General features: G+C 66.1%; 389 protein-coding genes, 1 tRNA gene and 2 riboswitches (2 of these 392 only partly in view). Of the genes, 234 read left to right on the top strand and 156 right to left on the bottom strand.

Annotated elements, in window-relative coordinates:
- From GV068_RS11030 to pncB, 13 genes are all read left to right on the top strand, one after another.
- Nucleotides 1-940: the end of a formate dehydrogenase subunit alpha gene (locus GV068_RS11030; protein WP_159697365.1), read on the top strand. It extends 1880 nt beyond the left edge of the window; only the last 940 of its 2820 coding nucleotides appear in the window; the start codon falls outside the window, past its left edge; it ends in the stop codon at nucleotides 938-940.
- Between the two features lie 32 nt (nucleotides 941-972).
- Nucleotides 973-1656: a formate dehydrogenase FDH3 subunit beta gene (fdh3B, locus tag GV068_RS11025; RefSeq protein ID WP_201303279.1), complete on the top strand. Its 684-nt coding sequence runs from the start codon at nucleotides 973-975 to the stop codon at nucleotides 1654-1656.
- Nucleotides 1653-1868: a hypothetical protein gene (locus GV068_RS11020; protein ID WP_159697364.1), complete on the top strand. Its 216-nt coding sequence runs from the start codon at nucleotides 1653-1655 to the stop codon at nucleotides 1866-1868. Before fdh3B ends, GV068_RS11020 begins: the two co-directional genes overlap by 4 nt.
- Nucleotides 1869-1878: 10 nt before the next feature.
- Nucleotides 1879-2970, top strand: coding sequence for a formate dehydrogenase subunit gamma (locus GV068_RS11015; protein ID WP_159697363.1), 1092 nt, complete (start codon nucleotides 1879-1881; stop codon nucleotides 2968-2970).
- Between the two features lie 8 nt (nucleotides 2971-2978).
- Nucleotides 2979-3431, top strand: coding sequence for a hypothetical protein (locus GV068_RS11010; RefSeq protein ID WP_159697362.1), 453 nt, complete (start codon nucleotides 2979-2981; stop codon nucleotides 3429-3431).
- A complete protein-coding gene (locus tag GV068_RS11005; RefSeq protein WP_159697361.1) occupies nucleotides 3428-4123 on the top strand; it encodes a hypothetical protein in 696 nt (231 codons plus the stop codon). The genes GV068_RS11010 and GV068_RS11005 overlap by 4 nt, the downstream gene beginning before the upstream one ends.
- A 2-nt stretch (nucleotides 4124-4125) precedes the next feature.
- Complete coding sequence (locus tag GV068_RS11000; protein WP_159697360.1) at nucleotides 4126-4566, top strand: DUF3305 domain-containing protein; 441 nt, start codon at nucleotides 4126-4128, stop codon at nucleotides 4564-4566.
- Between the two features lie 11 nt (nucleotides 4567-4577).
- A complete protein-coding gene (locus tag GV068_RS10995) occupies nucleotides 4578-5048 on the top strand; it encodes a DUF3306 domain-containing protein (RefSeq protein ID WP_159697359.1) in 471 nt (156 codons plus the stop codon).
- Nucleotides 5045-6712, top strand: a complete 1668-nt coding sequence (locus GV068_RS10990) for a 4Fe-4S binding protein (protein ID WP_159697358.1) — start codon at nucleotides 5045-5047, stop codon at nucleotides 6710-6712. The genes GV068_RS10995 and GV068_RS10990 overlap by 4 nt, the downstream gene beginning before the upstream one ends.
- An 88-nt stretch (nucleotides 6713-6800) precedes the next feature.
- A complete protein-coding gene (locus GV068_RS10985) occupies nucleotides 6801-8480 on the top strand; it encodes an AMP-binding protein (RefSeq protein ID WP_159697357.1) in 1680 nt (559 codons plus the stop codon).
- Nucleotides 8481-8915: 435 nt separating this feature from the next.
- Nucleotides 8916-9128, top strand: coding sequence for a hypothetical protein (locus tag GV068_RS10980; RefSeq protein ID WP_159697356.1), 213 nt, complete (start codon nucleotides 8916-8918; stop codon nucleotides 9126-9128).
- A 225-nt stretch (nucleotides 9129-9353) separates the two neighbouring features.
- A complete protein-coding gene (locus GV068_RS10975; RefSeq protein ID WP_159697355.1) occupies nucleotides 9354-9857 on the top strand; it encodes an SET domain-containing protein in 504 nt (167 codons plus the stop codon).
- A 9-nt stretch (nucleotides 9858-9866) separates the two neighbouring features.
- A complete protein-coding gene (gene pncB, locus GV068_RS10970; RefSeq protein ID WP_159697354.1) occupies nucleotides 9867-11060 on the top strand; it encodes a nicotinate phosphoribosyltransferase in 1194 nt (397 codons plus the stop codon).
- A 36-nt stretch (nucleotides 11061-11096) separates the two neighbouring features.
- Here pncB and GV068_RS25415 read toward each other — a convergent pair whose 3' ends face one another.
- Complete coding sequence (locus GV068_RS25415; RefSeq protein ID WP_159697353.1) at nucleotides 11097-12704, bottom strand: methyl-accepting chemotaxis protein; 1608 nt, start codon at nucleotides 12702-12704, stop codon at nucleotides 11097-11099.
- A gap of 299 nt (nucleotides 12705-13003) precedes the next feature.
- Here GV068_RS25415 and GV068_RS10960 point away from each other — a divergent pair, with 299 nt between their 5' ends.
- Nucleotides 13004-13753 carry a GAF domain-containing protein gene (locus GV068_RS10960; RefSeq protein WP_159697352.1) on the top strand — a complete coding sequence of 250 codons (750 nt, stop codon included), beginning with the start codon at nucleotides 13004-13006 and terminating at the stop codon, nucleotides 13751-13753.
- A gap of 79 nt (nucleotides 13754-13832) precedes the next feature.
- On the top strand, nucleotides 13833-14246 hold the full coding sequence (locus tag GV068_RS10955; RefSeq protein ID WP_159697351.1) for a DUF4019 domain-containing protein: 414 nt from the start codon (nucleotides 13833-13835) through the stop codon (nucleotides 14244-14246).
- A gap of 3 nt (nucleotides 14247-14249) precedes the next feature.
- On the opposite strand, the gene GV068_RS10950 is transcribed toward GV068_RS10955, so the two are convergent.
- The 4 genes from GV068_RS10950 to GV068_RS10935 form a co-directional block, all read right to left on the bottom strand.
- The gene (locus GV068_RS10950) at nucleotides 14250-15320 is read right to left on the bottom strand and encodes an L-dopachrome tautomerase-related protein (RefSeq protein ID WP_159697350.1); all 1071 of its coding nucleotides are present in this window, start codon (nucleotides 15318-15320) and stop codon (nucleotides 14250-14252) included.
- Nucleotides 15317-16510: a DNA topoisomerase IB gene (locus tag GV068_RS10945; RefSeq protein WP_159697349.1), complete on the bottom strand. Its 1194-nt coding sequence runs from the start codon at nucleotides 16508-16510 to the stop codon at nucleotides 15317-15319. The genes GV068_RS10950 and GV068_RS10945 overlap by 4 nt, the downstream gene beginning before the upstream one ends.
- A gap of 78 nt (nucleotides 16511-16588) precedes the next feature.
- Nucleotides 16589-18238 (bottom strand): Na+/H+ antiporter, encoded by a 1650-nt coding sequence (locus GV068_RS10940; protein WP_159697348.1) that lies wholly within the window; start codon nucleotides 18236-18238, stop codon nucleotides 16589-16591.
- A gap of 43 nt (nucleotides 18239-18281) precedes the next feature.
- Nucleotides 18282-20507 (bottom strand): ATP-binding protein, encoded by a 2226-nt coding sequence (locus GV068_RS10935; RefSeq protein WP_159697347.1) that lies wholly within the window; start codon nucleotides 20505-20507, stop codon nucleotides 18282-18284.
- 169 nt (nucleotides 20508-20676) lie between these two features.
- Here GV068_RS10935 and GV068_RS10930 point away from each other — a divergent pair, with 169 nt between their 5' ends.
- The 7 genes from GV068_RS10930 (at nucleotide 20677) to GV068_RS10900 (ending at nucleotide 29316) form a co-directional block, all read left to right on the top strand.
- Complete coding sequence (locus GV068_RS10930) at nucleotides 20677-23061, top strand: bifunctional salicylyl-CoA 5-hydroxylase/oxidoreductase (protein ID WP_159697346.1); 2385 nt, start codon at nucleotides 20677-20679, stop codon at nucleotides 23059-23061.
- Nucleotides 23062-23085: 24 nt separating this feature from the next.
- A complete protein-coding gene (locus GV068_RS10925) occupies nucleotides 23086-23940 on the top strand; it encodes an enoyl-CoA hydratase family protein (RefSeq protein ID WP_159697345.1) in 855 nt (284 codons plus the stop codon).
- Between the two features lie 2 nt (nucleotides 23941-23942).
- A complete protein-coding gene (locus GV068_RS10920) occupies nucleotides 23943-25109 on the top strand; it encodes an acyl-CoA dehydrogenase family protein (RefSeq protein ID WP_159697344.1) in 1167 nt (388 codons plus the stop codon).
- Nucleotides 25109-25501: a RidA family protein gene (locus GV068_RS10915; RefSeq protein WP_159704887.1), complete on the top strand. Its 393-nt coding sequence runs from the start codon at nucleotides 25109-25111 to the stop codon at nucleotides 25499-25501. Before GV068_RS10920 ends, GV068_RS10915 begins: the two co-directional genes overlap by 1 nt.
- A gap of 103 nt (nucleotides 25502-25604) precedes the next feature.
- Nucleotides 25605-28448: a pitrilysin family protein gene (locus tag GV068_RS10910; protein WP_159697343.1), complete on the top strand. Its 2844-nt coding sequence runs from the start codon at nucleotides 25605-25607 to the stop codon at nucleotides 28446-28448.
- A gap of 5 nt (nucleotides 28449-28453) precedes the next feature.
- A complete protein-coding gene (locus GV068_RS10905; RefSeq protein ID WP_159697342.1) occupies nucleotides 28454-29068 on the top strand; it encodes a pyridoxamine 5'-phosphate oxidase family protein in 615 nt (204 codons plus the stop codon).
- Nucleotides 29069-29088: 20 nt separating this feature from the next.
- Complete coding sequence (locus GV068_RS10900) at nucleotides 29089-29316, top strand: hypothetical protein (protein WP_201303277.1); 228 nt, start codon at nucleotides 29089-29091, stop codon at nucleotides 29314-29316.
- A gap of 28 nt (nucleotides 29317-29344) precedes the next feature.
- Here the strand turns inward: GV068_RS10900 and GV068_RS10895 are convergent, their stop codons facing one another.
- Together GV068_RS10895 and GV068_RS10890 are read right to left on the bottom strand one after the other, a co-directional pair.
- On the bottom strand, nucleotides 29345-30637 hold the full coding sequence (locus tag GV068_RS10895; RefSeq protein WP_159697341.1) for a sorbosone dehydrogenase family protein: 1293 nt from the start codon (nucleotides 30635-30637) through the stop codon (nucleotides 29345-29347).
- Entirely contained in the window at nucleotides 30634-31065 is a 432-nt protein-coding gene (locus GV068_RS10890) for a DUF2231 domain-containing protein (protein ID WP_159697340.1), read from the bottom strand. The genes GV068_RS10895 and GV068_RS10890 overlap by 4 nt, the downstream gene beginning before the upstream one ends.
- 141 nt (nucleotides 31066-31206) lie before the next feature.
- Between GV068_RS10890 and GV068_RS10885 the strand changes: the two genes are divergently transcribed.
- Nucleotides 31207-31527 (top strand): hypothetical protein, encoded by a 321-nt coding sequence (locus GV068_RS10885; RefSeq protein ID WP_159697339.1) that lies wholly within the window; start codon nucleotides 31207-31209, stop codon nucleotides 31525-31527.
- A 33-nt stretch (nucleotides 31528-31560) separates the two neighbouring features.
- On the opposite strand, the gene GV068_RS10880 is transcribed toward GV068_RS10885, so the two are convergent.
- Together GV068_RS10880 and GV068_RS10875 are read right to left on the bottom strand one after the other, a co-directional pair.
- Nucleotides 31561-33792 carry a molybdopterin cofactor-binding domain-containing protein gene (locus GV068_RS10880; RefSeq protein WP_159697338.1) on the bottom strand — a complete coding sequence of 744 codons (2232 nt, stop codon included), beginning with the start codon at nucleotides 33790-33792 and terminating at the stop codon, nucleotides 31561-31563.
- On the bottom strand, nucleotides 33789-34268 hold the full coding sequence (locus tag GV068_RS10875; protein ID WP_159697337.1) for a (2Fe-2S)-binding protein: 480 nt from the start codon (nucleotides 34266-34268) through the stop codon (nucleotides 33789-33791). Before GV068_RS10875 ends, GV068_RS10880 begins: the two co-directional genes overlap by 4 nt.
- Before the next feature lie 152 nt (nucleotides 34269-34420).
- Here GV068_RS10875 and GV068_RS10870 point away from each other — a divergent pair, with 152 nt between their 5' ends.
- On the top strand, nucleotides 34421-36406 hold the full coding sequence (locus tag GV068_RS10870; protein ID WP_201303276.1) for a diguanylate cyclase domain-containing protein: 1986 nt from the start codon (nucleotides 34421-34423) through the stop codon (nucleotides 36404-36406).
- Nucleotides 36407-36411: 5 nt separating this feature from the next.
- Here GV068_RS10870 and GV068_RS10865 read toward each other — a convergent pair whose 3' ends face one another.
- The 8 genes from GV068_RS10865 to GV068_RS24935 all read right to left on the bottom strand — a co-directional run bounded on the left by GV068_RS10865 (nucleotide 36412) and on the right by GV068_RS24935 (nucleotide 42267).
- A complete protein-coding gene (locus tag GV068_RS10865) occupies nucleotides 36412-37758 on the bottom strand; it encodes an erythromycin esterase family protein (RefSeq protein ID WP_159697336.1) in 1347 nt (448 codons plus the stop codon).
- Between the two features lie 16 nt (nucleotides 37759-37774).
- A complete protein-coding gene (locus tag GV068_RS10860; RefSeq protein WP_159697335.1) occupies nucleotides 37775-38512 on the bottom strand; it encodes a hypothetical protein in 738 nt (245 codons plus the stop codon).
- 31 nt (nucleotides 38513-38543) lie between these two features.
- A complete protein-coding gene (locus tag GV068_RS10855) occupies nucleotides 38544-39224 on the bottom strand; it encodes a phosphoribosyltransferase (protein WP_159697334.1) in 681 nt (226 codons plus the stop codon).
- A gap of 120 nt (nucleotides 39225-39344) precedes the next feature.
- Entirely contained in the window at nucleotides 39345-39815 is a 471-nt protein-coding gene (locus GV068_RS10850; protein ID WP_159697333.1) for an Hsp20/alpha crystallin family protein, read from the bottom strand.
- Between the two features lie 159 nt (nucleotides 39816-39974).
- Nucleotides 39975-40817 carry an S-formylglutathione hydrolase gene (gene fghA / locus GV068_RS10845; RefSeq protein ID WP_159697332.1) on the bottom strand — a complete coding sequence of 281 codons (843 nt, stop codon included), beginning with the start codon at nucleotides 40815-40817 and terminating at the stop codon, nucleotides 39975-39977.
- Nucleotides 40818-40876: 59 nt separating this feature from the next.
- A complete protein-coding gene (locus GV068_RS10840; RefSeq protein ID WP_159697331.1) occupies nucleotides 40877-41455 on the bottom strand; it encodes a chromate transporter in 579 nt (192 codons plus the stop codon).
- Nucleotides 41452-42042 (bottom strand): chromate transporter, encoded by a 591-nt coding sequence (locus tag GV068_RS10835; protein WP_159697330.1) that lies wholly within the window; start codon nucleotides 42040-42042, stop codon nucleotides 41452-41454. The genes GV068_RS10840 and GV068_RS10835 overlap by 4 nt, the downstream gene beginning before the upstream one ends.
- A 51-nt stretch (nucleotides 42043-42093) precedes the next feature.
- The gene (locus GV068_RS24935) at nucleotides 42094-42267 is read right to left on the bottom strand and encodes a hypothetical protein (protein ID WP_201303275.1); all 174 of its coding nucleotides are present in this window, start codon (nucleotides 42265-42267) and stop codon (nucleotides 42094-42096) included.
- Between the two features lie 195 nt (nucleotides 42268-42462).
- Between GV068_RS24935 and GV068_RS10830 the strand changes: the two genes are divergently transcribed.
- The gene (locus tag GV068_RS10830) at nucleotides 42463-42699 is read left to right on the top strand and encodes a hypothetical protein (protein ID WP_159697329.1); all 237 of its coding nucleotides are present in this window, start codon (nucleotides 42463-42465) and stop codon (nucleotides 42697-42699) included.
- 414 nt (nucleotides 42700-43113) lie between these two features.
- The gene (locus GV068_RS10825; RefSeq protein WP_159697328.1) at nucleotides 43114-45198 is read left to right on the top strand and encodes an ATP-dependent helicase; all 2085 of its coding nucleotides are present in this window, start codon (nucleotides 43114-43116) and stop codon (nucleotides 45196-45198) included.
- Nucleotides 45199-45455: 257 nt separating this feature from the next.
- Here the strand turns inward: GV068_RS10825 and GV068_RS10820 are convergent, their stop codons facing one another.
- On the bottom strand, nucleotides 45456-46301 hold the full coding sequence (locus GV068_RS10820) for a Sir2 family NAD-dependent protein deacetylase (RefSeq protein WP_159697327.1): 846 nt from the start codon (nucleotides 46299-46301) through the stop codon (nucleotides 45456-45458).
- Nucleotides 46291-46944: a phosphohydrolase gene (locus GV068_RS10815; RefSeq protein WP_229464033.1), complete on the bottom strand. Its 654-nt coding sequence runs from the start codon at nucleotides 46942-46944 to the stop codon at nucleotides 46291-46293. Before GV068_RS10815 ends, GV068_RS10820 begins: the two co-directional genes overlap by 11 nt.
- A 121-nt stretch (nucleotides 46945-47065) precedes the next feature.
- Between GV068_RS10815 and glpD the strand changes: the two genes are divergently transcribed.
- Nucleotides 47066-48640, top strand: coding sequence for a glycerol-3-phosphate dehydrogenase (gene glpD, locus GV068_RS10810; protein WP_159697326.1), 1575 nt, complete (start codon nucleotides 47066-47068; stop codon nucleotides 48638-48640).
- 43 nt (nucleotides 48641-48683) lie between these two features.
- Nucleotides 48684-49298, top strand: coding sequence for a glutathione S-transferase family protein (locus GV068_RS10805; protein WP_159697325.1), 615 nt, complete (start codon nucleotides 48684-48686; stop codon nucleotides 49296-49298).
- Nucleotides 49299-49415: 117 nt separating this feature from the next.
- Here GV068_RS10805 and GV068_RS10800 read toward each other — a convergent pair whose 3' ends face one another.
- Both GV068_RS10800 and GV068_RS10795 read right to left on the bottom strand, forming a co-directional pair.
- Nucleotides 49416-50267 (bottom strand): CheR family methyltransferase, encoded by an 852-nt coding sequence (locus tag GV068_RS10800; RefSeq protein ID WP_159697324.1) that lies wholly within the window; start codon nucleotides 50265-50267, stop codon nucleotides 49416-49418.
- Nucleotides 50267-55171 (bottom strand): HAMP domain-containing protein, encoded by a 4905-nt coding sequence (locus GV068_RS10795; RefSeq protein ID WP_159697323.1) that lies wholly within the window; start codon nucleotides 55169-55171, stop codon nucleotides 50267-50269. The genes GV068_RS10800 and GV068_RS10795 overlap by 1 nt, the downstream gene beginning before the upstream one ends.
- Nucleotides 55172-55530: 359 nt before the next feature.
- Here GV068_RS10795 and GV068_RS10790 point away from each other — a divergent pair, with 359 nt between their 5' ends.
- A complete protein-coding gene (locus GV068_RS10790; RefSeq protein WP_159697322.1) occupies nucleotides 55531-56265 on the top strand; it encodes a LuxR family transcriptional regulator in 735 nt (244 codons plus the stop codon).
- Here the strand turns inward: GV068_RS10790 and GV068_RS10785 are convergent.
- Complete coding sequence (locus GV068_RS10785; protein WP_159697321.1) at nucleotides 56240-56512, bottom strand: DNA-binding transcriptional regulator; 273 nt, start codon at nucleotides 56510-56512, stop codon at nucleotides 56240-56242. The two genes, GV068_RS10790 and GV068_RS10785, sit on opposite strands and share 26 nt — an antisense overlap.
- Before the next feature lie 159 nt (nucleotides 56513-56671).
- On the opposite strand from GV068_RS10785, the gene GV068_RS10780 reads away from it, so the two are divergent.
- Nucleotides 56672-57256, top strand: coding sequence for an acyl-homoserine-lactone synthase (locus GV068_RS10780; protein ID WP_159697320.1), 585 nt, complete (start codon nucleotides 56672-56674; stop codon nucleotides 57254-57256).
- A gap of 101 nt (nucleotides 57257-57357) precedes the next feature.
- On the opposite strand, the gene GV068_RS10775 is transcribed toward GV068_RS10780, so the two are convergent.
- Nucleotides 57358-59406, bottom strand: coding sequence for a prolyl oligopeptidase family protein (locus GV068_RS10775; RefSeq protein WP_159697319.1), 2049 nt, complete (start codon nucleotides 59404-59406; stop codon nucleotides 57358-57360).
- Between the two features lie 91 nt (nucleotides 59407-59497).
- On the opposite strand from GV068_RS10775, the gene GV068_RS10770 reads away from it, so the two are divergent.
- The 5 genes from GV068_RS10770 to GV068_RS10750 all read left to right on the top strand — a co-directional run bounded on the left by GV068_RS10770 (nucleotide 59498) and on the right by GV068_RS10750 (nucleotide 72976).
- Nucleotides 59498-62545 carry a CHASE domain-containing protein gene (locus tag GV068_RS10770; RefSeq protein ID WP_159697318.1) on the top strand — a complete coding sequence of 1016 codons (3048 nt, stop codon included), beginning with the start codon at nucleotides 59498-59500 and terminating at the stop codon, nucleotides 62543-62545.
- Between the two features lie 104 nt (nucleotides 62546-62649).
- On the top strand, nucleotides 62650-66048 hold the full coding sequence (gene recC / locus GV068_RS10765; protein WP_159697317.1) for an exodeoxyribonuclease V subunit gamma: 3399 nt from the start codon (nucleotides 62650-62652) through the stop codon (nucleotides 66046-66048).
- Nucleotides 66045-69701, top strand: a complete 3657-nt coding sequence (recB, locus tag GV068_RS10760) for an exodeoxyribonuclease V subunit beta (RefSeq protein ID WP_159697316.1) — start codon at nucleotides 66045-66047, stop codon at nucleotides 69699-69701. Before recC ends, recB begins: the two co-directional genes overlap by 4 nt.
- A 3-nt stretch (nucleotides 69702-69704) precedes the next feature.
- Nucleotides 69705-71663: an exodeoxyribonuclease V subunit alpha gene (gene recD / locus GV068_RS10755; RefSeq protein WP_159697315.1), complete on the top strand. Its 1959-nt coding sequence runs from the start codon at nucleotides 69705-69707 to the stop codon at nucleotides 71661-71663.
- A gap of 200 nt (nucleotides 71664-71863) precedes the next feature.
- The gene (locus GV068_RS10750; protein ID WP_159697314.1) at nucleotides 71864-72976 is read left to right on the top strand and encodes an RDD family protein; all 1113 of its coding nucleotides are present in this window, start codon (nucleotides 71864-71866) and stop codon (nucleotides 72974-72976) included.
- Between the two features lie 34 nt (nucleotides 72977-73010).
- Here the strand turns inward: GV068_RS10750 and GV068_RS10745 are convergent, their stop codons facing one another.
- Together GV068_RS10745 and GV068_RS10740 are read right to left on the bottom strand one after the other, a co-directional pair.
- On the bottom strand, nucleotides 73011-73982 hold the full coding sequence (locus GV068_RS10745; protein ID WP_159697313.1) for a serine hydrolase: 972 nt from the start codon (nucleotides 73980-73982) through the stop codon (nucleotides 73011-73013).
- Nucleotides 73983-74261: 279 nt separating this feature from the next.
- Complete coding sequence (locus GV068_RS10740; RefSeq protein ID WP_159697312.1) at nucleotides 74262-75272, bottom strand: sulfate ABC transporter substrate-binding protein; 1011 nt, start codon at nucleotides 75270-75272, stop codon at nucleotides 74262-74264.
- 242 nt (nucleotides 75273-75514) lie between these two features.
- On the opposite strand from GV068_RS10740, the gene GV068_RS10735 reads away from it, so the two are divergent.
- The 5 genes from GV068_RS10735 to GV068_RS10715 all read left to right on the top strand — a co-directional run bounded on the left by GV068_RS10735 (nucleotide 75515) and on the right by GV068_RS10715 (nucleotide 78496).
- The gene (locus GV068_RS10735) at nucleotides 75515-76051 is read left to right on the top strand and encodes a GNAT family N-acetyltransferase (protein ID WP_159697311.1); all 537 of its coding nucleotides are present in this window, start codon (nucleotides 75515-75517) and stop codon (nucleotides 76049-76051) included.
- A 51-nt stretch (nucleotides 76052-76102) separates the two neighbouring features.
- Entirely contained in the window at nucleotides 76103-76906 is an 804-nt protein-coding gene (locus tag GV068_RS10730) for a lipid II flippase Amj family protein (RefSeq protein WP_159697310.1), read from the top strand.
- 85 nt (nucleotides 76907-76991) lie between these two features.
- The gene (locus tag GV068_RS10725; protein ID WP_159697309.1) at nucleotides 76992-77615 is read left to right on the top strand and encodes a YcbK family protein; all 624 of its coding nucleotides are present in this window, start codon (nucleotides 76992-76994) and stop codon (nucleotides 77613-77615) included.
- Between the two features lie 133 nt (nucleotides 77616-77748).
- Complete coding sequence (locus GV068_RS10720) at nucleotides 77749-78033, top strand: DUF378 domain-containing protein (RefSeq protein ID WP_308637116.1); 285 nt, start codon at nucleotides 77749-77751, stop codon at nucleotides 78031-78033.
- A gap of 4 nt (nucleotides 78034-78037) precedes the next feature.
- Nucleotides 78038-78496, top strand: coding sequence for a metallophosphoesterase family protein (locus GV068_RS10715; protein WP_159697307.1), 459 nt, complete (start codon nucleotides 78038-78040; stop codon nucleotides 78494-78496).
- A 10-nt stretch (nucleotides 78497-78506) separates the two neighbouring features.
- Here the strand turns inward: GV068_RS10715 and GV068_RS10710 are convergent, their stop codons facing one another.
- A complete protein-coding gene (locus GV068_RS10710) occupies nucleotides 78507-80216 on the bottom strand; it encodes a family 16 glycosylhydrolase (RefSeq protein WP_229464023.1) in 1710 nt (569 codons plus the stop codon).
- Nucleotides 80217-80537: 321 nt separating this feature from the next.
- On the opposite strand from GV068_RS10710, the gene GV068_RS10705 reads away from it, so the two are divergent.
- Nucleotides 80538-81209 (top strand): bifunctional 2-polyprenyl-6-hydroxyphenol methylase/3-demethylubiquinol 3-O-methyltransferase UbiG, encoded by a 672-nt coding sequence (locus GV068_RS10705; protein ID WP_159697305.1) that lies wholly within the window; start codon nucleotides 80538-80540, stop codon nucleotides 81207-81209.
- On the opposite strand, the gene GV068_RS10700 is transcribed toward GV068_RS10705, so the two are convergent.
- Nucleotides 81198-82082: an alpha/beta hydrolase gene (locus GV068_RS10700; RefSeq protein ID WP_159697304.1), complete on the bottom strand. Its 885-nt coding sequence runs from the start codon at nucleotides 82080-82082 to the stop codon at nucleotides 81198-81200. The two genes, GV068_RS10705 and GV068_RS10700, sit on opposite strands and share 12 nt — an antisense overlap.
- Nucleotides 82083-82171: 89 nt before the next feature.
- Between GV068_RS10700 and GV068_RS10695 the strand changes: the two genes are divergently transcribed.
- The 3 genes from GV068_RS10695 to GV068_RS10685 all read left to right on the top strand — a co-directional run bounded on the left by GV068_RS10695 (nucleotide 82172) and on the right by GV068_RS10685 (nucleotide 84133).
- Entirely contained in the window at nucleotides 82172-82579 is a 408-nt protein-coding gene (locus GV068_RS10695; protein ID WP_159697303.1) for a hypothetical protein, read from the top strand.
- A 62-nt stretch (nucleotides 82580-82641) separates the two neighbouring features.
- Complete coding sequence (locus GV068_RS10690) at nucleotides 82642-83451, top strand: transporter substrate-binding domain-containing protein (RefSeq protein ID WP_159697302.1); 810 nt, start codon at nucleotides 82642-82644, stop codon at nucleotides 83449-83451.
- Nucleotides 83452-83509: 58 nt separating this feature from the next.
- Nucleotides 83510-84133 (top strand): amino acid ABC transporter permease, encoded by a 624-nt coding sequence (locus GV068_RS10685; protein ID WP_159704875.1) that lies wholly within the window; start codon nucleotides 83510-83512, stop codon nucleotides 84131-84133.
- Nucleotides 84134-84163: 30 nt separating this feature from the next.
- On the opposite strand, the gene GV068_RS10680 is transcribed toward GV068_RS10685, so the two are convergent.
- From GV068_RS10680 to GV068_RS10660, 5 genes are all read right to left on the bottom strand, one after another.
- Nucleotides 84164-84526: a hypothetical protein gene (locus tag GV068_RS10680; protein WP_159697301.1), complete on the bottom strand. Its 363-nt coding sequence runs from the start codon at nucleotides 84524-84526 to the stop codon at nucleotides 84164-84166.
- Nucleotides 84527-84717: 191 nt separating this feature from the next.
- Entirely contained in the window at nucleotides 84718-85122 is a 405-nt protein-coding gene (locus GV068_RS10675; protein WP_159697300.1) for a hypothetical protein, read from the bottom strand.
- A gap of 126 nt (nucleotides 85123-85248) precedes the next feature.
- Complete coding sequence (locus GV068_RS10670; protein WP_159697299.1) at nucleotides 85249-85422, bottom strand: hypothetical protein; 174 nt, start codon at nucleotides 85420-85422, stop codon at nucleotides 85249-85251.
- 64 nt (nucleotides 85423-85486) lie between these two features.
- Nucleotides 85487-86416 (bottom strand): alpha/beta hydrolase, encoded by a 930-nt coding sequence (locus tag GV068_RS10665; protein WP_229464021.1) that lies wholly within the window; start codon nucleotides 86414-86416, stop codon nucleotides 85487-85489.
- A 5-nt stretch (nucleotides 86417-86421) separates the two neighbouring features.
- Nucleotides 86422-88098 carry an electron transfer flavoprotein-ubiquinone oxidoreductase gene (locus GV068_RS10660; RefSeq protein WP_201303273.1) on the bottom strand — a complete coding sequence of 559 codons (1677 nt, stop codon included), beginning with the start codon at nucleotides 88096-88098 and terminating at the stop codon, nucleotides 86422-86424.
- Between the two features lie 178 nt (nucleotides 88099-88276).
- Between GV068_RS10660 and GV068_RS10655 the strand changes: the two genes are divergently transcribed.
- Nucleotides 88277-89053: an SDR family oxidoreductase gene (locus tag GV068_RS10655; RefSeq protein WP_159697298.1), complete on the top strand. Its 777-nt coding sequence runs from the start codon at nucleotides 88277-88279 to the stop codon at nucleotides 89051-89053.
- Between the two features lie 90 nt (nucleotides 89054-89143).
- On the opposite strand, the gene GV068_RS10650 is transcribed toward GV068_RS10655, so the two are convergent.
- The 3 genes from GV068_RS10650 to GV068_RS10640 form a co-directional block, all read right to left on the bottom strand.
- Nucleotides 89144-89755 carry a TadE/TadG family type IV pilus assembly protein gene (locus tag GV068_RS10650; RefSeq protein ID WP_159697297.1) on the bottom strand — a complete coding sequence of 204 codons (612 nt, stop codon included), beginning with the start codon at nucleotides 89753-89755 and terminating at the stop codon, nucleotides 89144-89146.
- Complete coding sequence (locus GV068_RS10645; RefSeq protein ID WP_159697296.1) at nucleotides 89752-91257, bottom strand: Tad domain-containing protein; 1506 nt, start codon at nucleotides 91255-91257, stop codon at nucleotides 89752-89754. The genes GV068_RS10650 and GV068_RS10645 overlap by 4 nt, the downstream gene beginning before the upstream one ends.
- A gap of 80 nt (nucleotides 91258-91337) precedes the next feature.
- Nucleotides 91338-91814: a TadE/TadG family type IV pilus assembly protein gene (locus tag GV068_RS10640; RefSeq protein ID WP_159697295.1), complete on the bottom strand. Its 477-nt coding sequence runs from the start codon at nucleotides 91812-91814 to the stop codon at nucleotides 91338-91340.
- 330 nt (nucleotides 91815-92144) lie between these two features.
- Here GV068_RS10640 and GV068_RS10635 point away from each other — a divergent pair, with 330 nt between their 5' ends.
- Together GV068_RS10635 and GV068_RS10630 are read left to right on the top strand one after the other, a co-directional pair.
- Nucleotides 92145-92456: a hypothetical protein gene (locus GV068_RS10635; protein WP_159697294.1), complete on the top strand. Its 312-nt coding sequence runs from the start codon at nucleotides 92145-92147 to the stop codon at nucleotides 92454-92456.
- Nucleotides 92457-92788: 332 nt separating this feature from the next.
- Entirely contained in the window at nucleotides 92789-93457 is a 669-nt protein-coding gene (locus GV068_RS10630; RefSeq protein WP_159697293.1) for a response regulator transcription factor, read from the top strand.
- A gap of 24 nt (nucleotides 93458-93481) precedes the next feature.
- On the opposite strand, the gene GV068_RS10625 is transcribed toward GV068_RS10630, so the two are convergent.
- Nucleotides 93482-94153, bottom strand: coding sequence for a response regulator transcription factor (locus tag GV068_RS10625; RefSeq protein ID WP_159697292.1), 672 nt, complete (start codon nucleotides 94151-94153; stop codon nucleotides 93482-93484).
- A gap of 356 nt (nucleotides 94154-94509) precedes the next feature.
- Between GV068_RS10625 and GV068_RS10620 the strand changes: the two genes are divergently transcribed.
- From GV068_RS10620 to GV068_RS10545, 16 genes are all read left to right on the top strand, one after another.
- Nucleotides 94510-95553: a LysR family transcriptional regulator gene (locus GV068_RS10620; RefSeq protein WP_159697291.1), complete on the top strand. Its 1044-nt coding sequence runs from the start codon at nucleotides 94510-94512 to the stop codon at nucleotides 95551-95553.
- A 15-nt stretch (nucleotides 95554-95568) separates the two neighbouring features.
- On the top strand, nucleotides 95569-97014 hold the full coding sequence (locus tag GV068_RS10615; protein ID WP_159697290.1) for a Wzz/FepE/Etk N-terminal domain-containing protein: 1446 nt from the start codon (nucleotides 95569-95571) through the stop codon (nucleotides 97012-97014).
- 486 nt (nucleotides 97015-97500) lie between these two features.
- Nucleotides 97501-98709, top strand: a complete 1209-nt coding sequence (locus tag GV068_RS10610) for a glycosyltransferase (protein ID WP_159697289.1) — start codon at nucleotides 97501-97503, stop codon at nucleotides 98707-98709.
- Between the two features lie 40 nt (nucleotides 98710-98749).
- Nucleotides 98750-99892, top strand: a complete 1143-nt coding sequence (locus tag GV068_RS10605; protein WP_159697288.1) for an SDR family oxidoreductase — start codon at nucleotides 98750-98752, stop codon at nucleotides 99890-99892.
- 29 nt (nucleotides 99893-99921) lie between these two features.
- Nucleotides 99922-101268 (top strand): murein biosynthesis integral membrane protein MurJ, encoded by a 1347-nt coding sequence (gene murJ, locus GV068_RS10600; RefSeq protein WP_159697287.1) that lies wholly within the window; start codon nucleotides 99922-99924, stop codon nucleotides 101266-101268.
- On the top strand, nucleotides 101265-102392 hold the full coding sequence (locus tag GV068_RS10595; RefSeq protein WP_159697286.1) for a glycosyltransferase family 4 protein: 1128 nt from the start codon (nucleotides 101265-101267) through the stop codon (nucleotides 102390-102392). Before murJ ends, GV068_RS10595 begins: the two co-directional genes overlap by 4 nt.
- A complete protein-coding gene (locus GV068_RS10590; protein ID WP_159697285.1) occupies nucleotides 102389-103786 on the top strand; it encodes an O-antigen ligase in 1398 nt (465 codons plus the stop codon). The genes GV068_RS10595 and GV068_RS10590 overlap by 4 nt, the downstream gene beginning before the upstream one ends.
- A 58-nt stretch (nucleotides 103787-103844) precedes the next feature.
- A complete protein-coding gene (locus tag GV068_RS10585; RefSeq protein WP_159697284.1) occupies nucleotides 103845-104867 on the top strand; it encodes a polysaccharide deacetylase family protein in 1023 nt (340 codons plus the stop codon).
- Nucleotides 104864-106000, top strand: a complete 1137-nt coding sequence (locus tag GV068_RS10580; protein ID WP_159697283.1) for a glycosyltransferase — start codon at nucleotides 104864-104866, stop codon at nucleotides 105998-106000. The genes GV068_RS10585 and GV068_RS10580 overlap by 4 nt, the downstream gene beginning before the upstream one ends.
- On the top strand, nucleotides 106000-108015 hold the full coding sequence (gene asnB / locus GV068_RS10575; protein WP_159697282.1) for an asparagine synthase (glutamine-hydrolyzing): 2016 nt from the start codon (nucleotides 106000-106002) through the stop codon (nucleotides 108013-108015). The genes GV068_RS10580 and asnB overlap by 1 nt, the downstream gene beginning before the upstream one ends.
- A 9-nt stretch (nucleotides 108016-108024) precedes the next feature.
- Nucleotides 108025-109191: a glycosyltransferase family 4 protein gene (locus GV068_RS10570; protein WP_159697281.1), complete on the top strand. Its 1167-nt coding sequence runs from the start codon at nucleotides 108025-108027 to the stop codon at nucleotides 109189-109191.
- Complete coding sequence (locus GV068_RS10565; protein ID WP_159697280.1) at nucleotides 109188-110888, top strand: GNAT family N-acetyltransferase; 1701 nt, start codon at nucleotides 109188-109190, stop codon at nucleotides 110886-110888. Before GV068_RS10570 ends, GV068_RS10565 begins: the two co-directional genes overlap by 4 nt.
- The gene (locus GV068_RS10560; protein WP_159697279.1) at nucleotides 110885-111955 is read left to right on the top strand and encodes a GNAT family N-acetyltransferase; all 1071 of its coding nucleotides are present in this window, start codon (nucleotides 110885-110887) and stop codon (nucleotides 111953-111955) included. The genes GV068_RS10565 and GV068_RS10560 overlap by 4 nt, the downstream gene beginning before the upstream one ends.
- A 48-nt stretch (nucleotides 111956-112003) precedes the next feature.
- Nucleotides 112004-113230, top strand: a complete 1227-nt coding sequence (locus GV068_RS10555; RefSeq protein WP_159697278.1) for a hypothetical protein — start codon at nucleotides 112004-112006, stop codon at nucleotides 113228-113230.
- 28 nt (nucleotides 113231-113258) lie between these two features.
- The gene (locus tag GV068_RS10550; protein ID WP_159697277.1) at nucleotides 113259-114431 is read left to right on the top strand and encodes a glycosyltransferase family 4 protein; all 1173 of its coding nucleotides are present in this window, start codon (nucleotides 113259-113261) and stop codon (nucleotides 114429-114431) included.
- Between the two features lie 659 nt (nucleotides 114432-115090).
- On the top strand, nucleotides 115091-116989 hold the full coding sequence (locus GV068_RS10545) for a DUF4832 domain-containing protein (RefSeq protein WP_159697276.1): 1899 nt from the start codon (nucleotides 115091-115093) through the stop codon (nucleotides 116987-116989).
- Nucleotides 116990-117087: 98 nt separating this feature from the next.
- Here GV068_RS10545 and GV068_RS10540 read toward each other — a convergent pair whose 3' ends face one another.
- Complete coding sequence (locus GV068_RS10540) at nucleotides 117088-117663, bottom strand: sigma-70 family RNA polymerase sigma factor (RefSeq protein WP_159697275.1); 576 nt, start codon at nucleotides 117661-117663, stop codon at nucleotides 117088-117090.
- Nucleotides 117664-118480: 817 nt separating this feature from the next.
- Between GV068_RS10540 and hutH the strand changes: the two genes are divergently transcribed.
- The gene (hutH, locus tag GV068_RS10535; RefSeq protein WP_159697274.1) at nucleotides 118481-120040 is read left to right on the top strand and encodes a histidine ammonia-lyase; all 1560 of its coding nucleotides are present in this window, start codon (nucleotides 118481-118483) and stop codon (nucleotides 120038-120040) included.
- A gap of 351 nt (nucleotides 120041-120391) precedes the next feature.
- On the opposite strand, the gene GV068_RS10530 is transcribed toward hutH, so the two are convergent.
- Nucleotides 120392-120949: a PAS and helix-turn-helix domain-containing protein gene (locus GV068_RS10530; RefSeq protein ID WP_159697273.1), complete on the bottom strand. Its 558-nt coding sequence runs from the start codon at nucleotides 120947-120949 to the stop codon at nucleotides 120392-120394.
- A 140-nt stretch (nucleotides 120950-121089) separates the two neighbouring features.
- Here GV068_RS10530 and GV068_RS10525 point away from each other — a divergent pair, with 140 nt between their 5' ends.
- Together GV068_RS10525 and GV068_RS10520 are read left to right on the top strand one after the other, a co-directional pair.
- Nucleotides 121090-121788, top strand: coding sequence for a CoA transferase subunit A (locus GV068_RS10525; protein ID WP_159697272.1), 699 nt, complete (start codon nucleotides 121090-121092; stop codon nucleotides 121786-121788).
- Between the two features lie 20 nt (nucleotides 121789-121808).
- A complete protein-coding gene (locus GV068_RS10520) occupies nucleotides 121809-122459 on the top strand; it encodes a 3-oxoacid CoA-transferase subunit B (RefSeq protein WP_159697271.1) in 651 nt (216 codons plus the stop codon).
- Nucleotides 122460-122540: 81 nt separating this feature from the next.
- Here GV068_RS10520 and GV068_RS10515 read toward each other — a convergent pair whose 3' ends face one another.
- The 3 genes from GV068_RS10515 to GV068_RS10505 form a co-directional block, all read right to left on the bottom strand.
- The gene (locus GV068_RS10515) at nucleotides 122541-122927 is read right to left on the bottom strand and encodes an energy transducer TonB (RefSeq protein ID WP_229464018.1); all 387 of its coding nucleotides are present in this window, start codon (nucleotides 122925-122927) and stop codon (nucleotides 122541-122543) included.
- 92 nt (nucleotides 122928-123019) lie between these two features.
- Complete coding sequence (locus tag GV068_RS10510) at nucleotides 123020-124276, bottom strand: M56 family metallopeptidase (protein WP_159697269.1); 1257 nt, start codon at nucleotides 124274-124276, stop codon at nucleotides 123020-123022.
- Complete coding sequence (locus GV068_RS10505) at nucleotides 124273-124668, bottom strand: BlaI/MecI/CopY family transcriptional regulator (protein WP_159697268.1); 396 nt, start codon at nucleotides 124666-124668, stop codon at nucleotides 124273-124275. Before GV068_RS10505 ends, GV068_RS10510 begins: the two co-directional genes overlap by 4 nt.
- A gap of 255 nt (nucleotides 124669-124923) precedes the next feature.
- Here GV068_RS10505 and GV068_RS10500 point away from each other — a divergent pair, with 255 nt between their 5' ends.
- Entirely contained in the window at nucleotides 124924-127062 is a 2139-nt protein-coding gene (locus GV068_RS10500) for a DUF4214 domain-containing protein (protein WP_159697267.1), read from the top strand.
- A gap of 78 nt (nucleotides 127063-127140) precedes the next feature.
- On the opposite strand, the gene GV068_RS10495 is transcribed toward GV068_RS10500, so the two are convergent.
- The 4 genes from GV068_RS10495 to GV068_RS10480 all read right to left on the bottom strand — a co-directional run bounded on the left by GV068_RS10495 (nucleotide 127141) and on the right by GV068_RS10480 (nucleotide 131105).
- Nucleotides 127141-128442, bottom strand: a complete 1302-nt coding sequence (locus tag GV068_RS10495; protein ID WP_159697266.1) for a dicarboxylate/amino acid:cation symporter — start codon at nucleotides 128440-128442, stop codon at nucleotides 127141-127143.
- Between the two features lie 145 nt (nucleotides 128443-128587).
- On the bottom strand, nucleotides 128588-129871 hold the full coding sequence (locus GV068_RS10490; RefSeq protein ID WP_159697265.1) for an amidohydrolase family protein: 1284 nt from the start codon (nucleotides 129869-129871) through the stop codon (nucleotides 128588-128590).
- Nucleotides 129872-129925: 54 nt separating this feature from the next.
- Nucleotides 129926-130303, bottom strand: a complete 378-nt coding sequence (locus GV068_RS10485; RefSeq protein ID WP_159697264.1) for a hypothetical protein — start codon at nucleotides 130301-130303, stop codon at nucleotides 129926-129928.
- A gap of 7 nt (nucleotides 130304-130310) precedes the next feature.
- On the bottom strand, nucleotides 130311-131105 hold the full coding sequence (locus GV068_RS10480) for a 3-hydroxybutyrate dehydrogenase (protein WP_159697263.1): 795 nt from the start codon (nucleotides 131103-131105) through the stop codon (nucleotides 130311-130313).
- Nucleotides 131106-131225: 120 nt separating this feature from the next.
- On the opposite strand from GV068_RS10480, the gene GV068_RS10475 reads away from it, so the two are divergent.
- From GV068_RS10475 to GV068_RS10450, 6 genes are all read left to right on the top strand, one after another.
- Nucleotides 131226-132107 carry an alpha/beta fold hydrolase gene (locus GV068_RS10475; RefSeq protein ID WP_159697262.1) on the top strand — a complete coding sequence of 294 codons (882 nt, stop codon included), beginning with the start codon at nucleotides 131226-131228 and terminating at the stop codon, nucleotides 132105-132107.
- A gap of 34 nt (nucleotides 132108-132141) precedes the next feature.
- Nucleotides 132142-132492 (top strand): RidA family protein, encoded by a 351-nt coding sequence (locus tag GV068_RS10470; RefSeq protein ID WP_159697261.1) that lies wholly within the window; start codon nucleotides 132142-132144, stop codon nucleotides 132490-132492.
- A 9-nt stretch (nucleotides 132493-132501) separates the two neighbouring features.
- Nucleotides 132502-134742 carry a bifunctional (p)ppGpp synthetase/guanosine-3',5'-bis(diphosphate) 3'-pyrophosphohydrolase gene (locus GV068_RS10465; RefSeq protein WP_159697260.1) on the top strand — a complete coding sequence of 747 codons (2241 nt, stop codon included), beginning with the start codon at nucleotides 132502-132504 and terminating at the stop codon, nucleotides 134740-134742.
- 149 nt (nucleotides 134743-134891) lie between these two features.
- Nucleotides 134892-135698, top strand: a complete 807-nt coding sequence (locus GV068_RS10460) for an ABC transporter permease (protein ID WP_159697259.1) — start codon at nucleotides 134892-134894, stop codon at nucleotides 135696-135698.
- A 15-nt stretch (nucleotides 135699-135713) separates the two neighbouring features.
- The gene (locus GV068_RS10455) at nucleotides 135714-136646 is read left to right on the top strand and encodes an MlaD family protein (RefSeq protein WP_159697258.1); all 933 of its coding nucleotides are present in this window, start codon (nucleotides 135714-135716) and stop codon (nucleotides 136644-136646) included.
- Nucleotides 136643-137275, top strand: coding sequence for a hypothetical protein (locus GV068_RS10450; protein WP_159697257.1), 633 nt, complete (start codon nucleotides 136643-136645; stop codon nucleotides 137273-137275). Before GV068_RS10455 ends, GV068_RS10450 begins: the two co-directional genes overlap by 4 nt.
- Nucleotides 137276-137284: 9 nt before the next feature.
- Here the strand turns inward: GV068_RS10450 and GV068_RS10445 are convergent, their stop codons facing one another.
- A complete protein-coding gene (locus GV068_RS10445) occupies nucleotides 137285-138802 on the bottom strand; it encodes a tyrosinase family protein (RefSeq protein WP_159697256.1) in 1518 nt (505 codons plus the stop codon).
- Between the two features lie 421 nt (nucleotides 138803-139223).
- Between GV068_RS10445 and GV068_RS10440 the strand changes: the two genes are divergently transcribed.
- Nucleotides 139224-140297, top strand: a complete 1074-nt coding sequence (locus GV068_RS10440) for a GNAT family N-acetyltransferase (RefSeq protein ID WP_229464016.1) — start codon at nucleotides 139224-139226, stop codon at nucleotides 140295-140297.
- Nucleotides 140294-141424, top strand: a complete 1131-nt coding sequence (locus GV068_RS10435; protein WP_159697254.1) for an acyltransferase — start codon at nucleotides 140294-140296, stop codon at nucleotides 141422-141424. The genes GV068_RS10440 and GV068_RS10435 overlap by 4 nt, the downstream gene beginning before the upstream one ends.
- Before the next feature lie 88 nt (nucleotides 141425-141512).
- Here GV068_RS10435 and GV068_RS10430 read toward each other — a convergent pair whose 3' ends face one another.
- Entirely contained in the window at nucleotides 141513-142460 is a 948-nt protein-coding gene (locus GV068_RS10430; protein WP_159697253.1) for an NAD(P)/FAD-dependent oxidoreductase, read from the bottom strand.
- 102 nt (nucleotides 142461-142562) lie between these two features.
- Nucleotides 142563-143492, bottom strand: coding sequence for a cation diffusion facilitator family transporter (locus GV068_RS10425; protein WP_159697252.1), 930 nt, complete (start codon nucleotides 143490-143492; stop codon nucleotides 142563-142565).
- 110 nt (nucleotides 143493-143602) lie between these two features.
- Between GV068_RS10425 and GV068_RS10420 the strand changes: the two genes are divergently transcribed.
- From GV068_RS10420 to GV068_RS10370, 11 genes are all read left to right on the top strand, one after another.
- Nucleotides 143603-143679 (top strand) — tRNA-Val (locus GV068_RS10420).
- 347 nt (nucleotides 143680-144026) lie between these two features.
- Entirely contained in the window at nucleotides 144027-145937 is a 1911-nt protein-coding gene (gene thrS, locus GV068_RS10415) for a threonine--tRNA ligase (RefSeq protein WP_159697251.1), read from the top strand.
- 32 nt (nucleotides 145938-145969) lie between these two features.
- On the top strand, nucleotides 145970-146515 hold the full coding sequence (gene infC, locus GV068_RS10410) for a translation initiation factor IF-3 (RefSeq protein ID WP_201303377.1): 546 nt from the start codon (nucleotides 145970-145972) through the stop codon (nucleotides 146513-146515).
- Between the two features lie 542 nt (nucleotides 146516-147057).
- Complete coding sequence (gene rpmI, locus GV068_RS10405) at nucleotides 147058-147255, top strand: 50S ribosomal protein L35 (protein WP_026354218.1); 198 nt, start codon at nucleotides 147058-147060, stop codon at nucleotides 147253-147255.
- Nucleotides 147256-147285: 30 nt separating this feature from the next.
- The gene (rplT, locus tag GV068_RS10400; RefSeq protein ID WP_027865360.1) at nucleotides 147286-147645 is read left to right on the top strand and encodes a 50S ribosomal protein L20; all 360 of its coding nucleotides are present in this window, start codon (nucleotides 147286-147288) and stop codon (nucleotides 147643-147645) included.
- Nucleotides 147646-147774: 129 nt separating this feature from the next.
- The gene (gene pheS / locus GV068_RS10395) at nucleotides 147775-148791 is read left to right on the top strand and encodes a phenylalanine--tRNA ligase subunit alpha (protein ID WP_159697250.1); all 1017 of its coding nucleotides are present in this window, start codon (nucleotides 147775-147777) and stop codon (nucleotides 148789-148791) included.
- Nucleotides 148792-148821: 30 nt separating this feature from the next.
- Nucleotides 148822-151248, top strand: a complete 2427-nt coding sequence (gene pheT / locus GV068_RS10390) for a phenylalanine--tRNA ligase subunit beta (RefSeq protein ID WP_159697249.1) — start codon at nucleotides 148822-148824, stop codon at nucleotides 151246-151248.
- Nucleotides 151249-151402: 154 nt separating this feature from the next.
- Nucleotides 151403-151747 carry an integration host factor subunit alpha gene (locus tag GV068_RS10385; RefSeq protein ID WP_159697248.1) on the top strand — a complete coding sequence of 115 codons (345 nt, stop codon included), beginning with the start codon at nucleotides 151403-151405 and terminating at the stop codon, nucleotides 151745-151747.
- 12 nt (nucleotides 151748-151759) lie between these two features.
- The gene (locus GV068_RS10380) at nucleotides 151760-152164 is read left to right on the top strand and encodes a MerR family transcriptional regulator (RefSeq protein WP_159697247.1); all 405 of its coding nucleotides are present in this window, start codon (nucleotides 151760-151762) and stop codon (nucleotides 152162-152164) included.
- 251 nt (nucleotides 152165-152415) lie between these two features.
- Nucleotides 152416-153048 (top strand): response regulator transcription factor, encoded by a 633-nt coding sequence (locus GV068_RS10375; protein ID WP_005667428.1) that lies wholly within the window; start codon nucleotides 152416-152418, stop codon nucleotides 153046-153048.
- 274 nt (nucleotides 153049-153322) lie between these two features.
- The gene (locus tag GV068_RS10370; protein ID WP_159697246.1) at nucleotides 153323-154837 is read left to right on the top strand and encodes a CHASE3 domain-containing protein; all 1515 of its coding nucleotides are present in this window, start codon (nucleotides 153323-153325) and stop codon (nucleotides 154835-154837) included.
- Here the strand turns inward: GV068_RS10370 and GV068_RS10365 are convergent.
- On the bottom strand, nucleotides 154834-155634 hold the full coding sequence (locus GV068_RS10365) for a Crp/Fnr family transcriptional regulator (protein WP_159697245.1): 801 nt from the start codon (nucleotides 155632-155634) through the stop codon (nucleotides 154834-154836). The two genes, GV068_RS10370 and GV068_RS10365, sit on opposite strands and share 4 nt — an antisense overlap.
- Before the next feature lie 268 nt (nucleotides 155635-155902).
- Between GV068_RS10365 and GV068_RS10360 the strand changes: the two genes are divergently transcribed.
- From GV068_RS10360 to GV068_RS10320, 9 genes are all read left to right on the top strand, one after another.
- Nucleotides 155903-156580 (top strand): response regulator transcription factor, encoded by a 678-nt coding sequence (locus GV068_RS10360; protein WP_159697244.1) that lies wholly within the window; start codon nucleotides 155903-155905, stop codon nucleotides 156578-156580.
- Nucleotides 156581-156587: 7 nt separating this feature from the next.
- On the top strand, nucleotides 156588-157928 hold the full coding sequence (locus tag GV068_RS10355; protein WP_159697243.1) for a sensor histidine kinase: 1341 nt from the start codon (nucleotides 156588-156590) through the stop codon (nucleotides 157926-157928).
- 128 nt (nucleotides 157929-158056) lie between these two features.
- Nucleotides 158057-158488 carry a type IV pilin protein gene (locus GV068_RS10350; RefSeq protein WP_159697242.1) on the top strand — a complete coding sequence of 144 codons (432 nt, stop codon included), beginning with the start codon at nucleotides 158057-158059 and terminating at the stop codon, nucleotides 158486-158488.
- The gene (locus GV068_RS10345; RefSeq protein ID WP_159697241.1) at nucleotides 158476-159090 is read left to right on the top strand and encodes a prepilin-type N-terminal cleavage/methylation domain-containing protein; all 615 of its coding nucleotides are present in this window, start codon (nucleotides 158476-158478) and stop codon (nucleotides 159088-159090) included. Before GV068_RS10350 ends, GV068_RS10345 begins: the two co-directional genes overlap by 13 nt.
- Complete coding sequence (locus GV068_RS10340) at nucleotides 159087-159524, top strand: hypothetical protein (RefSeq protein WP_159697240.1); 438 nt, start codon at nucleotides 159087-159089, stop codon at nucleotides 159522-159524. Before GV068_RS10345 ends, GV068_RS10340 begins: the two co-directional genes overlap by 4 nt.
- Nucleotides 159521-160717 carry a PilW family protein gene (locus GV068_RS10335; protein WP_229464006.1) on the top strand — a complete coding sequence of 399 codons (1197 nt, stop codon included), beginning with the start codon at nucleotides 159521-159523 and terminating at the stop codon, nucleotides 160715-160717. Before GV068_RS10340 ends, GV068_RS10335 begins: the two co-directional genes overlap by 4 nt.
- Complete coding sequence (locus GV068_RS10330; RefSeq protein WP_159697239.1) at nucleotides 160714-161304, top strand: hypothetical protein; 591 nt, start codon at nucleotides 160714-160716, stop codon at nucleotides 161302-161304. Before GV068_RS10335 ends, GV068_RS10330 begins: the two co-directional genes overlap by 4 nt.
- A 36-nt stretch (nucleotides 161305-161340) precedes the next feature.
- Nucleotides 161341-165927, top strand: coding sequence for a pilus assembly protein (locus GV068_RS10325; RefSeq protein WP_159697238.1), 4587 nt, complete (start codon nucleotides 161341-161343; stop codon nucleotides 165925-165927).
- Between the two features lie 126 nt (nucleotides 165928-166053).
- A complete protein-coding gene (locus GV068_RS10320; RefSeq protein ID WP_159697237.1) occupies nucleotides 166054-167727 on the top strand; it encodes a peptide chain release factor 3 in 1674 nt (557 codons plus the stop codon).
- Between the two features lie 18 nt (nucleotides 167728-167745).
- On the opposite strand, the gene GV068_RS10315 is transcribed toward GV068_RS10320, so the two are convergent.
- Nucleotides 167746-168684 (bottom strand): DUF3108 domain-containing protein, encoded by a 939-nt coding sequence (locus GV068_RS10315; RefSeq protein ID WP_159697236.1) that lies wholly within the window; start codon nucleotides 168682-168684, stop codon nucleotides 167746-167748.
- A gap of 28 nt (nucleotides 168685-168712) precedes the next feature.
- Entirely contained in the window at nucleotides 168713-169408 is a 696-nt protein-coding gene (locus GV068_RS10310; protein WP_159697235.1) for an outer membrane beta-barrel protein, read from the bottom strand.
- A 278-nt stretch (nucleotides 169409-169686) separates the two neighbouring features.
- Between GV068_RS10310 and GV068_RS10305 the strand changes: the two genes are divergently transcribed.
- Complete coding sequence (locus GV068_RS10305; RefSeq protein WP_159697234.1) at nucleotides 169687-171360, top strand: methyl-accepting chemotaxis protein; 1674 nt, start codon at nucleotides 169687-169689, stop codon at nucleotides 171358-171360.
- A gap of 96 nt (nucleotides 171361-171456) precedes the next feature.
- On the opposite strand, the gene GV068_RS10300 is transcribed toward GV068_RS10305, so the two are convergent.
- From GV068_RS10300 to gcvT, 4 genes are all read right to left on the bottom strand, one after another.
- The gene (locus GV068_RS10300) at nucleotides 171457-173016 is read right to left on the bottom strand and encodes a hypothetical protein (protein WP_159697233.1); all 1560 of its coding nucleotides are present in this window, start codon (nucleotides 173014-173016) and stop codon (nucleotides 171457-171459) included.
- A gap of 101 nt (nucleotides 173017-173117) precedes the next feature.
- On the bottom strand, nucleotides 173118-175997 hold the full coding sequence (gcvP, locus tag GV068_RS10295) for an aminomethyl-transferring glycine dehydrogenase (protein WP_159697232.1): 2880 nt from the start codon (nucleotides 175995-175997) through the stop codon (nucleotides 173118-173120).
- Between the two features lie 93 nt (nucleotides 175998-176090).
- Nucleotides 176091-176471: a glycine cleavage system protein GcvH gene (gene gcvH / locus GV068_RS10290; protein WP_027865340.1), complete on the bottom strand. Its 381-nt coding sequence runs from the start codon at nucleotides 176469-176471 to the stop codon at nucleotides 176091-176093.
- Between the two features lie 56 nt (nucleotides 176472-176527).
- Entirely contained in the window at nucleotides 176528-177646 is a 1119-nt protein-coding gene (gene gcvT / locus GV068_RS10285; RefSeq protein ID WP_159697231.1) for a glycine cleavage system aminomethyltransferase GcvT, read from the bottom strand.
- A gap of 47 nt (nucleotides 177647-177693) precedes the next feature.
- Nucleotides 177694-177793, bottom strand: a riboswitch (glycine riboswitch).
- A 19-nt stretch (nucleotides 177794-177812) separates the two neighbouring features.
- Nucleotides 177813-177899, bottom strand: a riboswitch (glycine riboswitch).
- Between the two features lie 167 nt (nucleotides 177900-178066).
- Here gcvT and GV068_RS10280 point away from each other — a divergent pair.
- Nucleotides 178067-178627 carry an ATP-dependent Clp protease proteolytic subunit gene (locus GV068_RS10280; RefSeq protein WP_159697230.1) on the top strand — a complete coding sequence of 187 codons (561 nt, stop codon included), beginning with the start codon at nucleotides 178067-178069 and terminating at the stop codon, nucleotides 178625-178627.
- Between the two features lie 87 nt (nucleotides 178628-178714).
- On the opposite strand, the gene GV068_RS10275 is transcribed toward GV068_RS10280, so the two are convergent.
- On the bottom strand, nucleotides 178715-178921 hold the full coding sequence (locus GV068_RS10275) for a hypothetical protein (RefSeq protein WP_159697229.1): 207 nt from the start codon (nucleotides 178919-178921) through the stop codon (nucleotides 178715-178717).
- A 288-nt stretch (nucleotides 178922-179209) separates the two neighbouring features.
- Here GV068_RS10275 and GV068_RS10270 point away from each other — a divergent pair, with 288 nt between their 5' ends.
- The 7 genes from GV068_RS10270 to GV068_RS10240 all read left to right on the top strand — a co-directional run bounded on the left by GV068_RS10270 (nucleotide 179210) and on the right by GV068_RS10240 (nucleotide 190577).
- On the top strand, nucleotides 179210-181495 hold the full coding sequence (locus GV068_RS10270) for a DUF1631 family protein (protein WP_229464004.1): 2286 nt from the start codon (nucleotides 179210-179212) through the stop codon (nucleotides 181493-181495).
- A 120-nt stretch (nucleotides 181496-181615) separates the two neighbouring features.
- On the top strand, nucleotides 181616-185140 hold the full coding sequence (gene smc, locus GV068_RS10265; RefSeq protein ID WP_159697227.1) for a chromosome segregation protein SMC: 3525 nt from the start codon (nucleotides 181616-181618) through the stop codon (nucleotides 185138-185140).
- The gene (locus tag GV068_RS10260) at nucleotides 185137-186312 is read left to right on the top strand and encodes a cell division protein ZipA C-terminal FtsZ-binding domain-containing protein (protein ID WP_159697226.1); all 1176 of its coding nucleotides are present in this window, start codon (nucleotides 185137-185139) and stop codon (nucleotides 186310-186312) included. The genes smc and GV068_RS10260 overlap by 4 nt, the downstream gene beginning before the upstream one ends.
- A gap of 39 nt (nucleotides 186313-186351) precedes the next feature.
- On the top strand, nucleotides 186352-188658 hold the full coding sequence (gene ligA / locus GV068_RS10255) for an NAD-dependent DNA ligase LigA (protein WP_159704860.1): 2307 nt from the start codon (nucleotides 186352-186354) through the stop codon (nucleotides 188656-188658).
- A 13-nt stretch (nucleotides 188659-188671) separates the two neighbouring features.
- Nucleotides 188672-189559: a UTP--glucose-1-phosphate uridylyltransferase GalU gene (galU, locus tag GV068_RS10250; RefSeq protein WP_159697225.1), complete on the top strand. Its 888-nt coding sequence runs from the start codon at nucleotides 188672-188674 to the stop codon at nucleotides 189557-189559.
- Between the two features lie 2 nt (nucleotides 189560-189561).
- A complete protein-coding gene (def, locus tag GV068_RS10245) occupies nucleotides 189562-190098 on the top strand; it encodes a peptide deformylase (RefSeq protein ID WP_159697224.1) in 537 nt (178 codons plus the stop codon).
- A complete protein-coding gene (locus GV068_RS10240) occupies nucleotides 190098-190577 on the top strand; it encodes a hypothetical protein (protein ID WP_159697223.1) in 480 nt (159 codons plus the stop codon). The genes def and GV068_RS10240 overlap by 1 nt, the downstream gene beginning before the upstream one ends.
- Nucleotides 190578-190713: 136 nt before the next feature.
- Here GV068_RS10240 and GV068_RS10235 read toward each other — a convergent pair whose 3' ends face one another.
- Complete coding sequence (locus GV068_RS10235; RefSeq protein ID WP_229464549.1) at nucleotides 190714-192429, bottom strand: DUF885 family protein; 1716 nt, start codon at nucleotides 192427-192429, stop codon at nucleotides 190714-190716.
- A gap of 304 nt (nucleotides 192430-192733) precedes the next feature.
- Here GV068_RS10235 and GV068_RS10230 point away from each other — a divergent pair, with 304 nt between their 5' ends.
- From GV068_RS10230 to GV068_RS10220, 3 genes are read left to right on the top strand one after another with little or no spacing between them, the layout of a single operon-like run.
- Nucleotides 192734-193084 (top strand): hypothetical protein, encoded by a 351-nt coding sequence (locus GV068_RS10230; protein ID WP_229464002.1) that lies wholly within the window; start codon nucleotides 192734-192736, stop codon nucleotides 193082-193084.
- Nucleotides 193085-194554 (top strand): ATPase domain-containing protein, encoded by a 1470-nt coding sequence (locus GV068_RS10225; protein ID WP_159697220.1) that lies wholly within the window; start codon nucleotides 193085-193087, stop codon nucleotides 194552-194554.
- Nucleotides 194555-194608: 54 nt separating this feature from the next.
- Nucleotides 194609-195937 carry an ATP-binding protein gene (locus GV068_RS10220; RefSeq protein ID WP_229464000.1) on the top strand — a complete coding sequence of 443 codons (1329 nt, stop codon included), beginning with the start codon at nucleotides 194609-194611 and terminating at the stop codon, nucleotides 195935-195937.
- Here the strand turns inward: GV068_RS10220 and GV068_RS10215 are convergent, their stop codons facing one another.
- Nucleotides 195938-197149, bottom strand: a complete 1212-nt coding sequence (locus tag GV068_RS10215; protein ID WP_159697218.1) for a pyridoxal phosphate-dependent aminotransferase — start codon at nucleotides 197147-197149, stop codon at nucleotides 195938-195940.
- 89 nt (nucleotides 197150-197238) lie between these two features.
- On the bottom strand, nucleotides 197239-198753 hold the full coding sequence (locus tag GV068_RS10210) for a peptide MFS transporter (protein WP_159697217.1): 1515 nt from the start codon (nucleotides 198751-198753) through the stop codon (nucleotides 197239-197241).
- Nucleotides 198754-198919: 166 nt separating this feature from the next.
- Here GV068_RS10210 and GV068_RS10205 point away from each other — a divergent pair, with 166 nt between their 5' ends.
- Together GV068_RS10205 and GV068_RS10200 are read left to right on the top strand one after the other, a co-directional pair.
- Nucleotides 198920-199876, top strand: a complete 957-nt coding sequence (locus tag GV068_RS10205) for an amidohydrolase family protein (protein WP_159697216.1) — start codon at nucleotides 198920-198922, stop codon at nucleotides 199874-199876.
- Nucleotides 199877-200052: 176 nt separating this feature from the next.
- Nucleotides 200053-202440: a TIM-barrel domain-containing protein gene (locus GV068_RS10200; RefSeq protein ID WP_159697215.1), complete on the top strand. Its 2388-nt coding sequence runs from the start codon at nucleotides 200053-200055 to the stop codon at nucleotides 202438-202440.
- A 136-nt stretch (nucleotides 202441-202576) separates the two neighbouring features.
- On the opposite strand, the gene GV068_RS10195 is transcribed toward GV068_RS10200, so the two are convergent.
- Nucleotides 202577-203200: a LysE family translocator gene (locus GV068_RS10195; protein WP_159697214.1), complete on the bottom strand. Its 624-nt coding sequence runs from the start codon at nucleotides 203198-203200 to the stop codon at nucleotides 202577-202579.
- A gap of 46 nt (nucleotides 203201-203246) precedes the next feature.
- Entirely contained in the window at nucleotides 203247-204050 is an 804-nt protein-coding gene (gene xth, locus GV068_RS10190; RefSeq protein WP_159697213.1) for an exodeoxyribonuclease III, read from the bottom strand.
- Between the two features lie 187 nt (nucleotides 204051-204237).
- On the opposite strand from xth, the gene GV068_RS10185 reads away from it, so the two are divergent.
- Genes GV068_RS10185 through GV068_RS10170 form a run of 4 tightly spaced genes read left to right on the top strand, consistent with a single transcriptional unit; the run spans nucleotide 204238 to nucleotide 207212 of the window.
- A complete protein-coding gene (locus GV068_RS10185; RefSeq protein WP_159697212.1) occupies nucleotides 204238-205071 on the top strand; it encodes an ABC transporter substrate-binding protein in 834 nt (277 codons plus the stop codon).
- 3 nt (nucleotides 205072-205074) lie between these two features.
- The gene (locus GV068_RS10180) at nucleotides 205075-205770 is read left to right on the top strand and encodes an amino acid ABC transporter permease (RefSeq protein ID WP_159697211.1); all 696 of its coding nucleotides are present in this window, start codon (nucleotides 205075-205077) and stop codon (nucleotides 205768-205770) included.
- Between the two features lie 7 nt (nucleotides 205771-205777).
- The gene (locus GV068_RS10175) at nucleotides 205778-206470 is read left to right on the top strand and encodes an amino acid ABC transporter permease (protein WP_159697210.1); all 693 of its coding nucleotides are present in this window, start codon (nucleotides 205778-205780) and stop codon (nucleotides 206468-206470) included.
- Between the two features lie 13 nt (nucleotides 206471-206483).
- A complete protein-coding gene (locus GV068_RS10170; protein WP_159697209.1) occupies nucleotides 206484-207212 on the top strand; it encodes an amino acid ABC transporter ATP-binding protein in 729 nt (242 codons plus the stop codon).
- 6 nt (nucleotides 207213-207218) lie between these two features.
- Here GV068_RS10170 and GV068_RS10165 read toward each other — a convergent pair whose 3' ends face one another.
- On the bottom strand, nucleotides 207219-207380 hold the full coding sequence (locus GV068_RS10165) for a hypothetical protein (protein WP_159697208.1): 162 nt from the start codon (nucleotides 207378-207380) through the stop codon (nucleotides 207219-207221).
- Nucleotides 207381-207437: 57 nt separating this feature from the next.
- On the opposite strand from GV068_RS10165, the gene GV068_RS10160 reads away from it, so the two are divergent.
- The gene (locus GV068_RS10160; RefSeq protein ID WP_159697207.1) at nucleotides 207438-207686 is read left to right on the top strand and encodes a hypothetical protein; all 249 of its coding nucleotides are present in this window, start codon (nucleotides 207438-207440) and stop codon (nucleotides 207684-207686) included.
- A 12-nt stretch (nucleotides 207687-207698) separates the two neighbouring features.
- Here GV068_RS10160 and GV068_RS10155 read toward each other — a convergent pair whose 3' ends face one another.
- From GV068_RS10155 to map, 3 genes are read right to left on the bottom strand one after another with little or no spacing between them, the layout of a single operon-like run.
- Nucleotides 207699-208445, bottom strand: coding sequence for a pseudouridine synthase (locus GV068_RS10155; protein WP_159697206.1), 747 nt, complete (start codon nucleotides 208443-208445; stop codon nucleotides 207699-207701).
- 21 nt (nucleotides 208446-208466) lie between these two features.
- Entirely contained in the window at nucleotides 208467-211049 is a 2583-nt protein-coding gene (locus tag GV068_RS10150; RefSeq protein ID WP_159697205.1) for a [protein-PII] uridylyltransferase, read from the bottom strand.
- Between the two features lie 11 nt (nucleotides 211050-211060).
- Entirely contained in the window at nucleotides 211061-211897 is an 837-nt protein-coding gene (gene map / locus GV068_RS10145) for a type I methionyl aminopeptidase (RefSeq protein ID WP_159697204.1), read from the bottom strand.
- A 280-nt stretch (nucleotides 211898-212177) separates the two neighbouring features.
- Here map and rpsB point away from each other — a divergent pair, with 280 nt between their 5' ends.
- The 17 genes from rpsB (at nucleotide 212178) to GV068_RS10060 (ending at nucleotide 228935) form a co-directional block, all read left to right on the top strand.
- A complete protein-coding gene (gene rpsB / locus GV068_RS10140) occupies nucleotides 212178-212927 on the top strand; it encodes a 30S ribosomal protein S2 (RefSeq protein ID WP_159697203.1) in 750 nt (249 codons plus the stop codon).
- A gap of 155 nt (nucleotides 212928-213082) precedes the next feature.
- Nucleotides 213083-213988 (top strand): translation elongation factor Ts, encoded by a 906-nt coding sequence (gene tsf / locus GV068_RS10135; RefSeq protein WP_159697202.1) that lies wholly within the window; start codon nucleotides 213083-213085, stop codon nucleotides 213986-213988.
- Between the two features lie 158 nt (nucleotides 213989-214146).
- Complete coding sequence (gene pyrH / locus GV068_RS10130) at nucleotides 214147-214863, top strand: UMP kinase (protein WP_159697201.1); 717 nt, start codon at nucleotides 214147-214149, stop codon at nucleotides 214861-214863.
- A 25-nt stretch (nucleotides 214864-214888) separates the two neighbouring features.
- On the top strand, nucleotides 214889-215449 hold the full coding sequence (frr, locus tag GV068_RS10125; RefSeq protein WP_159697200.1) for a ribosome recycling factor: 561 nt from the start codon (nucleotides 214889-214891) through the stop codon (nucleotides 215447-215449).
- Between the two features lie 129 nt (nucleotides 215450-215578).
- The gene (gene uppS, locus GV068_RS10120) at nucleotides 215579-216334 is read left to right on the top strand and encodes a polyprenyl diphosphate synthase (RefSeq protein ID WP_159697199.1); all 756 of its coding nucleotides are present in this window, start codon (nucleotides 215579-215581) and stop codon (nucleotides 216332-216334) included.
- A 12-nt stretch (nucleotides 216335-216346) separates the two neighbouring features.
- Complete coding sequence (locus GV068_RS10115) at nucleotides 216347-217177, top strand: phosphatidate cytidylyltransferase (protein ID WP_159697198.1); 831 nt, start codon at nucleotides 216347-216349, stop codon at nucleotides 217175-217177.
- A 36-nt stretch (nucleotides 217178-217213) separates the two neighbouring features.
- Complete coding sequence (ispC, locus tag GV068_RS10110; protein ID WP_159697197.1) at nucleotides 217214-218389, top strand: 1-deoxy-D-xylulose-5-phosphate reductoisomerase; 1176 nt, start codon at nucleotides 217214-217216, stop codon at nucleotides 218387-218389.
- 4 nt (nucleotides 218390-218393) lie between these two features.
- Entirely contained in the window at nucleotides 218394-219734 is a 1341-nt protein-coding gene (rseP, locus tag GV068_RS10105) for an RIP metalloprotease RseP (RefSeq protein ID WP_159697196.1), read from the top strand.
- Between the two features lie 74 nt (nucleotides 219735-219808).
- Nucleotides 219809-222145, top strand: coding sequence for an outer membrane protein assembly factor BamA (gene bamA / locus GV068_RS10100; protein WP_159697195.1), 2337 nt, complete (start codon nucleotides 219809-219811; stop codon nucleotides 222143-222145).
- Nucleotides 222146-222203: 58 nt separating this feature from the next.
- Nucleotides 222204-222707, top strand: coding sequence for an OmpH family outer membrane protein (locus tag GV068_RS10095; RefSeq protein ID WP_159697194.1), 504 nt, complete (start codon nucleotides 222204-222206; stop codon nucleotides 222705-222707).
- Nucleotides 222708-222750: 43 nt separating this feature from the next.
- A complete protein-coding gene (gene lpxD, locus GV068_RS10090; protein ID WP_267874528.1) occupies nucleotides 222751-223824 on the top strand; it encodes a UDP-3-O-(3-hydroxymyristoyl)glucosamine N-acyltransferase in 1074 nt (357 codons plus the stop codon).
- A complete protein-coding gene (gene fabZ / locus GV068_RS10085; RefSeq protein WP_159697193.1) occupies nucleotides 223821-224303 on the top strand; it encodes a 3-hydroxyacyl-ACP dehydratase FabZ in 483 nt (160 codons plus the stop codon). The genes lpxD and fabZ overlap by 4 nt, the downstream gene beginning before the upstream one ends.
- A 1-nt stretch (nucleotide 224304) precedes the next feature.
- Nucleotides 224305-225093, top strand: a complete 789-nt coding sequence (gene lpxA, locus GV068_RS10080) for an acyl-ACP--UDP-N-acetylglucosamine O-acyltransferase (RefSeq protein ID WP_159697192.1) — start codon at nucleotides 224305-224307, stop codon at nucleotides 225091-225093.
- Nucleotides 225094-225106: 13 nt separating this feature from the next.
- Nucleotides 225107-226237: a lipid-A-disaccharide synthase gene (gene lpxB, locus GV068_RS10075; protein WP_159704854.1), complete on the top strand. Its 1131-nt coding sequence runs from the start codon at nucleotides 225107-225109 to the stop codon at nucleotides 226235-226237.
- 9 nt (nucleotides 226238-226246) lie between these two features.
- Nucleotides 226247-226894, top strand: a complete 648-nt coding sequence (rnhB, locus tag GV068_RS10070) for a ribonuclease HII (RefSeq protein WP_159697191.1) — start codon at nucleotides 226247-226249, stop codon at nucleotides 226892-226894.
- Nucleotides 226891-227688 carry an RNA methyltransferase gene (locus GV068_RS10065; protein WP_159697190.1) on the top strand — a complete coding sequence of 266 codons (798 nt, stop codon included), beginning with the start codon at nucleotides 226891-226893 and terminating at the stop codon, nucleotides 227686-227688. Before rnhB ends, GV068_RS10065 begins: the two co-directional genes overlap by 4 nt.
- Before the next feature lie 50 nt (nucleotides 227689-227738).
- Nucleotides 227739-228935 carry an EAL domain-containing protein gene (locus GV068_RS10060; protein ID WP_159697189.1) on the top strand — a complete coding sequence of 399 codons (1197 nt, stop codon included), beginning with the start codon at nucleotides 227739-227741 and terminating at the stop codon, nucleotides 228933-228935.
- Nucleotides 228936-229587: 652 nt separating this feature from the next.
- Here GV068_RS10060 and GV068_RS10055 read toward each other — a convergent pair.
- A complete protein-coding gene (locus tag GV068_RS10055) occupies nucleotides 229588-230436 on the bottom strand; it encodes a pyruvate, water dikinase regulatory protein (RefSeq protein WP_201303271.1) in 849 nt (282 codons plus the stop codon).
- 182 nt (nucleotides 230437-230618) lie between these two features.
- On the opposite strand from GV068_RS10055, the gene ppsA reads away from it, so the two are divergent.
- Entirely contained in the window at nucleotides 230619-233051 is a 2433-nt protein-coding gene (gene ppsA / locus GV068_RS10050; protein ID WP_159697188.1) for a phosphoenolpyruvate synthase, read from the top strand.
- 64 nt (nucleotides 233052-233115) lie between these two features.
- Here the strand turns inward: ppsA and GV068_RS10045 are convergent, their stop codons facing one another.
- On the bottom strand, nucleotides 233116-233418 hold the full coding sequence (locus GV068_RS10045) for a hypothetical protein (protein WP_159697187.1): 303 nt from the start codon (nucleotides 233416-233418) through the stop codon (nucleotides 233116-233118).
- Nucleotides 233419-233745: 327 nt separating this feature from the next.
- Between GV068_RS10045 and GV068_RS10040 the strand changes: the two genes are divergently transcribed.
- Genes GV068_RS10040 through GV068_RS10030 form a run of 3 tightly spaced genes read left to right on the top strand, consistent with a single transcriptional unit; the run spans nucleotide 233746 to nucleotide 235950 of the window.
- Complete coding sequence (locus GV068_RS10040; RefSeq protein WP_159697186.1) at nucleotides 233746-234168, top strand: NfeD family protein; 423 nt, start codon at nucleotides 233746-233748, stop codon at nucleotides 234166-234168.
- A 40-nt stretch (nucleotides 234169-234208) separates the two neighbouring features.
- The gene (locus GV068_RS10035; protein ID WP_159697185.1) at nucleotides 234209-235144 is read left to right on the top strand and encodes an SPFH domain-containing protein; all 936 of its coding nucleotides are present in this window, start codon (nucleotides 234209-234211) and stop codon (nucleotides 235142-235144) included.
- Nucleotides 235144-235950: an SDR family oxidoreductase gene (locus GV068_RS10030; RefSeq protein WP_159697184.1), complete on the top strand. Its 807-nt coding sequence runs from the start codon at nucleotides 235144-235146 to the stop codon at nucleotides 235948-235950. Before GV068_RS10035 ends, GV068_RS10030 begins: the two co-directional genes overlap by 1 nt.
- A gap of 21 nt (nucleotides 235951-235971) precedes the next feature.
- On the opposite strand, the gene GV068_RS10025 is transcribed toward GV068_RS10030, so the two are convergent.
- Nucleotides 235972-238113 (bottom strand): TonB-dependent siderophore receptor, encoded by a 2142-nt coding sequence (locus tag GV068_RS10025; RefSeq protein WP_159697183.1) that lies wholly within the window; start codon nucleotides 238111-238113, stop codon nucleotides 235972-235974.
- 109 nt (nucleotides 238114-238222) lie between these two features.
- Between GV068_RS10025 and GV068_RS10020 the strand changes: the two genes are divergently transcribed.
- From GV068_RS10020 to GV068_RS10010, 3 genes are all read left to right on the top strand, one after another.
- Nucleotides 238223-239386, top strand: coding sequence for a PepSY domain-containing protein (locus GV068_RS10020; RefSeq protein ID WP_159697182.1), 1164 nt, complete (start codon nucleotides 238223-238225; stop codon nucleotides 239384-239386).
- Nucleotides 239383-239565 carry a hypothetical protein gene (locus tag GV068_RS10015; protein ID WP_159697181.1) on the top strand — a complete coding sequence of 61 codons (183 nt, stop codon included), beginning with the start codon at nucleotides 239383-239385 and terminating at the stop codon, nucleotides 239563-239565. The genes GV068_RS10020 and GV068_RS10015 overlap by 4 nt, the downstream gene beginning before the upstream one ends.
- A gap of 72 nt (nucleotides 239566-239637) precedes the next feature.
- Entirely contained in the window at nucleotides 239638-241089 is a 1452-nt protein-coding gene (locus GV068_RS10010) for a Ppx/GppA phosphatase family protein (protein ID WP_159697180.1), read from the top strand.
- On the opposite strand, the gene GV068_RS10005 is transcribed toward GV068_RS10010, so the two are convergent.
- Together GV068_RS10005 and ppk1 are read right to left on the bottom strand one after the other, a co-directional pair.
- Complete coding sequence (locus GV068_RS10005) at nucleotides 241086-241562, bottom strand: histidine phosphatase family protein (protein WP_159697179.1); 477 nt, start codon at nucleotides 241560-241562, stop codon at nucleotides 241086-241088. The two genes, GV068_RS10010 and GV068_RS10005, sit on opposite strands and share 4 nt — an antisense overlap.
- Nucleotides 241528-243678 (bottom strand): polyphosphate kinase 1, encoded by a 2151-nt coding sequence (gene ppk1, locus GV068_RS10000; protein WP_159697178.1) that lies wholly within the window; start codon nucleotides 243676-243678, stop codon nucleotides 241528-241530. Before ppk1 ends, GV068_RS10005 begins: the two co-directional genes overlap by 35 nt.
- Before the next feature lie 142 nt (nucleotides 243679-243820).
- Here ppk1 and lepB point away from each other — a divergent pair, with 142 nt between their 5' ends.
- The 4 genes from lepB (at nucleotide 243821) to GV068_RS09980 (ending at nucleotide 247649) form a co-directional block, all read left to right on the top strand.
- Nucleotides 243821-244486 carry a signal peptidase I gene (gene lepB / locus GV068_RS09995; RefSeq protein ID WP_159697177.1) on the top strand — a complete coding sequence of 222 codons (666 nt, stop codon included), beginning with the start codon at nucleotides 243821-243823 and terminating at the stop codon, nucleotides 244484-244486.
- A gap of 111 nt (nucleotides 244487-244597) precedes the next feature.
- Nucleotides 244598-245779, top strand: a complete 1182-nt coding sequence (locus tag GV068_RS09990) for a multidrug effflux MFS transporter (protein ID WP_159697176.1) — start codon at nucleotides 244598-244600, stop codon at nucleotides 245777-245779.
- Between the two features lie 19 nt (nucleotides 245780-245798).
- Complete coding sequence (locus GV068_RS09985; protein ID WP_159697175.1) at nucleotides 245799-247004, top strand: hypothetical protein; 1206 nt, start codon at nucleotides 245799-245801, stop codon at nucleotides 247002-247004.
- Between the two features lie 6 nt (nucleotides 247005-247010).
- Complete coding sequence (locus GV068_RS09980; protein WP_159697174.1) at nucleotides 247011-247649, top strand: ABC transporter ATP-binding protein; 639 nt, start codon at nucleotides 247011-247013, stop codon at nucleotides 247647-247649.
- On the opposite strand, the gene smpB is transcribed toward GV068_RS09980, so the two are convergent.
- On the bottom strand, nucleotides 247650-248099 hold the full coding sequence (smpB, locus tag GV068_RS09975) for an SsrA-binding protein SmpB (protein WP_159697173.1): 450 nt from the start codon (nucleotides 248097-248099) through the stop codon (nucleotides 247650-247652). It abuts the gene before it with no gap.
- Nucleotides 248100-248206: 107 nt separating this feature from the next.
- On the opposite strand from smpB, the gene GV068_RS09970 reads away from it, so the two are divergent.
- The 3 genes from GV068_RS09970 (at nucleotide 248207) to GV068_RS09960 (ending at nucleotide 250221) form a co-directional block, all read left to right on the top strand.
- Nucleotides 248207-248638 (top strand): type II toxin-antitoxin system RatA family toxin, encoded by a 432-nt coding sequence (locus GV068_RS09970; protein WP_159697172.1) that lies wholly within the window; start codon nucleotides 248207-248209, stop codon nucleotides 248636-248638.
- A complete protein-coding gene (locus GV068_RS09965; protein ID WP_159697171.1) occupies nucleotides 248631-248951 on the top strand; it encodes an RnfH family protein in 321 nt (106 codons plus the stop codon). The genes GV068_RS09970 and GV068_RS09965 overlap by 8 nt, the downstream gene beginning before the upstream one ends.
- Before the next feature lie 226 nt (nucleotides 248952-249177).
- A complete protein-coding gene (locus tag GV068_RS09960) occupies nucleotides 249178-250221 on the top strand; it encodes a diguanylate cyclase (RefSeq protein WP_159697170.1) in 1044 nt (347 codons plus the stop codon).
- Between the two features lie 100 nt (nucleotides 250222-250321).
- On the opposite strand, the gene GV068_RS09955 is transcribed toward GV068_RS09960, so the two are convergent.
- Nucleotides 250322-250822 (bottom strand): DUF4124 domain-containing protein, encoded by a 501-nt coding sequence (locus GV068_RS09955; protein WP_159697169.1) that lies wholly within the window; start codon nucleotides 250820-250822, stop codon nucleotides 250322-250324.
- A 149-nt stretch (nucleotides 250823-250971) separates the two neighbouring features.
- Between GV068_RS09955 and guaB the strand changes: the two genes are divergently transcribed.
- Nucleotides 250972-252432 (top strand): IMP dehydrogenase, encoded by a 1461-nt coding sequence (gene guaB / locus GV068_RS09950; protein WP_159697168.1) that lies wholly within the window; start codon nucleotides 250972-250974, stop codon nucleotides 252430-252432.
- 90 nt (nucleotides 252433-252522) lie between these two features.
- Entirely contained in the window at nucleotides 252523-254133 is a 1611-nt protein-coding gene (gene guaA / locus GV068_RS09945) for a glutamine-hydrolyzing GMP synthase (protein ID WP_159697167.1), read from the top strand.
- A 140-nt stretch (nucleotides 254134-254273) separates the two neighbouring features.
- On the opposite strand, the gene GV068_RS09940 is transcribed toward guaA, so the two are convergent.
- Entirely contained in the window at nucleotides 254274-257126 is a 2853-nt protein-coding gene (locus tag GV068_RS09940) for a type I restriction enzyme HsdR N-terminal domain-containing protein (RefSeq protein ID WP_159697166.1), read from the bottom strand.
- A 449-nt stretch (nucleotides 257127-257575) separates the two neighbouring features.
- Here GV068_RS09940 and GV068_RS25480 point away from each other — a divergent pair, with 449 nt between their 5' ends.
- From GV068_RS25480 to GV068_RS09925, 3 genes are all read left to right on the top strand, one after another.
- Nucleotides 257576-257659, top strand: a complete 84-nt coding sequence (locus GV068_RS25480) for a hypothetical protein (RefSeq protein WP_229464543.1) — start codon at nucleotides 257576-257578, stop codon at nucleotides 257657-257659.
- Nucleotides 257660-258130: 471 nt separating this feature from the next.
- Nucleotides 258131-260743 carry an AAA family ATPase gene (locus GV068_RS09930; protein ID WP_159697165.1) on the top strand — a complete coding sequence of 871 codons (2613 nt, stop codon included), beginning with the start codon at nucleotides 258131-258133 and terminating at the stop codon, nucleotides 260741-260743.
- Nucleotides 260744-261005: 262 nt separating this feature from the next.
- The gene (locus GV068_RS09925; RefSeq protein ID WP_159697164.1) at nucleotides 261006-261605 is read left to right on the top strand and encodes a hypothetical protein; all 600 of its coding nucleotides are present in this window, start codon (nucleotides 261006-261008) and stop codon (nucleotides 261603-261605) included.
- 44 nt (nucleotides 261606-261649) lie between these two features.
- Here GV068_RS09925 and GV068_RS09920 read toward each other — a convergent pair whose 3' ends face one another.
- From GV068_RS09920 to GV068_RS09910, 3 genes are all read right to left on the bottom strand, one after another.
- On the bottom strand, nucleotides 261650-262795 hold the full coding sequence (locus GV068_RS09920; RefSeq protein WP_229463983.1) for a sterol desaturase family protein: 1146 nt from the start codon (nucleotides 262793-262795) through the stop codon (nucleotides 261650-261652).
- A gap of 197 nt (nucleotides 262796-262992) precedes the next feature.
- Nucleotides 262993-264315 carry a polysaccharide lyase family 1 protein gene (locus GV068_RS09915; protein ID WP_159697162.1) on the bottom strand — a complete coding sequence of 441 codons (1323 nt, stop codon included), beginning with the start codon at nucleotides 264313-264315 and terminating at the stop codon, nucleotides 262993-262995.
- Nucleotides 264316-264348: 33 nt separating this feature from the next.
- Entirely contained in the window at nucleotides 264349-265923 is a 1575-nt protein-coding gene (locus GV068_RS09910) for a carboxylesterase/lipase family protein (protein WP_201303270.1), read from the bottom strand.
- A gap of 246 nt (nucleotides 265924-266169) precedes the next feature.
- Between GV068_RS09910 and GV068_RS09905 the strand changes: the two genes are divergently transcribed.
- The 5 genes from GV068_RS09905 to GV068_RS09885 all read left to right on the top strand — a co-directional run bounded on the left by GV068_RS09905 (nucleotide 266170) and on the right by GV068_RS09885 (nucleotide 274067).
- Complete coding sequence (locus GV068_RS09905) at nucleotides 266170-268038, top strand: MFS transporter (RefSeq protein WP_159697160.1); 1869 nt, start codon at nucleotides 266170-266172, stop codon at nucleotides 268036-268038.
- An 11-nt stretch (nucleotides 268039-268049) separates the two neighbouring features.
- Nucleotides 268050-270587 (top strand): family 20 glycosylhydrolase, encoded by a 2538-nt coding sequence (locus GV068_RS09900; RefSeq protein WP_229463981.1) that lies wholly within the window; start codon nucleotides 268050-268052, stop codon nucleotides 270585-270587.
- 75 nt (nucleotides 270588-270662) lie between these two features.
- Nucleotides 270663-271088 carry a DoxX family protein gene (locus GV068_RS09895; protein WP_159697159.1) on the top strand — a complete coding sequence of 142 codons (426 nt, stop codon included), beginning with the start codon at nucleotides 270663-270665 and terminating at the stop codon, nucleotides 271086-271088.
- A gap of 630 nt (nucleotides 271089-271718) precedes the next feature.
- On the top strand, nucleotides 271719-272486 hold the full coding sequence (locus GV068_RS09890; protein ID WP_159697158.1) for a hypothetical protein: 768 nt from the start codon (nucleotides 271719-271721) through the stop codon (nucleotides 272484-272486).
- A gap of 87 nt (nucleotides 272487-272573) precedes the next feature.
- Complete coding sequence (locus GV068_RS09885; protein ID WP_159697157.1) at nucleotides 272574-274067, top strand: sigma-54 dependent transcriptional regulator; 1494 nt, start codon at nucleotides 272574-272576, stop codon at nucleotides 274065-274067.
- A gap of 2 nt (nucleotides 274068-274069) precedes the next feature.
- Here GV068_RS09885 and GV068_RS09880 read toward each other — a convergent pair whose 3' ends face one another.
- The 3 genes from GV068_RS09880 to GV068_RS09870 all read right to left on the bottom strand — a co-directional run bounded on the left by GV068_RS09880 (nucleotide 274070) and on the right by GV068_RS09870 (nucleotide 277840).
- Nucleotides 274070-274438 carry a hypothetical protein gene (locus GV068_RS09880; RefSeq protein WP_159697156.1) on the bottom strand — a complete coding sequence of 123 codons (369 nt, stop codon included), beginning with the start codon at nucleotides 274436-274438 and terminating at the stop codon, nucleotides 274070-274072.
- 13 nt (nucleotides 274439-274451) lie between these two features.
- On the bottom strand, nucleotides 274452-276650 hold the full coding sequence (locus GV068_RS09875; RefSeq protein ID WP_159697155.1) for a serine/threonine-protein kinase: 2199 nt from the start codon (nucleotides 276648-276650) through the stop codon (nucleotides 274452-274454).
- A gap of 107 nt (nucleotides 276651-276757) precedes the next feature.
- Entirely contained in the window at nucleotides 276758-277840 is a 1083-nt protein-coding gene (locus GV068_RS09870; RefSeq protein ID WP_159697154.1) for an ABC transporter substrate-binding protein, read from the bottom strand.
- Between the two features lie 184 nt (nucleotides 277841-278024).
- Between GV068_RS09870 and GV068_RS09865 the strand changes: the two genes are divergently transcribed.
- Both GV068_RS09865 and GV068_RS09860 read left to right on the top strand, forming a co-directional pair.
- Complete coding sequence (locus GV068_RS09865) at nucleotides 278025-278606, top strand: NADPH-dependent FMN reductase (protein ID WP_159697153.1); 582 nt, start codon at nucleotides 278025-278027, stop codon at nucleotides 278604-278606.
- A gap of 92 nt (nucleotides 278607-278698) precedes the next feature.
- Entirely contained in the window at nucleotides 278699-279880 is a 1182-nt protein-coding gene (locus GV068_RS09860) for a sigma-54-dependent Fis family transcriptional regulator (RefSeq protein ID WP_159697152.1), read from the top strand.
- A gap of 18 nt (nucleotides 279881-279898) precedes the next feature.
- On the opposite strand, the gene GV068_RS09855 is transcribed toward GV068_RS09860, so the two are convergent.
- Nucleotides 279899-280939 (bottom strand): ABC transporter substrate-binding protein, encoded by a 1041-nt coding sequence (locus GV068_RS09855; protein ID WP_159697151.1) that lies wholly within the window; start codon nucleotides 280937-280939, stop codon nucleotides 279899-279901.
- A gap of 227 nt (nucleotides 280940-281166) precedes the next feature.
- On the opposite strand from GV068_RS09855, the gene GV068_RS09850 reads away from it, so the two are divergent.
- The 12 genes from GV068_RS09850 (at nucleotide 281167) to GV068_RS09795 (ending at nucleotide 294835) form a co-directional block, all read left to right on the top strand.
- Nucleotides 281167-282231, top strand: a complete 1065-nt coding sequence (locus GV068_RS09850; RefSeq protein WP_159697150.1) for an ABC transporter substrate-binding protein — start codon at nucleotides 281167-281169, stop codon at nucleotides 282229-282231.
- Between the two features lie 119 nt (nucleotides 282232-282350).
- The gene (locus GV068_RS09845) at nucleotides 282351-283346 is read left to right on the top strand and encodes an LLM class flavin-dependent oxidoreductase (RefSeq protein WP_159697149.1); all 996 of its coding nucleotides are present in this window, start codon (nucleotides 282351-282353) and stop codon (nucleotides 283344-283346) included.
- Nucleotides 283347-283374: 28 nt separating this feature from the next.
- A complete protein-coding gene (locus GV068_RS09840; protein ID WP_159697148.1) occupies nucleotides 283375-284532 on the top strand; it encodes an LLM class flavin-dependent oxidoreductase in 1158 nt (385 codons plus the stop codon).
- Nucleotides 284533-284756: 224 nt separating this feature from the next.
- The gene (locus tag GV068_RS09835; protein WP_229463979.1) at nucleotides 284757-287171 is read left to right on the top strand and encodes a TonB-dependent receptor; all 2415 of its coding nucleotides are present in this window, start codon (nucleotides 284757-284759) and stop codon (nucleotides 287169-287171) included.
- Between the two features lie 144 nt (nucleotides 287172-287315).
- Complete coding sequence (locus GV068_RS09830) at nucleotides 287316-288059, top strand: class II aldolase/adducin family protein (protein WP_159697146.1); 744 nt, start codon at nucleotides 287316-287318, stop codon at nucleotides 288057-288059.
- A gap of 10 nt (nucleotides 288060-288069) precedes the next feature.
- Nucleotides 288070-289137, top strand: coding sequence for an ABC transporter substrate-binding protein (locus tag GV068_RS09825; RefSeq protein ID WP_159697145.1), 1068 nt, complete (start codon nucleotides 288070-288072; stop codon nucleotides 289135-289137).
- Entirely contained in the window at nucleotides 289134-290027 is an 894-nt protein-coding gene (locus GV068_RS09820) for an ABC transporter permease (protein WP_159697144.1), read from the top strand. The genes GV068_RS09825 and GV068_RS09820 overlap by 4 nt, the downstream gene beginning before the upstream one ends.
- A 10-nt stretch (nucleotides 290028-290037) precedes the next feature.
- Nucleotides 290038-290811, top strand: coding sequence for an ABC transporter permease (locus GV068_RS09815; RefSeq protein WP_229463976.1), 774 nt, complete (start codon nucleotides 290038-290040; stop codon nucleotides 290809-290811).
- Complete coding sequence (locus tag GV068_RS09810) at nucleotides 290808-292046, top strand: MFS transporter (protein WP_159697143.1); 1239 nt, start codon at nucleotides 290808-290810, stop codon at nucleotides 292044-292046. The genes GV068_RS09815 and GV068_RS09810 overlap by 4 nt, the downstream gene beginning before the upstream one ends.
- Nucleotides 292027-292830: an ABC transporter ATP-binding protein gene (locus GV068_RS09805; RefSeq protein ID WP_159697142.1), complete on the top strand. Its 804-nt coding sequence runs from the start codon at nucleotides 292027-292029 to the stop codon at nucleotides 292828-292830. Before GV068_RS09810 ends, GV068_RS09805 begins: the two co-directional genes overlap by 20 nt.
- An 86-nt stretch (nucleotides 292831-292916) precedes the next feature.
- The gene (locus tag GV068_RS09800) at nucleotides 292917-294545 is read left to right on the top strand and encodes an NAD(P)/FAD-dependent oxidoreductase (protein ID WP_159697141.1); all 1629 of its coding nucleotides are present in this window, start codon (nucleotides 292917-292919) and stop codon (nucleotides 294543-294545) included.
- An 89-nt stretch (nucleotides 294546-294634) separates the two neighbouring features.
- Nucleotides 294635-294835: a hypothetical protein gene (locus GV068_RS09795; RefSeq protein ID WP_159697140.1), complete on the top strand. Its 201-nt coding sequence runs from the start codon at nucleotides 294635-294637 to the stop codon at nucleotides 294833-294835.
- Here GV068_RS09795 and GV068_RS09790 read toward each other — a convergent pair.
- Complete coding sequence (locus GV068_RS09790; RefSeq protein WP_159697139.1) at nucleotides 294832-295800, bottom strand: AraC family transcriptional regulator; 969 nt, start codon at nucleotides 295798-295800, stop codon at nucleotides 294832-294834. The genes GV068_RS09795 and GV068_RS09790 overlap by 4 nt on opposite strands.
- Before the next feature lie 229 nt (nucleotides 295801-296029).
- Between GV068_RS09790 and GV068_RS09785 the strand changes: the two genes are divergently transcribed.
- A complete protein-coding gene (locus GV068_RS09785) occupies nucleotides 296030-296530 on the top strand; it encodes a PEP-CTERM sorting domain-containing protein (RefSeq protein WP_159697138.1) in 501 nt (166 codons plus the stop codon).
- Here the strand turns inward: GV068_RS09785 and GV068_RS09780 are convergent.
- Nucleotides 296527-297729 (bottom strand): family 1 glycosylhydrolase, encoded by a 1203-nt coding sequence (locus GV068_RS09780; protein ID WP_159697137.1) that lies wholly within the window; start codon nucleotides 297727-297729, stop codon nucleotides 296527-296529. The two genes, GV068_RS09785 and GV068_RS09780, sit on opposite strands and share 4 nt — an antisense overlap.
- A gap of 182 nt (nucleotides 297730-297911) precedes the next feature.
- Between GV068_RS09780 and GV068_RS09775 the strand changes: the two genes are divergently transcribed.
- Both GV068_RS09775 and GV068_RS09770 read left to right on the top strand, forming a co-directional pair.
- On the top strand, nucleotides 297912-298781 hold the full coding sequence (locus GV068_RS09775) for an SMP-30/gluconolactonase/LRE family protein (RefSeq protein ID WP_159697136.1): 870 nt from the start codon (nucleotides 297912-297914) through the stop codon (nucleotides 298779-298781).
- 174 nt (nucleotides 298782-298955) lie between these two features.
- Nucleotides 298956-299102, top strand: coding sequence for a hypothetical protein (locus GV068_RS09770; RefSeq protein ID WP_159697135.1), 147 nt, complete (start codon nucleotides 298956-298958; stop codon nucleotides 299100-299102).
- Nucleotides 299103-299165: 63 nt separating this feature from the next.
- Here GV068_RS09770 and GV068_RS09765 read toward each other — a convergent pair whose 3' ends face one another.
- Nucleotides 299166-299693: a hypothetical protein gene (locus GV068_RS09765; RefSeq protein WP_159697134.1), complete on the bottom strand. Its 528-nt coding sequence runs from the start codon at nucleotides 299691-299693 to the stop codon at nucleotides 299166-299168.
- A gap of 36 nt (nucleotides 299694-299729) precedes the next feature.
- Between GV068_RS09765 and GV068_RS09760 the strand changes: the two genes are divergently transcribed.
- The 4 genes from GV068_RS09760 (at nucleotide 299730) to GV068_RS09745 (ending at nucleotide 306245) form a co-directional block, all read left to right on the top strand.
- On the top strand, nucleotides 299730-301175 hold the full coding sequence (locus GV068_RS09760) for an NAD-dependent succinate-semialdehyde dehydrogenase (protein ID WP_159697133.1): 1446 nt from the start codon (nucleotides 299730-299732) through the stop codon (nucleotides 301173-301175).
- 131 nt (nucleotides 301176-301306) lie between these two features.
- Entirely contained in the window at nucleotides 301307-302623 is a 1317-nt protein-coding gene (locus tag GV068_RS09755; RefSeq protein ID WP_159697132.1) for an MFS transporter, read from the top strand.
- An 84-nt stretch (nucleotides 302624-302707) separates the two neighbouring features.
- A complete protein-coding gene (locus GV068_RS09750; protein ID WP_159697131.1) occupies nucleotides 302708-303922 on the top strand; it encodes a YeeE/YedE family protein in 1215 nt (404 codons plus the stop codon).
- 91 nt (nucleotides 303923-304013) lie between these two features.
- Complete coding sequence (locus GV068_RS09745) at nucleotides 304014-306245, top strand: glycoside hydrolase family 3 N-terminal domain-containing protein (protein WP_159697130.1); 2232 nt, start codon at nucleotides 304014-304016, stop codon at nucleotides 306243-306245.
- A gap of 64 nt (nucleotides 306246-306309) precedes the next feature.
- Here the strand turns inward: GV068_RS09745 and GV068_RS09740 are convergent, their stop codons facing one another.
- Nucleotides 306310-306966 (bottom strand): trimeric intracellular cation channel family protein, encoded by a 657-nt coding sequence (locus GV068_RS09740; RefSeq protein ID WP_229463974.1) that lies wholly within the window; start codon nucleotides 306964-306966, stop codon nucleotides 306310-306312.
- Nucleotides 306967-307084: 118 nt separating this feature from the next.
- Nucleotides 307085-308185: an alpha/beta hydrolase gene (locus GV068_RS09735; protein ID WP_229463972.1), complete on the bottom strand. Its 1101-nt coding sequence runs from the start codon at nucleotides 308183-308185 to the stop codon at nucleotides 307085-307087.
- A gap of 140 nt (nucleotides 308186-308325) precedes the next feature.
- Here GV068_RS09735 and GV068_RS09730 point away from each other — a divergent pair, with 140 nt between their 5' ends.
- Nucleotides 308326-308745, top strand: a complete 420-nt coding sequence (locus GV068_RS09730; RefSeq protein ID WP_159697128.1) for a DUF2784 domain-containing protein — start codon at nucleotides 308326-308328, stop codon at nucleotides 308743-308745.
- Here the strand turns inward: GV068_RS09730 and zwf are convergent.
- Nucleotides 308670-310136: a glucose-6-phosphate dehydrogenase gene (zwf, locus tag GV068_RS09725; protein ID WP_159697127.1), complete on the bottom strand. Its 1467-nt coding sequence runs from the start codon at nucleotides 310134-310136 to the stop codon at nucleotides 308670-308672. The two genes, GV068_RS09730 and zwf, sit on opposite strands and share 76 nt — an antisense overlap.
- Before the next feature lie 340 nt (nucleotides 310137-310476).
- On the opposite strand from zwf, the gene GV068_RS09720 reads away from it, so the two are divergent.
- A complete protein-coding gene (locus GV068_RS09720) occupies nucleotides 310477-311589 on the top strand; it encodes an MBL fold metallo-hydrolase (protein WP_159697126.1) in 1113 nt (370 codons plus the stop codon).
- 3 nt (nucleotides 311590-311592) lie between these two features.
- Here GV068_RS09720 and GV068_RS09715 read toward each other — a convergent pair whose 3' ends face one another.
- The 3 genes from GV068_RS09715 to GV068_RS09705 form a co-directional block, all read right to left on the bottom strand.
- The gene (locus GV068_RS09715) at nucleotides 311593-312186 is read right to left on the bottom strand and encodes a cyclopropane-fatty-acyl-phospholipid synthase family protein (protein ID WP_159697125.1); all 594 of its coding nucleotides are present in this window, start codon (nucleotides 312184-312186) and stop codon (nucleotides 311593-311595) included.
- A gap of 37 nt (nucleotides 312187-312223) precedes the next feature.
- The gene (locus GV068_RS09710; protein WP_159697124.1) at nucleotides 312224-313618 is read right to left on the bottom strand and encodes an APC family permease; all 1395 of its coding nucleotides are present in this window, start codon (nucleotides 313616-313618) and stop codon (nucleotides 312224-312226) included.
- Nucleotides 313619-313769: 151 nt separating this feature from the next.
- Nucleotides 313770-314663, bottom strand: a complete 894-nt coding sequence (locus tag GV068_RS09705) for an alpha/beta fold hydrolase (RefSeq protein WP_159697123.1) — start codon at nucleotides 314661-314663, stop codon at nucleotides 313770-313772.
- 205 nt (nucleotides 314664-314868) lie between these two features.
- On the opposite strand from GV068_RS09705, the gene GV068_RS09700 reads away from it, so the two are divergent.
- Nucleotides 314869-317367, top strand: coding sequence for a TonB-dependent siderophore receptor (locus GV068_RS09700; RefSeq protein WP_159697122.1), 2499 nt, complete (start codon nucleotides 314869-314871; stop codon nucleotides 317365-317367).
- Between the two features lie 48 nt (nucleotides 317368-317415).
- Here the strand turns inward: GV068_RS09700 and GV068_RS09695 are convergent, their stop codons facing one another.
- From GV068_RS09695 to GV068_RS09685, 3 genes are read right to left on the bottom strand one after another with little or no spacing between them, the layout of a single operon-like run.
- Complete coding sequence (locus GV068_RS09695; RefSeq protein WP_159697121.1) at nucleotides 317416-318228, bottom strand: hypothetical protein; 813 nt, start codon at nucleotides 318226-318228, stop codon at nucleotides 317416-317418.
- A gap of 3 nt (nucleotides 318229-318231) precedes the next feature.
- Entirely contained in the window at nucleotides 318232-318927 is a 696-nt protein-coding gene (locus GV068_RS09690; protein WP_159697120.1) for a hypothetical protein, read from the bottom strand.
- On the bottom strand, nucleotides 318927-320090 hold the full coding sequence (locus tag GV068_RS09685) for a sialidase family protein (RefSeq protein ID WP_159697119.1): 1164 nt from the start codon (nucleotides 320088-320090) through the stop codon (nucleotides 318927-318929). The genes GV068_RS09690 and GV068_RS09685 overlap by 1 nt, the downstream gene beginning before the upstream one ends.
- A gap of 329 nt (nucleotides 320091-320419) precedes the next feature.
- Between GV068_RS09685 and GV068_RS09680 the strand changes: the two genes are divergently transcribed.
- Nucleotides 320420-321538 carry a sensor histidine kinase gene (locus GV068_RS09680; RefSeq protein WP_159697118.1) on the top strand — a complete coding sequence of 373 codons (1119 nt, stop codon included), beginning with the start codon at nucleotides 320420-320422 and terminating at the stop codon, nucleotides 321536-321538.
- Nucleotides 321535-322320 (top strand): LytTR family DNA-binding domain-containing protein, encoded by a 786-nt coding sequence (locus GV068_RS09675; protein ID WP_159697117.1) that lies wholly within the window; start codon nucleotides 321535-321537, stop codon nucleotides 322318-322320. The genes GV068_RS09680 and GV068_RS09675 overlap by 4 nt, the downstream gene beginning before the upstream one ends.
- An 83-nt stretch (nucleotides 322321-322403) precedes the next feature.
- Here the strand turns inward: GV068_RS09675 and GV068_RS09670 are convergent, their stop codons facing one another.
- The 5 genes from GV068_RS09670 to GV068_RS09650 all read right to left on the bottom strand — a co-directional run bounded on the left by GV068_RS09670 (nucleotide 322404) and on the right by GV068_RS09650 (nucleotide 326196).
- A complete protein-coding gene (locus tag GV068_RS09670; protein WP_159697116.1) occupies nucleotides 322404-322685 on the bottom strand; it encodes a hypothetical protein in 282 nt (93 codons plus the stop codon).
- Between the two features lie 242 nt (nucleotides 322686-322927).
- Nucleotides 322928-324304 (bottom strand): P-loop NTPase fold protein, encoded by a 1377-nt coding sequence (locus tag GV068_RS09665; RefSeq protein ID WP_159697115.1) that lies wholly within the window; start codon nucleotides 324302-324304, stop codon nucleotides 322928-322930.
- A 250-nt stretch (nucleotides 324305-324554) separates the two neighbouring features.
- Nucleotides 324555-324857 carry a hypothetical protein gene (locus tag GV068_RS09660; RefSeq protein WP_159697114.1) on the bottom strand — a complete coding sequence of 101 codons (303 nt, stop codon included), beginning with the start codon at nucleotides 324855-324857 and terminating at the stop codon, nucleotides 324555-324557.
- A gap of 116 nt (nucleotides 324858-324973) precedes the next feature.
- Complete coding sequence (locus GV068_RS09655; protein WP_159697113.1) at nucleotides 324974-325537, bottom strand: hypothetical protein; 564 nt, start codon at nucleotides 325535-325537, stop codon at nucleotides 324974-324976.
- Between the two features lie 101 nt (nucleotides 325538-325638).
- On the bottom strand, nucleotides 325639-326196 hold the full coding sequence (locus GV068_RS09650) for a cysteine hydrolase family protein (protein ID WP_159697112.1): 558 nt from the start codon (nucleotides 326194-326196) through the stop codon (nucleotides 325639-325641).
- A gap of 100 nt (nucleotides 326197-326296) precedes the next feature.
- Here GV068_RS09650 and GV068_RS09645 point away from each other — a divergent pair, with 100 nt between their 5' ends.
- Nucleotides 326297-327097, top strand: coding sequence for a ferritin-like domain-containing protein (locus tag GV068_RS09645; RefSeq protein ID WP_159704838.1), 801 nt, complete (start codon nucleotides 326297-326299; stop codon nucleotides 327095-327097).
- Between the two features lie 3 nt (nucleotides 327098-327100).
- Nucleotides 327101-329470 carry a DNA polymerase II gene (locus GV068_RS09640; protein ID WP_159697111.1) on the top strand — a complete coding sequence of 790 codons (2370 nt, stop codon included), beginning with the start codon at nucleotides 327101-327103 and terminating at the stop codon, nucleotides 329468-329470.
- Nucleotides 329471-329489: 19 nt separating this feature from the next.
- On the opposite strand, the gene GV068_RS09635 is transcribed toward GV068_RS09640, so the two are convergent.
- The 3 genes from GV068_RS09635 to GV068_RS09625 all read right to left on the bottom strand — a co-directional run bounded on the left by GV068_RS09635 (nucleotide 329490) and on the right by GV068_RS09625 (nucleotide 332540).
- Complete coding sequence (locus tag GV068_RS09635; protein WP_159697110.1) at nucleotides 329490-330992, bottom strand: tripartite tricarboxylate transporter permease; 1503 nt, start codon at nucleotides 330990-330992, stop codon at nucleotides 329490-329492.
- 3 nt (nucleotides 330993-330995) lie between these two features.
- The gene (locus GV068_RS09630) at nucleotides 330996-331472 is read right to left on the bottom strand and encodes a tripartite tricarboxylate transporter TctB family protein (RefSeq protein WP_159697109.1); all 477 of its coding nucleotides are present in this window, start codon (nucleotides 331470-331472) and stop codon (nucleotides 330996-330998) included.
- A 90-nt stretch (nucleotides 331473-331562) separates the two neighbouring features.
- A complete protein-coding gene (locus tag GV068_RS09625; RefSeq protein ID WP_159697108.1) occupies nucleotides 331563-332540 on the bottom strand; it encodes a tripartite tricarboxylate transporter substrate binding protein BugD in 978 nt (325 codons plus the stop codon).
- Nucleotides 332541-332899: 359 nt separating this feature from the next.
- Here GV068_RS09625 and GV068_RS09620 point away from each other — a divergent pair, with 359 nt between their 5' ends.
- The 3 genes from GV068_RS09620 to GV068_RS09610 are packed head-to-tail and all read left to right on the top strand — an operon-like array spanning nucleotide 332900 to nucleotide 341258.
- A complete protein-coding gene (locus tag GV068_RS09620; RefSeq protein ID WP_159697107.1) occupies nucleotides 332900-338614 on the top strand; it encodes an MG2 domain-containing protein in 5715 nt (1904 codons plus the stop codon).
- On the top strand, nucleotides 338614-340689 hold the full coding sequence (gene pbpC / locus GV068_RS09615; protein ID WP_159697106.1) for a penicillin-binding protein 1C: 2076 nt from the start codon (nucleotides 338614-338616) through the stop codon (nucleotides 340687-340689). The genes GV068_RS09620 and pbpC overlap by 1 nt, the downstream gene beginning before the upstream one ends.
- A gap of 20 nt (nucleotides 340690-340709) precedes the next feature.
- On the top strand, nucleotides 340710-341258 hold the full coding sequence (locus GV068_RS09610) for a hypothetical protein (RefSeq protein ID WP_159697105.1): 549 nt from the start codon (nucleotides 340710-340712) through the stop codon (nucleotides 341256-341258).
- Between the two features lie 104 nt (nucleotides 341259-341362).
- Here the strand turns inward: GV068_RS09610 and GV068_RS09605 are convergent, their stop codons facing one another.
- From GV068_RS09605 to GV068_RS09585, 5 genes are all read right to left on the bottom strand, one after another.
- Entirely contained in the window at nucleotides 341363-343684 is a 2322-nt protein-coding gene (locus GV068_RS09605; RefSeq protein ID WP_159697104.1) for a xanthine dehydrogenase family protein molybdopterin-binding subunit, read from the bottom strand.
- The gene (locus tag GV068_RS09600) at nucleotides 343681-344688 is read right to left on the bottom strand and encodes a xanthine dehydrogenase family protein subunit M (RefSeq protein WP_159697103.1); all 1008 of its coding nucleotides are present in this window, start codon (nucleotides 344686-344688) and stop codon (nucleotides 343681-343683) included. The genes GV068_RS09605 and GV068_RS09600 overlap by 4 nt, the downstream gene beginning before the upstream one ends.
- Nucleotides 344685-345209, bottom strand: a complete 525-nt coding sequence (locus GV068_RS09595) for a (2Fe-2S)-binding protein (protein WP_159697102.1) — start codon at nucleotides 345207-345209, stop codon at nucleotides 344685-344687. Before GV068_RS09595 ends, GV068_RS09600 begins: the two co-directional genes overlap by 4 nt.
- 90 nt (nucleotides 345210-345299) lie before the next feature.
- A complete protein-coding gene (locus GV068_RS09590; RefSeq protein WP_159697101.1) occupies nucleotides 345300-346085 on the bottom strand; it encodes a DUF2145 domain-containing protein in 786 nt (261 codons plus the stop codon).
- Nucleotides 346085-346486 carry a hypothetical protein gene (locus tag GV068_RS09585; protein WP_159697100.1) on the bottom strand — a complete coding sequence of 134 codons (402 nt, stop codon included), beginning with the start codon at nucleotides 346484-346486 and terminating at the stop codon, nucleotides 346085-346087. Before GV068_RS09585 ends, GV068_RS09590 begins: the two co-directional genes overlap by 1 nt.
- Before the next feature lie 200 nt (nucleotides 346487-346686).
- Here GV068_RS09585 and GV068_RS09580 point away from each other — a divergent pair, with 200 nt between their 5' ends.
- Complete coding sequence (locus tag GV068_RS09580; RefSeq protein WP_229463970.1) at nucleotides 346687-348453, top strand: ABC transporter ATP-binding protein/permease; 1767 nt, start codon at nucleotides 346687-346689, stop codon at nucleotides 348451-348453.
- A gap of 5 nt (nucleotides 348454-348458) precedes the next feature.
- Here the strand turns inward: GV068_RS09580 and purU are convergent, their stop codons facing one another.
- From purU to GV068_RS09560, 4 genes are all read right to left on the bottom strand, one after another.
- Complete coding sequence (gene purU / locus GV068_RS09575) at nucleotides 348459-349355, bottom strand: formyltetrahydrofolate deformylase (protein ID WP_159697098.1); 897 nt, start codon at nucleotides 349353-349355, stop codon at nucleotides 348459-348461.
- Between the two features lie 178 nt (nucleotides 349356-349533).
- Nucleotides 349534-349893 (bottom strand): response regulator, encoded by a 360-nt coding sequence (locus tag GV068_RS09570; protein ID WP_159697097.1) that lies wholly within the window; start codon nucleotides 349891-349893, stop codon nucleotides 349534-349536.
- Between the two features lie 5 nt (nucleotides 349894-349898).
- Nucleotides 349899-351653: a histidine kinase famiy protein gene (locus GV068_RS09565; RefSeq protein ID WP_159697096.1), complete on the bottom strand. Its 1755-nt coding sequence runs from the start codon at nucleotides 351651-351653 to the stop codon at nucleotides 349899-349901.
- Nucleotides 351654-351731: 78 nt separating this feature from the next.
- On the bottom strand, nucleotides 351732-352751 hold the full coding sequence (locus GV068_RS09560) for an NAD-dependent epimerase/dehydratase family protein (protein WP_159697095.1): 1020 nt from the start codon (nucleotides 352749-352751) through the stop codon (nucleotides 351732-351734).
- Nucleotides 352752-352853: 102 nt separating this feature from the next.
- Here GV068_RS09560 and GV068_RS09555 point away from each other — a divergent pair, with 102 nt between their 5' ends.
- Nucleotides 352854-353753: a LysR family transcriptional regulator gene (locus tag GV068_RS09555; protein ID WP_373888412.1), complete on the top strand. Its 900-nt coding sequence runs from the start codon at nucleotides 352854-352856 to the stop codon at nucleotides 353751-353753.
- 204 nt (nucleotides 353754-353957) lie between these two features.
- Here GV068_RS09555 and GV068_RS09550 read toward each other — a convergent pair whose 3' ends face one another.
- Complete coding sequence (locus GV068_RS09550; protein ID WP_159697094.1) at nucleotides 353958-354704, bottom strand: LytTR family DNA-binding domain-containing protein; 747 nt, start codon at nucleotides 354702-354704, stop codon at nucleotides 353958-353960.
- Nucleotides 354701-355915 (bottom strand): sensor histidine kinase, encoded by a 1215-nt coding sequence (locus tag GV068_RS09545; RefSeq protein WP_159697093.1) that lies wholly within the window; start codon nucleotides 355913-355915, stop codon nucleotides 354701-354703. The genes GV068_RS09550 and GV068_RS09545 overlap by 4 nt, the downstream gene beginning before the upstream one ends.
- Before the next feature lie 157 nt (nucleotides 355916-356072).
- Between GV068_RS09545 and GV068_RS09540 the strand changes: the two genes are divergently transcribed.
- Complete coding sequence (locus GV068_RS09540; RefSeq protein WP_201303269.1) at nucleotides 356073-356624, top strand: GNAT family N-acetyltransferase; 552 nt, start codon at nucleotides 356073-356075, stop codon at nucleotides 356622-356624.
- Here the strand turns inward: GV068_RS09540 and GV068_RS09535 are convergent.
- The 3 genes from GV068_RS09535 to GV068_RS09525 all read right to left on the bottom strand — a co-directional run bounded on the left by GV068_RS09535 (nucleotide 356575) and on the right by GV068_RS09525 (nucleotide 359580).
- Nucleotides 356575-357015, bottom strand: a complete 441-nt coding sequence (locus GV068_RS09535; RefSeq protein WP_159697092.1) for a hypothetical protein — start codon at nucleotides 357013-357015, stop codon at nucleotides 356575-356577. The genes GV068_RS09540 and GV068_RS09535 overlap by 50 nt on opposite strands.
- A gap of 67 nt (nucleotides 357016-357082) precedes the next feature.
- The gene (locus GV068_RS09530; protein ID WP_159697091.1) at nucleotides 357083-358972 is read right to left on the bottom strand and encodes a bifunctional diguanylate cyclase/phosphodiesterase; all 1890 of its coding nucleotides are present in this window, start codon (nucleotides 358970-358972) and stop codon (nucleotides 357083-357085) included.
- Between the two features lie 86 nt (nucleotides 358973-359058).
- Nucleotides 359059-359580 (bottom strand): ankyrin repeat domain-containing protein, encoded by a 522-nt coding sequence (locus GV068_RS09525; protein ID WP_159697090.1) that lies wholly within the window; start codon nucleotides 359578-359580, stop codon nucleotides 359059-359061.
- A 118-nt stretch (nucleotides 359581-359698) separates the two neighbouring features.
- On the opposite strand from GV068_RS09525, the gene GV068_RS09520 reads away from it, so the two are divergent.
- The 3 genes from GV068_RS09520 (at nucleotide 359699) to GV068_RS09510 (ending at nucleotide 361887) form a co-directional block, all read left to right on the top strand.
- The gene (locus tag GV068_RS09520; protein ID WP_159697089.1) at nucleotides 359699-360613 is read left to right on the top strand and encodes a LysR family transcriptional regulator; all 915 of its coding nucleotides are present in this window, start codon (nucleotides 359699-359701) and stop codon (nucleotides 360611-360613) included.
- Nucleotides 360614-360778: 165 nt separating this feature from the next.
- Nucleotides 360779-361480: a pirin family protein gene (locus GV068_RS09515; RefSeq protein WP_159697088.1), complete on the top strand. Its 702-nt coding sequence runs from the start codon at nucleotides 360779-360781 to the stop codon at nucleotides 361478-361480.
- A 23-nt stretch (nucleotides 361481-361503) separates the two neighbouring features.
- Nucleotides 361504-361887: an OsmC family protein gene (locus GV068_RS09510; RefSeq protein ID WP_159697087.1), complete on the top strand. Its 384-nt coding sequence runs from the start codon at nucleotides 361504-361506 to the stop codon at nucleotides 361885-361887.
- A gap of 46 nt (nucleotides 361888-361933) precedes the next feature.
- Here the strand turns inward: GV068_RS09510 and GV068_RS09505 are convergent, their stop codons facing one another.
- Entirely contained in the window at nucleotides 361934-362884 is a 951-nt protein-coding gene (locus GV068_RS09505) for a LysR family transcriptional regulator (protein ID WP_159697086.1), read from the bottom strand.
- A 125-nt stretch (nucleotides 362885-363009) separates the two neighbouring features.
- Here GV068_RS09505 and GV068_RS09500 point away from each other — a divergent pair, with 125 nt between their 5' ends.
- Together GV068_RS09500 and GV068_RS09495 are read left to right on the top strand one after the other, a co-directional pair.
- Nucleotides 363010-363612 carry a DedA family protein gene (locus GV068_RS09500; protein WP_159697085.1) on the top strand — a complete coding sequence of 201 codons (603 nt, stop codon included), beginning with the start codon at nucleotides 363010-363012 and terminating at the stop codon, nucleotides 363610-363612.
- A gap of 92 nt (nucleotides 363613-363704) precedes the next feature.
- Nucleotides 363705-364589, top strand: coding sequence for a hypothetical protein (locus GV068_RS09495; RefSeq protein ID WP_159697084.1), 885 nt, complete (start codon nucleotides 363705-363707; stop codon nucleotides 364587-364589).
- Between the two features lie 2 nt (nucleotides 364590-364591).
- Here GV068_RS09495 and GV068_RS09490 read toward each other — a convergent pair whose 3' ends face one another.
- Genes GV068_RS09490 through GV068_RS09480 form a run of 3 tightly spaced genes read right to left on the bottom strand, consistent with a single transcriptional unit; the run spans nucleotide 364592 to nucleotide 371257 of the window.
- The gene (locus GV068_RS09490; protein WP_229463968.1) at nucleotides 364592-368020 is read right to left on the bottom strand and encodes a hybrid sensor histidine kinase/response regulator; all 3429 of its coding nucleotides are present in this window, start codon (nucleotides 368018-368020) and stop codon (nucleotides 364592-364594) included.
- Nucleotides 368017-368964, bottom strand: coding sequence for a diguanylate cyclase (locus GV068_RS09485; RefSeq protein ID WP_159697083.1), 948 nt, complete (start codon nucleotides 368962-368964; stop codon nucleotides 368017-368019). The genes GV068_RS09490 and GV068_RS09485 overlap by 4 nt, the downstream gene beginning before the upstream one ends.
- A gap of 43 nt (nucleotides 368965-369007) precedes the next feature.
- The gene (locus GV068_RS09480; RefSeq protein ID WP_201303267.1) at nucleotides 369008-371257 is read right to left on the bottom strand and encodes a TonB-dependent receptor; all 2250 of its coding nucleotides are present in this window, start codon (nucleotides 371255-371257) and stop codon (nucleotides 369008-369010) included.
- 302 nt (nucleotides 371258-371559) lie between these two features.
- On the opposite strand from GV068_RS09480, the gene GV068_RS09475 reads away from it, so the two are divergent.
- Nucleotides 371560-373368, top strand: coding sequence for a family 43 glycosylhydrolase (locus tag GV068_RS09475; RefSeq protein WP_159697082.1), 1809 nt, complete (start codon nucleotides 371560-371562; stop codon nucleotides 373366-373368).
- Here the strand turns inward: GV068_RS09475 and GV068_RS09470 are convergent.
- Nucleotides 373294-374292: a DMT family transporter gene (locus tag GV068_RS09470; protein WP_159697081.1), complete on the bottom strand. Its 999-nt coding sequence runs from the start codon at nucleotides 374290-374292 to the stop codon at nucleotides 373294-373296. The two genes, GV068_RS09475 and GV068_RS09470, sit on opposite strands and share 75 nt — an antisense overlap.
- 134 nt (nucleotides 374293-374426) lie before the next feature.
- Here GV068_RS09470 and GV068_RS09465 point away from each other — a divergent pair, with 134 nt between their 5' ends.
- From GV068_RS09465 to GV068_RS09435, 7 genes are all read left to right on the top strand, one after another.
- Nucleotides 374427-375722 carry an extracellular solute-binding protein gene (locus GV068_RS09465; protein ID WP_229463966.1) on the top strand — a complete coding sequence of 432 codons (1296 nt, stop codon included), beginning with the start codon at nucleotides 374427-374429 and terminating at the stop codon, nucleotides 375720-375722.
- An 8-nt stretch (nucleotides 375723-375730) separates the two neighbouring features.
- Nucleotides 375731-376612 carry a carbohydrate ABC transporter permease gene (locus GV068_RS09460; RefSeq protein WP_159697080.1) on the top strand — a complete coding sequence of 294 codons (882 nt, stop codon included), beginning with the start codon at nucleotides 375731-375733 and terminating at the stop codon, nucleotides 376610-376612.
- A complete protein-coding gene (locus GV068_RS09455) occupies nucleotides 376609-377454 on the top strand; it encodes a carbohydrate ABC transporter permease (RefSeq protein WP_229463964.1) in 846 nt (281 codons plus the stop codon). Before GV068_RS09460 ends, GV068_RS09455 begins: the two co-directional genes overlap by 4 nt.
- Nucleotides 377455-377468: 14 nt before the next feature.
- Nucleotides 377469-378575 (top strand): ABC transporter ATP-binding protein, encoded by a 1107-nt coding sequence (locus GV068_RS09450; protein WP_159697079.1) that lies wholly within the window; start codon nucleotides 377469-377471, stop codon nucleotides 378573-378575.
- Entirely contained in the window at nucleotides 378572-379624 is a 1053-nt protein-coding gene (locus GV068_RS09445; protein WP_229463962.1) for a LacI family DNA-binding transcriptional regulator, read from the top strand. The genes GV068_RS09450 and GV068_RS09445 overlap by 4 nt, the downstream gene beginning before the upstream one ends.
- A 149-nt stretch (nucleotides 379625-379773) precedes the next feature.
- Nucleotides 379774-382584, top strand: a complete 2811-nt coding sequence (locus GV068_RS09440; RefSeq protein WP_159697078.1) for a TonB-dependent receptor — start codon at nucleotides 379774-379776, stop codon at nucleotides 382582-382584.
- 10 nt (nucleotides 382585-382594) lie between these two features.
- Nucleotides 382595-383560 carry a glycoside hydrolase family 43 protein gene (locus GV068_RS09435; RefSeq protein ID WP_159697077.1) on the top strand — a complete coding sequence of 322 codons (966 nt, stop codon included), beginning with the start codon at nucleotides 382595-382597 and terminating at the stop codon, nucleotides 383558-383560.
- Here GV068_RS09435 and GV068_RS09430 read toward each other — a convergent pair.
- Entirely contained in the window at nucleotides 383523-384503 is a 981-nt protein-coding gene (locus tag GV068_RS09430; RefSeq protein ID WP_159697076.1) for an alpha/beta hydrolase, read from the bottom strand. The genes GV068_RS09435 and GV068_RS09430 overlap by 38 nt on opposite strands.
- A 4-nt stretch (nucleotides 384504-384507) precedes the next feature.
- Complete coding sequence (locus tag GV068_RS09425; protein WP_159697075.1) at nucleotides 384508-385458, bottom strand: 2-hydroxyacid dehydrogenase; 951 nt, start codon at nucleotides 385456-385458, stop codon at nucleotides 384508-384510.
- A 164-nt stretch (nucleotides 385459-385622) separates the two neighbouring features.
- On the opposite strand from GV068_RS09425, the gene GV068_RS09420 reads away from it, so the two are divergent.
- Nucleotides 385623-386528 carry a hypothetical protein gene (locus GV068_RS09420; RefSeq protein ID WP_159697074.1) on the top strand — a complete coding sequence of 302 codons (906 nt, stop codon included), beginning with the start codon at nucleotides 385623-385625 and terminating at the stop codon, nucleotides 386526-386528.
- Between the two features lie 14 nt (nucleotides 386529-386542).
- Here the strand turns inward: GV068_RS09420 and GV068_RS09415 are convergent, their stop codons facing one another.
- The 3 genes from GV068_RS09415 to GV068_RS09405 all read right to left on the bottom strand — a co-directional run bounded on the left by GV068_RS09415 (nucleotide 386543) and on the right by GV068_RS09405 (nucleotide 391846).
- The gene (locus tag GV068_RS09415) at nucleotides 386543-389320 is read right to left on the bottom strand and encodes an EAL domain-containing protein (protein ID WP_159697073.1); all 2778 of its coding nucleotides are present in this window, start codon (nucleotides 389318-389320) and stop codon (nucleotides 386543-386545) included.
- A gap of 152 nt (nucleotides 389321-389472) precedes the next feature.
- A complete protein-coding gene (gene kefC, locus GV068_RS09410; protein WP_159697072.1) occupies nucleotides 389473-391281 on the bottom strand; it encodes a glutathione-regulated potassium-efflux system protein KefC in 1809 nt (602 codons plus the stop codon).
- Nucleotides 391271-391846 (bottom strand): NAD(P)H-dependent oxidoreductase, encoded by a 576-nt coding sequence (locus tag GV068_RS09405; RefSeq protein ID WP_159697071.1) that lies wholly within the window; start codon nucleotides 391844-391846, stop codon nucleotides 391271-391273. The genes kefC and GV068_RS09405 overlap by 11 nt, the downstream gene beginning before the upstream one ends.
- Nucleotides 391847-392035: 189 nt before the next feature.
- Here GV068_RS09405 and GV068_RS09400 point away from each other — a divergent pair, with 189 nt between their 5' ends.
- Together GV068_RS09400 and GV068_RS09395 are read left to right on the top strand one after the other, a co-directional pair.
- Entirely contained in the window at nucleotides 392036-395230 is a 3195-nt protein-coding gene (locus GV068_RS09400) for a PAS domain S-box protein (RefSeq protein ID WP_229463960.1), read from the top strand.
- Nucleotides 395231-395344: 114 nt separating this feature from the next.
- Nucleotides 395345-395728: a hypothetical protein gene (locus tag GV068_RS09395; RefSeq protein ID WP_159697069.1), complete on the top strand. Its 384-nt coding sequence runs from the start codon at nucleotides 395345-395347 to the stop codon at nucleotides 395726-395728.
- On the opposite strand, the gene GV068_RS09390 is transcribed toward GV068_RS09395, so the two are convergent.
- From GV068_RS09390 to GV068_RS09375, 4 genes are read right to left on the bottom strand one after another with little or no spacing between them, the layout of a single operon-like run.
- Nucleotides 395701-396273 (bottom strand): GNAT family N-acetyltransferase, encoded by a 573-nt coding sequence (locus GV068_RS09390; protein WP_159697068.1) that lies wholly within the window; start codon nucleotides 396271-396273, stop codon nucleotides 395701-395703. The two genes, GV068_RS09395 and GV068_RS09390, sit on opposite strands and share 28 nt — an antisense overlap.
- A gap of 9 nt (nucleotides 396274-396282) precedes the next feature.
- On the bottom strand, nucleotides 396283-397239 hold the full coding sequence (locus tag GV068_RS09385; RefSeq protein ID WP_159697067.1) for an alpha/beta fold hydrolase: 957 nt from the start codon (nucleotides 397237-397239) through the stop codon (nucleotides 396283-396285).
- Nucleotides 397236-398045, bottom strand: a complete 810-nt coding sequence (locus GV068_RS09380) for an SDR family oxidoreductase (RefSeq protein ID WP_159697066.1) — start codon at nucleotides 398043-398045, stop codon at nucleotides 397236-397238. The genes GV068_RS09385 and GV068_RS09380 overlap by 4 nt, the downstream gene beginning before the upstream one ends.
- Nucleotides 398042-399523 (bottom strand): NAD(P)/FAD-dependent oxidoreductase, encoded by a 1482-nt coding sequence (locus GV068_RS09375; RefSeq protein WP_159697065.1) that lies wholly within the window; start codon nucleotides 399521-399523, stop codon nucleotides 398042-398044. The genes GV068_RS09380 and GV068_RS09375 overlap by 4 nt, the downstream gene beginning before the upstream one ends.
- An 81-nt stretch (nucleotides 399524-399604) precedes the next feature.
- Between GV068_RS09375 and GV068_RS09370 the strand changes: the two genes are divergently transcribed.
- Nucleotides 399605-400243: a TetR/AcrR family transcriptional regulator gene (locus GV068_RS09370; protein ID WP_159697064.1), complete on the top strand. Its 639-nt coding sequence runs from the start codon at nucleotides 399605-399607 to the stop codon at nucleotides 400241-400243.
- A gap of 234 nt (nucleotides 400244-400477) precedes the next feature.
- On the opposite strand, the gene GV068_RS09365 is transcribed toward GV068_RS09370, so the two are convergent.
- The 5 genes from GV068_RS09365 to GV068_RS09345 all read right to left on the bottom strand — a co-directional run bounded on the left by GV068_RS09365 (nucleotide 400478) and on the right by GV068_RS09345 (nucleotide 406265).
- A complete protein-coding gene (locus GV068_RS09365; protein WP_159697063.1) occupies nucleotides 400478-400984 on the bottom strand; it encodes an outer membrane beta-barrel protein in 507 nt (168 codons plus the stop codon).
- A gap of 239 nt (nucleotides 400985-401223) precedes the next feature.
- Nucleotides 401224-402624: a dihydrolipoyl dehydrogenase gene (lpdA, locus tag GV068_RS09360; protein WP_159697062.1), complete on the bottom strand. Its 1401-nt coding sequence runs from the start codon at nucleotides 402622-402624 to the stop codon at nucleotides 401224-401226.
- Nucleotides 402625-402628: 4 nt separating this feature from the next.
- Nucleotides 402629-403978 carry a dihydrolipoamide acetyltransferase family protein gene (locus tag GV068_RS09355; RefSeq protein ID WP_159697061.1) on the bottom strand — a complete coding sequence of 450 codons (1350 nt, stop codon included), beginning with the start codon at nucleotides 403976-403978 and terminating at the stop codon, nucleotides 402629-402631.
- A 2-nt stretch (nucleotides 403979-403980) separates the two neighbouring features.
- Nucleotides 403981-405033 carry an alpha-ketoacid dehydrogenase subunit beta gene (locus GV068_RS09350; protein ID WP_373888438.1) on the bottom strand — a complete coding sequence of 351 codons (1053 nt, stop codon included), beginning with the start codon at nucleotides 405031-405033 and terminating at the stop codon, nucleotides 403981-403983.
- On the bottom strand, nucleotides 405033-406265 hold the full coding sequence (locus GV068_RS09345; RefSeq protein WP_159697060.1) for a 3-methyl-2-oxobutanoate dehydrogenase (2-methylpropanoyl-transferring) subunit alpha: 1233 nt from the start codon (nucleotides 406263-406265) through the stop codon (nucleotides 405033-405035). The genes GV068_RS09350 and GV068_RS09345 overlap by 1 nt, the downstream gene beginning before the upstream one ends.
- Before the next feature lie 207 nt (nucleotides 406266-406472).
- On the opposite strand from GV068_RS09345, the gene GV068_RS09340 reads away from it, so the two are divergent.
- On the top strand, nucleotides 406473-408059 hold the full coding sequence (locus GV068_RS09340; RefSeq protein ID WP_159697059.1) for an EAL domain-containing protein: 1587 nt from the start codon (nucleotides 406473-406475) through the stop codon (nucleotides 408057-408059).
- Nucleotides 408060-408065: 6 nt separating this feature from the next.
- On the opposite strand, the gene GV068_RS09335 is transcribed toward GV068_RS09340, so the two are convergent.
- The 13 genes from GV068_RS09335 to hmgA all read right to left on the bottom strand — a co-directional run bounded on the left by GV068_RS09335 (nucleotide 408066) and on the right by hmgA (nucleotide 421943).
- A complete protein-coding gene (locus GV068_RS09335) occupies nucleotides 408066-408470 on the bottom strand; it encodes a GFA family protein (RefSeq protein WP_159697058.1) in 405 nt (134 codons plus the stop codon).
- 4 nt (nucleotides 408471-408474) lie between these two features.
- Nucleotides 408475-408810 (bottom strand): DUF805 domain-containing protein, encoded by a 336-nt coding sequence (locus GV068_RS09330; protein WP_159697057.1) that lies wholly within the window; start codon nucleotides 408808-408810, stop codon nucleotides 408475-408477.
- A gap of 105 nt (nucleotides 408811-408915) precedes the next feature.
- On the bottom strand, nucleotides 408916-410808 hold the full coding sequence (locus tag GV068_RS09325; protein ID WP_201303266.1) for a CocE/NonD family hydrolase: 1893 nt from the start codon (nucleotides 410806-410808) through the stop codon (nucleotides 408916-408918).
- A 147-nt stretch (nucleotides 410809-410955) separates the two neighbouring features.
- Complete coding sequence (locus GV068_RS09320; protein WP_159697055.1) at nucleotides 410956-411459, bottom strand: hypothetical protein; 504 nt, start codon at nucleotides 411457-411459, stop codon at nucleotides 410956-410958.
- Nucleotides 411459-412841, bottom strand: a complete 1383-nt coding sequence (locus GV068_RS09315) for an amino acid permease (RefSeq protein WP_159697054.1) — start codon at nucleotides 412839-412841, stop codon at nucleotides 411459-411461. The genes GV068_RS09320 and GV068_RS09315 overlap by 1 nt, the downstream gene beginning before the upstream one ends.
- A gap of 316 nt (nucleotides 412842-413157) precedes the next feature.
- Nucleotides 413158-413523: a hypothetical protein gene (locus GV068_RS09310; RefSeq protein ID WP_159697053.1), complete on the bottom strand. Its 366-nt coding sequence runs from the start codon at nucleotides 413521-413523 to the stop codon at nucleotides 413158-413160.
- Nucleotides 413524-413645: 122 nt separating this feature from the next.
- On the bottom strand, nucleotides 413646-414626 hold the full coding sequence (locus GV068_RS09305) for an amidohydrolase family protein (RefSeq protein WP_159697052.1): 981 nt from the start codon (nucleotides 414624-414626) through the stop codon (nucleotides 413646-413648).
- A 92-nt stretch (nucleotides 414627-414718) separates the two neighbouring features.
- Nucleotides 414719-415423 (bottom strand): hypothetical protein, encoded by a 705-nt coding sequence (locus GV068_RS09300; RefSeq protein ID WP_159697051.1) that lies wholly within the window; start codon nucleotides 415421-415423, stop codon nucleotides 414719-414721.
- A gap of 159 nt (nucleotides 415424-415582) precedes the next feature.
- Nucleotides 415583-415993, bottom strand: coding sequence for a secondary thiamine-phosphate synthase enzyme YjbQ (locus tag GV068_RS09295; protein ID WP_159697050.1), 411 nt, complete (start codon nucleotides 415991-415993; stop codon nucleotides 415583-415585).
- Nucleotides 415994-416006: 13 nt separating this feature from the next.
- Complete coding sequence (locus tag GV068_RS09290) at nucleotides 416007-418313, bottom strand: bifunctional diguanylate cyclase/phosphodiesterase (protein WP_159697049.1); 2307 nt, start codon at nucleotides 418311-418313, stop codon at nucleotides 416007-416009.
- A 113-nt stretch (nucleotides 418314-418426) separates the two neighbouring features.
- Nucleotides 418427-419128 carry an MBL fold metallo-hydrolase gene (locus GV068_RS09285; RefSeq protein ID WP_159697048.1) on the bottom strand — a complete coding sequence of 234 codons (702 nt, stop codon included), beginning with the start codon at nucleotides 419126-419128 and terminating at the stop codon, nucleotides 418427-418429.
- Between the two features lie 62 nt (nucleotides 419129-419190).
- Nucleotides 419191-420519 (bottom strand): hemolysin family protein, encoded by a 1329-nt coding sequence (locus tag GV068_RS09280; RefSeq protein WP_267874527.1) that lies wholly within the window; start codon nucleotides 420517-420519, stop codon nucleotides 419191-419193.
- 116 nt (nucleotides 420520-420635) lie between these two features.
- Nucleotides 420636-421943, bottom strand: a complete 1308-nt coding sequence (gene hmgA, locus GV068_RS09275; protein ID WP_373888411.1) for a homogentisate 1,2-dioxygenase — start codon at nucleotides 421941-421943, stop codon at nucleotides 420636-420638.
- Between the two features lie 152 nt (nucleotides 421944-422095).
- Here hmgA and GV068_RS09270 point away from each other — a divergent pair, with 152 nt between their 5' ends.
- The 5 genes from GV068_RS09270 to GV068_RS09250 all read left to right on the top strand — a co-directional run bounded on the left by GV068_RS09270 (nucleotide 422096) and on the right by GV068_RS09250 (nucleotide 426549).
- The gene (locus tag GV068_RS09270) at nucleotides 422096-423001 is read left to right on the top strand and encodes a LysR family transcriptional regulator (RefSeq protein WP_159697046.1); all 906 of its coding nucleotides are present in this window, start codon (nucleotides 422096-422098) and stop codon (nucleotides 422999-423001) included.
- A gap of 72 nt (nucleotides 423002-423073) precedes the next feature.
- Nucleotides 423074-424156, top strand: coding sequence for a 4-hydroxyphenylpyruvate dioxygenase (gene hppD / locus GV068_RS09265; RefSeq protein WP_201303265.1), 1083 nt, complete (start codon nucleotides 423074-423076; stop codon nucleotides 424154-424156).
- A 212-nt stretch (nucleotides 424157-424368) separates the two neighbouring features.
- A complete protein-coding gene (locus tag GV068_RS09260) occupies nucleotides 424369-424716 on the top strand; it encodes a CidA/LrgA family protein (protein ID WP_159697044.1) in 348 nt (115 codons plus the stop codon).
- Complete coding sequence (locus tag GV068_RS09255; RefSeq protein ID WP_159697043.1) at nucleotides 424709-425446, top strand: LrgB family protein; 738 nt, start codon at nucleotides 424709-424711, stop codon at nucleotides 425444-425446. Before GV068_RS09260 ends, GV068_RS09255 begins: the two co-directional genes overlap by 8 nt.
- 68 nt (nucleotides 425447-425514) lie before the next feature.
- The gene (locus tag GV068_RS09250; protein ID WP_229463958.1) at nucleotides 425515-426549 is read left to right on the top strand and encodes a patatin-like phospholipase family protein; all 1035 of its coding nucleotides are present in this window, start codon (nucleotides 425515-425517) and stop codon (nucleotides 426547-426549) included.
- 6 nt (nucleotides 426550-426555) lie between these two features.
- Here GV068_RS09250 and GV068_RS09245 read toward each other — a convergent pair whose 3' ends face one another.
- Nucleotides 426556-427152: a hemerythrin domain-containing protein gene (locus GV068_RS09245; protein WP_159697041.1), complete on the bottom strand. Its 597-nt coding sequence runs from the start codon at nucleotides 427150-427152 to the stop codon at nucleotides 426556-426558.
- A gap of 354 nt (nucleotides 427153-427506) precedes the next feature.
- On the opposite strand from GV068_RS09245, the gene GV068_RS09240 reads away from it, so the two are divergent.
- From GV068_RS09240 to GV068_RS09225, 4 genes are all read left to right on the top strand, one after another.
- On the top strand, nucleotides 427507-428529 hold the full coding sequence (locus tag GV068_RS09240; protein ID WP_159697040.1) for a manganese catalase family protein: 1023 nt from the start codon (nucleotides 427507-427509) through the stop codon (nucleotides 428527-428529).
- Between the two features lie 57 nt (nucleotides 428530-428586).
- Nucleotides 428587-429510, top strand: coding sequence for a ZIP family metal transporter (locus GV068_RS09235; RefSeq protein ID WP_159697039.1), 924 nt, complete (start codon nucleotides 428587-428589; stop codon nucleotides 429508-429510).
- A gap of 65 nt (nucleotides 429511-429575) precedes the next feature.
- On the top strand, nucleotides 429576-430172 hold the full coding sequence (locus GV068_RS09230; protein ID WP_159697038.1) for a TetR/AcrR family transcriptional regulator: 597 nt from the start codon (nucleotides 429576-429578) through the stop codon (nucleotides 430170-430172).
- Nucleotides 430173-430288: 116 nt separating this feature from the next.
- Nucleotides 430289-430990, top strand: coding sequence for an SDR family oxidoreductase (locus GV068_RS09225; protein ID WP_159697037.1), 702 nt, complete (start codon nucleotides 430289-430291; stop codon nucleotides 430988-430990).
- Between the two features lie 73 nt (nucleotides 430991-431063).
- On the opposite strand, the gene GV068_RS09220 is transcribed toward GV068_RS09225, so the two are convergent.
- Nucleotides 431064-432407, bottom strand: coding sequence for an MFS transporter (locus GV068_RS09220; RefSeq protein ID WP_159697036.1), 1344 nt, complete (start codon nucleotides 432405-432407; stop codon nucleotides 431064-431066).
- Between the two features lie 180 nt (nucleotides 432408-432587).
- On the opposite strand from GV068_RS09220, the gene cyoA reads away from it, so the two are divergent.
- Genes cyoA through GV068_RS09175 form a run of 9 tightly spaced genes read left to right on the top strand, consistent with a single transcriptional unit; the run spans nucleotide 432588 to nucleotide 440470 of the window.
- Nucleotides 432588-433640, top strand: a complete 1053-nt coding sequence (gene cyoA, locus GV068_RS09215; protein WP_159697035.1) for a ubiquinol oxidase subunit II — start codon at nucleotides 432588-432590, stop codon at nucleotides 433638-433640.
- A gap of 2 nt (nucleotides 433641-433642) precedes the next feature.
- Complete coding sequence (cyoB, locus tag GV068_RS09210) at nucleotides 433643-435646, top strand: cytochrome o ubiquinol oxidase subunit I (RefSeq protein ID WP_159697034.1); 2004 nt, start codon at nucleotides 433643-433645, stop codon at nucleotides 435644-435646.
- Between the two features lie 7 nt (nucleotides 435647-435653).
- Nucleotides 435654-436289, top strand: coding sequence for a cytochrome o ubiquinol oxidase subunit III (cyoC, locus tag GV068_RS09205; protein WP_373888410.1), 636 nt, complete (start codon nucleotides 435654-435656; stop codon nucleotides 436287-436289).
- On the top strand, nucleotides 436286-436705 hold the full coding sequence (cyoD, locus tag GV068_RS09200; RefSeq protein WP_159697032.1) for a cytochrome o ubiquinol oxidase subunit IV: 420 nt from the start codon (nucleotides 436286-436288) through the stop codon (nucleotides 436703-436705). Before cyoC ends, cyoD begins: the two co-directional genes overlap by 4 nt.
- A gap of 12 nt (nucleotides 436706-436717) precedes the next feature.
- On the top strand, nucleotides 436718-437521 hold the full coding sequence (locus GV068_RS09195; RefSeq protein ID WP_159697031.1) for an SURF1 family protein: 804 nt from the start codon (nucleotides 436718-436720) through the stop codon (nucleotides 437519-437521).
- A 14-nt stretch (nucleotides 437522-437535) separates the two neighbouring features.
- Complete coding sequence (locus GV068_RS09190) at nucleotides 437536-438876, top strand: ATP-binding protein (protein ID WP_159697030.1); 1341 nt, start codon at nucleotides 437536-437538, stop codon at nucleotides 438874-438876.
- On the top strand, nucleotides 438873-439415 hold the full coding sequence (locus GV068_RS09185) for a response regulator transcription factor (RefSeq protein WP_159697029.1): 543 nt from the start codon (nucleotides 438873-438875) through the stop codon (nucleotides 439413-439415). The genes GV068_RS09190 and GV068_RS09185 overlap by 4 nt, the downstream gene beginning before the upstream one ends.
- Before the next feature lie 9 nt (nucleotides 439416-439424).
- Complete coding sequence (locus GV068_RS09180; RefSeq protein ID WP_159697028.1) at nucleotides 439425-439808, top strand: cytochrome c family protein; 384 nt, start codon at nucleotides 439425-439427, stop codon at nucleotides 439806-439808.
- An 8-nt stretch (nucleotides 439809-439816) separates the two neighbouring features.
- Entirely contained in the window at nucleotides 439817-440470 is a 654-nt protein-coding gene (locus tag GV068_RS09175) for an MOSC domain-containing protein (RefSeq protein WP_159697027.1), read from the top strand.
- A gap of 2 nt (nucleotides 440471-440472) precedes the next feature.
- Here the strand turns inward: GV068_RS09175 and GV068_RS09170 are convergent, their stop codons facing one another.
- Nucleotides 440473-441219 (bottom strand): ZIP family metal transporter, encoded by a 747-nt coding sequence (locus tag GV068_RS09170; RefSeq protein ID WP_229463956.1) that lies wholly within the window; start codon nucleotides 441217-441219, stop codon nucleotides 440473-440475.
- Between the two features lie 101 nt (nucleotides 441220-441320).
- Here GV068_RS09170 and GV068_RS09165 point away from each other — a divergent pair, with 101 nt between their 5' ends.
- The 4 genes from GV068_RS09165 (at nucleotide 441321) to GV068_RS09150 (ending at nucleotide 445495) form a co-directional block, all read left to right on the top strand.
- Nucleotides 441321-441758: an acetyltransferase gene (locus tag GV068_RS09165; protein WP_159704808.1), complete on the top strand. Its 438-nt coding sequence runs from the start codon at nucleotides 441321-441323 to the stop codon at nucleotides 441756-441758.
- Nucleotides 441759-442042: 284 nt separating this feature from the next.
- The gene (locus tag GV068_RS09160; protein ID WP_159697025.1) at nucleotides 442043-443107 is read left to right on the top strand and encodes a hypothetical protein; all 1065 of its coding nucleotides are present in this window, start codon (nucleotides 442043-442045) and stop codon (nucleotides 443105-443107) included.
- A complete protein-coding gene (locus GV068_RS09155; protein WP_159697024.1) occupies nucleotides 443100-444323 on the top strand; it encodes a cation:proton antiporter in 1224 nt (407 codons plus the stop codon). Before GV068_RS09160 ends, GV068_RS09155 begins: the two co-directional genes overlap by 8 nt.
- Complete coding sequence (locus GV068_RS09150) at nucleotides 444320-445495, top strand: YbdK family carboxylate-amine ligase (RefSeq protein WP_229463954.1); 1176 nt, start codon at nucleotides 444320-444322, stop codon at nucleotides 445493-445495. Before GV068_RS09155 ends, GV068_RS09150 begins: the two co-directional genes overlap by 4 nt.
- Nucleotides 445496-445502: 7 nt before the next feature.
- Here the strand turns inward: GV068_RS09150 and GV068_RS09145 are convergent, their stop codons facing one another.
- Nucleotides 445503-446015, bottom strand: a complete 513-nt coding sequence (locus GV068_RS09145; protein ID WP_159697023.1) for a MarR family winged helix-turn-helix transcriptional regulator — start codon at nucleotides 446013-446015, stop codon at nucleotides 445503-445505.
- Between the two features lie 113 nt (nucleotides 446016-446128).
- Between GV068_RS09145 and GV068_RS09140 the strand changes: the two genes are divergently transcribed.
- From GV068_RS09140 to GV068_RS09130, 3 genes are all read left to right on the top strand, one after another.
- Nucleotides 446129-448939 carry an EAL domain-containing protein gene (locus GV068_RS09140; RefSeq protein WP_159697022.1) on the top strand — a complete coding sequence of 937 codons (2811 nt, stop codon included), beginning with the start codon at nucleotides 446129-446131 and terminating at the stop codon, nucleotides 448937-448939.
- A 112-nt stretch (nucleotides 448940-449051) separates the two neighbouring features.
- Nucleotides 449052-451541, top strand: coding sequence for a penicillin-binding protein 1A (locus GV068_RS09135; protein WP_159697021.1), 2490 nt, complete (start codon nucleotides 449052-449054; stop codon nucleotides 451539-451541).
- 163 nt (nucleotides 451542-451704) lie between these two features.
- A complete protein-coding gene (locus GV068_RS09130; protein ID WP_308637064.1) occupies nucleotides 451705-453513 on the top strand; it encodes a DUF885 family protein in 1809 nt (602 codons plus the stop codon).
- 39 nt (nucleotides 453514-453552) lie between these two features.
- Here GV068_RS09130 and GV068_RS09125 read toward each other — a convergent pair whose 3' ends face one another.
- From GV068_RS09125 to GV068_RS09110, 4 genes are all read right to left on the bottom strand, one after another.
- A complete protein-coding gene (locus GV068_RS09125) occupies nucleotides 453553-454068 on the bottom strand; it encodes a M23 family metallopeptidase (RefSeq protein ID WP_159697020.1) in 516 nt (171 codons plus the stop codon).
- A gap of 66 nt (nucleotides 454069-454134) precedes the next feature.
- Nucleotides 454135-455982 (bottom strand): sensor histidine kinase, encoded by a 1848-nt coding sequence (locus GV068_RS09120; protein WP_159697019.1) that lies wholly within the window; start codon nucleotides 455980-455982, stop codon nucleotides 454135-454137.
- A 91-nt stretch (nucleotides 455983-456073) separates the two neighbouring features.
- The gene (locus tag GV068_RS09115; protein ID WP_159697018.1) at nucleotides 456074-456838 is read right to left on the bottom strand and encodes an anti-sigma factor; all 765 of its coding nucleotides are present in this window, start codon (nucleotides 456836-456838) and stop codon (nucleotides 456074-456076) included.
- On the bottom strand, nucleotides 456835-457323 hold the full coding sequence (locus GV068_RS09110) for an RNA polymerase sigma factor (RefSeq protein WP_201303372.1): 489 nt from the start codon (nucleotides 457321-457323) through the stop codon (nucleotides 456835-456837). The genes GV068_RS09115 and GV068_RS09110 overlap by 4 nt, the downstream gene beginning before the upstream one ends.
- Before the next feature lie 108 nt (nucleotides 457324-457431).
- Here GV068_RS09110 and GV068_RS09105 point away from each other — a divergent pair, with 108 nt between their 5' ends.
- Together GV068_RS09105 and GV068_RS09100 are read left to right on the top strand one after the other, a co-directional pair.
- Nucleotides 457432-458739: a S8 family serine peptidase gene (locus GV068_RS09105; protein ID WP_159697016.1), complete on the top strand. Its 1308-nt coding sequence runs from the start codon at nucleotides 457432-457434 to the stop codon at nucleotides 458737-458739.
- Between the two features lie 95 nt (nucleotides 458740-458834).
- Nucleotides 458835-459434: a hypothetical protein gene (locus tag GV068_RS09100; protein ID WP_159697015.1), complete on the top strand. Its 600-nt coding sequence runs from the start codon at nucleotides 458835-458837 to the stop codon at nucleotides 459432-459434.
- Between the two features lie 6 nt (nucleotides 459435-459440).
- On the opposite strand, the gene GV068_RS09095 is transcribed toward GV068_RS09100, so the two are convergent.
- Nucleotides 459441-460280 (bottom strand): SDR family oxidoreductase, encoded by an 840-nt coding sequence (locus GV068_RS09095; RefSeq protein ID WP_159697014.1) that lies wholly within the window; start codon nucleotides 460278-460280, stop codon nucleotides 459441-459443.
- A gap of 11 nt (nucleotides 460281-460291) precedes the next feature.
- Nucleotides 460292-461373, bottom strand: the 3' portion of a protein-coding gene (locus GV068_RS09090; RefSeq protein WP_229463950.1) for a mechanosensitive ion channel family protein. It continues 85 nt past the right edge of the window; only the last 1082 of its 1167 coding nucleotides appear in the window; its start codon lies beyond the right edge, outside the window — the gene reads right to left on this strand; it ends in the stop codon at nucleotides 460292-460294.

Below are 461373 nucleotides of genomic sequence, written 5' to 3'. Positions count from 1 at the left end.
CGGCCTGCCGTGGCCGTGCTGGGGCACGCCGGAACTCAAGCACCCGGGCACGCCGATCCTGTACGACCTCAACAAGTCGGTGGCCGAGGGCGGACTGCCGTTCCGCGCCAACTGGGGCGTCGAGCACGACGGGGTGTCGCTGCTGGCGGCCGACGGCTCGACCAACAAGGACAGCCAGCTCGACACCGGCTACCCGGAATTCGACCACGTCTTCCTCAAGAAGCTGGGCTGGTGGGCGGAACTCACGCCCCAAGAGCAAGCCATGGCCGAGGGCAAGAACTGGAAGACCGATTTGTCGGGCGGCATCATCCGCGTCGTTATCGCCCACGGCTGCGCGCCCTACGGGAATGCGCGGGCGCGCTGCAACGTCTGGAACTTCCCGGATCCGGTGCCGACCCACCGCGAACCGCTGGCCTCGCCGCGGCGCGACCTGGTCGCCAAGTACCCGACCTACGACGACAAGGCCAACTTCTGGCGCCTGCCGACCCTGTACAAGTCGGTGCAGGAAGTCGACTACTCGAAGGATTTTCCGCTGATCATGACCTCCGGACGCCTGGTCGAGTACGAGGGCGGCGGCGAAGAGACCCGCTCGAACCCCTGGCTGGCCGAGCTGCAGCAGAACATGTTCGTCGAGATCAATCCGCGCGACGCGGCCCAGATCCATGCAAAGGTCGGCGACTACGTATGGGTCGAAACCCCGACCGGCGCGCGCATGAAGATGATGGCGATGGTCACCGAGCGGGTGCCGATCGGACTGGTCTGGGCGCCTTTCCACTTCGGCGGCTGGTGGATGGGCGAAGACCTCGAGCGCCACTACCCCGAAGGCGGGGCGCCGACGGTGCGCGGCGAAGCCATCAACACGGGCTGGACCTACGGCTACGACGCCGTGACGATGATGCAGGAAACCAAGGTATCGCTGTGCCGGGTCGTCAAGGCCTGAGGCACACATAGAAAACAGCAGAGGAGGGTGGCATGGCTGCGAGGATGAAATTTATTTGCGATACAGAGCGCTGCATCGACTGCAACGGCTGCGTAACCGCATGCAAGAACGAGCACGAACTGGCCTGGGGCATCAACCGGCGCCGCGTGGTGACGATCAACGACGGCATCCCGGGCGAGCGCTCGGTGTCGGTGGCCTGCATGCACTGCACCGACGCCCCCTGCCTGGCGGTGTGCCCGACCAACTGCATCTACCACACCGAGGACGGCATCGTCCTGCACAGCAAGGACCAGTGCATCGGCTGCGGCTACTGCTACTACGCCTGCCCGTTCGGGGCGCCGCAGTTCCCGGAGACCGGCATCTTCAATCACCGCGGCAAGATGGACAAGTGCACCTTCTGCGCCGGCGGCCCGGAACCGGATACGTCGGAAGCGGAATTCAAGAAGTACGGCCGCAACCGCATCGCCGAAGGCAAGCTGCCGGCCTGCGCCGAGATGTGCGGCACCAAGGCCCTGCTGGGCGGCGAAGCGCAGCAGATCGCCGACATCTACCGCCAGCGCGTCGAGACCCGCGGCTACGGTCCCGAACTGTGGGGCTGGAAGATCGCCTACGGCCGCCCGAAACGCGGCGGCGAAGTCAAGGCCAAGGGCGACCTGCCGCGCGTCAACCAGAACATCGGCGACGTCCAGAACGAGCCGGGGAGGTTCCCGCAATGAACAAGCTCCGCTACTGCATACTGGCCTTGCCGCTGTTGCTGGCGGGCTGCCTCGAAGTCGACCAGCACCCCGAGTGGCTGCGCGGCGAATACGCCGGCAAGGAAGACAACCGGCATTTCCAGACCCGCTTCCACAACGACCGCCTGGCCTGGTCGGCCACGATCCAGAACCGCGGCATGAAGCAGAACGAGTACAACCGGGCCAACCCCTGAGGAGCGGACCATGCGAGCCAACTCCATGCGTATCACGCTGGCACTGATCGTCGGCCTCGTCCTGGCCTTGTTGCTGCCATCCGCCTGGGGCGGCGTGCCCAACAAGAAAGCCGAACCGGCCTACGCCGAGGAGCAGACCATGCTCCAGATCGAGGGCGATTCGGTGGTGCCCGAGCCCGGCCTGACCAACCCCTCGTCCGGCCGGGTCCACATCGACCGCCACTTCCTGGGCCAGTACGGTGCCACCGAAGCGAACGTCATCGTCCAGCGCGGCGGCAATACCTGGCGCCATCTGCGCAACGGCCCGCTCGCCACCATCGCCGGCTTCATCCTGCTCGGGGTGCCGCTCCTGATCTTCATCTTCTACAACACGATCGGCCCGGCGCGCGAAGAGCCGGCATCCGGGCGACGAATCAAGCGCTTCACCAACTGGGAACGCCACGTGCACTGGGCCACGGCCTACAGCTTCATCGCGCTGGCGATCACCGGCCTGATCATCATGTACGGCAAGAAGATCATGCTGCCCTGGATGGGCCACGACCTGTTCTCCTGGTTCGCCATCATCTCGAAATACCTGCACAACTTCGTCGGGCCGCTGTTCATCATCTGCTCGGTGCTGATGTTCATTACTTTCTTGCGCCGCAATTTCTTCAGCCGGGTCGACTGGCAGTGGGTGAAGCAGGGCGGCGGCCTGGTGTCGCACAAGCACGTGCCGGCCGGCTTCTTCAACGCCGGTGAAAAAGCCTGGTTCTGGCTGGGCGTGACCCTGCTGGGCATCGTCATGTCGATCAGCGGCCTGATCCTGGACTTCGTCACCTTCGGCCAGACCCGCTGGGTGCTGCAGCTGGCGAACTACCTGCACGTGGCCGGCGCGGCCCTGTACATCGCCGCCGCCATGGGCCATATCTACATCGGCACCTGGGGCACGCCGGGCGCCTACCAGGCCATGCGCGAGGGCACGGTCGACGAGAACTGGGCCGCAGCGCACCACGCGCTGTGGTACGAGCAAGTCCAGAACGGCACCGCGACCGACCCGGCGCACCGGCCCCATCCGGACAGCACCCCGGGACGCCCGGCGCCGCGCCCCGGACCGGCGCATTGAGGAGCACCATGAAAGCATCGACCATCCTGATTCCCGGTTCAATCCTGCTTGCAGCGCTGGCGAGCGGCTGCGACCGCGGCCGCCATACCAGCGTCGGCGGCATCGAACAGACAAAATACCCGGGGCAAGTCAGCGCCGGCGGGCGCACCAGCGGCGCCATCATCGCCAGCACCGCCAAGCCGGTGACCGACGCCACCTATGCCGGCGGCACGCCGGGCATCGCGGGCGGCTCCGGCGGCAATACCTCGGGCGCCGCCACCGGTGGCACCGTGCAGGAAACCGGCAAGGGCCCAACGTCCGGCGTCACGCCGCCGTCCGGCGCCCAGCCGGGCACGCAGACGCAGCCGGGCGACCATGGTCGCACCCAGGCGCCGGCTCCCGGCAGCGTGGAAGCCCCGGCCGCCACCAACACCGCCCCGCAGGGCGCCGCCGCGCCCGGCACACTGGGAGCCAAGCAATGAACAACTTGAATCGCCTCGGCTGCGTGCTCGCCGGCCTGCTGGCCTGCAGCGCCGCCTCTTGGGCGGCGCTGCCGCCCCTGACTCCGGCCCAGCAGGAAGCGGCGGCCGCCAAGAAGGCCGCCGCCGACGCCAAGGCGGCGAAGGAAAAGGAAGCCTTGATGGCCTCGATGGATGCGCTCAGCACGCGCTGGCGGCAGCAGGCGCCAAGCAAGGGCTGGCGCGTCAATCCACCCGTCACCATCGCCGCCGCCCCGGCGGCCGCCGCGCCAGGCGCCGCGGGTGCGTCCAGCGCCACGCCGCCACTTGGTGCGGCAGGCATCGCCGGCCAGGGCACGATGGCGCCGGGGCAGGTCGCCAACCAGACGGCGCCGGGGGCCGCGGCACCGGGCGCCGCACGCGCCGCGGCCGCGGCCGGAATGGTGCCGCCGGGCGTGACGCCGCCGAATGCCGGCATCCCCGCGGCTCCGCCGGCGAATGCCGCTCCGGGTTCGTCCGCCGCCGCGCCCGCCACCGGCGCCGCGCCCAACAGCCGCCAGGCGCTGAACGCGGCCAACGTGCCGATCAAGAGCGAGAAGCTCGGTACCGCGGCGCCCAGCGAGGACGTCAAAAAGGTTCCCACCAAGTCGGTGCCGAAAGGCGTCGGGCCGGCGGTGGAAAAGGAACACTCCCCCAAGACGGCGAACAAGCAATGAAAATGGGCAGCATGCCAATCGCGGTGATCATGCAGCGCCGCACCGTCCAGCACCGCTGGGCCGACGAGGCCTGGGCGGCGGTCGGCGTCGTGCCGGACCGCGGCGAACTGCCGCGCCTGAAGGTGCTGAGCCAAAGCCCGGAGCGCGACTACTACCTCGTCTCCGGCCTCGAGCTGGAGCTGTATACCGACGAGAACGACGGCTACTACGAGAACTGCATGGCGCCCGATTCGAAGGTCTTCGTACTGTGGCGCATGGAAGAGGGCAAGGCGATTCCCGTGCGCGCCTCGGTCAGCTACGTCGAGGGTACCCGCATGTTCGACTCCGGCGAGCAGGCCGACGGCGTGGCCATGCCGGCCGAGATCTACGCCTGGGTGGCCGGCTACCTGCGTGAGCACTACCAGCCCAAGGCTCCGGGCCGACGCGGCCGCGAGCACGGATGAGCGAACCAGCGATGTCAGACGAAGGATTCTTGCGGCGCTGGGCGCGGCTCAAGTCGACCGGCGGTGAGCCGGAACAGGCGCAGCCAGTGCCGGCGCCCGTCGTGGTGCCGGTGGCCGTCGAGAGCGAGGCGGAAGCCGCGCCCCCGGCGCCGCTTCCGACCATGGATGATGTCGCCAAGCTCACCCCGGACGCCGATTTTTCCGCTTTCGTTGCGAAAGGCGTGGACAAGTCCGTCCAGCGGCTGGCCCTCAAGAAGCTGTTCGCCGATCCGCACTTCAATGCGATCGACGGCCTCGATATGTACATGAACGACTACAACAAGGCAGCGCCGCTCCCGCCCGGCATGCTCGCTTCGCTCAAGCACGCCCCTGGCGTGCTGTCGCGCCTGTTCGAAGAGCAGGCCGAGCGTGCCGAAGCCGAAGCTGCGCAGGAACAGGCCTCGGAACAGGCGCCGCCGTCCACACAACAAGGGAACGCATGAACATCCGCTTTACCGACAGTCCTTCGATCGACCCAGGCCAGGAGGCCCGCAATGCGCAGGCGCGCAGCGCCGCCATCCTGGCTGCCGATGCGCTTCCCGTATTCGAGCCGTCGGTCACGGTCGACTACCGCTCCAGCGGCCGCACCCTGGTGGTCGGCTCGCTTGAGCAGGCCTTGCCCTGGGCCGACCGCTTGGCAAGTGCGCTGCCCGTCACTGTCCTGCTGCTCGACAGCCAGGACAGTCTGCCCGTCCGTCCGTATCCGGTGCACGTGGCGCGCACGGTCGCCGTGGCCGGCTGGCTGGGCGCGTTTGAAGCGCGCTGGCAGGCGCCGGGGAAGCCGGTGGAGCAGGGCCGCTACGACCTGGTGCTCGACCTGAGTCCGGCCCGCCTGATCGCCAGCCACCAGCGCCCGCACGGCTACTACGCGCCCGGCTACGACGAGGCCGCGCGCCTCACCGCCGTCGAGACCATGCTCGAGATGGTCGGCGACTTCGAAAAGCCGAAGTATTTCTCGTACAAGGAACGCACCTGCGCCCATGGCCGCAATGGCCAGAAGGGCTGCAGCGCCTGCATCGAGATCTGCTCGGCCCAAGCGATCCATGACGATGGCGACAGGATCAAGGTCAATCCCTACCTGTGCGCCGGCTGCGGCGCCTGCTCCACGGTCTGCCCGACCGGCGCCATCAGCTACGCCTTCCCGCCGGCCGCGCTGACCGGCAAGCGCATGCAGGCGGCGCTGCGCTCCTATCACGAAGCGGGCGGCGAGCAGCCGGTGTTCCTGCTGCACGATCCGGAACAGGGCGCGGCGCTGATCGCCCAGCTTGGCGAATCGGTGCCGGGGCGGGTCATCCCCTTGGCGCTGCAGCACACCGCCTCGACCGGCATCGACGTCTGGTTCGCCGCGGTGGCCTATGGCGCTGCCGGCGTCGCGGTCCTGACGACGGACCAGGAAGCGCCGCAGTACATCGCCGCGCTCGACCAGCAGATGGCCATCGCGCAGGCGGTGCTGGATGGCCTCGGCTACGAGGGGCCGCACTTCCAGCTGCTGCGCGCGGGCGCGCCGGAAGAGCTGGCGGTGGCCCTGCGCCATGCGCCGCGCGGGCTGGTGCCATCGGCGCCGGCGCTGTTCCACCTGGCGAACGACAAGCGCAACACCCTCGACTACGCACTCGAACACCTGCACCGCCACGCTCCGCAAAAGCCGGAACAGGTGGCGCTGCCCGCGGGCGCCCCTTTCGGCGCCATCGAGGTCAACAAGTCGGCCTGCAGCCTGTGCATGTCCTGCGTCGGCGCCTGCCCGGCGGGCGCGCTGCAGGACGGGCAGGGCGCGCCGCTGCTGCGCTTCATCGAGAAGAACTGCGTCCAGTGCGGCCTGTGCGCCGCTACCTGTCCGGAGAACGCGATCACCCTCGCGCCGCGCCTCTCCTTTATGGAGTCGCGCGGCCAGGCCGTCGTGCTCAACCAGTCTGAGCCCTTCCACTGCATCCGCTGCGACAAGCCTTTCGGCACGCTGCAGATGGTCGAGAACATGCTGGGTCGGCTGGCCTCGCACCCGGCCTTCAGCGGCCACCTCGACCGCCTGCGCATGTGCGGCGACTGCCGCGTCATCGACATGATGGAGCCGGCCGGCGAGATGCGCGTCACCGCCCTCAGGCGCGACTGATTCGTGCGGTGGTCGGTTGCCGACCACCGCAACTGAAATCATGGCAGAATGGCCACGAACAGCCAGGCCACAGCCATCGGGAGACACCATGACGCCGACCCAGCGCTTCCTGCAAGCGCGCGACTTCCTGCAGCAGCACCGCCTCGACTACGAGACCGCCTACCACGGCTACCAGGCGCCCCAGCTGGATGCCTTCAACTGGGCGCTCGACTACTTCGACCATATGGCGAAGGACAACCACGCGCCGGCGCTGTGGGTGGTCGAAGAAGACGGCAGCGAGCAGAAGATCTCGTTTGCCGACATGGCCTCGCGTTCCTGCCAGGTGGCCGAGTACCTGCGCCTGTGCGGCGTCAACCGTGGCGACCGCGTGCTCCTGATGCTGCCGAACCGGGTCGAGCTGTGGGAGATCATGCTGGCCGGGATCAAGCTCGGCGCCGTGCTGGTACCGACCACCATGCTGGTCTCCGGCGCCGACCTGCAGGACCGGCTGGAGCGCGGGCGCATCAGGCACGTCATCGCCCAGGCCTCGGAAGCGGCCAAGTTCGACGGCATGGCCGGCAGCTTTACCCGCATTGCGGTGGGCGGCAAGCCGGATGGCTGGCGCGATTTTGCCGCCAGCCGCGACGTGCTGTCGGTGTTCACCCCGGAGGGCGAAACCCGCGCCACCGACCCGCTGCTGCTGTACTTCACTTCCGGCACCACGGCCAAGCCCAAGCTGGTGCTGCACAGCCACCAGAGCTATCCCGTCGGCCACCTGTCGACCATGTACTGGATCGGTCTGCAGCAGGGCGACGTCCACTGGAACATCTCCTCGCCCGGCTGGGCCAAGCACGCGTGGAGCTGCTTCTTCGCACCCTGGAACGCCGGCGCCACCATCTTCGTCTACAACTACGAGCGCTTTTCGAGCAAGGCGGCGCTCGACACCATCGTCCGCTGCGGCGTCACCTCGCTGTGCGCGCCGCCGACCGTGTGGCGCATGATGATCAAGGAAGACCTGAACGCTTGGAAGCCGCCGCTGCGCGAACTGGTCGGCGCCGGCGAGCCGCTCAATCCGGAAGTGATCGAGCAGGTGGAAACAGCCTGGGGCATCCGCATCCGCGACGGCTTCGGCCAATCCGAGAGCACCTGCCAGATCGGCAATTCGCCAGGCCAGCCAATCAAGCTCGGCTCCATGGGCCGACCGCTGCCGGGCTACCGGGTGGCGCTGCTCGACATCGACGATCAGCCGGCGCAGGAAGGCGAGATCGCGCTGTCGCTGGCGCCGGCCCCGCTGGGACTGATGATGTGCTACGAGGGCGACGAGGAAAAGACTGCCGCCGTGATGCGCGCGGGTCACTACCACACGGGCGACACCGCCACGGTCGACACGGACGGCTACTACTTCTACGTCGGCCGCAACGACGATGTGTTCAAGTCCTCGGACTACCGCATCAGTCCCTTCGAGCTGGAGAGCGTCCTGATCGAGCACGAGGCCGTGCTCGAAGCGGCCATCGTGCCGAGTCCCGACCCGCTCAAGCTGTCGGTGCCCAAGGCCTTCGTTACCCTGCGCCAGGGCGTCCTGCCATCGCGCGAGGTGGCGGCCTCGCTGTTCGCCTTTGCGCGCGAGAGGCTGGCGCCGTACAAGCGCATCCGCCGCATCGAGTTCCGCGAACTGCCCAAGACCATCTCGGGCAAGATCCGGCGCGTCGAACTGCGCAAGGAAGAAGCGGGACGCAATGGGCAGGCAGGCGAGGGCGTCGAGTACCGCGAGGAAGACTTCGCAGGCTAGCGCCGGGTTGACGAAAAAAGCAGGTGGGCTATACTGGTCGCGACTCCACCTCATGAATGTAACCCAGGCATGCGCTGCATTTCCTCCTTCGGCATCGACACTTCCTCCAGCGTGCGCACTGCGCGCGCCGGGGCCGATGTCGCCGCCGCGCGCAAGCTGCATGTTCCACTCTCGCTCGGACTGAGCGTCTTCCACGCTCGTCTCGCGCAACGTTCGACGCGCGATCTCGCCTGCCTTCCCTAGGCTCGGCGAGAACCGCTTGGTTCTCCCGAGCCCCATTCATCAGCATCGCTTGTCTTGTTGGTCAGCCCGGCACCGCAAATGCGGGCCGCGCTGCTCGCGCCCGATCTGGGCACCGACGCCCTCGACGTACTGGCGCTCCGACGCACCGGCAGCGGCAGGCGCCTGACGGCATAAAGGAACAAAGGAGAGAACATGAAACGTAGTCGAAACGAGATGGTGGAAGCCGATGCAGCCTTGCAGGTGCGGCGCCGCATGCAGACGCGCGGCAAACGCCGCCTTGTGAAGCGCATCCTGGAACGCAATGCGCAGTGGCGGCGCCTGGTGGCCGGCGGCATGGCGGCCGGGACGGCGGCGCTGCTAGCCAGCCTGTTGATGCTGGGCGAAGCCGCTGCCATGGCGAGTTAGAACCGGGAAGCGCGGTGTGTTCGAGAACAGCGATGTGACGCTGCGCGCGACGGTTCCCGAGATCCTCGTCCTCGGCTGGCGGGAACACCTCGCGGATGCGAGCATGCGCATGCTGCATGACTGCGCGGTGTCGCCTTGCCGCGCTGCGCAAAATGTGCGGCATCGCGGGCGCGATTGGTACCATAATAGCAATCGCTTCCATAACCAGCCCACGATCCCACCGCGATGACCACGACCGCCGCCAAGTCCAGCCCTGCCTACGAAGTCAGGAAGTCCCCCGTCCACGGCAACGGCGTCTTTGCGCTCAAGCCCATCGGCGCCGGCGAACGCATCATCGAGTACCGGGGCGAGCGCATCACCTGGGACGAAGCGACGGAGCGCGCGGCCAAGGCCGGCGGCCCGATCAACCACACCTTTTATTTCACCCTGGCCGACGGGCGCGTGATCGACGGCGGCAGCCGCGGCAACGCGGCGCGCTGGATCAACCATGCCTGCTCGCCCAACTGCGAAGCCTTCGAAGACGACGGCCGTGTTTACATTCACGCGATGCGCGACATCGAACCGGGCGAAGAGCTGAACTACAACTACGCGCTGATCTACGACGAGCGCCACACCCCGGCGCTGAAGAAGCTGTTCGCCTGCCGCTGCGGCACGCCGGGCTGCACCGGCACCATGCTGGCGCCGAAGAAGCGCGTCAAGAACCGCGCGCCGAAGAACTTCACCGCCTGAAGGACAGCGATGAAACCTGTCGTCCGCAGCCTGCTCGAGACCGATCTGTACAAGTTCACCATGTGGCAGGCCCTCCTGCACAGCCATCCGGACGCGGTGGGCGAGTACGAATTCCTGTGCCGGAACCAGCCGGCCTATCCGCTGGCCGAACTGAAGGAGGAGGTCGAACGCGAGCTGGATCATCTCTGTTCGCTGATGTTCCAGGAACACGAGATCGCCTACCTGCGCGGCCTGCGCTTCATCCGGAGCGATTTCGCCGACCTGCTTACGCTGTTCCGTTTCCAGCGCAAGTTCATCCAGGTCGAGACCGACGGCCCGCACCTGCGCATCCGCGCCACCGGTCCGCTGGTGCACGTGATGGGCTTCGAGATCTTCGTGCTCTACATCGTCAACGAGCTGTATTTCCGCCGCTTCGATCAGCAGGCGGCCATTGCCGAAGCACGGGTGCGCCTGCAGCAGAAGATCGACGAGCTGCGTGCCTTCGAGCAGGAGCCGCCGCGCGCCACGCCCTTCGAGTTTTTTGATTTCGGCGTGCGCCGGCGCTTCTCGGGCGAGTGGCACGACGAGGTGGTGGCGACCATGGCGCGCGAGCTGCCGCAGTTTTTCAAGGGCACCTCGAACGTCTACCTGGCGCATAAATACAACCTGGTGCCGATCGGGACCATGGCCCATGAGTACCTGCAGGCCTATCAGGCCTTCGGGGTGCGCCTGCGCGACTTCCAGAAGGCGGCGTTGGAAGACTGGGTGCAGGAATACCGGGGCGACCTCGGCACCGCGCTCACCGACGTGGTCGGCATGGATGCGTTTCTGCGCGACTTTGACCTGTATTTCGCCAAGCTGTTCGACGGCCTGCGCCACGATTCGGGCGACCCGGTGGAGTGGGGCGAAAAGGCGCTGGCGCACTACGCGCGCCTGCGCATCGATGCGCGCACCAAGCGCATGGTGTTCTCGGACGCGCTGACGGTGCCCAAGGCGCTGGCTCTGTACCGCCACTTCGCCGACCGCACCATGCTCGGCTTCGGCATCGGCACCAAGCTCACCAACGACACGCCTTACCCGGCGCTAAACATCGTCATGAAGCTCACCCACTGCAACGGACAGCCGGTAGCCAAGCTGTCGGACACGCCGGGCAAGTCGATGTGCACCGATGAGACCTTCCTGGCCTACCTGCGCCAGGTGTTCAACCACCCCGGCGAGGGCTGAGCAGGGCGGCAGCGCCGCCCATGCCTGGGTGCCGGATCAGGCCGCGCGGATCAGCCGGCGCTGCGGCTGGTAGGGCTGCTGGTGCTGCGTACCCGACTCTTCCAGCTGGAAGGTATTCACCACCGCCGCCAGCTCCGCCGCCTGGGTCTGCAGCGACTGCGCAGCGGCCGCCGCTTCCTCGACCAGGGCCGCATTCTGGATCGTCATCTCGTCCAGGCGCGAAATCTCTTCGTCGACGCGCTCGATGTCGGCGCGCTGGGCGCCCGTCGCGCTGCTGATCTGGCCCATGATGTCGGTGACGCGGTGCACGCCCTCGACCACCTGGCGGATGGTGTCTCCCGCCTGGCCGACCAGCGCCGCGCCCAGGCCGACCTTGTCCACCGAATCCTCGATCAGGGCCTTGATCTCCTTGGCCGCTGCCGCCGAGCGGTGCGCGAGGTTGCGGACCTCGCTCGCCACCACGGCGAAACCGCGTCCCTGTTCGCCGGCGCGCGCCGCTTCGACCGCCGCGTTCAGGGCCAGGATATTGGTCTGGAAGGCGATGCCGTCGATGACCGCGATGATGTCCACGATCTTCTTGGACGAGGCGTCGATCAGCTGCATCGTGGTGACCACTTCATCGACCGCGGCGCCACCCTTGACCGAGATGCTGGACGCGTCGCCGGCCAGTGCGCTGGCCTGGGCCGCGTAGTCGGCGTTCTGGCGCACCGATTCGATCAGCTGCTTCATCGAGCTGGCGACCTGGGCCAGGGCCGCGGCCTGGGTCTCGGTGCGGGTCGACAGATCCAGGTTGCCCGAAGCGATCTCCGACGAGGCCGAGGCGATCGCGTCGGTCCCGCCGCGCACCTTGCCGACGATGCCGCTCAGGCCGTCGCGCATGGCGCTCATCGCGAACAGCAGGCTGGACGGACGGGCGCGGGTGGTATCGACCGGGTGCTGCAGTTCGCCCTCGGCGATGGCGCGCGCGACGCTGGTCGCGTAGGCGGGCTCGCCGCCAAGCTGGCCGACCAGGCTGCGCACCAGCACCACGGCCACGATCACGCACAGGGCGACCGCGACTGCGCTCAGTCCCGTGATCCAGTACCGGGTACTCGATGCCTCAGCGTTGGACATGGCAACCGTATCGGCGGTGTGGGCCTGCAGCTCATTGAGCAGGACCTCGATGTCGGCCACGATCTGGCGCCGCAGCGGGCTGCATTCATTGACCAGAAAGGCGCCGAAGCCTTCCAGGTCGCCGCTGGCGCGATAGGAGCGCGGCCGTTCCAGTTCGCGCGCCATGGTGTGCATGCCCGCGCGGACTTTCTTGTATTGGGGGTGTTCGGCCAGGACGGCGTCCAGGCGGGTGAGGGCGGCCAGGTACTGCGCCTTCTGGCTGTCGACGAGGTCGAGCTCGCGGCGTGCGGCGGCATCGTCCTTGAAGATATACGCGTTGCGCGCCGCGATGCCGGTCTGGGCCAAGGCCTCGCGCGCCGCATACAGGGGTTCGAGTTCGGCGTTGCGCATGTCGTCGGCCGTATGCAGGGCACGCTCGATACTGTTGACGCTTGCAACGGAGAATGCGGCGAGGACCAGTGTGACCACCAGGATCAGCGAAAACGCCGCGTAAAGTTTTGTGGCGATGCCCGTATGCTTGAAGACGTTCATGTTTTTTTCTAAGGCAATAGACTGTTGGGGGAGTGACAAGGAGTGTTGTCAGCAAAACCTGTCAATTGTATTGTGTTCAATCAACTTTCTTTTCAGCAAATCTGTATCGTGCGCGGTATTGAACCGGGCTTGTCCGGTTAATTAGATTTGTTCAAATCGATTATTTAATTTAGTTCAATTTCTTTTAGTCAATTTTTTTTGACGGAATTGTGTATATCAGAACATGAATTCTTAGGCAAGCCTTAAAGATGAGAATTTTCGGCAAATCGGCTATACTCTTGAAATCTATAGGACCGCTAATGCAGAGCAAGTTCACCGAAGAGGATCCGATCCTCACCACCAGTGCCGCAGCCCGGATGTTGGGTGTTGCGACCAGTACTGTTCAGCTGTGGATGGAGAGCGGCGCCATCCCCTCGTGGAAAACCCCGGGCGGGCACCGCCGTACCCGGCAAAGCACCATCCAGGCCATGCTGGACCGGGCGGGCCCGCTCTCGGGCGCGCTCTCCGGCGAGACCCTGGTGCAGGCGCCGACCGATCCCGAATTCCTGTTGCAGGGCGGCGAAAGCTATCCGACCCATCCGGACGAAGCGCGCCGCCTGGCCGTGCTCGCGGCATCGGGCCTGGTCGACAGCCCGCAGGAAGAGCGCTACAACCGCATCGTTCGCCTGGCAGCCACCGTGACCGGTTCGCCGATCGCGCTGGTCTCGCTCCTGACCGCGCGCCGCCAGTGGTTCAAGGCGCGCATCGGCCTGGGCCCGCAGGAAACCCCGCGCGAATGGGCCTTCTGTTCGCACGCGATCCTGCAGGACGCGCCCTTCATGGTCGAAGACGCCGCCACCGACGAACGCTTCCGCGAAAATCCGCTGGTGCTGGCCGAGCCCCACATCCGCTTCTACGCCGGGGTGCCGCTGCGCGACCGTTCCGGCCTGCCGATGGGCACGCTGTGCGTCATCGATCGCGAGCCGCGCCGCCTGCGCACGGCCGAACTGCAGGCGCTGTGCGACCTGGCCGATATTGCATCGTCCGAGTTCCAGGCCAAGTCGGCTTAAGCTGAAGCAATAATTTGCGATAAAGTCGCATCCGCTTTCCGGTATGCTGGACAGATCTTGTCCACTACCGGGAGCTGCCATGCGCTTTGCCGCCATCCTGTTGTCCATCGCCGCGTTCGCCCAGCCTGCCGGCGCGCAGGATTCTCCCGCCGCCACGCAGGCAGCCACCAAGGCCGCCGAAGTCTGGCTGGCGCAGGTCGACGCCGGTGACTATGCGGGGAGCTGGAAGGAGGGGGCGGCGACTTTTCGCGGCCTGGTGAGCCAGGAACGCTGGAACGAGGCCCTGCGCGGGGCGCGCGCGCCGCTCGGCGCCGTCAAGTCGCGCACGCTGGCCAGGGCCCAGCACACGCTCAAGTTGCCCGGCGCACCCGAGGGCGAGTATGTCGTGATCGAGTACCGGACTGAATTCGCCACCCGCGCCGGCACCGAGACCGTGGTCCCGATGCGCGAAGCGGACGGCAGCTGGAAGGTGTCCGGCTACTTCGTCAAGTAAGGCTCAGAACCGTCCACCTGTCAGTTTCCACAACTGGGTAGGCAGGGCGGGCGGCGCGTCCGGCTTGAAGAAAGCCGAATCCTGGATGTGCGAGGTGGTCACGTAGACCGTGCCGTCCGGGCCCTGGGTGAAGGTGTCCGGCCAGCGCAGGCGTTGGTCCTGCACCAGTACTTCCGGCCGGCCGGACGGTCCCTGGTCGAGATCGCGCACCTTCACCGCATCGTCCTCGACCGCGCTGAGCAGCATTTTATTGGTCCCGCGCGGGATCAAGAGGCCGTCCGAGACCCCATTCTTGCCGAATTCCTCGACCTGGTCGCCGACATCGCCGCCCTGCATGCCCTTACCGGTCAGGAAGCCGGTATCGATGCGGTACAGCGTATCGCCCTTGATCGCCTGCCAGTACAGCCAGCGGCCGTCGCTGGACAACTCGATGCCGTCGGCCGAGAACTCCACGCCGCGTCCGTCCGGGCGGCGCAGCTCCTCGCCGTCGGCCTTGACGGTCAAGCCCTTCTTCATTTGCGTGGTCGGATGGCCGTCGAGCAGGCGCACGGTCTTGCCGGCTTCCAGGTCCACTACCAGGATCGCGCCGACCACGCCGGAATCGGTGATGAAGGCATGCTTGCCGTCTTTCGAGAAGCGCACGTCGTTGAGGTAGGAGCCCTGCGGCGCCGCTTCTTCGTCGAAGGCGATGCTGCGCTTGACCTTGTCGCCGGCCAGGTCGATCTGGACCAGCTTGGCGCCGCCGGAGACCAGGTGGGCCTGGGCCGGCGCCGCCGGATCCAGCACCCACAGGCTGCCGCGGCCATCGGCCACGATGCTCTGTACGCAGACCCAGTGCTCGCCCGGCTCCAGTTCGTCCTTGCGCGCATTGCGCCAGGCGTTCCATTGTTCGTCGGGGTAGGGGCGCAGCGCCCCATCCTTGCCGACTTCCGCCACCGACACCGCGCTGTCCTCGGTCCAGCGCGGGAAGTTCACGAAGATGCGGTTGTCTTCCGATACCGATACGCCCGTGACCTGATGATCGAAAGTGGCCACCTGCTCGATGGTCCACGCCGATGCTTGATCCTTGCTCATGCGGCTCCTCTCATCTGTTGGTTGGCGGCCGGGCGCCGTGGGGCGCGCGCGGCCTTCTTCGGTTTGGCGCTCTTGGGTTCGCGCTTGCGCTGCTGTTCCACCTCCTGCTCGTGGCGCAGGCGCTGCTGCAGCATGGCCAGCACCGCGGCTTCCTCCGGCTGCAGCGCATGCAGGTCGTCCATGAGTTCCTGCTCGGTGCGTTCGCGCATGACTTCCAGCACCGTGCCGTCGAGGTAGGCGTCGAGCACCACCGGGTGCACGTAGCACTTGCGGCAGACCGTCGGCGTGTTGCCGAGCTTCTCGGCCACCGACTCGATGGCGCGCACGATGTTCTTCTTGGCCTGGGCCTCGGAATCGAACTTCTCGAATTCCTGCAGCGCCAGCGCGGCCAGTACGGTGCCCGACCAGGTGCGAAAATCCTTGGCGGTATAGTCTTCGCCGGTGATCGAGCGCAGGTAGTCGTTGACGTCGCTGGAATCGATGCTGTGGGTTTCGCCCTCGTCGTCGATGTACTGGAACAGCTCCTGGCCGGGCAGGTCGCGCGAGCGCCGGATGATGCGCGCCACGCGGCGGTCGTGCACCTGCACCTTGTGATAGACGCCGCTCTTGCCGCGGAACCGGAACTCGACGTCGCTGCCGTCCACCTTGACGTGGCGGTTGCGCAGCGTGGTCAGGCCGAAGGACTTGTTGGTGCGCGCGTATTCCTCATTGCCGACTCGCATCATGGTCGCCTCGAGCAGGTAGACAATGGTGGCCAGCATCTTCTCGCGCGGCATGCCGGGCAGGGACAGGGCGCGGTCGACTTCCTTGCGGATGGCCGGCAGCGCCTGGCCGAAGTTCAGCATGCGCTCGTATTTCACCTCGTCGCGCACGTTGCGCCATTTCGGGTGGTAGCGGTACTGCTTGCGCCCCTTCGCATCGCGCCCGGTGGCCTGCAGGTGGCCGTTGGCCTGGGAGCAGATCCACACATCGGTCCAGGCGGGCGGGATGACAAGCGACTTGATGCGCCCCAGCGTGCTCTCGTCGGTGACGGCATCGCCGCCGGCGTCGAGGTAGCGAAAGCCATCCCCCTGTTTTTCGCGCCGGATGCCCGGCCGGTCGTCGAGCACGTAGCGCAAGCCCGCGGCCTTGGCGGCGGCGGGTGGATCGCTGAGCGGGTTGTCGGCGCTGCCGTGGTCTTCGCTGTGCATGTGGGGCTCCTCGAATCTGGTCGCCCGATCCTACGCCGAAGCCGCCAGGGGCGCCGTTCGGAAGCTAACGTAGCGCGCCTAATGCGTGCCGGGGGAGCGGTAGCGCGCTTCGACCAGGTCGATCTCCTGCACCAGCCGGCGCGCCGTCTCGTCGGACAGCTGGCCGTGGCGCGCCATCTGCTGCAGCACCTTGCGCTCGGCGCTAAGGGCCGCCAGCCGGTAGTGGCGTTCCGCTTCCTCGGCCACCCGCACCCGCGCCGGATGGGTGCCGTCGCCGGAGCCGCCGCCGAGCCGGTGCTGGTACAGGCCGCGCACCTGCTCGGCGGCGCTGGCGTGGATGTCGGCATCCTTTTCGTCGAAGGGCGTCGGGTGGCCAGCCATGTCGATGGCGCCGAGCGCCGCCAGCGCGGCCGCCTGGCGCGCCCGTTCTTCCTCGATCTCGGACGCCGTCTCCGGCGGCAGTTCCAGTCCGCGCAGCACACGCGGCAGGCCGACGCTGGCCACGATCAGCGAGACCACGATCACGGCGCTGGCCAGGAACACCGCCAGGTCGCGTCCCGGGAAGGGTTCGCCGCCGGGCAGGGCCAGCGGCAGGGTCAGGATGCCGGCCAGGGTAATCGCGCCGCGCACCCCGGCCAGCGAGGTGGCGAAGATCAGGCGTTTCCTGGGCATGATGCCTTCGCGCCCGGCGCGCCGCGCGGCCATGCGCGACAGCCGCAGCGAGACCCAGACCCAGACAAGGCGCAACAGGATCAGGCCGAGGCTGATCGCCAGCGCATTCCCCGCCAGCCACCAGAAGTCGCGCGGCACCGGCAAATCCGGCCCGCGCAGCGCCGCGCGTACGATGTCGGGCAGCTGTTCGCCCAGCAGCACGAACATCACGCCGTTCAGCGAGAACTGCACGGTATCCCACACCACGTTGCGCCGCACCCGGGTGGTGGCCAGCGCGCGCCCGCCCAGCTCCACATAGCTCATCGTGATGCCGGCGGCGACCGCGGCCAGGATGCCGGACGCGGCGATGTGCTCGGCCGCCAGATAGGCGCCGAAGGGCAGCAGCAGGTTGAGCAGGATCGAGGCGCCGGGTTCCTCGCCGAATCTCTTGGCCAGCAGGCGCTGGACCGCGCCCATGGCCAGCGTGATCACGACGCCTGTGGCGATGCCGCCCAGCGCCACCCACAGGAAGGTCAGTGCGGCGCTGCCCAGCGAGAAGCTGCCGGTGAGCGCGGCCGCCACCGCGAAGCGGAAGCACACGAGGCCGCTCGCGTCATTGAGGAGCGACTCGCCTTCCAGGATGTGCATCAGGCGCGGCGGAATCGGCACGCGCGCCGCGATCGAGCCCACCGCCACCGGATCGGTCGGCGCCAGGATCGCTGCCAGCGCGAACGAGAGCGCCAGCGGCATTTCGGGAATCAGCCAGTGGATCAGGAAGCCGGCGCCGACCACGGTGAACAGCACCAGGCCGAGGGCCAGCTCGAGGATCACGCCCTTGTCGCGGAACAGCCCGACCTTGGGGATGCGCCAGCCGTCCAGGAACAGCAGCGGCGGCAGGAACAGGATGAAGAAGGTGTGCGGTTCCAGCCGCACCGGATGCCAGCCGAAGCTGGCGATCGCCACGCCCAGCCCGATCTGCACCAGCGGCAAGGGCAGGGCGATGGGCAGCAGCCGCACCACGTAGCCGCTGGCGACCACCGCCAGCAGCATCGCCAGTACCACCCCGACTTCACCCATGCGCTCTCCTCCGAGGAAAGCCCGATGATATGTCAGCTGCCGCCTAGGTGGCGCCGGCCGCGGCCAGCAGCTCGCTCAGCTGCACCGTATTGACGGGTTTGACCATGTAGTGGTCGAAGCCGGCGTCGTGCGCGGCGTCGCGGTCCTGCTGGCGGCCGTAGCCGGTGGCGGCGATCAGGGTCGCGCCCCTGGTCTGCGGGATGGCGCGCAGGCGGCGCGCCAGCTCGTTGCCGTCGAGGTCGGGCAGGCCGATGTCGAGCAGGCAGACCTGGGGTGCGAACACCTTCGCCATCTCGATCGCATCGAGCGCGTTGTAGGCGATCTCGACCCGGTGGCCGGCGGCGGCCAGGAACAGGTTGAGGGTGTGGGCGGCGTCGAGGTTGTCGTCCACCACCAGCACGCGCAGCGGCGCCTGGGCGGTGGCGGCATGGCGCACCGCCTCCGCCACCGGCGATTCGAGCTCCTGCTCGAAGCGCGGCAGACGCACGGTGAAGGTGCTGCCCTTGCCGAGACCCGGGCTGGAGGCGCTGACGCTGCCGCCGTGCAGCTCGACCAGGCTGCGCACCAGCGCCAGGCCCAGTCCGAGGCCGCCCTGCGAGCGGTCAGGGGTGCGCTCGGCCTGGGTGAATAGGTCGAACACGCGCCCGACCAGGGCCGCTTCCATGCCGATGCCGTCGTCCGCCACCGTCAAGACGTAGCCGTCGCCTTCCTCGGCCAGGCGCAGTTCGATGTGGCCGCCCTCGGGCGTGTACTTGGTGGCGTTCCCGAGCAGGTTGGCGACCACCTGCACCAGGCGCTTGTGGTCGCCCTTGACCCGCACTGGCGCGGGCGGCAGGTCCAGCACCACCTTGTGGCGCCGTGTCGTGACCAGGGGGCGGATCTGCTCGGCCGCGTCGTCCACCACCTTGCGCAGGTCCAGCACCCCGGTCGACAGCGACACCAGGCCGCGCGTGACGCGCGAGACGTCCAGCAGGTCGTCCACCAGGCTGGTCATGTGCTCGACCTGGCGCGCGATGATGGCGCAGGTCTGGGTGATCTGGGCGTTGTCCGAGTGGAGCAGCTTGAGCAGGTGGGCGCCGGTGCTGATCGGCGCCAGCGGATTGCGCAGCTCGTGCGCCAGCATTGCCAGGAACTCGTCCTTGCGCTGGTCGGCCGCGCGCAGCTCGCGCTCGGCCTGGCTGCGCGCCGCTTCCTTGGCCTGCAGCGTGGCGGCCATCTCGTCCAGCGCCCCGGCCAGGCGGCCGATTTCTTCGTTGCCGTGGCCGATGCCGGTACGCGCCTCCAGCTCGCCGGCGGCGATGCGGCGCGCGGTCTCCATCAGCTTGCGCACGCGCTGCACGATCAGGATGTCGCCGGCCAGCCAGGCCGCCAGCAGGGCCAGCAAGGTGGTCACGCCCAGGCCCAGCAGCGACATCAGCTGGGCCTCGCGCGCGGCCGCGGTGATGGTCTCCACCGGCACGCCGATCGTCACCGTGTACTCCGACAGCGAGGGGCCGCCCACGCGGGCGAAGGCATGCAGGCGCTCGACGCCATCCTCGCCGCGCAGCACCACCGGGCGCAGCGAAGGGTCGCGCATGGCGCCCAGCAGGGTCGTGCTGAGCTTTTTCCCGAACCAGCGTTCCGGATCCGGACGGCGCGAGATGATCACGCCGCCCGAGTCGGCCGTCTCCAGGATCGAGCCGAGCGGCAGGTTGATGTCGTTCACGAAGGTGTCGAGCCCGGCCAGGTCCATGGCCGAGAACACCACGGCGACCACCTTCCCGCTGCGGTCGGTGACCGGATAGGTGAGGTTGATGGTGTGCTTGCGGATGACGCGCCCGAACACGTAGTCGCCGGCGATGAAGCGGCGCTCGGCGATGGCACGCCGGAAGTGGCGGCGGTCGCCCAGGTTCACCGGGTGCAGCAGCGGCACTGCACTGCAGCTGACGTTGCCGTCGAGGCGGATCAGGCCAAAATTGACGTAGCCTTCGTTGCGGTCGAGGACGTCCCCCAGCAGGGCGTTGCAGCGCTCGGTCGGGCCCAGCAGATCGGGCACACTGACCAGGTCGACCAGGATCTGGCGCGCCCGTTCCAGCGACTGCGCTTCGTTCGCGGCAGCCAGGCCGGTGAGGCGCTGCAGGTTTTCCTGGGACGCGCGGATGGCGGCTTCGCGCTCGCGGATCCCGCCCAGCACCGTCATGATGGCGATCGGCGTGATCGCGAGTGCGACCAGCAGCATCAGGCGGCTGCGCAGGCTGTTCAGGCCCAGACGCTGGAGCAAAGGATTCATCGACATCGGCGACTCGCGGTTGGCAGTGCACCGAACCGGTGCAAACGTTTCCGTATTGTACTAAAAGGAGAGGCGAGTCTGTACGGACGTCGACTTTTGTCCAACGATTAGTTGACACCTAAAGCATCTGCCCATGTAAGATATCGGCAACACCAGACAGGGAGCGTGAATGAAGATCGTGTGCGTGGGCGGCGGCCCGGCAGGCCTGTACTTCGGACTGTTGATGAAGAAGCGCCATCCGGACTACGCGGTCACCGTCGTCGAACGCAACCGGGCCAGCGATACCTTCGGCTGGGGCGTCGTGTTTTCCGACCAGACGCTCGGCAACCTGGCCGGCGCCGACGAGGAGAGTGCGCGCGCCATCCTGCAGTCCTTCAACCACTGGGACGACATCGACGTCCACTTCAAGGACCGCACCGTCAAGTCCGGCGGACATGGCTTCTGCGGCATCGGCCGCAAGCGTCTCCTGGGCATCCTGCAGCAGCGCGGCGCCGCCTTGGGCGTGCAGCACGAATTCGAACACGAGGTGCGCGACGACCTGGAGCTGGCGCGGGCCTACGGCGCCGACCTGGTGGTCGCCTGCGACGGCGTGAACAGCGCGGTGCGCAACCGTTACGCGTCCGTATTCCAGCCCGAGGTCGAACGCCGCCACTGCCGCTTCGTCTGGCTCGGCACGCGCAAGAAGTTCGACGCCTTCACCTTTGCTTTCGAAGAGACCGAACACGGCTGGTTCCAGGCCCACGCCTACCAGTACGACGGCGACACTTCGACATTTATCGTAGAGACGCCCGAGGAAACCTGGCAGGCCGCGGGCCTGGAAGCCATGAGCCAGGAACAAGCCCTGGCCTTCTGTGAGCGCCTGTTCGCGCGCTACCTCGACGGCGCGCCGCTGATGGCCAATGCCGCGCACCTGCGCGGTTCAAGCATGTGGATCCGCTTCCCGCGCATCGTTTGCCGCGAGTGGATTCACTGGAACGAGATCGATGGCCGCCGGGTGCCGGTGGTGCTGATGGGCGATGCGGCGCATACCGCCCACTTTTCGATCGGCTCCGGCACCAAGCTGGCGCTGGAAGATGCGATCGAGCTGGCGCGCTGCCTCGATGACGCTGCCGTGGGCATGGAAGAGGCGCTGGGGCGCTACCAGGAAGCGCGCCGGGTCGAGGTGCTCAAGCTGCAGAGCGCGGCGCGCAATTCGATGGAATGGTTCGAGAACGTCAAGCGCTACACGGCGATGGAGGCCGAGCAGTTCGCCTATTCGCTGCTGACGCGCAGCCAGCGCCTGTCGCACGAGAACCTGCGCCTGCGCGACCCCAGCTACGTCGGCGGCTTCGAGCGCTGGTTCGCCAAGCGCGCGGCGGCGCAGGCCGGCGTGCCCGCGCCTGTTTCTCCTACCCCGCCGATGTTCACGCCCTATAAAGTCCGCAGCGTGCTGCTGAAGAATCGGGTGATCGTCTCGCCCATGGCCCAGTATTCGGCAGTCGACGGCACGGTCGGCGACTTCCACCTGACCCACCTCGGCGCGCGGGCGCTGGGCGGTGCGGCCCTCGTCATGGCCGAGATGACCTGCACTTCCGCTGATGCGCGCATCACGCCCGGCTGTCCGGGGCTGTACACGCCGGAACACACGGCGGCGTGGAAGCGCACCGTCGACTTCGTTCACGCGAATTCGGATGCGAAGATCGGCGTGCAGCTCGGCCACGCGGGCGCCAAGGGCTCGACCCGGCCGATGTGGGACGGCATCGATCTACCGCTCGATGAGGGTAACTGGCCGCTGGTCTCGGCCTCGCCCCAGCAATACCTGGCCGGTGTATCGCAGCTGGCGCGTGAGGCGACGCTCGACGACCTGGAACGCATCAAGGCCGATTTCGTCCGTGCCACCCAGGCCGCGCGTGATGCCGGCTTCGACTGGCTGGAACTGCACTGCGCCCACGGCTACCTGCTGTCCAGCTTCATTTCGCCGCTGACCAACCGGCGCCAGGATGCCTATGGCGGCAGTCTGGAGAACCGCTGCCGCTATCCGCTCGAGGTGTTCGCCGCGATCCGCGCCGTCTGGCCGGTGGAGCTGCCGATCAGCGTGCGCCTGTCCGCGCACGATTGGGTCGAAGGCGGCATCACGCCAGACGATGCAGTGGCAATCGCGCGCCTGTTCAAGGAAGCCGGTGCGGACATGATCGACTGCTCTTCGGGCCAGGTCAGCAAGGAAGAACAGCCGGTCTACGGCCGCATGTTCCAGACCCCGTTCGCCGACCGCATCCGCAACGAAGCGGGCATTCCGACGATTGCCGTCGGTTCGATCTACGAGGCCGACCACGTCAACAGCATCATTTCCGCCGGCCGCGCCGACCTGTGCGCCGTGGCCCGGCCGCACCTGGCCAATCCGGCCTGGACGCTGCTGGAGGCCGCGCGCATCGGCTACACGGGCGCCAGTTGGCCGCGCCAGTACCGCGCCGGCAAACAGCAGCTCGAACGCAACCTCGAACGCGAACGCCAGCTGCAGGCGGCCAGCAGCGGCCTCACGCCGCAGCAAGTGGCCGCGCGCCTGCTCGAAGGCTGAACCCACACCATCAGGAGCCAACGCATGCACTACCTACCGGGCGAAGCGCACCGGCTGCCGGGCAGCCGCGCCAGCCTCGCCGCCTACCAGGCCACCCACTTTCAATATGCCGTGCAGGAGCGGGTGGCCACCATCACGCTCAACCGCCCAGAGCGCAAGAACCCGCTGACCTTTGAATCCTACGCCGAGCTGCGCGACCTGTTCCGGGGCCTGGCCTATGCGGACGACGTCAAGGCCATCGTCATCACCGGCGCCGGCGAGAACTTCTGCTCGGGCGGTGACGTGCACGAGATCATCGGGCCGCTGACGAAACTCGACATGCCGGGGCTGCTGGCCTTCACCCGCATGACGGGCGACCTGGTGAAAGCCATGCGCGCCTGTCCGCAGCCGATCGTGGCCGCGGTGGACGGCGTTTGCGCCGGCGCCGGCTCCATCCTGGCGCTGTCCTCGGACATCCGCTACGGCACCGCGCGCAGCAAGACCGCCTTCCTGTTCACCCGCGTCGGCCTGGCCGGCTGCGACATGGGCGCCTGCGCGCTGCTGCCGCGCGTGATCGGCCAGGGCAGGGCAGCGGAACTGCTCTACACCGGCCGCGCGATGAAGGGCGAGGAAGCTGAGCGCTGGGGCTTCTTCAACCGCCTGTGCGAACCGGATGCGGTGCTGGCGCAAGCCCAGGCCTTTGCTGCGCAACTGGCGAACGGCCCCACCTTCGCCCACGGCATGACCAAGAAGATGCTGCAGCAGGAATGGAACATGGGGGTGGACGAAGCGATCGAGGCCGAAGCCCAGGCCCAGGCGATCTGCATGGCCACCAATGATTTCCACCGGGCCTACCACGCCTTCGTGGCCAAGGACACGCCCCGCTTCGAGGGAGATTGAGTATGGCCGACCGTGACTATCTCGACTGGCCTTTCCTGGAGCCGCGCCACCGCGCGCTGGCGCTGGAGCTCGACGCCTGGGCCGAAGGACACCTGAAGGAGGCGCACGGCAGCGACGTCGACGCCGCCTGCCGCGCCCTGGTGCGGGAACTCGGCAGCGGCGGCTGGCTGCGCCATGCCATCGGCGGCGCGGATGCCTCGATCGACACCCGCGCCATCTGCCTGATCCGTGAAACCCTGGCGCGCCACGCGGGCCTCGCCGACTTCGCCTTCGCCATGCAGGGCCTGGGCAGCGGCGCCATCTCGCTGTTCGGCACCGAAGCACAGCAGGGGGCCTGGCTGCCGCGCGTAGCCAACGGCGAGGCCATTGCCGCGTTTGCGCTGTCCGAGCCGCAGGCCGGTTCTGACGTCGCCGCGATGCAATGCGCCGCACGCCTCGATGGCGACAGCTATGTGCTGGATGGCGAAAAGACCTGGATCTCGAACGGCGGCATCGCCGACTTTTATGTTGTCTTTGCGCGCACCGGCGACGGCGGTGGTGAGGGCGGCCGCGGCTCAAAGGGCATCTCCGCCTTCATCGTCGAAGCCGGTGCGCCCGGTTTCGAGATCGCCGAACGCATCGACGTGATCGCCCCGCACCCGCTGGCACGCCTGCGCTTCAACGGCTGCCGGGTGCCGGTAGCGAACCGGATTAGCGAAGAAGGGAAGGGCTTCAAGGTGGCGATGGCGACGCTCGACGTGTTCCGCACCTCGGTGGCGGCGGCCAGCCTCGGCTTCGCCCGCCGCGCACTGGACGAAGCCCTGACGCGCGCCCGCGAACGGGCGATGTTCGGCAAGACCCTGGCCGACTTCCAGCTTACCCAGGCCAAGCTGGCCCAGATGGCGACCGGCATCGACGCTGCCGCTTTACTGACCTATCGCGCCGCCTGGATGCGCGACCAGGGCAAGAAGGTGACCAAGGAAGCCGCCATGGCCAAGCTCACCGCGACCGAGACCGCCCAGCAGGTGATCGATGCCGCGGTCCAGATGTTCGGCGGCCAGGGCGTGGTCAGCGGCGAGACCGTCGAGACGCTGTACCGTGAAATCCGCGCGCTGCGCATTTATGAAGGCGCGAGCGAGGTCCAGCTGCTCATCATCGCGCGTGAACTGCTTGCAGGAGAAGCGGCATGATCGAGATTCTTCAACCGGCGGGTTGGGTGCGCCCGAAAGGCTATTCGAACGGCATTGCTGCGCGAGGCAAGCAAATCTACGTGAGCGGCATGATCGGATGGGACGCCGAGTGTCGCTTCCAGACCGACGACTTCGTCGGCCAGTGCCGCCAGGCCCTGGAAAACGTGGTGGCCGTGCTGCGCGAAGGCGGCGCGGGCCCGGAACACATCGTGCGCATGACCTGGTACGTGCTGGACCGCCGTGAATACCTCGAGGCCGGGGCTGAATTGGGCGCCGCCTACCGCGACGTCATCGGCCGTCATTTTCCGGCCATGAGTGCGGTGCAGGTCGCGGCGTTGATGGAAGAACGGGCACGCGTCGAGATTGAAGTCACTGCTGTCATCCCGGACTGAGAGAACGCTGCTTTTTCGTTGTAGCAATTGGGGAATTGCAATACTATCCAGAACGTCGCGGCGCGTCGCGCCGACCGTTCGATTATTGTAAGGATCCGATCGCATGAAGATGTCCCCCTTGCCTCTCCTGCTGGCCGCGTGTTTCGCGTCGACCGCCCTGACGCCGGCCCACGCCGCCGTGAAGCCGGCCCAAGCCGCACCGAAAGCGCAGCTGAAAGTGGACTACCAGAAGTTCACGCTGCCCAACGGCCTGGAGGTGATCTTCCACATCGACCGTTCCGATCCGGTGGTGGCCGTCAACCTGACCGCACACGTTGGTTCGGCCCGCGAAAAGGCCGGCCGCACCGGCTTCGCTCACCTGTTCGAACACCTGCTGTTCCTGGAGTCGGAAAACCTGGGCAAGGGCGGCCTCGACAAGATGACCGCACGCATCGGCGGTTCCGGCGCGAACGGCTCGACCTCGCAGGACCGCACCAACTACCTGCAGACCGTCCCGAAAGACGCGCTGGAAAAGATGATCTGGGCCGAAGCGGACAAGCTGGGCTGGTTCATCAATACCGTGACCGATCCGGTGCTGGCCAAGGAAAAGCAGGTCGTCAAGAACGAGAAGCGCCAGGGCGTCGACAACGCGCCCTACGGCCACACCCGCTACGTCATCAACAAGGCGCTGTACCCGGCAGACCACCCATACAACTGGCAGGTGATCGGTTCGCTGGACGACCTGCAGAACGCGACCCTGGACGACGTCAAGGAATTTTTCCGCCTGTGGTACGTGCCGAACAACGTGACCCTGGTGCTGGCCGGCGACTTCGATCCGATCCAGGCCCGCAAGTGGGTCGAAAAGTACTTCTCGGAGATCAAGCGCGGCCAGCCGATCAAGGCCATCGCCAAGCGCCCTGGCGTGGTCAAGCAGACCGTCAAGCTGGCGCATGAAGACAACTTCGCCAAGCTGCCCGAGCTGACCATGGCCTGGCCGACCGTCGAGGACCTGCATCCCGATTCCTATGCGCTGGAAGTGCTGGCCGAATACCTGTCCCAGACCAAGCGCGCACCCTTCTACAAGGTGCTGGTGGAAGACAGCAAGGTCGCGCCAAGCGTCCAGATCGGCAACCAGACTTCGGAGATCGCCGGCCAGTTCATGCTGCGCGTGCGCGCCTTCGAGAACAAGCGCCTCGACGACGTGGCCGGCGAGGTCGACAAGGCCTTCGCCAAATTCGAGAAGGAAGGCATCTCCGAGCGCGACCTGAACCGCATCAAGGCCGGCCTCGAGACCCGCTTTTACAACTCGGTCTCCAGCGTGCTGGGCAAATCGGCGCTGCTCGCCGAATACAACTACCTGAACGGCAATCCGGGCTATGTCGCGGACAGCATCAAGAAGACCCTGGCGGTCACGCCGGCCGACGTCAAGCGCGTGTACGACACCTACATCAAGGGCAAGCCTTTCGTCGCCACCAGCTTCGTCCCGAAGGGCAAGCTCGAGCTGGCCCTGAGCGGTTCGAACAAAGCCGATGTGGTCGAAGAGAAGGTGGTGCAGGGCGCGGAAGCGGCGGTCGACCCGACCGCCAATGCGGCCTACGCCAAGACCCCGTCCTCGTTTGACCGCAGCAAGGAGCCGCCGTATGGCTTGAGCCCGGCGGTGAAGGTGCCGCAGGTCTGGGACACCAAACTGGCCAACGGCATGCGCGTGCTCGGCATCGAGAACAAGGAAGTGCCGCTGGTGCAGTTCGACATCGCGATCGACGGCGGCCTGCTGCTCGACAAGGCCGACAAGGTGGGCGTGGCCAACCTGATGGCGCGCATGATGACCCAGGGTACGGCCAAGAAGACCCCGCAGGAGCTGGAAGAAGCGATCCAGCAGCTGGGCGCTTCGATCAACGTGTCGGCCCGCACCGAAGACGTGCGCATTACGGTGAACACCCTGGCGCGCAACTTCCAGGCGACCCTGGACCTGGTCGAGGAAATCCTCTTGCAGCCGCGCTGGGACGAAAAGGAATTCGCCCTCATCAAGCAAAGCGTGCTGAGCCAGATTCGCCAACAGGATGCGGAACCGAATGCCATCGCCAGCCGCAACTTCGCCAAGCTGGTCTATGGCAAGGACGACCCGCGTTCGCGCAACATCCTCGGCACTACCGAGAGTGTCAATGCGATCACCATCGACGACCTGAAAGCCTTCTACCAGGCCAACGTGTCGCCGTCAGTGGCGCGCATGCACGTGGTCGGCGCGCTGCCGAAAGCAAGCGCGGCGGCCTCGCTGGCAGGCCTGGGACGCGATTGGAAGGCCAAGCCGGTCGCACTGCCGGCGGTGGCAACGGCGGCAAGCGCGCCGGCGCCAGCAAAGGTGTATTTCGTCGACGTGCCGGATGCGAAGCAGTCGGTGCTGCAGGTCGGCTACCGCGCGCTGGCCGTGACCGATCCGGACTACTACCCGGCCACCGTCACCAACTACATCCTGGGCGGCGGCGGCTTTGCCTCGCGCCTGACCCAGCAGCTGCGCGAAGGCAAGGGCTACACCTACGGCATCAATTCCAACTTCGGCGGCAGCAAGAGCGCCGGTCCGTTCGTGATCGCCAGCGGCGTGCGCAGCAACGTGACGCTCGAATCGACCCAGCTGGTCAAGCAGATCCTGCAGGACTACCCGAAGACCTATTCGGATGCCGACCTCGAGACGACCAAGAACTTCCTGATCAAGAGTAACGCGCGTGCTTTTGAGACGGCCGGCGCCAAGCTGGCCATGCTCGACAACATCAGCAAGTACGGCTGGCGCGCCGACTACGTCAAGGAGCGCGAGCGCATCGTGCAGTCGATGACGCTGCCGCAGATCCAGGCGCTGTCGCAGAAGTACCTCGATCCGTCGAAGATGGTGTGGCTGGTGGTGGGCGACGCCAAGACCCAGCTGCCGCGCATGAAAGAGCTGGGCTTCGACGAGCCGGTGCTGATCGAGCGCTAAGCCGCATGGACCAGCACCTGATCACCGATCTGGCGGCGCTGGAGGCGCTGTTCGGTCCCGTGGCGGCGCCCTCGATCGCCAAGGAGACCGACAGCCTGCATCCGGTGTACGCGCGCTGGGTCGCGCAGGCGCGCTTCGCCCTGCTGGCGACCAGCGGCCCGGGTGGACTGGACGTGTCGCCGCGCGGCGACGCCGGCCCGCTGGTGCGGGTGGTGGACGAGCACACGCTGCTGCTGCCCGAGCGGCGTGGGAACAACCGGATCGACAGCCTGCGCAACCTGGTGGCCGACCCGCGCGTGGGCCTGCTGTTCATGATTCCGGGCGTGGGGGAAACCCTGCGCGTGCGTGGCCGCGCGCAGATTAGCAATGATCCCGCGCTGCTGGCCTCGTTCGCGGTGGATGGCAAGCCGCCTCTGTGCGTCCTGCAGATCGCGGTCGAGAAGGTGTTCTTCCAGTGCGCCCGCTCCATCCTGCGCTCTCGCCTGTGGTACCCCGACGAGCACGAGCGCTCGCAAGTGCCGACGCCGGGAACGATGCTGGCCGCGCTGACGCAGGGTGGCATGGACGGTGACGCCTACGACCAGGCCTTGCCCCAGCGCCAGCGCGATACGCTCTACTGAATGTAGACCGAGGCCATACTGTGCTGGAGTTCACGATCGATGTTCTGGGATGGGTCTGCCGGATCCTGATCTGTGAATTGCTGGCCAGACTGATCGAAAAGCTGTTTTACTGGCCTGGCTGGGCCTTGCTCCGCGTCCTCTCATTCGGCCGCTACCCGCCGGCACAAAGCACCAGGCACAATCGTTTCGCAGTGGCCTTGTTCGCCGCGGTCAGTTTCGTGTCCTTGATACTGATCGTATCGACCTAACGCGGCGAACAAGCTCCATTGTGCGGTGTCAGGGCTGGCGCACCACCCGCCAGACGGTATTCGCCAGGTCATCCGCGACAATGAGCGCGCCACGCGGATCGACCGTTACACCCACCGGGCGGCCGCGGGTTTTTCCATCGCCGTCACGGAAGCCCGTCACGAAGTCGATCGGGTTACCTGCGGGCCGGCCGTTCTTGAATGGCACGAAGATCACCTTGTAGCCGACTGGGTTCTGGCGGTTCCAGCTGCCGTGCTCGCCGACGAACACGCCCTCGGCGTAGCTTTCCCCAATCGCCGGCATCGAGAAGCTCACGCCCAGTGCGGCCACGTGCGAGCCCAGGCTGTAGTCAGGCTTGACGGCGGACGCCACCTTTTTCGGATCCGGCGGCTGCACACGGGTGTCGACGTTCTGTCCCCAATAGCTGTACGGCCAGCCGTAGAAGGCGCCCGGGCGCACCGAGGTCAGGTAGTCCGGCACCAGGTCTGGTCCGATCTCGTCGCGTTCGTTGACCACGGCCCACAGCTGGCCGGTCCCCGGCTGGATCGCCAGCGCGGTCGGATTACGCAGGCCGGTAGCAAAGGGCTTGTGGGCGCCCGTCTCGGCGTCGATCTGCCACACCATGGCGCGGTCGAGTTCGGCCTCCATGCCGCGCTCGGTGATGTTGCTGTTCGAGCCGATGCCCACGTACAGGAAACGCCCATCCGGGCTGACGGCCAGTGCCTTGGTCCAGTGGTGATTGATCTCGGAAGGCAGCTTCGCAACCGAAGTCGGCGGGCCGGCGGCCTCGGTCTGGCCTGGCTGGTAGTCGAAGCTGACCAGTTCGCCCTGGTTGGCGACGTAAATCTTGTTGTTGGCGAAGGCCAGGCCGTAAGGGGCATCCAGGTTGTTCGCGAACACGGTCTTCAGCTCGTACTTGCCGTCGCCGTCCGCATCGCGCAGCAGGGTCAGGCGGTTGCCGCTCTTGACCTTGGTGTTGCCCTTGGCCTTGATGTAGCCCGCGATCACGTCCTTAGGTTTCAGCTTGGCCGCCTTGCCGCCGCGGCCTTCGGCCACCAGGATGTCGCCATTCGGCAGCACCAGGGTCTGGCGCGGGATCTGCAGGTCGGTGGCGATGGCCGTGACGGTAAACCCCTTGGGCACGGTCGGAACCTGCTTGCCCCATTCGGTCGGCTCGGCGATCTTCATGCTGGGCAGGAGACCGCGTTCCGGCGCCGGGAGCTTGGGATCCGCGCCCAGTGCCGGGGCGCCGCCTTTTTCATTCGAGCAGGCGGTAACCAGCACCGCCATGCTCAACAGCGTCAATGTGCTCAGACGTTTCATTGCGGGCCTCCCGTGCGCTGTTTGAGACCCAACCAGGCCGTGATGATGATGAGAATGGTGACGATCACCGATAGCACCAGGCCGCCTGGCATGACCGCCCAGGCGTCCTTGGCATGCTGGAAGTTGTTGATCAGGCCAAGCACCCAGGTCACCAGAAGCAGCAGGAAGTAGGTGAGGGGCTGCCCAGATTTGTGCCGTGCGCGCAGCAGATTAATCAGCGCAAACAGCAGCGCGAGTCCGCTGAAGAGTTCGGCCCCGGCGAGGAGCCAGGACGCGAAATTACTCCACTGAATCTGGTGGCTCTGGTAGTAGGCGTAGTCGCTGAGCAATGCACCAAGGAACAGGGGCACTGATCCGCCGAGAAGGATCGCGTGAAATGGGCCGGGCCGGATTCCATGGATCGGGCCGGCGCTGACTGGAGTGGTCATGGGGTCGTCCGTCGTGGTTGTTAAATTGATTAAATCATAACGAAGGCCCGAGGAGGGTGGCGCATGCTTGGTTCTCGCGCGAGCGCCGGGCGCCGCTCGATTCTGGTACGGTGGCTTCAACAGGAAACGATGGAGGTAGCCATGAATCAGATCGTGCGTGTGATCGAGAATTTCCAGGATGCCGAGCGCGCCCGTCAGGCACTGCTGGACGCGGGCTTCGACCGGGACGGGATCGAAATCAGCCATACCGGCGACGAGGCCGGCCCGTCCGAGGCCAATTTTACGGTGGGGGATTCGCCCTCGGTGAAGGGCGGGACCGACTACAAGGACGTCTATGCGCCCGGGCTGGAGATCGGCAAGTGCGTGGTCACCGTGACTGCGGACGAGTCACGGCTGGAAAAGGCGGCGTCGATCCTCGACTATCATGGCGCCAAGGATCACGACCCAGCGCACCGCCACTGAAAAGAGGCCGACAGACGCCGCCCCTTGTGGATCTCAGCTCCAGCTGAGATCCGTCTTGCTCAACGGTAGCTGACGCACCCGCTTGCCCGTCGCGGCAAAGATCGCATTGCAGACCGCCGGCGCCAGCGGCGGCAGGGCAGGTTCACCCAGGCCCGTCACCGGATTGTCGGTCTTGATGAAGTGGGTCTCGATCTTCGTCGGGGTATCCGGCATGCGCAGCAGCTGGTAGTCGTGGAAGTTGCTCTGCACGATGCGGCCCTTCTCGATGTTCAGCTCAGGGAACATCATGGTCGACAGGCCGTCGACGACCGAGCCTTGCACCTGGTTTTCCGCACCCGACAGGTTGACGATCTGCGAGCCGACGTCGGCCGCCACCACCACCCGGTCCACCTTCAGCTTGCCGTCACGCGAGACGGTGACTTCGGCCACCTGCGCCACATAGCCGCGGTGGCTGAAGTGGAAAGCGATGCCCTGACCCTGGCCGCGCGGGAACTGCTTCTTGCCCCAGCCGGCGCGCTGCGCCACTTCGACCAATACGTTGCGCATGCGCTTGACGTCGTAGGGCAGGCCACGCTCGCTGCTGGCCGGCATGAAGTCCTTGTTGCCGAGCAGCTCGAGACGGAATTCCAGCGGATCGCGCCCGCCCGCATGCGCCAGCTCGTCGATGAAGCTGTGCAGCACCCAGGAGAACACGCAGCTGCCCGGCGCGCGCCATGGGCCCATCGGGATGCGGCATTCGAGCACGGTCTGCTCGAACAAACAGTTGTCGATCCAGCGGCCTGGGAACTCGTCGGCGAACAGGTTGCCGCCGCTGCCAGGCTGCACCACGCTCTTGCCCTCGCGCTCGACGCGGTTGGCGAAGGTCACGAAATGGTTGTGCCAGGCGACTGCCTTGCCCGCGGCATCGACGCCGCCGCGCAGGAAGTGGAAGCCGCCCGGACGGAAGTGGTCGTGCTGCAGGTCGTCCTCGCGGGTCCAGGTCAGCTTGACCGGGGCCGCCACCTTCTGTGCGATGGCGGTCGCCTCGACGATGAAGTCCGAGCTCAGGCGCCGGCCGAAGCCGCCGCCGCTGCGGATGATGTGCAGGGTGATCTTCTCTTTCGGGATGCCGAAGGTAGTCGTCACCAGGGCCTGGCCGGAACCCGGATTCTGGGTCGGCGCCCACAGTTCGAGCGCGCCGTCCGGCTTGATCCAGGCGGTGCAGTTCTGCGGTTCCATGCTCGCGTGCGAGATGAAGGGGTAGCTGTAGGCGCCTTCGACCACCTTGGCGGCCTTGCCCAGCGCCGCCGGCACGTCGCCGTCCTTGCGCACGGTCGCGGCGCCGGCTTGTTTCGACGCCGCCTGGGCCTGGGCCGTGAAGTCGGCCCAGCTGTGGCCCGCGCCTTCGCCTTCGTCCCACACCACCTCTAGTGCCCGCCGCGCGCGGATCGCGGCCCAGGTCGAGGTGGCGACGATCGCCACCCCCGGTCGCAGTCCGTTCAGGTTATTGGTGCCTTCGACGATGAAGGCATCCTTCACGCCAGGCATGGCCTTGATCGCGTCCAGGTTGGCGCTCACCGGCTTGCCGCCGAAGACCGGGCACTTGGCGTACACCGCATACAGCATGCCGGGCAGGCGCACGTCGATGCCGAACAGCGGCTTGCCACTGACGATGGCCGCGTTGTCGACGCCGCCGATGCGGGTGCCGAGCAGCTTGTAGGTGGACGGGTCCTTCAGCACCACCGCCTTGGCGTCCGGGACCGGCAGCTTGGCAGCGGCTTCCACCAGCGCGCCGTAGCCGAGACGGCGTTTGCTCGGGCCATGCACCACGGCGCCGCTCTGCGCCGTGCACTCGGACACGGGCACCTTCCAGGTATTGGCGGCGGCCTGCACCAGCATCATGCGCGCTGCGGCGCCGAGGCGGTGGAAGTTCTCGTAATTGGTCGGGGTCGAGGTGGAGCCGCCGGCGCCTTGCGGGCCGTACTGGGCGGTATCGAGGTCGCCCTGCACAATGCGCACGTCCTTCCAATCGACTTCGAGCTGCTCCGCGATCACCATCGGCAGCGAAGTCTTGATGCCCTGGCCGATTTCCGGCTGCTTCGAAATCAGGGTCACGCGGCCGTCACGGCCGATGCGGATGAAAGCGTTGGGCGTGAACTCGGGGGAAGCCGCCGCACCTGCGGCAGCGGCGAGGGCGCCCTGGGCGGACATGCCGAGCATGAAGGCGCCGCCGACGGCGCTGGTGCGCAGGAAGCTGCGGCGGGACTGGGAATGCAGCGCGCTCATTTCTTGCCCTTTCCATTGGCGGCGATGTCGGCCGCGCGGTGGATGCCGGCGCGGATGCGGGTATAGGTGGCGCAGCGGCACAGGTTGCCCGCCATCGCTTCGTCGATCTGGGCGTCGGTCGGCTTCGGATGCTGCTTGAGCAGGTGGCAGGCCGTCATGATCTGGCCGGCCTGGCAGTAGCCGCACTGCGGCACGTCGAGTTCCTGCCAGGCTTCCTGCAGCGGGTGCTGCGCCTTGGCGTCGAGGCCCTCGATGGTGGTGATCTTCTGCTTGCCCAGGCTGGACACCGGGGTCAGGCAGGCGCGCGCCGGCACGCCGTCGATGTGCACGGTGCAGGCGCCGCACTGGCCGAGGCCACAGCCGTATTTGGTGCCGACGAGGCCGAGGCTGTCGCGCAAGGCCCACAGCAGCGGCGTGTCGGGCTCGACGTCCACGGCCTGTGCCTTGCCGTTGATGTTCAGCGTGTATTTACTCATGAAGGCCTCGTCAGTACGGAAGAGTGAATCCGACATGCTAAACGAATCAACCCGCCTCAACAATATTCACGGTTGCTTTGCGGAATGAGACGAGGCTTCGGGCAAGAATATGTAATACTTTGTAACCCTGCTGATCAGTTTCCTCGCCTTTCATGACCAATCAAGGAGTACGCCCGGGCTCGGCGAATCTCAAGCTGCGGCTCGCCTCGGTCGCAGCCATCCTGGTGTTCGCCGCCACCCTGCTGGTGACCCTGTCGACCCTGTCGGTGGCCGAACGCGGCATGAAGGCGGTGATCGGCGACCAGCAGTACACCCTGCTGTCGGGCGCCGCCTCCTTCATGGACGACCGCCTGGCGGCGCGGCTGGGGCAGATCGAGGCGCTCGCCGCCGGCATTCCGCCGCGCCTGCGCACCGATTGGGAGGGACTGCGGCCCTTCCTCGCGGACCAGGTGCGCCTGTGGGCTGCCGACGAGTACCTGAACTTGGTCGTATTCGATGCCGCCGGCGAGATGCGGCTGTCGCTGCGCGAGCTCCCCGGCCCGGGCACGCTCAACGCGCGCGGCACCGACTACTTCGAGCGCGCGGTCGACACCCACAAGGGCGTGATCTCGCGGCCGATCCGCAGCCGCCTGACCGGCAACCACATCGTGGTGTTCAGCGCGCCGGTACTGGACGAGGCGGGCAAGGTGGTGGCGGTGCTGGCCGGCAGCGTCGACCTGCGCCGTTCCGGCTTCCTGCGCCAGATCAGCACCCTCAAACCCGGCAAGACCGGCTACCTGTTCCTGATGACCGCCGACGGCATCGTCATCGACCATCCCGACGAATCGCGCCTGTTCCAGCACGTGGGCAGCACCCCGGGCGTCAACCAAGGCACCGACCGTGCGCTGGCCGGCTTCGAAGGCTGGCTGGAAGCGCGCAGCAAGGACGGCACCGATTCCATCTACGCCTACAAGCGCCTGCGCAGCACCGGCTGGATCATGGCGGCGCGCTACCCGAGCGCGGAAGCCTTCGCGCCGATGGATGCGATGCGCCGCAACGCCTTCTTCAGCGCGGGCGGACTGGCGCTGGCGGCCGGGCTGCTGGCCTGGGTGCTGGTATTCCGCCTGCTGGCGCCGCTGCAGGACCTGAGCGACAACGTCGCCGCGATCCGCCACGACGGCGCCGGCATCGACGTGCTGCGCGACGGACGGCGCGACGAAATCGGCGAACTGGGACGCGCCTTTCACGCCCTGATGGCCGAGCGCGAGCGCGCCGAACGCGAACGCGCCGTCAGCGAGAAGCGCCTGCGCCTCATCACCGACAACCTGCCCGTCCTCATCTCCTACATCGATCGCGAGCACTGTTTCCGCTTCGGGAACGCGACCTATGAGAAATGGTTTGGGGTGAGCGCAAAGAAGCTCGAAGGCATGCCGCTGGCCCGCTTGCTGGGGTCGGAGGCTGCCGCGGACATCTCACCCCATCTCGAGCAGGCCTTCGGCGGACAGTCGGTGACGCACGAGCTGCGTATTCCGGTACGCGGCGACCCGCGCATCCTGCAGGCCACCTACATCCCCGACCACCAGGTGGACGGCAGCGTAGCCGGCGTGTACTCGCTGGTGCACGACATGACCCACGTGAAGGAAGTCGAGGAACAGCTGCTGCAGCTGGCGCGGGTCGACACCCTGACCGGCATCGCCAACCGCCGCATGTTCGGCGAGACCCTGCACCACGCGCTGGACCGGGCGCGCAGGAGCAGCAAGCCGCTGGCCCTGGCCTATCTCGACATCGACCACTTCAAGAAGATCAACGACACCCACGGCCACGGCGTGGGCGACGAGGTGCTGAAGGAATTCGCGCGCCGCCTGACGGTGGGCGTGCGCGCCACCGATACGCCGGCGCGGCTGTCGGGCGACGAATTCGTCGTCATCCTGGAAGAGATCGGCACCCGGGTCGAGGCCGAGCGCATCGCAGCCAAGATCGTCGACAGCATGCGGGTGCCGTTCCGTACCAGCGCGGGGCTGGTGCAGGCTTCGACCAGCGTCGGGGTGGCGCTGTCGCAGCCGCGCCAGGCGCAGGAGCAGCTGCTGGCGGCAGCCGACAGCGCGCTGTATGCGGCAAAGGGGAAGGGCAGGAACGGGTATGCGTTCTTCGAGGTGTGAATCGCCTACAGGCCCTGCGGGTAGGTCTCGGGCGGCTCGCCCGAATGCCAGCCGCTGGTCGCATCCAGTGGCGTGACCGCGCTGGTGCGGTCGATGTGGATGACCGCGTCGAACTGGCGCGGCAATTGGGCCATGAAATAGTGGCTGTGGCGTTCGCTGCGCGGCAAGTACAGCACGCCGATCGCACGCTCCAGCCGCTCTTCCATCAACACGTCGCGCGCCGCGCCGGGCTCGCGCAGCGGCAGGAAGAAACGGTCCATGCCGACGCTGTGCAGCAGGTGCTCGTAGCTGCCGGGCATGCCGGGCCGCACGTGCTTGTGCAGGGCCGGTCCGTCCCATTCCGAGGCCGCCGTGACGCGCCCGTCGTAGGTGGTGAAGCCGATCAGGCAGGCGTCCGCCCCGTAGGCCTTGCGCGCCAGTTCGCCCACGTTCCACTCGCCCTGGCGCCCGATTTCGGTGGCGCGCGCGTCGCCGATGTGCGAGTTGTGTTCCCAGACCACGATCTTGGCCGGCTTGCCCTCGCGCTCCAGGTGCCGCGCGAGCGCGTCCAGCGTTTCGGCCATGTGGCTGTCGCGCAGGTTCCAGGACGAGATGCGGCCGCGGAACATGGTGCGGTAATACTCCTCGGCGTTCTTCACCAGGCGCGCGTTCTGCTGCGCGTAGAAGAAGGCGTCTTCGGGGCTGGCACCGGCGCCGGCGCCGGCCTGCATATAATCGAAAGCGCGCTGCTGCAGTTCCTGCAGGGCCGCGTGCACGCCCTGCTGGCAGGATTCGGACAGCCCGACGCCGGTGGCGTAGCCGTAATGCTGGCTGTCTTCGCCGTAGTGGTCGAAACAGGCATAGCGGCGCCGGGTTTCCTCGGCGGCCACCGGGTCGACTTCGTCCAGGTAGCGCAGCACTTCCTGGATCGAGGTGAACAGGCTGTACAGGTCAAGGCCGTAGAAGCCGGCCTTGTCGGCGCCGGCCGTGCCGTTGCGCTTGCGTAGCCACTCGACGAAGTCCAGCACCGAGGTATTGCGCCACATCCAGGCGGGGAAGCGCTCGAAGCCGGACAGCGCGGCGCGGCCGTCCGGATCCTCGCCTTCGCCGCGCACGTAGCGGTTGACGCGCCAGGCGTCCGGCCAGTCGGCTTCGACGGCGACCGCCGTGAAGCCCTTTTCCTCGATCAGGCGCTGGGTGATGCGGGCGCGTTCGTCGTAGAACTCGGCGCTGCCATGGGTGGCTTCGCCGAGCAGCACGAAGCGGGCGTCCCCGACCAGGTCGAGCAGGGGATCGTAATCCGCCGCGCTGCCTGTCAGCGGCCGGGCCGCTGCGCGCAGGGCGCCGGTTTCATAGTCGGTCACGAGCGCCATGGCACATCACCTGGTCTCAATGCAGGTAGCGGCTGCCGGCCTGTTCGCCCTGCGGAATGCGCGGCGACTGGCCCGGTTCGTCCGGGCGCTTCATCAGGGGCATGTTGTCGCTGACGCGGTAGGTTTTGGCGCGCGAGCTCTGCAGCAGGATGGCGAGGCCGGCGAGGCCGATCAGCAGGCCGCCGGGCGAGCGCCGCATCAGGCTGAGCAGGCCCAGCACGCCGCCGCCCACCAGGGCCGGGTGCGCGCCGCCGCGCTCGCTGTACTCCACCGGCGCGCTGGACTTGCGGCCGCCGAGATTGCGCAGCCACTGGGTCAGGCGGCCAGCTTCGCCGCTGTCGTCGCGTTCCGCGGCGTAGCTGTCGTCGCGCTGATAGCTGTTGCGCGCATTGGCGCGATCCTTGATACGCTCGGCGCTGCTCTGGAAGCGTTCGGCCGCGTCCTGGGCGCCGTGGCGCGCGCGTTCGATAACGGGCGCGGCCTGGGCCTGCAGGCGGCCGGTGCCGCGCGACAGTGCGCTGGCGGCGCTATCCTTGAGGTCGACCAGGCGGTCGCCGGCGCTGTGCAGGGCGTGGTCGACCGATGCCCCGGTACGGGCACCGGCATCGCGCAGCGCGGAATAGGCCCGCGAACGGCGTGCGGAGCCGCGTTCGGGGTCGAGCAGGTACATCAGCAGCGCGCCGGCCGCTGCCGCTCCCAGCCACTTACCCACGCTGCCCACATCGGTTCCCGTCTCGGTTGGTATCGGTTTCATGTCCGCTCCTTTCTGCTTTCTGTTGTCCTGGTTAGCCTAGCCTGCCACCCGGCGCGGCCGGCCTTGCCCATGCCTGAGCCAGCAAATCCTGTACTTCTTCGTCGTCCGTCTGCCCGAAGGCACGGTAGTACTGGCCGACCGCGTGGAAGCGCGGCGGGGCGAGCGGGCAGACCACTTCGTCGGCCTCCTGCTCGAGCCGCGCGACCGTGTCGGGCGCGCCCACCGGCGCCGCCACCACCAGCCGCGCGACGGCTTGCCGCTGCACCACCCGGACCGCGGCCAGCATGGTGGCGCCGGTCGCAATGCCGTCGTCAACCAAAATCACGCAGCGCCCTGCCAGCCCCGGCGCCGGGCGCCCGCCCCGGTAGAGGCGGTTGCGCCGCTCGAGCTCGCGCTGTTCACGCGCGGTCACCGCGTCGACCTGCTCCTGCGTGACGCCCATCAGCCCGGGCACGCCCGGCTGCAGCACGCGCACGCCGCCGCTTCCGATCGCGCCCATGGCGTATTCCTCGTTGTGGGGCATGCCCAGCTTGCGCACCAGCAGCACATCGAGCTCCGCACCAAGGGCCTGCGCCACCTCGAAGGCCACCGGCACGCCGCCGCGCGGCAGGGCCAGCACGATCGCGCCGGGCTCGCCGGCGTAGTGCTGGAGCCTGCGAGCCAGCTGGCGGCCCGCGTGGGGCCGGTCCTTGTAGCCTTCGGTGTCGTGCATGGCGCAGCCAACGAAAAACACGCGCGAACAATGCAGCCCACCGCGCCGCGCCGCGGCAGGGCGCCGCAACGCGGTCAGCGGACCAAGGACAGCGCCGGGCGGGACGAATCCCGCGGGCGCTTATTGGATGGTCAGGCGGCGTGCTTCAGTGCCCTGCTTTTTGGGCAGGCTCAGCTGCAGGACGCCGTTCTCGAGCCGGGCCTGTGCCGCACCGTCGTCGACTTCGGTGGGCAGGGCAAAGCTGCGCATGAACCTGCGTGCGGTACGTTCAGCATACACCACGGTTTCTCCCTCGCGGCGTTCGTTTGCCGAGCGGCATTCCGCCTCGATGGTGATGCGCTGGCCGTCGACCGACACCTTGACGTCGTCCTTGTCCACGCCGGGCAGTTCAGCCTGGATTTCATAGGTCTTGTCGGTTTCCGACACGTCCAGGCGCGGCGTCGCGGCGCCGTCGCCGGCCCATTGCCCGCCCTGGGCGAGGGGTGCGAAGAAGTCCTGGAACATGCTCTCGACCATGCGCCCGAACTGGTCCTCGACCGAACCCGGACGGTAGGCCGGGAGCGCGTTGTTGCCTCTCCTGATGAGATTCATGATGGCCTCCATGGATGAACAGTGACGTGGCCGGCGGGGCGCCGGCAGTTCATTTATAGGACGGAGGCGGCGTGTTTGCAAGCAGACCGAACCGGGCCTGCTCGATCAAAAAACACCCCCATGAAGGATTTGAGCCTATCCAGGCTTGGATGTCAGAGCTCAGCCCAGCAGGCGCCGGTGGAAACGCAGGTGCTCTTCGACAAATGTCGAAATGAAGTAGTAGCCGTGGTCGTAGCCCTCGTGGCGGCGCAGGCTCAAGGGCTGGCCGACGCGGGCGCAGGCTTCCTCGAAGGCTTCCGGATACAGCTGCTCGGCGAGGAACTTGTCGGCCAGGCCCTGGTCGATCAGGATCCCGCCCGGGAAGGGCGCCTCCGTCATCCCGCTCATCAGTTCGGTCGCATCGTACTGGCGCCAGGCCGCCTGGTCCGGTCCCAGGTAGCCGCCGAAGGCTTTCTGGCCCCAGGGACAGCGCATCGGCGCGGCGATCGGGGCAAAAGCCGACACCGAACGGAACAGACCGGGATTGCGCAACGCCAGCATCAGCGCGCCGTGTCCGCCCATCGAGTGGCCGAAGATGCCCACCCGCGCCGGGTCCGCCGGCAGCTGCGCCAGCACCAGTTCGCGCAGCTCCAGGATGTGGCTGTACATGCGGTAGTGCTGCGACCATGGCGCCTGGGTGGCGTCGACGTAGAAGCCGGCGCCCACGCCGAAGTCCCAGCTGTCGGCCTCGCCGGGCACGCCGGCGCCGCGCGGGCTGGTGTCCGGCGTGACCAGGATCAGGCCTTCCTGCGCCGCGACACGCTGGGCGCCGGCCTTGATCATAAAGGTCTCTTCGGTACAGGTCAGCCCGGCCAGGTAGAACAGTACGGGCAGGCGCTTGTTCTCGGCGCCCGGCGGCAGGTAGACGGAAAAGCGCATCGGCAGGCCGATTGCCTTCGAATCGAAACGGTAGAAGCGCTGGACGCCGCCGAAACAGGCGTGTTCGCTGAGAAGTTCAGGCATGGTGTGATGGATGAGTGATCAGTTCCACAAGTATGCACTGTGACGCCGCCTGGTTCCAGTCAGACGAATCCGAGCGCGCCGAGCAGGGCGCCGGCGCCCAGCATCCACAGCAGGTGCAGGCGGGTGCGCCAGATCACCAGGCAGCTAAGGGCGGCCAGCAGCCACAGCGGCCAGGCGCGTGCCCCGGCGCTGGAACTGGCCAGCAGCCAGCTGGTCGCCAGCAGCATGCCGACCACGATCGGCGCCATGCCGAGGCGGAAGGCGCGCACCGCGCGCAAGTCGCGGTTGCGGTGGCCCCATTGGGCGACCTGGTAGTTGAGGATCGAAGAGGGCAGCAGAATGCCGAGCATGGTCACGGCCACGCCGGCGAAGGCGGCCGCCAGGCTGCCCGAGTTCATGCCCAGGTGCCAGCCCATCAGCGCCACGAACAGCACGTTCGGCCCCGGCGCCGCCTGCGCCAGCGCAATCGCGTCGCTGAACTGGGACTGGCTGAGCCAGCCCTTGTCGTCGACCAGGAAGCGGTGCATGTCGGCGGTCACCGAGATGGCGCCGCCGAACTGCAGCAGCGACAGCACCAGGTAGTGCGCCAGGAGGCTGAGCCAGTCCTGCCAGCCCAGCACGAGCACGGGCGCGGTCATGCGCGCAGGCGGCGCCAGGCCAGCAGGCAGCCGAAGCCGCCCAGCAGCGGCAGTACCCACAGCAGGGGCGCCCGCAGCCAGGCCAGCAGCACGAAGGTGGCAGCGGCCAGGCCGATCGACCAGGGCAGGGGAATCGCGTTCCTGGCCAGCGAGGTGGCCAGCCTGAGGCCGGCGGCCGCGATCAGGCCGGCCGATACGGCCGCCATGCCGCGCAGGGCGCCCGCCACCGCGGGGTGCGCGGCATAGCGCGCATGCAGGGCCGCCAGCAGCAGGACCAGCGCCAGCGGCAGCACCAGCAGGCCCGCCACCGCGGCCAGCGCCCCGGCCGGTCCGAACCAGCGCGCGCCGATCATGATCGACAGGTTGACCACGTTCGGCCCCGGCATGATCTGGGCCACCGCCCAGTCCTCGATGAATTCCTCCTGCGTCAGCCAGCGCTTGCGTTCGACGATCTCGCGCTGCACGACCGCCAGCACGCCGCCGAAGCCCTGCAGGGCAAGGACGGTGAAGGAGACGAACAGGTCGGCAAGCGAGGCGGGGCGGGGCCGGTCGTGGGGCGGATCGAGCGCGGGAGGCGAAGGGATCATCCGGGAATTATCGCTGCGCCGCCCTTGCCCTGTCCATGGCCGCCTGCGCCGTCAGCCGCCCCCAATGCCGCGCATGACCTTGCCGCTGCCGCCGCAATTGGGGCAGGGCTTGCCGTCGACCTTGCCGCTGCCGGCGCAGTCTTCGCACACGTCTTCGCCGGCGCCGGGCGTGCCGGGTTCGGCTTCGTCGCCGGGATTCAGGTCGGGATCGGGATGCATGCTCATGGGGTCCTCGCGTGGTTGTTGGCGCGGCCATTGTAGGCGCGGCCCGGCAGAGGCGGCGCAGCGCTGGGAGCGCACCATCCCGTAAGCACAAAAATGAGGGGGCGGTTTGATTTAAATCTGATATTGACATTGTTTGTGCTTCGCCCATACTTCCGTGCAGCCGCACCACCCTTTGTCGAGAAAGGCAGGCGCACGATGGATCCACTGTTCAGTTCCCGGAATGATTCTGACGATACAGACGGTGCGGCCGACGCCCGGCGCGACCTGCGCCGGCGCGACATCGTGGACGACGCCCTCGCCCTGATGCGCGTCGCAGGCACCTTGTCCGCACTCGAATACCTCAAGTCGCATGCCGTCGACGGACGCATCATCGCCCGTGTGCTGCTGGACCCGGCCAAGCGGCGCAACGGACCCGGCCTCGCTGCGGTTTGAGCTCGCCAAGCCGGGAAATCCGTGGGTCAAGCGGGCCGGGCTTATGCACAATAAATTCCCGAAATTAATTTTGGACGCGGACGTGCCGAAGCTGCGACAGGCGCACGTAAACCCTTGATTTGTGGGGCTATCGCGGCTGCCTTCCCAATAGGCAAATTGTTGAAAGCCGCACGGATGGCTGCGTCTGGCGTGTCAAGCCCCCGCTTTTCCACATAGTTATTCACAGACTTTGTGGATATCCGGAAAACTTTTTAAGTATTAGCGACTTAGCACGCCTTCTGCATGTAATCCATGATCCGATGGAGTCGAAAACGGGTCATGCAATCGTGCGCGGGCTTGCACTTTCCCGCGTTTGTGCTTGCGCAAAAGAACTGGATAAATGTACAGTATGGCATTTCCTTCTTTTGCGAGTCCATGTCCGCCGTCCTCGACCAGCCCGCCACCGACGATCCCTTCGCCGGCCTGAATGCCGAACAGCGCGCCGCGGTCGAGCACGACGTCGGCGCGGCGCAGGTGCGGCCGCTGCTGGTGGTGGCCGGCGCCGGTTCGGGCAAGACGAATACGCTGGCGCACCGCGTCGCACGCCTGATCCAGTCCGGCGCGGATCCGCAGCGCATCCTGCTGCTGACCTTTTCGCGGCGCGCGGCCGGGGAGATGAGCCAGCGCGCCAGCGGCGTGCTGCACCGGCTGCTGAACAAGGGCGGCGCCCAAACCCAGGTCACGCTGCCCTGGGCCGGCACCTTCCACGCGATCGGCGCGCGTCTGCTGCGCGAGTACGCGGGGCGCATCGGCCTGGACGAATCCTTCACCATCCACGACCGCGGCGATTCCGAAGACCTGATGGGCCTGGTGCGCCACGAGATCGGGCTGTCGAACACCGAGAAACGCTTTCCGCTGAAGGGCACCTGCCTGTCGATCTATTCGCGGGTGGTCAACAGCCGCGACCCGCTCGAGGTGGTGCTGCAGTCGACCTTCCCCTGGTGCAGCGAGTGGGAAGAGCAGCTCAAGCGCCTGTTCGGCGCCTATGTCGACGCCAAGCAGGAGCAGAACGTCCTCGACTACGACGACCTGCTGCTGTTCTGGGCCGAGATGGCGGCCGACCCGGAGCTGGGGCCCGAGATCGGGGCGCTGTTCGACCACGTGCTGGTGGATGAATACCAGGACACCAACCGCCTGCAGGCGGCAATTATCACCGGCATGAAGCCCGACGGCAGCGGCGTGATGGTGGTCGGCGACGACGCCCAGTCGATCTACGCCTTCCGCGGCGCCACGGTGCGCAACATCCTCGATTTTCCCAGGCAGTTCTCGCAGCCGGCCGAGATCATCACGCTCGAGCGCAATTATCGCTCGACCCAGACCATCCTGGACGCCTCCAACGCCGTGATTGCAGGCGCCCGCGAACGCTACGCGAAGACGCTGTGGACCGACAAGCTGTCCAGCCTCAAGCCGCAGCTGGTCCTGATCCCGGACGAAGCAGAGCAGGCGCGCTGGGTCTGCAATCGTATCCTCGAGCATCGCGAAGCCGGCATCACCCTGAAGTCGCAGGCGGTGCTGTTCCGCGCGGCCAGCCACAGCGCCGCGCTGGAACTGGAGCTGATGCGGCGGAACATCCCCTTCGTGAAGTTCGGCGGTCTGAAATTCCTGGAAGCGGCCCACATCAAGGACGTGCTGGCGGTGCTGCGCTTCGCCCAGAACCCGAACGGGCGCATGGCGGGCTTTCGCGTGGCCCAGCTGATCCCGGGCATCGGCCCGGCCACCGCCACCCGCCTGCTCGATGCGGTGGGCGGGGCCACCGATCCGGTGACGGCGGTGGAGGCCTTTGCAGCCCCTGGCAAGAGCGCGGACGACTGGGCCGCCTTCAGTGCGCTGTATCGTCAGCTGCGCACGCCCGGCCTGCGCTGGCCGGCCGACATCGAGCTGGTCAAGCAGTGGTACCTGCCGCACCTCGAGCGCATGCACGACGACGCCCAGGTGCGCGCCGCCGACGTGGAACAACTGGCGGCGCTGGCCGGAGGCCACGCCACGCGCGAGAGCTTTCTGGCCGAGATCACCCTCGATCCACCCGAAGCCACCAGCGACCGCGCCGGCGCGCCGCTGCTCGACGAGGACTACGTGATCCTGTCGACCATCCATTCCAGCAAGGGCCAGGAATGGAAGTCGGTGCACGTGTTGAACGTGGTGGACGGCTGCATCCCATCAGACATGAGTACCGGGAACCAGGACGACATCGAGGAAGAGCGGCGCCTGCTCTACGTGGCCATGACGCGCGCCCGCGAACACCTGCAGCTGGTGCTGCCGAATCGCTTCTTCATCAAGCAGCAGGCGCAAATGGGCGACCGCCACGTGTATGCGGCGCGCACGCGCTTCATTACGCCGGCCATGCTCAAGCATTTCGAGGAAAGCACCTGGCTTAGCGCCGATGCACAGCAGCCGCGCAAGCCGGTTCCGGAGAGCGTGCGCATGCTGGTCAGGGAGCGCGCCAGGAACGCGTGGAAATGACGGGAGATCGGAGCATTTTATTGATCGAAACGCGACTTATCCCCCGCGAGCCACTTTTGTAGGAATTTGCCGTAGGACCCAGTGCCGCACGAAACTGGTGCGTAGCTAAGTCATTGATTTTGCGGCGTTTTCATTTTGCCTTCGGAACGGGCAATTTGTTGAAACCCGCATCGTTACTGGACTTTCGGCTTGTCAAGTAGTGCTTTTCCACATCTTTATCCACAGTTCTTGTGGATATTGAAGAATGTTCAATTAAATCAAGCGTTTAGGCTTGAGGATTGACTTGGATCAATCTCTAGCGCTGCCGCAAGCAGGCTTAGTGCCGGCAGCGCGCCCATCTCGAGTGCAACACCCTTGCGTACCTCCGCTGCGCGGGGGTTGACGCGGATGAGCGGCACCTCCATCGATTCCGCCACGCGCCGTACCGACGGAATGTCCACGCCGGCACCCAGTTCGATCACGGCCGGCCGCCGCAGGCCCGTGCGCCAGCGTTGGAAGCGCGCCATCTGCGCCTCGCTGCGTTGCGGCAGCCAGGCGCCGTCGTTGAACATCAGGATGTTCGGCCGCGCCAGCGCGCCGCAGCGGGGGCAATGCGGCAGGTCCGACACCAGCCTGCACGCGTCCATGTCCACGTCGGGATGGACGTCGTCGGCGGGCCAGATGGCGTCGCAGCATGGGCGCGTGCATTGCAGGTGGTGGATCGAGCCGTGGTATTCGACGATCGCCTCCCGATCGAAGCCGGCGCGCTGGAACTGGCCGTCCACGTTGCTGGTGAAGACGAAGCTGCCGCGGGCCATGCGCGCCCCGATCGCGCGCAGGATGCCGAAGCCGGCGTGCGGCGTCGTCGCGCGGTACAGGGCCAGGCGGTGGCCGTAGAAACCCCAGGCCAGGCGCGGATCGGTATCGAAGCTATCAGGGCAGGCTATCTCGTGAAAGGCCAGTCCGAGGCGCTCGAGCGGAGGGTAGGCGCGCCAGAAGCCGCTGTTGCCGCGAAAGTCGGGCAGGCCGGAATCGACCCCGATGCCGGCGCCGGCGGCCACCAGGAGGCCGTCGGCATCCGCCAGCAGCGCGGCTGCCTTCTCGATCGCCTCTTCATGCGCCATGGCCGGCCTCCCGTTTCAGGCGTTCCAGCTCGGCCAGGAAGCGCTCCGCCGCCAGGCCGGGCGCCCACGGTTCCCACGCGGTGCAGCCGTAGTGGAGCGCCAGGGGATCCTGGTCCAGCACCGCGGCGCGGATTTTCAGGGTGCGCCGCACCTCCTCCCGGGTCCAGCCGGTCACGTGCACCGCTTCGCTGGCGGCGGCCAGGCGGTCGGCCTGCTTGTGCAGGCGGTGCTCCTTCTCGGTCCAGCCGGGCAGTCCGTAGCGCAGGAACACCATCTGCTCCAGGCGCCGGGTGAGCGCGCGGAAGCCTTCGCCGAGGAAGGGCTTGATCACCGAGATGGCGTCGAAGCCGAGCAGGCCTTCCTCGGCGTCGTGCAGCAGCTCGCGCAATTCCTGCAACGGTGTCGGGCGGGGCGCGATCGCGCGGCGCAGCAGCATGACGGCGATCGAGTGCTGGGCCACCGACAGCGGCAGCGGCCAGGCCGAGTGGCCGCCCCAGCGGTACGTGCGGGCCAGCCCAAGCGCCAGGTCGGCGTCGTCCCAGTCGAAGGGAGTCGGATTCAGCAGGTCCAGCCGTTTCCCGGAAGGCATGCGGACCCAGGCGCGTGTATTCGCAAGTGCGTCGGCGCTGGAAGAGTTGTGCATGTGGCGATTTTACACACGGGCAGCCGCATTCTCCGCATAATTGATGCAAGCAAAGACGCCGCAGCGCCGCCTGCCTACACTGGACCGGCTAGGCGGGCCAGGCCTGCCGTCAGGAGGCGACATGAAGGATGGGGAATCGAAGGCGCAGGCAGACCAGCGGCTGGAATGCGACGTGCTGGTGGTGGGCGGCGGCATCAACGGTGCGGGCATCGCGCGCGATCTGGCCGGGCGCGGCCTGAAGGTGATCCTGTGCGACAAGGACGATCTCGGGGCGCATACCTCCTCGTCCTCGAGCAAGCTGATTCACGGCGGTCTGCGCTACCTGGAGCACCGCGAGTTCGGGCTGGTGCGCAAGGCCCTGCTCGAGCGCGAAATCCTGCTGTGCAGCGCGCCGCACATCATGCATCCGCTGCGCTTCGTCATGCCGCACGACAGCGCCCAGCGGCCGGCCTGGCTGATCCGCGCCGGCCTGTTCCTCTACGACCGCCTGGCCCCGCGCAGCTTCCTGCCCGCATCGAGAGCGGTCGAGCTGTCGGGGCACCGCGCCGGCGCTGCGCTCAAGCCCTCGTTCACGCGCGGTTTCGTGTATTCCGACGGCTGGGTCGACGACGCCCGGCTGGTGGTGCTCAATGCGCTTGACGCCCACGAGCGCGGCGCCACCGTGCTCACCCACACGGCTTGCACGGAAGTCGAGCGTCACCTTGATCACTGGATGGCGAGGCTGGAGCACGGGGAGCAGCAGTGGCGCGTCAAGGCGCGCTGCCTGGTGAATGCCGCAGGACCCTGGGCGGCGCGGCTGGCCCGGGCCGCCACCGGCAGCGCGCCAAAGCGCCGGCTGCGCCTGGTGAAGGGCAGCCACATCGTGGTGCCGCGCCTGTTCGAGCACAAGTACGCCTACATCTTCCAGCATCCGGACGGCCGCATCGTGTTCGCGATGCCATATGAAGACGCATTCACGCTCATCGGCACCACCGACGTCGAGTTCCACGAAGACCCGGACCAGGTCGCGATCACCGGCAGCGAAACCGCCTACCTGTGCGAGCTCGCCAACCGCTATTTCCGGCGCCAGATCGCACCAAACGACGTGGTCTGGAGCTACTCGGGCGTGCGCCCGTTGCTCGAAGACGATGCGGCCAGCGCCAGCGCCGCCACGCGCGACTACCTGCTGGGCCATGACAGCGCGGGCGCGCCGCTGCTGTCCGTTTTCGGCGGCAAGATCACCACCTACCGCAGGCTGGCGGAAGAGGCGGCGGACTGGATCGGGTCCGCCCTCGGCCGGCCGCAGCCGGCATGGACGGCGCGCGCCGTGCTCCCCGGCGGCAACCTGTTCGGCAGCCTGCCGGACAGCCGCGCCGTGCTCGAATTCGACCGCTGGGTGGCCGCGCTCGAGCGCCGCCATCCCTGGCTGCCCCCGGCGCTGCTGCTGCGCTGGGCACGCGCCTACGGCACCCGCGTCGAAACCCTGCTGGGCGGCGCCACTGGGGTGTTCGACCTGGGCGAGGAGGTCGCGCCCGGCCTGTACGCGGCCGAACTGCGCTACCTGATGCGGCACGAGTGGGCCACCTGCGCCGAGGACGTGCTGTGGCGGCGCTCCAAGCTGGGCCTGCACCTGGCGCCGGGCTGCGCCAGGGCTGTCGAGGCCTGGATGGTGGCGTCGCGCCTGGATGCCGGCGTAGCGGTTACGGAGTCGGCCTGAGGCGCGTTATCATGGGCGCCTTGTCCATCGATTGGGAACACCCATGCGCCTGTACACCAGCCCCCGCGCGCCAAATCCGCGCCGCGTCACCATGTTCATGGCCGCCAAAGGCATCGAAGGGATCGAACAGGTCGACGTCGACCTGAACGCCGGCGTCCACCGCACGGCCGAGTTCATGGCGCTTAACCCGCTGTCACGGGTCCCGGTCCTGGTGCTCGACGACGGCCGCGCGCTGAGCGAAACGCGCGCGATCTGCACCTACCTCGAGGGCCTGTATCCGGAGCCGAACCTGATGGGGCGGGACCCGACTGAGCGCGCCTTCATCGAGATGTCCGACCGCCGCATGGAACTGCACCTGATGCTGGAAACGGCGCTGTGTGTGCGCCACACCCATCCTGGGCTGGCGGTGCTGGAGCAGCCGCAGTTTCCCGATTTCGGGGCGGCTCAGGGGAAAAAGATGCGGGCGACCGCAAGCTGGCTGGATGGGGAGCTGGCGAAGCACCCTTATGTCGCCGGGGAGCGCTTCACGATTGCCGATATCACGGCCTTCTGCACGCTGGAGTTTGCGCGGGGTTTGCTCAAGTTCCGGCCGGGGGCGGAGGGGATGCTGCACCTGCAGGCGTGGCGGGATCGGATTGCGGCGCAATACAAAACTTAATCCGCGGCTGTTCCAATGCTGGTTGAACGCGTGGGCGGGAGACCCGCCCACCCTACGAACCGCCGAGTTCTGTAGGGTGGGCAGATTTCCTGCCCACGCGGTCAGTAACACAAATAATCATCTAACGCGCTTGTACCAAGCCCCTTCCGCAAACAGCGGCTGGTAATCCATCACTCCCGCATCCGCCGGCCCCAGTTCGCGATCCAGCCCCAGCACTCCGAACAGCGACAGACTGTCGCGGAACAGGCGCAGCACGCGCTGGCGCAGCACCGGGCCGAAGTCGGGCAGGGCGCGGCGGCAGACGATGCCGTGGAACTCGTTGAACGAGGCGTCGGTCACCAGGCTGTACTGCGCCCAGGTGATGCGCTCGCGCAGGCGCGGCAGCAGGCGCGCTTCGCCGCTGGACACCTCGAAGTAGTCGGCCAGGCGGCCGCTGCCCCCGCTGGCCTCGTACAGCGGCTGCGACTGCGCCAGCTGGGCCACCGGCAGGCTGGCGTTGCGCGCGTCGAACAGCAGCTCGTCGCTGGCCACGGTGGCGAACACCTCGGTGCGTCCGTACAGCTTTTCCTCGGCCAGCAGGATCGCCAGCGTCCAGGCCTCGGCCACGCCGGCCGGTTCCGCCAGCCAGACTTTCGGCAGGGCGGTCGGGCGCAGGCTGTCGCCCAGCGCGGCGCGCAGGCGGCGCGTGTCCTCCGGCAGGTCGAACAGTTCCGCCTTCGGCACCGCCAGCGCGCGCAGCACGTCCTGGGCGGCGCCCGCTTCGTGCAGCACCCGCTCCTGCAGGCTGGAGATGGTCGCCAGGCCGCGCGCCTGCAGCACGGCCAGCAGGCGCTCGCGCAGCCGGGGGCGCGCATAGCCACGGAAATCGAAACCGAAGCGCTGGTAGACGGCCTCCAGCAACAGTTCGATCTCGAGCTCCTCGGTCGCCTGGACGGCGGCAAACCCGGTCCAGGCGCTCAGCTCGCCCATCAGTGCAGCCAGACCCGCATCATCGACAGCAGCTGGGCCACATCGACCGGCTTGGTGATGTAGTCCGAGGCGCCGGCGGCGATGCACTTGTCACGGTCACCCTTCATCGCCTTCGCGGTCAGGGTGATGATCGGCAGCGAACGGAACTTCGGAATGCGGCGGATTGCGCGCATCGTGTCGTAGCCGTCCATCTCCGGCATCATGATGTCCATCAGGACGATCTCGATGGTCGGATCCTTCTCCAGCACTTCGATGCCGTCACGGCCGTTCTCGGCGAACAGCACCTGCATCTGCTGGCGCTCCAGCAGCGTGGACAGCGCGAAGATGTTGCGCAGGTCGTCGTCGACGATCAGCACCTTGCGGCCGGCCAGGCCGCCATCGAGCGCGTGGATTTCTTCCAGCATGCGACGCTGGTTCTCCGGCAGGCTGGCTTGCGAACGGTGCAGGAACAGCGCGGTCTCGTCCAGCAGGCGTTCCGGCGAGCGGGCGTCCTTCATGACGATGGTCTTGGCGTAGCGCTTGAGTTTCGTGACTTCCTTGCGCGAGAGCTCCTTGGCGGTATAGATCACCACCGGCAGGTCGCGCAGGCGCTCGTTGCCGCCGATACGGTCGAGCAGGTCGAAGCCCGAGATGTCCGGCAGCGTCAGGTCCAGCACCATGCAGTCGAAGTGCGAGCTCTCCAGCGCTTCCATCGCGGCGGCGCCGGTATCGACGGTCACCATGTGGATGTCGGTATTGCCGATTAGGGCCACGATCGACTCGCGCTGGGCCATGTCGTCTTCCACCACCAGCAGCGAGCGCTTGCCGCCCATCAGGAACTTCTGGATGCGCTTGAATTCTTCCTGAAGCGCCTCGCGTCCCACCGGCTTGTTGATGTACGAGATGGCGCCCTGGCGCAGCGCGCGCTCGCGCTCGCGCAGCGAGGACATCACGTGCACCGGGATGTGGCGGGTGTTCGGATCGCGCTTGAGGCGGTCGAGCACCGTGAAGCCGTCGATGTCCGGCAGATCGATGTCGAGCAGGATCGCGGACGGCAGGTAATCGCGCGCCAGCGACAGCGCCGAGTCGCCGCGCTGGGTGACGATGCCCTTGAAGTTCTTCTCACGGGCGAAGTCGAGCAGCACCTTGGCGAAGCGCTCGTCGTCTTCCACGATCAGCACCGATGGGTCGCCCGGGGTCACCAGGCCGCGGTCGTCCAGCACCGAGGAATATTCCACCAGCGAGCCGGTTTCCACGGCATCGACGGTCGCCACGTCGGCGGCAGCCTGCACCACCGGCTGGTAGGACACGGTCGTCGCCGGAGCCGGCGGCGGGGCCAGGCGTGCCGGTTGCGGCTGGCGCGCCTGTTCGTAGTTGACGAAGCCGGCGCGGTTGTACGGCAGGTAGAGCGTGAAGGTCGAGCCGACGTTGACGGTCGATTCGACGCGGATCTCGCCGCCCAGCAGGCGCGCCAGTTCGCGCGAGATCGACAGGCCCAGACCGGTGCCGCCATATTTACGCGCGGTCGAACCGTCGGCCTGCTGGAATGCCTCGAAGATCAGCTGCAGCTTGTCGGACGGGATGCCGACGCCGGTGTCGCGCACCGAGAAGGCCAGCACCGCATCGGCGTGCACCAGGTTCGGGTGGTCGTGGGTCCAGCCGCTGCCCACCAGGCTGATGGTCATCGACACCGTGCCGTGGCTGGTGAACTTGAACGCGTTCGACAGCAGGTTCTTCAGGACCTGCTGCAGGCGCGTGGTATCGGTCATCACCGCTGTCGGCAGGTTGTCCGCCAGTTCGACCTCGAAGCCGAGGTGCTTGGCTTCGGCCATGTGGCGGAAGGTGCGGTCCACGTAGTTGCGCAGGTTCGAGAAGCGGTATTCCGACACGTCCAGCGTGACGGTACCGGATTCGATCTTCGACAGGTCGAGAATGTCGTTAATCAGGGTCAAGAGGTCGGAACCGGAGCCGTGGATGGTCTTCGCGAATTCCACCTGCTTGCCCGACAGGTTGCCCTCGGGGTTATCGGAAAGCTGCTGCGCCAGGATCAGGAGCGAGTTCAACGGTGTCCGCAATTCGTGCGACATGTTGGCCAGGAACTCGGACTTGTACTTCGAGGACAGGGCCAGCTGGGTCGCCTTTTCTTCCAGCGCCAGCTTGGCCTGTTCCACCTCGCGGTTCTTGCGTTCCACCTCGATGTTCTGCTCGGACAGGAGGCGCGCCTTCTCCGCCAGTTCCTGGTTGGTCTGCTGCAGTTCCTGCGCCAGCGACTGCGACTGGGTCAGCAGCGACTCGGTACGGCTGTTCGCCTCGATGGTGTTCAGCACCACGCCGATCGATTCCATCAGCTGGTCGAGGAAGGACAGGTGGGTTTCGGTGAAGCGGTCGAGCGAAGCGATCTCGATGACCGCCTTGACCTGCTGTTCGAACAGGATCGGCAGCACCACGATGTTGTTCGGCGGCGCCGAGCCCAGGCCCGAGGACACCACGATGTAGTCGCGCGGTACGTCGGTCAGCCAGATGCGGTTCTTCTCCAGCGCGCACTGGCCCACCAGGCCTTCGCCCGGCAGGAAGGAGGTCGGCAGCTTGCGGCTGGAACGGTAGCCGTAGGAGGCGATCATGCGCAGGCGTGCATCGGTCTCCTGCGAGTCCATCATGTAGAACACGCCGTGATGCGCCGAAACCAGCGGAGCCAGTTCCGACAGAATCAGCTTGGTCACTGCCTGGAGGTCGCGCTGGCCCTGCAGCAGGCGGGTGAAGCGCGCCAGGTTGGTCTTCAGCCAGTCCTGCTGCGCGTTCTTCTGCGTGGTCTCCTTCAGGTTACGGATCATCTCGTTGATGTTGTCCTTCAGGTAGGACACCTCGCCGCGCGCTTCCACCTGAATGGAACGCGAGAGGTCACCACGGGTCACCGCGGTTGCCACTTCACCGATCGCGCGCATCTGGTTGGTCAGGTTTGCCGCCAGCTGGTTGACGTTCTCGGTCAAGTCCTTCCAGGTACCCGCCACACCGGACACGTTTGCCTGGCCGCCCAGCTTACCTTCGGTACCCACCTCACGCGCCACGCGGGTCACCTCGGATGCGAAGGAGGACAGCTGGTCCACCATGACGTTGATGGTGTCCTTCAGTTCGAGAATCTCGCCCTTCACGTCCACGGTAATCTTCTTGGACAAGTCACCGCGCGCCACCGCGGTCGTCACCGCCGCGATGTTACGCACCTGGCCCGTCAGGTTCGACGCCATGAAGTTCACGTTGTCGGTCAAGTCCTTCCAGGTACCGCCGACGCCCGGCACGTAGGCCTGCCCGCCCAGCTTACCTTCGGTACCCACCTCACGCGCCACGCGGGTCACCTCGGATGCGAAGGAAGACAGCTGGTCCACCATGACGTTAATGGTGTTCTTCAGTTCGAGAATCTCGCCCTTCACGTCCACCGTAATCTTCTTGGACAGGTCGCCGTTCGCCACCGCGGTGGTCACCTCCGCGATGTTACGCACCTGGCCGGTCAGGTTACCCGCCATGAAGTTCACGTTGTCGGTCAAGTCCTTCCAGGTACCCGCGACGCCAGGCACGTTCGCCTGGCCGCCCAGGCGGCCCTCGGTACCCACCTCACGCGCCACACGGGTCACTTCGGATGCGAAGGAGTTCAGCTGGTCGACCATCACGTTGATGGTGTTCTTCAGTTCGAGAATCTCGCCCTTCACGTCCACGGTAATCTTCTTGGACAAGTCACCGTTCGCCACCGCGGTGGTCACGTCCGCGATGTTACGCACCTGGCCGGTCAGGTTACCCGCCATCGAGTTCACCGAGTCGGTCAAGTCCTTCCAGGTACCGCCGACGCCCTTCACCTGCGCCTGGCCGCCCAGCTTGCCCTCGGTACCCACCTCACGGGCGACTCGGGTCACCTCGGATGCGAAGGAGGACAGCTGGTCCACCATGACGTTAATCGTGTTCTTCAGTTCGAGAATCTCGCCCTTCACGTCCACGGTAATTTTCTTGGACAAGTCGCCGTTCGCCACCGCGGTCGTCACCGCCGCGATGTTACGCACCTGGCCCGTCAGGTTCGACGCCATGAAGTTCACGTTGTCGGTCAAGTCCTTCCAGGTGCCGCCGACGCCCGGCACGTATGCCTGGCCGCCCAGCTTGCCCTCGGTACCCACCTCACGCGCCACGCGGGTCACTTCGGATGCGAAGGAGCGCAGCTGGTCCACCATGACGTTAATGGTGTCCTTCAGCTGCAGGATCTCGCCGCGCACGTCCACGGTAATTTTCTTCGACAAGTCGCCGTTCGCCACCGCGGTAGTCACCTCCGCGATGTTACGCACCTGCGACGTCAGGTTACCCGCCATCGAGTTCACCGAGTCGGTCAAGTCCTTCCAGGTACCCGCCACGCCCTTCACCTGCGCCTGGCCGCCCAGTTTACCTTCTGTACCCACCTCGCGCGCCACGCGCGTCACTTCGGAGGAGAACGAGGACAGCTGTTCCACCATGGTGTTCGCGGTCATCGCCGCGCGCAGGTATTGGCCCTTCAGCGGGTGGCCGTCGACTTCCAGCGCCATGGTCTGGGACAGGTCGCCCTTCGCCACCGCGCCGATGACGCGCGCCATCTCGGTGGTCGGGCGCACCAGGTCGTCGATCAGGGTGTTGACCGAGCTGATGATGGTGGCCCAGCCGCCCACCACGCCCGGCACGTCAGCGCGCTGGGTCAGGTGGCCTTCGCGGCCGACGACACGCGACACTTCGGTGACCGTCTCGACCATCTTTTCCTTGGTCGAGATGATGTCGTTCAGGGTGTCGGCGATCTTGCCGGACACGCCGGTCCAGTCCGAGGGCATGCGCACCGAAAAGTCGCCTTTCTTGAGCGCCATCAGGGTGGTCAGCAATAGCTTGACGTCCAACTGTTCGCCCATGTCGGTCATGTTGTTCATCGACTAAGTCCTTGTTTCGCGTGTTGGGTAAGAGAGTGGGGCGCCGCGGGTAAAACCGGCGACTGTGAACTGTGAAATCCTGAGAAGATACTCTTGTATAGACTCAAGTCAAGCATTGCGGTGGCCAAATGTGACGCTGGAATCAAGAAATCTTGCAATTCAGAAAACTTTAGCTGGATAACTGGCGGAGGGTAACGTAAATTGGAAGATGCTTGCGCACGATTGAAAATATGCTTGTTGTAATGACACTACAGTTGCTCTCTCTTCAGTGAGGAACACAGAAGTAATCGCGTCGAATTTGCCTTGTTAAACGACGAAGTCATTTAGCATGAGCGACACAGTGACCCGCATTTGTCCCTATGATAGAAACTGCATTACTGCTTGAGCTGTTGGAAGCCGGCGACGATCGCACATGGACAGAGCGTCTGTTTAAGCTCGCACATAGCCTGGGCTTCGATCAAGTGTTGTTTGGTGTTGTACCTTCCCGTCATGTTCGCTTCGAGCACGCTTTCACACGCAGTAATTATTCGGCTGAGTGGCGCGAGCGCTACGACGCCAACGGCTTCGCGTATGTGGATCCAACGGTAGGGCACTGCGTATCGAACATCCTGCCGCTGATCTGGGCGCCGTCGACCTTCGGCGGCGGCGTGCCCGGCGCCCTGTACGAGGAAGCCAGCGCGCACGGGATCCGCAGCGGCGTGACGCTGCCGATCCATGGTCCGCATGGCGAACTGGGCATGGTCAGCTTCGCCTCCGACATGCGGCCCGACGCCCCTTTCGAGCAGCAGCTCCTCCAGACCCTGCCGGCGCTGTCCCTGATCCGCGACTATGCCTTCGCTTCTTCGGCGCGTTTTCGCGAAGGCAAGCTGGAACCGGACTTGCCGCGCCTGACCCGGCGCGAGCTCGAAGTGCTGCAATGGGTCATGGTCGGCAAGTCCTCATGGGAGATCGCCAGAATCACCAACTGTTCCGAGGCGACCGTCAATTTCCACCTGGCGAACGTGCGCCAGAAGTTCGGCGTGAACACGCGTCAGCAGGCGGTCGTCAAGGCAATCGCCCTCGGCCTCATCACACCTGAAGATCACCATCGCTGACCCTGCCGTTGACGTATAGGCGCAGCAGGATCGCGACCGGTGGCGGCAGCTCGAGCCCGGTCTCGAAGCGGCTGCCGCTCGACTGGGTCACCCCGAAGCGGCTCCAGAACTTCTCCTGACTTTCCCGTTTTGCAATGCGCAGACGCCGCAGCTCGTGGGGCTTGTTGCGCCTGCCGCCTTCAACCTGCGCCGCCTGCTGCGCTTCCAGTTCCGCTGCCAGTGCTTCGCACATCACTTCGTTTGCCATGTCTGCTCCTTTTTGTCGTTGGCTATGCAGTCTGCAAGTATTCCACCGACGCCGCGCATACAAACCTAGCAGAGCTGCTAGTTCCAGTTTTGCCCGTATTGCATGAACCTTGTATGCCAGCAGCATAGCTTTGAACCACCACAAACAAAGGGGCCGAAAATGAATATGCAGATCAAAATCGCAGCACGTCGTGAATTCAAATCCAAAGACCTGTGGGAAATGCACAAGCTGCGCGCCAAAGTATTCAGCGGGCGCCTAGGCTGGGAAGTGCCGGTGCTGTCGGGCATGGAAATCGATGGCTACGACGCCCTCGATCCAGCCTACATGGTGATGCGCGAGCCGGCCGGCGTGCTGCTGGGCTGCTGGCGCCTGCTGCCGACCGAAGGCCCGTACATGCTCAAGGATTCTTTCGCCCAGCTTCTGGAAGGGCAGGACGCGCCGAGCGACCCCCACATCTGGGAGCTGTCGCGCTTCGCCCTCGAGACCGACAAGGAAAACCGCTACGGCTTTTCCGACATGACGATGCAGTGTTTCGAAGCCGTGGTCCGCTACGGCATCGAGAACGGCATCACGCACTACGTCACCGTGACCACCACCGCGATGGAGCGCCTGACCCGGCGCGCCGGCGTGGTCACCAGCCGCCTCGGCGAGCCGCAGAAGATCGGCATCGAGAACGCGGTGGCCTTCTACGTGGACGTGCGCGCTACTTGGGAAGCGCTGTTTGCCCAGCGCATGGCGTCCTAAGCCCGGCCTGCGCGCCTAGCAAAACCCCTAGGGCGAGGCGGACCGTCGAAGACAGTACGCTAGTACGGCGAGACGGTCCAGCGACGCCATGGGGGGAATTGCTAGGCACGCAGCTGGTGCCGGAGGAAGGTCCAGGTCAGAGCCCACATGCGCGCGGTCTGCGCATTGTCGGCAGCGCCGGCATGGCCTCCCTCGGTATTCTCCCAGTACAGCACGTCGTGGCCCTGGTCGAGCATGCGCGCCGCCATCTTGCGTGCATGGCCCGGATGGACACGGTCGTCGCGGGTCGAGGTGGTGAACAGCACGCGCGGATAGCGCCCGTCCGCGCGGACCTGCTGGTAGGGCGAGTAGCGCCCGATCCATGCCCACTCGGCGGGGTCGTCTGGGTCGCCGTATTCGCCCATCCAGGAGGCGCCCGCCAGCAGCTGGTGGTAGCGCCGCATGTCCAGCAGCGGCACCTGGCACACCACGGCGCCAAAGAGTTCGGGACGCTGGGTCAGCACCGCGCCGACCAGCAGGCCGCCGTTGCTGCCGCCCATGATGCCCAGGCGCTCGGGGCTGCTGATGCCGCGCGCGACCAGGTCTTCGGCCACGGCGATGAAGTCGTCGAACGCGCGCTGGCGGTGTTCCTTCAGCGCCGCCTGGTGCCAGCCCGGGCCGAACTCGCCGCCGCCGCGGATGTTGGCCACCACGTAGACGCCGCCGCCTTCCAGCCAGGCAGCGCCGCTGAGCGCGCCGTAGGAGGGCTTCAGCGACACCTCGAAGCCGCCATAGCCGTACAGGACTGTCGGATTGTTCCCGTCCAGGCGGGTCTCGCCCTGCATCACGGCGAAGTAGGGAACCCGGGTCCCGTCTTTCGACACCGCCTCGAATTGGTGGACCTGCAGCCCGGCGGCATCGAAGAAGGCCGGCATCGCCTTCAGCGGCTCGCGCGCCTCTTCGCCCGCTTCCATCAGGTACAGGGTGGACGGTTCGGTAAAGCCGGTGAGGGTGAGGAAGTAGCGGTTCGAGGCAACGGCGTCGAAGGCCCAGGTGTCGATCGACCCCATGCCGGGCAGGGCAACGTCGCGCGCCTGCCAGGCGCCGCCCGTGCGGCGCACCTCGACCAGGCGGTTCTTGACCTTGTCGAGGACCGTGAGCAGCAGCGCGTCGCGGGTCACCGTCAAGCCGTCGAGCGAGGTGGTGGGCGAGGGCAGGAACAGCGGCTCGCACTGGGCCGTGCCCTCGAGGAAGGCGTCGAACGGGGCGGCCAGCAGGGCGCCCTGCGGGAAGTGGCGGCCGCCATGTTCCCAATCGGAGCGCAGTTCGATCACCAGCTGGTCGCGCACCGCGAAGGCGTTGGCATCGATCGGCTTCGGCACATTGCGCAGCGCGTCGCCCTGGCGCACGAACAGTTCGCTGCTGTAGAAGCCGATCTGGCGCTGCACGAACTGGCGCTCGAAGCCGGGCGTGGCGTCACACCAGCCGGAGGCCGACAGGTCGTCGCCGGCGGCCTCGAAGACGGTGCTTGCCGCCGCCAGGGGCGTGCCGCGGCGCCAGATCTTGACGATGCGCGGGTAGCCGGAATCGGTGAGCGAGCCCGGGCCGAAATCGGTGCCGACGAACAGGGTGTCGCGGTCGATCCAGGCCACGTCGCTCTTGGCTTCAAGCAGGGTGAAGCCGTCCGCCACGAAGCGGCCTTCGCCCGCGTCGAACTCGCGCACGACTTTGGCGTCGCCGCCGCCGCGCGAGAGCGATACCAGGCAGCGGTCCTTGGCAGGTTCGAGCCAGGTGACCCCGCCCCAGACCCAGTTCTCGCCTTCGTCGCGCGCCAGGGCGTCGAGGTCGATCAGGATCTCCCATGCGGGCGCCTCCTTGCGGTATTCGTCCAGTGCGCAGCGGCGCCACAGGCCGCGCGGATGGGCGGCGTCGCGCCAGAAGTTGTACAGCAGGCCGGCATGGCAGCCCGCGTAGGGAATCCGCTCGGTGGAGTCGAGGATGGCGCGCAGGCGCGTGCGCAGGGCGGCGTGGCCGGCGTACCCCTCCAGTTCGGCCTCGGTGGCGCGATTGCGTTCGCCGACCCAGGCCAGGGCGCGCACGCCGTCGACCTCCTCGAGCCAGAGATAGGGGTCGTCGTTGGGTTGAACAGGGGCCTGGGGCTCTGGCATCATGAAGGGCTTGGTGAGTATCGTTGAGAAAGTTGGCCTGCGGATTGCCTATACTAGCAATATCGAGCGGGCCTAACCGCACGTCTGGAGCAGAATGGATCACTCGTCGACCGGCAAGGCAGCAGCAGACAATGCAGCACATGCGAGCGCGGATACCCCCGCGAACAACACGAGCCTGGCCGCCCGGGTGGTGGCGGCCGCTCCCTGGCTGGCCGGGCTGGCGCTGTCGCTCGCGGTCGGCGCGCTGTGCTACCGGGTCGCCGCCGGCGCGGTCGAAGCCGACGCGCGGCGCCGCTTCGAGACGGTGTCGCGCCTGGCCCAGGAGCGCATCTCGAGCGCGATCCAGTCCTATGCACGGGTGGTGCGCGGGATGACGGCGCTGCACGCCGCCGCCGATGGGCTGACCCGGCTGAACCTGCGGCGCTACGTCAAGGCGATCGACCTGCCGACCCAGTTCCCGGCGATCGAAGCGGTCTCCTTTATCGCCTACGTTCCGGACGCCGAGCGCGACGCCTTTGTCGCGCGCATGCGCGCCGACCGCAGCGTGGATCCGGCCGGCTATCCGGACTTCGACATTCGGCCCGCCGGGCGCCGCCCCTGGTACGCGGTGATCGCCTGGGTCGAACCGGCGACGCAGCCCAACAACCGGCTTGGCCTTGACATCGCCGCCCAGCCGTTGGTGCGTCCGGTGCTGGAGCGCACCCGCGACCAGGGCACGCTGGGCGCTTCCGGCAATCCGGTCCGGCTCGAGCTCCCCACGCCCCACACTGCGCTCGGCATGCGCGAATCGCTGTACCAGGGGGGCGGCCTGCCACCCACGGTGGAGGAGCGGCGCGCGCGCTACATCGGCAGCATCGGCATCGCCTTCTCGGTCGACGAACTGGTGCGCCGCGCCCTTGGGCCGGAAGCGCGCCAGCCGGTTGCGCTCAGCCTGTACAGCGAGACCGGCCCGGCGCGTGCCGGCGCCAAGCAGGGCGGGCCGCTGGCGCTCGATGCGCGCGACCGCCTGCTGGTCGGCCCCGAAGTGCGCGGCAAGCCCGCAGCTGGCGGGCGCTTCACGACCCTGCTGCCGATCGATTACGTCGGCACCCCCTGGAAGGCGCATTTCTCGGCCGACCGCGCCGCCATGGCGGTGGGCGCCGACCGCTACCTGCCGCTGCTGGCCTTCGGTTCCGGCTTCGGCGTCAGCCTGCTGGGCTTTGCGCTGTTCTTCAACCTGATGCGCTCGCGCCGCATCGCGCTCGACCAGCGCCTGCTGCTCGATTCGGTGCTCGACAACCTGGACGCCTACGTCTACCTGAAGGACAGCGCGCGGCGCTTCCGCTACGTCAATGCGAAGAGTGCCGCCCTGGTCGGACTGCCGGCGGCCAGCATTGTCGGCCAGCGCGACCTCGACGTGCTGCGCGCCGAGATGGCCGAGCGCATCTGGGAGCGCGACCGCGCCGTGCTGGAAAAGGGCGAACGTCACGCCTGCCAGGCCGAACTGACGCTGCGCGACGGCAGCGTGCGCCAGATGTGGAGCGTGCGCGTGCCCCTGCATCCGGACGGCGAGATGCCGGCCGTGCTGTGCATCTCGACCGACATCACCACCGTGCACGAGCTGAAGGCGCGCGCCGATGCCGCCAACCAGGCCAAGAGCGACTTTCTGTCGAACATGAGCCACGAGATCCGCACGCCGATGAACAGCATCATCGGCATGACCCACCTGGCGCTGCAGTCGCGCCCCGATGCGCAGCTGCGCGGCTACCTGGACAAGATCTTCCATTCGGGCCAGCACCTGCTGGGCATCATCAACGACATCCTCGACTTTTCCAAGATCGAAGCCGGCAAGCTGGAGCTGGCGACGCGCGGCTTCATGCTGGAGGCGGTGATGCGCAACGTCGAACAGCAGCTAAGCCAGGAGGCAAGCGCCAAGGGCCTCGGCTTCGACCTCGAGATCGCGCCCGAGCTGATGCGTCCCCTGCGCGGCGACCCGCTGCGGCTGGAGCAGGTGCTGCTGAATTTTGCCGGCAACGCGGTCAAGTTTTCCGAGCAGGGCCGCATCCTGCTGCGCGCCTGCCTGGAACACGCCTTCGGTCCCGAGCTGCTGGTGCGTTTCGACGTGCAGGACAGCGGCATCGGTATCGCGCCCGACAAGCTGGCCAGCCTGTTCACCCCCTTCCACCAGGCCGACCCCTCGGCCACACGCCGCCATGGCGGCACCGGCCTGGGCCTGGTGATCAGCAAGCAGCTGGCGGAACTGATGCGCGGCGAGGTCGGGGTCGACAGTGCGCCGGGGCGCGGCAGCACCTTCTGGTTCACGGCGCGCCTGGGGCTGGACGACGGCGCCGGCGCCGGCCTGGGGGCGGCGCCGGCGATCGGCGCGGGGCCGATGCGCCTGGACGGCTGCGCCGTGCTGCTGGTCGAGGACAATCCCTTCAACCAGCAGGTCGCGCGCGAGCTGCTGGAGCATGCCGGCGCTGTCGTCAGCGTGGCCGGCAACGGCGCCGAGGCCCTGGACGCGATGGCGCAGGGGCGCTTCGATTGCGTCCTGATGGACTTGCAAATGCCGGTCATGGACGGGCTGGAGGCGACCCGCCGCATCCGCCAGGATCCGCAGCTGCGCGATACCCTGGTGATCGCCATGACCGCCAACGCCGGACTCGAGGACCGGGAGCGCTGCCTGCAGGCCGGCATGGACGAATTCCTGACCAAGCCGGTAGTGCCCGAGCTGCTGGCCGCCACCATCGCGCGCTGCCTGGGGCGCAGCGCGGCGCCGGCGCCGGACCTGGTGGCCGCCCCGGTGGCGGGCGACGCCGCCGTCGACTATGCGGTGCTGGAATCCACCTTCGGCGGCGAGCGCGAACGGATGCGCAAATATGCTTTCCTGTTCGTGTCGAGCGCGCGCACCTCGCTGGACGAGATCGAGGCCGCGCTCGGCGCCGGCGACATGGCGGCGGTGGTGGCGGTGGCGCACCGCGTCAAGTCCTCGGCACGCGCGGTCGGCGCCATCGGCTTCGCCGGCCTGTGCGAAGAGCTCGAAGGACAGGCCCAGCGTCCGGCCCAGGCGCGCGCACTGGCGGCGCGCCTGCGCGTCCAACTGGGGCGCATCGAACGCGAGATCACGGCCCGCCTCGGAGTGCGCGACCACGACCGGTATTAAGGGCGGTTTTCCGGGCTTGCTGAAGAGTCAATGCTCAGCACCAAGCCTTCCGTGCCGCCCCCAAAACAGGTATCCTTTGCCCCTTGAGCAACCCAAGCGTTCCGATGTCCTCCCCGATCACCCCAGGCTTGTTAATCTTGCACGGCAACCAGATGGAATTGCTGCGCAGCGCCATGTTCGACTGGCTGCGCCGCCACCCGCTGGGCGCGCTCGAGCAGGAGACCATCCTGGTGCAGTCGAACGGGGTGGCCGAGTGGCTGAAGATCGCGCTGGCCGAGGAAATGGGCGTGTGCGCCGCCACCCGCGTGGCGCTGCCGGCGCGCTTCCTGTGGGAAGCCTACCGCGGCATGCTCGGGCGCGAGCGGGTGCCCACCCGCGCGCCCTTCGACAAGGACCCGCTCACCTGGCGCCTGATGCGCCTGCTCCCCAGCCTGGTGGAGGACGCCAGCTACGCCCCGCTCAAGCAGTTCCTGGGCGACGGTTGCCCCGAACGCCGCCTGCAGCTGGCCGAGCGCCTGGCCGACCTGTACGACCAGTACCAGGTCTACCGTTCCGACTGGCTGGCCGACTGGGAAGCGGGGCGCGACCAGCTGCGCCGCCCGGTGGGCGACCCGCTGCCGCTGGGGCCCGACCTGAAATGGCAGGCCTGCCTGTGGCGTGAAATCCACGCCAGCCTGCCGCTTGAACAGCGCGTCACCGGCCGCGCCAGTATCCACGAGCAGTTCCTGGCCGCGGTCGAGTCCGGCCGTGAACCCGCATCGCGCCTGCCGCGCCGCGTGATCCTGTTCGGCATGTCGACCCTGCCTTACCAGACCCTGCAGGCCATCGCCGCTCTGTCGCGCCATACCCAGGTGCTGTTCGCGGTGCCGAATCCCTGCCGCTTCTACTGGGGCGACATCATCGAGGGGCGCGAACTGCTCAAGGCCGCACGGCGCCGCCAGCAGCCGCGCGGCGGCCTGGAACTGGCGAGCGTACCGGTCGAGGAACTGCACATGCATGCCCACCCGCTGCTGGCGAGCTGGGGCCGCCAGGGACGCGACTTCGTGCGCATGCTCGACGAGTTCGACCAGGGCGAGGGCAGCCGTTACGACAACATGCGGGTCGACCTGTTCGACGACAGCGAGGGCGAGACCCTGCTGCAGCAGGTGCAGGCCGCGGTGCGCGACCTGCTGCCGCCCGACGAACACCCGCACGTGGCGCCGCCGCGCGAGGACCGCTCGATCGAGTTCCACATCACCCACAGCGTCCAGCGCGAAGTCGAGGTGCTGCACGACCAGCTGCTGTCCTGGTTCGCCCAGGACCCCAGCCTGCGCCCGCGCGACGTGGTGGTGATGGTGCCCGACATCGACGTGTTCTCGGCCGCGATCCACGCCGTGTTCGACCAGCATCGCCGCAAGGATCCGCGCCACATCCCCTTCGAGATCGGCGACGTGCGCGACCGCAGCGTGAACCCGCTGCTGGTGGCGCTCGAATGGCTGCTGCGCCTGCCGCAGCAGCGCTGCCGCCAGAGCGAAGTGCGCGACCTGCTGGACGTCCCGGCCGTGGCCGGACGCTTCGGCCTCGAGGCCGACGACCTGCCCATCCTCGGCCGCTGGATCGAGGGCTCGGGCGTGCGCTGGGGCCTGGACCGCGAACACCGTGCCGGCCTGGGGCTGGCTTCGGTGGGCGAGCAGAATGCCTGGATCTTCGGCGTGCGCCGCATGCTGCTCGGCTATGCCAGCGGCGCCGGCGCCAGCTTCGGCGACATCGAGCCGTATGCGGAAGTGGGCGGGCTGGACGCCGCCCTGGCCGGCTCGCTGGCCCAGTTCATCGACACCCTGCTGCATTGGCGCGCCGCGCTGGTGCAGTCGCGCACCCCGGCCGAGTGGGGCGAAGCTGCGCGCGCGCTGCTCGCCGGCTTCTTCCATCCCGCCATCGAAGCCGACCGCCTGACCCTGGCCCAGCTGAACGAGGCGCTGCAGTGCTGGCTCGAGACCTGTGACAGCGCCGAATTCAGCGAGCCGGTACCCCTTGCCGTGATGCGCGAATCCTGGCTCGGCCAGCTCGACCAGCCGACCCTGAACCACCAGTTCGTGTCGGGTGGCGTGACCTTCTGCACCCTGATGCCGATGCGCGCCGTGCCGTTCCGCGTGGTGTGCCTGCTCGGCATGAACGATGGCGACTTCCCACGCCGTACCCAACAGGCCGACTTCGACCTGCTGGCGCTGCCCGGCATGGCGCGTCCCGGCGACCGTTCGCGCCGCGACGACGACCGCTACCTGATGCTGGAAGCCCTGCTGTCGGCGCGCGACAAGCTGTACGTCAGCTGGGTCGGGCGCAACGTGCGCGACAACAGCGAGCAGCCGGCCTCGGTGCTGGTGGCCCAGCTGCGCGACTACCTCAAGAACGGCTGGGACCTCGATTTATCGGAGCGCACGGTCGAACACGCGCTGCAGCCCTTCAGCCGGCGCTACTTCGAACGGGGCGGCCTGCTGACCTATGCGGGCGAGTGGCGCTCGGCCCACGGCGCCGACGAAACGGAGAGCGCGGTGGACGCGCTGCCGCCCTATGAAATGGAGCCGGGCTTCGTACTGAAGCTGGGAGAGCTGGCCGCTTTCCTGCGCCAGCCGGCGCGCTACTTCTTCCGGCGCCGCCTGGGCGTGGTGTTCGCCGATGCCGCCGTGGTCGGCGAGGACGAGGAGCCGTTCTCGCTCGACGCGCTGGAGCGCTACTTCATCGAGGACCACCTGCTCGACGACAGCGGGCCCGCCGAACAGCCGCACGAGGTGCGCACCCTGCTGACCACGCGCGCCGAACGCCTGGCGCGCGAAGGCGTGCTGCCGATCGGCCTGCTGGGCCGCCACTGGCAGCAGGAGCTGGTCGACGGCCTGGTCCCGGTGCGCACCGCCTGGCTGGAATTGGGCGCGCGCTTCCCGCACACGGCGCCCAAGCGTGCGGTCAGCCTGGGCCTGGGCGAGGGGATTGTCCTAGACGACTGGATCGACCGCCTGCGCACCGATGGCGAGGAAACCGCCTGGCTGATGCAGGTGTCGTCCAAGGTGCTGGACCGGGAAGGGCGCCCGCGCGGCGACAAGCTGATCGACGCATGGCTGCGCCAGCTGGCCGCCGCCGCGGCCGGCGCGCCCGTGGCAGGCCACCTGGTGGCGCGCGACGCCATCCTGACCATGGACGCCATGAGCCCGCTCGATGCCGCTGCCACGCTGCACGACCTGGCCACACTGTGGCGCACCAACCTGGACCGCCCGCTGGGCGTGGCCTGCAAGACCGCGCTGGCGCTGCTGCAGGAAGGCGATGCGCGCAGTGTCTACGACGGCGGCTATGAGATCTCGGGCGAGGTCGATGAACTGTGCCTGGCGCGCCTGTGGCCGGACTTCGCGGCCCTGGTGGCGGCCGGCGACTGGCCGCACGTGGCGCGCGACCTGTACGGGCCGCTGGCCGAATGGCTGGAAAGCGCGGTGCACGTGGCGCCCCTGAATGGCGCCGTGGCGGAGGAGAGCGAATGAGCCAGCTCCTCGAACCGTTAATCTTCCCGCTGCACGGCACGCGCCTGATCGAGGCCTCGGCCGGCACCGGCAAGACCTGGACCATCGCCGCGCTTTACCTGCGCCTGGTGCTGGGCCACGGGCTTGACGCCGCCTACCTGCGTCCGCTGCTGCCGAGCGAAATCCTGGTGATGACCTTCACCCGCGCCGCCACGCGCGAACTGGCCAACCGGGTGCGCGAGCGCCTGGTGGAGGCGGCTGCCTTCTTCCGCGGCCAGCTCGACGCCGACGACCCTTATTTACGCGAGCTGCTCGCGGCCTATCCGGGCGAAGCGGAGCGCAGCGTGGCGGCGCATCGCCTGGTGCTGGCCGCCGAAACGATGGACGAGGCGGCGATCTTCACCATCGACGCCTGGTGCCAGCGCATGCTGCGCGAACACGCCTTTGACTCCGGCAGCCTGTTCGATGAAGAACTGGTGAGCGACGAGCGGGCCCTGTTCGAGGACGCGGCGCACGACTACTGGCGCCAGCACATCTACCCGCTGGGCGCGAATGCCCTGGCCTCGGTGCGCGAGTGCTGGAAGGACGTCGAAGCCCTCAAGGGCGGCGTGCGCGAACTGGTCACGCGCACCCACCTGCTGGGTGAATGCGCGCCGGAGCCGCTCGGCGTGGTGGTGGCACGCGTGCAGGCTGCCCTGCGCGCCGAACTGGCCAGCCTCAAGGAAGGCTGGGCTGCCCGCGCCGACGAGATGGAGGGCTGGATTGCGGCCCAGCGCGAGCGCAATGCCAAGTGCTTCAACGGCAACAAGATGCGCGCCGATTCGCTGGTGAAGTGGTTCGAGGCGCTGCGCGCCTGGGCCCAGGATCCGGCGCGCGTGCTGCCCGACCTGAACGACACCGCATGGAAGCGCCTGTGCCCGGACGGCATCGTGGACGCCTTCAGCAAGGACTTCGTGGCCGAGGTGCCGGCCTGCTTCGCATTCACGGCGCCGCTGAAGGAAGCGCTGGCGCGACTGCAGCCGCTGTCGCATGCCTTGCTGCGCCATGCCGCCAGCCACATCGCCGCGCGCATGCGCGAGCTGAAGGCGCGCAACCGCCAGTTCGGCTTTGCCGACATGCTGGAGCGCCTGAAGGACGCGCTGGAGGGGCCGAACGGCGAAGCGCTGCGCGCACGCATCGTGCAGCAGTTCCCGGTGGCGATGGTCGACGAATTCCAGGACACCTCGCCCGACCAGTACCGCATCTTCGACCTGCTGTACCGGGTGGCCGATAACGATCCGGAGCGCGGGCTGTTCCTGATCGGCGACCCCAAGCAGTCGATCTACGGTTTCCGCGGCGCCGACATCCACAGCTATCTGTCCGCGCGCCGCGCGACCGCGGGCCGCCACTACCAGCTGGGCGTGAATTACCGTTCCACCGCGCCGCTGGTGGAAGCGGTGAACCAGCTGTTCCGCCACGCCGAAGGGCACGAAGGGCAGGGCGGCTATCCGGCCGGCGCCTTCCGCTTCCGCCGCGGCGAGGACAATCCGCTGCCGTTCGAGGCGGTGGCGGCCAAGGGCCACCGCGAGCGCCTGGTCGGAGCCGATGGTCCGCAGCACGCGATGTCGGTGTGCTGTGCCGGCCCCATGAACCAGGAAGCCTACCGCGACTATTTTGCCCACCACTGCGCCGAGCACATCGTGGGCCTGCTGGGAGACGAGCGCGTCGGCTTCTCGGACGGCGAGCGTTTCCGCCGCCTGATGCCGGCCGATATCGCGATCCTGGTGCGCGACCGGCGCGAGGCCGCTGCCGTGCGCCGCGCCCTGGTCGAGCGCAAGGTGGCGAGCGTCTACCTGTCCGACAAGGATTCCGTGGTCGAGAGCGAAGAAGCGGCCGACGTGCTGCGCTGGCTGTACGCGGTCGCCAACCCCCTCGACGGCACCCTGGCGCGCGCCGCCTTCGCCACCCGCACCGCCGGCCTGCCGCTGGGCGAACTGGCCAGGCTGTCGTCCGACGAAGTGGCCTGGGAAGCGCGCGTCGAGCAGCTGAAGAACCTGCACGGCGCCTGGCAGCGCCAGGGCGTGCTGGCCATGCTGCGCCGCTTCGTGCACGAACTCGGCCTGCCGGCGCGCCTGCTGCGCCAGCCGGGCGGCGAGCGCCGCCTGACCAATTTGCTGCACCTGGCCGAACTGCTGCAGGAAGCCAGCACCCAGTTGGAAGGCGAGCAGGCCCTGATCCGCTGGCTGGCCGAGCAGCTCGAAGGCCTGGGCGAGGGCGGCGACGAACGGGTGCTGCGCCTGGAAAGCGATGCCGAACTGGTCAAGGTGGTGACGGTCCACAAGTCGAAGGGCCTGGAATATCCGCTGGTCTACCTGCCGTTCGCGGTGACCGCGCGCCGGACCGACCGCCGCAACCGCGCCTTCTTCGAATTCGTGGGGCAGGACGGCGCACGCCACCTCGACCTGGCGATGGGCGAAGAGGCGCTCGAAGCCGTCGACCGCGCGCGCCTGGAAGAAGACCTGCGCCTGCTCTACGTGGCTTTGACGCGCGCGCGTCACTTCCTGTGGCTGGGCGCGGCGCCGATCAGTGGCCGCAGCAAGAACGAGAACCGCCTGCACGAGTCGGCGCTGGGCTACCTGTTAGGGGGCGGCGAGAAGATCGAGGCCGAACTGCTGCGCGAGCGCCTGGAGCGCCTGCGCGGGGACGTCGACGGCATCGTGCTGCACGACCTGGCCGAGGCTGAAGGCCGCACGCTGCTGGCGCGCGAGGACGTGCGCCCGGACCTGTTGGCGGCGCCGCGCTACGAGGCCCGTTTCGAACGCGACTGGTCGATCGGTTCCTTTACCTCGCTGGTGCGCCATGCCGTGAGCGCCCAGCTGCCAGCGGCGCCCCCGCCGCCGGCGCCGATGCGCGCCCAGGAACAGACCCTGCTCGAAGAAGACCCGCAACTGGCGACCCCGCCGCGCATCGACGACGCACCCTGGCACCGCTTCCCGCGCGGCTCGGTGCCCGGCAATTTCATGCACGAGCAGCTCGAGTGGATGGCGGGCGAAGGCTTCGAGCGCGCCGATGAACCGGAATACCTGGTGCGCCTGGGCCAGCGCATCGAGCGCGCCGGCTGGGGGCACCGCCTGGACGACGCCCTGGCCTGGCTGCATGCGGCCGCCACCACGCCGCTGCCGCCGCTGGGCGCCTCGTTGAGTGACTTGCGCGATCCGGTGCCGGAACTGGAATTCTGGTTCCCCAGCGAGCGCCTCGATGTGGTGCAGCTCGACCGCCTGTGCCGCGCGCGCATCATGAAGGGCCTGGAGCGCCCGATCTTGCCGGAGCGGGTCCTGCACGGCATGCTCAAGGGCTTCGCCGACCTCGTGTTCGAGCACGAGGGACGCTACTGGGTGCTCGACTACAAGACCAATGCGCTGGGCCCGGGCGACGCCGCCTATACCCAGGCTGCGATGGAACTGGGCATGGCCGACCACCGTTATGATATCCAGGGCAGCATCTACATGCTGGCGCTGCACCGCCTGCTCAAAAGCCGCCTGGGCGATGCCTACGAGCCGCGCCGCCAGCTGGGCGGGGCCGTGTTCCTGTTCCTGCGCGGGATCGCGAACACGGACACGCGCGGCTGCTGCGTCCTGGACCCGGACCTGGAACTGCTGGACGGTCTCGAACGCCTGCTGGGCAAGGAGGAGTAAGACATGGCCAGGACTGAGGCGAATATCGAGCTGCTGTGGAGCGAACTGACGCGCCTGAGCGAAACGGGCGAGCTGCGCCGCCTGTCTTGCGCCTTTGCCCGCTTCATCGCCTCGCTCGGCCCGACGCCGCCGTCGCTGGTGCTGGCCTCGAGCGTGCTGTCCGAGCTCGAAGGGCAGGGCCACAGCTGCCTGCTGCTGGCCGACCTGGCCGCCGGCCCGGCCGCGCTGCTCGGCTGGGAAGACGAGCAGTGGAAGATGCTCGCGCGCGCCGCCGGCCCGCTGCCGAAGGCGGCGCAGGCCTGGGCCCAGCATCTGGCCGCCTGCGGCCAGGTGTGGGAAGTCGGCGCCTTCGACTACGACCAGCCGCTGGTGCTCGACGGCGACCGCCTCTACCTGCGCCGCTACTGGCGCGACGAGACCCTGGTGGCGCGCGCGGTGCGCGAGCGCGCCACCAAGCTGCGCGAGGTCGACGTGCGCGACGTGCGCGGCTGGCTCGACGTCCTGTTCTCGACCCAGGCTGGCAACGAGGGGCCGGACTGGCAGAAGCTGGCCTGCGCCATCGCACTGCGCGGTTCGGTGGCGATCATCACCGGCGGCCCCGGCACCGGCAAGACCTATACCGTGGCGCGCCTGCTGGCGCTGCTGTTCGCCACCGCGCCGGAAGCGGGCAGCCAGCGCATCGCCCTGGCCGCGCCGACCGGCAAGGCGGCGGCGCGCCTGAAGCAGTCGATCGACAAGGCGCTGGGCGAGCTGGCCGACAAGGTCGGTTCGCAACTGCCGCTGCGCGACCTGACCCAGCGCATGGGCGCGGCGCGTACCCTGCACAGCCTACTGGGTGCGCGGCCCGACACCCGCGCCTTTGCCCACCACCGCGGCAATCCGCTCGACGTCGACGTCCTGATCGTCGATGAAGCCTCGATGGTCCACCTCGAAATGATGGCCTCGCTGCTCGATGCGCTGCCGCCCAACGCGACGCTGATCCTGCTGGGCGACAAGGACCAGCTGGCCTCGGTGGAGGCGGGCGCGGTGCTGGGCGACCTGTGCCACAACGCCCAGGCCGGCGGCTACACCGAAGCCACCCTCGACTACGCGCTGGCCGCCAGCGGCGAAGAGCTCCCCAGCGAATTCCTGGGCGACGCCGGCGCCCTGGCCCAGCAGACCGTGATGCTGCGCCACAGCCGGCGCTTCGGCGGCCCGATCGGCCAGCTGGCGCTGGCGGTGAACGCCGGCGACGCGCTGCGCGCCGAAGCCGTGCTGCGCGCCGGCAATGCCGAGAAAAGCGGCGTGCGCTGGATCGAGAACGCCCAGCAGCAGCATGTGCTGCAGCTGGCCCAGTCCGGCTACGGTTCTTACCTGGATGTGTTGAATACGGCCCCGGAGGCCGGATTGAACACGAATCATAAAGAATGGGTGCGCCAGGTGCTGCAGCGCTTCGAGTCCTTCCGCATCCTGTGCGCCGTGCGCGACGGCGAATGGGGCGTGACCGGCCTGAACGAGGCCGTGGCCGCGCGCCTGGCCCAGGCCGGGCTCTTGAGGCCGAACGGCGAGTGGTACGTCGGGCGTCCGGTGATGGTCACCCGCAATGATTACGGCACCGGCGTCTATAACGGCGACATCGGCGTCACCCTGCCGGATCCGGCCCGTCCCGGTGCGCTGCGCGTCTATTTCCTGGAAGGCGATACGGTGCGCAGCGTGCTCGCCACCCGCCTGCGCAACGTCGAAACGGCCTTTGCCATGACGGTGCACAAGTCGCAGGGTTCGGAATTCCGCCACACGGTGCTGGCCCTGCCGCGCGAGCGCGGCGCCGTGCTCACCCGCGAGCTGGTCTACACCGGCATCACCCGCGCCAGCGAGCTGTTCACCCTGGTCTCGCCGCCGGGCGCCGTGCTGCTCGATGCCATCGCCGAGCGCACCCACCGCACCAGCGGCCTGCGCGGCATGATCGCGCCGAGCTCGCGCTGACATTGCACTGACAGCTGTTTCGCTGCGACAACGGCCCGGATTTGCGCGAGGCCAAGGATGATCCACACCTGCAGGGCGACGATCGAACTCGGCCGTTCGCACGTGGTCTTACTTTCGTACAAGAACAAAGACCCAGCTGCACTTTTCGTGTAATTAATCACTTATCCCTCACATCAAGGCCTAACCCGCCCGGCGCAAGCATGCAGCCACTCGACAAGCAGACGGCATTGCTCTTTCCCGTGACGCAAGACGCAGCGCTGCCGAGCTGCCTGCCTGCCGACTGCATGGTCTTGCCGGCCTTCCCGCTGGCCGGCGCCTGGGCCCGCTGGTTCGCGCGCAGCTTCGACGTCTGGTGGCAGACTGGCCTGGTCGCCCTGGTGTTCGGCTACCTCCTGTGCAAGACCTCGCCCGCCTTCCTGCACTGGCTGGAGACCCCATTCGGCTGGAAACTGTTCGGCCTCGCCTGCATGCCGGGCGGCCTGGTGCTGGACGCGGCCCTGCAATCCGCCGCCGGCAATACGCCTGGCAAGGCGCTGCTGGGCTTGCGGGTCATGACGACGGATGGACGCGCACCGGGTTTCCGGGAGCTGGTCAGGCGCAACATGGCGCTGTGGCGGGCCGGCCTCGGCCTGGGCCTGCCGGCCGTCAGCCTGGTGACCATGGCGCGCCAGGGCCTGCGGCTGCGCAAAGGCATCCAGACCAGCTATGACGGCAGCTATTTCCTGGTCAGCGCGAGCCCGACGGGCTGGGTGGCGAAGGCCGTGTTCGCCCTTGCTTTCGTGGGCCTGTTCGCGATCATCATGATCCTCGACGGCATTGACCGCCAGGACAGCCGCGAAGCCACCGCCATGCTGGCGGCGCCGCCCACCAGCTGGACCAATCCGGCGACGGGACACACGGCGAACATCGCGGCCCAGTGGAAGATGGAGACGCGCCAGGGGGCGGACGGGTCGCCACAGCACCTGTTCACCCAGTACAGCGGGCACGCGGTAGTGCTGTTCGCCTACGAGGAAGGGGGCGGGAGGGCATTGCGCCAGGACGCGCAGGCGCTGGAAGACCGGCTGGCCGACCGCTTCGAGCTGGCCGAGAGTTATTTCACGGAGTTCCGCGGGCGCCGTTCCTGGGTCGGCCGCGGCCTGCACCGGAAGGGCCCGGAGCGGGTGCAGCTGCGCATCGTCGAGGTGAACGGCAAGGCCTGGCGCGTGGTGGCGATGCAGTCGCCGCCAGCCGCCTATACGGACGACCTGGTAGGCGAGCTGAGCGGGGCGCTGTGGGATACGGTGGCGCCGCCGCCGGCGGGCGCCGCGAAATGAAAAAGGGCCTTGCGGCCCCTTTTGGTTTTCTGGATTACTTCTTGCGGCGCTTCGGCACCACCTTCACCTGGCTGCGCTTCTTGACTGCCTTGAGCTTGGCGCTACCGGCGCTGGCCTTGATGCGGACGCGGCTGGAGCTGGCCTTGATGCGCGGACCGCCCGACGCGGCCTTGAAGCGGGGCGCGCGGTTCGAGGCCTTGGCCACACGCACCGGCGCTTCTTCACCGCTGATGAAGCGGCGGATATTCAGTGCGTCCAGGATGCGGGCCGACGAGGCGTTGGCGTTCAGCAGGATCATGGTCGCGTTCTTGCCGGCGGCCTTGATGTTCATGATCAGGCAACGGCCGGCTTCCGAGGTGTAGCCGGTCTTCGACAGGCCGATGTCCCAGCCCTTGGCGCCCACCAGGCGGTTGGTGTTGCGGTACTCGACTTCGCGACCGTTGATGTTGATCAGGTCTTTCGAGTCGGTGGTGGCGTTGGTGATGTCCGGGTAGCGCGCTGCGGCGCTGGCCATCTTGACCAGGTCGCCGGCGTTCGAACGGTTGCGCGGCGACAGGCCGGTCGGCTCTTCGATCACGGTCTGGGTCATGCCGAGGGCGGCGATCTTGCGCTTGACGGCCGCCTTAAAGCCGTCGGTGCCGCCCGGGTAGGTGCGGGCCAGTGCGGCAGCGGCGCGGTTGTCCGAGGACATCAGGGCCAGCTGCAGCACGTCGCGGCGCGAGATCAGGGCGCCGACGGGCACCCGCGAGCTGCTGTGTTTGAAGGTATCGACGTCGCTGCGGTCGATTTCGATCAGCTCGTCCATATCCTGGCGGGCGTCCAGCACGACCATCGCGGTCATCAGCTTGGTCAGCGACGCGATCGGGACGACGCGGTCTGCATTCTTCTCCAGCAAAATCTTGCCGGTGTCATCTTCTACCACGAGCACCGATTGCGAGCCGAACGGCACCGCGAATGCGGCAGCCGAAAACGACATCAATACGGTGGCAAACAATTTTTTGATCATTGTCGGGTTCTGGAATAGGGTTGCGTTGAGCGGAAAGGCGCGGGCGCGCAGTCAACAGTCAAACTAAAATCTAGCTGTAGGGCAACTACAGGTGGTGGAAGATAGCACCAAGCATGATGCATGTCTATGGCACACAAGCAAAATCAGCCTTGTGAACCGGAATTTATTGCAGTTTAACGTCAGGATTGCCAGAGCGTCCATGCTGGACGTCAGAACCGGCGCGAGAATCCTGGCCGGAATGACAAAGCCCTGCGCGGGGCAGGGCTTGTCGTGTAGGGCTTATTTCGACTGATAAATCTTGTCGAATTCGCCGCCATCGTTGAAGTGGACTTCCTGGGCCTTGCGCCAGCCGCCGAACAGCTCATCCACCGTGAACAGCTGGATCGGCTTGTAGTTGGCGGCGTACTTCTTCATCACGGCGTCGGAACGCACGCGCATGAAGTGCTTGGCGCCGATGTCCTGGCCGGTCGGCGAATACAGGAAGTTCAGGTAGGCGGTCGCTTCCTTGCGCTGGTTGCGGCGGTCGACCACCTTGTCGACCACGGCCACCGGCGACTCGGCCAGGATCGACACCGACGGATAGACCACTTCGAAGTTGTCGCCGAACTCGGCGCGCACCATGCTGACTTCGTTCTCGAAGGTCACCAGCACGTCGCCGATCTGGCGCTGGGTGAAGGTGGTGGTGGCTGCACGGCCGCCCGCGTCGAGGATCGGCACGTTCTTGAAGATGCGCGTCACCAAGTCGCGCGCCTGGGCTTCGTTGCCGCCTTTCTTCTTCAGCGCCGCGCCCCAGGCCGCCAGGTAGGTGTAACGGCCATTGCCGGCGGTCTTCGGGTTCGGGATGATCACCTGCACGCCGGGACGCGCCAGGTCGTCCCAGTCCTTGATCTTCTTCGGGTTGCCCTTGCGCACCAGGTAGACCATGGTCGAGTAGTAGGGCGCCGCATTGTTCGGGAACTTCTTGGCCCAGTCTTTTGCCACCAGGCCGCGGTCGGCCAGCATGTCGATGTCGTTGGCCTGGTTCATGGTGACCACCGAAGCTTCCAGTCCGTCGGCAACCGCGCGCGCCTGCTTGCTGGAGCCGCCGTGCGACTGCTTGATGCTCACCGTGTCGCCGGTCTGTTGCTTGTAGGCCGCAATGAAGGCCGGGTTGATGTCCTTGTACAGCTCGCGCGCAACGTCATACGACACGTTCAGCAGCTCGGTCTCGGCGGCGCTCGCGGACAGCGGCAGCGCGGCGCCCAGCGCCAGGGTGAGAAGCAGACGGCGAAGCGGGGAAGTCAGGGTCATGTTGTTCTCGCTTTTCAAAACTTATGGACAGGATGCATCATCGGTCGATTGCTCAAAATACGGAACAATACTTTTGTCATATGCTTAGTACTGCAGAGCAGGATGGCGCCGCGCTTGCGCCGCAGCCGGACACATGCAGATGCTCGCAGCAAGGTCCGGGCCTTTCGGTGTATAGTCGTGCCCAGCCATTGCGCCGCCGGCGCGGGTCCTGTTCGTTTCTTTATTTAGCATAGTGATGTTTGATGTCCACGCGTTTTGACATTCGCAAGGCGGTTCCCGGTGATGCTTCCGCAGCCTGCGCGCTGCTGCGCCGTTCGATCGAAGTCGGCTGCCAGGCCGACCACCAGGATCGGCCGGCCGTGCTGGAAGCCTGGCTTGGCAACAAGACTTCGGCCAATGTCGCCACCTGGTTCGCCATCCCCAGCAATCACGCCCTGGTCGCCGAACGCGACGGCGAGCTGCTCGGCCTGTGCCTGCTGACCCAGGCCGGCAAGCTGGCGCTCTGTTACGTCGCCCCGGAAGCCTTGAAGAGCGGCGTCGGCCGCGCGCTCCTGTGCGCCGCCGAGGAGCAGGCGCGCGCCTGGGACATCAAGAAACTGCATCTGCACAGCCCCGCCAGCGCCAGCGCCTTCTTCGAGCGCCAGGGTTATGTGAATGCCGGCAAGGACAAGTCCTGCTTCGGCCTCGAATGCGACCTCTTGTGGAAGCAGCTCGACGCCGCCTGCGACGCAGGGGCCGGCGCGGCGGCGCGCAAGCGCTTCTGCAACTGCAGCAGCTGAGCTCCGTTCCGATGCTAAGATAGCAATCTTTGCATTTGTGCGGGCTGGGACGTGGACTCACAACTCCTTTTCATCTGCTTTCTTACCTTCGTCATCCACCTCATCGGCACGCTCGCGTACTCGGTCCGGATCGCCGGTGTGCGCACCCGCCGCATCGCGGTCTCCTTCGCGCTGTTCAGCATCCTGGTGCTGCTGTCGCGCACCTCGAATTCCTTCCTCGGCCCCTTCCTCGCCAAGCGCGTGGAGAGCAATCTCGCGCCGGCGGCCCACGCCGCGCTGCTGGGGGATTTCCAGTGGCTGCTGGCCTCGGCCAGCCTGGCGACCATCGCCGGCGCCTTCCTGATTCCGACTTTCCAGCGCGTGTTCTGCCGCGCGGTCCTGCATTTCCAGGTGCACCGCTCGGTGCCCAAGCTGATCCTGCATGGCTTCTTCAAGGGCGGCCTGTCCTATGTGAAGGACGTCGCCGCCGTCCCGGCCGCCAAAAACCTCACGGAGGTGCGCTCGGGACATGGGGTATCGGGCCGGATCACGCTGCTGAACGTCGCCGCCACCGCCCTGTGGACCGTGGGCGTGTTCGCCGCGCTCTACGCGGGAGTGCTCGACCCCGCAGTCCGGGTCACCTCGAGCACGCTGTCTTCCATCATCAACGGCGGCGCCACCATCCTGATGGCGATCTTCATCGACCCGCACATGTCGGGCATGACCGACGACGTGGTCGAGGGCAAGGTGAGCGAAGGGCAGTTCCGGAAGGCGATCGTGTGGCTGGTCGGCAGCCGCCTGGCGGGGACGCTGCTGGCCCAGGCGCTGCTGGTGCCCTCGGCGATGCTGATCGCCTGGGTGGCGCGCGCCATCTGATCTGCCTGCAACAGGTTTGGCGAACACATCTTTTGTGTGGGGAAAGCTTACGCTATAGTAAGCGCCTCGATTGGATGAGTTCGATATGGCTTCACGTAGAGATTTCCTGAAACAGGGCGCCAGCGTCTGCGCCATGGGCGCGCTTGGCGCCCCGCTGCTGGCCTCGGCCCAGAGCACCGACCTGCAACCCCCGCCCGACCTGTTCGACGCACAACTGCTGGACATTGATTTCTGGCTCAAGCCGCGCACCTTGTCCGTGGTACGCCCGCAAAGCGGCGAGCGCGCCAGGGTGCTGTACTGGAAGGACGGCGAAGTCATCGATTCCGCCTACCAGGAGCTGTGCCACATCCTGCGCGACGTGAACGGCCGCGAGACCGCGCCGATCGATCCCAAGCTGTTCGAAGTGCTGTGGGGCACCCAGGCCTTCATCGCCCGCTACGGCATGACCCAGCCGCTCGAGATCCTGTCCGGCTACCGCACCGAAGCCTCGAACAAGCGCCTGGTGGAAGAAGGCGTGCCGGCGGCGCGCAAGTCCCTGCATATGGTCGGCAAGGCGGCCGACATCCGCATCGCCAGCCTGAACGAGGAAGTGCTCGGCGGCCTGATCCGCAGCTTCCGCCAGGGCGGCGTCGGCTATTACTACCGCTCCGGTCCGAAAGGCGGCTGGATCCACGCGGATACCGGACTCAACCGCACCTGGAAGGGCTGAAAGCAGCACCGGCGGACCGTGCGAGCGCGCCGCCGAACTTCCGCTAATATGGGTTGTCAGGGCCAGAACGGCATGTGCTGGCCGATTCATTCCGCTTTAGTTTGCATGACGCAAGGAGGCAATGATGGCAACGATGAACACTCCCACAATGGACCGCAGGACCATGGGCGAGCGGCGCACCTCGATGCGCGAACACCAGCACTCGGCCATGTCGGCCCTCGACTACCTGGCGATGGCGCTCCTGATTATCGGTGGCCTGAACTGGGCGATGGTTGGCCTGTTCGACGTCGACATGGTCGCCACCATCTTCGGCCCGGGCAGCCCGGCGACCCGCATCGTCTACGTGGTGGTCGGCCTGGCGGCGCTGTACTCGATCTACACCACGGCCAAGATGGCCGGCAGCAGGCGCTCGCACTGAGCGCATGCGCGTCGGCCTGATCTCCGACACGCACGGGTTGCTGCGCCCGCAGGCGCTCGACTTCCTGCGGGGCAGCGACCTCATCATCCACGCGGGGGACATCACGGGCCCCGAGATCCTGACGCCGCTGGCGGCGATCGCGCCGCTGACGGTCGTGCGCGGCAACAATGACCGCGGCGCCTGGGCCGCCGGGATTCCCGCAACCGCGATCCTGCGCCTGGGGCCGGTCGCCATCTACGTCATCCACGACCTGAAGGAGTTGCCGATCGACCCGGCGGCCGAGGGCATGCGCGTGGTCGTTTCCGGCCACTCGCACAAGCCGGCCAGCATCGAGCGCGGCGGCGTCCTGTACGTGAATCCGGGCAGTGCGGGAAAGCGGCGTTTCAGCTTGCCGATCTCGGTGGGAGAGCTCTTGATCGACGGCGAGCGTGTCGAGGCGCGCCTCGTGACGCTCGCCGCTTGAAGCTTCTTCCTTACTTCATCGTATAGCTCTGCCAGGCGGTATCCACGGCGAAGTTACGCACCGTATCCCAGTAGGTAAAGCTGTAGCGCACCACGTCGCCGATTTTCAGGCCGCCGGCCACATAGGTATTGGTCGTGCCGTCCAGGCGCATGCGGATGTTCTGCTGGGCGCCGTTGTTGACGGTGTAGTGCACGTCCGCCCAGCTGCCGGTATTGGTGTTGAACTGCAGCGTGGTGGTCGTGGGCTGGCTGATCCAGGTCGGACCGGTCGGGGTGGTCGGCGGCGGGGTGGTGGTGCCGCCGCTGCCGGAATCCCACACGATGTCGTCGATCGCGAACTGGAAGGTCGAGGTGGGCAGCCGGTTGGCGTCGCTCGAAATCATGAACACGTCGAGCAGGGATTGCGCCGCCACCTTGGTGCCGAGCAGGGTCGAGACCGGGATGCTGCCCTGTGCCCATTCGCCATTGCGCACCAGGCCGTAGGTCGTGGTGTTGGCCGGGAAGTTCACCCAGTTCTGGTTGGTATAGGTGTCGCCGACGCCGATATTGAAGGACACGTTGGCCGGGATCTTGATCCGGAAGCGCATGGTTCCGTTGCGGTAGTTGCTGAGGTCGCGCGCCTGGCGGGCCTGCACCCCGCCGCCAAACCACTGGCCGGGCGCCGTATAGGCCCAGGCGATCACGTTGCTCCCTTCATACGGCGCGGTATTGCCGGCCCCGCTCGAAGCGCCGTTCCACAGGAAGATGTCGGAACTGGTGCCCGCCACCAGCTTGTTGTTGACAGCCGTGGTGTCGGTGAAGACGCCGAACTTGCCCGCGACTTCCGGCACCGTCTGGTTGCCGAGCTTGACCTGGCCCTTGCCGTCGAGCTGGTAGACGCGCACGTAGTCGACGTACATGGTGCCCGGCAGCGGCGCCGTGACCTGGCTCGGGTTGGCGGCATCGGTGAAGTTGCCGCCCACGGCGAGGTTCAGCAGCAGGTAGAAGGGCGCCTGCAGGGCGGTCGAATTGACCGGCAGCGGCGCATCGTACATGTTGCGCTCGACGCCGTTGTCGACCACGGTGAAGCGCATCTGGCTTTCGTCCCAGTACAGGCGATAGGTGACGAAGCGGTTGGCGAGCGAGGTGCTGGGCACGTACCAGTTCTTGGTCTGCCAGGCGGTGGAGGCGGCGCAGCTCTCGTTACCCGGCACGCAGGCGGCCTGCTGCCAGGTGATGACGTTCGAGCCGACGAAGTTGTTGGCCGACGGGTTGCCGGCGGCGGCGCGGCTCGATGCCTTGTGGCCCATCTCCATGATGTCGATCTCGCCGTTGCGCGGCCAGGTCTGCGGGCTCACGCCGAGCATCCAGGCGGCCGGCCACAGGCCGGTGGCGATGTTCGGCGTGGCCATGCGCACCTCGATCATGCCGTACTGGACCTGGACCTTGCCCTTGGTGTCGATCTTCCCGGAAGTAAACACATTGCTGCCGACCGTCTGGCTGCGCGCCTGGATCGCCAGCGCGCGCGTGCCGGATTCGAAGGGGACGTTGACGATCGAGAGGTTGTTGGGGCTGTAGTACTGCAGCTCGGCGTTGCCGTAGCCGCACAGGTTGATCTGGCAGCCGTTGCCGTCGGTGGCGGTCCAGGCGCCGGTATTCAGGCTGGTGCCATTGAATTCCTCGGACCACAGCAGCTGGCCGATGACGGGATTGGTGACGCTGGCCGCGGCTTGCGTGCTCACGGCGAGCAAGAGGGCGGCCCCGATGGACTGGAAAGGTTTCCAACTAAAGTGATGTTTTGGGTTCTGCTTATTCACTTCGACTCCTCATTTAACTCCGAAGAAAAATGACACGCCAGGACGGCGCGCCACGGTCTGCCAACTTGGGTGGTTGGTCTCGTATGATCCTGTCGAGGCTGGAGATGGAAACGTTTCCAATCAGTGCATGAAAGAATATGTGAGTTTTGTAAAGACGTCAAATTCAATCGTGCGCGCGTTTTGATCTAACGCAAATTTCTGCCGCTAAGTCTTTGATGGATAATGCGCTCATCAACAGGAGAACCCATGAGCAAGCACACCGACGCCTCCATCATCGATTCCTGGTCGCGCAACACCGATCCCTGGACCGCCGCCGTGCGCGGCGGCGAGATCGAATCGCGTGTGCTGGTGACCAATGCCGCCATCGTCGACGCGGTGCGGGCGCGTTCGCCGCGCCTTGGGGTCGATCTCGGCTGCGGCGAAGGCTGGCTGGTGCGGGCGCTGCCGGAGGTCGAGATGCAGGGTGTGGACGCGATCGAAGGCCTGGTGGAACAGGCGCGGGCAGCGGGCGGCGGCACGTTCCGCCAGCTCAGCTACGAACAGATCGCAGCCGGCGAACTGCGCCTTGGCGCCGACGTGGCGGTCTGTAACTTCTCGCTGATCGGCGACGAGGCCACGCGCGGCCTGTTTCGCGCCGCCCCGAGCTACCTGCGCCCGGGCGGCCACCTGATCGTGCAGACCGTGCATCCCGTGACGGCCTGCGGCGACGCGCCCTATGTGGACGGCTGGCGCGAGGGCAGCTGGGCCGGCTTCAGCCCCGCGTTCGCGGATGCGGCGCCCTGGTATTTCCGGACCATCGCGAGCTGGGTCGCGCTGTTTGTCGAGAACGGCCTGCGCCCGGTGGAGATGCGCGAGCCGGTCCATCCCGCTACCTGCAAGCCGGTGTCGCTGATCCTGGTCGGCGAACTAGCGGCTTGACTTCAGGTAGGCGCGCAGGCCGCGCGTGAGCACGAAGGGGAACACGCTGGCATGGTCTTCTCCCTCGAAGACCTTCATCTCGGTTTTCAAGCCCGGATAGCGGTGCGCCTTGAGCAAGCCGTCGAACTCGCGCAGGTCCGCCACCATGTCCGCGTCTTCTTCCGAGCGCGAGCGCTTCTTCCCGGGCGCCAGGGTCTCGAGGCCGCCGATGCCGAAGTAGACCGAGGCCGGCAAGTCCTTGTGTCGCGCACCATAGGCCTGTTCACGTTCGAACATGATGCCCGCGTCGAACCACAGCGACGGGCTGCCCAGGATGTAGTGCTCGAAGCTGCGCGGCGCGTCCAGCATGATCTGCAGGCCGAGCAGGCTGCCGTAGGAATGGCCGGCGAAGATCTTGCGCTTCATGTCGGCGCGGTAGCTGCGCGCCACGAAGGGGAAGACCTCGTCCACCATGAAGCGGCCATAGGCCGCGGCTTCGCCGAAGGCGGGCGCACGGCCCGGCATGTCCGACTGGTAGTTGTGCTTGCGCGGCACGCTCGGCGTGTAGTCGCGGCGCCGGCTGTAGTTGCCGGCATCGCCCTTCGCATACGACAGGCCGACCACGATCACTTCCTCGATGCCCGCATGCTTGTGCAGGCGCGAGGCGATGCTGCGGGTCAGCGCGAACGCGTAGTTCGCGTCGGGCACGAATAGCACCGGGTAGCGTTTGCTCCCTTCGCGGTAGGAGTCGGGCAGGGCGACGAACAACTGGTAATCGCGCTTGAGGTTCGCGGCGTGGATGTCGCGCACTTCCGTGTTGTCGAGTTCGTAGGCGGGGACGGCGGCCTGCGCGCTGGCGGCGAGGCAGAGGAGGGAGAATAGCAGTGCTTTCAAACTTGCTTCCTTGTGCTTGGAACGGAGGCTGCATACTGGCACACAAAAATCCCGTAAGATACGGCTCGTACAGCTTTTACCCGCCTCACATGAATCTGCCACCTGAGACTCCGCCACGCTTCCGTCCCCGTCCCTGGACCGCGCTCGAAACCCCGCAGGACGTCGAACTCTGGATCGACGAGCATAACCGCGCCCTGCAAGAGCTGGTCAAGCCGACCGAGACCGGCGTCGGCATCTGCTTTATCCTGGCCGAGGGCGGCAACGTTTACATGCAAACCACGGGCGATGCCGTCATCCTCGACGTCGAACCGGAAGCCGACTGGATCTCGCCGCTGATTCATGCCGCCACCGGCGCCGAACCGCCGCGCGGCCAGGTCTGGGTGCTCCCCGACGACAAGCTGGTCCAGCTGATCTTGGGCCTGTCGACCCTGGTCGCGAGCACGATCCTGGTGGTCGGCCATCCGTTCGGATCGCGCGGGCGCCGGCTGGGCTACTGAGCCTTCCCGCCCGGGCGGGAATGGGTTATAACGTCAGCTCGACCTTGGATGGAGACGAATTGATGGGCAAGCATTCGAACACCGTGGCGCGCCGGACGCTGCTCGGCCTGGCGCTCGCGGCCTCGCTTTCGGCACTCGTGCCCGCGCATGCCGCCGACCTGCTCACGGACGCGAAGGCGCGCGGCACGCTGCGCATCGCGATGGAAGGCACCTACCCGCCCTTCAACTTCAAGGACCCCAAGACCGGGCAGCTGGCCGGCTACGACGTCGACGTCGCGCGCCTGGTCGCGGCCAAACTGGGCTTGAAGCCCGAATTCGTCAGCACCGAATGGGCCGCGATCCTCGCGGGCCTGGCCGCCGCCAAGTATGACGTGATCGTCAGCCAGGTCGGCATCACCGCGAAGCGCGAGCAGGTCTTCGACTTCTCGCGTCCCTATACCTATTCGGCCCCGCAGCTCATCGTGCGCAAGAACGACCGCGCGGTCTATACGAGCCTGAATGACCTCAAGGGCAAGACAGTCGGTGTAGGGCAGGGCAGCGTGTTCGAGCAGCAGGTCAAGGCGGTGCCGGGCATTACGGTCAAGAGCTATCCGGCGGCGCCGGAGAACCTGCAGGACCTCGCTTTCGGCCGTATCGATGCGGCGCTGAACGACAGCCTGATGGTGGCCTACCTGCTGAAGAACTCGCAGCTGCCGATCAAGGCCGGCGCCCGCATCGGCGCGCCTGAGCGCATGGGCATCGCCTTCCGCAAGGGCAGCCCGCAGTTCAAGGCGGCGGTGGACAAGATCCTGGTCGATGCCACCGCGGACGGCACGCTGAAGGCCATGTCGCTCAAATGGTTCGGCACCGACGCCAGCCACCCCGCAAAGTAAGGGCGCGCAGGTGAACTTGGTGGATCTGGTCGCGCTGCTGCGCGAGGCGGCGCCGGTCATGCTGACTGGCGCCGGCTATACCCTGATGTTCGCAGTGGCGTCGATGATCGGCGGGCTCGCGATCGGCTTTCCGGTGGCCCTGATGCGTATCGCGCCCTGGGCGCTGGTGCGGCTGCCGGCCAGCTTCTACGTGAGCGTCATGCGCGGCACGCCGCTGCTGGTGCAGATCTTCGTCATCTATTATGGATTGCCGAGCGTCGGCATCGAATTCACGCCAGTGGCGGCGGGCGTGCTGGCGCTGTCGCTCAATAGCGGCGCCTATCTGTCGGAAAGCCTGCGCGGCGCGATTCGCGCGGTGAGCGAGAGGCAATGGCGCGCCAGCTTCAGCCTGGGCCTGGGTTATTGGCAGACCCTGCACCACGTCATCATGCCGCAGGCGCTGCGCATCGCAGTGCCCTCGATGAGCAATACCCTGATCAGCCTGATCAAGGATACCTCGCTGGTGTCGGTGATTGCCCTGACCGAGCTGATGCTCGCGACCAAGGAAGTGATCGCGGTGACTTTCCAGCCGCTGCCGCTCTACATCGCGGCGGCCTGCATCTACTGGGTACTGAGCCTGTTCTTCGAAGCGATCCAGCGCCGCGCCGAGCGGCGCCTGAACCGGGCGCACGCCGCGCGCTAAGCCGGGGCCTCGCGCGCGACGGCTGCAGCCTTAGCGGTTTCCGCGCTGCTGGTCCTGCTGCTGGAAAGCTTCGGAAGCCTGCTGGGCGCTCTCGCCCTGGTTCTGGCCGTCCAGGTCTTCCAGTGCCGGGGTGCCGCCGGAAGCATGCTGGCCGCCACCTTGCTGCTGGTTGCCCTGTTGCTGGCCCTGTTGCTGGCCCTGTTGCTGGTTGCCTTGCTGTTGGCCGCCTTGCTGCTGGCCGGACTGCTGGTTGCCCGATTGCTGGCCGGACTGCTGGCTGCCCGACTGCTGGCTGCCCGACTGCTGGCCCTGGCCGGCGGTGGCAACGAGATCCTTCTTGGGATCTTTCACGGCATTGTCAGGGGTCGATTGTTTCTGCTGGTTGTCGCTCATGATCGTCTCCTTGATAAGGAATGTGAGAGACCATCATATTCTTCCTGCTGACATCGGCAATCGGCGTGCGCGCGGTGGCGGCGTAGGAGCGCTCGCACGCGCTCACCGACGGGAAACAAATTGATCCGCAATGCAAACGCGCACCGCGGCAAGCCTGGCTTGCGTCGGTGCGCGCCGTACTACTAACGGGTTTAACGATTGCCTTGCTGCTTGTTGCCGCTGTCCTGGCTCCAGGCCTGCGAGGCATCCTTGGCGGATTCGCCTTGGCGCGAACCCAGGTCGTCCAGTGCCGGCGTGCCGCCGGAGGCATGCTGACCTCCGCTTTGCTGGCTGCCTTGCTGGCTCGACTGCTGACTACCTTGTTGCTGTCCCGACTGCTTGTTACCTTGCTGCTGTCCCGCTTGCGGGCCCGATTGCCGATTGCCTTGCTGCTGGCCGGACTGCATGCTGTCCTGCTGCTGCTGCCCCGGATGCATGTTGCCAGACTGCTGCTGGCCACCCTGGGCGATCTTGCCGCTCGCGGTGTTGATGCTCAGGTCATCCACGTCATTATCGTGGCGCGGACCCTTCACACCGTGTCCTTTGTTTTCACCCATACTCGTCTCCTGTTTGAGTGTCGATGGAGTGATGATAGACCTCTGGCAGCTCGGGACAATCGGAATGGGGGAGGAGCTGCCGTAGGACAGCTCGCACAAAGTCAGCAGTAGAAATAGAAGGCGGTACTAGCGCTTCTCGCCCTGGCGCGGCCCTTCGCTGGGCTGCTGCGGCGTCTTCTGCTGGTCGGACTGCAGGTTGCCCGGCCGGCTGCGCTCGAGCCGCTCGCGCTGGCGGTCGACGTCGAAATCGTCCAGCTGGACGTCGCTCAGACTGCGGTCTAAATCCTTGTTTTCAGGCATGACAGCCTCCTCGCATGGATGTGGTGGAAGCCCCATCCTAGACGCTTTTGCGAAGGGCAGGCGCTCAGGGCTGCGCCGGCAGGATGTCCAGCCCGCGCAGGAACTCGCGCACGGCTTCGAAGGCCGCGACCTGCTGCTCCGCCGGGAAGCCGCCATGCTTGCCGCCCTTGATGGTGTACAGGACGTTCTTCACGCCGGCCTTGTCCAGCGCCGCCTTCAGGCGCACCCCGTGCGCGTAAGGCACCAGCGGATCGGCGTCGCCGTGGACGGTGAACACCGGCGGGCCGCCGGCACGCACATAGGTGAGCGGCGAGATCGCGCGCGCCAGCTGATCGCGCCCCGGCATGCTGCCGAACCAGGCCACCGTGTACGAGCGCAGGTTCGGCCCCTGCAGCATGTCGGCGACGTCGGTGATGCCGAACCAGTTGACCACCGCCGCCACCTTTGGCGCCGGGTTCTGGTAAGGCCCGGACCAGGTGGGCTCGTTCGCGGCGCACTGGTTGGTGAAGGGCGAGTCGCTCGGGATCATGGCGGTGGTTAGCGCCAGGTGGCCGCCGGCCGAATTCCCGGTGGTGACCACCTTGCCCAGGTCGAAGTTGTACTTCTTCGCATTGCGGCCCACCCACTGCAGCGCGCACAGCGTGTCCTCCACCGCGGCCGGCGCCAGCGCGGTATTCGCCAGCCGGTAGCTGACGTTCACCACGGTGAAGCCCATCTGCATCCAAGGCAGGGCGGCGAGCGCCGAGTTCTCGCGGCTGCCCGCGACCCAGCCGCCGCCGTGGAAGCGCAGCACCACCGGCCGCGGCCTCGCGGCGTAGTCATCCGGCAGCAGGACGTCGAGCTTGAGCTCTTGTCCGCTCGCCTTCAGGTAGGTCACGTTGGCATCGATGCCGTGCAGGCGGTCCAGCAGCACGGCCGTGCGCAGGCCGTCGTCGGCCGCCTGGGCGGCCAGCGGCAGCACCAGCGCCGCCAGCAGGGAGGCGAGGGCGCGCACCGCGCTTACATGTTCGGGTAGTTCGGGCCGCCGCCGCCTTCCGGCGTGACCCAGACGATGTTCTGGGTCGGGTCCTTGATGTCGCAGGTCTTGCAGTGCACGCAGTTCTGCGCATTGATCTGCAGGCGGTCCTTGCCTTCATCGGTCTTCACGAACTCGTACACGCCGGCTGGGCAGTAGCGCTGTTCAGGACCTGCGTACTTGGCCAGGTTGACGTCCACCGGGATGCTCGGGTTCTTCAGGGTCAGGTGGATCGGCTGGTCTTCGGCGTGGTTGGTGTTCGAGATGAACACCGAGGACAGGCGATCAAACGTGAGCTTGCCGTCCGGTTTCGGGTAAGCGATCGGCTGGAAGTGCGACGCAGGCTTCAGGCACTCGTGGTCGGCGTGTTGATGGTGCAGGGTCCACGGCGCCTTGCCGCGGAAGACCATCTGGTCGATGCCGGTCATGATGGTGCCGAGGTACAGGCCCTTGCTCATCCACGGCTTGAAGTTGCGCGCCACGTGCAGCTCTTCGTGCAGCCACGATTTTTCGAAGGCGGCCGGATAGGACGCCAGTTCGTCGTGCTGGCGGTTCTCGCCCAGCGCGGCGAAGGCGCTTTCCGCTGCCAGCATGCCGGTCTTGATCGCGGCGTGGCTGCCCTTGATGCGGCTGGTGTTCAGGAAGCCGGCGTCGCAGCCGATCAGGGCGCCGCCCGGGAAGACGGTCTTCGGCAAGGATTGCAGCCCCCCTGCCGTGATTGCGCGCGCGCCATACGAGATGCGCTTGCCGCCTTCGAAGTAGTGGCGGATCGCCGGGTGCGTTTTATAGCGCTGGAATTCCTCGTAGGGCGACAGGTAGGGGTTCTGGTAAGCCAGGCCCACCACGAAGCCGACCGCCACCTGGTTGTTCTCCAGGTGGTACAGGAAGGAGCCGCCGTAGGTGCTGTTATCCAGCGGCCAGCCGGCGGTGTGGAGCACCAGGCCAGGCTTGTGCTTGGCTGGGTCGATCTCCCACAGTTCCTTGATGCCGATGCCATAGGTCTGCGGGTCCTTGCCCTTGTTCAGGTCATACTTGGCCATGAGCTGCTTGCCGAGGTGGCCGCGCGAACCTTCCGCAAACAGCGTGTACTTGGCGTGCAGTTCCATGCCGAGCTGGAAGTCGCCACCCGGTTCGCCGTCGCGCTTGACGCCCATGTTGCCGGTAGCGACACCCTTGACCGAACCGTCCTCGTTGTACAGGATTTCCGCGGCCGGGAAGCCCGGGAAGATCTCGACGCCCAGCGCTTCCGCCTGCGTACCCAGCCAGCGCGTCACGTTGGCCAACGAGATCACGTAGTTGCCGTGGTTGGTCAGCATCTTCGGGACCAGGAAGTTCGGCGTACGGATTGCCTTGGTCTCGGTCAGGAACAGCACCTGGTCTTCGGTCACCGGGGTGTTCAGCGGCGCGCCTTTTTCCTTCCAGTCGGGGATCAGCTCGTTCAGGGCGATCGGGTCCATGACCGCGCCGGACAGGATGTGCGCACCGAGCTCGCCGCCTTTTTCGAGCACGCAGACGGAGACGTCACGACCCTGTTCCGCAGCCAGCTGCTTGAGCCGGATCGCCGCGGACAGGCCTGCAGGGCCGCCGCCGACGATGACCGCGTCGTACTCCATTGCTTCACGTGGTCCGTATTGTTCGAGGATGTTGGTTGGCTCGGTCATGGTTATTTTAATAATGAGAGTGAAAATTTAAGCACGAGTGTGCACTTTTTTACTGCCGAATGCAATGTTGGGCGCCATTTTACGGACATTATTAGATGCGGCAATCTAATACTGGTGATTTGTGTAATCATGAGGACTTTGCAAGCTCGCATACATCAAGCACGAGAAGGGGAGACGAGTGGGCATCGAAGTCAATTACGAAGGAAAGATCGCCATGGTCACCGGCGCCTCGAGCGGCCTCGGTGCCCGTTTCGCCAAGGCGCTGGCCGGCGCCGGCGCCCAGGTAGTGCTGGCCTCGCGCCGGGTCGAGCGCCTGAAGGAACTGCGCGCCGAGATCGAGGCCGACGGCGGCGCGGCCCACGTGGTGCGGCTCGACGTCACCGATTTCGGCAGCATCAAGGCGGCCATCGCGCACGCCGAGACCGAGGCCGGCCCGATCGACATCCTGGTCAACAACTCGGGGGTGCAGAGCACCCAGCGCCTGCTGGACGTGACCGAGGAAGACTACAACTACATCATGGACACCAACCTGCGCGGCGCCTTTTTTGTCGCCCAGCAGACCGCCAAGCGCATGATCCAGCGCGCCAAGGGCGACCCGCGCAAGCAGCATCGCATCATTAACATCGCCTCGGTGGCCGGCCTGCGCGTGCTGCCCCAGATCGGCGTGTACTGCATGAGCAAGGCCGGCGTGGTCCAGATGACCAAGGCGATGGCGGTGGAGTGGGGCCGCTACGGCATCAACGTCAATGCGATCTGCCCCGGCTACATCGCCACCGAAATGAACGAGGACTACTTCGACACCGAGCAGGGACGCAAGCTGATCGACATGCTGCCCCGCAAACGCCCGGGCAAGCCGGAAGACCTCGACGGCCTGCTCCTGCTGCTGGCGGCGGAGGAGGCCCATTTCATCAATGGCGCCATCATCACGGCCGACGACGGCATGACAGCGCAGTAAAGAAGGACGCAGTGAGCGGCAAGCAGCATGTGCACACCATGAAGGTCCTGGCAATGGAGGCCTTGCTGGTGCTGCGCTCGGGTCATCATGCTACAGGCATACCGCGTCGCCGGGCTTATAACCCAGAGTTTCGGCACTGACCACCGTCGTTGATGTCGGCAGTGCCACGTTAAAGCCGATAAACGACAGCAGTGATTGATAAGGTACCGGTTCGCATGCAGTGTTCGGTTTGCATATTCGGGCACGGACGAGACGGATGCAGGCTTCGCCAGCACCTGCTGTGTCGCCATACGGAGCTGTCAGACAATTGTGTCGGTTTCGGCCTGGGCAGGCCGGCATGAGGTTCGAAGGGACGGGACTCATGACGATCGGTCCGGCTGGCCGTGTCAGATACAGGTAATCGATCAGGATATGCTTGTCTGTAATCGGCGCACCAAATGCCAACGTACCTTCAGCGTCACGGAAAATCGCACGCTGCTTCGCACGGTCAAGCGCGTCGCTATCCTCCCAGCTGATGTTCGCCGCTGCTCGGGCAGCGGTGCGCGTCGCATCGGCAAGGGTGTTGTACATGTAAAAAATTCGGGCCAATTCGATGATGCCGAATATTAATAACAAAAATATGATCGCGACAAGCGCGAACTCGATCGCTGCGGCGCCCCGTTGAGCAGTTCGTGCTGAGGAAATAGTCCGCGCCATCATCATTTGTAGAGCTCCACCAGGCCAGCGACCTGACTGTCGCTGCTGATACCGCCGAACTCTGCGTAGAGGGAAGTGGATGTAGCAGGGACGGTCATGAGGAATCGTGCAATTGCAAGCACATTGGCTTCCGTGCCAGTTACTGGACACGACAGTAAGGGTATGTTCAGGACACGCCGACCAAAGGTCCCCGGCTTGCGGGAGGTGGTCGGAGCGGTAAAGTACGCGGAGTCGCTGGTTTGACGGTAAGGTGTCGAGCTTGGATACGTACCAACCGACGAGGTCGTGCCATACAAAGCCCTCCACACCGTGGTGGTGGCGTCGAAAGGCGTGTAGCCTCCAACCGGTTCAGGTGTCCCTTGCGACTCGTATGAGGACCAGGGAACGGCACGGGCGAATGTCCATAATGGCCCGTAATCCGCTGCGGCGGAATGGTTGGACGGCCCGAACTCCGCGACGGTTTGCAGTTTCGTGGTACTCGACGAATCCCTGGCTGCGCTTTGCGCCGCGCCTTTCGGGGTCATCCAGCTGACGCTTCCAAAGGTGTATCGCTTCACATTGGAGTCAGGAGGGGAGGCGTGGACGTCGCAGGTCCCGGTGTAGGGGTCGAAACGGGAGTTGAGGTGCGTGACATAGTCTCCGATCCGAAACGGACTTTGCACATCGACCTTCTCACCTACAATTTTCGGCACTCCCATGGTTCCACTACAAATGTACTGTCGATAAATCCATGAAGTGAAGTAGGTGCTGGGGCTGGTATTGCCGGCAAGGCGAACCGGGTTTATCTCGAAACTGATGGCTGTCGTACCGTTTGGGTTCAGGTTCATCAAGTCATAGCTGATTCCACGGCGAAACCCGTACTCGACCAGCTCGTCATACTGTGCGCCGCTGGGGTGCGATCGTTTTTCCCGCGCCACACTGGACATGGCACATATGCCGATAGGAGTGACGTTGATGCGGCTCTTTCCCGCGACGGCATGGTCGGCAATTTGGGCCGAGCTGAGCGAGGCGGAAAGTATTGGCGCGAAAAAAAGGTCGACCAGTCCATAAGCCTCGTCCAATTCACTAGTATCGACCTTGACGTACAGTAGGCCGGCAGGGGAGCTTTTCGCGTCGGCATCGCTCTTCCAACCGGTAGCGCCATCGGGCGATGCGCTAAAGGACATTGCAGTATCCTGCCAGGTTATCGCGTTCCCGTACTCGTAATGGGGTCCGTGCGCACGACCCACGACGTCTCTTGCCGCTGCCAGCGCATGTTCTATCCCTTCCCTGGTCCCATCGAGTGGTCTCGCCGCCGCGATTGCGACACTGCTGGCCAAGGCATGCATTTCCACTCTGCGGTTGTATATCCGTGACATATCAATCGCCAAAGCAAAAAAGCCCAGGATCACGATAATCAGGAACGCCGACATGATGGCAATGGCACCGGATTGCCGCGTCGAGGTACGCGCCATGCCAAACACCGCCGGCTTTTTAGGGAAGGAAACTTCCAGATCAAATGTGGGCATAACTTCCCTCATTGACTATTCCGTCTGACTTGCGATTATTTGCATTGAAGCAATTAGTGGCATGTCTAGGAATTGCTCGGTCATCCGCCAACGTAGTTGGTTGATGAAGTGGCGGTTAAAAGAATTTCGCTCGGTAGTCCCCACTGTGTCAGGAAGCTGGAGAGGAACGGGTCAGTCATGTTCACTCGTACGACCACACTGATTTGCCTCGGCGTTGAAAAACCGTCACAGAAGATGCCATCGCACAGCACGTTGACCGATGGAGGGCTATCCCCTGGAGACAGTTCTGCAACCTCATCCAGGACGATCGACCTCGCCAATCCAGCCACCGGGATTTCGAAACCGTTCATGGGAGCTCGAATTTCCTCAGTAGACACACGGGCGAGGAACTTGACAGCGTCTTGGGCCGCCTTCTCGGCAACCGTGTAGTGCCATACGATGCGGCCGAAGAAGACCAGCGTACTAAGAAGTAAAAGGAGTATCGGTAGCACAAAAGCGAATTCGATCGCGACACTACCGCGTGTCGCCGAGCTTCGCGTTAGCAGACGTTTTCGCATTTTCGCCCCCTGGACCACTTTCAATCATGCTCGTACGAATCGAGTCGGACAAGGCTGAGCCTGCTCAAAACCCTGTCGTTCTCACTCGAGAGGAAGTTCCGTTTCATCCTTCAACTGACGCGTCGGCAGCGACCATTCACCGCCCGGCCGCAAGATCTCGACGAGCTGACGGGCTTCTGGCTCGACAACCGGCATATTGGATCCCGCCTAGATTTGATGAAGAACAGCGTCAAGCGCCGTCTGCAGGAGCCTGACCAAACCCGCGCCGAAATGCTGCCTTGATCGAGTGACCGGGCATTCGAAGGAGCCCAGATCATTGCCGCCGCGCTCGTGCTAACGAACCAGCAAACCATCCAGGTCCCAGATGGCGCCGAGGGTTCTCAGGGCTTGAAGCTTGACGCGCTGCTGGTGGGCTGGTCGGCCAAGGAAATTGGCACGCTACTCCAGCGACCGCTATTTGCCACGGATATTTACGGCTCGGTCCGCTTCCATCACCGCTCGGTGAAAGAGTACCTGGCCTCACAGTGGCTTCTGAAACTGCTCAGCCAAGAGGTCTCGCGCCGCAAAGTAGAGGACCTGTTCTTCCGGGAGCAATACGGTCTCGAGGTCGTCGTTCCGTCGCTGCGACCATTGCTACCGTAGCGCGCCATGGTCGACAACCGCATTCTGACCAAGGTGCGCCGTATCGCCCCAGAGATCGTGTTTGAGGGCGGAAAACAGTTGAGATTTCACTTGAAGTTTCAAGTTTAACCAGTATCATTCTGAGATACATCAACTTAGCTTCAATTTTCTTACTCGACTTTGAAGATTTGCATTAGTTTGAAACATTGCAAGTCTTGTGTTTGTCTCGGGTTTTTTGTTGAGCCGGCTCGCGGCATCGCCACGCTGTCGTGTTTGCCATTTTTAGTCTCCCATGCAGCATTGTGGTGACTACGTTGCTTGCTATACCGACGCCCATTATGGCCGGGACTTTCATGCCTAACGGCACTTCGACTTCAGCACTGCAGTCTGGTATCAAGGTGGCGCTTGCCAGTGAGCTCAGCGTGCTTCGGGAAGGCATGAGGCGGATCTTGCTGAAGCACGACGACATACATATTGTGGCCGAGGCCGCGCATTACCACGAATTCCTGACTGACGACGCCAGCCTGTCCGCAGACGTGCTGGTACTGATTGCCCAACCAGCGACCTCAGTGGCGCTTGATGGCCTTGTGCACATGCGCGGCGACCGTCCTTCGCTCAGCGTCATCATGATCGTGCAGAAACCCGGCCTGCCGCAGGTGCTGTCCATCCTGCGCAGCGGGGTACGCGGCCTGATCGATGCAGCAGGCGCGGCCAGTCAGCTACCTGCCGCCGTACGTGCAGTGGCGACCGGGCGGCTCTATTTGCATGAAGACGTGGCCAGGCTGGTCACTTCTGGGTCCAAGGAAATAAACACGGATCATACGCATACGGCACTGACCGAGCGTGAATTCGAGATCTTTTTGCGGATGGCCGCCGGGCAAAAGCCATTGGAAATAGGTGCGACCTTAGGGATCAGCACAAAGACAGTCAGCACGCACAAGTCGAGGCTGATGGAGAAGATGCGCATGAGCTCCGATGCGGAGATCGTACGGTATGCAATCGCCAACGGCTTGCTCAACTGAGGATGGCCGGTCAGGGCATGCCCTTTACGCGTGGATGACAGGGAATGGGTGCGCAATCAACTTGCGCTTCATCGCATATTCCACCACGTCCGCCTCGGTGTGCATCGCCATCTGCTGCATGATCCGCCCCTTGCGTGCGCGGATGCTGGCGACGCTCAATCTGCAGATTTCCGCGATCGTGCTTGCCGGGATCCCTTCCGCCATCAGGCAAAAGATGTCGAAGTCGGTATCGGACAGTTTGTCGTGCTGGCGCTGGGGTCGCCCGTCGTTGATGCTTTCCACAATCAATTCGCACATCGTACTGCTCACGTAAGGCCGCCGCTTTGCGACTGTCCGCACGGCTTCGGCAAGCTGCTTCTCCGTACAATCCTTAGGCAGATATCCGGTGGCCCCGGCGCGCAGTGCGCGCAATGCGAAGTCGCGTTCGTGACACTGGCTCATGGCGACCAGCGGGATGTGGGCAGCCCGCCTGCGCGCTTCGCGGATGAACGCGAGCCCGGGATATCCGCCGATGGCGGTATCCATGATGCATACGTCGGGTTGCAGCTCATGCAGTCCTTGTAAACTCGCTGCAGGGCAAGCCGTTTCGCCGACAATATCAAATTCTTTCGATTTCTCAAGAATTTGTTTAATCCCCTCGCGGATATAAAGATTCCCATCGCAAATCATTACTCTCATCATGTTTTTCTCACCCATTACCGCCGAGTTCGCTCGAATGGAATGTATTGTACAACCTGTGTGTTTCCAAAATCATGTATTCGCGTAAACATGAAAAATATTCAGTGACTGAGTGAGAGTTAGGCTGAGTTAGACCAGGTTTCATTCTTTGTTCACCAATAACAAGCTGTTGCCATCTCCGCATTTAATTTAAGCCCCCGTGCATTGGTTTGATTTTTCGCAAACTTCTTTAGCAGGCAGAGCAATAAACTCGTCAGATATCGCGAACCATTAATTTTAGAAAATATTTCAAAATGAAAGATTAATTCCTCGCGAAAATTCTCCGCCGCAGGCAGGCTGATTATCGGAGTTGTGGAATATTGTGGAGAATGAAAATGATTGAAAGTGATTTGAATGCAATTTCTATTGATGCGAGGGACAAGGAATCGCATACGGCAGACTGGGGCTGCCGGGCAGCTCCGCATTATCGGGGTACTAGAATTAGTTTGAAGCAATGGCGAATGTTTAACGCTGTCATCGATTTCGGCAGTTATGCCGAAGCGGCAGAACGCATGCACGTGAGCCAATCATCGATCAGTCACGCGCTGGCCAAACTGCAGGAACAGTTGGGACTGCCGCTGCTGATCCTCAGAGGCCGCAAGGCCCAGTTGACCGAGGAGGGCACGTTGCTGCTGGAGCGCTCGCGCGACCTGATGCACCGTGCCGCCGATATCGAGGCGCTCGCCGACAGCTTGCGCCATGGCTGCGGGCAGGAAATCCGGATCGCCCTAGCGGCCGACTATCCGGTGGAGTCGCTGAGAGGAGCACTAGAGTCGGTGGCAACAGGCAGGGCGCGATGCAGGCTGAGCGTGCGCGAAGCGACTCCCGAGCAGTTGCGCCGCGTTTTGGACGAGGATACGGTGGAATTTGCGATAGGTACCGAGCCGGTGCCGGGGTTTCTCAGCCGCGAGCTGCCGGGCATCGAGTATCTTGCCGTCGCCGGTCCGCACCATCCGATGCTCAGGCTGGATCATCCGCTCGAACTGGATGAGCTCGAAGAACAATGCCAAGTGGTCCTTGCCGGAAAGGCTAGCACGGCCTGGCCGGAGTTTTCCGGCGGCCGGCCAGCGCAGCAACCTGGCTGCTGGCAGGTCGACAGTCTGGAGCAGGCCATCGCCGCGTTGCGGCATGGGCTGGCCTACGCGTGGCTGCCGCGGCACCGGCTGCAGGGCTGCCTCGACGCTCAGCAGCTACGCCAGCTCCCGCTCGGGAGCGCGGCGAGCCGGACCGTGCCTGTGTACCTGATCCATGGGCGGCGCGCGGCTGCGGGCAGCTTCGCCATGCGCTTTGCCGACACGCTGTGCGCCTGCCGCACGCCGATCCGCCCGTATGTGCCACAACGGACCCCTGCTCGTGCAGCAGGGGGACGAATCGACTGAATCCAGGTGACCACCATGAAATCCTACCTGCAGCAGCCGTTACGACAGCCGGACGACGAACGGCCCTCTTACGACGCGGTCCGCCGCACGCGCAGCGTGCTGTCAAACTGGCGCCTGATCTCCGCCGTTGCCATTCCGCTCGCATTGCTTGGCCTGCTCCATGCCTTGACGGTGGCGCCTGTGTTCCAGGCCAATATGCTCATACAGATCAAGCGCAGCCCGCAACTTGCGGCCGAGCAGCGGATCGACATGCCCGCCGCGACCGAGGTGGAGATCCTGCGTTCGCGCTCGGTCCTGGGAGGTGTGGTTGACGCTCTCCGGCTCGATATCAGCGTCGAGCCGAGGCGCTTTCCGGTGCTCGGCGCGTTCCTCGCCCGCCACGGACACAGCTGGGCGATTCCTGGTCTTTCCGGCTCGGGGAACTATGCCTGGGCCGACGAACGCGTGACCCTGGCCAGGTTCGCGATCCCGCATGCGCTGCTGGGCAGGCCATTTGTCCTGACTGCGACCGGCCAGGGCGGGTTCACGCTCGCGCAGCAGGAATCCGGCATCCTGGTATCCGGGGAAGCAGGCACGGGCCTGCGTGCCATGACGCCTCATGGCGCGCTCGATATCCTCGTGACCGATATTCGCGCTCGCCCTGGCACGCAATTCGTCGTCAGCAGGGTATCGCGCTTCCAAGCGGTAGACCGCCTGCAGCACGCGCTGGTGATCGGGGAAACAGCCAAGCAGTCGAATGTGATCGGCCTGTCACTGAAAGGATCCGATCCGGAGCTGCTCAGCCGCATCCTGAACCAGGTCGGGAGCGAATACCTGAAGCAGCACGCCAGCGACCAGTCCGGCGCCGCCAGTGCCGCCCTGGCCTTCTATGACCGCCAGCTCGACGAATCGCGCGACAAGCTGCGGCAACTCGACGCCCGCTTCGCGCGCGTGCAAGGCATACATGGAACGGGAGACCCAGCGGAAGAGTCCAGGCTGCTGTCGCAGCAAACGCTTGCGCTTCAGGACAGGCTGGCGGAAGCCGAACGGGTACGGATCGAACTGGCCAGCCGCTACCTGCCTGCACACCCGATGATGTCTGGTGCCGACGAACGGGTTCGCAGCCTGCGCGGCGAACTGGCTGCGGTCCAGGCAAAACGGCGTTCCCTGTCTGGGGCGGAACGGGAAATGAGCAACCTCGTGCGCGAGAAGCAGATCAATGCCGATATCAGCGCTGGCCTGCTTATGGTCCGACAGAAACTCGACGCACTCGACAGCGCCGGACATGACGAGGTGCGCCTGGTAGACCGTGCCGAAACGCCGTTCCAGCCGGTCAATCTGGGAGTTGGCGCGCGGGTCGCGCTGGCCTGTCTCGGCGCACTTGTTGCCGGGCTGCTGGCTTCGCACATGAAAAACACCCTGGATGAAGGCCGCCGGCGCCCGCCGCCGCCGCGCTATGACGGTCATTTCCGCCTCGCGTAAAGAATGGCTTGAAGTATCGCGGGAACATTGGCTGGACCCTGCCATTGTATTTGAACCGGAGCTGTCCCGCGTGCCTCGGCATTATCTTGTATTCGTCAAAGCCACCCCGCGAATAAGAGTCGGGCGCTCGCCTGCGCCGCTGCCATATTAGAGTCCGACACCATCCAAGGGCTTCGCCGGGACAGCCATCGGACATCAATCGAAAGAACATTGGACGCATGAATAAAATGCATGCGATTCCGTATCCGCCGCACCGAATCCATCGAATTTTACCACCTGTCCGCCCAGCCGATTCTGCTAATCTGTTTTTCATGGTTTGCAAGGGATGGCGGTCTGGAAGGTGCGCGCTGCCTCTGAGTACCGGTCTGGGATCGGCGAATTCCAAAGTGCTCCGCAAGAAACGAGCAGAACCAGCGCAACATAAGCGCAGCATAAGCGCGGCGTAAAGCGAAGGATAGGTTTTCCAAAACAAGGGGATGGCTAACCATGAACGCCATTAGCATTATTCCGAGCCGGGATCCGCGTCTGATCGATCATGCTATCGGCGATCTTTCTCAATTGTTCCTGGTGTCGCTCGGCGTCAGTCTCGCAATATGCGCGTTGAATATCGCGACAGAGCGCTGGCATCGCGTTTATTCGTTCGACACCGATACCACGGGTGTCCAGAAAGTACACAAGCGGGGTGTTCCGCGTACCGGTGGCCTGGCCCTCGTGACCGGGGTTGCCGTGGTTCCGCTGCTGGCCGCGCTGGATTACCAGCGCCTTGAATTCGGCGCGATCGAATATCTCTTCCTGCTCAAACTGTGGCTCGCGGCGATGCCGGCCTTCTTGACGGGAATCTGCGAGGACCTGAGCAAGCGCGTGTCGGTACGCACCCGATTCTGTTCGATCGTGGCAAGCGCCGTGCTGGCCGCCTGGATGCTCGGTGCCCGCTTGCCGCGGGTTGACATCTGGGGCGTCGACGCAGTCCTTGGCCTGTTGCCGGTCTCGCTGGTACTGACCGTGTTCGCGGTGGCAGGTGTCAGCAACGCCATCAACATTATCGATGGCTTCAACGGTGTCGCCGGCGCGACCGTTGCCATCGTCCTCGCCGGCATGGCGCTGCTGGGCTGGAGGGAGGGCGATGGGCTGGTCGTCCAGCTGGCGCTCGCGGGCCTCGGGGCCACGCTCGGCTTTCTGCTTCTGAACTACCCGACTGGGCGCCTGTTCATGGGGGATGGGGGCGCCTACTTCCTGGGCTTCTGGGCTGCGGAAACCGCCGTGCTTGCAATCGTCCGCAATCCCGGAATCAATGCCTGGCAGGTGCTTGCCATGTTCGCCTATCCAGTGACCGAGGTGTTGTTCAGCATGTATCGCAGAAAGATCCTGCGCGACAGCAAGGTCGGCGCGCCGGACCGCCTGCACCTCCATTCGCTGTTCTACCGGCGCGTCGCGCGGCAGCGTCTCAGCGCCACGCGCTTTCCCTGGATGTGCAACGCTGGTGTTGCCTGCTTCGTCACCAGCTGGATGGCATCGGCGACCCTGGCCGCGCTCCTTTGGGGTAATACGGTTGGCGGCGCGGCCTTGCTAGTGCTGGTCCAGTTGCTGGCCTATGTCGCGATCTACATGCGCCTGGTGCGCGGGCATTGGGGACATTGTCGCCATCCCGCAGTGTTGTTTGGCTTGCGTCCCGCCACGAGACTCGTCCCGGCCTGAGCCGTTTATGAAGAACACTCATCAATACTAGGGAAAATCAATGAACAATTTTAATAAACTGCAGGCTGAACTGCGCGACCGACCGCGTACCTGGCTGGTAACCGGTTGCGCCGGCTTCATCGGATCAAACCTCACCGAGTTCCTGCTCAAGCTTGATCAGCGCGTCGTAGGACTGGACAATTTTTCGACAGGCTACCGGCACAATCTGGACGACCTGCTGTCCGTGCTCTCGCCGGCCCAGCGCCACCGCTTCCGGTTCATGGAAGGCGACATCCGTGACTTGCCGGCCTGCCGGCGTGCTGTCGAGGGCGTCGATGTGGTGCTGCACCAAGCGGCTCTGGGCTCGGTCCCCCGTTCGATCGACGATCCGGTCGCCACCAGCGATGCCAATGTGGCCGGATTCCTCAACATGCTGGTGGCCGCAAGGGATGCGCAGGTCAAGTCCTTCGTCTATGCCTCTTCCAGTGCGACCTATGGCGACCATGCGGCGCTGCCCAAGGTCGAGGACCGTATCGGCCGGCCGCTGTCGCCATATGCGGTAAGCAAGTGTGTGAACGAACTGTATGCGGAAGTTTTCGCCCGTTGCTATGGCTTCGGCTCGGTCGGCCTGCGTTACTTCAACGTCTTCGGCAAGCGCCAGGATCCGAATGGTGCTTACGCCGCCGTGATTCCGAAGTGGATCGGGTCCATGATCGCAGGCGGCGAGGTGGTCATCAACGGCGATGGCAGCACTACCCGCGACTTCTGCCATGTGAGCAATGCCATCCAGGCCAATGTGCTGGCCGCCATGCTGCAAGACCCTTGCACGAGCGAGATATACAACGTGGCGGTCGACGACGCCACCAGCCTGAACCGCCTGTTCGCCTACCTCAAGGCGATTCTTCACGCCTACGGCGTGGCGGTGAGGCGGGGACCGGTCCATGCCGAATTTCGGCGCGGCGACATTCGGCACTCGCAGGCCGACATCGGCAAGGCCGTGCGTGCGCTCGGCTATACACCGGAGTTCCGCATTTTCGCGGGACTGGAGGCAACGGTTCCCTCGTATCTCAAGCGCCATGCCCAGGCGTTCCCGGCACCGGCGCCCGCCGAGGCCGCGATTGCCGCACAGGGGCAGGAGGCCATGGCCGCCGCACAAGCGGCGCCCGACATCGGCAGGGTAAATGGCTATCGCGTCGCAGGCTGAACGGCCCAGGCGCGCGCGGGTGGACGCAGATGAATCTCCTGGGCACACTGAACCTGCGCATGCGCACGGCCGACCCGCGCCATGGCGCGATCCTGCGCGGCATGTTTACCGTGGCGGTGTTCGCGCTGTTCGGCAAGCTGATGAGCGCCGGCAAGGAGATGGCGGTCGCCTTCCGCTACGGACTGGCGGTGGAGGTGGACGCCTATCAGTTCCTCTACAACCTGGTGTCCTGGCCGGTTGGCGTGTGGTGCAGCGTGCTGACCGCGGTATTGGTGCCCCTGGCTGCGCGGATGCGCGGTGCGGCGGAGCAGGAACTGCCGCGCTTTCGCGCCGAGTTGCTCGGTATGGCGATGCTGACCGGCGCCGCGCTCGCGCTGATCGCGTGGGTCGTGCTGCATGCGGGCATCGGGCGCGGCTATGGCGGCATGCCGGCGCGGATGGCGGAAGTGGTCCTGGCTGCCTCGCCAGCCATGGCGCTCATGCTGCCGCTCGGGATTCTGACCGCCCTGCAATCGGCATGGATGCTGGCGGCGGCGCACCATGTCAACACCCTGTACGAGTGTTTTCCGCCGCTGTGCATCATGGCCGCGGTGCTGGCCTGGCCGGGAGGCGGCATCGCCCCACTGGCCTGGGGCAGCGTGGCCGGACTGGCGGTCCAGCTGTTGGTCCTGGCAGCGCCCGCGCTGCGCCGCGGCGTGTTCGCGGCGCCCCGGTTCACCCGCAGCTCGCCCCAATGGCCGTGGTTCTGGCAAGGATTCGGCATCATGCTGCTGGGCCAGGCGTTCATGAGCCTGTCCACCGTGTTCGACCAGTTTTTCGCGGTTGCCGTTGGCGCCGGCGCGGCGGCCACGCTGGGCTATGCGAACCGGGTCCTTTCGTTGGTCCTGGCGCTGGCGGCCATTGCGGTGTCGCGTGCCACGCTGCCGGTATTCTCGGGAAGCGGCGGCGACGGGCCCGGTCTGCTGCGCCTGGCCCGCGCCTGGGCGTTCCTGATGCTGATGGCGGGCGTGGTGGCAATGCTGGCATGCCATGCGGTCGCGCCCTGGCTCGTCGCGCTCCTGTTCGAGCGCGGACGCTTCGACGCCGAGGACACCCGACGGGTAGCGCAGGCGCTGCGCTACGCCTTGCCCCAGCTCCCATTCTACTTCTGTTCGATGGTCCTCGTCAGTTATGCCCTGAGCCAGCGCCGCTACCGGCTGGTATTCTGGTCCGGCCTGCTCGGCTGCGCGGCCAAGCTGGCCGGGAACTGGCTCCTGGTGCCCTATCTGGCGGTGAACGGCATTGCGCTCGCCACCACCTTCACCTATGCGCTAAACGCGCTGCTCTTCCATGTCGCGCTGGGCCGGGACGGGATGCGGACCAGGTTGCTGCAATGAAGATCCTGCTCTTTACCAACAGCTTGGGCGGGGGCGGCGCCGAGCGCGTCGTGGCGAGCCTCGCCAACCATTGGGCCGGGCGTGGGTGGCGGGTAAGCATCGTGACCATCGAGCCGGCGCGCGCCGACTTCCACCGCCTCGACCCGGGGGTCGAGCGGATCGCGCTCGACCTTGGCAGACCCAGCAGGGGTGCGCTCGACGCACTGAGCCAGAATCTACGCCGCATCATTGCCTTGCGCAGGGTGCTGGCGGCGGCGCGGCCGGACGTGGCGCTCGCGCTGATGAGCACGCCCAATGTGCTGCTCGCTTTTGCCAGCCTTGGCATGGCGCGGATGCGCACGGTCGGCTCGGAGCGCTGCTACCCGCCGCACCATCCGCTCGGGCGGGTCTGGACGGCGCTGCGGCGCCGGATGTACCGGCGCCTCGACGCGCTGGTGGCCCAGACCCGCGAAAGCGCCGCGTGGATCCGCGCTCACTGCCCGGCGCAGCGGGTGCCGGTAATCCCGAACGCCGCCCTGTGGCCCTTGCCCCAGCATTTACCGCGCATCGCGCCGCAGGACATGTGCCTGCCGCGGCGCCGGATCCTACTGGCCGTCGGCCGGCTGGAACCCGTCAAGAACTTCGGCGCCCTGGTCGAGGTGTTCAGGCGGATCGCTCCCGCCCATCCCGAATGGGATCTGGTGATCCTGGGGGAGGGGGCGCAGCGGCCGGCGCTGGAAGCCGCTGCGGGCGCAGCGCTGGGCGCGGGCAGGATCCGGCTGCCCGGCATTGCCGGCAACGTCGGCGACTGGTATGCAAGGGCGGACCTGTATGTCCTGTGCTCGCATTCGGAAGGCTTTCCCAATTGCCTTGCCGAAGCGCTCGCACACGGGCTGCCGGCGGTCAGTGTCGATTGCGATACCGGCCCGCGCGACATCGTGCGGCATGGCGTGGACGGCTTGCTGGTCGCGCCCGGAGACGGCGCCGCACTCGGCCTCGCCCTGGAGCGCCTGATGGAGGACCCAGGACTGCGGAGCCGCTTCGCCGCCCGCGCGTGCGAGGCGCGCGAGCGCTTCTCGCTGGAACGGGTAGCCGGCATGTGGGAGGCGTTGTTCCGCGACCTGCATGTGGGGAGGCGGACATGAACATGCGTGCCAGTGTCGCGGCGGGCATGTATTCATGGGAGCCGCGCCCGCTTCCGCGATACGAGCCGGCTGGCGGGCGCATCGCCGCCTGCTACCGGGCCTGCGTGCTGGCGCTGGCGGTCGTGGTTCTGTACGCCAACCTGCCCATCTACGGCTATGTGCTGGACCCGCGCCTGCTGCCCAAATTCGCATTCGCCGCACTCTGCCTGCTGCTCGCGCCGCTCGTCCTGCTCGAGCGGCGCATGCTGGCCGCCTACCTGCTGTCTCCGTTTGCCTTGTGGAGCGGCCTGCTGCTGCTCGTTAACCTTGCCCACCTCGCGGGTCTCGCGGACGGGTCGAGCGTCGCCGGCAGCTGGCTGGCCGACGCCAGCATGGAGGCGCGGCGCGCGGCGATCCTGACCCGCGTCCAGTACATTCTGTTCGTGTGCGCCCTCGGCTTCGTCGTGCATGCGGCTGCGGTCACCAGCTGGTTGCGCGCGGCCGTTTTGCTGGCGCTGCTGTTGCCCGGCGCGGTGCTGCTCGACTTCCTGGCGCCGGGTCTGTTCTATCCGCTCGATACCAATGGCGCCGTGCTGGGGCGCGCAGCGGCCATGTTCATCAATCCGAACATGGCCGGCGAAGCGATCCTGCTGATACTGCTCCTGGCCTTCGCCGCTACGCCGGCGCGCTGGCGCGCGGTGCTGTGCATGCTGGCGGGGGGCGCCGTGCTTTGCACGTTCTCGCGCGCCGCGATCCTGGGCTGGGCGCTGCTGATCCCGATCCTGGCCGTCACCGGAGTCCTGCCGCGCCGCAGCCTGCCCCTGGTCGTGCTGGTTCTGGGACTGGCCATGGCCGGCCTCGGCGCCTTCGAGGGCTACCTGAATGCGCGCAGCGGATTCGACGACGCCAGCGAGAACATTCTGGCCCGCCTCGACTTCTTTTCCAGCTTCAGCCTGAGCGACGACAGCGCCGAGGAGCGCACCGACGTGCTCGTTGCCAGCTGGGAGTTGTTCAGGCACAGCCCCGTGTTCGGCGCCGGCGCGGGGGCCACCCAGTTCTGGTCGCATCGCGGCGGTACCCACAACCAGCTGCTTCTGCTGGCAGCCGAATACGGCCTGTTCGGCGTCGGCCTGTGGGCGTGGATGGCGGTAATCCTCTGGCGCGGGCGCTTTTTTTCCGAACGCGGTTTGCAGGTGGCGATGGTCTTCCTGTACCTGTTCATGAGCTTGTTTACCCATGCGATGCTGGACGGTTCGACCTTCTGGCTGGCGAGCTTCGCCATCGTCAGCGTCCGTACGCAGGCCTTGGCGAGGCCCCTCGCCCCGCCCCGCGCCACAGCGGCGGGGCCGGTGCAGCTGGCCTGGACCTACGCGCGGCTCGCGCCGCACGGGTATTGGCGCGGGGTAGTGCGATGAGCCTGCCACGGCCGCGCTTCACCGGCGCCGGAGACCGCCGGCTTCGACAGGGAGCGTCATGAGCACTTCAAGTTTCGTCATCTCGCTCGACTTCGAGCTGTTCTGGGGCGTCAGCGACAGCCAGGAAGTAGCAGGTTACGGCCGCAATGTCCTGGGCGAGTGGGAGGCCATCCCCCGCATGCTGGACCTGTTTCGCCGCTACGGCGCCAGGGTGACCTGGGCCACGGTGGGGATGATCATGTGCCGCGATTATCACCAATGGCGTGCGATCAGGCCGCTGGCCGCACCGCGCTACGAGCGTTGCGGCATCGACCCCTATCGGCTCGACGCGCTGGTCTCCGAACATCCCGCGCTGTTTTTCGCACGGCCGCTGGTCGAGCAGATCCTGGCGACCCCGGGCCAGGAGCTCGCGACGCACACCTACAGCCACTTCTATTGCAAGGAGCCGGGCACCACCGTGGCGCAGTTCGCCGCAGACCTGGCGTGCGCGCTGGCCCTGGCCGAAGAGATGGGCGTCTGTTTCCGCAGTGCGGTATTCCCGCGCAACCAGGTAGTGGAACAATACCTGGACGTGCTGCCGGAAGCCGGCATCCAGGTGTACCGAGGCACACTGCACCACTGGCTGTACCGCAACGGCGACGCGGTGGCGGGCGGCCTGCTCGGCCGCGCGGTGCGCTATGCGGACGCCTTCGTGCCGCTGAGCGGAAACGGGGTGGTACATGCGCTGGCCGATGGTGCGCTGGTGAACCTTCCGGCCAGCCTTTTCCTGTATCCCTGGTCGGGCCGCTACCGCGGGACGGCGACGCGCCTGGAACGGCTGAAACGGGCGATGAACGCGGCCGCGCGCAGCGGCGGCGTGTTCCACCTGTGGTGGCATCCACACAACTTTGGCGCCAACCTGGAACAGAACCTGGCCGTTCTCGAGGCATTGCTGGAGCATTACCGCGGCCTGGCAGAGCGCTACGGGATGGAGAGCCGCTGCATGGGAGACTTCGCGGCGCCAGAGGCGCCCGCTCACTGCGGCGCCGCCCAGGCGATGGGGCCCCTGCAACTGCGCCGCGAGACGGGGAGCCGGCCATGAGGCGTCACGTCCTGCACGTGATCACCGGACTGGCGGTTGGCGGTGCCGAGATGGCGCTGTTCCGCCTGATCCAGGAATTCCGCGGCAGCGGGTACAGCCATACCGTCGTGGCGCTGACTCCGGGGGGAGGCATGTACCGGCGCTTTACCGAGGCCGGCATCGGACTGGTCGTCCTCGACGTGCGACGTTCGCCTGTCTCGCACATGCTGCGCCTCGTCAAGCTGATCCGCACCCTGCGTCCCGACGTCGTCCAGACCTGGCTCTACCACGCCGACCTCCTCGGCGGACTGGCCGCGCTGCTGGCGGGAAACCGCAACATCATCTGGGGCATTCGCACCACCGACGTCGACGGAGGCTGCGCGCGCCTCACCGCGCTGGTGCGCCGGGCCTGCGCGTGGATGTCGCGCCGCATTCCCCACACCATCGTGTGCGTCGCCGAAGCCGCACTCCGCTCGCATGCCGTGATCGGCTACGACGCCCGCCGCATGGTGGTCGTGGCTAACGGCTTCGACCTGGCCGCGCTGAGCGCCAGCCAGCAGCAGCGGAGCCGCCTGCGCGACGCTTGCGGTTTTGATCCGGGCCAGGTGGTGCTGGGCACCCTCGGCCGCTTCAACCTGGACAAGGACCATGCCAATTTCGTGCAGGCGGCGGCGCGTCTGGCGCGCAGCCACCCCGAGCTGCGCTTCCTGATGGTCGGCAAGAACCTGGATGAAAGCAATTCCGAGCTGATGGGCTGGATCGCCGCCACCGGTTGCGCCGGGCGCTTCGCTCTGCTCGGAGAGCGCGCCGACGTTGCAGTGTGCCTTGCGGCGATGGACATTTTCTGCCTGTCCTCGCGTACCGAGGCGTTCCCGAACGTGCTGGGCGAAGCGATGGCGTGCGGGCTGCCCTGCGTGGCGACCGACGTCGGCGATGTCGGGATCCTGATGGCCGATACCGGCGTGATCGTTCCGCGCTCGGATCCGGATGCCCTGGCCGGAGGGGTCCGGGACCTCTTGGCGCAGGGCCCCAACCGGCGCGCGCATCTGGGCTGGCGTGGACGGCAGCGCGTCCGTGCGCTGTTCACCATGGCCTGCGTGCGCCAGCGCTTCGAAGGCATTTACGAGAACGTCATAGCGGGAAGGAGGCTGTAATGTGCGGATTTACCGGTTTTCTGGGTGCCACCCCGTTCCAGGGCAAGGAAGCGAATGAGGCCGTCCTTGTGCGCATGACCTGCCATCTCCGGCATCGCGGGCCGGACGATGGCGGCTACTGGTGCGATGCCGAGCACGGCGTGGCGCTAGGCCACCGGCGGCTGTCGATCATCGACCTGTCGCCGGCGGGGCACCAGCCGATGCATTCGGCGCCGCGCCGCTACGTCCTCGCCTTCAACGGCGAGATCTACAACCACCTGCTGCTGCGCGACCAGCTCGAGGGTGCCGGCCTGGCGCCGGCCTGGCGCGGCCACTCCGACACCGAAACCCTGCTCGCCGGCTTCGAGGCGTGGGGCGTGGGCGGGACGGTCCAGCGGGCGGTGGGCATGTTCGCATTCGCCGTGTGGGACCGCGAAACGCGCACGCTCACCCTGGGCCGCGACCGGATCGGCGAGAAGCCCCTGTACTACGGCTGGCAGGGGCAGGGCGGGGCGGCGGTCTTCCTGTTCGGATCCGAACTCAAGGCCTTGCGCGCCCACCCCCGCTTCGAGCACCGGATCGACCGCGGCGCGCTGTGCCTGCAGATGCGGCACAGCTGCATCCCGGCGCCGTACTCGATCTACGAAGGCATCGCCAAGCTGATGCCCGGCTGCCTGCTCAGCGTCTCGGCCGAACGGCCGGCGCCACGCACCGTGCGATACTGGTCCGCGGCTGAAGTAATGGCAGAGGGCGTGCGCAGTCCGTTCGCCGGCGGCGCCTTGCGCGCCGTCGACCGCCTCGACGCCCTGTTGCGCGACGCGGTGCGGATGCAGATGGTGGCCGACGTGCCCCTCGGCGCCTTCCTTTCCGGGGGCATCGACTCGTCGACCGTGGTGGCGTTGATGCAGGCGCAGTCGGCGCGGCCGGTCAAGACCTTCTCGATCGGCTTTCATGAGGAAGCCTATGACGAGGCACGCTATGCGCGCGAAGTGGCGCGCCACCTGGGAACCGATCATACCGAGCTGTATGTCAGCGCCGCCGAGGCACGCGAGCTCGTGCCCGCGCTGCAGGCCATCCACGACGAGCCGTTCTCCGATTCGTCCCAGCTGCCGACCTCGCTGGTTGCGCGGCTGGCGCGGCGCGAGGTCGGCGTCGCGATGTCCGGCGACGCCGGCGACGAGCTGTTCTGCGGCTACCAGCGCTACCAGTTCGCGGCACGGCTGTGGCGCCGCATCGCAGCCGCGCCGCTGCCGCTGCGGCGCGGCGCCGCCGGCGCCATCCGGGGCGTGCGGGTAGCCACGTGGAACACGCTCCTGCGCGGCCTGGGGCGCTACGCCCCCAGGGCGCTGCGCGGACCGAATCCGGGCGACAAGCTGCACAAGGGCGCCGGCGTGCTGGCCTGCGCTGGCATGGACGAGCTCTATCTCGGTCTGGTATCCCATTGGGACGATCCCGCGGCGCTGGTGATTGGCGCCCGCGAACCGACGACCCTGCTCAATGGCGAGCCCGCGGCGTTTCCCGGGATGGACGGGATCCAGCGCATGATGGCGCTCGACCTGTTGACCTACCTGCCGGACGACATCCTGGTGAAGGTGGACCGCGCGGCGATGAACGTGTCGCTGGAAACCAGGGTGCCCTTCCTCGACCATCGGGTGGTCGAATTTGCGTGGCGCCTGCCGCAGTCCATGAAGTTGAACGACGGCTGCAGCAAGTGGGCGCTGCGCCAGGTCCTGTACCGTTACGTGCCGCGCGCCCTGATCGAGCGGCCCAAGATGGGCTTCGGGATCCCCGTCGGAGACTGGCTGCGCGGCCCCCTGCGCGACTGGGCGGAAGCGCTGCTCGCGCCCGACCGCCTGCGCGCCGAAGGCTACTTCGACGCGCAGGCGGTCCGTTCGCGCTGGGACGAGCATCTCGCCGGGCGCCGCAACTGGCAGTACCACCTGTGGGACGTGCTCATGTTCCAGTCCTGGCTGGAGGGCTCCTTCGGCGACGCCGGCCTGGCCGCGGCTGCCCCGGCTGCGGCGCAGCTGCACTGAGAGACCGCCATGAACCGGAAAATCGTCATCTCGGTGAACACCGCGTGGAACATCTGCAATTTCCGCTCCGGCCTGGTCAGGGCTTTGGTCGAGCGCGGCTACGACGTGATGGTCCTGGCGCGCAGCGATGAATACGCGTGCCGGCTTGCGGCGCTGGGCTGCCGCTTCAAGCTACTGTCGATGGAGGCCAACGGCACCAGCCCTGGGCGCGACCTGGCGCTGCTGGTCAAATACCGGCGGGTATTGCAGTCGCTGCGGCCGCTGGCCTTCCTGGGCTACACCATCAAGCCGAACGTCTATGGTTCGATCGCCGCCAACGGGCTGCAGATCCCCGTGATCAACAACATCGCAGGACTGGGCACCGGTTTCCTCCACGGCTCGCTGCTCAGCTGCCTGGTCAAGCGCCTGTATCGCCACGCATTGCGCCGTTCACGCCGGGTGTTCTTCCAGAATGCCGACGACCGCAGGCTCTTTCTGGACGCCGGTCTCGCGCGCGAGCAGGTAGCGGAAGTACTGCCGGGATCCGGGATCGATCTCGGGCACTTCCAGCCGGCGCCGCGCAGCGTGGCGGGAGGACGGGGATTCCGCTTCCTGCTGGTGGGCAGGTTGTTGAAGGACAAGGGTGTCGAGGAGTTCGCGGCTGCGGCCGAGATCGTGCTGCGCCAGCGCGCGGATGTCAGCTTCCAGCTGCTGGGCGCGGCCGATCCCGACAATCCGAACGCGATCCCGGCCGAACGGATCCGGTGCTGGGAAGATCGCGGCCTGCTGCGCCACCTGGCCCGGACCGACGACGTGCGTCCCTACCTGGCGGAGGCCGACTGCATCGTGCTGCCGTCCTACCGTGAGGGCGTCCCGCACTCGCTGCTCGAGGCGGCGGCCATGGCGCGTCCGATCATCGCCACCGACGTCGCCGGCTGCCGCGACGTGGTCGACGACGGCCGCAACGGCTTCCTGTGCCAGGCCAGAAGCGCCGCCGACCTGGCCGACAAGATGCTCCGGATGGCGGCGCTCGCCCCCTGGCAACGCGACCTGATGGGAGAATACGGGCACGCCAAGGTCGCTGCGCAGTTCGACGTGAACATCGTGATCGCCAGGTATCTGGACGCGATCGACGAGATCGAGTCTGGCAGGCAGCAGGCCCGGGTCTTGGGTATGGACGCTGGAGGAGTCGCATGAACCTGATACTGTTGACCGGAAGCGAGGCGCAGGACGCGCTCGCGTCGGACGAGTTCCAGGAGCACTGGCGCGCCCTGTACGAGCGCTGCCCCTGGGCGAGCGCCTGCCAGCATCCGGGTTTCGTCCTGCCCTGGTACCGACTGTACCATGACGCCTTCCTTGCCGTCGTCGTCATCGCGCGCTATCCCGAGGGCGGGTTGGCGGGGCTGCTGACGCTTGCCAGGCCCAGGGCAGGCGGCGCCATCACCGCAGCCGGAGAACGCCAGGCCGAGTACCATGCCTGGCTGGCGTCTCCGGCGGATGCCGACGGCTTCATCCTCGCAGCGCTCACCGTGCTGCGCCGTGCGTTCGGCGGAGTCGAGCTGCGCCTCAGGTATCTGCCTCCCGGGATCCCCCTCGGGTGGAGCGTCGCGGGTGGCGGCGCGGCCCGGCATTGCGTGCTCCACGCCAGCCGGCGGCCGCTGGTGCATGTGGATGCAAGCGCGATGGCGCGCCAGCGCAGCAAGAAGAACCATCGCCAGAACTTCAACCGGCTGGGACGAATGGGGCGGCCGGCATTCGAAAAGATAGACAGCCACGCGCGTTTTGCCGAAGTGGCCGACGATATCCGCAGCCAGTACGACTTCAGGCAGGCCGTGCTGCACCACCAGACGCCCTTCCGGGACGACCCGCGCAAGCTGCCTTTCCTGTTCGCGCTGCACGAGCGGGGCCTGCTGCACGTCACGGTACTCACCATCGACGGTGAGGTCGCGGCCTCCCATGTGGGCTTGCTGAGTCCGGGGCGCGCCGTGCACCTCGGGCTCAACACCCACTCGCCCGTCTATGCCGCCCATTCTCCGGGCCACCTGTTGCTCGCCATGCTCGGGGTCCGCCTCGCCGAGGAAGGCATGCCGCTGTTCGACCTGACACCCGGCGGTGACGAGTACAAGGAACATTTCGCCACAGGGCACGACCTTGTCTTCGAACTGGTCGCGTACGGCAGCGGGACCCGGCGCCTGGCAGGCCAGGTGCGAAGCGCCGCGCTTCACTGCGCAAAGGCGGGCCTGCGCGCTGCTGGCCTCCGCAGAGCCGACCTCTCGGCCATACGCGCTGCCTTCCCGGAGATGCTGCGGCGCTGGCGCGCGTGCGTGGTCGACTGTGTACGGGGCCGCCCGCACGGACGGCTTGCCGCAGGCTGGCTGGTGCGACAGGCCGGTGCCGCGCCAGGCGACACGCTCCGCCCGGCTTTAGCCCGAAACCGGCTGGCCGATGCCCTCTGTTTCGACGAAGCGGGTGCGCCGCTCGGCTACTGGCAGTTCCAGCGTCAGGCGATCAGCAGGATGGAACACTCGCGCCAGCTCTACAGTCTCGCGAAGGACGGAAAGCTGCTCGTCTGCTGCTGGCTGGCGATTGGCGCCGCAGGGGCCCTGCCGCCCGAGCTGCGGCCGGTCACGGACGGGCGCGAGGGCGCCATTCTGCTGTTCGACCTGTACCGGCACCCGGAATTCGCGGACAGGGCGTGCGTGGTGGACTTCATCGCCAGCTTGCTGCACGAGCTGCGGCGCCGGGGAATGGACGGACCGATCGCGGTCGACTGCGGCTGGAATCCGGAATTGCGCCAGATGTTCGAGGCAAACGGCTTTGCCGCTATCGACCGTGCTCCATTGCGGCGTGATGGGGAGTCTCCGCCAGTGGGCCTGCGGGAGGCGGGATCATGAGCGCCGGCGCGCGGCAGGACCAGGACATCACGATCGCCTGCTACCGCAACGAGATCCCTTCCTTTATCGAAGAGGATCTGGTCGCGCTGTATGGGATTCTGCACTCCTCGCTGCCGTTCTTCGAGATCTTCCGCTCTACGCGGGGACTGAGCTGCTATGTGTGCAGGAGGCGGGGCCGCCCGCTTGCGATTTTCCTGTTTTCGCTCGACGGCAGTTGCCTGGAGGTGGTCAATGAAATGATCGAGGTCGAGCGGGAGGAAGTGCTGCGCTTTGTGCGTTACGCCTTTGCGCACTTCCCCCAAGTCGACCTGGTCCGGTTCAAAGCGGTGAAGGCGCCCATGCGCCACTGCGACTTTCCGTTCCAGCAATACCACGCCAAGGATACGCTCTGCATCTCGTTTCCCGCGACGATCGAGGAGTACATGGCGGGCCTGGGACGATCCACGCGCACGACGATCCAATACAAGGGCAACAAGGCACGTCGCGAATTGCCGTCCCTGCGTGTGGAATTCCGAACCGGAGAGCAGATCGACGATGCGCAGCTGCTCAGGATCATGCAGCTCAGCGAAGCGAAAATCAATGCTCGCCAGGTCAAGCTGCACTACGACCGGGAACGTATCGCTGCCCTCGCCAGGCGCTGCGGCTTCATCACCGTGGTCCTGGTGGACGACTGCGTGGCGGCCGGCTCGATCGCCTACCGGACGGGCGAGCACTACTTCGGAGAGGTGACTGCGTATGACAGCCGATACGAGCGCTACAGCCTGGGCACGCTGTGCGCGCACGAGACCATCCGTGAACTCATCGCGCGCGGCGCGCGCCGGCTGTACCTGGGCGGCGGCGCCTTCGACTACAAGGAGCGGCTGCGCGGGGAAACGGTGAGCATGGACGAACTCACGATCTACCGCTCGCACTGGGGCATGATGGCCAATCCCCGCCACACGGCCAGAACCATCGTGGGCGCGCGCATTCGCGCATGCAAGGACGTGCTGCATCGCCATCGCAGGCACATGCTGGCCAGAATCGTGTTCGATGGTTACTACCTGATGAAAAACAGGGTGCTCAAATGAGCGTTGCGCAGGTGCCGCCACTTGCTCGCGCGCGCGACCGGGGAAGCGATGCGTGCGCCGCCACTACGCCGTGACGGCCGCCGACGTCTGCTCGGCATCATGGCGGCCGGGCTGGCCGGGTTCCTGCCCGCGCGTACCGTCGACGCACCCGGCCGACGTCCCGACCGCGGCGTGGTGGGAGGGACCGGCGGCGCCGTCGTGCCCTCTGCGGTGGCCGACCTGGCCGCGCATGGTGGAGTGCCGGGAGCGGCCGCGCCGGTGCTGGTACGCGCCTTCGGCCTGGCTTTCGACGCCTTGCGACGTGCCGGTGGCGGTACCCTGCTGGTGCCGGCGGGCGTCTACGATTTCGGCCCGCGAGCCCGTCCGGACCCGGTCGTCCTGGTGCGCGACGCGCGCGATATCGCCATTTCTGCCTATGGAGCACTGTTCCGGGCCGAAACAAGTGCCAGAGTGATGCCCAGCTTGTTTTATTTTTTCAATTACTCCAACGTAACGATCGCCGGCGCCAGCTTCGAGGACCGTGGCTTTACGCCCTGGGTGGACTGGCAGGGCATGTATTGTGTGGGCCTGCAGGCCGACGCCGCGAGCGAGCAGTTTCGGATGGTCGACTGCCATGCCGACCGGGTCCTGGGGCTGCTCGCCTCGAACAATAACCCCGCCACGCGCCGCTACATGGCCGGCCTCAGCGTGCACGGCGAAGTGCGCAACGCCTACTATGGCGTCGGCGCCAGTTTCATCCGCGAAGGTGTCGCGGTCGACCTGGTGTGCCACAACGTGCGCCGCGCCTTCATCGCCAATGCGCTGCGCGACGCGGACATCGGGATCGACGTGAACTGCACGCAGGATTGGCCTGGAAGCAACGGCCTGGTTGCGTTGGTATCGGGCGGCGCCAGCATGGGAGACGTGGAGCAGGTGCGCGTGCGCGTCCGGGCCAGCGGCGCCTGCATTCATGCCAGTTATGTTCACTTCTACCACCAGGGGCCGGAACGCCACGGCAGCATGCGCGATATCGACGCCACGGTCGACCTGTTCCACGTTGACGGCGCGCGCAATCTGTTCAGCTTCGATCATGAAGACGGAGGCATTCGCACGCGCACCGCGCGCGTCTGGGACCGGATCGAGCTGCACGGCGCGGTGGCCGGCCCGTTTGGCGGCAGGGTCCTGTCGAATCCGTCGCGCAGCGAGTCACCCGGCATCGTGCTCCTCGACCGCAACCTGGGGGCGCTGGCCGGGCCGTTCGAGCTGGCGCCGCACTTCCGCGTGCGGGCGGAATGAGCCAATTCGACGCGACAGGGAATCCGACATGAAACTACTGATGTACGTCCATTCCCTCGAGAACGGCGGCGCCGAACGCGTCGTTTCCAACCTTGCCAACCACTGGGCGGCCATGGGTTGGGAGCTCACCCTCGTGACGGTGGCGCCGCGAGCGACAGACTTCTATGCGCTGGATCCGCGCATCCGTCGCGCCTGTCTCGCTCCTGCAGCGCGCGGCGGCCGACTCCTGGCGGGAGCGGCCCGGACGGCCAGTCGTGCGCTCGCCCTACGGCGTATCCTGCGGAGCGTGCGGCCCGACGTCGCGATCGCCGCCATGCAGACTGCCAGCGTGGTGCTGGCGCTGGCCTCGTGGGGCATGCGCGGCATGCTGGCGATCGGTTCCGAGCACAATTACCCGGCCGTGGGTTCGCTGGGAGCAGCGCGCGAGCGTGCACGCGGGCTGGCCTATGGCGGCCTGGACGCAGTCGTCGCCCTGACCGCCGAGTGCGCGGCATGGCTGCAGGCGAATACGCGGGCGCGCCGGGTTCCCGTCATCCCCAATCCCGTTCCCTGGCCTTTACCGGTGCAGCAACCGGTACGGGATCCAGCCGAGGTATGCCGTCCCGGCAGGCGCATCCTGCTGGCTGTCGGCCGCCTCAGCGAGGAAAAGAATTTCGCCACTCTCATCGACGTGTTCTGGCGGCTGGCTGCACGCCATCCCTCGTGGGACCTCGTGATCCTGGGAGAAGGGGAGGAGCGCTTCCGCCTCGAGGCGCAGGTGCAGGCGGCGCGGCTGGGGCTGCGCGTGCTGCTGCCGGGCCGTGTCGGCAACATGGGCCAGTGGTATGTCCATGCGAACCTGTATGCCATGAGTTCCTACTTCGAAGGCTTCCCCAACACGCTGGCCGAAGCGATGGCCTGCGGCTTGCCGGCAGTAAGCTTCGATTGCGATACCGGACCGCGTGACATCATCCGCCACGAGCGCGATGGCTGTCTGGTCACTCCCGGTGACAGCCAGGAGTTCGAGACTGCGCTGGACCGGCTGATGGGAAGCGCGAGTTTGCGCAATGCCTACGCCGCGCATGCGGTCGAAGCGCGGGACCGCTTTTCGATTGCGAAGATTTCCGACATGTGGCTTGCGCTGTTCTCCTCAGCCGGTCTGTGTGACGATCGCCTGAGCCACCGGCCGCCCGCCGCGGCGCGGTCGAAAGAGCGCAGCTAAGCGCTATCGGCCGCGGTCGGACCGGCGCCGCCTGCTGCGCCGCCCGCCCCGTCGGCGCCGCCATTCGCATGTTCGCTCCATTGTGCGCGCCGCTGCTCGCGGCGCGGATCCGCATGCTCGCTCGGCACCGCTCATCTACTCTCGGCGGATCTTGTCTGGCTACCTCGCCGAAGCCTCGCGCGCTCCCTTAGATATGTCGCAACGATCGGCCGCGTCCGGCAACCAGTAGGCCGGCCACGTAAGTACCTTGTCGCCGTTCAATCACATTTGGCCGAAATGGAATTTCCCAACAGATGTTAATTTCGCAAAAGAAAAATTTTTTTTGAAACCTGGAACTAATCGCTTTTAAGAAAGTCTAATGCGCACTTTCCACCAGTAATTGAGGAGCTTTATGGCAATACGCAAATCAGTTCAGCTGAAGGGTCAAACCATGCAAGGCAATACGCAATTCCTGACTACCGTGGCCGCAACAGCACGTTGCCACACATCCTCCTTGTTCATCCCCGTCTTGCTCCATGCAGCGCCACCCTCGCTGCCCTGACTGAGCGCGAAGCCAGTCGGTTTCACATCATTGACGATCTTCCCGCCATGCACTACACGTGCGGCGACTGGATTACTGCGTCCTGTTTTTGTAATACATCTTCAAAGAGAAACTATCAATGCAAGCTAACAAGCTCTTCGCACATCGCCATATCAAGACCCTGCTGCTGTGTGCAGGCCTGATTTCCAGCCCCTTTGCGCTGGCTCAAGCCGCCTCTACCGTTACCAGTGACAGCTCTACCGTTACCGTCAAGCTGGCCTACACCGGTACTCCGACCTGGGTGCGTGTCTATTTCGACACCGACCGCAACGCCACCACGGGCTACCCGGCTTATAACATCGGCTCCAGCTACATGGTGGAGAACGGCCGCCTTTACCGATATTCGGGCGCGAACCGCGGCTGGGGCTGGACCTTCGTCAAGACCGTGAGCTACGCCTCGGGCAGCGGGCAAGCGACCGTGCGCGTGGCGCGGACCGATCTCGGTTCGCCAAGCATCGCCAGTGTCGTCACCCAGAGCGATGCGCCGTCGCGTGTCTCGCCGGTGATCGCCGTGTCGCTGCGCAGTTCGGTTTTCCCGACGCCGACGCCGACGCCGACCCCGACGCCGACGCCGACGCCGACCCCGACGCCGACGCCGACGCCGACCCCGACGCCGACGCCGACGCCGACCCCGACCCCGACGCCGACGCCGACGCCGACGCCGACGCCGACGCCGACGCCAGCCCCGGGCGCCGCGGTCGCTGTGAACTACACCGCAAGCACGGCCACCATCGCCAACCCGGAACGCGGCTTTTACCGCCATGTGGGATGCGAAACGCCGCTTAGCCAGACCCAGCTGACGAACTTCCGCACCGCCGACGGTGAAACCATGATGCTGTGCGTGTTCTACCTGCGCAACTTCGTCAATTCTCCGATCAACCAGACCACGCTCAACCTGTTCCAGCAGCAGATGGATACGGTGCGCAAGGCTGGTCTGAAGGCAATCGTGCGTTTCGCGTACAACGACAACAACAACCCGGCCGACGCCAACGCGTCGATGGTCAATACCCATCTGACCCAGCTGGCACCCTACCTTGCCGCCAACAAGGACATCATTGCCGTTGTGCAGGCCGGCCTGATCGGCGCATGGGGCGAATGGGGCAATACCCAGAACTACGGCGACAGCTACAATATGACCGCAAAGAACATGGCTGATCGCAAGGCCGTGGTGGACAAGTTGCTGGCGGTGGTGCCCGCCGAGCGTATGGTCCAGCTGCGCATGCCGCTGTTCAAGACCAAGCTGTACAGCAGCACCGCGCTGACCGCTGCCGAAGCATTCAACGGTTCCGCCAAGGCGCGACTGGGCTTCCACAACGACTGCTTCCTGTCCAACTCGTCGGATTACGGTACCTATGTGAATCCGTCGGTGGAGCATCCCTACCTCGCGGCAGAAAGCAACTACGTCCCGACCGGGGGCGAGACCTGCAGCTATGTACCGCCGCGCAGCGATTGCCCTACTGCGATTGGTGAAATGGCCAAGTTCCACTGGTCTTACCTTAACCTGGACTACAACACCACGGTGCTGAACAACTGGAAGTCGCAAGGCTGCTTCACCCAGGTCGACCAGAAACTGGGCTACCGCTTCGTCATGACCAAAGGCTCGTTCTCGGGCACGGCCAAGCCGGGTGGCGCGTTCTCCGTCAACCTGTCGATTCAGAACCTTGGCTGGGCCGCGCCGTACAATAGCCGCGACGTCGAGCTGGTGTTCCGCAATACCGCGACCGGTGCGCTCTATCCGGTGAAGCTGGCCGCCGACCCCCGCAAGTGGCTGGCGAACCAGACGGTAACGATCGACCAGACCGTCACCCTGCCGTCGTCGATGCCGAAGGGCTCCTACGATCTGCTGCTCAACCTGCCTGACCCGCAAGCGACGCTGCGTGGCCGTCCGGAGTACGCAATCCAGATGGCCAACGCCAATACCTGGGAAGCTGCGACCGGTCTCAACAAGCTGAACCACACCGTCGGCGTCGCTCCCTGAGCGTGCCCTCCCGGCCGGTCCTGTACGGACCGGCTACCCGCGACGCCCGGTGCCATGCACCGGGCGTTTTACGTCCAGCCCGGGCAGCCACTCCCGCTTCAGTCCTTCCTGAGGAGGGCGGCGATGGTGTCGCGCGCGCGGTGGATGCGGCTGCGGACCGTCCCGACCGGCGTGTGCATCTGTTCGGCGATTTCGTCATACGTGTAGCCCTCCAGCTCGCGCAGGATAAGGGCAGTACGCTGCTCGGTCGGCAGCTCGTCGAGAGCTGTGTTGAGCTTGGCAAGCACCTGCTTCGTCTCCATGGTCGCTTCCGGGCTGTCAAAGTCCGTCTCCGAGCCGGAGTGCTGCAGGCTGCCAGCGGTATCGTCCGTCAGTTCCGACATGGGTGGGAAGCGGCGCCGGTTGTGCACCAGTGTGCGCTTCGCGGTATTGATCCCGATCCGGAACAGCCAGGTCGCGAACGAGGAATCGCCACGAAAACTGTGCAGTCCCAAGTAGGCCTTGATCAAAGTTTCCTGCGCGACGTCTTCGGTGTCGCCATAATCTCGCAGGAAGCTTGAAAGGTAGCGAGTAAGCCGCGTCTTATAGCGGCGGACGAGCGTGTTGAATGCCTGAATATCGCCAGCCTGCGCAGCGGTGACGAGTTCCAGGTCGAGTTCCCTTCTGCTCTTCATGATCGCCTGCAATGGCCTGGCCGATCACGTCCACGGCGTGCGATACCGCGGTCGACTGATGGCCGGGCAGAGTAGGATGGCGACGCCGGCTTGGGTTGACTGAGCCGGTGCAAGGGATGCGCCGCCGTTGCGCACCCAGCGGTTCTGCTCGCATTAAGAGCATCTTTCGCTTTATCTCAAGACTGGCCTTGATTTCGCTCAATGAGCTCAAGGCATTCCCTATGCAGGAATGTTCCGTGGAATGTTTTGGTGCGCGGGGCCCCCCGCGTTCGTCGGGTATCGATTTCGTCGGCACAGGACGCTTCTCGCTGACGTCTTCGAAGTGTGCACGCTCGCGCCCGGCGGCTGGAGCGAATCGGTCAACCGGCTGGTCACCTGACGCTGATCTTGCACCGGGTCGATCGCCTGATACAGGTAACTTGGACGACCACATCCGTCGCGATGCAGCTGCCCGAACGGACCGAGCGGAGCGAATTCGTCGTCATCGCCGGCGTGCTTGTACCCGTGTCAGGAAGTCTGCGCGTGGTGGCCACGCCTTCCCTGGGCCGGGCCTCCACCTTCCCGATCGGCCCTACGCCATGGCCCCGGTGCCGGGCTGCCCGCTGTACACTGTTCGCCATCCGCTAGGGCGACGGCTGTGAGCTTCAGGTCGAACGCCTGCGCGAGACGATGAACCGACCGCGCAGCAGGCACGAGGCCGCGCTCACCGAAATGCTGGGCAACAATGGCACCCGCCTCGATTACCATGTCAGGCGCGTCTCGTTAGAGTGGTTCAACTTCTACGATTTTTGGCAGCTACCCGATCCGGAACTTGCTCATGCAGCTCACTGACCTGAATACTCCCCAGCGCACCGTGCGCTTCGACCGCGAGCGCCTGGCGCTGGAAGACATCGTCGCCATCGCGCGCGGGACCGCCCGCCCGGCCCTGTCCGATGACCCGCGCTTCCGCGCCGCCATCGCGAAAGGCGCCGACTTCCTCGACCGCCTGCTGCGCGAGGACGGCACCATCTATGGCGTCACCACCGGCTACGGCGACTCGTGCACGGTCGAGGTGCCGCTGGCGCTGGTGCCGGAACTGCCGCACCACCTCTACACTTACCACGGCTGCGGCCTGGGCGCGTACCTGGACCCAAGCCAGACCCGCGCCGTCATGGCGGCGCGCCTTGCCTCGCTGTCGAAAGGCTTCTCGGGCGTGAGCGTCGGGCTTCTGGAACAGATCGTGCGCCTGTTCGACGCCGGCCTGCTGCCGCTGATCCCGAGCGAAGGCTCGGTCGGCGCCAGCGGCGACCTGACCCCGCTGTCCTACCTGGCCGCGGTGCTGTGCGGCGAGCGCGAAGTGCTGCGCGACGACGTGCAGGTGCCCGCCGCCCAGGCCCTGCAGGAAGCCGGCATCGCGCCGTTGCGCCTGCGCCCGAAGGAGGGCCTGGCGATCATGAACGGCACCGCCGTGATGACCGGTCTGGCCTGCCTGGCCTTCGACCGCGCGGAATACCTGGCGCGCCTGGTCACCCGCATCACCGCGCTGGCTTCGTTCGCCCTGGACGGCAACGACCACCATTTCGACGAGACCCTGTTCTCGGTCAAGCCGCACGCCGGCATGCAGGGCGTGGCCGCCTGGCTGCGCCAGGACCTGGAGTACGCCGGCCAGCTGGAACGCAACGGCAAGCGCCTGCAGGACCGCTATTCGATCCGCTGCGCTCCGCACGTGATCGGCGTGCTGGCCGATGCGCTGCCCTTCTTCCGCGACTGCATCGAGAATGAACTGAACAGCGCCAACGACAACCCGATCATCGATGCCGAAGGCGAGCGCGTGCTGCACGGCGGCCACTTCTACGGCGGCCACATCGCGTTTGCAATGGACGGCATGAAGAACGCGGTCGCCAACCTGGCCGACCTGCTGGACCGCCAGATGGCGCTGCTGGTCGACGCCCGCTACAACGCCGGTCTGCCGGCCAATTTGTCCGGCATGCAGGGCGCGCAGGCGCCGATCAACCACGGCCTGAAGGCGCTGCAGATCAGCGCTTCGGCCTGGACCGCCGAAGCGCTCAAGCTCACCATGCCGGCTTCGGTGTTCTCGCGTTCGACCGAGTGCCACAACCAGGACAAGGTCAGCATGGGCACGATCGCCGCGCGCGACTGCCTGCGCGTGCTGGAACTGACCGAGCAGGTCGCCGCCGCGCTCCTGATCACGGTGCGCCAGGGCGTGTGGCTGCGCTTGCGCGTCGACCCGGCCAAGACGCTGCCGGCGCCGCTGGCCGGCATGCTCGAGCTGCTCGGCCAGGACGTGGCCCCGGTCGAGGAAGACCGCCGTCTCGACCCGGACCTCAAGCTCTTGCTGGGCCGTATCCGCGACCAGGCCTGGAGCCTGTATGCGTAAGAAGAAGGAGGTTAGCCGCTGATGGGCCGAGTCTGAGCTGCCGCGCCGCTCACCAACATCGGCCACGACTACGGTCAGATGCGCGAAATCCGCGGCCGGAGGCGCTCATGGACCTAAACCTGCACTATGCGGCCCCGGTCAGCTACGGCCAGCGCCAGGTGCTGCGCGCCGCGATCGAGTGATCGGAACTCCCTGCGTTCCGACTACATGATCAGCGACACGCCAACGGGCAAGGGCGACAGGCGACTTCAGCCGCATGAGGGACGGGCGCAGCGCGTGGCTCGATGCCAGCACCGACATCAAGACGAAGGAGCGCGACGGCCTGGTGATCGAGATCGGGTCGATCGACGTCTAGCGCGCGCCCACCAGCTTGTGCACCAGCTCCGACGAGGTCGATGCGGAGAACTTGCGCATCAGGCTGGCCCGGTGCATCTCCACGGTGCGCGGACTCAGGTCGGTATCGCGCGCGATCATCTTGCTGGTCTTGCCCTCGACCAGCAGCGCCGCGATCTCGCGCTCGCGCGGAGTCAGTTCCGCCGACACCGGCCGCTTTTCGCTGACATCTTCGAAGGTCCATACGCCCGCACCCAGCGGCTGGCTCGGGTCGAGCGCACGCCCGGTCACGTGGCACCAGAACAGTTCGCCATCCGCGCGACGCATGATGCGCTCGTCCGAATAGCGTCCCTTCGCATTCATGATCGGGACGATGCGGTCGCCCGTGCGCAGGAATTCGTCCATGGTCGGGTAGAGCACGCTGAATGACTGGCCGTGCAGCTGGCCCTCGCCGTAGCCGAACATCGCCGCCAGCGCGAGGTTGCAGGACTGGATCACCCGGTTGACCGACACGCACATTCCCACCGGTGCATGCTGGAATATCATCTCGTAATCGATTGCGTGGGCTGCGTTCATCTGATCTGGATCGAAGTCCGGCGTGTCAAGGTCCGGCCCGTATTTCTACGGTATTGTTATTCGGTACAGCGTATTTTATGCTGAGAATCTACTCTGAAGTACAGAAGAGCTGTGCGGCTTAACTTATAAAAGGGACGGGTATGAATAAAGTGTATCCTGATGCGAAGTCGGCGCTGGCCGGCATCGTGGCAGATGGCCAGACCATCGCCGTGGGCGGCTTCGGCCTGTGCGGTATTCCCGAGGCGCTGATCGCGGCGCTGCGCGATTCCGGCGTGAAGAACCTGACGGCCATTTCGAACAATGCGGGCGTGGACGGCTTCGGCCTGGGCCAGCTGCTGGAAACCCGCCAGATCAAGAAGATGATCTCGTCCTACGTCGGCGAGAACAAGGAATTCGCGCGCCAGTTCCTGGCCGGCGAACTCGAACTCGAATTCACCCCGCAGGGCACCCTGGCCGAGAAGCTGCGCGCCGGCGGCGCCGGCATCCCGGCCTTCTTCACCAAAACCGGCTACGGCACCATCGTCGCCGACGGTAAGGAAACCCGCGAATTCGACGGCGAGCACTACGTGATGGAGCGCTCGCTGCTGCCGGACGTCTCGCTGGTCAAGGCATGGAAGGCCGACAAGGCCGGCAACCTGCTGTACCGCAAGACCGCGCGCAACTTCAACCCGAACGTCGCGATGGCCGGCAAGATCTGCATCGTCGAAGTCGAAGAGCTGGTCGAGATCGGCGAGATCGATCCGGACCAGGTGCACACCCCGAGCATCTTCGTGCACCGCATCGTCCACAACCCGACGCCGGAAAAGCGCATCGAGCAGCGCGCCGTGCGCGCCAATTAAGATCAGACCGGAGACAGAACATGGCATGGACTCGTGATGAAATGGCCGCGCGCGCGGCAAAGGAACTGCAGGACGGTTTCTATGTGAACCTGGGCATCGGTCTGCCGACCCTGGTGGCGAACTACGTCCCGAACGATATCGAGGTGTTCCTGCAGTCGGAGAACGGCCTGCTGGGCATCGGTCCGTTCCCGACGGAAGCCGAAGTGGACGCCGACCTGATCAACGCCGGCAAGCAGACCGTGACCGCGTTGCCGGGCGCCGCCTACTTCAGCTCGGCCGATTCCTTCGGCATGATCCGCGGTGGCAAGATCAACCTGGCGATCCTGGGCGCGATGCAAGTGTCCGAGCGCGGCGACCTGGCCAACTGGATGATTCCGGGCAAAATGGTGAAGGGCATGGGCGGCGCGATGGACCTGGTGGCCGGCGTCAAGCGCGTGGTCGTGGTGATGGAACACGTCGCCACCGCCAAGGACGGCTCGACCAGCCACAAGATCCTGCCGAAGTGCGACCTGCCGCTGACCGGCGTGGGCGTGGTGGACCGCATCATCACCGACCTGGGCGTCATGGACGTGCTTGAGACCGGTCTGAAGCTGGTGGAACTGGCCCCTGGCGTCACCAAGGAACAGGTGCTGTCGGCAACCGGCTGCGAGCTGGACGTGTCGGCGGTCTGAAAGAAAACAATGGGCGGCCCGTGCCGCCCATGTGGAGCAAGCCCGGCGCGCTGGTGTGCCGGGCTTTCTTTTTGCCGGAGTTTATTCCGGCGTCCAGACATACTGGACTGCCGTCCATGCCTGCACAGGCTTTCCATCGACCATCGGCGGACGGAAACGGCATTTGACCAGCGCCGAGCGCGCCGCTTCGTCCAGGCTGCGGAAGCCGCTCGATTTCTGGATCTTCGATTCGATCACCCTGCCGTCGGGGCCGAGAAGGAATTGCATCGTCACTGTGCCAGTGTTCTTCAGCCGTGCGTCTTCTTCCGGATACACAGGCCTGCTGCAAGTCGTGGTATCCATCAAGGGACGGGACTCGGGCGCCGCTTGCATGGCCTTGATCCCGGGTGCCGCCAGTGCGAGTGCCACTGCGAACAGGCCGGCCCTGGCGTACTGTGCTGGTCGCGCTAAATGATTGAGGGCTGACATGCGATCTCCATTCTTCTGTCTGTGCTTCATCCACGGAAGCGGGCAGGCGTCCCTGCCCGGCAAGCGATCGTAGCACAGCAGCAGCCGCGAGCTTACTCCAGCGTCCAGACGTACTGCACCGCGGCCCAGCTTTCGACCGGCTTTCCCTTGGCGGTGGCCGCCTTGAACGTGCACTTCTGCAGCGCAGTCTGCGCCGCCTCGTCGAGCGCCAGGTGGCCGGACGACTTCTTCAGTTTCGATTCCTTCACCTTGCCGTTCTTCGCCACCAGGAAGCCGCGGGTAACGGTCCCGGTCTGGTTCTGCTTGATCGATTCGGCCGGGTAATCGGGGCGCTTGCAGGTCTTGAGGTCGAGCACGGCCTCGGTATCGGCCTTGACCGGCTTGGTCGGCGCCGCATGGGCGAAGCTCACCGCGCCGATGACCAGGCCCAGTACGGGAATGGCTGCCTTCCAGTTCAGTGCCTGCGTGTCTGGGCGAATCAAGCGTTTGATGCGTGACATAAGATCTCCTCCGTTGGCCGCCTGGGCCAGGTGGTGGGTGGAAAACTGGAGTTTCTCCAGCTCGGAAAGGGCCAGGGCCAGGCGCCGCGGTTCGCCTAGTGTCCGTGCCGCGAAATCGTCGGCGATCTGTTCCCGCTCCACACGGATGCGGCTCGACATCCACCAGACCGCCGGGTGGTAGAAGAACAGGGTCTCGACCACGTTCTGGCCGAGGTTGACCAGGTAGTCGTGGCGCTTGATGTGCGCCATTTCATGGGCCAGCAGGGCTTCCAGCAGGTGGGCTGGCATGCCGGAGACCAGTGCGGCGGGCACCAGCACGACGGGACGCCACCAGCCGGCCGTGACCGGGCTGCCGAGGCGTTCGACCACGCGCAGGCGCACCGCACGGGTGATGCCGAATCCGGCGGCGAGGCGCTCGACGCGTGCTTGCCAGGCAGGATCCTGGCGCTCGTGAGCGGCGGCGCGGCCGATCCACAGCAGGCCCGCGACCATGCGCAGCGCCATCGCCAGCGCGCACACCGCCCAGGTGCCCACGATCCAGGTCAGCTGGTCGTCCAGCAGTGCGCCCCAGCCTTCGTCGACCGGCGTACCCGCTACCAGGCCGGCGGTAAACAGCAGCATCGCGTCGCCGCGTTTGCCGCTCTCGCCCGTCAGGCGCAGCGCCAGCTCGAGGGCGGGCCAGGCCAGGCACAGGGCGAGGCCGGTGCAGGCGGCCAGGTAGCGCGCCTGCGGTTTCGCGTTCCTCAGCATGGTCAGGAAGAGGGCGGTGGCGCAGCCGATCAGCGCGCCCTGCCACAGGAAGTGCACCAGCGTCCAGCCGAGACTGGTTACGATGTCGCCGGCGCTCATTTCTTGTCCCCCGGCTGGTCTTCACGCAGCAGTTCCTCGATCTCTTCCCGTTCCTTCTTCGAGATGCCGGTCTTCAGCGCGGCCAGCACCAGGGCCTTGGCCGAGCCGGCGAAGGCGCGCTGCATCAAATCCTTGAGCAGATTGGATTCGACCGAGTCCTGGGCATGGGCCGGAGCGTAGACGTGCGAGCGTTCGCTCTCGTCGCGCACCAGCAGGCCCTTGCCGTGCATGATCTGCATCAGGCGCAGCACGGTGGCGTAAGTCACCTCCGGCTTGGTCTTCTGCATCTCCTGGTGGACCTGCTTGGCAGTGCCGGAGGCCAGTGGCCACAGTACCTGCAGGAGTTCGAGTTCGGCCGGGGTCGGCTTGGGGGTATCGGGTTTGCGTGGCATGAGCGTCCTCACGTGGTTGATGCGTCCTAGAATAGTCTGTCTAGACACGCGTGTCTACAGTTTTCGCGCGCGGTACATACGTTATGTGCTACGGGTAAGGGCTGACGTCCGTGGGCGAGGCCGGGCCTGAATGCGCCGTGGATAAAGCGGGCGCCTCCAGCAAACGCACAGGCGTCGCGCGTGGCTTTCTGTGATTTTTCCCTAACGTAATAACGATAAACTTGCAGGATTGACCTGTCTTGCCTTTCGTTTGCCATGACCGATACCAAAGCTCCTGTACTGAAACGCTTCGTCCTCCCTTCCGTGATCGATATCGGGAAGGGCCCCCAGAGCTTCCGCATCGAGGTCGAAGGTGACGACGGCGCCGATGGTTCCGGGCTGAGCTACGTCAGCATCTGGCTGGACCAGCAGCTCGAGCTTCTCGCGCACGATGGCTACATGCTGCAGTTCGGCTATGTTTCCCAGCCCAATGGCTTTGGCGACGATACGCCGAATGCCGCGTTCGCCGACTACACCTTGCTGGGCAAGACCCCGGTCCGAACCTACACTGTCACCAGCGTCTGGCTGACCGACAAAGCCGGCAACGTGGCCCAGTACGAGACCGCGCAGCTCAAGGCGCTCGGCATGAATACCACGCTGTCGGTCACGGGACGCCCGGCCGATGTGACGGCGCCGGTGCTGAAGGGCCTGAACCTGCCTTCCATCATCGACGTCAGCAGCGGCAAGGCGATCCTGCCTGTCAGCATCCAGGCCAGCGACGCCGGTGGCGAGGGTGTCGACATGGTGACCGTCTGGCTCGACCGCGACCTGGTCACGGACGGCTGGCGGACGAGCGCCCTCAGTGTCGGCAACCGCCTGACCGCCGACGACTTCCGGGACGACACGCCGGAACGAACCAGCAAGTCGATCGTGCTGGACCCGACTACGCCGCCCGGAACCTACAACGTGAACCGGGTCGAGATCGTCGACCGGGTCGGCAACAGGAGCGTGGTCGAGGCCAGCGAGCTCAAGGCCATGGGTGTGTCGACCAGCTTCACCGTGACCGGAGGCACGGTCGATACCACGCCGGCGGAGCTGATCGACCTGTGGCTGCCGCGCACCGTCTCCGTCAAGCCCGGCGCGCAGAACGCATTCGTGGTCAGCGCGCGCGACCCGGGGGGCAAGGGGGTGTCCAGCGCGCTCGCCCTGTTCGACCGCGAGCTGAACTTCAGCGAGGGCAAGCGCGACGCCTTGTCAGTGAACAAATACATAGGCGGTGACGATTTCGAAGACCTCACTCCTGGGTTCGGTGTCGACCGCTTCAAGCTCACCGAGGCGACGGTGCCGGGGACCTACAACATCACCAGCGTGATCCTCAGCGACCAGGCCGGGAATTTCACGACCTACACGCCGCTACAGCTGCAGCAGCGCGGCATCAACACCGCGATCACCGTGGTCGACCGGCCGGCAAGCGCCAGCGCCACGCCCTACGGCGTCGATGGCCAGCTGCGGGTCGCCCTGTCCTCCACGCAGTGGGCGTCCGAGGGGACCGATGCGTTTTCGGTGACGGTGGCCTACGACGCCGCCACGCTGCGCCTCGTCGATGCGCTCGTACCGGGTGTCGCGGGCAGCCAGGTGTCGGTCTCGGTGACCCAGCCGGGCCGGGTATTGGTGAGCGGCAGCGGCGCGCTGCCGGCCAGCGCCAGCCTGGAGCTGGTGCTGCAGCCGCTGCAGGGCAACGCCCCTTTCCAGTACGCGGTCGAAAGCTTCCGGGTCAATGGCAGCTCTCAGGTCATGGCCACCGGTAACCTGGAGTACGTCCGCTTCGGTACGGCGGGCGCTGACGTACTGACCGACACGGTGGCGAATGGCCTGATCGACGGCAGGGACGGGCTCGACCTGGCGGTCTTCGACGGCCTGCGCTCGGCCTACACGATCAGCAAGTCGGGCTCCGGCTTCGTCGTCACCCGCGGTGATGGCGACCGGGTGGTGCTGTCCAGTGTCGAACGCCTCAAGTTCGGGGACGGCATGCATGCGCTGGACCTCGATGGGGCCGGCGGCCAGGTCTACCGCCTGTACCAGGCGGCGTTCGATCGCAAGCCCGAAGGGGCTGGCGTGGGCTGGTGGATGCAGCGGATGGACGAGGGCACCCCGCTGCTGTCGGTCGCACGCTCCTTCCTGGCGAGCGGCGAATTCGAACGCAAGTACGGCGTCGATCCCGATAGCGAGAGCTTCCTGACGGCGCTGTACACCAATGTGCTGCACCGGGCGCCCGATCCCGATGGCTACGCGTACTGGCTCAAGTCGCTCAGGGCCAACTTCGACCGCGCCGAACTGCTGGTGCTGTTCAGTGAAAGCGCCGAGAACGTGGCCCAGGTCCTGGCCACCATCCAGCACGGTTTCGACTATGTCTGATTACCGTCCTGGGTAGGCGGACTGAGAGGCAAAAAAAGCGCCCCCGAAGGGGCGCGTTCGTGAGGATGCTTGACCGGATCAGGCGGCGGCGCGTACCGGCTGCAGATCCTTGTCCGCTTCGATCGGCACGCGGCCATGCAGGACGTCGTCCATGCGCTGCGTGTCGAGTTCCTTCTCCCACTTCGACACCACCACCGTGGCGACGCCGTTGCCGACAAAGTTGGTCAGCGCACGCGCTTCGCTCATGAAGCGGTCGATGCCGAGGATCAGGGCCATGCCGGCCACTGGGATGGTCGGGACCACCGCCAGCGTCGCCGCCAGGGTGATGAAGCCGGCGCCGGTGATGCCCGAAGCGCCCTTCGAGGTCAGCATCGCCACCGCGAGGATGGTCAGTTCCTGGGTCAGGGTCAGGTCGGTGTTGGTGGCTTGGGCCACGAACAGGGCCGCCATCGTCATGTAGATGTTGGTGCCGTCCAGGTTGAACGAGTAGCCGGTTGGGACCACCAGGCCGACCACCGGCTTGGAGCAGCCGAGGCGCTCGAGTTTGCGCATCAGGGCCGGCAGAGCGCTTTCCGACGAGCTGGTGCCGAGCACGATCAGCAGTTCTTCCTTGATGTAGGCGATGAAGCGGAAGATCGAGAAGCCGGTGAACTTGGCGATCGCGCCCAGCACGATGGCGACGAACAGGAAGCAGGTCAGGTAGAAGGAACCCATCAGCTTGGCCAGCGGCAGCAGGGCGTCGAGGCCGTATTTGCCGATGGTGAAGGCCATCGCGCCGAAAGCGCCGATCGGGGCGGCCTTCATGACGATGTTCACCACGCCGAAGATCACGTGCGAGAAGTCCTCGATCATCTTGGTCACCGGTCGGCCGCGCTCGCCCATCATCGACAGCGCGAAGCCGAACAGGATCGCGATGAGCAGCACCTGCAGGATGTCGCCCTTGGCGAAGGCATCCACGAAGGTGTTCGGGATGATGTTCATGATGAAGTCGATGGTCGACTGGTGCTGCGCCTTCTCGGTGTACTGCGCGATCGACTTGGTGTCGAGGTGGGCGACGTCGACGTTGAAGCCGGCGCCCGGCTTGATCACGTTGGCGACGACCAGGCCGATGGCCAGCGCGAAGGTCGAGACGACTTCGAAGTAGAGCAGGGCCTTGCCGCCGACGCGGCCGATCTTCTTCATGTCCTGCATGCCGGCGATACCGGCAACGACGGTACAGAAGATCACGGGGGCGATGATCATCTTGATGAGTTTGATGAAGCCGTCTCCCAATGGCTTCATCTTGGCGCCCAGTTCGGGGTGGAACACCCCCAGCAGCACGCCGAGGACGATGGCGAACAGCACCTGGACGTACAGGATTTTATAAAAAGGCTTTTTCATGGCAACTCTTCATAGAGAAGTTTGTGGTGTTGCCATCTTGTCGGAAGTGGCCTGCCTTATCTATTGTGGATATCCGCAGGCCTTATATCTGGAAATACGCTTGCCATCCGATATGTGGATGCCTTATTACCTGATATTCGCCAGATCAGCGCCGGAAGACCTCACCGCCCTTCATGACGAAGCCGACCTTGTAGGCCGCGCCGATGTCCTTGGTCGGATCGCCCTCGACCGCCACCACGTCGGCCAGCATGCCGGCCTTGATCTGGCCCAGGTCCTTCCTGCCCAGGATGTCTGCCGCGACGCTCGTCGCCGCGCGCATCGCTTCCAGCGGCGTCATGCCCAGCTTGACCATCCATTCCAGCTCGCGTGCATTGGTGCCGTGTGCGAACACGCCGACGTCGCTGCCGTTGCCGATGGTGACGCCCACCTTGCGCGCCAGCGCAAAGGCGCGGTGGGCCTGCTGCATGGCGGGCGTCGGCGCGCCGCCGCGCACATGCTTCTGGAAGTATTCGCCGGTGGCTTCCGGTGCGGTCAGGGTCGGGATGTAGGCGACGCCGCGCTCCTTCATCATCCTGAACGTCGCTTCCGAGGCGCCGTAGCCGTGCTCGATGGTGTCGGCGCCGGCCAGCACCGCCATGCGGATGGCGTCGTCGCTGCTCGCGTGCACTGCCACCTTGCGGCCGGTGACGTGGGTGGCGGCGACCATCGCCTTCATCTCTTCCATCGTGAAGGTCGGGCGCGAGGTGCCGTCGATGCCGGTGCGGTAGTCGCCGTAGATCTTGATCCAGTCCGCACCGCGCGCCGACTGCTCGCGCACCGCCCTGGTCACCTCGTCAATGCCGGTGGCCGGCTGGGCGCCGTAGGGGATCTCCATGTCGGGACGATAGCTGCGTTCGGCCGGGCCGTAGCTGTAGCTGGCGACGATCGCCCGGGTAGCCACCAGCAGGCGCGGGCCGGGAGCGACGCCTTCGTCGATGGCGCGCTTGATGCCGATGTCGGCGTAGTCCGCGCCTTCGGTGCCGAGGTCGCGCAGGGTGGTGAAGCCGGCCTGCAAGGTAGCGGCGGCGTGGCGGCCGGCCAGCATGATGCGGTAGGCGACCGGCTCCTTGATCACCTGGTCGTCCCAGGTGGTTTCGTTATACGGGTGCAGCAGGACGTGCGAATGCAGGTCGATCATGCCCGGGATGAGGGTCTTGCCGGGCAGGTCGATGCGCTGCGCATCTGGCGGGGCATTCAGCTTGTCTGCCGGGCCGACCGCCTCGATGCGGCCTTTCGACACCAGCACGGCCCAGCCGCTGTGCGGCGCGCCCTCGCCGGTCCAGACCCGCTCGGCCGTGATCAGGACCGGGCCGGGCAGCGGCGCGGCGTGGGCGAGGCTGCAGAATGCTGCGAACAGGGAAAGGGCGAGCTGCTTGGCGCGGATCCGCATGGGTGTCTTCCTCTTGTCTTTATAGATTGGAAAGACGCCATCATAGCGGAACGTTCAGCCTTCCAGGTCCCCCAGCGACTGCTCGACGCCGAACTGCACGTCGCGCAGGAAAGCGCCGCCCTTGTCGGACAGCGCGATGCTCGGCACCGCCAGTTCGACCAGAGAGACGAGGGTCTGGCGGAACCATTCCATGTCGGTGCCCATGAGGGGCAGGGCATGGGCGTCGATCAGGTAGTAGACCGCCCGCGTGAGCAGGTTGGGGTCGCGCCCGGCGCGCGCGATGCCGGGCGCGAAATCGACGACTTCGCGCTGGAAGCGGTCGGCCAGGGTCTCGAGGATGTCGTTCGAGACTTGCGGCTGGCCGGCCGCGAGCACGACGCGGGCCAGGTCGAGGCAGGCGTCCTGCAGCGCTCCTTCGTCGAGGTGGCTCATCGGATCCTTATTGCGCGGCCCAGCCGCCGTCCATGTTCCAGGCCACGCCGCGCACCTGGTCGCCCGCCGGGGAGCAGAAGAACACGGCCAGCGCGCCCAGTTCTGCCGGCGTAACGAATTCGCCGGACGGCTGCTTCTCGCTCAGCAGCGCCTTCTTGGCCTGTTCGTTGGAGAGGTTGTCGCGCGCGGCGCGGTCGTCCACCTGTTTCTGCACCAGCGGGGTCAGCACCCAGCCCGGGCAGATCGCGTTGCAGGTCACGCCCGAGTGGGCGTTTTCCAGCGCGGTGACCTTGGTGAAGCCGACCAGGCCGTGCTTGGCTGCGACATAGGCCGACTTGCCGGCGGACCCGACCAGGCCGTGCACCGAGGCCAGGTTGATGATGCGGCCCCAGTTCTTCTGCTTCATGCCGGGCAGCGCCAGGCGCGTGGTGTGGAAGGCCGAGGTGAGGTTGATGGCGATGATCGCGTCCCACTTCTCGGGCGGGAATTCGTCGACGGTGGCCACGTGCTGGATGCCGGCATTGTTGACCAGGATGTCGACGCCGCCGAATTTGTCGGCCGCGAATTTCATCATCGCCTCGATCTCGGCTGGTTTACTCATGTCGGCGTTGTGGTACGCGGTCTGCACGCCGAATTCCGTCCCGACATCCGTGTAGAGCTTCTCGATCTGCTGGGCGTCTCCGAAGCCGTTGAACACGATGTTGGCGCCCTGTTCCGCCAGCGAGCGGGCAATCCCCAGGCCGATGCCCGAGGTCGAACCGGTGACGAGTGCTGTTTTACCGCTGAGCATACTGGATTTCATTGCGTCCTCTAGTTGGGGTGATCGGATTGCTTCCTCAGAATTGGTAGAATTCTAATCGCATCGCCAAGTAAAATGGTGCATTGCGATAAAAGAAGGACAATATTGTCATATGGAGCCGGGATGAGTGAAGCCAGATTGAAGAGCGTGCAGTGCAGTTCGCCCTCCGGCCTGCACCGGATGGCCTACAAGGAATGGGGCGACCCGCTCAATCCGAAGGTGCTGGTCTGCGTGCATGGCGTCACGCGGGTGGCCGACGACTTCGACCACCTGGCGCGCGCGCTGTGCGACGAGTACCGTGTGGTGTGCCCGGACGTGGTCGGCCGCGGCCGCTCCGGCCGCCTGCGCGATCCCGAACACTACACAGTGCCGCAGTACGTGGCCGACATGGTCACCCTGATCGCGCGCGTCACCCATGACGACGAGCTTGGGGTGCACTGGTTCGGCACCTCGATGGGCGGCCTGATCGGCATGATTCTGGCTTCGTTAGACGACACGCCGATCCGCAAGCTGGTCGTGAACGACATCGGCCCGGTGCTCAACGGCGAAGCCATTGCGCGCATCGGCGAGTACATCGGCCAGGACATCCGCTTCCCGGACTTCGATACCGGCGCCGCCTACGTCAAGGCGGTGTCGATGTCCTTCGGCCCGCACACCGAGGAAGAATGGTTCAAGCTGGCGAACGACGTGCTGCGCCAGGACCAGGACGGCCAATGGGTGCGCCACTACGACCTCGGCCTGGCCCAGCCTTTCCGCGCCATCACGCCCGAGCGCGCGGCCGGCGACGAAGCGGCTTTGTGGGCCGCGTGGGATGCGATCCGCTGCCCGACCTTGCTGGTGCGGGGCGAAGAATCCGACCTGCTGTCGCACGCCACCGCGCTGGAGATGTGCGCGCGCGGACCGAAGCCGCGCCTGGTCGAGATACCGGGCGTGGGCCATGCGCCCACCTTCGTGCGCGCGGACCAGATTGCGATCGCACGAGAATTTTTAGTCGGCGGCGCTTGAAGCGACCGTCACGTTTATACATAAGAAAGCAGCTATGGAAATCAAACGACTCCACGTAGGCAAGCGCCTGTCCGAAACCGCCATCCACAACGGCACCATTTACCTGGCCGGCCAGATCGCCGAAGACACCACCCAGGACATCGAAGGCCAGATGCGCGAGGTGCTGGGCCACGTCGACCGTCTGCTGAACGAAGTCGGCAGCGACAAGTCCTGCCTCCTGATGTGCCAGATCTTCATCTCGGATATGGCCCACTTCGCCGGCATGAACAACGTCTGGGACGAGTGGGTCCCGCAAGGCCACACCCCGCCGCGCGCCACCGTCGAAGCCAAGCTGGCCAACCCCGCATGCCTGGTCGAGGTCTGCGTCACCGCCGCACTGCGCTAATCAGACTCGATGGTATCAACCGCTTTACTCGGAGACGCCACCACCCAGCTGGTCCAGGGCTTGAGCAGGGAGGACTGCGCACGCGTCCAGGCCGCGCTCGACTACGCCAGCAGCGCCTACGGCGAGCGCCTCGCCGGCACCGGCCAGAACGCCTTCGAGTTCTCGCTCGGCGTGGCCGGCACGCTCTCTTACCTGAGCACCGATGCCGAGACCCGCATCGCCGGCCTGTTGTTCGAACTGGCGATGATGGATCCGTCGGTGGCCGGCTCGCTGGAAGACCGCTTCGGCAAGGAGGTATCCGACCTGGTGCAGGGCGTCTACCAGCTGATCCGCCTGCGCGACCTCACGGCCGGCAAGGAGCAGGTCGGCAGCGGCAAGAACGCGGCCCAGCAGGCCGCCGCCCAGGTGGAAACCCTGCGCAAGATGCTGCTGGCGATGGCGTCTGACATGCGCGTGGTCCTGATGCGCCTGGCCTCCTGCGCCACCAGCCTGCGCTACTTCGCCGATCAGAAGCGCTTCGACGACGTCACCCGCGCCTATGGCCGCGAGGTGCTCGACTTCTATGCGCCGCTGGCCAACCGGCTCGGCATCTGGCAGCTCAAGTGGGAACTGGAAGACCTGTCCTTCCGCTTCATCGAGCCCGATACCTACAAGCGTATCGCCAAGATGCTCGAGGAGAAGCGCATGCAGCGCGAAGGCTTCGTGGAGTCCTCGATCGCGCGCCTGCAGGGCGAGCTGGCGGCGGCCGGCATCAAGGCCGAGGTCTCGGGGCGGCCGAAGCACATCTACAGCATTTATAACAAGATGCGCGGCAAGGAGCTCGACTTCTCCTCGCTGTACGACGTGCGCGCCTTCCGCGTGATCGTCGAGGACGTCAAGACCTGCTACACGGTGCTGGGCATCGTCCACAACATCTGGACCCCGATCCCGAAGGAGTTCGACGACTACATCTCGCGTCCGAAGCCGAACGGCTACCAGTCGCTGCACACGGTCGTCACCGCCGAGGACGGGCGGCCGCTGGAAGTGCAGATCCGCACCCAGGAGATGCACAACTTCGCCGAGTACGGCGTGGCCGCGCACTGGCGCTACAAGGAAGAGGGCGGATCGAGTTTCAAGAGCCAGAAGTACGACGAGAAGATCGCCTGGCTGCGTCAGCTGCTGGCCTGGAAGAGCGACGTGGCCGACGTGGTCACCGGACAGGACGACCTGCAGAAGGAGTGGGTCGAGAAGCTCAAGGCGGCCACGCTGGACGACCGCATTTTCGTGCTGACGCCGCAGGCGCGCGTGCTCGAGCTGCCGCAGGGCGCGACGCCGATCGACTTCGCCTACCACTTGCACAGCGAAGTGGGCCACCGCTGCCGCGGCGCCAAGATCGACGGCGTGATGGTGCCGCTGAACACCCCGCTGCGGAACGGCCAGACCTGCGAGATCATTACCGCCAAGGGGCCGGCCGGCACGGCGGGCCCGTCGCGCGACTGGCTCAGCCCGGGCTATACGGTCAGCAGCCGCACGCGTTCCAAGATCCGCGCCTGGTTCCATGCGCTGGAACAGGAAGAAACCCTGGCCCAGGGCCGCGCGCTGGTTGAAAAATCCTTGCAGCGCGAAGGCAAGACCGCGGTCAACCTGGAAGCGCTGGCGCACAAGCTGGGTTTCGCCAAGGTGGACGAGCTGTTCATCCAGGTCGGCAAGGAGAAGTTCAGCCTGCGCCACGTGGAAGCGGCCCTGCACGAAACGGCGGAGGCGCCGCCGCCGGTCGACGAGGCCGTGGTCAACAAGAGCCGCGCTTCGAGCGTGGAGCAGGGCGCCAAGTCGGGCGTGCTGGTGGTCGGCACCGAAGGCCTGATGACCATGCTGGCCAAGTGCTGCAAACCTGCGCCGCCAGACCCGATCTGCGGCTTCGTCACGCGCGGCAAGGGCGTCTCGATCCACCGCCTGAGCTGCAAGAACTTCGCCGAGATGCGCGCCAAGGCGCCGGAGCGGGTGATCCAGACCGAATGGGGCTCGGCCGGGCTGGAGACGGTGTACCCGGTCGACCTGTTCATCCTGGCGATGGACCGGCAAGGCCTGCTGCGCGATATCTCGGACGTGTTCATGCGCGAGAAGATCAATGTGATCGGGGTGAACACCCAGAGCGCCAAGGGACAGGCGCGCATGGTGTTTACCGCGGAGATCGGGTCGACCGGGCAGTTGCAGAAGGCGCTGGGGGCGATCGGGGAGGTGAAGGGGGTGATGGAGGCGAGGAGGCAGTAAGGCTGTTTGGTGACCCGCGACCGTGGCACGTCGTCCCGGGCCTAGGCGTCCCCCTTGGCCGGGATCCAATCTTGCCCGAGCAGCCACTACCGTATCAATTTGATACAAAAACCAGACCCATCCATCGAATTTTGTATCATATTGACACCATGCGCCGAACCTTCAACCTCTACGCAAACCCAAGCCTGTGGGGCCTCGCCTTCGCACGCTACCTGCGCAGCTGGTGGTACATGGTGCACCTGGGCGCGGTCGCCATCGTGATGGCGCTGTCGCCCTCGACCTACAACCGCGAGAACCGCCTGGCTGCGGCGCGCTACATCTACGCCAGCACCTGGCAGGTGCTGCCCTGGTTCGGCTTGGCCTCGAGCCTGATCAGCCTCGTCATCATCCGCATCGTGCTGGTCACGGCCAAGAGCTACGGCCTGTCGCATTTCGCACTGGAGATGGTAGTGCGGGTGCTGGTGCTGGAACTGATTCCGCTGTCCGCCGCCATGTTCGTGGCCCTGCGCGCCAGCATGGCCTTCGACGCTTCGGCCCTGGGCCTGGCGCGCGCCGGCATGTCGCCGCAGGCCGCCAACGACGAAGCGCTGCGCCGCCTGCGCCGCGACATGGTGCCGCAGCTGCTGGCGAATGCTTTCGGGGTGCTGAGCCTGGCCATGGTCACCAGCATCATCGTGCTGCTGCTGGCTTACCTGAACGTCTACGGCCTGTCGCCCTGGGGCATGACCGACTACACCCGCACCGTCGGCCGCGTGTTCGCGCCCGCGGTGACGATCGGCTTCGTGCTCAAGACCGTGCTCTTCGGCCTGGCCGTGGCCCTGATCCCGACCGCCGCCATTCTCGAACTGCAGCGTTATCCGCGCCGCGTGAACGTTACCGTGCAGCCGGGAGCGCTGCGCCTGCTGTTCGTGCTGCTCGTGATCGAAGCCGCCTCGCTGGCGCTGAAATACATCTAACAAGAACAGGAAGCCATGACCGAACCCCTGCCGGACGAACCGAAACACGTTGAACTCAAGGCCATGATCCTCTTGGTGGCGATCGGCATCCTGGTCGCCGCCTTCATCGGCTACGTGATGCATGCGCGCGGCGTGTTCGAGCCGACCCAGCGCCTGGTGCTGGAGACCGACGATTCGTCCGGCGTGATTCCCGGCATGGACATGACCTTCGCCGGCTTCCCGATCGGCCGCGTGAGCCAGGTCGAGCTGGCGCCGGACGGAAAGGTGCGGATCCTGGTCGACGTGCAGAGCAAGGACGCCAAGTGGCTGCGCACCTCGAGCGTGTTCACGCTGGAGTCGAGCATCGTCGGCGAGACCCGCCTGCGCGCCTTCACCGGTCTCCTGAACGACCCCCCCCTGCCGCCAGGCGCCACCCGCTCGGTGCTGCGCGGCGACGCCACCGCCGAGATCCCGCGCATCGTCGCTACCGCTAGGGCCCTGCTCGAAAACCTGGAAAACATGACGGCTACCGGTTCGGACGTCAACGCGAGTCTCGCCAACATCAACACCCTGACCGGCCGCATGAACGGGCCGGGCGGGGTGCTGGGCGGCGTGATGGGCGGCGACGCCGAGGCGCGCCGCCTGCGCGAAGCCCTGGATCGCATCAACTCCCTGCTGGGCAAGACCGAGCAGCGCGTGTACGGCAAGAACGGCGTGATGGACGATGCCCAGGGCGCGATCCGCCAGCTACACGTGGTGCTGGAGGATGCCAGCGCCACGCTCAAGAAGGTCGACGCGGTGCTGGTCGAGGCCCAGGCCGTCGGCAAGAACGCGCGGGTCGCCACCGAAGACCTGGGCGCGCTGCGCGGCGAAGTCGACGCCAGCCTGCGCAAGGTGAACCGCCTGGTGGACGAGATCAACCGCAAGTGGCCCTTCGCTCGCAGCAACCAGGAGATCAAGCTGCCATGAGAATTCCAGTCTTCCTCGCTGTTGCCTTCCTTGCCGGCTGCGCCAGCAAGCCCTTGCCGCCCGACTGGCAGGCGGACGCTAAAGGAGCCCTCGACGGCTCGGTCGACGATTACCTGAAGGGGCAGACCAACGCCGCCAATGCGCAATTCCGCACTGCGCGTCTCGCCACCACCAGCACCGGACGCCCCGACTACGTGGCCCAGGTCGAACTGGTGCGCTGCGCCGCCCACGTGGCCAGCCTCGATTTCGACGACTGCCCCGGCTACGCGGCGCTGGCGCAAGAGGCGACGCCTGAACAGCGCGCCTACGCCGACTATCTCTACGGCCGCTGGGAGAGCCTGAACCCCGCGCTGCTGCCCGAACAGCACCGCCCCGTGCTCGCCACAGGGCAGGTCGCAGGCGTGGCCGATCCGCTGGCGCGCTTGGTCGCCGCCGGCGCCGCCTTCAAGGCCGGACGCATCTCGCCGGACGGTGTCGACCAGGCGATCGACACGGCTTCCAATCAGGGCTGGCGCCGTCCGTTGCTGGCCTGGCTGGGCGTACAGGCCCAGCGCGCCGATGCAGCCGGCGACAGTACGGAAGCCGGTCGGATCCGTCGCCGGATCGCATTGGCGTCCGGAGGGCGCTAAGCGTTCCCTTCAGCGTTTTTCCGGTCGGGGCGGCCGGCCGTACCATCCCGGAGGTTTGGGCAGCGGTGGGGGCTCTGCCTGTTCAACTTCGTATGAGAGCTCGGTACGAATTTCGCCGACCTGTATTGTCCTGCCGATTGGGGGATTGTTTCCATCGACGCGGACCCAGGACAATGACAATCCCGAGAAATCGGTGATGGCTTGTTGCGCCAGCAGGTCCGATACATCGTATTCGAGGCTGGCGGGGCCATGATGCGATGCAGCCGCGATCTGGAACGCGCCGAGCGTGCCGACATAGGTCTGCGTCCTGACTGCAGGCGTACCGACGGAGGGTGGCATGTTCAGGTACAAGGCGTAAAAATATCCTCCACGGCTGCCCGCATCGCTGACGATCGGCTTGTCGACGACAAGCTTCACCGCGCCAGCCTTGCTGGGGTTCCTGGTCCTGAGCTCATTCTTTCGCAGCGTAACCGCGCGCGCGAGTTCGCTGGCATCGCGCTTGCTCAGGCTTAGCTCGATCGACGCGGAGCCTTCGTCCAATGAGAGTTCGATGGCGCCTCCAAGCGAGCGCCGGGTCGGTGAAATTTCACGACCCGGGGAAGGGGAGATTGCGCGGAAGGGAGGGCGTTGCTGGTCTGGCTCTGCGGTATTGGCCGCAAGCCTCGTCGTTGCGGACTGGGTAGCGCTGGCAATAGGCGGTAGCGCGCTTGGTACGCTGTTCCCTTCGTAGTCATTGCCGAGCCAGGTTGGAATCAAGGTCAGGAACCGATCAAGGCTCAGGTCGGTCGCGTAGACGTGCATGCCGGCCCAGTACGGATCGCTGTTTGAGGGAGAATAGGGAAAAGCGGAGAGGGGTATTCCCTTGCCATCGGGAAGTGCCCACGCATGGGTGAGGCGATCGACATTCGCATGATGCAGGTAGAAGATCGGGTCCAGGGGCGACTGCATCGTGGCCATGATCCCGCCGATGAGGTCGTGCACCGGATTATGAACGTTCTCCAGTTTCGGTTCGAAGGCATTCCAGGTCCCACGCTGGAAGTTGTAGACCGTGGGCGCGAACGGCGAGAGGCTGAGGGCGTTGCGGACGTTCGCGCTCATCCGCTGCAGGTAGAGCGGATTGCCCGGGCTCGGGTCCGTGAACTCGGCGGGCATCGTTGCATATGAGTAATAGTCCCAATAAGGAATATTCAGCAAGGGATCGCCGGACAGGATCTGCAGCTGTCGCTCGAAGAAGTGGAGATATCCCCGGTGCCACGCGATGAAGTAGGGGGTCCCATGGGGGCAGTAATTCACATGGACATTGGCCCAGTAGCGCAGCGAATTGCGGTCGGCCTGGTTGGTATTGGCCCGCATTGCCGCGATTGCACTCAAGAAGGATTTGTACTGGCTTGTTTTCTTGAAGTGCTGCCATTCCAGGCGTGTGCGGTAACCCGATTGGGCCAGTGCGGATCCTGGAAAGCATTGTGCAACGGCGACCCCCAGAGCGGTTTTGAGCAAAGTCCTTCGATACGCATGTTTCGGTTCCATTTTTCCCTCCCTCAGCAAACTGTCAACAGCTAATCGCTTGAGTGTAGGTTGAGCCTGCAAAGTCGCGCCGCGCTTGCTTGGTAAGTTTGATGAAGATCAAACTTACCTTTTAGTTTGTCGTTGATGGCTGACATTGCTCATACCCTATTTTCTCAATTTGCGCCTGTCCCCTGAAAACCTGGCTTGTCTATAGGAATCGCTGCACGGAAGAGAATGTATTGGTTTGCGCTTCATCAAACCACTGTTCTGCCCGCCGCAGACAATACGTGCAGGCTTTGCGGTGATTCAAACAGGATTGGTACGCTGGAAGTATTGCCCGCATCTCTTTCGTCCTCGGCAAGCGATTGTCTGCGCTGCCGGGAACTGCTCACAGCGTGCGCTGAATTCATTACCCGCCTCGGCATGGCGTTCTGGAGAAATGATGAGCGTGATCTCCTGGAAGGAGAGAGACGGTGTTTCCGTGTCTTGCTACAAGGACGAGGTGCCGGCGTGGGCTGAATCCGCCATGGCGGCACGTTATGCGGTCTTGCATGCGTCGATACCTTTCCTCCGAACTTACCGATCTCTGCACGGGGCGGGATGTTATGTGGCATCACGTGAAGAAGGGCCAGTCGAGATTCTCGTCTACCGGTACGGCGACCGCTGCATTCGGGTATTAAATGAAATGTTGCACCTCTCCACTGGGGAGGCAGCACGATTTATCCGGTGTATGTTTGCCATATTTCCGGATGCGGCGCTCATCAATTTCAAGGCCGTCAGCACCGACTTGCGGGACTTGCACTACCCGGTCCAGCAATATCGGTCGAAACACACCTTCGTTATCGACTTGCCTCAAACACCTGACGAGTATCTTGCCCGTATTGGAAAGACGACGCGCGCCAGTCTCCGCCAGCAGATGAATACTTTGAAGCGCGTCTTTCCTTCGTTCTCGCTGAAATGCATGTCGGGCCAGGAAATCGACCTTGCCAGCTTGCGCGCCATTACGGAGTTCAGCGAACAGCGAATCAATGCCAGGGGTGTCAGGCTGCGGCACGATATCGCGCGCATGGCCGAGCTGTGCACGGCATGCGGCTTCGTCGTGATGCTGCTGATTGACGGCCGTATGTGTGCTGGTTCCATCAACTATCGCGTGGGCAGCGGTTTTTTCGGCGACGTTACCTGCTACGACCCCGCATACCAGAAGTACGGCTTGGGAAAGCTGTGCACCTACTTCACGGTCTGCGAGAGCATCCGGCGCGGCGGGCGGAAGTTCTACCTTGGCGGTGGAGAATTCGACTTCAAGGAGCGGATGCTGGGCAAGCGGGTCGACATGGACCAAGTGCACATCTATCGTTCTTACCGCCGGGCTTTTGCAAGCCCGCGAAGCGTTGCCACCGCCTTTGTCGAAGGACAGTGCCAACGTTGCCGGACAATGCTTCATGAGCGCAAGGACGGTGCATTGGCCAAGCTTGCCTTCAACTTGCTGCAGGCATACCGGAACAGGATCGCCAAATGAAGGCCGCCCCGACAGGACGTGTGGCTATTTCCGGACCCCGTCCGCCGCAGGCCGCGAATCCGGGAGCACCGGCACAGGGAGCCGCGGGTATGGCCGATGTGCACTCGCAGAACCTTGACGTGCTGCGTGCGATGGCGGTGGGGTTCGTGGTAATCAGTCATTTGCTGATCGAGTATTCGCAGCTCATGTTAGGCCGATTCCATGTTCAGAGCCTGGGAACCCTAGGGGTGCTGATTTTTTTCGTTCACACCTGCCTGGTCCTGATGCAGTCGCTGGAGCGGCACGGGAGCACGGGGAAACATGCGACACGGGGAGGAAGCTTTCTGCTCATGAGGGCGTTCAGGATCTACCCGATGAGTATTCTGGTTGTGCTCGCCGTCAGCCTGGTCGAGCGCCTGTGGTCGCAGGGAGGACCAAGCATCACCACAATCGTGAGCAATATCCTCCTGATCCAGAATCTCACGGGGGCACCCTCCGTCACACCGGTCCTGTGGAGCCTGCCGTACGAGGTACAGATGTATCTGTTCCTGCCGGCTCTGTTTGTCCTGGCAAGCCTGGCGGGGCAGCGCGCGTGGTGCTGGATCGTCGCGTTGTGGATCGCTGCAATTGTTGTGATCCTGCTGGTCTGGCGCCTCGGACTGAACTATGAGCTGGTGAAATTTTTCCCCTGCTTTTTACCGGGAGTGCTTGCCTATTGCTTGCGTCATTCTCCACGCCGCTACCCGGCGGCGTTTCTCTTCCTATTCGTTTGTGCAGGGGCGGTCAGCTTTCCCGCTTTGGTCGGCATGGGCTGCAGCGCGACGGTCCTGTCCTGGGTGTTCTGCCTGTTGTTAGGCTTGATTCTTCCGCAATGCAGGGAGTTGCGTACCGCATGGCTGCGCTCATGTGGCAAGACGATCGCACAGTACTCCTATGGGATTTACCTCGTGCATGTGCCGATTCTTTACCTGCTCTTCCGCCATTTTCACGCAATTCCCAGACCTGTCGCTTTGCTGCTGTTCGGCGTGGTCGTACCCCTGCTTGCGTTTCTTGCTTATCACTGGATTGAAAAGCCGGGTATCGCTTATGGCCGGGTGCTGGCACGCCGTATCAACGGTGTGGCGGTCCAGAAGCCGCTGAGCGTGTAAGTGCCGTGAAGCCGTCAGTGCGGCTTTACCAGGCCAAGTCCACCAGGCGCGATCGCGTCTGCGACGTGGGAGCCTAAGGCGACGCCGTTCAGGCGCTGGCCGCCGGCCGCAAGGCCCAGGGCAGGGTGTTGTGGATGGTGGTCGCCGCCAGCGCTGCCTGCCCGGTCGCGACCGCGATCTGGTTCAGTCCGCGCGTGACGTCGCCCACCGCGAACAGGCCAGGCACGCCGGTGCGGCAATGCTCGTCGACCAGCAGCTTGTGGCACTCCACCGTCTCGGCACCCAGCCCCTTTGCCAGGTCGGAGCGGGCGTGCTCGCCCAGCATCGGATAGAACACGTCGCAGCGGTAGTCTTCGCCGTCCTTGGTGTGCAGGATCGGCTTCATGTCCTCGCTCATGGTGACGCCCGCCAGCGGCGAGTCGACCAGGGTGACGCCGGCGGCGGCGAGCTTCTGGCGCTCCTCGTCGTTGAGCGTCGACACCGGGCCGCGCTCGAACAGCAGGACGTCGGCGCTGAAGGTGCGCATGAAGAGGGCGTGCCCGACCGGGCTGGCGTCGGAGGTGACCACGCCGATGCGCTTGTCGATCACGTCCCAGCCGTCGCACACCGGGCACAGGCGCACGGCGCCGCTGCGCACCGCCTCGTCCCAGCGCTCGACCGGCATGCCGGCGTCGGCCACGCCGGTGGCCAGCAGCACGGTCATGGCGCGGATCTGGCACGGCTCGCCGCCGTCGCCCGGGACGTAATCGCCGACGAACACGCCGTCCTCCAGCCGCAGGTCGAGGATCTCTCCCTGCATCACACTGCCGCCGTAGTTGGCGAGCTGGGCGCGCAGGTTCTCGAGCAGCTGCAGCCCGTTGATTCCATCGGGGAAGCCTGGGTAGTTGTGCGAGACAGGGATCCAGGACAGGCGGCTGTTGCCCTTGTCGACCAGTGCGACATGGCGGGTGAAACGGCGCAAGTAGACCCCTGCCGTCAGTCCGGCCGGGCCGCCGCCGATGATGAGCGTGTCGAATACGGTGCGGGAGCAATCCATCCGCCGATTATGCGGCGCGCGCGCAAGGCCGCGTATCGGCGTGCGGGCAGGGCTCGGGTAAGAGGGCGCTTACAAAAGTTTCAAAGTGGTTTCAAAGCGGTTTCAAAGCGACTTCCCGCCCGCCGCCTCAGGCTGCAGGGTCACGTGGTCGATCCCGTGCTTCGCGCGCAGCATGGCGCGCACGGCGGCCAGCACGGCCGGCCATTGTTCCAGGCTGGCGATCTCGAGGTGGCCGATGAGGGCAGGGTGGCCGGGCGACATGTCCCATACGTGCAGGTCGTGTACGTCGAGCACGCCGTCGATGGCCTGCAGATCGGCGCCGACTGCCAGGTAATCGATGTCGTGCGGCACGCCCTCCATCAGGAAATGATAGGACTCGCGCAGGATGCTGTAGGTGGAGCGCAGGATCAGCAGTGCGACGAAGATCGACAGGATCGGGTCGACCCGCAGCCAGCCGGTGAAATAAATGATGGCGCCGGACGCGATCGCGGCCACCGAGCCGAGCAGGTCGCCCAGCACGTTCACCAGCGCGGCGCGGGTGTTGATGCTCTGGTTGTCGCGCGACAGCACCCAGGCGACGATCAGGTTGATCGAGGCGCCGATGGCGGCCACCACCAGCACCACGCCGCCCTGCACCGGTTCGGGATGCCGCAGGCGCTGGCTGGCTTCCCACACGATCCAGGCCACCAGGGCCAGCATGGCAAGGCTGTTCACGAATGCGGCCAGGGCCTCGGCCCGGACGAAGCCGAAGGAGTGGCGCGCCGAGGGAGGGCGCTTGGCGATGGCCTGGGCCATCAGCGCCAGGCCGAGGGCGGCGGCGTCGGTCACCATGTGGCCGGCGTCCGAGATCAGCGCGAGCGAATTCGAGAAGACGCCGGTCACGGCCTCGATGACGGCGAACAGCAGCGTCATGCCGAGCGCGATCCCGAGGGTGCGCTGGCTGCGCCCCTCGATGACGTGGGCATGTTGCGCATCGCCGTCGAGGTGGGCGTGCAGGTGTTCGGAAGCGGCTTCTACTTGTTGGCTTGACATGCTCGCAGTGTAAATCAAAGCGGCGGCGGGGAGCGTTACGGGCTCGCCAGGAAACTTTTTCGGGTGCAAGCCTTGCTTAAGCGCGGTGCGCTCCTTATAATGGAGGAATCGGGCGGTTAGTTCAGCTGGTTAGAATACTTGGTCGACATCCAAGGGGTCGCAGATTCGAATTCTGCACCGCCCACCAGAATACCCCAGAGGCTCAAAGAAGCGTAGCGAGCGGCGGCAGTTCTGGTTGAGAAGCGCAGCCGTACTTTAGTACGGCGAGCATCGCAAACCGGAAATGCAACGCGCAGTAGCTTGTTTGAGTCTCGTACTGTAAGAGCGAGAAAGGCACCGACGGTTATGACACCGCGAACTACGACTATGTTGTGGGGGAATCGCTAGACGCGGTACGGTGGTCTTTTGTCCAAAGAAGCTCGACAACACTGAAGAAAACGCGCCTGGTGCGCGTTTTTTTTCGTCCCTAGATTTTTCACAAGTTTCAAGATCTTCCTACTTACCCGGCGCCCAGCGCCTCGATTGGAGAACAGCATGCTCAACGTCCGACTCCCAGATGGCTCCAGCCGTCAGTTCGACGGCCCCGTGACCGTCGCCCAGGTTGCCCAGAACATCGCGCCGAGCCTGGCCAAGGCCGCGCTCGCCGGCAAGGTCAACGGCAAGGTCGTCGACACCTCGTTCCTGATCGAGTCCGACGCCGACCTGGCCATCGTCACCGACCGCGATGCGGACGGCCTCGAAGTCATCCGCCATTCGACCGCCCACCTGCTGGCGCACGCCGTCAAGGAACTGTTCCCGGAAGCCCAGGTCACCATCGGCCCGGTGATCGAAAACGGCTTCTACTACGACTTCTCGTACAAGCGCCCGTTCACCCCGGACGACCTGGCAGCGATCGAAAAGAAAATGGCGGAACTGGCCAAGAAGGACGATGCGGTCACCCGCAAGGTGCTGCCGCGTGACGAGGCCGTCGCTTACTTCAAATCGATCGGTGAAGACTACAAGGCCGAGATCATCTCGTCGATCCCGGCGAACGAGGACGTGTCGCTGTACTCGCAGGGCGGTTTCACCGACCTGTGCCGCGGTCCGCACGTGCCTTCGACCGGCAAGCTGAAGGTCTTCAAGCTGATGAAGCTGGCCGGCGCCTACTGGCGCGGCGACTCGAAGAACGAGATGCTGCAGCGCGTGTACGGCACCGCCTGGGCCAAGAAGGAAGACCAGGAGCAGTACCTGCACGTGCTGGAAGAGGCGGAGAAGCGCGACCATCGCAAGATCGGCAAGCAGCTGGACCTGTTCCACTTCCAGGACGAGGCTCCGGGCCTGATCTTCTGGCACCCGAAGGGCTGGACCGTCTGGCAGCAGGTCGAGCAGTACATGCGCAAGAAGTACCAGGTGAACGGCTACGACGAGGTCAAGGCGCCGCAGATCCTGGACGTCACCCTGTGGCAGAAGACCGGCCACTGGGATAACTACCGCGAAAACATGTTCACCACCGATTCGGAGAACCGCTCCTACGCGCTCAAGCCGATGAACTGCCCGGGCCACGTGCAGATCTATAACTCGGGCATGAAGAGCTATCGCGACCTGCCGCTGCGCTACGGCGAGTTCGGCCAGTGCCACCGCAACGAGTCCTCGGGCGCGCTGCACGGCATCATGCGCGTGCGCGGCTTCACCCAGGACGACGGCCACATCTTCTGCACCGAAGAACAGATCGAGGCCGAAGTGACCGCCTTCCACGCCCAGGCGATGCAGGTGTATGACGATTTCGGCTTCAACAACATCGACGTCAAGCTGGCGCTGCGCCCGGAAAACCGGATCGGCACCGACGAAGTGTGGGACGAGGCGGAAGAGGCGCTGCGTTCGGCGCTGCGCGCCTGCGGCGTGGAATGGACCGAGCTGCCGGGCGAGGGCGCCTTCTACGGTCCGAAGATCGAGTACCACCTGAAGGACAGCCTGGGCCGCCCATGGCAGGTCGGCACCATGCAGGTTGACTTCTCGATGCCGGGCCGTTTAGGGGCTGAATATGTCGCAGAGGACAACACCCGCAAGGTGCCGGTCATGCTGCACCGTGCGATCGTCGGCTCGATGGAGCGTTTCATCGGTATCCTGATCGAAAACTACGCCGGCGCACTGCCGCTGTGGCTTGCCCCGGTCCAGGTTGCTGTTCTGAACATTTCTGACGCGCAAGCAGACTACGTCAAGCAGGTCGAAGCGAAGCTGCGCGCGGCAGGCCTGCGCGTTCACGCTGATTTGCGGAACGAGAAGATTACTTATAAAATTCGTGAGCATTCTGTCCAAAAACTGCCTTACATTTTGGTTGTTGGCGATAAAGAACGTGAAGCAAATACCGTGGCCGTGCGTGCCCGCGGCAATGTCGACCTCGGCGTGATGCCGGTCGATTCGCTCGTGGAGCGTCTGGTAGGCGAAGTCGCCTCCAAGGCGAAGTAAGCGAAAAACCGCTACACTATGCGCCGGCTTACATTCATACTTTCAAAGGAAACAACATAGCTACTGACAAACAGCATCGCATCAACGGCGAGATCACCCATCCCGAAATGCGCCTGAACGGTGTGGACAACGAACCGCTGGGCATCGTGAGCCTGGCGGAAGCGTTCCGCATGGCCGAAGAAAAGAACGTCGACCTGGTCGAAATCGCACCGAACGCGGTGCCGCCGGTCTGCCGCCTGATGGACTACGGCAAGTTCAAGTACTCGGAGCAGAAGAAGGCGCACGAAGCCAAGCTGAAACAGAAGATCATCCAGGTCAAGGAAGTCAAGTTCCGTCCGGGTACCGATGAAGGCGACTACAGCATCAAGCTGCGCAACCTCATCAAGTTCCTGGAAGAGGGCGACAAGACCAAGATCACGCTGCGCTTCCGCGGCCGCGAAATGGCGCACCAGGACATCGGTATGCGCATGCTCGAGCGCCTGCGTACCGATCTGGAAGAATACGGCCAGGTCGAGCAGTTCCCGAAGCTCGAAGGTCGCCAGATGATCATGGTGGTTGCGCCGAAGAAGAAGAAGTAATTCTTCGCGTCGTCAGATGAATGGGCCGGGTCTGGGTATCAGCGCAAGCTGGTATCCGGGCCCGGCCTGTGTCCGTTTGTGCGGCGCGAGTTGGCGTTTGCCACCGTCGTCCCGGCGGAGGCCGGGACCCAAGTTGCCGAGGTGCCGACCACGCCTCCTTCCACCCACTCCCTCAGCCCGTCATTCCCGGACTAGGCGTCCCCCCTTGGCGGGAATCCAAGTTTCTTCGCCTGCCACTAACGCACGCGGTCTCACTGTGCGGAGGAATTGGATCCCGGCCTGCGCCGGGATGACGACTCAGCGGGAATTGGTGAACGGTGGCGTTGGCGGCCCGCACCGTCATCCGACAAATCCCGATCCTCACCCCAACAATTCCGACCAAACCTGTGCTATCATCTGCGGTTCCTGTTTTTAAAAAGCAGGTTGTAGTCGACAGGTAGTGGCGTCGGCTGCAAGACAAGTGAAAGCAGGCATCCAAGAGCAGCGTTGCCGCCACCTGCAATCCTGTCGTATAGAGGCTGTCCATAAAAGGGCAGAATACTATGCCAAAAATGAAAACCAAAAGCTCCGCGAAGAAGCGTTTTCGCGTGCGTCCGGGTGGTACCGTCAAGTCGGGTATGGCGTTCAAGCGTCACATCCTGACCAAGAAGACCACCAAAAACAAGCGTCAACTGCGCGGCACCCGTAACATCAATGCATCGGACGTGACGAGCGTCTACCGCATGATGCCTTCCGCTTAATCTCACTAATCATATACAAAGGGAGCTAATATGCCTCGAGTAAAACGTGGGGTTACTGCACGTGCCCGTCACAAGAAAGTCCTTGAACTTGCTAAAGGCTACCGCGGCCGTCGCAGCAAGGTATTCCGTATTGCCAAGCAAGCAGTCATGCGCGCTGGCCAGTACGCCTACCGCGACCGTCGTAACAAGAAGCGCGTCTTCCGCGCACTGTGGATCACCCGTATCAACGCGGCTTCGCGTTCGCACGGCATGACCTACAGCGCCTTCATGAACGGCCTGAAGAAGTCCGGGATTGAACTGGACCGTAAAGTCCTGGCCGACATGGCTGTGCACGACAAGCCGGCATTTGCCGCGATTGTCACCGCCGCCAAGGCCAAGCTGGCTGCCTAATCAGTCAGTTAGCTAGCAAGACCAGCTTCCCCGGCAACGGGGAGGCGAAAAGAGCGGGGCACGGTTAATCACCTGTGCCCCGTTTTTGATTGTGGCTCCTGCCACCACACAAACAGGAAAAGAACAAGCATGCAATCGCTGGAAGATCTCGTCTCCTCGGCCCAGGCTGACTTCACCGCCGCCGCGGACGCCGCCGCGCTCGAAAATGCAAAAGCCAAATACCTGGGCAAGACCGGCCAGGTCACCGACCTGATGAAGGGCCTGGGCAAGCTCGACCCTGAACAGCGCAAGGCGCAGGGCGCCCTGATCAACGCCGCCAAAGAAAAAATCGAACAGGCCTTGACCGCCCGCCGCGACGACCTCGCGAATGCGCAGCTGATGGCGCGCCTGAACGCGGAAAGCATTGACGTGACCCTGCCGGGCCGCGGCAGCTCGAAGGGCGGCATTCACCCGGTGATGCGCACCTGGGAGCGCGTCGAGCAGATCTTCCGCTCGATCGGCTTCGACGTCGCCGACGGTCCCGAGATCGAAACCGACTGGACCAACTTCACCGCACTGAACAGCCCGGAAAACCACCCGGCCCGTTCGATGCAGGACACCTTCTACATCGAGGGCAATGACAGCACCGGCAAACCGCTGCTGCTGCGTACCCACACCAGCCCGATGCAGGTGCGCTACGCGCGCACCCATACGCCGCCGATCAAGGTGATCGCGCCGGGCCGCACCTACCGCGTCGACAGCGACGCCACCCACTCGCCGATGTTCCACCAGGTCGAAGGCCTGTGGATCGGCGAGGACATCAGCTTCGCCGACCTCAAGGGCGTGTACCTGAACTTCGTCAAGGCCTTCTTCGAGACCGACGACCTGCAGGTCCGTTTCCGTCCGTCCTACTTCCCGTTTACCGAACCGTCGGCCGAGATCGATATCGCCTTCGGTTCCGGTCCCCTGAAGGGCCGCTGGCTGGAAGTGTCGGGCGCCGGCCAGGTCCACCCGACCGTCGTGCGTAACTTCGGCCTGGATCCGGAAAAGTTCATCGGTTTCGCGTTCGGCTCAGGCCTCGAGCGCCTGACCATGCTGCGTTACGGGATCAACGACCTGCGCCTGTTCTACGAGGGCGATCTCCGTTTCCTCAAACAGTTCAACTGACACCTCGACGTAAGAAGAAGGCTAAAGAATATGCAATTCTCTGAAAACTGGCTCCGTTCGATGGTCGATCCGAAGATGACCTCGGAGGAACTGTCGCATCTGCTCACCATGTCCGGCCTGGAAGTCGAGGAAGTCGAACCGGTCGCGCCGCCGTTCACCAACGTGGTGGTGGCCGAAGTCAAGGAAGTGGCCAAGCACCCGGACGCCGACCGCCTCAACGTCTGCGAGGTGGACGTGGGCACCGGCACCTTGCTCAACATCGTCTGCGGCGCGCCGAACGTGCGCGCGGGCATGAAGGCGATCTGCGCCAAGGCCGGCGCCGTGCTGCCGCCGGGCGCCGACGGCAAGCCCTTCGCGATCAAGGTCGGTAAGCTGCGCGGCGTCGAGTCGCAGGGCATGATGTGCTCGGCCAAGGAACTGAAAATCTCGGAAGAGAGCAGCGGCCTGATGGAACTGCCGGCCGATGCGCCGGTCGGCGCCGACATCCGCGACTACCTGGGCCTGGACGACCTGAAGTTCACCATCAAGCTGACCCCGAACAAGGCGGACTGCCTGTCGGTGCTGGGCGTCGCGCGCGAAGTCTCGGCGCTCACCGGCACCCCGCTGCACGTGCCGACCACCAAGCAGGTCGCCGTCAACGTTGATGAAACCCTGCCGGTGAAGATCTCGGCGCCGGACCTGTGCGGCCGTTTCTCGGGCCGCGTCATCCGCGGCCTGAACGCGCGCGCCGCGACCCCGGACTGGATGAAGCAGCGCCTCGAGCGCAGCGGCCAGCGTTCGGTCTCGGCCCTGGTCGACATCTCGAACTACGTGATGCTGGAAGTCGGCCGTCCGTCGCACGTGTTCGACCTGAGCAAGATCCACGGCGGCCTGGACGTCCGGTGGGGCAAGAAGGGCGAGACCCTGAAACTCCTGAACGGCAACACCATCGAGGTCGACGAGTGGGTCGGCGTGATCGCCGACGACAAGGAAATCGAATCGCTGGCCGGCATCATGGGCGGCGACTCGACTGCCGTGACCCTGGACACCACCGACATCTACCTGGAAGCCGCCTTCTGGTGGCCGAACGCCATCCAGGGCCGTGCGCGAAAGTACAACTTCTCGACCGACGCGGCGCACCGCTTCGAGCGCGGCGTGGACTACGCGACCACGGTCGAGCACATCGAGCGCATCACTGCGCTGATCGTGGAGATCTGCGGTACCGACGCCACCCGTGTCGGCCCGGTCGACGACCAGGTCGTGAACCTGCCGCAGCGCCAGCCGGTCGCCATGCGCACCGCCCGCGCTGCCAAGGTGATCGGCGTGCCGCTGACCGACGCCGTCGTGGCCGACATCTTCACGCGCCTGCAGCTGCCGTTCACGCATGCCGAGGGTGTATTCCATGTGACCTCGCCGTCCTACCGTTTCGACATCGAGATCGAGGAAGACCTGATCGAGGAAGTCGCGCGCGTCTACGGCTTCGAGAACATCCCGACCCGTCCGCCGGTGGCGCCGACCGCGATGTTGATCGAGCCGGAAAACACCCGCTCGCTGTTCGCGATCCGCCACCAGCTCGCCGACCTGGGTTACCAGGAAGTGGTCAACATGAGCTTCGTCGAACCCCAGTGGGAGCAGGATTTCGCCGCCAACAGCGATCCGATCCGCCTGCAGAACCCGATCGCCAGCCAGATGAGCGTGATGCGCTCGAACCTGGTCGGCAGCCTGCTGGCCAACGTGCGCTACAACGTCAACCGCAAGGCCGGCCGCGTGCGCGTGTTCGAAGTCGGCGCCGTGTTCAAGCGTAACGCCGCCATCCAGGACGGTCCGCTGTCGGTTGCCGGTTTCGAGCAGCCGAAGCGTGTCGCCGCCATTGCTTACGGCCCGGCCAACGACGAGCAGTGGGGCGAAAAGACCCGTGCCGTCGATTACTTCGACGTGAAAGCCGACCTGGAAGCGCTGTTCGCACCGAGCGTGCTGCGCTTCGTGAAGGGCGAGCACCCGGCGCTGCATCCGGGCCGCAGCGCCTTCGTCGAGCTGGACGGCAAGCACATCGGCTTCATCGGCGAACTGCATCCGCGCTGGCTGCAGAAGTACGACCTGCCGCAGGCGCCGGTCCTGTTCGAGGTCGACGCCGACGCGCTGCGCCAGCGCACGGTGCCTGCCTATGCCGAAATTTCGAAGTTCCCGGGCGCGACGCGCGACCTGGCGCTGGTGGTCAGGCAGGACGTGTCGGCCCAGGAAGTGCTGGACGCTTTCCATGCCGAGCTCGCAATGAATCCTGGCGGAAAGATCGTGCAAGCCGTTGTTTTGTTTGATGAATACCGCGGCAAGGGCCTGGAGACGGATGAAAAAAGCCTTGCTTTCCGCTTTGGCTTGCAAGATACTCAATCGACGCTGCAGGACGACGCGGTGGACGCTATCATGGCGGCCGTGGCCCGTTCGGCACAAGAAAAAGTCGGCGCCAAGCTGCGCGCATAAGAGCTGGACCGAGGCGCTTCACGAAGCGCCTCAACCGTTCCAATACATCGTTTCTTGAAGGTAGGGCTTCAAAATTAATAACAACGACGTTGATTCGGCCGTATTCCAGGAAGCGCTGGCGGCTGATCTGCATCGCGCGACCCAGGTGGCGCGCATGCGGAAGGAAGCAGAGCAGGAACTCCCGACCCTGACCAAGGCCGAGCTGGCCGAGCTGCTGTTCGAGCAGGTCGGCCTGAACAAGCGCGAAGCCAAGGACATGGTCGAGACCTTCTTCGACGAAATCCGTAACGCGCTCGAGCGCGGCGAGGCGGTCAAGCTGTCCGGCTTCGGCAACTTCCAGTTGCGCGACAAGCCGCAGCGGCCGGGCCGCAATCCGAAAACCGGGGAAGAGATCCCGATCACGGCGCGCCGCGTCGTGACTTTCCACGCCAGCCAGAAGCTCAAAGGAATGGTCGAGGAGACCAACCCTCCAAGTAACTCGCTGGCCCGAGCTGCCTGAGTAAAGTCCTAGATGAGCGAACGAGCGAACAAGCCTGAACCCGTTGTGCTGCCGACCATTCCGGCGAAGCGCTATTTCACCATTGGTGAAGTCAGCGATTTGTGCGGCGTCAAACCGCACGTGCTGCGTTACTGGGAACAGGAATTTACTCAACTGAAGCCGGTTAAACGCCGAGGTAACCGTCGCTATTATCAGCACCACGAAGTGCTGTTGATCCGCCGCATCCGCGAACTGCTCTACGAGCAGGGTTTCACCATCAGCGGTGCGCGCAACCGCCTCGACGGCCGCGGCCACGAGCTGGCCAGTGCACCCGAAGCCGAGCTGCCACCGCCGGCGCCCACCCTCGACATCGAGATGGTGCGGACCGAGCTGCAAAACATCCTCGCGCTTCTCAAGCACGGCACCAGCGTCGCCTGAATTCGCCGGCGGCCATGCGCCGCAGGTGAAAATGGGGCGGCCAAGTCTCTCCGCACCATCAAATCCGTTAAACCTTGTGTTGAGCGATGCTGCCCATACATGTCGCGCATAACTCAACAAGTGTGTGCCTTGATGCCCCGCGCCATAGTGATAGAATGTCACTTGCGGTCATGCTGAATCGGGGCATGCAAGCCGGGACGTATTGCACGGACCTGGCACTTTCCTGAAAAGGGAAAATTTAAGGGAAGACAATGATACGCGTTGCCATTTGTGACGATCACCAAATAGTTCGAGCAGGGTTCAAACAGATTTTCTCGTCGTCGGGCGATTTCGAAGTCGTCGCCGAAGGCGCCACCGGGCGCGAAGCCCTCGACATCGCACGCCGCGAGATCTGCGACGTGCTGCTGCTCGACATCGCCATGCCGGACCAGTCCGGCATCGATATCTTGCGCACCATCCGCCAGGGTCAGCCGAACCTGCCGGTGCTGATCCTGTCCGGATATCCAGCGCAGCAGTACGCGCTGAACCTGTTCAAGATGGGCGCCAACGGCTACCTGAACAAGGAGTGCGAGGCCGACGAGCTCAAGACCGCGGTGCGCACCGTCTACCAGGGCCGCCGCTACGTGAGCTCGACCGTGGGCGAACTGCTCGCGCAAAGCTTCGACCGCGACCCCAATACGGCGCTGCATACCGAGTTGTCGGACCGCGAGTTCCAGGTCTTCTTGCGCCTGGCCAAGGGCGCCACCGTGTCCGACATCGGCAATGCACTGTCGCTGTCGATCAAAACCGTGTCGACCTACCGTACCCGCATCATGGAAAAGATGGGCCTGCAGTCGAACTCCGACCTGACCTATTACGCCATGAAGAACAACCTGCTCGACTGAGCAGACAAGCAAACGCGCCGGCCAGCCGGCGCGTTTTTCTTTCCGGCTGAAAACTCTTTCCAGCCAATAGTTGTTTCCAAACGTTACAAAAATTTCGCCGCGGTGCAACATTTGTATTGCATGCTGCCGTGTATGCGCGCACACTTGCAGTCGTCGGCTACCCAGCATTTCCCACTAGATCAAGGCTGACACGCGCGTCACGCCTCTTCCATACGCGGCCGCGCTAACGCGACTATAATCGCCCGGACGGCATAAGTTGCGCGAAAGGAAGCTCATGTACTTTTCCACCGCCTTCGACGGCAAGCGATTGCGCGGCCTGCCGCTCTCCAAGACCCTGTTGTGCGTGGCCTGCGTCGTCATCCTGGTCATCAACGCGGTCTTCCTGATCCGTAACCTCGACGACCTACGCTCGGCCAATTCCCTGCAGGCCCAGAGTGCGCGCGTCTCCGACGAGCTGCAGCTGCTGAACCTGCTGGTCACCGATGCCGAAACCGGCTTGCGGGGCTATTTCCTGTCCGGCTCGGAAGTCAACCTCGGCCCCTTGCACGCGGCGCCCCAGCAAATCGACAACCAGCTGCGCGCGCTCGGCGTGCTGCTGGCCGACAGCCCCTCGCAGATGAAGAACCTGGCGCAGCTGCGCAGCCTTGTCCAGCGCAAGCTCGGCCTGATGCACCAGTCGCTCGAGGTCTACCGGCAGGGCGGGCTGGTCGATATCGTCGCCATTTCCGCCGCGGCCGACGAGCGCGGCCAGATGGACGAGATCCGCCTGCAGGTTGTGATCATGACGCGCGAGCAGAACGAGCTCCTGGCTACCCGCACCGAAGCCTTCTATAAGCAGTCGCAGCGCACGGTACTGTTCGGAGTCGGCATCAATGCCGCCGCCATCCTCGTGATCCTGCTGTTCCACAGCCTGGTGCAGCGCAGCTTCGGCCTGCGCCTGGAAGCCGAGCGCGCACTGCAGATCACCAACGACAGCCTCGAAGCCACCGTTGCCGAGCGCACCGAGCAGCTGTCGGTGCTGTCGCGCCACCTGATCAAGGTGTCGGAAGAAGAAAAATCGCGCCTGGCGCGCGAGCTGCACGACGAAATGGGCGCCAACCTGACGGCGATCGGCATGGACATGACCTCGGTCAGCGAGCAGCTCAAGGGCAGCCACCCGGAACTGGTGTCCATGCTGGGCCGCGCGCGCAAGACCCTGGTCGACACCGTCCAGCTCAAGCGCCGCATCATCGAGAACCTGCGTCCGAGCCTGCTCGACAACATGGGCCTGTCGGCCGCGCTGCAAAGCTATTGCGCCGACTATGCGCGCGTCACCGCGCTCGACTGCGACGCCCTGATCGACCTCGAGGCCGACCGCGCCGGACCGATGCAGGCGATCGCGCTGTTCCGCATCACCCAGGAAGCCCTGAACAACATCGCGAAATACGCCAAGGCGCGCACCGTGATCGTGAACCTGACGCGCGAGCCGGACGGCTGGGAGCTGGAAATCACCGACGACGGCATCGGCATCCCGGCGGACGCGATGGCCAAGTCGAAATCGCACGGCCTGCTCGGCATGCGCGAGCGTGCGCTGCTGCTGGGCGGTAGCTTGAACGTGGCGCGCGGCGTGAACAATGTCGGCACCTGTGTGCGCGCCTGGATCCCGGCAGCGGCGCCGGGCGGTGAGGGCGCCGCCGGTCCCGCGCCTTTACTCGAGACCGCGGAAATGAAAACGCCGTCCCTGTTATTGGGGACGGCGTTGGAAGCCAAAAGCGGCAAGGCGCCCGATGGGGCTCCGGTCAATTCTTAGCGGGCCACGTCGCTCAGCAGGCGGTCGTATTCCGACTTGGCCACCTTGTAGCATTCGCCAGCGTACTCTTCCAGGCCTGCACGGTCGAGGACGGTGATGTTGCCGCGGCGGTACTGGATCAGGCCTTCGTCCTGCAGCTTGCCGGCGGCGGCGGTGATGCTTTCGCGGCGCACGCCCAGCATGATCGAGATCAGTTCCTGGGTCACTTTCAGCTCGTTGCTGGCCGAACGGTCCAGGCGGTCGAGCAGCCAGCGGCACAGCTTCTGTTCGATCGAGCTGTGGCGGCCACCGACAGCGTTCTGGGCCATCTGGGCGAAAAGGGCGTTGGTGTAGCGCATCAGGAGCTGCGGCAGGGCGCCACCCTTGTTGAAGGCGTCACGCAGGAACTGGGTCTTGAGGCGGTAGCCGTAGCCGGCGCTCTGGACCACGGCGCTGCAGGTAGCGCGTTCGCCCATGAACAGCGACACACCGACCGCGCCTTCATGGCCGACCACAGCGATTTCGGTGGTGGCGCCATCTTCCATCACATACAGCAGCGACACGATTGCCGTGGTTGGGAAATACACGTATTCCAATTTGCTGCCATACTCAAACAGTTCTTTGCCGAATGGCAGAGGGACGAGTTCCAGTTGCTCGAACAGGCTTTCCAGGTCTTGGCGGGGCAGGGCGCCGAGCAGTTCGTTCTGCTGGGTGCCGCTGTAGCTGACAACGGGGCGGGACGCGGCTTTCACAGTCTCACTCGTGGCTGGGATCTTGTGTTGGGCCTTGAGCGAACCACCAAGTTGAGTGTTGTTCATTTTATGTCCTCTTATCTCTAACGTGCGTCGGGGGCGATTTTTTTCGAGGTCTTTGTGTGCCTCATCGCGATGTGTGAACATTAAAGCTATAGTCTGTTGGCGAACATAAGACTGGCAGTCGCCCCTGTGTAGGCTTGGCGCAGCATGTTTTGTCAGCCCAGTCCTACTAGAGAGATGTCGTTCTGTCATCGCATTTTCTTTTGTTAGGGAAACGCCAATGCGGCTGATTCGCGCATAATGTGGCTTTCCGGATTTCCCTGACTCCACGATGCCGCTGCCCCTGTTGCTGGTCGAAGACGATGCCGTGCTGGCCGACGGACTCTTGCGCACCTTGCAAGCCCAAGACATGCAGGTCGAACTCGTCGGCGACGGCCTTGCCGCCGACATCAGGCTACAGGGCCAGCCCCTCCCGTTTTCCGTGATCGTGCTCGACATCGGCCTGCCTGGCATCGACGGTTTCGAAGTGCTGCGCCGCCTGCGCGCGCGCGGGACCACGCTGCCGGTGCTGCTGCTGACGGCGCGCGACGCGGTCGAGGACCGGGTGCGCGGGCTGGAAGCCGGGGCCGACGACTACCTGGTCAAGCCCTTCGCCAGCGCCGAACTGGTGGCGCGCATCCGGGCGCTGGCGCGGCGCGTGGCGCCGCCGCCCGCCCAGCTCGGCCTGGGCCAACTGAGCCTCGACAGCGCCACCCGCCGCGCCCGCGTCGGCGAGCGCGTGCTGGAACTGTCGGCGCGCGAGTGGGGAGTGCTCGAATACCTGCTGCAGCACGCGGGCCGGGTGGTATCGAAGCAGCAGATCATCGACGCCATCGCGCCCTGGGGCGACGACCTGACCCTGAACGCGGTCGAGGTCTACATCTCGCGCCTACGCCTCAAGCTGGACGGCGCCGGGGTGGCGATCCGCACCATCCGCGGCTTCGGCTACCTGCTCGAAGCGGCCGCTTGAGCCCGGCATGAGCAGCATCCGCCTGCGCCTGCTGAAGTGGCTGGTCGCCCCCATCCTCGTATTCAACCTGCTGGCCGCCAGCCTGACGTACCTGCTGGCCTGGACCCCGGCCCAGCTCGCTTTCGACCAGGGCTTGCTGGACGCCGCCTCTGGCCTGGCGGCGCGCCTGCGTCCCGGGAATCCTTCGATAGAACTCGAACTGTCCGACGCCGCCACGCGCGTGCTGGGCGCGGCGGCGCCGGACGCCGGCTGGTTCGTGGTGCGCGAAGCGAACGGCCGGGTGCTGGCGGGCGACCCCGCCTTTCCGCACCGTCTTGGTGCCGAGCCGGTGCGCGACGATCTGCTGCACGGGCAGCCGGTGCGTGTGGCCAGCCTGACGGTGACGGGTGCCAGCGGCCCGATCGAGGTCGGCGTGGCGCGCACCCTGAGCCAGCGCCAGCAGGTGCGTGCGGCGATCGTGCGCGCGCTGGTGCTGCTTGAGGTGCTGTTCAGCCTGGCGCTGGTGGGCCTGGTCTGGTTCTCGGTCGGCAATGGGCTGGCGCCGCTGGCGCGCCTGCGCGCCCGCCTCGATGCGCGCGGCAGCCACGACCTCGCTCCGCTCGACGACAGCGGCATGCCGCGCGAGCTGGCGCCGCTGGTCAGCGCCTTCAATGCGCTGCTGGGCCGGATCGCCGCCGGCGCCAAGGCCCAGGACGACTTCCGCGCCAACGTCGCGCACCAGCTGCGCACCCCTCTCGCAGGCCTGCGCCTGCAGCTGGAATGGCTGCGCGCGCGCCACGGGGACGATCCCGACACCGGGCGCACCGTCGAGCTGCTGTTGCGCGCCAACGAACGCATGATCCGCCAGGCCAACCAGCTGCTCTCGCTCGAGCGCGCCGCCCCGGACCGCTTCGAGCGCGCCCAGCTGGCGCCGCTCGACCTGTCCGCCATCGTGGCCGAAGCCGTGCAGCCTTTCGTGGAGCAGGCGCTGCGCAAGGACATCGACCTGGGCTTCGAACTGGCGCCGGCGACGGTGGCGGGCGACCGCCACATGCTGCGCGACCTGGTCGACAACTTGGTCGACAATGCCCTGCGCTACACGCCAGAGCAGGGCACCGTCACCGTGCACTGCCGCATGACGCCGGACGGCGCCCTGTTCGCGGTCGAGGATTCCGGCCCCGGCATCGCGCCGGAGAAGCGGGCGCGGGTGTTCCAGCGCTTCGTCCGCCTGGACGAGCACAGCAGCGGCAGCGGCCTCGGCCTGGCGATCGTGCGCGACATCGCCGACGCCCACGGCGCCGAGGTGGCGCTCGACAGCGGGCCCGATGGCCGCGGCGCCACCTTCAGCGTCCGCTTCCCGCCCGCCTGACCTGAGTTCGCGCCCTGTGCGCCTGTCAGGAATTTGTCAGGTTTTCCTCAGGGAAATGCAAGCTTCGTGGGTTATGATTCCGCATGGAAACATTCCGGCACTCCGCCGGGACCATCGGAGACTCATCCATGAACAAGCGCCAGGCCGGTTTTTCCCTCATCGAACTCATGATCGCGGTGGCCGTCATCGGCATCCTGACAGCCGTGGCCCTGCCGTCCTATAACGGCTACATGATGCGCGCGCGCCTGACCGAAGCCTTCACCGGCCTGGCCAGCGTGCAGCCGAAGATGGAGCAGCACTGGTCGAACACCCGCAGCTACGAAGACTTCGACACGCCGGCCCTGAAACTGATGCCGGCCAATTCCGAGCATTTCACTTTCGAACTGACCGAATCCAGCGCCAGCGGCTACCTCCTGACGGCCACCGGCCAGGGTGCCGCCGACGGCTTCGTGTTCACCATCGACCAGAACGGCAACCGCGCCACCACCGCCGCGCCGGACGGCTGGGCCACCAACGACGCCTGCTGGGTCGACCGCAAGGAGGGCACGTGCGCCGAGTAAGCGGCTTCACCCTGGTCGAGGCGATGATTGCGCTGGCGGTCTTCGCGCTGCTGCTGGCGCTCGGCGTGCCGCGCATGGTCGACTGGGTTGCCGCCACCAAGGCCGCCGCCGCCGGCCAGTTCTATGCCGAAGGCCTGGGGTTGGCGCGCGCCAAGGCGCTGGCCCACAACAGCGCCAGCCGCCTGGTCCTCAGCGCGAATGCCGCCAGCGGACAGTACGACTGGCAGGTCGACCTGTGCTTCCCGACCCCGGAAGAACCCTGCAACGACGCGTCCGGCGACTGGTCGACCGTGGACGACGGCGTCAAGCCGGCCGGCGCCGCGGGCGACGGCTTTACCTCGGTGCTGCGCAGCTCCGCATCGCTGCCGCCGGCCAGCCGGCTGAGCGTGACCGCGGGCCCGGACGGCGCCACCGCCGTCTATTTCACCCCGCTGGGCTGGGTCGACACCCGTATCGACGAGCGCCTGATGCGCATCGACCTTGAGGCGGCAACGAATGCCGAGCCTTTCCCCGCCACCAGCGTGGTGCTGACCCTGGCCGGCATCGCCACCCAGTGCAGGCTGGACGCGGCCGACGACGATTCGCGCAGGTGCCCGCAATGATGTCCCGACCATCCCTCCCCAGGCGCGCCCAGGACGGCATCGCGCTGCTCGAAGCCCTGCTGGCCGTCGTGATCCTGGCGATCGGCCTGCTCGGCACCATCGGCCTGCAGGCCCGTTCGTATGCCGCGCTGTCCGACGCCGGCATGCGCGCCGAAGCGGCGATCGCCGCCGACAAGCTGCTCGGCATCATGAACACCGACATCGCCAACCTCGACGACTACGCCATCGCCGCGGGCGAGGAACCTTCCGCCCGCCTGGCGCAGTGGCACGAGGAAACCGTGCGCCTGATCCCGGGTGCGGAAGTGGTCATCGAAGTCACCGAGGCCGCGGCGAATGCGCCGGCCGCGGTGGACATCACGATCAGCTGGCGCCGCAAGGCCGACACCCCGGTCAACAGCCACCGCATCACCTCCTATTTCGCGGGGTCGACATGAGGCGCAGCCGCACGCAGCACATGAGCCGCATGGCCGGCTTCTCGCTGGTCGAACTGATGATCAGCGTCGTCATCGGCCTGCTGGCCGTGATGTTCGCCACCCGCCTGATGACCGACGCCGAGCGCAACAAGCAGGCCGCGCTGGGCGGCTCGGACTCGATGCAGAACGGGATGCTGGCGATGTTCTCGATCAGCGGCGACGCCGAGCACGCCGGCTTCGGCCTGAACGATCCCCTGATCGTCGGCTGCGACACCGTGCTGGCCGACAGCGACGGCTATACGATGGCGCCGGCCACGCGTAGCGAGCTCGAGGTCCATCCGCTGGCCGCCGCCGTGATCGAGCCGGGCGGCGACGACGCCCCCGACCGCATCACCCTGTACACCGGCAGTTCGTTCTCCGGCACCGGCACCCTGCGCATCACCAGCGACTACATCGGCGGCACCCGAGTCGACGTCGACCGCGTGCCCTACGGCTTCTCGAAGGGCGACGTGATCCTGGTCGCGCCCGAAGAACTGGGCGGCAAGTGCGCGCTGGCCCAGATCTCGTCCGACACCGATGCGCTGCCGCCGCCGCCCTCGCAGCAGTACGTGATGATCGCCGGCGCCGGCAACCGCTACAACAGCGGCGCCCTCGGCGCCCAGTACACGGGCGGCGCCTCGCGCATCTTCAACCTGGGGCCGACCCCCAGCCTGTCCTTCCGCACCTGGTCGGTCGAAGGCGGCTACCTGCGCCTGCGCGCCACCGACCTGGCCGGCTCCGGCGAAAATTCGCAGCCAGTGGCCGACAACATCGTCTCGCTCAAGGCGCAGTACGGCTTCGACACCCGTACGCCCGACACCTTCCGGCCCGAGGAAGGACTGCAGCTGTCGGCCTGGTCGAGCACCATGATCGACGCGGACGGCGACGGCGAAGAGGGCGGGGCGGGCGACTACCAGCGCGTGGCCGCCCTGCGCATCGCCGTGGTGGCGCGCGCCAAGAACCCGGAACGTCCCGACCCGGCTACCGGCGAATGCACGGCAACCACCGTGCGCCCGACCGTGTTCGCGACCCAGGACGCGGTGAATACCGACGCCCAGGCGGTCGAGGTCAACGTCGAAGTGGACGGCGACCCGGTCGACTGGAAATGCTACCGCTACCGCGTTTTCGAAACCATCGTCCCGCTGCGCAACGCGGGCTGGAGGCCGACCGCATGAGCCACCCATCCTTCCAGCGCCAGCACGGCATCGCCCTGCCGGTCATGCTGATCATGCTGCTGGTGATGCTGGTATCGAGCCTCTACCTGCTCCGCTCCAGCAACTCGACCACGCTGACCGCCGCCAACCTGGCCTATGACGCCAGCCTGGCGCGCGCCGCCGACTACGGCCTGCACCAGGGTTTCAGCTGGCTGAGCGACACCGCGAAGAACAACAAGATCCTGCTCGACGGCCACGTACCGGCCCAGGGCTACCGCGCCACCCTCGACACCACCCAGACCGTGCGTTCGAGCGGGTTCTGGGACGGCTCGCGGGAAGTCAACGACGGCAAGGGCAACCGGATCCGCTACGTGATCCACCGCATGTGCCGCCTCGACGTGGTCTACAGCGATCCGGACAATGCCTGCGTCCAGACCGCCGCCAACACTTCCACGCTCGGCAATACCGTCCGCCTCGGCGACAGCCTGGCGTCCGACTCGCCGGTGTACGCCGGCGTGCCGCAACTGCATTACGTGATCACCGCGCGCATTGACGGTCCGCGCGGCGGCAATGTGATCACCCAGCTGGTGGTCCTGATCGGCGCCTGAGCCGGTCAAACAACCGCAACCTGAAACGGAACGCGCATGAACATCTTCACCAATCGCATCCTGCTGGCCCTGCTGTCCCTGATGCTGGCGCTGCCGGCCCAGGCCGATCCGACCGCGATCGCCCAGCTGCCGCTCCTGAACATCACCGGCAGCGGTACGGTCAAGCCGAACCTGATGCTCCTGTACGATAACTCGGGCTCGATGAGCAGCGCCTTCACGCCCGACTATGTCGACGACAGCACCAGCTGCCGCGCGCGCGCCACCATCAACGGCGGCACCCGCGGCTGCCGCATCGGCGACCCGCCCTTCGCCAGCCCGGACTTCAACCGCCAGTACTACGACCCGCGCGTGCGCTACAGCCCGCCGGTCAAGGCGGACGGCAGCAGCTACGCCAGCCAGACCAGGACCGCCACCAGCACCTGGGCCTCGGTCGCCACCGACGGCTTCAACGTCAACAACAGCGACCTGACCGGAGCCGGCACCAACAGCACCAACCTGGTCACCGGCTTTCCCGACCTGCGCTGGTGCGATGGCGACAACAACTGCAGCTACAACCGCAGCGGCTACAGCTTCCCCAACGACGAGCGCTACAACGCGCAGAGCTTCACCGCCAATCCGTACTACTACCTGATCAACGTCGCCGAGTACTGCACCGACGCCAGCATGACCAACTGCCGTACCACCTCGGTGAACGCGGCCGCCCCGACCGGCTATCCGATCGCGGCCAGGGTGCGCTGGTGCGACACGCGCGCGCTCACCAACTGCCAGGCCAAGTACGTCGGCAACTTCAAGTATCCGCGCTTCTCCGACCCGAACCGTCCCGCCGAGTGGTACGGCACCGTCACCATCGGGGCGTCGAACGGCAGCAGCTCGATGACGCTCAACAGCGTCACCGCGGTCAGCAGCGCCGGCTCGTTTGTAATCACCAACACCGCGGTCACCGCAGCCAGTGGCACCGACACCGCCGCCAAGCAGCAGGCGGCGGCAAACGCGCTGGCCGTCTCGATCATCGCCAAGACCGGCCTGGCCCAGCCCTTCACGGCCTGCGTCAAGACCCCGACCGGCGGCGGCGTGCCGGCCTGCTCGACCTTCGGCATCACGCTCGACACCACCAACGTGGTGGCGGTGGTGCCGATTTCCTGCCCGAGTGGCTCGACCAGCAAGGCCGTGGGGCCGTGCACCCTGGTGTCGGACGGCAGCCGCGCCGGCACCGAGCTGCAGATCTCGACCGGCAGCTCGTCGACCGCGCTGCTGGCTGTTTCCGGCACCACCAACAGCAGCAAGAACCAGGTGCTGTCCCAGCTCGCCCTCGGCGCCGTCAACCTGTTCCCCAGCAGCCTGACCTTCAACAAGAACATCGGCGCAGCCGCAGTGGCGGCCGCCATCCGCGACAAGATCGGCACCCAGGGCACGATCCGCGCCTACGTCGGCGGCGCCAGCGGCAGCGGCGCGATCTGTTCGGCGGCGCCCAACACCACGGTCTGCCTGGTCGACACCAGCCCGGACGGCGAGGGCAAGAACATCACGCTGACCGCGATCACGAACAACGGCAACAAGCCTTACTACATCACCTTCAGCACCACCGCGGCGGTGAGCAACGGCATTCCGGCCACGGCGACCGAACTGGGCGCCTCGGTGTTCGTGCGCACTGACATCGTCTCGACCCGCACCAGCTATCCGAAGGCAGCCGGCCGCACCGACTGCGCGGGCGCCAGCAGCTGCAGCTACGACGAGGAGATGACCAACTTCGCCAACTGGTATTCCTATTACAAGACGCGCAACCAGATGATGAAGACGGCGGTGGGCCAGGCCTTCCAGCCGATCAGCGACAACTACAACGTCGGCCTGGTCTCGCTGTCGACCGCCGCGGCGGGCGGGGCCATGAACAAGCCCAAGCCTTTCTCGGGCACCAACCGCAACACCTGGTACACCTCGCTGTACGCGATGAACGGCAGCCAGTCGACCCCGATCCGCGCGGCCCTGCATTCGATCGGCAAGATGTACGCCAACCAGGCGCCGTACAACTACGCGACCGGTTCGGAAGTGGTGGGCTTCCCCTGCCAGCAGAACTTCACCTTCGTCACCACCGACGGTTACTGGAACGGTAACGCGGCGGCGGACGTGATCAGCAATGACGAAACGGAACAGCCCGCGCGCTTCTGCCTGCGCTCGAAAGGCTGCGTCGACCGCAGTTCCCAGACCGACAACTCGCTCGCCGACATTTCGCTGTACTGGTACAACGGCGGGTCGAACGACAGCGCGACCTCGCTGCGCCCGAACCTGGAAAACTGGGACAAGCCCGGCCTGGTCCCGGCGGCGCCGGGCGAGAACACCCGCCTGCACATGAAGACCTACACCCTCGGCCTGGGCGTGGACGGCATCATGACCTACGAGCCGAACTACGACACCGCGGCGGCGATCGGCGGCGACTTCTACAAGCTGATCACCGGCGTCACCAGCGGCTGCCCGTGGAACAACGGCGGCGCCTACGTGTGGCCGGACCCGAAGACCTCCGACAACGGCGGCTCCGCGGCCTACCAGTCGCGCGTGGACGACCTGTGGCACGCGGCCATCAACGGCCACGGCAAGTATTTCTCAGCTTCCGACCCGCGCCAGGTGGTCGAGGGCCTGCGCGAAGCCCTGTCCAACATCGAGGTCAAGGTAGGCGCGGCGGCGGCATCGGCCACCTCGACGCCGAACATTTCGCAGTTCGACAACGACATCTTCTCGGCCACCTTCACCACCGTGCAGTGGTACGGCCAGCTCACCAAGCGCAAGATCGACACCGTCACCGGCGTGGTCGGCAATACCGACGTGTGGAATTCGTCGAACATCGTGGGCCGCAAGGTGGCCGACAATAGCGACACCCGCCGCATCTTTATGCTCAACACCGCGACCGGCAGCCTGAAGAACTTCGACTACGCCGTGATGTCTCCCACCGAAAAGGGTTGGTTCGACAACAAGTGCTCCACGCTGTCGCAGTGCGGCAACCTGTCGAGCGCCAACATCGATATCGTCAACGCCGGCGCCAACATCGTCAACTGGCTGCGCGGCCAGCAGCGCTACGCCAACGACACCGTGCTGCGCGCCTACACGCGTACCGACACTGTCCCCGCAGGCTTGAGCACCACGCTGCCGATCGTGCTGGGCGATATCGCCTCTGCCAAGCCGGCCTTCGTGCGCGATCCGCGCAAGAACTACAACCGCACCGGCTACAACGATTTCAAGGTCGACCACGCGACCCGCGCCGGCACCATCTTCGCCGCCGCCAACGACGGCATGCTGCATGCCTTTGACTCCGCTACCGGCGAAGAGCTGTGGGCCTACGTCCCGCGCATCACGATGAAGAAGCTGCCGGTGCAGGCCAGCATCAACTACGGCATCAACCACCAGTACACAGTGGATGGCTCGCCGGAGACGGCCGACGTCCAGATCGACGGCGAATGGCGCACCGTGCTGGTCGCCGGCCTGAACGCGGGTGGCCGCGGCTACTACGCGCTCGACGTTACCGACCCGAGCGCGCCGCGCGCGCTGTGGGAGCTGTGCGCCGACGCCAGCGTCTGCAGCGGTGCCAACCTGGAAACCGAGATCGGCCTCACCTTCGGCAATCCCCAGTTCGGCACCTGGAAGAACGCCGCCGGGACCGAGCGCTGGGTGGTGTTCCTGACTTCCGGCTACAACAACATCCCGAACGTCGGTGGTGTCAACGCCGGCAGCGGGCAGGGCTACCTGTTCGTGGTCGACGTCAAGACCGGCCAGGTGCTGGACCGCATCACCACCGGTTCGGGCAGCACCACGACCCCATCGGGCTTCGCCAAGATCACCGCGATCACCGCCAACCCGACCACCGACCCGCTGGTGACCTACGTCTATGGCGGTGACAACCTGGGCCAGATGTGGCGCTTCGACTTCACCAGCCCCGGCACGGTGCGCATGCTGAAGATGGGCGACGCCGGCCCGACCCAGCCGATCACCACCCGCCCCGACGTGGCCCTGTGCCGGGTCGAGGTCACGGGCGAGGACGGCGAGGCGGTGCCGGAAACGCAGCGCGTGGTGGCCTTCGGCACCGGCCGCCTGCTCGACATCACCGACGTCGGCAGCACCGCCAAGCAGTCGGCTTACGTGCTCAAGGACAGCGGCACGGCGATCAGTGCTGCCGCATGGCGCGGTTCGACGATGGCCAAGCGCGACCTGACCAAGATCGCCGGGGCAGCCGGCGACACCTACACCATCGCCGGCACCGCGGTGAACCTGGCCACCCAGGCCGGCTGGTACGTGGACTTCGATCGCAACAGCGGTGAGCGCGTCAACCTCGACCCGAAAGTCGTGCTGGGCACGCTGACGGTGGTGACCAACCTGCCGAGTTCCTCTTCGGCCTGCTCGGTGGGCGGCACCAGTAACATCTACGAACTGGACCTGTGCACCGGCAAAGCGATCCGCGAAGTGGCCGGTTCGACCCTGTCGAACAACTCGGCGGTGGTGGGCTTCATCAACATCGGCCTGCCGAACGGCGAAACCAAGACCATCGCCACCACGGCGGACGGCAAGACCGTCACCAAGGACCATAACCCGGCGTCGACCATGCCGACCCGTCGCGCCGGCTGGCGTCGCGTGCGCGACTAAGCCGGGCAGTTCACCGGCGCCTGCGGCCGCTTTACGCGGCCGCACGGCATTTTGTCCACACGGCGCGCCCCGGAATCGGTAAAATCGAGGGTTTTCTTACCAAGGGCCGCTTTGCAAGGCTCGACTATGGCCAACGACACCGAATTCACCGCCGACGACAGCGCTGCCAGCGCCGACGGCACTACCAGCAACAGCGACCGCCAGGCGGGCCTGATCGCGCGCGAAACCGCGCGCCGCCGCACCTTCGGCATCATTTCCCACCCTGACGCGGGTAAGACCACCCTGACCGAGAAGCTGCTGCTGTTCTCGGGCGCGATCCAGCTCGCCGGCACCGTCAAGGGCCGCAAGAGCGGCCGCCACGCGACCTCGGACTGGATGGACATCGAGAAGCAGCGCGGCATTTCGGTCGCGTCCTCGGTGATGCAGTTCGAATTCCGCGAGCACGTCATCAACCTGCTCGACACCCCGGGCCACCAGGACTTCTCGGAAGACACCTACCGCGTGCTGACCGCGGTCGACTCGGCCCTGATGGTGATCGACGCGGCCAAGGGCGTGGAAGAGCAGACCATCAAGCTGCTCGACGTCTGCCGCATGCGCGACACCCCGATCGTCACCTTCATGAACAAGATGGACCGCGAAACCCGCGATCCGCTCGAGCTGCTGGACGAGGTCGAGTCGGTGCTGAAGATCGAGTGCGCGCCGGTGACCTGGCCGATCGGCATGGGCAAGAACTTCCGCGGTGTCTACCACCTGCTGAAGGACGAGATCATGCTGTTCAAGGCGGGCGAAGAGAAAGCCGACGGCGCCTTCGAGATCGTCAAGGGCATCGACAACCCGAAACTGGCCGAGATGTTCCCGCTCGAGATCGAGCAGCTCAAGATGGAAGTGGAACTGGTGCACGGCGCCTCACACGTGTTCGACCTCGAACGCTTCCTGTCGGGCGTGCAGACCCCGGTGTTCTTCGGTTCCGCGATCAACAACTTCGGCGTGCGCGAGATCCTGTCGGCCCTGGTTGACTGGGCCCCGGCGCCGCGCGAACGCGACGCCACCGTGCGCTCGGTCGAGCCGACCGAGCCGAAATTCTCGGGCTTCGTCTTCAAGATCCAGGCCAATATGGACCCGGCCCACCGCGACCGCATCGCCTTCCTGCGCGTGTGCTCGGGACGTTTCGAAAAAGGCATGAAGGTCAAGCACCTGCGCCTTGGCCGCGAGGTGAAACTGTCTTCGGTGGTGACCTTCATGGCCTCGAGCCGCGAGCAGGTCGAGGAAGCCTACGCCGGCGACATCATCGGCCTGCCGAACCACGGCAACATGCAGATCGGCGACAGCTTCTCGGAAGGCGAGATGCTGACCTTCACCGGCATCCCGTACTTCGCCCCGGACCTGTTCCGCACGGTGCGCATCCGTAATCCACTGAAGGTCAAGCAGCTCCACAAGGGCCTGCAGCAGCTGGGCGAAGAGGGCGCGGTGCAGGTGTTCAAGCCGGTGCTGGGTTCGGACCTGATCCTGGGCGCCGTCGGCGTGCTGCAGTTCGAAGTGGTGGCGAGCCGCCTACTGAACGAATACGGCGTGGATGCCGTGTTCGAAAGCAGCAGCATCAGCAGCGCGCGCTGGGTGTCGAGCGACGACAAGAAGGCCTTGTCCGACTTCGAGAACCAGCTCGGCCACCAGGTCGCCTACGATGCGGCCGGCAACCTGGCCTTCCTGGCCACCTCCGGCGTCAACCTGCGCCTGACCCAGGAACGCTGGCCGAAGCTGACCTTCCACGCGACCCGCGAGCACGCCGCCAAGCTGGCGTAATCGCACTCCACGCGCCGGTCATCCGGCCGGCGCGTTCCTGATCTCCTTCACCACTTGGGTGCGTGCGCCCATGCGCAGCTGCACCGGCAGCCAGCCACGCTCCGGCGCCAGCCAGACTTCCAGTCCTCCCTTGCTCTGCAGGTGCAGCGTATCGATCGCGCCGATCGGCGTCGTGATGCGTTCCTGTCCCACGACCCGGTAGCGTTCCACTGCCGCGCCGTCCGCGCGCCCGACGTAGATGTCGACCGCATCCTGCACCTGGTCGGGATCGGCCAGGCCGATGCCGGCCAGCTGCATGAGCAGGGTGGCGCCGTCCTGGCTGCCGGGCAGGTCCTGGGCGCTGCGCCCGACGCTTTCGAACGAGATGCTGCGCTGCTCGCGGTCGAAGGCGACCGCGGCGCTGCCGGCGCCGTAGGCATAGCTGGCGCGCAGGGGAGCGATGCCGGCGTCGTCGGTGCCGCCTTCGCTCTCGATGCGGCCCATGATGCCATCCACGCTGAGGCGGTACTGCACGCCGTCGGTCTGCCAGGCGAGCGTGGCGTCGCCGACCGTTTTGCCGGCATCGCGCAGTTCGTAGAGCAGGGTGACGCTGGGCGGCATGGAGACGCGGTAGCGGCTCGGCGTCTGGACGGTTTCGGTCACAGCAGCCGGCGCGGCGACCACTGATGGCGCAGGCGCCGGCGCCGGCTCAGGCATTGCGGCCGGGGCTACGGCGGGTGGAGGCGCTTCCGGCGGTTTTGCAGGGGTGCTGGCCGGGACGGGCGGCTGCGGCGCTGCGTCGACCAGCCGCACCGCCAACGGCACGAAGCCGGCGCTGGGCGGCGGTGCAATCGTCCGGTCGATCCAGGCGATCAGCGCCAGGTGCAGCAGCAGGGACAGCATGCACAGCACCAGCAGGCGCCCATGCCGGCCAAGAAAGGCGGCGGCGGGTGTGCTGGTGATCGGTCGTGTCCACATCCCGCTAGTGTAACCGCGCGGGCGCGCTTCAGAAGCCGATGCCGACGCTTCCTTTCACGCCGCTGGCGTTCGACGCGCTGCCGAAGGGGGAGGCGCTGCGGTTGGTGCGGACTTCGCCGCTCAGCGTGGCGCGCTCGGTCAGCTTGTACTTGGCGCCGATGGCGCCATACGGACCGGTGCTCGATTCGCCGCTGAAGGCGCCGGGCGCCTTGCCGGCGGCATGGGCCTCGGCCATCGCGGGCGTCACGAAACCATCGTTGCTGACCCGGCTGTGCGCGACACCGAACTTGCCATAGGCGCTCAGGCGTTCGTTGAGCGGCACCGTGATCTTCGCAGCCACATAGGTCGTGCTGCTCTTGACGCCGAGGTCGCCCGCCGCCACGGCGGATTCGGTCGCGCCGGAACGGCGGCCGAAGGTATCGATCTTGTGGAAGCCCTCGTCGCGCAAATAGGAATACTCGCTTTCCAGCGACAGATACTCGTTGAGTTTGACGCCGAGCACGTAGCGGGGATCGGTGCGGAAGCCCTGGAACACCTTGTCGTTGGGATTGGCCGTCTCGTTGCCGCCGTAGAGCGGCGTGTAGCGCTTGAAGCCGGCGGCGAGCGGACCATAAGGGTTCGCGGGCTCCGCCGAGAGATGGCCCGAGGGCGTGTCGACCAGTTGCGCCTGCGCGCTGCCGATGGCGAGGAGGGCGATGGCGAAAACGGTGCCTCTGGCGTTCATCCTGTTTCCTTTCCTTGGAAAAGCGTTCGAAAGCGAGAATACACCGTGCCCGCATGTCAACAGTATTAAATTAGTAAGCGACTGTTTCGTAAATGCATATGTTTGGCGCAGGCCTGGTCATCTGCGCCAGCGCAAACTGCGCCCTGTTCGAACCGCGTAGATTCATTCAATGCGTTTGGGAAATTGCGCGCTTGTGAGTCCGACACGATCAGGGAGGCAGTATGCAGGTCCACCACCATCCTTCCCCATCCATTCACCTTCGACTGCCCGCCTGAGCCATGCTGTCGCGTCTGAAGATCGGCCCCAAGCTGCTGCTCGCCCCTGGCGTCGTGCTGCTGCTCCTCGTGCTGCTGTCGAGCGGCGCCTACTTGGCCATGGTGCGCCAGCACCAGTCGCTGCAGGTCATCGTCGGCCCGCGCGCGGTGCAGATGCGCAGCGCCACCGAACTGGTGGCCCAGGCCCAGCGCGTGCATGCCGACACCTACAAGCTGCTCACCTGGCTCGGCAGCAGCTTTTCGCGTCCGCGCATCGACCTCCTGATCGCCGACATCCACCGCCAGCACGGCGCGATCGAGCGCGCCTTCGGGGAACTGGTGCGGCAGACGGCGGACAGCGCCGAGCGGCGCCACGTCGAGCAGGCAGCGCAAGCGCACCGCCTGTATGTGCGCGCGGCGCGCGAAGTGGTCGAGCTGGCGCATGCCGACCAGACCATCGGCGCCAACGCCATGATCAAGCCGGAGGCCGCGTTTTCCACGCTAGTGCAGCGCATGGCGATGCTGGCCAAGCTGGAGCGCGAGCTGTCCGAGCAGGCTTCCAGCAGCGCCGCAGACGATTTCCGCCTGACGGCCGTCCTGATGCCCTTCGTGATCCTGCTCGCGGTCGGGGTTTCGCTGGCGATTACGGTGGCCGTTCGGCGCGTGCTGCTGCGCGAGATCCGCGGCATCGGCGCGGCGGCCCTGGGCCTGGCGAGCGGCGACCTGACCGTGGGTGAGCGGGTCTATGGCGACGACGAGATTGGCGAGACCTCGCGCGCCCTCGACGCCGGCATCCGCAACTTGAACGGCACCCTGCGCACCGTGCTGGAATCGGCGCGCAGCATCGGCAGCGCCTCGCGCGATATCACCCTGGGCAACCTGAGCATGCACAGCCGCGCCGTGTTCCGCAGCCGCTCGCTGGAAGAGACGGCAGCCAGCATGCAGCAGCTGGCCGAAACCGTCACCGTCACCGCCACCGGTGCGCTGGCTGCCAACCGGCTGGCGCAGGAAGCTTCCATCAGCGCACGCGAAGGCGGTGAGACGGTCGAGCGCATGGCCGCCACTTTGGCGCGGGTGAAGGAAGGCGCGGCGCGCGCTGCCGATGTGGCGGGGGCGATCGACGCCTTTGCCTGCGAAGCCGGGACGCTGGCCCTGAACGCAGCGCTGGCGGCCGCGCGCGACAGCGGAGAAGGGCGCGACTTCGCCGACGCGGCGGGCGAGGTGAGGGCGCTGGCCCAGCAGGCGTCAAACGCCGCCCGCGAGCTGCGCGAACTGGCTGCGGGAACCATCGCCGAGATCGAAGGCTGTGCGGAATGGGCCGCGCAGGCCGGCGCCAGCATCCTGGATGCGGCGGGCGCGGCAAGCGCGATGGAAGACGTGGCCAGCCGCATCGGCACGGCCAGCGCAGGGCAGGCCGGCAGCCTGGCCGGCGTCAACCAGGCGATCGTGCGGATGGATGAGGTGACCCAGAAGAACTGCGCGCTGGTCGAAGAAGCCGCGGCGGCGGCGCGGACCCTGCAGATGCAGGCGCTGGCGCTGTCGCGGACGGTGGCTGCGTTCCACCTGGGCGAGCCGGAGGCGGCAAAGGCGCCGGTGGAAACGACACCACTCAAGGAGGACATCGTTACCCGGGACCTGCCCAGGGAGCGCCGCCGTCACGAGCGCTCACACCTGCGGCTCGCTTCAAGCCGCAAATAGACACCGATAATGTGGGTGAATTACTGAAATCCGCCTTTGGTCACATGGTCAATTCCGCTGAACGGTATTATTCATACCATTCCTCGCTAACCTGCTCTATTTTCTATTTCGTTTGCGAGATTTAATGGCCATCATGCGACGACGCTTCGCTTCAGACTTCATAGTCTTTCCTTTGCTGCCCACTTGGTGTCCTGCTGTTCTTTCATGAGTTCGAATTGTCGGATAAGGATATTCGGAAGCATGAAAGTGTTGCATGGTCATGTCAGAGTTGAGAATTCCCAGGCCTGCCCGGACCTTCTCAAGATAGTCATGCTCTTCTTGCGACAGATTCTCAATTTGCACAACCATAAGATCTTCACTACTTCCTCCGTACATTTTCGCCGGATGATCGAAAGCCATGCCAACGAAAACGTTAATCTTAGGAAACCTCAGTTTCGCACAACGGCAATAAGCTTCGAGCTCAAATGCTCGGCGCCGACGGTACGCGTCATATGATTCTTCGTTATTTATGGGGGAGATTAAGAAAACGTACAGCATCTCATTCTCATCGTTGTTTGCGACAAGGCGAACGCGTCGCGCTGATGGTCGGGAGATCGAAAGCTCAAAGTTATCTCGTATTGCATGTGCAAGGGTTCGGCGGCGGAGCCGAGACTCCCCAGCTATAAGTCTTAGGCCTTTCTCCAGATCTGACGGAGGCCGTTCGAGATCAGGTCGTACAAGCTGAGGATCGCCTAATCGAATAAATTTTTCAATCAGCCAATCCCAACTATAGCTTATCTTGTCAGCCTTTTTCTTAGCTAAGTAGCCGACGTCAGTTTTTAAACGCTCAAAGAAACTGTCTTCAAAGTAAACAGAACTGGGCTGTTCGCTTAGATGAAGATTTTCCGGTAAAAAGGCGTGCTCGTCCCCATTCATATGCATCAGGTACGCCGCGAGTAGCTGCTCCTCTCCGGCAGCCGCAACTACTTCAAATCGCTGAGTTAATAGTTCTTCCCGCGCGCGCAGATAAGCAGTTAAATCGGCGATGGTGTCGAGTTCTTCGTGAATAAGTTCTAGCGAAACCTCATCGAAGACGTGTACGAAATGTTTGGTCGGACTCGGCAACCCGACGACAAACGGGTGTTGGAAATGATCGTCTCCCTTCACACTTGTGTCAATTAGCGGCGTGCCGAGTCTGCCATTAAAGAAGTTCTTTGATGCTTGTAGTGTACCTCTTGTTACCGCAATAAGATGATACCGAGCTCGCTCTGGGGCTGGTATTTCGACAGGAAGCGGCCGCGTACATTTTGCGTCAAGGTAGGCGCGCCTAGGAAAACGCTTGAGCCAGTTCATTGCTCCATATAGCTGACTGATCGACCCGCTTACAGCTCTTTTGTACCAACGGCCCCACGCGACTTTCACTTCTTTATCGTGCTGGAAGTGAATATGTTTATCTGAAAAGATAATTACGTCGTCACCGAAAACCGCGAGCACGTCACACAGCTCTTTTCCGCTCCCCCGGCCGTCGCGTAAATCCTCATCTGTGAAAAGGTTTGAAAATGACCAAAGTGATAAAAAGGATTTCTGACACAGTAGAGACAAGATTTTTTCTGACTCATTTACGCCGCCAGCATCCGGAATGTCAAACATCATAGAAGAGGTTGATTGGTCAGGCATATAGGTAGACTCAGAAAATTGCTTGATCGGATTACTAAATAAAAAATAAAAAAGGCGGCCCTAGAGCCGCCATTCCAAGTTATCGGACCTTCTGCCGTCCCTTACTCGTAGTCGCTGATCGGCGCGCAACCACAGAACAGGTTACGGTCACCATAGACGTTGTCCGCACGGCCGACCGGCGGCCAGTACTTCTTCTTGCGCAGCGAGGCCACCGGGAAGGCCGCTACCTCACGGGTGTAGGTGTGCTGCCAGTCGTCGGCGGTCACCACTTCCGCGGTGTGCGGGGCGCCCTTGAGCGGGTTGTCCATCTTGTCGTACTCGCCGCGCTCGACCTTCACGATCTCGGCGTGGATGGTGATCATCGCCTCGATGAAGCGATCCAGCTCCGCCTTCGACTCCGACTCGGTCGGCTCGATCATGAGGGTGCCCGGGACCGGGAAGCTCATGGTCGGCGCGTGGAAACCGAAGTCCATCAGGCGCTTGGCCACATCTTCGTTCGAGATGCCGGTCTTGTCCTGCAGCGGACGCAGGTCGATGATGCACTCGTGCGCCACCAGGCCGTCGTGGCCGGTGTACAGCACCGGGTAGTGCGGCGCCAGGCGGCGGGCGATGTAGTTGGCGTTCAGGATCGCCACTTCGGTCGCCGCGGTCAGGCCCGATGCACCCATCATCGCGATGTACATCCACGAGATCGGCAGAATCGAGGCCGAGCCGTAGGCCGCCGCGCTCACCGCGCCAATGCCCGCTTCGTTACGCACGTAGCCGGTCGACAACTGGTTCGGCAGGAACGGAGCCAGGTGGGCGCCGACGCCGATCGGGCCGACGCCAGGACCGCCGCCGCCGTGCGGGATGCAGAAGGTCTTGTGCAGGTTCAGGTGGCTGACGTCGCCGCCGAAGGCGCCCGGTGCGGCCACGCCGACCATCGCGTTCATGTTGGCGCCGTCCACATACACCTGGCCGCCGTGCTGGTGCACGATCTCGCACAGTTCGCGGATGCCTTCTTCGAACACGCCGTGGGTCGACGGGTAGGTGACCATCACGCAGGCCAGGTCCTTGCTGTACTGCTCGGCCTTGGCCTTCAGGTCAGCCAGGTCCACGTTGCCGTTGTCGTCGCAGGCGGTGACCACCACCTTCATGCCGACCATGCTGGCCGATGCCGGGTTGGTGCCGTGCGCCGACGAAGGGATCAGGCAGATATTGCGGTGGCCTTCGCCGCGCGACTGGTGGTACTTCTGGATCACCAGCAGGCCCGCGTATTCGCCCTGCGAGCCGGCGTTCGGCTGCAGCGAGATCGCGGCGTAGCCGGTGGCGGCGCACAGCATCGCTTCCAGCTGGTCGATCATCTCGCGGTAGCCGACGGTCTGGTCGTTCGGTGCGAACGGGTGGATGTTCGAGAACTCGGGCCAGGTGACCGGGATCATCTCCGAGGTCGCGTTCAGCTTCATGGTGCAGGAGCCGAGCGGGATCATGGTGCGGTCCAGCGCCAGGTCCTTGTCCGCCAGGCTGCGCAGGTAGCGCAGCATCTCGTGCTCCGCGTGGTAGCGGTTGAAGGTCGGGTGGGTCAGGTAGGCCGTGGTACGGGCCAGTTCGGCCGGGTAGGCGTCCGACACGTCTTCGTCCAAGGCGTCGATGTCGACGTTCTTGCCGTTGCCGAAGACGGCGAACAGGGCTGCCAGGTCGTCGCGGGTGGTGGTTTCGTCCAGCGACACGCCCACGTGGCCGTCGTCGACGCGGCGCAGGTTGATGCCGGCGTTCGCGGCGGCTGCGTGCAGCGCGGCTGCGTCGCCCTTGATGGTCAGTGTGTCGAAGTAGGTGGTGTTCAGCACTTCCACGCCGAGCTGCTGCAGGCCACGCGCCAGGATGGCGGTCTGGCGGTGCACGCGGGTGGCGATCTGCTTCAGGCCTTGCGGGCCGTGGTAGACCGCGTACATGCCGGCCATCACGGCCAGCAGCACTTGCGCGGTACAGATGTTCGAAGTCGCCTTTTCGCGGCGGATGTGCTGTTCGCGGGTCTGCAGCGCCAGGCGGTAGGCCTGGTTGCCCTGGGCGTCGACGGTGACGCCGACCAGGCGGCCGGCCATGCTGCGTTTGTACTCGTCGCGGGTGGCCAGATAACCGGCGTGCGGGCCGCCGAAACCGAGCGGCACGCCGAAGCGCTGGCTGTTACCGACGACCACGTCGGCGCCCCAGGCGCCCGGTGCTTCCAGCACGGTGAGGGCCAGCAGGTCGGCTGCCACGACGACCATTGCGCCGGCGGCGTGCAGGTGCTCACAAGCGGCGCGGTAGTCGCGCACTTCGCCGTTCACGCCCGGGTACTGGAGCAACACGCCGAAGCAGGTTTCGTTCAGGGTTTCGATCTCGCCGGCCGGGATCACGCGCACTTCGACGCCGATCGGCTCGGCGCGGGTGCGCACCACTTCCAGGGTCTGCGGCAGCACGTCATCGGCCACGTAAAACACCTTCGAGGACGACTTGCCGACGCGCTGCAGCAGGGTCATGGCTTCGGCGGCGGCGGTGCCTTCGTCCAGCATCGACGAGTTGGCGATGCCCATGCCGGTCAGGTCGGTGATCATCTGCTGGAAGTTCAAGATCGCTTCCAGGCGGCCTTGCGAGATCTCGGGCTGGTACGGGGTGTAGGCGGTGTACCAGGCCGGGTTCTCGAAGATGTTGCGCAGGATGACCTTCGGGGTGTGGGTGCCGTAGTAGCCCTGGCCGATCATCGACTTCATGACCTTGTTCTTCGAGGCGAGCGCCTTGAGGGTCGCCAGCGCTTCTTCTTCACTGCGCGGTTCGACGAACTGGCCCAGGTCCATCGTGTCCTTGCGGCGGATGTTCGCGGGCACGACCGCGTCGATCAGGGCGGCGCGGGTGGCGTAGCCCAGGGTCGACAGCATGGCTGCCTGTTCGGATTCGGACGGGCCGATGTGGCGCGGGATGAAGGAGTCGCGCGCTTCGAGTTGGGTAAGGCTGGAGCGGGTCATGGTCAATTCAGGAAGAGATCGGAGGAGAATCCGCCAGATCGGGGCGGAACCGCAAAACAAAAGGTGCGCCCGGAGGCGCACCCGTATAGCTGATTAGTTACCGGTGGTCTTGCCGTAGGCGTCGGCATCCAGCAGCTTGTCGACCGCGCCGGCGTCGCTCGGGGCCAGCTTGAACAGCCAGGCGCCGTAGGCATCCTGGTTGATCGAGTCCGGCGCATCGGCGACCGACTGGTTGACGGCGGTGACGGTGCCCGACACCGGAGCGTAGATGTCGCTGGCGGCCTTGACCGACTCGACCACCGCGGCGTCATCGCCGGCGGTGAATGCCTTGCCGACCTGCGGCAGCTCGACGAACACGATGTCGCCCAGTGCGTCCTGCGCGTACTCGGTGATGCCGACGGTCAGGCTGCCGTCAGCTTCGCGGCGCACCCACTCGTGGGACTCGGTGTATTTCAGGTCGGTTGGAATGTTCATGTAAAGGCTCCTTTGGTGAGGCGGGTAGTATAAACGTTTGTTCTGATTATTCTGTATCAGCTTGCGAGGACCTTGCCGTTGCGCACGAACGGCAGCTTCACCACGCTGGCAGCCAGCTTCTTGTCGCGGATTTCGACGTGCACGGTGTCGCCGACAGCGACGTCCATCGGCACGCGCGCCAGCGCGATCGCCTGCTGCATGCTCGGGCTGAAGGTGCCGCTGGTGATCTCGCCGACATTGCCGGATGCGGCGATCACCTTCTGGTGGGCGCGCAGGATGCCGCCTTTTTCGCGCAGGATCAGGCCGACGAAGTTGGCCTGCTGGCCCTTGGCCTGCAGGGCGCTCTTGCCGATGAAGTCGCGCTCCGCGACCAGGTCGACGGTCCAGGCCAGGCCGGCGTCGAGCGGGTTCACGCTGTCGTCCATGTCCTGGCCGTACAGGTTCATGCCGGCCTCCAGGCGCAGGGTGTCGCGCGCGCCCAGGCCGGCGGGCTTGATGCCGGCGCTGGCAAAGGCGTTCCACAGCGCTTCCACTTGCGATGCCGAGACACCGATCTCGAAGCCGTCTTCGCCGGTGTAGCCGGTGCGGGCGACCATCACTTCACCGAATTGCGTATCCGGGACGATCACGACGTTGAAAGGCTTGAGCGGTTCCGAGGCGGCCTGGGTGGTCGGCAGCACCTGCCACACCTTGGCGCGGGCGTTCGGGCCCTGCACGGCGATCAGGGCAATCGGGTCGTTGCCGTCGCGGCGCTGGGTGATGGTGACGCTGGAATTGGTGGCCTCATTCTGCTTGCTCATCCAGGCCACGTCCTTCTCGGCGGTGCCGGCGTTGACGACCAGGCGGAACCAGTCTTCGCTGAAGTAATAGACGATCAGGTCGTCGATCACGCCGCCGTCAAGATTGAGCATGGCCGAGTACAGGGCCTTGCCCGGCACTTGCAGCTTGTCGACGTTGTTGGCCAGCAGGCCGCGCAGGAAGGCGCGCACGTTGGCGCCTTTCAGGTCCACCACGCACATGTGCGAGACGTCGAACATGCCGGCGTCGGTACGGACGGCGTTATGCTCTTCGATCTGGGAACCGTAGTTGACCGGCATGTCCCAGCCGCCGAAGTCGACCATCTTGGCTCCGAGGGAGCGGTGTGCGGAATTGAGCGGGGTCGCTTTGAGCGTCATGGAATCCTCGGGCAGTGAATAGGGGTGCGTGACACCTTGCGGGTGCCTGTATCCCCTCTGTCCTTGGTACCTGAGAGATAGCGGCATGCGCCGCCTGCCCCTTCGGTGGGCCCCGTGTGTGCGGGGCCGCTCTCCAGAGTGTGAGCCGGCCGCGCCGTGCGCTGCCGCTCCCTGACCAGTCCTTTTTGCCTGAGAGTTTGTGGGTAGTGCCCCTTCGGCGGCAGGTGTGCCTGCGCTCTCCCGGTCAAGACTGCGGAGGATATGCCAGCATTGGTTTGGTGTCAATCAATCAGTGGGTGGATAGAGGGGAAATTGGTGATTTCCAAAAAGAATTGCCGCGCACTATTGGTGCATGCCCCATATTGGCCTTCGGGCGTGATTTGCTACACTTATTCCATACACTTTGCAGTGGGAAAAACTATGAGCGAAGACAAAGCACAGCAGGTCAAGGAAGCGTGGTTCACACTGTCGGGCGACGTCAACAGCGATATGGTGCACCGCATGTTCGAAGCGGCGTCGATGATGACCGAGGACGGCATCGAGACGGTGCATGTGCTGGTGCAGTCGAACGGCGGCTATGTCAGCGACGGGCTGTGCCTGTACAACTTCCTGGCCAATTCGCCGATCAAGTTCATCATGTACAACGGCGGGGCGGTGGCCTCGATCGCCGTCATCCTGTACCTGTCGGGGACTGAACGCTATTGCAGCGAGACGGCGCGCTTCATGGTGCACAAGTCGCACGCGACCGCGTCGCCGGGTTCGCGGCCGGATGCATTGAACATCATTGTCGAGGGCCTGCGTGCGGACGATGCGCGTACCGAGTCGATCCTGCGCAAGTGCGTCGAACTGACGCCGGAGCAGTGGGCTATCCACCAGTATTCCGACCTGCACCTGAATTCGCGCGATGCGAAGATCGCTGGCCTGGTCAACGACATCCGCGACTTCCGTCCGCCCAAAGGCGGCATGCTGCGTAATATCTGAGTCCACCTAAAAGAAAAAGCCCATCGCGCGATGCGATGGGCTGGCGACATACGTTGACCAGGCAGGCCTGAACGGCCTGCCGCGTGATCAGCGGTTCTTGTCGTTCTTGTGGCTTTGACGGCCGGCTTCGGCGTGCTGTTCCGGGGTGCCGCCGCGGGTGCCGCCGCTACCGCCGCTGCCGCCCGAACGCGAGCCCGAGCCCGAACCCGACTGCTTGCTGCCGCCCTGGCGACCGGCTTCGGCATGCTGCTGCGAGCTGCCGCCTTGCTTCGACTTACCTTGATTCGAGGCCATCATATTTCCTTTCACTGTGGGGGAAATGTCCTGCTGCCGGGCTGCGGATCGTTACCGCTGCATTACCGGTCGACCCATCATGCGATTCGTATGGATGAACCGGTATCGGACCACGGCGTGATCCAGTGTAGGACGCCTACCGACATTCTCAAGGCATTTATTCAGCCCGAAGTGTGGCGAAAAACGCCACACCAGCCGGGCTATCTCAGCCGATATGCATCTTTCCTATTGCTATGTGGAAATAATCTGGCACAATGCAAGCATCGACCCCGTCCATCCGCCAAGGCCGTGAATACCGCCCAGACACCCGCCGTCCGCAAGGCCGCCGCTGCGCAGCAGGCGACGCTGGACGAGCTCGTCGTGCTGGCAGCCGGCCTGGCTGCCGAAGGGCTGATGGACATGGTCACCCGCATGAGCGCCGTGCTGCTGGACATGACCGCGGCCGGGCCCGACCCGCAGCAAGCCGTCCGCCGCATCCGCTCCGGCAATCTCCTCAAGGACAACGCCTACGCCTTCGTGCACCTGGCCTCGACCGGCATCGAGCTCGCCCTGCGCAAGGAAGTGGCGCTGCTGGCGCCTGCGTCCAAGCGTGAAGCGGCAAGTCCGCTGACCCTCAGCCTGGTGCCGATGGAGGAGATGGACCAGCAACTGGCCTTCGCCGCGATCAGCCGTCCTTTCGACATCCAGCAGTCCGAACGCCTGGCCAGCCTGGGTGTGCGCCTCGGCGTGCTGCTCGGGCGCGAGCTGGTGCGCGCCACGCACAATCCCTTCCGTCCCGAAGTCTTCCTGCGCGCCCTGCAGGAAGCCTGGCGCGAATTCGAACCGTCCGAAGAGTCGCACGAACTGGTCCTGCCGCTGCTGCGGCCATCCATCGTGTTCGATCTGGACCCGATCCTTGACGCCCTCAACGAGAAACTCAAGCCGGCGCGCGCCCGCGAGCGCGACGAGCGCTTCGCCAAGACCGACGACAGCGCCGCCGCCAAGGCCGAGCGCCGGCGCCGCGACGCCGCCGTCTCGCAGCAGCTGCGCCAGCTGTTCGGCGCGGCCGATCCGGTCCCTGGCGTCGAACTCGACATCCCCGTGATTCCCAATCTGCCGCAGGGCAGCGGCGGCTGGCGGCCCAGTGCGGCCAGCGGTTTCGCGAGCGCCGCCGCCGCGGCCATCGGTCCGGTTGTGGCGGGCCAGGCGCCGGTCGTCCCGGCTGCCTTCGCGCCGGCTGGCCCTCAGGCGGCGCCGGGGCAGGGGGCGGGCATCGTGGTGCCGGCCTCGCTGGTCGACATGCTGGAAAAGCTGGCCGCCGCGGTGCCGGCCGCGCCGAGCGCGGGCGCTGCGGCGCAGGCCGTGCCACACGAAGTGTTCTACCTGCCGCGCCTGAAACAGAGCCTGCCCCAGGGCAGCCTGTCGCGCGGCGACGAGACCACGCTCGACCTGCTCTCGCGTATCTTCGAGACCGTGCTGGTCGACGAGTCAATCCCGCAGGAGACGCGCGAACTGATCGCCTTCCTGCAGGTGCCGGTGCTGAAGGCCGCGCTCAAGGACCGCAGCTTCTTCTTCGAAGAGGCGCACCCGGCGCGGCGCATGCTCGACCTGCTGTCGCAGGCCGGCTGGGAGCAGGGCGCCAGCCCGGATGATCCGGTTTATCGGGCCATGCAGCGCAGCGTCGACAAGGTGCGCCAGGAGGCGCAGCCGGAAGCGTTCGCCGCCGCCGTGGCCGACCTGGAAGCGAGCATCGCCGAGCGCGAACAGCAGGAGGCGGCCGCGATCGCCGGCCCGATCGCCCAGGCCACGCGCCAGGAAAAGCAGGCCGCGGCGACCCGTTCGGCGAAGAAGGCGGTGGCGCTGCGCCTGGCCGGCGACGAAGTGGTGGCGCTGGTCGGCACCTTCCTGGAACAGCGCTGGACCCCGGTCCTGACCCTGGCCTACACCATCGAGGACAGCAAACCGGGCGCGGTCGATAACGCCACCCGCGCCATGGATGACCTGATCTGGAGCGTCAAGCCCAAGGCCACGCAAGAGCAGCGCAAGGCGCTCATCAAGAGCCTGCCGGCCCTGCTCACCACCCTCAACAAGTGGCTGGACGCCATCCAGTGGCAGGACTCCGAGCGCCTGCAGTTCTTCGCCGGCCTGGCCGAGTGCCACGCCGCCATCGTGCGTGCGCCGCTCGAGGTGTCGCCTGAGCGCCAGCTGGAACTGGCGGTGGAAGCCGCCCAGCAGGACGCGCTGCGCCGCATCGCGCTGGAACAGGCCGACGCCGCCGAAGAGGAGGCGCCGCTTGATCCTGCCGCCACCCAGCTGGCGACGCTCGAGCGCGGCATGCGGGTCGAATTCAGCGGCGCGGCCGGAGTGCGCAAGCTGCGCCTGGCCTGGGTCAGCCCGCTGCGCACCCTCTTCATCTTCTCCGGCGCCGGCCGCCAGGAGGCCTTCTCGCTGCCGGCCGAGCGCCTGGCGGAAGCCTTCCGCACCGGCAGCATCCGGGTGCTGGCGCCCGAAGGCGTGGTCGGCCGCGTGCTGACCCAGGCGGCGGGCGAAGCCGCCATGAACGACCCCTCGCACACCACCACCCAGGCCGGCTGAATCGTCACACCGGCCCCGCCCGGTGGATTGTCGAGTTCGCAAGTCTCAATCTTGGCCGAAATGCAAGCAACAAATGGTATGATGGGGCCTTTGATCACTCTCTAGCCCTGCCGAAGCAACGTGCGCCTTTCCTCCATCAAATTGTCGGGATTTAAGTCTTTCGTCGATCCCACCAATTTCCAGGTGCCCGGCCAGCTTGTCGGCGTGGTCGGCCCGAACGGCTGCGGCAAGTCGAACATCATCGACGCCGTGCGCTGGGTGCTGGGCGAATCCAAGGCCTCCGAACTGCGCGGCGAGTCGATGCAGGACGTGATCTTCAACGGCTCCACCTACCGCAAAGCTGCCGGCCGCGCCTCGGTCGAACTGGTGTTCGACAACAGCATGGGCAAGGCGGCGGGCCAGTGGGGCCAGTACGCCGAGATCGCGGTCAAGCGCACCCTGACGCGCGACGGCACCTCGACCTACTACATCAACGGCCAGCCGGTGCGCCGGCGCGACATCCAGGACATCTTCCTCGGCACCGGCCTGGGCCCGCGCGCCTACGCCATCATCGGCCAGGGCATGATCTCCCGCATCATCGAATCGCGCCCGGAAGAGCTGCGTGTCTTCCTGGAGGAAGCCGCGGGCGTCTCCAAGTACAAGGAACGCCGCCGCGAGACCGAGAACCGGCTGTCGGACACGCGCGAGAACCTGCTGCGGGTGGAAGACATCCTGCGCGAGCTGAACGCCAACCTGGAAAAGCTCGAAGGCCAGGCCGCCGTGGCGAACCGCTTCCACCAGTTACAAAGCGACCAGGAAGAAAAGCAGAAGCTGCTCTGGCTGCTGCGCAAGAACGAAGCCAAGACCGAACAGCTGCGCTACTTCCGCGAGGTGGAAGAGGCGCAGACCGCACTCGAAGCGCAAACCGCGAAGCTGCGTAACGTGGAGCTCGAGCTGGAGCACATGCGCCAGTCGCACTTCGCGATCGGCGACCGCCTGCACCAGGCGCAAGGAGCGCTGTACCAGACCAATTCCGAGATCGGCAGCCTGGAAGCGCAGATCAAGTTCGTGGTCGAGTCGCGTACGCGCCTGCAGACCCAGCTCGGCACCCTGGGCGCGCAGCGCGACCAGTGGCTGGCGCAGCGCCAGGAATACGAAGAGCAGCTGGCGGAAGCCGAGATCACGCTGGAAGAACTCGGCGCGCGCGCGGAAGGCGCCCAGATCGCGGTGGAGGCCCACGGCGAACGCGTGCCGGAACTGGAAGCCGCATGGCGCCAGGCCCAGGAGCGTTCGAACGAATCGCGCGCCCGCATCATGCAGGTCCAGCAGCGCATCGAACTGGCCAGCGCCCACCAGCGCAATGCCGCCAACATCCTCACCAGCCTGGCCGGCCGGCGCGAACGCCTGCAGCAGGAGCGCAATAGCCTGAACCTGCCGGATAGCGCGACGCTGGACAACCTGCGCATGCAGCAGGAAGAGAAGCAGCTGGCGCTGGAAGAGCAGACCATGCTCTTGGAGGATGCGACCGAACGCCAGGAAGCGGTCGAGCAGGAGCGCAAGGACGCGCACGCCCAGGTCCAGCAGGAGTCCAGCGCATCGGCCCAGCTGGAAGCGCGCCTGGCCGCGCTGCGCCAGGTGCAGGACCGCGTGCAAACCCAGGGCAAGGTCCAGCCCTGGCTGGAAAAGCACGAACTATCCAGCCTGCCGCGCCTGTGGCAGAAGCTCGACATCGAGGAGGGCTGGGAGACGGCGCTGGAAGCCGTGCTGCGCGAGCGCTCCGGTGCGCTCGAGATGTCGAACCTGGACTGGGCCAAGGCCTTCTTCAGCGACGCGCCGCCGGCCCGCCTGGCGTTGTATTCGCCGGCACCGGGAGCGCCCGCGGCCGCCGAAGTGCCCGGTCTGAAACCCTTTGCCAGCCTGCTGCGCCTGAACGACCCGGGCCTGCGCGGCGTCCTGAACGACTGGCTGCACCACGTCTACGTCGCGCAAGACGCGGCCGAGGCCTTCGCCAACCGCGGCCGCCTGCCGCAGGGCGGCGCCTTCGTCACACGCCAGGGCCATCTGGTCACCGCGTCGAGCGTGCGCTTCCATGCGCCGGATGCGGAGCAGGACGGCATGCTGGCGCGCCAGCACGAGATCGAGAACATCAGCAAGCAGCTGCGCGCACAAGCCCTGCTGCTGGACGACGCGCGGAGCCGCGCCACGCGCGCCGACGCTGCCGTCAGCGACCTGACGCGCCGGCTGCAGGATGCGCGCCAGCGCGTGGGCACGCTGACGCGCGAAGTGCATGCGCTGCAGATCGAAGTCCTCAAGCAAAGCGAGATCGAAGCGCGCTTCAACCAGCGGAGCGGCCAGATCGCGGCCGACCTGTCGGAGATCGCCGCCCAGGAAGCCGAGCAGCGCCAAGCCGCCGCCGAGGCGGAACAGGAATTCGAGCAGCTCGACATGGAGCTGGCCGAGCTGCAGGGCAGCCACGAAGACGGCCAGACCGCCTTCATGGAAAAGGAACAGCTGCTGGCCGACGCGCGCCAGAAGCTGCGCGACCTGGAACGTGGCGCGCAGGAAGCCCAGTTCGCCGAACGCGCCCAGCGCACCCGGATCGAGGAACTGCGCCGCAATATCGCCACCGCCACCCAACAGGCCGACCAGGTCACCGCCAGCCTGGGCGCGGGCAAGCTGGAACTGGAAGCGCTGGAAGCCGGCACTGCCCACGAAGGCCTGCAGGAACTGCTGGACCGCCGCAGCACGCAGGAGCGCGCGCTGGCCGACGCCCGCCATGAGCTCGACCAGATCACCCAGCAGCTGCGCCAGATGGAAGAAGCGCGCATGGGCAACGAGCGCAGCCTGCAGCCGCAGCGCGACCGCATCACCGAGATGCAACTGAAGGAGCAAGCCGCGCGCCTGAACCAGGAACAGTTCGCCGAGGCGCTGGCCACCACCGGCGCGGTCGAATCCGAGCTGGAAGAGAAGCTCACGCCGGACATGAAGCCGCAATACCTGCAGGGTGAGGTGACGCGCCTGACCAATGCCATCAGCGCACTCGGCGCGGTGAACCTGGCGGCGGTCGACGAACTGGCCCAGGCGACCGAGCGCAAACGCTACCTCGACTCGCAAAACAACGACCTGCAGGAAGCCATCAGCACGCTGGAGGATGCGATCCACCGCATCGACCGCGAGACGCGCGATCTGCTGCAGGACACCTTCGACCGCGTCAACACCCACTTCTCGGAACTGTTCCCGATCCTGTTCGGCGGCGGCCAGGCCAAACTGGTGATGACCGGCGACGAGATCCTCGATTCCGGCGTGCAGGTCATGGCCCAGCCGCCGGGCAAGAAGAACGCCACCATCCACCTGCTGTCGGGCGGCGAAAAGGCGCTGACCGCGACCGCGCTGGTGTTCTCGATGTTCCGCCTGAACCCGGCGCCGTTCTGCCTGCTGGATGAGGTCGACGCGCCGCTGGACGACGCCAATACCGAGCGCTTCTGCCGCATGGTGAAGCGCATGTCGGACCATACCCAATTCCTCTTCATTTCGCACAACAAGATTGCGATGGAGATGGCCAACCAACTGATCGGTGTGACGATGCAGGAGCAGGGCGTATCGCGCATCGTCGCGGTGGACATGGAGTCCGCCGCGAATTTCGCTACTGAGGCACAAGCAGCATGACTGACTTACAAATGACCCTGATCGCAGCAGGCGGCGTGTTCGTCGCCGGCGTCATCTCTTACAACAAGTGGCAGGAGTACAAGGCCCGCAAGAGCGTGGAACGCGCGTTCGCATCGGATCATGACGACGTCCTGATGCGCAGCGGCGAAACGGCCGTCGAGCGCCAGGAGCCGGTGCTCGACATCGGTGCGGAATCCCCGCTGGCGCCGCTGGACGTCGAGCCGGGTACGCTGGAAGTCCCGACCGCGGCGCCGACCGTCGCGCCGGCGCCGGCTGCCGCTCCTGCCCCGGCTGCACCGGGCGTGCGCCCGATCGAGACCCTGGCGCCGGCGGCATCGCTGCCCGGCGCCAAGCCGGACACGCCCCCTTCGGAACTGGCCGAAAGCCTGGTCGACCCGCTGATCGACTGCATCATCCCGCTGAACTTCGAAGGCGCCCTGCGCGGCGACCGAATCCTGCCCTCGCTGCAGAAGCTGCGCCGCGTCGGCAACAAGCCGATCCACTACATCGGCTTCGCCGTCAGCGGCGACTGGGAACCGATCGTGCACGGCGGCGTGTACACCAAGCTGCAGACGGGCGTGCAGATGGCCACCCGCACCACGGCCCTGAACGAAATCGAATACTCGGAACTGGTGACCCGCCTGCGCGCGGTGGCCGACGAGATCGGCGCCGAACCGGAAGTGCCGGACATGATCGAGGTGATGAGCGAAGCGCGCACCCTGCACCGTTTCGTCGCGGGACACGACGCCCAGTTGGGCATCAACCTGGCCGCCAACGGCGCTCCGTGGGCGATCTCGACCCTGATCGGCGCGCTGGAAAACCAGGGCTTCGACGTGCGTCCGGACGGCCGCTTCTCGATGCCGGATGGCGAAGGCGGCGTGCTGTTCACCCTGTCGACCAATGTGACGCTGGGCGCCGATACGACCAACCGCCTGACCCTGCTGCTGGACGTGCCCTGCGTGGCGCCAAGCCGCGACGGCTTCGGCGCCATGGCGAAGTGCGCCAAGGAGCTCACGCAGCGCCTGGATGCGACCATCGTCGACGACTTCGAGCAGCCGCTCTCAGATGCGGCCCTGGAGGAAATCAAGGGCCAAGTGGTCGAGTTCTATCAGGAGATGGAAGCCTCCGACATCCCGGCCGGTTCCACCCGCGCACTGCGCTTGTTCGTCTGAGGTAAGGCCGTGACCGTGCCTCAGGACGTCCAGAACCGCATGGCGTGGCTGGTCGAGGAGCTGAACCGCCACATCTACAATTACCACGTGCTCGACGCGCCGACCATTCCGGACGCCGAGTACGACCGCCTGTTCAAGGAACTGCAGGAGCTGGAAAGCGCGCATCCGCAGGCGGTGAAGAACGATTCGCCTACCTCGCGCGTCGGCGCTGCGCCGATCCCCGAGTTCAAGCAGGTGACGCACTCGGTGCCGATGCTCTCGCTGAACAACGGCTTCAGTGACGAAGACGTCGAGAACTTCGACCGCCGCGTGCGCGATGGTCTGGAAGTCAAACAAGTCGCGTATTCGGCCGAACTCAAGTTCGACGGCCTGGCGATCAGCCTGCGCTACGAGAACGGCGTGTTCGTGCAGGCCGCGACGCGCGGCGACGGCTACACCGGCGAGGACGTGACCGCCAACATCCGCACCGTCAAGGTGATTCCGCTGCGCCTACATGGCGACGAGGTGCCCGCCGTGCTGGAAGTGCGCGGCGAGGTCCTGATGTTCAAGGACGACTTCGCGCGCCTGAACCAGCGCCAGCGCGACGCCGGCCAAAAGGAATTTGCCAACCCGCGTAACGCAGCCGCGGGCAGCCTGCGCCAGCTGGATGCGCGCATCACGGCCCAGCGCAAACTGCGCTTCTTCGCCTACGGCATCGGCCGCCTCGAAGGCGCCGAGCTGCCGGAGACGCATTCGGGTGTGCTCGAGTGGTTCGACCGCCTCGGCCTGCCGGTGTCGAAAGAACGCGCCGTGGTCAGCGGCCGCGACGGCCTGCTGGGCTATTACCGCGGCATCGGTGAAAAGCGCAGTGCGCTCCCTTACGAGATCGATGGCGTCGTGTACAAGGTCGACAGCGTGGCCGACCAGGCCGCGCTCGGCTTCGTCTCGCGCGCACCGCGCTTCGCGCTGGCCCACAAGTTTCCGGCGGAGGAAGCGCTGACGACCGTCTCGGCGATCGACGTGCAGGTGGGCCGTACCGGGGCCATCACACCGGTGGCGCGCCTGGTGCCAGTCTCGGTGGGCGGCGTCACCGTCACCAATGCGACCCTGCACAACGAAGACGAAGTGCTGCGCAAGGACGTGCGCGTGGGCGACACCGTGATCGTGCGCCGCGCCGGCGACGTGATTCCCGAAGTCCTGTCGGTGGTGCTGGAGCGCCGTCCGAAACCTGAGCCGATGCGCTACAAGCTGCCCGATGCCTGCCCCGTGTGCGGCTCGCACGTGGTGCGCGAAGAGGGCGAGGCGGTGGCGCGCTGCTCCGGCGGCCTGACCTGCGCCGCCCAGCGCAAGGAAGCAATCCGCCACTTCGCCGGCCGCCGCATGATGGACATCGAAGGCCTGGGCGACCGCTACATCGACAGCCTGGTCGAGTGCAACCTGATCCACGGCGTGGCCGACCTGTACAAGCTGACGCTGGACGACCTGCTGCAGATGAAGCGCATGGCCGACGAACGCGACGGTACTACGCCGGAAACTGTCAAGCAGGGCAAGGTCGCTACCAAGTGGGCCGATAACCTGCTGGAAGCCATCGCCGCCAGCAAAAATCCGCCGCTGGAGCGCCTGCTGTTCGCGCTCGGCATCCGCCACGTGGGTGAATCGACCGCCAAGACTCTGGCCGACTGGCTCGGACGCTTCGAGCTGGTGCGCCAGGCGCCGGAAGCGCTGCTGCGCGTGTTGCCGGACATCGGCGGCACCGTGGCGGAAGCCATCGCCGAATTCTTCGCGGAAGAAAAGAACCAGCAGGAGATCGATGCGCTGCTCGCGGCCGGCGTGGCGCCCCAGGGCGAACATGCGCCCAAGGCGCAGCTGCGCGAGAAGCTCGACGAAGTCAATCTGCTGGCGGCGCTCGGCATCCCGAAACTGACCGAGCCGCGTGCGCGCCAGCTGATCACCGCCGGCCAGACCCTGGACGCGCTGGCGCACCTGAACGTGTTCGGCGTGTTCGGGCTGCCGGCCAACGTCGCCGCGTCGCTGGAAGAATGGATGGCGCTGCCGGCGAACCGCGAGAAGATCGCTGTGCTGGCGAAGCTGCGCGCCGAACTGCTGGCCCAGCTGCCGGAAGAAGCGGCCGCTGAAGGAAGCTTATCCGGCAAGACCTTCGTGCTGACCGGGACGCTGCCGACCATGAGCCGCGATGCGGCCGGGGCCCTGATCGAAGCCGCCGGCGGCAAGGTGTCGGGCTCGGTGTCGAAAAAGACCTCCTACGTAGTGGCTGGGGCCGAAGCAGGCAGCAAGCTTGCCAAGGCCGAAGAACTGGGTGTCACCGTCCTCGACGAAGCAGGCCTGCTGGCACTGCTGGGACAATGAAAAGGAAAACCGCATGACCATCATTCGCAAAGCCGTATTCCCGGTCGCCGGCCTCGGTAGCCGCTTCCTGCCCGCCACCAAGGCGCAGCCGAAAGAGATGCTGCCGATCGTCGACAAGCCGCTGATCCAGTATGCCGTCGAAGAGGCGGTGGCGGCCGGCATCACCGAGATGGTCTTCATCACCGGCCGCAACAAGCGCGCCATCGAGGACCATTTCGACAAGGCCTACGAGCTCGAGGCCGAGCTGGAAGCGCATGGCAAGCAGGCGCTGCTCGACCTCGTGCGCAATGTGATCCCGAAGAACGTCAACTGCATCTACATCCGCCAGTCGGCCCCCCTGGGCCTGGGCCACGCGGTGCTGTGCGCGCGTCCCGTGATCGGCGACGAGCCCTTCGCCGTGCTGCTCGCGGACGACTTCATGGACACCAACGCTGGTACAAAGCCGGTGCTGGCCCAGATGACCGACCTGTACGCCTACGAGCGCTCCAGCATCCTGGCGGTGCAGGACGTCCCGCGCGAGAACACCCGCCAGTACGGCATCGTTAGCGCGTCGAGCTATCGTCCGGGCCTGGAGCTGGTCTCGGGCATCGTCGAGAAGCCGGCGCCGGAAGTGGCGCCGTCGACGCTGGCCGTGGTCGGCCGCTACGTGCTGTCGGGCTCGATCTTCGGCTACCTGGAAAACCTCGGCACCGGCGCCGGCGGCGAGATCCAGCTTACCGACGGCATCGCCGCGCTGATGCAGGCCGAGCGCGTGCTGGCCTACCGCTACGACGGCCAGCGCTACGACTGCGGTTCCAAGCTCGGCTACCTGAAGGCGACCGCCGCCATTGGCCTCAAGCACCCGGAAACCGCGGAAGGCTTCCGGGCCAGCCTGATGGCCCTGCTGGAGCAAGGGAAGTAATCATGGCCGTCCGCGAAATCCTGCGCATGGGCGACCCGCGCCTGCTGCGCGTGGCCGAGAAGGTGGAGTGTTTCGACACGCCCGAACTGCACGCCCTGGTTGCGGACATGTTCGAGACCATGCATGCGGCGAACGGCGCCGGCCTGGCTGCGCCGCAGATCGGCGCCAACCTGCAGCTGGTGATCTTTGGCTTCGCGAAAAACCAGCGCTATCCAAGCGCGCCACCGGTGCCGGAGACGGTCCTGATCAATCCGGTGCTCACGCCCTTGTCCGAAGAAATGGAAGAGGGCTTCGAAGGCTGCCTGTCGGTCCCTGGCCTGCGTGGCAGCGTGCCGCGTTATACCAAGCTGCGTTACGAAGGCTTCGATCAATATGGAAATGTCATCAAGCGCGACGCCGAGGGTTTCCATGCGCGTGTGGTGCAGCACGAAGTCGACCACCTGCTGGGCATTCTGTACCCGATGCGCATCCGCGACTTTTCCCGCTTCGGCTTTACCGAAGTGATGTTCCCCGATCTCGATCCGAAGGCCGACGACTGATGCGCGCACTTTTCCTTTCCGTGCTGCTGGCAGCGCCGCTGGCGCAGGCCGATGATTTGTTCACCAAGATCGATCCGGCGCCGAAGAGCGAATTCTGGCTCGACACCGGCTTCGCCACCGCGCACTTCGACAGCGACAAGGACCTGAACGGCGCCAACAAGGGGCTGGGCGCCGAGTACCGCTGGAGCGGCACCATGGCCGCCACGGTTGGGCGCTTCTACAACAGCGACCGGCAATGGTCGAATTATGCGGGCTTGATCTGGCAGCCGTATGCGGTGGGGCCAGTGCGCGTCGGCGTGGCGGTGGCGGCTTTCGACGGCTATCCGAACATGCGCAATGGCGGCTGGTTCCCGGCAGCGATTCCGACGCTGACTTATGAGTACAAGCGGGTGGGGCTGAATGTGGGGATCATCCCGACGTACAAGGACCGCTTGTATGGTGGGGTGTCGTTTCAGCTCAAGTTCAAGCTGTTCGAGTAAGCGGGCTTAACTTGGATCCCGGCCTGCGCCGGGATGACGGTTTCAAAGCTACAGGTACTAATAACGCTAGCTATCTCACAATCTAAACCAACGTCATCCCGGCGCAGGCCGGGATCCAAGTGTTCTGCGAACCGAGTTAGCCTTCCTTCGGATACGGACTCGGCCCCCCCTCCGCAATAAACGCATCGATCCTTTGCTGCAGCACCGGCAACGGCACCGAGCCCAGCTGCAGCACGGTATCGTGGAAGTTCCGGATATCGAACTTCGGCCCCAGCGCCTTTTCCGCGCGCGCCCGCGCTTCCTGGATCGCCATCTGTCCCAGGTAGTAAGACAGCGCCTGTCCCGGCCACGAAATATAGCGGTCGACCTCCGTCTCCACCTCATGCTTGGCGAGCGCCGTGTTCTCCATCAGGTAGTTCTGCGCTTGCTCGCGTGTCCAGCCCTTGGCGTGGATGCCGGTGTCGACCACCAGGCGCGACGCGCGCCAGGCCTGGTAGCTCAGCATGCCGAAGTGTTCGTAGGGGGTCTCGTAGATGCCCATCTCCACGCCCAGGCGCTCCGAGTACAGGGCCCAGCCTTCGCCGAAGGCCGAGATGTAGGCGCGGCGGAAGTTCGGCACGCCTTTCTGTTCCTGCGCCACTGGCATCTGGAAGGCGTGCCCCGGCGCCGATTCGTGCAGGGTCAGGGCGGGCAGGCTGTAGAGCGCGCGCGCCGGCAGGTTCCAGGTGTTGACCCAGTAGGAGCCGGAACCGCCGCGGCCCGCCGTATAGAACGGCGCCTGGTCGTCCGGCACCGGGAGGATCGCGAAGCGGCGGCGCGGCAGGTAGCCGAAGTACTGGTCGGCCTTGGCGTCGAACTTCTTGGCGGTCCAGGCCGCGTGCATCAGGAGTTCCTTAGGTGTCTTGGCGTAGAACTGCGGATCGGTGCGCAGGAAGGCCAGGAATGCCGGCAGGTCGCCCTTGAAGTCGACCTTCTTCATGGTGTCCATCATCTCGGCGCGGATCTTCGCCATCTCGGACAGGCCGATGGCGTGGATCTGCTCCGCGGTGAGGTTGGTGGTGGTGAACTCGACGATCTTCGACTGGTAATAGGCCTTCCCGCCGGGCATGGACTCGGCGGCGAGCGTGGTGCGCGCCTTGGGCAGGTATTCGCTGCGGAAGAAGGCCAGCATCTTTGCGTAGGCCGGCTGCACCTGCTCGCGGATCACGGCGGCGGCCTGGGTTTTCAAGGCTTCCTGTTCGGGGACGGGCACCGTCGCCGGCATGGTCTTGAACGGGTTGAAGAACACCGTCTCCTGCGGGGTTTTGGCTTCGGCGATCGGCACCAGGGCCACGTCGCGGCCCTGCAGCGTGACCTGCGGGGGCGTGAAACCGCGCGCCAGGCCGGCGCGCATGTTGGCGGTCTCCTGGGTGAAATAGTCGGGCAGGGCGGCCAGCTGCTTCAGGTAGTTGTGGTAGTCCTCGACCGTCTTGAACGGACGGCGCGCGCTATAAGTGACGTTGGTCCAGAAGGCGCTGTCGGCGTTCACCGGCTGCTCGAACTCGCGGAAGCGCTGGGCGTCCGCCAGGGCGGCGATCTGGGCGCGGTACACGGCGAAGTTGACCCGCTCGTCCTTCGACAGGTCGGCCGGCTTGATGGTGTCGAGCTCCTTGAGAATGCCTTCCCAGTAGGCGCGGCGCGCCTCCTGCGCCGCTGCATCCACGCGCGCGATCGTCGGGCTGACGCCGCGCTCGTCCTCCGCACGGGCCAGGCGCTCCGAAATCCGCCATTTCCACTCTTTGGTGTAGATTGTCTTGAAGCGTTCGTCCGCATGGGTCGCGGCGCCTGCGGGGCCCGCAGCCAAACTCAACACTATGCATACCGCCGGAAGGACGGCGCCCAGCTTTTTATTCATGTTTGTTGTTCCACATCAAAAGAGCTTTATTGCTCGGCAATATCCATCTTAGCGGGGATAGACTTGCTGCGCACTAAATACATAGATACAACATTGCAAAATGGCCAGTGCAGTTGCGTCACAGGCTATAATGCCCCTATACCGAAAGCGGGGGCGACACCCGTTCGCGGGAAAGATTAACGAAAAGCGGCATACATTGTTCCTTAACGAAGACATGATGACTAGCAAGGGCCCGTCAGGACAGGCTACGGAGTGCGCCAGCTTGCTGTCGCCGTGGCGGCGCATTGCTCAGCAGCTCTGCCCGCTCATCGGCGAAAGCGGTTTCTGTGCGCTGTTCAGCCGCGCCTGCCATGTGGTGGGGCCCGACTACGCCTGGCTGATCCCACAGCAGCCGTGCCGCTCGCCCGAGCAGCTCTTCGGCGCGCTGGAAGAACGCATGGCCCTGGTCGACGCCGAGCGGGCGGCAGCCACCAACGACGCCTTGCTGCGTACCTTCACCCAATTGCTTGCCGCACTGATTGGGGAGGGGCTGACGCAGCGCCTGCTCGCGTCGGCAACGGCCACTCCGGACATGGCGGCAAGCCTGCAGAAGAATGCACAGGAGCAGAAATAAATGAGCGACAAAGTAAGCTTGGGAAAATTGGCCACGGGTGTACCCGGGCTCGATATTCTCCTGGGCGGTGGACTGAACGAGTATTCGTTCAACCTGATCACCGGATCACCCGGTTGCGGCAAGACGACCATGGCGCACCAGATGATGTTCGCGCTGGCCACCCCCGAACGTCGCGCCCTGTTCTTCACGGTGCTGGGCGAACCGCCCCTGAAGATGCTGCGCTACCAGCAGCAGTATTCCTTCTTCGACATGGAAAAGGTCGGCAGCGCCATCCGCTATGTCAACCTGACGAATGACCTGCGCGCCGGAGACTTCAACGGCGTGCTCGAGCGCATCACCCGGGAAGTCGAAGAATTCGGCCCGAGCCTGGTGTTCGTCGATTCCTTCCGTTCGGTCATCCAGACCGCCCGCAACGGCAACGAGGGCATGAGCGACCTGCAACACTTCGTGCAGGAGCTCGGCACCCGCATGACCAGCTGGATGGCGACCACCTTCCTGATCGGCGAGTACCAGCACGACGATACCGAAGCAAACCCGATCATGACGGTGGCCGACGGCGTGATCGCCCTGAGCCAGCAGTCCGAGCGCGCTGCCATCGTGCGCAAGGTCCGCATCGTCAAGATGCGCGGCCAGGCCCACATGTCGGGCTCGCACACCTTCCGCATCACGGACCACGGGCTGCGCATCTACCCGCGGATGTTGCCGCCGCTGGCTGCGGATCGCGCACCGGGTCCCGCGGTGGACGTCAATCCACTGCGCATCCCGACCGGTACGCCCGGCCTCGACGAACTTCTCCACGGCGGCCTGCCGCAGGGCCATTCGATGCTGGTCATCGGCCCGACCGGCTCGGGCAAGACCATCATCGGCACGCGCTTCCTGCAGGCCGGCGCCGCGCGCGGCGAGAACGGCGTGCTGATGTGCTTTGAAAAGGGCACCGCGCGCCTGCGCAATGCGGAACTGGCGGACATGGTCCGTTCAGGTAAGGTGCATGTGGTGGAAAGCCGCCTGATTGACCTGACGATGGAAGAGCTGGAAGACGAGCTCTTGACCGCGATCGACCGCAGCAAGGCCAGCCGCGTGGTCATCGATTCGCTGTCCGAGGTGAACCTGTACCTGGCGCCCGAATGCCGGCGCGACCTGCGCGACGGTGTATTCCGCATGCTGAGCAGCCTGGCCAAACGCGGCGTCACGGTGCTGGTTACCATCGGCCTCGACGAACCGGTGATCAACATGAACTACACCCGGCCGGATATGGCCTACATCACCGATGCCGTCGTGGGCATGCGCTACGCCGAGAGCGATGGCCAGGTACGCAAGTACATGTCGGTGGTCAAGGTGCGCGGGACCAGCCACAGCACCGATGTCCGCGAGTACCGGATCACGGACGAGGGGCTCGAGATCGACCCCATCGCGGCCCCCGTCAACGGCGTGCTGTTCGGCGCCACGGACCGCGCCAACCGGGGCGAGTGAGGACACATGGGAACGTTTGATGAATTAGGCGTCGCATCCGAACAACGTTCCCTGATGGGCGATAGCGAGTGCTCCGCCGGCCCGTCGCAAGACCAGCAGGAGCTGCGGCAGCGCATCGCGGTCCTCGAGGCCGAGCTGTCGCAAGCGCGGATCCTGGCGCGCGAACGCGACCTGCTGGAAGAGCAGGTCGTCCAGCTGCGCGAAGCGAATGAAAACCTGGTGCTGGCGACCGTCAGCGCCCAGTCCCTGCGCGACCTGGCCGAAGCCACCAACCGCCGCCAGACCGAGTTCCTCGCCATGCTGGCGCACGAGCTGCGCAATCCGCTGGCGCCGCTGAGCATGTCGGCCAGCCTGCTGGGGAGCCTGGCAGGTTCCTCGGTCCAGCTGTCTCACGTCGCCGGGGTGGTGCGGCGCCAGGTCGACCACATGGCGCACCTGCTCGACGACCTGCTCGACGCTGCCCGCATCAGCAGCGGCAAGATCACCCTCTCGGTGCGTCCGCTGGCGCTGGCGGGCGCCCTCGACCAGGCGATCGAAACGGTGGCGCCGCGCATCCGCGAGCGCGGGCAACAGCTGGACGTCGCGCTGCCCGACGAGGCCTTGACCATCGACGGCGACCCGGTGCGCCTGATCCAGGTCTTCGCCAACCTGCTCGGCAACGCCTCCAAGTACACCCGCGACGGTGGCCGCATCGGGCTGCACGCCTGGCGCGAGGGCGAGCAGGTCGTGGTGCAGGTGAGCGACAACGGCTCCGGTATCGCCGGCGACATGCTGCCGCAGATCTTCGACCTGTTCATCCAGGGGCCACGCTCGCTGGCGCGTTCCGAAGGAGGGCTGGGTATCGGCCTGAACGTGGTGCGCAACCTGGTCGGCATGCATGGCGGGACGGTGGCGGCCGAGAGCGCGGGCGAGGGCGAGGGCAGCACCTTCACGGTGCGTCTGCCGCTGTCGGCCACGCTCACCCCGGCCCCTGAACTTCCGGCCGGGCCGAGCACCGCCGAAGGCGCCTGCCGCATCCTGCTCATCGAAGACAATGTGGACGCCTGCGACACCATGCGTACGCTGCTGGAACTGGCCGGCCATGAAGTGGCGGTGGCCTACGACGGGCACGCGGGCCTGGCGGCGGCGCAGGCGCGGCGCTTCGACATCGTCATCTGCGATATCGGCCTTCCCGGGCTGGATGGACTGGAAGTCGTCAAGCGCCTGCGCGGCAGCGAGGGCGCGGACACACCGTTCGCCATCGCCCTGTCGGGCTACGGCCAGAATGAAGACCGCGAACGCGCGCTGGGCTCCGGCTTCGACCGCTACCTGGTCAAGCCGGCCGCGCCGGACGCCCTGCTCGAACTGGTCGGCGAAGCGCGCGAGGTCCGGCAGGGCGCCTGACTAGCCGCGAAGGAAACGCGCCAGGCGCTCTACCGCTTCTTCGATACGCTCCAGCTTCGTCGCGTACGAGAAGCGCACATGGCGGCTAGGCGCCGCAAATCCGAAATCGTCTCCCGGCACGATCGCCACATGGGCTTCGCGCAGCACCGACCAGGCAAAGGCGGTGCTGTCGTTGGCGTGCGCATGGGTCAGGGCGCTGATGTCGGCGTACACGTAGAAGGCGCCGTCGGGCATCACCGGCACCTGGAAGCCGAGCTCGCGCAGGGCCGGCACCAGGTAGTCGCGGCGGCGCTGGAACTCGCGGCGCCGCTCCTCGTAAATCTCCAGCGCTTCCTGGGTGAAGCAGGCCAGCGCGGCCTGCTGCGCTACGGTGGGCGCGCAGATGAACAGGTTCTGCGCCAGCTTTTCAAAAGTCGGCACCAGCGCTTCCGGCACCACCAGCCAGCCCAGGCGCCAGCCGGTCATGCTGAAGTACTTCGAGAAGCTGTTGACGGTAATGACGTCCGGGTCCAGCGCCAGCGCGCTGACGGGCTTGTGGTCGTAGGACAGGCCCTGGTAGATCTCGTCGATGATGGCGAAGCCGCTGCGTGCGCGCACTGCCGCCAGCATGTCGCGCAGCTGCTCCGGCGTCATCGAGGTGCCGGTCGGGTTCGAGGGGGAGGCCACCAGCACGCCGCGCGTGCGCGCGCTCCAGTTGGCGTCGACGTGGGCGCTGCTCAACTGGTAGCGGTCGCTGCTTCCCGCAGGGATCAGCACCGGCTTGCCACCGAAAGCGGAGACGAAGTGGCGGTTGCATGGGTAGCACGGGTCCGGCATCAAGACCTCGTCGCCGTCGGCGACCAGCGCGGCGCAGGCCAGCAGCAGGCCGGCCGAGGCGCCTGCCGTGACGACGATGCGACGCGGATCGATGTCGAGGCCGTGCACGGCCGCGTAGTGGCCGGCGATCGCCTCGCGCAGTTCGCGCAGGCCGAGCGAATCGGTGTACTGGGTGATGCCGCCCTTGATGGCTTCCATGGCCGCGTGGGCGACGATGTCGGGCGCGGTGAAGTCGGGCTCGCCCACGCTCATGCTGATGACGTCGATACCGCTGCGCTTCATTTCGCCGGCGGCTTTGACCATTTCCATGACGCGGAACGGTTCGATGGCGTGGACACGCTGCGCAACCTGGAGGGCGTGCGCGGTGTGGGTCTCGGTGGGGATAGGAAGGGACATGCCGGAATCCGAAAAATCTGATCCAGCATCATACCGTAGGGTGGGCCGGGGCGCGTAGCCGCTATGCCGCCCACCCCGTCAAACGAACATCATTGATGCGCGTGGTGCGTCGCGGTGAGACGACGCATCAAGGGCAGCGCCGCCAGCGCAATCAGAGTGCACACAATCGCCGCCATTCCCAGTTTATTGAACAGGCTCGTATAGACCGTCAGCGTCTGCAGCGGATCCGTCATCCCTTCCGGTACCGCGGCAATGTTCGCCACCAGCCCGCCCAGGTACTGCGAAATGCCGACGCCGACGTAGTAGGCGCCCATCATGAAGCCGCCCATGCGTGCCGGCACGTAGCGCGCGATCATGGCCAGGCCCAGGCCGCTCACCAGCAGTTCGCCCAGCGAATACAGGCCGTAGCCCGCGATCATGATCCAGGACGAGGTCAGGCCGTTCACCGCAAACGCCCCGGCGACGCCGTAGGTGAAGAAGCCGGCCGCCACCACCGCGAAGCCGAGCGCAAACTTGCCGGCGATCGAGATGTCCTTGCCGCTGCTGCCGGCATGGGTGTAGATCCAGGCCAGCACCGGGCTCAGGACCATGATCCAGATCGCGTTCAGCGCCTGGAACTGGGCCGGCGACCAGGTCCACAGGTGGGCGCCCAGCACGGTGAACTCGAGGTCGACGTTACGCAGCGCGAACAGCGACAGCGAGGTCGACATCTGCTGGTAGAAGATGAAGAAGAACACGGTCTGCAGGGTGAGCACCAGGGCCGCGATCAGGCCGGCGCGCTCGCTCGGCTGGCTGGTGCGGATCAGGTGGAAGAAGATGCCCAGCACGACCAGGCCGGCGACGTAGACAAAGGCGCGCGCCAGTTCGCGGTACTCGAGGATGACGGCCGATGCCGCCACCGCCAGCACACCGCCCGCCAGCACCGCTAGCAGGCGGTTCATGCGCAGCGGTTCGGCATCCGGCGGCGAGCCGATATGGCCGATGGTCTTGCGCAGCACGCCCACGGTGAGCAGGCCGATGGTCAGGCCGACGCTGCACGCCGCAAAGGCCACATGCCAGCCGAGTTCACCGCCATAAGTGGCGTTGACGTAGTCCTTGATGGCCGGCGTGGCCAGCATCGAGAAGGTCGAGCCGACGTTGACCGCCATGTAATAGATGGTGAAGGCGCTGTCGATCTTGGAATCGTCGCCCTCGTAGATCTTGCGCACCAGGTTGGCCGTGTTGGGCTTGAACAGGCCGTTGCCGACCACAATCACGCCCAGCGCGGAGAAGGTCATCCAGGTGTTGGTGGTGGGGACGCCCATCAGCGCGTAGCCGAGGGTCAGGATCAGCGCGCCGAGGATCATGCAGCGGCGCGTGCCGAGCACCTTGTCGCCGATCCAGCCGCCGATGGCCGGCGCCACGTAGATCAGCGCCGCCGCCGCGCCCCAGACCAGGTTGGCGCGGCTGTCCTCGAAGCCCAGGCGCTGCACCATGAAATAGACGATCAGCGCCTGCATGCCGTAGTAGCCGAAGCGCTCCCACAGCTCGATCAGCGCGACCGTGAGGAATGAGCGGGTCTGGCCGATGGGCTGGCCCACCTGCGCCGGAATATCGTTCTTCATGTGTCTCCTTGCTCTCTTGTTTTGTCCGCCCTGGCGGCGGGATCAGGGGATGCTACGCGAGGCGCATGAATCATGCAATCTTGACAGTCGGTCGTGCCAATGAGATAAGATGGCCTTTTGTCCGGTATCAGTTTGGCTGCCGGCCCATCCTGTGCGAGGTGTATGTATGAGGCGTCTTTCCGTTTTGTTGTGCGCGATCCTGGGCGTGCAGGGACTGCCGATCGGCGCGGTGAACGCAGCGCCTGCCGTGCCCGCGGCGCCTCTCGCCGACCACCAGCAGTACGTGTACAGCCCCGCGGCCGCGGCCTTCCTGTCCTCGTCCTCGCCGAGCATGCGGCCGGTGTCGGCCCGCGACGTGATCCCGCAGCTCGACGCCGCCGGCATCGAACGCGCCGCCGTGCTGTCGGTGGCCTACGTGTATGGACAGCCGGTGCGCTCGCCGGGCGAGGAATACCAGCGGGTGCGCGCCGAGAACGACTGGGCCGCGCGCCAGGCCGCCGAATACCCGAACCGCCTGGTGGCGCTGTGCAGCGTCGACCCGCTCAAGGACTATGCGCTGGCCGAGCTGGCGCGCTGCGCCGCCAGTCCTGAATTCGGCCGCGCCATCCGCTTGCAGCCGGCGGAAGGCGGCGTCCAGCTGGACGATCCCGAACAGGTCGAACGCCTGCGCCGCGTGTTCCGTTCGGCGAATGCGCGCGGCATGGCGATCGTGCTGCAGTTGGGCGAGACCGGCACGCGCGAGGCGCGCCTGCTGATCGAACAGCTGCTGGCGCACGCCCCCGACGTGCCGGTGCAGGTGGCGTATTCCGGCGAACGCGAAGCCGCGCCGCAGCTGGCGGGGCTCGCCGTGCTGGCCGATGCCGCCGCGCGGCGCGACCCGCGCATGCGCCACGTCTGGGTCGATGTCACCACCTTTGCGCGCCCGAGCCTGTCGGCCGCCGATGCGCGCCGCCTGGTGCGGCGCCTGCGCCAGGTCGGCATGGAGCGGGTGCTGTACGGTTCCGACGCCGCGGCCGGCGCCGAGGTGCGCCCGCGCGACGCCTGGGCCGCCTTCCGCAGCCTGCCGCTCACCGACGCCGAAGCGGCGCGTGTGGCCAACAATGTGATGTCCTACCTGCGCTGAGCGCGCAGACGCGACGAAGTCCGGCTACATGAGCGCCGGGGCTGGAGGTCGTGCTGGGGTGGAAAGCTCGCTGGTGCATCGAGCCGATCCTGTAATTTAATTACATTGCCACTTTTTCATGGCGCGGTTTTCTGTCATGCTCTCGCTTGCCGTTCACAAATCAAAACCGAGACCCCATGACGAAAACCACGATCGCCCGGCTTCTCCTGTGCCTGCTCGCCAGTCCGCTCGCCTTCGCCCAGAACGCCGAGCGCCAGTTACAAGGCGTCACCCGTAACCAGAACACGCTGGAGCTGGCCACCAGCGATGGCCGCTACCTGATCAAGCCGTATTCGGCGCATGTCGTCGAGACAACTTTCATTCCGAATGGCCAGCAGTTCGACGCCGCCTCGCATGCCGTGGTGCTGGCGCCTGTCGACGTCGGCGCCACGCTGAAGAACGAAGGGAACCGCATCGAGTTCGCGACGCCAGGCATCACCGTCGTGGTCGACAAGAAGCCCTTCCGCATCAGCTACCTGTACAAGGGCAATCCGCTGGTCGCGGAGAAGGGCGGCTACGCCCGCGGCGACAAACTGGAGACCATCGAATTCGCGCTGGAAGACGGCGAGGCCCTGTATGGCGCCGGTGCGCGCGCGGTCGGCATGAACCGTCGCGGCAACCGCTTCCAGCTCTATAACAAGGCCGACTACGGCTACGGCAAGACCTCGACGCTGCTGAACTTCACGATCCCGGTCGCGCTCTCGTCGAAGAAGTACGCGATCCACTTCGACAATCCGCAGGTCGGCTTCCTCGACTTCGACAGCCGCAAGGACGGCACGCTGCGCTACGAGGTGATCGGCGGGCGCAAGACTTACCAAGTGGTCGCCGGCGACAGCTGGGGCGACGTCATGGCCAATTACACCAGCCTGACCGGCCGCCAGCCGCTGCCGCCGCGCTGGGCCTTCGGTAACTTCGCCAGCCGCTTCGGCTACAAGAGCGAGGCGGAGACGCGCGCCGTGGTCGACAAGTTCGCGCACGAGAAGATTCCGCTGGACGCGGTGGTGCTCGACCTGTTCTGGTTCGGCAAAGAGGTCAAGGGCACCATGGGCAACCTGGCCTGGGACCGCGACACCTTTCCGAACGCCGAGAAGATGATGGCGGACTTCAAGCAGAAGGGCGTGAAGACCATCGTCATCACCGAGCCATTTGTCTTGACTACCTCGCAGCGCTGGCAGGAAGCGGTCGAGCGCAAGGCGCTGGCCACGGACAAGGCGGGTAAACCAGCCACCTACGATTTCTACTTCGGGAACACCGGCATCGTCGACCTGTACACCCAGCAGGGCCGCGACTGGTTCTGGGACATCTACAAGGGCCTCAAGGCCGGCGGCGTGAGCGGCTGGTGGGGCGACCTCGGTGAGCCAGAAGTGCATCCGTCCTGGGTGCAGCATGGCGGCGGCAAGAGTGCGGACCAGGTCCACAATATCTACGGCCACGACTGGGCGCGCCTGATCGAGGAAGGCTACAAGAAGGAGTTCCCGAACGAGCGTCCCTTCATCCTGATGCGCTCCGGCTATTCCGGTTCGCAGCGCTTCGGCATGATCCCTTGGTCGGGCGATGTCAGCCGCGGCTGGGGCGGACTGCAGTCGCAGATGGAGATCTCGCTCCAGATGGGCATGCAGGGCTTGGCCTACATGCACTCGGACCTCGGTGGTTTCGCCGGTCCCGTGCTGGACGACGAGCTGTACGTGCGCTGGCTGCAGTACGGCGTGTTCCAGCCGATCTTCCGTCCGCACGCGCAATCGGATGTGCCACCGGAGCCGGTGTTCCGCGCCGAGCGCACCAAGGTGCTGGCGCGCGAAGCGGTGTGGCTGCGCTACGCCATGCTGCCGTATAACTACACGCTCGCTTTCGAGAACAGCCAGACCGGCATGCCGCTGATGCGTCCCGTGCTGTTCGAGGATGGCGAGGTCACCTCGCTGTCCTCGACCTACCTGTGGGGCCAGGACTTCCTGGTGGCGCCGATCGTGGAGCCGGGCGCGACGCGCAAGGAAGTCCAGTTCCCGGTGAAGGACAGCGTCTGGTTCGACTTCCACACGGGCGAGAAGCACCTCGGCGGCATTCTCGAGGTGGTGAAGCCGGTCGAGGCGAATATTCCGGTGTACGTGCGCGCCGGCGCCTTTATTCCGATGGCGAAGGTGGTGCAGACCACGCGCGACTATTCGACCCGCAATATCGACTTGCACTACTACCACGACGCCAGCGTCAAGCGCGGCGAAGGGAAAATGTATGACGACGATGGCGAGACGGCCGATGCCTATGCCAAGGGCAAGTACGAGATCGTGCGTTTCGCCAGCAGCTATGCGGACGGGAAGCTCGAGATTGCGCTGCAGACCGAGACCGGCAAGGCGCAAGCTGCCGCGGAGCGTGGGTTCGCGCTCAAGGTGCACAATGTCGAGAAGAAGCCGCGCGCGGTGACGGTGGATGGGCGTGCAGTTGCGTTTGACTGGAACGGCAAGCATCAGCTGCTGGAAGTGCCGCTGGCGGCGCGCAAGCAGCCGGCGGCAAAGGTCAGCATTGCCCTGTAAGCCTTAGTACCGTTATCCTAAAGACCGTCGTCCCGGCGAAGGCCGGGACCCAGTTTCTGCTAGCGAACCGCGAACAAACTTGGATTCCCGCCTGCGCGGGAATGACGGGCAAGGGTTGGTAGAAAGAGGAGGCGTATCAGCGCGCCACGATCAAGCGCAGGCCCAGGCCGACGAAAATCGCGCCCGCGATCCGATCCAACCACATGCCTGCCCGCGGGGTCCGATTGAGCCACTGTCCAATCGCGCCCGAAAAGTAACCAAGCAATCCAAACAGCACCGCCGCCTGCACCGTAAAGGTCAGTCCCAGCCAGGCAATCTGCCAGTTCGCATCCCCACGCGACGCCACCACGAACTGCGGCAGGAAGGACAGGAAGAACAGCACCACCTTCGGATTGATCGCATTCGCCAGCAGCCCCTTGAAGAACAGCTGGCGCGCCGATTCGTCCGGCACCACGCCCGCAGCCTGTGCAACGCCGCGACTGCGCAACGCACCAATCCCCATCCAGATCAGGTACAGGCCACCGGCGATCTTCAGCGCCGTGAAGGCCGTCGGCGACGCCGCGATCAGCGCGCTCACGCCGATTGCCGCCAGCAGCGTGTGGTTCAAACACCCAAGCGCGCAGCCGAGGCCGAACGCGATGCCGCGCGCACGTCCTTTGGCGATACCGACGCCCAGCACCATCATGTTGTCGGGGCCGGGCGAGAGCGTGATCAGGATGGCGGCGGTGAGGAAACCGAAGAACTGTTCTGGCGTGAGCATGGCGGGCCTAAGCGTTGGCAAACCAGCATCTTAGCCTAAAGCCGGCTCAGTGCTTGCCCTTCGGCTGCACCACCGCGTCCATGTCCAGCTCGACCCAGGTCGGCGCGTGGTCGCTCGGCTTTTCCTTCGCGCGCTGGAACTTGTCGACGCCGGCGCCGCGCAGCGCGGGCGCCAGGGCAGGGCTGAGCAGCAGGTGGTCGATGCGGATGCCGGCGTCGCGGCCGAAGGCGTTGCGGAAGTAATCCCAGAAGGTGTAGATCACCTGGTCCGGATACAGGGTACGCAGCGAGTCGGTCCAGCCCTGAGACATCAGGCGCTCGAAGGCTTCCCGCGATTCTGGCCGGAACAGGGCGTCGTCGACCCAGCGTTCCGGCTTGTACACGTCGAGGTCGGTCGGAATCACGTTGAAGTCGCCGCACATCACCACCGGCACCTTCGCTTCGAGCAGCTCGGCGCCGCGCTGGATCAAGCGCTCCATCCAGGCCAGCTTGTAGTCGAACTTCGGTCCCGGCGCCGGATTCCCGTTCGGCAGATAGAGGCCGCAGACCAGCAGGCCCTGGTAGACCGCCTCGATGTAGCGGCTCTGTTCGTCGGTCGGGTCGCCCGGCAGGCCGCGCTGCACTTCCTGCGCCGGGCCGTCGCGGGTGAGGATGGCGACGCCGTTCCAGCTCTTCTGGCCGTGCCAGATGGCGTGGTAGCCGGCTTCCCGGATCGCGCTTTCGGGGAACTTCTCCTGCGGCGCTTTCAGCTCCTGCAGGCAGACCACATCCGGCTTGCGTTCCCCGAGATACTCGAGCAGGGCGCCCAGGCGGGCGCCGATTCCATTGACGTTGTAGGTAACGACCAGCATGCTGCCTCCGCAGATTTCGTGTTCTTCTTGCTACTTTAGCATGCGTGACGCCGGGCACGGCTGGCTGAAGATTTCTCGGCGCTTATGTGTCAGGGCGCATTTTCTTATCGCTAATTGATCGTTCGGCCATGCAAGATGATGGCCTATACTGTTGCGATCGAATTTTTGTAGTCTGGAGAAGAAGAACATGTTCACCCGCCGTCACATCCTCATCGGTGCGCTCGCCCTGTCCGCCAACCTTGCTGCCAGCGCCGCCGCGCAGGCCGACCAACTCGCGGACATCAAGAAGAAAGGCGAGATCGTGTTCGGCGTGCTGGGCACGGACGAGCCGAACAGCTTCATCGATCCGAAGACCCGCCAGCTGGTCGGTTACGAGATCGACATCGCGACTGCGGTCGCGAAGAAGATCGGCGTCACACCCAAGTTCAAGCAGATGTCGGTCTCGGCCCGGATTCCCGAGCTGCAGCAGGGCCATGTCGACGTGCTGGCCGCCACGCTCACCCACAACAAGGAACGCGAGTCGCAGGTCGACTTCGCATTGACCCACTTCGTCACCGGCTCGAAAGTCATGGTGCGTGCAGGTAGCGGCATCAGCGCGCTGCCCCAGCTGGCGGGCAAGAAGGTCGTGACGGTCCGCGGCGGCACCCAGGAAACCAACATCCGCGCCGCCGTACCGAGCGCGGAAGTGGTCACCTTCGAAAACACCCAGCAGGCCTTCCAGGCCCTGCGCCAGGGGAAGGGCGTCGCCTACGTGAACGACGAGTCCTCGCTGCTGGCCGACTACGGCAAGCTGGGCCCGGCCGCGAAGGGCTTCACCATCCTGCCGACCAGCATCGGCATTGAAGCGATCGCGCTCGGCCTGCGCAAGGGCGAAAAAAGCCTGAAGGCTGTGGTCGACGAGACCCTGCGCGGCCTGGAAGCGAGCGGCGAAGCCGAGAAGCTGTTCAACAAATGGTACGGTCCTGGTACCCGCGCCAACATCGCCAAGCGCACTTTCAAGATCAGCGCCGACAAGATTTAAGTTTTGCAGTTTTTCGATCCCAGTATCCTGCAATCCGGCCAGTACCATGAATGGCTGGTGCAGGGGCTCATCCTTTCCCTTCAGCTGACTGCAGCCGCCTTCGTCGTGGCCTTGCCCTTCGGCGCGCTGCTCGCCGTCATGCGCACGTCCAGCATCGCGCTGCTGCGCGCCGTCGGTTCGACAATTGTCGAAGCGATCCGCAACGTGCCACTGCTGGCGCACCTGCTGTTCTGGTACTTCGCTTTCCCCGAGCTGCTGCCGGAAGCGGCGCGTGAGTTCCTGTACGCGCACAACCCGGAAGCGGTGTGCGCCGTGATCGCGCTGGCGCTGTACAGCGGCGTGCACATGGCCGAGGATATCCGCAGCGGTATCCGCGCGGTGCCAGCCAGCCAGCTGGAAGCCGCGCGCTCGCTTGGCCTGGGGCGCTTTGCCAGCGTGCGCCTGGTGCTGCTGCCGCAGGCGTTCCGCGCCTCGATCCCGCCGCTGCTGTCGCAGACCGTCAACCTGTGGAAGGACACCAGCGTGGCGACCGTCATCGGCGCCGCCGAACTGATGTACCAGGCCGCGCGCGTGGAAACCACCACCTTCCGCAGCGTCGAAGCCTTCACCTTCGCGACCCTGGCCTATTTGACCGTGTCGCTCCTGATTTCCTTCGCCGCCTGGATCTTCCAGCGGCGTTATCCGGTCCGTCCGGCATGAGGTTAATGTGCTCGAACTGATCGATACCTACTGGCTGTACTTCCTTGTCGGACAATACCCGGACGGCCCGCTCGGCGGCTTGAGCCTGACCGTGCTGCTATCCGCCGGCGCGCTGCTGCTGGCGATGCCTCTGGGCCTGCTGCTGGGCGTGGCGCGCGTGAGCAGCCATGCTGCCATCCGCTGGCCGGTGGCCGCGCTGGTGCAGGTGGTGCGCGCGGTCCCGCTGCTGCTCGTGGTGTTCTGGGTCTACTTCTTCCTGCCGGCGGTCACCGGCGTCAAGACCGGGCAGGCGACCACCATGCTGATGGTGCTGGTGCTGTTCGACGGCATCTACCTGGCCGAGATTGTGGCCGCCGGCATCCGCGCGCTGCCGAAAGGGCAGCTGGAAAGCGCCCGTTCGCTTGGCCTGTCCTATCCGCAGGCGCTGCGCCTGGTGGTGCTGCCGCAGACGCTGAGGAATGGCCTGCCCTCGATCGTCAGCCAGCTGGTCTCGACCATCAAGGCGACTTCGCTCGGCTACATCATCGGCCTGTCCGAGGTCTCGTTCATCGCGACCCAGGTGAACACCCTGGTGTTCACGCAGGCGGTCGAGGTCTACCTGATCCTGGCGCTGACCTATTTCATTCTCTGTTTCGGCCTGTCCCGCCTGGCCTTCCTGCTCGAACGCCGCCTGCAGCGCGGTGCAAGGCAGGCATCGTAAAAGGATTCGAACGATGATCGTTCTCGATAAAGTCAACAAGTGGTACGGCGACTATCGCGCGCTTACCGATGTCAGCGAGCAGGTGGAAAAGAACGAGGTGGTGGTCGTGTGCGGCCCCTCCGGTTCCGGCAAGTCGACCCTGATCCGCACCCTCAACCGGCTGGAAGAAATCGACAGCGGCACTATCGCCATCGATGGCCGCGACATCCATGCCAAGGGACTGGACGCGAACGAGCTGCGCGCCGGGATCGGTTTCGTGTTCCAGCACTTCAACCTGTTCCCGCACCTGACCGTGCTGGAGAACTGCACGCTGGCCCCGGTCAGCTTGAAGCGCGCGAGCCCGAAAGAAGCCCGTGAGTACGCGATGCAGCTGCTGGAACAGGTGGGCCTGGCGCACAAGCGCGACGCCTACCCGAACGCGCTGTCGGGCGGCCAGCAGCAGCGCGTGGCGATTGCGCGCAGCCTGGCGATGCGCCCGCCGATCATGCTGTTCGACGAACCCACCAGCGCCCTCGATCCGGAAATGGTGGGCGAAGTGCTGCAGGTGATGCGTTCGCTGACTGATCAGGGCATGACCATGGTCTGCGTGACCCACGAGATGGGCTTCGCACGCGAAGTAGCGGATCGCATCCTCTTCATGAGCGAAGGCCGCATCCTGGAGCGCGCCAAGCCGGAGGACTTCTTCACCAACCCGCAGCATCCGCGCGCCCAGCAGTTCCTGGCCGATCGCCGCCGGGACTGATCCGGTCTATTCCTGTACTGCCTCCGGCGGGTACAGGATCCGGGTGCCGCTGACCTGGGCGAAGGGCGTCAGCGTATGGGGCTTGGTCTTGCCCTTGTTGATGATGTGTTCGATGCCATGTTCGCGCAGCAGGTCGATGAATTCGTCGGCTGCCGTTCCGATCGTCAAGGTGTCGTCAATACCCCGTACAATGCGCCCCTGCATTTCGCCACATGGAGCTCCAGCATGGAAAACATCGACCAGCGTTACCTCGTCCAGCAAAACAAACGTACCGACGACGGCAACAAGCCACCCGTATTTGCCCGGGTCATGCGCAGCAAGGAAGGCAAATTCGAAGGCGTTTCCTTCATCCGGAACAAGGAAAAAGCGACCGTCATGACGATCGCCGAAGCGGAGGAAGTAATCCGTTGGGCGAAGCAAAAGAAGGGCGATGCCCAGCAATACGACACCAGGATCATTTGTGTCGGCCAATAAGGCCGGAAAGCCTCAAAACTGCTCGTCCGGCCGCAGGTAACGCCACTGCCCCGGCGGCAGGTCGCCGAGCTTGACCTTCCCGATGCGCACCCGCTTCAGACCAAGCACCTTCAGGCCGACCATGTCGCACATGCGGCGGATCTGGCGCTTGCGGCCTTCCCGCAGGGTGAAACTGAGCTGGTCATCGTTCTGCCAGCGCACCTTGGCCGGCAGCAGCGGCTTCCCGTCCATCCACAGGCCTTGGTTCAGCTTTTTCAGCTCGGATTCCGGCAGCGTGCCCGGCTTGGTGTACTGCACCCGCACCAGGTATTCCTTCTCGACCGACGTGTTCTCGCCGATCAGCTGCTTGGCGATGCGGCCGTCCTGGGTCAGCACCAGCAGGCCCACCGAATCGATGTCGAGGCGCCCCGCCGGCACCAGACTGCGCAGCTGGGTCGGGTGGAACTGCTCGGGCGAAGGATCGTCCGGCCAGCGGTTCTCCGGCTTGATCAGGGTGACCGCCGGCTTGTAGCCATCCTCGGCCTGGCCGCTGACGTAGCCGACCGGCTTGTTGATCAGGACCGTCACGCGCTTAGATTGCTCGGCTGCGGCCTGGCGTTCGACCGTGATCTTCTGGTGCGGCAGCACCTTGCTGCCCAGCTCCGAGACCACCTGGCCGTCCACGCGCACCCAGCCTTTGGCGATCCAGTCATCGGCTTCGCGGCGCGAGGACAGGCCGAGTTCGGACATACGTTTGGAGAGGCGGACAGGTTCGGTCATCGGGGAAACAGGAAAAAAAGGTTAAATCTTGAGTGCGTCGAGCAGATCGGTCTCGAGCTGCACCTGGGTGCGCGGGTTGTTCAGGGCGGGGCCGTCGATCAGGAACACGTCTTCGACGCGCTCGCCCAGGGTCATGATCTTGGCGGTGTGCAGGTTGATGCGGTAGCGGGTCAGCACGCTGGCGATCGCGTACAGCAGGCCGGGGCGGTCGTTGGCGGCCACCGACAGCACGTGGAACTGGCCGCGTTCATCCGGGCGCAGGTCGACCGTCGGCGTGACCGGGAAGGTGCGCGACAGGCGCGACAGCCGGCCGCGTGAGGGCGGCGCCAGGGCGTCCTGCGAGGCCAGTTGCTCGCACAGTTCATGCTCGATCAGGCTGATGATGTCGCGGTAGCTGCCGGCGAAGTTTTCCTCGGTGACGAGGAAGGAGTCGAGTGCGTAGCCGTGGCGGGTGGTGTGGATCTTGGCGTCGAGGATGCTGAAGTTCTTGCGCTCGAAGTAGCCGCAGATGCGCGCGAACAGGTCCGGCTGGTCCTTGACGTAGACCGCCACCTGCAGGCCTTCGCCGATCGGCGCGAGGCGCGCCTTGACCACGGGCTTGTCGTTGTCGACCTTGTCGTGCAGGGCACGCGTCTGCCAGGCGATGTCGGACGCGTCGTGGCGCAGGAAGTAGGCGACATCCAGCTGCTTCCACAGTGCTTCGTGGGCGTCGGCCTGCAGGCCGTACAGGCGCAGCGTGGCCAGCGCTTCCTTCTGGCGCGCGCGCAGTTCGCGGTCGGCGCTGTGCGGCTCGCCGCCCAGCACGCGCAGGGTCACCTTGTACAGGTCTTCCAGCAGCTTGGCCTTCCAGGCGTTCCACACTTTGGGGCTGGTGCCGCGGATGTCGGCCACGGTGAGCAGATACAGCGCCGTCAGGTGGCGCTCGTCCTTGACCAGGGCGGCGAAGGCCTGGACCACGTCCGGGTCGGACAGGTCCTGCTTCTGGGCGACGGTCGACATGGCCAGGTGCTGCTGGACCAGGAACACCACCAATTCGGTGTCGGCTTCGGGGATGCCATGGCTGCGGCAAAAGTCCGCCGCGTCCTGCATGCCCAGTTCCGAGTGGTCGCCGCCGCGGCCCTTGGCGATGTCGTGGAACAGGGCCGCCACGTACAGCAGCCAGCGGTCGCGGAAATTGGCGATCAGCTGGCTGCAGAACGGGTATTCATGGGCGTGTTCCGGCATCGTGAAGCGGCGCAGGTTACGCACCACCATCATGATGTGCTGGTCCACCGTGTAGACGTGGAACAGGTCGTGCTGCATCTGGCCGGTGATGCTGCGGAAGGCCGGCAGGTAGCGCCCGAGCACGCCCATGTCGTTCATGCGCCGCAGCGCGTGCACCAGGCCGTTCGGGGCTTTCAGGACGCGCAGGAACAGGGCCTTGTTGGCCGCGTTGGCGCGGAAGTCCTCGTCGATCACGTTCCGCGCGTGCCACAGCGCACGCATGGTGCGCGCCGTCATGCCCTTGATGTCGGGGCGCTCGGTCATGGCCACGAAGATCCCGAGCACGGTCGAGGGGAAGCGCTCGAAGGTGTCGTCGTCGGCGATGTCGATGAAGCCGTTGACTTCGTTGAAGTGTTCGTTGAAGTCGCCGCCGATCGGCACCGCCGCGCAGGGGCGCGGGAACAGCTGGGCCTCGATATTCTGCAGCATGATGGTGTTCATCTGGGTGACCACCTTGGCCGCCCAGTAGTAGCGCTGCATCAGGAATTCGCTGGCGCGGCGGCCGTCGGCATTCTCCAGGCCGAAAGTCTTGGCGATCGCGGTCTGGACGTCGAACACCAGCCGGTCTTCGCGCCGCTTGGTCTGCAGGTGCAGGCGCACGCGAATGTCCTTGAAGGCGTACTCCTTCTCCATCAGCTGGCGCGCTTCAGCGCGCGTGATCAGCTTGGCGCGCGCCAGCTGGCTCCAGGATTCGGCCAGGCCGGCAGCCTTGGCCACCCACATGATCACCTGCAGGTCGCGCAGCGCGCCCGGGCTTTCCTTGACGTTGGGTTCGAGCGCGAAGGCGGTGTATTCGTACTTGGCGTGGCGCAGCCGCATCTCGGCAGTCTTGGCCTGGAAAAAGGCCTGCGGGTCGAGCGCCGCGCGGTAGCGCTTGCGCAGTTCGTCGAACAGATGGGGATCGCCGCTGACCAGGCGCGCTTCCAGCAGACTGGTCTGCACGGTGATGTCGGCGCGCGATTCGACCAGGCATTCATCGACGGTGCGGATGCTGTGGCCGATCTCCAGGCCGAGGTCCCAGAACAGCTGGACCAGGGCTTCGAGTTTGGTCTGGGTGATGTGGTCGGCCGGCTGGCCGAGCAGGATCAGGAGGTCGACGTCGGAGTAGGGGAAGAGTTCGCCGCGGCCGTAGCCGCCCACGCCCACCAGGGCGGTGTTGGCGGGCAGGCCGGCGGCAAGCCAGGCGCTCGAGAGCACGCCGTCGACGCAGGTACGCAGGCCGCGCAGCAGCTTTTCCGGCTTGCCGTCCTGGTGGAAGGCGTCGATCAGGACCTGGCGCTCGGCCTTGAGCCGCTGGCGAAGTTCGGTACGCGAGCTGTCGAGAAGCGCCGCCTGGCCCATGGTCGCGTCCCTTAGGCTTCGGCCGGGGCGTACTGGGGCAGCAGCGGCAGCACGATGGCGGGCGGCGGCGGGCTGCCGGCCGACATGGTCAGCACTTCGACGCCGGTCTCGGTGACCAGCACCGTGTGTTCCCACTGCGCGGACAGGCTGCGATCCTTGGTCTTGATGGTCCAGCCGTCCGGCATCTCGCGGATTTCGCGGCGGCCGGCGTTGATCATCGGCTCGATGGTGAAGATCATGCCGGGAACCAGCTCTTCGCCGGTGCCCGGACGGCCGTAATGCAGCACCTGCGGCTCTTCGTGGAAGACACGGCCGACGCCGTGGCCGCAGAACTCGCGCACCACGCTGTAGCCGTGCTTCTCGGCGTGCTGCTGGATCGCGTGGCCGATGTCGCCCAGGCGGTTGCCCGGCTTGACCTTGGCGATGCCCAGCCACATGCACTCGAAGGTGACTTCCGACAGGCGCTTGGCCAGGATGGTCGGTTCGCCGACCAGGAACATGCGGCTGTTGTCACCATGGAAACCTTCCTTGGTGATCGGGGTGATGTCGATGTTCAGCGCATCGCCGCTCTTAAGCACGCGATCGCCCGGGATGCCGTGGCAGATGACGTCGTTGACCGAGGCGCAGATCGAGCCGGGGAAGGGCGGGTAGCCCGGCGGCGCATAGTTCAGCGTGGCCGGCGCCGTGCCCTGCACGTTGATCATGTAGTCCTTGGCCAGGCGGTCGAGTTCCCCGGTCGTGACGCCCGGTTTGACGAAGGGCGTGATGTAGTCGAGCACTTCGGAGCCGAGGCGGCAGGCGACGCGCATGCCTTCGATTTCTTCGGGGGTCTTGGGGGTGGAGGCCATAGATTCTTATCCTGCAAATAAGTTTAGCCCGGATGCCGGGCGATATTGCGCCATTATAAAGCTTTCGTAGGGTGGGCGGGTCTCCCCGCCCACGCGGCAATACATGAGTGCTCACGTCCAACTTGAAAAGTGTCTCAAATCCCGCTAGAATCTCGGGTTGCTCGTATTCGCATCGAGCAACGTTGTAAAAAACGTCTTTTTAATGAAATCGCGAACGTGGCCGCAAAAGGGTGCCGAACAGGTGACTGGCCACGTTCAAGACCCAACCCTGGAGAATTACATGTCCGTTACTATGCGTGAAATGCTGGAAGCCGGTATCCACTTCGGTCACCAGACCCGTTTCTGGAACCCGAAAATGGCGCCGTTCATCTTCGGTCATCGCAACAAGATCCACATCATCAACCTGGAAAAAACCATGGCGATGTACCAGGATGCGATGAAGACCATCAAGCAGATCTCGGCCAACCGCGGCACCATCCTGATGGTCGGCACCAAGCGTCAGGCCCGCGACATCATCGCCGCTGAAGCAGCGCGCGCTGGCGTGCCGTACGTCGACCAGCGCTGGCTGGGCGGCATGCTGACCAACTTCAAGACCATCAAGACCTCGATCAAGCGCCTGAAAGACATGGAAGCACAGATCGAGTCGGGTGAAGTCGAGAAGCTGTCGAAGAAAGAAGCCCTGATGTTCCAGCGCGAGCTGGTCAAGCTGCAGAAGTCGATCGGTGGCATCAAGGACCTGGGCGGCGTGCCTGACGCGATCTTCGTCGTCGACGTCGGCTACCACAAGGGCGCCATCACCGAAGCCGGCAAGCTGGGCATCCCGGTCATCGGCGTGGTCGATACCAACCACTCGCCAGAAGGCGTCACCCACGTGATCCCGGGTAACGACGACTCGTCGAAGGCGATCACCCTGTACGCACGCGGCGTCGCCGATGCGATCCTGGAAGGCCGCGCCAACGCCACCAACGAAGTCGTTGAGATGGTCAAGGCCGCTGGCGACGACTTCGTCGAAGTTTCCGAGCAGGCATAATGTAGGGCAGGTCAGACCTGCCTGAGCATCAGAAGGGGGCGCCGAGCCGTGGCACGAGCCCCCCTTTTTTTAAGCACGACGCTTAGCAATAAATTATCGTTCGGTGTCCGTTGGGCGACTGAACTATCTACATCAAACAATTGGGAGAATTCAACATGGCAGCTATTACCGCAGCGATGGTTGGTGAACTGCGCGCGAAGACCGACGCGCCGATGATGGAATGCAAGAAGGCACTGACCGAAGCCGAAGGCGACATGGGTCGTGCCGAAGAGATCCTGCGCGTCAAGCTGGGCGGCAAGGCATCGAAGGCAGCATCGCGTGTCACCGCTGAAGGCGTGGTCGCGGCTTACATCTCGGGCAAGATCGGCGCGCTGGTGGAAATCAACAGCGAAACCGACTTCGTCGCCAAGAACGACGACTTCCTGGCCATGGCCAACCTGGCAGCCAAGCTGATCGCCGAGAACAACCCGGCCGACGTCGCCGCCCTGGCAGCCCTGCCGCACGAAGGCAAGACCTTCGACGACGTGCGTACGGCACTGATCGGTAAAATCGGCGAGAATATGTCCGTTCGCCGCTTCCAGCGTTTCGAAACCACCGCCAAGCTGGCTTCCTACCTGCACGGCGCCCGTATCGGCGTGATGGTCGAGTTCGACGGCGACGATCAAGTCGGCAAGGACGTGGCCATGCACATCGCTGCAATGAAGCCGGTCTCGCTGTCGGCAGAGCAAGTGCCTGCTGAACTGATCGAGAAAGAGCGTTCGGTTGCCCAGCTGAAGGCCCAGGAAGACGCTGACAAGGCGACTGCCGAAGGCAAGCAGCCGCAGTCGGCCGAGATCGTCGCCAAGCGTATCGACGGTTCGGTGCAGAAGTACCTGAAAGAAGTCTCGCTGCTGAACCAGGCATTCGTGAAGAACGACAAGCAGTCGATCGAGCAGTACCTGAAGGCCTCGAACGCCAGCGTGAAGGCATTCACCATGTTCGTCGTCGGCGAAGGCATCGAGAAGAAGGTGGACGACTTCGCAGCAGAAGTCGCAGCCCAGATGGCTGCCAACAAGCAGTAATCAACAAAGCGGGCCGTAAGGCCCGTTTTTGTAGGGTGGTGCAGCGTGCGTCCCTGGTGGCGTGCGCCGCCGCCCGCACCATCTGTCGTTGCAGATGAGACTGTCGCCCGGCGGCGGTCAGACCCGAATTCGAAACACAACATAGGAGCCGCTTCATCATGACAAAACCAGCCTACCAACGAGTCCTCCTCAAACTGTCTGGCGAAGCGCTGATGGGTGACGACCAGTTCGGCATCAACCGCGCGACCATCGACCGCATGGTGGCCGACGTGGCGGAAGTGGCGAAGCTGGGCGTGCAGGTGGCGGTCGTGATCGGCGGCGGCAACATCTTCCGCGGCGTGGCCCCGGGCGCCCAGGGCATGGACCGCGCCACCGCGGACTACATGGGCATGCTCGCCACCGTCATGAACGCACTGGCCCTGGCCGACTCCATGCGCCAGGTCGGCATCACCGCGCGCGTGATGTCGGCGATCAGCATCGAGCAGGTGGTGGAACCCTATGTCCGCCCGAAGGCCCTGCAGTATCTGGAAGAGGGCAAGGTCGTCGTGTTCGCCGCCGGTACCGGCAACCCCTTCTTTACCACCGACACCGCCGCCGCCCTGCGCGGCGCCGAGATCTCGGCCGAGATCGTTCTCAAGGCCACCAAGGTCGACGGCGTCTACACTGCCGACCCCAAGAAAGACCCGCACGCGACCCGCTACAATTCGATCACCTTCGACGAAGCGATCGCCAAGAACCTGCAGGTGATGGACGCCACCGCGTTTGCACTGTGCCGCGACCAGAAGCTGCCGATCAAGGTCTTCTCCATCGTCAAGCCCGGCGCCATGAAAGCCGTGATCATGGGTGAAGACGAGGGTACACTGGTACACGTTTAACATTCAAGAAAAATAGGAGAGCAGCATGTCCCTAGCTGACGTCAAGAAAAATGCCCAGGACCGCATGACCAAGTCCATCGAGACCCTGCGCGCCAACCTGGCCAAGGTCCGCACCGGCCGCGCCCACGCCGGCATCCTCGACTCCGTGATGGTCGAGTACTACGGTTCGCCGGTCCCGCTGTCGCAGGTCGCCAACCTGACCCTGATCGACGCCCGTACCATCGGCGTGGCCCCGTTCGAGAAGAAAATGGGCGCTACCATCGAAAAGGCGATCCGCGACTCCGACCTGGGCCTGAACCCGTCCTCGCAAGGCGATATGATCCGCGTGCCGACCCCGCCGCTGACCGAAGAGCGCCGCAAGGAAATGGTCAAGCTGACCAAGTCGGAAGGCGAAGATGCCAAGATCGCCGTGCGCAACATCCGCCGCGACGCCAATGAAGCAGCCAAGAAAATGGTCAAGGACAAGACCGCTTCGGAAGACGAAGAGCGCCGTTCGAACGACGAGATCCAGAAGCTGACCGACAAGTTCGTCGCCGAGATCGACAAGCTGCTGGCTGATAAAGAAAAAGACATCATGACCGTGTAAGACCGGGTTCGGGGCGTATGCGCCCCGCCCAGGCGGACCGGCCCCGGCATTCGTGTCGCGGCCGGTCCGAATCCCTTTAAGACCGGCCGACGCCGCATCGACCCATGCGCGCCGGCCCTGCTGGAAGCAATGATGTTCAAAAGTTCGACCACAGCCATTCCCGAAGCGCTTGCCGTACCGCGCCACATCGCCATCATCATGGATGGCAATGGCCGCTGGGCGACCAAACGCCTGCTGCCGCGCGTGGCCGGCCACGTCAAGGGCGTGGAGGCGGTGCGCGGCGTCGTCGAGGCCTGCGTCGAGCGCGGCGTCGAATACCTGACGCTGTTCGCATTTTCGTCGGAAAACTGGCGCCGTCCGGCCGAGGAAGTCTCGCTGCTGATGCGCCTGTTCGTCACCGCGCTCGAGCGCGAAGTGGCGAAGATGCACGCCAATAATATCCGCCTGAAAGTCGTGGGCGACCTGAGCCGCTTCGACGCCAAGCTGCAGGAAATGATCAGTGCGGCCGAACGCCGCACCGCCAACAACACCCGCCTGACGGTCAGCGTGTGCGCCAACTATGGCGGCCGCTGGGATATCATGCAGGCAACTAGCAAGATGGTGGCCGCCAATCCTGGCGTCCTTGAATACACCGAAGAAATGCTGGCGCCGCACCTGGCCATGGCCTATGCGCCCGAACCCGACCTGTTCATCCGCACCGGCGGCGAGGAGCGCATCTCGAACTTCCTGCTGTGGCAGCTGGCCTATTCGGAGCTGTATTTCACGCAAACCTACTGGCCGGACTTCTCGAAAGCCTCGCTGGACGAAGCGATCGGCTCCTTCCAGCAGCGCGAGCGCCGCTTCGGCCAGACCGGCGACCAGGTAGCCTCGACGAACAAGGCATAAAGCGAAGAACCCATGCTGAAAACCCGGATCCTCACCGCGCTCGCACTCCTGGCAGTCCTGCTGCCGGTCCTGTACTACAACAACTACACGGCCTTCGCGGTGGTGGCATCCGCCTTCTTCGGCGCGGCGATCTGGGAGTGCTTCCGCCTGTTCAATCCGGGCACCAGCAAGGCGCCGCTGATCGCCGCCTTCTGGACCGCGGCCTTCGTCTACGCCTTCTTCATTGCGCCGAGCCCGAACCCGGTGTTCTGGTTCGCGATCAGCGTGCTGGTCTGGGCCTTGCGCTTCGTACCCTCGCTCAAGCTCGGCCTGCCGCCGCTCAACAGCAGCGCCAACACCTTCCTCAGCCTGATCTACGCCATCGCCGTGGTCGGCTGCTTCGCGGCGATCGTCGAGATGTACCGCCTGTCTCCGCTCTACCTGCTGTCGGTGATGGCCATCGTCTGGGCCGCCGACATCTTCGCCTACTTCTCGGGCAAGGCCTTCGGCAAGCGCAAGCTGGCGCCCTCGATCTCGCCCGGGAAATCCTGGGAAGGCGCGATCGGCGGCGGCGTCGCCGTGCTGGTGCTGGCCACGCTGAGCATCCTGTTCGGCGGCGAGGCCATGCTCGGCACCTTCGCCGCGCGCGTCCAGGCCGTTCTCGGCTGGGGCGTGCTGTACGCGGTGCTGATCCTGATCGTCGCGGCCAGCGTGGTCGGCGACCTGTTCGAATCCCAGCTCAAGCGCCGCGCCGGCATGAAGGACAGCAGCAACCTGCTGCCCGGCCACGGCGGCGTACTGGACCGCGTGGACGCACTCGTCCCGGTCCTGCCGCTGGCGGCCCTGATCGGCGCCTGGCTCTGATCCGGCTGACCCCGTCTCCCCACAAGGAATACCACAATGCAGCGCATTACCATCCTGGGCGCCACCGGCTCGATCGGCGCCTCGACCCTCGACGTCCTCGCGCGCCACCCGGACCGCTACCGCGTCCATGCCCTGAGTGCGCACGGCCGCGTCGAGGAACTGGCCGACGCCTGCCACCGCTTCAAGCCGGCGCGCGCGGTGGTCGGCACGCCTGACGCCGCCGAGCGCCTGGCCGCATTGCTCGAAGGCCTGGACATCCAGGTCGACCATGGCGAGCAGGCTCTGTGCGAGATCGCCTCCAGCAGTGAGACCGACACCGTGATGGCCGCCATCGTCGGCGCCGCCGGCCTGGCGCCCACCCTGGCTTCAGCGCGCGCCGGCAAGAAGGTCCTGCTGGCCAACAAGGAAGCCCTGGTCATGTCCGGCCAGCTGTTCATGGACGCGGTGCGCGAGAACGGGGCGACCCTGCTGCCGATCGACAGCGAGCACAATGCGATCTTCCAGTCGCTGCCCGCCACCTATGCGCGCGATCCGCAGGCTGCCGGCGTCGCCAGGATCCTCCTGACCGCATCCGGCGGTCCGTTCCTGAAGCGCGCCGTCGACACCCTCGAGGCGGTGACGCCGGACGAAGCCTGCAAGCACCCGAACTGGGTCATGGGCCGCAAGATCTCGGTCGACTCGGCCACCATGATGAACAAGGGCCTGGAAGTGATCGAGGCGCACTGGCTGTTCGGCGCCCCGGCCGAGCTGATCGAAGTCGTGATCCATCCGCAGAGCGTGATCCACTCGATGGTGTCCTACACCGACGGCTCGGTGCTGGCCCAGCTGGGCAACCCCGACATGCGCACCCCGATCGCGCACGCGCTGGCCTTCCCGGAGCGGATCGCCTCGGGCGTGTCTCAGCTCGACCTGACCGACATGGCGGCGCTGCAGTTCTACAAGCCGGACTTCGAACGCTTCCCCTGCCTGGCGCTGGCCTTCGACGCCCTGCGCGTGGGTGGCACCGCGCCAAGCCTGTTGAACGCCGCGAATGAAGTCGCAGTGCAGGCCTTCCTCGAATGCGAGATCGGCTTCCGTGACATCGACCGCGTGATCGCAGAAGTGATAGACGCCGTGCCGCACGGCCCGGCGAGCTCGATCGAGGCGGTGCTGGCGCAGGATGCGCGCGCCCGCGAAGCCGCCCACGGCGTGATCGCCCGCCTGCGAGGCTAAAGCCATGAGCCTGATTTATACCGTGCTGGCCTTCGCGCTGGCCCTCGGCCCCCTGATCGTGCTGCACGAACTGGGGCATTACCTGGTGGCGCGCGCCTGCGGCGTGAAGGTGTTGCGCTTCTCGATCGGCATGGGCCGCGTGGTGTGGTCGCGCCGTTTCGGCAAGGACCAGACCGAATGGGCGATCTCGGCCCTGCCGCTGGGCGGCTACGTCAAGATGCTGGACAGCCGCGATCCGGAAACGGCGCCCAAGGACGATTCGGAGCTGGACCGCGAGTTCACGCGCCAGAGTGTGTGGCGCCGCATCGCCATCGTGGCGGCCGGCCCGATCGCCAACTTCATCGTCGCCATCGGCCTGATGGCGGCTCTGTTCATGCACGGGGTCGAGGAACCCTCGGCGCGCCTGCGCGCGGCGCCGCAAGGTTCGAGCGCCCAGGTGGCGGGCGTACGCGGTGGCGATACCGTGGTCGCGGTGAACGGCAACCCGGTGCAGTCCTGGTCCGAGCTGCGCTGGCAGATCGTGCACGCCACCGTCGACAAGCGCGAGCTGCGCATGGATCTGCGTTCGCCGGGCGGCGGCGGCTATGCGGCCACCATCCCTGCGCAGCGCATCGCGCAGCTGGACGTCGAAGGCGACGTCGCCAAGGAGCTGGGCCTGGACCTGTGGCGCGCCCGCGCCCGCATCGAGAAGGTGCTGCCGGGCGGGGCAGGGGAGCGCGCCGGCCTGCAGCCGGGCGACCTGATCCTGCGGGCCGACGGCAAGCCGGTCGAGGACGGCATGGTCTTCACCGAGACCATGCGCGCCGCAAGCGGCCGATCGGTGCAGCTGGACGTCGAACGCGGAGGCCGTGTACTGACCGTGGCGGTCACCCCGGAAAAGGATGCGGCCAGCGGGCGCGGCATGGCCAAGGTGCTGCTGTCGCAGCCGGTCGAGATGGTCACCGTGAGCTCCGGCCCGTTCGAGGCGATCGCCAAGGGCGCCGAGCGCACCTGGGAGACCAGCGTCATGACGATCAAGATGATCGGCAAGATGGTTACCGGCGAGGCCTCGTGGAAGAATGTCACCGGCCCGATCACGATCGCCGATTATGCCGGACAGACCGCGCGCATTGGCCTGGCCACTTATCTGCAGTTCATTGCATTTATTAGTATTAGCTTAGGCGTAATGAATTTGTTACCAATTCCGGTTCTGGATGGGGGCCATTTACTGTATTATTCGCTGGAAGTTTTGACCGGGCGCCCGCTGCCTGCGCGAGTCGGAGAGTTCGCACAGCGCTTCGGAGTCGGCCTGCTGTTCATGCTGATGGCGCTCGCCGTCTTCAATGACCTGGTGCGGTTGCTCTAAAAGGCCTGTAATTGAGCAGCCCGACGCACCTGCAAAAACAATATGTACGTTGTCCAATGACTTTGATCCAGCCAATGAATTCACAACCTGATCGTTTTGCCCTGCCGTTCATCCGTCGCAGCATGATTGGCGCTGCCGTGCTGGCCCTGTGCGCCAGTAATGCATTCGCCGTCAACCCGTTCGTGGTCAAGGACATCCGGGTCGAAGGCATCCAGCGGACGGAAGCGGGCACCGTGTTCAGCTACCTGCCGGTGCGCGTGGGCGAAACCTTCGACGACGCCAAGGCGACCACCGCGATCAAGGCCCTGTTCGCCACCGGCTTCTTCAAGGACATCCGCCTGGAAGAAGAAAACGGCGTGCTGGTCGTGCTGGTCGAGGAACGCCCGGCGATCTCCTCGGTGGACTTCACCGGCACCAAGGAATTCGAAAAAGACATGCTGGTCAAGGCCCTGCGCGAAATCGGCGTGGGCGAGACCAAGATCTTCGACAAGGCGGCGGTCGACCGCGCCGAGCAGGAACTCAAGCGCCAGTACCTGTCGCATGGCCTGTACGGCGTGAAGATCACGACCACCGTCACCCCAATCGAACGTAACCGCGTGACGATCATGTTCAACGTCGATGAAGGCGACGTGGCGAAGATCCGCCAGATCACCTTCGTGGGTAACAAGGCTTTCAGCGACAAGCGCCTGCAGGAAGTGCTGCAGCTGTCGAAATCGGGCTGGTTCACCTGGTACTCGAAGGCCGACCAGTACTCCAAGCAGAAGCTGACCGGCGACCTGGAAGCGATCAAGTCGCTGTACCTGAACAACGGCTACCTCGAGGCCAACGTCGAATCGACGCAAGTTTCGATCACCCCGGACAAGCGCGACATCTACCTGACCATCAACATCACCGAAGGCGAGCAGTACACCGTCTCCGGCGTCAAGCTGGAAGGCGAGATGTTCGGCCGCGAGGAAGAGCTCAAGAAGCTGATCCTGCTGGAGCCGGGCAAGACCTATTCGGGCGAAGCCCAGGAAGCGACCAACAAGCTGATCGCCGACCGCCTCGGCACCTTCGGCTACGCCTTTGCCAACGTCACCGCCAATCCGGAGATCAACCGCGAGAAGCGCGAAGCGGCCTTCACCTTCTTCATCGATCCGGGCAAGCGCGCCTACGTGCGCCACATGAACATCTCGGGCAACACGGTCACCCGCGACGAAGTCATCCGCCGCGAGTTCCGCCAGTTCGAAAGCTCGTGGTACGACGCGAACCGCGTCAAGCTCTCGCGCGACCGCGTCGACCGCCTCGGCTACTTCAAGGACGTCAAGATCGAGACCCCGGAATCGCCGGGCAGCACCGACCAGGTCGACGTCAACATGACGGTCGAGGAAAAACCGACCGGTAACTTCATGATCGGCGGCGCCTTCTCGCAGTCGGAGAAGTTCACCTTCACCGCCTCGATCTCGCAGGCCAACTTCGCCGGCAGCGGCAACACCGTCGGCCTGGAGCTGAACACCAGCAAGTACAACCGCACGATCGCGTTCTCGCAGACCAATCCGTACTTCACGGACGACGGCATCTCGCGCTCGTTCCAGCTCTACCTGCGCACCATGCGCCCGCCGGCGATCAACCTCGGCCTGTACACGGTGCGCCAGACCGGCGGCACCATGACCTTCGGCGTGCCTTTCTCGGAATCCGACACCGTGTTCTTCGGTGCCGGCCTGGAACGCACCCAGATCGAGACCGACGCCACCTCGCCGAGCCTGTACCAGACCTTCGTGGCGCAGAACGGCGGCCCGGCCAACGGTATCGGCAAGGCCTCTACCTTCGCCATCCCGCTGACCGCGGCATGGGGCCGCGACACCCGCGACAGCGCGGTGACGCCGACCCGCGGCCGCTACCAGCGCGCCAACCTGGAAATCGATGCGCTGGGCGATTCGAAGTACTACCGCATGGTGTACGAGCACCAGTGGTGGCGCCCGGTCACGCGCTGGATGACCCTGGCCCTGCGCGGCGAGTTCGACTACGGCAAGGGCATCGGCGGCAGCGCCTACCCGGTGTTCAAGAACTTCTACGCCGGCGGCATCGGTTCGGTGCGCGGCTACGAAAGTTCCTCGCTGGGCGTGGTCGACCCGACCTATTACGACGCGGTGGGCGGCTCCAAGCGCATCATCGCCAACGCCGAACTGCAGTTCCCGTTCCCGGGCAGCGGCACCGACCGCAGCCTGCGCTGGTTCACGTTCATCGACGGCGGCCAGGTGTGGCAGGAGCAGTCCAAGATCCGCCTCGACCAGATGCGCTACTCGGCAGGTATCGGCCTGTCGTGGATTTCTCCGGTGGGCCCGCTGAAGTTGAGTTATGCTAAGCCTTTGAACAACTTGCCGGGCGACCGCCTGGAGCGCTTCCAGTTCCAGATGGGTACCGGTTTCTGACGGGCCACAGGCCAGGAACGACTTCCGGAGAACGATGTTGAAAACGCTGATAGCCACCTTGCCCCGTACGCTTTTGCTGGCAGCGCTGTGCGCGGCGCCGTTGGCGCCGGTCCACGCCCAGGGCCAGCTGGGTTCGGGGCGCATCGGTTTCGTGGCCACCGAGCGCCTGATGACCGAGTCGAAGATGGCGAAAACGGCCGATGCGCGCATCCAGGCCGAGTTCTCGAAGCGCCAGAAGATGGTCGAGGAAGCCGTCATGAAGCTCAAGCAGGCGTCGGAGAAGTTCGACGGCGAAGCGGCCGGACTGAACGACGTCGAGCGCACCCGCCGTGCGCGCGAGCTGCTGAACATGGAAAAGGACGTGCAGCGCATGCAGCGCGAGTTCCAGGAAGACCTCATGCAGCGCAAGAACGAAGAGCGCGCCGCGATCGCGACGCGTGCCTACAAGATCATTGAGCAGGTCGCCGAGCAGGACAAGCTCGACGCCGTGCTGGCCGAAGCCGCGTGGTTCAGCCCGCGCATCGACATCACCGACAAGATCCTGAAGCTGCTCGACAAGTAAGTCGCAGTTCCAGCTCAGTTTCAGCATAAAGAAGCAGCACATCTTGACTGACACCCGACATCCCAACACGGGCATTCGACTGCAGGACCTGGTCGAGCGCTTCGGCGGACAGCTGGTCGGCGACCCGGACATCTGCGTCACGGCGATCGCGCCGCTCGACAGCGCGGGCCCCTCGCACATCAGCTTCCTCAGCAACAGCAAGCTGCGCGCCCTGGCGGCGCAAAGCGGCGCGGCGGCGCTGATCCTGTCGCCGCTGGACGACCCGGCAGTCAGCGCGACTTACGAGGGCGCGCGCATCGTCACCACCAATCCCTACGCCTATTTCGCCCGCGCCGCGCAGTACTTCGCGTCGCTGTCCGAAATCGTCAAGGCGCCGGGCATCGACCCGAGCGCCTCGGTATCGAAGGACGCCGTGGTCGACCCGAGCGTCCATATCGGCCCGCACGTGACGGTCGAAGCGGGCGCGGTGATCGGCGCCCACGCCGTGATCGACGCCGGCTGCTTCATCGGCCGCGACGCACGCATCGGGCAGGGCACGCATTTCTTCGCCAACGTGACATTCCATGCCGGCTGCAGCATCGGCGCGCGCGGCATCGTCCATTCCGGCGCCGTGATCGGCACCGACGGCTTCGGCTTTGCGGTTGAAGGCGGCGTGTACATCAAGATTCCGCAGACCGGGTGCGTGGTGATCGGCGACGACGTCGACATCGGCGCCAACACCTGCATCGACCGCGGCGCGCTGGCCGACACCATCATCGAAGACGGCGTCAAGCTCGACAACCAGATCCAGATCGGCCACAACTGCCACATCGGCGCCCATACCGCGATGGCGGGCTGCGTCGGCGTGGCCGGCAGCGCCAAGATCGGCAAGCACTGCACCTTCGGCGGCGCCGCCATGGTGCTGGGCCACCTCGAGATCGCCGACAACGTCCATATCTCGTCGGGCAGCATGGTGTCGCGCTCGGTGCTCGAGCCGGGCCAGTACACCGGCTTCTACCCGCTGGCCAAGAACGCCGAGTGGGAACGCAGTGCCGCCATCGTGCGCAACCTGGCCTCGATGCGCGAGAAGATCCGCGCCCTTGAAAAGACCATCAAAACTCTCACAGAACAAAAATGACTACCGAAGCACAGACCACCGTCAAAACCCTGGACATCAACGCGATCAAGGAATACCTGCCGCACCGCTATCCGCTGCTGCTGGTCGACCGTGTGCTGGACGTTGAACTGGGCAAGCGCATCACCGCCATCAAGAACGTGACCGTCAACGAGGAATTCTTCAACGGTCACTTCCCGCACAAGCCGGTGATGCCGGGCGTCCTGATGATCGAAGCGATGGCGCAGACCGCCGCGATTCTCTCGTTCATGACCATGAACGTGAAGCCGGACGAGAATTCGGTGGTCTACTTCGTCGGCATCGACAACGCACGCTTCAAGCGTCCGGTCGAGCCGGGCGACCAGCTCAAGATGGACATCGAGATCCTGCGCGTCTCGCGCGGCATCTGGAAGTACAAGGCCGTCGCTAGCGTCGACGGCAAGGTCGCGGTCGAAGGTGAACTGATGTGCACCATCCGCGCAAACGAGGCGGCGGGGCAGTAAGATGAGCAAGATCCATCCTAGCGCGATCGTCGACTCCAAGGCGGAGCTGGACAGCTCGGTCGAAGTCGGCCCTTACTCGATCATCGGCCCCGATGTGCGCATCGGCGCCGGCACGGTCGTGGGGCCGCATGTGGTGATCGAGGGCCACACGACGGTCGGCAAGGACAACAAGTTCTTCCAGTTCTGCTCGATCGGCGCTGCGCCGCAGGACAAGAAGTGGAAGGGCGAGCCGACTCGCCTCGAGATCGGCGACGGCAACACCATCCGCGAATTCGTCACCATGAACCTGGGCACGGCCCAGGACGAAGGTGTGACGCGCCTGGGCGACGATAACTGGATCTCGGCCTACGTCCACCTGGCGCACGACTGCCAGGTCGGCAGCCACACGATCTTCTCCAACAATGCGCAGCTGGCCGGCCACGTGCACGTGGGCGACCACGCGATCCTGTCGGGCTACGCCGGGGTGCACCAGTTCTGCAAGATCGGCGCCCACGCCTTCATCGGCATGTACACCAGCCTGACCCAGGACGTGCCGCCGTTTGTCCTCGTTTCGGGCAACCCGGCCGGCCAGCGCGGCGTCAACATCGAAGGCCTGAAGCGCCGCGGCTTCTCGCGCGACCAGATCGACGGCATCCGCGCCGCCTACAAGCTGCTGTACCGCTCCGGGCTGACGCTCGAAGAAGCGAAGGCTGCATTGCTGGAAGAAGAAGGCCGTTCGACGGCTGCCGCCGCCGACATCCGCGCCATGCGCGAATTCCTCGGGGTGGCTAGCCGTGGCATTGTCCGCTGACGTTTCCTTAGCGATGGTCGCCGGCGAGGTGTCCGGCGACATGCTCGCCGCGCGCCTGATGGCCGGCCTGCGCCCGCAGCTGCCGAACGTCCGTTTCCACGGCATCGGCGGCCCGCGCATGATGGAGCAGGGCATGCAGTCGGACGTCCCGATCGAGACGCTGACCGTGCGCGGCCTGTTCGAAATCATCCCGCGCTACCGCGAGATCAAAGGCATCCAGAGCCGCCTGCGCGACCGTCTGCTGGCCGAGCGCCCGGCCGCCTTCATCGGCGCCGACTATCCGGGCTTTAACCTGGGACTGGAAGAGCAGTTGCGTGCCGAGGGTATTCCGACCGTCCACTTCGTCAGTCCCCAGATCTGGGCCTGGCGCGGCGGGCGCATCAAGAAGATCAAGCGCGCGGTCTCGCACATGCTGGTGATCTTCCCCTTCGAGGAAGCGATCTACCGCGCCGCGGGCGTGCCGGTGACCTATATCGGGCATCCGCTGGCCGAGATGATCCCGCTCGCGCCCGATGTCGGCGCCGCGCGCGCCTCGCTCGGCATTGCTGCGGACGCGCGCGTGGTCACCATCATGCCGGGCAGCCGCATGGGCGAGCTGAAGTACCTGGTCGAGCCCTTCGTCGCGGCCGCCAAGCTGCTGGCCCAGCGCGACCAGAATCTGGTCTTCATCGCGCCGATGGCGGGCGAGCGCCAGCGCGCCTACTATACCGAGATCGTGAACAAGGCCGGCCTGCAGGACGTGCCGGTACGCCTGGTCGACGGCCAGTCGCATGCGGCGATCGCTGCCGCCGATGCGGTGCTGGTGGCCTCGGGCACGGCCACGCTGGAAGTGGCCCTGTTCAAGAAACCGATGGTCATCGCCTACAAGGTCATGCGCGCCTCCTGGGAGATCATGCGCCACATGGGCTACCAGCCCTGGATCGGCCTGCCGAACATCCTGGCGCGCGAATTCGTCGTTCCGGAGTATCTTCAGCATGCTGCGACGCCCTCGGCGCTGGCCGACGCCGTGCAGCGCCAGCTGGATGATCCAATGGGGAACGAAGCGCTCGCGCGCCGCTTTACTGACATGCACCACAGCCTGCTGCGCAACAGCGCCGAGGCGAGCGCGGACGCAGTGCTCCGCGTGATCGGACGTAAAAAGTGAGCAACCGAAGTGAGTAAAAAGAAGGTCAACTTTTATCCCGGACTGCCGCCACGCCTGCGGCCGTTCACCGACGTCGACATCGTGTGCGGCGTGGACGAAGCCGGCCGCGGCCCGCTGGCCGGCCCCGTATTCGCCGCCGCCGTGATCCTGGACCCCAAGCGTCCGATCGACGGCCTGCGCGACTCCAAGAAGCTGACCGAAGCGCGCCGCGACGAGCTGGCTCCTTTGATCAAGGAGCATGCGCTGGCCTGGGCCATTGCGGAGTGCTCCTGCGAAGAGATCGACACCCTGAACATCCTGCACGCGACCATGCTGGCGATGCGCCGCGCGGTGGAAGCGCTGCGGACGGTGCCGACCATCGCCCTGATCGACGGCAACCGCTGCCCGCCGATGGAGATCAAGGCCCACGCCGTGGTCGAAGGCGACGACAAGGTACACGCCATCTCGGCCGCATCGATCCTGGCCAAGACCGCCCGCGACGCTGCGCTGGTGCAGCTGCACGCCCAGTATCCGCAGTACTGCTTCGACCAGCACAAGGGCTACTCGACCGCGCTGCACCTGGAGCGCCTGCGCCTGCACGGCCCGTCGCCGGTGCACCGCCGCACGTTCGCGCCGGTGCGCGAGCTGCTGCAGCCGGACCTGTTCGCCATCGCATGAAGAGCATCACCTCGCGCGACAACGCGTTCTACAAAGAGCTGAAAAACCTCGCCACCAGCTCGCAGGCGCGCCGCAAGGCAAAACGCAGCCTGCTGGACGGCGTGCACCTGTGCGAAAGCTGGCTCGACCTGCGCGGCGCGCCGGAGCACTGCGTCGTCTCCGATGAGGCGCTGCACAACCCGGAAGTCGCCGCCATCGTCGCCCGCGTCGAAGACCTGCACGCGCTGGTCACCGCGCTGCCCGATGCGCTATTCGGCGCCATCAGCCAGGTCGAGAACGGCGTGAACATCGTGTTCGTGGTCGAATCGCCCACGCCCTTGATGCCGCCCGGTCTGGTGGAATCGAGCGTGCTGCTGGACGGCGTGCAGGACCCCGGCAATGTCGGCTCGATCCTGCGCAGCGCCGCGGCCTCGGGCATCAAGCAGGTCTACTGCAGCCCCGGCACGGCCTTCTGCTGGTCGCCCAAGGTGCTGCGCGCCGCGATGGGCGCCCACTTCGTGCTCGACATTTTTGAAAACATCGAGCTGGCGCCGCTGGTGCGCGACGCGAAGGTGCCGGTGCTGGCCACCAGCGGCTACGCCGCCGAGCAGCTGTACGCGCTCGACCTGCGCCGCCCGGTGGCCTGGATCCTGGGCCATGAAGGGCAGGGCGTCTCGCGCGAACTGCTAGAGATCGCCACCCACCGTGTCGCCGTGCCGCACGCCGGCAAGGTGGAATCCCTGAACGTGGCCGCCTGCGCCGCAGTGTGCTTCTTCGAGCAGCTGCGCCAGGGCCAGGCCGCGGGACAGGCATAGACGCCAACCCGGCCTTCGGGTTAATCTGCGTCTGACAGACTGGAGTAGAGATGGACATCGCGCATTTGCACTTCCTGGTGGCGGAAGCCGACGCCGCCCAGCGCAGGACGCTGGTGGAGGCGCTCGGCCAATTGGGAGCGAGCCGCGTCACCGACGTGCCCGACGGCCACCTGGCCCTGCAGCGCCTGGAAGCCGGCTTCACGCCGAAGGTCGACGTGGCGATCGTCGACCTCGCGCTGCCCGGCATGGACGGACTGGAACTGATCCGCAACCTCGGCACGCTGGGCGAGGGCGTGCGCCTGATCGTCACCGGCGCCCAGCCCGCCAGCCTGCTGTTCTCGGTCGAGACCCTGGCGCAGGCCTACGGCGTCGACCTGCTCGGCAGCATCGGCAAGCCGGTGACCGCCGCCAAGCTCAAGCCCCTGCTCGACAACTACACCCCGCCGGTGCGCAGCAGCGAACGGCCCGCGGGCCCGCGCTTCAGCTTCCAGGAGATCGGCATCGGCTTGCAGAAGCGCCAGTTCGAGCCCTTCTTCCAGCCGAAGATCGAGCTCGCCACCGGCCAGGTGAAAGGCCTGGAGGCCTTCGCCCGCTGGCGCCATCCCGAACACGGTGTACTCGGGCCCGGCGCCTTCATCGACGCCCTGGAGCAGAACAACCGGGTCGACTTCCTCGACTGGAGCATGATCGAGCTGTCGGCCGAGCGCTGCCGCTGGCTGCAGGACCAGGGCATTCCGGTTCCGATGTCGATCAACCTCGCGCCCGAGACCCTGGCCCATCCGTCTTTCGTGCGCCAGATCACCGCCTGCATCGGCCGCCACCGCATCCTGCCGGAATACCTGACCTTCGAGATGCCGGAATCCTCGGTCCTGAACACCGACCCCGAATTCATCGAACGCCTGGTCCGCCTGCGCATGATGGGCTTCGGCCTCGCCATCGACGACTACGGCACCGGCCGCTCCAACCTGCAACTGCTGGCCCGCATCCCCTTCACCGAACTGAAGATCGACCGCAGCTTCGTCGACGGCGCCTCCAAACGCCGCCCCCTAGGCACGGTGCTGCGCTCCTGCCTCGGCCTCGCCCACAGCCTCGACCGCATGTCGGTGGCAGTCGGCGTCGAAACCCGCCAGGACTGGGACTTTCTGCAAAACCTCGGCTGCACCTACGCCCAGGGCTACCACATCGCCAACCCCATGGAAGCCGCCGCCTTCCCCGGCTGGCTCGAAGACTGGCGCCACTTCTTCTAACCCATTGGGGTCAGAGTCGAATTACCGAGCAATTCCCCAGAATTTCCCGCAATTCGACTCCGACCCTAATTGCTTCCACACCCTGTACCCAAAATCAAATTGGGGTCAGAGTCGAATTGTTTGACAACTTTTGAAAGTTGCTCGGTAATTCGACTCTGACCCTCATTTATTTTGTGGGCTACGCATTGGGAATTCGACGATCGATAGCCAAGTCAATTGATCTGCAAAATGTATTGTCGAGAGGACCGCGATCCGATTCCAACGGCTATCAAATTAATTAGGGTCAGAGTCAAATTGTTGAGAAACTTTCGAAAATTTCCCAATAATTCGACTCTGACCCTAATTGTGTTTGAATAAGCTTGAGCCAAAGAAATGAGGGTCAGAGTCGAATTGCAGGCAATTTTGGGGAATTGCCCAACAATTCGACTCTGACCCCGCGGTTTAATACTCTCTGCGGTCGGGTTTGATTTCTTGGAGGATGGAATTAATTAGGGTCAGAGTCAAATTGTTGAGAAACTTTCGAAAATTTCCCAATAATTCGACTCTGACCCTAATTGTGTTTGAATAAGCTTGAGCCAAAGAAATGAGGGTCAGAGTCGAATTGCAGGCAATTTTTGGGAATTGCCCAACAATTCGACTCTGACCCCGCGGTTTAATACTCTCTGCGGTCGGGTTTGATTTCTTGGAGGATGGTGGTGGCGATTTCTTCGATCGACTTGGTGGTCGAGGACAGCCAGCGGATGCCTTCCCGCTTCATCATCGATTCGGCTTCGTTCACTTCGTAGCGGCAATTTTCGATCGAGGCGTACTTGCTGCCGGCGCGGCGTTCGTTCCGGATCTGGGACAGGCGCTCCGGCGTGATCGTCAGGCCGAACAGCTTCGATTTGAAGGGCGGCAGCGAAGAGGGCAGCTTGCCGCGCTCGAAGTCGTCGGGGATCAGCGGATAGTTCGCGGCCTTCAGGCCGTACTGCATCGCCAGGTAGAGGCTGGTCGGGGTCTTGCCCGAGCGCGAGACGCCCACCAGGATCACATCGGCCTCGGCAAGGTTCTTGTGCGACTGACCGTCGTCATGTGCCAGCGAAAAGTTGATCGCTTCGATCCTGTTCTTGTATTCCTCGGTGTCCACTGCATTGTGGATGCGCCCGATCGTGTGCGTCGACTTCACGCCCAGTTCCTGCTCGAGCGGCGAGACGAAGGTCTGGAACAGGTCCATGTGCATGCCCTTGGCCGCCCGGATCACGCTCGACAGGTCGTGTTTCACCAGCGTGGAGAACACGATCGGCCGTTGACCGTCGCGCGCGAAGCTGTCGTTGATCCGGCGCGCCGCCTCGTGTGCCTTCTCGATCGAGTCGATGAAGGGCAGGCGGATCTGGCGGAAGCGCATCTCGAACTGGCTCAGCACCGCGTGACCGAAGGTCTCCGCCGTGATGCCGGTGCCGTCCGAGACGAAGAACACGGTGCGGGAGGAGGGAGTGGCGGGTGCGCTGGTTTCTTCGGTCATGGTGTCGAAATGCTAAGTCTTGCTGCCAAAGTTGCAGCATGGTCTGCCGGTCACGGGGTAAAATGCTCGGCAACGGGTCTGCATTGTGCTGCACGACGGCCAGAATAACAAGAATACCCCGTCGCCCAGCTGATTGTGAAATGCGCCAAACGGTTTCTATCATCAAGTAAGGGTGTTTTACCATGACTAACCTGTCTGTAGCAGCATTGAAGGAGCCTGACCAAGCCTCACGCGTCTACGTCGCCTCGTTCGAAAACCTGCGCATGAGCGACGTCGAGTCGGTCGGCGGCAAGAACGCGTCGCTCGGCGAAATGATCTCGCAGCTGGCCAACGCCGGCGTGCGCGTCCCTGGCGGCTTTGCCACCACGGCTGACGCCTTCCGCGACTTCCTCGACCATAGCATTGGGGGCCCATCCCTGGGCCAGCGCATCGCGACCCGCCTCGAAGGCCTGGACGTCGACGATGTCCGTTCGCTGGCAGCGGCCGGCGCCGAGATCCGCCAGTGGATCGTCGACACCCCGTTCCAGCCGCGCCTGGAGCAGGAAATCCGCGCCTTCTACGAGCGCCTGGTCGCCGGCTCCGAGACCGAAGTCTCGTTCGCCGTGCGCTCCTCGGCCACCGCCGAAGACCTGCCGGACGCCTCGTTCGCAGGCCAGCAGGAATCCTTCCTGAACGTGGTCGGCATCGACAACGTCCTGGAAGCGATGAAGCACGTCTTCGCCTCGCTCTACAACGACCGCGCGATCTCCTACCGCGTGCACAAGGGCTTCACCCACGCCGAGGTGGCGCTGTCCGCCGGCGTGCAGCGCATGGTGCGCTCCGACACCGGCGCAGCGGGCGTGATGTTCACCATCGATACCGAATCGGGCTTCAAGGACGTGGTCTTCGTCACCTCCAGCTATGGCCTGGGCGAGACCGTGGTGCAGGGCGCCGTGAACCCGGACGAGTTCTACGTCCACAAGCCGATGCTCGCCCAGGGCAAGCTCCCGGTCATCCGCCGCAACATCGGCTCGAAGCTGATCAAGATGGAGTTCACCAGCGAAGCCAAGGCCGGCCGCTCGGTGAAGACCGTCGACGTGCCGATCGAAATGCGCAACCGCTATTCGCTCACCGACGCCGAAGTCGTCGAGCTGGCGAAGTACGCCGTCATCATCGAGAACCACTACGGCCGTCCGATGGACATCGAGTGGGGCAAGGACGGGCGCGACGGCAAGCTGTACATCCTGCAGGCGCGTCCGGAAACCGTGAAGTCGCAGCAGAAGGCCACCGACGCCCAGCAGCGCTTCAGCCTGAAGGGCACCGGCACCGTGTTGACCTCCGGCCGCGCGATCGGCCAGAAAATCGGCGCCGGTCCCGTGCGCGTGATCCAGGATCCGAGCGAGATGGAACGCGTGCAGCCGGGCGACGTGCTGGTCGCCGACATGACCGACCCGAACTGGGAGCCGGTGATGAAGCGCGCTTCCGCCATCGTCACCAACCGCGGCGGCCGTACCTGCCACGCGGCGATCATTGCGCGCGAACTGGGCGTGCCGGCGGTCGTCGGCTGCGGCGACGCCACCGAAACGCTGAAGGACGGCACCTTCGTCACGGTCTCCTGCGCCGAAGGCGACGAAGGCAAGATCTACGACGGCCTGCTGGAAACCGAGATCACCGAAGTCGCGCGCGGCGAGCTGCCGCCGATCCCGACCAAGATCATGCTCAACGTCGGCAATCCGCAGCTGGCCTTCGACTTCCAGTCGGTGCCGAACGGCGGTGTGGGCCTGGCGCGTCTCGAGTTCATCATCAACAACAACATCGGCGTGCACCCGAAGGCCATCCTCGAGTACCCGAACATCGATGCGGACCTGAAAAAGGCGGTCGAATCGGTCGCCCGCGGCCATGCCTCGCCGCGCGCCTTCTACGTCGACAAGCTGGCCGAGGGCGTGGCCACCATCGCCGCGGCCTTCTGGCCGAAGCCGGTGATCGTGCGCCTGTCCGACTTCAAGTCGAACGAGTACAAGAAGCTGATCGGCGGTTCGCGCTACGAGCCGGACGAAGAGAACCCGATGCTGGGCTTCCGCGGCGCCGCGCGCTACCTGGCCGAGGACTTCGCAGAGTCCTTCGAGATGGAATGCCTGGCAATGAAGCGCGTGCGCGAAGACATGGGCCTGACCAACGTCGAGCTGATGATTCCCTTCGTGCGCACCCTGGGCCAGGCCGAGAAGGTCATCGACCTGCTGGCCAAGTATGGCCTGAAGCGCGGCGAGAACGGCCTGCGCGTCATCATGATGTGCGAAGTGCCGTCCAACGCCATCCTGGCCGAGCAGTTCCTGCAGTACTTCGACGGCTTCTCGATCGGTTCGAACGACCTGACCCAGCTGACCCTGGGCCTGGACCGCGACTCCGGCATGGAGCTGCTGGCCAAGGACTTCGACGAACGCGATCCGGCCGTGAAAGCCATGCTGTCGCTGGCGATCAAGGCCTGCCGCGCACAGGGCAAGTACATCGGCATCTGTGGCCAGGGTCCGTCGGACAACCCGGACTTCGCCCAGTGGCTGGTGGGTGAGGGCATCGAATCGATGTCGCTCAACCCGGACTCGGTGATCGAGACCTGGCAGAAGCTGGCCGCCAAGTAAGCGCGCCCACGCCGACCATGTAACCCCGCTTGCCGCTCCGGCAGCGGGGTTTTTTCGTGCCGCTTCAAGCGTGCTTGCTGGCCTTCATATGGGCCCGGGCGGTCGAGGCTTTGGCGATGGCCTCCTTTTTGCAGTCCGATTTCGCAGCGCCCTTCATGCTCTTGCAGCTCGCCAGCGCGGTCTTTTCTTCCTTACTGATCTGCTGCTTTTCAGCCTTCACGCCGGCCTTGGTGGCGGGCGCCAGCGATTGCACTGCGGCCTGGGCGACAGGCTGGGAGCTGGGGTGCGCAGCGGTCTGGGGGGCGGCGAAGGCGGCGCTGGACGCCATCAGCAGCACGGCGCTCGCGAGTTTCAATGTCGATTTCATGACGTTTCTCCGGTGTTGAATCCAGTGTGAGGAAGTCGCTCACCGACTTAACGCCTGCGCGATGCGGGAGTTGACGGCCTTCGTGCGCACCGACACCGGTTTAAGCATCGCATAAGGACGCGATGTGGGCGGCCTATGCGCCTGCGATAAACAAGGCCGCAGGCCCTTCCAATCCTGGCTGGACCTGCTACACTGAGATCGACAAACTCTTTGCCAGAAAGCACACAATAATCAAGCGCATCGACATCACCGCCGCTCGTCAGCCCTCGCCGCCTGTTGCAGGTCGCGGGGGTTTTTTACTTTTTTGACCCACTCTAGGAGACGCCAATGACTGACTGGATGAGTTGGCTGGTAGTGGCCGGCATCCTCGTGATCGCCGAGCTGTTCACCGGCACCTTTTATCTCCTGATGATCGCGATCGGCCTGAGCGCCGGCGCGCTGGCCGCCTTGTCGGGTGCGAGCGGGCCGGTGCAGACCCTGGTCGCCGCCGCGGTCGGCCTGGTCGCCACCGCGGTCCTGCACCGCAGCCGCTTCGGCCGGCCGGCGCGTTCCGAACCCACGCGCGACAGCAACGTCAACCTCGACATCGGCCAGCGCGTGGTGGTGCCGCAGTGGCAGGACCGCCGGGCGCGCGTGATGTACCGCGGCGCGCTGTGGGACGTCGAGCTGGGTCCGGGCGCACTGCCGGAGTCGGGCGATTTCCGCATCGTCGAAGTGCTCGGCAATCGCCTGATTGTTTCTAATTCATAAGATCAACTCATCGTTGACCCATCATTTATAAGGGATGCTCATGGAATTCTCGTTTGGTACGGTCGCGCTGGTCATTTTCATCATCGCGCTGGTATTCATCTTCAAGACGATCAACGTGGTGCCGCAGCAGCATGCGGTGGTGGTCGAACGCCTCGGCAAGTTCCACGCCGTGCTGGCGCCCGGCCTGAACATCGTGGTGCCCTTCATCGACCGGATCGCCTACAAACACAGCCTGAAGGAGATCCCGCTCGACGTGCCGCCGCAGGTCTGCATCACCAAGGACAACACCCAGCTGCAGGTCGACGGCATCCTGTACTTCCAGGTGACCGACGCGATGCGCGCGTCCTACGGCTCGTCGAACTACATCCAGGCGATCACCCAGCTGGCCCAGACCACACTGCGTTCGGTGATCGGCAAGATGGAGCTGGATAAAACCTTCGAGGAGCGCGACCACATCAACACCACCATCGTCAACGCGATCGACGAGTCGGCCGCCAACTGGGGCGTCAAGGTGCTGCGCTACGAGATCAAGGACTTGACGCCGCCGGCCGAGATCCTGCACGCGATGCAGCGCCAGATCACCGCCGAGCGCGAGAAGCGTGCGCTGATCGCCGCCTCGGAAGGCCGCCGCCAGGAGCAGATCAACATCGCCAGCGGCGAACGCGAAGCCTCCATCGCCCGCTCGGAAGGCGAGCGCCAGGCCGCGATCAACCGCGCCCAGGGCGAAGCGAGCGCCATCGTCGCGCTGGCCGATGCAAGCGCGGCGGCGGTGCGCCAGGTGGGCGCTGCGATCCGCGAGCCGGGCGGCATGGATGCGGTGAACCTGCGCGTGGCCGAGCACTACGTCGACGCCTTCGGCAAGCTGGCCAAGACAAACAACTCGCTGATCGTGCCGGCCAATATGGGCGACATGAGCAGCGTGATCTCCAGCGCGCTGCAGATCGTGAAGTCGCAGCAGCCGGAGATCCTGCGCTGATGCGGGTCGTCGTCATTACCGGCGCCTCGGACGGCATCGGCGCCGAGATGGCCCGCCAGCTGGCGGCGAAGGAGGGCGCAAACGTGGCGCTGGTGCTGGCCGCGCGCAATGCGGCCCAGCTGGACGCGGTGGCCGCCGAATGCGCGGTCCACGGCGCCCGCACGCTCACGGTCCCGACCGACGTCGGGATCCAGATCCAGTGCCGGCGGCTGGTGGTGAGCGCGGTCGAGCAGTTCGGGCGCATCGACGTCCTGGTCAACAACGCGGGCCGCTCGGCGCACGCGCTGTTCGAAGAAGTCGAAGACTTGTCCTGGTACGAAGAGCTGATGCGCGTGAACCTGTGGGGCGCCGTCTGGTGCACCCAGGCCGCACTGCCGGCGCTGAAGGCCACGCAGGGCAAGATCGTCGCGGTGTCCTCGCTGGCCGGCCTGGTTGGCGTGCCGGGACGGACCGCCTACAGCGCCACCAAGTTCGCGATGACCGGTTTCTTCGAAGCCTTGCGCGCGGAGATGAAGGGCTATGGCGTGAGCGTCACCACGGCGTATCCGGGCGTGGTGGCCACCCAGATCCGCTACCGCGGTTTCAATGCCGAGGGCAATACAATGGGATCGAGCGCCCTGAAGGAAGAGGGCGCGATGAGCGTGGAAGAATGCGCGCGCCTGATCATCGCCGGCATGGACGGCCGCAAGCGCGAGGTGGTGATGACGGCAAAAGGAAAAGTGGGGCGCTTCCTGAAATTGCTGGCCCCTGGCCTGGTCGAGAAGATGGCGCTGGCGGCGCTCAAGCAGGACGTGCGCCCGCACTGAGGCGGGCGCGGATAAGAGCGGTCAGAAGTCGACGGTCGCCGAGACCGCCAGGCTGCGCGGATTGCCCTGCACCAGGTAGCCGTAGCCCGGATAACCGCCCGCCGAGGCCCAGTAGTTCTTGTCGGTGAGGTTCTCGATGCGGGCGCGCAGGGTGACGTCGCGCTCCATCACGCGCAGATTGTAGTTGGCGCCGAGATCGAGGCGGTTCCAGGACGGCAGCTGCTGGGTGTTGGCCGCATTGGCGACCACCTTCGAGGTGTAGAGCACGCGGGCATTCAGCGACAGGCCTTGCACGCCCGGCACGTCCCAGGTGGCGCCCATGTTCAACTGGGTCTTCGGCACGCCAATGACGTCCTTGCCGCTCCCCAGCTCTTCCGCATCCAGCAGGGTTAGGCCGCCCAGCACGCGCAGGCCCTGCATCGGCATTCCGTACACGTTCAGTTCCACGCCACGGTTGCGCTGCGCGCCGTAGATGCCGAAGCGGTTGCCGACCACTGCGCCGCTCGGGCGCGAGGTGGTGAAGACCGCCGCGCTCATGCCCAGCTTGCCGCCGTCGTACTTGACGCCCGCTTCCTTCTGGCGCGAGACGAAGGGTGGGAAGATCTCACCCTGGTTGATGATGTTGACGCCATTCGCCACCGGTCCCTTCTGCAGGGCTTCGGCGTAGTTGGCATAGACCGACACGCCCTTGGCGGGCTTGTATACGATGCCGAAGGCGGGCGTCAGTTCGCCTTCCTCATAAGCGGCGTTTGGCGCCCCGGTGCCGTAGTCGTAGCCGTAGTCCTTGAGCTTCTGGTAGCGCGCACCCACCGTCACCAGCACGCGCTCGTCCAGGAAGCCGAGGGTGTCGGCGATCGCCAGGCTCGAGGCGATCGTCTTCTGGGTCAGCAGCGGATTGTCCAGTTTACCGCCCGTGAAGAAGGCGTTCGACGGCGCGGCCACGTCGACCGGACGGTACAGGTTGGACGGGAAGCCCGCAAAGTCGCTCATGGCGTAGGCGTTCTTCGACTCGGCGTGGAAGCTCGAGGCGGTGGTGCTCAGCTTGTGCGATACCGCGCCCGTCTTCAACTCGGTGCGTACGCCGACTTCGCCGGTGCGCACGTCGTCCTCGCGCACGTTGTCGAAGCGCGTCATGGTGGTGTTGCCGTTCAGCGCGGTGACGGTGGGCGAAGAGATCACGTTGTCTTCCACCCCCTTGCGCATGCCGAGGGCGGCCCATGCAGTGGCGCCGCCCGGCAGGTCGGCTTCCGCGCGCAGGGTGCCGAAGGTGTCGCGTTCGCCCGAGAAGGTCCAGGGCTGGGCGTAGTTGCTGTCGCTGTCGGGGGCCGCGATGATCGGCAGCGGCTCGCTCACGGTCACGCTCGGACGGGCGCCGCGCAGCTGGTGGTCCTGGTGGCCGATGTCGGCCGAGAGGCGGTAGCCCTTGCCGCGGTAGTCCAGGCCGACCGCATACAGGCTCAGTTCGCGGCTCTCGCGGTCCACCGCCGTATCGCCGTCGCGGCGCACCGCATTGACCCGCACGCCCAAGCGGTTCTCACTGCCGAAGCGGCGCGAGACGTCCGTCGCCAGGTAGCGCTGGCCGCCGCTCTCCACGCCCGCCGTCACCTGCGTCAGCGGCCGGTTGGCGGCGCGCTTGGGCAGCAGGTTGATGGCGCCGCCGATCCCGCCGCTGCTGGGCGGCGCGCCGGTGATGAAGCTGTTCGCGCCGCGCAGCACTTCGACGCGTTCCAGGAGTTCCGAGGCGATGTACTGGCGCGGCAGCAGGCCATACAGGCCGTTGTAGGCCATGTCGTCCGAATACACCGGGAAGCCGCGGATCATGTACAGCTCCTGGTAATTGCCGAAGCCGCGCGCCGAACGCACGGCCGAGTCGTTCTGCACCACGTCGGCGACGCTGCGCGCCTGCTGCTCCTGGATGATGCCGAGCGTGTAGTTGGTGGTGTTGAAGGGCGTGTCCATGATGTCCACGTTGCCCAGCAGGCCGAGGCGGCCGCCGCGCGCGACCTGGCCGCCGGCGTAGGCGGAGGGCAGGCCCTGGGCCGAGGCGTCGGCGGAGGCGGTGACGACGACGGTGGCGACCGGTTCGGTCGGTGCGGTGTCCTGGGCTTGCGCGGCAAAGGCAGCGGCGGCGAGGGCGATCGGGGTCAGGCGGAGCAGTTTCATCTTCGGAATCGGTTTTTCTTAATGAGAATGATTGTCATTCTATCCGCTTTGGCTTGCTTCTGTAAATGAGAACGATTATTATTTGGCGAACGAAGCCATCCCACTGCCCATGTCCCCCGTCTCTTTACGCCGCTGGAGCTGGATCCATAAATGGAGCAGCCTGGTCTGCACCGTCTTCATGCTGCTGCTGTGCCTCACCGGCCTGCCGCTGATCTACCACCACGAAATCGGCCACCTGCTCGGCACCGACGTCGAAGCACCGAGCATGGCGCCCGACACCCCGCGCGGGAACATCGACGCCGTGCTGGCCTCGGCCCAGGCGCTCTATCCCAACAAGATGGCGATGTACATCTCGCAAGAAGCGGACGAACCGGCAATCTGGAACGTCACCCTGGGCGACCATCCGAACGACGAGCACTACAAGCCGATCGCGGTCGACGCCCGCACGACCAAGGTGATCACCGAGCCGGCCTTCGAGGGCGGCGTCTTCATGTCCACCATGTTCCGCCTGCACGTCGACCTGTTCGCGGGCCTGTACGGCAAACTGTTCCTCGGTTTCATGGGCCTGCTACTGATCGTGGCCGTGGTGAGCGGGGTGGTGCTGTACGCGCCCTTCATGCGCAAGCTCGACTTCGGCGCCGTGCGCCACGAGCGCAGCAATGTCATCAAGTGGCTCGACCTGCACAACCTGCTCGGCATCGTGACCCTGGTCTGGGTCTTCGTGGTGGGCGCCACCGGCATGGTCAACACCTGGGCCGACCTGCTGCTTAAATACTGGCAGAACACCGAGATCGCCGAGATGCTCAAGCCCTATGAAGGCCAGCCGAAGGTCGAGAAGATGGCCTCGATCCACGAGGCCATCCTGCGCGCAGAAAGCGCGGAACCCGGCATGAAGGTCGCCTTCGTTGCCTTCCCCGGCACTCCGTTCGCCAGCCCGCACCACTACGGCATCTTCATGCGCGGCGATGAAGCCTTCAGCTCGCGCCTGTACAAGCCGGTGCTGATCGACGCCGGCACCGGCGAGATCACCGACCGCCGCGAGCTGCCCTGGTACCTCACCGCGCTGCTGCTGTCGCAGCCGCTGCACTTCGGCGACTACGGCGGCCAGGCCATGAAGCTGCTGTGGGCGCTGCTCGACATCGGCACCATCATCATCCTCGGCAGCGGCCTCTATTTGTGGCTCAAGCGCAGCCGCAAGAGCAAGACCGTCGCCCAGACGTCACCGGCGGTCCGGGAAGCGCCGGCGCTGGCCCGATCGAAGGAAGCCCGATGATCCGCACCCGCACCCAAATCTGGGCCATTCCCGTGCTGCTGGCCGTGCTTACCGTGGTCGGCCTGGTGGCGGCGCTGCTGGGCGACGGCGTCTGGGACCTGGTCTCGGCCGCGACCCTCGGCGCGCCGGTCGCGGTCGGCGCCTGGTGCGCGCTGAGGCGCACGCCCGCGCAGCGCTGAGACGCGCCGCACGGTATACTTTCGCCCACGGCAGCCCATCGGCGGCAAGCCGCGCAACCAGCGAGAGAGCGTATGTTTGCAGCAGTGGACCTGGGGTCCAACAGCTTCCGGCTTCACATCGGCGAACCTGCCGGCGGCCGCATGCACATTGTGCGCACCGCGCGCGATCCGATCCGGCTGGCCGCGGGCCTGGACGGGGACAATATGCTCACCGAGGCCGCGATGCGCAGCGCGGTCCGTTCCTTGGCAGGCTTTCGCGCCATCCTCGACGAATACACCCTGGATGCGGTGCGCGTGGTTGCCACCAACACCCTGCGCGTGGCGCGCAACGCCGACCTGCTGCTGCCGCAGCTGGAGCAGGCCATCGGCCATCCGGTCGAGGTCATCTCGGGCGAGGAAGAAGGGCGCCTGATCTACATGGGCGTGGCGCGCGCCATCGACAAGCCGGACGAGCGGCGCCTCGTGATCGATATCGGCGGCGGCTCGACCGAGGTCATCGCGGCCATCGGTCCGGAGATCACGCTGGTCGAATCCTTCGGCATCGGCACCCATCCCCAGACTGCCGCCTTCTTCGCGGACGGCCGCATCACGGCGCAGCGCTTCGACGCCGCCGTCCTTGCCGCGCGCGCCCGCTTCGAGGATGCGGCCGACCTGTACAAGGCGCAGGGCTGGGATGCCGCCTACGGTTCTTCCGGCACGATGCGCGCCATCGCCGAAGTCCTGGCCAGGAACGGCATCGGCGACGGGAGCATGTCGCAGGCCAGCCTGCAGGCGTTGCGTGAGGTCCTCCTGGCACTGGGCCATGTCGACGCCTTTGACATGCCGGGGATCAAGCGCGAGCGGGTGCCGGTGATGGTCGGCGGCCTGACGGTCCTAATCGGCGTGATGCAGGAGCTGGGCGTGGCGCAGCTCATGGCGGTCAATGCCGGCTTGCGCCTGGGCGTGCTGTCCGACCTCGAGCTGCGCGCCAGCCAGCGCGACCGGCGCGACGCTGCGATCCGCGCCTGCATGCGCCGCTTCGGCGTGGACAGCCAGCGCGCGCTGCGCACCGCGCACATCGCCTCGACCCTCTACGAAAAGCTGGAACCGGCGGACGCGCGTCCTCACTACCTGTGCTGGAGTGCGATGCTGCACGAAACGGGCCTGCTGGTGTCGATGACCGGCGCCCACAAGCACGGCGCCTACATCGTCGAACACGCCGACCTGCCGGGCTTCACCACGCGCGAGCAGCGCCTGATGAGCAGCCTGGTGCTGGGGCAGAAGGGCAACCTGCGCAAGATCCGCGAGCTGCTGGCCGAGCAGGACGTCGCCAAAGCGGCGCTGGCGCTGCGCCTGGCGGTGGTGTTCATGCACGCGCGCGCCGATGGCGACATCGGCGGCCTGAAGGCGCGCATGAAGAGCCGCATCGAGCTCGAGCTGCCCGCCGCGCTGCTGGACAAGCATCCGACCCTGGGACCGTGGCTGGAGAAGGAAGAGGGCGCGTGGAACGAGGTCGGGATTCCGTTCCAGGCGCGGGTGGTCTAGCGCAGCTGGCCGATGAAGTCCGGCCCCACCACCAGCTTCACATAGGGCAGCCCATCGCTGCCCTTGTGGGTGATCCAGAACACCCCCGCCTTGCGGATCCGCCAGTCCTGCTTGCCGCCGCACAGCACCATTGACGCGACCTGGCCCAGCAGGGGCTGGTGGCCGACGATCAGCGCCGGCTGGCGGTGCTTGGGCCAGCCGCTGGCCTCGAGGATCGCTTCGGCGCTCGCATCCGGCGCCAGCGCGTCGAGCAGCTTGTAGTTGCGGCCCAGCGCCTCCACCGTCTGCACGCAGCGCCTGGCAGGACTGCACAGCACCCGCACGTCGTCCGGCAGCTGGCGGTGCAGCCAGGCGCCGACCCGCGCCGCGTGGCGCTTGCCCTTGGGCGTCAGGGCGCGCTTCAGGTCGGCAGCGGCGTCGCCTTCCGCCGCATGGGGCTCAGCCTCGGCGTGCCGCCACAGGATCAGGTCCATCGTCATTCTCCTTGTTCGGATGCTTGCCGGCGCCGAGCATCTCCATAAGTTGTTGTTGGGCGCTGGCGGCCTTCTGCCCGCTGCGGGTCTTCTTGCGCCGGTAGTGCCCGTCGCTGCCCAGTTCCCAGGCGTTGACGTTGTCCTTCAGGTAGGGATGCAGGCCCTCGCGCAGCACGCGGCGCTTGAGCGCGGGCGAGCGGATCGGGAATGCCACTTCGACGCGCCGGAACAGGTTGCGGTTCATCCAGTCGGCGCTCGACAGGTAGACGTCGTGCTTCAGGTCGTTGCGGAAGTAAAACACCCGGGTATGTTCCAGGAAGCGCCCGACGATCGAGCGCACCTTGATGTTCTCGCTCAGTCCAGGCACGCCAGGCCGCAGCGAACAGGCGCCGCGCACGATCAGGTCGATGCGCACACCCGCTTCCGACGCTTCGTACAGGGCCTTGATCACCGATTCGTCGGTGAGTGAGTTCATCTTGGCGATGATGCGCGCCGGTCGGCCGTGTTTCGCGATGGCCGCCTCGTCGCGGATCGCACGCACCACTTCCTTCTGCAGCGAGAAGGGCGCCAGCCACAGGCTGGTGAGCTGCTTGGGACGGGTCAGGCTGGTGAGGTGGATGAAGACCTCGTTGACGTCGGCCGTGATCTCTTCGTCGCAGGTGAGCAGGCCGAAGTCGGTGTAGAACTTGGCGGTGGTGGAATTGTAGTTGCCGGTGCCGAGGTGGGCGTAGCGGCGCAGGCCGTGCTCTTCGCGGCGCAGAACCAAGGCCAGCTTGGCGTGGGTCTTCAGGCCCACCACGCCGTAGACCACCTGGGCGCCGGCCTGCTCCAGGCGCTCGGCCCAGTTGATGTTGGCCTCCTCGTCGAAGCGCGCCATCAGTTCGACGATCACCGTGACTTCCTTGCCGCGCCGCGCGGCCGCGATCAAGGCTTCCATCAGGTCCGAATTCATGCCGGCGCGGTAGATGGTCTGCTTGATCGCCGCCACGCAAGGGTCGGCCGCAGCCGACTGGATGAAGTCGATCACCGGCTGGAAGGATTCGAAGGGATGGTGCAGCAGCACGTCCTGGCGGCGCAGCGTGGCGAAGATGTCCGGCGCGGCGAGCTTGGGCGGGAAGCCGGGCGTAAAGGAGGGGAACTTCAGCTCCGGCTTGTCGTTGGTATTGACCACCTCCAGCAAGCGCCCGAGGTTGACCGGGCCGTCCACCGCGAACAGGCGCGAGCGGTCGATCTCGAACTGGTCGAGCAGAAAAGAGGCCAGGTGCGGCGGGCAGGCGTGGCCCACTTCGAGGCGCACCGCGAAGCCGTAGTTGCGGCTATGGAGCTCGCTCTGCAGCGCCTGGCGCAGGTTCTTGACTTCGTCCTCGTCGACCCACAGGTCGCTGTTGCGGGTCACCCGGAACTGCGAGTACGACAGCACCTCGCGTCCGGTGAACAGGTCGGCCAGGTGGGCCTGGATCACCGAGGACAGCAGGCAGTAGGAGGCGCCCTTCTTGTCCGACAGTTCATCCGGCAGGCGGATCACGCGCGGCAGCACGCGCGGCGCCTTCATGATGGCGATTCCCGTGCCGCGCCCGAAGGCGTCCTTGCCGGCCAGTTCGACGATGAAGTTGAGGCTCTTGTTGACCACGCGCGGGAAGGGGTGGGCCGGATCGAGGCCGATCGGCGTGAGCAGGGGGCGCACTTCCTTGTCGAAGAATTGCTTGACCCAGGCCCGCTGCGCCGCGTTGCGTTCGCCCCGGCGCAGCATGTGGATGCCGTTCTCCGACAGGCGCGGCAGGATCTCGCCGTTGAACAGCTTGTACTGGCGTTCGATCAGGCGCCGGCATTCGGCGCTGGCACGCTCCAGGGTGGTGGCCAGCGCATGCGGGATGCCGTTGTGGCCATGCTCCATCTGGTGCTGGGCCAGCAGGCTCGCCACCCGCACCTCGAAGAACTCGTCGAGGTTGCTGCACACGATGCACAGGAAGCGCAGGCGTTCGAGCAGGGGAATCGCCGGATCCTCGGCCTGGGCCAGCACCCGGCGGTTGAACTCGAGCAGCGACAGCTCGCGGTTCAGGAAGGGCTCAAGCATGCTCCTGGCTTCGGTGTCGGTGGCCTTGTGTTTCATGTCCATGGTCTGCGTCCTCGTCTCGGCGCGGCCAGTGTAGGTGGCGGATGTGACAAGGCAGTGACATGGAAGGTGGCTTAACGTTTAAGCATCATTAAAGACTGGATGCGTATAAAGACCTCATCAAAAATACAAGGAGGGTCGTCCAATGAAAGCCTTCATCCGCGCCAACAAGGGATTCCTGGCGTTCCTGCTGCTGTTCGGCGTGTTCCGCACCGCGGTGGCGGACTGGAACCCGATTCCATCCAGCTCCATGCGGCCCAATCTTCTGGAGGGCGACGTGGTCTTCGTGAATCGCCTGGCCTACAACGTCAAGGTCCCGCTGACCGACGTGGTAGTGGCGCGTACCGGTGAACCGCAGCGTGGCGACGTCGTCACCTTTACCTCGCCTGAAGACGGCACGCGCCTGATCAAGCGCGTGCTGGCGCTGCCGGGCGACCAGGTCGAGATGCGCAACGAGCGCCTCGTCATCAATGGAGTCGAATCGCAGTATTCGCTGCAGGAGGTGACCAAGGAGCTGGCCGACGGCGCGATGATGGACGCGCAGCGCGTCGATGAAACCATCGACGGCCGTCGCCACCGCATCCAGGTGCTCCCGCAGCGCATGGTGCCGCGCGACTTCGGTCCGGTGACCGTGCCGCCGGAGGCCTACCTGATGTTGGGCGACAACCGCGACATGAGCCGCGACTCGCGCTATATCGGCTTCGTCCCGCGCCACCTGCTGATCGGGCGCGCCGAGCGCATCCTGGTCTCGGCCGACTACCTCGGCAACTGGCTGCCGCGGCCGGAGCGCTTCGGGATGTCGCTGCGCTGAGCGCCAAGCTGCTTTGGGGGACGGCCAAATTGTTTTTTGTGAAATTCAGTACAATTGCGTCCCCCGGACGCTTGCCTGTCGCAGTGCCGGTCATTTTCAGAAGGCACTGCCATGCAACGACTCCTCACCACCATCCTCGCCTGCCTCGGCATGATCGGGGCGCTCGCGATCGATACCTACCTGCCGTCGATGCCGGCGATCGGTGTCGAATTCGGCGTCGGGCCGGTGGCGGTGCAGCAGACGCTGAGCGTCTTCCTGTTCTGTTTTGCCTTGATGATGCTGTTCTACGGGACCCTGTCCGACTCCTTCGGACGCCGTCCCGTGATCCTGGGTGCGCTGTCGATGTACACGCTGGCCTCGATCGGCGCTGCCTTCGCGCCGACCTTCGGCTGGCTGCTGGCCTTCCGTGCGCTGCAGGGCCTCTCGGCCGGCGCCGGCTCGGTGATCGGCCAGGCGATCGTGCAGGACCGCTTCGCCGGGGCGCAGGCGCAGAAGATGATGTCCCACATCATGATGGTGTTCGGCCTGGCGCCGGCCATCGCCCCGGTGCTGGGCGGCTGGCTGCACGTGACCTTCGGTTGGCGCTCGACCTTCGTGTTCCTGGCGATCTTCGGCGCCGCCATGATCGTCCTGGTGGCGCGCATGCTGCCGGAGAGCCTGCCGCGCGAGAAACGCCAGGTCTTCCATCCGGTGACCATCGCCCGCAACTACCTGATGGTGCTGCGCAATCCGCAGTTCGTGATGCTGTCGCTGGCCCTCGGCCTGGTGTTCGGCGGCCTGTCCCTGTACATCGGCTCGGCGGCCAACTTCGTGATGGAGATCCTGGGCCTGCCGGAGACCGCGTTTGCCTGGATGTTCATTCCCCTGATCGGCGGCATGGTGATCGGCTCGGCCTGGGGCGGCAAGCGCGCCGCCAAGGCGCCCCCTGGCCGCCTGCTGTGGATCGGCTACGGCGTGATGGCGCTGGCCTCGGTGCTCAACGTCGGCTACAACGCACTGTTCGCGGCCAGCGTGCCGTGGGCGGTGTTGCCGCTGGGCGTGTTCACCTTCGGTCTCGCGGTGGCGATGCCGGGCATCCAGCTGTCGGCCATGGGCCTGTTCCCGAACAACCGTGGCCTGGCGGCGTCGATGGTCGGTTTTATCCAGATGATGTCCTTCGCGCTGGTCTCCGGCCTGGTGGCGCCGCTGCTGTTCGGCAGCGCGCTCAAGCTGGCCTGCGGCGCCGCAATCGGCTGCGTGCTGAGCTTCCTGATGTGGCGCCTCAGCCGGCGTTTCGCCAAGCCGGCCATTTAATGCGGCAGCGGAAGAACGCATGACGGCAACTAGCCCGTTCTTCCTGATGTTGCGCAGCCGGCGCGCCTACTTCCGCCGGCAATCCTTCGCGCTCTACCTGCGCTACGCGCACCTGCTCGGCGTGCTGTTGATGCTGTTCGGTGTAGCGCTGGCCGAACGGCCGGCGCTGCTGGCGGAACCGATCCTGCATTTCTGGCGCGCGCCCGGCAGCGTCCTTGCCGATGCCGCCTGGGCCGGCACCTGGCTGGCCTGCATCTTCGTCTGGGTGCGCATTCATCGTGGATTCATCGCGGGCGGTCCACTCGCAAGCTTCACGCGCTCGCTGCCGCTGGGCGTCGGCACGGCACCGCTGGTCGATGCGGCGATGCTGCTGGTCGGCCTGCAAGTCTTCCTGGTGCCGGTCGGGCTGTCCGTGTGGACGGTCGCGACTGAACCTGGCGGAGCAGGGCACTGGTTCGGTCTGCGTGCGGCATTGCTGGTCGTATTGAGCCTGCATGCGGCCCATGCTGCGGCCACGCGCGTTGCGCCACGCGCCGTCCTGATTCCGGCTCTGGGATTCGTTGCGCTGGCCGGGGCGGGCCTGGGCGGCATGCTGGAGCCGGCGATCCTGTGCGCGGCGCTGCTGGCGGCCGGCGCCGGCCTGGCCGGACGCCTGGCTGCGGCGCCGGCACTTGACGCGGACGGCCGTGCAGCCAGTCCATCCTCCCTGCGCCTGGGCGGCTGGGGTTTCCTGCTGGCCTGGCAGCTGTCGCTGCTGGCGCGCCGCCACGCGCACGCCGCGCTGCCGCGCCTTGGCCTCGCGATCGGTATCCAGGCCGCCAGCCTCTGGATGATCTTCGGCGTCGGCAAGCTGGCCGAGTCCTCGGCCTTCCTGAAGGTCGGCTGCTGGCTGAGCGCCGCCACCATGTCCGGCTTCTTCTACCTGTTCTGGACCACGCGCCAGCCGCTGCAGGCCTGGCAGCGCAGCCTGCGCTACGGGGCGCTGCGCATGGCGCTTGCCGAGCAGGCCTGCGTGCTGGGCGCGACTGCGCTGCTGTTTGCCGGCGCCTATGCCGCCTGCCTGCTGCAGCCAGGACAGGGCGGCATCGTCGGCGCCCAGCTGGTCAAGCATGCGGCAGGCGCCATCTTCACCCTGGCGCTGCTGGGTGCGCCGATCATCCAGCGCCACCAGGACGGCATCCTGATCAAGATCGCGCTGCTGGTCGTGACTTTCCTCTTACTGTGAGACGCGATGACGACTTTGCTTGAAGCCGAGGGACTCGGCATGCAGTTCTCGGGACAGGTCCTGTTTCGCGGCCTGTCGTTCGCCTTCGGACCCGGCGTGGTGGCCCTGATGGGGCAGAACGGTGCGGGCAAATCCACGCTGCTGTCGCTGCTGGCGGGGGTGAATCCGCCGCAGACGGGGCGCATCCTGGTCGCCCGCGCCGACCTGCACGCTGCCCCGCGCCGCGCGCGCGCGCAGCTGGCCTGGGTGCCCGATGAATCGGTGGCCTACGAATTCATGTCGGGCGACGAGTTCCTGCGCATGGTGCTGGTGCTGCGCGGGCAGCGCGACGCGCCTGCGCTGCCGGCACTGGTGGAAGGTTTAGGCCTCCAGGCGCACCTGCACAAGCGTTTCGAGGCGATGTCGCTCGGCACGCGCAAGAAGTTCATGCTGGTGGCGGGGCTGGCGAGCGAGGCGAGGGTGGTGCTGATGGACGAGCCGACCAACGGCATCGATGCCGGGGCCAAGGCCTACCTGATGGAGGTATTCAGGCGCGAGCGGGACCGGCGCCTGTTCCTGTTTTCGACGCACGACGGGGACGCCGTCGCGCAGTCGAACGCCCAGGTGATGAACCTGGACCGCGCGGGAGCGATGCGCGCGGCTTGATCAGCGGCGGTGCTGCTTCATCGCCGAGGCGACTTCGCGCTTGGCGTCGCGGTCCTTCTCGGTGGCGCGCTTGTCGTGCTGCTTCTTGCCCTTGGCCAGGCCGATCTCGCACTTCACGCGGCCGCCCTTGAAGTGCAGGTTCAGCGGCAGCAGGGTATAGCCGGCGCGTTCGACCTTGCCGACCAGTTTGTCCACCTCGGCGCGGTGCAGCAGCAGCTTGCGGGTGCGCAGCGCTTCCGGGTGGCTGAAGGCGGACGCCGTGGTCAGCGCGCTGATGTGGGCGCCGAACAGGAACAGCTCGCCGTTGCGCACGACGACATAGGCCTCCTTGATCTGAACCTTGCCTTCGCGGATGGCCTTGACTTCCCACCCCTCCAGCACGATGCCGGCTTCATACCGGTCCTCGATGAAGTAGTCGAAAAAAGCTTTTTTATTGTCAACAATACTCATGAAATAGCGAAAATCCGCGTCTCGGTTAAACTACTGCTGTGGCGCCGATGCAAGGATTGCATGGCGCAAAATGCAACTCGTCCAACATCATAACAAACGGTTGACCAATGGCAGTAGTGCACAAATCAGTTTTTCTCGGCTATAGCACCGAGCAGATGTTCGACCTTGTCGCCAAGGTTGAAGACTATCCAAAATTCCTGCCCTGGTGCGGCGGCGTGAAAGTCCTCGAACGGTCCGAGGACAAGCTGGTCGCCAGCCTGCAAATCAATTTCCACGGCGTGAAGCAGAGCTTTGCCACCTCGAACCACAACAACCGTCCGACCCAAATGAAGATGCACCTGGTCGACGGACCGTTCAAGATGCTGGAAGGAACCTGGAATTTCAAGGCGCTGCGCGCCGACGCCTGCAAGATCGACTTCGAACTGCAGTACGAGTTCTCCAGCATCATCCTGGAACAGATCATCGGCCCGGTGTTCGGCATGATCGCCAACACCATGGTCGATTCCTTCAGCAAGCGGGCCGAGGCGATCTATGGCTGAACTGCTGCAGGTCTATGTCTGCTACGCCTCGGCGCGCGACGAGTTCCTGCGTCCGATGAAGGTCGCGCCCGGCACCACCATCGGCGCCGCGATCGAGATGAGCGGCGTGCTGGAAGCGTATCCGGACATTAACCTGAGCACCCAGCCGGTCGGCATCTACGCCAAAAAGCAGACGCTCGACACCGTCCTGCGCGAGCGCGACCGCATCGAAATCTACCGCCCGCTGGTGGCGGACCCCAAGGATTCGCGGCGCCGGCGCGCGGCCAAGAAGGACGCCGCGGCGCCTGCGTCCGCTCAGGGCGCGGCTCCCTAGGCCTGATCAAGGCCTTTCTACTGTTGCAAGCTCAGGTTCAAATTGCATCGGGGCAAGAAGACTTGCCGCAGTTCTTGCTATCATATGGCTGAGCCAATGATTCGGGACGGACGGCCCGGCGCCGGCTCCATCGCATGCAGTGCGGCCGGCCCACCCCAGGGTGGCGATGCGCCATTGCTTTCCCCGTCCGCTGTCGCTTCTGCCCATGCTGAGTACCCTGAGTCTGATGTTGGTCACCACCGCGCTGTCGGTGGTCATGTTACTGGTCCTGTCTTCGCTTGCCAGCAGCAAGGTCGTCGGTATCCGTGAATGGGGACAGGCCAATGCCCTGGCGGTCATTTCACTGCTGCTGTTCGCATCGCGCGGCGTCCTGCCCGACCTCTTGAGCCTCGAGCTCGCCAATGCGATGCTGCTGGCGACGATCGCGCTGATGTACGTGGGTTTTCGCCGCCACCTCGGCCTGGCCGTGCCGGTCCGCGCCCTGGTGCTGGGCGGGCTCGCCGCATTCTGCGCTCTGGTGGTCTTCCATGACGTGCACGAGTCGCTGTCCCTGCGCATCACCTCGGTCTCGGCCTACCATGCCAGCGTCTGCTTCGCCATCTACCGCTGCGTGCCGAAGGTAGCGGAAGGGCGCCTGCGCTATCCTTTCACCTTCACCCGCATTACCGCCTTCGCGCTCGGATGCGGGCATGCCTTCCGCGGGTCATTCTATGCGGTGGATGCCTGGGCGCCGATCACCTCGATCGATCCGGCCACCATCAACATCGCCTTCGTCGCGATCGGTACCCTGGCCATGCCGGCGCTGACCCTGGGCGCAGTGATGATGTCGAACGCGCGCGTGCTGTCCGAGACGGCCTATGCCGCCGAGCACGATCACCTGACGGGCGCCCCTTCGCGCCGCGCCTTCTTCGAGGCCGCCGAGCGCGAACTGGCGCGGGCGCAGCGCCACGGTAGCGGTCTCGGCCTTCTGCTGATCGATGCCGACCACTTCAAGCGCATCAATGACACCTATGGACACGGCGTGGGCGACCAGGTGCTGCGCGACCTGGTGCAGCGTACCCAGGAAGTGATCCGCAAGATCGACTACTGCGCCCGCCTGGGTGGGGAAGAGTTCGGGGTGCTTTTACCGGAAGCTACGCGCGAGACAGCGCTGGCCGTGGCCGAGCGCCTGCGCAGCGCACTGGACAGATCGACGCAGGCCGAGGGTGCGGCCTATACGGTCAGCATCGGCCTGGCGATGCTGGAAGAGGGGAAGATTTCTCCGACCTGATGAACCGCGCGGACGCGGCCCTGTATGCGGCCAAGGAAGGCGGGCGCAACCGGGTGGTGACGGCGCGCCCGCGCGGCGATGCGGACTCGGGCGTGCCGGCTTAGCGGCACTCGGCGAGAACCTTGTTGGCGCGGGCCAGCTGCGCAGCCCTTTCCTCGTCGGTGGCGATGCGGCGTTCGCCTTGGGCGCCGATGCGTCCGATGCGTACGCCGGATTCCACCTGCGCACGCGATTCGCGTGCGGCCTCGCAGCGTTCCGCAGCGTCGCGCTGGCGCTGGGCGTCCGCCTGTGCCTTACGTTCCGCTTCCTCCGTTTTCTTGAGGCGCTCACGATACTCCGCATCGCGGTCGGCCAGGGTCGGCGCCGGCTTGACGGTCGGCGCGGCCGGCGCAGGAGCGGGGGCAGCTACCGGCGTGGGCGCCGGCGCGCGGCCTGGCGCCTTAAGGATCTTGTGCGGCGGCGTGTTCGGTGGTGGTGGGCGGTCCGAGAACTGGCGCACGCCGTTCTCGCCGATCCAGGAGTATTGGGCCTGTGCCAGGCTGCTGGCGAAGAGCAGGGCGGTGGCGGCAATCAGGCGAAGCGATGAAGTCGAGCGCAGCATAAAAGTTTTCCTTGAGTAACAGTCGGATTTCGCCACGCTTGCGTTCGGCTGTCAATGACGGGCTCCTGCAAAAGGCCATTTTTAGGCATGGCTGCGACAGTCTTTTGTACTTTCTGTATAATTCACTTTTGCGCCTATAGGAAAATGCTATGCGTCTACTCCAAAAAGCACTCACGTTCGATGACGTGCTGCTCGTCCCGGCTTACTCCAACGTTCTTCCGGCCGAAACTTCCCTTCGCACCAAACTGACCCGGAATATCACGCTGAATATCCCGCTGCTGTCGGCAGCGATGGACACCGTGACCGAGGCACGCCTGGCGATCGCGATGGCTCAGGAGGGCGGCATCGGCATCATCCACAAGAACTTGAGGCCAAGCGACCAGGCCCGTGAGGTAGCGCGCGTCAAGCGTTTCGAAGCGGGCGTGCTGCGCGACCCGATCACCATTCCCCCGACCATGAAGATCCGTGAAGTGCTGGCGCTTTCGCAGCAGCACGGCATCAGCGGCTTCCCGGTGGTGGAAGGCAAGCAGGTTGTCGGCATCATCACCAACCGCGATCTGCGTTTCGAGGAAGACCTGGACGCGGAAGCCCGCGCCAAGATGACCCCGCGCGAAAAACTCGTCTACGTCAACGAAGACGCGAACACCGAGGAAGCCAAGCGCCTGATGAACAAGCACCGCCTGGAGCGTGTGCTGGTCGTTAACGGCGACTTCGAGCTGCGCGGCCTCATTACCGTCAAGGACATCCAGAAGTCGCACGAGCACCCGCTCGCATCGAAAGATTCGCAGGGCAAGCTGCTGGTAGGCGCGGCCGTGGGCGTGGGCCAGCGCGACGAAGAACGCATCGAGCTGCTGGTTGCCGCCGGCGTGGACGTGCTGGTGGTCGACACCGCGCACGGCCATTCGCAAGGCATCCTCGACCGCGTGAAATGGATCAAGGAGCGTTACCCGCACGTTGACGTCATCGGCGGTAACATCGCCACCGCGGCCGCTGCCAAGGCGCTGGTCGAACACGGCGCCGACGCGGTCAAGGTCGGCATCGGCCCGGGCTCGATCTGCACCACCCGTATCGTTGCCGGCGTCGGCGTGCCGCAGATCACCGCAATCTCGAACGTGGCCAAGGCGCTCGAAGGCACCGGCGTGCCCTGCATCGCCGACGGCGGCATCCGCTTCTCGGGCGACATCTCGAAGGCGCTGGCAGCAGGCGCGCACACCGTCATGATGGGCAGCATGTTTGCCGGCACCGACGAAGCGCCGGGCGAAACCATCCTGTACCAGGGCCGCAGCTACAAGTCCTACCGCGGCATGGGCAGCCTGGGTGCGATGGCCGAAGGTTCGGCCGACCGCTATTTCCAGGAAGCATCAAGCAAGGCCGACAAGTTCGTCCCGGAAGGCATCGAAGGCCGCGTCGCTTATAAAGGCAGCGTGCTGGCGATCATCTTCCAGCTGGTTGGCGGCGTGCGCCAGTCGATGGGTTACTGCGGCTGCGCCACCATCGAAGAACTGCGCGAGAAGGCGGAGTTCGTCGAAATCACCTCGGCCGGCATGCGCGAATCCCACGTGCACGACGTGCAGATCACCAAGGAAGCTCCGAACTACCGTTCCGAGTAACCAGTCAAACGGCGCCAGTGCGCCGTTTTTTGTACCGGGCGGCCGCACGCGGCGCCCGGTCCCCGAATTCCTTATTTAGCTTCGCATTCCATGCATTCGAAAATCCTCATCCTCGATTTCGGTTCCCAGGTTACCCAGCTGATCGCGCGCCGCGTACGCGATGCCGGCGTGTTTTCGGAAGTCTATCCGTATGACGTCAGCGACGAGTTCGTGCGCAACTACGGCGCCAGCGGCATCATCCTGTCGGGCAGCCACAACTCCACCTTAGAGGGCGATTCGCCGCGCGCGCCTCAGGCCGCCTTCGAAGCCGGCGTGCCCGTGCTGGGCATCTGCTACGGCATGCAGACCATGGCGGCCCAGCTCGGCGGCAAGGTCGAGAACGGCAAGGTGCGCGAGTTCGGCTACGCGGAAGTGCGCGCGCGCGGCCATACCGCGCTGCTGAACGGCATCAACGATTTCGTCACCGACGAAGGCCACGGCATGCTGCGCGTGTGGATGAGCCACGGCGACAAAGTGCTGGACATGCCGCCGGGCTTCAAGCTGATGGGCTCGACCGATAGCTGCCCGATCGCCGCCATGGCCGACGAAGAGCGCCGCTTCTACGCGCTGCAGTTCCACCCGGAAGTGACGCACACGAGCCAGGGCGAAGCCATCATCGGCCGCTTCGTGCACGAGATCTGCGGCTGCAAGTCGGACTGGAACATGCCGGACTACATCGGCGAAGCGGTGCAGAAGATCCGCGAGCAGGTCGGCACCGATGAAGTGATCCTGGGCCTGTCGGGCGGGGTCGACTCGAGCGTGGCCGCAGCCCTGATCCACCGCGCCATCGGCGACCAGCTGACCTGCGTGTTCGTCGACCACGGCCTGCTGCGCAAGGACGAGGGCAAGATGGTCATGGACATGTTCTCGAAGAATCTGGGCGTGAAAGTGCTGCGCATCGATGCCGAAGACCAGTTCATGGGCCACCTGGCGGGCGTGACCGATCCGGAGCAGAAGCGCAAGATCATCGGCCGCGAGTTCGTCGAAGTGTTCCAGGTCGAAGCGGGCAAGCTGACCAACGCCAAGTGGCTGGCCCAGGGCACCATCTATCCGGACGTGATCGAGTCGGCCGGCAAGGGTAAGAAGGGCCAGACCATCAAGAGCCACCACAACGTGGGCGGTCTGCCGGAGACCCTGAACCTGAAGCTCCTGGAACCGCTGCGCGAGCTGTTCAAGGACGAAGTGCGCAAGCTCGGCGTGGCGCTGGGTCTGCCGCACGACATGGTCTACCGTCACCCGTTCCCGGGTCCGGGCCTGGGTGTGCGCATCCTGGGCGAGGTGAAGAAGGAATATGCCGACCTGCTGCGCGAAGCGGATGCCATCTTCATCGAAGAGCTGCGCAATACGCCGTTCGAGCTGCCGGCGGTGGCGGGCATCGATCCGGGCAAGGCGCCGGTGAACTGGTACGAGGCGACCAGCCAGGCGTTTGCCGTGTTCCTGCCGGTGAAATCGGTCGGCGTGATGGGCGACGGCCGCACCTACGAATACGTGGTGGCGCTGCGCGCGGTGCAGACGCTTGACTTCATGACGGCGCAATGGGCGCATCTGCCGCACGCGCTGCTGGGCAAGGTGTCGAACCGTATCATCAACGAAGTGCGTGGGCTGAACCGTGTCGTGTATGACATTTCGGGCAAGCCGCCGGCGACGATTGAGTGGGAATGATCCCCATCCGCGATGAATAGCGCGAAGTAAGCCTAAGCCCCTGATTTTAGGGGCTTTTGGCAGAACTTAGCTAGATGGCCGTCACTTGCAACTTAGGCCTTTCACACTATAGAGCCGGCTAATTTCAGCAGATACGCTGATCAGCACCAAAGCGATGGGATGCGCGCTGGAAGGTCGCGAAACAAAAATTTCACATCGTCTTCGATAAAACGAACCGCCGCCCGCATCGCTGACGTTTCGCCTGTAAGTTGTCCGCGCCAATCACGACTGCCAGGATCGGGAATTGAACGCGAACCACTTATAGAGTAATGATTCGCACTACGTCCAAGACGACGCAGCTCCAGCTCCAGAAGGCTGTCATGTTCTTCTTCGCGTATATGTTCTAAGGGCTCGCTGTCGTAGAACGTGACATCTGTGCCAGCGTCGGTTTCGTTGGCAACAGGAAGCCAGCGCCAATACTCTGTAGGAAGGTCCGAATACGACGATGGGGTGACAACGAGGTCCCAGCGCACCGGCGCAACCTGAAACAGAGAAAATTGTTTAGACACCCGCTCGAAGCTGGCGATTACTATCTCGAAGTAAAGCGCCGTCATCCGTCTGTAATGCTCCTGCAAATATCGTTCAATATTTCGCGAATTTGCAGTCATATCAGTAAGCATGCCGTATTGCAGCCACCACCAGTCAAGTCGGTCAAAGCCGCTTGCCAAAAGCAGCTCGACATCTTCAATCATGCTCATGATTGTGAACGAGGGCGCGGAGCTACCGAACGCCCCCCCCGCTTCACGCATGTGCTTTATCTCCTGGAGTCGGTCCAGAAGCATGTTCAATGGTTCGGCTGGATCGGTTGGAAATTGATACGCTTCATGTAGAAATCTCAGCCGGCCGATGGTGCGCTCGTTGGCCAGAAGAATCCCGCCGCGAAATCGTCGGTGCTGGACGACTTCATTTAATCCGTTTCGAACTGCAATCGCGCCAAGATATCGCCCACTATGCGCGCCAATCTGATCAGCTGCCAAACTGATGTAGTGCCTCGTCATGTCCGATGACGGTCGTTCTATCCTAATGGTGTTAGCGGAGCTAGGCTGAAGACTGTAGACCAGACAAGCATCAGGCTCGAGCGATATCTTCGTAACCAGGCAAATCCCTGGAACTGGATCGGGCCGATTTGCAAGGGAGCCTTTAATCTCGCTGGAAATGGAGGGGAAAAAAGCATCTACCAGAGACTCTATACTGTCAGCCATTTCCTCAGCAAGCCTCTGCTCAACAACTTCGTGGCTGTATCTAGAATATAGGTCGTCCTCGATCCCCGAAAAACGGATCGCATCAATATACCTGGGTAAGGACATCTCCCTCAGCCGCTTCCAGATATGAGCACGTGAGTCCGGATCCTCAAGCAGCGCAATAAGCAGGACAGGCATGAGTGATTCTTCGTCAACATCGATTGCCGCCAAGGCGGAGTAAAGTTCGTCGTGCGGTAGTGCTGCAAGGGTACGCGCTCTCAAGTGGTCCGCGAGTCCTTCATGTACCAATTCGACCGACGTTGTCGACATCACCAGTGCTCCACATTCAACTAGGGCGTCGAATATTTGGTGGCCGGCCCCGTTCGCAAGGGTCAAGTCCAAAGCCTCACTCGGGGTAAGACTTCTGATACCCAGCTCGCGGGCAAGCACAGTTAGAATCTTTCTGCGCAGGACAATCTGCGTCGGAGGTAGCGACGGATCCACGGTGAACTGCTGGACCCAGTATTCAAAAAGTTCGTCCAGTCGGTTCGGGAAACGCCGGTTTGCCAGCCAGAATGCAATAACTCGCCCCAGGACCAAAGGGATTTCACAGAGATCCACAAGCAGTCGCGGCATCAAAGACAGCGGGAAGTCGACTCCGGCCATCGCTGTTGCCATCGATCTGCGCTCGGCTGGATCAAGCGATTGGAGTTTCAGGCGTGGCAACGGCAAGTGAGGTGCCACCGAACCGCGAGAAAACACGAAGAGCCTTGACTTGGGGTAGTCGCGGCCAATCTGCCGCAGTTGTGCCTCCAGGAACGGGCGCCCAGCCTGCTCGGTTCGATCATACCCATCGCAAATCAGCAACAAGCCCTGGCGACGCGCAATATCCTGTATCGCTGATACGGTCAGCTGCGGAAGATGAGCGGCAATGCGGGCGTGAACAAAATCGATGAGCGAATCATTACTTTCGTGCAGATCGACAAGAGGAACATCGACCGGCAACGGCAACTCCGAGGCATGCCAACGTTGTTCAATGCCTTCGCGTAGAAGTACCGTCGCCAAGGTCGACTTACCGTAGCCCGATGGCGCGGTGATCACCGCTCCCTGCGGGTAATTCGGCAGCAAATTCGCTGAGTGGACGCGTTCTCCACTTTCTGCAAGCAATACCCGGCTTATAGCTGTACTGCTTCCTTGCGCTCGGCGCATCTCGGCCGACTCATAGGCCCAAAAGTCGGGCGAGGGGGCAAGTTTTTTGTGTAGCAGGCTGGCTGAGTGAGCGATGAGCGCCTGCTTCCCAATGAGTTGCTCAAGCTCCCCTCGTTTGTCCTTGATAACCGAGAGGGGGGACTCGAAAACGAGCGTGTTCTCCAGCGTTGGCTGAAGCTGCCATACCTGAAGGTGTACGCCATCCGTTACAAGCAGTCCTGGCGCACGCAGCGCAAGGGCATATGACTCGCCTTGTTTGCGGGCTTCGTCCAGAGATTCGCCGGGCGCCTTGGCTTCCACTACAAGCAGCGACGTGTCGCGATCGTGCAATGCCGCCGAGTATGCAACAAAATCGGCTTCGAACGGTCGCCCACGCTTGGTGCCTTCCTTTAGGGCGACCGGTACCTTCGCAGCGATGTCATCAATTCCAAAACCGAGTGCGAACAAAAGCGGCATCACGATTTGTAATTCGACCGCAGCTTCGTTAGACGTGGTCGGGACGCTGGTGACGGTGTCCCAGAACGAAGCAGTGCTTGAGTGGGGACGGTTCGACTTGTGCATCATTCGGGTGATTGGAATTTGGGCCTAAACCAGCGTCTCTGCGATGGCGGACTATCATAACAGCTGCGATGTACCCGACGCGGCTATTTGAAACCGCGATATTGACCGCTTGTCGATGCACGTAACGTACTTGTAACCCGGTTCGGACTTCTTGGCTCGCTATGCTACCGACTTGATGTCAGCTCCGATAAGCATCGCTATCATGTCGTTCGCTACCTGCTCGTCCACGTGTGCACCGGTGTCAAAGCGGCTCTCTAAGATCTCGGCCCGGCCGTAACTCGATTCGCGTTCGATGTTTAGGTCGGGGGGCAGGTATTGACGAAGAAATGCGACGCCGGTAGTCAAAAAACGCTTTAAATCTAGGCGCTTAGCTCAACCATTGATATTCGAGTGGCGACATTTTCGAGCGCGACAATCTCGACTGGCAGTTGCGCGAGCTGGCGACCGTCAGCATGCTGTGGGCACTGAGCGGAGTCGAGTCGCAGCTGCGGCCGCACATGCGCGTCGGCCAAAAGATGGGACTCTCGCGCAGCTAGCTGGAAAAAGTGGCCGATGTGCTTGGCGAGCGCATCAATCCCGCCGCCGTGCGCCGCGCGCGTTCTGCCCTGACACCACCTCCGGCGCAACTCTGGGCGCACTGGCGCGTGGCTGGCCCATAAGCACTTACCGGTGTGACGCCCTTACCGCCTGCTTTCGCGGATGCGGCTCCCTGCTGGTACTGGCGCCGTTCCTTACGGCGGCCATCTCGGCCAGGGTCTACCGCGAACTCTAGTGACGGAGGCTCTCGGTGCGTCGAGCTGCTCCGCCTGTAACATCGGCATCAACCACCCTCGCGTGCATGCTGCGTCTTTGAACGCGCTCGACAGTGGCCACAGCGATTTGGGATGGGCGAAGATGCAGCGGTCTGGACACTACTGCATTCGTGATAATTTGTTCAATTTCGCTTCTGCAACATGCTATTCTTTCCATTAACTGCTTTGTAATAAGAAAGAGTTAACGGAGGGGCGATGACAATATTGCAGGAAATTCACGAGTGGTCCAAAGACCTGACGGTTTGGCAGCAAGACGCCATCGCCCGGTTATATTCCGACCGGAATCTCAGCGCGGCCGACATGGAAGATCTCTACGCCTTGGCAAAGGCAGAGTCACAGATTCCAGACAAAGAGGGACGCATTCCCAAAAAGCTCGATACTGCTCAAATTGCCCCGGCGGCCGCTGCATCGCGGCTGGTTCAGCTGTCCGGTCTTAAAGAGATTGCGAATATCAACGCCCTGGCGGACGGCGGGCGGGTACCAATCGCACTCGACGGTTTGACTGTTATCTATGGCGAGAATGGAGCGGGGAAGTCCGGCTATTCACGGGTGTTCAAACACGCTTGTCGCGCGCGAGATCGGCGTGAGCCCATCCTCCCGAATGCCAACCTTGACCCGAAGACGGTTGGCGTCGCAAAGGCCGTGTTCGAAGCTGTCATCGACGGGACACCGGCCGAATTGCCTTGGCAGTACGGTAGCCATCCGCCGGAGCCACTGTCGGACATCTCGATCTTCGACACCCACTGCGCTCGCGCCTACATCGACAACCATGGCGATTTTGCATATACCCCCTATGGTCTTGATATTCTCGAGGGACTGGTCGGCGCATGCAATAAACTGAAAGTCCGTGCTACGCAGGAAATGGGGGCAAACAGTCCTACCGATGCCGCCTATGCAGCGTTGGCAAAGGAGCCGACCGCCGTGGGCAAAGCATTACTTGGGATTCCTGCGAAAACAAAACCCGAGCAGATCGAAGCCCTGGCGACACTCGCCGACGGTGAGATGGAGCGGCTGTCGCTTTTGACGACCGTCCTGGCTGAGGCGGATCCGAAGCAAAAGGCACAGGCACTGCGCCACAAGGCTGCCCGTTTCACGGGGCTGAAGGACCGAATCGCCGTAGCGACCTCGCTCATTAATGCGGAGAAGATTGCCCAACTGCGGATCTTGATCGAGAAGTCCAACGCCGCCAAGGCGGCTGCGGAATTCGCCTCGAACGAATTCAAGCAGACACCAGGCCAACTGCTGGGGACCGGCGGCGACGAGTGGAAAACACTCTTCGAAGCCGCTCGAAGCTTTGCAAAAATTTGCCACTCGACGCATGAGTTCCCGGGGCTTCCCGAGCACGCGGCATGCCCGCTGTGCCAGAACGCGCTCGGGCAAGATGGAGCGGCACGCCTTGTACAGTTCGACGCATTTATCAAGCAGGCAGCCCAGAATGCAGCGAAGGATGCACGCGACACCGCTGCAACAGCGTTCAGGGCCATTCAGCACGCCGCCACGGACATCATGTTTCGGGATGGCCTGGTTGAGGAGTTATCGGAGATCGATCAGGATCTCGCCCTGGCCTGTGCGTCGATGCAGGAGTGCCTTGGCGCCTGTCAGAAGGCGGCGTTGCTCGCAGCAGGAGGAAAGCTCAGATGGGAAGAGATAATTGCGCTTCCCGAAGACCCGCAAGAAAGGCTGCGTGTCACGATTGCTCATTTTCTGGAACAGGCGAAGGCGTTGGAAGCAACTGCTGACGAAAAGGTTCGGACCGCGATGCATGCCGAGAAGCTCGAGCTCGAGGCCCGTCGCCGGCTTGCCGAGGTCAAGGCAGCGGTCCTCGAGACCATGGCGAAGCATGAGTTTTGCCGAAAGCTGCAGGCCTGTATCGAAGGCATGGACACTCGCGCCATTTCCCGAAAGTCGACCGAGCTCTCAAGGACAACGGCCAGCCAGGAACTGGCGGACGCTCTTAACGACGAACTGAGACGTTTGAAGGTGCATCATCTCCAGGTCGTAATGAAGCCGGAGTCACCAGGCGGAAAAACCCAGTTCAAGCTGACGCTACAAATGCCGGGCGGTCGGTCGCCCGCGGCCATTCTCAGCGAAGGAGAACAGCGCGCAATTGCGATCGCATCGTTCCTTGCGGAGATCAAGCTGAGCAAGGGGCGCGGCGGCATTGTGTTCGATGATCCTGTGTCGTCGCTTGATCACCGGCGCCGCTGGGAGGTAGCCGAGCGCCTGGCGATCGAATGCTTGCAGCGTCAGGTCATCGTATTCACCCATGATATCTATTTCCTTTGCATCCTCGAGCAGAAGGTAAGGGAGGCGGGAGGCGTACTGACGAAGAATTACATCCGGAGGACTGGCCAGGGATTCGGCGTCTGTACCGAGCAGCTTCCTTTCGATGTGCTTGGTACCAAAGACCGAGTCGGGCTCCTCAAGCAGATGCTGGTGGATATTCGTAAAGCCCAGAAAGAAGGCGACGATGACCGACAGCGACTCCTGACCTTCAGCTGCTACGGCCGCCTCCGTCTTGCGTGGGAGCGCTGCGTCGAGGAGGTCTTATTCAATAATGCAGTCCAGCGCTTCGGCGAAGGTGTGTCGACCCAACGTCTGAAGTCTGTCATCGTAACGGACGATGATTATCGCGAGGTAGAGGCCGGTATGACCAAGAGCTCAAAGTTCGAGCACGATGCCGCCACAATGGTCGACAGGTTGCCAGTTCCGGATCCTGACGAGCTGGCCGGCGACATCGAGAATCTATCCAGATGGCGTGAGAGTGTCGACAAGCGCAATAAGGAAACTGCGAAGTCGAGGGCTTGAAACTGGCGCTCAACGGCGGCCTCGTAAATTCAAGCGGGATGCCGGTCGGTTCGCTGGCACCGTCTATGGTATTGATGAGGACGTGGATGACAGATTCGTTTAAATTCAAGGGCTTAGCTCATCCATTGATCATCGAGTGGGAATAAGCGGAGTAAAATCCATCCCTGAGTTGTACGAACTATAGTGAGCCGCTGATCGTTCTACTTGAATGATCAGCGGCTTTTTTGTTTCCTGCCCGGTCTGGCTGCATAATGGACGCCTCATGCAACCTGTATCCGGAATGATTCCATTTACCTTCAACGACATCGAGATCGGCGCGCGCCTCGTCGAGGCGCTCGCACGCCAGGCCATGCGTCTCTCGGGCATGCCGATCACCTACGGCGACCTGCTCACGCTTGCGCGTTCCCTGCATTCCAAGGACGAGGTGCTCGGCCGCGCGGTACCGGTGGGCATTGGTCCCAAGCTCCAGTTCGTGGAAAGCTTTTGCGCTTCGCACGGCTTTCCTAATCTGGCCTGCCTCGCGGTGAACAGGGAGACCTTGCGGCCAGCGCCTGGTTACCAGGGCGACTGGGAAGCCGACAAGCGCGCCGTCGCCGGCTTCGACTGGAGCGCCATCGATGCGCATCTGGCGGCGTACGCGGCAGCGATGCGCGCCAAGGTGCCGGCACGCTTCAAGCCGCGCAAAGAACGGCCGGCGGACGTGGCCTGGTACGCGTATTTCTGTTCGCACCGACAGGCCTGCGAGAAGCTGACATCGGAGGACAAGCAAGAGATCATCAACCAGATGATGGCTGGATTAGACCCCGAGACAGCGCTGGCGCGCGTGCTGGCTGCGAAGCACGATTTTGGCAGTGTGGCCTAAGGCACAATGCAGACTTTTCGCGGCGCCCCAGCACAGGGCGATCTTCACGACTTCTTGAATGGATACGTTTGCTGTTTCAAGTAACCACCGGGGACCGTACTGCCAACGACCCCGTAGGTCTCCGGGAACTGCCTGTCCGTTTTCACGGCCGTGCCGAACAGGTAGTCGATGAAGGCGAAGTGGGCCGCGTAGTTCTTGTCGATGGCGACCTTCTCGCTGCTGTGGTGCCAGTGATGGAAGTCGGGCGTTACGATCAGGTATTTCAGCGGACCCCAGGGCAGGTGGACGTTCGCATGGTTGAACACGGCCTGGAATCCGACGATCACGATGTACATGTCGACCACGCCCTTGTCGAAACCAAGCAGGAACAGCGGCGTGAGGACACAGATCCGGGTGACCAGGATTTCCACCATGTGCAGGCGCGAGCCGGCCAGCCAGTCCAGGGTGTTGACGCTGTGATGCACCGAATGGATACGCCACAGCCAGGGCACTTCATGGTAGGCCCGGTGCACCGCATACTCGGCCAGGTCGGCCACCAGCAGGCACAGTAGCAGCTGGGGCAGGAAAGGAATCGCGCTGACGAACTGCTGAATGCCTTCTTCACCGATGACGATGAGCTGGGCACGGTGGATGACGAAGTTCACCACCAGGAGCATCAACCCGACCAGCAGGTGGTTCACCCCAAAGTGGATGAGATCGGTCTGCCACTCCTTGCGGAAAATGGGCTGGTCTTTATACAGCGGGAACAGCTTCTCGAGGATGACGAATACCGTCGTCGAGCCGAGCAGATCGAGGACCAGCCAGTCCATCCCCAGATACGGCGTGTGATCCGGGAAGTCGCCCACCGGCACCGTGGAGCCGCCCAGGGCGATCGTCACCAGGACGAAGGCAAAGGCGATGATGTTGACGTTGCGGCGGCGGCCGAACACGATATTGAAGAGCGAGAGCGTGCCCGACACCAGCAATGCCGAAAACAGGAGGGTGCGGCACCAGTCGACGTTGTAGGCCTTGCGCAGTTCTGGGGTGGTCAGGTATTGCGGAAACAGGAATGCCAGCACGCCCATCAAGCTCAGGAAGCCCAGGCTCAAGGCCAGGACGGTGGTAATCATGCCCTTGCCCGGGGTGAGGTGACCGTCGGCGCGCAACAGACCGGTGGTGTCGTCGACGATGTCTCCGACACTCGGAAGCATGGCCGCCGGCGACAGGGAATTGGAAGGCGTTGGGTCGGGGATGTGGTTTGCCATGGCGCGAGTGGGCTGAGTCGATGAGCAGCTCAGGGTAGTTTAGTTTCCCAAAAATAACTATTCGCAGCGCATAAATTGATTGATTAGAAGCAAGTTGTCGCTTCCTTGCTTATTAACCAGCGGCTCGTCGGCGCGGACGCATCTCAGCGAAACAGCGATTCCCAGCCAGCCCGGGGCGACATGTCCGCGAGATTCCATTCAGTCGGATTGAAGGCGCGGCGGGTCGGCGCATAGGCCGGATAGCCGCTCGACTGCGCTTCCGAATCGACGATGTGCCCGCGCCCTTCCGCGACGTCCGAAATGATCTTGAAGTCGACCGGGTCGCGCGCCCAGGGCCGCATGCCCGCGCTCTTGTAGATCGCGTTTTCCAGCCGTGCGCTCGGCAGCGGCTGAAGATTCGCGGGCAGGTAGGGCGCTTCGGCATTCAGGATGCGTGCACCGGCGGCGGTATAGCTGCCGGTCTGCGGCATCGGCTGGCCATTCGCGTCCACGGCCACGTTATCGCGCAGGTACAGGCTCACGTCACCCGAGCCGCCAAGGCTGAACAGCGGCACGCCCGGCCGCGAATCGTCACCGCCCCGCACCACGTTGCCGACCACGGTCACGACGCCGAGCTGCGGCGCATTGGCCCCCCATTCGTGCGCGATCAGGTTGTAGTGGATCGCCCTGGCGCCGAAATCGTGAATCAGGTTGTTCACGACGGCGACGTGGGCGCCGCCCTTGATGAGCGGATTGCGCTCATGGTTGGCGTTGTAGAGATTCCCGTAGATGAGCACCTGGCTGGCGTTGTCATGGACCAGCGTGCCTTTCGAATGCTCGCCTTTGGTATGGGTCGAATTGCGCAGGCCCTCGGCGATGATGTTGTGGCTGAAGGTGATGCGGCGCGAGGTCCCCTGGCGCCATTCCTCCACCGTCGCGCCCTTGAAGCGCGCGCCGGACGCCGACAGGTTTTCGTCGGTAGCCCAGCTGAAGCTGCAATGGTCGATGATGACATTGTCGGCGCCGCTGGTGGACAGGCCGTCGGCTTCCCAGCCGCTCTTCTTCGCGCGTCCGTACTCGCCCGGCCGCACCGCGATGTGCTGCACGATCACGTCATGCGTGCCGACCGAGAATTCGCCGCGGATGAAGGTGATGCCCGGATTGGGCGCGGTCTGTCCGGCGACCGTCAGGTAGGGCTCCTTCACGCGGATGGTCGCACCCTGCAGGTCGATGACGCCGCCCACTTCGAACACGACGGTGCGCGGCCCGGCCTCCATCACTGCGGCGGCGAACGAGCCTTCACCGGACGCGTTCAAATTCGTCACGCGCACGATCCGGCCGCCGGCGCCGCCCCGGGTGTCGGCCCAGCCCTTGACATCGATGCCCGCGCGCGACATCTCGGGCGGAGCGGTGGACGGCTCGGCGGCGCCGGCATGCAGGCACCAGCACATTGTCATCAAGATCGCCACTCGGGTGGAAAATCGCATTCGTGTCTCCTGTCTTGTTTTGTCGTGTGAAAATCAGCTACCCGGCTGGACGTAAGGCACCTTGGCGAACAGCCGCCGTTCGGCGCCGCGCGGGTCGTCTTCCATGCGTGGCGGGACATCGAAGATCATGGTCTGGCGGCGCGCCAGGTCGTAGGCTTCCCAACGTGGAAGCGTTCTCGCCGCCGGCACGCCGCTGCGGGCGAAAGCGATGAAGGCCTCGCTCATCATGTCGGCCATGGTCTGCGCCTGGGGCCCGATCGCCGTGGCCCCGGGCTTGGCGATGTTGTCGAAGACCAGCTGGATGTCGGAGGCGTGCGGCGCGCCGAACTTGCCGCCATCTTTCGGCGTCGCCCAGTTCAGCTGGTAGACGAAGGCGGGGCTCCCGCTTTTTGCGCGCTCTTCGGCTTCGATGATTGCGCCACGCCAGGAGCGCGACGCGGTGGTGATCTTGAAGAACAGGTCGCTCGGCGAGAGGCTCGGATACAGCTTGCGGTAGGCCGCGATCACCGCCTCGGGCTGGATATCGACGCGCATGTTCGGCGCCAGCTTGGCCGGCAACTGCTCCCAGCTCAGGGCGAAGTTGGCCGGGTCGCCGCCCAGGAAGGCGCGGATTTCGTCGTGCGTGTTCCCGATCATCATCGGAATGTGGGCCGACTGGCCGGGGGCGTCCGGATAGAAGGGGTGGCGCAGCAGGTTGCGTTCGTCCAGCACCGGCGCGAACGAGACCCCACCGAAGGGCAGCACCGGGTCGCGCGTGCCCAGCACTTCGACGATCCGTTGGAAGGGCATCGTGCGGATCGCGCCGATCCGCTCGGGCGGCAGCTTCAAAGTGTCCAGGATGGCGTGGGCCCGCAGGGTGGCGTTCAGCGGACCGCTGGCCGTGACCTGCTGCCCGCTCATGGTGGCGGCGCGGTGAAACAGGCTGGCGGCCGCCGGCATCGCCATCAGGGTGGCGATCTTGGCGCCGCCGCCGGACTGGCCGAACACGGTCACATTGGCCGGATCGCCGCCGAATTCGGCGATGTTGTCGCGCACCCAGCGCAGCGCCAGGATCAGGTCGAGCTGGCCGGCATTGCCGGAATCGGCGTACAGGTCGTCATGGCGGGCCAGGTACAGGTAGCCGAAGGCGTTGAGGCGATGGTTCACCGTCACCACCACGACATCGCCGCGCCGGCACAGGCGCACGCCGTCGTAGAGCGGGCTCGAACCCGAGCCGTTGTTGTAGGCGCCGCCGTGGATATAGACCATCACGGGGCGCTTGGCGCCGTCGCGCAGGGCAGGGGTGTAGACGTTCAGGAACAGGCAGTCTTCGCTGACCGCATCTTCACGGCTGGACTGGGGGCTCGATGCGCCGTGTTCGAGCGCGTCGCGCACGCCGTCCCAGGCCAGTGGCGCCACCGGCGCCATGAAGCGCCGCGCAGCGGTATCGGCGCCATAGCGCACGCCCTTGAATACCTGGATGCCGTCGTCGCGATAGCCGCGCACTCGCCCGTGACGTGTCATCGCGACTGGGGACGTGCTGGATGCCGCATGGGCGCCGGCGCCGAGCATGCCGGAGGCGAGGAGGATGGATTGCTGGAGGAAGCGTCGACGGTTCGATTCGGTCATGAAGAAGTGGGCAGATGGTGGATACCGCATGTGCTTGATAAGAGTGCCACACATTGGCTGGACCGCCAATCCAGCTTGCATATTCGGTGTGAGAGCTTGGCTGCCCGGGCCAGATCGCAAGATTTGACAAATATTGCTGGTATGCGTCTGGTATTGTCATAGCGAACTCATCTGCTACATTACCCGTCAATACGAAATCTGCCGGCAGGCTTCAACGACGGCCAACGCACGTTTCCGAGGCAAGCAATGTCGACACTGAACCAGCAGCGCCTGCACCTCCTGTTCCTGACCGCCGTTTGCGGCCTGGGCGGACTCCTTTACGGCATCGACATCGGCATCATCGATCCCGCCTTGCCCTACCTGCACCGCGCCACCGGCCTGCCGGAGGGCCAGCTGTCGCTGATCGTGGCGGCCGTGATGGGCGGCTCGATCCTGGGCTCGGTGGTGGCCGGCATGCTGGCCGACTGGCTTGGGCGGCGGCCGATGATGGTGGTCAGCGCGCTGCTGTTCGTCGGCAGCGTCGCGCTGAACTACCTTTCGCAGTCTTTTGTGCCTCTGCTGCTGGGGCGCCTGCTGCAAGGGCTGAGCGGCGGGGTGATCGCGGTGGTCGTGCCGCTTTACCTGGCCGAATGCCTGCCGGCCGGTCAGCGCGGACGTGGGCTGGCGCTGTTCCAGTTCGCGCTCACCGCAGGCATCGTGCTGGCCGCCTTCATCGGCAACCATTACTTGGGCAATGCGGAACTGGCGATCCAGGCTGCCGGCAGCGACGCCGCCGCGGTGGCCAGGGCCGCGGACAGCGCCTGGCGCAGCATGTTCCTGGCCGTGCTGTATCCGGGCAGCCTGTTCCTGCTCGGCTGCCTGTTCGTAACCGAGTCGCCGCGCTGGCTGATGCTGCGCGGCCGCGCGCCGGAGGCGGCGAGTGTGTTGGCGCGCCTGCGCCCGGCAGCGCAGTGCGCGCAGGAAGTGGCCGAGATCGGCGCCGCGCTGGACGAGGAAAAGGCGCGTCCGAAACTCAAGCGCAGCGCAGCGCTGGCCGAGATGCTGACCGAACGCCGCTACGTGCTGCCTTTTGTCCTGGCCTGCGTGATCCTGGGCTGCAACCAGGCCACCGGGATCAACTCCATCCTGCAGTTCATGTCCACCATCCTGCAGCACGCCGGGCTCGATCCGGTGAGCGCGGCAAGCTATGGCACCGCGATCAAGATCCTGAACATGGTGATGACGGTGTTCGCGATCATGCTGGTCGAGCGCAAGGGCAGGGTGTTCCTGCTAAAGATCGGCACTGCCGGCATCATGGTGTCGCTGTGCCTGCTGGCGCTGCTGTTCCACCGTTTCGAGTCGCAGCGCGTTGACGTACGCGCCGAGGTGGCGGCCATGGTGCGCGACAACGCGCTGGACCTCGACCTACGCGAGGTCGGCTTCGTCAGGTCCGCATCCGGTCCGGTGCAGTTGAACATCCTCTACCAGTTTGGCGACAAGCAGCAGGTTGCCGGCGCCTACAAGCCGACGCCTGAGTCCCAGGCGGTGCTGGCGCGCGAGCAGGCCTTGCTGCGTACGCTGCCCGAAGATCAGCGCATCGTGCTGGCACAGGCGCGTGACGATCCGGCGGCTGCCGAGAGAGCGCAGCAGCTGGTCGCCACCTTGGCGCCGGAGGCACGCGCGACGCTCGACGCTGCGCGCCGCGTGCATGCGGCCGGGCGCATCGACATCAAGGCGGTTGCCGATGCGCCGCTGCAGATCGTGCGCGCCAGCGTCGGCCCGATCCCCGACAGGAATAGCGGCCTGCTCGCGGCGCTGTGCATTGCGGGCTTCATCGCCGCGTTCTCGATTGGGCCCGGCGTGTGCGTCTGGCTCGCCCTGTCGGAACTGATGCCCACCCGGATCCGCTCGGTCGGCATGGGCGTAGCGCTCCTGATCAACCAGGGCACGGGCACCCTGATCGCCGGCGCCTTCCTGCCGATCGTCGGCAACCTGGGTTTTTACATGATGTTCCTGTTCTGGGCGGCCTGCACCGCGGTGTACTTCATCACGGCGACGTTCTTCCTGCCCGAGACCAGGGGCAAGTCGCTGGAAGAGATCGAACGCCTGTTCGCCAAACCCAGGGCCGCGGGCTGAAGGAGAGAGAGTTGGACAAGAAGATGTTGACTTCGACCCTGCTGGCGGCGCTGCTGCTGGTGACGCCGGCCGCGCAGGCCGCAGAATCGATCACCCGGGCCAGCGAGGTCGCGCATGGCGCGCGCCTGCAACTGCGTTGGGAGCTGCAGCGCAAACCCGCGGACCTGCAGCTGGCGCAGGGCGGCTCGCCGGCGCGCTTCATCCTGACCAACCTCGACACCCGGCCGCTGCCGGCATCCGGCTGGTCGCTGTACTTCACCAGCGTCGACCGGATGCCGTCCGGAGCGCAGTCGGCCGGACTGGTGCTGGAGCAGATCGCCGGCGGCTATAACCGGCTGCGCCCGGGGCCGGAGTTCAAGGGACTGGCCCCTAGCCAGACGCTGGAATTCGCTTACCGCCACACCGATTCGGTGTTCATGCCATCGAAGTCGCCCAGCGCGCCCTACCTGGTGTACGACGCGGCGCCGGATGCGGCAGTGGCCTTGCAGTACAGCGTGACGCCGCTCACGGAGCCAGCCCAGCGCGGCAAGATCGGCAGTCCACACTCGGCGGTGACCCCTGAAGACACCTACTGGCGCAACGCGCGCGCCGAGTTGCTGCCGCCGGCGCGGGTGCCGCCCGTCCTGCCGACGCCGCTGCGCCTCGAGCCCGGCGCAGGACGGCTGGCGGTGGCGGGACAGCCCCGCATCTCGGCATCCGCCGCGCTGGCGAACGAAGCGGCGCTGGCGCGCTCGCTGTTCCCGGCCGGCTTGCCGGCGAGCGGCGGCCCGGCGCTGCGCCTGAGCGTCGGCAAGGTCGACGGCCAGGAGTCGCCCGAAGCCTACCGCCTGGCGATCGGCGCCGCGGGCGGCATCGACATCGTCGGCAACAGTGCAGCCGGCGTCGCCTACGGCCTGCAAAGCCTGCGCGAGCTGATGCCGCTGCCGGGCAGCGCCACCCTGGACCTGCCCGAGCTGACGATCGTGGACGCGCCACGCTTCGGCTACCGCGGCCTCATGCTGGACGTGGCGCGCAACTTCCACGGCAAGGAAACGGTATTCAAGTGGCTCGACCTGATGGCGCGCTTCAAGCTGAACAAGTTCCACTTTCACCTGACGGATGACGAGGGCTGGCGCATCGAGATCGCCGGCCTGCCGGAGCTCACCACGGTCGGTGCGGTGCGCGGCCACAGCGCCACGCCGGGCCTGCGCCTGCAGCCGGCGTTCGGCTCCGGCCCCGATCCGCGCGACTCCGGCGGCAGCGGCCATTACACGCGCGCCGACTACATCGCCATCCTGCGCTACGCCCAGGCGCGCCACATCGAGGTGATCCCGGAGATCGAGATGCCCGGGCATGCGCGCGCCGCCGTACAGGCGATGGGGGCGCGCTACCAGCGCTTGAAGGCGCAAGGGAACGGGGACGCCGCACGCTATCTGCTGAACGACCCGGACGACCGCTCCGAGTACCTGTCGGCCCAGTACTTCAAGGACAACGTCATCAACCCCGGGTTGGAGTCGAGCTACACCTTCATCGAGCACGTGGTGCGGGAGATCGCGGCGCTGCACCGCGAGGCCGGGACACCCTTGAAGACGATCCACATGGGCGGCGACGAGCTGGCCAACGGCGCCTGGGAGAAGTCGCCCCTGAGCGCCGCCATGACGCGCAGGCACGGGCTCGCATCCAGCGCCGACCTGTGGGACTACTTTTATGAGCGCGTCGACGCCATCGTGCGCAAGCACGGCGCGCTCACCTCGGGCTGGGAGGAGCTGGCTGCGCGCAAGACGCAGCTGGACGGCGTGCGCAAGCTGATTCCGAATCCGCACTTCACCCGGAGCAGCTTCACCGCCTATGTGTGGAACAACACGGTCGGAGCAGAGGACCTGGCCTACCGCCTGGCCAACGCCGGCTACGATATCGTACTCACGCCGGTGACGCGGATGTACTTCGACATGGCGCACAATGCCAATCCGGAGGAGCATGGCGTGAACTGGGGCGCCTACGTCGACCTCGACACCGTGTACGACTTCGTCCCCTTCGACATCATGAAGGATGCGCCGGAGGCCGCGCGTCTGGGCAAGGACCGCCTGACCGACTACGGCAAGCGCCGCGTGCGCGGCATCCAGGCCAACCTGTTTGCGGAAACCGTGCGCGATCCGGCACGCATCGACTACCTGGTGATGCCGCGCATGGCGGCGCTGGCCGAACGGGCCTGGGCCGCCGACCCGGCATGGGCCACCACGCCTGATCCGGTCAAGGCGGGCGTCCTGCACCGCAGCGCATGGACCGGCTTCGTCAACGCCCTCGGCCAGCGCGTGCTGCCGCGCCTCGATCTGGACGGGTCGAACCTGGCCTACCGCATCGCGCCGCCCGGCCTGGTGTTCGAGAACGGGCGGGTACTGGCCAACCACGTGCTGCCGGGGATGCAGCTGCGCTATACCAGCGATGGCAGTGAACCGCTCGCGACGAGCCGCCCGGTGGACGGTCCGATCCTCGAACGCGGTACGATCCGTGTTGCGGCCTTCGACCGCAAGGGTAGGCGCGGGCCAGTGGCCAGCATCGTGGCGCCCTGAATCCTGCGCAATGGTGCGCCCGGGCCGCGCGCAAACCGGGATCATGCCGATACAAGTCGACAATAAGGAGCCATCATGCAGACCACGAACGGGACTTACCAGGGCCACGATGACGCGGGCAAGCTGCTGCTGCGCGCGCTGCTCGCGATCATCCTGCTGTTTCACGGCATCTCGAAGCTGATGGGCGGCATCGGGCCGATCCAGGGCATGCTGGCGGGCGCCGGCCTGCCTGCCGTGTTCGGCTACGGCGTGTACATCGGCGAGGTGGTGGCGCCGCTGCTGATGCTGGTCGGCCAGTTTACCCGCGCCGCCGCGCTGGTAGTCGCGATCAACATGGTGGTGGCGGTGCTGCTCGCGCATACGGCCCAGTTCTTCACCATGAACCAGACCGGAGGCTGGGCCCTCGAGCTGCAGGCCATGTTCTTCGGCACGGCGCTGGCGATTGCCCTGCTGGGCGCCGGCCGGTACAGCCTCGGCGGGACGACCGGGCGCTTCAACTAAGTTCCCCCATCGCTACTCTGCTGCGCCCGGCAAGCTGGGCGCCAGTCATTCCTCACCGCTGCACCACACCGTGACGCAGGCGCTGGCGCTCGCGCTCGCCGCGCAGGGAGCCTGCGACCTGCTGGTTCAATGGCTGCTACGGCCGCTCGCAGTTCCGCAAACTATTCCTCGGCGGCGTGACGCGCAAGGTGCTGCGCGACGCGACGCTGCGCACTGAACGCGGCGGGCCGGCGATTTATCACCTGCCTGATTTCCTCTAATTAGACATTATTAATCGATGTCGATTAATAATATTATGTCGACCCCGATGATTAATATTCCAGTTGTGTAAAACGGCGTAATTTACACGTCATTTTACATGTAAAAAAATACCTTTAATAATATATTGACGGGCTGAATATAAATTCCATATCATGTTTCTCAAGCATCTGATAAACATACGAAAAACAGAGATGCGGCCCTGCTGTCAGGCGCGGACATTCAACGCTGCGCGAGTGGATGTGTATTTGGTCACCCAGCATTGCCGCAATCGCCCAGGATAATAATAAGCCGTCTTCGGATCCGGTTTTTAAAGCCAAATCATTGGGGCCAATTATGCGAAAGGGAATTGAAATGCCGGCGTCGCAGCAAATGCTCTTCCGTGTCTCGTTTGGACACGCATTTTTTGCCGACGGCATCCTCCGCGATTTGCGCATTGTTCCGGTACCGGCCTGCTTCGACATGCTGCGCCGGGCCGGCCTGGTGCTGCGCACCCAGGAAGACGGCATCGCCGCGTTTGGCGACGAGAGCGCCGTCGCCCGCCTGCGCCTGCACATTGCCCATGCCGGCGGCTCGCTGGCCATGGCCTTCCAGGTGTTTTTCACCGACCCGCATTTCTTCGACTACACCGCGCCCGCATGGCCGCACGGTGAACTGCTGTTCCTCGACACCGCCGATTCCGTGACGGATGACGAGGGCCGCCGGATCGTACATGCCACGCCCTTCGTGGAAGCCTCCGCGTTTCTGGCGCGCGATCACGCCAGCCTGGCGCGCATCCTCGGCGAACGCGTGCTGACGCCGACGCCGGCCATGGTGATCCAGGTCGAGGTCACGCCTGGCCTGCTCGATGTGGTCGACTCGCGCCAGCGCCATTTCATGGTGCGCTTCGATTCCACCGGCAGCCAGTGGAAAGAGGGCCAGACCGGCGCTGGAGATAAGCAGGCCGGGCCCAGCGGCGACAGCCAGGCCGACCGCTTTGCCGGGGTCAACATCGCCGACCGCCGGCGCGCCCACGTGTTCCCGCCGAAGGGCAGCATGCCGATGCGGGAAGTGTCCCCGCCACGCTTCCGCCTGCGCGCACCGTCGCCGTCGGCGGGCAAGGGGCAGGGCAAGCAGGCGTCCAACGCCGGCGCCGGCTGAGCCGCCCGCGACTCTCCTGCCGAGGCCGTGGGCAGGTTAAAATGACAATCGACACAGCTTGTGTTTCCGTGTTTATTGTCAGGGCCCATGACCAACTCCGATTTCACGCTGACCTCGCCACTCAGCGACCTGGGCCAGTCCCAGGCGCCGCTGCTCGCCATCACCATCGTCTGGCACCCTGAGCGTGCCCGCGTCGGCGAGCAGTTCATTGGCGGTACCAGCGGCGATATCGTCGAGCTGAACCGCTATTCTCCGCTGTTCATGCGCCCCGGCGGCCAGGGCCTGCCGCTGGGCCACGGCGGCATCTCGCGCCAGCCGCTGCGCCTGGTGCGCGATGCCGACGATGGCGTCACCGTGAGCCTGCCCGACACTTCGATGATTGTCGAAATGAACGGCCAGGTGGCGACGCAGACGCTGCGCTTAAGCGCCGCGCAGATCGCCGCAGGCCAGATCCTGAGCCTGGGCCGCGCCGTGGTGCTGTGCCTGCACTGGATGAACCGCCTGCCGGTGCACAATGCCGTACCGGGCCTGCAGGGTGTCGGCAGCGCCAGCATCGGTGTGCGCGAACAGATTCACATGGTGGCGCGCACCAGCCTGCCGGTACTGCTGCTGGGCGAAACCGGGACCGGCAAGGAGATCGCCGCGCGCGCCATCCATGCGCTGAGCGATCGTGCCGGCGCCCCGCTGGTGGCGGTGAACATGGCGGCGCTGGGCGAACCACTGGCGGCGACCAGCCTGTTCGGCGTGGCCGAAGGCGCCCATATCGGCGCCCAGGCCTCGCGCGACGGCCTGTTCGCGCAGGCCGACGGCGCCACGCTCTTTCTCGACGAGATCGGCAATACGCCGGCGGCCATGCAGCCAATGCTGCTGCGTGTGCTCGAGGGCGGCGATTACCGCCCGCTGGGTGCCGCGCAGGACCGGCATTCGTCGGCGCGCCTGATCGCCGCTTCCGACCAGGACCTGGATACCGCGGCCTTCAACCAGGCCTTGCTGCACCGCCTGGCGGGCTTCGTGATCCGCATGCCGCCGCTGCGCGCGCGGCGCGAGGATATCGGGGTGCTGATCGTCGACATGCTGGAGCAGCAGGCCCCCGGTGTGGAGCTGCCGGCGGCGCTGGTGGCGGAACTGGCAGCCTACGATTGGCCGGGCAATGTGCGCCAGCTGTCGCACGTGCTGCAGCGTGCCGCCCTGATGCTGCGCGAAGGAATGGCGCCCGCCCTGGGCCAGCTGGTGCGCAGCCCCCGGCCGCAGGTGGAGCAGGAGCAGGCGCCGGCGCCGAAAGAAGAGACTGGAACGGCAAGGCGCCGGCCCTCGGCCCTGTCGGACCACGACGTACTGGAAGCGATGGCGGCCAACGACTGGAACATCCAGGCCGCGGCGCAGGCGCTGGGCATCTCGCGTCCGAGCCTGTACAAACTGCTGGAAGACCATCCGGACATCCGGCGGCCCGAAACCATTCCCGACGCCGACATCGCCCGCGCGATGGATGACTGCGCGGGCGACGTCGAACGGTGCGCGGCGCTGCTCAAGACGCCCGCGGAAGCCTTGCGGCGCCGCTGGCGCTTACTGCGGCCGCATTGACGTCAGGTGGAGCCGACTTCCAGTTCCGGGTCGGGCAGGAAGTAGAAGCTGCTGATGCCGTCCTTTGTCACGGCGGTGAAGGCGATCGAGAAGCCCCACAGGCCGTCGTGCTCCACCCTCACTTTCGAACCCTGCACGATCGGGATCTGGGTCTTGTTGAAGGGTGAGATTTGGGTCGATGGCTGGCGCGGGCCGGCGAACAACATGGCGCTCGCCAATTCCATGGCCGGACTGTCGGGCATTTCGAAGTTGAAGGCCAGCGTGTCGCCTTTTTGCGCGGCGATCAGGGCTTCGATCTTGCCGTCGATGCTCCAGGTGGCCATTGGGTTGCCCGGGTTGAATTGGATGGTGACGTCGTATTGGGTTGCCATGGTCTCTTTCAGTTCACTTCGTTGGACGTGCTGCTCCAGCACGGGGTGGTCCGGACAGGTCGGCCCGGACATAACGCTCGTCGCGCCGCAGTGCGACCAGGTCGGGTTCAGCATCGATGAACTTGACCGGGTAGCCCAGGCGTCTGGCGTTATTGATGGCAACGACGGCGGCGTCGCGCTGCCCCAGCAGTTCATGGGCGAGGGCGGCGCGGAACTGCACGTCGGCGCTGTTGGGGGCCAGCGCGATCGCGCGTGGCAAGAGATCGGCGGCGGCGGCCCGGTCACCCAGGCGCGCTGCGTACAGGCCCATGCGTGAGACCAGCAGCACGTCGTTCGGCGCACGGGCCAGCCGCGGTGTTAGGAGTTCGCGCGCCTTCTGGTAAGCGGCGCGCGCCTGCGCTTCGCGGCCCGGAATCCAGTTCAGGGTATCGGCCAGGTTGGCCCACAGCTGGTATTCGCTCGGCGCGCCGCGCGTGGGCGAGACCGCGTTTTCAAACGCCGCCGCGGCGCCGACGTAGTCCTGCCGCAGGAACAGGGCATTGCCCAGGTTCGTATACAGCTTGGAGCTCGGCCGGATCTGCAGGCCCTGCTGCAGCACCTGCAAGGCCTCCTCGTCGCGGTTCTGGCGCAGCAGCGCGGCATTCAGGTTGCCGTAGGCGATCACCGCGTCCGGCTGCAGCGCGATGCTGCGCCGGAACGCGCGCTCGGCGGCCGGGTAGTTGGCCTGCTCGTATTCCACGCTGCCCAATTCGTCCGTGAAGATGCGCTCCTTCGGGAAGCGCTGCATCGCCTCGGCCAGCTTGGTGCGCGCCTCGTCGTAGCGGTGCATGCGGCGCAGGACTGCGGCCTGGCCGTACCAGGCGAAGTAGTTGTTCGGGTCGAGGCGCAGCCCTTCGGCGTGGGCGTGCAAAGCCTCTTCGCGCTTGCCCTGCATGTCGAGCACCCAAGCGCGTGCGACGTGGCTCAGGGCCAGCTGGTCGTTGAGCTGAGCCGCGCGCTGGGCGCTGGCGTCGGCGCGCTGCAGCCAGGTCTCGTCGCTCTTGTCGGTCTGGTAGCGCAGCGCATACATCAGCGACATGCCGGCCGCCGCCGCGGCGCTGTCCGGCTGGCGTTCCAGGATGCGGCGGAAGTGCGCTTCAGCCTTGTCCAGGCTGCCCGGGCGGTCGAACAGCTTGACCGCCTCCAGGCCTTGCTCCAGTTCGAGCGACTCGGAGAAGGGCGCGAGCGTCGTGCCGAGTGCGGCCAGGTGCGGGGCGGCGATCCAGGCGCCGGCGCCCAGCAGCGCCACCGATAGCGCGCCGGCTGCGAGGTAGCGGGTGCGTTTCGGCAGCGGCGCCCTGGCCGGGCGCGCCGGCACGGTGGGCGCCGTGTCCAGTTGCGCCAGCCCGTCGAGCACCTCGGCCATGCTGGCCAGGCGCTGGGCCGGCTGGCGCGCCGTCATGGCGCGGATCAGGGCGATCAGCTGCGGGCTGGCGTCCAATGGATAGGTCCAGCCATCGGACGAGGTCTGGACCTGGGCCGCCGCCAGCGCCAGGCCGTCGAGCGTGGCGAAGGGCCGGGCGCCGCAGACCATCTCGTACAGGATCAGGCCCAGGGCGTACACGTCTGCCTGGGGCGCCAGCTGGGCGCCCAGCATGCGCTCCGGCGCCATGTAGGCAATCGTCCCCTGCAGTGCGCTGGACGACACGGGCGCGGTGGCCAGCACGTCCAGGTTCTGGGCCAGGCCGAAATCGAGGATGCGGATGGCGCCGCCGGGTTCCAGCATCAGGTTCGAGGGCTTGAGGTCGCCGTGCACCAGGCCGGCGGCGTGGGCTTCCTGCATCGCTTCGGCGATCTGGCGGGTCCAGGCGAGGGCATCGGCGCGCGCGACGGGGCCGGCGGCCAGCACCTGCTTCAGGGTTTGCCCGGGCACCAGCTCCATCACGATCGCCTGGGTGGCGCCGTCTTCCTCGACCGCATGCACCTTGACGAAGGCAGGGTGGCGCAGTGCGGCGCCGACGCGCGCCTCGCGCACCAGGTCGGCGCCGGCGCCATGCTTGATGCACTTGATGGCGACCGGGCGCTGCAGCTTGCTGTCCCAGGCTTCGAAGACCTGGCCGTAGCCGCCTTCGCCCAGGCGGCCACGGAGTTCGTAATGACCGGGAAGCTTGGGCGCATCCGGCAGGGACCCGGCCGGCGCGCAGGTGTCAGGAATCGGGGTAGGTGCGGTCATTGCCTGTGGTTCAAGACTGATCAAAGATACATTACAGTAATCATTGCGGTAGCGCAATGACGGTTGTCGCATCGAGATCACGTCCGGATCACCGGCCGCCGCCCCACTCAGTGGACGTGGCTGGCCACCCCATGCCGCAGGGCGCCGGCCCCTGCCGCCAAGGCCGCCGCGGGCGCGCGCTGCTCCGACGCCAGCGCTTCGGCCAGCGGCGCCGGATCGGTCCAGTCGGCGACGTCGAAGTCGTGGCGGATATAGCCCCAGTCAAGCAGGAAGTCCTTCTGCGCCGCCAGCCCCGCCAGCTGCAGGGGGCCGAGCGCCGGGCTCAAGCTGCGATGCAGGCCGGGACCGAGGGCGCCCGCGACCGCGTCCACCGTGTAGCCGGGATTCTCGAGCGCCACCAGGCCGGCCACCTCGTCCGGATGTGCGCGCGCCCAGGACGCCGCGCGCAGCAGCACCGCCAGGTAGCGCCGCACGACGTCGGGATGGCGCGCCAGGAAGGCGCGGTCGACCGTGACCGGCCGCGGCGTGCCGTTGTTCACCCGCAGCAGCGGGTCCTCCAGGCGATTCAGGTCGACCAGTTCGCGCAGGTCGGCTTCGCCACGGGCGGCATAGCCCTGCGCCCCGCGCAGGAACACCGCATCGACATAGCCGGAGCGCAGCGCCGCCAGTTCGATGTCGCGGCCGCCGCTGCGCTGCGGGAATTCGAAGTCGGGCGCTTCGATGTGGGTCCAGCGCGCAATGCGCGGATCGCGCCCGGCCAGCGTGAGCGCGGTGACGAAGGCTTTCTGGGCGCTGGCGCGGCCGATGTCGATCAGTGCACGCCGCCGCAGCGGCAGGCCCAGTCGCTTGCCCTTCAGGTCCGCCAGTTCGCGGATGCCGCTGTCGCGCCGCACCAGGATGCCCTGGTATTCGTCGACCCAGGTGACGCCCACCACCACCGCGCTCTGGTTCTCGGAGCGGGCCCAGATGGCGGGGATGTTGCCGCCTTCGCGCACCAGGCCGGTCTGGCCGTGGTGGTAATAGGACAGGCGGATGTCGCGGCTGGCCGCTTCCTCGAGCGCCCGCAGCTGGGTGCCGCCGCCGGCGAATTCCGCGTGCAGCCAGCCCTTGCGCACGGCCAGGCCGGTGGCGGTGGCGCCGCCCCGGCAGCTGTACCACAGTTGGGTCGGCGAGTTGGGTAAAGAAGTCATGTGTCGGTTCCAGGTGTGAAGGTTTCCCTGGATGTAGCAAGCGCCGGGCCAGCGTCAAACCGCCTGGACTTGCTGGCTTTTGCGCAGCGCGCGCCTGCGATTGCTGGCTGCTGCGCAATCCGGCCGCCGGCGCGGTGGCATGAAACCTGCAACTGGACAGGAATCAACCATCACCGGAGCCAGCATGAGCACCACCCCTCGCATCCTCGCCTTCGCCGGCAGCACCCGTCGCGACTCGAACAACAAGAAACTGGCGCGCGCCGCCGCCCATGCCGCCGTGGCCGCGCATGCCAGCGTGCGCTGGATCGACTTGCGCGACTATGCGCTGCCCTTGTTCGACGCCGACATTGAGGCCCAGGGCTTGCCGCCGGCCATGCTGCGCCTGCGCGCGCTGTTCGCTCAGCACGATGCCTTGATCGTGGCGTCGCCGGAATACAACGGTTTCTTTCCGCCGGTACTCAAGAATGCGCTGGACTGGCTGTCGCGGCCGGCGTTGGGCCAGGATCGGCACGCCGTGTTCAATGAGCGCCCTGTACTGCTGCTGTCGGCAGTGGGAGGGCGCTCGGGCGGCACGGCCGGACTGGAACAGCTGCGCAAGCAGTTCCTGCACCTGAAGGCGCGGCCCTTCGCGCAGCAATTCGTGCTGCCGCTCGCCGCCGGCGCCTTCGACGAACACGGTCGCCTGGTGGACCCGGCCCGCAGCGCGGAGCTGGCCGATACCGTGGCCAGCTTCGCATTGTCGCTGCACGCGCTGGCGCCGGCTTGAGGAAGGGCAGGCATGCTGCTTATGCACATTACGGATAAGCTTGCGTTGGACTATTCGTTGTCGGGAGCACCACGGCCCACTATAGTCCAAGCATGAACCTGACCGCCCACCATGTTTCACCGGAGTTCGCGCGCAACGCCCAGCTGGCCCGTGGCGGCAATCCCGAGGCCGGGCCGCTGGTGGCCTTCCCCGGTGCGCCGAAGACCAGCCTGCTGGTGCGCGCCACCGCCTTCGTGTTCGCCGACCCGCGTTCGCGCGCGCTGCAGGAATTGATCGAACGGGTGGCGCCGAGCGAGGCGACCATCCTGGTCACCGGCGAGACCGGCACCGGCAAGGAACTCATCGCGCGCCACGTCCATGCCTTGAGCAGTCGCAGCAAGGGCAAGTTCGTGGCGATCAACTGCGGCGCGTTTTCCGAGACGCTGATCGAAAGCGAGTTATTCGGCTACGAAAAGGGCGCCTTTACCGGCGCCATGCAGGCCAAGCCGGGCTGGTTCGAGACCGCCAACGGCGGCACCCTGTTCCTCGACGAGATCGGCGACCTGCCGCTGCCGATGCAGGTCAAGCTCTTGCGTGTGCTGCAGGAGCGCGAAGTGGTGCGGCTGGGATCGCGCCAGCCGGTGCCGATCGACGTGCGCCTGATCGCCGCCACCAACGTCGACCTGGCCGGCGCCGTCAGGGCAGGGCGCTTCCGCGAAGACTTGTATTATCGCCTGCAGGTGATCGCGCTGCCCCTGCTGCCGCTGCGTGAGCGGCCGGGCGACGTCATGCCACTGGCCCGTCACTTCCTTGCGACCTATGCCGAGCGCCTGCACCTGGGCGAGGTGGCGCTGTCGCCGGAAGGCGAACTGGCCATGCGCCAGTATCCGTGGCCGGGCAATATCCGCGAGCTGGAAAACGTGATCCACCGCGCGCTGCTGGTCTGCCGCAACGGGCGCGTGACGGCGGCCGACCTGGGGCTGTCGCCGCTGCTCGGCATGCCGGTTGCGGCGGCGGCCCCCACAGCGCCCACCGAGCCGGCCTACGCGCAGCCCATGCCCGCACCGGAACCCGAGCCCGAACCGGCGCCGGTACGCCAATCGGAACGCTTCCACGCCGCCTGGCAGGCGCTGCTCGATTCGGGCGAACAGATCACCTTCGAAGCGCTGCAGCTGCAGCTGGTGCTGGCCGCCTGGGAAAGCAGCGACCGCAACCAGCTGCGCACCGCGCGCTACCTCAACATCAGCCGCAACGTCCTGCGCACCTATCTGAAGAAGGCCGGCGTCCTGGCTTGAGGCCGGCCGGTGCGCCGGCTAAGCCGCCAGCGCCTGGGTGGAGCGCAGCAGCGCGTGCGCGGCCGCCAGCGGCGCGTGGTCCGCCCAGGCGCGCACGTCGATGTCGCGGTCGAGGAAGCCGTGCACCAGCTGGAAGTTCTTCTGCTGCTCGAACAGGCTGAGTCGCTCTTCCGACAAATCCGGCGCCAGCGCGGTGTGGAAGCCCTCGCGGTAGGCGCTGGCCACGGCCTCGCGCCCGGCATGGGTCTCCTGCTGCAGGATGGCGCGTACTTCGTCGCGGTGCTCACGCGCCCACTCGGCGGCCCGCAGCGTCTGGGCCAGGAAGCGCACCACCAGCTCGAAGTGCTGTTCCAGGAAGGCGCGGTGCACGGTGATCGGCCGCGGGGTGCCGTTGTTGACCCGGAAGCGCCGCTCGGGCAGCGTATCGAGGTCGATCCCGACTTCGACGCCGGCGGCGCGCGCCGCCTCGACCGCGGCCGCCCCCTTGACGTACACCGCATCGACTTCGCCGCGCACCAGCGCCGCGATCCCCTGCCACAGGGAGGCGCCTGGTCCCGTGCCCTGGGGTGGCGTTTCCGGGCTGCCGACTTCTTCCAGCGTCACGTCCTGCAGGCCCAGGCCGGCGCTGGCCAGCGCGCCCGCGTAGCCCGCCAGGCTCATGCCGCGCGCGATGCTGCGTCCGCGCCGGTTCTCCTCGATGTCGATGCGGCGAAACACCGGCAGGGCCAGGCGCTTGCCTTTCAGGTCGACCGGCGCGCGGATGCTTGATCCGGGACGGACCAGGATGACCTGCCATTCGTCGATCCAGGTCAGGCCGATCAGCCGCGTGTCCGCGCCTTGGGCGCGCGCCGGCAGCGCCAGCAAGTTGCCGCCTTCGCGGATCAGGGTCGGCAGGCCGTGCTCGTAGTGGTGGCGCGCCAGCTCGCCGCCGGTCTCCTGCAAGGTCTGGATGTCGATGCCGTCGGGTGCGAATTCCTGCTCCAGCCACCCCAGCTTGTAGGCCAGGCCGGTGGCGGTGGGGACGGGGCAGCGGGTGAACCAGATCGTTTCTATGCTCATGCGAGTCGACTCCTAGTAGGGTGAATCCGGGTAGCCCGGTACTACAGGCCTTGCAGGAAGCGTGCCGGACCCCGCCGTGACTGGCGTGCTGCTTTCGGCGCAGCCGGCGCTCGCCACTGCTGCGCGGCCAGCAAGCCTTGCTAGTAGCCCAGCAGGAAGGCGCCGCAAACGGATGGCACGCGTCTTGCGAACGAGTGGAGGACACCCACCACCCGAGGAGAGACTCCATGAGCATTGACGCCGCCACCCCGCTTGACACCCTGTGGTACACCCGCTGCCCCGTCCCCACCGCGCTCGGCATCGCCGTGCAGCAGGGCTGGCTGGAGCAAAGCCTGGGCCAGCGCGGCGTGGCCGTACGCTCGCTGCGCGAATCGCAGGACCGCGCCGTGCGCGAATCGCACTTCGACCACACGCTGCAGAATTCGGTGCGCCACGGCGGCAACATCCCGGCCCTGTGGGCGCGCGCCGCCGGCCGCGACACGCGCCTGATCGGGCTGTCCTGGGCCGACGAGACCCAGCGCATCCTGACTCTCCCGGGCAGCGGCATCCGCAGCACGCGCGATCTCAAGGGACGGCGCTTCGGGCTGCCGAAATGGGTGAACGCCCAGATCGACTTCGCACGCGCGCAGGCGATCCGCGGGCTGGAGAACGCGCTGCGTCTCGAGGGGCTGGAAGTCAGCGACGTCGAGCTGATCGACTACGTGATCGAAGCAGGCCAGAGCGACGAGCCGGCGCAGCAGGTCGCCGGCACCAATGTCTTCGGCGGCCAGCGCCGCGGCGGCCATGCGGCCGAGCTGGTGGGCCTGCTGCGCGGCGAGGTCGACGCCATCTTCCTGAAGGGCGCCAGCGCGGCCCACCTGGCGCAGCTGTTCGGCCTGCACACCGTGATCGACACCGGCATCCACCCGGAGCCGCTGGTGCGCGCCAATAACGGCACCCCGCGCACCCTCACGGTCGATGCGCAGCTGCTGGACCAGCACTTCGACGTCGGGGTCGACATCGTCGACCAGGTACTGCGCGCGCAGGACTGGGCGCGCGCCCATCCGGACGACACGCGCCGCTTCCTGGCGCGCGAATCGAACACCAGCGAATACTGGGTGACGGCGGCCTATGGACAGGATGCGCACCAGCGGCTCGACACCTCGCTGTCGGCGACCAACATCGCCGGCCTGCAGGACTTTGCCGACTTCCTGCTGCGCTGGGACTTCCTGCCGGCGCAGGTGGACGTGTGCGCCTGGATCGATGCGCGTCCTTTTGACGCGGCCCTGGCGCGGCGCCCCAAGGCGGCCTGAGTGTCGATTTGCGGCCAGCCGCTGCTGCATTTGCAGCAGTTCGCGCGCTTCAGCCCATGGCACGGTTTCTGCAAATAGAGACAAGCCTGCCATGGCGCACCCATTCGAGAGGACCTTTCATGACGACTGAATTCATCTGGCAACTGCCGACCGCCGGCGACCGCCGCTACGGCCGGGCCGAGGCCACGCGCCGCGGCGAACGCGAGCATCCGGGCCACGTGCCCTTTACCGACGGCGTGAGCGACCCGCGCGGCGACCGTTTCAATTACTTCGACTACCTGCACCAGGTGGCGCGCGCCGCCGACATCACCGGTTTCGACGGCGTGCTGGTCCAGCACGACCTGGAGGGCGACGAGTCCTGGGTAGTCGCGGCATATCTCGCGCGCGGCACCCGCCACCTGCGCCTGATCGCCGGCTTCGACGCGTCCTGGGGCTCGGCCGTGTACGCGGCCAAGAACGCGGTGAGCTTCCAGCGCGCCAGCGGCGGGCGCTTCGGCTGGCAGATCGGCGCCGGCGCCGACGCCGCCAAGCGGCGCCGCCATGCCGACTATGTGGCCGAACAGGACATTCCGGCGCGCATCGACGAATTCCTGAGCGTGGCCCGCGGCGTGCAGACCACCGCGCCCTTCGACTTCAAGGGCCGCTTCTTCGAGGTGCAGGGCGGCGGTTTCCGCGGCCCGCTGGCGGGCAACCCGCTGCCCCCGGTCTACCTGGACGGACAGACCGAAGAGGCGTTTGCCCTGTCGGCGCGCCAGGCCGACGTGCACGTGCTGGAGGCCGCGCCGCTCGAAGCGCTGCGTCCGTCCATCGAACGCCTTCAGGCGCTGGCGGCGCAGGAAGGCCGCAGCCTTGCGATCGGGCTGCGCCTCGACGTCGTGGCGCGCGAAACCGAGGACGAGGCGCAGCGCGACGCGGCGACCCTGGGCGAGGCAGCGCAGCGGGCATTGGTGGGCAGCTACGAGCAGGTGGAAGACCGGCTGCTTGCCTACGCCGGCGCCGGCATCTCCAGCTTCGTGCTGGGCGCCACGCCCGCCCTGGAGGAAGCTTGGCGCTTCGGCGAGCACCTGCTGCCGCGGCTGCGCGAACGTCTCGCGCAAGAGCGCCAGGCCGCCTGAATCCACCGCATCCCGACAAGGACAAGACATGAGCATCGACATTTTCTGGCGCATTCCCACCCACGGCGAGCCGAGTTCGCACCGCGCCCGCACCCCGCACCGCGGCGACTGGTTCCCCGGTAACGACCACCTGCGCGGCGCGGGCGTGGCGGCCGGCAGCGGCGGCTTCAGCTACATCGACTACATCGCCGAAATCGCCCACGCGGCCGAAATCTCCGGCTTCCAGGGCGGCCTGATTCCATCATTCCCGATGACGGACGAACCCTGGGTGATCTCGTCGCTGCTGGCGCGCGAAACCAGTACCTTCCGCTTCATGATTCCGTTCCAGCCGGGCTTCCTGAATCCGGTGGTGGCGGCGCGCATGACCGCCAGCCTGCAACGCGCTACGGGCGGTCGCGCGCTGTACAACGTGATCACGGGCGGCGGCGGACCGGCCCAGCTGTGGTGGGGCGATTCGGCCGGCCACGACGATCGCTACACCCGCACCACGGAATTCCTGGATGTCGTGCGCGGCGTGTGGGGCGGCGGCCCATTCTCTTACCAGGGCAAGTTCTACCAGGTGGAAGCCGCCGGCCTGGCGCATCCGCTCTCGAAGCAGGAATTCCCGGAGATTTACTTCTCCGGTTCGTCCGACGCAGCGCTGGCCTCGGCCTCCAAGCACGCCGACTACTACCTGACCTGGCTCGAGCCCTTCGCCCAGCTGCGCGAGAAGTTCGCGCGGGTGCGCGAGAGAACCGACCAGCTGGGCCGCAAGATCAAGTGCGCGGTGCGGGTCGACATCGTCGCGCGGGCAACCGAGGAAGAAGCCTGGGCCGAAGTGGAGAAGGGTTTCGCCAACGTCGACAAGGCCACGCTCGACCAGTTCCTGGGCGTGGACGGCAGCGATTCGGTGGGCGCGGCGCGCCAACGCGGCAACCGCCCGACCACGCTCAACTCGTACCGCGACCTGATCATCGAGCCGAACGTCTGGTCGGGCTTCAACCTGCTGCGCGGCGGCCAGACCCAGGGCATCGTCGGCAGCTACGAACAGGTCGCCGAGCGCCTGGACGAGCTGGTGCAGCTGGGCGCGGACGCGTTCATCCTGGCCAGTACGCCGCACCTGGAAGAAGCCTACCGGGTGGGCGAGGAAGTGCTGCCGCTCGTGCGCGGCAAGGGCGGACAGCAGTTGTTGCGCGCGGTCGGCTAGGACCGCGAGTGCAGAGAACAGGGAGGCCGGAGCGATCCGGCCTTTTTCTATTTCTTAGCTGTTCCTTCCGCTGCAGGCAGTCCGCGCTGCACTGCACCATTCTCAACAGTTGTTTGCGAATGCGCGCCAAATTGCGCGCAAATCAGCAGAAAAGGGGCGATCTTCCCGGGCACGGAGCTTGCGAATACAGAAGCAGCCAACCACTGTCTCTCATGAGGAAGCATATGCGTAGTTCAAAACAAGAAGCCGTCTTCAACCCAACCCTGCTGGTGCGCGCCCTGCGCGCCGCCTTTGCCGTGGCAATCGGCGCGGGCGGCTGCGCCGGCATGGCGCAGGCCGCGCCCCCCGTGGCGTCCGAGAGCGCGCCCGCCCCGGCCGACACCGCGCCGGGCACGGAGGCGCCGGTCGCCGCCGAAGTGGCGCCCGATCTGGCGGGCGCCGGCGCCGGCGTGGTGCTGCAGACGGTGACCGTGACCGCGCAGAAGCGCGAAGGCCGCGCCCAGGATGTGCCGAGCGCGATCAGTGTGCTGGGTGGCGACGAGCTGCTGTCCGAAGGGGTGGGCCGCTCGGCCAGCGAGATCCTCAACTACGTGCCGAACGCCTCGGCCGGCACCCAGCAGCACAGCCGCCCACGCTGGTGGATCCGTGGGGTCGGCGCCGGCCAGCAGCAGATCGATTTCCCGAACCCGGTCGGCTTCTACCGCGACGACGTCTACATCAGCAATTCGAGCGCGACGGGTTTCCCGCTGTTCGACCTGGAGCGGGTCGAGGTGCTGCGCGGTCCGCAGGGTACGCTGTGGGGCAAGAACACGACCGGCGGCGCCATTAACGTGGTCTCGCGCAAGCCCACCGATTACACCGACGGTTATTTCAAGGCCGACTACAGCAGCCATGAGACCGTGCTGCTGGAAGGCGCGCTGGGCGGCAGCATCGTCGGCGACCGGCTTACTGGCCGCATCTCCTTCCACTCGGAAGAGCAGCGCGAGGGCAACTTCAACAACCTGTTCAGGGGCGGCAAGGATGGGGAGCTGAAGGACAACGCGCTGCGCGCCCAGCTGCGCGCGAAGCTGGGCACCGACTTCACCGCCAACCTGTCGCTGCACTACCGCGACTACCGCGTCGATGGCGCGACCACCACGGTGGCTAGCTATGCGGCGAACGGCGTCTACCGCAACGACTACATCCCCAGCACCGATCCGGAAGACGTCAGCACCAATGCGCCCTCGATCCAGAACATCGAGCAGCACGGCGCCAACCTGACCCTCGACTACGGTGTCAACGGCTATGCGCTGACCTCGGTGACCGGCTGGGAAGATTTCGAAAACGACAATCTGACCGACTCGGACAATTCGCCGCTGGAGATCACGCGTGGCCGAACCCAAGCCCGCAGCCGCCAGTTCTCGCAGGAGCTGCGCCTGGCCTCGCCCAAGGCGGATCGGGTCAACTGGGTCAGCGGCCTGCATTACTTCCGCGAGACCATCGATTCGGATTCCGCCGTGGCGCGCCTGCCGGAAGCGATCGCCGGCGCCCAGCTGGCCAGCAGCCAGCCGGTCGGCTACAACAACACCACGTACAGGCACAAGACGCGCAGCTTTGCCGCCTTTGGCAGCGTCAGTGTCGACATCACCGAGCGCCTGCTGGCCACGCTCGGCCTGCGCTGGACCACGGAAACCAAGGACCTCGACCTGCGCCGCGTGCAGGCCGCCTCGGGCTCGGTCGGTTTCGGCAGCGTCGACAACTGGTGGAACAGCGTCATTGGCGGCAACTACGCGGCGCCCGCCGTCGTGCGCAACAACTTCACGTCGAACCCGTCCACCACCTGGCGCGCCTGGACCTACGACTTCACCCCGCAATACAAGATCGACGACAGCAAGCGGGTCTACTTCAAGTACGCCCACGGCATCAAGTCGGGCGGCTACAACACCAGCGCCACCGACGTGCGCGCGCTGAACACGGTCGCGCCCGAGGAACTCGATTCGCTGGAACTGGGCTTCAAGTCCGAATGGCTGGGCCGCCGCCTGAACCTGAACGCCAACCTGTTCTACTACGACTACCGCAACGTGCAGGTCAACATCACGGGCGTCTACAACGGCGACCCGACCCAGACCGTGAACTACCTGCAGAACGTGGAACGTGCGCACGTCGCGGGCGCCGAGCTGGAACTGGAAGCACGTCCGGTCGACGCCCTGCACCTGCAAGCCAGCGTCGGCCTGCTGCGCACCGAGTTCGACCGCTTCCAGATCCAGAACAACGGCGGCAGCCGCAACGGCAACGAATTCGTGCGCTCGCCCCATGTCACCGCCCAGCTGGCGGCCGACTACAAGATCCCGCTCTCCAGCGGCGGCCGGGTGCTGCTGGGAGCCGACGCGCGCTTCACCGGCAAGCAGTTCTATTACGTGGACCCGCAATCGAGCTCGCGCTACCTGCTGAACCAACCGGGCTACACGCTGGCCAACGCCCGCGTGATCTATACGGCGCCGGGCGGCCACCACGTGTTCACGGTCTATGCCGACAACATCGCGGACAAGGTCTACAAGAACCACACCCTGACCGCCTTCGTGCCGGGCACCACCAACGGCGACGTCGTGTACTGGGCGCCGGGGCGCCGGGTCGGCGGGTCCTACACCTACCACTTCTGATTGTTGAAGACGCAGCAGCGCGGCAGCACTGAGATGCATGAAAAGGCCGCCGCTGCTGCGCAGCCAACAGTTGCTGTGGCCGCAAGGCTGGCACGGCGCTTGCAAACCTTGAAGCATTCATTCACCGAACATTGGAGCACACACATGAGCGTTACCGCAGAAGCAGTCCAGGCCCTCACCGCCAAGCGCCTGAGCGATAAGGTGCTGGCCTTCGTCGAACAAACCCGCAAGGACGCGCAGCTGGCCTTCAGCGTCCTGCGCGAGACCGGCAGCCTCACCGCCTTCGGCACCGTTGGCGTCGTCGAGCGCGTGCCGGGCGAAGAGCTGGTCGTGATCGTCAACGACCCGGGCCCCTTCCGCAAGGGCGAGCCGCTCGTGGCCACCGTGGCGGGCCTGGACGGCACGGTCTACGCCGGCAATGGCGGCGCCGGGGCAGGGCGCTACCTGAAGCTGTTCCGCACCCACCCCGACGTCACCACCATCTCGCACGTCCATTCGCCGTCGCTGGGCGCCTGGGCCCAGACCCACCGCACGCTGCCGATCCGCTACGTGCCGGTGCAGCGCTTCCAGCTGATCCGCGAGATCCCGGTCTACATCGACCGCCGCCAGCCGGAAGTCGACTTCATCCTCGACGAGATCGCGAAGAACCCGCACGCCACCGCGATCCTGGAAGCCAACGGCGGCTCCACGGTTTGGGGCAAGCAGGGCCTGCTCAAGACCGCCGAGTTCATCCTGCTGCTGGAAGAGGGCGCCAAGATCCAGATCGCGGCCGAAGCCATCGGCGGCTCGCGCGACTTCGGCCCCGGGGTGCTGCTGCAGCAGTGGAAGATGAGCAAGCTGATCGACCAGGCCCGTGCGCTGTCGCTGCTGCCGGCGACCGACCTGTAAGGAGACGACGATGCCCGGTTCACGATTCACTCCCTGGCGCCGCGTCGCCTGCCTGTGGGCGCTGGCGCTGGCCGCGCTGTCGGCTGGTGCGGCGGAACCGTTGCCGGATGCGCTCAGGATCGCCGCCGTGTCGCGCACCGGCCCCTCCGGCAAGACCCTGTTCTCGGGTTCCTCGGCATTGGTGGCCGAGCAGGGCTGGCTGGCCGCCGAACTGGGCAAGCTTGGAGTCAAGCTGCAATGGGTGCCGGTGACCACCAACTCGGTGGCGGTGCAGGTCAACGAAGCCTTCGCCAACAAGTCGATCGACTTCGCCCAGTACGGCGACCTGCCGTCGATCATCGCGAATGCTTCCGGCCTGCGCACCCAGCTGGTGGTCCCAGGCGGCAGCATGAACAACACCTATCTGGTGGTGCCCACCGGGTCGACGGCGCGCTCGATCAAGGACCTGAAGGGCAAGAGGATCGCCCTGCACCGCGGCCGGCCCTGGGAATTCCCGTTCGCGCGTCTGCTCGCCGCCAACGGCATGAAGCAAAGCGACGTGCGGATCCTGAACCTGAACCCGCAGGCCGGCGCCGCGGCCCTGGCCAGCGGCAGCGCCGACGCCTTCTTCACCCTGAGCGACGCCTTCCTGCTGGAGGACAAGAAGGTCGGCAAGATCATCTGGTCCAGCAAGCAGGCGGCCCAGGACTGGAAGATGCGCGCCGAACTATGGGGCGACAGCGCCTTCCTGAAACGCTACCCGCAGCTGGCGCAGCTGGTCGCCACCGCCTACGTCAAGGCGCACCAGGCGGTCGCCGGCGGCAAGGGACGCGAAGACTACATCCAGCACGAGGTCGCGGCCGGTCACGCGCGCAGCCTGATCGAGCGCGAGATGGAGGGCGACACCACCGCCTGGAGCGATCGCTGGGCGCCCGTCTTTACGCCGGCGCTGCGGGCCCACTACGCGGCAGCGGCCAGTTACGCCCAGCAGGCACGCCTGATCGGCAAGCCGCTCGACACCAGCGGCCTGTATGCGCCCCAGTTCGTGGAGCAGGCGCTGGCGCAGCTCAAACTCCAGAACCATTGGGCGCAGCGATGAATCCGGGCGTGATGACACCGGGCGCGCGCGACCTGCGCCTGGACACCGGGGCCCGCTCCCAGGTGGCGCTGGGACGGGTTAGCAGGGCGGCGCCGCCGCGCACGCAGCCGCCGCGGGTGCGGCGCAGTCTGGTCGCGCGCTGGCTGGCCTGGCGCTGGTCGGTGCTGACCTCGCCCCTGCTGCTCCTGGCCCTGTGGATCCTCGCCACCGCGCAGGCCTGGGCGCCGGAGCAGATCCTGGTGCCGCCGCTGCAGGTGCTGGCGGCGGCCGGCGAGCTGGCCGACAGCGGCGAGCTGGGCGAACACGTCTCGGTCAGCCTGCTGCGCCTGGTCTCGGGCTTCGCCATCGGCAGCCTGGGCGGCATCGCCTTCGGCCTGCTGGACGGCCTGTCGCCGCGCCTGAACGCGTATACGGCGCCGAGCTTCCAGGTGCTGCGCCAAATTCCCTCGGTGGCCTTGATCCCGCTGTTCATCCTGTTGTTCGGCATCGGCGAGACCTTCAAGCTGGTGATCGTCGCCAAGGCCAGCTTCTTCATCGTGGCGCTGGCGGTGCATGAGGCGGTGACTAGCCTGCCGGCGCGCTACCTCGAGGTGGCGGCCATGTTCCGCTTCACCCGCCTGCAGGTGATCCGCAAGCTGGTGCTGCCCGCGATCGTGCCGGCCACCCTGACGGGGGTGCGGATTGCGCTGGGCCGCTCGTGGATGGTGCTGGTCGGGGCCGAGCTGCTGGCGGCCGAGAACGGCCTGGGGCAGATGATGGAGATGGCGCGCCAGATGTTCCGGCTCGACGTGGTGATGGTCGGCGTGATTCTGACGGGCCTGATCGGGGTCACGCTCGACCGCGGCTTTCGCTTGCTGGAAGCCTGGCTGATGCGCTGGCAGCGCGTGTGAGGAAGCAGACATGAAGACACCCATCACCGCGATTGCGGCGCCGCTGCGCGGCCTGCTGCTGCCGCTCCTCCTGCTGCTGGCCTGGGAATGGGCCTCCGGGCTCGGCGCCGGCGCCGCCTACGTGTTCGTGCCGCTCGGCCAGCTGTGGGACGGGGCGCGCGAGATGCTCGCCGACGGCAGCCTGGTGCTCCACGTGCGCGCCAGCCTGGAACGCGCCTTGACCGGCCTGGTGGCGGGCGCGCTGCTGGGGATCGCGACCGGCACCCTGATGGCGCAGTCGCGCGTGGCCGAACGCCTGGTCGGGCCGCTGTTCCACAGCATCCGCCAGGTGCCGCTGCTCGGGCTGGTGCCGCTGATCGCCCTGTGGGCCGGCAGCGGCGAGTTCGCCAAGCTCCTGATCATCGGGATCGCCGCGCTTTACCCGACCGTGCTGAATACCTTCGAGGGCATGCGCCAGGTCGACCTGCGCTACCGCGAAGTGGGCGCCATGCTGACCTTCAGCCGCGCCCAGATGTTCCGCCACGTGCTGCTGCCCGGCGCGCTGCCGGCCATCATCACCGGGGTGACCCACGCCCAGGTATTCGCCTGGCTGGCCTGCCTGGGCGGCGAGCTGCTGTTCGCGGCGGCTCCCGGCATCGGCTCACTGCTGCAGACCAGCGAGCAGGCCGGCCGCATGGACGTGGTGCTGCTGTCGGTGCTGGTCATCGCGCTGCTGGCGCAGGTGCTGAACCTGGTGTTCACGCGCGCCGCACGCCTGCTGGTGCGCGGCAGGAGCGTGCAGTGAGCGGCGCCATTCCCGCCGCGCTGGCGCCCGCCCGCGCCAATGAATTACGGCGCTTCCTGGCAGGCTTCATCGGCCTGACCCTGCTGTCCGGGATGACCATCGGGATGAACAAGGTGCTGGCCACGATGTTCGGCCTGCACCTTGGCGTGAGCAACTTCCAGCTGGCCCTGATCAGCAGCGCCGAGACCTGCGCCATGGCGCTCGGCACGCTGCCGGCCGGGCGCATCCTGGCGCGCGGCAATCCCAAGACCCTGTACGCAGGCGTCAGCCTGACCTTGTCGCTGCTGTTCTGCATCCTGCCATGGCTGCCCGGCTGGCAGTGGGTGGCGCTGCTGATGTTCCTGGTCGGCCTGTGCATCGCGCTGCGGGTGGTGGCGATGAGCACCGTGTTCCTGGTGCGCCTGCCCGAGCTGGGGCAGGGCAAGGCGGGCTGGTACAAGGGCACCCTGACCTTCGGCATGCAGTTCGCCGGCCCGTTGGTGGGCAACTACGTGGTGGCCCACCTCGGCCTGCAGTCCGGCTTCCTGGTCTCGGCCCTGATGTTCGCAATCCTGGCGGTGCTCGGCTGGCAGGTGCTGCCGGCGCATGCCGGCCACCGCGGCGAGGGCGGCGTGGTGCGCGGCGCCAGCAAATGGGGCGAGCTGCTGCGCCTGCCGGCGGTGCGCGCCACCTATCTGTTCGAGGTGCTGGCCAGCTTCACGGGGTCCAGCGTCGGCGTGTTCTCGATCCTGCTGGCGATCCAGGTCCTGCACTGGCCCAAGGAGCACGCGGTATGGCTGATGGCGGTGCAGGGACTGAGCTTCGTCACCGTGCTGCTCGGCCTGGGCGGCGCGGTGCTGGCCAGCCGCCACCGCGACCGCTTCTACGGCGCCGCCCACCTGGCGATCATGGCGGCGCTGCTCCTGTTAGGGCTGCTGCCGACCACCGCCAGCTACCTGGGCGCCTCGGTGCTGCTGGGGTTGGGCCTGGGCGTCAACGCGCTGGTCAACACCGACCGCATCGCCCATGCGCCGGTGGACAAGGCGCGCGTCTCGGCCCACCTGACCCTGTTCGGGATGGCGGCGGGCAGCCTCGGCGCGCTGGCCGCGGGCCGGCTGGGCGACCTGATTGGCCTGCGCCACGTATTCCTGCTCTGGCTGCTGCCCTGGCTGGCGGCCTGGCTCTCGTATCACCTGCGCGCCGGGCGACCTCGCGCAAAACAAGGAGAAACCTGCAATGACTGCCATTCCCGTTGAAGCGTCCACGCGCGCCCCGGTGCGCGGCGGCGGCCTGCGCATCGAGCACGTCAGCAAGTCCTTCCCCCTGCGCGGCGAATCGCTGCTGGTGCTGGACGACATCTCACTCAGCGTCGAACCAGGCGAATTCGTCGCCATCGTCGGCGGCTCGGGCTGCGGCAAGTCGACCCTGCTGCGCCTGCTGGCCGGGCTCGATACCGACTACCAGGGGACGCTGCTGCAGGACGGCGAGCCGATCGCCGGCCCGCGCCTGGAGCGCGGACTGGTGTTCCAGGACCATCGCCTGTTCCCCTGGCTGACGGTGGAGCAGAACATCGCCGCCGCCTTCACCAATACCGATGTGCCGCCCGCCGAGCGGCGCGCGCGGGTAGCGGCCGAGATCGCGCGAGTGGGGCTGGACGGTTTCGCCGGCGCCTATCCGCACCAGCTCTCGGGCGGCATGTCGCAGCGCGCGGCGATCGCGCGCGCCCTGGTGGGGCGTCCAGAGGTGCTGCTGCTGGACGAGCCGCTCGGCGCGCTCGACGCCTTGACGCGCCTGCACATGCAGAAGGAACTGCGCCGCCTGTGGCTGGACGAGGGCATCACCATGCTGATGGTGACCCACGACATCGAGGAAGCCGTGTTCCTCGCTGACCGCGTGGTAGTGCTCGAAGCGCGCCCCGGACGGGTACGGCGCATCCAGGAAGTCGGCCTGGCGCACCCGCGCCAGCGCCGCGACGCCAACTTCGTCGCCCTGCGCGATGGCTTGCTGGCCGATTTCGGCGAGGTGGAAGAGGCACGCTAGCTCCGTCTTGGCACCTCTCGATTCGACGAGGTGCGCGCGCCCGCGCCCATGGGCCATAATGGTCGCGTTATCCGGGGAGACGGCAGATGCGCGACGCGATCATCATCGGTGGTGGCCACAACGGCCTGGTATGCGCTTTTTACCTGGCCCGTGCGGGCCTGAAGGTCACGGTGCTGGAACGGCGCGGCGTGGTCGGCGGGGCCGCCGTCACCGAAGAATTCCACCCGGGCTTTCGCAATTCGGTCGCCGCCTATACGGTCTCCCTGCTCAATCCCCGGGTGATCCAGGACATGAACCTGGCCGGGCACGGCCTGCGGGTGGTCGAGCGGCCGCTGTCCAACTTCCTCCCCTTCGACGACGGCTACCTGAAGCTCGGCGCCGGCAAGACGGCGCGGGAAGTGGCGAAATTCTCGCAGCGCGACGCCGAGCGCCTGGAGGACTACGGGCGCCACCTCGACAGTGCCGCCGACCTGCTGCGCGAGCTGGTGCTGCAGACCCCGCCCAACCGGGTGCAGGGCAGCTGGCTCACGGCGCTGCCCGAACTGCTCAAGGCCGGCCGGCTCGGCAAGCGCATGTCGGGCTTGTCCCTGTCCAGCCAGCGCGAATTGCTCGACCTGTTCACCAAGTCAGCCGGCGACTACCTGGACGGCTGGTTCGAGAGCGCGCCGATCAAGGCCGCCTACGGTTTCGACAGCGTGGTCGGCAACTACGCCAGCCCGTACACGCCGGGCTCGGCCTACGTGCTGCTGCACCACGTGTTCGGCGAAGTCAACGGAAAGAAGGGCGCCTGGGGCCATGCCATCGGCGGCATGGGCGCGATCACCCAGGCGATGGCGAAGGCGGCCCAGGCGCAGGGCGTGGAAATCCGCACCGGCTGCGCGGTCGATGAAGTCCTGCTCGACAAGGGCCGGGCGAGCGGCGTGGTGGTGGCGGGCGGCGAACGCATGGATGCGCGCGTGGTGGTGTCGAACCTGAACCCGCGCCTGCTCTACACCCGCCTGGTCGACCCTGGCGCGCTGCCCGCGGATTTCCTGCGCCGCATGCAGGCCTGGCGCTGCGGCTCCGGCACCTTCCGCATGAACGTGGCGCTGGCCGAGCTCCCGGACTTCAGCTGCCTGCCGGGCAAAGTGGCGGCCGAGCACCACGGCAGCGGCATCATCATCGCCCCCAGCCTGCAATACATGGAACGCGCCTACCATGACGCGCGCGCACTGGGCTGGTCGCGCGACCCGATCGTCGAGCTCCTGATTCCCTCGACCCTGGACCCGGGCCTGGCCCCGCCGGGCCAGCACGTGGCCAGCCTGTTCTGCCAGCACGTGGCGCCCGAGCTGCCGGACGGCGCGAGCTGGGACGCGCACCGCGATGAGGTGGCCGACCTGATGATCGCCACCGTCGACCGCTACGCGCCCAACTTCAAGCGCTCGGTGCTGGGCCGGCAGATCATGAGCCCGCTCGACCTGGAACGCACCTTCGGCCTGGTCGGCGGCGACATCTTCCACGGCGCGCTCGGCCTCGACCAGCTGTTTGCGGCGCGTCCGATGCTGGGCCACGCGGACTACCGCGGCCCGGTGGCCGGCCTGTACACCTGCGGCTCCGGCACGCATCCCGGCGGCGGCGTGACCGGGGCGCCGGGCCACAATGCGGCGCGCGAGGTGCTGCGCGATTTCGCCAGGCGGCGCGTGGGGCGCGAACCGGCCGTCGGCCAGGGTGTGTGAGGCCGCGCACAACTGCGCATTGCTGCATTTGCAGGCGTCCTGATCGAAGAGTATGCTGGACCTACAACATACATATAGCGGAGACAATCATGAAATTCCGACTCGCCTCGCCGCATCTGGCCGAACGGTTCCATGGTCCCATGCGTTTCGGCCGCCGCTGGCGCGGCCATGAGCTGCCGCTGCGCCTCGTCCAGCTGGCGCTCCTCGTCGTGCTGGGCGGGATCTGCGCCAAGCTGATCGCCGAAGGCGTCGCCTTCGTCGTTCACTCCATCGCCGGGCTTATCTCCTAGCCCGGGCCGGAGGGGGCGCTTTTGTCGCGCTTTCCGTGCAGCGACAGCCGCCGGTATTCGCCGGGTGCGACCCGCATGACCCGCTTGAACGCCTTCTGGAAGGCCGCCGTGCTGTCGTAGCCGATCCGCTCGCTGATCGCCTCCATCGAGCGCGAGGTATGGCGTAGCTCGCCGGCGGCGACATACATGCGCCAGCGCGTCAGGTACTGCAAGGCCGATTCGCCGGTCACCTGCCTGAAACGCAAGGCGAATGCGGTACGGCTCATTGCCGCCACCTTCGCCAGCTCGTCCAGCGTCCAGTCGCGCTCGGGCTGTGCGTGCATCCCTTCGATCGCCGGGGCCAGCCGGCTATCGGCGATGCCGCGCAGCCAGACCGGCGCATCGGCGGGCCAGGACGCGATGAACACGCGGATCGCCTGCACCAGCAGCATGTTCGACAAGTGGCGCAGTACCGCGCTCGAGCCGGCCTGGTGAGCCGCGATTTCGTCCTGCATGAGTGCCAGGCTCGGCACGATCCAGCGCTGCATCCCGGGCAGGTCGCGCTTGAGGTGGACCACGTCCGGCAGCGCTGCCAGCACGGGGTGAACGATCACGTCCTCGGTCCAGAATGCGGCGCCCGTCAACACGGTCGATCCGGGGCGCTTGCGGTCGCGGTAGGCGATGCGCGCGCCCTTCAGTTCGGCCTTGCGGACCGCCTCCTCGAGGGACACCGTGTCCGCATCCTCGTCCGACAGCCAGTGCGATTCGCCGGCCCGCGGCGGGATCGCCATGTCGCCGTCTTCAAGCAGGATGTCCGGCGTGCCGGGACGGCGCAACAGGCAGGGAGCGCCGTTGACCAGGACGAACGCGGCGCGGTGCCTGCTTTTCGCGGAGACACCCCAGCGCTGCGGCATCTCCATCACGAAATGCGCAAAGGTGGTGATCTGGATGCTCTGGTAGATGTCTGCCAGGACGTCGGTCGTCATGCTTGCAAAAGTGGATATCGACGCGGCAGTGTACGCCACCCGGCCCAGCCCGCGCCCGGCATTGAACGTTTGGACATAAAAAATGAGCGCACGGACATTAACTAAATTGCATGTGCCGGTGAGAATGCCTTGTCTGCCGTGCAGCCGATCGCGTCACAGGGCGCCATCGGCGCAGGCAGCTCACCGTCAACCGTCAAAGGCCAGCCCGCTGGCTCGCTCTGGAGAAGAAATGAAACTGAACAAGAGATTAGTAGCGCTGGCCAGCGCCGTGCTGGTCGCCGCCACGCCTGTCGTCGCGCAGGCCGGCATCATCGTCGTCGACTTCGAATTCCGCTTCGTCTCAGCGGGAAGCAAGGGGTCGTTCAGCGCCGACGACCGGAATAAGGACCAGTTCATCACCCTTGACGAGGTGACGGCTTTCTCCGAAGACTACTTCTACAGACAGACGCCGCTGGAAAACCTGAATGGTTTCGGCAGCTTCGACATCGCCAATAACGTCTGGACGCCGGATGCGCCTTCGGGCTACCCGCAATGGACCGCTTGGTTTGCCTGGACGGGCAATGGTGTGCAGAGTTTCGTCGGCCCCGAGCCTTCCTATGCCTTCGACATGCAGACCCGCATCGTCCGCAACGACACCGGACCGCAGGCGGTGCCGGAACCGGGCACGCTGTCGCTGTTCGGACTCGGCGTACTCGGCGCCACGACCCTGCGCCGCCGGCGCCGCGGCTAACGCAGGTACATGAGTTCATTCCCGACCCGGTGCCGCCAGGTCCGGATCAGGTCGCGGTAGGCGAGGCCCACCGGCCGCACGCGCCGTTCCAGGTCGCACAGGCCGTACTGGTTGATGTTGCCCGCGTCCGCGGTCAGCGCGCTGTCCCAGTCGACCTGGTCGACCAGGCTGTACCAGGTAAAGCCGAGGATCGGCACGCCGTCCGATTTCAGGCGCACCAGGTTCGACCACTGCTTTTCCAGCCACGCGGGCGCATCCTTCTCGCCGGTACCGGCATCGCGGTTGTTGGTCTCGGTGTGCATCACCGGAATCCGGTAGCGGTGGTAGTACTGCTGCGTGATCACGTAGTAGCCGAACAGCTCGCAGCTCGAGGTCGAACCGTCCGGATGGATCACGTGCTCGTTGGTGGCGTAGTAGTCGTTCCCCATGATGCAGACCGGCTTGACGCTGCGGTTCAGGAAGAAGTGGTAATCCTTGCGCGCCATGCCGTGGTCCATCAGGTATTCGTACATTCTGCCGCTGACGTCGTGGCCGTAGGTCAGGTCCAGGGCCAGGAAGCGCAGTTCGTTCATGTGGCGCGCTGGCTCGGTGGCATCGGGTCCGCTCGGGTGGAAGTATTCCGAGGATTCGCTCTGGATGAACTTGGCGTCCGGCCGCACCATCATGATCGCTTCGGTTGCCAGGATGTTCGCGCGCGCCAGGTTGCGGATCGCCGTGACGAAGGCGCGGTCCGAGCGCAGGCGCTCGTTCCACATGCCTTCGTGGGCCGAAAACTTGGCGGTGATGTAGATCTCGTTGATCGGCGTGTACAGGTCGACCCAGGGATAGCGGCGCGCGAAGGCGTCGGCGTATTCCGTGAACCAGGTCGGGAACTCGGGATTCTGGAAGTCGCCCAGCCAGTCGGGCAGGCCGAAATGGCACAGGTCGACGATCGGGCGGATCCCGCGGCGCCGGATCTCGGCGAAGACCTCGTCGGTGAAGTCCCAGTCGTAGCGGCCGGGCCCCAGGTGGACCCGGTACCAGGGCGGCCCATAGCGCAGGGCATCGATACCGAGTTCGCTGACCAGGGCCAGGTCTTCCTTCCAGTGCCGGTAATGGCCGGTCTTCTCCATTTCGTCGACCCGCAGCCGCGAGCCATTCGGCCCGGTGACGACCGGATAGCTGCCTTCGATCCCGGTCGCGAACAGGAAGTTCTGCATGGTGCTTTCCTTTTCTCCGGCTGGCCCTTAGCGCGAACCGGCCGATTCATCGTCCTCCCAAAGTCCAGGCGCTGCAAGCGCCAAGTGAAGGCAGCGGCGCCATTTCGGCATCCGCGCAACGGTGGGCGGTGCGTGTCATCTTGTATAGTCACGGGCATGCGAACCAACGATACAAGGAAACGATGACGACACCCGAATGCATCTGGGACCTGAAGGCGCAGCTGGGCGAGGGCGCGCTGTGGCATGCGGCCACGCGCTCGGTCTACAGCGTCGACATCAAGGGCCGCCGCATCCACCGCTGCGACGAACATGGCGGCGCACGCACCAGCTGGGACGCGCCGGGCCAGCCCGGCTTCGTGGTGCCGGCCGCGAACGGCGGCCTGGTGTGCGCGCTGGAAGACGGCCTGTACCGGATGGACGAGGCCAGCGGCGACTTCACGCCGCTGCTCAAGGTCGAGCACGACCTGCCCGGCAACCGCTTCAACGACGGCCACGTCGACGCCGGCGGCAACCTGTGGTTCGGCTCAATGGACGATGGCCAGGTCCAGGCCACGGGCGCGCTGTACCGGCTCGACCGCGATAAGCGCCTGGCGCGCGCCGACGCCGGCTACCTCATCACCAACGGTCCTGCAATCAGTCCGGACGGCCGCACCCTGTACCACACCGACACGCCGCTGCGCCGCGTGTACGCCTTCGACCTGCAGCCGGATGGCGTGCTGACCAACAAGCGCGTGTTCCTCCAGCTGCCGGAAGGCAGCCGGCCGGACGGCATGGCGGTCGATTGCGAGGGACACCTGTGGATCGCGCTGTTCGGCGCCGGGCGCATCGAGCGCTATACCGCCGGCGGGCGGCTGGTGGGAGAGGTGCACTTCCCGTGCACGAACATTACCAAGCTGGCTTTCGGTGGCGACGACCTGCGCACCGCCTATGTCACCACGGCCTGGAAGGGCTTGAGTCCGGCGCAGCGCGACGAGCAGCCGCTGGCGGGCGGGCTGTTCGCCTTCCGGGTGGATATCCCGGGACTGCCGCACCAGGTCTTCGCCCTGGACTAAGCAGTTATCTGTTGGCGGCGCCCTGGATATATTGCTCAGTGATAACTGTTCGGCGGTGATGTTTCGAGATATTTCGAGGCGTTATGGGTGAAATCTGAAAACGCAATTGGATTTATGTCTCGCGTAAGCCTAAGCTGTGTTCATTGCTCACCGCACCAAGACAAAGGAAAGAACATGAACACCGCCACCGCCACCCTGTCTCTCCGCCCAGAAGCCTCGACCAACTTCCGCGCGCTGGCCGCACGCATCGGCGCCGCACTGCGCCACGCGATCGCACTGTCGGGAGAAACCTACCTGGTCAAAGGGTCGCGCTATCTGTAAGCCGACCGGCTTCAGGCGATATCGAGAAAGCCCCTTTCGCAGGGGCTTTTTTTCGTCCCTAGGCTACAGGCGTATCGTGATTTCGATCTTTTCCAGCGCGATGCCCAGGGACTCGGCCAGCTTGCGCTTGGCCTCGGCAATCGCATTCGGCAGGCTGCCACCCTTGGCCTGCGCGGCATCGGCAGCCTGGGCGTAGGGGAGAGTGGTTTCCCGGAGCGTATCGGCTTGCGTGGCGAGCCGCCGCCAGCTCAGCGTGTCCGGATCCAGGTCCAGCCTGCGGAACAATTCATCCGTCTCAAGATAGGCGACCGGGAAGCGCTGCGCTTTGGCCAGCAGCTGCCAGGCGCCGGCGATGTCGAGCATCGCATAGCTGCGGAACTCAATCGTGATCCTGGCCGCGTGCGGCGAGGGCTTGGTACCGTGGATCTTCGTGATCAGGAAGGCCGCGCCATGCTCGAAGTCGGTCGCCGCCCATTGCTCGCGGCGGTTGCCTTGATCGCGCTGGCCCTGGCCTGCCGCTTTCCGCCGCGCAAATGAGCCGGCGCGTTCTGCGGGCGGCCTGCAGGAGCGCCGCAGACCGGTTATGATCATGATCTACGATTCACTCAATACAGGAACCGACGCTCCATGACGACTTCCAGCTACCCCGATACCCGCCTCCTGATCGCCAACGAGTGGCAAGACGCCACCGGCGGCAAGACGATCCCGGTCGTGAACCCGGCGACCGGCCAGCCGATCGGCACCGTGGCCCATGCCAGCATCGCCGACCTCGACCGCGCGCTGGCCGCGGCGCAAAAGGGCTTCGAAGCCTGGCGCGTGATCCCGGCCGCCGAGCGCGCCGCCACCATGCGCCGCGCCGCCAACCTGCTGCGCGAGCGCGCCGGCGACATCGCCCGCCTGCTGACCCAGGAGCAGGGCAAGCCGCTGGCCGAAGCCAAGATGGAAGCCATGGCCGGCGCCGAGATCATCGACTGGTTCGCCGCCGAAGGCATGCGCGTGTATGGCCGCATCGTCCCGTCGCGTAACCCGGCTGCCCAGCAGCTGGTGCTGAAGGAGCCGGTCGGCCCGGTCGCCGCCTTCACGCCATGGAACTTCCCGATCAACCAGATCGTGCGCAAGCTGGCCGCGGCCCTGGCCACCGGCTGCTCCTTCCTGGTCAAGGCGCCGGAAGAGACCCCGGCTTCGCCGGCGGCGCTGCTGCAGTGCTTCGTCGACGCCGGCGTGCCGCCCGGCGTGGTGGGCCTGGTGTTCGGCGATCCGGCCGAAATCTCCGGCTACCTGATCCCGCACCCGATCATCCGCAAGGTGACCTTCACCGGTTCGACCCCGGTCGGCAAGCAGCTGGCCGCCCTGGCCGGCGCCCACATGAAGCGCGCCACCATGGAGCTGGGCGGCCACGCTCCGGTGATCATCGCCGAGGACGCCGACGTCGCGCTGGCCGTGAAGGCCGCCGGCGCCGCCAAGTTCCGCAACGCGGGCCAGGTGTGCATCTCGCCGACCCGCTTCCTGGTGCATAACGCGATCAAGGACGAGTTCACCCGTGCGCTGGTAGCTCACGCTGAAGGCCTGAAGCTGGGTGACGGTCTGGCGGATGGCACCACCCTCGGCCCGCTGGCCAACGCGCGTCGCCTAAGCGCGATGGCCAAGGTGGTCGAGGATGCCCAGGCCAAGGGCGCAAAGCTCGCCACCGGCGGCCAGCGCGTCGGCGATTCGGGTAACTTCTTCGCGCCGACCATCCTGGCCGACGTGCCGCTGGAAGCCAGTGTATTCAACGACGAGCCCTTCGGTCCGGTCGCGGCGGTGCGCGGTTTCGACAGCCTGGAAGAAGCAATCCTCGAGGCCAACCGCCTGCCGTACGGTCTGGCCGGCTATGCCTTCACCCGTTCGATCAAGAACGCCCAGCTCCTGATGAACCGTGTGGAAGTCGGCATGCTGTGGATTAACCAGCCGGCCACCCCGAGCGCCGAGCTGCCATTCGGCGGCATCAAGGATTCGGGCTACGGTTCGGAAGGCGGTCCGGAAGCGCTGGAGTCCTACCTGAACACCAAGGCCGTGTCGATGGTCGGCGTGTAAGCCGAGCTTCCGTCCTGGCAGAGTGCCCGCTCAAGCAGCGGGCATTTTTTTTGCGCCTCTGTTTCCCATTGCACCGTCCGGCGCACGTCCTTACGGCACACTGGCATGAACTGCATGGTGGAGAAACGACGATGGCGGCATTGGGCGCGACAGTAGAGCAGGGCATTCAGGCGGCGGGCGTGGGCCGCTTCCAGTACCGCCTGTTCGCCATCTTCGGCCTGGTATGGATGGCCGACGCGATGCAGGTGCTGTCGATCGGCTTTTCCGCCCCCTCGATCGCGCAGACCTTCGGCGTGACGCTGCCGCGGGCGCTGGAGACCGGCACCTTCTTCTTCGTCGGCATGCTGGTAGGCGCCTTCGGTTTCGGCCGCCTGGCGGACCGGATCGGCAGGCGCCCGGTCCTGATGGCTGCAGTGGTGGTCGACGCCTGCTTCGGGGTGGCCTCGAGCTTCGCGCCGGACTTCACCTGGCTACTGGCGCTGCGCTTCCTGACCGGCATCGGCGTCGGCGGCACCCTGCCGGTCGACTACACCATGATGGCCGAATTCCTGCCGAGCGACCGGCGCGGGCGCTGGCTGGTGATGCTTGAATCGTTCTGGGCCGTCGGCACCATCGCGCTGGCGGTGCTGGCCCTGGTCGCCGTGAGCCGTGGCGCGGATGCCTGGCGCCTGATCTTTCTCGTGACCGGACTGCCGGCCCTGATCGGGGTCGTGCTGCGCCTGTATGTGCCGGAGTCGCCCATGTACCTGAACCGCGCTGGCCGCGCCGAGCAGGCGCGCAGCGTGCTCGAACGCGTGGCCCGCACCAATGGCCGGTCTGGCCCGATACCGCAGCTGGCGCCCGAGCAGCCGGCAGCACGCTCACTCGGTGCGCTGTTCGCGGGCGGCCTGCGGCGCCGCAGCCTGGCGCTGTTCGTGGCCTGGGGCCTGATCTCGATTGCCTATTACGGCGTGTTCGTCTACCTGCCGGTGCGCCTGTCCGGCGAAGGCTTCGCTTTCATGCGCGGCCAAGAATTCCTGATCGTGCTGGCGCTGGTGCAGCTGCCCGGCTTCGCCCTGTCGGCCTACGGGGTCGAGCGCTGGGGACGCAAGCCGACCCTGGTCGGCTTCCTGCTGCTGAGCGCCGCAGGCTGCATGGCGTACAGCCTGGGTAGCGCCACCTGGCTGGTGGTGGGCTCGACCCTGTTGATGAGCTTTGCATTACTCGGCACCTGGGGCGCGCTGTACGCCTTCACGCCCGAGGTCTACCCGACCGAGCTGCGCGCCAGCGGCATGGGCATGGCGGGGGCGGTGGCGCGCTTCGGCGGCCTGTTCGCCCCCAGCATCGTGGCGCCGGTGATGGCCAACCACTTCACGCTGGCGCTCGGGATGCTGGCGGCCTTCCTGGCGATCGGTGCGGCCGCGATCGGGCTGGTCGACGTCGAGTCGCGCAACCGCGCCCTCGACTAGATCCACACGCCAGCAAGCGACGCCTGCAACGCAAGGCAAAACGGGGGACAATGGCAGGCTCCGTCAATACCAGGTGGCCCTATCATGAATTCCGCAACCCTGCCGCTGGCGCGCCGCGCCGACATCAACCTCAAGCCCTTCTGGGTGTCGCTGGTCCTCATCCTGCTGGGCGCCTGGTATCTGGCGCAGGAAGTCGGGCCGCGCCAGTCCGCCCTGTTCGTGGTCGGCGCGCTGCTCGGCGTCTCGCTCTACCACGCTTCCTTCGGTTTCACGTCCGCCTGGCGCGTCTTCATCGCCGACGGGCGCGGGGCCGGACTGCGCGCGCAGATGCTGATGCTCGGCTTCGGCGTGCTGCTGTTCTTCCCGGTGCTTGCCAGCGGCACGCTGTTCGGCAACCCTGTCAGCGGCCTCGTGTCGCCGGCCGGGACCTCGGTGATCGTCGGGGCCTTCCTGTTTGGGGTCGGCATGCAGCTGGGCGGCGGCTGCGCTTCCGGCACCCTGTACACGGTCGGGGGCGGCAGCACCCGCATGGTGGTCACCCTGGTCGCCTTCATCGCCGGCTCGGTGATCGCCACCGCCCACATGCCGTTCTGGACTGCCCAACCGCAGCTCAAGCCGATGTCGCTGGTGAACGTGCTGGGACTGGTGCCTGCGCTGCTGCTGAACCTGGCGGTGTTCGCGCTGATCGCAGCCATTACGGTCGCGGTGGAAAAGCGCCGCCACGGCCGCCTCGTGAGCAGCGAAGTGCAGCAGGTAGAGGGCTCGCGCTGGCTGCACGGCCCTTGGCCGCTGCTGGCCGGCGCCATCGCCCTGGTGACTCTGAACTTCGCAACACTGGCGCTGGCCGGCCGTCCGTGGGGCGTGACCTCGGCTTTTGCGCTGTGGGGCGCCAAGGCCGCGTCCTTCATGGGCGTCGATATCGCCAGCTGGACCTACTGGTCGACCAAGTCGAACGCCGCCGCGCTGGCGGCGCCGGTCTCGCACGATGTGACTTCGGTGATGGACATCGGCATCGTGGTGGGCGCCATGCTGGCGGCGGCCCTGGCCGGGCGCTATGCGCCGGTCTGGCGGCTGCCGCTGCGTTCGGTCGCGGCGGCGGTGGTGGGAGGCCTGATGCTTGGGTATGGCGCGCGCCTGGCCTATGGCTGCAATATCGGCGCCTACTTCAGCGGTATCCTGTCCGGCAGCCTGCACGGCTGGCTGTGGCTGGTGGCGGCCTTCGCCGGGAACGTATTCGGCACGCGCCTGCGCCCCTGGTTCGGACTGGAAGTCGAGCGCCTCAAGACCACGGGCTGCTGATCACCTTGTAAAACGTTTAACCTCGCGTTATATTCCTGCTCAGTTAAGGCGGGAAGATCAAAGAGCGTAAACGTTTTCACAAGGGATCCGGATGAGACATGTATGGAGCGCCGCGGCGCTGGTGCTGGCGCTGGGCGCCGCACAGGTAGTGGCAGCCGAACCGGTCGATATCGAACAGCGCATCGACCGGCTGCTCGGCCAGATGACCCTGGACGAGAAGGTCGGCCAGCTCAATCAATTGTCGGGCAAGGAGTTCACAGGGCCGGCGACCGACAAGGTGCGCAGCATGGAGACCGAGATCCGCAATGGCCGGGTTGGCTCGATGCTGAATATCAAAGGGGTGGCCGACACCCGCCGGCTGCAGGCGCTGGCGCTGCAGTCGCGCCTCAAGATCCCGCTGCTGTTCGGTCTCGATGTCATCCACGGCTACCAGACGGTGTTCCCGGTGCCGCTAGGTGAATCGGCCTCCTGGGACCTGGAAGCGATCGAAGAATCGGCCCGCATCGCCGCGCGCGAGGCGGCGGCCTCCGGTATCCACTGGACCTTCGCGCCGATGGTGGACGTCGGCCGCGACCCGCGCTGGGGCCGCGTGATGGAAGGCGCCGGCGAGGACAGCTACCTCGGCACGCGCATCGCCGCCGCCCGCGTGCGCGGCTTCCAGGGCAGGCAGCTGGGCGGCGTGGAATCGGTGATGGCCACCGCGAAGCACTTCGCCACCTATGGCGCCGCGATCGCGGGCCGCGACTACAACGCGGTCGACATGAGCGATCATCTGCTGCACGAGACCTATCTGCCGCCGTTCAAGGCCGCACTGGATGCCGGCGCCGCCACCTTCATGAACGCTTTCAATACGCTCAACGGCATCCCGGCCACCGGACACGAAGGCCTGCAGCGCGACATCCTGAAAGGCGCCTGGGGCTTCAAGGGCTTCGTGGTCAGCGACTGGGGCTCGGTGCGCGAGATGGTGGTGCACGGCTACGCCAAGGACCTGCCGGACGCTGCGGCCAAGGCGCTGGTCGCCGGCAGCGACATGGACATGGAGAGCAATGCCTACGCGTCCTCGCTGGCGGCCCAGGTGAAGGCCGGAACGGTGCCGGTGGCCCTGGTCGACGATGCGGTGCGCCGGGTCTTGCGCAAGAAGTTCGAGCTCGGCCTGTTCGACGATCCCTACCGCTTCTCCGATCCGGCGCGCGAGCGCGCCGCCTTGTCGGACCCGCGCCACCGCCAGGCCGCGCGCCGCATCGCCGCCAGGTCGATCGTCCTGCTCAAGAACGAGAAGGGCGCGCTGCCGCTGCGCCGCGGCCTGGGCACCATCGCGGTGATCGGCCCGCTGGCCGACGCGCGCCGCGACCTCGAGGGCGGCTGGATCGTCAAATCCGATGCGGCCAATCTCGCCAGCCTGGTGGACGCGGTGCGCGAACAGGCCGGTCCGGGAACGCGGGTCAGCTACGCGCCGGGCTGCGACGTGGCCTGCCGCGACACCGCCGGTTTCAAGGCCGCGCTGGAGGCGGCCGCCAAGGCGGATGCCGTGGTGCTGGCCGTCGGGGAGAGCTGGGACATGTCGGGCGAGGCCAAGTCGCGCGCCGACATCGGGCTGCCGGGCCGCCAGGGCGAGCTGTTCGAGGCCCTGCGCGCGATCGGCAAGACCCCGGTGGTGGTCATGATGGCGGGACGCCCGATGATCTTCGAGAACGTGGCCGAGCAGGCCGACGCCATCCTGTACGCCTGGTTCCCGGGCAGCGAGGGTGGGCGCGCGATCGCGGACGTGCTGTTCGGCGCCGTGAACCCATCGGCCAAGCTGCCCATGAGCTTCCCGCGCAGCATGGGGCAGCTGCCGATCAGCTACCAGCAGTACGAGACCGGACGGCCGGTGCGCGACCTCAAGAACATCGTCTACAAGTCGGCCTACATCGATGCGCCCAACACCCCGCGCTACGCCTTCGGCCATGGCCTGAGCTACACGAAGTTCGCCTACAGCGACCTGCGCCTGTCCGCCGCCTCGATGACACCAAGTGGCAAGCTGACACTGTCGTTCACGCTGGCGAACACGGGCCCGATGGCCGGCGCCGAAGTGGTCCAGCTCTACCTGCGCGACCCAGTGGCGTCGGTGGTGCGGCCGGTCAAGGAGCTCAAGGGCTTCCAGCGCATCGAGCTGCAGCCGGGCCAGCAGCGTACCGTCAGCTTCACGATCGAGCGCGACACCCTGGCCTTCTTTAACCGAAAGCTTGAATGGACGGCCGAGGCGGGCCAGTTCGAGCTGATGGTGGGCAGCGCGTCGGACGATATCCGGCTGCGCCAGACGATCGTCCTGGACGCGCCCTGAGGGCTCAGCCACCGACCTGGATCAGGCGTGTCGATACCGTGGCCGGAATGATGCATGCGGCGAATCAGCGGAAGCCGCCGCGGTTCGGGTCCTTGTCCTCTTCCACGTGCTCCGGCGTGCGCGCGGTGGGCAGGTGCCAGCCGAAGCGGATTGCGGCCAGGCGCAGGCCGAAGCAAAGCGCTGCGCCGGCCAGTGCGGTGGCAGTAGTGGGCAGCTGCAGGGCGTCGCCGATCACGACCACGCTGGCGCCGGCCAGTGCGGCGAGGGCGTAGATATCGGAGCGGAACACGGCCGGCACGTCGTTCAGCAGCACGTCGCGCGCGACGCCGCCGCCGATCCCGGTCAGCATGCCGAGCAGCGCGGCCATCATCGGCTCCAGGCCGAACACCAGCGCCTTCTGGGCGCCGGCCACGCAGAACAGCGCCAGCCCGGCGCCGTCGAAGATCAGGACCGCGTTGCGCAGCCGGTTGATGACTGGGTACCAGAAGAAGATCACGAGGCCGGCCAGGATCGAGACGGCGAGGTAGCGCCAGTCGCTGATCGCGGCCGGTGGGGTAGCGCCGATCAGGAGGTCGCGGACGATGCCGCCCGAGTTGGCGGCAACGAAGGAGAGCACCAGCACGCCGAAGATGTCGAGCCGGCGGCGGGCGCCGGCGGTAGCGCCGGAGAGGGCAAACACGAAGGTGCCGATCAGGTCGAGCGTCAGCACCAGGGTTTTCATGGCAGCTCCCATGTCGAGAGCGAGTACGGCGAACACGATGTCTTGATTCCGGAGAGGTGAAACAATCCGGAATGGTAACGCACATGACGCCGCTTTGCCGGTACAGCCGGCGGCGGCTTCAGTCCCGTGCCTCTCCCAGCCAGCGGAAGATGGCCGGCCAGATGCGCGTGTGGGCGCTGTCGCCCACCAGTACGCCCACGTGCTGCAGGTTGACGCCGATGTCGCCGCCGTAGTGCAGCAGGCACTTGCGTTCGCTGGCGGCGGCTTCGTGGAAGGGCACCAGGGCCGCTTCCGGGATCACCTTGCTGCGCGGGTCCACCACGCTGACCAGCGGCGCGCGCAGGTCTTGCGGTCCGATGCGGCGTTCGCCGATCTGCAGCTGGCCCTGCATGAACTCGTCGTTGCGGTAGAGGCTTTCCACCAGTTCGGTGAACAGGCGTCCCGGCAGTGCGAATTCGTCGTGGGTCCAGCGTTCCACCCGCAGATGGGTGGCCATGGCCTGCGGATTGCCGAGCGAGAGCCAGCGGTCGGCCATGCGTTCCCACTGGAAGGCGGTCGGCTCGGCGATCGCGCTCATCAGGTTGAGGAAGGCGCCGGGCACCTGGCGGAAGCTGTCCGCCACCTCGCCCGCATGGGGCGTAGCCTTGACCAGCGGCCGGAAGCAGCAATGGCCTTGCTCGAAATGCAGGGGCGACTCGAGCAGGATCGTTGCGTTCACCTGCTCCGGGTGCAGGCAGCTGTAGATCGCCGCCAGGATGCCGCCCAGTGAATGGCCGGCGATGGTGAGCGTGGGCTTGCCGCTGTCGACCTCGATGGCGCGCTGGCAGGCGGACAGCAGGCGGTCGCCGTAGTCGCCGAGGCCGAAATCGTCGTCCTCGTCCGGCACCGGTGTCCATTCGGCCAGGTAGACGCGGTAACCCTGTTCCATCCAGCGCCGCACGACGCTGATCTGGGGCTCCAGGTCCCAGATGTAGGAACGCTTGATGGGCGCGGGAACCAGCAGCACGGCGGGACCGTCCGGCTGCTCGTCGCCGAAACGGCGCAGGTTCAGGCCCGGCTCGCTGTGCAGGACGGTGAAGGGGGTTTCCTGTGGGCCGTAACCGGCGCGCTCGAACAGCTTGCCGCGCGCCTGGCGGCTGCGGTCCATGTTCTTGAGGGCCATTGCTCCGAGCGAAGCAAACGAAGGCAAGGCAAATGCGGGAGGAATGGGTGCGTGCATGGCGGTCTCGTCGGGTTCAGAGACCCGCAACTTTACGCCGTGCGGACGGGGCCTTCAATCGCGCACGGTTCGAATGGCGGGGGCGTTTGCGGCGTATTAAACTTCCAAAACCAATTCGTTTCCCGAGAGACCGAAACAGCGTGGGCTATCGTTTCCTGGCGGATGCCGTGCTGCTCCTGCACCTCGGCTTCATCCTGTTCGTTGTGTTCGGCGCGCTGGCGGTCGCCCGCTGGCCGCGCCTGCTGCCGCTGCACCTGGCGGCTGCGGCCTGGGGCGTCGGGATCGAGCTGCTCGGCGCGATCTGTCCGCTCACCTATGTCGAAAACCACCTGCGCCTGCTGGCCGGCGGCGCGGGCTACAGCGGCGGCTTCATCGACCACTATCTGCTGCCGCTGATCTATCCCGGCGCGATGAGCCGCGGCCTGCAGTATGCGCTGGCAGCGGGGGTAGTCCTCATCAACGCCGGTCTGTACGCCCGAATCGTCTACTCGAACCAGGCGAAGCCGTCGCGCGCCAGCAGGGCGAAGGCTTCGGACGGCCCCCAGGAGCCGGCCGGGTAAGGGTGCGGCTTCTCGCCCAGCGTGCTCCAGCCCTCGATGATCGGATCTGCCCATTCCCATGCGGCTTCGAGTTCGTCGCGGCGCATGAAGTGGGTCAGGCGGCCGCGCACGACGTCGATCAGCAGGCGCTCGTAGGCTTCGGCGCGGCGCTGCTGGAATGCCGACTGCAGGTCGAGGTTGAGCGCCACCTGCTGCATCTGCATGCCGCTGCCGGGCTGCTTGGCCATGATCTGCAGCTTGATCGCTTCTTCCGGCTGCAGTTCGATGACGAGGCGGTTGGCGACGCCCCCCGGCATGTCCGGGAACAGCGGGAAGGGCGGATTGGCGAACTCGACCACGATCTTCGAGGAGCGGCGCTGCATGCGCTTGCCGGTGCGCAGGTAGAACGGCACCTTGGACCAGCGCCAGGTGTCGATGTGGGCGCGCAGGGCAACGAAAGTCTCGGTCTTGCTATCGGGCGGGACGTTCTTCTCTTCGTGGTAGCCGGCCACTTCCTGGTGACCGCTGACGCCGTGGGTATATTGCCCGCGCACTGTGTCGCGCGCGATGTCGGCCAGGCCGAAACGGCGCAGCGAGCGGATCACTTTCAGCTTTTCGTCGCGCACCGCGTCCGGGGACAGCGAGGTCGGCGGTTCCATGGCGACGATGCACAGCAGCTGCAGCAGGTGGTTCTGCACCATGTCGCGCATGGCGCCGGTGCCGTCGTAGAAGCCGGCGCGGCTGCCGACGCCCACTTCCTCGGCCACCGTGATCTGCACGCTCGAGATGTTCGGCGCGCGCCACAGCGGTTCCAGGATCGAGTTGCCGAAGCGCAGCACCATCAGGTTCTGCACGGTTTCCTTGCCCAGGTAGTGGTCGATGCGGTAGATCTGCGATTCGGCAAAGTGCTTGCCGACCGCTTCGTTGATTTCGATGGCGGAGTCGAGGTCTTGTCCCAGCGGCTTTTCCAGCACCACCCGGGCCTTGGGATCGACCAGGCCGGCCTCGGCCAGCTTGTCGCAGATGGTGGTGAACAGGGCCGGCGCGGTGGACAGGTAGAACACGCGCTGCGCGCCCGGGTTGGCCGCGCGGGCCAGGGCGCCGAAGTCGGGCGCCTGCTGGACGTCGAGGCGGACGTACTCGAGCAGCTGCACGAAGCCGTCCCAGGTTTTCTCGTTGAAGTTGTTGCTGGCAATGAAGGAGCGCGAATTCGCTTCGACATGGGCCAGGTAGGCTTCGCGGTCGAAGTCCTGGCGGCCGGTCGAGATGATGCGGGTCGGCGTCGGCAGGTTGCCGTGCAGGTAGGCCATGTACAGCGCCGGCAGCAGCTTGCGCATCGCCAGGTCGCCCATGCCGCCGAAAATGATCATGTCGAGGGGGAGACCGGTATCAGTGTCTGTCGAAGGAGTCATAGTGCGAGCTGGTAAAAAGCCATTCAGTTAAAAAAGGGGGCGCCACGGCGCCGGGGCCGGGCTGGTCCGCTGTCGCCGACCCTGATACGGTAGCAGAATGACAGCGGACATGCACGAAGCGTGCTGCTTGGTGTCCCGCTCGTGGCCGGACCCTGCCAGCGCGATGGCTGGGCCGCGTAGCTTACATCCCGGACAAGTTTTAGGAAATGACAAAGTAGCCATTCTTGCAAATAATATTTGCACAGGATGCCATTTATGCAAATATCCTTTGCATCGTGTCGGGCGGGCCGGGCGCTGCTGGACCGCGTTCTATACTGGCTTTTTCCACGCCAGTGTCCTCATGCTCAATTCCATCCGCCTTGCCTCCCTTGCCGCCGTCCTGCTGTTCGCAGGCTGCAGCAGCGTCAATCCCTATTACGACGCGAGCAAATCCCATCACCGGCCGCAAGGCTTTGCCAACAACTACCCGTCGAATCCCGCCTACCAGCGGCCGCAGGTCGGCTTCTTCGAGGGCTGGGCTGGCCGCATCCGGAACTGGACCTCGGACGGTTCCGAACGCGCGCCGCTGGCGCCGGTCGAGACCGTGCGACCGGACCTGGACTGGCTGCACCAGAACCGCAGCGAGCCTGCGCTGACGTGGATTGGCCACGCCAGCTTCCTGCTTCAGCCCGGCAATGGCCTGAACATCCTGACTGACCCGATATTCGACGACCGCGCCTCGCCGCTGAGCTTTGCCGGACCGAAGCGCCTGCAAGCGCCCGCCATTGCGCTGGCCGAACTGCCGCACATCGACGCCGTCCTGATCAGCCATTCGCATTACGACCACCTGTCGCTCGATTCCCTGCGCGCGCTGTACCGGCAGAAAGGCGGCGCGCCAATGCTGTATGCGCCGCTGGGCATCGACCTGTGGCTGGCCAGGCACGTGACGGACGGCGACACCTCGCGCATCGTGCGGCTCGACTGGTGGGACAAGGCGTCGCTGCGTGGCCTGGAGCTGCAGCTGCTGCCGGTGCAGCACTGGTCCTCGCGCTCGCTGTGGGACCGCAACGAGACCCTGTGGGGCGCCTGGGCCGTCACGAGCCCGGGCTTTTCCTTCTTCTTCTCGGGCGACCTCGGCTATTCGAAGGACATCCAGGACATCGCCGCGCGCTTCCCCGGCGGCTTTGACCTGGCCGCGATCGGCATCGGCGCCTACCAGCCGGTGTGGTACCGCAACTCCCACGTCAGCCCGGACGAGGCCGTTCGCATCCACCGCGAGCTGCGCGTGCGGCGCAGCATCGGCATGCACTGGGGTACTTTCCCGATGGGCCAGGAGCGGATCGACCAGGCGCCGCGCGACTTGGCCTCGGCGCGCCAGGCGCAGGGCGTGGCGGACGAGGCTTTCCGCGTGCTGCGCATCGGCGAGACCTACCGCGTGCCGCCGCGCGACAGTAGCCAGGGTGCGGCGCCCTGAGCCTCAGGTCTTCAGCGCCTTTTTATTAGCTTGCGTGATGGTCCAGAAATAAATGCTGCGGCCATCCACCTCGTCCTTCTTCTCGGGCGGCCATTCCGGCCCCATGTCGAAGGCATGCGACACCACGCGGGTGCCGACCTTGAGCTGCTGCCACAGGCGCGGACGCAGCTTGACGTTCACCGAGGGCAGCAGGTAGAGCGTCACCACCGTGGCGGGCGACACGTCGGCCTGGAACAGGTCGCCCACCTTGAAGTTCACGCGGTCGGACACACCGGCCTTCTTGGCGTTTTCCTGGGCTTCGGCGATGCGCACGGGGTTCAGGTCGATGCCAGTGCCGCGCGCGCCATGCGCCTTGGCGGCGGTGACGACGATGCGCCCGTCGCCGCATCCCAGGTCGTACAGCACGTCGTTCTTGCCGACCCGTCCCAGCTCGAGCATGCGGTCGACCACTTCCTGGGGCGTCGGGACATAGGGCACGTCGAGCCTGGACGGTTCGGCCAGTTCCTGGGCGAAGCTCGAGCGAACGGGCAGGATCAGCGAGCCCGCGGCAGCGGCGGCGGACAACAGCAGGGTACGGCGGCCTTGGTCGGTATTCATGTGCGCTCCTTGAAGGTGGAAGAACAACGCGTAGAGGCTAGGGGACGGACCGTTCCTTGCGGTCGAGGAAAAGCAGCAGGAGCGATCCGCTGGCGAGTACAGCAACCCCGATCCAGGCCGCGTTCAGCCCGCCGAGCGACTGGCTGTACACATAGGACAGGCTGGACCAGAGCATGTAGGCGCAACTGGCGCAAAAGAGCAGGGGCAGCAGGGGATACAGGGGCACGCGGAAGGGCCGCGGCAGGTCCGGCTCGCGCCGGCGCAGTACGAACAGCGACACGCCGCTGAGCAGGAAGAACAGCCAGAACACGGGCGCAGTGAATTCGACCATCGACTTGAATCCGCTGCCGAAGGCGACCCCGACCGCCACCAGCAGCAGCGCCGCGCCGCACTGGATCGACATCGCCGCCACCGGCGTGCCGCGTTCGCCATCCCAGCGTCCGAGCCGCCTGAGCGGCGGCCAGTCGCGTCCCATCGCATAGCCGGTGCGGGCGCCGACGATCATGGTCGCGTTGATCGAGGTCAGGGCCGAAATCGCCACCAGCAGGGAAATCACTTTCTCGCCGGATGCGCCGAACGCGAGCCCCATCACGTCCGCCGCCAGCGCCTCGGACTGGGCCATGCCCTGCATGCCGAGCGTTTGCAGGCAGGCCCAGGTGACCATCAGGTAGAGCACGGTAATGATCAGGATCGAGAAGGTCAGCGCCCGCACCATGGCAGCTGCGCCGCCGCGCACTTCGGCGCTGATGTAGGCGGCCTCGTTCCAGCCGCCGTAGGTGAGCAGCACGAACACCATGGCCAGGCCGAAGGAGACGGGCGCCGTCGTGACCGGCGCGGGCGCTTGCGCCGGGGCCGGATCGGTGAAGAAGGTCGCCGCCGCGGCCAGCAGCACCAGGCCGCCGATCTCGGCCAGGGTCAGCCACATCTGGGCGCCCGCCCCGGTGCGCAGGCCCTGCAGGTTGAGCAGCGCCAGGACAACGATCACGCCGGCGGCATACGCGGTCGCGCCCCAGCCCTCGGGCAGCATGCTGAGCGGTACGGCCTGCTGCATGTAATCGCCGAACACGAAGGCGAGGAGGGCGATCGAGCCAGTGGTGATCACCGCAAAGCGCGCCCAGCCGAAGAGAAATGCGGTAGCGCGGCCGTAGGCGCGGTGTAGGAAGTGGTAGTCGCCGCCAGGATGCGGGTAGGCCGTCGTCAGTTCGGAGTAGCACAGCGCGCCGACCAGGGAGATCAGGCCGCCCAGTATCCACATGGCGAACATCCAGTTCGCACTGCCGCTGAGCCCGGCGACGATGGAAGGGGATTTGAAGATGCCGGCGCCGATTACCACGCCAACGATAAGGGCAACTGCCTGCCGTAAATCCAGCACCCGACGCGGTGCATTGCCGTCGCCGGTCGATGCAAACAAGTCCTCGTCGGTGCGGTCCATATGGTGCCGATCAACGCTGCGGAGGGAACTTTGCCGGCGAGACGAACGCCAGCCCGGGAAGCATCGTGCACAGGGCCGTCAAGCCCTACGGCGAACGATTATAGGGAAGCGCTTTCGTGCGTGGCGCGCGCCTGAAACGCGCGCCATGGATTCAAGCGCGAAGGAAGGGCAGCGCCCGCGCCAGCAGTGCGCTTGGTGCTTCTTCCGGGATGTAGTGCCCGCAATCCAGGGCCTCGCCCTCGACCTGCGCCGCTACCTTGCGCCATTCGGCGAGCGGATCGAAGCAGCGGGCCACCACGCCCTGCGCGCCCCACAGCGCCAGCAGCGGCATATCGATGCGGCGGCCGGCGTCGCGGTCATGGCGGTCGTGTTCCAGGTCGATGCCTGCCGCCGCCCGGTAGTCTTCGCAGATGCCGTGGGCGGTTCCCGGCAGCGCCAGGCAACGCGCGTACTCGGCCAGCGCACGCGCGTCAAAAGGCGCGAGGCCCGCGCTGCGCCGCCCCATCACGTCGCGCAGATAGGCGCCGGGGTCGGCCTCGATCAGGCGTTCCGGCAGCGGCGCCGGCTGGATCAGGAAGAACCAGTGCCAGTAGGCGCGCGCGAACGCCTCTGTCGTCTTCTCGTACATGGCGAGGGTCGGCGCAATGTCGAGCAGCACCGCGCGCTCGACCGCCTGCGGATGGTCGGCCGCGAGGCGATGCGCCACGCGGGCGCCGCGGTCGTGCGCCATCACCCGGAAGCGCTCGAAGCCGAGCTGGCGCATCACCGCCAGCATGTCGGCCGCCATGCTGCGCTTGCTGTAGTTGCCGTGGTCCGCGCTGCCCTGCGGCTTGGACGAGTCGCCATAACCGCGCAGGTCGCAGGCCACCACCGTGAAGTGCTGCGCCAGCGTGGGCGCCAGCTTGTGCCAGATCGCGTGGGTCTGCGGGTGGCCGTGCAGCAGCAGGAGGGGCGGGCCGGCCCCACCGATCACTCCAGCAATCGTCACGCCCTCTTCGCTGGGAATGCGCAGCTGGCGAAAGCCGGGAAACAAAGCTTCTTGCATATCGATATCCAGAAAAACGGAATAAAAAAGTGTAGCAGGCGACGACAGCTCATGCTTACACCGACCTTACGCCGACGTCACTGTTGTAAATATGCCTGTACGCAAGTTTGCGAATTGACATCCTCAGGTGTGCCCAGCAGTATCAATTTGCGCCCTTGCCCTTGCTGCAACTCCGGCGCGTTCCAACAACAAGAGGAAAACCACGATGCAGAAACATGTAACGGAAAAGACGGTCCTTGCCTTAGCCATCGCTTCGCTGTTCTCCGGCGCCCACGCGCAGGACGCCGCGCCGCCCGCCGCGTCCGATGCCGCCCCTTCCGCCACGGTGGTGGTGACCGGCACCCGCGTCGCCAACCGCACCGCGCTCGACACCGCGGCTCCGGTCGACATCATCTCGGCCGAGACCCTGAAAAACACCGGCAGTACGGAGATCAACCAGGCCCTGTCGATGGCGCTGCCCTCGCTGAACTTCCCGCGCCCGGCGATCACCGACGGCACCGACACCATCCGTCCCGCCACCCTGCGCGGCATGGCGCCGGACCAGACCCTGGTGCTGGTCAACTCCAAGCGCCGCCACGCCTCCTCGCTGGTCAACGTGAACGGCTCGATCGGCCGCGGTTCGGCGGCGGTGGACATGAACACCATCCCGACCGCGATCGTGAAGAGCATCGAGGTGCTGCGCGACGGCGCCGCCGCCCAATACGGATCGGACGCGATCTCCGGCGTGGTCAACCTGCGCCTGCGCACTGACCGGACCGGCGGCGAGGCAAGCGTCGTCTACGGCGCGCGCAAGACCGAATACGAACTGTGGAACGACGTCGCCCCGACCGGCGGCACCTGGACTGCACCAGCCTCGCGCAAGCGCACCGACGGCCAGACCGCCACCGTGAGCCTGTGGAAAGGCCTGGCCCTGGGTGAGGACGGCTACCTCACCATCGCCGCCGAATACAAGGACCAGCACCGCACCGAACGCAGCGGCTACGACATGCGCCAGCAGTATCCGCGCCTGGCCAACGGCAGCTTCGACCCGCGCGAACTCACCATCAACCGCTTCAACGCCTGGTACGGCGAGCCGGAGATGGAACAGGCGACTCTGTTCGCCAACGCCGGCAGCAACCTGGGCGGCGGCGTCAAGCTGTACGGCTGGGCGAGCTACCAGAACCGCGAAGCGCGTTCGGGCGGCTTCTTCCGCCCGGCCCAGGATGCGCGCAACATCATCTCGATCTACCCCGACGGCTTCCTGCCGATCATCGCGCCGACCGTCGACGACTTCGCGGCAACCGGCGGCGTCACCTGGACCCAGGGCAACTGGGACATGGACGCGTCGCTCGGCTACGGCAAGAACAAGATGAAGTACGACATCCAGAACACCCTGAACCGTTCGATCGGCACCAGCAGCAAGCGCGAGTTCTACGCGGGCGGCTATGCCTACGACCAGCTGGTGTTCAACCTGACCGGCGTGCGCAGCGTGGACGTGGGCGGCTTCTCCTCCCCGCTGAACATCGCGGTCGGCACCGAAGCGCGCCGTGAAGGCTACGAGCTGTTCGCGGGCGAGCCGGATTCCTGGCGCGCCGGCCCGGAGATCCTGCCGACCGGCGTGCCGGCGGCGCCGGGCGCGCAGGTGTTCCCGGGCTTCCGTCCCTCGAACGAAGTCGACGCCCATCGCAGCGCGGTCGGCGCCTTCGTCGACCTGGAAGCGAACATCACGCCGGAATTCCTGGCCTCGGTGGCGGTGCGCGGCGAGCATTACTCGGACTTCGGCAACAGCCTGGCCGGCAAGCTCTCGGGCCGCTACGACTTCAATAAGTCGTTTGCACTGCGCGGCGCAATCCAGAACGGCTTCCGCGCGCCGTCGCCGCAGCAGCAGTACTTTACCGCTACCTCGACCAACTTCATCAACGGCGTTCCTTTCGAAATTACCACCTTCAAGCCGACCGACCGCGTCGCGGTGGCGCTCGGCGCCAAGCCGCTGGAGGCCGAGAAGTCGCTGAACGCCTCACTGGGCGCGGTGCTGCGCTTCGATCCCTTCAACATCACGATCGACGCCTACCGCATCAAGATCGAGGACCGCATCGTCCTGTCGGAGAACCTGACCCAGGCGAACGTCCGCAACTACATCATCTCGCAGGGCATCAACGGCGTGGGCGGCGGCCGCTTCTTCATCAACGGCGTTGACACCCGCACCCAGGGCGTGGACGTGGTGGTGAGCTGGCCGCTCAAGCTCGATGGCGCGGGTAACCTCGACTTCACGCTGGCCGGTAACTTCACCGACACCAAGGTCACCAAGACCCCGGTGACGGCGCAGCTGGCGGCCTTGAACCCGGCGCCGGTCCTGTTCGACCGCCTCAACGTGCTGTCGCTGGAAAAAGGCCAGCCGGAGAACAAGATCAGTGCGAACGTGAACTGGAAACTGGGGCAGTGGGGTGCGACCTTCCGCGCCACGCGCTACGGCAAGGTGCTGTCGCCCGGCACCACGGCGGCGCTGGACTTCTGGATGGGAGCGAAGACGGTGGTGGATATCGAAGGCCGCCTGGCGCTTACGCCGAAGCTGAGCCTGGCGCTGGGCGCGGACAACCTGTTCGACCAGTATCCGGAGACCCTGCCGCCGGTGCTGAACACGACCGGCAATACGCCGTTCGCAAACTACGCGCCGTTCGGCCGCGGCGGGCGCTTCATCTACGCGCGCCTAAACTACGGCTTCTGATGGGGAGCTTGTGGGGTGGACGGCCCGGCCGCCCACCCCACAACAGCATTAAACAGCAGGAGGAGCGCCGGCGCCTGCGCCGGCGCTCAGCAGCCAGGCCACGAACAGCAGGAACACCATCCAGCTGGCGAACAGCTTCGACAGGCGGCGGATGTCGGCCGGGTTCTCGAACAGCGTCGGACGGGTGTACTGGACACCGGCAAAATACGCCGCGAAGACAGTCGCCAGGTAGTGCACGGCGCCGAACATCTCGCCCAGTTCGCCCTTGCGCGGATGGTCGATCAGCGCATGTGACAGCGCCACCAGCACCAGATAGATCACCGAGGCCGACAGCGGCGGCAGGTACAGGCCGAGCTTTTCGACCCAGCTGCGCACGCCCGGCTTGAAGCGCGCCACGAGCGGCAGGATCAGGTTGTGGGTCAGGCCGGCGATAGCGATCAGCTTGAGCAGCACGTTCTTGTGCAGGCTGCCGCTGCCGACGGCCAGGTTGTGGATATTGGTCTCGCCCTGGCGGTTATTCTGCAGGAAGTACTCGGACGACTGGACATTGAGCACACGCTGGAACCAGCTGATCTCTTCCAGTGCCGCCAGCGCGCACAGCAGACTCAGACCGCCCAGCGCCAGCAGTTCCAGCGCACCGCGGTCGGCGCGCTTGAGGCGTTCGAAGAAGGCGAAACCGAGCAGGATCGACAGCACCGTAAAGCACAGGAACTGCATCCATTCGACGATGCCGTCCTCGATCAGGAGGCGCCACAAGCCCGCCGTGTCGCCCCTGTAGGCCACCGCCAGCAACAGCACGAAAATATTGATGACGATCCCGGTGGCGATGACGGGATGAAGAAGGGACTTCTGGTTTGCCACTGACTACTCCTTGATGGGTGAAAACGGTTCGGTGCCGGTGCGCTGCAGGACCGGTAGCTCGTGGGCGGACGGCTGCGCCGTACGCGCCGGACGGCGCAGCAGCGTGCGCAGCGCCGCGGCGCCGAGGGAAGCGAGAGCCCAGGCCCACAGCAGCGGGTCGAGCAGGGCGTCGCACAGGTTCCCTGTCGGCAGGCGCGCGAGCGAGAACAGCAGCAGGGCGCCGAGGATGGCGCAGGACTGGCGCGTGGCCTGGCCGCGCAGGATGGCCCAGGCGCAGGCGCCGGCGAGCAGCACCGCGAGCAGCGCCGCGCCGGTGCCGAAGGCGGCGTAATAATAGCCGCGCGAGAGCAGGCCGAAGGCGTCCAGGTAGAGCAGGCTGCCGCTTAGCGCCAGCGCCGCCGCCAGCGGCGTGCGCATGAGAGGCGCGTTGTGCGCACCGCGCCAGCGGGTGAACAGCTTCACCGCGCACAGGGCGGCCAGCAGGGCGCTCGGGTACTGGAAGGCCAGGCCCAGGTGCCAGGCGGGCGAGGCTTCGCCCGGCAGCGCCATCAGGAGCAGGCTGGCGCCGAGGATCCCGGCCAGCGCGCGCCGCGGCAGGCGCCAGGCGGCGGGCCAGGCGGCGACCACCAGCGCGGCCAGCACCAGCGCCCATGCAAAACGGGCGTAGACGAACTGCAGCGCGAGTTCGGGCAATGCCATCAGATGTTCTCCCCAATGCTGATCCGGTACCGGTGATGCGCGATCGCCTGGCGCTGGAAGGTATAGGTGACGTGCAGCTCGTTGCCGACCTGCTGCATGGTTGGATAGGAAAACTCGTCGCCCGCGCCGCCGCGCGCGACGTCGGCTACCGGGCGCCAGGTCTGGCCGTCCTTGGAGAGCGACAGGCGCAGCGTGCTGCGCGACGAGTCCTTGTTCCCCATGTGATTGTGCAGCATGAGGAAGTCGCCGTTCGCCAAGCGCAGCGCCGCCACCGAGGTGCTTTCGTTGTTCAGCGCCAGGGGCGGCAGGTCTTCCCAGCTGGCGCCGCCGTCGCGGCTGCGCGCATGCTGGACGCGGCGCTGGTCGCTGGCGTCGCGCATCCAGGCCCGCACTTCCAGACGCGAGACCGGCACGATGGCCGGCTGCAGGGTTGTCGTGCGGGCGCCGATGCGGGCCAGGCCGGTGGGCTCGCCGTCCGGGCCGAAGGCCATCAGCATCGGATACTTGATGCCGAGTTCGAAGTAGACCGGCAGCCACCAGCCACCGTCGACCAGGCCCACCGCATTGGTGCGCACCAGCACGCTGGTATTGAACATCGGCGACATCGGCAGCACCCGCTTCATCTGGAACGAAGTGCCTTCGTCCGAGGACACCATGTGCGCTACGCGCGAAGCCGCCCAGCCACCGAGGCCGGTGGCCACCACGTACAGGTGGATGCGGCCATGGCGGTCGGTCCAGGCCACCGGGTTGCCGATGCGGCGCACGCCGAAGCCGAGTGCCTTGCCGAGCGAGTCGCGGCTGGCGACTTCCCAGGGTTCGCCCCATTTACCGTTATGCCACTGCGAGGCGTAGACCTTGACGTCCGGGCCGCTCTCGCGGCTGCCGGCCCACCAGAAAGTCACCATGCGGTCGCCCGGCAGGGTCGCCAGCGCGCTGGCATGGGCCGAAGGCGTATTGCGCGGCATCGGGATCATGGAACGGGACAGCTCGGTGAGGCTCACGCGGCCGGGCACGACAGCCGGCAGGGTCGACGGAGCGGCGGCGGCGCGGGCACTGCGGGTCCAGCGCGCGCTTTCGGCGGCGCCGATGGCCAGCACCACGGTCAAGCAGGCAAGAACGGTGCGGCTGCGTGCAGCGGCACGCGGTGGCAGGGGACGCTCCATACACTCCCGGCGGGATCCGGGCGGGCCGGTCCGCGACACTCTGTCTGTTATAGGTTGTTGAACTGCAGGGTGCGCGGCCTGTGGAAACGGCGTTCCACGGTCTCATTCAGGAGGAAAGGCTGAGCTGTACCCGAGCAAAGGCATTATCCTACAGGAAAGAGCTGCTTTGTGACACCGAAGTTGCGTATTGACACTGCGCTCGCGCCACACTCCGGTAGAGCGGAAGGCCGGTTCACGGTCGGGGAATGCGAGTTCATCGCACTCGGCTTGCTCCTTTGCCATCGGCTGGGCAGAATGCGGACATCTTGAACGCATCCAAGCGAGACAGCATGAGCAGCCTGCTCCAGGCCACCGCGGCCATTCCTGCAGACCGACCCGTTCCCGAAGGGGGCTCCTTCGCCAGGCGCCTGCTGCGCGACCTGCGCTTTGCCGCCGTGGTCGGCGCGGTGGCGGCCCTGATGATCACCCTGGTCGTCGGCCATCCGGAGACCCTGTACGAACAGCTGCTTTATTCCTGCTTCATTTCGGTGTCGGGATTCGCCGTTGTCGATACGGCGCGCCTGCTGCTGTGGCCGGGCCCGAACCGTAGCGGGCGCGCATGGGCTGCCTTGATCGCGGTCGCCGCGCTCACCGCGCCGCTGGTGCATTTTTCGGCGGTGCAGGCGGTCGGCCCTCTGTTCTTGCATCCCACTCCTTCGCTGATGGATTATCCGACCCTGCCGCGCCTGAGCATGGTGATGCTGACCTTCCTGGTGCTGGTCGCCGGTATCTGGGCCATCGAACACCGCGAGGGCCTGCATCGCGCCCGGCTGGAGCACCATGCGGCGCAGCTGCGCGCCGAGACCATCGAGCGCCAGGCCCTGCAGGCGCAGCTGCGCCTGCTGCAGGCCCAGATCGAGCCGCACATGCTGTTCAATACCCTGGCCAACTTGCAGGGACTGATCGCGATTGATCCGGAGCGGGCCAACACCATGCTCGACCAGCTGATCCAGTACCTGCGCGCCACCCTCGGCGTCTCGCGTGCGGAGAGCACCACACTGGGCGAGGAGTTCGCCGCCATGGAGGCCTACCTCGGCCTGATGGGCGTGCGCATGAGTGAGCGCCTGCGCTATCGCCTGGCGCTACCGCCGGAGCTGGGAAAAGTCCGGCTGCCGCCGATGCTGCTGCAACCGCTGGTCGAGAACGCAATCGTGCACGGCCTGGAACCGAAGATCGAGGGGGGCGAGATCGCAATTAGCGCTGCGGCGCACGACGGCCTGCTCGACATCAGCGTCCTCGACACCGGGCTGGGCCTGGGACAGTCCGGCGCCAAGGGCAGTGGCGTCGGCGTCGCCACCACCCGCGAACGCCTGCGCGTGCTCTACGGCGAGCGCGCATCCATCCTGCTCGTACCGGCGCAGCCGCAAGGCACGCTGGTGCGCCTGACACTACCTCTGGAGACTGCATGAGCATCCGCGCATTGATTGCAGAAGACGAACCGATCCTGGCCGCCACCCTGGCCCGCATGCTGGGCAAGCTGTGGCCCGAGCTGCAGATCGTCGGTACCGCGCCGAACGGCGTGGCTGCCGTCGAGCAGGCCTTAGTGACTCGGCCCGACGTGCTGTTCATGGACATCAAGATGCCTGGCCAGACCGGCATCGAAGCGGCTGAAGAACTGGCCGAGCGCTGGGAAGGGCCCGGCCCGTTCCCGCATGTGGTGTTCGTGACGGCCTACGACGACTACGCGGTGCAGGCCTTCGAGCAGGCGGCGGCGGATTACGTGCTCAAACCAGTGAACGAGACGCGCCTGGCGCGTACGGTTGAGCGGCTGCAGGCGCTGCTGGGCAGCCGCCAGCAAGACGCCGATCCGCTGGCCCAGCTGGTCGGGCGCCTGCAGTCGCTGATGCCGGCCTCTACGGCGCCGGAACGGCTGGACATCGTGCGCGCCGCCGTGGGCAACATGGTGCGCATGATCCCAGTCTCAGAAGTCGTGTTTTTCCAGGCCACCGACAAGTACGTCAACGTGGCGACCGCCGAGAACGAGGCCTTGATCCGGGTGCCGCTCAAGGAACTGCTGCCCCAGCTCGACCCGGCGCGCTTCAAGCAGATTAACCGCAGCACGGTGGTGAACATGAGCTGCGTGACCAGCGCGGTGCGTGACGACATGGGCAAGGTGCTGCTCAAGCTGCGTAACCGTCCGGAGCAGCCGAAGGTTAGCCCGGTGTATGCGCATCTGTTCCGGCAGATGTAAGCCGGCGCGATCGGCAGACGGTAAGAATTGACAGAGCGGGTGATCAGCAGAGCGGAGGTCAGCTATCGACCCGTTGCAGACCTTCAGACGGACCGTCGCTTTCGGGTCCTTTGGACGGCATCCAGCGCGACATAGAACGACGGCATTGCGTTCTCATTCAATGGGCCAGAGTCAGCGTCGCTTCTTGCCATCGAAAGTATTTCTCGCTCCGCTGACTCCGGCTCGCTGAGACAACTGGCGTGTTCCAGACGTGAAGCGATCTGTTCAAACCAGCCTTTTTTGAAGTGATCCGCCTCCGCACTGGTCTGCTGAAACTGCAGGATCTCCATCGATGCCTTTCGCAGCATCAAGCTGTAGGGATTCATGGTGTTCCATCACATTTATGTCCGCTCCTGGCCGATTGCGGACCTATTGTAGCGTCCGCTTCCGACCCAAAGCAGACGTTTATCAATCACCTGAAACTACCCAATGTTCTTCGCAGGCGGGATGGGACGCCCAAACCTGCTGAACGAGCTCAATGTAGGTTGACAGCGACCCGGTATCGCAATTCCGAATTAAAACTCATGGCCTTAACATTGGCGGTACGTCAAGCGTTTTGTTGGGCATTCTAGTCACGGATATCCGCGGCGATATCGATGGCTGCCGCGACACGCAACATGGACTTTCGGTCTGCTGATGGCATCGAGTACGAATCAGTAAGGCTCAACAAGTGCTGCGCCTTATTTCTAGCAGCAGGTGATGTGTCATTGTTGATGATGGCAATATGTTGATCCCTGAGGGTCCTTTTCTCATCAGGCCCAGCTAGCTCAACGATCAGCACCGCCTCGAGAGCGTTCCATTCAACGCTATCCGCGATATCGTAGACCCCGGCACGTTCGCGGAAATAATTCATTGCGTTGACATACCCAATCTTACGAAAGGCAATCTTGTCGAACATTTCCTTGTCTACCGAGCGGAGCACGATCAGCAGGCCAAGATGAATTGTCTCGAGGCGCTCTTGGTCGCCTGTAGCTGCTAATACAAGCTTCAGCCGTATGATGCAACGCTCGATCGCTCGCAGCCTCATGTCATAAATATCTGCCAGAAGTCCAAGCAAGCGGACAATGGTATCGCGTTCATTGCGGCGCCCTTGCAGCTTATCGGCAATTCCCGCGTGGTTGATTGCGTTATTGATGAACTTTATCCGTGACGGTGCTGGTAGTCCAAACTCAAGGTCGATAAATTTCCGTAAGTATTCGGCGGCATCGATCTTTTCGCCGTACACGGCGGCGGTCACCGCTTCAAGCTGCTTCTTGTCAATCGACAACACAAATGCCAAGTTCGGCACGTCAAACATATGCTTGATTCGCTCCAGAAGAGACATAGCAAAGTCCGGCCGGCATCGATCCAGCTCGTCGATGAAAAATACCAGAGTAGGCTCTTTCTGCATCTTGGGCAGGCTGGCAACAACTTTCTCAACCTCTGCTCTGAAACATTTGGCTGCTTGTTCTTCTTTTGCAAATTCCTCAATGAGATCATTAGTAGCGTCGGTCGCAGCGTCCACTACGGCGCCTTCTATACCATCTGGAAGATCCACCAGTCCTCCGGTGCCCAGCTTCACGCCAAGAATGGCGGTGCGTTTGAGAACAGCGGTAGCGAACTTCTTTACCTCCTTCATCCCGATCCCGGCGATAGACCCCTCAGCTTTCGGGAACGCCTCGTCGAGTGCCGCGACCATAGCAATCAAAGGATCAGATACATGGTCCGCCTTCCACGCATTGAAATACACCGTCTGAAAGTTTCGTTTTTGTAAAACCTTTCCAACCATATCGACAAAAACGGATTTACCAGTGCCATATGGCGAGTCGATCGCAAGTACTAACGGCTGATCGCCAGTATCGCTAACCACGCCCGCCACGAATTCGACTATCTGCTTGCGATTCAAAGCGTCATGCCGGAAAGGATCGTCATCAGGGACTTCAGTGGCGCGAATGCGATAGTTCATGGCAGCAAAAGGCGGGTTATCAAAAGTAATAGGTTAGCACAGGCGTATCTCTTTCTAACGAGATCAGCATCATTGCAGCATTTCTTCGCATGCCCTCTTGATTGTTCGGTCGTTGGCAAAGATGTGTTTTTAACATAGAGGATTTGGGCTTTACCTTTGAACCAATCAAAGGTCCGCTCGTGGCCGGCTGCGGACCTATTGTAGCGTCCGCTAACGACCCGAAGCGGACGTTGGCGACGCTAACTGACTTTCACGATTGCGCTTCAGCGAGCAATTTGGCGTGTATGTCGTGAATCACCGAAGCACAGGAGCGGCTCATGGAATCGAGTGTCATCCTTAGAGGAAAATCCTCGAACGTCAGGTAGAACGGTCGCCATTTGATCAAGACAATCCACATTCGCTCAACCGGTGTATCGATCCGTTTAAGTACAATGCCGCCGAACTTTCGTACGAAGTCGGCAGCCTGATCTGGAAAGGTCTCCCAGTCCGTGTCTTCCGTGATCGTAAGGCTTATGTTCCCTGAAGCCATGGTCTCGATTGTGGGCAGGTTCATATTCTCGTGGTTGACCAACTATGCGAATGTCCGGATATGGCCGAAAGCGAACTTTGGATTGATTTGGTGTTTGGGACGTTGCTCCGAGCGCGAACACGAACTTCAGTTATTCATTCTCACGGCAGACCAGCCCCGCGCGCCCGGCCGCCACGCACCAGTCGCAGCCCGGCGCCGAACAGCAGGTGCACGGCAAACGAGCAGGCCGCGATCACCGACACGATCAGCACCGGCAGCACCGCGCCGAAGGTGAAGGTCATGCCGAGGGCGAAGCCGAGCACGTATTCGGCGCGGTAGGCATGCACGAACAGGGCTGCCGCAAAAGCGCCGAAGAAGATCCACGTAACTGCCGGGTGATTCAGCATAAAGGCGAGCGCCAGCGCCGCGCCCCACAGCAGGGCGCCGGTGAAACGCAGGCGCGTGAGGGTGCGGAAACGCTCGCGGCTGCCTGGCTGCATCAGGGTGGCGCTGCGGCGCTGGATGCGTCCGACCAGGAACCAGACCAGCAGCGGCACCACCAGCAGGCCCCACCAGTTGGAGATCGCGGGCAAGTCGGGATTGTTCAGCAGATGATGGGCAGGCACGCCGCCATGGGTGTATTCCCAGCCGAGGTGGGCCAGCTCGAGTACGAGGGCGAGCGCGGCGAGGACGAGGCGGGACTGCGGGGCAGGGCGGTCGAACATGGCGCATTTCCTTCGCAAGAGACCTGGGCGGCCGAGCGATCCATGGTAGCAAGCTTGCCGCTTTGGCCACAATGCGCCAAGGGTAATGTGGCGACTTAGCCTCAGTCGAGCTGCGCCAGGATATCGGCCGTCGTCTCCACCTTCGCGTATTCGGCCGCCAGGTTGGCGAGCGACATGGCATGCACCTCGTCCGCGCTGCGCAGGGCGCCATTGTAGTCGCGCCGCGCAAAGGCGAAGCAGGCGTCCGCCGCCACCGCCACGTGGAAGCCGAGGTTGCCGGCGCTGCGTACGCTGCACTCGACCGAGATGTTGGTGCTGACGCCGGCCACCACAAGGCGCTCGATGCCGCGCACCCGCAGCCAGCGTTCCAGGCCGGACTGGATGAAGGCGTCCGGGACGTTCTTTTCCACCACGTGCTCACCGGGACGGGGAGCGAACACCGGCTGGAACTCGGATCCCGGCTGGCCGGGCGCGAAACCGGAGCCGGCGGAGCGCGAGATGTGGCGCACGTGGACGATCGTCGCACGCCGTCCGCGCCAGGCTTCCAGCAGCAGATCGATGTTGGCTTCCGCCTGCGGGTTGTTGCGTGCGCCCGCATCCGGGCGGGCCATGCACTGCTGCATGTCGATGATGAGGAGGGCTGGATGGTCGCGTTGCATGGGCCACTCTCGAAATGGTCGGGCTTTCATGGTAACCCAGCCGCGGGCCGCCGGCGTGCTTTGGTACACTAGCGCTTTTGTGACACCGATAGGTTTGATGATGGCGCAACCGCTGGAGCTTCGCGCATGCGCTCTGCAATCCCTGCTTGACCCCGACCCCGCCGCCAAGACCGCCGGGGTAGCGGCGCTGGTCGCGGCGCATGCGCGCGGCGAGTTCACCGTCGACCGCGACGCGGAGCTGGCCGCTCCAGAGGGTATTCCTGGACGACCGGCACGGCCCGAACTGGTCCCGCCGCGGCTGGTGGGACGGCGCTCGATGGCGACCGTGGAAGGCCGCGCCATGCTGATCCACGCGCTGGCCCACATCGAATTCAATGCGGTCAACCTGGCCCTCGACGCCCTGTGGCGCTTTCCCGGCATGCCGTCCGACTACTATACCGACTGGCTGCGGGTCGCAGGCGAAGAGGCGCAGCACTTCAACATGCTGCGCGCCCACCTGGCCACGCTCGGCTACGCATACGGCGACTTCACCGGCCACGACAGCCTGTGGGAGATGGTCGAGAAAACCAGCGGCGACGTGCTGGCGCGCATGGCGCTGGTGCCGCGCACGCTGGAAGCGCGCGGCCTCGATGCGATCCCGCCGCTGCGCGCCAAGCTGGCGCAGGCCGGCGACCAGGAGGCCGCAGCCATCCTCGACGTGCTGCTGCGCGACGAGGTGGGGCACGTCGAGATCGGCAACCGCTGGTACCTGTACCTGTGCGGCCTGCGCGGCGTGGAACCGGTGGCCACCTACGCCGAGCTGACGGTGCGCTACAAGGCGCCGGTGCCCAAGGGTCCGTTCAACCTGGAGGCGCGCCGCCAGGCCGGCTTCAGCGAAGCGGAGCTGGCGCGCTTCACCTAGATCATGGACGCTACGCCCCTGCAGGGCTTCCTGCTGACCCGTCACTGGCGCGACTTGGAGGCCGGTACTGAGGTCGAATTCTGGCTCGCGACCCCTGACGGACCGCGCCGCGCGCGCCTGGCGCCGCAGACGCCGGTCGCCTTCCTGCCGCTGGAACAGCGCAAGGCGGCCGAGCTGGTCCTGGGCACGGAGCGCGGTTGCGAGCTGCGCGAACTGGCCTTGTCCGACTTCCATCACCGGCCCGTGCTTGGCCTGTACTGCCGCCAGTACCGCCAGCTGCTGCGCCTGGAAAAACGCTTGCGCGAGTTCGGCGTCGATGTGTACGAAGCCGATGTGCGTCCGCCCGAGCGCTACCTGATGGAGCGCTTCATCACGGCGCCGGTACTGGTGCACGGCACGCCGGACCCGAATGACCCGGGACTGATCCGGGACGCCCAGCTCAAGCCGGACGGCGACTACCGCCCGCGACTGCGCATGGTCTCGCTCGACATCGAGACCAACCAGCACGGCGAGCTGTATTGCATCGGCCTGGAAGGCTGCGGCCAGCGCCAGGTCTACATGCTGGGCGCACCGAACGGCGTCGACAAGCCGCGTGACTTCGACCTGGAGTATGTCGAGAGCCGCGCCGCGCTGCTGGACCGCCTGGAAGACTGGGTCCGCCGGCACGACCCGGACGCCATCATCGGCTGGAACGTGATCCAGTTCGACCTGCGTATGCTGGTACAGGCGGCCGAGCGCGCCGGACGACCGCTGCGCCTGGGACGAGACGGCAGCGCCATCGAGACCCGCGAGCACGGGCGCTCGGAGCACTTCTTCGTATCGATCGCCGGGCGCCTGGTCATCGACGGCATCGAGGCGCTGCGCTCGGCCACCTACAGCTTTTCCTCCTTCAGCCTGGAGTCGGTCTCGCAGACCTTGCTGGGCGAAGGCAAGGCGATCGACAACCCCTACAGCCGGATGGACGAGATCAACCGCATGTTCGCGGAGGACAAGCCGGCGCTGGCCTTCTACAACCTGAAGGACTGCGAACTCGTCACCCGCATCTTCGAGAAGACCGAGCTGCCGCGCTTCCTGCTGGAGCGCGCCAGCGTCACTGGACTGGCGATCGACCGCAGCGGCGGCTCGGTGGCGGCGTTCGAGCACCGCTACATGCCGCTGATGCACCGCCAAGGTTTCGTGGCGCCCAACATCGGCGACGTCGCGGCCGGCGACAGTCCCGGCGGCTTCGTGATGGACTCGCGCTCCGGCCTCTACGATTCGGTGGTGGTGCTCGACTATAAAAGCCTGTACCCCTCGATCATCCGCACCTTCCTGATCGACCCGGTCGGCCTGGTGGCAGGCCTGGCCGAACCCGAGGACGCGACCGTGCCGGGTTTTCGCGGCGCGCGCTTTTCGCGCACGCGCCACTGTCTGCCCGGCATCGTGCGCCAGGTGTGGGAAGGGCGCGAGGCCGCCAAGCGCGAACGCAACGCGCCGCTGTCGCAGTCGCTGAAGATCATCATGAACGCCTTCTACGGCGTGCTGGGTACGCCCGCTTGCCGCTTCTTCGATCCGCGCCTGGCTTCGTCGATCACCATGCGCGGCCACGAGATCATGCACCGCACCCGCGCGCTGATCGAGGAGCAGGGCTACCAGGTGATCTATGGCGACACCGATTCCACCTTCGTCTGGCTCGGCGGTCCTCACGGCCAGCTCGATGCCGAGCGTATCGGGAACGCCCTGGTGGAGCAGGTCAACGACTGGTGGCGTGCACACCTGGAGTCCGAGTACGGGCTGGCATCAAGCCTGGAGCTGGAATTCGACACCCACTACCGCCGCTTCCTGATGCCCACCGTGCGCGGCTCGGACGAAGGCAGCAAGAAGCGCTACGCCGGCCTGGTGACGCATGCGGACGGCAGCGAAGAGGTGGTGTACAAGGGACTGGAGACGGTGCGCACCGACTGGTCGCCGCTGGCGCAGCAGTTCCAGCAGGAGCTCTATCTGCGGATATTCAAGAAGGAGCCCTACGAGGCCTGGGTGGCCGACTATGTGGCGCGTACGCTGGGGGGGGAGCTGGACGAGCTGCTGGTCTACCGCAAACGCCTGCGCCGTCCGCTCGACGAGTACGAGCGCAATGTCCCTCCCCACGTGCGCGCGGCGCGCATGGCCGACGCCTTTCACGTCAGCCAGGGACGGCAGGCGCAGTACCGCAGGGGAGGGTGGATCCGCTATGTGATGACCACCAGCGGACCGGAGCCGCTGGAACTGCGCCGCTCGCCCATCGACTACGAACACTACCTGAGCAAGCAGCTCGAGCCGATAGCCGACGCCATCCTGCCCTTCGTCGGCGACTCGTTCTCGCGTTTGACGAGCCCGCAGCGCGACCTGTTCTGATCGCGCCGCGGGTCTTGCTTTACTCCTCCTGGAAGGCTTCCTCGCGCTTCTTGCGCAGCGACGGCAGCAGCACGACGATCAGTGCGGCGGCGGCCATGGCCAGCATGGTGGCGCTGATCGGGCTGCGCACGAAGACCATCGGGTCGCTGTGCGAGAGCAGCAGCGCACGGCGCAGGTATTCCTCCATCATCGGGCCGATGATGTACCCGAGCAGCATTGGCGCGGGTTCCGCACCGAGCTTGGCGCAGATGTAGCCGAACAGGCCGAACAGGGCCATGAGCCAGATGTCGAACTCGTTGTTGTTCAGGCTGAATACGCCGATCGCGCAGAACATCAGGATAGCCGGGTACAGGCGGTGGTAGGGCACCATGATCATCTTGACCCACAGGCCGATCATCGGCAGGTTCAGCACCACCAGGAACAGGTTACCGAACCACATCGACACGATCAGGCCCCAGAACAGGGCCGGCTGTTCGGTCATCACGGCCGGTCCCGGCTGGATGCCCTGGATGATCATCGCGCCGATCATCAGCGCCATCACCGGGTTCGAGGGAATGCCGAGGGTCAGCATCGGGATGAAGGAGGTCTGGGCGCCGGCGTTGTTGGCCGCTTCCGGGGCCGCCACGCCTTCGATGGCGCCGTGGCCGAACTGCTTGGCGTTGGGCGAGACCTTCTTTTCGATCGAGTAGGATGCGAACGAGGCCAGCATGGCGCCGCCGCCCGGCAGGATGCCGAGTGCCGAGCCGAGGAAGGTGCCGCGCAGGATCGGGGCCGCGATGCGCTTGAAGTCGTCCTTGGTCAGCATCAGGCCCTGGACCTTCTTCATCAGGACGTTGCGGTCTTCACCGTGCTCGAGGTTGCGGATGATTTCGCCGATACCGAACATGCCCATCGCCACGATCACGAAGTTGATGCCGTCGGCCAGCTCGGGGCGGTCGAAGGTGTAGCGCTGCGCGCCCGAATTGACGTCGGTGCCGATCAGGCCCAACAGCAGGCCGAGCAGCACCATGCCGATCGCGTTGAGCAGCGAGCCGCTGGCCAGCACCACCGAGGCCACCAGGCCCAGCACCATCAGCGAGAAGTATTCGGCCGGGCCGAATTTCAAGGCCAGGTCGGCCAGCGGCGGCGCGAACAGGGCCAGCAGGATGGTGGCGACGGTGCCGGCGAAGAAGGAGCCGATCGCCGCGGTGGCGAGCGCCTTGCCGGCCTGGCCGTTGCGCGCCATCTTGTAGCCGTCGAGCGCGGTCACCACCGAGGATGATTCGCCCGGCAGGTTGACCAGGATCGCCGTGGTCGAGCCGCCGTACTGGGCGCCGTAGTAGATACCGGCCAGCATGATCAGCGCGGAGACGGGCGGCAGGCCGAAGGTGGCCGGCAGCAGCATCGCGATGGTCGCGATCGGTCCCAGGCCCGGCAGCACGCCGACCGCGGTGCCGACGAACACGCCGACCAGGCAGTAGAACAGGTTGGTGAGGGTGAAGGCCGTTTCGAGGCCGAGTCCCAGGTTGGCAAAGATCTCCATGGTTTATACCCCTCCCAGCCATGGGCCGACGATCGGCATCGGCAGTCCGAGCAGCTTCACGAACAGCAGGACAGCGAAGATCGCGAGGCCGACCGCCAGCAGCAGGGCGCCCTTGAGCCTGAACTGCTTGCTGGCATAGGCGCTCAGCAGCACCAGCACGAAGGCGGCGACGGCCAGGCCGGCGCCACGCATCAGGAGGCCGAACAGGACCACCGCGCCGAGGACGATGACGATGTCCCTGATGTGGAAGGTGCCGATCGCGTCATGCGCTTCGGAGCGGCGCCCGATGAAGGCGCGGATGATGTCGGCCAGGCCGACGAGGGCCAGCAGGCCGCCCAGCACGGTCGGGAAATAGGCCGGGCCCATGCGGCCGGCGCTGCCCATTTCGTTGTCCTGGATGAGGATGACGGCGGCGAGGCCGACGATCAGGAAGATGATGCCGATCCAGAAATTCTTCGGATGGCGGACGATGGAAGTCACTGCGAACCCCTTGTTGCTTGTCTCGTGATTGTTCAAAAGGCCGCGCGGGCCGTGAAGCGCCGCGCAGCCTGCTGCCGTGGAGCAGGTGGATCAGTCGGCGTACTGGCCGGCCTTGGTGATGATCGGGCCCCAGCGGTCGATTTCCGACTTCAGGTGCGCGCGCAGGGCTTCCGGACGGGCGCGGTTCTCCGCCACCGGCTCGGTGCCGAGGTCGGCGAAGCGCTGCTTGACGGTCGGATCCTTGAGCGCGACGCGCAGGGCGTTCGAGAGGGTGTCGATGACCGGTTTCGGGGTGCCCTTCGGCGCGTACATGCCGTGCCACACTGCCACCTCGAAGCCCGGCAGGCCGGCTTCGCTCATGGTCGGCACGTCCGGCATCGAAGCCAGGCGCGCCTTGGTGGTGACGCCGTAGACCTTCACCTTGCCGCCCTTGATCTGGCTGGTGGTGTTGGTGGTCTGGTCGCACATCAGGTCGACCTGGCCGCCCAGCATGTCGTTCATGGCCGGGCCGGTGCCTTTATATGGGACGGTGGTCAGGTCGATGCCGATGGCGGTCTGGAACAGCATGCCGCACAGGTGCGAGGCCGAACCCAGGCCGGCGTTGGCATAGGTGACCTTGCTCTTGTTGGCCTTCACGTAGGCCAGCAGCTCCTTGAAGTCCTTGGCCGGGAAGTCCTTCTTGGCGATCAGGGTCATCGGCACGTCGGTGACCAGGCCGATTGGCTCGAAGTCGGTGATGGCGTTGTAGCTCAGTTTGCGGTACAGGCCCGGCGCGGTGGCGTGGCCGATGTGGTGCAGGAAGATGGTGTAGCCGTCCGGCGTGGCCTTGGCCACGCGCGCTGCACCGATGGTGCCGCCGGCGCCGCCGACGTTCTCGATGATGATCTGCTGTTTCAGGGTGGTGCCCATCGACTGGGCCACCAGGCGCGCGACGGTGTCAGTCGGCCCGCCGGCGGCGAAGGGCACGATCATCGTGATGGTCTTGGTGGGGTAATTCTGGGCCGAAGCGCCAAAGGCTGCTCCTACCAGGGCGATGGCTGCGACGGTGCGCAGGAATGTGGTTTTCATCGGTGTCTTCCTCTAACCTCGGTTTATCTAGGTTTCTTCTTGGGCGACGCAAGGACAACCACGATGCAGGCCAGGACGAATCCGGCCAGCCCCCATGGAGCGCGTGCATACGCAAGAGTTGTTGTACCAGCAAATAGATAGATATGCAACTACGTGGAAACCCGTATGGCATGACGGAAAAGATCTTGAATAAATTGACAAATAGCGCTGCGCGCCTCATGCGCAGGGCATGATCGGGCACGCCAGGCCCGGTCTGTGTTGACAAAAACATACACGCTCGACACACTCGTCTGTACTGTCGAGTATCGCCAGGTTCCCCGCGGACGCCCGTCCCGGCCTGGCCGTTTTGCGGAGATCGAATGCGCGCCCTGAGCCGACTGCTGCTGCCCCTGGCCTTGTTCTTGTGCGCGCATGGCGCGCTGGCCCAGCCTCCCGCGCAGACCACCGTGGAAACCTTCAGTCCCGAAGGACAGGTCAAAGGGGTGCGGCAGGTGATCGCCCGCTTTTCAAGCCCAATGACGGCGTTCGGCGACCCGCGCGCGGACAGCCCGTTCACGGTCGACTGTCCCTACAAAGGCGCCGGACGCTGGGTCGACGGCAGCATCTGGAGCTACGACTTCGAGCGCGACCTGCCCGGCGCCACCGCCTGCCGCTTCACGCTGCGCGAGGGCTTGCGCGACCTGGCCGGGCAACCGGTGGGCGGAAAGCAGACGTATGCGTTCAGCACCGGCGGGCCGGCGGTGATGCGGGTCCAGCCGCACGAGGGTAGCCAGCTGGATGAAAACCAGATCTTCCTGCTGGCGCTGGATGCACCGGCCACGCCGGAATCCATCGCGCGCCACGCCTGGTGCCGCGCAGACGGCGTCAACGAAAAGATCGGCGTGCGCCTGCTGGAAGGCGAGGAACGCGAGAAGCTCCTGGCGCTGCGGCGCGACTTCATCGACCGCTACCTCACCGTCTACTTCAAGGCGCGCGGCCGCGTGTGGGTGGCCAGCGGCCCGCTGCGCGCGAAGATCGATACCGAACTTCCGGTGGCGGCGCTGCAGTGCCGCCGCACGCTGCCTGCCGACACCGGCGTCACCCTGGTCTGGGGCAAGGGCGTGGCCGCGCCGAACGGCATCGCCACCGCCGAGGACCAGGAACTGGCCTTCCGCACCCGGCCCGACTTCCGCTTGACGCTGCGCTGCGACCGGACCAATGCGCGCGCCGGCTGCGTGCCTTTCCTGCCGGTGCGGGTGGACTTCAATGCGCCGGTGCCGGTCGAGGAGCTGCGCAAGCTGGCGCTGGAAGAGACGGGCGGCAAGCGCCATGCGCCGGTGCTGGACGAGGAAGCGAAGGGCGGTTTTGCCAGCGCGGTCAGTTTTGCGGGTCCCTTCCGCGAACTAGCCACGGTGGAGCTGCGCCTGCCCGACTCGCTGCGCGACGATGCCGGACGCCCCTTGAGCGTACCGAAGAAGCGTCTCAGCCTCAAGATCGACCGCCAGCCGCCGCTGGTGAAGTTCGCCGCGCCCTTCGGCATCCTGGAGGCCCGCGGCGACCGCCTGTTGCCGGTCACGGTGCGTAATGTCGAACCAAAGCTAGCCACCGCGGTTCGTAGCGGCGCCAGCCTGCGCGTCGAGCGCGAACAGGACGTGCTGGCCTGGCTGGGCAAACTGAACACCTACGGCCGCGAACCGTGGTACCAGCCGGAGTCCAACATCCGGGTCTCGCTGCTGCAGCCGGACCAGGTCAAGGGGGAGGCGGGCCGGATCGAACGCTTCGCCCTGCCCAAGCCGGGCGGGCGGCGCGCCTTCGAGGTCATCGGTATCCCCTTGAGGAAGCCGGGCTTCTACGTGGTCGAGGTGGCCAGTCCGCTGCTGGGCAAGGCGCTCAACAGCCAGGGCCAGACGGCCTATGTGCGCACCAGCGCGCTGGTGACGAACATGGCGGCGCACCTCAAGCGCGGCGCCGAATCCTCGCTGGTGTGGGTGACTTCGCTGGACAAGGGACGTCCGGTCTCGGGCGCCCAGGTGGCGCTGCGCGATTGCACCGGCCGCCAGCTATGGAGCGGCGTCACCGGGCCTGACGGCGTGGCCCACATCCGCGAAGAGCTACCGCGTGCGAAATGCGGCGACAACCTGTTCGTCAGCGCCCGCAGCGGCGAGGATTTCACCTTCACGCTCTCGAGCTGGCAGAAGGGGATCGAACCCTGGCGCTTCAATCTGCAGCAGGGCAGCCTGGACGAGGACACCCGCATCGTCGCCACCGTGTTCGACCGCACCCTGCTGCGGGCCGGCGAGACGGTGCACATGAAGCACTTTCTGCGGCGCCGGGTCGGCAGCGGCATGGCCCTGGTGCAAGCCAGGGACAAGCCGCCGCGCGGAGGCTACTCGCCGGCGGGCGAGGAAGCCGTCGAACATGCCGCCGTGCCGGCCAAGGCCTGGGTGGTACACCAGGGCAGCGGCGACAAGATCTCACTGCCATTGTCCTGGGATGCCGCCGGCCAGGCGCACGGCGAATGGAAGATTCCGCAGGAGAGCAAGCTGGGAAGCTACCAGGTGGTGATCGGCAACCAGGTGGCAGGCGAGTTCCGCGTCGAGCAGTTCCGCGTGCCGACCATGAAGGCGATCCTGAAGGGACCGGCCAAGCCCGTGGTGGCAGCCAGCAAGCTGGCGATCGACGCCCAGGTCAACTACCTGAACGGTGGGCCGGCCGGCAAGGCGCCGGTCACCCTGCGCAGCGTGGTCGAGGACAGCTTCAACAGCTTCGAGAACTTCGAAGGCTTCACCTTCGGCGGCGGCGACGTGAAGGAAGGCATCGAGAAGCTCGGCGAAGGCGGCGACGACGAGTTCTTCGACGAAGGCGGCGAAGACGAGATGCCGGCGGAGGGCGTGCGCCAGGGCCCCGCGCCGCGCACCCAGCGCCTGGTGCTGGATCGCAACGGCGCGGCGCGCATCGAGGTGCCCGAGCTACCGGCGATCGACCGTCCGCGCAGCCTGCTGGCGGAACTGAGCTGGCAGGATGCAAATGGCGAAACGCTCACCGCATCGACCCGCATCCCGCTGTGGCCGGCGGCGCTCGCGGTAGGCCTGCGCAACGGCGACTGGATCAACAAGGATCGCCTCAAGTTCCAGGTGGCGGTGGCGAGCGTGGACGGCAAGCCGGCGCCAGGTGTCGAGGCAACCGTGAACTTCTTCAAGCGCGATTACTATTCGCACCGGCGGCGCCTGGTCGGCGGCTTCTACGCCTACGAATCGACCAGCGAGATCAAGCGCCTGGAAGGATCCTGCAGCGGGCGCACCGATGCGCGCGGCCTGCTGCTGTGCGACGTGGCGGCGCCGGGCGAGGGCAGCATCATCCTGCGCGCACGCATCCAGGACGCGGAGGGACGGGCGTCCGTCACCCAGCAGGAAGTCTTCGTGGCGGGCAAGAAGGAAACCTGGTTCGACGTCTCCGACAACGACCGCATCGACCTGCTGCCGGCCAAGCCGCGCTTCGAGCCGGGCGAGCAGGCCAGCTTCCAGGTGCGATCTCCCTTCCGCGACGCCACCGTGCTGGTGACCGTGGAGCGCGAAGGCATCCTCGACACCTATGTGCGGCGCCTGTCCGCCACCGATCCGACGATCTCGATTCCGATGAAAGCGAGCTATGCGCCCAACGTGTTCGTGTCGGCGCTGGTGGTGCGCGGCCGTGTGGCGGGAGTGAAGCCGACGGCGCTGGTCGATCTCGGCAAGCCGGCCTACAAGCTCGGGATCGCGCCGGTCAAGGTGGGCTGGGGCGCGCATGAACTGGACGTGCAGGTGCAGCCCGAGCGCCAGGTCTACAAGGTGCGCGAGCAGGCCAAGGTGCGGGTCAAGGTTAGGCGCGCGGACGGCAAGCCGCTCCCAAGCGGGGCCGAGGTGGCGCTTGCCGCGGTCGATACCGGCCTGCTCGAACTGATGCCGAACGAGAGCTGGAAGCTGCTGGACGCCATGATGCGCCCGCGCAGCCAGCAGGTCGAGACTTCGACCGCCCAGATGCAGGTGGTCGGCAAGCGTCACTTCGGCCGCAAGTCGGTGGCCCATGGCGGCGGTGGCGGCCGCGGGGCCAGCCGCGAGCTGTTCGACACCCTGCTGCTATGGAAGGGCAAAGTAACGCTGGATGCGAACGGCGAGGCCGAGGTGGCGGTGCCGCTGAACGATTCGCTCACGGGTTTCCGGATCGTGGCCGTGGCCAGCGCCGGCGCCGGCCTGTTCGGCACCGGTTCCAGCGACATCCGCAGCACCCAGGACCTGATGCTCCTGTCCGGGTTGCCGACCTTGGTGCGCGAGGGCGACCACCTGCGTGCGGGCTTCACGGTGCGTAACGCTTCGGACAAGGCGCTCGAGGTGCGCCTAGGCGCCAGCATGGCCGCCGACGAGCGTGGGCCGCAGGCCCTGCCGGCGCAAAGCCTGAGCCTGGAACCGGGCGCCGCGCGCGAAGTAAGCTGGGATGTGACGGTGCCGCAGGCGCGCAGCCTGCGCTGGCAGGTCGAGGCGCTGGCGGATGGGGCGCGCGACAGCATCCGCGTGACGCAGAAGGTGGCCGAGGCCGTGCCGGTGCGGACCTACCAGGCGACCCTGCTGCAGGTCGATGGTCCGAAGTCGATCACCGTGCAGCGCCCGGTGGACGCCATTCCCGGCAAGGGCGGCGTACGCACCAGCTTCAGCCCACGGCTGGCCGGCAGCATGGCCGGGGTGCGCGAGTACATGGCGCAGTACCCCTACACCTGCTTCGAGCAACGCACCTCGAAAGCGGTGGCGCTCGGCGACGAGGCGATGTGGCGCGACGTGGCCGCCACCTTGCCCGCTCACCTGGACGGCGACGGCCTGCTCAAGTACTTCGTCACGATGAGCTACGGCGACGATGCCCTGACCGCCTACGTGCTGTCGGTGGCCGACGAAGCCGGCTACGAGATCGAGCCGGAACAGCGCGAGCGCATGGAAGGCGCGCTGGTGGCTTTTGTCGAAGGCCGCATCGTGCGCGGCAGCGGCCTGCGCACCGGCGAGCTGGCGGTGCGCAAGATCGCGGCGTTGGAGGCGCTGTCACGCAGCCAGCCGGTGCGCGACGACTGGCTGCAGTCCTTCCGCATCGAGCCGAACTTGTGGCCCACCTCCGCCGTGATCGACTGGTACCAGGTGCTGCAGCGCTCCGAGGGTCTGGCGCGGCGCGACGAGCTGCTGGCCCAGGCCCAGCAGATCCTGCGCGCGCGCCTGAACTTCCAGGGCACGACCATGGGCTTCTCCACCGAGCGTAGCGACGACTGGTGGTGGCTGATGGTCTCCCCGGATGTGAACGCCAACCGCCTGCTGCTGGCCATGCTCGACAACCCGTCCTGGCAGGCCGACATGGGGCGCCTGGCGCGCGGCAGCCTGGGCCGCCAGCTGCGCGGACGCTGGAACACGACCGTGGCCAATGCCTGGGGCGTGCTGGCGATGCGCAAGTTCTCGGAGAAGTTCGAAGCCGTGCCGGTCACCGGCAAGAGCAGCGTGCAGCTGGCCGGTAACAACTGGAGTGGAACCGCGCCCGCGAGCGTGCTGCAGCCCTGGCCGCAGGGGGCGGGAACACTTGCGATCCGCCACGAAGGCACGGGCAAACCCTGGGCCACGGTCCAGAGCCTGGCCGCGATCCCCTTGAAAGCGCCACTGTCGAGCGGCTACCGGATCGCGCGCACGGTCACGCCGGTGGAGCAGCAGACGGCAGGCAGCTGGAGCCGGGGCGACGTTTACCGCGTGCGCCTGGAGCTGGAAGCCCAAGCCGACATGACCTGGGTGGTGGTCGACGATCCGATCCCTGCCAGCGCCAGCATCCTTGGCACCGGCCTGGGAAGCGATTCGCGCATCGCCACCGGCGGCGAGGTGCAGCGCGGCTGGGTGCAACCCGCCTTCGAGGAACGTACGAGCGGCGCCTTCCGCGCCTATTATGAGTTCGTCCCGAAAGGCAAATGGAGCATCGAATACACGGTGCGCCTGAACAACGACGGCCGTTTCAGCCTGCCTGCGACGCGGGTGGAGGCAATGTACAACCCCGAGATGTTCGGCGAAGCGCCGAACCCGCCGGTGGCCGTGGGACGCTGATGCGAAGCTGGCTTGTGCTCCTGCTGCTGGCGCCGGCCTTTGTGGCTGCCGCCCCGCCCACGCCTGCGCAGGTGCGGGCGGCCTGGCAGCCTTCGGAAGCGCGTCTGCTCGACCGCAATGGCGTGGCGATCGATTCCGTGCGGGTCGACATGCGCGCGCGCCGCGGCGACTGGGTGGCCTTGGCCGAGATCTCGCCCGCGTTGGGGGCGGCCGTGATGCAGGCCGAAGACCAGCGCTTCATGCAGCACGGCGGCATCGACCTGCGCGCCGCCGGCCAGGCGGCCTGGGACAACCTGTTCCGCCAGCGTCCGCGCGGTGCTTCCACCATCACCATGCAGCTGGCCGGCCTGCTCGACACGGAACTGCGCGCCGCGAAGGATGGCCGCAGCTGGATGCAGAAGTTCGACCAGGCGCTGGCAGCGCGCGAGATCGAGGCCGGCTGGAGCAAGCAGCAGATTCTGGAAGCTTACCTGAACCTGGTGAGCTTCCGCGGCGAGTTGCAGGGCGTCGGCGCCGCCTCGCGGGCGTTGTTCAACAAGGCGCCGTCCGGGCTGGATGGCACCGAATCGACCATCCTGGCGGCACTGCTGCGGGCGCCGACCGCGCCGCCCAAGGCGGTAGCGCGCCGCGCCTGCCAGCTGGCGGCGGAACTGAAGCTGCCGGGCGGCTGCGCCTCCATCGAATGGCGCGCGGCCGTCGCACTGGCGCGCCCGGCGCCGGCGCCCAAGCCGACGGCCCCGCTGGCCCTGCGCAAGCTGCTCGGCATCGCGGGCGCCGGCGTGCGCACCACGCTCGACGCGCGGGTGCAGGCGGCAGCCATCGATGCTTTGCGCCGGCATGTGCGCGAGCTGGCTGAGCGCAACGTGGGCGACGGCGCCGTGGTCGTGGTCGACAATGCCAGCGGCGAGCTGCTGGCCTATGTCGCGAATACGGGCAATGGGGAAGTGGACGGGGTGGCCGCGCCGCGCCAGGCCGGATCCACCCTCAAGCCCTTCCTGTACGAGCTGGCGCTGGAACGCCGGTTGCTCACCGCCGCCTCGCTGCTGGACGACAGCCCGGTCGACATCGCGGCCGGTAGCGGCGCCTATGTGCCGCAGAACTACGACCGCTCGTTCAAGGGTTACGCCAGCGTGCGCACCAGCCTGGCCAGTTCGCTCAACGTCCCGGCCGTGCGCACCCTGCTGCTGGCGGGCGTCGAGCGCTTCCACGGGCGCCTGCGTGAGCTAGGGATCAGTACCCTGACCGAGGATGCGGATTTCTACGGCCCCTCGCTGGCGCTCGGTTCGGCCGACGTGACCTTGCTGGAGCTGACCAATGCCTATCGTACGCTGGCCAACGGCGGCCGCCAGGGCACGCTCACCCTGCGTCCCCGTCCACCGGCGCCCCTCAACAGGCTGCTGGACCCGGCCGCCAGCTTCGTCATCGGCGACATCCTGGCCGACCGCGGCGCGCGCAGCCCGACCTTCGGCCTGCGCAGCGACCTCGCCACCGCCTACTGGAGCGCGGTCAAGACCGGCACCAGCAAGGACATGCGCGACAACTGGTGCATCGGCTATTCCGATCGCTACACGGTCGGCGTCTGGGTCGGGAACTTCAACGGGCAGCCGATGTGGGACGTGTCGGGCGTATCAGGCGCGGCGCCCGTGTGGCGCGACGTGATGGACTTCCTGCACCGCGACCGGCCGGGGAAGGCAGGCGCGGCGCCGGCCGGCGTCGTACGCAAGGCCGTCGCCTACCAGCCCGCACATGAGCCGCCGCGGGACGAATGGTTCCTGCGCGGGACGGAAACGGCCCTGGTCGAAGCCGTGCCGGCGGCGCGGCGCTCGCCCAGGATCGTCTATCCGGTGGATGGCAGCATCGTGGCGGTAGACCCGGATATTCCCGACCGGGTCGAGCGCATCCTGTTCCAGGCGCAAGGAGCAGGGCAACATCGCTGGCGGCTTGACGGCAAGGATGTGGGGCCTGCCGACAGCTCCCTGGCCTGGCAGCTGGCCGTCGGCGAACACCGGCTTGAATTGATGGACGCCGGCGGGAAGGCCGTGTCCACCAGCCGTTTCGAAGTGCGCGGTAACTAGCCGGTATTAGAACGAAAATAATGAAACTCCTCCGACATGTGCTGATTCTGCTCGCCGGACTATCGAGCGTCGCGTGCACCTTGAATTCGGTCAGGCTCCTGCCCGCCGGCAGCGCGCCTTCGGCCAAGCGTGCCGTGATTGTCTACGGCGTGCAAGTCGTGGGCGCTTGGGATTATGCCGGCTACCAGGTGCAAGTCGCTGAATACGATATCGAGAAACAGAACATAACTGGCAACTGTTTCCGCTTCAATCGTGCCGAAGCGGTCGTGTCCTCAGTCCCGGGAGCCGTCAACTACTTTGCCTTCGATGTTCCGGCAGGTCACTATGTTTATAGCCCATTTAACGGCGCTCGAATGGATGGTGATTCTTTCGCATTCGAAGCGCCGGCGGGACAGAGTGTGTACCTGGGAAGTTTCAGGTTTGAAAAAAACAAGATGGTCTCGCTTGCCCGGAATTTCGAGCCCGTCATGGACGAGGTGAACAGGGCGCTTCCAGGCTTGCAAGGGCAAGTGTCTCTCGCGAAAGCAACAACGGTAAAACGCCCGTTTCCGTTCTTGTGCGCACCGTAACGAAACACCCGAAGATGGTCCAGGCGGTCGCGCGCGGAAACGTCGCACCGGCCTGCGCCGGTCCGACGGTCTGACTGCCAGGCCGAATAAGCTGGTGTGCTGGACTAGCTGACCTGCGGCGGATCCTGCACCGGAATCTCCAGGTCGCCAAGCAGGATCTTGTCCGGCGTGATCGGCGTGCTGCGCAGGCGCCGGCCGGTGGCGTGGAAAATCGCGTTGCTGATCGCTGCCGACACCGACACCAGGCCGATTTCGCCCACACCTTTCGCGCCGAGCTGCTCGCTGACGATACGGTCGTCCTCGTTGGCGAAGATCACTTCGATGTTGTGCACGTCCGCGTTCACCGCCACGTGGTATTCCGCGTAGTTGTGGTTCATGAAGCGCCCGAAGCGGTGGTCGGTGAAGCTTTCTTCATGCAGCGCCTGGCTGATGCCCCAGACCACGCCGCCGATCACCTGGCTGGCCGCGGTCTTGGCGCTGATGATGCGCCCGGCCGCCACGGCATTGACCACGCGTGTAACGCGCACGATGCCCAGCTTCTCGTTGACCCGCACTTCGCAGAACACCGCCGAGTGCACGGCGCGGGTGTACTTGCGCTGCTTGAGCATCGCTGGCTTCATGAAGAACTTCTCCTCGACCCGATCGACCCCAGCCGCCGCCAGGACGTCGCGCAGCTGCATCGCGGTTTCCGGACGATTGCGCAGCCGCACGCTACCGTCGGCGAATTCGAGGTCCTGCGGCCGCGCCTTGGCGAGCAGCGAGCCGGGCATCTTCTTGGCCAGCTTGATCAGGCTCTTCTTGAGCTTCTCGCACGCGCTGTGCACGCCGCTGCCCACCGTCGCCACGTGCGAGGAGCCGCCTTCGACCGGAGCGAAGGGCAGGGTGGAGTCGCCCAGCTGGAAGGTGACGCGCTCCAGCGGCAGGCCCATGGCCTCCGCCGCAATCATCGACATCACCGTATAGGTCCCGGTGCCGATGTCCGAGGCAGCGCTGCTGACCACCAGCCGCCCGTCCGCATGGAACACGGCGCTGACGCGGGCCAGCATCACCAGCGAATCCCACATGCCGGTGGCCATGCCCCAGCCCACCAGTTCCTCGCCCTCGCGCATCGAGCGCGGCTCGATCGGGCGGTCCTGCCAGCCGAAGCGGGTGGCGCCCTTGTCGTAGCACTGGCTCAGCTCCTTGGTGGAGTAGGGCTTGTCCTCGAGCGGGTTGCGGTCGGCGTAGTTAATGCGCCGGAATTCCAGCGGGTCCATGCGCAGCTTGTAGGCCAGTTCGTCCATCGCCACTTCCAGCGCGTGCATGCCGTGGGCGGCGCCAGGCGCGCGCATGTCGATCGGCGAGTGGCGGTCGTGCGCCACCACCTTGTAGCCCAGCTTGATATTGTCGCAGGCGTAGAGCTGCCCCGACCAGTTGACCACCACCTCGACATAGTCCTCCAGGCGCGAGGTTTCGTGGATGGCCTCATGCACGATGGCCTGCAGCTTGCCGTCCTGGTTAGCGGCCAGCTTGACCTTCTGCCAGGTCTCGGGCCGGTGGCCGAAGCTGAACATCTGCTGGCGTGTCAGCACGACGCGCACCGAACATTTCAGCTTCAGGGAAGCCATCACGGCCAGGGTCAGCTGATATTGCGGACGCAGGCCGGAGCCGAAGGCGCCGCCCACATACGGGTTGCGCACCGTGACCTTTTCCTTCTTCAGGCCAAAGGCGCGCGAGACGTACCAGCGGTTGTTCTGCGAGCTCTGGGTCTTTTCGTAGATGGTCAGGTGCCCATCCTCGCCATACACCACCGTGGTGGCGAACATCTCCATCGGATTGTGGTGCTCCACGCCGTGGTAGAACTGCGATTCGATCTTGACCTCGGCTTGTTCATACGCCTTGTCGGCGTTGCCGGTGGAGCTGGGCGGCGTGAAGCCGGCCTTCATCTGGCGCGGCTTGTAGGCCTGGTCGAGCGTGGCCAGCAGGTCGGTCTCGTGCTCGTCTTCCTCGTAACTCACCTGCACCAGCTGGGCCGCATGGCGCGCCGCCTCGAAGGTGTCGGCCACCACCAATGCAACCGGCTGGCCGCTGTAGAAAATGCGGTCGCTGAACAGTGGGCGGAAGGGCGAGCCGGCAGGCGCCGTCATGTCCTTGTAGGCCAGGTCCCAGGAGCGGACCTTGGGGCGGTTCAGGTGGGTCAGCACCTCCACCACGCCGGGCACGGCTTCGGCCGCCTCCGTGTCGATGGCCTTGATGCGCCCCTTGGCGGCGGTGCCGCTCACCACCACGCCGTAGCGCAGGTCGGGCGCCTCGTGCTCGGCCGCGTATTTTGCCTGGCCCGTGACCTTGGCGCGGCCGTCCACGCGCGAGACCGGCATGCCGCTGCGCACGCGTCCCGTGCCTTCGGGCGCGGTCGGGGTGTGCAGTTCTGGAATAAGATCGGTCATCGTTGTTCTCCCTTCGCATACTCGGTGCCGCGCGCGGCGGTCGTCAATGCCTGTTCGATGGCGTTGCGCGCCAGCGTGAGCTTGAAGTCGTTCTGGCCATGGCCATGGGCGCCGCGCAGCACGATATCGGCCGCCGCGCCAAAGGTTTCCAGACCCGGCGTCTTGCCGACCAGGGATTCCTCAGCTTCCTCGACGCGCCAGGGCTTGTGGGCGACGCCGCCCAGGGCGATACGCGCGGCGCGGATCTTGCCGCCTTCGAGATCGAGCGCCGCCGCCACCGACACCAGCGCGAAAGCATAGGACAGGCGCTCGCGCACCTTGATGTAGGCCGAGTGCGCCACGAAGCGGCCGGCATCGGGCAGCGTGATATGGGTGACCAGTTCGCCCGGCTCCAGGGTGTTGTCCAGGTCCGGACGCTCGCCCGGCAGGCGGTGGAAGTCGGCGAAAGGAATCTCGCGTTCCGCGCCTTGCGAGCGCACGTGCACCACGGCGTCCAGCGCGCGCAGGGCCACGCACATGTCGGACGGGTGGGTCGCGATGCAGTGTTCGCTGGTGCCGAGGATGGCGTGCAGGCGGTTCAGGCCATCTTTCGCCGGACAGCCGGTCCCCGGCTCGCGCTTGTTGCAGGGCGTGCCGACGTCGTAGAAGTAGTAGCAGCGGGTGCGCTGCAGAAGGTTGCCGCCGTTGGTCGCCATGTTGCGCAGTTGCGGCGAGGCGCCGGCGAGGATGGCGGCGCTCAGCAGCGGATAACGCTCGCGCACGAGCGGGTGGTAGGCAGTGTCGGCGTTGCGGGCGAGGGCGCCGAGGCGCAGGCCGCCGCCCGGCGCTTCCTCGACCTTGTCGAGGCCGAGGCCGTTGATGTCCACCAGTTCTCCGGGGCGCATCACGCCTTCCTTTATCAAATCGAGCAGGTTGGTGCCGCCGGCGATGGGACGCGCGCCTGAAGCAAGGCGGGCCAGCGCGGCGTCCACGTCGCTGGCCTGGGTAAAGGTGAACGGGTTCATGCGAGCACCGGACCGGTGGTGAAGGGTTTGCCGCCCTCGCCAGGCTTGCCCTGGATGCCCATGACCTGGACCACCGCCTCGGTGATCTGCGGATAGGCGCCGCAGCGGCACAGATTGCCGCTCATGAGCTCGCGCACGTCGTCGACGCTCTTGGCCTGGCCTTCCGCGATCAGGCCTTTGGCGGAACACAGCTGGCCCGGCGTGCAGTAACCGCACTGGAAGGCGTCGCAGTCGATAAAGGCTTGCTGGAGCGGGTCCAGGGTGTCGCCTGTGGCCAGGCCCTCGACCGTGGTGATCTCATGGCCGTTGTGCATGACCGCCAGGGTCAGGCAGGAATTGATGCGCTTGCCGTCCACCAGGACGGTACAGGCGCCGCACTGGCCGTGGTCACAGCCCTTCTTGGTGCCGGTGAGGCCCGCGCGTTCGCGCAGGAGGTCGAGCAGCGTCACCCAGGATTCGACCGAAAACTGCCGGTCCTCCCCATTGATGCGCAGCCGGATCGGGTGTTGGTGCTGGTCCATGGCCGTCCTTTCGTGAGCGAAGCCATCACCTTAACCTCCCGGCCCATCCCCTTCGGTTAGTTCACACACGTACGATCGCGAGCGGCCTCCTCAATCCACAGTGAGCGTTCTCGCCTGCGGATCCACCATGCGTATCATCCGTACAACGGCATCGGTGCTGACGGTGTCGATCTGGCCCGCCATGCGTCGGTCGAATGGATGATCGTCGAACGCGACATTGGCGCGGAACATGCGCGCGCCCAGCCGTACCGCTGCCGGCACCTCGATGGTGGGCGGCTGGAAGCCAATCGAGCGCAGCCATTTCTGGGCCTCCGCACGGGTCTCGACCTGGCGGTCGGGCGCCGCCGCTGCAGCCAGCGTCTCCAGCACCCACTGGTTCGAGTTCTGGTACTTGGTCGAATACACGTAGGCAAGCATGTTGTAATGCGGCTCGTGCAGGCGCAGCGGAGTACGGGTGGCGATCAGCTTCGCCAGCCTGGCCTGGGTGTCCGGCCCCGGAATCACCAGCTGCGTCTCGAAGCGGTACAGATCGGTGAGGAAGAAGTTGCCCATGCCCTCGTTGTACAGGCCCGAAGCGGCCGTGCCGCAGTCGTTCAGCTCGTGCACGACGGTCCAGCGCCCCTCGGGATGGTCGCGCACCGCGATCCCCATGTGCGAATAACGCAGGCGGTACTTGCTCAGGTCCTGGCCGGCGCGCGACACCAGGGCGACCTGGGCGCCGCTGGCGTCGAGCGCCTGCACGGTACGCTGGGCCAGGTCCATCGACAGCACGACTTCGTGAGCTTTCAGCGGCCGTTCTTCGCAGGATTGGCCGGCGTGCGCCAGTCCGCCCAGCAGCAGGCCGGCCAGGGCGGCGGCGGGGAGCAGGGGACGCATCAGCCGACCCGCGAATGGTGCAGCAGGACCTTGCCCGCTTCGTTCGGGATAAAGGCCAGCGCCTTGCCCGACGCCACCAGCACATAGCCGGTCGAGGCGGTCACCACTTCCAGCGTGGTGCCGACTGCCAGCGAGACGCCGCCCGCGACCTTGCCGGATAGGCGCAGCGTGGCGCGGCTGGCGTCGACCACGTTCTCCAGCACCACCTCGACGCCGTCGCCGACCGTCTTGACGCTGGCCACCACCACGCTGCCGGTGGCGGCGATGGTCAGGATGGAACCGCCGATGACCACGCCGGACAGGTTGGCGCTGGCGTTCGACAGGTCCGACTGGCCGTTGCCGGCCGCCTGGGAGGCGCTGCAGGCAAGGCCGAGCAGGGCAGCGAGGATGATCCGTTTCATGTTCAGCTCCTTGGTTAGGGTGTTGGCATGATCGCCATCCCCGATGATGCTTGCAAGAAAAGCCGGTGAGGTAGCATGGTGTTGGCGCTGGAGTATCGAATTGCGATACCCGTGGCGTGAAGCCGGGCCGGTTCGTGGCAGGCGATGCGAACGCTTGCTGCCTCTTCGTTGTCCAACTCCATCGACTCCAGGGGATGGCGATGAAGGAAGCAGGAGGGGGCGGGGGCATCAGCGCCGAGCTATGGGCCGTGCTCGGGCACCACCGCTGGCGCATCGTGGCGGCCGTGGTGCTGCTGCTGGTTGCCAAACTGGCCACGGTGGCGGTGCCGCTGCTGCTCAAGCGGATCATCGACGCCTTTTCCCAGGCCTTACTACCGGAGCGCCTGCCGCTCTACCTGCTGGTGGGCTATGCGCTACTGCGCTTTTCGTCGACCCTGTTCAACGAGTGGCGCGACCTGCTGTTCGTGCGCGTTACCCTGGCCGCCGTGTCGGCCTATGCGCAGAAAACTTTCTCGCACCTGCACGCGCTGGGACCGCGCTTCCATGCCCGGCGCAAGCTCGGCAGCCTGCTGCCGGACATCGACCGCGGCACCAGCGGCATCGCCTTCCTGCTCGGGGTCGGCCTGTTCACCATCGTTCCCACCCTGGTCGAGATCGGGCTGGTGCTGGCGATCATGCTGAACCGCTACGCCACCGGTTTCGCGGGGATCATCCTGGTCACCTTCCTGTTCTATGCCGGCTTCACGCTGGTGTTTACGGCGCGCCGCGTGGTCTACCAGCGCCGCGTCAACAAGCTCGATTCCACCGCCAAGGGACGGCTGGCGGACAGCCTGATGAACTACGACACGGTCAAGTATTTCAATGGGGAGGCACGCGAGGCGCGCCGCTTCGCCGCCATCATGGGTGACTGGCGCGAGGCTGGCGCCGCCAACCAGCGCGCCCTGTTCACGCTGCACGTCGGCCAGAGTGCGATCATCGCCCTCGGCGTGGCCGCGATCATGGTGCTGGCCGGGCAGGCGGTAATGGCGCGGGAGATGAGCGTGGGCGACCTGGTCCTGATCAACGCTTATGCGCTGCAGGTCTGCCTGCCGCTCAACGCGCTCGGGTTTGTCTACCGCGAGGCGCGCGATGCCTGGGTCAACGCGGAGCGCCTGTTCGAACTGCTGCGCGAGCGGCCCGAGATCGACGATCCGCCGGACGCACCGCCCCTGCGGCCCGGCCCGGGCGAGGTGCTGTTCGAGCATGTCAGCTTCCATTACGAGGCGGCGCGCCCGGTGCTGGTCGACGTCAGCCTGCGCATTGCGCCCGGCACCACATTGGCCGTGGTCGGTCGCAGCGGATCCGGCAAGTCGACCCTGGCGCGCCTGCTGCTGCGCTACTACGACCCGACCAACGGACGCATCCTGATCGACGGCCAGGACATCCGCCAGTCCAGCGCGGCCAGCGTGCGCCAGGCGATCGGGGTGGTGCCGCAGGACGCGGCCCTGTTCAACGACACCATCGGCAACAACATTGCGTACGGGCGCGAAGGCAGCACGCGCGAGGAGGTCGTCGCAGCCACCCGCGCGGCCCATCTGCACGAGGTGATCGAATCGCTGCCTGAACGCTACGACGCGCCGGTGGGAGAACGCGGCGTCAACCTGTCGGGCGGCGAGAAACAGCGCATCGCGATCGCCCGTGCGCTCCTGAAGGACCCGCGGATCCTGATCTTCGACGAGGCCACTTCGGCGCTGGACGCCGACTCGGAACACGCCATCATGCGCGTGCTGGACCGACTGTCGCAGGACCGCACCACCCTGGTGATCGCGCACCGCCTGTCGACCATCGTGAATGCGCACGCGATCGTGGTGATGGACCGCGGCCGCATCATCGAGCAGGGCACGCACGCGGAGCTGCTGCGCCGCAAGGGCGCCTACGCGCGCCTGTGGCTGCTGCAGCAGCGCATCGACAAGGATGCGGCGCGCTGAAGGCGTTACGGCCCGCGGAAGACGATGGTCTTGTTCCCGTGCAGGAACACGCGGCGTTCGATGTGGAACTTCACCGCCGCCGCCAGCGCCATGCATTCGTTGTCGCGGCCGACGCGCACCAGCTGCTCGGGACGGAAGTTGTGGTCCACGCGGGTGACCATCTGCTCGATGATCGGCCCTTCGTCCAGGTCAGGCGTGACGTAGTGGGCGGTGGCGCCGATCAGTTTGACGCCGCGGTCGAAGGCCTGGTGGTAGGGCTTGGCGCCCTTGAAGCCGGGCAGGAAGGAGTGGTGGATGTTGATGCAGCGGCCGGCCAGGCGGCGCGCCAGCTCGTCCGACAGGATCTGCATGTAGCGCGCCAGGATCACCAGCTCGGCGCCGGTCTCCTCGACCACTTCCAGCAGCCGCGCTTCCTGCTGCGCCTTGCTCTCCTTCGTCACCGGCAGGAAGATGAAGCGGATACCCTCGCGTTCGACCATCGGGCGCAGGTCGAGGTGGTTCGAGACCACCGCCGTGATCTGCATATTCAGTTCGCCGTTGCGGCGCCGGTAGAGCAGGTCGTCGAGGCAGTGGTCGTCCTTCGAGACCATGATCACGGTTTTGACGGGGTCGGCCGGATCGTGGATTTTCCACTGCATCTCCAGGCGCGCGCCGCAGCCTGCGCCGAACTGCTCGCGGATGTTCTCGATGGACGGCGAGCCTGCCTGCAGCCGGAACACGGCGCGCATGTAGAAGCGCTCGGTGGAGTCGTCGTCGAACTGCTCCAGCGCGCAGATGTAGCAGTCGCGCTCGGCCAGGAAGGTGGCGACGGCGGCCACGATGCCGATGCCGGCGCGGCAGCTGGCGTTGAGGATGTATTCGGTCGGGGCGTGGGGCGCCCTCGCGCTGTCGTTCGGGGTCATGCGGTCGTCCTGTGAATGCGGTCTTGTCGGTTGGTGGTGGCGATCAAGGCCTGCGGCGGGTGGCCGCATGCTGGTCGCGCCGGCATGCAAGCCTCGTGGACGATGCAGACCTTGTCATTCTACTAGCATGGACGATGCGGCTGGCGCCGTCAAGACGCGCACGCGTCGGCGCCAGCGCTCAGGAGGCCCCGGCGGGCGCGAGCGCCTGCGTCACCGCGTCGACCAGCACCTGCGGCGCCAGCGGCTTGCTCAGCACCTGGACTCCCGGCGCCGCCGCGCCGACCTCGGCGCCGTAGGCCGTCACGATCAGGGCCGGCAGCGAGGGGTGCAGTTCGCGCAGGCGCGCGATCAGGCTGGCGCCGGTCATGCCGGGCATGCGGAAATCGGTGACCAGCATGTCCACGCCCCCGGCGCTGCCGAGCGCCAGCGCGTCGATCGGGCTGATGGTCGCCGTGACCCGGTAGCCGGCCCGTTCCAGGTAACGCTTGAACACATAGGCGATCGCTTCTTCGTCGTCGACCAGCAGGATGTGCGTCATCGTCGTCAGCCCTCGTGGGTGAAGCCCGCCGCCGGGTCAACGGGCGACTGCGAGCGTTTTTCTACTTTCAAGGCCAGGCGGATGCGCTCGGCCAGCTCGTTCAGGCGGTAGGGCTTGGTCATGATCGGGAAGGCGGTCGCTTCGCCCTTCACGGCCGGCAGCGCGTCGATGTAGCCGGTGGCCAGCAGCACCGGCACGTCCGGCTGGCGCTCGCGCGCCAGCTCGGCCAGGCGCAAGCCGTTCATCCCGCCCGGCATGATGATGTCGGTGAACAGCAGGTCGATGCTGCCGTAGCGCTCCATCATCTCGAGCGCCGCTTCGCCGCTCGGGGCGCCCAGCACCCGGTAGCCGCTGGCGCGCAGGTGGGTCTCGGCCAGCTCGCGTACTTCTTCGCTGTCGTCGACCACCAGCACCGTGCGCTTGCCGAGGATGGCTTCGGGCGTCCATTTGGCGCCGTTGCCGGCGCGCTCGCCCATGATCTCCAGGCCGGATTTCGCCGCCTGCGGGAACACCATGCGGATGGTGGTGCCCCGTTGCGGCGCGCTTTCGATCTCCAGTCGGCCGTGCGACTGCTGCACGAAGCCGTGCACCATCGCCAGCCCGAGGCCGGTGCCGGGTCCCTTGGTGGTGAAGAAGGGTTCGGTGGCGCGCGCCGCGACTTCCGGCGACATGCCTTCGCCGTGGTCGATTACGCACAGCACCACGTAGCGACCGGGCGCCAGGTGCAGGCGTTCGAGCTTTTCCGGGTCGTCCATGGTCGAGGTGGCGACGCTGACCTTGCCGCCGTCGGGCATGGCGTCGCGCGCGTTGATCAGGACGTTCAGCAGCGCCATCTCCATGTGGGTCGGATCCAGCGTGCAGGAGGGCAGGCCGGGCTTCAGGTCGAGGTGCAGGTCGACCTTGTCGCCCAGGGTCCGCACCAGCATCTCGCTGAACTCGACCACCAGCGAATTCAGGTTCAGGCGCTTGGGTTCGAGGCGCTGCTTGCGCGCGAAGGTGAGCAGCTGCTGGGTGAGCTTGCCCGCCTTTTCGCTGGCCAGGCGGGCGCGGTCGATGGCCTGGCCGACCGTGACGCGGTCGTCCAGATCGGCGGCGGCCAGTTCCAGGTTGCCGGCGACCACCTGCAGCAGGTTGTTGAAGTCGTGCGCCAGGCCGGCCGTGAGCTGGCCGATCGCTTCCATCTTCTGCGCCTGCAGGTAGGACTGCTCGGAGACGCGGCGGCGCGTGATGTCCATCTGCGAGGAGAAGTAGTACAGCAGCTTGCCCTGCTCGTCGAACACGGGGCCGATGAACAGGCCGTTCCAGAACGGCCGGCCGTCGGCCTTGTAATTGAGGACATCGACCGCGACCGCGCGCTGTTCGCGCAGGGCGGCGCGGATTTCCTCGACGGTGTGCGGGTCGGTCTGCTCGCCCTGCAGGAAGCGGCAGTTGCGGCCGAGGACGTCCTGCTCCGCGTAACCGGTGAGGTCGAGGAAGGCGCGGTTGACGAACGCGATCGGATTGTCCGGCTGGTTCGGATCGGTGACCACCATCGGCATCCGGGTCATCTCGATGGCGGCAAAGAAGATGTTGCCGCGCTCCTCGAAGCCGGGGCGGGTGATGTGGCTCGCCTGCCAGTGGCGGATGCCTGGGTCGCCGAGCGGATTGTAGGCGCTGCCTTCGAGCTGACCAGAACTGAGTACGCCCTCGCTCTGGCCGTGTCCGGACTCCTCGTCGTGCGGCAGGCGTTGCCGTCCTTCCTTGCTGCTTCCTGTCGTCATCCGGGCCCTCGTATCAAAGAGAAGGCCAACATCCACAGACAGTCGGACTCCTGTGTGAATTATATAACAGAGGCAATTTTACAAGTCCAAAAATGACGGATCCGCGCGCGTCGGTGCCGGGGCGGCTGCGGGATGGGTCAGGGGCAGGCAACCCAGGCCGGCAAGCGTGCGCTCCACAGCCAGGTCGAGCGGCGTGTGCGGCTCGGCGCCGAGTTCCGCCAGCAGCCGTGCATTCTCCAGCCGCAGCGGCCGCTGCCACAAATAGCGCATTTCCAGCAATTCGCGCATGGTCTCATTGAACGGCGCCGCCAGGCGCACCAGCCACCAGGGAAAGACGCTGCCGCGCACGGCGAGTCCATGGCGGGCCGCCACCCGCCGGATGGCGTCGGCCATGGCGCTGCCGTCGGGGTCCCAGTGCCCGGCCAGATGGAAGCGTGCGAAGGGCGCTAGAGCTTCACGGCGCGCCAGCAGGGCCACCATGGCGGCGGCGACGTCCGGCAGGTAGGCCCATTGGTGGCCCACGCCCGCGCTGCCCGGGTTGGCGATACGGGTGAGCGGGCGCCCGGGCTTGAGCAGGCCCTGGGAAAACCAGCTGTTACCGGAGCGTGGACCGAAATAGTCGCCGGCCCGCACCACCAGGGCTCGGCCGCCGCGCCGGCACCACGCCTCGAGCTCCGCTTCCATCTTCACCCGCAGCCGGCCCTTGCGCGTTTCCGGGTGCTGGGGCGCGTCTTCGTCTGCGAGGGGAAAGGCGTCCGGCCCGTAGTTGTAGACCGTCCCCGGAAGCAGGATGCTGGCACCCACTGCCTCGGCGGCAGCGATGCTGTGCTCCAGCATCGGCACAACCTGCTCGGCCCAGTTGCGGTAGCCGGGCGGATTCACCGCGTGGACGATGACGCTGCAGCCTCGCGCCGCCGCCAGCACGTCGGCGGCGACCAAGGCGTCGCCCCGGATCCACGTGACGGCGCCTGCCGCTGCGGGCGCCGCGCGCCGGGTCAGCGCGCGCACCTGCCATCCGGCCGCCAGCAGCTGGCGTGCGACCTCGCCGCCGATGCCGCCGTTCGCGCCCAGTACCAATGCCGTTTCCTGTTGTTGCATGATGAACTCCCGTGGTTGACGTTGAGCTCATCTTCGCTCATGCTCGCGCTAAATGGAATTGCATGGCATGTACTAACGACTATGCATTTTTGTATAGGAGTGATGATGATCGAATGGGAGTTGTACCGCTCCTTCCTTGGCGTGCTGCGCGAAGGTTCGCTGTCCGGTGCGGCGCGGGTGCTCGGCGTGGCGCAGCCGACGGTCGGGCGCCATATCGCCACGCTCGAGGGCGCGCTCGGCCTGGCGCTGTTCACGCGCTCGCAAACCGGCCTGCTGCCGACCGAGGCGGCGCTGGTGCTGCGTCCGCACGCGCAGGCCATGGAAAGCACGGCGGCAGCGCTCGAGCGCACCGCCGCCAGCTATGGGGATGGCGTGCGCGGCGTGGTGCGCGTCACGGCCAGCGAAGTGATCGGCCTGGAGGTCCTGCCTCAGGTGGTGGGACGTCTGCGCGAGCGCTACCCGGAACTGAAGGTCGAGCTGGTGCTGTCGAACGAGGTGCAGGATCTGCTGCAGCGCGAAGCCGACGTCGCGGTGCGCATGACACGGCCGAGCCAGGACCAGCTGGTGGCGCGCCGCATCGGCAGCGTCGAGCTGGGCCTGCATGCGAGCGGCGCCTACCTGGCGCGCCATGGCGCTCCCGCCAGCCTGGACGAGCTGTCACAACATTCCTTGATCGGCTACGACCGGCCCACTCCCTTCGTGCGCGCGGCACTGAAGCGCTGGCCCCAGTTCGCCCGCGAGCGCCTGGCCTTGCGCACCGACAGCGACGCCGCGCAGCTGGCCCTGATCCGCGCGGACGCCGGCATCGGCGTTTGCCAGGCGGCGCTCGCGCGGCGCTCGCCCGCGCTGGTGCGCCTGCTGCCGGAAGCGTTTTCCCTGGAGCTGGAAACCTGGGTGACCATGCACGAAGACCTGCGCGACAGTCCGCGTTGCCGGGTTACGTTCGATGCGCTGGTGGAGGCGCTCGGCGACTATACGCGAAACACCGAGGGTCTGGTCTAACAAACCCACACGAGCTCGTCAGTTGCTACGATCGCCACGGTAGCGTTCGTGTAGAAATGTTAGACCTGACCCCGGTTGAGTTTACTGGGGGACTATACGCGAAACACCGAGGGTCTGGTCTAACAAACCCACACGAGCTCGTCAGTTGCTACGATCGCCACGGTAGCGTTCGTGTAGAAATGTTAGACCTGACCCCGGTTGAGTTTAGTCGCGGAACAGGTGCGTGAAGGTCCGGCTCACCGGCAGCTTTTCGCTGCAGCCGCGCAGCAGCACCTGCATGCGTTCGGCGTCGACCCGTTCCACCGCCGCGATGGCGCCAACATTGACCAGGGTGCCGCGGTGGATCTGCCAGAAGCGGTCGCGGTCGAGGCCACCCAGCAGGTCTTTCAGCGGGATGCGCACCAGCGCTTCCGAATCCGGCAGGACGACCCGGGTGTACTTGGTGTCGGACTGGAAGAACAGCACTTCGTCGACATCGATCAGGCGGATCTGCTTGCCGACCGTCGCCTTGATCCACTTCATCTTCTCGGTGGGCGCGCCAGGCAGGGCGGTCTTCAGGTGGCGCAGCAGGTCGCCCAGGTCGGCTGGCGGCTTGCTCAGTTTGGCGCGGATGCGGGACACGGCGCGCTCCATGCGGTCGGCCTGGACCGGCTTGAGCAGATAGTCCACCGCACCGGCGTCGAAGGCATCAACCGCATACTGGTCGTAGGCCGTGACGAACACCACGTGGGCGCTGTCGCCGATGCGCTCGGCCACCTCCAGGCCCGACAGGCCCGGCATGCGGATGTCGAGGAAGACCACATCCGGCTCGTGTTCGAGGAAGCCGTCCCAGGCGTCGTTGCCGTTCTCGGCCAGCGCCACCACTTCGGCCTCGGGCCAGCAAGCGGCCAGCAAGCCGGCCAGGCGCTCGCGCATCAGCGGTTCGTCTTCGGCGATCAGGACGCGGGTCATGCTGCCTCCTTTACCTGGACCGGTACCGTCAGCTCTGCGCCCAGGCCAGGGTCAAGGTCGCGCAGCACCAGGCCGGCGGCGTCGCCGTAGGCCAGCTGCAGGCGCCGCCGCACGTTGTCCAGGCCGGCGCCGCTGCCGGGCGTGTCGCTCATGCCGACGCCACTGTCGTGCACGCAGATGCGGATGCTGCCGCCGCCGTCGAGGGCGGTCACGCGGATCTCGCCGCCGCGCAGCGCCGGCTCGATGCCGTGCTTGATCGCGTTCTCCACCAGGGTCAGGACGATCATGCTCGGCACTTCGGTGCGCGCCAGGGAGTCGGGCAGCGACAGTTCGAAGCGCAGGCGGGCGCCCATGCGGGCCTGCATTACACGCAGGTAAGACCCGACGGTGGTGAATTCGCTTGCCAGGCTGACCGTTTCGGTGCGCATGTCGCTGAAGCTGGCGCGCAGGAAGGCGATCAGGTCGGCCGTGAGGGCTGCGGCGCGCGGGGCGCCGTCGGCCGCCAGCTGCTGCACGGCGCCGAGGGTGTTGAACAGGAAGTGCGGTTCGATCTGGGCGCGCAGCATGCGCAGCTTGGATTCGCTCAGTTCGCGCCCCAGGCGCTCGCGTTCGGCGTCGCGCTGCAACTGGGCGGCCAGGAGCTTGTGCTGGTGGCGGCGAAACGCGCCGATCAGCAGCATCGGCATCGCCACCACCATGCCCGCCAGCACCGCGCCGCCCACCAGCTTCGGCAGGCGGGTGAACAGGTGTTCGATGGGCCGTCCATGGGACACCATCAGGAACGCGAAGGACCCCACGGCGCCGAGCAGTGCACCCGCGATCGTACGCAGCACCAGCTTGCGCTTGATGCGCATGATCTCCCCGGAATTGAACCAGACGCCAACGCATCCCGCCAGCAGCGCGAAGCCGACCAGGTTGGCGATGAAGAGCGATCCGAACCAGTTGGACTTGCCGAAGACAAGGTGCATCTGTACCCCGGCCAGCGTAAAGGCTGCGGCAAACTTGCCCAGTGCCTTCCACAGGCGTGCGCCGCGATAGGTGGTGCAGAAGGCATGCAGCTGCATGCGCTCGATCGGCGACATCGTCGCCAGCTTGCAGTTGGTCCAGCGCCGCCAGCCGGCCGGCGTGCTGGCGGCCAGCTCCGGACGCTCCAGTACGGCCAGTTGTTCCGCTTCCATCTTGTCATACCAATCGACCAGCTTGCGCCACATGATGCTCTCCTCTTGTGAATACTATACGGCAACGTAGTCAGTGTAGGAAGGCGCCGGCGCTCGAGGAAGTGGATGGTGACGAAGAACGAAGGAGCGGGGACGAAATACGAAGGCCGGGGTGAGCGTGCTACCATCGCGCCCTTTGAGCCGACCTCCCATGCAGCACGCATACCCATTCCACCTGCGCGCCATGCGCGCCGACGATCTCGATGCGGTCCTGGCGGTGCAAGCCGCGTGCTATCCGCCTGCGATGCAGGAAGCGGCCGCGGTGGTATTGGCGCGCCTGCGGGCGGCGGGCGAGTGCTGCGTGGTGGCGCAGGACGCGGAGGGCGTGTGCGGCTACCTGTTCGCTTACCCGAGCAGCCTGGGAATGGTGACTCCGCTCGGTGCGGAATTCGCGCCGGCCCGCGATGCCGACACGCTTTACCTGCATGACCTGTCGGTGGCGCCGCGTGCGCATGGCCGCGGCCTGGCGCGGCGCCTGGTGGAATATCTGCTGGCCCGCGCGCACGGCCTGCGCTCCTCGGCGCTGGTCTCGGTACAGGACACCGCCGGCTTCTGGAAAGCGCTTGGCTACGAGGCCGCCGAGGTGGACGGCGGGGATGCGCGCGCCGCGCTGGCGACCTACCCGGGCGTGGCGCGTTACATGGTGCGCACGCTTACTGGACCCGGCGCACCTTCGCCGAACTGTTCGTCCCGTCGACCTTGAGGAACAGGGTACCGAACAGGTTGCGCTCGATCGTGACCTTGGCGTCGCGCGTGCGCGGCAGCACCGCTTCGCTGCCGTCGATGATGCGCCAGACCTGGCCGTTGGCGAGGCGGATCTGCGAACCCGGACCCCAGCCCTGGAACTCGCCGGCGACGGTGCTGGTGATCGACTTCGGTTCTGCCTCGCGCTGCTTCTTCACTTCCATGCCGAAGTTCTCTTCCTTGCGCACCGGTGCGGCGGTGGCGACGGCAGGCTTCACGCCGACCTGGATCGCGTCGTAGCAGGCCAGGCGTGCGGCAGTATCGGCCAACGTACGGCATTTCATGATCGAGGCGTCGTCGGCCAGCGCAGTAGCGGACAGCAGGAGCAGGGAGAGTGGCAGTGCTTTCATCGTCATCCTTCGGTTGGGTGGTGCAACCCAAGGATTATATCGGCAAGCCGGCCCGCGCGGCCAAGACTCAGCCGGCCGCCGGTTCGGCTGCGTAGCGCCGGATGAAATCCGCGCAGTCCTCCACTGACAGCGGCTTCGAATAGTAGTAGCCCTGGATCTGGTCGCAGTCCGCCCTGCGCAGCGCCGCGACCTGGTCGGCGGTCTCGACCCCTTCGGCGATCACGGCCAGCTGCAGCCGGTGCGCCATCGCGACGATCGCCTGCACGATGGCGGACGATTCGGCGCTCGAGGCCATGTCCTGCACGAAGGACTTATCGATCTTGAGCTTGTCGAGCGGCAGGCGGCGCAGGTAGCCGAAGCTGGAATAGCCGGTGCCGAAATCGTCGATGCTCAGCATGACGCCGAGCTCGCCCAGCCCGCGCATCACCACCACGCTGCGTTCAGGGTCGGCCATCGACACGCTTTCGGTCAGCTCCAGCTCCAGCAGCTCGGGCGCCAGGCCGGATTGGTCCAGCTGCGCGCTGACCATGGCGATCACGTCGCTCTGCAGGAACTGGCGCGCCGACAGGTTGACCGCGACCGGCGCCAGCGGCAGCCCCTCCGCGCGCCAGGTGGCAAGCTGGGCCACGGCGGTGCGCAGCACCCATTCGCCGATCGGCACGATCATGCCGCTTTCCTCGGCGATGGGGATGAATTCGTCCGGCTGAATGACGCCGTATTCCGGATGGCGCCAGCGCACCAGGGCTTCGAAGCCGGCCAGGGTGCCGCTGCGCAGGTCGACCTTGGGCTGGTACTGCACGAACAGCTCGTCCTGCGCGATGGCGCGCCGCAGATGGCTCTCCAGTGTCAGGCGCCTGCCGTGTTCGGTGCGCAGGTCGGGTGTGAAGCGCACGATGGCGCCGCGGCCCTGCGCCTTGGCGTGACGCATCGCGGTCACGGCGTTGTTGAGCAGGGCGTCGGCATCCTCGCCGTCCTGCGGCAGCAAGGTGGTGCCGATGCTGCAGGTGAGCGCGATCTCGCCGCCCGGGATCGGGACCGCGCGCTTGGCCGCCGCACTGATGCGGTCGAGCGCGCGCTCGGGTTCCGGGTGCTCGCCGCGTGCATGCAGCAGCACCAGGAATTCGTCGCTGCCGGCGCGCGCCAGCATGTCGCCTTCGCGCAGCAGCGACTGCAGGTTGGTAGCCAGCGCTACCAGGATCTCGTCGCCGGCGCGGTGGCCCAGCGTTTCGTTGAAGCGCTTGAAGCGGTCGACGTTGATGCAGGCGACCAGTGCCGGCGTGCCGTCCTGGCGCCAGCCGGCGATACTGTGCTGGATGGCGCGCAGCATGGCCTGGCGGTTCGGCAGGCCGGTGAGCAGGTCATGCGCCACCAGCCAGGCCAGTTCGCCGCTCGGGGCGGCCTTGCCCGTGCTGCCCGCCGCCGCGCATTCGTCCGCCAGCCGTTCGCTCAGCGACTGCGCCGCCATCGCCAGCTGGCGGTGGTAGACCAGCTGTTCGACCATGCGCGCCAGGTCGCGCAGCGCGTCCAGTTCGCCGGGGGCGAGCGCGCGCGGCTTGCGGTCGATGACGCACAGGGTGCCGATCTTCTTGCGGTCGACCGAATACAGCTGCACGCCGGCGTAGAAGCGCAGATGGGGCGAACCGGTGACCAGCGGGTTGTCGACGAAGCGGGCATCCTGGGCGGCGTCGGGCACCACCATGGGCTCGTCGGCCAGGATGGCGTGGCCGCAGAAGGAGACGTCGCGCGAGGTTTCGCAGGCGTCCAGCCCGGTGCGCGACTTGAACCATTGGCGGTCCTTGTCGATCAGGGACACCAGGGCGATCGGGACGTCGAGCAGGCGCGCCGCGGTGCGCGTGATACGGTCGAAGGTTTCCTCGGGGGCGCTGCCCAGCAGCCGGGTCGCGTGCAGGGCGGCGAGGCGCTGTGCTTCATCGAGTGGAATGCGGGGTCTTTCCATCCTGGCTCCCTTGGTCTTTGCTTGGATGTATTACGCCAGAACCAGGGATAGTTTGCAATCTTGCCGCAGGCAAACGAATTGCCGGGTCAACCCAGCTGGCCGGCCAGCAGCGCCGCGGTGTCGCCGGCGCCCATGCGCTGCGCCGCCGCCAGGGCGCTGACACCGTCGGCATCGGCTATCCGCGGGTCGGCGCCGCGCGCCAGCAGCAGTTGCGTGATCTCGACCCGGTTGAACATGGCCGCGAACATCAGGGCCTGCTTGCCGTTCGGGCCGGCGGTATCGACCCGCGCGCCATGGTCCAGCAGCAGGGTCGCTACCGCCAGGTCGCCCTTGAAGGCAGCCCCGGCGAGCGGAGTCTGGCCGGCGTCGTTCATCAGTTCCGGATCGGCCCCGTGCTCGAGCAGCACGCGCGCCGTGTCGGCGTGGCCGTGGTAGCAGGCCAGCATCAGGAGGCTGTCGCCGCGTTCGTTGCGCAGGTTCGGCGGCAGGCCCTGGGCCAGCAGGGCGCCCAGCGCTTCCGTGTCGCCGGCCCGCGCGTGCTGGAAAACGCCGCGTACAAAGGCGAGCGTGTCTTCGTCGAGCTCAATGGGGTTGGGGGCAGGCTGCATCGATGGCTCCATGTGGTGCGATTCGAAGATTAGACCACAGGGCGCGCTGCGGGGGAGCACGCCCGGAGCGCCCGCGCTGCGGCATAATCGGAGCATTCACACAGCCATCCGGAGCGACATGGACCGAATCAAGGCGATGCAGGTGTTCGTGCGGATCGTCGAGGCGAACAGTTTCACCAAGGCGGCCGAGACCCTGAACCTGCCGCGCGCCTCGCTTACCGCCAGCATGCAGGCGCTCGAAGCGCACCTGGGCACACGCCTGCTGCAGCGGACCACCCGCCGGCTGTCGCTCACGCCCGAGGGCGAACGCTACCATCAGCAGTGCGCCGAGATCCTGGCCGCGATCGAGGCCGCCGAAGCGCCCTTCCTCGGCGAGCAGGGCAAGGGGCCGCAGGGCTTGCTGCGGGTCGAACTGCCGGGCACCCTGGGGCGCGCGCGCATCGTGCCGCGCCTGGGGGAGTTCCGCGCCGCCTATCCCGGCATCGCCCTCACCATCACCCTCAGCGACCGCCTGGTCGACCTGACCGAGGAAGGGCTCGACTGCGCCGTGCGGGTGGGCGTCCTGCAGGATTCGTCCCTGGTCGCGCGGCCACTGGGCAGCATGCGCTTCCTGATCGCCGCCGCGCCGGCCTACCTGGCGGCGCACGGCAACCCGGCCACGCTCGCCGAACTCGAAGGACACGAGGGCATCGTCCACTTTTCAGGACGCACCAGGCGCGCTTTCGACTGGGAACTGCATGACGCCGGCCTTACGCACAAGCTGGCCCTGCGCAGCGCGATCGCAGTGAACGACGCCGAAGCCAACCTGCTGTGCGCCTTGCAGGGCCTGGGCCTGGCCCAGGTCGGCCGCTACCAGGCGCGGCCCTGGCTGGAGAGCGGCGGGCTGGTCGAGGTGCTGCCGGGCGTGGCGCCGACCAGCATGCCGGTCTCGCTGGTCTACCCGCAGGGTCGCATGGCCAGTGCCCGCCTGCAGGCCTTCGCCGGCTGGCTCGGCGAACTGTTCGCTGCCGACGCCGACCTGCGTCTCTCATGATCGAAAAATTCGATGGATAGCCGGTAAATTACTCGTTTTTCAATTCTCCGCTCGACGCGCATAATGGCTCCATCGCATCGAACAAAGCGACGCAGCGCTAGGCCAGACGGCAGGACGCTGATGATCGAAGCCTTCGATGGTCAACCAACACACAAGGAGAACACCATGTTGAACGTACGTAAAAGCAATGAACGCGGCGCCGCCAGCTTCGGTTGGCTGAAATCCCAGCACAGCTTCTCGTTCGGCCACTACTACGACCTGAAGCACATGGGCTTCGGTCCGCTGCGCGTCATCAACGAGGACCATGTGTCGCCCGGCCGCGGCTTCGAGTCGCACGGTCACCGCAACATGGAAATCATCTCCTACGTGCTGGAAGGCGCGCTGGAGCACAAGGACAGCATGGGCAACGGTTCGGTGCTGCGTTACGGCGACGTCCAGCGCATGAGCGCCGGCAGCGGTGTGGTGCACAGCGAGTTCAACCACTCGAAGGAAGAGGGCGTGCACTTCCTGCAGATATGGATCGAGCCAAACACCACCAACGAGCCGCCGGGCTACGAAGAAAAGCATTTCGATACCGCGTCGAAGCAGGGCCGCCTGCGCCTGATCGCCTCGCATGACGGCCGCGAAGGTTCGGTGTCGATGCGCCAGGATGCGTCGATCTACGCCACCATCATGAACGGTGACGATGCGCTGAGCCACCAGTTGGCCGAAGGGCGCCAGGCCTATGTCCACGTGATCCGCGGCCGCGCCACGGTCAACGGCGTGCAGTTGCAGGGCGGCGACGCGCTGAAAGTCACCGAGGAAGATGCGGTGCGCCTGGAGCAGGCCGAAGCGGCCGAAATCCTGGTCTTCGATCTGCCGCAGTAAGCCAAAACGACAAGGGGAATGCTATGGAAGTGAGCGCACAAAAAGGACAGGGCAAGCTGCAGCAGGTGATCACGGTCGGCCGGCACCAGCTGCTGAGCGATGCGCCGGAAGCCTTCGGCGGCGAGGACACGGGGCCGGAACCGCACGACCTGCTAGCCGCCGCGCTCGCTGCCTGCACGACGCTGACGGTGACGATGTACGCCCGGCGCAAGGGCATGCAGCTGGACGACGTGCGGGTGCGCATCGCCCATGGTCCGCGCGACGGTGGCTACGCCTTCCAGCGCCACATCGAGTACGTCGGCGCGCTGGGAGCGGAAGAGCGCCAGCGCCTGACCGAAATCGCGAACAAGTGCCCCGTGCATAAAACCCTGACGGGCACTATCGACATCACGACCGAAGCCAGCTGAACCCTGGCGCATGGATCGGCGCACTGCACCCCAAGAGTAGCTTCGTCTATGTCGCCCCTAACTGGGCGGCGCGCTCTGCCTCGTGGCAGTGGCGCGCCATCATGCGGTCAAAGGGCGACTGTTCGCGCAGGCGCTTGAGCCACCACCCCAGGGCCGCGCCTTCCTCGCCGCTGCGCCAGGCCAGGTAGAAAGTCTCGTCCGGCTTCGGTTCGACCACCTGTTTTTCCACCAGCAGGCCGGCCTCGACGGCGGGACGGGCCCAGGCTTCGGGCAGGAAGCCGAAGCCGATGCCGCGCAGCTGGAAGGAGTACTTGGTCTCCATGTCCGGCACCGCCAGCATGTCCTGGCCGAACAGCAGGCCTACGGTGCGCGGGCCCAATTGGCGCGCCGAGTCCGACACCGCGACCGCGCGGTAGTCCAGCAAATCCGCCTTGTCGAGCGGGCGGTCGATCGCCGCCAGCGGATGGCTCGGGGCCACTGCGAACACGAAGCTGCTGCTGCCGATCGGCTCGGCCGTGTAGCCCCCGCCCGAAGGGCCTTCGCCGGCGGCGCCCACCAGCAGGTCGACCCGGCGGTCGAGCAGCGCATCCCAGGTCCCGGACAGCACCTCGCGCACCAGGCGCAGGCGGGTCTGGTCGGCGACCTCGTAGAAGGCCGCGATGTCCGGTTCCAGCCCGCTGGGCGAGAGCATCGAATCCATGCCGATCGACAGCTCGGTTTCCCAGCCGGAGGCGACGCGGCGCACGCGCGACTCGAGGTCGCCGGCGGCGCGCAGCAGGTAGCGGCCTTCCTTCAGCAACTCCTTGCCGGCCGGCGTCAGGGCCACCTTGGGTCCGAAGCGGTCGAACAGGCGCACGCCCAGGTCGTCTTCGAGCTTGGAGACGGTATACGAAATGGTAGAGGGAACACGGAACAGTTCCTTCGCGGCGCCGGCGAAGGACCCCTTGCGGGCGATGGTTTCGACGATCTCGAGGGCATCCAGGCTGAGCTTCAGCAATTGCAATCCTTTGTTCTTGTGAAAGTGCTTACGGCGAATGCCGCATGGTACCGGAGCTTCAGGCGGGCGCAAGCATTTATGACAACATGATAACGTCGCCTCAACCATGTCACTGGCGATCGACCATGTTCAAGTTCATTACCGAATTCCTGCAAAGTAGCGGCTACCTGGGCGTCTTCCTTCTGATGGCGCTCGAAAATATCTTCCCTCCCATTCCTTCGGAATTGATCATGCCTTTCGCCGGCTTCGTCGCCGCGCGGGGCGACCTGAACGTGGTGGGCGTGCTGGCGGCCGGCACCGCCGGCTCGATCGCCGGCGCCTTGCCCTGGTACTACGGCGCCCGCGTGTACGGCAAGGAACGCCTGAAGAAATTCGCCGACCGCCACGCGCGCTGGATGACCGTCACCGGCGAGGACATCGACAAATCCATCGCCGCCTTCGACAAACACGGGCGTTCCGTGGTGCTGTTCGGCCGCCTGATTCCCGCCATCCGCACCCTGATCTCGGTCCCGGCCGGCCTTGCCTGCATGTCGCTGGGCCAGTTCCTGCTGTTCTCATCGATCGGATCGCTGGCCTGGACCGGCGTCCTGACCGGCGCCGGGTACCTGCTTGAAAGTAATTACGAACAGGTGGCGAAATACGTCGACCCGGTGTCGAAGGGCATCTTCGGCATCCTGCTGGCCTGGTATATCTACCGCGTCATTACGCACCGCCCGGCCAAGGCCTGAGGCCCGGCTGGTGTGGCGTGCGTGCCGCACTGCAGCACGCAAGATTCCGATGATTGGGCTACACTCGGCTTGTTCGAAAGCAGGCCTCGCCCATGAAGAACCAGTTGTTGGAAGATTTCGGCGACAGCCAGTCGCCCTTGCCGGCGCGGCCGGTACGTCCCGTACGGCCAGTCGAGGCTGCGGCGCCAGCCGCGGCTCCCGAGCCGCGTTCGCGCCAGCGCGCGGGCGTCTGGCGCAGCCGCGCCGCATCGCCACCACCACGGGCACAGGCCACGCCGGCGCCGGAAGCGCCGCGCCCGGCCCCGACAATCGCGCCGGAAGTCGCTTCGTTCTCCAGCCCCCATCCGGACTGGGCCAGGCCCTTGCCGCCCGAACCCGCACCCTGGACAGAACGCTGGGGCCGCAAGGCGCTTGGCTGGACGGCAGGCCTGGGCGCCTTGGCGGCCGTGGTCGCCACCGCCGCGTGGATGTACCGCGAGACCCAGGTGGAATCGACGCTGGCCGTGGTGGCCGACCATACGCCTGCACCCGTGGCGCAGGCGCCGGTCGCACCCCTGGTGGCGGCGGCGCCGATCCCGGACCCTGTACCGACGCCGGTGGAAGCCGAGCTGCCACCGCTCCGGATGCTGCCGCCCGAGCCGGTCGCCGCCTTGCCCGCGGTCGCGCCGCCGGAAGAGAAACCCGTGGTGAAGATTGCGCCGGAACGCCGGCCGCTTGCCGCCGTACCGGTGAAGCGTGAGCGTCCGGTAGTGAAGAAAGCCGTGCCGAAGCCACCTCGTGAACGGATGCTGGCGCGCGCCAAACCCTCCACCAGGCCGGCGCCGCCGCGCGCCGTGGTCCAGGAACCGGCGCCGCCACCGGTCGACAATCCGCTCACCGAGACCCTGCGCCTGTGCCGCGCCGCGGGCTACCACGCCACCGCCTGCCTGAAGCGCGGCTGCGAGGCGACCCGCTTCGGCCTGGTCTGCCGAGGCTGAAGCTAGCCCTGGTGGCTGGTGGCCTCGAGTTGCGCTGCCAGGGCGGCGAGCGGCGCCAGTGCCGCGCCATACTCGATGTCGGACACGGCGCGCCGCAGCGCCGCCAGCGGCGGGGCAACGGTCTGCGCCTGTTCGTGTGCCAGTAACTGCTCGAGCTCGGCCAAGGCGTCTTCGGCGCGCGCGTCGTCGTGACGCAAGTAGGCGCCGAGGCGGGCGATGACGGCTGCCAGCGCCTCCGGGACGGCCGGTCCCGGCAGCACCGGCGCGGCCACGCGGGCGAGGCCGGCCAGCACGATCTCGGCCGCGGTCACCAGCACCGGCAGCTGCACCCCGATCCGCTCTAACTGCCCGAGGCGCAGCTCCTGTTCGATCCGGCTCGCGCAGGCCGCCAGTTCGACCGCGCCCACGTAGGCCGCGCCCGACTTCAGGTTGTGCGCCAGCGACTGCAGGGGGGCGTAGTTGCCGGTGGCGAGCGCCTCGCGCAGGATCGCCGGGGCGCTCGCGTACTCGCGCACGAAGCTGGCTGCGCGTTTCTGCAGGCGGTGGCGGTTGCCGTCCACGCTTTCCAGCGCCAGGCGCCAGTCGATTCCGGGCAGGACCGGCAATGCCGGATCCGGAGCCGGCGTGGGCAAACTGGCCGGGGCCGGCGGCAGCGGACGGCCCTGCAGCCGGGCCGGGTCGATCCACTTCAGCAGGGTGCAGAACAGCAGGTCGGGGTCGATCGGCTTGGTGACGTGGTCGTTCATGCCGGCTGCGCGGCTCTGCGCGCGGTCGCTGTCGAGCGCGTGCGCGGTCATCGCGACGATCGGCAGTTCGCGCAGGCGCGCGACGGCGCGGATCTCGCGGGCCGCAGTAAGGCCGTCCATCTCGGGCATCTGGATGTCCATCAGCACCAGGTCGTAGTCACCGTCTTTCGCCATGCGCAACGCTTCGACACCATTGAAAGCGACGTCGACCTGCATGCGCGCGGCGGCCATGAAGTCGAGCGCCACTTCGCGGTTGTTGGCATTGTCTTCGGCCAGCAGGATGCGGGCGCCGTCCAGGCGCGGCAGGTCGGGCGCGCCCGGGGAGCGGGGCGGTTCCGCGCTGCCAGCCTGCGGATGCAGCACCTGCAGCAGGCTGTGGTAAAGCAGGGCCGGGCCGACCGGCTTGTGGAGGAAGGCATCGACCGGCAGTTCGCCCTGCTGCTCCAGCACCGCCTCGCGGGTGAAGGCCGAGATCATCAGGATCGCCGGCGTGGCGCGGCCCGCCTGTCCGCGCGCGTCGTGGCGGATGCGGCGGATGGTCGCGACGCCGTCCAGGCCCGGCATCAGGTAGTCCATCAGCACGATGCCGTAGGGCTGGCCGTCGTTGGCGGCGCGCGCGAGCAGGACCAAGGCTTCCTCGCCGGAGGCCACGCTGTCGGCGCGCAGGCCGAGGGCGCCCAGCATCTCGGACAAGGCGGCGCGCGCGGTGGCGCTGTCGTCCACCACCAGCGCGCGCAGGTCGGGCAGCAGGGCCGGGCGCAGGGCGGCCGCGTCGCCGGGCAGCTCCAGCGGCAGCGTGAAGCTGAAGCGGCTGCCGGCCTGCGGGCTGCTGGTGACGCTGATCTCGCCGCCCATCAGCTCCACCAGGCGGCGCGAAATCGACAGCCCCAGGCCGGTGCCGCCATACTTGCGGGTCGTCGAGCTGTCGGCCTGGCTGAAGGACTGGAACAGGCGCTTGAGCTGTTCCGGCGTCATGCCGATGCCGGTGTCGGTCACCGAGAAGCCCAGCGTCACCTGACGGCCTTCCTGCTTCAGGACTTCCACGGCGACGACGATCTCGCCGTGCTCGGTGAACTTGACGGCGTTGCCGGTCAGGTTGATCAAGACCTGGCCCAGGCGCAGCGGGTCGCCCACCAGGCGCGCCGGCACGCCGGGCCCGACCCGGAAGATCAGTTCGATACCGCGCGATTCGAGCTTGACGTCGGTCAGGCTGCCCAGTTGCTCGAACATGTCGTCGAGCTTGAAAGGCACGGCTTCGATCGCCAGCTTGCCCGCCTCGATGCGCGAGAAGTCGAGGATGTCGTTGATGATGCCCATCAGGTGCTCGCTCGCGCCCAGGATCTTGTCCAGGTAGTTGCGCAGGGCCGGCGACGGTTCGCGCATCAGTGCCAGGCGGCTCATGCCGATGATGGCGTTCATCGGGGTGCGGATTTCGTGGCTCATATTGGCCAGGAATTCCGATTTCATCCGGGTGCTCGCCTCGGCGCGCAGCATCGCGCTCTGCATCGCCTTGGTGCGCAGCCCGAGGATGCGCATGAAGACCAGCATGTCGAAGGTGCTGCCAAACACCAGTGCGTGCATGGTCCAGAAGTTGGCCGGCTGCTTGCCGTTGATGAGCTGCGCCGTGATCAGCGAGGACGCGAAGGCGACCGCCCAGCCGATCAGGAAGTAGGTGCCGACCGGGTCGCCGGCGCGGGCGCGGCGGAAGGCCCCGGGCAGGCCGAGCAGCATCGGCATGATGCCGAGGGTGCCGACGATCAGCACCAGTTTGGCGTGGCCGATCAGGCCCGTGCCGAAGCCGACGGCGGTGACCAGGCACAGGCCGGCGAAGGTCTTCATCAGGATGCTGAAGATGCGGTCCTTCCCCGGGCGCGCCAGCGACTGCTCGACAAAAAGGTAGGCGCCGCAGGAGGCCATGATGGAGGCGATGCCGGCTGCGTGCTCCAGCAGCCAGGCATTGCCTGGCCACAGGTACTGGCCGGCGGTGCCGAACCAGCAGGCGGAATAGACGGTCACGCCGGCCGCGAGCAGGGCGTATTTGCCGAACAGCGGCTCGCGCAATGTCAGCCACTGGCCGACCGCATACAGGAACAGGGTGATGCGCAGTCCCAGCAGGAGGCCCTGCAGGATCTGTTCGGACAGGGCGTCGGACAGGATCGAATGCGGCTGGCTGAAGCTGATCGGCAGGATCTTCGGGCCGACCGAGGCGACGCGCAGCAGCACCGTATAGTCCTGGCCCGGCGCCAGGCGCAGCACGGCGGCAGGCACCCGGCCTTTCAGGCTGTCGCCGGCGGGTGTCTGCATCCGCCCCAGGCTGGCGACCTGGCGCAGGCCGGCGGCGTTTTCAAGGTGGACGTCGACTTCGTCGAGCAGGGCGAAGTCGATCTGCATCACCCAGCCGCCCGGGGCGTCGGCCGCCACCGAGAGCGGGATGCGCACCCAGGTGGTGCCTGGCTGCATGCCGAGCGTGGCGTAGGCCGTGTCGGGACGCACGAACTGCGCGCTGCGGGCAAGCGCGCCGGCGGCATCAAGCTTGCCCCCGGGGTCGCGCAGGATGCTCACCGCGGGCCAGGCTTCGACGCGCTCGCCGCCGCGGGTGAGCTGGAGGCCGGCCGCCTGGGCCGGCAGGAGCGCCATCGCCAGCAGCAGCGCCAGGAGACGGACGAGAATGCGAAGAGTGCTCAAGGTCGGGGACTTTCAAGGGAAGAGGCGGCGCCGTCCGGCTCGCGCCACAGCACGCGGTTGCGGCCGGCCTGCTTGGCGCGGTAGAGCTGGGCGTCGGCCGCCTCGAACAGTTCGGATGCGGCCTCCAGGCCGCCCGGTTCCAGGGTGACGCCGCCCACGCTGGCGGTGAGCACCGGCGCCACGCTCGAAGCCTCGTGCGCGATGGTCAAGCCGGCGACGGCCTCGCGCAGCTGCTCCACGACCTGGCGTGCTTCCGGCGCGCCTGTCTCCGGCAGCAGCAGCACAATCTCCTCGCCGCCGTAGCGGGCGGCCAGGTCGCCGGGACGCCGCATGCTGCCTGCCGCCAGCCGCGCCACCGCGCGCAGCGCGCGGTCTCCGGCCGGGTGGCCGTAGCGGTCGTTGTATTGCTTGAAGGCGTCGATGTCGAGCAGGGCCAGCGACAGCGGGCGCCCGGCGCGGCGTGCGCGCTGCCATTCGAGCGCGTAGACCTCGTCGAAGCGGCGCCGGTTGGCCAGTTCGGTCAGGCTGTCGATGTTCGCGAGCCGCTCCAGCATGCGGCGCTGGCGCACCACCTGCAGGTGCAGGGCCACGCGCGCCATCACCACGGTCTGGTTGAAGGGCTTGGTGATGTAGTCCGAGGCGCCCATCTTGAGGCCGTTGGCCTCGTCCTCCGGGCGGTCCAGGCCGGAGATGAAAATCACCGCGATGTGCGCGGTCTGCGCGTCGGCCCGCAGGCGCCGCAGTACCTCATAGCCATCCATGTCCGGCATCATCACGTCGAGCAGGATCAGGTCGGGCAGGTGGCGCGCGGCGCGCTCCAGGGTCTGGGCGCCGTTCTTGGCCAGCAGCACCGTGTATTCGGGTTTCAGCAGCTCGCCGAGCACCTCGCGGTTCACCGCGTCGTCGTCGGCGACCAGGACCTTCTGCATCTCCACGCCGTTCATGCGGCATCCTCCATGTTAGGGCCGGGACCAGCCTCGGGGCCTGTCAGAACCGCAGGTCGAAGCGCAGGTCCGCGGTGCGCGGCGCGGTCGGCGTGGTCATGCCGAAGCTGTCGATGATCGACGGCCGCACCTTGTTCTCGATATTGCGTACGCGCGCCAGCACGCTCCAGCGTGCGCGGTCCGGCTGCCAGGCCAGGGTCGCGTCGGTGCTGGTGTGCGAAGGCACGCGGTACACCAGCAGCTGGCTTGGGACCGCGATCTGGTAGGCGGCGCTGGCGCGGGTGACCACGCCGCCGGTCAGCTGGCCGCCGCCGATCGCAACGCGCTGCTGGTAGCCAAGCGTGAACACGTGGCTGGGCGCGCGGTCCAGTTTGCGGCCGCCCCAGGACACCGCCGGGGTGGCCATGTAGCGCACGTACTCCGCGTCGAGCAGGCTCACGCCGTAGTTCAAGCGGCCGCCACTGCCGACGCGCAGTTCGCCATCGAGCTCGATGCCGCGGCTGCGCGCGGCGCCGGCGTTGCGGGTCAGCAGGCGCGGGGCGCCGGCCACGATCGCATTCCCGGTCAGCTGCAGGTTGGTGTAGCCGTAGTAGAAGGCCGCGGCGTTGAAGGTCAGGCGCCCGCCCAGCAGGCGCGACTTCAGGCCGGTCTCCCAGGCGCGCAGCTCCTCCGGCTGGTAGTAGAGGAATTCGGGCGTGACCGCGGCGGCGGCCGGGCAGGGGATGCCGAGGGCGCTGGTGCCGGCGACGCAGCCGTCGTTGAAGGCGCCGGCCTTGTAGCCGGTGGCCAGGCTCAGGTAGGCCAGGGTGGCCGGGGCCAGGTCGAGCTCCGCACCGAGGCGCCAGGTGGTGCGCGCGGTCGACAGGTCGGCTGCGTTCAGCAGGCGGCGATCAAGGGCCGGGTTGAAGGCCGGGCCCTGCTGGAAGTCGGTCGAACCGACGCGCCACTTGTGATCCAGGGTGCGGCGCGCGCCGGCCGTCAGTCGCAGGTTCTCGCGTACCCGCCAGGTCAGCTGGCCGAAGACGGCGCGGCTCTTCGCTTCGGTCACCAGCGGGAAGGAATAGTAGGGCGGCAGGCCGACCGGGCGCAGGCCCTGGAAGACGTAGCTGGTATCGGATTGCTCACTGAAGTAGTACAGGCCGCCCTGGGCGCTGAGCGGGCCGCCGTCGTTGGTGGCGATGCGCAGTTCGTGCGAGTCCTGGGTGTTGGCGCCGTCGTAGCTGTTGATCACGCCGAGCGCCAGGGCCGGCGACAGCCGATAGTAATAGTTGTTGACCATCTGCTGGTCGAGCTCCCGGTGCGAGCCGAGGTAGTAGACGGTGGCCGGGCCCAGGTTCCAGCTGAGGTCCGCCGACAGGCCGCGCGCGCGCCGATCCTGCGCGCCCTGCACCGGGGCGATGTTGGCCGGACGGAAGCCCATGCTCAGGCGCTCGTCGGTGCTGCCGGCCTTCCAGACCGGGGCGCCCGTGGCGACGCCGGTGTAGAAATTGGTGTCGGGGACGAAGCGGTCGTTGTTGTTGCTCACTTCGCTGTGGTCGTAGCGCACCAGCAGCGCGGCCTCGCGCCCGAGCGTCAGCTTTGCGCTCAGGCGCGCATCGCGGTCGTCGCGGTCCATGCCGGGGCTGAAGCGCGTGCCCTGCTTGTTCTTCAGGAAGGGGTCCTGCTTGCGGGTGCTGACGGCGGCGCGCAGGGCGAGCGCATCGTTCACCGGCACGTTGATCACGCCTTCCAGCTTGCGGTTGCCGTAGCTGCCTGCCTCCAGGGCGACGCGGCCTTCCAGCTGGGCGGTCGGCGCTTTCGAGATCACGTGGACGAGGCCGGCCGTGGTGTTACGGCCGTACAGCGTGCCCTGCGGGCCGCGCAGCACTTCGATGCGCTCGACGTCGAGGAAGTTGGCGGTCTGGCCGGCTGGGCGCGCGATGTAGACGCCGTCCTGCATGAAGGCGGCCGACGGGTCGCCCTTGTCGGTGGTGTCGCTGTTGCTGATGCCGCGGATCGTCACGCGCAGGCCCGAGAAAGCCTGGTCGATGTGCACGTTCGGCAGGCGCGAGCCGAGCGACGCCGGGTTGTCGATGCCGAGCTCGCGCAGCTGCTCGCCCTGCACCACGCTCATGGCAAGCGGCGTGCGCGAGGCAGCGGAAACGGTGCGCTGCGCCGTGACCAGCACTTCCGGCACGGCCTTGTCTTGAATATGGGTGGCCGGCACATCCTGCGCCTGGACCACTCCACATGCGATGCTCGAGACTGCAACGGCCAGCAACTTCTGTGCTGGACGGACCTGCTTGGCTTTCATGAACGACTTCCCCGGTTTCTTCTTATTGGCGCTGTATGGCTGCGCGCCTGAATTTTGTTTTATTTTGATAACATTTGTCCGTCCGCGAGGACGGGATCGGGCAGTCTAGCAGGTAGTGACAACGGGCAATAGTCCTACAAAAATAATTGAACGGAAATATCACGCAGCTACAACATTCAAGTGCTTGAATTGAACAAATTAGCAAGAAAACCCGGTGAGCCGTGCGCCTCCAAGGCGACGTTTAGAATATTTTTCAGGCAACAAAGAATTGCGCCCGCCGCCGGCGCCGAAGAGGAGACCCCATGATCCGATCCCTGCGAGTGCACGCCTGGCTGGCGACCCTGCTGCTGTCCTGCGCGGCCAGTGCCCAGCCGCCCGCCGCCACCACCTATACCAACCCGCTCCCGTTGCGCCTGGCCGACGGCAGCCTGGCCGAAAGCTGCGCCGACCCCGCGCTGCTGCGCGACCGCACTTCGACGCCGACGGTCTGGTACCTGTACTGCACCATGGATCCGGTCAGCCACAAGGAACGCGACGGCCAAGGCTGGAAATTTCGCATGATGCCGGTCTACCGCTCGGTCGACCTGGTCAACTGGTACTTCGTGCGCGACTCCTTCGAGCAGCGCCCGGCCGGCATCGCGGGATCCAAGGCCGGCCTGTGGGCGCCCGAGCCGGTGTACCAGAACGGCAGCTACTACCTGTACTTCACGGTGACCGACGTCGCCGACAAACACAGCCCGGAGAAGGGTTGCGAGTCCGACAGCGCCATCGCGGTCGCGACCAGCGCATCGCCCGCCGGCCCGTGGAAGGCGGCGGAGCAGCTGGTGGTGCCGCCGCGGCGCGCCGGCGCAGGCTGCAATTTCCACTGGACCTTCGACCCCGACGTGGTTGAGGACGAGCAGGGCGACCGCTTCCTTTACTATGGCAGCTATGGCGGCGGCATCTACGTGCAGCGGCTCTCGAAGGACGGCCTGCGGGTCGAGGGAGATGCGGTGCGCGTGGCCGCCGCCAACCGTTACGAAGGCGCGGAAGTGGTCAAGGTGGGCAAGTACTGGTACCTGTTCGCCTCGACCACCGACTGCTGCAGGGGACCGCTGACCGGCTATGCGCTGATGGTCGGCCGCGCCACCAGCCCGGAAGGTCCTTTCCTCGACCGGCAGGGCAATGACATGGCGGCGGCGCGCGCCGGCGGCGCCCCGGTGCTGCCGCAGAACGGCAACCGCTGGATCGGCGCCGGCCACAATGCCGTGTTCCAGGATGCGGCCGGGCAGTGGTGGACCTTGTACCACGCGGTCGACCGCAACCAGGGCTACTTCAGCGTCGAGGACAAGCTCACGCGGCGCCCGCTGCTGCTGGACCGGATCGAGTGGGTGGATGGCTGGCCAGTGGTTAACCGCGGCCTCGGTCCATCCGATTCGCCCCAGCCGCGCCCGGCGATCGCGCCGGGGCCGTACTACGGGGCGCCGCCGGCGCCGCATACGCCGGTCGCGACCACCCCCCTGTGGAGCGAGCGCTTCGACAAGGAGCGGCTGGATGCGCGCTGGAGCTGGGTCCGCCCGCGCGCCGCCGGCAGCTGGGCAACTGGCCAGCCGGGCCTGCGCCTGTCGACCCAGGCCACCGACCTGCACGTCGACACCAACAGCGCCGCGGTGCTGGCGACGCCGCTGCCGGAAGGGAACCTGCGCATCCTGGTGCGCCTGCGCCTGGACGCGCCGCTCGACTGCTGCGATAAGCCGGTGCAGGCGGGGATCGTGGTGATGCGCGACGACGACAACTACGTCAAGCTGGTCGAACTGGCCCACGACGGACTACGCCAGGTGGAATTCGGCAAGGAGCTGGCGCCGGTGGAACGCGGCTATCCGCGCTACGGCAATACGGTCGCCGGCACGCCCGGCGAGTGGACCTGGCTGCGCATCGACATCCGGCGCGAGGGGAACGAGGAGCACTACACGGCCTGGTCCGCGGCGGAGGGCAAGTTCAGGGAGCCTTGGGTCGGCGGCACCACCTGGACCCACCGGCTGGGCAGCAAGCGCAGGCTAGGGCTGGTGGCGATGGGCGGCGCCGGCCACGCCGCTACCTTCGACGAGGTCCGGGTCGAGCGCCTGCCCTGAATCCCGCGCGTCACCGGCATGGGCGTGGACCGACCAGGTCACGCCCGCCACCAGGAGCGCAATGGCGGCCAGTTCGAGCAGGCGCGGGCCATGGCCGCGGTACAGGAAGCCATACAGGAGCGCGAACAGGGTCTCGAACAGGATCAGCTGTCCCGACAGCGTCACCGGCACCCGCCGGCTGGCGATGTTCCACAGCTGGTTGCCGATGACGGATGCGCCCAGCGCGAGCAGGGCATTGCAGGTCCAGAACAGCTGCCAGTCGCGTGCCGGGGCCGCCGGCGCGGCGCTGCCGAAGGCCCAGGCGCCGGCGCCGAGAACCAGGGCGATCACGCCGGTCGCGAGGCCGTACAGCGCCGACCACTGGGCGCTCGAGAACTGCGGGTTGCGCTTCAGGTAGCGCGCATTGTCGAGGGCATACCAGCTCCAGCACAGCAGGGCGCCGGCGGCGCAGGCCACGCCCAGCGCGATGTGGGCGAGGGAGGCCGCGGGGCCGGCATGCAGGAAGCTGTCGACGTTGATGCAGGCAATGCCGGCCGCCACCAGCAGCAGCGGCAGCGCCAGCCGGCGCAGCGGCACGGCGCCGTGATCGTTGCGGCCCAGGAGGGTCACCACCACCGGCAGCATGCCGATGATGAGGGAAGTCGGGGCGACGCCGGCATACTTCACGCCCGCCGCGAGCAGCATGTAATAGACGATGTTCCCGGCCAGCGCATGGCGCAGCAGCGCCGCGTAGTCAGACGCGACCAGGGTGGCCAGCAGCGATTTCAGGCGCGGCAGCAGCAGGGCCAGGGCCATGGCGCCGTAGGCGGTATACCGGCCGACGGCCAGTTCCAGCGGCGAGAAATCCTGCAACAGCGCGGGCGCGATGAACACCAGTCCCCACATCGCCCCTGCGAGCAGGCCGCACAACACTCCGATCCACATACCGACACCACCAGCCAAAAGGCCGATTCTACCGCGCACACAGTAGTGCCTGCAGGACAGCCCTCATTAATAATTATTTGCTACTATTAATGATAAAAGAGTGGCTTCCCACCCGATCGATCCAGGAGACAGGCTTGACCCCATTCACGGTGCGCCTCGCCGGCGCAGTGCTTACGGCCTTACTGTGTGCGCCCACATCAGCCTTCGCGCAGGTCGAGGTGCGCATGTGGACCCTGCTGAGCGGCGGCGACGGGGCGCGCATGGCGGAGCTGGTGGAGAAGTTCAATGCCAGCCAGCGCGAAGCGCGCGTGGTCAGCACCACGCTCAAGTGGGGCGAGCCGTTCTACACCAAGCTGATCACGTCCTCGGTGGTCGGCGCCGGTCCCGACATCGCGACCGTCCACCTGTCGCGCATGACCAACCTGGCCGGCGGCGGGGTGCTGCGGCCGATCGCGCCCGGCGAGCTGGCCGAGGCAGGTCTCAAGCCCGTCGATTTCTATCCGCGCCAGTGGCAGAAGTCCCAGCACGCCGGCCGTACCTACGCGATCCCGCTCGACCTGCACCCGCTGGTCCTGTACTACAACAAGCAGTTGGTCGGCAGGGCGGGCCTGCTCGATGCCGGCGGACAGCTCAAGCCGATCCAGGGCATCGATGCCCTGACGGATGCCTTCCGCGCGGTGCGCCAGGCCACCGGGCGGCCCGGCATGACGATGGAAAGCAACCAGAGCTCCTACGCCGTGTGGCGGGTCTGGCTCTCCATGCTGGCTCAGCGCAATGCGCCCCTGATCCAGAACGGCCGCTTCGCCTACGGCGCCGCAGGCGTCGATTCGCTCGCCCGCATCAGCGACTGGTTTGCCAAGGGCTATGCCCAGGCCGGCCTGAATTACCAGGCCTCGACCAGCCAGTTCATGGGCGGCAATGCCGGCTTCATGATCAACGGCGTGTGGGAAGTGCCCGAGATGGTGCGCGCGACGCAGCGCGGCACGCTCGGTTTCGAATACGGCATCGTCCCGCTGCCGCGCATGTACGGCAACGACAGCGTCTGGGCCGACTCGCATGCCTTCGCGCTCCCGATTAACGAAGGCAGGCCGATGTCGCCGCAGAAGCTGCATGCGGTGATGCGCTTCATCGCCTTCGTCAGCAAGCATTCCCTGACCTGGGCGGAGGGGGGCCACGTGCTGGCCTACCGGCCGGTGGCGGAGTCTCCCGCCGCGCTGGCCCTGATGCCCAACCGTTTGTACGCCGACGTGGCGCGCAGCGTGATCTACGCGCCCGACGCCTGGTACATGGGCGCGGCCGGGCCCTTGGAGGCGATGGCCTCCAAATACCTGCCGGCGGCGCTGTCGTCCCAGCTGACGCCCGCGCAGGCCTTGCGGATGTTCGAAACCGAAGCGGCACTGCTGCTGCGCAAGCGCGCGCCGCGCTACTAGGAGGAACGATGGCAAGCAAGCAAGCCAAGAGCATGCGTGGCGAAACCCTGTCGGCCTTCACACTGCTGGCGCCCTTCGCGATCGTGTTCCTGCTGTTCTTCTTCCTGCCGGTGCTCCAGACCTTCTACATGAGCCTGACCGACAGCAGCCTGACCCGCACCAATGGCTTCATCGGTCTCGCGAACTACGTCACGCTGGCCCAGGACCCGTCGTTCTGGTCGGCCGTCGGCAATACCTTTTATTTCGCCTTGCTGACCGTGGTCCCCTTGACCGCGCTCGGCCTGGTGATGGCGCTGCTGGTCGACCACTTCACCCGCGCCAGCCCGCTGCTCCAGGGCGCTTTTTTCCTTCCCTATGTGTTGCCGATCTCCGTGATGACCCTGATCGCCGACTGGATGCTGCAGCCCTCGTCGGGCGTGATCAACCACATCTTCGATACGCAGCGCGCGTGGCTGGCCGACGTCACCTGGGCCCTGCCCGTGGTCGCATTCGCTACGGTATGGTGGACGGTGGGTTTCAACATGCTGCTGTTCCTGGCCGGGCTGCGCAACATTCCCGCCGACCTGTACGAGGCGGCAGCGCTCGACGGCGCACGCGGCTTCACCCTGTTCCGCACCATCACTTGGCCCGCCATGCGCCCGGTGGTCGGCCTGGCCCTGGTGCTGCAGTTGATCGCATCGATGAAGGTGTTCGGCCAGACCTATATCCTGACCGTCGGCGGGCCCTTCAACACTACCCGCATGACGCTTCACTATATGTACGAAACGGCCTTCATCCAGAGCGACGCCGGCTATGCGGCGGCGATCGCGATGGCCTTCGTCGCCATCGTCGTCACGCTGTCCCTTGGCCAGGCTGCGTTCTCGCGCTGGCTGTCGCGGGAGGGCGCATGAGCGGAAAACTGCAACACCGCGCCAACGCCGGCTGGAGCCTGATTGGCGCCGTGGCGGCGCTGCTGCTGGTGGCATTGTGGGTCGCGCCGCTGCTGTGGGCATTGAGCACGGCCCTGCGTCCGGAGCATGAGACCGTCTCGGCGGTGTTCCATTGGCTGCCCCAGGAGTGGACGCTGGACGCCTTCCGCAAGGTCCTCGGTGCGGGCCGGGTCGGTCGCTGGCTGTTCAACAGTGCACTGGTCGCGCTGCTGGTGACGGTGCTGACGATGGCGCTGTCCCTGACGGCGGCCTATGCATTCTCCCAGCTGCGCTTCCGCGGCCGCACGCTCCTGTTCGGGCTGACGATGCTGTCCTTCCTGGTCCCTTTTGAAGCCCTGCTGGTGCCGCTGTTCCGCATCATGAACCAGCTGGGGCTGATCGACAGCTACGCGGGGATCGTGCTGCCGCAGGTGGTGGCGCCGGTGGTGATCTACGTGTTCAAGCAGTTCTTCGATACCGTGCCGGCCGACTTCCGTGAGGCCGCGGTGATGGATGGCGCCGGGCCGCTGCGCATCCTGTGGAGCGTCTACCTGCCGGTGTCCGGCAACATCGTGTGGGCGATGGCGATCGTGACCTTCATCGCGGCATGGAACAACTTCCTGTGGCCCTTCATCATCGTGACCTCGAACGAGATGATGACGATTCCACTGGGGCTGACCCAGACCTACGACGCCTATGGCGTCATCTACGCCCAGCTGATGGCGGCGGCGCTGATCGGCGCGCTGCCGGTAGCGCTGGCCTATGTGCTGTTCCAGCGCCGCGTGACGCACGGCTTCCTGGCCGCCACGGGCCTCAAAGGCTAAATAACGGAGAGAGCATGGCATCTGTGCGCCTGCAAGGCATCACCAAGCAGTACGAGGACAACCTGGTCATCAAGGGGATCGACCTGGACATCGCGGACGGCGAGTTCGTCGTGCTGGTCGGCCCTTCGGGCTGCGGCAAGTCGACCCTGCTGCGCATCGTCGCCGGGCTGGAAGACGTCAGCGCCGGCACCGTGGAGATCGGCGGCAGGGTCTGCAACGACGTGGCGCCGTCGAGCCGCGGGATCGCCATGGTGTTCCAGAGCTATGCCCTGTATCCGCACATGACGGTGGCCGAGAACATGGGCTTCGCCCTCAAACTGGCCAAAGTACCGCGCGCCGAGATCACGCAGCGGGTGGCGCGCGCCGCCGAGATCCTGCAGATCGGCCATTTGCTCGAGCGCCGCCCCAAGGCGCTGTCGGGCGGCCAGCGCCAGCGCGTGGCGATCGGGCGCGCCATCGTGCGCAAGCCCGAGGTGTTCCTGTTCGACGAGCCGCTGTCCAACCTCGACGCGGCCCTGCGCGGCCAGACCCGGGTGGAGCTGGCGCGCCTGCACCGCGAACTGGGCGCCACCATGATCTACGTGACCCACGACCAGGTCGAAGCCATGACCCTGGGCCAGAAGATCGTCGTGTTCAATGGCGGGCGCATCGAGCAGGCCGGCACGCCGCTCGAGCTCTACGAGCGCCCCGCCAACCAGTTCGTGGCGGGCTTCCTCGGTTCGCCGCGCATGAATTTCCTGCCGGGAGCGCTGGCCGGGGAAGAGGGCGCGACCGCGCATGTGCGCCTGGCCAGCGGGGCGCTGGTCCACGTGGCCGCCGACGCCGCCCATGCGGCGCCGGGCAGCGGCGTCACCCTCGGCGTCAGGCCCGAACACCTGCGGGTCGAATCCGGGGACGGCGCCGGCATTCCCGCCACGGTGACCCTGGTCGAATACCTGGGCGACGCCACCATCGTCTATGCCCAGGTCGACGGCGTGCCGGAGATGGTGTCGCTCAAATGCCGTCCCGATGCGCCGTGTCCGCGACGCGGCGACCGCGTGCAGCTCGGCTTCGACCCGGCGCACGGCCACCTGTTCGATGCCGACGGCGCCGCGCTGCCGCGTGCGCCCTTGACGCCATGAGCGAGCCGGGCCGCACACGCCGGCCCACCATGACCGACATCGCCAAGCTGGCCGGGGTGTCGCAGTCGACCGTCTCGCTGGTGATCAACCACGTGAGCGGCGCCAAGGTGTCGGCGGCGACGCGCAACAAGGTGCTGCGCATCGCGCGCGAGCTTGGCTATCCGGTCGAACGGCCCGGCCACCCGCCTCCGAAACACGAGCGCAACCTGATCGTCTACCTCACCGACGAGCTGTCCACCAGTCCGCATGCGATGCAGACCATCGACGGCGCGCGCGACGCGGCCTGGCAGCACGATTGCCTGCTGTCGGTGTACGCCACCCGCAGCGATCCGGAGTATGAAAAGGCCATCCTCGGCCGCGTGCTGGGCGATCCGTCGCTGCTGGGCGTGGTCTACGCCACCATCTTCACGCGCGCGGTCACGGTGCCGGGCCAGCTGGCCGGCGTGCCGACCGTGCTGCTGAACTGCCACGCCCGCGATCGCCTGTACTCCTCGGTGGTGCCGAGCGAAGTATTGGGCGGCTTTGCCGCCACCATGCACCTGCTGGACGCCGGCCACCGCCGCATCGGCCTGGTCAACGGCGAAGGCTGGATCGAGGCGGCTGCCGAACGCCTCAAGGGCTACCGCCAGGCCCTGTCCACCCGCGACATTCCTTTCGACGCACAGCTGGTGCGCGAGGGCGACTGGCAGGTCAGCACCGGCCACGAGCATGCGCGCGCGCTGCTGGCGCTGCCCGACCCGCCCACGGCCCTGTTCTGCGCCAACGACCTGATGGCCGTCGGCGCCATCGAGGCGGTGCGCGAGCGCGGGCTGGACGTGCCGCGCCAGGTCTCGGTGGTCGGCTACGACGACCAGGACATCGCCCGTTATACCCAGCCTCCACTCACGACAGTGTTGTTACCAAACTACGAAATGGGCCACTGGGCTGCAGAAAGTTTGATCGCCCAGGTCAATGGCGGGGTGTCCCGGCGCACCAGCATGAAGATGGATTGCCCTCTGGTGGAGCGCGATTCCGTCGCTCCTTTCAGGCCCGATTCACGCGTTTCTTGAGTGCGCCATTGCGGTGCGATTTCGGATAGTTTTGTCATATTGGTCATAAATTATGAATTGCAATTCATGTTTATGACCAAACCCGATTCCAATAACGGCGAGCCCGTCCTCCAGGACGCCGGCATCGCCAACGTTTTCAGGAGACCTCGATGAGCACCTTGAAAGTCCGGCCAGTTTGCGCGGCCGTCATGCTGCTGTGCGCCCATATCGGCTTCGCCGCCGCCCAACAATCGACGCAAGCCACCCAGCCGACTGCGGAAAGCCAGGCGCGCGAATCCGGCCAGGACGGCGCCGCGGCTCCGGCGCCCGCCGGAGGCGGCATCGCCACGGTGACCGTGAGCGGTATCCGCAGCAGCATCCGGTCCGCCGAACAGATCAAGCGCGACGCCGAACAGGTGGTGGACTCGATCAATGCCGACGACATCGGCAAGTTCCCCGACCGCGCCGCCGGCGACGCCCTGCAGCGCATCGCCGGCGTGCAGGTGGGGCGCGACCGCGGCGAGACGAGCACCGTCATCATCCGCGGCCTGCCCGACGTGGCGACCACGATCGAGGGCAACGAGATCTTCACCGGCACCGGGCGCCGCCTGTCGTATCAGGACCTGCCGGTGCAGTCGATCGCCGGCCTGGACGTGTACAAGTCGGCCACCGCCAACCAGTTCGAGGGCGGCATCGCCGGCGCGGTCAACATCCGCCTGCGCGCTCCCTTCGATTTCAAGGGCTATACCGTCACCGGCTTCCTCGAGGGACGCCGCAACTACGTCGAGGGCAGCGAAGCGCGCAAGGAAAAGACCAATCCGGGCGGCGGCCTGTTGCTAAGCAACCGCTGGAACACCCGCCACGGCGAGGTCGGCGTGCTGGTGGACGTCGCCTACAACAAGGAGCACTGGGCCTATCCGGTGCAGTGGGTCGACCGGCCGGACCGCATCTTCTCGGTTAGCCCGGACGGCACCGCGACGCGCCTGAACGACGACCAGCCGATCGCGCCGCTGCGCGCGGGCGACCGCCTGGGCGAGCTGCCGAACATCGGCGGCATCTACAACGCCGGCGACCGTGGGCGCGGCAGCATGCACGCCGCGGTGCAGTGGAAGCTGGACCAGAACAACGAGTTCATCGCCCAGTACCTGGGCACCGGCTACCGCGGCCGCAGCGAAGTCGACTACATCCTCAACATCGCCACCTGGACGCCGCGCCTGAGCAACGTGGTGCTGGCGCCGCAGGGCGCCTACTGCAATACCCCGAACGGCGTGATCTGCCCGATCCAGTCGGCCAACGCCGCCGCCGCGCGCTTCGGCAATCCCTACGACTGGGATCCCTATACCGCCACCAGTACCTGGGGCGTCAAGGAGCGCACCGATACCCATTTCCTGAACTTCGGCCACAAGTACCGCAGCGGCCAGCTGTCCCTGGACAGCAACCTGGCCTTCTCGCGCTCGGACTTCATCAACGACACGGTGATCGTCGACCAGCAGATCCCGGGCGCCAGCTCGGCGGTTTACACCTATGGACGCGACGGCCATGGCGGCTACAACGCCATCACCACGCCGACGTCCGGCAACCCCTTGCGCGACCCGAACCAGTTCGTCCTGCGCGGCATGGTGCAGAACTGGGGTGAGTCGCGCGGCGAGCAGGTGCAGTTCCGCACCGACGCGGTGTACCGCATGGGCGGAGACGGCTTCATCACCGCGCTCACCGGCGGCATCCGCCTGTCGTCGCGCGATGTCAGCTTCCATAGCGGCGAACGCGCCAACGACCTGCCCAACACCACGGTGCGGCCGTCGCCGGTGGCCGCCTTCGGCCCCGAATTCCAGTCCCTGGTGCCGGGCCTGGACCGCCTGGGTGGCCCCTGGTACACGCCCTCGCGCGACTTCCTGATCTACCAGGCGGACCGCGTGCGCGCCTTCTACGGCCAGCCTGCCGGCCGGGTGGCGGACGATCCGATGCGCCTGTTCGAGCAGCGCGAGCGCACCGCCACCCTGCACCTGGGCGCGCGCTGGAAAGCGAACCTGGGCACCGTCGGCGTGACCGGCAACGTGGGCGGACGCCTGGTGAAAGTCGACCGCAAGCTGGAGGGCAACCGCCGCATCGGCGACGTCGTCACCCCGATCAGCGAGGACAGCGACGAGACCAACTTCCTGCCGAACGTGTCGGCGGTGCTCAACTGGACCGATCGCCTGCAGTCGCACCTCAGCTACGGCAAGACCATCACCCGTCCCGAGTTCTCGCAGCTGAACCCGGCCCTGTCCCTGATTCCGCCCACCGTCAACGCACCGGGCACCGGCTCGGCCGGCAATCCGGAACTGGCGCCGACCAAGTCGAAGAACGCCGACGCCACGCTCGAGTACTACTTCCAGGACAACGGCTTCGCCCAGATCGCGCTGTTCCACCGCGATATCGAGGGCTACCTGCAGAACTTCGAGCAGAACGAAACCATCAACGGCGTGAACTACCGCGTCAACCGTCCGCAGAACTCGGGCAAGGGCAAGCTCAAGGGCGCTGAATTCGGCATCCAGAAGTTCTTCGACTTCCTGCCGGGCGCCTGGAGCGGCCTGGGCGCCCAGTTCAACTACACCTGGATCGACGGCCAGAACCAAACCCGCACCGCCCTGAACAGCGGCGCCTACACGACGACCGACATCGTCGGCGTCGCGCGCCAGAGCTACAACTTCGCGCTGCTGTACGAGCGCGCCGGCTGGACCGGGCGACTGGCGGCTACCCGGCGTGGCAAGTTCGTCGAGCAGATCGCCGAGCCGCGTTTCGGCCAGGACCGCATCGTCAAGGCCTCGACCTACGTCGACCTGAGCATCGGCTACGCGCTCACCCCGAACCTGACGCTCAATTTCGACGCGATCAACCTGACCAAGGAACGCTACGAGAGCTACCTGGGCGATCCGATCCGTCCACGCGACATCCGCTACACCCCGACGACGTATGGCCTGAGCCTGCGCTATCAAATGTGACGAGGGAGCGATGCTGAAGACCTACTGCAATCCGGTGTACCCGGAGATCATGGCGGACCCCTTCGTGCTCAAGCACGAAGGCCGCTATTACGCCTACGGGACCGCGCCCGACGGTCCCGGCGGCGGACGCTTCCCGGTGCTGGTGTCGAACGACCTGGTCGACTGGCACCGCGCCGGCTACGCCATCACGACACCCGGGGAAGACCATTTCTGGGCGCCCGAAGTCGCCTACAGCGAGGGCAAGTTCTGGCTGTACTACTCGCGCGGCGACATCGAAGGCAAGCACCAGAAGCTGCGCGTGGCCGTGGCCGACAACCCGGTCGGCCCCTTCGTCGACCGCGGGGTGCTCCTGGTGCCGGACCTGCAGTTCTCGATCGACGCCCATCCGTTTCGCGACAAGGACGGCCAGTGGTACCTGTACTACTGCGTCGATTTCCTGGAACTGGAAGACGACCACCGCATCGGCACCGGCATCGTGGTCGACCGCCTGGTGGCGATGGACCGCCTCGCGGGCGAGCCGCGCACGGTGGCGCGTCCGCACGCCGACTGGCATCTGTTCAAGAAGCAGCGCGCCATGTACGACGCGGTGTACGACTGGCACACGGTGGAGGGCGCCTCGGTTTTGATCCACGAGGGGAAGTACTACTGCTTCTACAGCGGCGGCGCCTGGGAGAAGGAAAATTATGGCGTCAGCTACGTGGTAGCCAGCCATCCGCTGGGGCCTTTCACGCGGCCCGAGGGTAGCGAACATGCCCTGGTGATGCGTTCACGGCCCGGCAACGTCATCGGCCCCGGCCACAATTCCTTCACCACCTCGCCCGACGGCAGCCAGGAGTGGATCGTCTACCACGCCTGGGACACGGCGATGACCGGGCGGCGCATGTGCATCGACCGGCTGGTATGGGACGGCGGCAAGCCGACCACCGGGGGGCCGAGCTTCACGCGCCAGACGGCGCCTGCGGGGCTGGTGCTGTAGCGCGCAGGCGCGCATCGATCCACCGGTGGGCGTGGGCGCAGGCGGCCCGGCCCATCGCGGTGGGGAAGTGAATCAGGCCGTGCGGCGCTTCGGGCAGGTCGACCAGTTCGGCCGGCGCCGCCTGCCGCCAGCGCGCGGCCATCTGCAGCGTATCGTCGCGCAACGGATCGCGGCCGCCGGTGAACATCAAGGCCGGCGGCATGCCCGTCAGATCCCCGTACAGCGGCGACAGCGGCGAACTGCGGCGCGCGCTGTCGCTCATGCCCGGCGTGAGCAGGCGCAGGCCGGGCAGCATGGCCGGGCCGTCGAGCACCAGCGTCTCGCGGCCGGCATTGCGCAGGCTGGGGCTGCCGGCGAGGTCGTAGACGCCGTAGTAGAGCACCGTGCCGGCAAGGCGCGCCAGCAGTGCCGGCCAGGCCTTCAGCCGCAGCAGGGTGGCGGCGGCCAGGTGGGCGCCCGCCGATTCGCCGACCACGATCACGGGCAAGCCGGCGCTCCCGTTCAGTCCACCCTCCAGCAACCATCTGGCCCCCGCCAGGCAGTCGTCCATCATCGCCTGGATCGACGCGGCGGGCGCCAGGCGGTAGTCGACCGAGACCACCATGACGCCGCAGGCGCGGACGATGGCGGCATTCAGCGCGTCGTTCATTTCAGGATTGCCGATCACCCAGCCGCCGCCGTGGATGTCGAGCACGATGCCGCGCGGTGTTCCCGCGGGCCGTAGCACGCGCACCGGTACCCGCAATCCGCCGGCCAGCGCGTCCAGCCGTTCGACGCCGATGCCGGCGCGCCGCAGTCTGCCGTCGGCCCCAAGCTGGGTCAGGCGCAACAGGGCCTGGCCCAGCAGCGGCATGAAGCGGTGGCGGTAGGCGAAGCGCGGCGCGCGCGCCAGCTTGTGGTTGAAGCGCCGCAGGTCTTCCAGCATGCGGTGGTCGACTTGCATGGTCTCAGCGCGGGACCGGGGTGAGGGTGGGCTTGCCTGCGAAGTGCGCCCGCAGGTTGTCGAAGCACAGCTTGCGCATGGTCTGGCGCGCCTCCACCGTGAGGCTGCCGACGTGCGGCGTCAGCACCACGTTGTCCAGCTCCCACAGGGCCTGCGGCACTTTCGGTTCGTCCTCGAACACGTCGAGCGCCGCCGCTCCCAGCCGGCCCGAAGCCAGGGCTTCCACCAGCGCCGCTTCGTCCACCACGCTTCCGCGCGCGATGTTCACCAGGGTGCCTTCCGGGCCGAGGGCATCGAGCACCGCGGCATCGATGGCGCGCAGCGTGTCCGCGCCGCCGGGCGTGCACGCCACCAGGAAGTCGCTTTCGGCGGCCAGGGCGGCCAGCGATTCGCGGCGCAGCATCGGTTCTAGCCCCGCGCTGCGCTGGTAGTAGCGGATCTCCATGCCGAAGGCGCGCAGGCGCGTGGCCACGGCCTGGCCGATCCGTCCGTAGCCATAGATGCCGGCGACCTTGCCGCGCAGGCTGCGTGTTGGACGCAAGGGGCGCTTCTCCAGCCAGTGGCCGCCGCGCACGTAGCGGTCGAGCGCCGGGATGCGGCGCGCGATGGTGAGGAGCAGCGTGACCGCGAGATCGGCCACGTCCTCGGTCAGCACGTCCGGCGTATTGGTCACGACGATGTCGCGCGCGCGCAAGGCGTCGAGGTCGACCGCATCCACGCCCACGCCGTGCACCGACACGATTTCCAGCGCGGGAAAGCGCGCCGCGAGGGAGGCATCGATGCCGACGGTGCCGGTCGTGAGGATGCCGCGCACCTGCGCCGCCGCGTGCTCGTAGAAGGCCGCTGCCTCGGACGGCGCCATGCGCGCGATCACGTAGAGTGCGAACTCCGCCTCCAGTGCCTGCAATGCTTCGTCAGGCCAGACATTTCCATAGACCGCAATGGCCGGTTTCATTGCTGCTTCCTTCCTCGTTGTTGCGAATGAGGCATCCTACACGGAATCGCACGGGCGGCTGTATGGACGCCACGGCCATGGCAGTCGTGACAGTTGGGGAGAATTCAGGGCTGGAAGCTGCATATAATTCCTTGTGGCAACTTTCTGCTAATTGGAGCGAACTCATGCACATATCCCTGCCGCGCCTGTCACGCACGCGCTGCCGACTCCTTGCAGGCGCAGCGCTCCTCTGCTACGGCGCCCTCCCGGCCCTGGCCGCCAGCAGCGCGGATCTGGTCAAGCATGTGCTGACCCCGGCCTACCTCGACAGGATGATGTGCAATGATGTCGGCTTGCTTCAGCTTAACTTGCTCAATGCGCTGAAGCGCGGCTCTCCGACCCTGCGCATGCCTGCGTTTTCCGATGCGCAGATCCGCGAGATCGGCGCCCGCTACGACGAGCTCAATGCCAGCGGCTGCGCTGCGCTCGAACCGCTGCACCGGGACCCCCGCACCTGGGAGCGCAATGCCGAGAAAGCAGGACTGGCCGCCACCGGCGACGCCCGCTGGGACCGTTTCCTGGCCGATCCGGCCGCCGTCAAGTGGGCCAATGTCGTCGCGCGCTTCCGCATGGAGCTGGTCGGGCTTGAAAGCGTCATGCGGCTGCAGCTGTCACTGCGCCGCAACATCTACAATCCGCGCAACAAGGACTTGCCGGCCGACGGCGATCCAGCACTGCGCAAGCTCGAGGAAGAAGTGCGCCGGGTGTCACTGACCGAGGAAGAAGCGGCCATGCGGATGGTGTTGGCCAATGCGGTGGACCTGGCCGCGATGCGCGAGATGCTACCGGCCCGCTACCAGATCGACAGCCTGGTGCGGCTGGAAGCGAAGACGCGGCAGATCGGACTGCAGCTGCTGGAACGCCATGGGCTGGCACTCGACCGCCTGTTCGACGCGAAGATGCGCCGCCAGCTACTGGTCATCGAGGACAAGGAGACTGGCGTGAAGCTGAACGCCGTGGCGCACGCCGGCGAACGCGAAGCCGATCGCCTGGCCGACCGCGTGCGCCGGGACGGCGCCCGTCCGCGCTGACCGGGTCCGGCGAATCAGGGCGTGCCCGGCCCGGCGATCAAGGCGCGCAGCTGCGCCAGCGGCATCGGCCGCGCCAGGTAGTAACCCTGGGCCTGGTCGCAGCGCGCCGCGCGCAGGAAGTCGCAGGCCTCGGCGGTCTCGACGCCCTCGGCCACCACCGCCATGTTGAGCGCGTGCGCCATGTCGACGAAGGCCTTGACGAAGTCGAAGGTGCTCACGTTCTCGTGCTGCTGCATGAATGAGCGGTCGAGCTTGAGCACGTCGATCGGGAAGCGGCGCAGGTAGGCCAGGCCGGAATAGCCGGTGCCGAAATCGTCCACGGCGATGTGGATGCCGAGGCGTTTCAGTTCATGCAGCATCGCGGCGGTGTGTTCGATGTCCTCGATCAGCGCGCTCTCGGTCAGCTCCAGTTCCAGGCAGTCGGGCGCCAGGCCGGTGTCGGCCAGGGCGGCGCGCACGTCGTCGGCGAAGCTGGACTGGGCCAGCTGGCGTGCCGAGACGTTGACCGACACCACCACCTTGCAGCCGAAGTCTTCCATCAGCTGGCGCGTGCGGCTGCAGGCTTCGCGCAGCACCCAGCGCCCGATCGCGACGATCAGGCCGGTGTCTTCGGCGATGCCGATGAACTGCGCCGGCGAGACCTGGCCGCGTTCCGGATGGTTCCAGCGGATCAGCGCTTCCATGCCCACCAGGCGCATGCCGTCGAGCGCATAGCGCGGCTGGTAGTGCAGCTCGAATTCGTTCCTGGCCAGGGCCGGGCGCAGCGACACTTCGAGCGCCATGCGCACCTGGGTCGCCACCGTCATCTCAGGCTCGAAGAAGCGGTAGCGGTTGCGGCCGGCGTCCTTGGCGCGGTACATCGCGGTGTCGGCGGTCTGGAACAGCAGTTCGCGCGTCTGCGCATCCTGCGGATACATGCTGATCCCGATCGAGGCGCCGACGATGACGTCGATGCCGCCGACGCTGACCGGCGCGGTAAGCACGTCGAGCAGCTTGTCGGCGATGCGCCTGGCGGCAAGCTGGCCGGTGGCGCAGTGGGCCGCCACCACGAATTCGTCGCCGCCGAGGCGGGCGATGATGTCGGTCGGGCGGATCACCTTGCGCAGGCGCGAGGCGACTTCGCACAGCAGGACGTCGCCCATCTCGTGGCCGAAGGAGTCGTTGACCTCCTTGAAACGGTCGAGGTCGAGGAACATCACCGCCACCGAGGAGCCTTGCGGGCAGGCGTCGAGCATCTGCTGGACCCGCTCGCCCAGGAGGGCGCGGTTGGGCAGGCCTGTGAGGGTGTCGTGGGTGGCCAGTTCCTGCAGCCGGCTTTCGGCCGCCTTGCGGCCCGTGATGTCGGTCATCAGGCCGGTCAGCGACACGGACTGCCCCTGGGCGTCGCGCTTGATGCTGCCGTTGAACAGGACGTGGATGTGATAGCCGTGACGATGCAGCAGGACCGCCTCCGCGCCCTGCACGGTAGCAGGGTGTTCGTCGCCGGCATCGAGCGAGACCAGCGGGAAGGAGACGAACAGCTCGCTCAGGCGCAGCGCCAGCAGCATCTCGCGCGGATAGCCCGACAGGGCGCACAGGGCCGGGTTGACGTCCTGCAGGGCGCCGTCGCGGCCGGCCAGCAGGTAGCCGGCCGGGGTCATTTCGATCACCTCGCGAAAGCGCTGCTCGCTCTCGCGCAGCTGGCGCTCGGCCTCGGCGCGGTCGCTCAAGTCGCGAATCACGGCCAGGAAGAATTCCTCGCCCTCGTCGTCGAAGCGCGAGATCTGCACTTCGGCCGGGAAGCTGCTGCCGTCCTTGCAGCGCTTGTCGGTGCGCAGGAGCTGGGCCTGGCCGGCGCGCAGGCCGGCCAGCAGTGCGCGGCCTTCGGGGAAGCCGAAGTTGACGTCGGTCGCGAGCATGCGGGTGAATTCGTCGCGGCTGTAGCCGAAGCGGGCGCAGGCCTGGTCGTTGACCGACACGATGCGCAGTGCGCCGTCAACGATCATGACGCTGTCGCCGGCATGGTTGAACAGGTTGCGGAAGCGCTGCTCGCTCTTGCGCAGCGCCTGTTCGGCGTCGCGCTTGGCGGTGATCTCGTGGAAGTAGACCGAGATGCCGTCGCTGTGCGGGTAGACGCGCGCCTCGACCCACACCTGGCGCGGTTCCCAGAACTCTTCGAAGGTGACCGGCTCGCGCGTTTCCATCGCGCGCAGGTAGTATTGCAGCGACGCGGACTGCAGCAGGTCGGGCGCCACCTCTAGCAGGGGCTGGCCGATCACGGCGCTCGCGTCGACGCCCACGAAGTCGCCCGCCTTGCGGTTTGCATAGGTCAGGCGCCAGTCGCTGTCGACGGCGAAGAAGGCGTCGCCGATACTTTCCAGCATCGCGCCCAGGGCCAGCTCGGATCGCACCAGGGCCTGGCGCGCGCGCTCCTGCCCCGTGATGTCGCGCGCCGTCAGGAACATGCGCTGGTGCGGCTGCGACCAGCGCGCCGCCACCGACATCAGCACCACCCGGCCATCCTTGCGGCAGACCCGGATCGGGATGTCCGGGCGTTCCGGATGCTCGTTGTGCAGGCTGTCCTCGATGCCGAGCGCTTCCGCATGCTGTTCCGGGTGGACCAGTTCGTTATAGTGCCGGCCCACCACCTCGGCCGGCTCGTAGCCGAGCAGCGCGCGTACGGCGACATTCACGCGCAGGATGCGGCCGCCCGCATCGAGCACGAGCATGAGGTCGAGCGCGTTGTCGATCAGGGCCGAATTCTCTTCGGCGAGCAGCAGCAGACCGTCAGGCGGCGCGGGGGAGATGTCCAAGGTAGTCACAGGTGTCGCGGCGGCGCCGCAGGCGGGCGCGGGGCCGGGTTATGCGAGGTGGGTAAGTATATCCATTTCCAGATGGAAACAATACACCCGCCGACGGATTTACGACACTTGAATAGAAACTGTTCCGTATCTTTGCAGCTACATCAGGCTGCCCCGTCCTCGTCCTCGTCGTCGCGACGCCGGATCGCCACGAAGTCGCGCTCGAACATCGCATGCAGTTCCTCGCGCGCGCGCCGCGCCATCGATGCATACTGCTGGCGGTCCTTGTAAAACGGATACACGTCGAGCACGCTCTTCAGGTTATGTTCGCGAAAGCGCATCGCGGCCTGGCGCGCCAGGTAGGCGCCGAAACCCAGTTCCTCCATCGCGCGGCGGCCCAGCATCAGGGCCGACTCGAAGGTCTCGCGCTCGATCACCGTCACGCCCAGGTCCATCAGCTGGTAGTAGTGGGTCACGTTGCGCGCGCGCGCCAGGATGGCCAGGTCGGGGAATTCCTCGCGCACGGCGGCGGCCAGCTTGAGGCTGTCGTCGATGCCGTCCACCGCCAGCACCAGCGCCCGCGCGTGGGCCGCGCCGGCGGCGTGCAGCAGGTCGGTGCGGGTGGCGTCGCCGTAGAACACCTTGAAGCCGAACTCGCGCAGGGTGTCGATCTGGTCCGGGTCGTGGTCGAGCATGGTCAGCGGCACCTGGTTGGCGTGCAGCAGGCGCCCGACGATCTGGCCGAAGCGGCCGAAGCCGGCGATGATCACGTGGCCCTGGTTCGGGTCGATGGCGTCGGCGTCGCGCCGGTGGCGTTTCTGCCAGCGCGGCTCGAGCACGCGGTCGTAGAGGATCAGTAGCAGCGGTGTGCTCAGCATCGACAGCGCCACCACGACCACCAGCATCGAGGCGACGTCGGCCGAGAAAACGCGGGCGGCGGCGGCCGCGCCGAACACCACGAAGGCGAACTCGCCGCCCTGCGACAGCAGGAAAGCGAACAGCACGCGCTGGCGCCCCGTCATGTTGAACCAGCGCGCCAGCACCCATAGCGCCGTCAATTTAATGAGAAGGAAAGCGGCCGCCATCAGGACGATGCGCCAGGGCTGGGCCAGGAACACGCCGAAATCGACCGACATGCCGACCGCGATAAAGAACAGGCCGAGCAGCAGCCCCTTGAAGGGTTCGAGGTCGGTCTCGAGCGCGTGGCGGTATTCGGAATCGGCCAGCAGCACGCCGGCCATGAAGGCGCCGAGCGCCATCGACATGCCGACCGAAGCCATCAAGAGGGAAATCGAAATGATCAGGAGCAGCGCGAAGGCGGTGAAGATCTCGCGCATGCCGGTGCGCGCAATGAAGCGCAGCAGGGGCCGGATCAGGAAGCGCCCGGCCACGACCAGGCCGCCGATCACGGCCACGGCCTTGAGCACCCCGCTCCAGCCGCCGTCCGCATGCGCGTCCGGCATGCCCAGCACCGGCACCAGGGCGATCATCGGGATCGCGGCGATGTCCTGGAACAGCAGGATCGAGAAGCCGGCCTGGCCGGCCGGGGTCGGGATCAGGTTGCGCTCCTGCATGGTGGTGAGGGCGATCGCGGTGGACGACAGCGACAGGCCGAGCGCCGCGATCAACGCGGTCTTCCAGCCGATCCCCGCCAGCACCGCCGCGAGCAGCAGCAGGGCGGTGACGCCCACGACCTGCGCCGCGCCCCAGCCGAAGATCGAACGCCGCAGGGACCACAGGCGGCGCGGCTCGAGTTCGAGGCCAATCACGAACAGCAGCAGCACCACGCCGAATTCGGAAAAGTGCAGGATGTCTTCCACTTCGCGGATCAGGCCCAGGCCCCAGGGACCGATCGCGATCCCCGCCAGCAGGTAACCAAGCACCGCGCCCAGGCCGAGCCGTTTCGCCACCGGCACCGCGATCACGGCGGCGGCCAGGTAGACCAGGGCATTGAGCAGCAGGTTATGCTCCATCGCCGGCTCCTTCATTGGCGATGCCGGCATGGCGCGCCAGCAGCGTGCGCAGCGCATCGGCATGCTGCTGCGCCGCGTCGGCGTCCTGCACGTCGGCGCCATAGAACACGTGCGGCGCCAGCCAGTCCATGCCGCAGGCCCGCAGCGATTGCTCCAGTGGCGCCAGGTACTCCGCGAGAGGCCGGCCGTGCAGGCCGCCGGCCTGGTAGTCGGCGGCCGAGCTGGCGCAAGCGACCGCCGCGAAGGCCGACTTGCCCTGCAGGCGCCCGGGGTGCTGCGACGCCCATTCGGGCTTGACCACGGTGTCGAACCACTCCTTGAGCAGGGCCGGCATGGCGTACCAGGCCAGCTGGAACACGAACACCACCAGCGGCGCCGCCTTGAGCAGCTCGCGTTCGCGCCGCACGTCGATGTAGAAATCGGGATAGAGCTGGTACAGGTCCTGCACCCGGACCCCGGGCAGGCCGGCGACGGCGTCGGCCACGCGCCGGCTGATGCGCGAACGGTGCAGCGAAGGGTCGGCGAAAACGACCAGCGCCTGGACGGCGGGGAGGTCGGTGGACATAGGCAGCTCCTGCGAAAAGCGGTGGATGGGCAGGATTGTACCTTGCCAGAATGACAGCACGAGAAAGGCCTACTTGTGTCATTGCTGCGTAATGACGCGACACATTGATGTTTCATTGTTAGTGCACAGATATTACAATTGTCTTTCTACAAACGAGGCTCATCCAGCATGGCGCAACCCGCAGTAGCAGTGCCCCGGTCCTTCGCCCAAGGCGGCGGCCAGCTCGGCAAGATCATCGATGAATTCGACTGGAGCGCCACCAGCCTCGGCCCTGTCCCCGCCTGGCCCCCGGTCCTGCGCAATACGGTGGAGCTGATCCTGCGCTCGCCCTTGCCGATCGTAACCATGTGGGGCCCTGAGGGCATCATGATCTACAACGACGGCTACGCGGAAATCGCGGCCGAACGCCATCCGCAGCAGCTCGGCGCGCCGGTGCGCGAGAGCTGGCCCGACGAGGCCGACTTCAACGACAACGTGATGCGCGTCTGCATGGAGGGCGGCACGCTGTCCTACCGCGACGCCGAACTGAACCTGCGCCGCCACGGCGAGCCGGAACAGGTCTGGCTCAACCTCGACTACTCGCCGATCGTCGCCGCCGACGGCGCCATCGCCGGCGTGCTGGCGCTGGTGGTGGAGACCACCGAGAAGGTGCGCGCCCAGCGCTACCTGGCGGGGGAACAGGACCGCCTGCGCGCCATGTTCGCGCAGGCGCCGGGCTTCATGGCCATGCTGGTCGGCCCCGAGCACCGCTACGAACTGGTGAACGAGGCCTATCTCGGCCTGGTCGAACGGGCCGACGTCGTCGGCCGCACCGTGCGCGAGGTCTTGCCGGAAGTCGCGTCCCAGGGCTTCCTGGCGCTGCTCGACCGCGTCTACGCGAGCGGCGCGCCGCATACCGGCGAAGCCACCGCGATCTGGCTCACCGCCGCCACCGGCGCGAGCCAGCTGCATTACCTCGACTTCGTGTTTCAGCCGGTGCGCGAGGAAGGCGGCGCCGTGCTCGGCATTTTCGTACAGGGCAATGACGTCACGGAGCGGGTCCAGGCCGAGCGCGCACTGCGCGACAGCGAGGCGCGCTTTCGGACCTTCGCCCAGGCCATGCCGAACCAGGTCTGGGCGGCCGACGCCCAAGGCCGGCTCGACTGGTTCAACGAGAAGATCTACAGCTATAGCGGCTACGGCCACGAGGACCTGCTGGCCGACGGCTGGGGGCGCATGGTCCACCCGGGCGACCTGCACGCGGTGCGCACCCGCTGGACCGAAGCGGTGGCCACCGGCATCGTGTTCGAGGCCGAGGTGCGCCTGCGCCGCTTCGACGGCAGCTACCGCTGGCACCTGAACCGCGCCGTGGCGCTGCGTGGCGAAGGCGGGCAGGTCGTGGGCTGGGTCGGCACCAATACCGACATCGAGGAACAGAAGAACACGGCGCAGCGCTACGCCGCGCTGAACGACGACCTGCAGGGCCAGGTGGCCCTGCGCACGGCCGAGCGCGATCGCATGTGGCGGCTGTCCAAGGACATCCTGCTGGTGTGCGCCTTCGACGGCCGGGTGGAAGCGGTCAGCCCGGCCTTCGGCGCCTTGCTGGGCTGGTCCGAGACCGACATCCTGGGCAAGAACTTCCTCGAGATGGTCCATCCGGAAGACCGCAACGCCACGGTGGCGCAGATGGCGGCGCTGGGCCAGGGCTCCTACGTCAACAAGTTCGAGAACCGCTACCGTCGCAAGGACGGCGGCTGGTGCCTGCTGTCCTGGACCGCCGCGCCGGACGAGCGCTACGTGCATGCGATCGGGCGCGACATCACGGCCGACCGCGCGCAGCTGGAAACCATCCGCCGCACCGAGCTCGCCCTGCAGCAGTCCCAGAAAATGGAAACCATCGGTAAACTGACCGGCGGCGTGGCGCACGACTTCAACAACCTCTTGCAGATCATCTCGGGCAACCTGCAGCTGCTGCAGATGTCGGGCGTGGCGCGCCATGCCGCGAACGCCGACTGCGCGCGCTGGATCGAGAATGCGCGCCTGGCGGTGGACAAGGGCGCCAAGCTGGCCAGCTACCTGCTGGCCTTCGGGCGCCGCCAGCCGCTCGAGCCGAAGGTGATCAAGATCAGCCGCCTGGTGTCGAACATGGAAGACCTGCTGCGCCGCTCGCTGGGCGAGGAGATCGAGATCGAGATGGTGATCTCGGGCGGGCTGTGGAATACCGCGGTGGACGTGGCCCAGGTCGAGAACGCGCTGCTGAACCTGGCCATCAATGCGCGCGACGCGATGAGCGGCCCCATGCTCAGGAGCGGACGCATGACCATCGAGGCCACCAACGCGGTGCTCGACGACCTGTACTGCCGCGCGCACGGCGACGTGATCCCGGGCCAGTACGTGCTGCTGGCGGTGAGCGACAACGGCTGCGGCATGCCGCCGGAAGTCGCCGGCCGCGCCTTCGAGCCCTTCTTCTCGACCAAGGAAGAAGGCAAGGGCACCGGCCTGGGGCTGTCGATGGTCTACGGCTTCGTGAAGCAGTCGGGCGGACACGTGAAGATCTACAGCGAGCCTGGGCAGGGAACCACCGTCAAGATCTACCTGCCGCGCTCCACCGCGGCGGAAGAGCCGCTCGGCCCGGTCGAATCGCAGCAGGCCGTGGGCGGCAGCGAAACCATCCTGGTGGCGGAGGACGACGAAGCGGTGCGCGCCACCGTGGTCGAGATGCTGACGGGCCTGGGCTACCGCGTGCTCAAGGCGCCGGACGCCGCCAGCGCGCTGGCCGTGATCGACAGCGGCGTGCCGATCGACCTGCTGTTCACCGACGTGGTGATGCCGGGCCGGCTGCGCAGCCCCGAACTGGCGCGCATGGCGCGCGAGCGCCTGCCCGAGCTGGCGGTGCTGTTCACCTCGGGCTATACCGAGAACGCCATCGTGCACGGCGGCCGGCTCGACCCCGGCGTCGAACTGCTGGGCAAGCCCTACACGCGCGAACGGCTGGCGCGCCGCATCCGCAAGGTGCTGGCGGCGCGCAAGTGTGCGCCGGAGGCGCCGCCCGCGCCGCCGCAATCCGGCCTGTCGATCGTGCTGGTCGAGGACGAGGACAGCATCCGCGCGAATACCGCGGCCCTGCTCGAGCACCTTGGACACCGGGTGCAGTCGGCGCCGGATGCCGAGACGGCGCTGCCGATGATCACGGCCGGAACCGACGTCCTGATCACGGACGTACAGCTGCCCGGCATGTGGGGCGACGCGCTGGCGGCGCAGGCGCGCAGCAATGCGCCGGGCGTGCGCATCGTGTTTGCCACCGGGAACGGGGAAGTGGCGAACTGGCCGGATGCGCTGGTGCTGCGCAAGCCCTATGACCTGCAGAGCCTGATGCGGGTGCTGGGGCAGGAGCTCGCGGCCTAAGGCTTGAGGGTGGCGGACGGCCTGCTCCTACAGCCGGGGCGGACAGCCGCCTATTCGTGCGCGGGCGGCATGGGTCTATCATGCCTCCATCAACTATTGAGCACGGAGGCCAGCATGTCGATGCAGAGCGAAGGCAAGGACGCCAAGGGACGCAACTACCACCAGAGCACCAAGGACGGCACCGGTAGCGCCGCCAGCGTGGGCACCGGCGGCACAGGCGACATCGGGTCGATGGGCAGCGAATCGGTCGGCCAGGGCAATCAGCAATCCAGCCGCAGCGATGACCTGCTGGCGGGCGACACCACCCACCAGGAGGCCGACCAGGCCTTCAGCGGCGGCAGCGCATCCGGCCAGGTCCAGACCGGGATGGAAGGGATCGGGCAGGGCGGCAACCGGCAGTCGGGCCAGAAGGACCAGAACCGCCAGGGCGGCAACAGGGACAGCGGCCAGACCGACGCCGACCAGTACGATCAGGGCACGGCGCCGCGCGAATCGTGATCCGGCGCCCCTTCGCGCCGCAGCCGGTAGAGGACGTGGCGCGACAGCGGGTGGCCGGCGGGCAGGGCCGGGTGCGCGAAAGCGCCTCCGGTGTCTTCGCGCATGCCCAGCTTTTCCATCACAGCCCGCGAACGCAGGTTGTCCGGTACGGTGAAGGACACGATTTCCTCCAATCCCAGCTCCGCGAAGCCGAAGCCGAGGCAGGCACGCGCGGTCTCGCCCGCATAGCCCTTGCCCCAGTGCTGGGCCGCCAGGCGCCAGCCGATGTCGCTGCAGGGGGCAAAGGGTAATCCACCCTCGTGACGCTTCAGGCCGACGAAGCCGGCCAGGTCGCCGGTGGCGATCACGGTCGCCGCGAAATAGCAGGCCCCGCTGCGCGCAAACAAGTCATTTTGAGCGGCAATGAAGGCCTCGACCTGCGCCATGCTCAAGGGCCCCGGCAGGAATTCGGTCACGCGCGGGTCCTGGTTCAGTTCCCAGAAGGCCGCTGCGTCCTCGGCTTGCCAGGTGCGCAGCAGCAGGCGCGGGGTGCGGATCACGTCCATGGATTGTCTTCAGCCGGCCAGCGCCAGACGCGTGGCGGCCGCCTCGTCGATAAAGCGCGCCATGATATCAGGCTGGGTCACCGGCAGCATGTGGCCACCCTCGACCAGCTCCAGGCGGGCGCCGGGGACTTTGTCGGCCAATGCCTGGCCGTTGGCGCGCCAGTCGAGGATGCGGTCGTCGCGGCCGAACAGGATGTGGACCGGCAGGCGCAGTTCACGGTAGCGCTGCTCCAGCTGCGGCATGTGGCCTGCCAGCGCCAGCAGGTCGGCCGAGCTGGCGAGGAATTGCTGCGGACGCAGGCTGAGCAGGCCGCCGCCGCGGGTCGGGAAGTCGCGCGGCACGGCTTCCGGGCCGAACACCTGGGCCAGCACGCCCTTGCTGGCAAGGATGCTGAGCGGGACTGCAAGCGTCGCCGCGAACAGGCGGCGCAGCGGGGCATTCTGGATATTCAGGGCGCGGAAAGCCGGCGGCACGCCTTCCGGCGCATGGCTCAAGGGCGCCACCAGGGCCAGCGCGCCGACCTGTTGCGGATGTTCCAGCGCCAGGGTCAGCGCGGTGGCGCCGCCCAGCGAGTGGCCGACCACGGTGGGGCGTTCCAGCCCCAGCTTGCGGATCAGGGCGGCGATCGCGCGCGCCTGGGTCGAGAGGTCCGCGGGGACGCCATCTGGCCGGGTCGAATAGCCGGAACCGGGACGGTCGATCGTCACCACCCGGTAGCGCTGGGAGAGCTCGGCGACCGCGCCGTAGTTGAAGTGCGCCATCTGGCCGCCCAGGCCATGGATCATCACCAGCGCCGGCCCCTGGCCCTCGTCGCGCACGTGCAGGCGCACGCCGTCGACCTCCAAGAAACGTCCGGCGGGCGGCATGAACGCTTCGATGCGGCGCGCGGTGCGCCGGCTGAACAGCGCCAGCAAGACCAGCAGCAGGGCAATGCCGCCTACGAGGTAGAGCAGGAAGGAGATCATCGCGATGTCGCTTTCTTCAGGAGTTTCCAGTAGTGGATGGGACTGAGGCGTTCGAGCAGGGCCACGAACTTGGCGTCGCTGCCGACCAGGATGCGGGCCTGGCGCCGCTCGATGCCGCGCACGATAATTTCGCCGGCCTGTTCGGGCGCCATGCGCAGCAGGCGCTGGGCGATGGCGCGGCCGCGCTCGATCTCGTGCTGCGGCGTGCCGGCGGGTACGCGCGCGTTCTTCGCGATGGCGGTGGCGACGCCGCCCGGGTGCACCACGCTGACGGCCACCTTGCTGCCTTCGAGTTCGTGGCGCAGCGCGTTGCTGAAACCCCGCACCGCGAACTTGCTGGCCGAGTAGGCGCTCTGGCCCGGCGGCGAAACGATGCCGTAGATGCTGGAGACGTTCACCAGGCGCGCGTCGTCGCTGGCGTGCAGGTGCGGCAGGAAAGCACGCGTCATGCGCACCACGGCGTGGAAGTTGATCTCCATGAGCCAGTCGAAATCGTCCTCGCCAACCTGCTCGAAGCTGCCGCCGAGGGCCACGCCGGCGTTGTTGACGACCAGGTCGACCCGGCCGTGGGCCGCCAGCACCTCGGCCGGCAGGGCGCGCACGGCCTCCCTGGCGGCGACGTCGAGCGGATGGCTGGAGGCGCGCACGCCGAGCTGGCGCGCCGCCTGCGCCGTCTCGGCGGCCGCGGCGCCGTCGATGTCGGCCAGCGCCAGGTGGCAGCCGCGCCTGGCCAGGGCGAGGGCGGTAGCGCGGCCGATGCCGCCGCCGGCGCCGGTGACGACCGCAACGCGATTCGCGAGCTTCATGGCATGGCTCCCTGGGCGCCGAAGCGCAGTACCCCGTCGTCGATGCGGCCGTAACGGATCGTCAGCAGGTCGCGCAGGTAGTTCTGGTAGACCTGCCAGGGCTTGCGCGCGCCCTGCTTGGGCAGGATGTGGCGGGCCCGTTCGACATAGCCCGAATTGAAGTCGAGGAAGGGCACTGCTTCCACCGAGGGGTCGCGCGGGGCGACCGCGATGGCCTGGCCGCGCGCATCCATGTGGCGCAGCAGGCGGCAGACCCAGGCCGCGGTGAGGTCGGCCTTCAGGGTCCAGGAGGCATTGGTGTAGCCAAAGGCGAGCGCGCAGTTCGGCACGCCGCTCAGCATCATGCCCTTGTAGGACATGGCGCGGCTCGGGTCGATCACGCGGCCGTCGACCACCAGGGTGGCGCCGCCGAACAGCTTGAGCGTGAGGCCGGTGGCCATGACGACCAGGTCGGCCGGCAGTTCGCGCCCCGATTCGAGCTGGATGCCACCCGGCGTGAAGCGCGCAATACGATCCGTGACCACCGAGGCGCGGCCGCGGCGCACGGCCTTGAACAGGTCGCCGTCCGGGACCACGCAGACGCGCTGGTCCCAGGGCTTGTAGCTGGGCGTGAAATGATCGAGCGCGGCCTGGGCGGAACCGAGCTGGTGGCCGGCCATCTCGACGATCTTCTTCTTGACCAGTTCCGGCTTGCTGCGCGCCAGCCAGTACAGGAACATGCTTTCGCCCAGCACGCGCCAGCGCGTGAGGCGGTAGGCCAGCTGCTGCGGGAACAGGCGCTGCATACGCTGCGCGAAGCGGTAGCGCAAGGGGCGCGCCACCACGTAGGTGGGGGAGCGTTGCAGCATGGTGACGTGGGCTGCGTGCTCGCTCATGGCCGGCACCACGGTCACGGCGGTGGCGCCGCTGCCGACCACCACCACCTGCTTGCCGCTGTAGTCGAGCTCGCGCGGCCAGAACTGCGGCTGCACGATCTGCCCTTGGAAACCGTCCTCGCCCTCGAAACGCGGGCGGTAGGCTTCGTCGTAGCTGTAGTAGCCGCTGCACAGGTAGAGGAAGCGCGCCTGCAGGGTGCTTGTGGCGCCATCCGCCAGCCGTGCCTGCACGGTCCACAGCGCGTCCTTCGAGCACCAGCTGGCCCCGACCACCTTGTGGCCGTAGCGGATGTGCGGCTCGATGCCGTGCTCGCGCGCGGTGCTGCGCACGTAGTCGAGGATGGCGGGACCGTCGGCGATCGCTTTCGGATCCAGCCAGGGCCGGAAAGAATAGCCCAGGGTGTACATGTCCGAGTCCGAGCGGATGCCGGGATAGCGGAACAGGTCCCAGGTGCCGCCGATGGCGTCGCGCGCCTCGAGGATGGCAAAGCGCTTGCCGGGGCAGCCCTGCTGCAGGGCGCTCGCGGCGCCGATGCCGGACAGGCCGGCGCCGACGATCAGGACGTCGAGCGGGGCCTCGGCGGCGGAGGGAGATGGGTGCATGGCGTCTCGGGTCTTATTGAATTATATTGACACTGTACATTGTCAGAATTCCCGTGACAAGTTTCTGTGTAGAATGTCGGCATGAATCCAGAGCTCACTCCCACCCGTTCCTACCGCGGGCTGTCGCAGGAAGAGCGGCGCGCCGACCGCAAGGCGCGCCTGATTGCCGCGGCGATTGCCGTCTACGGCGAGCGCGGCTATCACCAGGCCACCGTCAAGGCGGTATGCGAAGCGGCCGGCCTGACCGAGCGCTACTTCTACGAATCCTTCCCCAACAGCGAAACGCTGCTGATCGACTCCTTCAACGCAGTCACCTATTCGGTGCTGGGCGAGATCACGGGAGCGGCGCACGCGGCGGGCCGCGGCCGGATCGCCCGTTCGCGCGCCATGCTGCACGCCTACTTCGCGGCGCTGCAGCGCGAGCCGCAGTCGGCGCGGGTGTTCCTGGTGGAGATCCGCGGCGTCAGCCGCGCAGTCGACCAGGCCTTCGACGGCGCGCTGCGCGCCATCGGCCGCGAAGTGGCGCGCATCGTCGCGCCGCCGGGCGCACCGGAGGACGAACTGCTGCAGGCCGGCGTGGTCGGCGGCGTGATCCACATCGCACTGCGCTGGATCGACAACGGCTATGCACCCGACATCGAACGCGTGGTCGATTCGGCGCTGCGGCTCGGCACCGTGCTGTCCGCACCCCAGGCCAGGCTGCGCGGCAGCGCAGCCTAAAAGCATCCTTTTCTAACACCGGGGTCAGGTCTAACATTTCTACACGAGCTCGACAGCACAAAGCCTGTTACTGCTCCTGGAAGCGTGAAAGGCACCCGGATTCAATCGCTAGCCGCTCGTGACACGGCAGAGTCCGTGTAAAAATGTTAGACCTGACCCCGGTTCTGACACGGGTTCGCGCAGGCGTAAAAAAACCCGGCCAGGCCGGGTTTTTTCATGGGGTGCTGTTCTAAATTAGAACTGGAAGGACACGCCCGCGCTCACGTTGGTGACGTCGCTGGCCGGCTTCTGCACTTCGACGCGGGCCGACACGGCCGGGTTAAAGGCGTAGCTCAGACCGATGCCGTACAGGGCCTTGGTCTCGTCGTCCTTGGCGCTGACGTTGCCGACGCGTGCCTTGGCTTCCAGGCGGTTCAGGCCCAGGCGGCCGTAGACGCTGAAGCTCTCAGCGATCGGCAGGCTGCCGACCACCGACAGGGCCAGCTGGTTGGCGCGCACGTTGGCGGTCACGCTGCCGACGCGGTAGTCGACGTCAGCCAGGCGACGGTAGCCGGCTTCGACTGCCAGGTTCTGGTGGAAGTTGTAGCCGACGAAGGCGCCGTAGCTGGTGTCACGGTCCGACACGTCGTCGATCTTGGTGCGGCCGACGTCGGCGCCCGCGTAGAAGGTGTTCGGCTGGGCGGCGAAGGCTGCCGACGAAGCGATGATCAGAGCGGTTGCGGCTGCGATTTTTTTGAACATAGGGTGTACCTTTTTTTCTATTAACAATTGCGCAAAGGATGATTCCTGAGCGACGGACGCATTATTGCATCACGGATACACTTTACGCAATTTTTCGTTTATCGAAAAACTGCAAATATTGTTTGCAAATGTAAGAATGTATGCATATCCCGTTCGTCTGTATGCGAAAAACGGCGAATATATGCTAGCCGAATAAAAAATGCCGCCCGGTGGGCGGCATTGTGGGGCGCGGGGAAGCGTTAGATGTGCAGGGCGTGCCCGAGCGCGCGCAGCGCGGCTTCCTGTACCGCCTCGCCCAAGGTCGGGTGGGCATGGATGGTGCCGGCGATGTCCTCGAGCTGGGCGCCCAGTTCGATCGACTGGGTAAAGCCCGCCGCCAGTTCCGATACGGCGCCGCCAACGGCCTGCCAGCCGATGATGCGGTGGTCGCTCTTGCGCGCCACCACGCGCACGAAGCCATCGGTGCTTTCGATGGTCATGGCGCGGCCGTTGGCGCTGAACGGGAAGTTGGCGGTGACGATCTCGATGCCGGCCTTGTCCGCGTCCAGCGGCGACATCCCGACCACCACGATTTCCGGATCGGTGAAGCACACCGCCGGAATCGCGGCCGGCTCGAAATGGCGGCGCTTGCCGGACACGATCTCGGCCACCATCTCGCCCTGCGCCATCGCGCGGTGCGCCAGCATCGGCTCGCCGGCGAGGTCGCCGATCGCCCACACGTTGCGCATCGAGGTGCGGCACTGGTTGTCGACCTTGATGGCGCGGCCATCCATGTCGAGCATCAGGTTTTCCAGGCCCCAGCCCGTGGTGCGCGGCTTGCGTCCCACCGCCACCAGCACGCAGTCCGCTTCCAGCAAGGCTTCCACGCCGGAGGCGTCGCGCACCCGGACATTGCTGCCGTCCATCCCCAGTACCGAAGTGCCGAGGCGCAGCTCGACGCCCAGGCGCCCCAATGCCGCCGCGACCGGTTTGACCAGGTCTGCGTCATAGGCGGGGAGGATGCGGTCCGCGGCTTCCACCACCGTCACCTGCGCGCCCAGCTTGCGGTAGGCGGTGCCCAGTTCCAGGCCGATGTAGCCGGCACCGACCACCACCAGGCGCTGCGGCACGCCGCTAGGGGACAGCGCTTCGGTCGACGAGATCACCGGGCCGCCGAAAGGCATGAAGGGCAGTTCGACCGGCACCGAGCCGGCAGCCAGTAGCATGTGCTCGCAGCGGATCCGCACCGAGGCCTCAGCGTCGCCTTCCTGGCGCACTTCGACCGTCTTGCCGTCCAGGATGGTGGCCCAGCCTTCGACCAGCTTGACGCCGTTTTTCTTGAGCAGCGCGCCGACGCCGCCGGTGAGCTTCTTGACGATGCCGTCCTTCCAGGCCACCGTGCGTTCGAGGTCGATGCGTGGCTCGCTACCCGTGATGCCCAGTGGCGAGGTCTCCGCTGCGTAGCTGCGCGCCTTGCAGAATTCGTCGGCGGCGTGGATCAGGGCCTTGGACGGGATGCAGCCGATGTTCAGGCAGGTCCCGCCCGGGGATGCGCCTTCGACCAGGATGGTCGGCACGTTCAGCTGGCCGGCGCGGATGCCCGCCACATAGCCGCCGGGGCCGCCGCCGATGATCAGTAGAGTGGTATGCAATGTCTCCATCTATTTACTCCACGAAGATGGTCGCCGGGGTTTCGAGGTAGCCGCGGATGGCCTGGATGAACTTCGCCGCCACCTGGCCGTCGATGACGCGGTGGTCGAACGAGGACGACAGGTTCATCATCTTGCGCGCGACCATGGCGCCGTCCCGGATCACCGGACGGTCGACGATGCGGTTGGTGCCGATGATCGCCACTTCCGGCCGGTTGATGACCGGGGTGGTGACGATGCCGCCCAAGGGGCCCAGACTGGTGATGGTGATAGTCGAACCCGTGAGCTCGTCGCGCGTGGCCTTGCCCGTGCGCGCGGCATCGGCCAGGCGCGCGACTTCCTGCGCGCTGTCCCACGGATCGCGCGCTTCCGCATGGCGCACCACCGGCACCATCAGGCCGGCTTCGGTCTGGGCGGCGATGCCCAGGTGGACCGGCTCGTACTGGGTCAGCAGGTTGTTGGCGTCGTCGAAGCGCGCGTTCATCATCGGATACTGGCGCAGGGCCAGCACCACCGCGCGCATCAGGAGCGGCAGGAAGGTCAGCTTGCCGCGCTCCGCGCCGTAACGCGTGTTGAGCTGGGCGCGCAGCAGCTCCAGTTCCGTGACGTCGATCTCTTCGACATAGGTGAAGTGCGGGATCTGGCGCTTCGCTTCCTGCATCTTCTCGGCGATCTTGCGGCGCAGGCCGATCACCGGCGTGGCAGTCTCGCCTTCCAGCTTGGCGTAGCGGTTGTCGCGGCCACCGCCCTGGTTTGCGCCGCGGCGCCCCGCCACGTGGGCGTCGAGGTCGGCGTGGGTGATCCGGCCGGCAGGGCCGCTGCCGTGCACGAACTGCAGTTCGATCCCGAGGTCCCAGGCGCGCTGGCGCACGGCCGGCGCGGCCAGCGGCTTTTCGCCTTCCGCGCGCATCGGCGCCGGACCATTCTGGTAGCTGCGCGGCGCTGGAGCCGGCGCCTTCGGAGGCGGAGCAGCGGGAGCAGCAGCCTTGCTCGTGGCGCCATGCGCGGCTTCCGCCTGCGCCACGGCTTCCAGCTGCGGGTCGCCGACTTCTTCCGCCGGCGCTTTTGCGGCCGCCGACTTGGCCGGTTCCTGTTTCGCCTTCTCGCCCGAGAAGTTACCGGCGCCCTCGACTTCGAGGCGGATCAGCTCCGCGCCCACGGCCAGCGACTGGCCGACCGCGCCGCCCAGGCTGGTGATGGTGCCCGCCACCGGCGACGGGATCTCGACCGTGGCCTTGTCGGTCATGACGTCGGCCAGCACCTGGTCTTCCTTGACCGTGTCGCCGGGCTGAACGTGCCAGGCCACGACTTCCACCTCGGCGATGCCTTCGCCCAGGTCCGGCATCTTGATAACGTGAATGCCCATGTTCAGCGACCCTCCATCGTGCGTTTCAAGGCCGCCGCAACGCGGTCCGGCCCCGGGAAGTAAGCCCATTCCTGCGCATGCGGGTAAGGGGTGTCCCAGCCGGTGACGCGCTCGATCGGCGCTTCCAGCTGGTAGAAGCAGTGTTCCTGCACCAGGGCAGCGAGTTCCGCGCCAAAGCCGCTGGTGCGGGTCGCTTCGTGCACGATCACGCAGCGGCCGGTCTTCTTGACCGAGGCGACGATGGTCTCGAGATCCAGCGGCCAGATGCTGCGCAGGTCGATGACTTCGGCGTCGACGCCGCTTTCACGGGCCGCCGCTTCCGACACCCACACCATGGTGCCGTAGGCGAGCACCGTCACGTCGTTCCCGGGGCGGACGATGTTTGCCTTGTCCAGGTCGACGGTGTAGTGCCCGGTCGGCACGTTGCCCAGCGCATGGCCGGACCAGGGCACCACCGGACGGTCGTGGTGGCCGTCGAAGGGGCCGTTGTACAGGCGTTTCGGTTCCAGGAAGATCACCGGGTCGTCGTTCTCGATCGAGGCGATCAGCAAGCCTTTCGCATCGTAGGGATTCGACGGCATTACCGTGCGCAGGCCGCACACGTGGGTGAAGAAGGCTTCCGGGCTCTGGCTGTGGGTCTGGCCGCCGTAGATGCCGCCGCCGCAAGGCATGCGGATCACCATCGAGGCGGTGAACTCGCCGGCCGAGCGGTAGCGCAGGCGCGCCGCTTCCGACACGATCTGGTCGGTCGCGGGATAGAAATAGTCGGCGAACTGGATCTCGACCACCGGGCGCAGGCCATAAGCCGCCATGCCCACCGCGGTGCCGACGATGCCGCCTTCCGAAATCGGCGCGTCGAACACGCGCGACTTGCCGTACTTGGCCTGCAGGCCATCGGTGACGCGGAACACGCCGCCGAAATAGCCCACGTCCTGGCCGTACACCACGACGTTGTCGTCGCGTTCCATCACCACGTCCATCGCCGAGCGAAGCGCCTGGATCATGGTCATCGGCATGGTGGCCGTGTCTTTCGTTTGATCGTCGCGTGCCATCATCACACTCCCAGTTCCTGGCGCTGCCGGCGCAGGTGCTCCGGCATCTCCTTGTACACGTCCTCGAACATCGCGCTAGCGCTCGGGGCGCGCTCGTCGCCCAGGATGCCGTACGACTCGGCCTCTTTCTGGGCCGCCAGGACTTCCGCCTCCAGCTCGGCCTGCACGGCCTCGTGCTCTTCGTCCGACCACCAGCCCTGCTTGGTCAGGTACTGGCGCAGGCGGGCGACCGGGTCGCCCAGCGGGAAGTGCGAGAAGTCGTCCGCCGGGCGGTAGCGCGACGGGTCGTCCGAGGTCGAGTGCGGGCCGGCGCGGTAGGTGACCCATTCGATCAGTGTCGGGCCCAGGTTCGAGCGCGCGCGTTCGGCCGCCCACCGCGATGCCGACAGCACGGCCAGGAAATCGTTGCCGTCCACGCGCAGCGAGGCGATGCCGCTGCCGATGCCGCGGGTGGCGAAGGTGACGCTCTCGCCGCCGGCGATCGCCTGGAAGGTCGAGATGGCCCACTGGTTGTTGACCACGTTGAGGATCACCGGCGCGCGGTAGACGTGGGCAAAGGTGAGGGCGGTGGAGAAGTCGGATTCGGCGGTGGCGCCGTCGCCGATCCAGGCCGAGGCGATCTTGGTATCGCCCTTGATGGCGGAGGCCATGGCCCAGCCCACCGCTTGCGGGTACTGGGTCGCGAGGTTGCCGGAAATGGTAAAGAAGCCGGCGCGGCGCACCGAGTACATCACCGGCAGCTGGCGGCCCTTGAGCGGATCCTTTTCATTGGACAGCAGCTGGCAGATCATCTCGACCAGCGGCACCTGCTTGGCGATCAGGAGGCTTTGCTGGCGGTAGGTCGGGAAGTGCATGTCGCCGTCTTCCAGGGCCAGGGCCTGGGCGGTGCCGATGGCTTCCTCGCCGAGCGACAGCATATAGAAGGACATTTTCTTCTGGCGCTGGGCGATCACCATGCGCGCATCGAAGATGCGGGTCTTCATCATGGTGCGCAGGCCGAAGCGCAGCAGTTCGCGGTCCGGTTCCGGGGCCCAGGGGCCGACGGCATCGCCGTTCTCGTCCAGGACGCGGATCAGGCCGGTCGCGATGTCGCTCGTGTCGAGCGGCGCTACGTCGACGGGCGGACGCCGGACGGAACCGGCGGGACTCAATTGCAGATACGAAAAATCGGTCTTGCAGCCCGGGCGGCCGGTAGGCTCCGGTACGTGCAGCGACAGAGGCTTACTCTGACTCATAAACGCTTCCCCTTTGTAAGGTGACTTGCGGCAAGCATGATAAGGCTTACGGCCCCGCACACGAAGACCCTGGTGAACTATTTTCATATTGCTATGCAGCATAGCTGGCTCGGCCGAACCGCCGAGCGCATGCGCATTGCATAGCCTGTGGGGCGGCTGTAGTATGAAGGTGCGCCGGTTCCGCATTGATGGCCGCGCGCAGAAGCGATGAAAAAAACTGCCGTCATGTTGTTGACGCTGCTGGTGGCGATCGCAGGCATGAGCCTGCCGATCTGGGTCGCCATGGAAGAGTCGCAACGTCAGGCGTACACGGCGGAAAGTGCCCACGCGCTAGGTTACGCGCGTGACGTCGTACTGCGCGGTAACGAGACCGGGCGCCAGCTCCAGACCGCGGTGGCGCAGCTTGAGCGCCACGCGGAGGCGCCCTGTTCGCCGCAGAGCATCGACGACATGCGCCGGCTCGACCTTGGATCGACCTATATTCAGGCGATCGGGTATGTCGAGGGCGATCGCATGCTGTGCTCGTCCATCGCCGGCGCCGCCGCCGTCCTCGAACTCGGCGCGCCCGACTACGCCGGCGCCAGCGGTGCACTGGTGCGCACGGACGTGCGCTTTCCCTTTGCCCCGCAGCAGAGCTTTGTGGTGATCCAGTCAGGCCGCTTCGCCGGCATCCTGCATTCGGAGCTGGCGATCGATACCGCCAGGAGCGAACCGGACGTTTCACTGGCGCTGGTGTCGCTCGACTATCCCGCACCGCTCAGCGTCCGTGGCCGCATCGATCCGGGCTGGGTCGCGCGCCTCGGCCGCGCGTCCGAGGCCGTGTTCGAGGAAGGCGGCAACGTCGTCGCCGTGGCGCGCTCGGACCGCTACCGGACGGCCGGCATCGCGGCGGTGCCGGTGCACTACCTGCGCACGCGGATGGAACACCTGGCGCTGCGCCTGATTCCGGCGGGCCTGGCGGCGGGCATTGTGCTGACCCTGGCCGTACTGTACTTCGTGCGTCAGCAGATGGCCTTGCCGTCGGCCGTCAGGAGCGCGCTGCGGCGGCGCGAATTGTTCCTGGAGTACCAGCCGGTGGTCGACCTGCGCAGCGGCGCCTGGATCGGGGTCGAGGCGCTGGTGCGCTGGCGACGGCCTACCGGCGAAGTCGTGCCTCCCGACCTGTTCATTCCGATCGCAGAGCAGAACGCCATGATCGTGCTGCTGACGCGCCAGGTGCTCGAGCAGGTGTGCCGGGACACCGGCTTCTACCTGCAGCTGCATCCCGAATTCCATATCGGGATCAATGTGGCGCCGGCCGACTTCCATTCCCCTGAATTCGTCGCCGATCTGCATGAGGCGCTGCGCCGGACCGGAGCACAACCCGCCAGCCTGATCCTCGAAGTGACCGAGCGCGGCCTGCTCGATCCGGTGGTGGCGCGCGAAACCACAGGGGTGCTGCGGCGCCACGGCTTCGCGCTGGCGATCGACGACTTCGGCACCGGCTACTCGAGCCTGTCCTACCTGGAATCGCTGGAGCTGGACTACCTGAAGATCGACCGCAGCTTCATCGAGGCGATCGGCACCGGCGCCCCGACCAGCCAGGTGGTGGGGCACATCATCCGGATGGCAAACGACCTTGGCTTGCGCATGATCGCGGAAGGGGTCGAAAGCCACGCCCAGGCCGACTTCCTGCGCAAGCAGGGCGTGCAGTATGCCCAGGGCTGGCTGTTCGGGCGGCCGGTGGCCTTTGCCGAAATCGTGCGCCGGATGGAAGAGATGGCGGAGAATGCCGCGCTGAGCGCCGCCGTCTAGCGGCGCTCAGGGATAGTGTTCGGCGTCCGGGGGCGGGACGACCCAGCCGTGCATGCGTTCTTCGTAGACCGACACTGTGGGGGCCGGGAAGGCCGGGTCGGCAAACACGCCGACCGGGACCATGATGTATTCGGGCAGCGCCTCGGCTTCGTAGTACACCGTGGTGCCGCACCGGGGACAGAAGTGGAAGTGGGCGCGTGCGCCCGAGTCGCCGGCCAGGACGAACTCGGTCGAGCTGCCCTCCAGCTGCACGTTTTCGCGCGCGAATCTGGCCTGCTGCGCGAACGGACCGCCGCTACGGCGCTGGCAGTTCAGGCAGTGGCAGATCGAGATCCGCAGCGGCTCCCCAAGCACGCGCGCCCTCAGTTGGCCGCAGCTGCAGCTGGCGAGGCGGACCAGGGGGCTGTCCATCGCCTCAGACCACGGCGGCGGAAGCGCCGAAGCGGTTTTCCTTGCCTTCCTGCGCCAGGAAAACGATCAGCACGATCCAGCCGATGATGGGCACGAAGACCAGCAGCTGCCACCAGCCGCTGCGGTCGGTGTCGTGCAGGCGGCGGGCGCCGGCCGACAGCTGGGGGATCAGCATGGCGAGGTTGAAGATACCCGCGATCACGTCGCCGACGGCCAGGGTCAGAATCGCGCCGGTGCCGACGAGGAACAGCCAGAACCACCAGTACTCCGAACGCGAGGCGGTACCGTCGAAGTCCGCGTATTTTTTCAGGCAGGTGGCAACCGATTCGCTAAAGTTCATGTCGTTCTCTCAGATAGTGCCGTTAGGCAATTATTATAGGAATCGACAACATAGCACGCGGCGCCGGGCGGAAAACGCGCACATTCTCACGCCCGGGCGCATCGCTTAGCGTACGACCGGCAGTTCGATGTAGCTCGGGTTGGCCGCATCGTGATGCAGCGCATTGTCCGCCACCACGCCCACCGATTCGCTTTCGTTCGGTCCACCGGTGTTCAGGTTGCGCACGAACTTCGGGAAGTTGGACGAGGTCACCTCGACCCGGATCCGGTGCCCGGCGCCGAACTGGATCGCGGTCGCGATCGGAGTCAAGCGGATCGTCGCCACTTCACCCGGCGTGAGCGGCGTCGGCTGCTCGAAGCCGTTGCGGTAACGCGCGCGGAAGATGGTGTCGCCGATGATCCAGGCGGTGCCGTCGGGCGCCACGTCGACCAGCTTGACGGCGAAGTCGGTGTCCTTCGCATTCGACGAGATCTTCAGGACCGCGTCCACGAAACCGGCCACGCTGACGGGCTTGGGCAGCGGATCGCTGGTGTAGACCAGCACGTCGTTGCGCGCCTCGACCGGCCGCTGGTCGAAAGCACCCGGCACCACGATGCCGCCGTTGCAGCAGTCGCCGCCGCCGATGGTCTGGACCGGGTTCATTGGATCGTAGCGGTAGCGGTCGGCCGCTTCGCCCGCGGCCGGCGCTTCGCTGCTCAGGCGGCCGTCGCCCCACAGGGAGTTGGCCTTTCCGCCGGAACGCAGGTAGAGACGCATCGGCTTGGCGGTCTCCGGCGGCCAGGTGCCGGCCTTCTGCCAGCGGTTGGCGCCCATCTCGAAGTAGCGTACGTGCGGTGTGGTGGACGGGAAGGCCTTGGCATCGCCCTTGAGCCAGCGGTCGAACCAGCCGTAGATGGCGCCGTCGACGTCAAAACTGGCGTCGCCCATCGAGCGTTCGCCCACCGTCATGTTCGGGCCCAGGCGCGCATACGCGCAGTGCACGTTCGGCGCCACCACCACGTACTGGTTGGCGCTGGCTTCCTTGTCGGTGCCGGCCGCGCGGGCGTGGTTGTACAGCTCCAGGTTGGGGCCGATCGAGACGTCGTACCAGCTGTTGAACCACAGGGCCGGCACGCCCCAGCCCATGCCTTCGTGGTACAAGCCGCCCTGACGCCAGCCCGGATCGGCCGGGGTGCGCTTGATGAACTGTTCGAAGGTGGCGGGCGGCTCGCCCAGGGAAGTGAGCAGCTGGTCGACCGGCAGGTGTTTGATCTGCTTGTTCCAGTCGACCTGCGGCTTGGTCGGATTCAGGTCATTGTAGGCCTCGATGCGGGCGCGCAGCTTTTCATCGGCAATCGCCGGCAGTTGGGCGCGCAGCGGATTGTCGACGCCGTACAGCCACACGAAGAACAGGTTGCGCGGCACGCCGCCGGTGTACCAGTTGCCCTGTTCCTGGAAGCGCCCGACCTTGCCGATGCCGGCGCCTGAGGCCATCGGCACCATCGCGGCGTGCGCCGGGTGGTTCAGGCCGGCCAGGGCCAGCTGCCATTCGGCGGAGGAGGAGCAGCCCAGGGTGCCGACCTTGCCGTTGGACCAGTCTTGCCGGGCGATCCAGCTCAGGGTGTCGTAGCCGTCGGTCTGGGGCTTGCCGAGGATTTCGAACTGTCCCTGCGAGAAGTAGCGGCCGCGCTCGTTCTGGACGACGAAGACGTAGCCGCGCTTGACCGATTCCAGCACGTAGCGCTGGGTGGAACCCTTCAGCTTGCCTTCGTTGTAGGGCGTCTTCCACAGAATGACGGGAAGCTTGCCGCTCGCGTTCTTCGGCATGTAGATGTCGGTCGACAGCCCCACGCCGTCGCGCATCGGCACCATCACGGACAGGCGCGAGGTGGCGATGGCGGCTAGTTCCTTTTCCAGCGCTTCCTGGCTGTACTTGGCATAGTCCTGGGCCGCGACGGTTGGAGCGGCGCTGGCGGCGAGCAGGGCGATGGCGGTCAGGCTGGCGACAAATTTCTTCAAGGTGTTCCTCTCCTCGTGATTGTTCGGCTGCAGGCGCGCGCTTCGTGTAAAGACATCGGGCATGGCCATCCCTGGCGCGAACGCGGCTGTGCTCCAACTGGACACTGTATCAACAGCCGGGCCGTAAATCCAGCACAGCGCGCGTGGTCAGCGTACAGGCCTGGCGCGGACCAGATCGAGGCCGAGGGCCGCGCGGCGCAGGCGGCGGTTTCGGCGGACATAGTCGAAGGCCGCGCGCGTGTCGATCATCAGCTGGTAATAGTAGTAGTTAATCTGTTCCAGCACCGCGCCTGCCAGCATGCCCGCGGTCCATGCGCGATCGGCGTCCGATGTGTCGGCGCCGCCGGCTGTCAGGAGAACCGCCAGCAGGATGCCGATCCCCGCCAGATTGGCCCACTTGAATGTCAGGAACAGCGGGTAGAACCAGGACGGCAGGGGCCTTTGCCGCGTGATCGAGCGCAACTTGAGATGCCAGTACAGCGTGCCCTGCACCAGAATCAACACCAGCATGAGCAGCGCCGGCACGCGCAAGTCCCAGGCGGGTTCGCCGGCGGTGTGCCACCATTTCCAGACGATCACGAGCGGCAGGATGAGCGTCGCCAGGGCTTCGCGGCTGCGCAGGTAGCGCAGCCGATCCGGCACGCTGCCCATCAGGCCGACACGGCAGCGGCAGCGGCCGCACTGCGCTGGCGCAGCCAATAGCCGAAGGCAAGCAGCGCGAGCCAGGCCGGGATCATGTACACCGACAGCTGGAAGTCGGGGCTCAGGTACATCACCACCACGATGCCGGCCAGGAAGGCCAGGCACAGGTAGTTGGTGAAGGGGTAGAAGGGGCTGCGGAAGGCGGTCGCCTGGCCGCTCGCCTGCTTGGCGCGGCGGAAGCGCAGGTGGCTCCAGCACACCATGCCCCAGTTGATCACCAGCGCCGCCACGGCCAGGCCCATCAGCATGCCGAAGGCTTCCTTCGGCAGGAAGTAATTGATGGAAATGCAGATGCCGGTCGCGATGGCCGATACACCCAGCGCCGCCAGCGGCACGCCGCGTCGCGACAGCTTGAGCAGGGCGCGCGGCGCATTGCCCTGTTCGGCCAGGCCGAACAGCATGCGGCTGTTGGCGTAGACGCAACCGTTGTAGACCGACAGCGCGGCGGTCAGGACCACCAGATTAAGTACGTTGGCCACGACATTGCTGTCGAGCGCGGCGAAGATCAGGACGAAGGGGCTGCCGCCGGTGACCACTTTCTGCCACGGATACAGCATCAGGAGCACGGCCAGCGCGCCGACGTAGAAGATGGCGATGCGCCAGATGGCCTGGTTGATCGCGCGCGGGATGGTGCGGCCCGGGTTGTCCGCTTCGGCGGCGGTGATCCCGATCATTTCCAGGCCGCCGAAGGAGAACATGATCACGGCCATCGACAGCGCCAGGCCGGTGAAGCCGTAGGGGAAGAAGCCGCCGTGCTGCCACAGGTTGGCCACGCCGGCCTGCGGGCCAGCCGTGTCGCTGACGAGCAGGTAGATGCCGAACACGATCATGCCCACCACCGCCGCCACCTTGATGATCGCGAACCAGAATTCGAGTTCGCCGAAGGCCTTCACGTTCAGCAGGCTCAGCAGATTGACGACGACGAAGAAGCCGAGCGCCGAGACCCAGGTCGGGATCTCGGGGAACCAGTACTGGACGTAGATGCCGAGCGCCGACAGTTCGGCCATGCTGACGAGGATGTACATGACCCAGTAGTTCCAGCCGGAGATGAAGCCGGCCATGGGACTGCCGTATTTGCTGGCGAAGTAGCCGAAGGAGCCGGCCACCGGCTCGTCCACGATCATCTCGCCCAGCTGGCGCATGATGAGGAAGGCGATCAGGCCGGCGATGGCGTAGCCGAGCAGGGCCGAGGGGCCTGCCTGCTGGATGGTCTGGGCGACCCCCAGGAACAGCCCGGTGCCGATGGCGCCGCCGAGGGCGATCAGCTGGATGTGGCGGTTCTTGAGTCCGCGCTTGAGTTCGTTGCCGTGTTCTTGCTGAGCGTGTTCCATCGTCGGCCTTAAGGTGAATACGAATGTTGCCTTAAAGCCAGCGATTCTACTGCATGGGAAGGGCGTTGCGACGGTCCGCCCGGCGAAAACTGCGCGGGCGGCCCTCGTTCGCCGTCAGAAGCGGCGGTAGCTGCGGCGGCCGAGCGGATAGCGGGCCGCCGTTTTGCCGCCAAATTTCTTCCAGAGCAGGCCTGCAATGGCCATCATGATCATCTTGCGCATGCTGTTCTCCATTCGTAAAAAGGCCCGGTCAGGCATTGATGTGACCTTATCAAAAACGAAGCGGACGGAGCGCATGGCTGCGCGCCAGGGGTTCTCAACCAGGCATCACGAGGAATGCCAGGGCCCCGACGATCATGGCGCCCAGCATCAGCACGAGGAAGCCGGACATTCGGGCCAGCGAGCCGATCCGGCTGCCCTGGGGGCGGCTGCGCAGCAGGTAGAGCGGGATGCCGATCGGCGACACGCCCACCACGGCCGAGCTCATCCAGCGGGAGCGGCGAAAGCGCCGCGCTTCGCTGTCGAGGCGATACCAGTAATAGGGCAGGAAGTTGGCAAGCAGGCCGGAAAACAGGGCCCACCAGATGGGCATGCGCATGTGCGCGGCGTCGTACATGGCCTCGGCCAGGCCCGAGGCGAACATCAGGGCGAGCAGGGCCAACAGGGTATTCTTGGGTGTCATTGCGTGCAACCGAAAGCGAGGCCGCGAGCATACCACCCGGTTCGGGGTGTGAAATTCAACAAATCTCACGCATGGCACAAATATGCATACGTGTTATTACGTAGGCGGCGAACCGCCTTTTTTCAGCGCAGGTAGGGCGCGACGTTGTCGGCGATGCGCTTGAGTTCCGCGTCGGTGAGCGGCAGGGCGCGGAACGCCGCCCAGGCTTCGCGCGGCTTCATCTGGCCGGGCGAGGCCGCGTCCGACCCGTAGAGGATCTTGTCGAGGCCCACCTTGCGGATGCGCTCGACCATTTCCTGCGACTGTTCAAGGGTGTTCCTGGGATGGGCGATCGAGGCCACGTCGAAGTACAGGTTGCGCGCGTTCGGATCCTTGCGCGCGGCCGCCTCGACGAACACCCGCATCACTTCGTTGGACGGCGGGTCTTCGTAGCCCGGGCCGCTGCCGGCGAAGTGGGCGATCTGCACCATGGTGTCCGGCACTTCCGGCATCAGGTGCTCCAGCAGGGCGCGGGCCTGCGCTTCGCCATAGGGGCGCTTGAGGGAGATCGAGGCGCGCAGGTGGATGGCGATCGCCATGCGGTGCCGGTTGGCGGCGCGGAACACTTCCTTCAGGCGTGCGATGTGGGCCGGATTCTCCAGCTGGACGTCGGAATTCCCGAAGTGCATCTTGATCCCGTAGCGCAGATGCGGGTGGGCGGCGCAGCGTTCCAGTTCGGCCAGCGCATAGTCTTTCAGCGGGTTGAAGCCGCAGAAGGCGCGCAGGCGGTCGGGGTACTTCGCAACTTGGGCCGCGGTCCAGTCGTTCTCGGCCTTCACCTTGGCGTATTCGTCCTCGATCACGCGCGAGGGGCGGCCGTACATGTAGGCGGTCGACATGATGGCGGCGCGCCGGATGCCCGCGCTGTCCAGCAAAGAGATCAGCTCGTTTACCGGGATCTCGCGCACCGCGTCGGGGCCAGGGGCCGGGTTGATCAGCGCGATGATCGGGGCGCTGAACAGGTGCTGGTGGTGGTCGGCGGCGGGCACGATGGACGCACGGTCCTGTGCGGCGAAGGCGGCAACGGGGACGGCGAACAGCAGGGCGGCGAACAGGCGGAGCATGGCGGGACCTCGTCGTGAAGAGGCTTCCAGACTAGCGGGTGGCGCGGACCCTGTCCATGACAAATGGATGCATATGCCTGCCGCCTTACGGGTCAGGCCGCCGGGCGCATGATGCGGCCGGTGAGGCCCACCGCGTACCAGCAATCGAACATGCGCTTGAAGGCGTCGAACACCTGGTTGACGAGGAAGCTGGAGGTGGTGAGTTCGTCCTCGGTCGGCCGGTACTGCGGCCGCGGCAGGTCGATCAGGGTCGACGCGTGCCTGGCCTCGGCATGGCGGTGTTCGCGACCGAAGTAATGCAGGTGCTCGGCCATCCCGAGCTCTTCGACCAGGCGGTACATCGGTTCGTTGAAGCAGGCGAAGGTCGATTCCAGGGCCCGGATCAGGACCATGCGGTAGAACGGGGTCTGCCAGGTCTTGGCAAGGTGGATGGCGTGGTAGACGGTTTCGCGGGTGGCGTGGTTGACCGGGGACCAGACGTCGCTCAAGGCTTGGGCCGTGGGAAGGCGCAGCAGGCGGCGGCCGTGTTCGATCACGGTCAGGTCGTCCAGGTACCACTGCCAGTGGAAGGCGTCTTCGTCGCAGTGCTGGTGCACGCTCAGCTGCAGCGGCGACTTGTCGCTGTTGTCGCGCAGTGCCGTGAGAATGTCCTGGAATCCCATCGTGAAGAAGATCATGGAGGGGATGAAGGACAATCGCTGGTAGGGTTCGACCCTGGCGTCAGCCATGTAGGTGCACAGCACGGACTGGCTGAGGCGCGCCTTGCGCTCCTCCAGCAGATCGTCGAGGAAATCCATGGGCGGGTCGGTTCCTTGTGTACATCGGCGCTACGGAATAGCAGATTCTGGGGCCGTTTTCGCTGCGCCGCGCAGGTGCAGCGTGACGACCTGGGAGCAGTATAGGGAACGGGCTGCCGGAAGTCCTCCCCCACGGCTGGGGGAGAATATGCAACCCGGCTAAAGGACCGTGACCACGACCCGCCGGCGGTGCGCTCTGGTACGGTGCTCGTACAGGTAGATGCCCTGCCAGGTGCCGAGCAGCAGGCGGCCGCCGCCCACCGGCACGCTCAGGCCTGAACCGGTCAGCATGTTGCGCACGTGGGCCGCCATGTCGTCCGGTCCCTCGGCGTCGTGGCGGTAGGCGGGGTCGCCGTCCGGCGCGAGGCGCGCCAGCACGGTCTCGAGGTCGCGCCGCACGTCGGGGTCGGCGTTCTCGGTGATCAGGAGGGAGCAGCTGGTGTGCTGGGCGAACACGTGGGCCAGGCCGCACTGGATGTTGGAAGCGCGCACCACTTCCGCGACCGCGTCGGTGATGTCGCGCGTGCCGCGCCCTTGCGTGGGAATCTCGAGGATGCTCTGGTGCGCCATGCCTCGCATCGTATCACGCGGCGGCGCGCACTCCGCCTGGTTTGGCGAGCACGGCGAGCAGGTCGTCGAGCGGCGCCGGGCGTGCGAACAGATAGCCCTGCATGCAGGGGCTGCCGTGATCCGCCAGGTACTGGGCCTGCTGCGTGGTCTCGATGCCCTCGGCCACCACGCGCAGGCCGAGGTGGTCGGCCATCGCCAGGATCGACTGCACGATGGCGGTGCCGTTGACGTCGTTCGGGGTGTCGCGGATGAAGCTTTTGTCGATCTTGAGTTCATACAGCGGCATCTTCTTCAGGTAGGCCAGGTTCGAGTAGCCGGTGCCGAAGTCGTCCACCGAGAAGCGGATGCCGAGCTTGGACAGTTCGTGCATGCGGGCGATGGTGGTGTCCAGGTCCGAGACCAGCAGGCCTTCGGTCACTTCGAAGATGAGTTCCTTGGCCGGGGCGCCGGTCTCCAGCAGCACCTTGCGCACCTGGTCGACGAAGTCGGGCTGGCGGAACTGCGCCGGGCTGACGTTGATCGACAGCGGCAGCGGATGGCCGGCGGCATCCATGCGCAGCCAGGCTTCGCAGGCCTGGCGCAGCACCCAGTTCCCGAGCGGGACGATCAGGCCACTCGATTCCGCGATCGGGATGAACACATCTGGCGGCACCAGCATGCCGTCGGCGCGGCGCCAGCGCATCAGGAGTTCGGCGCCGACCGGCTGCTGCTGGTGGTCGACCTGCAGCTGCAGGTGCATGGCCAGCTCGCCGTTCTCGAGCGCCATCGCGAGGTCGCGCTCCAGCGTCAGCTTGTGTTCGGCGTCGGCCAGCATGGTGGTTTCGAACAGGGCCACGCCATTGCGGCCGGCGGCCTTGGCCTGGTACATGGCGGTATCGGCTTCGCGCAGCAGGTCGTGGCTGGTCTGACCGGCGCGCAGCGGCAGCGCCACCCCGATGCTGCCCGAGGAACGGTAGACGTGCTCGCCGATCGCGACTTCCTCGCCCAACGCGGCCAGCACCTTGTGCGCGACCTTCATCGCGCTGGTGGTGGCCGCGTCGGCGTCGAAGCCGAGGTCCTGCAGCAGGATCACGAATTCGTCGCCGCCCAGGCGCGCTACCGTGTCGCGCGAACGCACCACCGAGACCAGGCGCTCGGCCGCGTGGCGCAGCAGGGCGTCGCCGGTGGCGTGGCCGCGCGCGTCGTTGACGTACTTGAAGTTGTCGAGGTCGATGAACAGCAGCGCGCCCAGGCTGCCGCCGCCGTGGCGCTGGGCCACCATCGCATCCAGGCGTTCGGTCAGCAGGCGGCGGTTGGGCAGGCCGGTGAGCACGTCGTAGAAGGCCAGGTGGTGGATCGCCTTGGCCGAGTTGCGGCGCTCGGTGATGTCGCGCCCGACCACCACCCAATGGGTATTGCGTCCGCCTTCGCTGGCGAAGGGCACCATCTCCATCTCGACCCAGAAGGCCTCGCCGTTCTTGGTGTAGTTCACCAGCTCGGCGGAGACCGGTTCGTTGCGCGCGACCGCGTGCAGGATGCGCGCCAACTCATCGGGATCGGTATCGGCGCCGTGCAGCAGGCGCATGCTCTCGCCGATGATTTCGTCACGGGTGTAGCCGGTGCGGCGCTCGAAGGCCTCGTTGGCGAAGATGATCGGCTGCTGGGCGCCGGGCGTATCTACCGCGCGCGCGATCAGGACCATGTCGTTCAGGCGCGCCACCGCGGCCGAGGTCAGGCGCAGTTCGGCGTTCAGCTCGTGCAGCTTTTCCTGCTTGGCTTCGAGCGATTCGGCGAAGCCCTGCACCTCGTTCAGGGTGCTCGACAGGCCCTTGATCAGGGTGCCGCAGGTGATGGTGATGACGGCGCCGACGCACAGGTAATTGATGGTGACGGCGAGCGAAGCGATGACTGCGCGGTTGTCCAGGCCAATGACCACCAGCCGCGCGTACCCTGTCAGGCCCAGGCCGAGGATGGAGAGCGCGGTCAGCGCCAGGATCGCGAGCGCCTGGCGGGTGCCGAGCAGGATCACGGCCATCACGGGCGGTCCGATCAGGTAGATCTGGCTGACCGAGCCGACCGTGAGCATCAGGCCGATGCCGACGATGAAGATCACGGCAAGGAAGTTCAGGACGCGGAAGGTGTAAGGCAGGCGGTCGAAACGCCAGATCGCGAAAATCCAGCCGAGTGCGACGATGTCGAGGACGGCGATGGGCCAGATACCGTCCAGCATGGCGAACAGCGAGCTCGGAATGGCCGTGACGGTGCCGAGGACGAGCGAGGTCGTCATCAGCGTCGAGAAGATCCGGATGCGCCAGTCTTCGATGTTGTAGAACTGTTTCATTCAGTCGCATGGTGTACGCAGACTGATGTTTCTAGCGCGCACTAGATATTGTATAATGGCAACATCATACCGGAACTATATGCGTCTGTCATGCGCGCAACTAGAAGTGTTGCTCAAATGCTGTGCAGCAGGCCCAGGTTGCGGTTGGCCGGCACCGCCACATCCATCAGCTTCGGGCGCGGCAGGTTCAGGGCCGCCATCAGGGCCACGAAATCCTCGCGCGAACGGTTCGCCAGGCGCGCATTGTGGCGCTTTTCCCAGCCGATGCTCGACACCGACTGGCCCTTGTAGTCGTGGCCGGGCCAGACCCGGGTGGCGTCGTCCAGCGCGAACAGCTTGCGGGTGACGCTGTCGTACAGCGCGCAGGCGCTGCCGCCCTGGAAATCGGTACGCCCGCAGCCGTCCACCAGCAGGGTGTCGCCGGTGAACAGGTTGCCGCGCCACAGGTAGCACATGCTGCCGGCGGTGTGGCCGGGGGTGTGGATCACGGCGATGTGTTCGCGCAGGCCGAAGGGGACGACGTCGCCGTCCTGCAGCTGGACTTCGGCCGGCGGAATGCCGCAGCCGCTCGGCACGCAGGCCTTGGCGCCGGTGAGGGCGCGCAGTTTGCCGGCCGAGGTGACGTGGTCGGCGTGGGCATGGGTTTCCAGCACGTGGGTCAGTGTCAAGCCGAGGCGTTCGATGTGCGCCAGGTCGCGCTCCCAGTGGCGGTCGACCGGGTCGATGATCACCGCATCCCGGCTATCCGGGGCGGACAGGATGTAGGTGTAGGTCGAACTTTCGGCGTCGAACAGCTGGATCGGATTGACTTGCATGGGGCCTCCTGGGTGCGGTGCGTGTTGTACCACAGGATGGGGCGTGGGGGAAGGCCAGGCGCTCAGTCGCGGTCCGGTTCCGCCTCGATCGGCGTGTAGCGCGTCACCAGGATGCGGTCGATGCGGTTGCCGTCCATGTCCATCACCTCGAAGCGGAAGCCTTCCCAGTCCGCCAGGTCGGACGGTTTCGGGATGAAGCCCAGCTGGTACAGCATGAAGCCTGCCAGCGTGTGGTAGGCGCCTTCGGCCTCGCCCGGGAATGTCTGGCCGGTCTCGAGCAGGTCGCGGAAGCGGTCGAGCGACACGCCGCCGTCCAGCAGCCAGCTGCCGTCCGGGCGCTGGACCGCGTCGACGTCGTGCTCTTCGCCCGCCACGGTCACGTCGCCGACCAGGGCGCTCATCACGTCGCTCAGCGTGACCATGCCCTGGATATCGCCGTATTCGTCGACGATCAGGGCCAGCTCGGCGCGGTTCTTCTTGAACATCTCGAGCAGGGCCATGGCGCTCACGGTCTCCGGCACGTACAGCAGTTCCTGCACAGCGCCATCGAGGTCGATGGCGTCGGCCGCGCCGACGCGCACGGCCTGCGCGAACAGGTCGCGCGCCATCACGTAGCCGAGGATGTGCGAGCGGTCGCCGCGGCACACCGGGAAGCGGCTGTACGGGTTGGCGGCAATGGTCTCGAGGTTGTGGCGGCGGTCTTCTTCGAGGTCGAGGATGACCAGGTCGACGCGCGGCGTCATCAGGGACTTCAGGTGCTGGTCGTCGAGGCGCAGCGCGCGCTGGACGATGTCGTATTCGGTCTTCTCGAAGACGCCGGTGTCGGCGCCTTCCTTGATCATGCCGGTGATGTCTTCTTCGGTCGGTGCTTCCTCTTTGGCTTCGCGGATGCCGATCATGCGCACGATCGCGTTGGTGCTTAGCGAAAGGAGCTTGACGAAAGGCGTCATCAGCACCGACAGCAGGCGCAGCGGCTGCGAGATCAGGGTCGCCATCGTCTCCGGGAAGGCCATCGCGATGCGCTTCGGGACCAGTTCGCCGAAAATGATCGAGGCGATCGTGATCGAGACCACCACCAGCGCCAGCGCCGCCTCGCGCGCGTAGGGCCCGAGGACCGGGACGTTCTGGAAGTGGGGCGTGAGGTGGCTGACCAGCGAAGCTTCGCCGAACGCACCGTTGAAAATGCCGATCAGGGTGATCCCGACCTGTACCGTGGAGAGAAAGTGGCTGGGGTCGTCGGCCAGGGAGAGCGCGGTACGCGCCCCGCGGCTGCCTTCTTCGGCGCGCCGTTCCAGGCGCATGCGCTTGGCCGAGACCAGTGCCAACTCGCTCATGGCGAACACGCCGTTCATCAGGATGAGAACGCAGATGATCAGTATGTCGGTTACCACTGGCGCGGGGCCTCCGTCGGACATGCCGGGCCGCGACCGGGCGCGCCAGGAGCGGCGCGCCCCCGCATCATCGCATGCCGCGCGACTTGCGCGCCACACGAATTGTCAGCTTGCCATTACGGGGTGCTGCGGAAGTGCTTCCCGATGCCTGCCCAGCACTGCTGGTAATCGCCCTGCAGCTGGGGCGAAGCCAGCGCATGGGGCGTCGGCACGATCACGTGGCGGGTCTCGAACATGAAGGCCATGGTGTCCGCCACCTTGTGCGGACGGCTGGTGTCGCCGTTGCTGGCCTTCTCGAAGGTCGCGGCATCCGGACCGTGGCCGCTCATGCAGTTGTGCAGGCTGGCGCCGCCCGGCACGAAGCCCTCGGCCTTGGCGTCGTAGGCGCCGTGGATCAGGCCCATGAACTCGCTGGCCACGTTGCGGTGGAACCAGGGCGGGCGGAAGGTGTCTTCGCCAACCAGCCAGCGGGGCGGGAAGATCACGAAGTCGAGCGTGTCCACGCCCGGGGTGTCGCTCGGCGCCTGCAGCACCAGGAAGATCGACGGGTCCGGGTGGTCGTAGCTGATCGAGCCGATGGTGTTGAAGTGGCGCAGGTCGTATTTATACGGCGCGTAATTGCCGTGCCAGGCCACCACGTCGAGCGGCGAATGCCCGATCGAAGCGCGCCACAGGCCGCCGCAGAACTTGGCCACCAACTCGAAGTCGCCTTCGACATCCTCGTAGCGCGCGATCGGGCTCAGGAAGTCGCGCGGGTTGGCCAGGCCATTCGAGCCGATCGGGCCCATGTCGGGCAGCTGGAGCAGGGCGCCGAAGTTCTCGCAGATATAGCCGCGCGCCTCACCATCGGGCAGCGCGACGGAAAAGCGCACGCCGCGCGGGATCACCGCGATCTCGTGCGGCTCCACCTCGAGCATGCCCAGTTCGGTGGCGATCGCCAGGCGGCCCAGCTGCGGCACCACCAGCAGTTCGCCGTCGGCGCTGTAGAAGTAGCGGCCTTCCATGTCGCGGTTGGCGGCGTACAGGTGGATCGCACAGCCGGTCATCGATTCGGGCGAGCCGTTGCCGGCCATCGTGACCCAGCCGTCGATGAAATCGGTCGGCGCATCGGGCATCGGCAGGGGGCTCCAGCGCAGCTGGTTCGGCGGCGCCGGGGTATCGAAGCGGCTGACGATGCGGCCCGCATCGATCGGCGCAAACGTGCCATGCACGGCGGCCGGGCGAATCCGGTACAGCCAGGAGCGGCGGTTGTGGCTGCGCGGCGCGGTGAAGGCCGTACCGGAAATCTGTTCGGCATACAGGCCATAGGCCACGCGCTGCGGCGAGTTGCGGTGCTGCGGCAGGGCCCCCGGCAGGGCTTCGGTGGCGAACTCGTTGCCGAATCCGCTCATGTAGGCGGACTTGGTTTCAAGATTCTGGCTCATGCTGTTTCTCCTGGTGCGTACACGGATGGGGATCGCCGCCACTGTAGAAGAATTCACCATGTTTTACGAGATGAATAGAAAAATGTAGACTATTCACATTCTAAATACTGCTGGCCGCGTGCCCGAGCCGGGCCGACAATGCTGCCCACGCCATGATCGAACCGCACACCATCGACCTGAACCTGTTGTCGGTCTTCCAGGAAGTCTACCGGGAACGCCAGATATCCTCGGCGGCCCGCAAACTGGGCCTGAGCCAGTCGGCGGTGAGCAATGCCCTGGCGCGGCTGCGCCGGTCGTTTGGGGACGAGCTGTTCGTGCGCACCGCCAGCGGCATGCAGCCGACCCCGCTGGCAAGCCAGATGGCCGAGCCGATCGGGGTAGCGATGGCCCAGGTGGCGCTGGCGCTGAACCAGCGCAGCCGCTTCGATCCGGCCAGCAGCCACCGGCGCTTCGTGCTGGCGATGACGGACGTGGGCGAGATCTACTTCATGCCGGCGCTGATCGAACGCTGCAGGGTGGTGGCGCCGCAGGTGGAAATCAGTTCGGTGCGCGCCGGTTCGCTCGAACTGAAGGAAGAGATGGAAGGCGGGCGGGTGGACCTGGCGGTGGGGCCTTTCGAGGACATCTCGGAAGCGCTGTACCAGCGCCAGCTGTTCCGCCAGCCCTATGTGACGATGTTCCGCAAGGGCCATCCGCTGGGCAAGGGTGAGGTAACGCTGGAGCGTTTCGTAAAGGCCGAGCACATGCTGGTCGACTCGCACGAGAGCCCGTACGAGCGCATCAACGTGCTGCTGGCGCGGGCCGGGATCGGTCCCGCGGTGCGTTTCCGGGTGCCGCATTTCACCGCGGTGCCCTATATGGTGAGCACCAGCGACCTGGTGGTGACGGTGCCGCAGAAGCTGGCGGAGCGGGCCCGGGCGCCCTTCGGGCTGGAGTGGATCACGCCGCCGCTCGAGCTGCCGGCGCTGCAGACCAATGTGTTCTGGCACCGGCGCTATAACCAGGATCCGGGCAACCAGTGGCTGCGCGGCCTGCTGGCGGAAGTGTTCGCGGAATAGTACGGATTTTGAATGACCCGGCCGCCCCCGAGACAGGCGGCCGCCCACCAACGAGAAACAAGGAAGAGAAAAATGGCAGACCTGTTCGACAATCCGATGGGACTGAACGGCTTCGAGTTCGTCGAGTTCGCGTCGCCGACGCCGGGCGTGCTGGAAGCGGTGTTCGAAAAGCTGGGCTTCACCAAGGTGGCGGTGCACCGCTCGAAGGCGGTGGCCCTGTACCGCCAGGGTGGCATCAACTTCATCGTCAACAACGAGCCGAAGAGCTACGCCGCCTACTTCGCCGCCGAACACGGCCCCTCGGCCTGCGGCATGGCTTTCCGCGTCAAGGACGCGCACAAGGCCTATGCGCGCGCGCTTGAGCTGGGCGCGCAGGCGATCGAGATCCCGACCGGCCCGATGGAACTGCGCCTGCCGGCCATCAAGGGCATCGGCGGTGCGCCGCTGTACCTGATCGACCGTTTCGAGGACGGCAAGTCGATCTATGACATCGACTTCGAATGGATCGACGGCGTGGAGCGCAATCCGGTCGGCCACGGGCTGCAGATCATCGACCACCTCACGCACAACGTCTACCGCGGCCGCATGGCCTTCTGGGCCGGCTTCTACGAGAAGCTGTTCAACTTCCGCGAGATCCGCTACTTCGACATCAAGGGCGAGTACACCGGCCTGACCTCGAAAGCCATGACTGCGCCGGACGGCAAGATCCGTATCCCGTTGAACGAAGAAGGCAAGGCCGGTGGCGGCCAGATCGAGGAATTCCTCATGCAGTTCAACGGCGAAGGCATCCAGCACATCGCTCTGCTGACCGATGACCTCATCAAGACCGTCGACGGCCTGCGCGCCGCCGGCGTTCCCCTGATGAGCGCACCGCCGGAAACCTATTACGAGATGCTGGACGAGCGCGTGCCGGGCCACGGCGAGAACGCCGGCGAACTGAAGGCGCGCGGCCTGCTGCTGGACGGCACCGTCACCGACGGCAAGCCGCGCCTGCTGCTGCAGATCTTCGGCGAAGCGCAACTGGGCCCGGTGTTCTTCGAGTTCATCCAGCGCAAGGGCGACGACGGCTTCGGCGAGGGCAACTTCAAGGCGCTGTTCGAGTCGATCGAGCGGGATCAGCTGCGTCGTGGGGCGATTGCGGGGGCGGAGGCGTAAGCTTCGGGCTGTTCTAGAAAAGGTCAAATTGGGCCCCGGCCTGCGCCGGGGTGACGGTTTTTAGGCTGGGTTAGAAATCCAGCTGTAACTGGTTCCACGCTCACTTACCAACGTCGTCCCGGCGCAGGCCGGGACCCAAGTTCCGCCGCACACCTCCGGCGTACGACATCCCACCATTTTGCTATGCTGAGCGCTTTGCTCCCCAAAGCATCATGCTCGCCGCCTTCACCATCCTCCTGCTGTTCCAATGCCTCGGCGAAGGCATCGTCTTCCTCCTGAAGCTGCCGATTCCCGGCCCGGTCGCCGGCATGCTGCTCCTGATGGCCGCGCTGATCACCTGGCCGCGCCTGGAAAAACTGGTCGAGGAAGCCGCCAACACCCTGCTGTCCCACCTGTCCCTGCTGTTCGTACCGGCCGGCGTCGGCGTGTATGCCGCCGCCGCCAGCGGCAGCGGCCACTGGCTGGCCATCCTTGCCTCGCTTGCCGCCAGCACCGTGCTGGCATTGGCAGTCACCGGCCTGCTGCTCAAGGGACTCGGGCGGAAGGATGGCGATGCTTGAACTGCATGAACTGACCCGCTTCTGGGTCTACCTGTCCGCTTCGCCGCTGCTGGGCCTGACCATGACCCTGTGCGCTTATCTTGCCGCGCACCGCATCACGCGCTTCTTCAAGGGTGCGCCGCTGGCCAACCCGGTGGCGATCTCGATCGCCCTGGTGGTGGCCGTGCTGTGGCTGTCCGGGATGTCTTACCAGCGCTACTTCGCCGGCGCCCAGTTCGTTCACTTCCTGCTCGGTCCCGCCACCGTGGCGCTGGCCCTGCCGCTGGTGCGCCAGCTGCCGCGCCTGCGCCGCGCCTTCGCGCCGCTGGCCGCGGCCCTGCTGATCGGCAGCGTGACGGCGATCGTCTCGAGTGTCGCCGTCGCGCTGCTGCTGGACGCCACGCCGGAGCTGGCCGCCACCCTGGGACCGAAGTCGGCCACCTCGCCGATTGCGATGGCGGTGTCCGAGCGGCTCGGCGGCATCCCGGCGCTGACCGCGGCCCTGGTGATCGGCACCGGCATTTTCGGGGCCATCACGGGCCCCTGGTTGTTCGACCGCCTGCGCATCGCCTCGCCGGCGGCGCGCGGCTTTGCGCTGGGGCTGGCCTCGCACGGCATCGGCACCGCGCGCGCCTTCCAGGGCGGCGCCGAAATGGGCGCATTTGCCGGCCTGGCGATGGGCCTGAATGGTGCGCTGACGGCGCTGATTGCCCCGTGGCTGGTCCCGCTCGTCATGGAATGGTTTGCCTGAAGGCAGCGTCGCGCTTTAACATTCCTGTGCTTGCTAGACTCGCGTCATTTGCTTTCACGGGAGCCAGTGTGCCAACGACGAACAAGAAGATCAGCCTCGGCCTGCAGGGCGGCGGCAGCTACGACGCCTTCACCTGGGGTGTGCTGGATCGCCTGCTGCAGGACGAGCGGCTCGATATTACCGCCTTGAGCGGCGCCAGCGCGGGTGCGATCAATGCGGCCGTGGTGGCCGACGGCTGGGCGCACGGCGGCGGGCGCGAAGGGGCGCGCCGCGCGCTCGACCGCTTCTGGCGATCCCTTGGCCTGAGCGCCGCCTTCAGTCCGATGCAGCGCACGCCGATCGACCACCTGGCGGGCGGCTTCACCATGAGCCATTCGCCGTTTTACCAGATGATGGAGATGGCGGGCGCCCTGGCGGGGCCGGTGCGCGAGATGCCGCTCACGGTCAATCCCTTGCGCCAGTTCCTGATGGCGAACATCGACTTCGAGCGGGTGCGCGCCTGTACCGAGCTGGCGATCTTCATCAATGCCACCAACCTGCATACCGGCGGCGGCAAGCTGTGGACGCGCGCACAGCTGGACGTGCAAAAGGTGATGGCGTCCTGCTGCCTGCCGACCGTGTTCGCCTCGGTCGAGGTGGACGGTGAGCTGTACTGGGACGGCAGCTACACGGCGAATCCGCCGCTGTCACCCCTGGTCGAGTCGAACAACGGCCAGGATGTGGTGGTGGTCCAGATCAATCCGCTCGCGCGCAAGGAAGTCCCGCGCAGCATGGCCGACATCAGCAACCGCTCGAACGAGGTGGCCTTCAACATCAGCTTCGTGCGCGAAGTGAACGCTCTGTTACACCGGCATGTCGTGCCGGACGAGGAGGGCGGCGGGGCCATTACCCATGCACCGACGCGCCTGCACCTGATCAGCGCGCAGGACACGCTGCGCGAACTGAGCATCTCGAGCAAGTTCAATGCAGAGCCGGTCTTCCTGCAGTTGCTGCACGACCGTGGGGCGAAGGCGGCCGAGGCCTGGCTGGCCGCCCATTTCGACGATATCGGCCTGCGCACGACCCTGGACCCCGAGCCGGTGTTCCGGCCGCGCGCAGCGTAAGACCAATCAGGCCGGATTCGACTTCCAGGTCTTCTTCGGGCCGAAGGCCTTGACGGCGAACAGGGCGCTGGCCAGGCCGACCACCAGCGCGGCGCCGCTGCCGCCGAAGCCGACGGCATGTTCCTTGGCCAGCTTGCCGGCCTTAGGCCCCACCAGCTGCATGCGGCGGCGGGTCATCTTGGCGCCCATGTCGGTCAGCATGTCACGGCTCAGCCTGGCCTCGGCGTGCGGCAGCAGGGTGGTTTCCTCGTCGGCCACGTGGTGCATCACGTCGCGCATGAGTTCCATCACCAGCTTGTCGTGGCGCGGATCGGAACCGCTGGTGCGGCGCAGCTCGGCGATCAGGCGGCGCATCTCGTTGTGCTCGGGCTCGGCCTTGTGCATGAAGGGCTCGCCGGCGTCGCGCTGGCGCATCACGGGATAGAAAATCTCTTCTTCCAGCGTCGCGTGGATTTCCAGGGCGTCGCAGATGGTGTCGGCCAGCGCCTTCTTGACGCGTGGCGACTTGTCCTTCTCGTACTGGTGGAAAGTCACCATCACGTGCGAATGGTCGAAGCGGATCATGTTGGTGATCGTCGGGCTCAGCTTATTCAGGTTGAACATTGGAATACCCCCTTTATGGTCATATAACTAACATGGTAGTGCGGCGCGACTCGTCTTTACTGTAGGAGCGCGTGCCGCGCCCATGTCGGTGTGGACCGCATGGCAAAGCGGGTACAGGCTCGCGGCCTGGGATGTTGCGCGTTGGTTACCGGATAAATACGCTTATTTATCAATTTCAACATTTCCATCAAGTTCATTAATTGTCGCTCTAGTCCTACAAGGCCACGCGCGAACACCTGATCCCAACTGCCGGGCCGCGCTGCCAAGATGAGATATACGGGCTGGCGGCCACTACTGCCGGCTTTACACGGCGACGCCCAGGCGCGTCAACACTCATCAACGGAGGGATTGTTCATGTTTGCACATAACAAACGCCTGCAATACACGGTCCGTGTCAGCGAGCCGAACCCGGCCCTGGCCAACCTGATGCTGGAGCAGTTCGGCGGCCCGCAAGGCGAGCTGGCAGCCGCCATGCGCTACTTCACCCAGGCTGTATCGGAAGACGATCCGGGCCGCAAGGACATGCTGTTCGACATCGCGACCGAGGAACTGAGCCACCTGGAAATCATCGGCCACATCGTCGCCATGCTGAACAAGGGCGCCAAGGGCCGGCTGGCCGAGGCGGTCGATAGCGAAGCCGACATGTACAAGGCCATCACCGGCCCGGGCAACGACAGCCACATCACCCAGGTGCTGTATGGCGGCGGGACTCCGCTGATCAACTCGGCGGGCGTGCCCTGGACCGCGGCCTACATCGACTCGATCACCGAGCCGACCGCCGACCTGCGCTCCAACATCGCCGCCGAGGCGCGCGCCAAGATCGTCTACGAGCGCCTGATCGCGCTGACCGACGACCCGGGCGTGAAAGAGGCGCTGGGCTTCCTGATGACGCGCGAAGTGGCGCACCAGAAGTCCTTCGAGAAGGCGCTGTACGCCATCGAGCCGAACTTCCCGCCGGGGAAAATGCCGGCCGATCCGCGCTTTGCCAGCGTGTACTACAACATGTCGCAAGGTCCGGGCGAAATGCGCGGCCCCTGGAACCAGGGCGCCGACTGGGACTTCGTCACCGACCGCGAGAAGCAGCAGGCGGTCGACGGCGGCTCGGGCGAAGCCGAAGTGGCGCTGCCGAGCGGCGACATCGACATCCTCAAGCAGATGGCGATGCGCACCATGTCCGATCCGATGTCGACCCCGCGCACCGGTGCCGAACTCGGGATGAGCATGCAGTCGGCCGGTGGTGGTACGATGGCCGGAAGCTCGGGTAACGCCATGGGCGAACCGGTTGGCGCAAGCAAGGGCGGCCCGCTGGATGATACCGGCCTGGGCAAGCCAAGCGACAAAGGTACTGCCAAGAGCACGAAGGCAATGAAGAAGTAAGCCAGCGCCGCGCGTCCCTGCATGTGCCGTGGCGCGCGGCCTTTCTCCGGGTATCGCATGAATTTTCGCATCGACAAAGCGCATGACAACCGGCTGCTGGCCCTGCGCACCCTGCTGCGCGCGCTGAGCGTACGCCGCGTGCTCGGTTTCGCCATCTGCAGCATCGGCTGTATCCTGCTGCTGGGCAGCCTGATCGAACAGGTCATGAGCGCCGATCCCAAAATGCACCGCGCGCTGCTGGGCGGCGCCACCGCCGCGGCCGCGACTGCGCTCGGCACCTTGCCGGTTTTGCTGGCACAGAATTTCTCGAAACGTACTTACGACTGCTTCCTCGGTTTCGGTGCCGGCGTGATGCTGGGCGCAACCGCGTTTTCGCTCGTGATTCCCGCTATCGCCGCGGCCAAGGCGGCCGGCTCGGGTAACTGGGAATCCAGCCTGATGGCCGGCGCCGGCATCATGGCGGGGGCGGGCGCCATCCTGCTGCTCAGCCGCGCCGTGCACGTGGACGGCATCCTGGCCGAGGGCGACGCCGGCATTTCGCTGCGCCGCGCCTGGCTGTTCGTGTGGGCCGTGGCCCTGCACAACCTGCCCGAAGGCCTGGCCATCGGCGTCGGCTATGCCGGCATCGACGTGGAAAAGGCGAATGCGCTGGCCACCGGTATCTCGATCCAGGACGTGCCCGAAGGCCTGGTGGTGGCGCTGGCGCTGCGCACGGTCGGTTATGGACGCTTGCTCTCGGTTGGGCTCGGGGTGGCGTCAGGCCTGATCGAACCGGTGGCCGCCGCGGCCGGGGTGGCCCTGATCGGCATCGCGGCGGGCATGCTGCCGTTTGCGCTGGCGGCGGCGGGCGGCGCCATGCTGTTTGTGATCGCCAACGACGTCATTCCCGAAATGCGCCAGAACGGCAACGGCACGACCGCCAGCATCACGCTGGTATTCGGCTTCATCCTGATGACGGTGCTGGATACGGCGCTTTCTTGAAAAGCCACTTGACACGCAAAATATGATGAGCGTAATATGACGTTCATCATATTTTGGTGCCCATCATGAGCACGTCCGCCAAATCCAGCAAGCGCGAGCAATCCCACCATCGTATCGTCGAGGCAGCCAGCCGCGCGGTGCGCCGCCATGGCTATGCCGGTGTCGGCGTCGCCGAGGTCATGAAAGAAGCCGGCCTGACGCATGGCGGCTTCTATGCCCACTTCGATTCGCGCGACGCGCTGCTGGTCGAGGCGATCGAGCATGCGGGCGCGATCAGTAGCGCCGTGCTGGACGAGCGCGTCGCGGCCCGCACGCACGAAACCGGGAATGCGCTTCAGGCGCTGATCGAACTTTATCTGTCGGACGAGCATCTGGCGCACCCGGAACACGGTTGCGTGGTCGGTGCGCTGGCCGGCGAAATGCCGCGCCAGGAAGAGAGCGTGCGTATCGCCTCGACCCAGCGCGTCGACCGCCTGGTGCGACGCGTGGCCTCGGCGTTGCCGGAGGGCGCCGATCCGGCTCAAGCCAGCGTCATTGCGGGCGCCCTGATCGGCAACTTGCAGTTGGCGCGTGTGCATGGCGACAATCCCGAGGGCAGGGCGCTGCTGGCGACGGCCCGCGCCAGCCTGATCTCCCTGTTCGCCGCACCATCTCGGAACTGATTCCCTTGCCGGCTTGCGCCGGTGTTTGTTCGACCGAAAATATGATGAGCATCATATGAAATCCATCATATTTTAAATATGGCGGAACCCCGCCTCACTCCTGAAAGGAAGCAGCCATGATCGTCCAGAATGCAACCGTACTCGTTACCGGCGCCAACCGCGGTCTCGGCGCGGAATTCGCCCGCCAAGCCCTGGCGCGCGGCGCCAAGAAGGTCTATGCCGCTGCCCGCGATCCGCGCACGGTCACGCTCGCGGGTGTGGTTCCCGTGCAGCTCGACGTCACGAATGCCGACGAGGCGGCCGCACTAGCCGCCGAGCTGGGCGATGTGGACCTGGTCATCAATAATGCCGGCATCGCCGACATGACGGAGCTGCTCAAGCCGGGCGCCGACGCAAGCCTGCGCCGCATGCTGGAAACCAATGTGTTCGGCATCTTGAACGTGTCGCGCGCATTCGCCCCGGTCCTGGCGCGCAATGGTGGAGGCGCCTTCCTGAACGTGCTGTCGGTCGCAAGCTGGGTCAGCGCTCCGATCCTGGCGGCGTATGCAGTGAGCAAATCGGCGGCATGGGGCCTGACGAACGGCTTGCGCAACGAGCTGGCCGGCCAGGGCACCCAGGTGCTGGCCCTGCACGTCGGCTTCATCGATACCGATCTCACCAAGGGCCTCGAGGTGCCGAAGCTGACGGTTGACACCGTGGTCGACAGCGGCTTCTCGGCCCTCGAGCAAGGGCTGACCGAAGTCGCCGTTGACGAGCTGACCAAGGCCGTCAAGCGCGGACTGTCTGCCGAGCCTGGGATCTACACGGCGCCGCGCTGAATCGCGCGAGCGACCCGCCCAAACCAAAACGGCCCCTGATGGGGCCGTTTTTTTTGAGGAGGCAAGCGCTGCGTCAGTCGCGGATCTCGAGCGCCCGGTTCAGGCTCAGCGCGGCCAGCGAGCCGACCGCGCCCGACAGCAGGTAGAGGCTGACGTAGCCGAGGCCGAAGTGCGCCGACAGGCCGAGGGCGACCAGCGGAGCGAAAGCTGCGCCGACCAGCCAGGCCAGGTCCGAGGTCAGGGCCGCGCCGGTGTAGCGGTACTGCTGCTTGAAGTTGGCGGTCACGGCGCCGGCAGCCTGGCCATAGGACAGGCCGAGCAGGGTGAAGCCCACCAGGATGAAGATGTTCTGGCCGGTTTCGCCGCCATCCATCAGGGTCGGCACGAAGCCCGAGAACAGGGCGATCAGCGCGGCCAGGGTGCCGAGCGTGGTGCGGCGGCCGACCTTGTCGGCGATGAAGCCGGAAGCCAGGATCGCCAGCACGGCCAGTACGGCGCCCCACATCTGGATGTGCAGGAACTCGTCCATCGGGCGGGTATCGTAGAGCTGGATCCAGGACAGCGGGAATACCGTCACCAGGTGGAACAGCGCGTAGCTGGCCAGCGCGGCCAGCGCGCCGATCGCGATGTTGCTGCCCTGCGATTTCACCAGTTCGCCGACCGGAGCCGGATCGAGTTCATGGGCGTCCAGCAGGCGCGAGTACTCGCTGGTCGAGACCAGGCGCAGACGCGCGAACAGGGCGACGATGTTGATCATGAAAGCGCAGAAGAACGGGAAGCGCCAGCCCCAGACCAGGAAGTCGTCCTGCGACAGGTTGGACACCAGGTAGGCGAACAGGCCGGCGGCGATCAGGAAGCCGATCGGGGCAGCCAGCTGGCCCAGCATGGCGTACCAGCCGCGCTTGTTTTCGGGAGCGCTCAGCGCGAGCAGCGAAGGCAGTCCATCCCAGGAGCCGCCCTGGGCCAGGCCCTGTCCAATGCGCATCAGCGACAGGATCACGATCGCCGTCATGCCGATGCGGTCATAGGTAGGCAGGAAGGAAATGACCACCGTTGACGTTCCCATCAGGAACAGCGCGATGGTCAGCTTGATTTCGCGGCTGAAACGTGTTTGCAGCCACATGAAAATCACGGTACCAATAGGCCGCGCGATGAAGGCGAACGAAAAAACGGTAAACGAGTACAGTGTCGCTTCGAGTCGATCTGCCCAGGGGAAGAATACCGCTGGAAAGACCAGGACCGATGCGATGGCATAGACGAAGAATTCGAAATACTCGGAAGCCCGCCCGATGATCACGCCGACAGCGATGTCGGCCGGATGGATTTCACCATCACGGGCGTTGATGTTACGAGCCCCACTGGCAGGGTGGGTGATGGGAGCGGCACCTGCGCCGCCGTACGTCGCGTTGCTTTGCATATCTTCGTCTCCTGAGGTCAGCTGGCCTCGACAGCCTGATTTCGCGCCCCTGTTTATCGTTGTTACGGCAATGCCGTAATTGCAATATAGCAAGGGTGGGACAAAGTGTCCAATGGTTGTCGAAGGCCGTTGGCATTACAGTAGCATGTTCTTATTCCCATGTAACGTTAGATACCTAGCATGATTCCTAAAATTGTCCGCCGCGGACTCCCATTACTCCCGCTCGCAGCGCTTGCCGGCTGCAACACGGTGGTGATGAACCCCACCGGCGATATTGCAAAGCAGCAGGCAGACCTGATCACGATTTCGGTCCTGCTCATGTTGATCATCATCGTGCCGGTGATGATCCTGACTGTCCTGTTCGCATGGCGCTACCGCAAGAGCAACACCAGCGCCAAATACGAACCCGACTGGGACCACTCGACCAAGCTCGAACTCCTGATCTGGGGCGCGCCGCTCCTGATCATCATCGTGCTGGGCCTGATCACCTGGGTCTCGACCCACAAGCTGGACCCGTACCGCCCACTCGACCGCATCGACGAGCACCGTCCGATCGCGGCGTCCACCAAGCCGCTCGAAGTGCAGGTCGTGGCGCTCGACTGGAAATGGCTGTTCATCTATCCGGAGCAGGGCATCGCTTCGGTGAACGAACTGGTCACCCCGGTGGACGTGCCGATCCGCTTCAAGATCACCTCGTCGACCGTGATGAACACCTTCTACATCCCGACGCTGGCCGGCATGATCTATGCGATGCCGGGCATGGAGACGACCCTGAACGCCGTGCTGAACAAGCCGGGCGACTACAAGGGCCTGTCGGCCAACTTCAGCGGCGAAGGCTTCTCGCACATGCACTTCGCCTACAAGGGCGTGAGCGCGGGCGACTTCGACGCCTGGGTCCAGAAGATGAAGGCCAGTCCGGAACAGCTGAACCGTGCCGGTTACCTGACCCTGGAAAAGCCGTCCGTGCGTGAGCCGGTGCGCTACTACGGCCAGGTGGAAACCGCCCTGTTCAACCGTGTCCTGAACCGTTGCGTGGCCGAAGGCAGCGTCTGCATGAACCAGCAGATGGCGGACGATCACAAGCGTAACCAGGTCGCTGCGGCCGCCAAGCGCCTGCCGAAGCAGGGCAGTGTGGCCCAGCTGGCGGAACTGGAAATCTGCGTGACGCCGGAAGCCGGTGGCCCCGCACTTGCCACCTCGGCTGGCACCAATAACAACCCTGTGAAGAAGTAACCATGCAAGACTCTCTCGACTTGACGAAGCTTATCTTCGGTCGGCTCAGCTGGGACGCGATTCCGTTCCACGAGCCGATCCTGCTAGCGACCTTCGCCGGCGTGCTGGTGGGTGGTGCGGCCCTGGTGGGCCTGATCTCCTACTTCCGCCTGTGGGGCGGCTTGTGGCGCGACTGGATCACCAGTATCGACCACAAGAAAATCGGTATCATGTACATGATCCTCGGCCTGGTGATGCTGCTGCGCGGCTTCGCCGACGCGCTGATGATGCGCGCCCAGCAGGCGTTCGCCTTCGGCTCCAACCACGGCTTCCTGCCGCCGGACCACTACGACCAGATCTTCACCGCCCACGGCGTGATCATGATCTTCTTCGTGGCGATGCCGCTGGTCACGGGCCTGATGAACTACGTCGTGCCGCTGCAGATCGGCGCGCGCGACGTCGCCTTCCCGTTCCTGAACAACTTCTCGTTCTGGATGACCACCATGGGCGCCGTGCTGGTCATGGCCTCGCTGTTCGTGGGTGAATTCGCACGCACCGGCTGGCTGGCCTATCCACCGCTGTCGGGCATCCTGGCAAGTCCGGGAGTCGGCGTCGACTATTACATATGGTCCTTGCAGATCGCGGGTGTCGGTACGCTGCTGTCCGGCGTGAACCTGATTGTCACCATCATCAAGATGCGCGCACCGGGCATGGGCCTGATGAAGATGCCTGTCTTCGTCTGGACCTCGCTGTGCACCAACATCCTGATCGTGATGTCCTTCCCGATCCTGACCGCCGTGCTGGCCATGCTGGGCATGGACCGCCTGTTCGACACCGCGTTCTTCACGAACGACCGTGGCGGCAACGCGATGATGTACGTGAACCTGATCTGGATCTGGGGTCACCCAGAGGTCTACATCCTGATCCTGCCGGCCTTCGGCATCTTCTCGGAAGTCGTCTCGACCTTCTGCAACAAGCGCCTGTTCGGCTACACCTCGATGGTGTACGCGACCTGCGTCATCATGGTGCTGTCCTACCTGGTGTGGCTGCACCACTTCTTCACCATGGGCAGCGGCGCGAGCGTCAACTCGTTCTTCGGCATCACGACGATGATCATCTCGATCCCGACGGGCGCGAAGATCTTCAACTGGCTGTTCACGATGTACCGCGGCCGTATCCGCTTCGAGCTGCCGATGATGTGGACGATCTCGTTCATGCTGACCTTCTCGATCGGCGGCATGACCGGCGTGATGCTGGCTATTCCCGCGGCCGACTTCGTGCTGCACAACTCGCTGTTCCTGATCGCGCACTTCCACAACGTGATCATCGGCGGCGTCGTGTTCGGCCTGTTCGCCGGCTTCAACTACTGGGCGCCGAAGATGTTCGGCGTGAAGCTCAACCAGTTCTGGGGCCACGTGTCGTTCTGGATGTGGTCGATCGGCTTCTGGTTCGCCTTCATCCCGCCGTACATCCTCGGCTTCATGGGCGTGACCCGTCGTACCAGCCACTTCAACGACCCGGAACTGCAGCCGCTGTTCCAGATCTCGCTGTTCGGCACCCTGATGATCGCCGCCGGTATCGGTGCGCTGCTGCTGCAGTGCTTCTTCACCTGGAAAGACCGCGCCAAGCTGCGCGACGTCACCGGCGACCCGTGGGATGGCCGTACCCTGGAGTGGTCGACCTCGTCGCCGCCGCCGGACTACAACTTCGCGTTCACCCCGGTCGTGCATGACAACGACACCTTCGCCGACATGAAGAAGAACGGTTACCAACGTCCGCTGAAGGACTTCGTCGCCATCCACATGCCCAAGAACACCTGGGCCGGCTTCGTCATCTCGGCACTGTCGGCAGTGGTCGGCTTCGGCGTCATCTGGCACATGTGGCTGCTGGTCGCCGCTGGCTTCATCGCCATGATGGCCGCGATCATCGTCCACACCTTTAACTACAAGCGCGATTTCTACATTTCGGCGGAAGAAGTGACCCGTTCGGAAGAAGCGCACACCCGCCTGTTGAAGAGCCATGTCTGAAACGAATATGTCAACTAACGCAATCATTCCCGGCGGCTTGACCGCCGACGAGGTGACCGCGCGCTACCTGGTGCGCGAACACCATCCGGAGCACGGCACGCTGCTGGGCTTCTGGATCTACCTGATGAGCGACTGCCTCATCTTCGCGTCCCTGTTCGCCACCTATGCGGTGCTGGGCCGTAACTACGCCGGCGGTCCGTCCGGCGCCGAGCTGTTCGACCTGTCGCTGATCGCCATTAACACCGGCTTCCTGCTGCTGTCGTCGATCACCTTTGGCTTCGCGATGATCTCGGCGCAGGCCAAGAACGTCGGCAAGACCGTGCTGTGGATGGGCGTCACGGGCCTGCTGGGCCTGGCGTTCCTGTCGCTCGAACTGTACGAGTTCCACCACCTGATCCACGAAGGCGCCGGTCCGTCGCGCAGCGGCTTCCTGACCGCGTTCTTCTCGCTGGTCGGCACCCACGGCCTGCACGTGCTGTTCGGCTTCATCTGGCTGGTGACCCTGATGGTCCAGCTGACCAAGCACGGCCTGACGACGGAAAACTTCCGCCGCCTGCAGTGCCTGTCGCTGTTCTGGCACTTCCTGGACGTGGTCTGGATCTTCGTGTTTACCTTTGTCTACCTGATGGGAGTGCTGCCATGAGCGACAACCACCACAACCACGCGCATGATCACCACGGCGACCACGGCCACCACGGTCACGACACCTATGTGACGCACTACAGCGCCAAGGACTACGCGATCGGCTTCGTGCTGTCGCTGATCCTGACCGCGATCCCGTTCTGGCTGGTGATGGGCAACGTGCTGCCGCCGGATACGACCCGCTATGTCATTCTCGGCTTCGCAGCCGTACAGGTGGTCGTGCAGATGATGTACTTCCTGCACCTGAACTCGAAATCCGAGAACGGCTGGAACATGATGGCGACGCTCCTCACCATCGTCCTGCTGGTGATCGTGTTGTCCGGCTCGATCTGGGTCATGACGCACATGAACGCCAACATGATGCCGGCCATGGGTGGCGCAAGCGACACCACCCACGGCATGCACGACATGCAGTAAATGCCGCAGTAAATGCAAGATCAGCGCGACCAGCACGCAGGACCCGTCGCCCATCCCCCGCGAAGCGCTTTGGCGCGGCGGGTCGTGGCGGTGGTGGCCCTGCTGCTGGTTGCATTGTTCCTGGGTCTGGGAACCTGGCAGGTGCTGCGCCTGCAGTGGAAGCTGGACCTGATCGCACGCGTCGACGCACGCGTGCATGCAAATCCCGTCGCGCTGCCTCCAGCTGCGCGCTGGGCGCAAGTCTCCAAAGAATCCGACGAATACCGGCGTGTACGCCTTGCCGGGCACTACCTCTACGCATTCACCACTCCTGTGCAAGCCGTGTCCGAGCTTGGCGCGGGATTCTGGCTGCTCACGCCGCTCTGCACGGCCGAGGGCCATATTGTCTTCATCAATCGCGGTTTTATTCCGGCCGCCGAGAACAAACCTGGGCGCTATCCGGTCCGCCGCGCCGGCCCGAGCCCGTGTGCAGGGGAGGGCGAGCGTGTCGACGTGGTCGGCCTGCTGCGCATCAGCGAGCCGAAAGGCGGCTTCCTGCGCAATAACGACCCCGTGGCCAACCGCTGGTTCTCGCGCGACATCGCGGCCATGGCCGCCGCACGCGCACTGCCGAACGTCGCACCGTTCTTTATCGACGCCGGCAAAGGGCAGGACCCGGCCGGCGCCCCCGAGCGCGCCGTCGGCGGCCTGACCGTCATCTCCTTCCAGAACAATCATCTGGTCTATGCCCTGACCTGGTACGCGCTCGCCCTGATGGTCGGCGCCGCCTGGTGGTGGGTCAGCCGTCATGGCGGTACAATCCGCGACGACGACTGACAACATCCACCCGCATGATCCAGAACCCACTCGATTTCTTCGCCAAGGCAGGGCGCAGCTCGCCGCAGGCGGCGGCGGCCAACGTCGAATTCGCCGCCGGCCACAAGAACATGCTGCAGCTGATCGAGCTGCGCTGGATCGCCGTGATCGGCCAGATCACGACCATCGCCTCGGCCATCCTGGTCTTCGGCATCGAGCTGCCGCTGGTGCACATGCTGCAGGTGCTGGCCTGCCTGATCGCCTTCAACGTCGCCAGCCACCTGCGCTGGCACGAACGCCGTCCGGTCTCGAACGGCGAGATGTTCATGGCCCTGCTGGTGGACGTGGCCAGCCTGACCGTACTGCTCTACCTCTCCGGCGGCATCACCAATCCCTTCGCCTTCCTTTACCTGCTGCAGGTGATCCTGTCGGCGGTGCTGCTGGAAGTGCTGTGGACCTGGTCCATCGTCCTGATCACCATCGCCTGCATGGCCGGCCTGGCGATGTACGCCCAGCCGCTGGCCTTGCCCTTCGACCACGCACGCGGCATCTCGAGCCTCTACATCCAGGGCCTGCTGGTCTGCTTCGCCCTGAACGCGGCGCTGCTGGTGATGTTCATCTCGCGTATCTCGGACACCTTGCGCCAGAAGGCCGCACAGCTCGCGTCCCTGCGCCAGCATGCCGTCGAGGAGGAGCATATCGTGCGCATGGGCCTGCTGGCCTCGGGCGCGGCCCACGAGCTGGGCACACCGCTGGCCACCGTCTCGGTGATCCTGGGCGACTGGAAGCGCATGCCCCAGTTCCGCGACGATCCCGACTTGCTGGAAGAGATCACCGAGATGCAGACCCAGCTCCAGCGCTGCAAGACCATCGTCAGCGGCATCCTGCTGTCGGCCGGCGAGGCGCGCGGCGAATCGGCGGTGCGCACTACCGTGCTCGCTTTTCTGGACGGCCTGGTCAAGGGCTGGCGCGCGAGCCGCCAGGTGGCTGCGTTCCAGTACAATAACCGTATCACGGACGACCTGCCGGTTGCCTTCGATTCGGCACTCAAGCAGACCATCGACAATCTGCTCGACAATGCGCTCGAGGCCTCGCCCGACTGGGTCGGCCTCGACGCCTGGATCGAGGACGGCACCCTGTATGTGGCCGTGAGCGACCGCGGTCCCGGTTTTGCCCCGTCCATGCTGGGCCAGATCGGCAAGCCTTACCAGTCGACCAAGACCAAGCCGGGTCACGGCCTGGGCCTGTTCCTGGCCGTGAACGTGGTCCGCAAGCTGGGCGGGGCGGTCACCGCGGTGAACCGGCAGGAAGGCGGCGCGCAGGTGAGCCTGAGCCTGCCGCTGTCGAGCATCGAACTGGAAGAGGGAACGCATTGACGGAAAACACTGAGCGTCTGCTGCTCATCATCGAGGACGACGAGGCGTTCGCGCGTACCCTGAGCCGCTCCTTCGAGCGCCGCGGCTACCGCGTGCTGGTGGCAAACGGCCAGGACGAAGCGGCCGCGCTGCTGGCCGGGCATTCGCCGGGCTACGCCGTGGTCGATCTCAAGCTCAAGGGGAATTCGTCGGGCCTGGCCTGCGTGCAGCTGCTGCACGAGCATGACCCGGACATGCTGATCGTCGTGCTGACCGGCTTCGCCAGCATCGCCACGGCGGTGGAGGCGATCAAGCTGGGCGCCGTGCAGTACCTCGCCAAGCCCTCGAACACGGACGACATCGAGGCCGCCTTCGGCCACGTGGCCGGGAATACCGAGGTCGAGGTCACCAACCGTTCCACCTCGATCAAGACCCTCGAATGGGAGCGCATCCATGCGGTGCTGGCCGAAACCGACTTCAACATCTCGGAAGCGGCGCGCCGCCTCGGGCTGCACCGGCGCACGCTCGCCCGCAAGCTCGAGAAGCAGCGGGTGAAGTAGGGGAGCAGCATGCGCCTGCTCCCACTCGGTATGCTCTTCCTGGCCTGCGCCGCGCAGGCCGCCGATCCCTTGGCAAGCGGCCGCCAGGCATTCAAGCGCTGCGCCAACTGCCACCAGGTCGGCCCCAACGCGCATAGCAATTTCGGCCCGCAGCTCAACGGCATCGTCGGCCGCCGCGCCGGCACGGTGCCGGACTTTGCCTATTCACCCGCCATGAAAAAGGCCGGCTTCATCTGGGATGAGAAACGGCTCGCAGCCTTTATCCACGATCCTGACGAAGTCGTTCCCGGCACCCGGATGCGCTTCTGGGGCCTCATGAGCGACCGCCAGGTGCGCGAACTGGTGGCTTACCTGCGTTCCTTCCCGGCGCCGGCTGCGCCCGCCAGGCGCTGAGACGGCCGATGAATCGCGTCGTCGCACTCGCGCTGCGCCCGCCGGGTTCAAACGCGCCGGCCCCGCAGGATTCGGTGCAAGCGCTTGCCGGGCAAGGCCTGGCGGGAGATCGCCACCTGGATGCGCACTCGCCGCGCCAGATCCTGATTGCCGGCGCCGCTGCCTATGAGGATCTGGCCCTGCCGCCGTTGGCGTTGCGCGAGAACCTGCTGCTGGACCTCGACACCCGTGCACTCGCGTCCGGCACGCTGCTGCGTGTCGGCGAGCAGGCCGTCCTGCGCCTGTGCTTCCAGTGCGAGGCCTGCGGATCGCTCGATCGCGAGCGGCCCGGACTGGCGCGCGCCATCGATGGCCGGCGCGGCATGCTGGCCCGGGTGGTGGCGGGCGGCGAGATCCGCGCCGGCGACCGTGTCGAAGTGCTCGATGCACGCATGCCCGCGCTGGCGGAAGACTGGCGCGAGCGGGTCGTGCAGGTGCTCGATGCGCTGCCCGCGGGCATGGTGGTGGAGTACGCCGCACTGGCGCGCTTCGCCGGCGTCCAGTCGGTGTATTGCCGCGCCTTCCCGCGCCTGCTGGCAAGCCGGGGCGTGTCGGACAAGGCGGTGACGGCGCGTTCGGGCTCGACCGCACCGCGCTGGGACGGCAGCGGCCTGTACGACTGAACTCAGGCGCCCAGTTTGCTTAGCGCGTAGGCGGCCAGGAAGCCGGTCACGGTGATCAGGCCGGCGAAATCGTGGGTTTCCTCGAAGGCTTCGGGAATCATCGTATCGACCAGCATCGCGAGCACGGCGCCGGCGGCGACCGCCGTGGTGGCAGCGACGACCTGCGGCGGGAAATGCCGGAACACCGAGTAGCCAAGCAGGGCTGCGACGCCGGAAGCGAGAGTGATGCCGCCCCAGATGCCGAAGATGTAGCGCGAGGAGCGTCCCGCCGCCTTCATGCCGGCTGCGCTCGACAGGCCTTCGGGAATATTCGACAAGAAGATTGCGGCGACGGCCACCATGCTGACGCCTTGCCCGCCGAGCATCGACAGGCCGATGACGATCGATTCCGGGATGCCGTCGAGCAGGGCGCCGATGGCGATCGCCATGCCGCTGCCGCCGTTCTCCTTGGCCGAGGGCTGCTTGCCCGAACGCTTGCGGTGGCGCGCGCCGCGGTGCGATAGCCACCAGTTGGCGGCCGTGTAGACGGCGGCCCCGCCCAGGAATCCGGTCGCGGTCGAGGCGAAGCCACCGGTGTGGAAGGCGTGCTCCATCAGTTCGAAGGAGAGGGCGGAGATCAGGACGCCGCTGCCGAAGGCCATCACGGCCGCAATCAGGCGTTGGGGTACCTTGAGGTGGTAGCCGGCCGCCGCACCCAGCAGCAGTGCGCCGCCCGCCACCAAGCCCCAGAAGCCTGCCTGCAGCCACAACGGTATTCCTCCCATGCGCAGTTCCCCTTTCTCTCGCGTTTATCATAGGGCCGAAAGCCGTTCCATGAGGCACAATTGCGGTTTTGAAAAGCCACATGAGTATGGGAACGATCCGCCTCTCGACCCCCGAGGACAGCGCCACGCTGGCCGCGATCTGGCGCGCCAGCGTGCGCGCCACCCACGACTTCCTCTCCGACGAAGACTACCGAAGCATCGATACCCTGGTCTCCGAGCACTACCTGCCCGCCACCCGGGTCTGGGTCGCGCTGGACGATCAAGGCGCGCCGCGCGGCTTCATGGGCCTCACTGGGGCTCACATCGACTCGCTGTTCATCGACCCGGCCAGCCGCGGCCTGGGCATTGGCAGGCGCCTGCTAACCCACGCGGCAGCGCTGCAGGGTAAGCTGACGGTCGACGTCAACGAGCAGAATGCACAGGCGATCGGCTTCTACGCGCACATGGGTTTCACGGTCACAGGCCGCTCGCCGCTGGACGATGCGGGGCGCCCTTACCCGCTGCTGCACATGCGCCAGGAGTAAATCTTCCGGTCCGTCCAGCTACCTGCCAGCAATACATTTGGACAAATTGGGTTGCCTTCCGCATATTTTTAGGCCATCATAGCCCCGTGGTGGTGCCCTCAACAGTCCGGCACCCGATCAGCGATGAAGCGGTTGAGTCCGTTTCTTTAGGTCCCCCGCACCATGCCGGGGGACATTTTTTCGGTGCCGCGGCCCTGCTTGCCGCGGCTGGCGCCCACGCGGCGCCTGCCGGCCCACCGCCAGGCCGAAGCCCCGCTTCACCTGCGCGCCCCACCGGAGGAAACTTGAACCCACAGTTCCCACCGACGACCGCAGTATCCCGGATCGTCATTCCCATTCTTGCAGGCGCGCTCGCCCTGTGCGCGGCCGCGGCCCAGGCTGCCGGCAAGCCTGCCAGACCCGCGCTCCCGGCGTCGGCCGACTTCGAGCGCCTGAGCGGCGCGCGCGCGGGCGACTGCAGCAGCGCCGCCGATCCGGTGCTGGGCGCCATGGGCGCGCCGACGCTGCGCCAATGCGCCTGGAGCCAGCGCGTCGAGATGCTGTACTGGCAGGACATCCCGGACGCACCAAATACATGCCTGCCGAGCGCCGCCATTGCCTGGCACCGCCTCGGGCTGGGTGCGCGCGCCGTGCTGCGGCCCTGGTCCGGCAGCTGGACCGGGCAGTCGCTGCAGGTCCAGTACAACGGCGTCGAACACGCCGGGATGGTCTGGCGCCAGCCGGACGGCCGCTGGTCGGCCGTGCTGTGGCGCTGGCGCCCATCCGACCGGCTGCCGACCCGCAACTGGCAGCTCGGACACTGGAAGGACGTGATCGAGGCCGTGCGCACCGTGGATGCGGCGAATCCGGCGCCTGCGCGCACGCCGCTGATGACGGCCTGGCTCGACACGACCAACGGCAAGCCGCGCGCGCTGGATGGTGACGTTTGGCGCTGGGTGGCCGATGGCGCCTGCCTGGGCATGCGCAGCGCCGGCCTCGGCCAGGCCCAGCTGCACCTGCCATATTCGCGCGACGACGCGCGCCTCGAACAGCGCAGCGCGATGCAGGTACTGCTGGCGCGCCGCTTCCCGCAAGCCGAGTGGCTGCGTCCCTTCACGCTGGTGGAACCCGCGATTTCGGGCGACCGCACCGGCGCCAAGTTCCTCGCCGTCTGGCGCGAAGGGGCGGCGGTCAACGGCCAGCTGTGGATTCCGCTGCGCGACGAAGGCGGCATCGTGCGCGGCCGCATTACGAGCGAGCTGCCGCCGGAGGCAGGCCCGCGCGCCCAGGACAACGCGAAAGCGCGTGCGGCCCTGATCGAGCGCGAGCTGGGCCGGATCGCCCATGCATGGGAGGCGCGCCATGAATGACGAACTGAGTACGCCCCTGTGGCTGCTGTCGCCGCTCGCGGTGCTGGGCGCCGGCCTGATGCTGGCCCTGGTGCTCGGCATGCTGCTGCAGCGCTTCAAGGTGCCCAAGCTGTACGGCGCCGTGATCGCAGGACTGCTGCTGGGCGCCACCGGCGGCAACCTGATCGACCGTCCGCTGCTGGCCCAGTTCCAGGAACTGCTGAACGCCGCCTCGGCGCTGGTGCTGTTCGAGGTCGGCCGCAAGATGGACCTGGCCTGGCTGCTGCGCAGCGGGCGCCAGGGCGGCAGCCTCCTGCTGGCCACGCTGGCGCGCCTGGTGGCGGTCGCCGTGACGCTGCGCCTGCTTGGCCTGCCCTGGGGCGCCGCCATCTTCATCGCCTCGATCCTGATCGCGGTGAACCCGGTGATCGTCAATTCCATGGCGGCCGACGAAAATGCGAGCGGCACCAGCACCTTTGCCACCGCCAACATGGTCGGGCTGAGCAGCCTGGTCGCCTTGCTGGTGCTGGCCGTGACCATGGCCTGGACCCGCAGCCACGGCCTCGACGCCGGCGGCAGCTTCGGCGATGAACTGCTACGCCAGGGCGGCAAGCTGGTGCTGGGCGCGGCGATCGCGCTGCTCTCCTATGGCCTGTATGCCGCGGCCACCCGGCTGTGCAAGGTGCCGGCCACCATGCGTCCCGGCATGCTGCTGGCGGCGCTCCTGATCGACCTGGGCCTGTGCTCGGTGTCGGCCTCGAGTTCGCTGCTGTCGCTGCTGCTGATGGGTCTGCTGCTGCGCAACGCCGAGCGGCGCGATAACGTGTTCCAGGCCCAGCTGGCAACTGCCCAGGACATCGGCTACGTGCTGCTGTTCCTGATGTCGGCCGCACTGGTCGACCTGCAGCAGCTCGTCAGGGGATGGACCCTGCTGGCCGCGCTGGCCGTGTTCGCGGTGCGCATCCTCGCCACCCGCGCCGCCCTGATGCCTGCCACGGCCTGGGACCGCAACAAGAAGCATGCGATGGCGCTCACCATGTGCTCGCTGGTCAGCTACGGCGGATTGGTGGTCGACACCACGCTCAATGCCTATACCGGCCTGGACCAGGTGTCCACCGAGCTGATGGGCGCGCTGCTGGCCCTGAACGTACTGCTGGCGCCCGGCCTGACCTGGCTCGGGCTGCGCATGGCCGGCGAAACCTATCAACGTGTGAATCCGGAAGGAGGGCGGGAATGAGCGCCATGAGTAAAGAAGAAGCCCAGGCCCAGGCGGTGTCGGGCAAGGGCCCGGCCTTCCTGCCGGACTTCAGCGCCTCGACCGTGGGCACCATCGGCATCGAGCTGGAGCTGATGGTGCTCGACCGGCTGACCTACGACCTGTTCCCGGCCGCGCCCGATATCCTGCGCGTGCTCGACAAGCACGACAAGCCCTGGGTCCACACCCCGGAGATCACCACCTCGATGCTGGAAGTGGCGACCTCGATCCTGAATTCCTATGGCGAGGCGCGCGAGCAGCTCGAGCACATCCGCTCGACCGTCCAGCGCGCCGCATTTGAAGTTGGCGCTTCGGTCTCGGGCGGTGGGGCCCACCCGTTCCAGCGCTGGAACGAACAGCGCATCTATCCCAAGGAACGCTACTTCGAGTCCGAGCGCAAGTACGGCTACCTGGCCAAGCTGTTCACCGTGTTCGGCATGCACGTGCACATCGGCGCCGGCAGCGCCGACGAGGCGGTGCGCCTGTGCGCCTGGCTGACCCAGCGCGCGCCGCTGTTCATCGCGCTGTCGAGCAATTCGCCCTGCTGGCAGGGCGAGGTGTCGGGCTTCTGCAGTTCGCGCAGCAACGTGGTCGGCGCCTTCCCGATGAGCGGAATCCAGCCATCGGAATTCCGCAGCTGGCAGGATTTCCGCGACTATTTCGACCGCCTGGCCGGTTTCGGGATCGTCAACAGCATCAAGGATTTCTACTGGGACGTGCGGCCCAAGCCCGAGTACGGCACGATCGAGCTGCGCGTGCTGGATACGCCGCTCAAACCCGTGTACGCCGCCGCGCTCGCCTCCTATGCGCGCGAGCTGTGCCTCGAGTTCGCGGACCAGCCGGGCGCCTGGCCGTCCAATGGCAGCCGCGAGCTGTACACCTGGAACCGCTTCAACGCGGCGCGCGACGGGGTCGAGGCCAGCTGGATCGATCCCGAGACCGGGACGGCGGCGCCGGTGGCGGAGGTGATCCGGGCCGACCTGGAGCGCCTGGGACGGCGCTCGACCGACCCTGGTTTCGCCGAAGCGAAAGCGGTAATCGAAGACCTGATGACGGACGGCGGCCAGGCCGGCCTCCTGCGCCGCCACCTGGCGGCGGGCGGCGGCATGAACGATCTGGCGCGCTTCGCCAGCGAGATCTTCGAAAGCCCTTGAGCCAGGATTAAAGCTGGGCCAGCGGCACGCTGCCCGCCTCGTCGTCGGCGCCCAGCTCCGCGATGAGCTGATCGAGGTTGCTTTCGAGCTGCGCCAGCGTGGCCGGATCGAGGCTGGCCAGCGCGTCCGGCAGCACGCCGGCGAAAGGCATCGGCGCACGCTGCAGCACTTCGCGTCCCGCCGGCTGCACGTGCAGCGCGACGGTACGGCGGTCGGCGCCTTCGCGGCTGCCGGTCACGTAGCCGCGTTCGACCAGGGCGCGCACCAGGTTGCTGGCGGTGGACTGGTGGATGTCCAGTTCGCGCGCCAGCCCGGTGGCCCCGATGCCCGGATGTTGCTCGATCACCGAGAGCGCCCACAGCTGGGCGCCGCCGACGCCGGCTTCGCGCTCGACCTGGCGGAAGTGGCTCTTGACGGCATTGAAGACGATGCGGAACTGGCGCAGCACACGCATCGGCTGCTGACTTTCCGAAGGCGTTTGGGGCTGCTTGCCGGGAGTGGGGACAGGATTTTCGGACATGGCGCGATCATAGCGGAAAACCGGGCCGCCAGCAGGCGCGGCGCTGGCGGCCCCGGCCTTTGCGCAGCCGAAACGTGGCGCGACCCAGGCCGGCTTGCGTTAGGATAGGCGGCATGAATCGGCTGTTCGCCCATCCGCTGTTCCAGCGGCGGCGCACCGTGTCGCGCGCTGCCGTGGCGACCTCGCTGGCCGGCTTCGCGCTGACGGCTGTCCTGTTCGGCGTGGCGCGCCAGCTGGAGGCGGAGAGCGCGCGCGCCGATTTCGAGCAGGGCGCGGCAGTGCGCTCGGCAGCCATCACGCGCGCCTTCGGCAATGCCGTGCACGACCTGCGCTCGCTCAACCTGCTGTTCGCAGCCGGCAAGGGCGAGGTGTCGCGCGACGCCTTCGACGCGTTTGCCCAGCCGCTCGGCGCGGGTAACGGCTATCTCACCGCCCTCGAATACCAGCGTTTCGTCAGCGCCGCCGAGCGTCCCGCCTTCGAGGCGGCGCGCAAGCGCTTCTGGCCCGGCTTCACGATCCTCGAGCGCAGCCGCGGCGCACTGGCGCCGGCCGGACCGCGGCCGCGCTACCTGGTCATCGATTACGTGGTGCCGATCATGGAAAACGGCGGCGTGTTCGGCCTCGACGCCTGGGAAATCGGCGAGCAGCGCGGCTCGATCCAGCAGGCGATCGACAGCGGCGAGCCGACCGCCAGCCCGGTGCTGCGCCTGGTCCAGGGCAACGGTGCGCTGCGCGGCGTGCTGGTCTCGATGCCGGTTTACCGCCCCGGCGCCGAGCTCACCAGTGTGGCGGGACGCCGGGCGGCGGCGCTCGGCGTCACCGCCGTGGTGATCGATGCCGGCCAGCTTGCCGGCGGCAGCCTGGAAACCGCGCGCTTGCTAAGCGACGGCGCCTATGCACTGACGCTGTACGGGCGCGACGCCGCAGGCCGGCGCGTGGCCGTGTTCAGCCATCCCGGCGTGCCGCAGCCACAGCCGGCCTGGGAGCGCTGGCTCGGCGGCGGACCGATGGCGGGCACGCGCAGCTTCCAGGTGGCCGGCTCGGACTGGGACATGCGCGCGGTGCAGCTGTCGCGCCGGCTCGACGGCCAGGTGGGTTCGCTGTCCATCCTCGGCTACGGCTTCGTGCTGACCCTGGCCACCGCGGCCCTGGTGCAGCAGCGCAGTGCGCGCACCCGCCGCATCGAGTCGCTGGTCGAGCGCCGCACCGCCGACCTGGCCCTGACCGCGGGCGCGTTGCGCCTGCACCAGCGCGCCATCGAGTCGGCGGCCAACCCGATCCTCCTGATCAGCGCGACGCGTCACGGCTATCCGGTCGAGTATGCCAACCCGGCCTGCGAGCGCATCCTCGGCTATGGACCGGGCGAACTGGTGGGCAAACCCCTGGCCAGCCTGGCGCGCGCCGACAGCGACGAGCCGGGCCTGGAAGAGCTGCGCCAGGCCCTGTTCGAGTGCCGCAAGGCGCACGCGCTGGTGCACCAGGCCACGCGCGACGGGCGCGAGCTGGTCAGCGAGGTGTATATCGCCCCGGTCCGGAATGCCGAAGGGGCGACCGAGCATTTCGTGGTCACCACCTATGACGTCACCGTCGCCAAGCGCTACGAAGCGGAACTGGCGCACCGGGCGCGCTACGACACCCTCACCGGGCTGGCCAACCGCGCGCTGCTGGCCGACCGCATCGAGCGCGCCCTCGCCGGCGCCGACGGCATGCCGGTGTGGGCGGTGGCGCTCGACATCGACCACTTCAAACTGGTCAACGACACGCACGGGCGCCACGTCGGCGACGAGGCGCTGCGCGCGATCGCGGCGCGCATCGCCGGGGCCATGCGCCAGGCCGACACCGCGGCGCGGGTCGGCGGCGACAACTTCATGCTGGTGCTCACCGGCTGTGCCGACGAATGCCAGGCGGCGGCGCGGGTCCAGACGGTGCGCGATGCAGTGGCCGAGCCGCTGCAGGTCGAGGGCCACACCCTGGTGTTCGGTTCCAGCGCCGGCGTCGCCGGCTATCCGGCAGACGGCGCGGACCCGGAAACCCTGGTCAAGCATGCCGAGATGGCGATGTACCGCACCAAGCAGCTGGGCCGCAACACGGTCCACTTCTACGCGCCGCACATGAATGCCCACGCCAGCGACCGGCTGGCCCTGGAAGGGGCGCTGCGCGGGGCCCTGCGCGACGACCAGTTCGAGCTCTATTTCCAGCCCCAGATCGGCCTGAACAGCGGGCGGGTGGTCGGTACCGAAGCCCTGATCCGCTGGCGCCACCCGCATTTCGGTACCGTACGTCCGGAACGCTTCATCGCGCTGGCCGAGGAAACCGGCCTGATCGTCCCGATCGGCGCCTGGGTGCTGCGCTCGGCCTGCCGCCAGAACGTCGACTGGCTGCGCTCGGGCCTGGGGCCGCTGCGCATGGCGGTCAATCTGTCGGCGCGCCAGTTTTCCGAGCCCGACCTGGTGGACACTGTGCGCGGTGTGCTGGAGGAGACCGGCTTGCGGCCCGATTCGCTCGAGATCGAACTGACGGAAAGCGTGATGATGGCCGACGTCGAATCGGCCATCGACACCATGCGCTGCCTGAAGGCGATGGGGGTGAAGCTGTCGATCGACGATTTCGGCACCGGCTACTCGAGCCTGGCCTACCTGAGGCGCTTTCCCGTCGACGTGCTCAAGATCGACCGCTCCTTCGTGCGCGACATCGTCGACAGCGTCGACGGCGCCGCGATGGTGGACGCGATCATCTCGCTGGCGCACGGCCTGCGCATGCAGGTGATCGCCGAGGGCGTCGAAACTCTGGAGCAGCTCGACTACCTGCGCGGCTGCGGCTGCGACGAGGTCCAGGGCCACATCTATAGCCGCCCCGAACCCGTCCAGAGGCTCGAGCCGCTGCTGCGCCAGGGCTGGGTGCAGCCCACTCCGGTGCACGCGTGAGCCCGCCGCGCAAGCCGGACCATGGGCGCGGCCCCGGTCAGCTATACTTGCCACATAGCCAAGGCGCACATGCAAAGGCGCTTCACACGCATTCGCAGTAAGGATTTCTATAGTGGAACAGGAAGACAAGACCGATACCCAGCCAGGCGCGGGAAACAATGCACAGGACGGCTCGCGCCGCGCGGCGCTCGGGCGCCAGGGACGGCGCCTGTTCGAGGGCGCACGGGGTCGCGCCCAGGCCGGGTATTCGATGGCGCAGGCGCGCCTGCGCGACCGTTCGCGCATCGAACAGGCCGCGCTGATTGGCATGTGGACGGCAGCGGCCGGCCTGATGGCCTTCTTCCTCTACCTCGTGTTCCTGATTCCGCTCACGCCCGGCATCGACGACCTGCGTCAGGCCAGCACGGCGCGCCCGAGCGTGATCCTGTCCGCCGACGGCAAGGAGCTCGGCACCTTCGAGAAGGGCCTGCAGGAACGGGTCAAGCTGTCGCAGATTTCGCCGCACGTGATCAAGGCCCTGATCTCGACCGAAGACCACCGCTTCTACGAGCACCACGGCGTCGATTTCCGCCGTGTCGCCGGCGCCCTGTTGGCGACCCTGAAGGGCGATGCCCAGGGCGGCTCGACCATCACGCAGCAGCTGGCGCGCAATATGTTCCCCGACGAGATCGGCCGCGCGCGCAGCCTGAACCGCAAGATGAAGGAGCTGATCACCGCGATCAAGATCGAGAACACCTACAGCAAGACCGAGATCCTCGAGGCCTACCTCAACACGGTGCCTTTCCTGTACAACGCCTACGGCATCGAGATGGCGGCGCGCACCTATTTCGGCAAGCCGGCCGCGCGCCTGGACGTGCTGGAGGCGGCCACGCTGGTCGGCATGCTCAAGGGCACCCATTACTACAACCCGGTGGCCAATCCGGAACGCTCGAAGACGCGTCGCAACGTGGTGCTGTCGCAGATGGCCAAGCACGGCGCCTTCAGCGAGGAACGCTACCGGCAACTGGCCAAGCGCCCGCTGCGGGTACGCTTTGCGCGCCTGAACGACCGCAGCGGCAAGGACGACCACTTCACCGCCTACGTGCGCAAGTGGCTGCTCGACTGGGCCGAAGAGAACGACTACGACCTGCAGCTCGACGGCCTGGTGGTGCACACGACGCTGGACCAGGAACTGCAGGCGGCCGCCGAGCGCGCCGTCGAGCGCCAGTCCAATACTCTGCAGGCGATTGCCGACGTCGAGTGGGCCTATCAGGGCATGCCGCGCTCGACTTCCGCGGGCATGTACACGTCGATGCGCGACGAGGTCAATCCCTTCGCCTATTACTGGGCTTCGCATCCGCGCGAACTGGACGCCTTCGTCCGCGAAAGCGGGGAATACCGCCGCGCCGTGGAAGACGGCGAGGCGCCGCTTGATGCCTTGAAGCGCCTGAAGGGCGACCGCAACTTCATGCGCGACCTGAAGAGCGCCAAGTCGCGCCTGGAAGCCGGTTTCGTGGCGATGGACCCCAACTCCGGCGAAGTACGGGCCTGGGTCGGCAGCCGCAGCTTCGAGCGCGACCAGTTCGACCACGTGGTGCAGGCCGCGCGCCAGCCCGGCTCGACCTTCAAGCCGATCGTCTATGCGGCCGCGCTGGAGAGCGGCATTCCGCCCGAGCAGACCTACCGTGACGCGGTGCAGGACATCAAGGTCGGCGGCACGGTCTGGCGCCCGACCGACATGTCAGGGTCGAGCGGCGGCATGATGACGATGCGCGACGGCCTGGTCTACTCCAAGAACACCATCACCGCCCAGGTGATGCAGCAGGTGGGCATCAGCCCGATCGTGCGCCTGGCGCAAGGCATGGGCGTCCGCCAGAGCAAGCTGTCGGCGGTCCCATCGCTGGCCCTCGGCACCAGCCCCGTGACCCTGCTCGAGATGGTCAGCACCTACAGCACCATCGCCGCCCAGGGCGAGTACCGCAAGCCGGTGTTCGTGCGCCGCATTACCGACCGCGAGGGCAAGACCATCGCCGATTTCGCCCCGGACGCGCCGCAGCGCGTGTTGTCGCAGAATGCGGCCACCACCCTGATCGACATGCTGCGCGGGGTCGTCAACCGCGGCACCGGAGGCGGAGTGCGCTACCGCTTCGGCATCTACGGCGACGTCGCCGGCAAGACCGGCACCACCCAGAACAATACCGACGGCTGGTTCATCCTGATGCACCCGAACCTGGTGGCGGGCGCCTGGGTGGGCTTCAACGACAACCGCGTCAGCATGCGCAGCAGCTACTGGGGGCAGGGCGGCCACAACGCCCTGCTGCTGGTGGGCGACTTCATGAAGACGGCTTTCGACAACGGCAGGCTCGATCCGAACGCGCTGCTGCCGGGCGGCCGTCCACCGGCGCCGCGCCCGGCCGAGGAACCGGAGGAATACATCGAGGAAGGCCCGGGCGAACTGGAGATCGAGGGCATGTCCCCTGAGTCCGAGGTGCCGGATCCGGCCCCGATCGAGGACGCTCCGGCGCCGGTCGAAGCCCCACCGGCCCCGGTGCAGACGGCGCCGCCGCCATCGCTGCCGGAAGTCGTCCCGCCGCCGCCGACCAGCGGCGAGGACGAAGACTAAGTCAAGAGTGGGACCTCCGGTTTTGGCCGGACTCATCGCAGCTCATCAGCCTCCAGGTAGGGGCACCACGCCCCATGCGCGGGCAGCAAACAGCACGTTGACGCTATCGGCAGGATTGCCTTAGTATCAATTTCTGTCCATCCCTATCCTGAAGGAAGCAATCATGATGCGATTTTCCGTGTCCGCAATCAGCGTGGCATGCCTCTTGGCTTACGCCCCGCTTGCACTCGCGGAAGTTGCACAGCAGCCGGCGCGGACCAGCACCGCCGCCACCGCCGACGCGGCGAAATTGAAGCAACTGGCGGATGCCTACTATACCGCCGTCGCCAGCAATAATCCGCTGCTCGCCACCTTCACGGGCGATGCGCGCTATAACGACAAACTGGGCCTGGCGATCAGTCCAGTACAGCGCGCCCGCCATGATGCGGCGATGCGCGCCCTGCAGAAACGCCTGGCGCTGGTGGACCGGGCAAAGCTGGGCACCTCGGACCAGACCAGCTACGACATTCTCGCGTATGAACTCAAGCGGGAAATCGCGGCCGGGGCGTTTCCGAATCACTTGCTGCCGGTTGACCAGATGATGTTCACGACGCCACTGTTGCTGGCCAGCCTGGCAAATGGGCAGTCGTCACAGCCGATTTCGACGCCACAGGAATATCGGGTGTTCCTGGCACGACTAAAGGAATTGACGCCTTGGCTCGATCAGGCCGTGGTGAACATGCGCGCCGGGATCAAGGCTGGGATCGTGCTGCCGAAAGCCCTGGTCATTGCCGCGATTCCCCAATATCGCAAACTGGCCAGCCCCACGCTTGAGGCGAACCTGTTCTACGCGCCGATCGTCAATCTGCCATCGGGTTTTTCCGAGGCCGACAAACGCGCGCTGACTGCGCAATATCGCCAGGAGATCGAGAAGCGGCTCACCCCTGCTGCGCAGCGCCTGGCTGATTTCCTGGAAAAGGATTATCTGCCGGCCGCGCGCACCAGCGCCGGCTGGGGCGCCCTCCCCAACGGTAAGGCCTGGTATGAAGCCAAGGCAGCTGAATCGACCACGACCACGCTCAGTCCCGACGAAATCCACGAGATCGGCCTGCGCGAGGTCGCACGCATCCAGGCCGAGTTCGCGGTGGTGGGGCCAAAAATGGGGTACACCGGGGCTCCGGCCGGACTGGCAAAGTGGGCAGGGGCGCAAGAGAAGTACCGTCCCTTTAAAACTGCCGACGAGATCCTGGAGGTGTACCGCAAGCTCAATGCGGAAGTCGAACCGAAACTCGCTGCGCTGTTCACGCTTCGTCCCAAGGCGCCGCTCGAGCAGCGCCTGGAACCGGAACTGACGCGCGCCACGGCATCGGACCACTATTCTCCGCCGAGCCTCGATGGCAAACGTCCAGGTATTTTCTGGTCTGTCGTGAATGACCCGACACAGTATCAGAGCACCAAGATGACCACGCTGCTGCTGCATGAGGGAAGTCCTGGCCATCATTTCCAGCTGGCCCTGCAGCAGGAACTGTCGCTTCCGGACTTCCGCAAGTTCGCCTTGCAGTCGGCCTTTGCGGAAGGCTGGGCCTTGTATGCGGAATCGCTGGGCAAGGAGATGGGCTTGTACGACAAGCCGGATCAGTATTTCGGCCATTTGAATGACGAACTGCTGCGCGCAGCGCGCCTGGTCGTCGATACGGGCCTGCATGCCAAGGGCTGGACGCGAGAGCAGGCCATTAGCTATCTCATGGAGACCAATGGCTACACCGAGGCGGTGGCGACCAATGCGGTCGAACGCTACATGGCGTGGCCGGGCCAGGCCTTGGCGTACAAAATCGGCGGCCTGAAAATCGCCGAATTGCGGCGCGAGGCGCAGCAAGCGCTCGGCGCCAAATTCAGCCTGCCGGCATTTCATGCGGTGATCCTGGGAGGCGGGAGCCGCCCGCTGGCCGTCGTCGATACGGACGTTAAACGCTGGATCGCGCAGACGCGTTAAGCCGTACGCCGAAGCGCGGTCAATGAGCGCCAGGACCTGCTACGGCTTGAGCAGCGGATAGGGATTGACAGGTCCCTCCATGCCGTACACGCCGTAGTGCAGGTGCGGCGGCGTGCTGCGTGCATTCCCGGTATTGCCGACGTAGCCCAGCACCCGTCCTTGCTCCACCCGCATGCCCGGCGCCACGTCGGAATAGCTGTCGAGGTGGGCATAGTAGTGGCGTTGCCCGCCCGGTCCCAGCACCCACACCACCTGGCCGCCGAGCCGGTTGGTCCCGACCCGCAGCACGATGCCCTCGGTGGCGGCGCGCACCGCCGTGCCGCGCCTGGCGAAGATATCGATTCCTTCATGGCGGCGGCCTTCGCTGCGGCTAGCGTGCCAGGTGTCGCGCAGCTCGCGCGGGCGCACGCCATTCACGGGCATCGCCAGCACGGAAGGCGCCGGCATCGCGGCCAGCCGCATGGCGTAGACGGCATGGCGCAGCCAGGGTCCGAGCAGGCCCCAGGCTGCAAGCAGGACGACGGCAATCAACAGGCTGCGCAGGAAGATTCGCATGGCTGGTATTCCAATCCGCTCCGATGCAGGGCAGATGGGGACGGCCGCCGATTTTTTACAGGCCGCTCAGGCCGGGTCGAGCGTGGCCCGCGGCGCAACGGCTGCCTCGGCCTGCGCCACAGGCGTTTCGATAAGTGGGAACACCAGGGTGAAGGTGCAGCCCTGGCCGTGGCCGGCGCTGTGCACCGAGACGCGGCCGCCATGCAGCGCGCTGAGTTCCTTGACCAGGGCCAGGCCGAGCCCCAGGCCGCCCTGGGCGCGGTCGATGCTGGTCGGGCCCTGCACCAGCACGTCGAAGATGACCGGCAGCAGTTCCGGCGCCAGGCCGACGCCGGTATCGCTGACCTCGACCACGACCTCCTTGCCGCCGCTGGTCGTGCAGCGGACCGCGATGCTGCCGCCGGCCGGGGTGTACTTGATGGCGTTGTGCAGCAGGTTGTCGACGATCTGCTCGAGGCGGGTGCGGTCGCCCTCGACCCAGGCCGGCGCCAGATCGGCTTCCCAATGGTGGTTGCCGGCGTCCACCAGGCGCTTGGCTTCCATGCAGGAGCGCAGCACCTCGCCCAGGTTGACCGGCGCGCGCTGCAGCACGATCTTCCCCGACAGGATGCGCTGCACATCCAGCAGGTCGTCCACGATACGGGTCAGGTGGCGCATCTGGCGCCGGCTGATCTCGCGCGCGTTGGCGGCCAGTTCCGGTTTCACGTTCGGCATGTCGAGCACGCTCATGGCGCCGGAGATCGCGGCCAGCGGGTTGCGCAGTTCGTGGCCCAGCATGGCCAGGAAGTTGTCCTTGGCCCGGCTCTGGGCCTCGGCCACGCGGCGGGCACGCTGTTCGCTCACCAGGAGCTGCTCGCGCTCGTACTGCAGCGCCTGGCGCGCCGCGCTCTCGCGCGACAGGGCTTCGCTGGTGTAGTGCAGGCCGTCGAGCAGGGCGTCGACTTCGTCGACCTTGGTCGGGCGCGGCTTGGCGATGGCGCCGCGCGCCAGCGAATTGGCGACGCTGCCGGCCTGCTGCAGGGCCGCCGACAGCTTGTTGCCGAAGAAGACGGCGATCAGGACGGCCATGCCCATCAGGAGGATCAGGGCCACGGTGGCATAGGTGGCGGCGGTGCGCGCGGCCGATTCGATGTCGGCCACCGGCACGCCAATCACGATGGTCCAGCCGCTGACGGCGGAGCGCGTGTAGACGCCGTAGACCTCGGTACCCTCGTGGGTGGTGTGGCGCAGCACGCCGCTGCCGGCATGCTGGGCAGCGACCCGCATTTCCGGGTGCATCGGCTTGCCGGCCGCGTGCTGGCCAGTGTTGCGGGCAATGGTAACGCCATTCTTGTCGAAGATGCCGACCAGCCAGCCCTTGTCGAGCGCGCTGTTGGCGAACACCCGGTCGAAATAGCGGGCATCGAAGATCTGGCTGATCACGTAGCGGCGGCCCGGGCCGGGCGGCGAGGGCACGTCGACCGAGACCACCGGGCGCTGCGAGGTGGACCCGACGAAATTGCCCGAGACCCTGGTCCGTCCCGTGCCCAGCACCTCGTCGACATAGGCCAGGCGTCGAGCGCTCAGCTCGGTGCCGTAGGGCTTGAGGGTATTGAAGATGATCCGGTGCTGGTCGTCGACCAGGGTGTTCCAGGACAGCGGATCGTTGCCGTTGAGGCGCGTGGCAAGGCGATAGACGCGCGCATAGTTCGCGTCGCCCAAGGCTTCGGAATGGGCGATGACGCGCAGCAGGGCTTCCTTGACGGCCAGTTCGCGGTCGACCAGCAGCGCGGTGGCGCGCGCCGTTTCCTGGACCCGGTGGATGCGCGATTCGCGCTCCCAGTCGAGCAGCATCGACACGCCGATCCAGAACGCGAGCGCGACCGGGATCAGGATGGCGGCCGCCATCAGGAAGAGGTAGGTGCGGGTCTTCATGCGGCGGGACGTTGCCTTGGGTTCCTTGCGCTGGATCTGTACTGCGTGAATCTCCGAAGCTTAACAGCTAACTGCTGACTTGGTAAGTTATTCACTGGGGCGTTGCCGGGGCACGCTCCCAGCCGCGCTCGCGCACCGCCCGTTCGGCATCGGCATCGAGGGTGGCGCCGACGATGAGCGTGTCCACCGCATCGAGCACCGCCGCCGGCATCGCGGCGGCCGCCTGGCGGTATTCGCCGGCCTGCGGTGCGTCGGCGGCGAGCACGGGGATGCGCCAGGCGCCGCCTTCGCGGCAGGCCAGGCCGGCGCTGGCCCCCATCCGGAACGTGCGGCAATAGCTTCCCCGGCTCGACGCGAAGCTCAGGCCCACCTGTACGCCGGTGTCGCCGGGCTCGCGCGCCAGCTGCCGGTCGAGGGCCTGGGCGAGGCGACCGGTGGCGCTGAGTTCGCCCCCGGGCCCCTGCGCCAGGGGCAGGCCCGGTCGCTCCTTGAGACCGCCACTACCGAGGCTTCCCGCCAGCACGCCCACGATGAGCGCGGCGGCCAGGCCGCCCCAGCGCGTCCAGCTGGTGGCGCGCGGGACTGGCGCGGCCTGCTGGCGTGAAGCTGCCCGGCTCGCCTGCGCTGCGGCGAAATCGTGGACCCGGGCAGGAGCCGGCGCTTGCAGGCGCTGCGGCACCGGCTCGTCGAGCGTGCCGGCGAAGGCGGCAAACACGTCCTGGCGCAGGGCCTGGTGGCGCGCCACCGCCGCCGCCAGTGTGGGGTCGGTCCGGATCGCCTCGGCGATCGCCGCGCGCTGTGCCGGATCGAGTTCGCCGTCCGCATAGGCCATCAGGGTGTCGTCGTCGTAATTCATGCTTGTGCTTTCCTTGGATCGGACAGGATCTGTTGCAGGGCCTCGCGGGCGCGGGCCAGCCGGCTGGTCAGGGTGCCGACCGGAATCTCGAGCACCTCGGCCGCATCCTTGTACGACATGCCGTCCACCAGCACCAGGCCCACCACCAGCCGGTGCTCCTCGCTCAGCAGGCTCACCGCTTTCTGGATCGCGAGCCGCTGCTGGTGCGCGTGGGCGAAATCGTCGCCGACGTGCTCGCCCGCTTCTTCGGGCACGAACAGCTCGTCGCGCCGCATGCGGCTGCGCACTTCATCGATCCAGGCGTTCTTCATGATGCGGAACACCCAGCTGTCGAGCCGCGTGCCGGGCGTCCACTGTTCGCTGCGGCCGAGCGCCCGCTCCATCGCGACCTGGACCAAATCGTCCGCGTCTTCGCGATGGTAGGTCAGCGAGCGCGCAAAACGTCGCATTCGCGGCAACAGGGAGGAGAGTTCGCTAGCCAGCATGGGTCGTGTGTTTTCAGGTAAACGTGCGGCGGAGGGATTTTCTTCCATGCGCCGATCGTTTATTTCATATCCGCAGTGTCGTCAATTCGCATGATATATGATCAACCCATGAAACCGCTCCATCTGCTGCTTGCCGCCACCGTCCTTGGCGGGGCATTTCCCGCCCACGCGCAACTGGGCTTGCCGTCCCTGCCTTCCTTGCCTCTGCCGGATCGGATCGGCCCGCTCGGCACGGGCGCACTCCAGGCGCCGATCGGGCGCCTGCTCGACCGGGCGCCACTGGCAGACCTCGGCCGATTGCGGCTCGAGGGCCTGGCGGCCCTGGTGGCGCGGTATCCGGACCGGTTCGAGATGGATACGGCCGGGAACGTGGCGGTGCGTGGCGAGATCCTGGCCTGGTCGCCCGGTGAGGCCGGGTTGCAGGCGGCCGCGGCGGCGGGCCTGTCGATCGTGCGCGACGAGGCGCAGCCGGAGCTGGGCCAGCGCCTGGTGGTGTTGCGCGGCGCGGCCGGCCAGCGCACCGTCGGCCTCCTGCCTGTCTTGCGGGCGGCCGACCCGGATGGCGTGTATGACTTCAACCATGTCTATGCGGGCGGCGGCGGCGCGGGTGCGGGCTCCGGCGCCGCGGCGCCTTCCGCCAGCCCGCGTGGCGGGTCGGCTGTGCGGGTCGGCCTTGTGGACAGCGGCGTCGACGCCTCGCACCCGGTATTCGAAGACAGCAAGCTGCAGCGCTGGGGATGCGGCGGCGCGGCGCACCCGGCGCCCCACGGCACTGCAGTCGCCGCGCTGATGGTCGGCCAGTCCGAGCGCTTCAGCGGCGCGGCGCCCGGCGCCAGCCTGTTCGCAGCCGACGTGTATTGCGACGACCCGGCCGGGGGCTCGGTCGATCGCCTCGTCGCGGCTCTGGGCTGGCTGGCGCGTGAAGGCGTCGGCGTCGTTAACATCAGCCTGGTTGGTCCGCGCAATGCGGCGCTGGCGCGTGCGGTCGAAGCCATGCTGGCACGTGGACACCTGCTGGTTGCCGCAGTCGGCAACGACGGCCCGGCCGCGCCGCCGTTGTACCCGGCCAGCTATCCGGGCGTGGTCGGGGTGACCGGCGTCGACCGGCGCGGCCAGGTATTGCCGGAAGCCGGGCGCGGTCCCCAGGTCATGTTCGCGGCGCCCGGCAGCCAGATGGTCAGCGCCGTGCCCGGCAGTCCGCCTTACCGGCAGGTGCGCGGTACTTCATATGCGGCGCCGATCGTGGCGGCGCTGCTGGCCCGCGAACTGCCGTCGCCAGACCGGCAGGCGGCGCGGCGGGCACTGGACACACTGGTGCGTGTCGCCGGCGCAGGCGGCCAGGGCGAGATCAGCAATGTGGTCGGCCACGGCGTACTTGGCGCGGACCTCCGCATCGATCCGGCCCGACTGCGCTAAATATTTTTTTGCGCTGATGGAATAAATCGCTTCGGCCCGTCGTTCTCCTTGTATCGGCCGCGAAACAGGTTCGCGCCACTGACAAGGAGAACACCATGAAAGCCAACAAAATCGTTCAACAGCTCGCCATTGCCCTGTCGCTGGGTGTTGCTGCTTCCGCCCATGCCCAGTTGCTCGGCGGTGGCGGCGGCCTGGGAGGCTCCGTGGGCGGCATGATCGGCGGGGGCGGCATGGGCCGTATGGGCGGCATCGAAGGTTCAAGCATGCTGCGCGGCAGCGGCCGCCTGGATGCGGACATGGCGCGTCCGGCATCCGCCATCGCCGGCCGTGGTGTCGAGCGGGTGCGGGCGGCCGGTGGTATGGCGGCAGACAAAGCTGGCGAGCTGCGAACCTCCGCTTCGGAAGCGGCAGGCAGTGGAGGCGCCGCCGTGCAGGGCGGGGTGGCGACGCTGGCGGAGCGCTCGCGCCAGGGCGCGGCCAACGCGCAATCGGCGTCTGAAGGCGCAATCGGGTCGGCGTCGGGTGCGCTGGCGACCTCCGGCAGTCTTTCCGGTAGCGGCGACATGAGCAGCTCGGGGACGGGATCGGCCGCCGGCGCCCGCAAGCCGATTCCTGCGCAAGGAAGCGCCTCGGGATCGCTCACGCTGGAAGCGGGCGCGAGCGCGTCGGCAGGCCGCTCCGCCGGCGCCAACTAAACTTTCTTACAGAATCGGGGTCCCGCCCGTCACCGCGATGCGCGCCCCCGAAATGTAGCTGGCCTGGTTCGAAGCCAGCAGCACGTAGACCGGCGCCACCTCGGCCGGCTGGCCGGGGCGCTTCATCGGCACCTGCTGGCCGAAGCTCTCGACCTGGTCGGGCGGCATGGTGGCCGGGATCAGCGGGGTCCAGATCGGGCCCGGCGCCACCGAGTTCACGCGGATGCCTTTCTCTGCCAGCAGCTGGGCCAGGCCGGCGGTGAAGTTGGCGATCGCGCCCTTGGTGGTGGCGTAGGCCAGCAGGGTCGGTTTCGGGTTGTCCGAATTGATCGAGGTGGTGTTGATGATCGAGGAGCCCGGCGCCATGTGGCGCACCGCAGCCTTGCAGATGTGGAACATCGCCGTGATGTTGACCTTGAAGGTGTAGTCCCATTCCTCGTCCGGAATCTCCTCGATCGAATCGTGGGTCATCTGGAAGGCGGCGTTGTTCACCAAGACATCGATGCGCCCGAATTCCTGCACCGCGCGCTCGACGATGGCGCGGCAGTGGGCCGGTTCGGCCAGGTCGCCCGGCATCAGCACCGCCTTGCGTCCGGCTTCCTCGACGAGGCGCGCGGTTTCGCGCGCATCCTCGTGTTCGTTGAGGTAGGCAATCAGGACGTCCGCTCCTTCGCGCGCGAAGGCGAGCGCGACGGCGCGGCCGATGCCGCTATCGCCGCCGGTGATGACGGTGGCCTTGTCCTTCAGCTTGCCGGAGCCGACATAGCTGCTCTCGCCGTGGTCGGCCGGTGGATTCAGAAGCGCCTCGGTTCCCGGCGGTTCCTGCTGCTGCTTCGGCTGGTTCATGTGCTTTCCCTTCAATGTTTGAGGTAGCGAGGGCGGCCGCCCTCGGGGCTGTCCTCGTTGGCTGCAGCCTGGTCCGCGCCGCGCACGTCGCGCTGGTCCGGATCCTGGATCAAGAGGTGCTGCGGCCGCGGCGCGGTCGAGATGCCCAGGTCCTCGAACATCTGCATCGCATCGAGGTTAATTGCCTGCTGGGTGTCCATGTACAGGCCGTAGTCGGCGTCGAGCATGGTGTAGACAATCTCGTACTCGATCCAGTTCTGGTCCAGCGTCTTGAGGTGTGCGCGGTCGAAGCGCACCTTCTCGTGCTTGCCAATGATTTCGCCGAGCAGTTCCGGCACCCGCGCCGCCAGCTCGCGCGGAGTCGAGGGGCTGGCGCGCAGGGTGAACTGGATGCGGCGGGTCGTCATGCGGCGGTAGTTGTAGACGGTGTTGCGCAGCAGTTCGGCGTTCGAGATGATCACCTGCTCGCCGCCCACGGCGCGCACACGGGTGGTCTTCAGGCCGACATGCTCGACCGTGCCGCTGAATTTGTCGACCGAGATCGAATCGCCCACCTCGAACGGCTTGTCGACCGCGATCGACATCGAAGCGAACAGGTCGCCCAGGATGTTCTGCACGGCCAGCGCGATCGCCACGCCGCCGATACCGAGGCTGGCCACGAAGGTGGTGACGTTGATGCCCAGGTTGGACAGCATCGCCAGCATGAACACCACCCAGACCGTGGTCTGCAGCAGCCAGATCACGACCGTATGGGCGACGGTGACCTGCTGGTCCACCCCGCCGGGCTTGCGGCCGTGGCTCAGGAAGTAGCGGCGTGAGCCGATCTTGACGGCGCGGTGCAGGAACATCGCGAGCTGGAGTCCGAGCGTGAGGAACCACAGGTGACCCAGGCGCGCATCCCATGGTTCGGGCAGGTCGAGCACCGACAGGCCGATCAGGATCGCGGTGGCGACGATGGCCAGGGTGCCGGTGCGCGCCAGGGTCTTGCTCAGGACCTGGGCGATGGTGCGGTGCTGACGTTCCTCGCTCAGCCGGCCGAGGCGGCGGCGGAACAGGATCAGGGCGCCGTGCATCAGGATGTAGCTGGCGACCG

The organism is Massilia sp. 9I (assembly GCF_902506415.1).
Lineage (GTDB): Bacteria > Pseudomonadota > Gammaproteobacteria > Burkholderiales > Burkholderiaceae_D > Telluria.
This window is presented reverse-complemented; position numbering and strand designations above follow the sequence as displayed.

Coding starts and splice junctions, on each gene's coding strand:
- fdh3B (WP_201303279.1), top strand. CDS start 973: ATGGCTGCGAGGATGAAATTTATTTGCGATACAGAGCGCTGCATCGAC.
- GV068_RS11020 (WP_159697364.1), top strand. CDS start 1,653: ATGAACAAGCTCCGCTACTGCATACTGGCCTTGCCGCTGTTGCTGGCG.
- GV068_RS11015 (WP_159697363.1), top strand. CDS start 1,879: ATGCGAGCCAACTCCATGCGTATCACGCTGGCACTGATCGTCGGCCTC.
- GV068_RS11010 (WP_159697362.1), top strand. CDS start 2,979: ATGAAAGCATCGACCATCCTGATTCCCGGTTCAATCCTGCTTGCAGCG.
- GV068_RS11005 (WP_159697361.1), top strand. CDS start 3,428: ATGAACAACTTGAATCGCCTCGGCTGCGTGCTCGCCGGCCTGCTGGCC.
- GV068_RS11000 (WP_159697360.1), top strand. CDS start 4,126: ATGGGCAGCATGCCAATCGCGGTGATCATGCAGCGCCGCACCGTCCAG.
- GV068_RS10995 (WP_159697359.1), top strand. CDS start 4,578: ATGTCAGACGAAGGATTCTTGCGGCGCTGGGCGCGGCTCAAGTCGACC.
- GV068_RS10990 (WP_159697358.1), top strand. CDS start 5,045: ATGAACATCCGCTTTACCGACAGTCCTTCGATCGACCCAGGCCAGGAG.
- GV068_RS10985 (WP_159697357.1), top strand. CDS start 6,801: ATGACGCCGACCCAGCGCTTCCTGCAAGCGCGCGACTTCCTGCAGCAG.
- GV068_RS10980 (WP_159697356.1), top strand. CDS start 8,916: ATGAAACGTAGTCGAAACGAGATGGTGGAAGCCGATGCAGCCTTGCAG.
- GV068_RS10975 (WP_159697355.1), top strand. CDS start 9,354: ATGACCACGACCGCCGCCAAGTCCAGCCCTGCCTACGAAGTCAGGAAG.
- pncB (WP_159697354.1), top strand. CDS start 9,867: ATGAAACCTGTCGTCCGCAGCCTGCTCGAGACCGATCTGTACAAGTTC.
- GV068_RS25415 (WP_159697353.1), bottom strand. CDS start 12,704: ATGAACGTCTTCAAGCATACGGGCATCGCCACAAAACTTTACGCGGCG.
- GV068_RS10960 (WP_159697352.1), top strand. CDS start 13,004: ATGCAGAGCAAGTTCACCGAAGAGGATCCGATCCTCACCACCAGTGCC.
- GV068_RS10955 (WP_159697351.1), top strand. CDS start 13,833: ATGCGCTTTGCCGCCATCCTGTTGTCCATCGCCGCGTTCGCCCAGCCT.
- GV068_RS10950 (WP_159697350.1), bottom strand. CDS start 15,320: ATGAGCAAGGATCAAGCATCGGCGTGGACCATCGAGCAGGTGGCCACT.
- GV068_RS10945 (WP_159697349.1), bottom strand. CDS start 16,510: ATGCACAGCGAAGACCACGGCAGCGCCGACAACCCGCTCAGCGATCCA.
- GV068_RS10940 (WP_159697348.1), bottom strand. CDS start 18,238: ATGGGTGAAGTCGGGGTGGTACTGGCGATGCTGCTGGCGGTGGTCGCC.
- GV068_RS10935 (WP_159697347.1), bottom strand. CDS start 20,507: ATGAATCCTTTGCTCCAGCGTCTGGGCCTGAACAGCCTGCGCAGCCGC.
- GV068_RS10930 (WP_159697346.1), top strand. CDS start 20,677: ATGAAGATCGTGTGCGTGGGCGGCGGCCCGGCAGGCCTGTACTTCGGA.
- GV068_RS10925 (WP_159697345.1), top strand. CDS start 23,086: ATGCACTACCTACCGGGCGAAGCGCACCGGCTGCCGGGCAGCCGCGCC.
- GV068_RS10920 (WP_159697344.1), top strand. CDS start 23,943: ATGGCCGACCGTGACTATCTCGACTGGCCTTTCCTGGAGCCGCGCCAC.
- GV068_RS10910 (WP_159697343.1), top strand. CDS start 25,605: ATGAAGATGTCCCCCTTGCCTCTCCTGCTGGCCGCGTGTTTCGCGTCG.
- GV068_RS10905 (WP_159697342.1), top strand. CDS start 28,454: ATGGACCAGCACCTGATCACCGATCTGGCGGCGCTGGAGGCGCTGTTC.
- GV068_RS10895 (WP_159697341.1), bottom strand. CDS start 30,637: ATGAAACGTCTGAGCACATTGACGCTGTTGAGCATGGCGGTGCTGGTT.
- GV068_RS10890 (WP_159697340.1), bottom strand. CDS start 31,065: ATGACCACTCCAGTCAGCGCCGGCCCGATCCATGGAATCCGGCCCGGC.
- GV068_RS10885 (WP_159697339.1), top strand. CDS start 31,207: ATGAATCAGATCGTGCGTGTGATCGAGAATTTCCAGGATGCCGAGCGC.
- GV068_RS10880 (WP_159697338.1), bottom strand. CDS start 33,792: ATGAGCGCGCTGCATTCCCAGTCCCGCCGCAGCTTCCTGCGCACCAGC.
- GV068_RS10875 (WP_159697337.1), bottom strand. CDS start 34,268: ATGAGTAAATACACGCTGAACATCAACGGCAAGGCACAGGCCGTGGAC.
- GV068_RS10870 (WP_201303276.1), top strand. CDS start 34,421: ATGACCAATCAAGGAGTACGCCCGGGCTCGGCGAATCTCAAGCTGCGG.
- GV068_RS10865 (WP_159697336.1), bottom strand. CDS start 37,758: ATGGCGCTCGTGACCGACTATGAAACCGGCGCCCTGCGCGCAGCGGCC.
- GV068_RS10860 (WP_159697335.1), bottom strand. CDS start 38,512: ATGAAACCGATACCAACCGAGACGGGAACCGATGTGGGCAGCGTGGGT.
- GV068_RS10855 (WP_159697334.1), bottom strand. CDS start 39,224: ATGCACGACACCGAAGGCTACAAGGACCGGCCCCACGCGGGCCGCCAG.
- GV068_RS10850 (WP_159697333.1), bottom strand. CDS start 39,815: ATGAATCTCATCAGGAGAGGCAACAACGCGCTCCCGGCCTACCGTCCG.
- fghA (WP_159697332.1), bottom strand. CDS start 40,817: ATGCCTGAACTTCTCAGCGAACACGCCTGTTTCGGCGGCGTCCAGCGC.
- GV068_RS10840 (WP_159697331.1), bottom strand. CDS start 41,455: ATGACCGCGCCCGTGCTCGTGCTGGGCTGGCAGGACTGGCTCAGCCTC.
- GV068_RS10835 (WP_159697330.1), bottom strand. CDS start 42,042: ATGATCCCTTCGCCTCCCGCGCTCGATCCGCCCCACGACCGGCCCCGC.
- GV068_RS24935 (WP_201303275.1), bottom strand. CDS start 42,267: ATGAGCATGCATCCCGATCCCGACCTGAATCCCGGCGACGAAGCCGAA.
- GV068_RS10830 (WP_159697329.1), top strand. CDS start 42,463: ATGGATCCACTGTTCAGTTCCCGGAATGATTCTGACGATACAGACGGT.
- GV068_RS10825 (WP_159697328.1), top strand. CDS start 43,114: ATGTCCGCCGTCCTCGACCAGCCCGCCACCGACGATCCCTTCGCCGGC.
- GV068_RS10820 (WP_159697327.1), bottom strand. CDS start 46,301: ATGGCGCATGAAGAGGCGATCGAGAAGGCAGCCGCGCTGCTGGCGGAT.
- GV068_RS10815 (WP_229464033.1), bottom strand. CDS start 46,944: ATGCACAACTCTTCCAGCGCCGACGCACTTGCGAATACACGCGCCTGG.
- glpD (WP_159697326.1), top strand. CDS start 47,066: ATGAAGGATGGGGAATCGAAGGCGCAGGCAGACCAGCGGCTGGAATGC.
- GV068_RS10805 (WP_159697325.1), top strand. CDS start 48,684: ATGCGCCTGTACACCAGCCCCCGCGCGCCAAATCCGCGCCGCGTCACC.
- GV068_RS10800 (WP_159697324.1), bottom strand. CDS start 50,267: ATGGGCGAGCTGAGCGCCTGGACCGGGTTTGCCGCCGTCCAGGCGACC.
- GV068_RS10795 (WP_159697323.1), bottom strand. CDS start 55,171: ATGAACAACATGACCGACATGGGCGAACAGTTGGACGTCAAGCTATTG.
- GV068_RS10790 (WP_159697322.1), top strand. CDS start 55,531: ATGATAGAAACTGCATTACTGCTTGAGCTGTTGGAAGCCGGCGACGAT.
- GV068_RS10785 (WP_159697321.1), bottom strand. CDS start 56,512: ATGGCAAACGAAGTGATGTGCGAAGCACTGGCAGCGGAACTGGAAGCG.
- GV068_RS10780 (WP_159697320.1), top strand. CDS start 56,672: ATGAATATGCAGATCAAAATCGCAGCACGTCGTGAATTCAAATCCAAA.
- GV068_RS10775 (WP_159697319.1), bottom strand. CDS start 59,406: ATGATGCCAGAGCCCCAGGCCCCTGTTCAACCCAACGACGACCCCTAT.
- GV068_RS10770 (WP_159697318.1), top strand. CDS start 59,498: ATGGATCACTCGTCGACCGGCAAGGCAGCAGCAGACAATGCAGCACAT.
- recC (WP_159697317.1), top strand. CDS start 62,650: ATGTCCTCCCCGATCACCCCAGGCTTGTTAATCTTGCACGGCAACCAG.
- recB (WP_159697316.1), top strand. CDS start 66,045: ATGAGCCAGCTCCTCGAACCGTTAATCTTCCCGCTGCACGGCACGCGC.
- recD (WP_159697315.1), top strand. CDS start 69,705: ATGGCCAGGACTGAGGCGAATATCGAGCTGCTGTGGAGCGAACTGACG.
- GV068_RS10750 (WP_159697314.1), top strand. CDS start 71,864: ATGCAGCCACTCGACAAGCAGACGGCATTGCTCTTTCCCGTGACGCAA.
- GV068_RS10745 (WP_159697313.1), bottom strand. CDS start 73,982: ATGATCAAAAAATTGTTTGCCACCGTATTGATGTCGTTTTCGGCTGCC.
- GV068_RS10740 (WP_159697312.1), bottom strand. CDS start 75,272: ATGACCCTGACTTCCCCGCTTCGCCGTCTGCTTCTCACCCTGGCGCTG.
- GV068_RS10735 (WP_159697311.1), top strand. CDS start 75,515: ATGTCCACGCGTTTTGACATTCGCAAGGCGGTTCCCGGTGATGCTTCC.
- GV068_RS10725 (WP_159697309.1), top strand. CDS start 76,992: ATGGCTTCACGTAGAGATTTCCTGAAACAGGGCGCCAGCGTCTGCGCC.
- GV068_RS10720 (WP_308637116.1), top strand. CDS start 77,749: ATGAACACTCCCACAATGGACCGCAGGACCATGGGCGAGCGGCGCACC.
- GV068_RS10715 (WP_159697307.1), top strand. CDS start 78,038: ATGCGCGTCGGCCTGATCTCCGACACGCACGGGTTGCTGCGCCCGCAG.
- GV068_RS10705 (WP_159697305.1), top strand. CDS start 80,538: ATGAGCAAGCACACCGACGCCTCCATCATCGATTCCTGGTCGCGCAAC.
- GV068_RS10695 (WP_159697303.1), top strand. CDS start 82,172: ATGAATCTGCCACCTGAGACTCCGCCACGCTTCCGTCCCCGTCCCTGG.
- GV068_RS10690 (WP_159697302.1), top strand. CDS start 82,642: ATGGGCAAGCATTCGAACACCGTGGCGCGCCGGACGCTGCTCGGCCTG.
- GV068_RS10685 (WP_159704875.1), top strand. CDS start 83,510: ATGCTGACTGGCGCCGGCTATACCCTGATGTTCGCAGTGGCGTCGATG.
- GV068_RS10680 (WP_159697301.1), bottom strand. CDS start 84,526: ATGAGCGACAACCAGCAGAAACAATCGACCCCTGACAATGCCGTGAAA.
- GV068_RS10675 (WP_159697300.1), bottom strand. CDS start 85,122: ATGGGTGAAAACAAAGGACACGGTGTGAAGGGTCCGCGCCACGATAAT.
- GV068_RS10670 (WP_159697299.1), bottom strand. CDS start 85,422: ATGCCTGAAAACAAGGATTTAGACCGCAGTCTGAGCGACGTCCAGCTG.
- GV068_RS10660 (WP_201303273.1), bottom strand. CDS start 88,098: ATGACCGAGCCAACCAACATCCTCGAACAATACGGACCACGTGAAGCA.
- GV068_RS10650 (WP_159697297.1), bottom strand. CDS start 89,755: ATGATGATGGCGCGGACTATTTCCTCAGCACGAACTGCTCAACGGGGC.
- GV068_RS10645 (WP_159697296.1), bottom strand. CDS start 91,257: ATGCCCACATTTGATCTGGAAGTTTCCTTCCCTAAAAAGCCGGCGGTG.
- GV068_RS10640 (WP_159697295.1), bottom strand. CDS start 91,814: ATGCGAAAACGTCTGCTAACGCGAAGCTCGGCGACACGCGGTAGTGTC.
- GV068_RS10630 (WP_159697293.1), top strand. CDS start 92,789: ATGCCTAACGGCACTTCGACTTCAGCACTGCAGTCTGGTATCAAGGTG.
- GV068_RS10625 (WP_159697292.1), bottom strand. CDS start 94,153: ATGGGTGAGAAAAACATGATGAGAGTAATGATTTGCGATGGGAATCTT.
- GV068_RS10620 (WP_159697291.1), top strand. CDS start 94,510: ATGATTGAAAGTGATTTGAATGCAATTTCTATTGATGCGAGGGACAAG.
- GV068_RS10615 (WP_159697290.1), top strand. CDS start 95,569: ATGAAATCCTACCTGCAGCAGCCGTTACGACAGCCGGACGACGAACGG.
- GV068_RS10610 (WP_159697289.1), top strand. CDS start 97,501: ATGAACGCCATTAGCATTATTCCGAGCCGGGATCCGCGTCTGATCGAT.
- GV068_RS10605 (WP_159697288.1), top strand. CDS start 98,750: ATGAACAATTTTAATAAACTGCAGGCTGAACTGCGCGACCGACCGCGT.
- murJ (WP_159697287.1), top strand. CDS start 99,922: ATGAATCTCCTGGGCACACTGAACCTGCGCATGCGCACGGCCGACCCG.
- GV068_RS10595 (WP_159697286.1), top strand. CDS start 101,265: ATGAAGATCCTGCTCTTTACCAACAGCTTGGGCGGGGGCGGCGCCGAG.
- GV068_RS10590 (WP_159697285.1), top strand. CDS start 102,389: ATGAACATGCGTGCCAGTGTCGCGGCGGGCATGTATTCATGGGAGCCG.
- GV068_RS10585 (WP_159697284.1), top strand. CDS start 103,845: ATGAGCACTTCAAGTTTCGTCATCTCGCTCGACTTCGAGCTGTTCTGG.
- GV068_RS10580 (WP_159697283.1), top strand. CDS start 104,864: ATGAGGCGTCACGTCCTGCACGTGATCACCGGACTGGCGGTTGGCGGT.
- asnB (WP_159697282.1), top strand. CDS start 106,000: ATGTGCGGATTTACCGGTTTTCTGGGTGCCACCCCGTTCCAGGGCAAG.
- GV068_RS10570 (WP_159697281.1), top strand. CDS start 108,025: ATGAACCGGAAAATCGTCATCTCGGTGAACACCGCGTGGAACATCTGC.
- GV068_RS10565 (WP_159697280.1), top strand. CDS start 109,188: ATGAACCTGATACTGTTGACCGGAAGCGAGGCGCAGGACGCGCTCGCG.
- GV068_RS10560 (WP_159697279.1), top strand. CDS start 110,885: ATGAGCGCCGGCGCGCGGCAGGACCAGGACATCACGATCGCCTGCTAC.
- GV068_RS10555 (WP_159697278.1), top strand. CDS start 112,004: ATGCGTGCGCCGCCACTACGCCGTGACGGCCGCCGACGTCTGCTCGGC.
- GV068_RS10550 (WP_159697277.1), top strand. CDS start 113,259: ATGAAACTACTGATGTACGTCCATTCCCTCGAGAACGGCGGCGCCGAA.
- GV068_RS10545 (WP_159697276.1), top strand. CDS start 115,091: ATGCAAGCTAACAAGCTCTTCGCACATCGCCATATCAAGACCCTGCTG.
- GV068_RS10540 (WP_159697275.1), bottom strand. CDS start 117,663: ATGAAGAGCAGAAGGGAACTCGACCTGGAACTCGTCACCGCTGCGCAG.
- hutH (WP_159697274.1), top strand. CDS start 118,481: ATGCAGCTCACTGACCTGAATACTCCCCAGCGCACCGTGCGCTTCGAC.
- GV068_RS10530 (WP_159697273.1), bottom strand. CDS start 120,949: ATGAACGCAGCCCACGCAATCGATTACGAGATGATATTCCAGCATGCA.
- GV068_RS10525 (WP_159697272.1), top strand. CDS start 121,090: ATGAATAAAGTGTATCCTGATGCGAAGTCGGCGCTGGCCGGCATCGTG.
- GV068_RS10520 (WP_159697271.1), top strand. CDS start 121,809: ATGGCATGGACTCGTGATGAAATGGCCGCGCGCGCGGCAAAGGAACTG.
- GV068_RS10515 (WP_229464018.1), bottom strand. CDS start 122,927: ATGTCAGCCCTCAATCATTTAGCGCGACCAGCACAGTACGCCAGGGCC.
- GV068_RS10510 (WP_159697269.1), bottom strand. CDS start 124,276: ATGAGCGCCGGCGACATCGTAACCAGTCTCGGCTGGACGCTGGTGCAC.
- GV068_RS10505 (WP_159697268.1), bottom strand. CDS start 124,668: ATGCCACGCAAACCCGATACCCCCAAGCCGACCCCGGCCGAACTCGAA.
- GV068_RS10500 (WP_159697267.1), top strand. CDS start 124,924: ATGACCGATACCAAAGCTCCTGTACTGAAACGCTTCGTCCTCCCTTCC.
- GV068_RS10495 (WP_159697266.1), bottom strand. CDS start 128,442: ATGAAAAAGCCTTTTTATAAAATCCTGTACGTCCAGGTGCTGTTCGCC.
- GV068_RS10490 (WP_159697265.1), bottom strand. CDS start 129,871: ATGCGGATCCGCGCCAAGCAGCTCGCCCTTTCCCTGTTCGCAGCATTC.
- GV068_RS10485 (WP_159697264.1), bottom strand. CDS start 130,303: ATGAGCCACCTCGACGAAGGAGCGCTGCAGGACGCCTGCCTCGACCTG.
- GV068_RS10480 (WP_159697263.1), bottom strand. CDS start 131,105: ATGAAATCCAGTATGCTCAGCGGTAAAACAGCACTCGTCACCGGTTCG.
- GV068_RS10475 (WP_159697262.1), top strand. CDS start 131,226: ATGAGTGAAGCCAGATTGAAGAGCGTGCAGTGCAGTTCGCCCTCCGGC.
- GV068_RS10470 (WP_159697261.1), top strand. CDS start 132,142: ATGGAAATCAAACGACTCCACGTAGGCAAGCGCCTGTCCGAAACCGCC.
- GV068_RS10465 (WP_159697260.1), top strand. CDS start 132,502: ATGGTATCAACCGCTTTACTCGGAGACGCCACCACCCAGCTGGTCCAG.
- GV068_RS10460 (WP_159697259.1), top strand. CDS start 134,892: ATGCGCCGAACCTTCAACCTCTACGCAAACCCAAGCCTGTGGGGCCTC.
- GV068_RS10455 (WP_159697258.1), top strand. CDS start 135,714: ATGACCGAACCCCTGCCGGACGAACCGAAACACGTTGAACTCAAGGCC.
- GV068_RS10450 (WP_159697257.1), top strand. CDS start 136,643: ATGAGAATTCCAGTCTTCCTCGCTGTTGCCTTCCTTGCCGGCTGCGCC.
- GV068_RS10445 (WP_159697256.1), bottom strand. CDS start 138,802: ATGGAACCGAAACATGCGTATCGAAGGACTTTGCTCAAAACCGCTCTG.
- GV068_RS10440 (WP_229464016.1), top strand. CDS start 139,224: ATGAGCGTGATCTCCTGGAAGGAGAGAGACGGTGTTTCCGTGTCTTGC.
- GV068_RS10435 (WP_159697254.1), top strand. CDS start 140,294: ATGAAGGCCGCCCCGACAGGACGTGTGGCTATTTCCGGACCCCGTCCG.
- GV068_RS10430 (WP_159697253.1), bottom strand. CDS start 142,460: ATGGATTGCTCCCGCACCGTATTCGACACGCTCATCATCGGCGGCGGC.
- GV068_RS10425 (WP_159697252.1), bottom strand. CDS start 143,492: ATGTCAAGCCAACAAGTAGAAGCCGCTTCCGAACACCTGCACGCCCAC.
- thrS (WP_159697251.1), top strand. CDS start 144,027: ATGCTCAACGTCCGACTCCCAGATGGCTCCAGCCGTCAGTTCGACGGC.
- rpmI (WP_026354218.1), top strand. CDS start 147,058: ATGCCAAAAATGAAAACCAAAAGCTCCGCGAAGAAGCGTTTTCGCGTG.
- rplT (WP_027865360.1), top strand. CDS start 147,286: ATGCCTCGAGTAAAACGTGGGGTTACTGCACGTGCCCGTCACAAGAAA.
- pheS (WP_159697250.1), top strand. CDS start 147,775: ATGCAATCGCTGGAAGATCTCGTCTCCTCGGCCCAGGCTGACTTCACC.
- pheT (WP_159697249.1), top strand. CDS start 148,822: ATGCAATTCTCTGAAAACTGGCTCCGTTCGATGGTCGATCCGAAGATG.
- GV068_RS10385 (WP_159697248.1), top strand. CDS start 151,403: ATGCGGAAGGAAGCAGAGCAGGAACTCCCGACCCTGACCAAGGCCGAG.
- GV068_RS10380 (WP_159697247.1), top strand. CDS start 151,760: ATGAGCGAACGAGCGAACAAGCCTGAACCCGTTGTGCTGCCGACCATT.
- GV068_RS10375 (WP_005667428.1), top strand. CDS start 152,416: ATGATACGCGTTGCCATTTGTGACGATCACCAAATAGTTCGAGCAGGG.
- GV068_RS10370 (WP_159697246.1), top strand. CDS start 153,323: ATGTACTTTTCCACCGCCTTCGACGGCAAGCGATTGCGCGGCCTGCCG.
- GV068_RS10365 (WP_159697245.1), bottom strand. CDS start 155,634: ATGAACAACACTCAACTTGGTGGTTCGCTCAAGGCCCAACACAAGATC.
- GV068_RS10360 (WP_159697244.1), top strand. CDS start 155,903: ATGCCGCTGCCCCTGTTGCTGGTCGAAGACGATGCCGTGCTGGCCGAC.
- GV068_RS10355 (WP_159697243.1), top strand. CDS start 156,588: ATGAGCAGCATCCGCCTGCGCCTGCTGAAGTGGCTGGTCGCCCCCATC.
- GV068_RS10350 (WP_159697242.1), top strand. CDS start 158,057: ATGAACAAGCGCCAGGCCGGTTTTTCCCTCATCGAACTCATGATCGCG.
- GV068_RS10340 (WP_159697240.1), top strand. CDS start 159,087: ATGATGTCCCGACCATCCCTCCCCAGGCGCGCCCAGGACGGCATCGCG.
- GV068_RS10335 (WP_229464006.1), top strand. CDS start 159,521: ATGAGGCGCAGCCGCACGCAGCACATGAGCCGCATGGCCGGCTTCTCG.
- GV068_RS10330 (WP_159697239.1), top strand. CDS start 160,714: ATGAGCCACCCATCCTTCCAGCGCCAGCACGGCATCGCCCTGCCGGTC.
- GV068_RS10325 (WP_159697238.1), top strand. CDS start 161,341: ATGAACATCTTCACCAATCGCATCCTGCTGGCCCTGCTGTCCCTGATG.
- GV068_RS10320 (WP_159697237.1), top strand. CDS start 166,054: ATGGCCAACGACACCGAATTCACCGCCGACGACAGCGCTGCCAGCGCC.
- GV068_RS10315 (WP_159697236.1), bottom strand. CDS start 168,684: ATGTGGACACGACCGATCACCAGCACACCCGCCGCCGCCTTTCTTGGC.
- GV068_RS10310 (WP_159697235.1), bottom strand. CDS start 169,408: ATGAACGCCAGAGGCACCGTTTTCGCCATCGCCCTCCTCGCCATCGGC.
- GV068_RS10305 (WP_159697234.1), top strand. CDS start 169,687: ATGCTGTCGCGTCTGAAGATCGGCCCCAAGCTGCTGCTCGCCCCTGGC.
- GV068_RS10300 (WP_159697233.1), bottom strand. CDS start 173,016: ATGCCTGACCAATCAACCTCTTCTATGATGTTTGACATTCCGGATGCT.
- gcvP (WP_159697232.1), bottom strand. CDS start 175,997: ATGACCCGCTCCAGCCTTACCCAACTCGAAGCGCGCGACTCCTTCATC.
- gcvH (WP_027865340.1), bottom strand. CDS start 176,471: ATGAACATTCCAACCGACCTGAAATACACCGAGTCCCACGAGTGGGTG.
- gcvT (WP_159697231.1), bottom strand. CDS start 177,646: ATGACGCTCAAAGCGACCCCGCTCAATTCCGCACACCGCTCCCTCGGA.
- GV068_RS10280 (WP_159697230.1), top strand. CDS start 178,067: ATGAGCGAAGACAAAGCACAGCAGGTCAAGGAAGCGTGGTTCACACTG.
- GV068_RS10275 (WP_159697229.1), bottom strand. CDS start 178,921: ATGGCCTCGAATCAAGGTAAGTCGAAGCAAGGCGGCAGCTCGCAGCAG.
- GV068_RS10260 (WP_159697226.1), top strand. CDS start 185,137: ATGACTGACTTACAAATGACCCTGATCGCAGCAGGCGGCGTGTTCGTC.
- ligA (WP_159704860.1), top strand. CDS start 186,352: ATGGCGTGGCTGGTCGAGGAGCTGAACCGCCACATCTACAATTACCAC.
- galU (WP_159697225.1), top strand. CDS start 188,672: ATGACCATCATTCGCAAAGCCGTATTCCCGGTCGCCGGCCTCGGTAGC.
- def (WP_159697224.1), top strand. CDS start 189,562: ATGGCCGTCCGCGAAATCCTGCGCATGGGCGACCCGCGCCTGCTGCGC.
- GV068_RS10240 (WP_159697223.1), top strand. CDS start 190,098: ATGCGCGCACTTTTCCTTTCCGTGCTGCTGGCAGCGCCGCTGGCGCAG.
- GV068_RS10225 (WP_159697220.1), top strand. CDS start 193,085: ATGAGCGACAAAGTAAGCTTGGGAAAATTGGCCACGGGTGTACCCGGG.
- GV068_RS10220 (WP_229464000.1), top strand. CDS start 194,609: ATGGGCGATAGCGAGTGCTCCGCCGGCCCGTCGCAAGACCAGCAGGAG.
- GV068_RS10215 (WP_159697218.1), bottom strand. CDS start 197,149: ATGTCCCTTCCTATCCCCACCGAGACCCACACCGCGCACGCCCTCCAG.
- GV068_RS10210 (WP_159697217.1), bottom strand. CDS start 198,753: ATGAAGAACGATATTCCGGCGCAGGTGGGCCAGCCCATCGGCCAGACC.
- GV068_RS10205 (WP_159697216.1), top strand. CDS start 198,920: ATGAGGCGTCTTTCCGTTTTGTTGTGCGCGATCCTGGGCGTGCAGGGA.
- GV068_RS10200 (WP_159697215.1), top strand. CDS start 200,053: ATGACGAAAACCACGATCGCCCGGCTTCTCCTGTGCCTGCTCGCCAGT.
- GV068_RS10195 (WP_159697214.1), bottom strand. CDS start 203,200: ATGCTCACGCCAGAACAGTTCTTCGGTTTCCTCACCGCCGCCATCCTG.
- xth (WP_159697213.1), bottom strand. CDS start 204,050: ATGCTGGTCGTTACCTACAACGTCAATGGAATCGGCGCCCGCCTGGGC.
- GV068_RS10185 (WP_159697212.1), top strand. CDS start 204,238: ATGTTCACCCGCCGTCACATCCTCATCGGTGCGCTCGCCCTGTCCGCC.
- GV068_RS10170 (WP_159697209.1), top strand. CDS start 206,484: ATGATCGTTCTCGATAAAGTCAACAAGTGGTACGGCGACTATCGCGCG.
- GV068_RS10160 (WP_159697207.1), top strand. CDS start 207,438: ATGGAAAACATCGACCAGCGTTACCTCGTCCAGCAAAACAAACGTACC.
- GV068_RS10155 (WP_159697206.1), bottom strand. CDS start 208,445: ATGACCGAACCTGTCCGCCTCTCCAAACGTATGTCCGAACTCGGCCTG.
- GV068_RS10150 (WP_159697205.1), bottom strand. CDS start 211,049: ATGGGCCAGGCGGCGCTTCTCGACAGCTCGCGTACCGAACTTCGCCAG.
- map (WP_159697204.1), bottom strand. CDS start 211,897: ATGGCCTCCACCCCCAAGACCCCCGAAGAAATCGAAGGCATGCGCGTC.
- rpsB (WP_159697203.1), top strand. CDS start 212,178: ATGTCCGTTACTATGCGTGAAATGCTGGAAGCCGGTATCCACTTCGGT.
- tsf (WP_159697202.1), top strand. CDS start 213,083: ATGGCAGCTATTACCGCAGCGATGGTTGGTGAACTGCGCGCGAAGACC.
- pyrH (WP_159697201.1), top strand. CDS start 214,147: ATGACAAAACCAGCCTACCAACGAGTCCTCCTCAAACTGTCTGGCGAA.
- frr (WP_159697200.1), top strand. CDS start 214,889: ATGTCCCTAGCTGACGTCAAGAAAAATGCCCAGGACCGCATGACCAAG.
- uppS (WP_159697199.1), top strand. CDS start 215,579: ATGATGTTCAAAAGTTCGACCACAGCCATTCCCGAAGCGCTTGCCGTA.
- GV068_RS10115 (WP_159697198.1), top strand. CDS start 216,347: ATGCTGAAAACCCGGATCCTCACCGCGCTCGCACTCCTGGCAGTCCTG.
- ispC (WP_159697197.1), top strand. CDS start 217,214: ATGCAGCGCATTACCATCCTGGGCGCCACCGGCTCGATCGGCGCCTCG.
- rseP (WP_159697196.1), top strand. CDS start 218,394: ATGAGCCTGATTTATACCGTGCTGGCCTTCGCGCTGGCCCTCGGCCCC.
- bamA (WP_159697195.1), top strand. CDS start 219,809: ATGAATTCACAACCTGATCGTTTTGCCCTGCCGTTCATCCGTCGCAGC.
- fabZ (WP_159697193.1), top strand. CDS start 223,821: ATGACTACCGAAGCACAGACCACCGTCAAAACCCTGGACATCAACGCG.
- lpxA (WP_159697192.1), top strand. CDS start 224,305: ATGAGCAAGATCCATCCTAGCGCGATCGTCGACTCCAAGGCGGAGCTG.
- lpxB (WP_159704854.1), top strand. CDS start 225,107: ATGGTCGCCGGCGAGGTGTCCGGCGACATGCTCGCCGCGCGCCTGATG.
- GV068_RS10065 (WP_159697190.1), top strand. CDS start 226,891: ATGAAGAGCATCACCTCGCGCGACAACGCGTTCTACAAAGAGCTGAAA.
- GV068_RS10060 (WP_159697189.1), top strand. CDS start 227,739: ATGGACATCGCGCATTTGCACTTCCTGGTGGCGGAAGCCGACGCCGCC.
- GV068_RS10055 (WP_201303271.1), bottom strand. CDS start 230,436: ATGACCGAAGAAACCAGCGCACCCGCCACTCCCTCCTCCCGCACCGTG.
- ppsA (WP_159697188.1), top strand. CDS start 230,619: ATGACTAACCTGTCTGTAGCAGCATTGAAGGAGCCTGACCAAGCCTCA.
- GV068_RS10045 (WP_159697187.1), bottom strand. CDS start 233,418: ATGAAATCGACATTGAAACTCGCGAGCGCCGTGCTGCTGATGGCGTCC.
- GV068_RS10040 (WP_159697186.1), top strand. CDS start 233,746: ATGACTGACTGGATGAGTTGGCTGGTAGTGGCCGGCATCCTCGTGATC.
- GV068_RS10035 (WP_159697185.1), top strand. CDS start 234,209: ATGGAATTCTCGTTTGGTACGGTCGCGCTGGTCATTTTCATCATCGCG.
- GV068_RS10030 (WP_159697184.1), top strand. CDS start 235,144: ATGCGGGTCGTCGTCATTACCGGCGCCTCGGACGGCATCGGCGCCGAG.
- GV068_RS10025 (WP_159697183.1), bottom strand. CDS start 238,113: ATGAAACTGCTCCGCCTGACCCCGATCGCCCTCGCCGCCGCTGCCTTT.
- GV068_RS10020 (WP_159697182.1), top strand. CDS start 238,223: ATGTCCCCCGTCTCTTTACGCCGCTGGAGCTGGATCCATAAATGGAGC.
- GV068_RS10015 (WP_159697181.1), top strand. CDS start 239,383: ATGATCCGCACCCGCACCCAAATCTGGGCCATTCCCGTGCTGCTGGCC.
- GV068_RS10010 (WP_159697180.1), top strand. CDS start 239,638: ATGTTTGCAGCAGTGGACCTGGGGTCCAACAGCTTCCGGCTTCACATC.
- GV068_RS10005 (WP_159697179.1), bottom strand. CDS start 241,562: ATGGACCTGATCCTGTGGCGGCACGCCGAGGCTGAGCCCCATGCGGCG.
- ppk1 (WP_159697178.1), bottom strand. CDS start 243,678: ATGGACATGAAACACAAGGCCACCGACACCGAAGCCAGGAGCATGCTT.
- lepB (WP_159697177.1), top strand. CDS start 243,821: ATGAAAGCCTTCATCCGCGCCAACAAGGGATTCCTGGCGTTCCTGCTG.
- GV068_RS09990 (WP_159697176.1), top strand. CDS start 244,598: ATGCAACGACTCCTCACCACCATCCTCGCCTGCCTCGGCATGATCGGG.
- GV068_RS09985 (WP_159697175.1), top strand. CDS start 245,799: ATGACGGCAACTAGCCCGTTCTTCCTGATGTTGCGCAGCCGGCGCGCC.
- GV068_RS09980 (WP_159697174.1), top strand. CDS start 247,011: ATGACGACTTTGCTTGAAGCCGAGGGACTCGGCATGCAGTTCTCGGGA.
- smpB (WP_159697173.1), bottom strand. CDS start 248,099: ATGAGTATTGTTGACAATAAAAAAGCTTTTTTCGACTACTTCATCGAG.
- GV068_RS09970 (WP_159697172.1), top strand. CDS start 248,207: ATGGCAGTAGTGCACAAATCAGTTTTTCTCGGCTATAGCACCGAGCAG.
- GV068_RS09965 (WP_159697171.1), top strand. CDS start 248,631: ATGGCTGAACTGCTGCAGGTCTATGTCTGCTACGCCTCGGCGCGCGAC.
- GV068_RS09960 (WP_159697170.1), top strand. CDS start 249,178: ATGTTGGTCACCACCGCGCTGTCGGTGGTCATGTTACTGGTCCTGTCT.
- GV068_RS09955 (WP_159697169.1), bottom strand. CDS start 250,822: ATGCTGCGCTCGACTTCATCGCTTCGCCTGATTGCCGCCACCGCCCTG.
- guaB (WP_159697168.1), top strand. CDS start 250,972: ATGCGTCTACTCCAAAAAGCACTCACGTTCGATGACGTGCTGCTCGTC.
- guaA (WP_159697167.1), top strand. CDS start 252,523: ATGCATTCGAAAATCCTCATCCTCGATTTCGGTTCCCAGGTTACCCAG.
- GV068_RS09940 (WP_159697166.1), bottom strand. CDS start 257,126: ATGATGCACAAGTCGAACCGTCCCCACTCAAGCACTGCTTCGTTCTGG.
- GV068_RS25480 (WP_229464543.1), top strand. CDS start 257,576: ATGCTGTGGGCACTGAGCGGAGTCGAGTCGCAGCTGCGGCCGCACATG.
- GV068_RS09930 (WP_159697165.1), top strand. CDS start 258,131: ATGACAATATTGCAGGAAATTCACGAGTGGTCCAAAGACCTGACGGTT.
- GV068_RS09925 (WP_159697164.1), top strand. CDS start 261,006: ATGCAACCTGTATCCGGAATGATTCCATTTACCTTCAACGACATCGAG.
- GV068_RS09920 (WP_229463983.1), bottom strand. CDS start 262,795: ATGCTTCCGAGTGTCGGAGACATCGTCGACGACACCACCGGTCTGTTG.
- GV068_RS09915 (WP_159697162.1), bottom strand. CDS start 264,315: ATGCGATTTTCCACCCGAGTGGCGATCTTGATGACAATGTGCTGGTGC.
- GV068_RS09910 (WP_201303270.1), bottom strand. CDS start 265,923: ATGACCGAATCGAACCGTCGACGCTTCCTCCAGCAATCCATCCTCCTC.
- GV068_RS09905 (WP_159697160.1), top strand. CDS start 266,170: ATGTCGACACTGAACCAGCAGCGCCTGCACCTCCTGTTCCTGACCGCC.
- GV068_RS09895 (WP_159697159.1), top strand. CDS start 270,663: ATGCAGACCACGAACGGGACTTACCAGGGCCACGATGACGCGGGCAAG.
- GV068_RS09890 (WP_159697158.1), top strand. CDS start 271,719: ATGCTCTTCCGTGTCTCGTTTGGACACGCATTTTTTGCCGACGGCATC.
- GV068_RS09885 (WP_159697157.1), top strand. CDS start 272,574: ATGACCAACTCCGATTTCACGCTGACCTCGCCACTCAGCGACCTGGGC.
- GV068_RS09880 (WP_159697156.1), bottom strand. CDS start 274,438: ATGGCAACCCAATACGACGTCACCATCCAATTCAACCCGGGCAACCCA.
- GV068_RS09875 (WP_159697155.1), bottom strand. CDS start 276,650: ATGACCGCACCTACCCCGATTCCTGACACCTGCGCGCCGGCCGGGTCC.
- GV068_RS09870 (WP_159697154.1), bottom strand. CDS start 277,840: ATGACTTCTTTACCCAACTCGCCGACCCAACTGTGGTACAGCTGCCGG.
- GV068_RS09865 (WP_159697153.1), top strand. CDS start 278,025: ATGAGCACCACCCCTCGCATCCTCGCCTTCGCCGGCAGCACCCGTCGC.
- GV068_RS09860 (WP_159697152.1), top strand. CDS start 278,699: ATGAACCTGACCGCCCACCATGTTTCACCGGAGTTCGCGCGCAACGCC.
- GV068_RS09855 (WP_159697151.1), bottom strand. CDS start 280,939: ATGAGCATAGAAACGATCTGGTTCACCCGCTGCCCCGTCCCCACCGCC.
- GV068_RS09850 (WP_159697150.1), top strand. CDS start 281,167: ATGAGCATTGACGCCGCCACCCCGCTTGACACCCTGTGGTACACCCGC.
- GV068_RS09845 (WP_159697149.1), top strand. CDS start 282,351: ATGACGACTGAATTCATCTGGCAACTGCCGACCGCCGGCGACCGCCGC.
- GV068_RS09840 (WP_159697148.1), top strand. CDS start 283,375: ATGAGCATCGACATTTTCTGGCGCATTCCCACCCACGGCGAGCCGAGT.
- GV068_RS09835 (WP_229463979.1), top strand. CDS start 284,757: ATGCGTAGTTCAAAACAAGAAGCCGTCTTCAACCCAACCCTGCTGGTG.
- GV068_RS09830 (WP_159697146.1), top strand. CDS start 287,316: ATGAGCGTTACCGCAGAAGCAGTCCAGGCCCTCACCGCCAAGCGCCTG.
- GV068_RS09825 (WP_159697145.1), top strand. CDS start 288,070: ATGCCCGGTTCACGATTCACTCCCTGGCGCCGCGTCGCCTGCCTGTGG.
- GV068_RS09820 (WP_159697144.1), top strand. CDS start 289,134: ATGAATCCGGGCGTGATGACACCGGGCGCGCGCGACCTGCGCCTGGAC.
- GV068_RS09815 (WP_229463976.1), top strand. CDS start 290,038: ATGAAGACACCCATCACCGCGATTGCGGCGCCGCTGCGCGGCCTGCTG.
- GV068_RS09805 (WP_159697142.1), top strand. CDS start 292,027: ATGACTGCCATTCCCGTTGAAGCGTCCACGCGCGCCCCGGTGCGCGGC.
- GV068_RS09800 (WP_159697141.1), top strand. CDS start 292,917: ATGCGCGACGCGATCATCATCGGTGGTGGCCACAACGGCCTGGTATGC.
- GV068_RS09795 (WP_159697140.1), top strand. CDS start 294,635: ATGAAATTCCGACTCGCCTCGCCGCATCTGGCCGAACGGTTCCATGGT.
- GV068_RS09790 (WP_159697139.1), bottom strand. CDS start 295,800: ATGACGACCGACGTCCTGGCAGACATCTACCAGAGCATCCAGATCACC.
- GV068_RS09785 (WP_159697138.1), top strand. CDS start 296,030: ATGAAACTGAACAAGAGATTAGTAGCGCTGGCCAGCGCCGTGCTGGTC.
- GV068_RS09780 (WP_159697137.1), bottom strand. CDS start 297,729: ATGCAGAACTTCCTGTTCGCGACCGGGATCGAAGGCAGCTATCCGGTC.
- GV068_RS09775 (WP_159697136.1), top strand. CDS start 297,912: ATGACGACACCCGAATGCATCTGGGACCTGAAGGCGCAGCTGGGCGAG.
- GV068_RS09770 (WP_159697135.1), top strand. CDS start 298,956: ATGAACACCGCCACCGCCACCCTGTCTCTCCGCCCAGAAGCCTCGACC.
- GV068_RS09765 (WP_159697134.1), bottom strand. CDS start 299,693: ATGATCATAACCGGTCTGCGGCGCTCCTGCAGGCCGCCCGCAGAACGC.
- GV068_RS09760 (WP_159697133.1), top strand. CDS start 299,730: ATGACGACTTCCAGCTACCCCGATACCCGCCTCCTGATCGCCAACGAG.
- GV068_RS09755 (WP_159697132.1), top strand. CDS start 301,307: ATGGCGGCATTGGGCGCGACAGTAGAGCAGGGCATTCAGGCGGCGGGC.
- GV068_RS09750 (WP_159697131.1), top strand. CDS start 302,708: ATGAATTCCGCAACCCTGCCGCTGGCGCGCCGCGCCGACATCAACCTC.
- GV068_RS09745 (WP_159697130.1), top strand. CDS start 304,014: ATGAGACATGTATGGAGCGCCGCGGCGCTGGTGCTGGCGCTGGGCGCC.
- GV068_RS09740 (WP_229463974.1), bottom strand. CDS start 306,966: ATGAAAACCCTGGTGCTGACGCTCGACCTGATCGGCACCTTCGTGTTT.
- GV068_RS09735 (WP_229463972.1), bottom strand. CDS start 308,185: ATGCACGCACCCATTCCTCCCGCATTTGCCTTGCCTTCGTTTGCTTCG.
- zwf (WP_159697127.1), bottom strand. CDS start 310,136: ATGACTCCTTCGACAGACACTGATACCGGTCTCCCCCTCGACATGATC.
- GV068_RS09720 (WP_159697126.1), top strand. CDS start 310,477: ATGCTCAATTCCATCCGCCTTGCCTCCCTTGCCGCCGTCCTGCTGTTC.
- GV068_RS09715 (WP_159697125.1), bottom strand. CDS start 312,186: ATGAATACCGACCAAGGCCGCCGTACCCTGCTGTTGTCCGCCGCCGCT.
- GV068_RS09710 (WP_159697124.1), bottom strand. CDS start 313,618: ATGGACCGCACCGACGAGGACTTGTTTGCATCGACCGGCGACGGCAAT.
- GV068_RS09705 (WP_159697123.1), bottom strand. CDS start 314,663: ATGCAAGAAGCTTTGTTTCCCGGCTTTCGCCAGCTGCGCATTCCCAGC.
- GV068_RS09700 (WP_159697122.1), top strand. CDS start 314,869: ATGCAGAAACATGTAACGGAAAAGACGGTCCTTGCCTTAGCCATCGCT.
- GV068_RS09690 (WP_159697120.1), bottom strand. CDS start 318,927: ATGGCATTGCCCGAACTCGCGCTGCAGTTCGTCTACGCCCGTTTTGCA.
- GV068_RS09685 (WP_159697119.1), bottom strand. CDS start 320,090: ATGGAGCGTCCCCTGCCACCGCGTGCCGCTGCACGCAGCCGCACCGTT.
- GV068_RS09680 (WP_159697118.1), top strand. CDS start 320,420: ATGAGCAGCCTGCTCCAGGCCACCGCGGCCATTCCTGCAGACCGACCC.
- GV068_RS09675 (WP_159697117.1), top strand. CDS start 321,535: ATGAGCATCCGCGCATTGATTGCAGAAGACGAACCGATCCTGGCCGCC.
- GV068_RS09670 (WP_159697116.1), bottom strand. CDS start 322,685: ATGAATCCCTACAGCTTGATGCTGCGAAAGGCATCGATGGAGATCCTG.
- GV068_RS09665 (WP_159697115.1), bottom strand. CDS start 324,304: ATGAACTATCGCATTCGCGCCACTGAAGTCCCTGATGACGATCCTTTC.
- GV068_RS09660 (WP_159697114.1), bottom strand. CDS start 324,857: ATGAACCTGCCCACAATCGAGACCATGGCTTCAGGGAACATAAGCCTT.
- GV068_RS09655 (WP_159697113.1), bottom strand. CDS start 325,537: ATGTTCGACCGCCCTGCCCCGCAGTCCCGCCTCGTCCTCGCCGCGCTC.
- GV068_RS09650 (WP_159697112.1), bottom strand. CDS start 326,196: ATGCAACGCGACCATCCAGCCCTCCTCATCATCGACATGCAGCAGTGC.
- GV068_RS09645 (WP_159704838.1), top strand. CDS start 326,297: ATGGCGCAACCGCTGGAGCTTCGCGCATGCGCTCTGCAATCCCTGCTT.
- GV068_RS09640 (WP_159697111.1), top strand. CDS start 327,101: ATGGACGCTACGCCCCTGCAGGGCTTCCTGCTGACCCGTCACTGGCGC.
- GV068_RS09635 (WP_159697110.1), bottom strand. CDS start 330,992: ATGGAGATCTTTGCCAACCTGGGACTCGGCCTCGAAACGGCCTTCACC.
- GV068_RS09625 (WP_159697108.1), bottom strand. CDS start 332,540: ATGAAAACCACATTCCTGCGCACCGTCGCAGCCATCGCCCTGGTAGGA.
- GV068_RS09620 (WP_159697107.1), top strand. CDS start 332,900: ATGCGCGCCCTGAGCCGACTGCTGCTGCCCCTGGCCTTGTTCTTGTGC.
- pbpC (WP_159697106.1), top strand. CDS start 338,614: ATGCGAAGCTGGCTTGTGCTCCTGCTGCTGGCGCCGGCCTTTGTGGCT.
- GV068_RS09610 (WP_159697105.1), top strand. CDS start 340,710: ATGAAACTCCTCCGACATGTGCTGATTCTGCTCGCCGGACTATCGAGC.
- GV068_RS09605 (WP_159697104.1), bottom strand. CDS start 343,684: ATGACCGATCTTATTCCAGAACTGCACACCCCGACCGCGCCCGAAGGC.
- GV068_RS09600 (WP_159697103.1), bottom strand. CDS start 344,688: ATGAACCCGTTCACCTTTACCCAGGCCAGCGACGTGGACGCCGCGCTG.
- GV068_RS09595 (WP_159697102.1), bottom strand. CDS start 345,209: ATGGACCAGCACCAACACCCGATCCGGCTGCGCATCAATGGGGAGGAC.
- GV068_RS09590 (WP_159697101.1), bottom strand. CDS start 346,085: ATGCGTCCCCTGCTCCCCGCCGCCGCCCTGGCCGGCCTGCTGCTGGGC.
- GV068_RS09585 (WP_159697100.1), bottom strand. CDS start 346,486: ATGAAACGGATCATCCTCGCTGCCCTGCTCGGCCTTGCCTGCAGCGCC.
- GV068_RS09580 (WP_229463970.1), top strand. CDS start 346,687: ATGAAGGAAGCAGGAGGGGGCGGGGGCATCAGCGCCGAGCTATGGGCC.
- purU (WP_159697098.1), bottom strand. CDS start 349,355: ATGACCCCGAACGACAGCGCGAGGGCGCCCCACGCCCCGACCGAATAC.
- GV068_RS09570 (WP_159697097.1), bottom strand. CDS start 349,893: ATGACGCACATCCTGCTGGTCGACGACGAAGAAGCGATCGCCTATGTG.
- GV068_RS09565 (WP_159697096.1), bottom strand. CDS start 351,653: ATGACGACAGGAAGCAGCAAGGAAGGACGGCAACGCCTGCCGCACGAC.
- GV068_RS09560 (WP_159697095.1), bottom strand. CDS start 352,751: ATGCAACAACAGGAAACGGCATTGGTACTGGGCGCGAACGGCGGCATC.
- GV068_RS09555 (WP_373888412.1), top strand. CDS start 352,854: ATGATGATCGAATGGGAGTTGTACCGCTCCTTCCTTGGCGTGCTGCGC.
- GV068_RS09550 (WP_159697094.1), bottom strand. CDS start 354,704: ATGACCCGCGTCCTGATCGCCGAAGACGAACCGCTGATGCGCGAGCGC.
- GV068_RS09545 (WP_159697093.1), bottom strand. CDS start 355,915: ATGTGGCGCAAGCTGGTCGATTGGTATGACAAGATGGAAGCGGAACAA.
- GV068_RS09540 (WP_201303269.1), top strand. CDS start 356,073: ATGCAGCACGCATACCCATTCCACCTGCGCGCCATGCGCGCCGACGAT.
- GV068_RS09535 (WP_159697092.1), bottom strand. CDS start 357,015: ATGAAAGCACTGCCACTCTCCCTGCTCCTGCTGTCCGCTACTGCGCTG.
- GV068_RS09530 (WP_159697091.1), bottom strand. CDS start 358,972: ATGGAAAGACCCCGCATTCCACTCGATGAAGCACAGCGCCTCGCCGCC.
- GV068_RS09525 (WP_159697090.1), bottom strand. CDS start 359,580: ATGCAGCCTGCCCCCAACCCCATTGAGCTCGACGAAGACACGCTCGCC.
- GV068_RS09520 (WP_159697089.1), top strand. CDS start 359,699: ATGGACCGAATCAAGGCGATGCAGGTGTTCGTGCGGATCGTCGAGGCG.
- GV068_RS09515 (WP_159697088.1), top strand. CDS start 360,779: ATGTTGAACGTACGTAAAAGCAATGAACGCGGCGCCGCCAGCTTCGGT.
- GV068_RS09510 (WP_159697087.1), top strand. CDS start 361,504: ATGGAAGTGAGCGCACAAAAAGGACAGGGCAAGCTGCAGCAGGTGATC.
- GV068_RS09500 (WP_159697085.1), top strand. CDS start 363,010: ATGTTCAAGTTCATTACCGAATTCCTGCAAAGTAGCGGCTACCTGGGC.
- GV068_RS09495 (WP_159697084.1), top strand. CDS start 363,705: ATGAAGAACCAGTTGTTGGAAGATTTCGGCGACAGCCAGTCGCCCTTG.
- GV068_RS09485 (WP_159697083.1), bottom strand. CDS start 368,964: ATGAACGGCGTGGAGATGCAGAAGGTCCTGGTCGCCGACGACGACGCG.
- GV068_RS09480 (WP_201303267.1), bottom strand. CDS start 371,257: ATGAAAGCCAAGCAGGTCCGTCCAGCACAGAAGTTGCTGGCCGTTGCA.
- GV068_RS09475 (WP_159697082.1), top strand. CDS start 371,560: ATGATCCGATCCCTGCGAGTGCACGCCTGGCTGGCGACCCTGCTGCTG.
- GV068_RS09470 (WP_159697081.1), bottom strand. CDS start 374,292: ATGTGGATCGGAGTGTTGTGCGGCCTGCTCGCAGGGGCGATGTGGGGA.
- GV068_RS09460 (WP_159697080.1), top strand. CDS start 375,731: ATGGCAAGCAAGCAAGCCAAGAGCATGCGTGGCGAAACCCTGTCGGCC.
- GV068_RS09455 (WP_229463964.1), top strand. CDS start 376,609: ATGAGCGGAAAACTGCAACACCGCGCCAACGCCGGCTGGAGCCTGATT.
- GV068_RS09450 (WP_159697079.1), top strand. CDS start 377,469: ATGGCATCTGTGCGCCTGCAAGGCATCACCAAGCAGTACGAGGACAAC.
- GV068_RS09445 (WP_229463962.1), top strand. CDS start 378,572: ATGAGCGAGCCGGGCCGCACACGCCGGCCCACCATGACCGACATCGCC.
- GV068_RS09440 (WP_159697078.1), top strand. CDS start 379,774: ATGAGCACCTTGAAAGTCCGGCCAGTTTGCGCGGCCGTCATGCTGCTG.
- GV068_RS09435 (WP_159697077.1), top strand. CDS start 382,595: ATGCTGAAGACCTACTGCAATCCGGTGTACCCGGAGATCATGGCGGAC.
- GV068_RS09430 (WP_159697076.1), bottom strand. CDS start 384,503: ATGCAAGTCGACCACCGCATGCTGGAAGACCTGCGGCGCTTCAACCAC.
- GV068_RS09425 (WP_159697075.1), bottom strand. CDS start 385,458: ATGAAACCGGCCATTGCGGTCTATGGAAATGTCTGGCCTGACGAAGCA.
- GV068_RS09420 (WP_159697074.1), top strand. CDS start 385,623: ATGCACATATCCCTGCCGCGCCTGTCACGCACGCGCTGCCGACTCCTT.
- kefC (WP_159697072.1), bottom strand. CDS start 391,281: ATGGAGCATAACCTGCTGCTCAATGCCCTGGTCTACCTGGCCGCCGCC.
- GV068_RS09405 (WP_159697071.1), bottom strand. CDS start 391,846: ATGTCCACCGACCTCCCCGCCGTCCAGGCGCTGGTCGTTTTCGCCGAC.
- GV068_RS09395 (WP_159697069.1), top strand. CDS start 395,345: ATGTCGATGCAGAGCGAAGGCAAGGACGCCAAGGGACGCAACTACCAC.
- GV068_RS09390 (WP_159697068.1), bottom strand. CDS start 396,273: ATGGACGTGATCCGCACCCCGCGCCTGCTGCTGCGCACCTGGCAAGCC.
- GV068_RS09385 (WP_159697067.1), bottom strand. CDS start 397,239: ATGATCTCCTTCCTGCTCTACCTCGTAGGCGGCATTGCCCTGCTGCTG.
- GV068_RS09380 (WP_159697066.1), bottom strand. CDS start 398,045: ATGAAGCTCGCGAATCGCGTTGCGGTCGTCACCGGCGCCGGCGGCGGC.
- GV068_RS09375 (WP_159697065.1), bottom strand. CDS start 399,523: ATGCACCCATCTCCCTCCGCCGCCGAGGCCCCGCTCGACGTCCTGATC.
- GV068_RS09370 (WP_159697064.1), top strand. CDS start 399,605: ATGAATCCAGAGCTCACTCCCACCCGTTCCTACCGCGGGCTGTCGCAG.
- GV068_RS09365 (WP_159697063.1), bottom strand. CDS start 400,984: ATGTTCAAAAAAATCGCAGCCGCAACCGCTCTGATCATCGCTTCGTCG.
- lpdA (WP_159697062.1), bottom strand. CDS start 402,624: ATGGAGACATTGCATACCACTCTACTGATCATCGGCGGCGGCCCCGGC.
- GV068_RS09355 (WP_159697061.1), bottom strand. CDS start 403,978: ATGGGCATTCACGTTATCAAGATGCCGGACCTGGGCGAAGGCATCGCC.
- GV068_RS09350 (WP_373888438.1), bottom strand. CDS start 405,033: ATGATGGCACGCGACGATCAAACGAAAGACACGGCCACCATGCCGATG.
- GV068_RS09345 (WP_159697060.1), bottom strand. CDS start 406,265: ATGAGTCAGAGTAAGCCTCTGTCGCTGCACGTACCGGAGCCTACCGGC.
- GV068_RS09340 (WP_159697059.1), top strand. CDS start 406,473: ATGAAAAAAACTGCCGTCATGTTGTTGACGCTGCTGGTGGCGATCGCA.
- GV068_RS09335 (WP_159697058.1), bottom strand. CDS start 408,470: ATGGACAGCCCCCTGGTCCGCCTCGCCAGCTGCAGCTGCGGCCAACTG.
- GV068_RS09330 (WP_159697057.1), bottom strand. CDS start 408,810: ATGAACTTTAGCGAATCGGTTGCCACCTGCCTGAAAAAATACGCGGAC.
- GV068_RS09320 (WP_159697055.1), bottom strand. CDS start 411,459: ATGGGCAGCGTGCCGGATCGGCTGCGCTACCTGCGCAGCCGCGAAGCC.
- GV068_RS09315 (WP_159697054.1), bottom strand. CDS start 412,841: ATGGAACACGCTCAGCAAGAACACGGCAACGAACTCAAGCGCGGACTC.
- GV068_RS09310 (WP_159697053.1), bottom strand. CDS start 413,523: ATGACACCCAAGAATACCCTGTTGGCCCTGCTCGCCCTGATGTTCGCC.
- GV068_RS09305 (WP_159697052.1), bottom strand. CDS start 414,626: ATGCTCCGCCTGTTCGCCGCCCTGCTGTTCGCCGTCCCCGTTGCCGCC.
- GV068_RS09300 (WP_159697051.1), bottom strand. CDS start 415,423: ATGGATTTCCTCGACGATCTGCTGGAGGAGCGCAAGGCGCGCCTCAGC.
- GV068_RS09295 (WP_159697050.1), bottom strand. CDS start 415,993: ATGGCGCACCAGAGCATCCTCGAGATTCCCACGCAAGGGCGCGGCACG.
- GV068_RS09290 (WP_159697049.1), bottom strand. CDS start 418,313: ATGAAACAGTTCTACAACATCGAAGACTGGCGCATCCGGATCTTCTCG.
- GV068_RS09285 (WP_159697048.1), bottom strand. CDS start 419,128: ATGCAAGTCAATCCGATCCAGCTGTTCGACGCCGAAAGTTCGACCTAC.
- hmgA (WP_373888411.1), bottom strand. CDS start 421,943: ATGAGCCAGAATCTTGAAACCAAGTCCGCCTACATGAGCGGATTCGGC.
- GV068_RS09270 (WP_159697046.1), top strand. CDS start 422,096: ATGATCGAACCGCACACCATCGACCTGAACCTGTTGTCGGTCTTCCAG.
- hppD (WP_201303265.1), top strand. CDS start 423,074: ATGGCAGACCTGTTCGACAATCCGATGGGACTGAACGGCTTCGAGTTC.
- GV068_RS09260 (WP_159697044.1), top strand. CDS start 424,369: ATGCTCGCCGCCTTCACCATCCTCCTGCTGTTCCAATGCCTCGGCGAA.
- GV068_RS09255 (WP_159697043.1), top strand. CDS start 424,709: ATGCTTGAACTGCATGAACTGACCCGCTTCTGGGTCTACCTGTCCGCT.
- GV068_RS09245 (WP_159697041.1), bottom strand. CDS start 427,152: ATGTTCAACCTGAATAAGCTGAGCCCGACGATCACCAACATGATCCGC.
- GV068_RS09240 (WP_159697040.1), top strand. CDS start 427,507: ATGTTTGCACATAACAAACGCCTGCAATACACGGTCCGTGTCAGCGAG.
- GV068_RS09235 (WP_159697039.1), top strand. CDS start 428,587: ATGAATTTTCGCATCGACAAAGCGCATGACAACCGGCTGCTGGCCCTG.
- GV068_RS09230 (WP_159697038.1), top strand. CDS start 429,576: ATGAGCACGTCCGCCAAATCCAGCAAGCGCGAGCAATCCCACCATCGT.
- GV068_RS09225 (WP_159697037.1), top strand. CDS start 430,289: ATGATCGTCCAGAATGCAACCGTACTCGTTACCGGCGCCAACCGCGGT.
- GV068_RS09220 (WP_159697036.1), bottom strand. CDS start 432,407: ATGCAAAGCAACGCGACGTACGGCGGCGCAGGTGCCGCTCCCATCACC.
- cyoA (WP_159697035.1), top strand. CDS start 432,588: ATGATTCCTAAAATTGTCCGCCGCGGACTCCCATTACTCCCGCTCGCA.
- cyoB (WP_159697034.1), top strand. CDS start 433,643: ATGCAAGACTCTCTCGACTTGACGAAGCTTATCTTCGGTCGGCTCAGC.
- cyoC (WP_373888410.1), top strand. CDS start 435,654: ATGTCAACTAACGCAATCATTCCCGGCGGCTTGACCGCCGACGAGGTG.
- cyoD (WP_159697032.1), top strand. CDS start 436,286: ATGAGCGACAACCACCACAACCACGCGCATGATCACCACGGCGACCAC.
- GV068_RS09195 (WP_159697031.1), top strand. CDS start 436,718: ATGCAAGATCAGCGCGACCAGCACGCAGGACCCGTCGCCCATCCCCCG.
- GV068_RS09190 (WP_159697030.1), top strand. CDS start 437,536: ATGATCCAGAACCCACTCGATTTCTTCGCCAAGGCAGGGCGCAGCTCG.
- GV068_RS09180 (WP_159697028.1), top strand. CDS start 439,425: ATGCGCCTGCTCCCACTCGGTATGCTCTTCCTGGCCTGCGCCGCGCAG.
- GV068_RS09175 (WP_159697027.1), top strand. CDS start 439,817: ATGAATCGCGTCGTCGCACTCGCGCTGCGCCCGCCGGGTTCAAACGCG.
- GV068_RS09165 (WP_159704808.1), top strand. CDS start 441,321: ATGGGAACGATCCGCCTCTCGACCCCCGAGGACAGCGCCACGCTGGCC.
- GV068_RS09155 (WP_159697024.1), top strand. CDS start 443,100: ATGAATGACGAACTGAGTACGCCCCTGTGGCTGCTGTCGCCGCTCGCG.
- GV068_RS09150 (WP_229463954.1), top strand. CDS start 444,320: ATGAGCGCCATGAGTAAAGAAGAAGCCCAGGCCCAGGCGGTGTCGGGC.
- GV068_RS09145 (WP_159697023.1), bottom strand. CDS start 446,015: ATGTCCGAAAATCCTGTCCCCACTCCCGGCAAGCAGCCCCAAACGCCT.
- GV068_RS09140 (WP_159697022.1), top strand. CDS start 446,129: ATGAATCGGCTGTTCGCCCATCCGCTGTTCCAGCGGCGGCGCACCGTG.
- GV068_RS09130 (WP_308637064.1), top strand. CDS start 451,705: ATGATGCGATTTTCCGTGTCCGCAATCAGCGTGGCATGCCTCTTGGCT.
- GV068_RS09125 (WP_159697020.1), bottom strand. CDS start 454,068: ATGCGAATCTTCCTGCGCAGCCTGTTGATTGCCGTCGTCCTGCTTGCA.
- GV068_RS09120 (WP_159697019.1), bottom strand. CDS start 455,982: ATGAAGACCCGCACCTACCTCTTCCTGATGGCGGCCGCCATCCTGATC.
- GV068_RS09115 (WP_159697018.1), bottom strand. CDS start 456,838: ATGAATTACGACGACGACACCCTGATGGCCTATGCGGACGGCGAACTC.
- GV068_RS09110 (WP_201303372.1), bottom strand. CDS start 457,323: ATGCTGGCTAGCGAACTCTCCTCCCTGTTGCCGCGAATGCGACGTTTT.
- GV068_RS09105 (WP_159697016.1), top strand. CDS start 457,432: ATGAAACCGCTCCATCTGCTGCTTGCCGCCACCGTCCTTGGCGGGGCA.
- GV068_RS09100 (WP_159697015.1), top strand. CDS start 458,835: ATGAAAGCCAACAAAATCGTTCAACAGCTCGCCATTGCCCTGTCGCTG.
- GV068_RS09095 (WP_159697014.1), bottom strand. CDS start 460,280: ATGAACCAGCCGAAGCAGCAGCAGGAACCGCCGGGAACCGAGGCGCTT.